Consider the following 454,346-nt stretch of genomic DNA (forward strand, 5'->3'; position numbering starts at 1 on the left):
GGGATCGCGAAGGATCGCCCCCTTGCTTCCGGCGCGGTTGACGCCCGGCCTCGCCCGCGCCACGCTGCGTCCATGACGGACCACGCCACCCTCCGCCGCGTGGCCGAGGCCTATCGCCTTGCCGCCGAGGCGCATGCCGGCCAGCGCCGCAAGGGCGCCTCGCGCGAGCCCTATGTCAATCATGTGGCCGATGTCGCCGCCCGCCTGATGGAGAGCGAGGCCGCCGATGCCGACTTGCTGATCGCCGCTGTCCTGCACGACGTGGCCGAGGATACGGCAACCGGGCTGGCCGAGATCGAATCGCGCTTCGGCCCCCGGGTTGCCGGCCTCGTGGCCGAGGTGACGGACGACAGGTCCCTGCCGCGGGAAGAACGCAAGCGCCGGCAGGTTCGGGATGCGCCGCACAAGTCGCCCGGTGCCCGGCGCATCAAGCTGGCCGACAAGGCGTCCAATCTCTCGGCTCTGGCTGATTCCCCGCCCGAGGACTGGGGTCCCGGCCGCCTGCGCGGCTATCTCGACTGGGCGCGCGCAGTCGTGGCCGGTCTGCGGGGCACCGATCCCGTTCTCGAGGCCGCCTTCGACCGCGAGGCGGCACGGGCCGAGGCGGCGCTCGATGCCCGCCATCCGCGCCCGGATCGCGGGCAAGCAGAGGATACGCTGCCGGGTGGCGAGGCGCGTTAACCCTTCGATCCCCGACCGATCAAGGACTTGCGCGGCGGCCCGCAACGCGCGCTGCTGCTACCCCTTGTTAACCTTTCCAGGGGCATCCTGCGCGGGATCCAACCCGATGAGGCCCCGTGTCCCGACTGCCGCTGCTGCATGACCGCTGTCGATCCGCCGCCCCTTGCCGGGGCGGGGCGAGGTCATGGCCGCACGGTCCCGTCCCCTTCGACAAGGTATTTGAAGCTGGTGAGCTGCTCGGCTCCCACCGGTCCCCGGGCATGAAGCTTGCCGGTGGCGATGCCGATCTCGGCGCCCATGCCGAACTCTCCCCCGTCGGCGAACTGCGTGCTGGCATTGCGCATCAGGATGGCCGAATCGAGCTCGCGGAAGAAGGTTGCGGCGGTTTCGTCATTCTCGGTCAGGATCGCCTCGGTGTGACCCGATCCGTAGGTGCGGATATGGGCGATGGCGTCCTCTACCCCGTCCACCAGCCTGGCGGCGATGATCGAATCGAGGAATTCCCGGCCGAAATCATCCGGCTTTGCCTCGACGGTGCCCGGCACCTCCAGAAGCGCGCCTTCGGTGCGCACCTCGACGCCGGCGGCGATCAGATCCTCGATCAGCACGGCACCGTGCCGCTCATGGAAACCGCGGTCGATCAGCAGGCATTCGGCCGCCCCGCAGATGCCGGTGCGGCGCGTCTTGGCGTTCAGGACCACACGGCGCGCCTTGTCCGGATCGGCATCCCTGTCGGCATAGACATGGCAGATCCCTTCCAGATGGGCAAAGACCGGCACCCGGGCCTCGGCCTGCACCCGGCCGACCAGGCCCTTGCCGCCGCGGGGGACGATCACATCGATCCAGCGCGCCGCGGCCAGCATGGCGCCGACCATCGCACGGTCGCGCAAGGGAACCATCTGGATCGCGTCCTGCGGCAGATCCGCGCTCCTCAGCCCGTCCTGCAGACAGGCATGGATCGCCTGAGAGGAATGGAGCGATTCGCTCCCCCCCCGCAGGATCACGGCATTGCCGGACCACAGGCACAGGGCCCCGGCATCGGCCGTGACATTGGGCCGGCTTTCGTAGATCACCCCGATGACGCCCAGCGGCGTGGCAACCCGCCGGATCCGCAGGCCCGATGGCACGGTCCATTCCGCCAGAAGACGCCCCACCGGGTCGGGCCGGGCGGCGACGGCGCGCAGCCCTTCGGCCATCGCCCGCACCCGCCGCCCGTCGAGCTTCAGCCGGTCGAGCATCGCGCCCGACAGGCCCTTGTCCTCGGCCCGCGCCATGTCGCGGGCATTGGCCTCGAGGATCGCCTGTTCTGCCCCCTCGATGGCGTCTGCGGCGGCCATCAGGGCGGCACGCTTGCGCTCGGTTCCTGCCACCGCCAGGCTCCGGGCGGCGTCGCGCGCCTTGCGGCCCATCTCGTCCATCAGGGCGGGGATGTCGGCGTGATCCGTCATTCAGGTCACCATGTCGTCGCGGTGGATGAGCGTCGCGCGCCCCTTGTAGCCCAGGATGGCTTCGATGTCGGTGCTGCGCCGCCCGATGATCGCGCGCGCCTCATCGGCGGTGTAGCGGGTGAGGCCAAGGCCCAGCCGAGCGCCGTCGGGGGCCAGGATGGCCACCGGATCGCCCCGCCCGAATCGCCCCGAGACGGCGACGATCCCGGCGGGGAGCAGGCTCTTGCCCTCGCGCAGGGCCTGGGCGGCACCGGCATCCACCCGCAGCTCGCCCTTGGGCTTCATCGCGGCGATCCAGCGCTTGCGGGCCGTCTGCGGATCGCCCTGCGCGAGGAACCAGGTGGCCGGCGCCCCTTCCTCCAGTGCCCGCAGAGGGTTGGTCGTGGAGCCCAGCGTGATCGCCATGGCACAGCCGGCATCCGTCGCCATCCGCGCAGCCATCAGCTTTGTCACCATGCCGCCCTTGGACAGGCCCGAGACCCCCTCGCCCGCCATGGCCTCGATCTCGGGCGTGATGCGTTCGATGACATCGAAGCGCTGCGCCTGCGGATCCAGATGCGGGTTGCCGCTGTAGAATCCGTCGACATCCGACAGCAGGACCAGGACATCCGCCCCCACCGTCACGGCCACCTGCGCGGCCAGGCGGTCATTGTCGCCATAGCGAATCTCATCGGTGGCGATGGTGTCGTTCTCGTTGACGATCGGCACGACGCCAAGCGTCAGCATCGTCTGCATCGTCGCACGGGAGTTGAGGTAGCGCCGCCTGTCGGCGGAATCCTCAAGCGTGACAAGGACCTGGCCGGCAATGATGCCATGCGGCGCGAGGACTTCCTCGTAAGCCCTTGCAAGGCGGATCTGCCCGACGGCAGCAGCCGCCTGGGACTGCTCCAGCGGCAGCCCCCCCTGCGGCAGGCCGAGCACCCGTCGGCCCAGGGCGATGGATCCCGAGGAGACGAGAATCACCTGCGTCCCGCGCGCGCGGAGGCGCGCCACATCCTCGGCCAGCGAGCGCAGCCAGCTTTCGCGAAGTCCCGTGGCCCGGTCCACAAGCAGCGCCGAGCCGATCTTGACCACAAGCCGCTTCGCGGCGGCGATCTTCGGTTTCACGGTTGCCACCGCCCTGCATCCGCTTTCTGCGGCTGTTCCCCGGCACGCGAGGTCTCGATCACCGCGCGCAGCGCGCGCAGCACCTCGGTCACGCCTTCCTTCGTCGCGCCGGACATCAGCATCACCGGCCCTTGTGCCACCGACTCCAGGGCGGCCCGCTTCGCCTCGCGTTCCTGCGGCGAGAGGGCGTCGATCTTGTTGAGCGCCGTGATGCGGGGCTTTTCCGCCAGATTGCCGCCGTATCGCTCAAGCTCGCGGAGGATCACGTCATGATCGCCTGCCACATCCTCTGCGGTGCCGTCGATCAGATGGAGAAGGACCCGCGAACGCTCCACATGACCGAGGAAACGGTCGCCAAGGCCGCGACCCTCGCTGGCGCCTTCGATCAGGCCGGGGATGTCGGCGATGACGAATTCCGCCCCGTCCACGGCGACCACGCCAAGATTGGGCACCAGGGTCGTGAAGGGGTAATCGGCGATCTTCGGGCGGGCATTGGACGTTGCGGCCAGGAAGGTGCTCTTGCCCGCATTGGGCAGGCCGAGCAGCCCCGCATCGGCGATCAGCTTGAGCCGAAGCCACAGCGTGCGCTCCACGCCTTCCTGCCCGGGATTGGCTCGGCGCGGCGCGCGATTGGTGGAGGTGGCAAAGCGCATGTTGCCCCAGCCGCCATTGCCGCCTTCGGCCAGCACGACCCGCTGGCCGACCTCGGTCAGATCGGCGATGACGGTTTCCCCGTCCTCATCGAGGATCTCGGTTCCCACCGGCACGCGCAGCACGATATCCTCTCCCGAGGCACCGGTGCGCTGTCCCCCCTGTCCGGGGCGGCCGTTCTGGGCAAAGAAATGCTGCTGATAGCGGAAGTCGATCAGCGTGTTGAGGCCTGGAACGGCCTCGGCGATCACATCGCCCCCCTTGCCGCCGTCGCCCCCGTCAGGGCCGCCGAATTCGACGAATTTCTCGCGCCGGAAGGAGAGGCATCCATGGCCGCCGGCGCCCGAGCGGACATGAATGCGGGCAAGATCGAGGAACTTCATCGGCACGGCTCCGGCAGATCGGACGGGGACTGCGGGATAGCGGCTTCGCGGCCGGTTCTCAATGCCGGCCGCGGGGGGCTGTCCTCAGGCGGCGCGGACCAGAAGGCAGAGCTGCCAGGGGCCGAGACGGACTTCCCGGGCCCCTGCCTCCGGCACGACGGCCAGCAGCGGATCGACCGGCGACCATTCGCCTTCGGGCAGGCGCAGCATGGCGTCTTCCCCGCCCAGATTGGCGGCCACGAACATCTGCTCGCCCGCGCCGATGCGCAGGAACTCGACCACATCGCCGACGGCGATCACCGGCGACTGGGCGCCGATGCGCAACACGGGATGACGCCGGCGCAGCGCCACGGCCCGGCGGTAATGTTCGAGCATCGATCCCTCGACACCCTCCTGCACGGAGACGGCCAGCGGCAGATGGGCCGGCGGGACGGGCAGCCAGGGCTTGCCGGTGGTGAAGCCGCCGGTGGCATGGGTGGCGTCCCAGACCATGGGCGTCCTTGCCCCGTCGCGACCCTTGAAGTCCGGCCAGAAGGCGATGCCGTAGGGGTCCTGCAGGTCCTCGAAGGCCAGCTCGGCTTCCGGAAGACCGAGCTCCTCTCCCTGATAGAGGCAGACAGACCCCCGAAGACACATCAGGAGGGTCGTATAAGCCTTTGCTGCATCATTGGAAAGATTCCAGCGCGTTGGATGGCGCACGGTATCGTGGTTGGAATAGCTCCAGCAGGGCCAGGCATCGGGTGCGGTGCGAGCCAGACGGTCAAAGGAGGCGCAGAGATGCTGCGCGGTGGCCCGCTTCGGCTGAAGCAGCTCGAAGGGATAGCACATCTGCACCTTGTCCCCGCCGGATGTGTATTCCGCCATGATCTCGAGTCCCCGCTGGGCATCGCCCACCTCGCCCACGGCCGCGGCCCCATAGGGATTCAGCTCGGCCCGCAGGCGCGCAGGAAATCGAGATTCTCCGGCTGGTTCTTCGAGAACAGGTGAAGCTGGTGATTGTAGGGGTTGACGGACGGGGCGATCGAGTCATTGCGAAGTTCGCGCGGCAACGAAGGATTGTCGCGCAGGTATTTGTCTGCAAAGTAGAAGTTGATGGTATCCAGGCGGAAACCATCGACCCCCCGGCGCAGCCAGAACCGAACCACCTCCAGCACGGCATCCTGCACCGCAGGGCAGTGGAAGTTGAGATCGGGCTGCGAAGTCAGGAAGTTGTGCAGGTAATACTGTTCCCGTCCGGCATGCCAGGCCCAGGCGGAGCCGCCGAAGACCGAGAGCCAGTTGTTGGGCGGCGTGCCATCGGGCTTCGGATCGGCCCAGACATACCAGTCCGCCTTGGGATTGTCGCGCGAGGAGCGGCTCTCGATGAACCAGGGATGCTGATCCGAGGTGTGCGAGAGGACGAGATCGATCATGACCCGCAGACCCAGATCATGCGCCACCGCCACCATCCGGTCGAATTCGGCCAGGCTGCCGAACATCGGATCGACATCGCAATAGTCCGAGACGTCGTAGCCGAAATCCTTCATGGGCGACCGGAAGAACGGGCTGATCCAGATCGCATCCGCCCCCAGCCGGGCGATATGGGGAAGCCGCTGCGCGATCCCGGCCAGATCACCGATCCCGTCGCCTGTCGAATCCTGATAACTGCGCGGATAGATCTGATAGATCACGGCGCCACGCCACCATTCCGGATCGAAGGGGAGTGGCGTCACGCCGGGCAGAAGATCGACTGCGGGCCTGTCGGTCATGGCTGGCTTCCGGTTGGAGGTCCAGCGCCTCTTCGCAGAGCCGATGCCTTCCGTCCAGCCTGTCGAAGACCCCCTTCTTGCGGGAGGGCGGCTGCACGCCCTATGACCGGCAGGGCGCCCACGGCAGAAGTGCCGAGGTGGAGGAGGACGGATGATGGCCCATGCGGCGAACACCCTGACACTGGTCGGCGATATCGGCGGCACGAATACACGGATTGCCCTGGCCCGCGGAACGGCCGTCCTGCCCGAGACGGTGCGCCGTTATGCCAATGCCGACTTTCCCGGCCTGGAGACGGTGCTACGCCGTTTCATCGCCGATCAGGGCGATGTCGATCCGGCAGCCGCCTGCATCGCTGTCGCCGGTCCGGTGCGGGACGGCCGCGCAGCCCTGACCAATCTCGACTGGACGATCGACGAAGCGACGCTTGCCCGTGCCGCCCGCGCCGAGACGGTGGCCATCCTCAACGACCTGCAGGCCCAGGGGCATGCGCTTGGCCATATCGCCGCCGACAGGATCCGCGCGATCGTTCCGGCACCCCCGGCCCCGGATGACGCCTCCCAGCTCGTGATCGGCGTGGGAACCGGTTTCAATGCGGCCCCGGTCTTCGAGACGCCAGGGGGACGTTTCGTCCCGCCCTCGGAATCGGGCCATGTGAACCTGCCCGTGCGCGATGCCGCGGACATGCGGCTGTGCAACTGGGTCTCGACCGCGCATGGCTTTCCCGCGGTGGAGGATGTCCTCTCGGGCCGGGGTCTGGAACGGATCTATGCCTGGCTCTCCCATGAGGAAGGCGAGCCGGGGGAAGCCCGCGCCGCCGACATCATGGCCGAAGTCGCCCGCGGCGGGGACAGCCGGGCGCGGCGGGCCGCGGCCGTGATGGCCCGCTTCCTCGGCACGGTGGCCGGCAATCTTGCCCTGATCCAGCTTCCCTTCGGGGGGATCTGGCTTGTCGGCGGGGTTGCCCGCGCGCTCGCGCCCTATCTGGTCGAATTCGGTTTCGTGAACGCCTTCCGCGACAAGGGACGCTTCTCGGGTTTCATGGCCAATTTCGGCATCTCGGTCATCGAGGACGATTTCGCAGCCCTGACCGGATCGGCCGCCTATCTGGATGCGATGTTGCGCAGGAACCGGGGGCTGATCTGATCCGCTTTGCGGCCCCTCTCCCCGGCCCTCAGCCGAGCTGCGACTGGACGACATCGGTCAGCTCCTGAAGGCTGAAGGGCTTGGAGAGGAAGGCCGCCCCGGCGATCCGCTCGCGCTCTTCGCCGAAGGTCTCCTCGGCATAGCCCGAGACGAACACCACGCGGGTATCGGGCCGGGAGGCAAGAGCCTCTCGCACCCAGGTCGGGCCGTCCTTGCCCGGCATGATCACATCGGTCAGGAACAGGTCCACCTGCAGATCGGGGTCCGCCAGAAGATCCAGCGCCGCTTCGGCGCTGTCTGCCTCGATCACCGTGTGACCGGCCAGGCGCAGTGCGCGCGCAGCGAAGGCCCGCACCGGCGCCTCGTCCTCGACGATGAGGATGCGGCCCGTCCCGGCCCGCCTGGCGGTGGGTTCGGAGGCCGCCCTGCCCTGCGGCGGCGCCCCTTCATGGGCCGGGAACCACAAGGTGAAGACGGTTCCCACACCGACTTCGCTGTCCACGAAGATGAACCCGCCGCTCTGCTTGACGATTCCGTAGACCATGGAGAGACCAAGGCCCGTCCCCTCTCCCGGCTTCTTGGTGGTGTAGAAGGGCTCGAAGATCTTCGAAAGCCGCTCGGGCGGGATGCCGACGCCTTCGTCGATGACCCGGATGACAACATGATCCCCGGCCGGCACCATGGCACGATCCCGATGAAGGGGTTGATGCAGGCGGGCATTCTCCGTCTCGATGCGGATGGTGCCGCCATCGGGCATGGCATCGCGCGCATTCACGACCAGATTCATCAGCACCTGCTCGATCTGCCGACGATCGGCATGAATCGGTCGCAGATCGGGCTCATGCTCGAAGAAGAGCCGCACCCTTTCCCCCGTGAGCCGGTTCAGCAGATGGGTGATGTCGGCGACGACCTCGCGCAGATCGAGCAGCTCCGGCGTGCGGTTCTGCTTGCGTGAAAAGGCAAGAAGCTGGCTGACCAGACTCGCCGCCCGGTTCACGTTCTGCCGGATCTGCATCAGATCGCCGAAATCCGGATCCGCTTCGTCACGGCGCAGCAGAAGCAAATCACAATGACCGGAGATGGCCGTCAGCAGGTTGTTGAAGTCATGCGCCACGCCGCCCGCAAGCTGGCCGAGCGCCTGCATCTTCTGGCTCTGGATGAACTGGGCCTCGAGCTTCTTGAGCTCGCTCATATCCTGCAGAACCGCGACGAGATGGCGATCCTCGGCCGGGCCGGCCGGATGCAGCGCCACACGCAGGATGGTGTCGCGGTAACCCTCCGTGCCGTGCAGGAGCTGGGGATCAGCGGCGGAACGGCCGGCGGCCACATCCGAGACCCACTCGCTCACCGGGCGGCCGAGCCCCTCGAGCAGATCCGAAAGGCGTGTTCCCGGACCGATCGGCATGGGCAGAAGCTCTCGCGCCTCATGCGTGGCGCTCAGGATCTCCCCCGTGGAGGACAGCTTGAGCAGCGGCACGGGCAACTCCTCGACCGCCTCCCATCCGGCAGCCGAGGCCGGAGAATTCTCGACCGCATCGGCAGGCAGGAGATAGATTTCCTTCCTCCCCCCGGTATTGAGCAGCTTGACGACCAGGAAATGCGCCAGCCCGCCCGCCGTCCTGACGGCGTGGATGCGCCCGGAAGACGGATTCGCCCCATCGAAGAGATGATCGAGATGGCGCGGCCGGCCGCCGAAGAGACGCCGCGCGGCCTCGTTGACGAAGAGGATCGTTCCCGCAGGGCCGGCCGTCAGCATCGGGATGCTGAGCGCATCGGCCGCCCGGCCCGTCCCCCCGCGATCCCCCAGATCCTCGATCCGCCAGAGGAAGGTCAGATCGCCCATCGCATGCACCGAAAGCCGCAGATGACCGCGCCGCGTCACCACATCTTCCCGCGACAGGCCCTTTTCCCGTGCAGCGGCCTGAAGGCGCCAGACAAGGGCGGCCGGATTCGCGAACTGCCCGGCAAGGGCCGCCGCCACGGTCGCCGGCCGCACCCGGCCCGCCGTCGCCGCAGGATTGGCGTGGATGACCTCCCCCAAGGCGTCGGTGACCAGGCAGGGGATGCTGTCACCCTCCACGAAACGGGCAAGAGTCTTGCGCGTGAGGCGCAGACGCAGTGCACGGAGCATCGAGCCAAGGCTCTGGATGGCCGCGGCCGTGAACAAGGCCGCCCCCGTCAGCAGAAAACCCTGCCGGAGCCAGGCCGAGGCCGGCAGCGCCGCCGCCGACAGCGCAAGCAGGCCGAAGACCAGAAGAGCCAGCTGTGTCTGTGGAATGCCGCGAGGAGGCGGCAGCGCCCCCGTGGCCCAGGCCGGATCGAGCCCGCCCCCCTCCACCACAGGCGGGCGGGAGCCTGTCGCACCACCGGGTGCGGAAGTCGCATCCACGGCAATTCGTCCGGTTTGCGGCACGCTCGTGATTCCCATGCAATTCGCCTGGGGGACATCTGAGCGTAAAATCCTTAATAAAGCGTGAATCACGCCAGATCAGAGACAGATCGAGGCGAGATCAACCCTGGGTTGTTGCGGATCCGCTGCAGGATCGCCTGGAAAAATCCGTCATGATGCGCGTCCGGGCGCAGATCGAGCCTGTCGCGCACCGACCAGCCCGGATGACGCGCCAGAAAGGCGGCAACCCGTTCGTCCCCCTCTTCCTGCAGGATGGAACAGGTGGCAAAGGCAAGGATCCCCCCCCTCGGCCACGAGATCCGCAGCCTGATGGAGCAGGTCGTCCTGCAGGGCGGTCAGGGCGGACAGGCGCTCCTCGGACAGGCGCCATTTGGCTTCGGGCGTGCGGCGCCATGTCCCCGATCCCGAGCAGGGCGCATCGACAAGCACCAGATCATAGGGCGCAGCCGCCGCAGGATCCGCACAGGGCCGGACCGCGAGGCCGGCGCGCGCGGCCCTCGCCGGCAGATCCGCCATCCGCCCCGGATCGATGTCATGGGCATGAAGATGCAGCCGGGCACGCGCACCCATCGCCAGGGTCTTGCCGCCGCCGCCGGCACAGAGATCGAGAACCCGCATCCCGTCGTGCAGCGGCAGGCGCAGCACGGCCTCCTGCGAGGAGGCGTCCTGCAGCTCCACGAGGCCGCTGCGATAGGCCTCCGACCGGTCCACTCGGCGCGCGCCCGAAACCACGATCAGCGCCGTCGGCACGGTGGGGTGCGGCTCGGTGCCGATGTCGTCGCGGCGAAGGGCCGCGCGCGCCTGATCCCGTGTCCCGCGCCGGCTGTTGACGCGCAGGAAGACGGGCGCCCGATGGCGGAGGCTCTCGCAGACGGCGTCCGTTGCGGGGCCAAGACTGCGCTCGAACCGGGGCAGGAGCCAGTCCGGAAGATCGAGCCGCACCGCGCGGGGGGCCGCGGCCAGAGGCAGGCCCTCCTCGCCGGGGGCGGGCGGCGGGAGGGCATGGCCCATGCCCGTCATGAGGGGGCGGGGATCGGTCCCCTCGATCCGCAGCAGGCCGAGGACAAGGCCCCGTCCGGTCTCGCTGCCGCCGACCCAGGCGGCCGAGCGGCGCCGGCGCAGCGCGGAATAGACGATGTCCCGCACGGCGGCCCTGTCGCCCGAACCGGCATGGCGGGACATCCGTGCCCAGCGCGTCAGGACGCGCTCTGCCGGTTCTCCGGCCAGGATGCGGTCCAGCAGATCGGCAGAGGCGGCAAGCCGGGCGGCAGGTGTCATGGCCCCGAGGGATCGCAGCATCGAGACGGCGATGTCCAGACCCCCGGACAGGACGGCGGACAGCACCGGGCTGTGCCCGCCCTTGACCGGGCGGCGACGCTCCGACAGGAGCGCCGGAGGCACAAGCGCCGGGGCGGCGGGATCGGGGACCATGAGACGTGGGGGCAGGCAACAGGACCGGTCATCCGGGGGACGATCCGCCGCATCGGCTGCCATGCCGGCGGTCGCCCGGCCGGATCCGGTCACGCCGGAGCCGCTGGGCATCTTCCTGGTGACGCCGCCGGGCCTCGAGAAGCCCCTTGCGGAGGAGGCGGCCGCCCTGGGGTTTCGCGGGATCGCCATGGCCAGCGGGGGGGTGACCCTCGCCGGCGGCTGGCCGGAGGTGTGGCGCGCCAATCTCGAGCTGGCGGGGGGCGAGCCGGGTTCTGGTGCGCGTGGCGACCTTCCGTGCGCCGCATCTGGCCGTGCTCGACCGACGAGCCCGGCAGGTGCCCTGGCGCGCGCTGCTGCACAGGGGACAGGCCGTGACCGTGGAGGCAAGCTGCCGCGCCTCGCGCATCTATCACGAAGGCGCGGCCGCGCAGCGCGTCGAGGAGGCCATCCGCGCCTCGCTGGGGCCAGCCGAGACGGAAGAACCGGTGCGTGTTCTCGTGCGGATCGTGGAGGATCTGTGCCAGATCAGCCTCGACAGTTCGGGCGAGCTGCTGCACCGGCGCGGGCAGAAGGGGGCCGTCGCCCGGGCCCCCCTGCGCGAGACGCTGGCCGCCCTGTTCCTGCGCGAATGCGGCTTTCGCGGGGATGAACCGGTTCTCGATCCGATGTGCGGATCGGGCACCTTCGTCATCGAGGCAGCCGGGATCGCGGCGGGGCTCCAGCCCGGCCGCCTGCGGCGCTTTGCCTTCGAGCGTTTCGCCGGCTTCGATCCGGCGGCCTTCGCGGCCCTGCGGCGCGAGGCCGTCCTGCCTGACCTGCCCTTCCGCTTCATCGGCTGCGACCGCGATGCGGGCGCCGTCGCGGCCAGCCGGGCGAATGCGGAACGGGCGGGCGTGGCGCCGCTGACCGGGTTCCGCTGCCAGCCCGTTTCGGCGCTCGAACGGCCCGAAGGGCCGCCCGGCCTTGTGATCGTCAATCCGCCCTATGGCACGCGGATCGGCGACAAGGGAGCGCTGAGGGCGCTCCATGGGGCGCTGGGCGCTGTTCTGCGGGAGCGTTTTGCCGGCTGGCGGGTGGGGATCGTGACCGCCGAGCCCTCTCTGGCCCGTGCCACGGGCCTGCCCTTTGCCGAACCGGGTCCGCCTGTGGACCATGGCGGGTTGCGCGTGCGCCTGTGGCAGACGGGACCGCTGCGCTGAAGCCGGCCATTGCCGCCGGGATGGCGGGCGCCTTCGCGGTCCGTCCCTGTCGCGTCGGCCGTTGCGGGCCTACCAGCGCTGATGCACATGCGGGGCGATCAGCCGGTGATAGAGATCGCGCGCGGCCTCCATCACCTCTGGCGGCAACGGGGGCAGATGTCCGCTTTCGGCATTGGAGCGCGCCTGATCCGCGTTGCGGGCGCCGGGGATGACGACCGACACGGCCTCTTCCATCAGGCACCAGCGCAGCGCCGCCTGCGCCATGGGCAGATGCGCCGGCAGGATGCGCCGCAGCGCCTCCACTGCCTCCAGCGCCACCTCATAGGGCACGCCGGAGAAGGTCTCGCCCACATCGAAGGCCTCTCCATGGCGGTTGAAGGCACGATGATCGTCCGGGGCAAAGCGGCTGTCGGGACCGAATTTCCCGGTCAGAAGACCGCTGGCCAGCGGCACCCGGGCGATGACGGCCACCTGCTTCTGCGCGGCCCGCGGCAGGAACAGCTCGGCCGGGCGCTGGCGGAACAGGTTCCAGATGATCTGGACCGAGACGACGCCCGGAAACTCGATGGCCTTGAGCCCCTCCTCGACCTTCTCCACCGAGACGCCATAATGGCGGATACGTCCTTCGGCCACGAAGCGGTCCAGCGCCTCGAAGACCTCCGGCCGGTAATAGACCGTCGTGGGCGGGCAATGGAGCTGCACGAGATCCAGCGTCTCCATCCCGAGATTGTCGCGGCTGCGGTCGATGAAGGCTCCGAGAGCTTCGGCGGTGTAGCCTTCGGCGACATGGGGATCGAGCCGCCGCCCCGCCTTGGTCGCCACGACGGGCCGGCCCTGCCCCGGTTCAGCGGCGAGAAGGCCCCTCTCCTGCAGGACGGCGCGGATGATCCGCTCGGACCGTCCATCGCCATAGACATCGGCCGTATCGATGAAATCCGTCCCGGCATCCAGCGCGGCATGCAGCGCGGCGCGGGCATCGGCCTCGGCAACAGGCCCCCAGGAGCCGCCGATCGCCCAGGCGCCGAAGCCTACCGCGCCGACCTCCCATCCCGTCCGTCCGAATCGCCGCTTCAGCATGATCCCTCCTTCATCTCTGTCCTGATCCCTGTCCCGACGCGGCGGCCGCCGCAGGGCCCCGTCCCCGCGGACCCCCGGCTTGCCAATCTCCGGCGGCCGGGGCCAGATGCGCCCATGCGCGCCTTTGTAGCCATCGCCATCCCCGATCCGGTCGTCCATGCGCTCGAGACGGTGCAGCAGGCGCTGCCCGTGGGACGCGCCGTCGATCCCGACCAGCTTCATCTGACGCTGGCCTTCCTGGGGGAGCAACCCCTTGAACGACTGGAGGCGGCGCATGAGGCTCTCGAGGAGATCGCCCTGCCGGCCTTCGAGCTGCGCCTGCGGGGTCTCGGCCTGTTCGACGAGCACCGCCGCCCGGCGACCCTCTGGGCGGGTGTGGCCGATGACGGTGCCCTGCGCGGCCTGCGCGCACGTGTGCTGGGGGCCCTGCATGCGGCGGGGCTGTCGCTTGAAAGGCGGCGCTTCCGACCCCATGTCACCCTCGCGCGCCTTTCGGCCCTCTCTGCGGTCGAGGAGGAGAGGCTGGCGCAGTTCCTCGGGCGCTGGGAGAGCTTTCCCTCTCCGCCCTTCACCGTGCGCGGCTTCGGCCTCTGGCGATCCACGCTCCGCCCCTCGGGCGCGATCCATGAGGAACTGGCCCATTATCCGCTTGTCTGACCGCAAGACGCTTGCACCGGCCAGCGGGGGCGGCAATCCCTGTCGGTCAGGAACGCAGGACGGACCATGTCGCTTCTCACCCTCGGTCTGACGCTCTATTTCGTCGCCGTCGCGGCCTATATCGTCTCCGAGAACCGGCGCCCGCAATCGGCCTTCGCCTGGCTGTTCCTGTTCCTCACCCTGCCCTTCGGCGGTCTGGTCATCTACATCCTGTTCGGCCGACAGCGGGGTGGTGTGGGCCGCACGCGCAAGCTGGTGCGCCAGAACCTGCCCGGCCATCTCGATTCCACCCTCCGCCCCCAGCAGGAGGAGCATGAGACGGCCATGCGCGTCCTCGAGGCCGGCCCGACGCCGGCCCGTCGCATCGCCTCGCTCGTCCATGTTACGACCGGATCGCCGGTCACGATCGCCAACGATGTCGAGGTGCTTCAGGATGCGGAGGGAAAGTATCCCCGGCTTCTTGAGGACATCAAGGCGGCGCGCCGCTCGATCCACCTGCAGTATTACATCTGGCGCCCGGATGCCCTGGGGGAACGGCTGCGGGCGATCCTGGCGGCCAAGGTTGCCGAAGGGGTGGATGTCCGCATCATCTATGATCCGGTGGGATCCTTCGGGTTGCGCATGGCGATTTATGTCCGCCGGATGCGCCGTGCAGGCATCCGCATGGTGCCCTCCTCGCCGCTGTGGCGCGTGCACACGATCTCCTATCGCAATCATCGCAAGATCGCCGTGATCGACGGGCGGATCGGCTATACCGGCGGGCTCAATATCGGCGAGGAGCATCTGCGCCCCGGCGGCGGCTGGCGGGCCTGGCGCGACACCCATCTGCGCCTGACCGGTTCGGCCGTCCGCATGCTTCAGGCCGTCTTCGCGGTGGACTGGTCCAACGCCTCGGGCGAGCCGCTGCTCGGCCCCGAGCATTTCCCCCCCCTCGAGGAGCCGGCCAGGGCATCCTGCCGCCAGCCCGTCCAGCTTGTCGTGTCGGGGCCGGACAGCGAATGGCGTGCGCTGCGTCAGCAGTATTTCGCCATGATCACGGCCGCCCGCCATCGCGTGCGCATCCAGACGCCCTATTTCATCCTGGAGGATTCGCTGGCCGAGGCGCTCAAGATCGCGGCCATGTCGGGTCTTGATGTGTCGGTGATGGTGGCTGACGGGGGGCCGGATCAGCGGGTGGTCTATTGGGCAGCGCATACCTATCTGGCCGAGATCGCCAGCGCGGGGGTCGAGGTCCTGCTCCACCGCGGCGGCTTCCTCCACGCCAAGACCGTGGTAACGGATGGCGAGGTCGCTTCCGTCGGCTCGGGCAACTGGGACATCCGTTCCTTCTCGATCAATTACGAGCTGAATGCCGTCATCTACGATCCCGCGATCGCCGCGCGGATCGAAGCCGCCTATGACAGGGACCGCGCGAATTGCCGCCGGTTCGATGCCGAACGCTACCGCGCCGGGCCGCCCCTGCCGCGCTTTCGTGATTCGCTGGCGCGGCTGGTCTCTCCGCTGCTCTGAGGTCGCCATGCCGATCCGTCTCGCGAGCTACAACATCCGCAAGGCCGTGGGGCTCGACTGGCGGCGCAAGCCGGATCGCATTCTGGCCGTCCTCGACGAGATCGCGCCCGATATCGTCGTCCTGCAGGAGGCCGACAAACGTCTTGGCGAGCGTCCTGCCGCCATTCCCCATGTCCTGATCGAGACTCACGGCGCCTGGCTGCCCCTCGATCCCGGTCCGGGTCCCTCGCTCGGCTGGCATGGGAATGCGATCCTTCTGCGTCAGGGCCTGAAGGGCGAGGTGATCGACCGCCTCACCCTGCCGGGACTGGAGCCGCGCGGAGCGCTGCTGGCACGTCTCGGCGGAGCCGGGCCGGACTTCCTGCTGGTGGCAGCGCATCTGGGGCTCGATCGCGCCTCGCGCCGGCGCCAGATCGCGGCCATCCTCCAGGCCGCCGGATCGACCGGCCTGCCGATGGTCATAGCGGGCGACCTCAACACGCCGCGCCCGGCCCGCCTGCTCAACGGCGAAGGACAGGATCTGACCGTGGTCACCCCGGGGCCCAGCTTTCATGCCTCCCAGCCCATGCTGGCGCTTGATCACATGCTGCTGGGTCGCGGCGTGCAGCTTGTGGGCTGCGGCGTGCATCAGTCGCCGCTGGCGCGCGTGGCCTCGGACCATCTGCCCATCTGGGCCGATCTGGAGCTGCCGGATCCGGCACTTGCAATTCCTTCTGAAAAGGAACGAATGTTCTGCCACTCAGGGGGATTATAATCCATTATGGAAAACGCCATCTGGGGGCGAGCCGAATATTCACCCGTTCCAAGGAGGCCCCCTTGATTCTCTCCCCATCCTCTTCCGCCCGGATCGCCGTCACCCATCCCGATCTTGCTGCACTGCTTCTGCGCGTGACGATGGGCGGGCTGTTCCTCGCCCATGCCTGGCTCAAGATCGCCGTCTTCACCCCCGCCGGCACGGCGGGCTACTTCACCTCGCTGGGGCTGCCCGGCATCCTGGCCTATCTGACCATCGCGGCCGAACTGCTCGGCGGGCTGGCGCTGATTGCAGGATTCCGGACGCGCGCCGTCTCGATCGCGCTACTGCCCGTGCTGATCGGCGCGGCCTGGTTCGGTCACGGTTCGGCGGGGTTCTTCTTCTCGAACGAGGGGGGCGGCTGGGAATACCCGGCCTTCTGGGCCGTCGCCCTGATCGTTCAGGCGCTGCTCGGCGGCGGAGCCTGGTCGCTCGATCGCCGCGCCGTCCACTGAATCCGCAAAGGGCAAAGGATCGCGCCATGTCAACCGCTTCCGCCCCGATCGAGATCGGCCGCGTCGCCCTGACAGTGAACGACCTCGCGGCTGTCCGGTCCTTCTACGAGAGGGCCATCGGCCTTGCGACCCTGTCGCAGGACGGCGCAGGCGCAACCCTCGGCGCGGGGGGCCGCGCACTGATCGAGCTGCGCGCAGATCCCCATGCCCGCCGTGCCGCGCCACAGGAGGCGGGTCTGTTCCACACGGCCTTCCTCCTGCCGTCACGGGCCGCACTGGGCCGCTGGCTGCGCCATGCCGTCACCGCCGGGCTGCGGATCGAGGGCGCCTCGGATCATCTGGTGAGCGAGGCGGTTTATCTCTCGGACCCCGAAGGCAACGGGATCGAGGTCTATGCCGACCGCCCACGCGACGTCTGGCCGCGCGCGAATGACAGGATCCGCATGGCGACCGAGCCGCTCGATGCCGATGCGGTGCTGCGGGCGGCGGATGGTCCCTGGACCGGGGCTCCCGACGGCACGGTGATCGGCCATGTCCATCTGCGCGTCGGCGATCTGGACAGGGCCGAATCCTTCTACGGCGGAATCCTCGGCTTCGATGTCACGACCCGTTATCCCGGTGCGGTCTTCCTGGGTGCGGGCGGCTATCATCACCATGTCGGTGCCAATGTCTGGGCCAGTCGCGGGGCCGGGCCGCGGGCCCTGCCCTCCACCGGTCTGGCCGAGCTGGAAATCCTTGCGGATGGCACGGCCCTGCCTGCGATCCTCGCTCGGACAGAAGGGGCCGACCGGCTTGCCGATCCCTGGGGCACGCCGGTCGCGCTCCGGGCCCGGCCCTGAACGGACGATGACCGGAGCCCGTCACGGGGCTCCGGCCCTTCGCCGCCTCAGCGCGCGGCGAGAAGCTCCGGGACGCTCAGCAGGATGAACTCGTTGTCGGCCGCCGCATCCAGCCTGCGGCCGCTGCTGAACGGCAGGTTGTTGTCGTTCGCGACAAGGACATGCGTCTCGTCCAGGCGCATGACATCCTCGATGGTGAAGAACGGAAAGGTGAAACGGCCGCTCAGGTCGCGTGCCGCATCGGTGGACAGACGCGCATGACCCTCCGGATCGGCGACATCCATCAGATCGACATGGCCGATGCGACGGACAAAGCCATCCGCATCGCGGCTTGCGGTATCGATCAGCACGATGCGCTTGAGCGCTGCCGGCAGGGGAAAGCAGTCCGGTCCGGGCGTGCCGCTGCATGGCAGGCTCGGGTCGCCTTCGCCGTTGTCGCGTTCGATCACCAGGGCGCGGGTTTCGTCGATGAAGTTGAAATCGCCGATGGCGGTCGCCCCTTCGGCAAGGCGGAAGTTGAAGGACTGACCCGTCCATTCCGCCTTGACCGGGTCGAAGGCCATGACACGCAGGAACTGTCCTTCGGGTTCGCCGGATCCGGTCAGGATCGGCTTCTCGAGCATGGCCCAGAGCAGACCGGTTCCGGGTTGCAGCGCCATCCCCTCGAAACCGCCGGAGCGGGGCACCTGCCAGTCGAGACCGGCCTGGGCCGTCGCGGTCAGGCGGGGGTGATCGGGGCTGCGCAGCTCGACGCCATCGGCAAGCGTGGGAAACACGCCCGTGACCACGCCATCCAGCCCGGCACGGATCAGATAGGGCCCGAACTCGTCACCGATCCAGATCTCGTCGCCGATGCGCTGGATGCTTTCGGGATCGAAATCGGCACCGGTCAGATAGCGGGATTCGGTCCCCTCATGGGCGATGCGGAAGGGGACGACGCGGTGAGGATCGCGCAGGAACACCGTCTCGCGCCGCTCCACACTGCCCGTGGCAAAGTCCGGCACGATACGGTGGAAGAACAGCAGGGCATCGGGGCTGTTGAGCTTGCTGCCGAAGCCGTTGTCGGTCAGCACATAGATGGAGCCGTCCTCGGCCCGGTTCATGGCAAGGCCGGACATGCCCTGGAAGGGCTGGCCGATGAAGGGCAGGCGGATGCCGGTCTCCCGCTGGCCATGAAGGGTGCCGGTATCGCCCATGACGCTCATGGGAGTGTCGTTGCGCAGCGGGCCGGTGAACTTGCCCGAGATCCAGGCATCGCGCGGGGCATCGGCCGGAGGCGCGATCAGGGTCAGGGCCGGGACCACGGCATGGCCCGCCAGTGTGGCGGGAAAGACCGCTTCGGCCACCACGGGGCGGGCGGACAGACCGGCTGCGAACAACAGGGCGGGGGCGAGGATTCGGCGCATGGAAGCCTCCTTCTGGAACCTGCGCCACGCGCTAGGGCGTCGTCATGACAGCGTTGCGACGGCGGTCGGACAGTTGCGCAACACCCCCGCCTGCACCCGAAGAGAGGGTCCCCGGGCAGGGGGCGGATCCGGGGCCGCCCCCGGAACCGGGCGTTCAGAACCGGTCGAGAGGAATCTTCAGATAGCGCTCTCCGTCCGCTTCGGGCTCGGGCAGGCGACCGCCGCGCAGATTGATCTGCAGCGCGGCCAGCATCCGGTCCGGCAGGGGGAGCGTGGCATCCCGCTCCTCGCGGCGCCGGACGAATTCCGCCTCTGTGACGCCGCCGCGCAGATGGATGTTGTAAGCCCGCTGTTCGGCCACCGTGCTTTCCCAGGCCGGGTCTTGGCGCATCTCGGTGCCGTAGTCGTGGCCGACGAAAAGCCGCGTGTCGTCGGGCAGATCGAGGATCGCCATCAGCGACCGGTAGAGATCATGAGCCGATCCGCCGGGAAAGTCGGCCCGTGCCGTCCCCGAATCGGGCTGCATGAAGGTGTCGTGGACGAAGGCCGCATCCCCCACGACATAGGTGACCGAGCCCAGCGTATGCCCCGGCGACAGCATCGTGCGGATGGTCAGATCGCCCAGCGCAAGCGTCTCTCCATCCGCCAGCAGCCGGTCGAAGTGCCGGCCGGGATCGAGCTGCTCCTCGGGCAGATTGTAGAGCCTGCGCCAGAGCGCGGCGATGTCGCGCACCTTCTCGCCGATGGCGATCGGGGCGCCCGTCCGCTCGCGCAGCCAGTCTGCCGCCATCAGGTGATCGGCATGGGGATGGGTATCGAGGATCAGCACCGGCTCCAGACCCTCCTGATCGAGCCGCCGCAGCATCCATTCCGCGCTCGCGGTCGAGACCCGGGCGGATCGGGGATCGAAATCGAGCACGACATCGATGAGGGCCGCCTTTCGCGTGCCCTCGTCCGCGACAAGATACTGGATGCTGCCCGTGTCGGGTTCATAGGCACCGATGATGCGGGGGCTGCCTTCCCCGCGCGAGGGGCTGATCCTGCAAAGCATCCGCTTCTCCGTTTTCCGTATCCGTTTCCCGCGCCGTTGCAGTCTGCCGTCAAGGCCGGGGGAGCGGTAGGCAAATACCCCTGCTGTCTGGCAGTTCCCGATTCAGGGGGCCGGTATTCAGGGGGCCGGTCGGCTGCTGTTGCCTCCGCGACAGAATGCCGCGTGTCGGAGGAATGGCGGCCATGAGGGGCTGGTACCGCCTCCCCGGCTCGAACGGGGGACCCCCAGATCCACAATCTGGTGCTCTAACCAACTGAGCTAAGGCGGCACTCGCGGGCGGTTTAGCCGCCGCTCCCCCCGGATGCAAGGGCCTTGCCGCCCCCTGTCGCGACAGGCTAGGCGAAGACAGTCCCCGCGCCGGAGGCCGTCATGGGCATCAACAAGCAGAGCGACATTTCGGCCAATCTCCAGATCGGCCCCACCACGCTGGGCATGGTCCGCATCTATATCGAGGCCGATGGGGGCATCGAACTGCCGCTGGACTTCGAGCCGGAGGAGGCGCTCGAGATCGCCGAGGAACTGCGCGCCGCGGCCGAGGCCGCCCGGGCCGGCGGCCGGCGGCCCCGCCGTCGCTAGGTCGCTAGGCCGAAGCGGCAGAAGGCGGCTCGAGTCCCAGCCCCGGGTCGCGCAGCGCCTGAAGCCGCAGCGCCGCATGGCGGGCAAAGCGCTGCACGAGACCCCTGCGCCGGGACGGGGGAAGCTTCGTCTCGGGTCCCATCCGCAGGATCGCCGCGTCATAGGGATCGGCGATGATCAGCCCCGTCCCCTCCGGAAGGATCTCGCGCGGGAATGCCTCGTCCACGGCCCAGAAGAAGCGGTCGCAGAAGGGCAGATAGCCCTGCCACTTCCGATCCGTCTGGAAATCCGCGCGCGAGGACTTGCATTCGATGATCCACAGTTCCCCGTGCGGGCCAAGCGCCATCACATCCACCCGCAACCCCGGCGCGGGGACCATTTCCTCGACAGTGGCGAAGTCATGGGCCAGCAGGTGCCGGCACACCCCGCGCGCCAGGAGCCGGCCGGGCCTGGGCGGGGCCGGAGGTTCGGCGAAGGGGGCGAGGGGCAGAGGCATCCGGGCATGATGGTCCCCCGCGAATCGGGGGTCAAGCCGCACCGACCCGATCCCCCCGGATCAGCGCCGCCACAGCCAGGCCTGGGAGGCGAAGACACCCTGCACCTTGGCCAGGGCCCGGTTGGCACGGCCCGGATGGGGAAGGCGCCCGGTGGCCAGCCGTTCGACGACGGCTTCCGCGGGACAGGGCCGTCCCGTGACCGGATCATGATAGCGCGGATAGGCGATGAGGGCGGCATGGGCCAGGGCGATCCGGTCCGGCCGGGCGGTCCGGCGGGCGGGCGCGCCAGCCCTGTCCTCGGTCAGGCCCCAGCCGGCATAGAAGGGCTGGCCGAGGCAGACGACCCGCCTGCCCCGCAGCAGAGCCTCGAATCCCATGGTCGATGTAAGGGTCCAGACCTCATCGGCCGCAGCCAGCGCCTCGGCCGCGCCGACCCGGTCCAGGATCGCATCGGCCCAGCGGCCTGCATCGGGCACGGCACCGGGGCGCAACCCTGCTTCGGTGTCCGGATGGGGCTTCCACAGGATGACCGCATCCGGATTGGCAGCTCGCACCGCCTCGAGCAGGGCGCGATTGGTGCGCAGCGTTCCGACCGCGCCGAGGCGGATCGAGGCATCGTCCTCCACCTGCCCGGGCACGAGGATGCGCCGCCTCCCCTCGGGCAGGGGCGGCAGGGGACCCGAGAGGTTGTACTTCGTCAGCCCCGCGGCAATCAGCCGCTCCAGCAGCCGTTCCGTCCGTTCCCTTTCGTCGGGGGCCAGACCGCGCGCCGCCTCGGCGACCAGCCGTTCGAAGCGGCTCTCGCGCGAGGGATCGTAGTAGATCCCCAGATCATCGAGCACAAGCGACAGCGGCGGGACCAATTCGGCCCCGAGCCCGCGCGAGCGCAGGAAGCCGTCCTCGACCCGCACGGCACCCGGGGGCGCCTCGCCCATGCCCCAGACCATCAGGCGCCGTCCATCCCGGGCGGCCCGATCCGCGGCCCTTTGCCCCTCGGCAAAGACCATGGGCCTTTCGCGCCCGAACACGGCCTGCAGGGGGCGGCGCTTCCACAGCCGCATGTTCGCGGCGACCCAGCCGCGGCGATCCTCGCGCCAGGCGCGGACCTCGGCCTCGAGGGCTGCGCAGGCGGTCTCCCAGTCGCAGAGGCGGTCGCCGAAGGGGTCATACCAATGCGGATAGAGCAGCATCGCCCCGGCAAAGAGCTGCACCCGCGTCAGGCGCCGTCCCCGCCGCGCCACCGGCATGCGATCCTCGGTCAGGCCCCAGCCGGCATAGAAGGGCTGCCCCCCAGACCACCGGCCTGTGACCAGCCAGGATCGCCTCGAATCCCATCTGCGAGGAGACCGTCCACACCGCCGCTGCCCCCTCGAGAAGGCGCCAGGGCGAGACAGGGGCCGTCATCAGCATCATCCCGGGCCCGAGATCCTCGTTCCCCAGATGTCCGGGCCGTTTGCCCAGCGCCGTCTCCGGATGAGTCTTCACGACGATCCGCATCCCCGGATGCGCGGCCCGTGCGGCCGCCAGCATCGCCAGGAAGGTTCCGCGATCCGCCCCGCAGGCCCGCAGCGAGGCATCACCCTGCGTCTGATCCACGACCAGGACATAGCCCGGCGGAGGCGGCGGGGCCTCGGGGTCATGGGCGTTGTATTTCGACAGATCCGAACGTCTCAGCCGCGCGATGCCCGCCCTTGCCCGGGCCAGCAGGGGCGACTCGTCCAGAGGATGGGTGCGCAGCAGCGTCTCCAGATCCGACGGCGTGCGACCGTCGAAATGCACGCCGGTCCGGTCGATCAGCAGGCCGATGGGCGGCCCGCCTCCGCCCCTGCCGGGCCGCACGGAACGCAGGAACGCATCCTCCACCCGCAACAGCGCGGCTCCCGTCCGGGCGGCGACGGCCTCGCCGCGCCAGGCCGTGGGCGAAAGACCCCAGACGCCGACCAGGCCCCCGGGAGGAGGCCGCCCCAGGCGCACGTCATAGCCGGCCAGATGCAGGATCCGGCGCAGGCGCGGCTGCCAGAGAAATCCGCCGTTGAAAACATGGAGGGGGCGTCTCTCCCCTCCCTCTGGCGCCGCGCCTCCTGCGGTCATGTTCCGGGCGTTGTCGCCGATTCGATGGAATCGAGCGTCCCCGTCAGGGCGGCGATGACGCGGCTGAACTGCACGAAGGGCGCCTCGGTGACATAGACGGTATCGCCGTCGCGGATGGCAAAGTCGCGGGCGAAGAACATCCCGTTCGGGCGGGTCAGGTCGAGCACATAGATCACGCGCTGCGTGCCGCGGATATCCGTCCGCCCCAGAAGGCGCTGGGCGATGGCTTCGGGTTCGTTGCGGAAGACGAAGACGCCCGTCGGATCCGCGGTGGTGGAGGACAGCCCGCCGACCTGCGCGATCGCCTCCAGCGCGCTGATCGACCGCCGCTCGAAGGGCACGAGGGTCTGGGTTCCGGTCGCCCCCAGCGCGGTGAAGGCGCGGCTGTCGGTCTCGACGATGATGCGGTCGCCGCCGCGCAGGGCGATATCGGCTGCCGGATTGTCATAGAGATCCTCGAACCAGATCGATCCCCGCGTGTTGCCCCGCACGACGGTGACCTCGGCGCTGTCGGTGGGGATCGTCGGCCCCCCTGCCCGCGCCAGGATCGCACTCAGCGTGCGGGTTGGCCGTTCGATGGGATAGACCCCCGGCGCGGCCACCGCCCCGGTGACCGAAACGGTCGCACCATCCCCGGCCAGGCGCGCGACCTGAACCTGCGGGTCCGGAGTCTGCTCGCCCAGGGCTTCGGTGATGGTGCGGCGGACCGCTTCGGGCGTGTTGCCGGCGGCGCGGATGCGGCCGGCATAGGGGACAAGATGAACCCGTTCCCATCGACCTGCACTTCCTCGAGGATGGTGGCATTCTGGCCGGTGGGGACCAGCAGCCCGTCATCCACATTCTCCCAGATCGTCAGGGCCAGGGTGTCGCCGGGCTGGATCGTGTCCGGGCCGAGCAGACCGGCATTCCGGAAGGATTCGGAGAAGCCCAGCGCCGGCGAGACCGATGCGATCGCATTGACCCGGTCATCGACCACCAGCACGAAGGCATCCCCTTCGCGCATCACGGAACCGGAGAAGATCTCGCTCTTGTTGGGGCCGGAGCGCGGCAGCCCGCAGGCCGCGAGAAGGGCCAGCGCGGCCAGCGCGGGCATGCGCAAGGTGAAGCGCCACGAATGTGTCACTGTCCCGGTCTCCTCGACCTGCTGTCACTGCCTCGGATGGCCGCCTCCGCCGGGCGGACCTTTTGAAGGGGAGCCTAGCCTGTCGGGCCCTGCGAATCTATCCGGCATGTCGGCAACGGCCCTTGCGCTGTGTCCGGCATGCCGCGGGGTCGTGTCCCGGAGGTCTTGTCCCGGCCGGTTCCGGCGATTCCCGGACGCCGGGTGTTGCACGAATCGGGCCAGGAGCGCGCGTTGCACCTACCAATTGTTAACACTTTTCCGGGAAAAGGCCCTCATCGCCGCATGTCGCGGCAGGACAGGACAGGAGGTGGAAAGCAGAGGAACAGATGCAAGGGAAGATACCGGCGCCTTCCTCAGGGCCGGGGTCGGGTCGGTGCCGGAAGGACCGGGATCCTAGCGCACGACCCGCAGGGGTTGGCGCGGCGCCGCCTGGCCGAGCCGCAGCGCATCATAGGGATCGACATCCGACAGCATCATGTCCACGACCTGCCTCAGCACTGCCCGGCGGCCTTGGGCGGAATAGAACCCGCCGGGAATCTGCGAGGTTTCGAGCAGGAAGCGCCGGTAGTCGCGATAGGCGCGTCCGTCGGGCCGTGCGGGCTGAGCGAAGAAGGTCTCGAGCGGCTGGGTCGAGACGAATTCGGGCTTGGCATAGACGGCGCGCCCGAAGACCTTGAGCGGGATGCCCCGCCAGAGCACCTGCTGGGCCGCCGTACTGTTGACGGTGACGGCTGTGCGCGCATGGTCCAGCAGCCGGGCGAGCTTGCCGCCGGCGACATAGTGGACCCGCGCGCCCACGCCCCGTTCCCGCGCCATCTGGCGGATCAGCCGGCGCAGGGGGGATCGGCCGTTTTCCAGCGGGTGGGCCTTGAAGACGAGGTGGTGATGCCGCGGCGCACCGCGGGCAAAGCCGTCGAGCACGACCTCGAGGAAGTCCTGCTGCCGGGCAAAGGGGCCATGGGCGCGGAAGCTGGCATCATGTTCGAGCTGGAGAAGGACCAGATGATAGGGAAATCCGCCCCGGCGGATGCGGGCCACGGCCCAGATCCGGTCCAGCCAGACAAGGGGCATCAGCAACAGCCGCCGGGTATAGAGCCAGGCTTCGCGGGCGACGGACAGTTCGCGATGGGTGCGGAAGCGGCGGAAGCCGCCATTCATGAAGAGGACGAACCAGTGATAGAGGGCGCCGTAGAAGACATGCTGTCGCAGATCGCCCCAGCGGGCGGGGGGTTCTGGCACATCCATGTCCGACATCCCGAGGGCGCGGCTCATCTCGGCCAGGGTCAGGTCCATGAGGCGCGAATGGCCGTTGCTTCCGCCGCGCTCATAGGTGACCCAGAAAGGTCTCAGATAGCCTTCCTCGAAGACATGGATGGTCAGGCCCCGCCGGCGCGCCTCGGCCACGGCCTGGGCATGGATGGGGCGCGTATCGCCATAAAGCACGATATCCGTGATGCCATGCTCCTCGACGAGGGCGGCGAAGCTGGCGGGCCAGTCCTCCGGCGCGCCGCGGAAGGGCAGGAAGCCCGGGGCCCCGAACCAGAAGGCACGGTCTCCGGCATTGAAGCCGACGCGCCAGACCTGTGCACCGGCCTCGCGGAGCATCCGCCCGAGCTGCCGGAAGAAGGGCCCGTGCGGCCCTTGCAGGAACAGGAATCTGCGCTCTGTCCTCATCGCGTCCTCGCACCCTGCTCCGATCCTAATCCCGCAATGGTCATGCATTAAGATCGGAGCTGGCCCGTTTCGTGAACGATTTGCGGCGATTGCGACAGATGCGGCAACAGTCTAAGCCCGGCCGGACAGGAGGACCATCCGATGTTCACCGGCATCGTCACCGATCAGGGCGAAATTCTGAACACATGGCAGGAGGGCGATCTGCGGGTTCGTCTGGGCACGGGCTATGATCCGGCGACGATCGACATCGGGGCCTCGATCGCCTGCGACGGGGTCTGCCTGACCGTGATTGCCCGCGGGACGGATCCCCGCCCCTGGTTCGAGGTTCAGATCAGCGCCGAGACGCTCTCCCGCACGACGCTGTCCGAATGGTCGGCCGGCCGACGCGTCAATCTGGAACGCTCCCTGCGCGTTGGCGACGAGCTGGGGGGGCATATCGTCTCGGGCCATGTGGACGGCATCGCCGAGGTGACGGCCGTCCGGCCGGAGGGCGATTCGCTCCGCGTCACGCTGCGCGCGCCCGATCATCTCGCCCGCTTCATCGCCGAGAAGGGGTCGGTCGCGCTCGACGGCACCTCGCTGACGGTGAACGAGGTGGACGGAACCAGCTTCGGCATCAATCTCATCCCGCATACCCGGGCGGTGACGACCTGGGGCACGGTGCGCAAGGGCCGTCGCGTCAATCTCGAGGTGGACATGATGGCCCGCTATGTCGCGAGGTTGCGCGACTGGAGCTGACCTCCGGCATCGGTCACAACCGGGCCCCCTCGCTCGAGGAGGGGCAGTCCTGGCGCCGGCCTTGCTGGCGCCGTGACCGGACGGATCTGCTGCCGACGCATTTCCGGTGGAGGTCATGCGCCTGCGTGCCGCACGGGGCGCCGGACGGGGTCTGTCCTGCCGCACCCATGCCGGCCTCCGTGTCGCGACGGGCTGCGATGTCATCGCCCTGCTCTTCTCGACCAATGCCCTGCGCCTCCTGCGGCCAACCGACCGGGTTCCGCAGGAGCGCCAGCGCCGTGAAGGGGGCTGATCGCCTCGCGCTCTGCCAGCCGTCCCATCATCTCCCCGGCCGCCAGGTTGCCCTGCCGGCCGGGCACCCTACCCTATGCCGAGGCACAACGACCCCGGACGGCATGGAAGAGACTCTCGAACCCCTCCGCCTGATGCAGGATCAGGTCCTTGCCTTCGGGCGCTCCTTCTTCGCCTGGCTGCCCAATCTGGCCTTCGCCGCGCTGGTGATCCTGATCGTCTGGCTGGCGGCGCGGATTCTCGGCCGGGCGGTGGTGCGTCTGTTGCAGATGCGCTCGGCGCGCCCCTCGCTTCAGCTCGCGATGCAGACCCTGGTCCGGTCGGCGGTATGGCTTCTGGGTCTGCTGATCACGGCGGTCATCCTGTTTCCCGGCCTCACGCCGACCCGGGCCCTGGCCGGCCTCGGCATCGGCTCGCTGGCTGTGGGTCTCGCCTTCCAGGACATCTTCGAGAACTATCTGGCCGGCCTGCTCATCCTGTTGCGCAAGCCCATGCGCATCGGCGACGATATCGAATGCGGGGATGTGGCAGGCCGGGTGGAGGTGATCACGATCCGCGACAGCCATATCCGCTGCCGCTCGGGCGAACTGATCCTGGTCCCGAATTCCTATCTCTACAAGAATCCCGTGCGTGTGCTGACGGATCGCGGCCGCCGGCGCATCGAACTGGCCGTGGGTGTCGCCTATGATACCGATCTCGACCACGCGCGCGAGGTGATCCGGGGGGTTCTTGCGGATCTCGGCACGGTGGACCGCATCCCGGAACCCGAGGTGTATGTCACGGCCTTCGGCGAATCCTCCATCGACTTCGTGGTGCGGTGGTGGACAGGCTCCGCCCCGCCGGATGAGCTGCGCTCTCGCGATGAGGTGACAACTGCCATCAAGCGCGCGTTGGACGAGGCGGGGATCGAGATCCCCTTCCCCTACCGGACCCTGACCTTCAGGGATCCGCTTCGCCTGCAAGGGGTGGAGGGCGGTTCAGGACCGGGCAAGGAACCCGCTGGCGCGTGACCCCTGCCCTCCTGCGACCTCCGGCCGGGATCCTGCACCCTTCCCATCCTGCCGGCGCTCCGCTAGGACGCCGCCGACAGGAGCCCTGCCCCATGACCCTTGCCTACGACAATCCCGGCCCCGTGGAGCGCGACTGGTCCGATGCCATCTCGCCCATCGAGGACATCATCGAAGACGCCCGCAACGGACGCATGGTCATCCTTGTCGATCATGAGGATCGCGAGAACGAGGGCGACATCTTCATCCCGGCGCAGATGGCAACGCCGGAGAAGATCAACTTCATGGCCACGCATTGCCGGGGTCTGATCTGCCTGGCGCTCACGGGGGAGCGGGTGGACCAGCTCGGCCTGCCGCTGATGGCCTCCCAGAACTCATCGCGCCACGAGACGGCCTTCACGGTCAGCATCGAGGCGCGCGAGGGAATCTCGACCGGCATCTCCGCCCATGACCGGGCTCGCACGATCGCGGTGGCCATCGATGCCAGCCGCGGACCGCAGGACATCGCCACGCCCGGCCATGTGTTCCCCCTGCGGGCACGCGACGGCGGCGTCCTGGTCCGTGCCGGCCATACCGAGGCCGCCGTGGACATCGCCCGTCTGGCAGGACTCAACCCCTCGGGCGTGATCTGCGAGATCATGAACGAAGACGGGACGATGGCCCGCCTGCCCGAGCTGGTCGCCTTCGCCCAGAAGCATGGGCTGAAGGTCGGGACCATTTCCGATCTGATCGCCTATCGGCGGCGCCACGACAATCTTGTCCGGCTCACATCCGAACGGATCGTGACGGCCGAAGTGGGCGGCGAATGGACGCTGCGCATCTATACCGACGAAACCCAGGGGGCCGAACACATCGCCCTCGTCAAGGGCGATCTGTCGGGCGGGGATCCGGTGCTCGTGCGGATGCATGCCCTGGATCCGCTGCTCGATGTGGTGGGCCTCGGTCCCGCGGGCCGCGCCTCCGAATTCCGCGATGCCATGCGCGTCATCGCCGAGGAGGGGCGCGGCGTGCTCGTCCTGCTGCGCGACCTGCAGATGAAGCTCGATCCGGGCGGCGCCGGCGTCTCTCCCCAGACACTGCGCCAGTATGGCCTCGGAGCACAGATCCTGTCCTCGCTGGGACTTTCGCGCATCGTCCTGCTGACCAACCATGCCAAACCGCGCGTGATCGGACTTGAGGCCTACGGGCTCGAGATCATCGGGACGCGCCGGATCACGGAGGGCTGAGACATGGCCGGATCCTCGACGCAAAGCCTGGCCCGCGCCGATCTGGGCGAGGCACCCGCCCGGGTACTGATCGTCTGTGCACCCTATTACCGGGACATCGCCGATCTGCTGCTGGCCGGCGCGCGGGCCGAGATCGAGGCCTGGGGCGCCACACATGAGACAGTCGAGGTGCCCGGCGCTCTCGAGATCCCGCCCGCCGTCGCCCTTGCCGCGCGGCTGGGCGATCATCATGCCTTCGTGGCCCTGGGCTGTGTCATCCGGGGCGAGACGACGCATTACCAGACCGTGGTCGAGGAATCGGCCCGCGGCCTCACCCTGCTCGGTCTTCAGGGGCACTGCATCGGCAATGCCATCCTGACCGTAGAGAACGAGGAGCAGGCCCTTGTCCGGGCCGATCCCGCCCGGGGCAACAAGGGCGCGGATGCCGCGGCTGCAGCGCTCCATCTGCTGGCCTTCTCCCGCCGGCTGACGCGCCAGGAAAAGGGGGTCGGCTTCCTCGGCCGTCTTGGGGGCGCAGCATGATGGATCCCGTCAAGCGCCGCCAGGCCTCTGCCGCGCGCCTCCATGCGGTGCAGGCCCTCTTCCAGATGGAGGCAGCCGGTGTGGCCGCGGATCACGTCCTGCGCGAATTCGAGACATATCGCTTCGGAGAGGTTCTGGACGGTCTCGAACTGGCCGAAGGCGATGTCGATCTGTTCCGCCGCATCGTCCTCGAGGCCGTGAACCACCAGGCGCGCATCGATCAGATGACGGATCGTGCGCTGGTGGTCAGATGGCGCATCGAGCGTCTGGATGCCACTCTCCGCGCCCTCTTCCGCGCCGCCGGGGCGGAACTCGTCGCCCTCGACACGCCCCCCAAGGTGATCATCTCGCAGTATCTCGATGTGGCAGAGGCCTTCTATCCGGATCTGCACTCTCCCGATGATCCTGATGCCCCACCCCTGCGCAACCGGGAAAAGGCCTTCGTCAACGCGGTCCTCGACCATATGGCACGGGAGGCACGACCCGAGGCCTTTGCGCGCTCTCGCGCACGAAATTAATCACATCTTCATCTCTGGGTGGCATGCTGGCGGCGTTCGGCCTTCATCCGGGCGTCTGCGTCAGTGTGATCGATGTCTTCGTTCCTGATTCTGCTTGCGGCAAGCATGCCCCTGATCCACGCCCTTGCGGGGTTGCGCGCGGCTGTCATCCGCGCGCGGATCGAACGGAGCGGCGTTAGGGGTCGTGACGCCGCCCTGCATGGGCGGGGATGGCGGGAACCACGGCAACCGTGTGGGTGATCGTTTCCCGAGGACCTGTGTGTACAGGTGGGCACCAGGTAACCGGGCCACGACCCGGCCAGAGCCAGCTCCCTCGGAGTCGGTATAGGCCACTGGAAGCGAACCCGATCACGAGAGGCGCAGAACCCGCCGGGAGAAGACCTAGGCGTCCCGCGGGACCGCTTCAAGGGTTTTCGTGCCTGTCGTCCTCACGACCTGCAGACGGGATCTCGCCGGAGGGGCGCTCGGCCTCCTCGTCCACGGCGCTGCCGGGCAGGCGATAGTCCCCCCGCAGCCACCTTGCGAGATCCACATCGGCACAGCGGGCCGAGCAGAAAGGCCGATAGCGCTGCACGGCGGGCCTGCCGCAGATGGGACAGCTCATGATCCCGCCTCCAGCAGCCTGGCAAGAGGCACCCTCTCGCGCTTTCTCGACAGCTCGAACAGGCCCATCGCCGTCCAGCCGAACAGGCTCGTCTCGACCGGATCATTGCGGAAGGAATCCTTCAGCGACTGTTCGATCTGCCGCCTGTGGGCCTTGGACATCGAGACGAAGTCCACGACGATCTGACCCCCGAGGCCCCGCAGGCGAAGCTGCCGCGGCAGGGCCCGCGCTGCGGCGAGATTGGCCTTGAGGGCCGCCGCGGGCGAGCTGTCGCCCCGCGTGTTGACATCGACGGCCACCAGGGCCTGCGTTGCCTCGACCACCAGGCCGGCCTCGCCCAGATCAACATCGGGCCGCCGCAACGCTTCGATCTGCTCGGTCACGCCTTCGCGGTCGAAACCGCCGGGCGCTGTCACCACCGTCGGGGCGGACCATTCCCGCCAGGCGAGTCGATGCGGCCCATCCCCATCGGCCAGGAATTCGGGCTCGCTTCCGCGGTCCGCCATGACCTTTGCAGCCAGATCGCGCATCGCGGCGATGTCCTCGGCAATGTCGTCCTCTGCGGCCCCCTCGCAGGCGGAACGGAGGATGAGCCCATGCGGCCCCTTCATCACCCGCTCCGCAAGGGCCAGCAGGCGCGCCCGCTCCTCTTCGCTCCGGATCTGGCGCGAGACATTGAGACCCGGTGCCCCCGGCGTGACGATGGCATAGCGTGACTTGAACAGGATACGGTCCGTCACGGGGATGGCCTTGCCGCCCTCTGCGGCGCCCGTCACCTGCACGAGGAGTCTCTCCCCCGCCTTCAGCCCCGTCGCGTGGCGCAGCCAGGCGGTTTCGCCGCCGGGCAGGCGCAGGATCATGCCCCCCTGCCCCTTCATCCCCCTGTCGCAGACGGCGCGATAGATGCTTCCGGGGCGGGGCGCCTCGGGATCGTCGATCAGCAGATCGTCAAGCCGCCCATCCACAAGCAGGGCAGCGGCTTCGCGTCCATGCCAGTGGTCGAGGACGATGGTCCGTCCTTTCATGACCCCCTCCGATAGCCCGCCGCCCTCAGCAGTCCGATCGTCTCGGCCAGCGGCAGGCCGACAACCCCGGTGAAGGAGCCGTTGATCCAGGGGATCATGGCTCCGAACGGTCCCTGGATCGCATAGGAGCCGGCCTTGCCGCGCCAGTCTCCGGTCGCCAGATAGGTGGCGATCTCCTCTCCGGTCAGGGGCTTGACCTGCACCGTCGTGGTGACCGTCCGCTCCCAGACCCGACCGCTGCGTCCCACCGTCACGGCCGTGACCACGCGGTGCCGCCGCCCGGACAACAGGCGCAGCATCCTGCCGGCCTCCTCCTCATCCGCGGGTTTTCCCAGGATGCGACGGCCGAGCGCCACCGTGGTATCGGCACAGAGCGCGATCTCCCTTTCGCCGGGGGCGACGGCCTCGAGCTTCTCTCGCGCGATCCGGCGCACATAGTCGCGCGGCGACTCGGCCTTGCGGGGGCTTTCGTCGATCTCGGGCGGGCGCACGGCATCCGGAACGATCCCGGCCTGCGCCAGCAGGTCGAGCCGTCGCGGGCTTGCGGACCCGAGCACCAGGCGCAGGCCGGGGTCGGGTGGCAGGGGGGTCACGTCACTTGAAGCGGTAGTTGATTCGCCCCTTGGTCAGGTCATAGGGGGTCATCTCGACCTGCACCCTGTCGCCCGCAAGGACGCGGATGCGGTTCTTCCGCATCTTGCCTGCCGTATGTGCGATGATCTCATGGCCGTTCTCCAGCTCGACCCGGAACGTCGCATTCGGCAGGAGCTCCTTCACGACCCCAGGGAATTCGAGCAGTTCTTCCTTGGCCATGTGCTCTCCGAATAGCAGTGGGCCGCGTCGCACGGCCCCGTTGTTATGTGGCGGGACAGGCGGAGATTTTCAAGGGGATTCTCGATCACGCCCGACCGGGGGGATGGAGATCCTGTCCGGAAGGGGATTCTCGGGGGGGCCGAAGCGGTCCAGCAGGCGGGCGATGATCTGGTCGCGGGTCTGGCGATAATAGGTCAGCTTCTCTTCGCGCGTCTCGCCAAGCCCCGAAGGATCCAGGACAGGCCAGTATTCCACCGTCAGCGCGTGGTGGCGTGTCAGATCGAGCGCGCGATGATGGCTGGCCGGGGACAAGGCCAGGACGAGATCGAAGGAGGCCAGATCATCCCCCCATCCCTTCATCTGATCGAAGCTGCGCACGCGGTGACGTGCCAGCTCCACGCCCAGTTCATGGCAGACCGCGACGGCAAAGCCGTCGATCTCCCGATCGTTCTTGACACCCGCCGACTGGACATAGGCGCGGGTGCCGTAAAGGCGCTTCATCAGGGCTTCGGCCATGGGCGATCGCACGGAATTGTGATCGCAGCAGAACAGGACCGATCCCGGAAAGGCTGGGGTGATTCCTTCCCGTCCCGGCACCCGTCATTCTCCCCATTGCAGGACGCAGACCAGCGTGAACAGCCGCCGGGCCGTATCCTGGTCCATCTCGACCTTGCCTTCGAGGCGCTCCTGCAGGATGCGGGCGCCCTCGTTGTGGATTCCCCGACGGGCCATGTCGATCGTCTCGATCTGGCTGGGCGGAAGGCGGCGGATCGCATCGTAATAGCTTTCGCAGATGCGGAAATAGTCCTTCACCACCTGGCGGAACGGCCCGAGGGAGAGATGGATCTCGCCCGCCGGCTGGCCCTCTGCGCTGTGGATCGCCAGCACCAGCCGCCTGTCGCGCAGCCCGAGCGAGAGCCGCCATGGTCCCTGTGCAGCCCCCCCGTCGCGCGGGACCAGGCGGAACCGGTTGTCCTCCAGAAGATCGAGGATGGCGACGCGTCGTTCCTGCTCGATATCGGGGGTTGGAGGAACGCGCCCCCCGTCGTCGATGTCGATGGCGATGATCCGGTCCGTCATGCGGGAGCATCAAGGTTCAGGGCATCGAGCCGTGCCCGCACGCTCAGCCCGTGGGCATCGAGCCGCTCGGCCCTGGCCAGATGCTCGGCCGCGGGGCCCAGGCGTGCCATGGCATCCGGGGTCAGGCGGGTCACCGTCGTGCGCTTCAGGAAGGGCATCACCGACAGACCGGAGGAGAAGCGGGCCGTCCGCGCCGTGGGCAGGACATGATTCGGCCCGGCCACATAGTCTCCGATGGCTTCGGGCGTCCAGGGGCCGAGGAACATTGCCCCCGCATGACTGATCCGCGCGGCCAGGGCCTCGGGCTCCGCGACCAGAAGCTCCAGATGCTCGGGTGCGATCCGGTCGGCGAGCTGCGCGGCCTCGCCCAGGCTGCGCGTGACGATCACCGCCCCGAAATCGCGCCAGGCGGCAGCGGCGATGTCCCGGCGCGGCAGCCCCGGCAGCTTCAGCTCCACCGTCGCAGCCACCGCCCGTCCGAAGGCGGGATCGTCGGTCAGCAGGATCGCCTGTGCGGTCGGGTCATGCTCGGCCTGACTGAGCAGATCGAGCGCAACCCAGCCCGGTTCGTTGTGGCGGTCGGCAATGACAAGGATCTCGGACGGGCCGGCGATCATGTCGATGCCGACATGGCCAAAGACCCGTCGCTTGGCGGCGGCGACCCAGGCATTGCCCGGCCCCGTGATGACATCGACGGGCGCCAGACTTTCGGTGCCATAGGCCAGTGCGGCGATGGCCTGGGCCCCGCCGATGCGCCAGATCTCGTCCACTCCGGCGATCCGGCAGGCCAGCATCACGAGCGGGTTGAGCACCCCGCCGGGGGCCGGAACCGTCACCACAAGGCGCCCCACCCCCGCCACCTTGGCCGGGATTGCGTTCATCAGGACAGAGGACGGATAGGCCGCCGTCCCGCCGGGAACATACAGACCGGCCGCGGCCACGGGACGCCAGCGCCAGCCCAGCGTGACGCCGGCCTCGTCCTCCCACAGGGCATCGTCGGGCATCTGCCGATCATGATAGGCCCGGATGCGTTCGGCGGCGAGCGTCAGCGCCTTGCGTTCTGCCTCGGGGACGCGGGCGGCCAGGGCGTCGATCTCGGCATCCGGCACGCGCAATGTGTGCGATGTCAGCGTCACCCGGTCGAAACGGGCTGTCAGATCGATCAGCGCCCGGTCGCCGCGCGCGCGGACATCGGCGATGATATCCGCCACGGCCGCATCCACATCCTCGTCCACCTCGCGCTTGCGCGCCAGAAAGGCGCGGAAAGCCGCCTCGAATCCCGGATCGGTGGTGGACAGGAACTGGGGCATGGCAGGCTTCCTTCCGCGCCGGACCTTTTCCCTCCCCCCTTAACCCGCTGCGCAACGGGCCGGAAGGGCAGCGATCAGTCGGGATGCGATGGCGCCCGGCGCGACGGCGCCAGATAGGGCCGCGTCACATCGGTCAGCGTGACCTCCAGCGCCTCGGCTTCGACCGCTACGGTCCCGTCCCCGGCCAGCGTCAGGATCACGCGCCCCGGCCCTTCCGGCGCACCTTCCCAGGACAGGGCGAGCAGCGACAGCACGAGATCCCGATCCCCGCGGTCGAAGCCCTGACTGCGCACGGCCGTCGCCCCCTCGATCACGAGCATGGATCGCACCCTCTCGGGCGTGCGGGTGCCGTTCTCCCAGCGGAAGCGGTTGATCAGCGCCGCAAACCGCCTGCGCCCCCGCATCCAGGCCATGTCTGCGCCTGTCAGCACCGCATCCTGCACGAGAGCCGAAATCACCCTCAGATCCTCGCCGTCCAGCGCGCGGAGCCGCAGCGGCCCCTCCTCCGCATCGGCGAAGCGCGCATCCCCCCCGTCGCTCACGCCGTCACCCTCTCGATATCCGCGCCCACGGCGCGCAACTTCTCCTCGACATGCTCATAGCCGCGGTCCAGGTGATAGACCCGGCTCACAACCGTTTCCCCCTCTGCCGCAAGTCCTGCGAGAATCAGCGAAACCGAGGCGCGCAGATCGGTAGCCATCACGGGGGCGCCGCGGAGCCTCTCGACCCCCGTCACGCGGGCGGTTCCGCCATGCACCTCGATGCGCGCGCCCATCCGCATGAGCTCGGGGGCATGCATGAAGCGGTTCTCGAAGATGCGCTCCTCGAGGATGCTGACCCCATCGGCCGTGCAGAGCATGGCCATCATCTGCGCCTGCAGATCGGTCGGAAAGCCGGGGAAGGGTTCGGTGACGACATCCACCGCGCGCGGGCGCTGTCCGTTCGCGCGGCGCGTGCGGATGCCCTTCTCGGTCTCCTCGACCTCGATTCCGGCGGCCTGAAGCTTTTCTGCGAAGGCCCCGACCAGATCGATCCGGCCGCCCAGACATTCCACCTCGCCCCCGGTCAGCGCGGGCGCCAGCATGTAGGTGCCCAGCTCGATCCGGTCCACGACGACGGAATGGGTCGCCCCGCCGAGCCGGTCCACTCCCTCGACCGTGATGGTGGAGGTTCCCGCCCCCTCGATCCGCGCCCCCATGCGCGACAGGCACAGGGCCAGATCCACGATCTCCGGCTCGCGCGCGGCGTTCTCGATGACGGTGGTCCCCTTGGCGAGCGTTGCGGCCATCAGCAGGTTCTCGGTCGCGCCCACACTGGCAAAGCGCAGCGGCACGCGCGTTCCGCGAAGCCCCCTTGGCGCCTTCGCATGCAGGTATCCGTCGCGCAGATCGATCTCTGCGCCCAGTGCGGTCAGCGCATCGATATGGATGTCCATGGGTCGCGCCCCGATCGCACAACCGCCAGGCAGCGAGACGACGGCATGTCCCTCCCGCGCCAGAAGGGGACCGAGAACGAGATTGGAGGCCCGCATCTTGCGCACGATGTCATAGTCCGCCCGCGTCGATGTCAGCCCGTGCGAGGACAGGGCCAGCACCTTGCCCCCGGCCAGGGACGAGACCTCGACGCCGAGGGATTGCAGCAGCTGCGTCATCGTCCTGATATCCGACAGCCGCGGGGCGTTGGTCAGCGTCAGCGGCTCCTCGCTCAGCAGCGTCGCCGGCATCAGCGCGAGGCAGGCATTCTTGGCTCCGGCTATGGGAATCTGACCCTTCAGCTCGGCGCCGCCGCGGATGCGGATCGAATCCATCGCTCAGTTCCCTCTGTCAGCGGCCCAACCCGTGCCGACTGCCTTCCTGTCCGTCCCCTCGTCCGTGCCGTCCTCCGAGGCCGGCTCGTGGGTCTGCTCGCGCGCGGAGGCCTTGCGGCGCGCGATATTGGCCTTCAGCGCAGCCTTCAGCCGCGCCTCGCGCGTCATGCCGTTCCGGTTCCCGCTGCCTTGCCGCTTGCCCGTCATCCCCGCCCTCTTAGTGCGCGTCCCCGCCTGCGTCCAGCAGCTGCCCGGCCCTACCGGAGCCCCGCCTGTCGAATCCCCCTTGCGCCCGCCGCGATCCCGGTTAGAACCCGCGCCCGACGCTGCCGAAGCTCAGTGGTAGAGCACTCCCTTGGTAAGGGAGAGGTCGAGAGTTCAATCCTCTCCGGCAGCACCATCTGGCACGGTTCCCGTCCCCCTGCTCCTCCACCCCGGCCGCCGGTCTCGCCTGCCTCCTGCGGCCGTCTTCGGGCGGGGAAAACCCGCGTCTCCGGCCGGGTCGCCGCCGCCCGTGCAGCCGGACTTGACGCCGCCTGCCCCGCGCCGTAACTGAAACTTCGTCATTTCCAGTAATATGGAAATATTGACGCGGCCCCCGGCCGGCACCCGAGGAGACGATCATGACGGACAGCGCTGTCGATCCCGGCGGGCTGGGTGTGTTCGAACGCTGGCTGTCGCTCTGGGTGGCCGGAGCCATCGGGGCCGGCCTTGTCCTGGGCATGGTGGCGCCCGGCCTTGTGGCGGCGCTTGCCGGAATGGAGCTGGCCTCGGTCAATCTGCCGGTTGCCGTGCTGATCTGGGCCATGATCTATCCGATGATGGTCGGCGTGGATTTTGGCGCAGTGCGTCGCGTCCGCGACGAACCGCGGGGCCTGCTGCTCACGCTGGTGATCAACTGGCTGATCAAGCCCTTCACCATGGCGGCGCTGGCGATCCTCTTCTTCGAGCATCTCTTTGTCGGCCTGATCACGCCCGAAGATGCCCGCGCCTATGTCGCCGGCGCGATCCTTCTGGGTGCCGCACCCTGCACGGCGATGGTCTTCGTCTGGTCGAACCTGACCCGCGGGGATCCGACCTATACCCTCGTGCAGGTGGGTGTGAACGACATCATCATGATCTTCGCCTTTGCGCCGATTGTCGCACTTCTGCTGGGCGTGACCGGCATCGTCGTGCCATGGGGCACGCTGCTCCTGTCCGTGCTGCTCTACATCGTCCTTCCGCTCGGCGTCGGTGTCCTGACCCGCCACCGGATCGAGGCCCGCGGCGGCGCGGCGGCCGTCGAGGCCTTCCGGAACCGGATCAAGCCCTTCGCCATGGCGGCGCTGCTGCTCACGGTGATGCTGCTGTTCGGCTTTCAGGCCCGGACGATCCTCGCCGATCCCGTCGTGATCCTGCTCATCGCCATCCCGCTGCTGGTCCAGACCTATGGCATCTTCGCGCTGGCCTATGGCGCCGCACGAATCCTGCGCGTGCCCTTCGACATCGCCGCCCCCTGCGCGATGATCGGCACATCGAACTTCTTCGAACTGGCAGTGGCAGTGGCGATCGGCCTGTTCGGTCTGGGTTCGGGAGCAGCACTGGCCACGGTCGTGGGCGTCCTGGTCGAGGTGCCGGTGATGCTCTCGCTCGTGGCCTTCGCCAACCGCACCCGCCACTGGTTCCCGGCTGCCCGCTGCCGCTGAGACCGTTGCCGGGCAGAAGGGTCGCGCCCTGCCGGTGCCCACCTTGACCGATGGCGAGGCTCAGGCCGCGACGCGCAGACAGAGGGGCACATAGACCCCTTCGTCCACCATCTCCTCGAGCCAGCGGTCGAAGTCGAATCCCGGCACGCGGGCGCGAAGGAAGAACTGCCGGGCATCGTCGGGGCTGATCGTCCCGCAATCCATTGCCTCGACGACACGGGCCAAGGCGTCGGCCATGGCCTCCCGTTCGCGCGGTCCACGGCCGTCGCCATGGACGGCCAGAAGGCGATCCTTCAGATCCTCGATATGCGCTTTGCTGCGCGGGTTGTGGAGTTGCAGCCGCTCGATCATCAGCCCCTCCCCGCTGGTGATCGCCCCTCTTGCGATCAGGCTCGAATATAGGACCAGAAGGGGAATCGGACAATGGAAAGGATGACGCAGCGTCCGCCTGTGGGACCCGCCCCCCCTGTCAGGGGCGGTGCATCACAGCCTGCCGCGCCACCGGAACCAGGCCCAGGATGCTGCGGCCGACAGCACCATCAGCCCCAGCAAGAGGGGATCGCTGAACCGCCATCCCAGCTCTGGCATGACATCGAAGTTCATTTCGTGGATCGTGCCGATCAGCGTCGGCGGCAGGAACAGCACCGCCACGACCGAAACGATCCGCCCGGCCAGGAAATCCGCATGCACCTCGCGCGCCTGGATGTCGCGCAGCAGAGACTTGACAGGGGCCCGAAGCCCGTTGCCGTGCTCGCGCTCGGCGGTCCATACGCTCCAGACCGACAGCATCCGTTCCAGGGTCAGCAGGCCCAGCCGGACGCGCCCGAGCCGTTCGCCGATCTGTCCGGTGCTGCACAGGGCCTCGCCCAGGATGTCGGACCCGGGCGAGTCGGGAGAGCTGGCATGGATGGCCCCATGCTTCCGTCGATCTTGCGGCCCGCGCCTTCCCGATGATCGGCAAGGCATGCCACGATCTCTGCGACAAGTCCCAGGAACAGCCGGGGCGGCGTATCGCATCCTGTTGAGGAGCGCTCGGCAGGGGTCGGACAGGTCTCGAAGGGACGCGTGTCGAAGGGACGCGGTGCAGGGTGGCGGACGGAGATGGCCGCTCAGGCATCAGATGAAGGTGACAGGGCCTGCCTTCTGCTGTTCCGCGTCCTTGTGGCCGGGAAGGACCACGGTGATGAAATCTGCCGCCGGCTCGCGAGAGAGCCGGTCGGAGTCTCGATCTCCTCCATCTCGTCAAGCCTGGGCAGATCCACCCATACCGCGGCGCGAAGCGGAACCTCCGGGGCATTGAGACACAGACGCCCGTCATGCAGCGAATAGGGTCGAACAGGGTCCTCCCCCTTCTGAGGCAATTGTCAGGGGTCTGAACCGCTCAGCCGCTCCAGCTCCAGGGCCGGGTATAGGCGCCCAGTGCGCGCTGCACATCGTCGTCCGAGACCGTCCCCGTGCGCCGCAGATGCGCTACCAGGCCCAGCTTGCGGTCCTCGACCACCTCGGCCACCTCGGCCGCCACATCCGCCGCGGCCAGCGCCTCGTTGTAGACGCGCCGGATGGCAAGCTTGCGCAGATCGGGCTTGAAGATCTTGCCCACGGCCGTCTTGGGCAGTTCGGGCAGGATCTCGACATGCCGGGGATGGGCTGCGCGCTCCTGGACATGCGTCCGCGCATGGGCGATCAGTTCCTCGGGGGTGACAGAGGCGCCCTGCACCAGTTCCACATAGACGCAGGGCACCTCGCCGGCATGGGCGTCGGGCTGGCCGATCGCACCGGCCATCGCCACCGCGGGATGCTTCAGCATCGCTTCCTCGATCATGGCCGGGTCGATGTTGTGGCCGCCGCGGATGATGATGTCCTTGGCCCGCCCGGTGATCCACAGATAGCCATCGGCATCCCTGCGGCCCAGGTCTCCGGTGCGCAGCCAGGCGGGCTGTCCGTCCTCGCCGGGATAGAACAGCTCGCGGTTCCTTTCGGCGTCGGTATAGACATGGCCGCCCCAGACGCCGGGGCTCGAGACGCAGATCTCGCCCACCTCGTCGGGACCGCAGTCCCTCTGCGTGGCGGGGTCGATGATGCGCAGCTTCGTGTAGGGGAAGGGCAGCCCGACCGAGCCGATCTTGCGCTGGCCGTCAGGCGGATTGACGGAGACGAGGCAGGTCGCCTCCGTCAGGCCGTAGCCCTCGATGATCCGCAGGCCCGCGGCCTTCTCGAAGCGGTTGAACAGCTCCACCGGCAGCGGCGCCGAGCCCGAGAAGGCGAGCTGGAGCGAGGAGATGTCGGCATTGACGGGGCGCTGCATGAGAGCGCTGATGGCGGTCGGCACGGTGATGACGAAGGTTACCCTGTGCCGTTCCACCAGCTTCCAGAAATTGTCCATCACCCCTTCGCCGCGATAGCCCTGCGGTGTGGGGAACAGGATCTGCGCCCCGGAGGCGAGCGAGGCCCCCATGCACACCACGGCGGCAAAGACGTGGAACATCGGCAGGGGGCAGATCATCGTGTCCTTCTCGGTGAAGAGAAGCCGCTGCCCGAGCCAGCCATTGTAGATCAGCCCCCGGTAGCGGTGCTGGGCAAGCTTGGGCAGCCCCGTCGTTCCCCCGGTGTGGAAATAGGCGGCCACCCGGTCTGCCCCCGTGTCGGCAAAGGACAGCGAGCGCGGCTGGCGCGCGATCTCCCTGTGGAAGTCGAGCACACGCGCCTTGTGCCTCACGGGGGTCTTCGGGCGGATCAGCGGCACGATCAGCTTCTTGACGCCCGTGAGGTAGCGCAGCAGATCGACCTCCAGGACGGCCTGCACATCGGGGGCCTGCGCAACGGCCTCGGCCGCCTTGCGGGCGACATCGGTGCGGGGAAAGGCCTTCAGCGTCACCAGCACCTTGGCCTTCGTCTCGCGCAGGATGCCGGCGATCTGCCCGGCCTCGAGCAGCGGGTTGATCGGGTTGACGATGCCGGCCACCTGTCCGCCGAGATAGGTCAGCACGACCTCCGTGCAGTTGGGCAGCAGATAGGCGACGGTGTCGCTCTCGCCCACGCCCAGGCTGCGGAACAGATTGGCGGTCTGGGCGACGCGGCCCTGCAGCTCGGCCCAGCTCAGCGTCTCGGCCGGCGCCTTGGGGTCCGCGAACATCTGGAAGGTCACGGCCGGGCGGTCCGGCACGCGTTCCGCCGTGCGCGAGAGCATCTCCCATGTGGTGCGGGGCAGATCGCGCGAATCCCAGGGGCCCTCGGCCTCAATGGCGGCGGCATCCTCCAGCCCGGAAAAGGCCATCTCTCTTCCTCCCTGATGCAGTCGCCCCGTTGCCGGGCGTTCCGATCACGAGAATGGGAATCGTCGGCCCTCTGCGCAAGCGCGCCGCCGCGTCACTCTGCCGCCGTGGCCGTCATGCCCTCCGCGAACTGAAGCCGCGCGAGCCGCGCATAAAGGCCCCCTTCGGCCACCAGCGTTTCATGAGTGCCCTCGGCCACGACGCGCCCCTGATCCAGCACGATGATGCGGTCGGCCCGCTTCACGGTGGCCAGGCGATGGGCGATGATGATCATCGTCCGCGTGCCGGAGAGACTCTCGACGGCGTCCTGCACCGCCCGTTCGCTTTCGGCATCGAGGGCGCTCGTCGCCTCGTCGAGCAGCAGCAGCGGGGCATCGCGCAGGATCGCACGGGCAATGGCGATGCGCTGCTTCTGCCCGCCCGAAAGCATCACCCCCCGTTCGCCGAGGAAGGAGTCATAGCCATCGGGCAGCCGCATGAGAAAGTCATGAGCGGCGGCGGCACGGGCGGCGGCCTCGACCTCGGCATCGGTGGCATCGGGGCGGCCGAAGAGGATGTTGGCGCGGGCGGTATCGGCGAAGATCACGGGATCCTGCGGAACCAGGGCGATCTGGCGGCGCAGGGCCTCCCGGCTCATCTGGCGCAGGTCCACGCCACCGATCGTCACCCGTCCCTCCTGCGGATCGCGGAAGCGCAGCAGAAGCTGCATTACTGTCGTCTTGCCCCCGCCCGAAGGGCCGACCAGGGCAACCGTCTCGCCCGGACGCACCGTCAGATCCACCCGTTCGAGCGCGTTGCGATCCGGCCGTGTGGGATAGCGAAAGGTCACGCCCTCGAAGCGGATCTCCGAGGCCGCCAGCGAGGGCACTGGCAGGGGCTGCGGGGGATCCGTCACCGTATCGGTCAGGCCAAGCAGCTCCACCAGGCGCTCGGTCGCCCCGGCGGCACGCTGCACCTCGCCCCAGATTTCGGTCAGCGCTCCCGCAGCACCGGCGACGAGGATCGCATAAATGACGAACTGCACGAGCTGACCGATGGTCATGCGGTCGGCCGCCACATCGCGCGCCCCGACCCACAGAACCCCTACCACTCCGGCAAAGACCAGGAAGATGACGATGGCCGTCATCACCGCGCGCACCGTGATGCGGGCCAGCGCGGCCTCGAAGCTGCGCTCCGTCAGATCGGCAAAGCGCCTGCGAACCGACCCTTCGGCGGTGAAGGCCTGCACGGTCTGGGCGGCCAGAAGCGTCTCGGACGCGGCACCGGAGGAGGCGGCGATCCAGTCCTGATTCTCGCGCGAGAGGCGGCGCAGCCGTCGTCCCAGCAGCATGACCGGCACGATCGCCGCCGGAACGATCAGCAGCACCAGCCCCGTGAGCTTGGCCGATGTCACGAGAAGCATCGTCATGCCCCCCGCGAAGATCAGCGCATTGCGCAGGGCCAGCGACACGGAAGAGCCGATCACCGACAGGATGAGCGTCGTGTCCGTGGTGATGCGCGAGAGAATCTCGCCCGTCATCAGCCGTTCGTGAAGCTCGGGGCTGAGGCCAATGACACGGTCATGGACGGCCTTGCGGATATCCGCAACGACCCTCTCCCCCAGCCGCGTGACGAGATAGTAGCGCAACGCCGTCCCCAGCGCGAGAAGCGCGACGATGCCAAGGGCGGCGGCAAAATACTGGTCCAGAAGATGGGTCGCGCCGCCGAATTCGTCCACCACCCGCCGCACGGCCAGCGGCAACACGAGCGAGACCCCCGCCGTGATTACAAGGGCGATCAGGGCCAGCACGGCCATGCCCCGATAGGGCCGCAGGAAGGGCCACAGCGCCCCCAGCGCCGCCACCCGGCGCGAGAGGGGGCGGTCGCTGCTGGCGTCGTTCGGGCGCGGGGCACGGGCCATGCGGAGGGCCTTTCTGTGGATCGCGACCGCAGATAGCGGGGCGCCTGCGGGGCGGCAACCGGACGCAATGCCGCGCTGCCCGCCTGCAGGCCCCGGGTTCTCCGGCACGATCCGCCCGGGCGCCTCCTCTCACCCCCCCGGAAGGAGGGGCAGGGGCACCGTCGTCTCGCTCCGGCCGTCCGAAAAGGTCACATCCACCGTCTCGCCCACCCCATGGGCATCAAGCGCAGCCAGCAGGTCATCGAGCGTGGCGACCGGCTCTCCCTCGACAGCGATCACGACATGGCCGGGACGGATGCGCCCGTCGGCGGTCAGCGTCGCGCCCCTGATCCCGGCCTGGGCCGCGGGGGATCCGTCGGGGACGTCGAGGACCAGCGCCCCGCGCAGCCCCTGCCGGTTGACGGCCGCGTTGATCCGGGCATCGAAGAGCAGGCCCAGCGTGGGCGGCACATAGCGCCCGCTGCGGATCAGTTCGGGAACCACGCGGCGACCGTCGCGGCAGGGATGGCAAAGCCGATCCCGGCACTGCCTCCCGATGGCGAATAGATCGCCGTGTTGACTCCGATCACCCGCCCTGCCCCATCGAGCAGCGGTCCGCCCGAATTGCCGGGGTTGATCGCCGCATCGGTCTGGATCAGCCCCCGGATGGGCACACCGTCCCGCCCGGGCAGCTCCCGCTCCAGGGCGGAGACGATCCCCGTGGTCAGCGTCCAGTCGAGCCCGAAGGGATTCCCGATCGCCAGCACGCGCGACCCGACTTCCGGCGGCTTGGGCGGGGCGAGCGTCAGCGGCGCGGGCAGATCCTCGCCTTCGATCCGCAGCACGGCCAGGTCATGGCGGGGATCGGCGCCGACCAGACGGGCATCGAAGCTGCGCCCGTCGGCCAGGGTGACAAGGGCTGCGCTGGCCCCGGCGATGACATGGGCATTTGTCACCACATGCCCCGAGCCGTCCCAGATCCAGCCGGATCCGGACCCCAGCGGAACCTCTCCCGCGGCCCGTCCGAACAGGTCGCGCCGCGTGCGCGTGGTAGAGATGGCCACCACGCTGTCGCGGGCGGCACGGAACAGCGCGATGGTGGCGGCCTCCTCCGATCCGGCGGGGGCAACCGTCACCATGACCGGCGGCACAGCGACGGCGTCCGGAGCGGTCTGGGGCCCAGGGGCCGGCCCGCGCCACAGCCCCGCCAGTCCCAGGCCGAGCCCGATGCCCAGGCCCAGAGCCAGGGCAATCAGGACCGCCATCGCCAGTCTTCGGATCACCTTGCCTCCGCTATCCGATAGCATGCGCCGATTCGTGACTGGATCCCCGCTTGACCCGATCCATCTTCGGCATGCCAACCTAGACCTGTTTTCTGCCGCCACAAGGCGGCCTGTCATGGGAGACCGTATCCTTGCGCCGACTTGCCATCGCTCTTGCCGCTGCCTTGCTGCCGGCTGCCGCCCTTGCCCAGTCCTGCGGCAACGATGCCTCCGGCTTCGAGGCCTGGAAACAACAGTTTGCCCAGATCGCCATCCAGAACGGCGTCGGTCAGCGCGGTCTCGAGGCCCTTGCCGCCGCCTCCTATTCGGAGGCCACGATCCGCCTTGATCGCGCCGTGCAGCGCGAACAGCGCAGCTTCGAGGAGATCTGGCGCGTCCGCGGCGGGGACCAGCTCGCCCGTCAGGGGCGCGAACGCTATGCCGCCAACCGCGCTTTCTTCGATGCCCTCGAACAGGCCTACGGGATCCCCGGCCCCTATCTGGTCGCTCTCCATGGCTGGGAGACGAATTTCGGAGCCGATCTGCGCACGGTTCGCATTCCTGTCGTCTCGGCGATCCTGACCGTCGCCTATGACTGCCGCCGCCCCGAGCTCTTCATCCCCCATGCCATCGGCGCGCTCCAGCTCGTGGATCGCGGGATGCTCTCGATCACCGATCTGGGCGCCGGCCATGGCGAGATGGGGCACACCCAGTTCCTGCCCGGCAATGTGGTGCGCTATGGCGTCGACGGCAATGGCGATGGCCGGATCGACATGAACGACTGGCAGGATGCGCTGGCCTCCACCGCAAACATGATCGCCCGTCAGGGCTGGCAGCGCGGCGCCGGCTACGGGCCGGGCGAACCGAACTTCGATGTCATGTATCACTGGAACCGCGGCACCAATTACCGCACCGCCGTGGCCCGTCTGGCCGACATGATCCGGGGCTGAACCGGGCCTGCCGGCCGGGGGCGGGCCTCCGCCGCCGCCCCCCCCGCAAGGGACAGAGCCGGCCGCGACCCCCGCAACGGCAGGACTGCGCTGGTGCCCGCGGCGGGATTCGAACCCGCACGCCCGAAGGCAGGCGATTTTAAGTCGCCGGCGTCTGCCGTTCCGCCACGCGGGCTGCCCTGTTGCGGCGCCCGCAGAGCCTAGCCCTGCCCGCCTGACGCCGGAAGCCCCTCCTCCTTGACCGTTTCCATGGCCACATAGGTCGATGTGGCCTCCACATGAGGCAGGACGGACAGCTTTTCGGCCAGCAGGGCGCGATAGTCCGGCATTCCGGCCGTCCGCACCTTGAGCAGATAGTCGAAGCTGCCCGCGATCATGTGACAGGCCTCGATCTCTGGCACCGAAAGGACGGCGCGGTTGAACGCGGCCAGGGCCGCCTCGCGCGTGTCGGACAGCTTGACCTCGACAAAGGCGACATGGCCGCGTCCCACCGCCTGCGCGTTCAGCACGGCGCGCCAGCCGCGGATGACGCCCCGCGTCTCGAGCCGCCGCAGACGTGCCTGAACGGGGCTCTTGCTCAGCCCCACACGCGCGGCCAGCGCAGCGATGCTGATGCGCCCTTCCCGCTCCACGATCTCGAGGATGCGGCGGTCGAAGGAATCGAGGTGCATTTCAACTCTCCGTTAACCCTCTCGTGCTAGACAGGATGGGACAACGGCGAATCGCCTGCTTTCGCAGGTCAATCGCCGTCTGTCAGGTTTTTTTCGGTCTTTTGTCCTGTTGAACCGCCCTTCTCCGGGCACCTCTCCTTCTCGCCCTCTGTTAGGATCGCCGCAAGACTGTCATTCGCCGGATCTGCCATGACCCCCCGCCCCGACCTTTCCGCCCTGCGCCATGCCATCGATGCTGGGACCCTCTCGCCCGAGGGGCCGCTGCTCGATGTCCTGCGGGATCGGGCGGCCCTCTCCCCTGCCGATCGGGCCGCGATCATGGACCGCACGGCCGATCTGGTGCGCGCGATCCGCCAGGCCTCCCGCCCCGGGCTGATGGAATCCTTCCTGGCCGAATACGGCCTTTCGACGGATGAGGGGGTGGCCCTGATGTGTCTGGCCGAGGCGCTTCTGCGCGTGCCGGACGAGGGAACCATCGATGCGCTGATCGAGGACAAGATCGCCCCGTCCGACTGGGGGCGCCATCTGGGGCATTCCGCCTCTCCGCTGGTCAACGCCTCGACCTGGGCACTGATGCTGACCGGCAAGATGCTCGAGGATGAATCCCCGGGGATCGCAGGCCGCCTGCGTGCCGCCATCCGCCGGCTGGGCGAACCGGTGATCCGCGCCGCTGTCGCCCGCGCCATGAAGGAGATGGGCCGCCAGTTCGTTCTGGGCGAGAGCATCGACGCGGCCCGTATCCGCGCCCGTCCGCGCGAGGCAAGGGGGCAGACCTTCAGCTACGACATGCTGGGCGAGGCCGCGCGCACCGAACGCGATGCCGCAGCCTATCACCTCGCCTATTCGCGGGCTATTGCCGCCATCGCCCAGGATGCCACCCGCGGCAGCACCGCCGCCAATCCCGGGATCTCGGTCAAGCTGTCCGCCCTGCATCCCCGCTACGAGGAAGCCCAGCGGGACCGCGTCCTGGCCGAGCTTGTGCCCCGTCTGGCCTCGCTGACCCATCTCGCCCGCGCCGCCGGCATCGGCCTCAATGTGGATGCCGAAGAGCAGGAGCGCCTCTCCCTCTCTCTCGACATCATCGAGGCCGTGCTGCGCGACCCGGCCCTGCGCGGCTGGGACGGCTTCGGGGTTGTCGTGCAGGCCTATGGCCGGCGGGCGGGGGCCGTGATCGACTGGCTCGATGCCCTCGCCCGCAGTCTCGACCGCCGCCTGATGATCCGCCTCGTCAAGGGCGCCTATTGGGATTCGGAGATCAAGCGCGCCCAGATCGAGGGGCTGGCGGATTTTCCCGTCTTCACCGCCAAGGAGGCCACCGATCTCAGCTATCTGGCCCATGCGCGCACGCTGCTGGCGCGGGCCGACCGGCTCTATCCCCAGTTTGCCACGCACAACGCCCATACGGCGGCCGCCATCCTCCACATGGCCGCGCAGATGGGCGTGCCGAAGGACGGGTGGGAGTTCCAGCGCCTCCACGGCATGGGCGAGGCGCTCCATGACCTGCTTCACGCGCAGGAAGGGACGCGGCTGCGCATCTATGCCCCCGTCGGGGCCCACCGCGATCTTCTGGCCTATCTGGTCCGCCGCCTGCTCGAGAACGGCGCGAATTCCTCCTTCGTGCACCGCATCGTGGATGACTCCATCCCGCCCGAGGCCGTCGCCACGGATCCCTTCGGCCCCCTGGCCATCGGGCGCATCCCGACCGGCGCCGACCTGTTCGCCCCTGCCCGTGTCAATTCCCGCGGCCGCGACCTGACGGATCGCCCGACCCTCGCTGCGATCGAGGCCGCGCGCGCCCCCTTCCGCGACAGCCTCTGGCAGGCGGCCCCGATCCTCGCGGAGGGAGAGCCCAGCGGCCCCCGCCGCGATCTGGCCGAGCCTGCCACGGGCCGCCCCCTCGGCACCGTGCAGGAGGCGGATGCCGCAACCGTTGCCCGCGCCGCCGCCGCCGCCCGGCCCTGGTCCGCGCCGCTGGCCGAACGCGCCGCGATCCTCCGCGCTGCCTCGGACCTCTACGAGGCGAATGAAGGCGAGATCCTCGCCCTCCTCGCACGCGAGGCGGGCAAGACCCTTCCCGATGCCGTGGGCGAACTGCGCGAGGCCGTGGACTTTCTACGCTACTATGCCGCAGAGGCCGAACGGCAGACCCTGCCGGACGGCGCCGGGATCTGGGCCTGCATCAGCCCCTGGAACTTTCCGCTGGCCATCTTCACGGGCCAGATTGCGGCCGCGCTGGTCACCGGCAACGCCGTTCTGGCCAAGCCGGCACCACAGACCCCGCTCATGGCCCATCGCGCCGTGCAGTGGCTGCACGAGGCGGGGGTGCCCCGCCACGCGCTCCAGCTTCTTCCGGGCGGAGCGGGGACGGGCGCGGCCCTTGTCGCCGTGCCGCAGATCGCCGGCGTGGCCTTTACCGGTTCGACGGCCACGGCCCGCGCCATCCGCCGCACGCTCGCCCAGGGCGTCCCTGGCCGCCCCCTCATCGCCGAGACGGGAGGAATCAACGCCATGATCGTGGATTCCACCGCACTGCCCGAACAGGCCGTGCGCGACATCCTGGCATCTGCCTTCCGCTCTGCCGGTCAGCGCTGCTCGGCCCTGCGCTGCCTCTATCTGCAGGAGGAGATCGCCGACACCGTGCTGGAGATGCTCCGCGGTGCGCTGGCGGAGCTCCGCCCCGGCAATCCATGGGATCTCTCGACCGATCTGGGCCCCGTCATCGACGCCGCCGCCCGCGACGGAATCCTGTCGCATGTCGAACAGGCCCGGGCCGAGGGGCGCATCCTGGCCGAACTGCCGGTTCCCTCTGCGGGCACTTATGTGCCGCCTGTCGTGATCCGCGTCGGCTCCATCGGCGAGATCGGGCGCGAGGTGTTCGGCCCCGTCCTCCATGTGGCGACATGGAAGGCCGGGACGCTCGATGCCGTCATCGACGCCGTGAATGCCACCGGCTACGGGCTGACCTTCGGCTTCCATTCACGCATCGACGACCGGGTGCAGCGCGCGGTGGAGCGCGTCCATGCTGGCAATCTCTATGTCAACCGCAACCAGATCGGGGCCGTCGTCGGGTCCCAGCCCTTCGGAGGAGAGGGGCTCTCCGGCACCGGGCCAAAGGCGGGGGGGCCGCATTATCTCGCCCGGATGGCCGCCCGGCCGATTGAGGCCGCCCTCGATGAGGGGTCATGGACCGGGGCCGGGGATCCCCGGGCCCTTGCCGCGCGCCTGAGCGAGGCAGCGGCGGCACCGCCCCGCCGGCCCGCGCCGGAGCCCCTGACGATGCCCGGCCCCACCGGGGAATCGAACCGGCTCGGCCTGCATGCACGGGACCCCTTCCTCTGCCTCGGCCCCGGGCCCCGCACGGCTGCGGCCCAGGCCCGGGCCGTGGAGGAGGCCGGCGGACGCGCGGTCGAGGCGGGGGAAGGCCTCGCCCCGGAAGCGCTGACCACGCTGGCCCCTCTCGCCGGTGTCCTCTGGTGGGGAGACGAGGACCGGGCCGCCGCGTTCGAACGCGCTCTTGCTGCGCGTGACGGTGCCATCCTGCCTCTGATCCGCAGCAGGCCTGCCCGCTGGGAGGTGATGGTGAACGGCACAGCTGCATCGACACGACCGCCGCCGGCGGCAATGCCACGCTTCTTGCGGGCTCTGCCACCGGCGGGGCGGGATGAGGGATGGCGGCCGTGCCTGCCTTAGAGGTAGCGATTGACCAGATTCTCCAGTCGCTCCTGACGGCCCGACCGGGGCCGGGGTTCGATGCCCTCGGCCTCGACGCGCGCTGCCAAAGTGGCAAGGTCGGAGCGGAGGATGTCGCCGGCCTTGTCCCAGCCGGCATAACGCTCGGCCCGCGCGGTCTCGAGCTTGCCGTCCTCGAGCATCCGGGCCGCAGCCTTCAGACCGGCCGCACAGACATCCATCGCGCCCGCATGGGCCAGCACGAGATCCTCGGGATCGATCGACTGGCGGCGGATCTTGGCGTCGAAATTGGTTCCCCCCGTGGTGAACCCGCCGGCGCGCAGGATCTCGTAATAGGCCAGTGCCGTCTCGGGGACATTGTTGGGAAACTGGTCGGTATCCCAGCCGGACTGGTAGTCGTTCCGGTTCATGTCGATCGAGCCGAAGATGCCCAGAGCTGCCGCGGTGGCGATCTCATGCTCGAAGCTGTGGCCCGCCAGGATCGCGTGCCCCTGTTCGATGTTGACCTTGACCTCCTTCTCGAGGCCGAAGTCCTTGAGGAAGGCATAGACGGTGGCCACGTCCCAGTCATACTGGTGCTTGGTGGGCTCCTGCGGCTTGGGCTCGATCAGGATGGTGCCCTTGAAGCCGGACTGCTTCGCATAGTCCACGACCATGGTCAGGAAGCGTCCGGCCTGTTCGCGCTCGCGCTTCAGATCGGTGTTGAGAAGCGTCTCGTAACCTTCGCGTCCGCCCCAGAGGACGTAGTTCTCGCCGCCCAGCTTGCGCGTCGCGTCGAGGCAGGCCTTCACGGTGGCGGCGGCATAGAGGAACACATCCGGGTCCGGGTTGGTGGCCGGCCCCGGCCATGAAGCGCCGGTGCGAGAAGAGATTTGCCGTCCCCCAGAGGCAGCGCACGCCGCTGGCGGCGGATTTCTCGCCGATATAGTCGGTGATCTCCTCGAGCCGCCGGCGGCTTTCGGCGAAGGTCGCCCCTTCGGGGCGGATATCGGCATCGTGCCAGCAATAGAAGGGCACGCCCAGGATGCCGAACAGTTCAAAGGCGACATCGGCCTTGAGCCGGGCCAGATCCATCGTGTCGCCGAACCAGGGACGTTCGAAGGTCTGTCCGCCGAAGGGATCGCCCCCTTGCCAGGCAAAGCTGTGCCACCAGGCGACGGCAAAGCGCAGGTGGTCCTTCAGCGGCTTGCCGAGGACGATCTCCTCCGGGTTGTAGTGGCGGAAGGCGAATTCGTTGTCGCTGTCGGGTCCCTCGTAGCGCAGCGGCTCGATGCCCTTGAAGAAGTCGGTCATGATGGTCCCTTCGGATCAGGCGCGCCCCTTGAGCGCGCGATAGGCATCCCGGTAGCGGGCATGGGCTTCGGCAAAGGCGGGGGCCAGTACCGGATCGGGTTCCACGACGCGCGCGATGCGTGGGGGGGTGGCGATCTCGGCTCCGGCTCCGGTCGCCGCCATCATCCCCAGACGCGCCGCCCCGAAAGCGCCGCCGAAATCGCCCGCCTCGGGCACTTCGACCGGGAGGCCGAGCGAGGTCGCGATCGCCCGCAACCAGTAGTCCGAGCGCGACCCGCCCCCCACAGCGATCAGCCGTTCGAAGCGCGTGCCCGTTCCCGCCAGGGCATCGAAGCTGTCGCGGATCGCATGCGTCACGCCCTCCAGAACCGCCCGCGTCATCGCCTCGCGGTCCGTGGCGTGATCGAGATGAAGGAAGGAGGCCCGCACAGCCGCGTCGTTATGGGGTGTGCGCTCTCCGCCCAGATAGGGCAGGAAGAGCGTCCGTCCGGGCGCCTGCAGGGGGCCGAGCGCACCCGTCAGATCGGAGGCCTTCGCCCCCGCGATCCGCGCGAACCAGTTGAGGGCATCCGCAGCCGCCAGGATCACTCCCATCTGGTGCCAGGTCTGCGGCAGGGCATGGCAGAAGGTATGCACCGCGCTTGCGGCATCCGGCCGATAGGCATCCGAGGCGGCGAACAGCACGCCAGAGGTTCCCAGCGAGACGAAGGCCTGTCCGGCCTTCACCACACCCACGCCCACGGCCGAGGCGGCGTTGTCCCCGCCCCCTCCGGCGACGGGCACGCCCTTCGGCATGCCCCAGCGCGCCGCAAGATCATCGCGCAGCCGCCCCGAGACTTCGGAGCCTTCCACCAGATGCGGCATCTGAGCCCGTGACAGCCCGGTGGCGGCCAGCAGGCCGTCGTCCCAGTCCCTCCGCCCGGTATCGAGCCAGGCCGTCCCGGCGGCATCGGACATCTCGCCCGCGGCCTCGCCCGTCAGCCAGAGGCGCAGATAATCCTTGGGCAGGAGGACAAGAGAAACCCTGTCAGCGACTTGCGGCTCGTTGTTGCGAACCCAGACAAGCTTCGGCGCGGTGAATCCCGGAAAGACGATATTGCCGGTGACCGCGCGGAAGCGTGGATCGGCATCGAGGGCGGCAGCTTCTGCATGGCTGCGCGTATCGTTCCAGAGGATGCAGGGTCGCAGGACCCGGTGTGCCTCATCCAGAAGCGTGGCGCCATGCATCTGCCCGGACAGGCCGATGCCCCGCAGGGCCGAAAGATCGGCCTGCGCCGCGAGCGCATCGAGGACGGCCTCGGCCGCGGCGATCCACTCGGCCGGATCCTGTTCCGACCAGCCGTCATGCGGGCGCGAGACGCTCAGCGGTGCCGTGGCCTCGGCCAGAAGGGACTGATCCTCCCTGATCAGGACGCCCTTCAGCCCCGATGTGCCCAGATCGAGACCCAGGAACATCTCAGACCACAGCCCGCTCGGGCATCTTGCCCAGGATGATCATGCCCAGAAGGTCGTCCTCTGTCACATCGGCGATCCGCACCGTCCCCACAAGCTGACCATTCTTCATCACATGGGCGCGGTCGCACATCTTCATGACCGCATGGATGTCGTGATCGATCAGGAAGATGCCGAGTCCCTGCGCCTTGAGCTGCTGGATCAGTTCGGCCACCATCGCCGTCTCCTGCACGCCCAGCGCGGCGGTCGGCTCGTCCATGATCAGGATCTTGGCGTTGAAATAGACGGCCCGGGCGATGGCGACCGACTGCCGCTGCCCGCCAGAGAGGGCGGACACCGGCTCCTTGATCTTGCGGAAATTGGGGTTGAGACGGGCCATGATCCGGCGCGTCTCCGCCTCCATCCGGTCGTCGTCGAGGAATCCCCAGCGGTCTCGCAGCTCGCGCCCCAGGAACAGATTGGCCGGGGCAGGCAGGTTATCGGCCAGGGCGAGGGTCTGATAGATTGTCTCGATGTTGTAGCGCCGGGCATCCGCGGGGCTGCGGATGTCGGCCTTCCGGCCCTCGATGAGGATCTCGCCGGAATCGGCCCGGTAGGCACCGGAAAGAACCTTGATCAACGTGGACTTCCCGGCCCCGTTATGGCCCAGAAGGCCGACCACCTCACCGGGATAGAGGTCGATCGACACCCCGTCCACCGCGCGCACCCCTCCGAAGGAGATGCGGATATCCTTCATTTCGACCAGCGGCGTCGTCATGTCACCTCACCCCCAGACGCTTGCGATAGGCTGCGTCGATCCACACCGCGAGGACCAGCACCAGGCCGACGACGATGTTCTGGAAGGGCGTATCCACCCCCACCATTCCCATGCCCGACTGGAGCGACTGCATGATGAGTGCGCCGAGGATGGCGCCGTAGATCGTCCCCACGCCCCCGGCGAGCGCCGTGCCCCCGATCACCGCCGCAGCGATGACTCGCAGTTCGTCCAGCGTGCCGATGTCGTTGCCGTGGTTCTGAAGCCGCGCCTGCGCCACCAGTGCCGACAAGCCGCAGAGGAAGCCCATCAGGGCAAATACCTTGACCGTCAGCCAGCGTGTATTGATGCCGGAAAGGGCCGCAGCTTCCGGATTGCCGCCGGTGGCATAGATATAGCGGCCAAAGCGGGTCTTGCGCGCGATCACGGTCATGGCCACGACGACAAGGATCAGCAGCAGGACCGAGATCGGCAGGCCATGGCCGATCGAATAGCCTTCGGGCACGGTCTCGCCGCGGGCCTCGAACATCCGGCGCAGGCGGCCGGGCGGAAGCTGGTAGGCATTGAGGATCGCCACGAAGCCCAGGATCGCCCCGGCCGCGAGGGCGGACAGCACAGCTTCAGCCCAGAGCGGCTTGACCGGGAAGCCGTGGGATTCCTTGCGCTTCCGCGTGCTCCAGATTGCCCAGAGCGCGACGAGGGTGGCGGCGATACCGATGATCCAGGACCAGGTCGGGAACAGGATGCCTTCGGCCCCGCCGAACAGGATCAGCGTCTGGTCGAGCGGCCCGATGGTCTGCCCGCGTGTCGTATACCAGGCGACATTCCGCCAGATCAGCAGTCCGCCCAGCGTCACGATGAAGGACGGAATCCCCTGATAGCCCGCAAGCCAGCCATGCAGGGCCCCGATGGCGGTGCCGGTGACCAGCCCGGCGAGGATGGCAAGCGGTGCGATGGCCCAGTGGCCGAGCGGCAGGCCGAAATACTGCGGGAGCCACTGTGTCTGGGTCATGGCCATCACGGCCGAACACATGGCCAGCAGGGAGCCCACCGACAGGTCGATGTGCCGCATGACGATCACGAAGACCATGCCTGTGGCCATGATGGCGACCGAGACGGTCTGGATCGTGATGTTGAAGATGTTGCGCGGCGTCAGGAACGTGCCCCCGGTCGCCACCGTGAAGACCAGGATGACAAGCGCGAAGGCGCCCAGCATCCCCAGAAGCCGCATGTCGAGCTGAAGCTGCTCCACCATGCTTCGCCGCGAGCCCAGACCCGGATGTGTCACCTCGCTCATGCTCCCCCTTTCCTGCGGCCCATGCGGCCGCATCGTCCAGGCGCGCCCCGCAGAGGGGGGGCGCGCCGTTTCAGGCCTTTCGGCGCTCAGTTGCAGGGGGCGGGACCGTTGGTGACGCCCTGGCAGAGCGCTTCCTTCGTGATCCAGCCCGCATCCACCACGACCGAGAGATTGTCGCGAGTGATCGGCACCGGATCGAGGAAGATCGCGTTCACCGTGTTCCCGCCCGGCGTCGTGAACTGTTCGACCCCCTCGATCGAGGCCGGATCGACCCCCTGGGCGAGCTGCACCGCCACCTCGCCCGCCACGCGGCCGAGCTCGCGCGCGTCCTTCCAGACGGAGACGGTCTGCGTCCCCTGGGCGATGCGGTTCAGAGCGGCATGGTCGCCGTCCTGACCGGAGACGGGGATGCCCTGGAGCCCCTGCGCCGTCAGCGCCGCCACGACACCGCCTGCCGTCCCGTCATTGGAGGCCACGACGGCATCGACCTCGTTGTTGGTCTCGGGTCAGGATCTGCTCCATGTTGCGCTGGGCGTTGGCAGGCAGCCAGCCATCGGTATAGGCCTCGCCGACGATGGTGATCTTGCCGGCGTCGATCGCCTCCTGCAGCACCTCCTGCTGACCGCCGCGCAGGAAGTCCGAGTTGGGATCGGTGGGCGAACCCTTGATCATCACGTAATTGCCTTCCGGCGCCTGCTCGAGAACGGCGCGCGCCTGCATCCGGCCCACCTCGACATTGTCGAAGGTGATGTAGAAGGCGCGCGGATCCTCGATCAGACGGTCATAGGCGATGACCGGGATGCCGGCATCGGCCGCGGCCTGCACGGCCGGGATGATCGCCGCCGTATCCTGCGCAAGGATGATGAGCGCATCGACGTCCTGCGCGATCAGCGATTCGACATCCGCAAGCTGCTTGGAGGACGAGGACTGGGCATCCGCCGAGACATACTCCGCCCCTGCCGCCTCGAGTGCGGCCATGATCGCCGCTTCGTCGGTCTTCCAGCGCTCCTCCTGGAAGTTCGACCAGCTCACCCCGACGGTGATCTGGTCATCCTGTGCCCAGGCGGCACCGGTGAGGCCAGCCGTCATCGCAACGGCGGCCAGAATGGCTCTGCGCATCTGGATTCCTCCCTGAATCGCATGCAGCCCCGCTCAGCGGGAACCAGGACGCAGACTGCCAGAATATTTTCCTTTGTCAAAGAAAAAATGATCATGTCGCGCCTCCAGATGCAGATTTTCCCTGTTCCCTTGCGAAAATATGGGGCAAACTCCTGCATACGACCTTTGCTGTCGCAGAAATACTTTGGGGTCTGAACGATGCTCGGTGCTGACGGCCTGACGGACACGTCCCTGACCGAAGCCCCCGCCGGATGCGGGCCAATCCTGCCGCCGGCCGGCCGGATCCAGCGCCCTCTGCGTCAGCAGGTCTTCGAGCATGTCCGCGCCCAGGGTCGTGCCGCCCGGGCCGACATCGCCCGCGCGCTCTGCATCTCGGCCGGTTCGGTGACGGCCCTGACAGCCGATCTGATCGCAATGGGCCTGCTGCGCGAGGTGGAGGGAGCGCCCCTCGAAGGGCGCGAGGCCGGGCGCGGGCGCCCCCCTGTCGCGCTCGAGATCGTCCCGGATGGGCGTCATGTCATCGGAATCAAGCTGTCGGACGAAAGGCAGTCTGCGGTCCTTGCGGATTTCGGGGGCCGCAGACTGGCCGATGCCGTGCTTCCTGCCCCGGCCCGGCGCAAGGCCCTGACCGAGGCTCTCGACGAGGTTGAGGCCCTCGTGTCCCGTTTGCGCGAACAGGCGCCGGGGCGGCGGGTCGATGCCGTGGGAATCGGCTTGTCGGGCCTGGTGGACCATCGGACGGGTCGGGTCGCCTGGTCTCCCCTGCTCGAGGGCGAGGACATCGCCTTCAAGCAGGCCGCCGAGGAGCGCCTCGGCCTGCCGGTTCATGTGGACAATGACGCCAATGTGCTCACTCTGGCCGAACTGTGGTTCGGGGCGGGCCGTGCGCTGCCCGATTTCGCGGTCGTCACCATCGAGCATGGCGTGGGCATGGGCCTCGTGCTGGACGGACGGCTGTTCCGGGGCTCGCGCGGGATGGGGCTCGAACTGGGGCATATCAAGGTCCAGCTCGACGGGGCGCTGTGCCGCTGCGGCCAGCGCGGCTGCCTCGAGGCCTATCTGGCGGACTATGCGCTCGCGCGCGAGGCGGCGACCGCCCTCGACCGCGATCCCCGGGCTCCGCAATCGCCCCAGGCCATGCTCGAGACGCTGTTCCGCGAAGCCAAGGCCGGCCATCACGCCGCCCGCACCATCTTTGCCCGCGCAGGCCGCTATCTGGCCGTCGGACTGGCCAATGTGGTCCAGCTCTTCGATCCGGACCTGATCATCCTGTCAGGCGAGCGGATGCGCTATGACTTCCTCTATGCCGACGAAGTTCTGGCCGAGATGCAGGATCTCACCCTGACCAAGGGCCGCCCCCCCGCACGGGTGGAGATCCACGCCTGGGGCGATCTGGTCTGGGCGCAGGGGGCCGTGGCCCTGGCGCTGGGCATGCTGACCGATGAAGTTCTGGGCAGCGGGAGCTGAGCGTCTGGCTCCTCTCCCGCCTGCGGTCCCTTTGCCATTGTTCGCGGCCGTCCGGGACCTATGATCCCGGATCATGCAGGTCTGTTTCGACGAGATGAGGGGCTGGGTGTCCCCTGCCGCAAGGGGGACGGACGGCAATGTCCCGTCCGACACCGGGGCGCAGGGGCTCCGCCCGCCCTATGAGGCGCTGGAACGCTGGCTGCGGGAGGAAAGCCCTGCCCGCCTGCGCCGCAAGCAGCAGGAGGCCGAGGCCATCTTCCGCCTCACCGGGATCACATTCAATGTCTACGGCCGGGCCGAGGCCGAGGAACGGCTGATCCCCTTCGACATCATTCCCCGCATCCTGTCCGCCTCTGAATGGTCGCGTCTCGCCCGGGGGATCGAACAGCGGGTGCGCGCCCTCAATGGCCTTCCTGCACGACATCTATCACCGGCAGGAGATCGTCCGCGCCGGCCGCCTGCCGGCCGAGATGGTGGCCCGCAACGATGCCTTCGAGCCGCGCATGATCGGCATGGAGCCCCCCGGCGGCGTCTATACTCATGTCGTCGGCATCGACCTCGTGCGCACGGGCGAGGACGAATTCCACGTCCTCGAGGACAATGTCCGCACCCCCTCGGGCGTGAGCTACATGCTCGAGAACCGCGAAACCATGCTCCAGATGTTTCCGGAACTGTTCACGCAGAACCGGGTGAAGCCGGTTTCGCATTACCCTCAGGCGTTGCGCCGCTCGCTCGCCGCCTGCGCGCCGAAGGGGACGGCGGGCGAGCCGGTCGTCGCCGTCCTCACGCCCGGCCTCTACAACTCGGCCTATTACGAACACAGCTTCCTGGCCGACAAGATGGGGGTGGAACTGGTCGAGGGCGACGATCTGCGCGTGGTGGATGGCCGCCTCGCGATGCGCACGACCGAAGGCTACAAGTCCATCGACGTGCTCTATCGCCGGGTGGACGATGCCTTTCTCGATCCCCTGACCTTCAATCCCGAAAGCCGTCTGGGCGTGCCGGGGCTGTTCGATGTCTATCGTGCCGGGCGGGTGACGCTGGCCAATGCGCCGGGAACCGGGATCGCCGATGACAAGGCCATCTATTCCTACATGCCGGAGATCGTGCGCTTCTACACGGGAGAGGCGCCGCTGCTACGGAACGTGCCCACCTGGCGCTGCTCGAATCCGCAGGAACTGTCCCATGTCCTGGCGCATCTCGATGAACTGGTGGTCAAGGAGGTTCATGGTTCGGGCGGTTACGGGATGCTGATCGGCCCGGCGGCCTCGCGTGCGGAGCTCGCGGCCTTCCGCGCCAAGCTGATGGCCAATCCGGGCAACTACATCGCCCAGCCCACGCTGGCGCTCTCGACGGTGCCGGTGCTGACGCGGGCCGGGCTGGCGCCGCGCCATGTGGATTTGCGGCCCTATGTCCTCGTCTCGCCCGAAGGGGTGACGATCACGCCCGGCGGGCTGACCCGTGTCGCGCTCAAGGCCGGCAGCCTTGTGGTCAACTCCTCGCAGGGCGGGGGAACGAAGGACACCTGGGTGCTGGAGGACTGATGCTCGGAAAGACCGCGGGCGGCCTCTACTGGATGTTCCGCTATCTCGAACGCAGCGAGAGCACGGCACGCCTGGTGGCAGCCGGCCAGCGCATCGCGCTGACCCGCAGCCAGCCGGACGAGGAATGGGCTTCGGTGCTCGACACCACGGCCACATGGGAGGCCTATGTTGCGCGGCACGGGACGGTGCGACGCGACACGGCGATCCGTTGGATGCTCTGCGATCGCGAAAATCCCTCCTCGATCCTGTCCTGCATCGAAGCCGCGCGCGCCAATGCGCGGATGGTCCGCACCGCGCTCACGCGGGAGGTCTGGGAAAGCGTCAACGAGACCTGGATGGTCCTGCGCGATGCCCTGGGCGAACGTCTGGGCGAGCGCGACCTGCCCGCCGCAACCGCCCTGGTCCTGCAGAGGGCCCATCAGGTCCGCGGGGCCTTTGCCGGCACGATGCTGCGCAACGACATCTTCAACTTTGCCCGTCTGGGGACCTTTGCCGAACGGGCCGACAACACCGCCCGCCTGCTCGATGTGAAATATTACGTCCTGCTGCCCTCGGCGCAGGCGGTCGGGACGACCATCGACAACGTGCAGTGGGAATCGATCCTGCGCTCGGTCTCCGCCGAGGGCGCCTATCGAATGACCTACGGACAGGAGGTGCGCCCCCGCCACATCGCACAGTTCCTGATCCTTGATCCGCGGATGCCCCGCAGTCTGGCCTTTGCCGTGGGCAAGCTTGTGGACAATTACGGCTATCTGGCTCGCACCTATGGCCATCGCATGCCCTCGCACGAGATGACGGATGCCCTGCGCGCCACCTATCTCGACCGGTCGATCGACACGATCCTGGCCGATGGCCTGCACGAATATCTTCAGGATTTCCTGCGCGATCTGGCCGCCATCGGCACGCAGACCGAACAGGATTACCGCTTCTATGCCTGAGACCGGGGCCCCATGACCGAAATCCGCCGCCTGAGCGTGCGCCACATCACGACCTATGCCTATGACGCGCCCCAGTCCTGGGGCCTGCTGCGGTTGCGCCTGACGCCCCGCTCGCACCGCTTCCAGCGCGTCCTGTCATGGTCGGTCACGCTCGAGGGGGCCCGGCGCGAACTGGGCTATGAGGATCACCATCGCAATCTCGTGGATCTCGCGAGCCTCGAGCCCGGCGCCTCCACTGTCATCATCCGCTGCGAGGGCGAAGTGGAAGTGACGGACAACGCGGGCGTTCTCGGGTCGCAGGGCGGCTTTGCGCCGCTCTGGCTCTTCCTGCGCGAGACGCCCCGAACCCGGCCCGGCCCGGCCTGCTCTGCGCTTGTCAGCCGCGTGATGGCCGCGGAATCCGAAACGCTGAACCGCCTTCATGCCCTGACCCGCGCGCTGGCCGAGGGGATCGTCTTCGCACCGGGCGCCACCGATGTCGCCTCCACGGGAGAGGAGGCGCTCGCTCATGGACGCGGCGTCTGTCAGGATCATGCCCACGCCTTCCTGGCCTGCGCCCGCGCCATGGGCGTGCCGGCGCGCTATGTCTCGGGTTACCTGCTGATGGACCGGATCGAGCAGGAGGCCTCCCATGCCTGGGCCGAGGCCTGGATCGAAGGGCTGGGCTGGGTCGGCTTCGACCCCGCCAACTGCATCTGCCCGGATCATCGCTACATCCGTCTGGCGACGGGGCTCGACTATGGCGAGGCCTCTCCGGTATCAGGCTCGCGTCGCGGGACGGGGGACGAGAGCCTCTCGGTCCATGTCGAGGTGGCGGCGCAGTAGTCCGCACCGCAAGACATCAGGGGGGAAGACACCCATGACCTATTGCGTCGGCCTGAAGATGGAGCGCGGCCTCGTCTTCATGTCCGACACCCGCACCAATGCGGGCATGGACAACATCTCGACCTTCCGGAAGATGTTCACCTGGTGCGATGAGGGCGAGACCTATGTCACCCTCATGACCGCCGGCAATCTCGCCACGACGCAGGCAGTCGTCTCCCTTCTCGACGAGCGCAGCAAGGCCCCGTCCGAGCGCCATCCGGCCATCCTCCAGATGCCGTCGATGTTCCAGATCGCCCGATATGTCGGCGCCACCCTGCGCGAGGTGATCGCCCAGAGCAGCACCACAGGCGAGCGTGCCGAAAGCTATTTCAACGCCACACTGATCGTCGGCGGCCAGGTGAAGGGAAGCGAGCCGCGTCTGTTCCTCATCTATCCCGAGGGCAACTTCATCGAGGCCGGTGATGATACGCCCTTCCTCCAGATCGGCGAATTCAAGTACGGCCGCCCCATTCTCGTGCGGGCCTTCGACCCGGCGATGTCCTTCGAGGCCGCGGTGAAGCTCCTGCTGGTCAGCTTCGATTCCACGATCAAGGCCAATCTGTCGGTCGGCCTTCCGCTCGATCTCCAGATCTACGAGAGGGACAGCCTCCGGCGCGGCATCCAGCGGCGCATCAAGGCCGAGGATTCCTATTTCCGCACCATCAGCAGCGGCTGGGGCGAGGCACTCAAGCAGGCTTTCGACAGCCTGCCCGACCTGACCCTGTAAGAGGCTCCCGATGACCCAGCGCGTCTATGCGATCCCGGATATTCACGGCCATCTGGATGCCCTTGCCGGCGCGCATGCCCTGATCGCCGCCGACATCGCCCGCAGCGGCGAGCCCGCCCCCGTCGTCCATCTGGGAGACTATGTGGACCGCGGCCCCGAAAGCGCCGAAGTCATCGAATATCTGCGCGCGGGCCCGACAACGGGCGGCCCCTGGATCACCTTGCGCGGCAATCACGACTACCTGTTCCGCCTGTTCCTGGCCGCCGAGCCCGATCTGACCCCGAGCGAATGGCTCCGCGATGAACGTTTCGGGCCGCTGCCACACTGCAAAGCTATGGCGTGGACGCCGCGCCGGACCGCTCCGTGGCAGATCTGCGGGCAGAGGCGCTGGCCCGCGTGCCGCCTGCCCATCTGGCCTTTCTCGACAGCCTGCCCTGCCTGTGGAGGACGGAGACAGCCGCCTTCGTCCATGCCGGGATCCGTCCCGGATTGCCGCTGATTGCGCAGGACCCGCAGGACCTCATGTGGATCCGGCGAGGCTTTCTCGAGGATCCGCGTGATCATGGCGTCCTGGTGGTGCATGGCCATACGGCGCTTCCCGCGCCCTGCCATCACGGCAATCGTGTCAATCTCGATGGCGGCGCGGGCTATGGCCGTCCCCTCGTCGCAGCCGTCATCGAAGGGCGAGAGGTCTGGCTTCTGACCGAGGAGGGGCGCGAGCCCCTGCAACCTCCGTCATGATTCTCGCCGCTCCGTGACGCTCTTGACCGCACGGCCTCAACCCTTCCTTAACCTTTTCATGCCATGATGGGATCATGGAGACGAATCGGCCGCTCTCCGGCTGCCGTCACCTGCCTGTCAATCCGCATCGGCATCCGAGGAAGGGGAAGCGATGGAACAATGCTGGCGCTGGTTCGGTCCTGCGGACCCTGTGCCCCTGGCGCATGTGCGGCAGGCGGGGGCATCGGGTGTGGTCACCGCCCTGCATGAGCATTACCGGGGCGAGGTCTGGCCGGATGAGGCCATTGCCGCCCGCAAGGCAGAGGTGGAGGGGGCCGCCTGCGCTGGTCGGTGGTCGAATCGATTCCGGTTCCGAATGCCATCAAGCTTGGTGGACAACCCGCCCGCGATGCGACCGCCGCCTGGATCGAGACGATGCGCCGCCTGGCGCGTCACGGATTGCGGGTCATCTGCTACAATTTCATGCCCGTCGTGGACTGGACACGCACCACCTCTCGCCATCCCATGCCTTCGGGCGGGCTGGCCATGCGTTTCGACTGGACGGATTTCGCCGCCTACGACCTCTTCATCCTCCGCCGCGAGGGGGCCGAGGCCGATCATCCCCCCGCCCGCATCGCTGCCGCCGAGGCGCGGATGCGCGACCTCACGCCCGAGGCCGCGCAGGATCTCGAACGCTGCATCATCGCCGGCCTGCCGGGCGCCGAGGCTTCGCATGATCGCGAAGGGATCCGCCGGCTGATCGCCGCCTATCGTGATCGCTCGCCGGATGACATGCGCGCCGCGCTGCGCCACTTTCATGAGGCGGTGGTGCCCGTCGCGCGCGAACTGGGGGTGCGGCTCTGCATCCATCCCGACGATCCCCCCTTCTCCGTGTTCGGCCTGCCCCGCATCGTCTCCACGGCCGATGATCTGCGCGCCATCTTCGAGGCCGTGCCCGAACGGGAAAACGGCCTGACCTTCTGCGCAGGCTCGCTGGGCGCGCGCGAGGACAACGATCTTCCCGCGATCCTGTCGGAGCATGCCGACCGCATCCATTTCGTGCATCTGCGCAATGTCAGCACCGATCCGGACGGTTCCTTCACCGAGGATGATCACCTGACCGGGAATGCCGACATGGTCCGCCTCATTGCGCTCCTGCTGGAGGAGGAGGCGCGCCGCCGTGACGCGGGCCGGACGGATGCAGACATCCCCTTCCGCCCCGATCACGGCCATCTGCTGCTGGACGATCAGGCAAAGGAGACGCTTCCCGGCTATTCCGCCATCGGCCGTCTCAAGGGTCTGGCCGAACTGCGCGGCATCCTGACAACCCTGTCGCATCCCGAACTGGGGAGGCTCGCATGACCCGTTTCCAAGGCCGCATCGCGCTGGTGACGGGATCTTCCGGCATGGGGTTGGCGACTGCCCTGCGTCTCGCCCGCGAAGGCGCGCGTGTCCATTGCTGCGGCATCGACGAGGACATGAACACCCGCGCAAGGCAGGCGGCTGCAGGCCTGCCCGTCACGGTCTCGCGTCTTGATCTGACCGATGATGATGCCGTGCGCCGCTGGGTGGAGGAGGCCGCGCAGGAGGGTCTCGACATCCTCGTGAATGCGGCCGGGGTACAGACCTATGGCGATCTCGGCACGACGACACCCCAGGACTGGGATCGCTGCCTTGCCGTCAATCTCCGCGCCCTCTATCTCACGAGCCATCTGGCATGGCCATATCTGAAGGCACGCGGTCGCGGCTGCATCGTCCATGTCACTTCGGTGCAGGGTTTTGCCAATCAGCGCAATGTCCTGGCCTATGCCACCGCCAAGGGGGCGGTTCATGCGATGACACGGGCCATGGCGGTGGATTGCGCACCCCACGGGGTGCGGGTGCTGTCCGTCAGCCCCGGTTCGATCCGCACGCCGCTGCTGGAATGGGGTGCGGCACAGATCGCGGGGCCGGATGGCCGGGCCGAGGATGTGATCGCCGAATGGGGTCGCACCCATCCGGTCGGTCGCGTGGGCGAGGCCGAGGAGGTTGCCGCCCTCATCGCCTTTGCCTGCTCGGACGAGGCGGGTTTCATCACCGGGGTGGACCTGCGCATCGATGGCGGTCTGACAGCCCGCCTTGCGGTGTGACCTTGCGGTGTGACGAGGTCCGCTCCGTTCCGGCGGCATCCTGGCGGGCCCGCCTCAACTCCTGCTTCGCAAGAGGCATCCCGCGGCGGCCTGCCCCGGTCAGCGACCTTTCAGCCGGGACAACCAGCCCCTGCGGGCCTCGCGTCCCTCGATCGCCGCCGCGAAGCGCTCGACGAAGCCATGGGCCACCCGTCGGGCCACCGACTCGACCACAAGGCGCGGGAAGGTGGCAAGCAGACCTTCGGTCTGCGCCTCGAGATCCCAGCCGAGCCGGGTTCCCTCCCTCTCGCCCTCTTTCTCGGGCATCAGGACGATCCGGGCCGTGCCTCGGGCCGCGCCGAAACGGCCGGCCTCGCCCGAGGCGTGCAGTCGAACCCCTTCGCCGGGGCGGATATCGCTGAGGTCGATCCGGCCGGTCATGCTGACCTCCACGCCGGCCACGCTCCGCTCCGCGACGATATCATAACCGCTTGCCGGATTGCCGCTCATGCTCCGGCAGCCGGGGATCAGGGGGGCGAGCAGCCCGGGGTCGATCAGGGCCTCCCAGACCCTCTGGGGCGGCGCGGCGATGAACTGCTCTCCGGTCAGATGCATGGCTTGTCCTCCGTCGGGCAGGCTAGGGCCTGCGCCGCGCCTCCGCTAGGGGGACACTGCACCGCGTGTCCAGGGGCGATCCCCAGAAGCCTCACGAGCGCCGATGATGCGCAGTCCGCCTTCGTCCTCCGGCCAGACCGCTGCCGCGCCGATCCGCTGCAGCCGGCGTCCGTCCAGCACGTCGCAGGGCCTTGGCCCCGCCTCTGCCACATCCGTGATGAGCAGGATCGCCCCGTCGCAACCTTGGATCCCGGCAAGGGCCCGCTCGCCCCGGACCAGCAGGACCGTGCCGGAGCCGATCAGGGCACGGCTCACCCGTCCTTCCGTGACGATGCCGGGGCGCTCTGCCGCTTCGGCCTGTGTGGCCCCGTCGCCGTCATTCTCGAGCCATGCGGAAACCGCGTAGCCGTCGCCCGTGGCGCGCGACAGGGCTCTTCCCTCCGGGCCGAGCACGCCCATGACCCCGCCGGTTTCCGTCACAAGGAGGGGCGGACGCTCTGCCGTGGTCCAGAGCCAGACGGCCATGGCGATGACAGGCAGGCCGGCCAGGCGGCCCCGCCCCTGCCACAGAAGAAGCAAACATCCCCCGAAGGTCAGCAGGGGCAGCACAAGCGGCGGCGGCGACGGAACAACCCCCGTCGCCCCGTCAATCCCTGCAACCTGTTCTGCCACGAGGATCACCCAGCGGCAGCCCAGATCCATCATCAGAAGCCCCGGCTGCACCAGTCCCAGCGGCGCCCCGGCCGCAAGCAGGACCGCCCCCGGCATCACCAGGAGGCCCAGCGCCGGAGAGGCCAGCAGATTGGCCAGCAGCCCGTAGACTGCATAGCGGTTGAAATGGGCCGCCGCATAGGCGGCGGTCGCCCCCCCGCCACGAGCGACGAGAGCATCAGCACCGCCACCGGTGCTCCCCATCCCAGATGCCGCGGCAGGCGTGTCGCCCAGCCCTGACCGAAGACCCAGGCCAGAGCCGCGACCGCGGCGAAGGACATCTGGAATCCCGGGTTCAGGAGCGTTTCGGGCCGCAGCGTCAGCACGACCAGTGCCGCGATGGCCACGGATCGGAGCGTGACGGCCTGCCGGTCGCAGAGCACCGCGCCCAGCATGACCGCCACCATGACAAAGGCCCGTTCGGTGGCCACATCCCTCCCGGCCAGGAGCAGGTAGAAGGCGGCGACCGGCAGGGCTGCCAGCGCCGCAACCTTCTTGCCGTTCACGCGCAGCGCCAGCGGCGGAACCAGCGCGATCGCTGTCCGGATCAGCCCGAACACGAAGCCGACGAGCAATCCCATGTGCATGCCGGAGATCGACACGACATGATAGAGACCCGAATCGCGCATGGCCTCGTTCGTCCGGTTTCCGAGGCCCGATCGGTCGCCCGTGGTCACGGCGGCGGCGAGGGCACCCGCATCCCCGGAAATGCGCGCGCGGATCCAGCCGGACAGATGGCTTCGCAGCCGATGGAGCCAGAGGCCCCCTTCCGGCGGGGCCCGGGTCAGGACGGGATCGCGGGTATAGCCGACCGCCCCGAGCCCCTCGAACCATGCCGTCCGGCGAAAGTCGAAGTCGCCGGGTTCCGCAGGGGCGCCGGGCGGAGAGAGATGCCCGGTCAGCATGATGATACGACCCGGTTCGATCGGCAACCAGGGCTGCGGGGCGTGCAGCGCAACGCGGATGCGCGCCGGCGTTTCCTCCGGTGGGAAGGATTCCAACCTCACCCGATCGAGCGTGAGGCGCAGGGCATCGCTCTGGGATCGGTCGATGCCAATGATCCTCCCCTCGATGGGGCCGTAATAGCGATGCGTCAGGACCGGGGCGGCGACGGCCCAGCTCCGCAGCGCGGCCATGCCCGCGCCACCGATGGCGATGGCCAGCGCGAGGAGGACGGGGCCCCAGGCCGGTCCGGCACGAGGTGCCAGGAGGACAGCCCCCGTTCCCACGGCCGCGGCCAGGATCCAATGGCCGGTCTGCGGCTCTGCCGGCAGGAAGAGATAGAGGGCGATTCCGCTGCCGAAGGCGACCGCCGCCCAAGGCAGGAGCGCGCCCCGCTGGGCCAGAAGTCCCTCCGAAAGGCTGGCCACAAGCCGTTGTGGCCAGGCGATACCTCCCGCCCCGCATCGGACGTCGCGTCCACTTGCCCCCCCTTCTCCCCGGTTCTATGGCCAATCCGGAATCGGCAACGGTTCTCTCGGGCCGAGCCTGCCTCAAGATTGGTTAAGATGAGGTTAACTCCATGAACGAAGCCGCCCCGTCCGTGCCGGTGGTCACACGCTTCGCGCCCTCGCCGACCGGGGCGTTGCACATCGGCGGGGCACGAACCGCGCTGTTCAACTGGCTCTTTGCCAGGGGCCGGGGCGGGCGCTTCCTGCTGCGGATCGAGGATACCGACCGCGCCCGTTCGACAGCCGAGAACACGCAGAAGATCCTGGATGGCCTGCGCTGGCTCGGCATCGACTGGGATGGCGAGCCGATCAGCCAGTTCGCTCGCCGCGACCGCCATGCCGCCATCGCGCGCGAGATGCTGGCCCGCGGCGCGGCCTACAAGTGCTTTGCCACCCCCGAGGAGATCGAGGCCTATCGCGAAGCAGCGCGGGCCGAGGGACGCTCCACCCTTTTTCGCTCTCCCTGGCGCGATGTCCCGGAATCCGAGCATCCCGATGCGCCCTATGTGATCCGCATCAAGGCTCCGCGCGAAGGACAGACGACGATCCACGATGCCGTGCAGGGCGAGGTGACGATTGCCAATGATCAGCTCGACGACATGGTGATGCTGCGGGCGGATGGCACGCCGCTCTACATGCTGGCGGTGGTCGTGGACGATCACGACATGGGTGTGACCCATGTCATCCGCGGCGACGATCATCTGACCAACGCCTTCCGGCAGAAGCTGATCTATGATGCGATGGGCTGGCAGGTTCCCGTGATGGCCCATGTCCCGCTGATCTTCGGCCCGGACGGCAAGAAGCTGTCCAAGCGCCATGGCGCAACCGCCACGGCAGACTATCAGGCCATGGGCTTTCTGGCCGCGGGGATGCGCAACTACCTGCTCCGCCTCGGCTGGAGCCATGGCGACGCCGAATTCCTGACCGATGCGGAGGCGATGGCGCTGTTCGACCTGACGGGCATCGGCCGCTCTCCTGCCCGCTTCGACTTCAAGAAGCTCGAAAACCTCTCCGGTCAGCACATGGCCCAGACCGATGACGATGCGCTTCTGGCCGAAGTCGAGGCCTTTCTCGAGGCTACGGGTCAGCCCCCCTTCTCGGGGCCGGTCCGTCAGCGCCTGCGTGCCGCGCTGCCCTTTTGCAAGGTCCGGGCAAAGACGATTCCCCAGCTTCTCGAACAGGCCCGCTTTGCCCTGATCGACAGACCTGTCGAGGCCGATGCGGCGGCTGCAAAGGCGCTTGATCCTGTATCCCGTGGTATACTGAGCGAATTGACGCCGCAGTTGCAAAATGCTAGCTGGGAGCGGGGCTCACTCGAAGCAGCGGTGGCCGCCACGGCCGAGGCACACGGGACGACGCTGGGCAAGCTCGCCGCGCCACTCCGGGCTGCGCTTGCCGGGAGGACCGTGACGCCCAGCGTCTTCGACATGATGCTCGTCCTGGGGCGAGAGGAGACGCTCGCGCGCCTCGGGGACAGGCTCGAGCGGCAGGAATAGGAAGCATGGGACAGCAAGGGGAGGCCTTCATGGCCGAGACCAGGACCGCGACGCTCACCATCGATGGCAAGGACTACCACCTTCCGATCCTGACGCCGACCGCCGGACCGGAATGTCTGGACATCCGCAAGCTCTACACGGATGCGGGTGTCTTCACCTACGACCCCGGCTACACCTCCACCGCGGCCTGCGATTCCACCATCACCTATATCGACGGGGATGCGGGCATCCTTCTGCATCGCGGCTATCCCATCGAGCAACTGGCCGCCAAATCCCACTTCCTCGAGGTCTGCTATCTCCTCCTCTATGGTGATCTGCCCAAGGCCGCCGAACTGGAGAAGTTCGAGAACACGGTGACGCGGCACACCATGATCCACGAACAGATCCACAACTTCTTCCGTGGATTCCGCCGTGACGCGCACCCGATGGCGACGATGGTGGGCGTTGTCGGGGCGATGTCGGCCTTCTATCACGACAGCCTTGACATCAACGACCCCCGCCATCGCGAGATCGCGGCCTTCCGCCTCATCGCCAAGATGCCGACGATCGCGGCAATGGCCTACAAATATTCAATCGGCCAGCCCTTCGTCTATCCGCGGAACGACCTCGACTATGCGTCGAATTTCCTGCACATGTGCTTCGCGGTTCCGGCCGAACCCTATGAGGTCAACCCGACGCTCGCCCGGGCGCTGGACCGCATCTTCATGCTGCATGCGGATCACGAGCAGAACGCCTCCACCTCCACCGTCCGTCTGGCGTCGTCCTCGGGGGCCAATCCCTTTGCCTGCATCGCGGCGGGTATCGCCTGTCTGTGGGGCCCTGCCCATGGCGGCGCGAACCAGGCCGCCCTCGAGATGCTGCGCGAGATCGGCACCCCGGACCGCATCCCCGAGTTCATCGCCAAGGTGAAGGACAAGTCCTCCAATGTGCGGCTCATGGGCTTCGGGCACCGGGTCTACAAGAACTACGACCCCCGTGCGAAGGTCATGAAACAGTCGGCTGACGAGGTGCTCGACCTGCTGGGCATCCACGACAACCCGACCCTCCAGGTCGCCAAGGAGCTGGAGCGCATCGCCCTCGAGGACGAGTATTTCATCAGCCGCAAGCTCTATCCGAATGTGGATTTCTACTCGGGCATCATCCTCGAGGCGATGGGCTTTCCCACATCCATGTTCACCCCGATCTTCGCGGTCGCCCGGACCGTGGGCTGGATCAGCCAGTGGAAGGAACAGCTCGCCGATCCCCAGCACAAGATCGGGCGCCCCCGTCAGCTCTATCTCGGGCCGACGCAGCGCGACTATGTCGAGGTCGAGGACCGCTGAAGCGCCGGACCGGGGGCGGGGCTCAGCGGTCCCCGCCTCTCTCTCCCCCGGGCCTCTGCCCCGTTCCATCGCGCGGCCATCAGCCGCCCAGCAGATCCTTCAGACGGGCCTTCTCGGCCTCGGTCAGCGGTTCGGCCTCGCCTGCCCTGCTGCGTGCGCGGATCACCGACCAGCCGAGGCCCAGTCCGGCCAGCAGGAACAGAGGGCCGGCGAGCCAGAGGATCAGATTCGCCCCCTCGGCCGTCGGGCGCAGAAGCACATACTCGCCATAACGGGCGACGACGGCTTCGGTCACCTCGCGGTCGCTGTCCCCGGCCAGAAGCCTCTCGCGCACCAGAAGACGGATGTCCCGGGCCACCGGAGCATGGCTTTCGTCGATCGATTCGTTCCGACAGACCGGACAGCGCAGCCCTTCGGAAATGGCGCGGGCCCGGGCCTCGAGTGCAGGATCGGGCAAGATCTCGTCCGGCTCGACGGCCCCTGCCCCGGCCGGAAGCGTCAGGATGAGGGCGAGCAGAAGGGCACGCAGCATCGGCCTTACTCCGCAGGAAGGGCACGGCCCTGTGCCATCCTTGCGGCCCCGGCGGCGACGCGGTGGCGTCGGTCGCTGAGCGACAGCAGACCGCCCAGCGCCATCAGGATCGCCCCGCCCCAGATCCAGTTGGCAAAGGGCTTGACATAGGTGCGCACGGCATAGCCGCCGCCTTGCTGCGGGTCGCCCAGGACGACATAGACATCGCGCAGGATCCCGTTGTCGATCGCGGCCTCGGTTGTGGGCATGCCAGCAACGGGGTAGAAGCGTTTCTCCGGGTGAAGGCGGGCCACGGGGCGGCCGTCCCGTTCCACCGTGACATCGCCCATGAGGCTGCGGTAGTTCGGTCCCTCCACCTCCTCCACGGCGTTGAGAGTGATCGTATAGGCCCCGACCGCAAAGGCTTCGCCCAGCCGCGCCGTGCGGATGTCCTCCTGCTCCCACGCCATCAGGAGAGAGATGCCAAGAATGGTGACCCCGAGGCCGGCATGCGCAACGGCCTTGCCCCAGTCGGCCCGCGGCAGATGCAAGAGGCGCGCCGCGCCCGACCGACCTGTCCGGGACCACAGGTCGAGCGCGGCCCCCGCTACGATCCAGACCCCGAGGGCGGTGCCCAGGGCCGCCAGGATCGGCCGGCCTGTTCCCACCGTCCAGACCAGCGCCGCAAGAGCGAAGGCCAGAAGGGCCGCCGGCATCAGCGTCCTCATCGCGCGGCGCAGATTGCCCCGTTTCCAGGCCAGAAGGGCTCCGATGGGCAGGACCACGGCCACGCCGACCATGAAGGGGGTGAAGGCCGCTTCGAAGAACGGCGGGCCGACGGAGAGGACTCGGCCTGTCGTCATCTCGGCGATCAGTGGCCAGAGGGTGCCGACCAGCACCACGAAGGCCGAGACCGCCAGCAGCACATTGTTCAGGACCAGGCCCGATTCACGGCTGACAAGGCCGAACACGCCCCGTGCCTCGAGCGCGGGAGCGCGCAGGGCAAAGAGGATCAGCGCCCCGCCCGTGAACAGGGCAAAGATCGCAAGGATGAACACCCCGCGCGTCGGATCGGTGGCGAAGGCATGCACCGAGGTGATGATCCCCGAACGGACGATGAAGGTGCCCAGCAGCGCAAAGGCGAAGGCCAGAATCGCGAGGAGGACTGTCCAGGTCTTCAGCGCCTCGCGCTTTTCCACGACGATGGCCGAATGAAGGAGGGCAGCGGCAATCAGCCAGGGAACGAAGCTGGCATTCTCCACCGGATCCCAGAACCAGAACCCCCCCCAGCCGAGCTCGTAATAGGCCCACCAGCTTCCCAGCGCGATGCCGATGGTCAGGAACATCCAGGCCGCCAGCGTCCAAGGCCGGACCCAGCGGCCCCAGGCGGCATCCACCCGCCCCTCGATCAGGGCGGCGACAGAGAAGGAATAGGCCATCGAGAGGCCCACATAGCCGAGATACAGGAAGGGCGGATGGAAGGCGAGACCGGGATCCTGCAGCAGCGGATTGAGATCGCGTCCGTCCAGCGGGGGAATGTCCAGGCGCAGGAAGGGGTTGGAGGTGAACAGGATGAAGGCTCCGAAGGCCGCGCCGATGGAACCCTGCACGGCCAGCACGCGCGCCCGGAGCGGCAGGGGCAGGTTCGTGCCCCACCAGGCAACCGCAGCCCCGAACAGCGCCAGGATCAGCAACCACAGGAGCATCGATCCTTCGTGATTGCCCCAGACGCCGGTCAGCTTGTAGAGCCATGGCTTGGCCGAATGGCTGTTCTGATAGACGAGCGCGACCGAGAAATCCGAGGCCAGGAAGGCCCCGGCCAACGCCGCAAAGCTGAAGGCCAGCAGGAGGAACTGGCTCAGGGCGGCAGGAATTGCCACCTCCATCCAGTTGCTCCAGCCCTTCTGTGCGCCGATCAGCGGGACGGCGGTCTGGATCAGGGCCGTGGCGAAGGCGAGAACCAGGGCAAGATGGCCGAGCTCGACGAGCATGGGTGGGCCTCCGGTTGGGCAGAACAGGTATAGGGCCGGGGGTCCGGCGCGCCAAGGATGCACGCCGGGGCAGATCGTCACGCTAGGCGTCGCGGGACGGAGAGGCCGCAGCGCCCCGGCGCCAGTCCTCGAGCGCGGCATTGGGCGCCGGGTCGAGCGTGGAGAGCGCCACCGCCGCATCGGGGCCGGGCGCGGCGGCACCGGGGCTGTCGGCCTCGGGCCGGGGCGGAATCGCCGTCGCGGCGGCGGCCGCCACCGCAGCGGCCATGAGATCGCGTTCATGCGCCTGGGCATGGGCCTGGAAACGTGCCCCGAAATGCAGCGACAGGACCGCGCCGATCAGCCACCACAGACCTTCGGGCATCTGGGCGAGCGTCTCCATCCGGGCGGCGAACCAGTCCGGGGCCACCGCGGCGGCCGCCAGAAGCGCCAGCATCCCGATAGCAGCCAAAGGACGGGGCAGACGGTTGAGCGCATCGATGAGGCGGTCATAGGCCCGGCGCGGGCGCGGCGGCAGGGCCTCGACGGCGGGAGGCAGGCCGGTCGCCTCGGCATGGCGGCGAAGCTCCTCGGCCATGGCGAGGGCCTGTGAGGCCGGGAAACGGGAGAGGAAGGCGGTCAGTGCCATCGGGCAGTCCTTTCACGGTGCTGGGCGTCGGTGAGGCGATAGCGGGGCTGCATGAATTCCTCGGCGCGGAGGATCCATCCGCCCTTTCCGCCGTCGCGACGGCGGGCGAAGCGGCGCAGCGAGGGGCGGGCATCGGCCAGGGCGTAGTAGTAGTTGCGCCGGGCGATGGCATAGGCATCGACGATGTGATCGGGGGCGGCGCGGGCGGCGGCATGAGCCTGGGCTGCGGTCTGCGGCCCCATCAGGCCGTCCACCGTGCAGGGAAAGCCCATCTCTGTCAGCAGCCGCTGGAGCAGCCGCACGGCCTGGTTCCCGGCATTCACCTGCATGTCGAAGACGACGGGCTGAAGCACCGGCGGCAGGCGGTCGAGGCCGGGCCGGCGGAAGTAGTGTTCGATGAAGATCGCGGCGGCCTGATCGGGGGTGAGGCGGCGCAGATCCGCTTCGGTCACGCGGCCATCGCGGTCAAGATCGAGCCCAAGCCGGCGCAGCGTGCCGATGGTCACCCCGTGATGGGTGGCCCCGCCGGGATCGGCCGGATCCTTGACCCAGCCGCCTTCCCGGGCGACGATCTGTCTGGCGATATCCTGGATGGTCTGCATGAAGCCCCCCTATGCGGATGCGGATGGGGGCAGGATCCCAGGAAGAGGTTAACGGAGTCCTACAGCACCGCGCGTTGCGCGCCTGCCGGCAAGTACCTGATCGGCAAGGAAAACAATGGTTAACGCCGGGACAGCATGATTCGCGTCGTCCCTCTGCGGGGGCATCGGGGTTCCCGTCAGCCGTCGGCGTCAGTTGGTCGCCGGGGCGGCATGGCCGGCATCGGGATCATCGGGATCCACATAGACCCCCTGTTCCTTCAGGGCATCGATCACCTCGGCCGGCATGTAGGTCTCGTCATGCTTGGCCAGGATCTCGGTCGCCACGAAGACGCCATCGACATAGCGCCCCTGCCCGACCATGCCCTGATCCTCGGCGAAGAGATCGGGCAGGATGCCGGTATAGGTCACGGGAATCGTCGCCCCGCCATCCGTGACGTTGAAGCGGATCGTCTCGCCCTCGCCGCGGACGATGGAGCCCGCCTCCACCAGACCGCCGATGCGGAACAGTTCGGTCGGCGGGGGCGGGTCGGCCAGCACCTGCGAGGGGGACCGGAAGAAGGCGATCCCGTCGCGCATCGCATAGCCGATGAGCGCCGTCGAAAGGACGAGCGCCGCCGCCATGACGGCGATGATCTGGATGCGGCGCTTCTTCCGCAGGGGCATCATGGCGTCACCTCAGGGGAAGATGGGCGGGGCGAGGAGTCCCTGCGTCTCGGGCAGGCCGAGCATGAGATTGGCGTTCTGGACGGCCTGACCGGAGGATCCCTTGTTGAGATTGTCGAGCGTGGAGACCACGAGGGCGCGGCCCGGCACCCGGTCCCCCGTCACGCCGACATGGACGAAGTTCGAGCCCTGGACATGGGCCATCGCCGGCAGTTCCCCGTAGGGAAGCACGACGACGAAGGGTTCGGGCGCATAGATATCGCGCAGCGCGGCATGGATCGCCTGCGGATCGCCCTTGACATAGCAGGAAGCCAGGATGCCGCGATTGACGGGGACGAGATGGGGGCGTGAACAGGATGCGCACCTCGCGCCCCCGCAAGGGCAGAGAATTCGCGGTCGAATTCCCCCAGATGGCGATGGCGTCCCCCCTGGGAATAGCCCTGGACGTCCTCGCTCCGCTCGGCGAAGAGCATGGTTTCCTTGAGACCCCGCCCCGCCCCCGAGACGCCGTTCTTCAGGTCGCAGATGATGTCGTCGAGGTCGATGAGCCCTTCGGCGATCAGCGGGCGCAGCGCGAACTGGACGCAGGCCGCGTTGCAGCCCGTCCCGGCGACGAGACGGGCCTTGCGGATGCGATCGCGGTAGAATTCGGTGAGGCCGTAGACGGCCTCCTGCTGGAGATCGGGGGCGGCATGGGGCTGGCCATACCAGCGTTCGTAGGACGCGGGGTCGAGGCGGAAATCGGCACCCAGATCCACGATCCGCAGGTTGCGCGGCAGCTTCGCGACGAGAGCCTGCGACAGCCCGTGCGGCAGCGCCAGAAAGGCGAGGTCGATGCCCGACCAGTCCACGGCCTCCACCGCGGTCAGACGCGGCAGGTCGAGATGCCGCAGATGAGGGAAGACCTGCGCGATGCTCTGGCCGGCCTTGCGATCCGCCGTCAGCGCCACGACCTCCATCCCCCCATCGGCCGGCGATCGAGGCGCAGCAGCTCGGCCCCCGTATACGCCCGAGGCGCCGACGACGGCGACGCGCGCCATGCGGGCAGGCGCATCGGACGGGGACGAGGTCTGCTGCAAGGTCATCGATCAGGCTCCGGCCAGGACGGTCTGGGAGAGACATACGGATCGGGGGGCGGCGCCGCAACGGCACGGGTGGTCGCGGATGGCGGCAGGGGCGGCGGCGTGGCGCGCCGCGGCAAGGGTGGCGGCAGGGAGGTCAGGCCGTCGCCCCGGCGCGCGGCGCGGCGCAGGGCAAACGCACCGTGCAGGCCAAGCGGCAGGATCGCCAGCGTCAGGAGCAGGGCTGCCTCGGGCGGCGGATCCGGGGCCCCGGTCGGGGGGGGCGGCAGTTCCGCCAGCAGGAAGAGCGGCAGATTCCACAACCAGTGGACCACGACCGATGGCCAGATCGACCCGCTCCGCAGACGCAGCCCGAGCAGATAGAGCCCCAGCATCCCGGCATTGAGGCTCTGGAGCAAGGCGCCGGGCAGATTGCCGGTGATCTGGACATTCAAGACATGGACGGCACCGAACAGCACCGACACGATGATGCCGGCCTTCAGCACCGGAAAGCGATCGCGCAGCGCCGCATAGAGAAAGCCGCGGAACATCCCCTCTTCGGACAGGGCGATGAGCAGCGTGGGCCAGAGCAGCGCCGCGGCCAGGCCCGCCGGGACGGGCGCGGCGGCGGCCATCAGGGCCAGAGCCGCGATGTAGATCGCGGCCGGCCAGAGGGCAATCAGCCCCTCGCGCCGCGGCAGGCCCAGGCCAAGGCCCCGCCAGCGCAGCAGCGCCGCCGCCCCCGCCAAGAGGAGGCAGGCGGCCAGCAGGCGCGGCGTCATCCCTTCGACCAGCCATTCGGCCGCCCCCTCTCCCGGCAGGGGCATGCGCCCGAAGCCGTCTCCCACGCTCATCCAGGCCAGGAGGAGCGTCACCGCGATGGCGGGGCGGTGGTAGCGGCCCGGCGGCACTCAGGCAGGCTCGAAGACGATCTGACGCCGGAGGAACTGCATCGCACGGTCGGACACGCGGGCCGGCCTGCCGGTCGTCAGGAAGCGGCTCCGGGTGCCGGGGCCGATCATGTTCGGCCGGCGGCGGAGATAATCCGCCAGGGATTCGGCGACCAGGGCGGGCTGGGACAGGACGCGGACCTGCGGCCCCAGCGCCTCGCGGAAGGCATGTTCCACCAGCGGATAATGCGTGCAGCCCAGGACCGCCGCATCCGGCGAGGGCATCTTGCGCTTCAGGGCCTCGACATGCGCCCGCACGAGCGTTTCGGCCAGGATCATGTCGCCATCCTCGATGGCATCGACAACGCCCGCGCAGGCCTGACTTTCGACATCCACACCGATGGCACGGAAGGCCAGCTCGCGCTGGAAGGCCCGCGAGGCGACAGTGGCAGGCGTGGCAAACAGGGCGACATGCTTCACCGCCACCTCGCGCGGGGGGGAATTGTCGCCCCATTGCCGTTCGGTCAGGGCCTCGATGAGCGGAACAAAGACCCCCAGGACCCGCTTGTCCTGCGGCACCCAGCTTTCCTGGATGCGGCGAAGCGCCGCAGCCGAGGCCGTGTTGCAGGCCAGGATCACCAGATCGCAGCCTTCCTCGAACAGGCGGGCCACGCCGCGCGTGGTGAGATCGAAGATGTCGTCGGCATCCCGCACCCCATAGGGGGCATGGGCATTGTCACCATAATAGACAAGGGGCAGATCCGGCAGCCGTCTTCGGACAGCATCCAGAACCGTCAGGCCGCCCAGGCCGCTGTCGAAGATTCCCACCGCCATCGTGCCTTGTCCCCCTGCCCTGTCCCCCCCCGCGGCGAAGGCCGGTCGCGAATCCCGGTCGCGAGCCCCGGGCCCGGCCATGCACCGCGAGAAGCCTGCCAGACAGGACATAGGCTGCATCGCACGGCTCGTCCATCATCCCCACGCCCCCCTGCGAGGCCCCCGACAAGCCCCCGATGCCCGTCTTCCATGCAGCAGAGACGCAGGGCATGCAGCCGCGTCACGCTCTGCCCGCGCGAATCGGGTTTTGCGTGACAAACGGCCACGCATTGCGTCAGAAGCAAGGCTGCCAGTTGTATCGTCGCAATGATGACATAGCTCGGCGCTATCCAGCAGCGGATCGGCAGGGAGGCCGGAATGGACTGGGACAAGCTGCGCATCTTCCACGCGGTGGCCGCGGCGGGGAGCCTGACCCATGCCGGCGACAGTCTGCATCTGAGTCAGTCTGCCGTCAGCCGCCAGATCCGCGCCCTTGAGGAAAGTCTCGGCACCACGCTGTTCCACCGCCATGCCCGGGGTCTGATCCTGACCGAACAGGGCGAGCTGCTGTTCGAGGCGACGCGGGCCATGAACAAGCGTCTGGAAGCCGCCGCGGCGCGCATCCGCGACAGCGCGGAGGAGGTCTTCGGACAACTGCGCGTGACCACCACGACCGCCTTCGGCACGCTCTGGCTCGCCCCCCGTCTGCCGACGCTCTACGAACGCTATCCGGATCTCAACATCGACCTGATCCTCGAGGAGCGCGTGCTCGACCTGCCGATGCGCGAGGCCGATGTCGCGATCCGCATGAAGGAGCCGAGCCAGGCCGACCTGATTCGCAAGAAGCTGATGGGGATCCGCATCGGCCTTTATGCCACGCAGGACTATCTGCGCCGGTCCCCGCCGATCGAGCGCCTCGACGATCTGGCGGGGCATCGGCTCATCTGTCAGGCGTCCTCTTCGCCGCAGGTGGCGGCCGGGGCGACTCTCGTGGCGCAGCTGATGACGCAGGAGCCGCGCAGCGTCCTCAACATCAACAACTATTTCGGCGTGCTTCAGGCAACGCTGAACAGCCTCGGCATCGGGGTCATACCGGACTACATCACCGAGGATTTTCCGACGCTTGTCCGCGTCCTGCCGGAAGTCGAATCGGGCGAGGTGCCCGTCTTCCTTGCCTATCCGGAGGAGCTGCGCCAGTCCAAGCGCGTCGCCGTCTTCCGCGACTTTGTCCAGGACGAGATCTTTGCCCATCGCCGCCGCAACCGCGAGGCCGCAGCCTGACACCCTTCCATGCACGGGACGCAAGGCAGGGTTGTCGATAGCGATCACGTGGTTGCCTTGAAGATGCCCAATCTGCCCGCTACCTAGGCACCGAGGCCGGCGATGCTCCGCGCTCGTCGTCCTCGACCTCCCTGTTGGACTTAGCCGGGCCATCGCGCCCGGCTTTTTTTTGGCTTGGCCTGCGCTGTGGCCCGCAGGTCCGCCCCCCCAGGTCCGCCGCCGCTCCGGGCATCCTTTCCCCCGCGCCGCGGGCGCGCTATGGCGCGCGCGTCCGCCGCAGGAGGAATCCATGACCCCCGAGCCCGCGATCACCCCCGATCTCGTCGCCGCCCATGGCATCAAGCCGGACGAGTGGACGCGGTTGCTTGAACTGCTCGGGCGGGAGCCGACCTTCACGGAGCTGGGCATCGTGTCGGCGATGTGGAACGAGCACTGCTCCTACAAGTCGTCGAAGAAGTGGCTGCGCACGCTCCACACCACGGGGCCGCAGGTCGTCATCGGACCGGGCGAGAATGCCGGCGTCGTCGATCTGGGCGATGGCGATGTCCTCGTCTTCAAGATGGAGAGCCACAACCACCCTTCCTACATCGAACCCTATCAGGGGGCCGCGACCGGTGTGGGCGGAATCCTGCGGGACGTGTTCACCATGGGGGCACGGCCGATCGCCGCCATGAACGCCCTGAGCTTTGGCGAACCGTCCCATCCCAAGACGCGGCGACTTCTGTCCGGGGTCGTTGAGGGAATCGGGGGCTACGGGAATGCCTTCGGCGTGCCCACGGTGGGCGGCGAGGTCCGCTTCCACCCTGCCTATAACGGCAACTGCCTGGTCAATGCCTTTGCAGCGGGGATCGCGAAGCGCGAGGGGATCTTCACATCGGCGGCCTCGGGCGTGGGGCGCCCGGTCGTCTATCTGGGCGCCAGGACGGGGCGCGACGGGGTCGGCGGGGCCACCATGGCCAGCGCCGAGTTCGACGACAGCATCGAGGAGAAGCGGCCTACGGTGCAGGTGGGCGATCCCTTCACCGAGAAGCGGCTGATGGAAGCCTGTCTCGAGCTGATGGCCTCGGGCGCCGTCGTCTCGATCCAGGACATGGGTGCAGCCGGCCTGACCTGCTCGGCCGTGGAGATGGGCGACAAGGGAGGGCTCGGGATCCGGCTCGATCTCGACCGCGTGCCGGTGCGCGAAACGGGCATGACCGCCTACGAGATGATGTTGTCCGAAAGCCAGGAGCGGATGCTCATGGTCCTTCATCCCGAGAAGGAGGCCGAGGCGCGCGCCATCTTCGAGAAATGGGACCTCGACTTTGCCATCATCGGCGAGACCATCCCGGAGGACCGCTTCCTGATCCTGCAGGGCAACACGGTGAAGGCCGATCTGCCGCTCTCGAAGCTTGCCTCGAGCGCACCGGAATACGACCGGCCCTGGGTCGACCCCCCCGCACCGCCGCCGTTGCCGGAGGAGCTGCCGCGGATCGGCGCCATCGAGGGGCTCCGCACGCTCCTTCTGGACCCCAATCACGCCTGGAAGGGATGGATCTGGGAACAGTATGACAGTCAGGTGGGCGCAGACACGATCCGCCCGCCGGGATCGGGCGCCGGCATCGTGCGCGTCCATGGCACGGCAAAGGCCGTCGCCTTCACCAGCGATGTCACCCCGCGCTATGTGAAGGCCAATCCGCGCGAGGGCGGCCGTCAGGCCGTGGCCGAAGCCTGGCGCAATCTCGTCGCGGTGGGTGCGCGGCCGCTGGCCGCCACCGACAACCTGAATTTCGGCAATCCCGAAAAGCCCGAGATCATGGGCCAGTTCGTCGGCGCCATCCTCGGCATCGGCGAGGCCTGCCGGGCGCTCGACTTTCCCATCGTCTCGGGCAATGTGAGCCTCTACAACGAGACGGACGGACGCGCGATCCTGCCGACCCCGACCATCGGGGGCGTGGGGTTGCTGGCCTCGCTCGAGGACATCATCGCCGGGCCCGCACAGGAGGGCGATGCGCTGGTCCTGATCGGCCGGGAAGGATCGCATCTGGGCCAGTCGGCGCTGCTGGCCGCTCTCGGGATAGAGGCGGGCGAGGCGCCGCCCGTGGATCTGGAGACGGAAAGACGCCATGGCGAGTTCGTGCTGGCCAACCGTGCCCTGATCCGCGCCTGCACCGACCTGTCCGATGGAGGACTCGCGCTGGCGGCCTTCGAGATGGCGGCGGCAGCCGGCTGCGGGGCCGAGATCGGGACCGCCGGAACGGCGCCCCTCTTCGGTGAGGATCAGGCCCGCTATCTGTGCGCCACGGCAAGGCCCGATGCGCTGATCGCGGCGGCAGAGGCGGCCGGTGTGCCGGCAGGCGTCGTCGGACGGATCGGCGGAGCGGATCTCCGCCTGGGCGGCGAGAGCGCTCCGATGGATGATCTCGTGAGGCTCTGGCGGACGACCCTTGCGCGCCTCTTCGACTGATCCATGCCGTTGCGGGGCGGCGCGGTGCTGCCTACATTTCCCTTCGAGGGAGACCAGACCATGCCGATGCAGGCCGAGGATATCGAGCGCCTCCTGCGGGAAAGCTTCCCCAAGGCGCGCATCACCATCACCGATCTCGCGGGGGACGGAAACCATTATGCCGCCGAGGTCGTGGACGAAAGCTTTCGCGGCAAGAACCGCGTGGAGCAGCAGCGTGCGGTCTATGCCGCGCTCAAGGGCCGGATGGACGGCCCGTCGGGCGATCTGCATGCCCTGGCCCTGACCACGAAGGCACCCGACTGATGCGCGCACTGATCGATTGGCTCAAGGGACTATGGCAGCCCGCCCCTGTCCCGATTCCCGTTCGCGTCGAGGACCGCTCCCGGCCCCCGCGACGCCCCTGACCCGGTTTTCCCGAAAGGATTGATGATGACCGCCGCTACCGTCCAGGACCAGATCCGCGAGCTTGTCACCTCGCATGATGTCGTGCTCTTCATGAAGGGCACCAAGCAGATGCCACAATGCGGCTTCTCTTCCCGCGTGGCAGGGGTGCTCAACTACATGGGCGTGGACTACGTCGATGTGAATGTCCTGGCCGACCCGGAAATGCGTCAGGGGATCAAGGATTTCTCTGATTGGCCCACGATCCCGCAGCTGTATGTGAAGGGCGAGTTCGTCGGCGGATGCGACATCGTCACCGAAATGACCCTGTCGGGCGAGCTGGACCAGCTCTTCGATGCGAAGGGTGTGCGTTATGACCGCGCCCGGGCCGAGGAGATCCGCAAGGCCAACGCCTGAGACGGCCACCACAGGAGGAAGTCCCCACCGGCGGCGCCAGAACACCGGCAGGTGAACACCGGCAGCTGCTCTGGCGCTTGTGCAACAGTCCCTCGGCTCCGGAACGGATCAGGGTCCCTGTCGGCTGGGCTTTCAGTCTGCCGGTATGATTGAGTGATCCGGACCGCTGCTGCCACAGCCAGGACCGGATGTCGTCCCTGCCCTTCCATGTCCCGCAAGCCCGGCGCGGCATCGTGCCTGTTCCTGCCCTGCGCGGGCCGATGTCATGGCGCTGATCCTCGATATCCTGCTGGGTGCCGCCTTCGCGGCTCTGGCAAGCGGGGCGGTGCAGATCTGGCGGCGCCAGATGGAGGCCGATCGCCACGAGGCCTTGCGCGCGCTCGCTGCCCGGCGCGGCTGGGCCCTGACGGAAGGTGGAAGGGGGCTCGGGCGCAGCGGGTCGATGCGGATCACCCCGCGCGGAGGCCATCCCTGGACGCTGGAGGTGAGGCCCGAGGACGGCCGGACCGATTTTGCCGCCGAGAGCCCGCGCTGGACAGAGGGGCATCTTGTCCTGGCCGCCGCAGCCCCCGATCGACGCGACGCGGCTGCGCTGGTGGCAGAAGTCCCGTCCATGGGCTTCCTGCGCCCCGCCGAGGCCCCGGCGGGCTTCCTGATGCTGAACGATGGGGATCCCGGCAGGCGGCTCCCGCTGGAGGATGTCGCGCAACTGTTGCGCGCCTGGCAGCCGGTCGTGCGGGGACGCAAGGGGCTGCCCCTGCTCATGCTGACACCGGAGGGAATCCGCCTCCGGCTCGGTCATCCGCTGAAGCGGGCGGATCAGGTGGAACGCTTTGCCGATCTGGCCCTGGTCATCAGCCGCATCATCGGCCCCTGAAGGGAACGGAAGGGACAGGACAAGCGGAGGACGGCGGGTTCAGCGGTCAGGCCGCCTCAGGCGCGAAATCCCCCACGGCCCGGGCAAGTGCCTCGGCCTCCTCGGCCACGGCCTCGAAGAGGGCGACGGCCTCCTCGGGGAGGACGGGAATCTCCACCGGCACCGGCACTTCCCGCGGGGCGGCCCGCGCCTCCTGCTCGAGCGCGGCGATCCGGGCCTCGGCCTCGCGCAGACGCTCCTCGAGACCGGCGGCCTTGTCGGCCAGCATCAACCCGGCCATGAGGAGCATCCGGCTCTCGGGCATGCGTCCGATCTGCGAGGACAGGGCCGTGGCTTCGGCATCGAGCATGTCCGCCGCGGAGCGCAGATAGGATTCCTCCCCCGGCTGGCAGGCGACCTCGAAATGGCGGCCGCCGATGGTGATCTCGACCTGCGGCATCAGAGAGCCTCCTCGACGATCGGGGTCAGTTCCCGCAGGACGGCATCGATCTCGGCCCGATCCCGTTCGGCGCTGGCCCGAAGGCGGGCGATCTCGGCCCGGGCCTCGGCCAGCTGCTGCTCGAGCTCGCGGATCTGCCCGTCATCGCTGTCCTGCCTGCGTTCGCGCAGGGCCCGGATCCGCTCCTGGAGCTGGGCATTGGCGATCCGCTCTTCCTCAAGCTCGGCGCGCAGACGCTCCAGCTCCGTCTGGTTGGGCGCCGCCGCCAGCCGGGAGGCCAGAGCCTCCGTCCCCGCGGCGATCGCGGACAGGGCGGCATCCACACGCTCCTTCGCAGCACGCAGACGTGCCATCGCGTCTTCGTCACCCCCCCGGTCTGCATCGCCCCACCTTTTTCCTTGTTGCCTTTGCCTTGCTGCGCGGGCCACACGCTGCGGGCCACTCCCGAGGACCCTAGACGGAAGCCGCGGGGCCCGCAACGCCGGTGCCGGCCCGGGACAGCCTCTTGCTTGATCCCGCCGGAAGGACTGCTAAGGGAGTGAGGACATTCAAAGGGAGAGATCGCCATGGATATCGCGGCGCTGCGCGCGGCCCATCCCGAGCATTGGCGGCTGGCAGCCGCGATCCGCGTGCTGACGCTCGATGCCGTGGCGGCCGCGAATTCGGGCCATTCGGGCATGCCGATGGGCATGGCGGATGTCGCCACCGTGCTGTTCGACCGGCATCTGCGCTTTGACCCCAAGGCGCCGCACTGGCCGGACCGTGACCGCTTCGTCCTGTCGGCCGGGCACGGATCCATGCTGCTCTATGCCCTGCTCCATCTGACCGGCTATCCTGACATGCCGATCGAGGAGATCCGCAACTTCCGCCAGTGGGAATCGCGCACGCCCGGCCATCCGGAGGTGCATCACACCGCCGGGGTCGAGACCACCACGGGTCCACTCGGGCAGGGCCTGGCCAATGCCGTCGGCATGGCCATCGCCGAAGAGGCGCTGCGCGCCCGTTTCGGGGCAAAGCTGATCGACCATTACACCTATGTGATTGCCGGCGACGGCTGCCTGATGGAAGGCGTCAGCCAGGAGGCGATCAGCCTGGCCGGCATGCAGCGGCTGTCGCGGCTGATCGTGCTGTTCGACGACAACGGCATCACCATCGACGGCAAGGTGTCGCTGGCCGATGCGACGGATCAGGGCGCGCGTTTCGCCGCCTCGGGCTGGCATGTGCAGGCGATCGACGGACACGACCCCGACGCCATCGACGCCGCCATCCGCGCGGCCAAGGCCGATCCGCGCCCCTCGCTGATCGCCTGCCGGACGCATATCGGCCTGGGGTCGAGCGCCCAGGGCACGGCCAAGGCCCATGGCGCCCTGACGGATGCCCAGCTCATCGCCGAGACCAAGGCCGTCTATGGCTGGGAGCATCCCCCCTTGTCATCCCGGCCGACATCAAGGCCCGCTGGGAGGCGATGGGCGAGCGCGGCGCCGCCGCCCGCGCCGAATGGGAGACACGCCTGGCCGCCCTGCCTGCCGCCCGTCAGGCCGAGTTCCGCCGCGTGATGGAGGGCGCCGTTCCCAGGCGCCTGGCCGGGGCGATCCGCGCCGTCAAGAAGGCCGCCATCGGCGGCAAGGCCGTGGCGACCCGCAAATCCTCGGAGATCGTGCTCGAGGCCGTTAACAAGGTCATGCCCGAGACCATCGGGGGGTCGGCCGACCTCACGGGGTCGAACAACACCCGGACAGCGGATATGGGCGTCTTTGCCCCCGATAACCGCAAGGGGCGCTACATCCACTGGGGCATCCGCGAACACGGGATGGCCGCTGCGATGAACGGGATGGCCCTGCATGGGGGCGTCCTGCCCTATGGCGGCACCTTCCTGTGCTTTGCCGATTATGCACGCCCTGCCATCCGCCTGTCGGCCCTGATGGGCACGAAGCTCATCTATGTCTTCACCCATGATTCGATCGGCCTTGGCGAGGATGGCCCCACCCATCAGCCCGTCGAGCATCTGGCGATGCTGCGCGCGACGCCGGGGCTGCGGGTGATCCGTCCTGCCGACACCGTGGAGACCGCCGAGGCCTGGGAGATCGCGCTGACATCGGACGGGCCGACGGCGCTGGCCCTCTCGCGCCAGAATCTCGCGCCCGTGCGGGACAGTCACACCAACCGCAACCTGTCGGCCCGCGGGGCCTATGTCCTGGCCGAGGCCGAGGGACGCCGGCAGGCGGTGCTGATCGCCACCGGATCGGAAGTCGAGATCGCGCTGAAGGCGCGCGAGATCCTTCAGGCCGAGGGGATCGGCACGCGGGTCGTGTCGATGCCGTCGATGGAGCTTTTTGCGGCACAGGACGAGGGCTATCGCCGCCGCGTCCTGGCGCCCGGCGCGCTGCGTGTCGCCATCGAGGCCGGCGTGCGCCAGCCCTGGGACCGCTGGCTTCTCGGCGATGGAGGACGCGAGGCAAAGGCCGCCTTTGTCGGCATGACCGGTTTCGGGGCCTCGGCCCCCGAGAAGGTGCTCTACCAGAAGTTCGGGATCACCGCAGAGGCCGTCGCCGAACGGGTCCGGGCGATGCTCTGAGGCGGCGGCGGGAATCGGGGCGATGACGAACCGCCTGGCGATCGCTATCCTGATCGTACTGGCGTTGTTCTTCGCCCTCGATCACTGGCTGTTGCATTGGGGGGCGCCGCTGTTCCTGGCACGGCAGGGGCTGCGGCTGATCGAATGGCTGGCCTTCTGGCGCTGAAAGCCGGCGCCGGTTGACGCGCGGCGCGAAATCGCCAAGGTGCCGCGCAACGCCCCGCACAGGGGCACAGGGTTGGAGGGACGCAGATGGCAGTCAAGGTCGCGATCAACGGATTCGGCCGGATCGGGCGCAACATCCTGCGCGCGATCATCGAATCGGGGCGCACGGATATCGAGGTGGTCGCGATCAACGATCTCGGCCCGGTGGAGACGAATGCGCATCTGATCCGCTTCGATTCCGTCCATGGCAGGTTCCCCGGCACGGTCACCACCGGGCCGGACTGGATCGATGTCGGCCGCGGACCGATCCGCGTCACGGCCGAGCGCAATCCGGAGGCCCTGCCCTGGGGCGATGTCGATATCGCGCTGGAATGCACGGGCATCTTCACCGCCCGCGACAAGGCCGCGATGCATCTGAAGAACGGATCCAAGCGGGTCCTGATCTCGGCCCCCGGCGAAGGCGCCGACAAGACCGTCGTCTATGGCGTCAACCACGACACCCTCACCAAGGATGACATCGTGGTGTCGAATGCCTCCTGCACGACGAACTGTCTGAGCCCCGTCGCCAAGGTGCTGCACGAGAAGATCGGCATCGCCCGGGGCTTCATGACGACGATCCACAGCTATACCGGCGATCAGCCGACGCTCGACACGCTGCACAAGGATCTCTACCGGGCCCGCGCCGCGGCCCTGTCGATGATCCCCACCTCCACGGGCGCGGCCAAGGCTGTCGGCCTTGTCCTGCCCGCGCTCAAGGGCAAGCTCGATGGCGTGGCGATCCGCGTGCCGACGCCGAATGTGTCGGTCGTGGACCTGACATTCGAGGCCGCGCGCGACACCACGAAGGAAGAGATCAATGCCGCCATCCGGGAGGCGGCGGACGGCCCGCTGAAGGGGATCCTCGGCTACACCGAGCATCCCAATGTGTCGGTGGACTTCAATCACGATCCGCATTCCTCGGTCTTCCACATGGACCAGACCAAGGTGATGGACGGGAAGTTCTGCCGCATCCTGAGCTGGTACGACAACGAATGGGGCTTCTCCAACCGCATGGCGGATGTGGCCGTGGCCATGGGCGCCCTCATCTGAGCGCATCAGGGGGCCGGCCGGGGGGGCATGACCTCTCAGGCTGACCCCCCTCCGCTTCGTCCGGCCGGATGTCGCATCGGCAATCCGGCCGCAGCCCCGTTCGGGGCAGGGCCACGCCGTCAGCATGATCTCGCCGCGCGTCATGCATGAGACGCAAGGCAGCTTGCCGCTGACGGCGCTTTTGCTGCGGCGCAGCATGACTAGATCGGGTGGCGGGGATGATCCCCAACCTTCATCAGGGAGCCACCCATGACCTTTATCAGCCGTCTTCAGAAGGCCGCGCGTCAGCGCGCCGAATACCGCCGCACCCTGTGGGAGCTGCGTGGCCTCACCCCGCGGCAGTCCGAGGATCTCGGCATCTATCCCGGCGACGAGCGCCGGATTGCCCGCGCTGCCGTCTATGGCTGAGCCGCAGCCGGTGCAGCCGGTGCAGCCATTCCCCTGACCCGTCGCGCTGCGGCCGGACCGAGCCGGTCATGCAGCGCGGCGGCGACGGCGGGCGGAACGAAGCGCGACACGTCTCCCCCCAGCCGCGCGATCTCCTTGACAAGCCTGGAGGCGATGGCCTGATGCCGGGCCTCGGCCATGAGAAACACCGTCTCGATGCTGTCGTCGAGCATGCGGTTCATGCCGACCATCTGGAATTCGTATTCGAAATCCGCAACGGCCCGAAGCCCCCGGAAGATGGCTCCGGCCCCGACCTCGCGGGCACAGTCGATCAGCAGCCCCTCGAAGGGGTAAACGACGATCTCGCAGGCCTTTGAGGCAAGCGGCGCCACCTCGGCCTCGATCAGGGCCACCCTCTCCTCCAGGGTGAACAGGGGGCCCTTGTCGCGGTTGATGGCAACGCCCACCACCAGCCGGTCCACCAGCCGGCAGGCGCGACGGATGATGTCCGTATGGCCGAAATGGATCGGGTCGAAGGTGCCGGGATACAGGCCGATGCGCATCAGCGGCCCACGATCATGCCTTCGAGGGCATCCCTTTCCATCGCCAGTTCGGAGAGGCGGGCCTTCACCACATCCCCGATGGAGATGAGGCCCACCATGCGGCCATCCTCCATGACCGGCAGATGACGGAACCGCCCCTCGGTCATCCGGGTGAGGACATCATCGGCCTGTTCGTCGCCGCTGCAGGTCTGGACGGCTTCGGTCATCATCTCGGCCACCGTCTCGGCAAAGCATTCCGGGCCGCGCCGCCCCATCTCCCGCACGATGTCGCGTTCGGAGATGACACCCTCCGGGCGCGCGCCATCGCGGCTGACCACGAGACAGCCGATGCGCCTCTCGGAGAGGATCCGCGCCGCCTCGGCCACGGTGGCGTCGGGGGGGATCGTCAGGACCTCATCACTGCCCTTGGATTTGAGGATCTGTCGGACGAGCATGGCCTCCTCCCTCCGTTCACGGTTCGGTTCAAGCGTCACAGGGGCGTGAGGCTTCTGTCAAGCGCACCTCTGCCTCAAGGCGCAGGATCTCGGCCCGCAGGCCCTGGATCAGCGCTCCGGCGAGACGGGCCATCCGTTCGCTCCGCCTGTCGGCGTCATGCCGGACCAGATAGTAGGTCCGGCGGAGCTCGACCGTCCCGGTCAGGATGCGGCCCAGTTCAGGGGCGAAAGGCAACGCGAAATCATGCACCACCCCGACACCCCCCCTGCCGCAGCAGCATGATCTGGACCGGAACCGCATTCGAGGCAAGAGCCGCCGTTTCGAGGCCGGCTTCCTCCAGCGTGTCCAGCGCCCGATCGAAGATCATGTCGGGGATGTAACCCACGACCGGGCGGCCCTTCAGATCTGCAAGGCTGCGGACCGGCGGGGCATCGCGGCGCTGCGCGAGATGGAGATGGTAGTCGGCAATCTTCTGGACCGTGAGACGCCCCGAATCGGGCGGTGTCACCATGATGGCCATGTCGGCCTCGCGCCGGCTGAGCGAAACCATCCGTGGCAGGGCCAGGATCTGGATCTCCAGTCCCGGATTGGCTGACCGGATCCGGGCGGCAACCTGCGGCAGCAGGTAATTCGCACAGCCGTCGGGCGCACCGATGCGCAACTGGCCGGTCAGACCCTCGGCCGCCCCCCTGCCCTCCTCGGTGGCCAGACGCACGGCCTCTTCCGCCGCTTCCGCATGGGGAAGAAGGCGTGCACCGGCTTCGGTCAGGGCATAGCCCTGAGGCCCCTTGAGGAAGAGCGCCGTGCCCAGCCGCGCCTCCAGCCGGGCAATGCGCCGTCCCACCGTAGCCGGATCCATCCGCAGCCCCGGCGCCGCCTTCGACAACCCGCCCCCGCGCGCCACGCCCAGAAAGATGCGCCAGTCGTCCCAATCCATGGTTTTGCATCCATGCAAGACAGGTAAGGAAAGATGCGCCTTCCTTTCGCGTCGATGCAAGAGTAGGGCCAGCGCAGGATCGGGAGGATGCCATGAAGGAATTGACCCATTACATCGGCGGCGAACATGTGAAGGGCACATCCGGCCGTTTCGGAGATGTCTTCAATCCCGCCACGGGCGAGGTTCAGGCCAGGGTGCCCCTGGCCAGCCGCGAGGAGCTGGACCGTGCCGTCCGGATCGCCGCCGAGGCCCAGCCCCGATGGGCTGCGGTCAACCCGCAGCGGCGCGCGCGCGTCCTGATGCGCTTCGTGGATCTGCTCAACCGCGACATGGACAAGCTGGCCGAGGCCCTGAGCCGCGAACATGGCAAGACGCTGCCCGATGCCGTGGGCGACATCCAGCGGGGGCTCGAGGTCGTCGAGTTCTGCATCGGCGCGCCCCATCTGCTCAAGGGAGAGTTCACCGACGGCGCCGGTCCCGGCATCGACATGTATTCGATGCGCCAGCCCCTCGGTGTGACGGCGGGGATCACGCCCTTCAACTTTCCGGCGATGATCCCGATGTGGATGTTCGCCCCCGCCATCGCCTGCGGCAATGCCTTCATCCTCAAGCCCTCCGAACGCGACCCCTCTGTCCCGCTGATGCTGGCCGAGCTGATCGAGGAGGCCGGCCTGCCCAAGGGCATCCTGCAGGTCGTCAACGGCGACAAGGAGGCGGTGGACGCGATCCTGGAGCATCCGGTCATCCAGGCCGTGGGCTTTGTTGGCTCCACGCCGATCGCAGCCTACATCTACGAACGCGGTGCCGCCCATGGCAAGCGCGTGCAGGCCTTCGGCGGCGCCAAGAATCACATGATCATCATGCCCGACGCCGACATGGATCAGGCAGCCGATGCCCTTGTGGGCGCCGGCTATGGCGCCGCGGGCGAGCGCTGCATGGCGATCTCGGTCGCGGTGCCCGTCGGCGAGGAGACCGCAGACCGCCTGATCGAAAAGCTCGTGCCCCGCATCGAAAAACTGAAGGTCGGCCCCTATACCGCGGGCAAGGATGTGGACTATGGCCCCGTCGTCACCGCCGCCGCCAAGGCGAACATCCTGCGGCTTGTGGAATCCGGCATCGAACAGGGCGCGAAGCTTGTGGTGGATGGACGGAACTTCACGCTCCAGGGCTATGAGAACGGCTTCTTCGTCGGGCCGCATCTCTTCGACCATGTGACGCGGGACATGGAGATCTACCGCAAGGAAATCTTCGGGCCGGTCCTCTCCACCGTCCGGGCGAAATCCTACGAGGAGGCGCTGGGCCTTGCCATGGATCACGAATATGGCAACGGCACCGCCATCTTCACCCGCGACGGCGACACCGCGCGCGATTTCGCCTCTCGGGTCAATGTCGGCATGGTGGGGATCAATGTCCCGATCCCGGTGCCCCTGGCCTATCACACCTTCGGCGGATGGAAGCGTTCCGCCTTCGGCGACCTGAATCAGCACGGACCGGACAGCTTCCGCTTCTATACCCGCACGAAGACGGTGACAGCCCGCTGGCCTTCCGGCATCAAGGAAGGAGCCGCCTTCAACTTCCGCCAGATGGAGTGAGATGCCGCTCGCCTTCCGCATTCTTCCCGCCGCCAACCTGGTTCATGTGCGGTACTGGGGCTTTGCGGAGATCGAGGAGACGGAGCAGGCCATGCGGGCCTGCTTCGCCCGGCCCGATTTCCGGCCCGGCATGCGGCATCTCGTGGACTTCACCGCAGTGGAAGGATTTTCGCGGGACTATGCAGGCTTCATGCGGCTTCAGGCCGGGGTGGCCGATCTGCTGCTCGGACAGCCTGTCGAGACGATGCTGGTGATCGTGGCCGGTTCGCCCTCTGGGCGGGCGATGGCTGGCTTGGTGATGCGAACCTGGGACGATGTCGACGGGATCGTGATCCGTGTGCAGGACAGCCTCGATGATGCGCTCGGCATCTTGGGGCTGCCGCCCGACACGTTGAATGCCGCAGTTCCCTGGTCGGACCAGATGGACCCTGCCTGACCTCCGCGAGCCCGCCCGAGGCTAGCGGATGATGGCCCGAACCACGACAAGAACCACGATCGCGAACACGAGTGCCACCAGAAGCACCGCAATGACGGCGGTTCCGACCAGCGCCGTCAGGCCCAGGGCCGCCAGGACAAAGGGCGCGGCCACGGCCGCCACGACCCCGACCAGAAGATAGAGGGGCGTGTTGCGACCGCCGGCGATCCGGCTTGCGATCCAGCCCGCCAGAAGCCCGACCGCCGCCAGCAGCAGGATCATGATCCAGCCCAGCGTTCCCAGAACATTCTCCATTTCCTCGATCCTCCGCCTGTCGTGACAGCCCAACCCTAGCCGGGGGACGGGCGGCCGCCTATCCTTGTCCTCCGTCAAGATCGGAGAGCCGCCTTGCGTCCTGCCCTTGCTACCCTTGTCCTGCTGATTCCCGCAGCGGCCTCTGCCGATGCCGAGGCCGCATGGCAAGATCACCGCCTCGCCGTCGAGATCGCCTGCCGCGAGGAGGCCGCCAGAGCCGGCTGGAACAGCGACCGCCTCACCATCGAGGTCAATCCCTTCGGCTCCGAAACCCATGGCGTCGCGCTGCTGACCATCGCGGGAGAGGGAGGCGCGGGAGAGGGAGGGTCGGACCGCCTCGTCTGCCTGGTCGAGAAGGCAACAGGCCGAACCGAGCTGACAGCGCCCTTTGCCCCCTTGCCGGAATGAGGGTTGCGCTGATCCTGGGCTGCGCGGTCTGGCCGGACGGTCCTTCGCCCGCCTTGCGCCGCAGGACGCTTCATGCGCTGGGCCTGTGGCGGCGCGGCGCGGTCGAGGCCCTGGTCCCCTGCGGCGGCCTCGGCCGCCATCCACCCGCCGAAGGCGAGGCGATGCGGAGCCTGCTTCTGGCAAAAGGCGTGCCCGATCACGTGATCCATCCCGAAACCGCTTCGCGCAGCACGATCGAGAACATCGCCTTCGCCCGGCCGATCCTGGAGCGGCTGGGCGCCTCGCAGATCCTTGTGGTGACGGATGCCACCCATGCGCCGCGGGCCCTTCTCGTGGCGCGGCGATTCGGTCTGGATGCCGTGGCCTCCTGCCCGCCGCTGCGCAGCGGACGGCTGACAGCCGCGATCCGCCAGACCCTGCGCGAGGTGCCGGCCACCGCCCTGACGCTCTGGCGGCTGCGCAGGATGCGCTGACATCGGAATGCCGCAGCCGGCCCGATGCCGATCCGTCCTGGCCTGGCCCCTTGCCCTTCATCCGGCAGGGCGGCAGGGTTGATGCGATGGCCGAGACCCGCCCCGACCCCATCCGCCCGACCGACGCAGAAGCCCGCAACCTTGCCCGGCGGCTCCTGAACGATTCGCGACATGGTGCACTGGGCGTTCTCGACCCCGAGAGCGGCGGGCCCTTCGTCTCTCGCGTGGCGACAGCGTGGGAGGGCCGCGCCGCGCTGATTCTTGTCTCGGCGCTTTCGCATCACAGCCGCGCGCTCATGGCCGATCCGCGTTGCTCTCTCCTTGTGGGAGAGCCCGGGCCGAAAGGCGATCCGCTGACCCATCCGCGGCTGACGATTCTCGGGCGGGCGGAACCGGCGGACAAGGCCGGATGGCGCGACTTCTGGCTTTCGCGCCACCCCAAGGCCGCGCTCTATTTCGACTTCGCGGATTTCGCGATGCTCCGGCTTCTCCCCGTTGCGGCCCATCTCAACGGGGGCTTCGGCCGGGCCTACCGCCTGATGCCGGCGGACCTCACGGAAGGCGGCGGGGCCGCTTGACAGAGGCGGCAACTGGGTCCAGATAGCCGCGCGTGGGCTCGTAGCTCAGTTGGGAGAGCGCGTCGTTCGCAATGACGAGGTCAGGGGTTCGATCCCCCTCGGGTCCACCATCCCCACCCTGCCGATGCGGTCGGTGCAACGGAAAGGGCCTTTGCTGCGCCGCCCTCGCGGCTTGCCTCCGCCCGCAGGGGCGGATGCCCCTGCAATGAAGCCGGTCCGTTCCCGGGTGCATCATGGAACTTTTCACCGCCGAAGGTCTTGCCGCGCTCCTGCAGGTTATCGGGATCGATCTCGTCCTTGCCGGCGACAACGCCATCGTCATCGGCCTTGCCGCGGCGGGCCTGCCTGCCATCCAGCGCCACCGCGTGATCGCTGTCGGCATCGCCGCAGCGACCGTGCTGCGCATCCTCTTCGCCCTGGTCACGAGCTGGCTTCTGGGCTTCGGCGGCGCGCTTCTGGTTGCCGGCGGCCTGCTGCTGCTCTGGGTCTGCTGGAAGATGTGGCGCGAACTGCGGACGGGCCATGAGGCGGAACAGATCGCCGCGGAGGAAGCCCTGTCGGACCGGGATCTGGATGGCGATGGCGCCGTCGCCGCCCGGCTGCCCGCCAAGACCTTCGGTCAGGCCGCTGTCCAGATCATCGTGGCGGATGTGTCGATGAGTCTTGACAACGTGCTCGCAGTCGCCGGCGCGGCGCATGACCATCCCGCCATCCTGGCGGCAGGCCTCATCCTCTCCATCGCGCTCATGGGCCTGGCCTCGACCGTGATCGCGCGGATCATCGCCCGCCATCGCTGGCTGGCCTATCTGGGCGTGGCCCTGATCCTCTATGTCGCGCTCGCGATGCTGCAGGAGGGGTATGAGCAGGTGACCCATCCCGAACCCGAAACGGCCGTCGCCCTGGCCGATCCGGCCTGAGGCCGGCCCGGCGCGGAGACCCCTTCAGGCCCGGAAGCGGTCGTCGATCTCTACCCCGAGGGCCGTCGCAAGGGCGTTGGTGCGGCAGGCCAGCGCCACCACCGCCAGCAATTCGGCATGCATGGCCGGGGTCATGCCCTTCGCCCGCGCCGCCGCCGTGTGCGAATGGACGCAATAGCTGCAGCCATTGGCGGCCGATACGGCGACATAGATCATCTCCTTCACCAGAGGATCGAGCGCACCCGGCGCCATCACCCGGCCGATGGTTTCCCACAGATCGCGCATCTGCGCCGGATCATGGGCCAGTGCACGCCAGAAATTGTTGGGCTCTGTCCCCCGCGAGATGCGGATGGCCTCGAGAACGGCCCGCGCCTCGGGCGAGGCCTCCTCGTCAGTCAGCAGCGGAACGGTTCCCATGATGCCCTCCCGATCCATGCAGCGGCCAGGCCGACGGCCCGCGCCTCTCTGGACAGCTCCTCATGCCACATCCACCCCCCGGGCAGGGCCGGGCCGGCGATCTTGCATCCTTTCGTCTCCGTCATCTCACTTCTCCTCATCCCCATAGGCCAGAAGATCCCTCGTCCGTTCGACGGTCAGCCTTTCGAGACAGGTGGCGCGGATCAGCGGTTCGATGGAACCGCCGGCATAAAGGGCCGCTTCGGCCTCGCAGGCGGCATCGCGGAAGACGATCCAGGCGCGCTGAGCCTCGCGCAGAAGGGCTTCGAGGCCTCGGCTGCCGTCCGGATCCAGCGCCTCGATCGCCGAGACAGCCCGGGCATAGGCGGCGTTGAGAGCATCATCCGCAGCCAGCCAGGCCTCCATCGCGCAGAGGTTCATGGTGGCCTGCGTCGTCGGCGCCGTGCAATCCCCGGTCTGGGCTGCCCCCCGGCCGGGGGGCAAGGCGAGAAGAAGGCAGCTCAGCAGGACCCAGGCAGGGACAGCGCGGCGCATGGGAAGAATCTTCGGTTTGGTCGGCTCCCCCGCCAGTCTGGGGGGGAGCGGAAGGACACACAAGGCAGGCCGTGCCGGATCACTGGGGATTGTCGATGCGCATCTGGACGCGCACCGTTCCCCGCACCGCCGTGCCCCAGTTGATGCGGATCTGCCGGCGATCGGGTCCGTATTCCGCTTCGGTCCAGGGCATCTCGTGCACCGTCTGACCGGCCGCATCCTGGATGCGGCCCACCGGAACGACCGATTCGACCACCCGAGCCCGTGCCCCGAAGGGCAGCCATGTGCCGGGATCACAGACCCAGTTGCGGCTGGCCGTGGCCTGCGTGTGCGTCATCGAGAGGGGATTGCGCACCTCCTGATTGACCCCGGAGAAGGTGTTGCCCGCAAAGGTGATGTTGCGGAAGCGCGAATAGTCGAGATCGGCATGGGTGGTATCCACGCGCTCGATGCGGTCGATGTTGCCGTTGATCGGCCGGAAGACATTGTTCGTCACCGTCAGGCCATGGATGTAGTGGCCGGGCCCGAAGGGCTTGATCACCAGCCAGTTGAACCAGGGCGCGACATTGATGACGGTGAAGATGTTCCCCGTCACCGTCAGCCCGCCAAAGCTGAACTGGCTGTTGAAGGCGGGCGTCGCGTCATGTTCGTTGGTCCACTCGATGAAGTTGTTGTCGATGTAGTTGCCGACGATCAGCGCCATCGGGTTCGGCGTGGTCAGGATCAGCCCTCCCTTGCGGATGCCGTTGGTCGTGTCATCGCCATGGAACCAGTGATTGCCCGAAATGACGCTGCCCGTGCCGCCGATCACCGCGAAATGCATGAAGCGGACGATGCGGTTGTCGCGCACTTTCACGTCATTGGCATTCGAGTTGAAGACCAGCGTCTTGCGTTCGCTGACCGGCAGGGACTGTTCGTTGGACAGGAACTGGCAGCGGTCGATCAGCATCCCCTGGCAGCCCCGCCCGATGGAGGTGATCGCGCGGTCCTTCGGTCTGGTGAAGAAGCAGTCGCGGACCTGGAAGATCAGCCCCTGCCGGGCAAGCATGATCGCGCTGGCCTGGCCGTTGCACTGGAACTCCACATCCGCGATGGTCATCGCCTGGAGATCGTCATAGCCCGAGAAATCCAGAAGATACTTGAAGCGGCGGAAGGTGTAGGTCTGGGTGCCGGCCGCGCCGTAGAGCTCGGCCGAGAGGGTCAGGCTGCCCTGCGCGACATTGACATCGCGCACATAGACCTCGCGCCCCACGCCATTGCCCGTCACCAGACTGCCCACGGGAATGTTCGCCACATTCACCACATTGGTGAGCTGAAGCGGATTGGCGGGCGAATAGCTGGCCTGGCTTGTCACCACCGTGTCGGCAAAGGCGGCCGCTGATCCTTCGGCCGGATGGAACTGGCCGTTGCGGATCACACGGCGCTGGGCAAAGACGGTGCGACCGGGATCGCAGGCCTGCATGTCCACCGGACCGGACAGGGCAATGCGCCGCCCGCACAGATCCAGCCCCTCATGGTCGGAGAAGTTCAGCAGCGCCTGATAGGCCTTGCGGAAGGCCGTCTCCTCGTTGCCGAAGGCGTCGATATAGCTGTTCAGATCGAAATTCCGCTGAAGGAGGAAGCGGCGGGCGGGCGGCTGGATGACGGTGCCCTCGAAGCGGACGGGATTGCGGAAGGTCACGTCGCCATCGAGGAATAGGTGCCCGCGGGAACCAGCACCTCGCGCCCCTGGGCGGCATTGTCGGCGGCGTTGAAGGCGGGGGCGTCATTCGTCGTGCCGTCCCCCCTTGCCCCGTAGTCCCGCACATCCACGCGCGCGAGCATGTCGCGCAGGAAGACATGCGTCACATCCTCGATGGCGATGTCGTCGATGCGCAGCACCGCGCCGTTCGGCCCCGTCACATCGAGCCCCAGATGCGCCGAGGCGACGGCCGGCGACCAGACGAGATCGACCCCGTTGCGGTTCGAGACGGCAATGATGGCCGAGATCTCGACCACCTGGCCATAGCCGGGGATGGCCCTGGCCGGGCCGGTCACGGGCAGGCCGGCGATCGCGCTGCCCGAGGCGCTGAGGGGATGGCCCGCGATGCGCACCGAAGGCAGGGGACCGGCCACGCATTTGACGCGTGCCGTCACGCGCAGGAACAGGCCCGGCATGAAGGGTGTCGCGATCATGCAGCGCAGTTTCTGCGTGCCGGTCGTCTTGACGATCTCGAGACAGCCCCCGAAGTCCTGATCGGCCGGAACGAAGACGCCGCCCCCTGCGCCGGCATAGGTATCGGACCCCGGCGTGCCGTCGCCGCTCGACCAGTTCGAGAGGCCCGCCGCAAAGGGCGGCGGCATGAGTGCCAGTCCGTCGGTAATGGCCCTGTTCATCGGTGATCCCCCGGAATGCGTTTCGGCCCGCCGAGGGATAGGAGGAAGAGGTTAACGCTTTCCTACAGCACCGCGCGCTCCACCGGCCCTTTGTGCAACACCCCTGCGAGGGGTGCGAATCAGGGATGGCATGGCGGGATCAGACCATTCCCTCCATGGGCGGAAGGATCCAGACCCCGTTGATCTTCCATCCATCTTCCTGTTCGATCATCTCATAGTCGAGAACCCAGTCCCGCCCGTCCGGGCCCGTGACGGCCACGCGCTGGCGCAGGCGCCCCCCCTCCTCGCGCAGATCGAGGAAACGGGCGTTGCGGTTGTCCCAGACCATCGGATAACCGCCCTGCACCATCGCCCCGAAGCGTTCGGGCGTCCCGAAGATGCCGCGGATGGCACGGCTGGCATGATCCCATGCGCCAGCGATGTCGCGGGCCGTGAAATCCGCAAGCTGATCGGCAATGACCGCCTCGATGGCTGCGCGATCCCCGGCCTCCTGGGCGGACAGGACCGGAGCGAAGGACAGAAGACAGGCCGTGACAAGAAGGCTTCGCATGGCGGATCTCCGGGGATGGGGATCGGGGAATTGGGATCGGGACACTTGAAGGATACGAGGCACGACCAAGATCAGTTTCGGCTGCAATCCGGAAAGTTCCCGCCATGCCCTATGCGATCCTGTCGAGCGATGCGTCGGTGAACGACGCCTTTCACCGCATCCTGCGCGAGCAGATCGAAGAGGCGGTCGCCGCCGCACGGGGCGAGGGAGAGCTGGCCCCCCGCGTCCATGCCATGCGCAAGGCGGTGAAGAAGATGCGCGGATTGATGCGGCTCGTCCGGCCCGTGCTGCCCGAGGCCGCAAGCGGCAATGCCCTGCTGCGCGAGGCCGGACGCCGCCTGTCGGAGCTGCGCGATTCGGCCGTCATGCTGGCCGCTGTCGAACGGATCGCCGAAGGCATGGACCCCGCGCGTCGCGCCGCGCTCGAGGCGCCCTTCCGCGCCCATGCCGCCAATCATGCCGAGAGCGCCGCAGCCATCCTGCCCGCCTTTGCCGAGGCCCTGGAGAGCATCCTCCACGAGGCCGGGGGATGGCGGCTGCGCAAGGATGGCTGGGCGGCCCTGGAGCCGGGCCTTGCCGCGACATGGACGGCCACCCGCCGGGCGATGCGCGCCGCCCGGGCCGAGCCGGGGGTCGAGGCGATCCATGACTGGCGCAAGCGGGTCAAGGACCACTGGTATCAGGCGCGGCTGCTGATGCCGATCTGGCCCGAGATGATGAAGCCGCATGTCGCCGCGGCCGACGCCCTGGGCGAATGGCTGGGCGAGGCGAATGACCTGGCGGTGCTGACCGAGCGGCTGGGACAGACGGATCTTGCGCCCGATCTGGTCGAGGAGGCGGGACAGCGGGCCGAGGAGCGGCGGCGGGAAATCCTGGCCACCGCCTTTCCCCTGGGCCGCCGCCTCTTTGCCGCCGACCCGGACCATCTTCTGGCCCGCTGGCGGGTCTGGTGGAAGCTGCGGGAGGCGTGAAGCCGGGCCGGCCCGGGCCGCCGGATCCCCCGGGGGGCGCTCAGTCCGGGCGGACGCCGCCCTCGCCGCTCGCCTCCGGGCGGTCCTGCGCCAGAGCCAGCGCCCCTTCGATGAGCCGCACCGTCTCTTCCACGCCATAGAGCGCGGCAAAGCCGCCGAAGCGTGGCCCCTCCGAGGCGCCGAGCAGCACCTCGTAGAGAGCGCGGAACCAGTCGCGCAGCGGCTCGAAGCCATGCTCCTTGCCGACGGCATAGACAATGGCCTGGAGTTCCTCGGGGTCCTGGCTGCCTGTGTGATCCCTGAGCCGCGCGGCCAGATCGGCCATGGCGGCGGCCTCGTGCGCGGTGGGGGCACGATAGCGGCGGTTCGGCTTCACATGGGTCTGGAAGTAGCGCACCGCCTGTCCCGCGGCGGCGTCGAGGCCGGGATGCGTCTCGGGCGAGGCCTCGGGCGCGTAGCGGCGCAGATAGCGCCACAGGACGGCCTTGTCCTCGGCCCCGGCGACCGCGGCCAGATTGAGCAGCATCGCATAGGGCACCACCATGTCCGAGGCGGGCGGATGCCCCTCATGGATGTGCCAGACAGGGTTCTGGAGCTGCGCATCCGCATCCTGTCCGGGGAAGGCACGCAGCGACTGGTGGTATTCGTCCACCATCTTCGGGATCACGTCCCAGTGCAGCCGCTTGGCCGTGCGCGGCTTCTGATACATGAAATAGGACAGGGATTCGGTCGAGGCGACCTCGAGCCATTCGTCGATGGTCAGCCCGTTCCCCTTGGACTTGGAGATCTTCTGCCCGTTCTCGTCGAGGAACAGCTCGTAGATCATGTGATTGGGGGGCCGGCCGCCCAGCACCCGGCAGATGCCGTCATAGATCGGCGTGTTGGAGGCATGGTCCTTGCCATACATCTCGAAATCCACGCCCAGCGCTGCCCAGCGGGCGCCGAAATCCGGCTTCCACTGCAGCTTGGCATGGCCGCCGGTGACAGGAACCGTGAATTCGCGCCCCGTGCCATCGTCGAAGGTGATCGTCCCCTCCCTGGCATTCACCTCGCGCAGGGGAACATAGAGGACGCGGCCCGTCTCCGGATGGATCGGCAGGAAGCAGGAATAGGTCTGCTGACGCTCCTCCCGCAGGGAGGGGAGCATGATCTCCATGATCGCGTCATAGCGTTCGGCCGCACGCAGCAGCGTCTCGTCGAAGCGGCCGGAGCGGTAGAACTCCGTCGCCGAGACGAATTCGTAATCGAAGCCGAAGGTATCAAGAAACCGCCGCAGCATCGCATTGTTGTGATGGCCGAAGCTCTCATGCTCGCCGAAGGGGTCGGGCACGGCGGTCAGGGGCTTCTGGAGATGCTGGCGCAGCATCTCGGGATTCGGGACGTTCTCGGGCACCTTGCGCATGCCGTCGAGATCGTCCGAAAAGACGATCAGCCGCGTCGGCATGCCGCTGATCGCCTCGAAGGCCCGGCGGATCATGGTGGTGCGCAACACCTCGCCGAAGGTGCCGATATGCGGCAGACCGGAGGGGCCATAGCCCGTCTCGAACAGCACATGATCCTTTGGGGGCCCGGATTCGACCCGTTTCAGGAGAGCGCGCGCCTCCTCGAAGGGCCAGGCGCGGCTTCGCATCGCCGCCTCGCGCGCAATCGTCATGGGTCCCACTCCCGTTCTCTGTGGCCCGGACCCCCTATTGCCGCCGCTGCGTCCCGTCAATAAATCTGGCCTGCCGGTTGCGCAGGAAGGCTCTGTCATGCAGGATCCGACGCCCCTCCCGGGGAATGCCGGGGAACTTTCGCCGCAGGATGCGCTGGTGGCGGTGATGATCGCGACATCGGTGTCGGACGAGGCGGTGCGCACCGCGGAACTGGTGCTGATCCAGAACATCGTGGACAACCTGCCCGTCTTCGGCACCTATGATGCCGAACGCATGGCCTGCGTGGGGGAGGATGGTCATGACCCTCATGCAGGAGGAAGACGGGCTCGACCGCCTGTTCGACAGCGTGCGTCGTGCCCTGCCCGAACGCCTGTGGGAGACGGCCTATGCGCTGGCCTGCGATGTGGCAGCCGCGGATGGGCGGATCAGCAGCGCCGAGGCCCGAATGCTCGAGGAGATCCGCCACGAACTGCAGGTGGACCGCCTCCATGCGGCCGCCATCGAGCGCGGGGCGCGGGCGCGCTATCAGCGCGCCTGACATGACAGGGCGCGGCACCCGGGGATGCCGCGCCTGCGATGACGTTCCATCATCCGCTGGAATCCGTTGGATCGCCCCGAGGCGATCCGGTCGTCCTCAGCCGACGCGGACTCAGGCGACGCGGATGTTTTCCGCCGATTCGCGGCCGTCGCGGCCCGCGACGACGTCGAAGGACACCTTCTGATTGTCCTGCAGGCCGGTGAGGCCCGCGCGCTCCACGGCAGAGATATGGACGAACACGTCCTTCTTGCCGCCGTCGGGGGCGATGAAGCCGTAACCCTTGGTGGTGTTGAACCATTTCACGGTGCCAGTGGCCATCGTGATGTCTCCTGTCATATGCCGCCCGCGGAATGCGGCGGCCCGGCTTGGTCAGCGTCGCATCGAGAACTGACGCCGGGGTTCGGAGACAGCAGGTCGAGGGTCTAACGGTCGCAGGGGCCATATGGGCCAGGCGCGTGCCGATGGCAAGGGCCGATCGCCCATCCGCAGGGAATTTGCCGCAAGGTCAGGACGGCCCGCCCCCTGCCAAGACCGGCGCCGTTGCAGCATGCCCGGGTCTCTGGCAGGGTGTGCGGAGCACAGGTGAAAGGTGACATCCCATTGAGCACTCCCATTCTGCCGTCAGCGTCGGACCGGAAAGCGATCGAAGCGCTCTTTGCCGAAGCGGATTTCCGCAAGTTCGCAACGAAGCAGGGCCCGCTCAACTTCTTCGTTGAGGCCGGCAACGGCGGGATTGTCTCGCGGGTCGCGGCCGGTTTCGATCTGTCCGAGACGATCCGCCCTGTCGAGGTGCCCGAGACGGGCGCGCCACAACCCTTCACCGCAGACGGGCCGCTGGACTCGCACCAGCCGGGATGGGTGTTCAGCCCCCGCAGGGAGGAAGAGCTGCTCGAACGGCTCAGAGATCAGGGCTTCCAGAACGTGCGGGGGATCTAGCGGATGTCTATGCGCAGGCCAGCGCCGGGATAGCCCAGACCGATGAGCCTGCCGATCCGTCCCAGCTTGACGGATTCGCCATATTCTGTACCGCCCGCTCAGGAAGCACCTATCTGTGCGAGCTGTTGAGTCTCAATGGCTGCGGAGCCCCGAAGGAGCATCTCCGCCCCCCCATCATCGACATGCTCGCGAACGCACCCAGCGAGCAGCGGCAGCGTCGGTTCACGAACGATCTCATCCGGTTTGCCCAGCGGCGGGGTTTCATCGGGACAAAAATCATCGCGCACTTCATGGAGGATGCCCTGCCCTTCGTCGATGTGCCCCTCCTGCGCCGTCAGATCGAGAAGCTTCGGTCGTTCAGGATCATCTATCTCGTCCGTCGCGACAAGGTGCTGCAGGCGATCTCGACCGAGCGGGCGATCCAGACGAACATCTATCATGTCCGCACGCCCGACATGGCCGCAGCAAGCCAGGCCGCGTCCTTCTCATACGACTTCGACCGGCTCAAGCACCGCGTGGACCAGCTGAATCAGCGCGAGGAGGCCCTGCAAGCGTTGATTGCCTCGCTTCCCTATCGATCGCTGGTCGTCGAATACGAGCAACTCTCCGTCGATCCGGCCATTCACCTGCCTTCCATCCTGGCATTTCTCGGGAGACAGACAGACGATCTCAAGCTCACGACGCGGATAACCCGCATCAGAGACCAAAGCGCCGACGCCCTCGCCGAGCAGTTCTGCAAGGAACATCGATCCCGGCTGGGCGTAGCGGCACGGCGATTCTGCCAGATTCCCGTTCCGGCAGCATGGTCAGCCTAGCAGCCCATCGTCCCGGAGCGCCGTGACGATCTGCTTGGCGGCGTGCTCGTGCATCTCGGGGCCGGACAATCGTCGTTCTCGTAAGGGGCTGGGGTGGAGGGCGTTCTCATCCTGCAGAGTCCCCGGCTGGGGTTTGGTGATTGCATCCTCCGGCGGTCCCTGACAGGCCGAACCGGAACACCTTCCATCCAGAAGGACGAGATTTGGGCGCGTTCTGTCTGTGGACGTAAGCCTCGGACGGCATGAACAGGATCCCATGGAATCCGATGGCGTCGGCGCCATGCGGGCAAGAGGGAGAGCGCCCCTTCCGGACCTTCGCCCCCCTGACAAGGCACAGGGCCGCCGGTCGCGCATCCATCCTGCCGGCACGGCACTCGGGGATCCCGCCATGATCAGCGCGAGGCCCGGAAGAGCCAAGGCCAGGCCGCCCGCCCCGCCCGGAGATCCCGCCATCCCCTGCCGATGAGGCAGCCTGTGATGGCGGGCTTCTGGGGAATCCGGTGGCGGGGCCGGCCTGCGGCGGAGGCCGCCGCCTAGCGCGTGAACTTCTTGAACTTCACCCGCTTCGGTTCCACCGCATCCGGCCCGAGGCGGCGCTTCTTGTCCTCCTCATAGGCGCTGAAATCCCCCTGGAACCATTCCACATGCGCCTCGCCCTCGAAGGCGAGGATATGGGTGCAGATGCGGTCGAGGAAGAAGCGGTCGTGCGAGATGACCACGGCGCAGCCGGCAAAGTCCATCAGCGCGTCCTCGAGTGCGCGGAGCGTCTCCACATCGAGGTCGTTGGTCGGCTCGTCGAGCAGCAGCACATTGCCGCCCGATTTCAGCAGCTTGGCCATATGCACGCGGTTGCGTTCGCCGCCCGACAGCAGGCCGACCTTCTTCTGCTGATCGGCACCGCGGAAGTTGAAGGCGCTGCAATAGGCCCGGCTGTTCATCGTTGCATCGCCCAGCTCGATCAGCTCTGCCCCGCCCGAGATCTCCTCCCAGACGGTGGCATCGGGGTTCAGGGCATCGCGCGACTGGTCCACATAGGCCAGCTTGACCGTGTCCCCATAGGTGATCGTGCCGGCATCGGGCTGTTCCTGCCCGGTGAGCATGCGGAACAGCGTCGTCTTGCCGGCGCCATTCGGGCCGATCACGCCTACGATGCCCCCCCGGCGGCAGGGAGAAGGACAGATCCTCGATCAGCAGCTTGTCGCCCTTGGCCTTGCGCAGACCTTCGACCTCGATCACCTTGGATCCGAGGCGGGGGCCGTTGGGAATGACGATCTGCGCCGTCGTGATCCGCTCCCGCTCCGAGGTCTGGGCGAGTTCGTTGTAGCGCTCGATCCGGGCCTTCTGCTTGGCCTGCCGGGCGCGCGCGCCCTGGCGGATCCATTCCAGCTCCCGGGCAAGGGTCTTCTGACGGGCCTTGTCCTCACGCGCTTCCTGCTCGAGGCGTTTCGCCTTCTGTTCGAGCCAGGCGGAATAGTTCCCTTCCCACGGGATGCCGCGGCCGCGATCGAGCTCGAGGATCCAGCCGGTGATGTTGTCGAGGAAATAGCGGTCATGGGTGACGATCAGGATCGTCCCCTTGTAGGCGATCAGATGGTTCTGGAGCCAGGCGATCGTCTCGGCATCGAGGTGGTTCGTCGGCTCGTCGAGCAGCAGCATGTCCGGCGCCTCGAGCAGAAGCCGGCAGAGGGCGACGCGCCGCCGCTCTCCCCCCGAGAGAGTCGTCACATCGGCATCTCGGGGGGGCAGCGCAGTGCCTCCATCGCCACATCCACCTGCGCGTCGAGATCCCACAGGTTCTGCGCGTCGATCTGATCCTGGAGGCGGGCCATCTCCTCGGCCGTCTCCTCGGAATAGTCCATCGCCAGTTCGTTGTAGCGGTCGAGGATGGCCTGCTTGGCCTTCACCCCCTCCATGACATTGCCGCGCACGGTGAGACTCTCGTCCAGCACCGGTTCCTGCGGCAGGTAGCCGACGCGGACGCCCTCGGCCGCCCAGGCCTCGCCGGTGAAGTCCTTGTCGATGCCGGCCATGATGCGCAGCAGCGAGGACTTGCCCGCCCCGTTGACGCCGACGACGCCGATCTTCACGCCGGGCAGGAAGTTGAGGCGGATATTCTCGAACACCTTCTTGCCGCCGGGATAGGTCTTGGAGACCTGATCCATGTGATAGACGAACTGATAACTGGCCATGAGGGGCGCCTCGGGATCTGGATGGTCCGGTTCCGGCCCTCTTAGCGGGGGGGACCAGGAACAACCGGGCAACAGAACCGGCCGCACGGGGCCATGGAACCGGATCGCCGATCGCGCGTTCAGCCGCGGTGGAGCCCCACCCGACATGCCGGAGCCTGCCCCCATGGCCGATGCCGATCCCCGCGACGATGCCGCGGTCACCCCGCCGGTGACGCCGGGCATCGACATCGAGCATGTCATCGAACTGCGACGGATCCGGCGGCTGCTCTTCGGCATCCTGCTGCTCGTGGTGTTCACGGCGGTCTATTTCGCCCGCATCGTCCTGCTGCCCATCATGATCGCGATCATGCTGACGCTGACGCTCCTGCCCGTGGTCAGGGCGGCCGCACGGATCGGCATTCCCAACGGGGTCACTGCCATCGTCCTGATGCTGACCCTGTCCACCGGTCTGGTGGCCGGGGGATACACCCTGTCGGGGCCGGTCCAGTCCATGATCGCCGATGCCCCGCGCATCGCCGAGGCGGTGCAGCAACGCGTCGGCGGCCTGATCGGGCAGATCCGTGACATCGCACAACGGGCCGAACGGATGGCGGAATCCGTCACCGAGGAGGCCTCCGGCGCGGCCGCTGCCGGCGGCGACAAAGCCGGAGCGGGCGGATCGCCCGACGACGGATCGCCCGACGGTGACACCGCGATCGTCGCCGTCGTTCAGGACGATGGCTCGGGGCTGGCCGGATCCGGCATGGCGACAACGGTCCTGAGCGGCGCGGCCTCGACGGGTAGCACGCTGTTCGCGGCGCTGCTGCTCACGGGGTTCCTGCTGGCCGCGGGAGACTTCTACCACCGGCGGATCGTCGAGGCCGCGCCGCGCCTGCGCGACAAGAAGAAGGCCCTGACCATCGTCCGCGACGTGGAGCGGCAGATCTCGCGCTATCTGGCCGCGATCACGGTCATCAACATCGCGCTGGGCATCGCGGTGGGCACGATCATGTGGTTCTGGGCCATGCCGGCACCGATCCTGTGGGGAGTCGTCGCAGCGCTGCTGAACTTCATCCCCTTCATCGGCTGCATTATCGGCGTCATCCTGGCCGGTGCGGTTGCGATCATCACCTATGACACGCTCTGGCTCGCGATGGGCCCACCGCTGAGCTATCTGCTCCTCAACACGATCGAGGGCAATGTCATCACCCCCATGCTGGTCGGCCGGCGGCTGGAGATCAACACCGTCGCGATGCTGATCGCCGTCGCCTTCTGGATGTGGATCTGGGGCATTCCCGGCGCGATCCTGGCGGTGCCCTTCCTCGTGGTGGTCAAGGCGATCGCCGACAATGTGGACAGCCTCCAGATCCTCTCCAGCTTCCTGTCGGCCGAGCCGGGAGAGCGCGAGGGCGAGACGCCCCGCAAGGCGACGACAGGACCCGCTCTTGACACCGCGCCCTTCCGCGCCCAGGCCGTCGCCCGCGAGGAAAGCCCCCCCACCCGTGCACCGGGCGAAGGCGCGCCGGGCGACGACCCCGCTGCACCGGACGGCTCCCTGCGCCCCGGTCCTGCCGCCGTTGCCTGACCCCGCTGGACAAGCGGCCGCTCCCGTGCCTCTCTCCCCCCGCAACGAGGGAGGGAAGCATGAACTGGACCCCGCGCGAGGACCGCTACGAGCGCATGATCTATCGCCGCTGCGGCGCCTCGGGGCTGATGCTGCCGGCGATCTCGCTGGGTCTGTGGCACAATTTCGGGCATGACACCCCGCATGAGACCAAGCGGGCCATCTGCCGGACCGCCTTCGATCACGGGATCATCCATTTCGACCTGGCCAACAATTACGGCCCCCCGCCCGGCAGCGCCGAGGAAGCCTTCGGCGAGATCCTGCGGACCGATTTCGCGGGGCTGCGCGACGAACTGATCATCAGCTCCAAGGCCGGCTACCGCATGTGGCCCGGCCCCCATGGCGAATGGGGCAGCCGCAAATACCTGATCGCGTCCTGCGATGCCTCTCTGAAGCGGATGGGGCTCGACTATGTGGACATCTTCTATTCCCATCGCTTCGATCCCGACACCCCGCTGGAAGAGACGATGGGCGCGCTCGACCATATCGTGCGGTCCGGCCGGGCGCTCTATGTCGGGATCAGCAGCTACAACAGCGAGCGTACGCGGCAGGCAGCCGCGATCCTGAAGGATCTGGGCACCCCCTGCGTGATCCATCAGCCCAGCTACAACCTTCTCAACCGCTGGGTGGAGCGCGATGGCCTGAAGGAGACGCTGCGCGAGCTCGGCATCGGTTCCATCGCCTTCACGCCGCTGGCGCAGGGCATGCTGACGGACAAGTATCTCCGTGGCATTCCGCAGGACAGCCGCGCCGCCCAGGGCAAGAGCCTCGATCCGGCGATGCTGTCGGACGAGACGCTGGAGCGGATCCGCGCGCTCGATGCCATCGCCCGGCGGCGCGGTCAGACGCTCGCCCAGATGGCCATCGCCTGGGTCCTGCGCGAGGGTGGCATCACCAGCGCGCTGATCGGCGCCTCGCGCCCCTCGCAGGTGGAGGACTGCGCCGGCGCCATCCGCAATCTCGACTTCACCGCAGAGGAACTGGCCGAGATCGACCGTCACGCGGACGAGGCCCCGATCAACCTGTGGACGCAGTCGGCCGAGATCGAGGGCTGAGGCCGGCCCCCCTGCCCCGCCGGCGCGCTCCCCCCCCTCGCGCTGGCGGGGGTTCCCTCCCAGCAAGGATCATCCCCCATGATCTCCGAACTGTGCATTCACAGCCTTGCCGAAGGCGAAACGCGGGTTGTCCTGCGTCATGCCGGCCATATCGAGGCGCCGAACTGGCATCCGGAGGATTATCTGATCGTCAATGGCGAAGGGCGGCTCTACCGCGTTCCCCTGGATGCGCCGGCGCTGGAGAACATCCCCACCGGCTCTGTCTCCGGCCTGAACAACGATCACGGCCTGTCGCCCGATGCCAGCACGCTCGCCATCAGTGCAAAGTCGCAGGACGGCGCCTCCTGCATCTATCTGATGCCGGTGGAGGGGGGAGAGCCCCGCCGCGTCACGCCCCGCACACCCTCATGGTGGCATGGCTGGTCGCCGGACGGGGCGCGCCTGGCCTATGCCGCGGCGCGCGACGGGGGGCCCGTCATCGTGATGACCTGCGCGACGGACGGATCGGACGAACGGCCCCTGGCGGATGGCTTCGACCACATGGACGGCCCGGATTACACGCCCGACGGGGCCTGGATCTGGTTCAACGGCGAAAAGGACGGCCGGGTGGATCTGTGGCGCGTGCGCCCCGACGGATCGGATCTGATGCGGATGACCGGGGGCGAGACGGTGGACTGGTTCCCCCATCCCTCGCCGGACGGGCGGCATGTGCTCTATCTGGCCTATCCACCGGGCACGAAGGGACATCCCGGCGGGCTTGACGTGGCGCTGCGCCTGATGCCCCAGCACGGCGGCGAGGGGCACGAGATCCTGCGCCTTCACGGTGGGCAGGGCACGATCAATGTCCCCTGCTGGTCCCCGGACGGCAGGGCCTTCGCCTTCGTCCGCTACGAACCATGAGACGGCTGCCGCCGATCGGCCGCCGGCAGGCGGTGGGGCTGCTCGGCGGCTCCTTCGATCCGCCCCATGCCGGCCATGTGCAGGTCACGCAGACCGCCCTGCGCCGTCTCGGGCTCGACCGCGTCTGGTGGCTGGTCAGCCCGGGCAATCCGCTCAAGACCCGCGGCCCGGCCCCCCTGCCCCAACGCATGGCTGCTGCCCGGGCGATCCTGCGGGGCCATCCGCGCGTGCAAGTCACGGATATCGAGGTCCGCCTTGGCACGCGCTACACGGCCGAGACGCTGACGCGGCTGCGCCGGCTGGCCCCCGGCCTGCGCCTGGTGTGGATCATGGGATCCGACAACCTCCTGCAGTTCCACCGCTGGCACGACTGGCAGCGGATCATGAGGATGGTCCCCGTCTGCGTCGTCGCCCGCCCCGGCGCCCGCCTTGCGGCCCGTTTCGCCCCGGCCGCCCGTGCCTTCCGGCATGCGCAGCTCAACGAAAGCGAGGCGCGCGCCCTTGCCCGCCGCAAACCCCCGGCCTGGGTCGTGCTGAACATGCCTCTCAACCCCCTGTCCTCGACCGCTTTGCGGCATGCGCTCTCGGCGGAGTGAGGGAGACAGGGTTGTGTGGGACCAGGCTCGGGCTAGGCTGCGCAGGACAGGCGGCCGGGGAGTCCATGGGGAGAGTCAGGGCATGACAGCAGGGCAGATCACGCGGCGGGGCCTGCTGGCAGGGGGGCTGACGATGCTGGCCGGGGCGGCATGGGCCGAAGCGCCCGGCACCGCCTTGCGTCCCCGTGCCCGCGCCGGCCTGTCCGCCGGATCAGGCGGCCCGCCCCGCCCTGGCGTCAGCCCTTCGCCAAGGGCGGACATCGCCGCAATGGTGCGCGAGGCCGGCCTCGAGGGGCGGGTCTCCGTTGCCCTCGTGGATCTGCGGACAGGCACGATCCTCGATGCGCTGGATCCCACCCGCCCGGTTCCTCCCGCCTCGGTCGCCAAGGCCGCGACCGCCCTCTACGCCATCGAGACACTGGGCCCCGACCATCGTTTCCGCACCCGTGTGCTGGCCACGGGGCCCGTGCAGGACGGGCTTGTGGAGGGCGATCTGATCCTTGCCGGCGGGGGCGATCCGGTGCTGACGACAGACCGCCTCGCCGATCTGGCCCGCCCTGCTGCGACGAACGGCCGGCATCACCGGCCGGCCCGGGGTCTTTCGCGTCGGTGGGGGGGCCGCCCTCGCCCCATGTCGAGGAGATCGCGCCCGAGCAGCTCGACCATCTTGCCTACAATCCTTCGCTCTCGGGGCTCAATCTCAACTTCAACCGGGTGTTCTTTGCCTGGCAGCGCGAGGGCAGCGGCTGGCGTCTCAGCCTCGATGCCCGGGGGGACCGCTACCGCCCCGAGGTGCAGATCGCCCGCATCACGGCCGAACCGCGGAGCCTGCCCGTCTACACCTATCGGCGCGAGGCCGGGATCGATGTCTGGACGGTGGCCGATCGGCAACTGGGCGAATCCGGTTCGCGATGGCTGCCGGTGCGGGACCCGGCGCTCTATGCCGGACAGGGCCTTCCGCGGAGTGGCGAAGGAGATGGGCACGATCCTGCCCCCGCTGCGCCGATCGCGGCGCTGCCCGAAGGGGCCGTGGAGCTGGCCGCCCTCGAGAGCGACCGGCTCGAGGCGATCCTCATCGACATGCTGCGCTATTCGACCAATCTCACGGCCGAGGCGGTCGGTCTCGCGGCCTCGCAGGGGCGGGGGCTGACCCCCCTCTCGCCTGCCGAGTCCGCCTCCGCGATGACCCGCTGGATCCGCAGGCGGACGGGCGCCCGGATGCATCTGGTGGACCATTCCGGCCTGGGCGGGGAGAGCCGGATGACCGCGCAGGAGATGGCAATCATGCTGGCCGCCCCGGGGGTGATGGAAACCCTCCGGCCGCTGCTGCGCGACATCCCCCTGACCGATGCGGCCGGCACACCCCTGCCCCTGCCCCCGGCCATCGTCCGGGCCAAGACCGGGACGCTCAACTTCGTCTCGACCCTGGCCGGCTATGCCCGCACGACGCCGGGCGCTGATCTGGCCTTTGCCATCTTCGCCGCCGACCCCGAACGGCGTGCCGCCGCCTCAACCTCGGAAGAGGAGATCCCGCCCGGCAGCCGCGACTGGATCGCCCGGGCGCGGCGGCTCCAGCAGCGGCTGCTGCAGCGCTGGGGAACGATCGGATGATCCCGGCCTGCCGCCCGCCTGCCGCCCGCCTGCCGCCGATCGGCAGAATCCTGCAGACGCCGCCATTCGGCCTTGTTCCTGACACAGTCCTGCATCTGGCTGATCCCGAGAACGGAGGGGGGCGTGGCATGGCATTGGTGGCGATCGGCGGCATTCTCGGGTTCTTCGCTGGGCTGGGCGGGCTTGTGCTGCTCGATCTCTCCTGGCTCGAGGCGGTCGCCCTCTGGGCGGGGGGCGGACCGGCCGGGGCGGTGGCCTCTGTGCTGCGATGCGTCGCGCGGCCCGGCAGCCCGGGCGGTGATGATCGACCGGCGCTCGCCCGGATTGCATGACGGGGCTGGACAGGGGGCCATCAGGTCGGGCATGATCCCCCTGCGACGTCTCTATCGACCACGGTCCCTCACGGCCCAGGGCATCGATCAGCCTGACGAGCCGGTCCGCTGCAATCCCGCGAGCGGAAAAGACGAGGAGATCCGGGATGCCCAGCGGCACCGTGAAATGGTTCAACACCACCAAGGGTTATGGCTTCATCGCCCCCGACGGCGGCAAGAAGGACGTGTTCGTCCATATCTCTGCCGTCGAGCGGTCCGGGCTGAAGGGGCTGCGCGACAATCAGAAGGTCACCTTCGACATCGAGACCGGCCGCGACGGACGCGAATCGGCCGTCAACCTGCATCTCGCCTGAACCGGGTGCGAAGCCGCATCCGTTCGGCCGATCGCGCGATGAACCGCCAACGGATGGCCTGCCGATGATCCGGCAGGCCTTTCCTTTCGCGGTGGCGGCAATGCTCGGCGCCTGCGCCGCCCCGCTTCCCCTGCCGTCCGTCCCGTCCGGACAAGGTCATGCGGTGCCGAACTCCGCGGCGCCCAGGGACACCGCCTCGCCGCCTGGCGTCCTCCATGCCGCACCGCGATCCGCCCGCCGCGGCTTTCCCACCGCCGAAGCCACCGCCTCGGGCACGGAACTGGCCTTCGTCCGCGATCTGATGGCCAGCCTGCAGCCCCTGTCCTTTGCCGGAAACCGCGAATATTGCGGCTATATCGGCCATGATCCGGCCGGCCGGCTGATGCATACCCCCCCTGTCGCCGGGGCGGAGGCCTCCTGCCCCCTGCCCCCGATTCCCCAGGGGATGACCGTCATCGCCTCCTACCACACCCATGGCACCTATTCGCCATGGTATGCCTCGGAATGGCCGACCACGCAGGACGTGAACACCGATGCCGCCGACGGCATCGACGGTTACATCGCTACACCGGGCGGGCGGCTGTGGCATGTCGATACCGATACCATGACAGTGCGCCAGATCTGCGGCCGGGGCTGTCTGCCGCAGGATCCGAACTACCGCCCGGAGGACGACGGGCCGCTGCGCCCGGTCATGACCTATGACCAGCTCCTCGCCTGGGAGCGGAGCTGAGAGCCGTTCAGCGACGCGCCTCTTCGGCCAGGGCCAGTGCCGCAGGGCCGAGCGATCCGGCCACGATCCGGCGGACCCCTGCCGCATTCGGATGGATCCCGTCCGGCTGCATCCAGTCCCGCAACGCGGCATCGAGGGTCCCCCCCTCCCGCAGGGGCGCAAAGAAATCCGGGATCAGGGCGGCGCCGAATTCGGCCGCCAGATCGGGATACATGCCGTCGAAGGCGGCCTCGTAATCCGGTCCATACTGGCCCGAGGCGTCGATCCCGACCAGCAGCACCGGCAGATCGCGCGCGGCAATCCCTTCGAGGATGCCGCGCAGGTTCTCCCGGCTTGCGGCCGGGTCGATTCCGCGCAGGAAGTCATTCCCCCCGAGCTGGACGATCACCGCATCCACCTCATCCGTCAGCGCCCAGTCCAGACGCGACAGCCCCCCAGCCGTCGTGTCGCCCGAAACGCCCGCATTCACGATCTCCACGGACGCCCCTGCCTCATCCAGCCAGGCCTGGAGCTGCGGCGCCAGCCCCTCGCCCGCCGCCAGGCCGTAACCGGCCGACAGGCTGTCCCCCAGAAGCAGGATGGTGACCGGATCGTCCTGAGCCGGGGCGGCCACCGGCAGAAGGACAGCCATGATCCAGGCGGCCGAGAGGTTGCGTAACCGGGGCGTGTGCCTAGATCGCGGAGGGTGCCCCGCCGTCGGAGACTCCGTCATGTTCCCCATGCCCGAACCCGTCCTGTCCCTGCGCCATGCAGGTCTCACTCTGCCCGCGGATGCCGGGCCGGTCGAGATCCTCCGGGACATCACGCTCGACATCGCGCCGGGCGAGACGGTGGGGCTTGTCGGTCCGTCGGGATCAGGCAAGTCGTCGCTCCTCATGCTGATGGGTGGGCTCGAACGCGCCACGGCCGGGACGGTGCGGGCCCTGGGGCATGACCTCTCCGGGATGGACGAGGATGCCCTTGCACGGTTCCGCCTCGGCAATCTAGGTGTCGTCTTCCAGTCCTTCCACCTCATCCCGACGATGACCGCGCTCGAGAATGTGGCAACCCCGCTCGAGCTGGCCGGGATCCGCGATGCCTTCGCCCGTGCCGCGTCCGAACTGGACGCCGTGGGCCTGTCCTATCGTGCAGGTCACTATCCGTCTCAGATGTCGGGAGGCGAGCAGCAGCGCGTCGCCCTCGCCCGTGCCTCGGTCATGAGACCCCGGATCCTGCTGGCCGACGAACCGACCGGGAATCTCGACGAGCGGACCGGTGCGGCCATCATCGACCTTCTCTTCGGTCTGCCCGAACGGTTCGGGGCGACGCTGGTCCTTGTCACCCATGACGAAAGGCTCGCGCGGCGCTGTCACCGGATCGTGCGGTTGCGCGATGGACGCATCGACAGCCAGACCGAGGGAACCCGTCAGGCCGAGGCGGCGGAATGAGCGCCGCCCTGCGGCTTGCCGCGCGGGAACTGCGCGCCGGCCTGAGGGGCGGATTGCGGGGATTCCGCATCTTCCTTCTCTGCCTGATCTTTGGGGTCGCAGCCATCGCCGCGGTCGGTTCGGTGCGCGCGGCGATCCAGACCGGGCTGGAGCGCGAAGGCGCGCGCCTTCTGGGCGGGGATGCCGAGGCGGAACTGACCTACCGCTTCGCCAGCCCCGAGGAACGCGACTGGATGGAGCGCATCGCCCTGCGCATCTCGGAAGTCGTGGATTTCCGATCCCTGCTCGTTGCCGATCCGGAAGGCCGGGCCGAGCGGGCCCTGACGCAGGTCCTGGCCGTGGACGATCTCTATCCGCTGATCGGGACGGTCGAGCTTGATCCGCCGATGCCCCTTGCCGCGGCCCTTGCCGGCGACGGAGAACACCCGGGCCTTGTGGCCGAGAGGGCGCTGACCGATCGGCTGGGCCTGTCGCCGGGCGATCGGGTCCGGATCGGCAGCGCGGATTTCGTCCTCTCGGCGGTCCTTGTCCGCTATCCCGACAATGCCAGCGCAGGTTTCGGGCTGGGGCCGCGCAGCCTGCTGCGCCGGGCGGATCTGGACGGCTCCGGCCTGCTGGCCGAAGGCACGCTGTTCGAGACGCTCTACCGGCTCGACCTGCCCGAGACGGCCAACCTCGACGCGCTGGCCGCGGAGGCCGATGCCCTCTGGCGTGACCGGGGGATGCGCTGGCGCGATGCACGATCGGGCGCAGGCGGCACCGGACGGGCCGTCGAAAGACTGGGCGCCTTCCTGGTCCTCGTGGGGCTGTCGGGCCTGGCTGTGGGGGGCGTGGGCGTGTCAGCCGCGGTCTCGGCCCGTATCCGCGCCCGGACCGAGACAATCGCCACGCTGCGGACGCTCGGCGCCTCGCGCCGGGTGATCTTCACGAGCTGCTTCCTGGAGATCGGAACGCTGGCTCTTCTGGGGGTCGTCCTGGGATTGCTGCTGGGAAGTCTGGTGCCCCTTGCCGCATCCCCGTGGATCGCCGCGGCCCTGCCGCTGCCGGCGGTCTTTCGGCTTCATCCCGGCCCGCTGGCCGAAGCCGCGCTCTATGGCATGCTGGCCGCGCTGCTGTTCACGCTCTGGCCGCTGGCACGGGCGACGGATATCCGCGCGGCCGCCCTGTTCCGCGAGGCGCTGGCAGGCGGACGACGCTTGCCGCGCTGGCCCTATCTGTTCGCCAGTGCCGCGATCCTCGCCACGCTTCTGGCGGCGGCGGCCTGGTTCTCGGGGGCAGTGGGACTCACGCTGTGGACGGCGGGAGGAATCGCAGCGGCACTGACGCTGCTGGCGCTGGCGGCGGCTATCATCCGTCAGGCGGCGCGCCGGGCGCGGATGATCGCGCGGGGACGGCCGGCCCTGCGGCTGGCGCTCGGGGCGGTGGGCGCGCGGGGGGGCGAGACAGGGCCGGTGGTGCTGGCGCTGGGCCTCGGGCTGTCGGTGCTGGCCGCCGTGGGGCAGATCGACGGCAATCTGCGCCGCGCCATCACGCAAGAGCTGCCCGCTGTCGCGCCCTCCTACTTCATCCTGGACATCCAGCCCGACCAGATCGCCCCCCTGCGTGAAAGACTGGCGGCCAATCCGGCCGTCTCCGCCGTGGACGCCGCCCCGATGCTACGCGGAATCCTGACCGCCGTGAACGGCATCCCGGCCGAAGAGGCGACCGGCGGCCACTGGATCAGCCGGGGCGACAGGGGTGTGACCTATTCCGAAACCCCGCCCGAGGGCTCCCGGATCACCGCCGGCACCTGGTGGCCCGAGGGCTATGACGGCCCCCCCCTGGTCAGCGTGTCGGCCACCGAAGCCGAGGAAGCGGGGCTGCGTCTGGGCGACCGGCTGACGGTCAACATCCTCGGCCGCAACATCGAGGCCGAAATCGCCAGCTTTCGCGAGGTGGATTTCCGCAGCGCCGGAATCGGCTTCGTCCTCGTCATGAATCCCGCGGCGCTGGCCGGTGCGCCGCATAGCTGGATCGCGACCATCCATGCCGAGGAGGAGGCCGAAGCCGCCATCCTGCGTGACCTTGCCGAAACCTGGCCGAACCTGACCGCCATCCGCATCCGCGATGCCGTGGCCGAAGCGCAGCGTCTGGTCGAAGGGGTGGCGGCGGCCATCCGCACGGCGGCACTGGCCAGCCTGGCGACGGGGTTCCTCGTGCTGATCGGCGCCGCCGCAGCAGGCGAACAGGCGCGGGCCTGGGAAGCGGCGGTGCTCAGGACGCTGGGCGCCACTCCGCGCCTGATCCTGCGCAGCTTTGCGATGCGCGCGGCCCTGATGGGGGCGGCGGCCGGCCTTGTCGCGCTGGTCGCCGGGTCGGCAGGGGCCTGGGGCGTGATGCGCTTCGTCATGGATGCCGAGTTCCGCCCCATCTGGAGCAATGCCCTCGCCATCTGGGGGGCGGGCACGCTTGCAGCGCTGGGGGCGGGGGCTGCTTTTCGCGCTGCGTCCCCTGGCCATCCGCCCGGCCCGGATCCTGCGGGAAAGGGAATGAAAGGGCAGCGGACGGGCCGAGCTCTGCAAGAAGCCCGGAGGAGACCGGGCAACCCGCACAAGCCGGCCCGTCGCGCAGCCCTTTCGGCCTGCGATCAGCTTGCCGTGGCCACGCCCTTCTTGGCAGGCGTTTCGGTGTGGATCATCAGGGGCTTGCCGCCCGGCTGGACGGCCTCCTCATTGACGACCACCTCACGCACAGAGGTCAGGCTCGGCAGCTCGAACATGGTATCGAGCAGGATCTCCTCCATGATCGAACGCAGGCCGCGGGCGCCGGTCTTTCTCTCGATGGCGCGCCTGGCGATCGCCTTGAGCGCATCCTCGGTGAAGGTGAGTTTGGTATCCTCCATCTCGAAGAGGCGCTGATACTGCTTGACCAGAGCGTTCTTGGGCTCGGTCAGGATCCGGATCAGGGCTGCCTCGTCGAGATCCGTGAGCGTGGCGATGACCGGCAGGCGGCCGACGAATTCCGGGATCAGGCCGAACTTCAGAAGATCCTCGGGCTCGAGATCCTTGAAGATCTCGCCGACGGAGCGTTCGTCGGGCGCCATGACCTTGGCGCCGAAGCCCATGCCGGTGCCCTTGGAACGCTGGGCAATGATCTTTTCCAGCCCGGCAAAGGCACCGCCGCAGATGAACAGGATGTTGGTCGTGTCCACCTGCAGGAATTCCTGCTGGGGATGCTTGCGCCCGCCTTGCGGCGGCACGGAGGCGATGGTGCCCTCCATGATCTTCAGCAGGGCCTGCTGGACGCCCTCGCCGCTGACATCGCGGGTGATGGAAGGGTTGTCCGACTTGCGGGTGATCTTGTCCACCTCGTCGATGTAGACGATCCCCCGCTGGGCCCGTTCGACATTGTATTCCGAAGCCTGGAGCAGCTTGAGGATGATGTTCTCCACATCCTCGCCGACATAGCCCGCCTCGGTCAGCGTGGTGGCATCGGCCATGGTGAAGGGCACATCGAGGATGCGCGCCAGCGTCTGGGCCAGAAGCGTCTTGCCGCAGCCGGTCGGGCCGATCAGCAGGATGTTGGACTTGGCCAGTTCGATGTCGCTCGCCTTCTGGGCGTGGTTCAGCCGCTTGTAGTGGTTGTGCACGGCCACCGACAGGACACGCTTGGCATGCTCCTGCCCGATCACATAGTCGTCGAGGACGTCGCAGATCTCTCGCGGGGTGGGCACGCCATCGCCGGACTTGAGCCCGGAGGACTTCGTCTCCTCGCGGATGATATCCATGCAGAGCTCGACGCATTCATCGCAGATGAACACGGTCGGCCCGGCAATGAGCTTGCGCACCTCATGCTGGCTCTTGCCGCAGAAGGAGCAGTAGAGGGTGTTCTTGCCGTCGCTGCCGGATGCGTTCGCCATGTGACTCCTCTGGCCCGCACGGGCGTCTTAGTCGATTGCCCCTCCGGGCACGTCGGGGCCGGGGCATTCCACGGCCCATCACAAAGGTTAGGTCAGCCGGTCGGGCTCCACAATGCCAAAATCCCGTGTCGGGGCACCCGAACAGTGACCTGTTGCCTCATGCCGCCGCCGATTCGGACCCGGCCTTCCCGCCTTCGCGGGTGGTCAGGATGTCGTCGATGAGACCCCATGCCTTGGCCTCTTCCGGATCCATGAAGCGGTCCCGCTCCAGCGCGGCCTCCACCGCCTCCATCGACTGGCCGGTATGCTTGACATAGATCTCGTTCAGGCGCTTGCGCAGCGCCTCGGTCCGGCGGGCGTGGATGAGGATGTCGGTCGCCTGGCCCTGGAAGCCGCCCGAAGGCTGGTGGACCATGATCTCGGAATTGGGAAGCGAGAAGCGCATCCCCTTCTCCCCCGCCGTCAGCAGGAGCGAACCCATCGAGGCCGCCTGACCGATGACAAGGGTCGAGACCTTGGGGCGGATGTACTGCATCGTGTCGTAGATCGACAGCCCGGAGGTGACGACGCCACCGGGGCTGTTGATGTACATGGAGATTTCCTTCTTGGGATTCTCCGCCTCCAGATGCAGGAGCTGGGCCACGACGAGCTGGGCCATCACATCGTGGATGGGGCCGGAGACGAAGATCACCCGCTCCTTCAGAAGGCGGGAGAAGATGTCATAGGCCCGCTCGCCCCGGCTGGTCTGCTCGACCACCATGGGGACGAGATTCATGTAGTGATCGACGGGATCTTTCATGGGCGGACCTTTCGCGAGACAGGCCCTAGATACGGTCGCAGGACAGGGGCCGCAAGGGCGCTGCGGATGCGCAGATGTGCAAAGCCTAGCGCGCGCCCCCTTCGCCGGGCCGAATCGGGAAGACGACCGTCAGGCGGTGCATCTCGTCGTCCTCCGCCGTCTCGATGGGACCGCCGATCTGGGCCGCAAAGGCCTGGATGAGCTGGCGCCCCAGCCCCGGGCCGGGCTGCCGCTTCGGCCGCCCTTCGGCGCTGTTGGCGATGGTCAGGCGTGCATGGTCCTCGCCCCTTTCGAGACGGACCGAGACCGTGGGCAGGCCGGATCGCGCCCGGGCATGGAGGGCGGCATTCGACAGCGCCTCGGCGACGAGAAAGGCCAGCGGCACGGCCTGATCGGGATCGAGAACGAGGCTGTCGATGGACATCTCCGTGCGCAACAGGGCAGCCCGGACAGCCAGTTCCTGCTCGGCGATGGCGCGGATGAGGGGGGCCACGTCGATCGCGGCCATGTCGGCGCTGGTATAGAGGGTGCGGTAGATTGCCGCGAGGGTCAGCACCCGGTCCTGCAGGCGCCGCAGGGCCGCCCGCGGCTCTGCCCCCGACAGCCGGCGGATCTGCATGGAGATGATCGAGGAGATGAGCTGGAGATTGTTCTTCACGCGGTGATGGATCTCGCGCAGCAGGACGCCCCGCTCGCGATAGGCCCGGGCCATTCGGGCCTCGTCCTCGAGGATGGATCGGGCCATCTCGCGGAAGGCCAGTTCGATCTCGCGCAGCTCCCGCGCGGCATCCGGCGGCGGCGCATCCGGCAGGGTGCGGTCATGGCCAAAGCGGCGCATCATGGCCCCCAGCGCCGCCACGCGCGAGAGCACCAGCCTGTCCAGCGTCCAGAGTGCCACGCCGAGGCTGGCCAGCCACATCAGGACGGCGAGCGTCAGCGGCCGGCCCCACAGCCCCGAGGGGCGCCCAGCCTGTTCCGGGCTCCAGACGGCGAGCGCATAGGCCACCTCGGGAACGACCGGCACCACGGTATAGACGCGCTCGGCCCCATCGGGATCGCGGGCCGCAAAGACCCGCGGTCCGGAGGGCGTCTCGGCGGACAGGGGGCGGCGCGGGGCCAGAAGGCCGGGCGGCACGACAGGGCCGTCCGGGCCGGTCGATGTCAGAACCTCGCCCGAGGCATTGAAGGTGACAAGCTGGAGAGGCTGGTTTTCCGACGGCAGGGCCGGTCCGGCCAGCGCCTCGATCGGCAGCAGAAGCGCCAGCGATCCGATCGACCGTCCCCCCGCCGCAAGCGGAACTGCCATCAGCAGGCTGCCCGGCAGGCCGCCCCGGATCTCGGTCCGGTCGGAGGCGGCATCGACAGACAGCGGCAGGCTGTCGAATTCCGGCCCCGAGGCGCAGGGGCGGCCGCCGACGGCCGGGTAGAACACGGCAAGGCTGTAGGAAGACCAGGCCTCCACGAAGCTGCGCAATGTCCCTTCGCAGGACACGGGGTCTGCCAGGACGGAGGGCAGCGCCGCCAGCGCCCCCGCAGCGCCCTGAGCGCGGACGATCTCACGTTCGAGACCGGACGCGGCCTGGGCCGTGACAGCCAGAAGCGACAGCCGGGCACGCTGTTCGCTTTCCTGCTGGAAGGACCGCGCCTGTCCGAGAGCCAGCAGCCCGAGCGGCAGCAGCGCCAGCGACAGAAGTGCCGTCACCCGGACCGCGAGCCCGTCGCGGTGCAGCCGCCCGAGGATCCGTCCGGCCATGTCACAGATGCGGGCCGCCCTGGGCGGCGATCACGGCCATGGTGGCCCCGTCGGTAAGCTCGAGCCGCTCCGTCTCCGACAGGTCGAGAAGCTGGGCCAGACGCGCGCGGGCGCGGTTGGCACGGCTCTTGACGGTTCCCACGGCCACACCGATGATCGCCGCCGCTTCCTCGTAGGAATGGCCCTGCACTCCGACAAGCTGGAGCGCCTCGCGCTGTTCGTCCGGCAGACGAAGAAAGGCGCGATAGAGATCGGCGATATGCAGGCGGCCGTCATGGGCCGGCTTCTCCGCCAGCGCCCCGACAAGGATGCCGTCGCTGTCGGCGACCTCGCGCACGCTGCGGCGGCGATTGGAATAGAAGGTGTTGCGCAGGATGGTGAACAGCCAGGCGCGCAGATTCGTCCCCTCGGCAAAGCGGTCGAAACTGGACCAGGCCTTCACCACCGTGTCCTGCACGAGATCGTCCGCCGCGGCGGCATTGCGCGTCAGCGACAGCGCAAAGGCGCGCATCGCCGGCAGATGCGCCAGCATCTCCTCGCGCGGGTCGCTCCCCTCGGCCGGGGTGACTCCGTCGGGGGGGCGCGGCGACCTTGCGGTGTCTCTCACACTCATGCGACCATCCGCGCCAGGCGATTGTCACGGAGCGCGCCGCGTCCTGCCCCTTTGCCCCTGTCCCCCGCCTCCTCCGATGCGGGGGATTGCGGCGATGCAAAGGCCAGGGCGTCATGGGCGGCGCCTGCACCCCCCGGCCTGCCCTCCAGACGCGCCAGAATCCGGGCGAAGGCGGGAGGAAGGCCGCCCCGGACGGGTCCGCCATAGGCGCGCCGCAGATTGGCGGCAGTCGCGGCATTCCGCTTCTCCTGCGACGACATCTCGTTCATGGCGGTTACTCGCTGCCTCGTGGGTCATGCTTTCGGAACTGAAAGCCGCGGGCTATCGTTTGGTTCCAGATCGAAGAAGGGATCCCGTTTCACATGAGCACGACCGACGCCCCCGACCTCTCCGCGCAGATCGCGGCAGAGCTTCCCTATCTGCGCCGGTATGCGCGCGCCCTCACGGGAAGCCAGTCGAGCGGCGATGCCTATGCGCTGGCCACCCTCGAGGCGATCCTCGATGAACCGGCCCTGTTCGAGACGGGAACGACGCCACGTGTCGCGTTGTTCACGGTCTTTCACACGATCTGGAACAGCTCCGGGTCCCCCGTCTCGGACGGAGAGACGGGACTGGCCAGGGCCGCCCAGAGGCATCTGGCGCGGCTGACCCCCAACACGCGCGAGGCGCTTCTGCTGTCCACCATCGAGGATTTCACCCCCGAGGAGGTCGCCACGATCATGCGCAGCGACGTGGACGAGGTGCGCCACCTCATCAACCGGGCCCGCAGCGAGATGGAGGATTCCGTCTCTGGCCGCGTCATGATCATCGAGGACGAGGCCATCATCGCCCTCGACCTGCAGACCATCGTCGCCGACATGGGCCATGCCATCACGGGCGTTGCCCGCACGCGCGATGCGGCGGTGGCGCTCGCCGGGATCGAGAAGCCGGACCTCATCCTCGCCGATATCCAGCTGGCCGACAGATCCTCGGGGATCGACGCGGTCAACGAGATCCTCAGGGCCCGCGGTGACATCCCCGTCATCTTCATCACCGCCTTCCCCGAACGGCTGCTGACCGGAGAGCGGCCCGAGCCGGCCTTCCTCATCTCCAAGCCCTACCGGGAAGATCAGGTGCGATCCGCCATCAGCCAGGCGATGTTCTTCGCCTCGACCGAGCCGCTCAAGGCCTGACAGGGGCGCGGCTTCTGCCGCAAACCCCTTCAGCCACCATAGACGACCAGTTCCGGCAGGCTCGCAGCGGCAGGCCCAGCAGACGCATCGCCGCGATGCTGATCTGACTGCCCGATCCCGGCTCTCCGCCGGAGGGGCGCAGCTCCACGCCGATGCTCTGGCCCGTGGCGGGATGCTCGATCCGGCCGCGCATCACCGCCGTCACGAGGGGCGTGCGGAGCCAGACCCCCGGTTCGGACGGCGGCCCGAGCGAAGCCACCGTCGTCCCCAGACGCGCACCGGCCCCGGCCGGAGCTGCCCCGGCAGCGGACGGGGCGGCGGCAGCAGCGTCCATGCCTACCCCATCGGAGCCGGCCCCCAGGCCGTCGTCTGCGGCGGGCGGCGGAGGCGGCGGAAGCCCGGCATCGGCGGCCCCGGCCAAAGCCGGACCGGGCGGAGCCAGGATCGCCGGAGCACCGGCGGCGGTCGTGGCGCGATCGGCCGGCCGTGCCTCTGGCAGCGGAGCCTCGGCCGGGGCCTGCGTGCCGGACGGACGCATGGGCCCCGGGCGGCCATCCGGCGCCGCACATGCGCCCAGGGCGCAGAGGGCGATCAGCGAAAGACGAATGCGCAGGGTCATGGCGGAAGCCTAAGGCGCCCGGGTCGCCGGGCGCAACGGTCAGGACCGGCGGCATCGGCAAGGCTCCGCTTGCGGGCAGACCGGCAGACACCTACCTTGGTCGCATGGACGCGCCCATGCAGGACCCCTTCGGCCGCTTCATCCGATACCTGCGGGTTTCGGTCACGGACCGTTGCGATTTCCGCTGCGTCTACTGCATGTCCGAACACATGACCTTCCTGCCCAAGAGCGAGATCCTCTCGCTCGAGGAGCTCGACCGTCTCTGTTCGGCCTTCATCCGTCTGGGGGTGGAGAAGCTCCGCATCACGGGGGGAGAGCCGCTGGTGCGGCGCGACATCCTCACCTTCTTCCGCGCGATGCGCCGCCATCTCGATTCGGGCGCGCTGCGCGAGCTGACGCTGACCACCAATGGCAGCCAGCTGGCCCGCCATGCCGCGGCGCTGCGGGATGCCGGGGTGCGGCGGGTCAATGTCTCGCTCGACACGCTGGATCCGGAGCGCTTCCGCCGGCTGACGCGGATCGGCCGCATCGATCAGGTTCTGGACGGGATCCGCGCCGCCCGCGAGGCCGGCCTGCGCGTCAAGATCAACGCCGTCGCGCTCAAGGGCGAGACCGAGGACGAGCTGTGGGACATGATCGCCTGGTGCGCGGAACAGGGCCATGACCTGACCTTCATCGAGGTCATGCCCATGGGCGACATCGGCAACGAGATGCGGCTGGACCAGTTCTGGTCCCTGCGCGATCTGCGCCGGCGGATCGAAAGCCGCTTTACCCTGACCGATCTGGCCGAGCGCACGGGTGGCCCTGCGCGTTATGCCCGGATCGAGGAGACGGGACAGAAGATCGGCTTCATCACCCCGCTGTCCCACAATTTCTGCGAAAGCTGCAACCGCGTGCGGCTGACCTGCACGGGTCAGCTTCATACCTGTCTCGGACAGGAAGGGGCATCGGACCTGCGCGCAGCGCTGCGTGCCTCTGCGGATGACCGCGATCTCGAGGCGGCGATCCGGGCGGCGATCCGGCTCAAGCCGCGCGGGCATGACTTCGACTATTCGCGCGGAACCGTCGCCGGGCGGATCTCGCGCCACATGAGCCATACGGGCGGCTGACTCGTGTCGGCGCATCCCCTGTCCTGGCCGGCGCCGCTGCGCCTGTATGGCGCCGCTGCCGATCTGCTGCTGGGGCCCGCCTTCCGCCGTGCGGCGGCCCGGCTCGGGGCACAGGGCATCGGCCCCGAACGCCAGCGCGAACGCCTGGGCGAGGCGACCAGACCCCGGCCCGAAGGGCGTCTGATCTGGTTCCATGCCGCGAGCATGGGAGAAAGCCTGTCCGTCCTGCCCCTTGTGCGGATCCTTGCCGAAAGGGCCACGGTCCTGGTGACCACCGGCACGGCCAGTTCGGCGGCGGTCCTGGCCTCGCGCCTGCCGGCCGGGGCGCTGCACCAGTTCGCCCCTCTGGATGCCTCGGGACCGGTGACGCGGTTCCTCGATCACTGGCGCCCGGATCTGGCCGTCATGGTGGAAAGCGAGATCTGGCCCCAGATGCTTCGCGCGGCCCATGCCCGTGGCGTGCCGCTCGTGCTGATGAATGCGCGGATGTCGGTCCGCAGCCTCAGGGCATGGGCCCGCATGCCGCAGAGCGCGCGGGTCCTGCTCGGTCTCTTCGACCGGATCGTCGCCCAGACGGCGGACATGCGGGATGCCCTCGTCGCGCTGGGGGCCGATCCGGTCCGGATCGCCGTGGGCGGCAACATGAAGGCCGCCGCCCCCCCGCCCCCCGCCGATCCGGCCGAGCTGGAGCGCCTGCGCCGCGTGCGGGGCGACGCGCCGCTCTGGGCCGCCATCTCGACCCATCCGGGAGAGGAGGAGGCGGCGCTGACGGCGCATCGGGCTGTCCTGGCACAGCATCGGGAGGCACGCCTGATCCTTGTCCCGCGCCATCCGGAGCGGGCGGACAGCATCCTGCATCTTGCCTCGCGCCGGGGATTTGCGGCCACGCGGCGCAGCACGGGCGGCCTGCCGGATGGTGCGCTGCATCTGGCCGACACGCTGGGCGAGACGGGCCTGTGGTTCCGTCTGGCCCCGGTGGTGTTCCTGGGCGGCTCACTGGTGCCCGTGGGGGGGCACAATCCGTGGGAGCCGGCCCAATGCGGCGCGGCGCTGCTGACGGGCCCCCTGCGCGAGGCCGTCGCGGCCGACATGACCGCCCTGGAAGAGGCCGGCGCCGCGATGACAGTGCGCGATGCCGATGACCTGGGCCGGGCCGTGGCCGCACTGCTGGCCGATCCGGCCCGCGCCGCCGCGATGGGCGAGGCCGGGCGCAGCCTTGCTGCGCGGCAGGGCAACCGGGTCGAGGAGATCGCCCGCGAGCTGATGGACATCCTGTCATGAGAGACTTCGTGGATCCGGCCGGAATCGAGGTGATCGCCCCGAACTTCAAGCGCCGCCATTCGGGGGTGACATCCACCGTGCTGCGCCTGCTGCCGATCCAGGCGCGGACGATCCGCATCGCCGCCGCCGGTCCCCGGCTTCCGGCGGACATCCCGCGCATCCGGCTGCGCGACCTGCTGACCATGTCCCGCTCCGGCCCCGGCGGCAGCGGAACCCCCCGCATCTGGCATGCCCGGCGCAACACGGAGATGCTGGGCGGTCTTCTGCTGCGAACCCTGCTGCGCAAGAGGCTGCGGCTGCTGTTCACCTCGGCGGCCCAGCGGCGGCACAGCCGCTATACGCGCTGGCTGATCCGGCAGATGGATGCGGTGGTGGCCACCTCCTCGCGCAGTGGGGCCTTTCTCGAGGTGCCCCACCGCGTGATCCTGCATGGGGTGGACACGGATCTGTTCTCGCCCGCGCCGGACCGGGCCGCCCTGCGGCGCGAGATGGGACTGGATCCGGGGGCGTTCCTGATCGGCTGTTTCGGACGGCTCCGGCCGCAGAAGGGCACCGATCTGCTGACAGAGGCGCTGATCGCCGTCCTGCCCGCGCGCCCGGATGTACAGGCCCTGTTCATGGGCGGCGTGACGCCGGATCAGGCCGCCTTCGTCGAGGGGCTGAAGGCGCGGGTGCGCGCAGCCGGGCTGAAGGACCGCATCCGCTTCCTGCCCGAGGACAGGGGCTGGGACATCGCGCGGTGGTATCGCGTGCTTGATCTCTATGTGACGGCGCCGCGAGTGGAGGGGTTCGGGCTCACCCCTCTGGAGGCGATGGCCTGCGGGGTGCCGGTGATTGCCTCGCGGGCGGGCGCCTTCGAGGACATCATCGCGGACGGCCGAACGGGCCGCCTGATCCCCGCAGGGGACGGGCCGGCGCTGGCAGAGGCGCTGGCAGAGGCGCTCGATGATCGGGACATGCTGGCCCGCTGGGCGGCTGCGGCCCGCCCCCATGTCCTTGCGCATCACCGCATCGAGGCCGAGGCGGAAGCTCTGAACGCGCTCTACAGGGATCTCATCGGCCGCTGAGGGGCATCCGCGCCTCGGCCATGCCCGCCAGCCAGGAACAGCCGGCGGGGATCGCCTCGTCGTTGAAGTCGTATTCGGGGTGATGGACCGGCGCCGAGTCGCCATTGCCGAGCAGGATATAGGCCCCCGGCCGTTCCTCCAGCATGTAGGCGAAGTCCTCGCCGCCCATCACGAGGGGGGCTTCCTCGCAGCCGCCCGAGACCGCCCGGGCCACCTCGCGCGCGAAGTCCGTCTGCTCGGGATGGTTGACCATGACGGGGTAACCCGCGCGCCAGTCCAGATGGGCCTGTGCGCCATGGGCCATGGCGGTGGCCTCGCAGATTGTCCGGAGCCGCCTTTCGGCCATTGCCCTCATCTCGCGCGAGAGGGTGCGGACGGTCCCGCGAAGCGTGACACGTGACGGGATCACATTGAAAGCCTCGGACGAGGTGCGGAACGAGGTGACCGAGACCACGATCTGCCCGACCGGGTCGGCATTCCGGCTGACGATGGTCTGAAGCGCCAGGACGATGGCCGAGGCTGCCACGGTGGGGTCCACCACCTCCTGCGGCTTGGCGGCATCGTCCCCCCTTTCCTTCCACGACGATCTCGAACTGATCGGTGGCGGCGAAGAACTGCCCGGCGCGGATGGCAAAGCTGCCGACGGGGCGGCCGGGCCAGTTGTGCAGGCCATAGACCTCCTGGATGCCCCAGCGGTCCATCAGCCCGTCGGCGCACATCTCGCGGCCGCCGCCGCCACCCTCCTCGGCCGGCTGGAAGATGACCACGACGGTGCCGTCGAAGGCGCGCGTCTCGCACAGGTATTTCGCGGCGCCCAGCAGCATGGCGGTATGTCCGTCATGGCCGCAGGCATGCATGGCGCCCTTCACCTTCGAGGCATGAGGCAGGCCGGTCGCCTCCTCGATGGGCAGCGCGTCCATGTCCGCACGCAAGCCGATGACCCGGCCCGAGGCCGTCGAACGCCCCCGGATGACACCCACCACGCCGGTGCGGCCGATGCCGGTGGTAACCTCATCGCAACCGAAGGCGCGCAGGCGTTCGGCCACCAGGGCAGCGGTTCGGTGGGTGTCGAACAGGATCTCCGGATGTTCGTGCAGATCGCGGCGCCAGGCGCGGATCTCGGGCAGCATCTCGGCAAAGCGGTTGCGGGGGGGCATGGTTCTCTCCTTGCTGGACGCACTGTTCCCGAGCGGCGAGAGGGGAGCAAGGGCATGGGCGGCCCTGACCACCGTGACGCCACGCAAGGGGTTGTGCGATGCGGCATTGCTGCTAGCGTCCCCCTCAACGTGCCCGGACCAACAGCGGCACGAAACCGGAATGACAGGGAGGTCCTGCATGACCGACGGGGCGGCACCCGTCCTTGATGTCCGCGACCTGCGGACGGTCTTCCGGACACGTGGGGGGGCCGTCCATGCCGTGAACGGGGTCTCCTTCTCGCTGAAGGCCGGCGAGCTTCTGGGCGTCGTCGGGGAATCCGGTTCGGGCAAGTCGGTCACGATGATGTCGCTGCTGCGGCTTGTGCCATCGCCTCCGGCCGAGGTGACGGGCGGTGCCGTGCTGTTCGAGGGGCGCGACCTTCTTCGCCTGCCGGAGGCCGAGCTGCGCCGGCTGCGCGGGGGGCGGATCGGCTTCGTGTTCCAGGATCCGATGACCTCGCTCAACCCCGTCTTCACCGTCGGCTACCAGATCATGGAACCTCTGCGTGTCCATCTGGGCCTGTCGCGGCGGGCGGCGCGGGACCGGGCGGCCGAGCTGCTGTCGCTGGTCGGGATTCCGGATGCGCGATCGCGCCTGTCGGATTACCCGCACCAGTTTTCCGGGGGCATGCGCCAGCGGGTGATGATCGCCATCGCGCTGGCCTGCAATCCCAAGGTGCTGATCGCGGACGAACCCACGACCGCGCTCGATGTGACGATCCAGGCACAGATCCTCGATCTCATGGCCTCGCTGAGGGAGAAGCTGGGCATGGCCGTGATCTGGATCACGCATGACCTTGGGGTGATTGCGGGGATCGCCGACCGGGTGATGGTCATGTATGGCGGCCAGATCGTGGAGCACGGCCCGGTGGAGGCGATCTTCGGCAATCCCTCGCATCCCTATACCCGTGCGCTGCTGACCACGGTGCCCAGGGTGCGCGGCGAACGGCCGCGGCGTCTGACCGTGATCGAGGGACAGCCGCCTCTCCTGACGGCACCCCCCGATTTCTGCACCTTCCGCGACCGCTGTTCTCAGGCCTACGAGATCTGCGACCGGCTGAACCCGCAGCGCTATCCGGTGGGAGAGGGGCATGACGCGGCCTGCTTCCTCTGCGATCCCGGGCTTGCCCCGCAGTCCGCTGCCCCGAGGGTCGCCCATGTCTGAGACCTCTGCCCGCCCCTCGCCGGAGCCCGTGATCGCCGTCCGCGATCTGTGCATGCATTTCCCGATCCATCGCGGCCTTCTGCGCCGGCAGGTGGGGGCGGTGAAGGCGGTGGACGGGGTGAGCTTCGACGTGATGCCCGGCGAGACGCTGGGCCTGGTGGGCGAATCGGGCTGCGGCAAGAGCACGACAGGGCGCGCCGTGCTGCGCCTTTACGACATCACATCGGGGAGCATCCGCCTCGAGGGGGTGGAGATCGGACAGATGCCGCAGTCGCAGCTGCGGCGGCTGCGCCCCCGGATGCAGATGGTATTCCAGGATCCGCAGGCCAGCCTCGATCCGCGCATGACCGTCGAGGGCATCATCCGCGAGCCGCTGGACGAACACACCCGCCTGTCCTCGCGTCAGAAGCGCGAACGGGTGCATGAGCTTCTCGATGCCGTGGGGCTGTCGCGCCGCTTTGCCGGGCGCTATCCGCATGCCTTCTCCGGCGGACAGCGCCAGCGCATCGGGATCGCGCGGGCGCTGGCGCTCAACCCCCGCTTCGTGGTCTGCGACGAGCCGATCGCCGCGCTCGATGTCTCGATCCAGGCGCAGGTGGTGAACCTGCTGGAGGACCTGCAGGAGCGCTTCGGGCTCACCTACCTGTTCATCAGCCACGATCTGTCGATGGTCCGCCACATCGCGAACCGGGTGGCGGTGATGTATCTGGGCCGGATCGTCGAGATGGCAGGGCGCGAGGCGCTCTATGCCGATCCGCTCCACCCCTATACGCGCGCCCTGCTGTCTGCCGTCAACGAACCGGACCCCGGCGCCGCGCGAAGCCGCCGGCGCATCCTGCTGACGGGGGATGTGCCCTCGCCCGCCGATCCGCCGCGCGGGTGCAATTTCTGCACCCGCTGCCCGGAGGTGATGCCGATCTGCCGCGAGATGGACCCCGCCCTGCGCGAGGTGGCGCCGGGCCGGCATGTGGCCTGTCATCTTCACGATCCCGCCATCACCACGCCCCGGGAGCCAACCCGGGCAGCCCCGACCGCTGTTGAGGCCGCGAGCACGAGGGGGGACCAGCCCCCCTCCATCCTGTCAACAAGGAGTGTCCCATGAGACTGATTCCCGCCCTGTTGGGCGCCACGGCCGCGCTCGCCCTCGCGAGCGGTGTGTCCGCGCAGGAGACGCGCGGCGACTCCGGCCATCTGAACATCCTCTACTGGCAGGCGGTCTCGATCCTGAACCCTTATCTCTCCGGAGGCACCAAGGATGTCGAGGCATCCTCGCTCGTGCTCGAACCGCTGGCGCGCTATGATCAGGACGCCAACCTCGTCCCCTGGCTCGCCGCGGAGATCCCGAGCGTCGAGAACGGCGGCGTGGCCGAGGACTACACCTCCATCACCTGGAAGCTGCGCGATGACATCGTCTGGTCCGACGGCACGCCCCTGACCGCCAAGGACGTGGTCTTCACCTGGGAATACTGCACCGCCGACGGCACCGGCTGCGCGCAGGAAGGCAAGTTCGAGGGGATCACCGCCGTCGAGGCGCTGGACGAACACACCGTGCGCATCACCTTTGCCCAGCCGACCTATTTCCCCTGGGTGGCCTTCGTGGGCGCGCAATCGCCGATCCTCCAGAAGGCCCAGTTCCAGAACTGCGTCGGTGCCGCGGCCGCGACCTGCACCGAGGCCAACACGCGGCCCATCGGCACCGGCCCCTTCGTCGTGACCGAGTTCCTGGCCAACGACGTCGTCTCCTTCGCCGCCAACGAGAATTACCGCGACCCGAACAAGCCCCATTTCGCCACCGTCACCTTCAAGGGCGGCGGGGATGCGGCCGCAGCGGCCCGCGCCGTGCTCGAGACCGGCGAGTTCGACTATGCCTGGAACCTCCAGCTCGCGCCCGATGTGCTCCAGTCCATGCAGGCGGCCGGACAGGGGCAGGTCGTCTCGGCCTTCGGGACGCTGGTCGAACGGATCGAGGTCAACCTGACCGATCCCTCCCCCTCGCTCCCCGAGGGCGAGCGCAGCACCCTGGCCCATCCCCATCCCTTCCTGACCATCCCCGAGGTGCGCGAGGCCATGTCGCTCGCCATCGACCGGCAGACGCTCGTGGATGTGGGCTATGGCGAGGCCGGGCGGCCGACCTGCAACCTTGTCCCGGCGCCTGAATATTATGCCTCGGACGACAGCGAATGCGCGACGACCTTCGATCTGGAACGGGCCAAGGCCCTGCTCGAGCAGGCGGGCTTCACCGACACCGATGGTGACGGCGTGCGCGAGAATGCCGATGGCGTGCGGCTGTCGGTGCTCTTCCAGACCTCGACCAATGCCGTGCGTCAGGACTTCCAGGCGCTGATCAAGTCGTGGTGGGAGGAGATCGGCTTCGAGGTGGAGCTGCGCAATATCGACGCGGCGGTGTATTTCGGCGGCGATGCCGGCAGCCCCGACACGATCGAGAAGTTCTACGCCGACGTGGAGATGTACGCGAACAACTTCGAGGGGACCGACCCGACGAGCTACCTCGCGGCCTATACCTGCGACAAGATCCCCTCGCCCGAGACGCAGTGGCAGGGTCAGAACATCAACCGCGTCTGCGACCCCGCCTATGAGGAGATGCTGGCCCAGTTCCAGGCCACGGGCGATCAGGAGGAGCGCTCGCGCCTGGCCCGCGCGATGAACGAGTATCTCACGCTCGACAATCATATCGTGATCGCGCTTGTCGATCGGGGCCGGGTCTCGGGGCATGCCAACTCGCTGGGCGGGGTGGTGCTGAACACCTGGGACAGCGAGCTGTGGAACATCGCCGACTGGTATCGCATCGCCCAGTGAGGGCCTGACACCCCTGCCCGCCGGTGCGAATCGCGCGCCGGCGGGCGCTCCGGACAAAAGGTTAAGATCCGGTTCACGCAACGCGCGGTGCCGCAAGGATTCGTCAATCCTTTCCCGCGAGGATGGCCGCCAGACGATTCGGATTCCTGCCCATGCTGACCTTTGCCATCCGCCGCCTGATTCTCGCCGTGCCCACGCTGCTGTTCATCGGGCTGGTCATCTTCCTGCTGCTCGAACTCGCCCCCGGCGACCCGATGGCGGATCAGCCCCTGACCATCCCGCCCGAGGTGCGCGAGCAGATGCGCCAGGCGCTCGGGCTCGATCAGCCCTGGTGGGTGCGCTTCTCGCTCTGGCTCTATCAGATCGCGGTTGTCGAACCGCAGGTCCTCATCGACCATCTGTTCGGCACATCCTTCGCCGAGGGCAAGGCGCGCATCATCTCCTGGCAGACCAAGTTCCCGGTCATGGACATCATCGTGCAGCGCCTGCCCCAGACGCTGTGGGTGGTCGGGATGGCCTATCTCGTGGGGGTGCTGATCGCGATCCCCATCGGCATCATCAGCGCCGTACGGCAGTATTCGGCCTTCGACCAGATCGGCACCTTCGTGTCGATGGTGGGGTTCTCGGTGCCTACCTTCTTCACGGGCGTGCTGATGATCGTCATCTTCTCGGTCAATCTCGGCTGGTTCCCGTCGATCTACAACACGCAGCTGCGCGTGACGGACTGGGACAGCTTCCTCCAGCAGCTCCGGCAGATGGCGATGCCGGTCTTCGTTCTGGCGCTCTACAACGCCAGCCAGATCAGCCGCTACATGCGCGCCTCGATGCTCGACAATCTCCAGCAGGATTATGTGCGCACCGCCCGCGCCAAGGGGATGACCGAACGGACGGTGGTGCTGCGCCATGTGCTGCGCAATTCGATGATCCCGGTCGTCACGGTGATCGCGCTCGGCATTCCGTCGATCTTCGGCGGGGCGATCATCACCGAACAGGTGTTCAAGGTGAACGGCCTGGGCCAGCTCCTCATCATCGCGATCAATGCCAACGACCTGCCGATGGTGCAGACGCTGACCTTCATGTTCGCGGTGCTGATCGTGCTCTTCAACCTGATCGCCGACATCCTCTACGGCATCCTTGATCCGAGGATCCGCTATGACTGACGCCGCCAGCGAACCCACCCGCCCCGGTCCCGGCGGCACCGCCCGCCCCCTCCGGCCAGAGCCGCCTGCCGTCCGCGATGCGGCGACCAATCCCTGGGGGGATGTCTGGCGCCAGTTCCGCACGCACAAGGGCGCGCTTCTGGGCCTCGGCTTTCTCGTCTTCGTGACGCTGTTCTGTCTGCTCGGTCCCTGGCTCTGGCCTGTCAGCCCCGGCGCGCTGGATGTCCGCAACAAGGATCTGCGCCCGGTCTATCACCTGCTCTGGGACGGCTCGGCGCGCGTGTCCTGGTCCCATCCGCTCGGCTCGGATCAGCTCGGGCGCGATCTCCTGGCCCAGCTCATCGCGGGGGGGCGGGTGAGCCTCGCCGTCGGCTGGACGGCCATGCTGATCGCGATGCTGATCGGGACGCTGGTGGGGGTTCTGGCGGGCTATTTCCGCTGGCTCGACGGGATCCTGATGCGGTTCACCGATCTCGTTCTGGCGCTGCCGATCCTGCCGCTGCTGCTGGTGATGATGCTGTTGTTCCGCGATCCGCTGCGCGCGACCTTCGGTCCGGCCACGGGCATCTTCATCCTGATCGTGACGGTGATCGGCGCGACATCCTGGATGCAGACGGCGCGCATCGTGCGCGGCGACGTGCTGGCGCTCAAGGAACGGGAATTCGTCCTGGCCGCGCGCAGCATCGGCACGCCCGCGCGACGGATGATCCCGCGGCATATCCTGCCCAATGTCCTGTCGCCGATCATGGTTTCCGCCACGCTCGGCCTCGCCTCGGCGATCATCACCGAATCGGCGCTGAGCTTCCTCGGCCTCGGCTTTCCGTCGGATTTTCCGACCTGGGGCAAGCTCCTGTTCGATTCGACCGATCGGATGGCCGATTTCCCCGAGCGGGTCCTCTGGCCGGGGCTGGCCATCTCGCTCACGGTGCTGAGCGTGAACTATATCGGCGACGGGCTGCGCGATGCGCTCGATCCGCGGATCCGCGGGCGATGAGGCCCGTGTCAGCCATGCAGACGGCGGCGGATGCGGCGCAGACCGATCCAGGTGACAAGGACGACGAGCGGCGTCACGGCCGCACCCAGCCAGGCCTTGTCGATCGAATGGGTCAGCGGGGCCAGCAGATACAGAAGGAGGCCGACGCCGTAATAGCTCACCGCGACGACCGAGAGCCCCTCGACCGTGTGCTGGAGCCGCAGCGCCATGTCCGCGCGCCTGTCCATGCTGGCCAGCAGCTTCTGGCTCTGGGCGCTGCGATCGACATCCACGCGGGTGCGCAAGAGGTCGCCGGCCCGGATGGCCCGGGCGGCCATTGCCTCGAGCCTCGCGCGGGAGGACGCAACGGTGCGCATGGCCGGATCGAAGCGGCGGGCCATGAATTCGGCCAGGGTCTGGCGCCCCTCGAAGCGTTCCTCGCGCAGGGCCTCGATGCGCTGGGCAACGATCGCCTCATAGGCGCTGGTGGCGCCGAAGCGATAGCTGGCCGTGGCGGCCATCCCCTCGATGGCGGCCGAGATGGCCAGAAGGGAATCGAGCGCTTCCTCCGGCCTGTCGGCAGCCGCCATCCCGGCGACAAGCGCCGACAGGCGGGCCTCGATCCGCCCCATCTCGGGCGAAAGGGCGCGGGCACGGGCAAAGCCCAGCATGGCCATGGCCTTGTAGGTCTCGATCTCGCACAGGCGCTGAACGACACGGCCGATGCGTCGTTCGCCCACGCCGGGCCGGACCCAGATGGCGAAACGCAGATGCCCCGCCGGATCGATGCGGAAATCCGAGGCGATCACCAACTCGTTGTCGAGCACGCGCGAGACGGCCAGCGATTCGGGCACGAACCAGGCGTCAGCCTCGGGTGCGATTCGCTCGTCCCCTTCGGCGAGCTCGATGCGGAACAGCGCAGAGGTGAGCCGCAGCCCCGGGGCCCGGGCCAGCCAGTCCGGCGGAAACTGGGCGAAGAGTGCCGGATCGAAAGGCGGGCCTGGCTCGCCTTCACCGATCAGGGTGTAGGTCACGAATTCCGTATGGCTCTCCCATTTGAGCCAGTGCCGGCCCAGTCGCCCATACCAGTGGGTTGCGTCGGGCTGGGGATGCGGAGCGCCGAAACGGTCCAGCAGCTCGAGCAGATGCGCCCGTTCCAGGGCCCGGTCGCGCGCCGCAGCCTCCTCGGCCTGCTTGATCGCAAGGAATGCGGCCCATCCCGGCGCGCGAGCCACGGGAAAGGGGCGCGCATGCAGTTCGTTGGCTGTCACATAGCGCAACGGATGATCGTCGAGCGGCATCCCGCACCTCCGCCAGATGGGGGCAGACTAGCGCATGACGTGCCGTCGTAAAGAGATTCGCAAGCCAGAATAATGGCTTAACTGCACACCATGGCATACCGGATCAGGCTTCGGCATACCGAACCGGACTGCGGAGCGGATGCCCCGCAGTCCACCGGATCAGACGGATCAGATGGCCACCACGTCGAGCGGGGGGAAGCCGTTGAAGCACACGGAGGAATAGGTGCTGGTATAGGCCCCGGTGTTGCGGATCAGCACGCGATCCCCCGCCCGCAGCGTCAGGGGAAGCTGCACCGGGCGCTTCTCGTAGAGGACATCGGCCGAATCGCAGGACGGCCCGGCGACGATGCAGGGGCCGGTCGGATCGCCATCGCGGTCGGTAAGGAACTGATAACGGATCGCCTCGCCTTCGGTCTCGGCCAGGCCCGAGAAGCGCCCGACGGAGAGATAGACCCAGCGGTGCAGATCGCGCTCCGACTTGCGGGAGGTCAGGACCACCTCGGCCACGATCATCCCGGCCTCGGCCACAAGGCCGCGGCCTGGCTCGGCCATGATGCGGGGCACATGACCGAACCGCTCGTGGACCATGGCCATGACACCGGCCGCATAATCCGTCGGCGCCTCGATCGGCTCGCCATAGAAGGCGGGGAAGCCGCCGCCGATATTGAGCAGCGTCAGCGCATGACCCGCCTCCCGGGCACGGGTCCAGAGCGCCGCCACCGCATCGAGCGTTGGGGCCCACATCGCGGACTGGCGGGTCTGCGATCCGACATGGAAGGACAGGCCCAGGGGTTCGAGCCCCAGGCCCTTCGCTGCATCGAGCAGGTGCAGCGCGGTCCCGGCGTCGCAGCCGAACTTGCGCGTCAAAGGCCAGTCCGCCATCGACTGTTCGACAATAACACGGACATAGACCTGTGCGCCGGGGGCATGGGCCGCGATCTTTTCCAGCTCTTCCTCGGCATCGGCCGCAAAGAGGGTGATGCCCCGCTCATGCGCCCAGGCGATGTCACGCGCGCGCTTGATCGTGTTGCCGAAGGAGATGCGGTCGGGCGTGGCGCCGGCCTCGAGACATTGCGCGATCTCGCCGGTGGAGGCGGCATCGAAATTGGCTCCGAGCTGCACGAGGCGGCGCAGCAGGGCGGGATGGGGATTGGCCTTGACGGCATAGTGGATGTCGGCGCGGCCAAGGCCCGTCTTGAGCGCATGATACTGCGCCTCCATCCGGTCCACATCGAGAACCAGCGTCGGCCGGTCGAAGGCCGCCGTGCGGCAGAAGGTCTCGAGACGGGAGGGGACAGCGAAATCAGGCGTCGGGGCCACGGCCCCCGCGTTCAGGACGGTCATCGGTCATCTCCGACAGACGAAGGGCCCCGGGCCCGGTTCATTCCAAGGGAGACGTTACCGTCGCTGCGTAAACACGTCGGGCGCGAGGCTGACCGGCCAGAGGCGCGTGCGTTGGCGTCTGTGGCGCCCAGATGGGGCCAAACGGGATTCGGATCAAGACCCTTCTTTGTGACCGGCAAAGATTCTGCCGATCGCGGGCAGAAGCGCACGCCCCCCCTTGCGCCGCTGCCCGATTCCGTCCGCCCCCCGGGGGGCCCATCCATGTCATCCATGAGGCCCGGCAAGGACTTGGCCATGGTCTGCCGACGTGAAAGGTTCGGCTCATGACCCGGCTGATCCTCTTCAACAAGCCTCATGGCGTCCTGACGCAGTTCACGGACCGTTCAAGCCCATCCCCCCGGCCGACGCTGTCGGGATTCGGTCTTCCACAGGGGGTCTATCCTGCCGGACGGCTCGACCGGGACAGCGAAGGGCTGCTGCTGCTCACCGACGACGGCATGCTTCAGGCACGGATCGCCGATCCCCGGCACAAGATGGAGAAGACCTATCTGGTGCAGGTGGAGGGGGCACCGGATGACGAGGCCCTCGCCCCGCTGCGCCGGGGGGGTCGTTCTCAATGACGGCATGACCCGCCCGGCACGAGTGCAGCTCATCCCGCCGCCATCCCTCTGGCCACGCAACCCGCCGGTGCGCCACCGTCAGAGCGTGCCGGACCGCTGGATCAAGATCGTCATCACCGAAGGCCGCAACAGGCAGGTGCGGCGCATGACCGCCGCGATCGGCTTTCCGACGCTCCGTCTCGTGCGGTGGCGGATAGGGCCGTGGAGCCTTGGGGATCTCTCCCCCGGAGAATGGCGGGAGGTCAATCCTGGCGCGGCAGGGCCCGAGCGGCTGTCAGCACCTCCTCGGCGTGGCCGGGAACGCTGACCTTGGGCCAGAGGCGGGCCACCCGGCCATCGGCGCCGACCAGAAAGGTGGTTCGCTCTGCACCCATGTATTTGCGGCCATACATGCTCTTCTCGACCCAGAGCCCCAGGGTCTCGAGCAGCGATCGCTCCTCATCCGAGACGAGCGTCACGCCGAGGCCGTGCTTGGCCTTGAACCGGTCCAGGGCCTTCACCGGATCGGGTGACAGACCGATGACGGGAATGCCGAGAGCCGCGAAATCCGGGGCCAGGCGGGTGAAGTCGTTCGCCTCGGCCGTGCAGCCCGATGTATCGGCCTTGGGATAGACGTAAAGGACGAAGGGTTTCCCCCCGAGCATGGCGCGCGAGACCCGCCCGCCGCCGTCGGTGGGCAGGTCGAAATCGGGGAAGAGATCTCCTTCGGCGATGGCAGGCATGGTCGTTCCCTTGCGATATCCTCAAGCCGATGCTGGCCATGCCGGCCTCGCGCCGCAAGGGCCCCTGCCCTGCGCCGATGCACAGGGCCGTGTGCCTCTCTGCATCACGCGGGGATCCGGGTCAGCAGCTCGTCGAGCGACTTCTTGGCATCGCCATAGAACATCCGCGTGTTCTCGCGGTAGAACAGCGGATTCTCGATGCCCGAATAGCCCGTTCCCTGACCCCGCTTGGAGACGATCACCGTCCGTGCCTTCCAGACTTCGAGCACCGGCATCCCGGCGATGGGGCTGTTCGGGTCCTCCTGCGCCGCCGGATTCACGATGTCGTTCGAGCCGATGACGATGGCCACATCGGTTTCCGGGAAATCCTCGTTGATCTCGTCCATCTCGAGCACGATGTCGTAAGGAACCTTCGCCTCGGCCAGAAGGACGTTCATGTGGCCGGGCAGGCGCCCTGCGACCGGGTGGATGGCAAAACGGACGGTCTTGCCCCGGGCGCGCAGGCGGCGGGTCAGTTCCGAGACGGATCCCTGGGCCTGCGCCACCGCCATGCCATAACCGGGAACAATGATGATGGACTGCGCATCCTCAAGCAGGGCCGCAACGCCATCCGCATCGATGGCGACCTGTTCTCCCTCGATGGCTGCAGCCGGGCCGGTCGTGTTGCCAAACCCCCCGAGGATGACCGAGATGAAGCTGCGGTTCATCGCGCGGCACATGATGTAGCTCAGGATCGCCCCCGAGGCACCGACCAGCGCCCCCGTGACGATCAGCAGGTCATTGCCCAGCGTGAAGCCGATCGCTGCCGCAGCCCAGCCCGAATAGCTGTTCAGCATCGACACGACCACGGGCATGTCGGCCCCGCCGATTCCCATGATCAGGTGGTAGCCGATGAAGAAGGCCGCCAGCGCCAGAAGGAACAGCCACAGGAACCAGCCCGTCGCGACATAGAGCACGAGAAGCAGGAGCGACAGCAGCCCCATGCCGAGATTCAGCCAGTGGCCGCCGGGAAGCTGCACGGCCTTCGATCCGATCCGTCCGGCAAGCTTGCCGAAGGCGACGACCGATCCGGTGAAGGTCACCGCGCCGATGAAGACGCCCAGGCCCACCTCGACAAGAAGGATGTTGATTTCGGCCGCCGTCTTGTGAGCGAGAACGGCGGCAAAGCCGCCAAGCTGGGCAAGCCTCTCGGCCGCTCCTTCGACACCGGCCAGGGCCTGCGCCTGAAGCCGCTCGACGCGGGCCAGCTCGATATCGGCGTTCCAGCCGATGAAGACAGCGGCAAGGCCGACGAAGCTGTGCAGCGCCGCGACGAGCTGGGGCATCTCGGTCATCTGGACGCGGCCGGCGACATGGATGCCGACCACGGCACCGATCAGGACCATGCCCGCCACGACCCAGAGATTCCCGACCCCCGGCCCGAACACCGTGGCGCCCACGGCCAGCGCCATGCCGACGATCCCGTACCAGACGGCACGCTTGGCGCTTTCCTGGTTGGAGAGGCCGCCAAGAGAAAGGATGAACAGGATGGCGGCCGCGACATAGGCAGCTCCGACAAGTCCCACGCTCATCTCACGACCTCTGGAACATGGCGAGCATCCGCCGGGTGACGAGGAAACCGCCGACGATATTGATCGAGGCGATCAGGATCGCGACGGCAGAGAAAATCACGACGAGCCAATTCCCCGATCCGACCTGCAGCAGCGCGCCGAGGATGATGATGCCCGAGATGGCATTGGTGACCGCCATGAGCGGCGTATGCAACGCATGCGAGACGTTCCAGATGACCTGGAACCCCACGAAGCAGGCGAGCGCAAAGACGATGACATGGGCCATGAAGCTCGCCGGAGCATAGAGGCCCACCAGACCGAGGATGATCGCCCCGGCCGAGATCAGTCCCACCTGTCGCCGGGTTTCGGCCCGGAAGCGCGCCATCTCCTGCGCGCGACGTTCCTCGGGCGAGAGCTCCTTCGGCTTCGGCGGCTGGGGTCGGGCGGCGATGGCCGGCACCTTCGGGGGCGGCGGGGGGATAGGTGATCGCCCGGCCATGGACCACCGTGGCACCCCGGATGACGTCATCCTCCATGTTGTGCACGAGGACGCCGTCCTTGCCCGGCGTCAGATCCGCCAGCATGTGGCGGATGTTCGTCGCATAGAGCGAGGAGGCCTGCGCCGCCATGCGCGAGGGGAAGTCCGTATAGCCGATGATCGTCACGCCGTTCTCGGTCACGAACTTTTCGCCGGGAACGGTCAGCTCGCAGTTGCCGCCGCGCTCGGCCGCAAGGTCCACGATGACCGAGCCGGGTTTCATCGCCTCTACCATGTCGCGCGTCCAGAGCTTCGGCGCCGGACGCCCGGGGATCAGGGCGGTCGTGATGACGATGTCCATCTGCGGCGCCAGCTCGCGGAACTTCTCGAGCTGCTTGGCCAGGAATTCGGGGCTGGAGGGCGCGGCATAGCCCCCCGTGGCGGCCCCGTCCTGCTGATTGTCCGAGAAGTCGAGGAAGACGAAGTTCGCCCCCATCGATTCGATCTGCTCGGCCACCTCGGGGCGGACATCGAAGGCATGGACAACGGCGCCGAGGCTGACAGCCGTGCCGATCGCCGCAAGACCCGCGACCCCGGCCCCCACCACCAGGACCTGCGCCGGCGGCACCTTGCCCGCGGCCGTGACCTGCCCGGTGAAGAACCGGCCGAAATTGGCCCCTGCCTCGATCACCGCGCGATAGCCTGCGATATTGGCCATCGAGGACAGCGCATCCATCTTCTGCGCGCGGCTGATGCGGGGCACCATGTCCATCGCGATCACGGTTGCGCCGCGGTCCTTCGCCTCTTCCAGCAGGGCCGCATTCTGGGCCGGGTAGAAGAAGGAAATGAGGGTCTGCCCTTCGCGCAGCCGGGCAACCTCGTCGGGCTCGGGCGGGCGGACCTTCACGATCACATCCGCCTGCGCGATCAGGGCCGCCGCATCCGGAACGACCGTCACGCCCTCGGCCTCATAGGCGGCATCGGAGAAACCGGATGCTTCGCCAGCGCCGGATTCGATAAGGCATTCATGCCCGAGCTTGCGGATGTCCCGGGCCGATGCGGGTGTCATCGCCACCCGTGCTCCCCGGGCGCGCGTTCGCGCAGCGCGCCGATCCTCATGGCCTGTCCCCCGCCGATAGTTTCCTGCGCCGCGAATGCATAGCCGCCTCCCGGACGCCTCACAACCCTGCGAACGCCAACGGATCCGCAGGCCGGGACGGCTGTCACGAGTCCTCAGGGGGGGCAGGGCCGGCGGGGTGCCGCCGTCAGGGGGCTGCCGGACAGCCCTGACCCCTGTTGCTGCCCTCCGGCAGGCCTTATCAGGGACGACAGGAAGGAACGACCATGCCAACCGATTTCGCCGCCACCCGTGCGCTGTTCGATCTGCCTGCGGGACTCTGCTACCTCGATGGCAACTCGCTGGGCCCCCTGCCCCGCACCGCGCGCGAGCGGATGGCCCGGGCCATGGACGAATGGGGCCGGCTGCTGATCGGCGGGTGGAACCAGGCCGGCTGGATGGCACAGCCCGGCCTCCTTGGCGACCGGATCGGTCGGCTGATCGGCGCCGAACCGGGACACACGGTCGTGGGCGATACGCTGTCGATCAAGGTCTATCAGGCGCTGGCGGCCGCCCTTGCCCTTGTTCCGGGGCGCCGGATCGTGCTGTCCGACACGGGCAACTTCCCCTCCGATCTCTACATGGCCGAAGGGCTCCTGCGGATGCTCGGGGACGGTCATGCCCTGCGCCTTGTCGAGCCGGAAGCGGTCGGGGATGCGATCACCGAGGAGGTCGCCGTCCTGCTGCTCACCGAGGTGGACTATCGCACGGGGCGCCGCCATGACATGCCGGCCCTGACGCGGAAGGCGCATGAGGCGGGGGCTCTGGCGATCTGGGATCTGGCCCATTCGGCCGGCGCCTTTCCGGTGGACGTGACGGCGGGCGGCGCCGATTTTGCCGTGGGCTGCACCTACAAGTATCTCAACGGCGGCCCTGGAGCCCCCGCCTTCATCGCCGTCGCCCCTCGCCATGCGGAAGCGGCACCCGCAGCCCTCTCGGGCTGGCTCGGCCATCGTGCGCCCTTTGCCTTCGATCTGTCCTATGTGCCCGGCCGGGGGGTCGAGCGGTTCCGGGTAGGCACCCCACCGGTCCTGGCGATGGCGGCGCTCGATGCGGCGCTCGACATCTGGGACGCGATCGACATGGAGGACCTGCGGCAACGGTCGCTTGCCCTGGCGGACCGGTTCATCAAGGGGGTCCTCGACGCCGTGCCGGAGCTCGAGCTGGTCACCCCGCGCGAGGCGGAACGGCGCGGATCCCAGGTCAGCTTCCGGCACCCGGAAGGCTATGCCGCCATGCAGGCCCTGATCGCCCGCGGGGTGGTGGGCGACTTCCGCGCGCCCGACATCATGCGCTTCGGCATCGCCCCTCTCTACATCGGAGAGGCCGAGATCGACCGCGCGGTGGATGTTCTGGCCGAGGTCATGGAGCGGCGGCTGTGGGACAACCCGGCCTACCGCATCCGCGCGCCCGTCACCTGAGGACGCGCCGACGTCAAAGCGCGCGGTCGAGGTGGGTGTAGCCGCCATCGGGAAAGATCCACTGACCGGTCACGTGGCTGGCGCGGTCCGACAGAAGCCAGAGCACGGCATCGGCAATCTCGCGCGGGGTGGTCATCCGATGACCGAGCGGGATGCGCGCGACGATGCGGGCCTCCTCCGCCGCCGGATCGGGCAGCGCATCGAGAAGACGGCGGTAGAGGGGCGTCATCACCTCGGCGGGCACGACAGCGTTGACGCGGACACCCGCGGCCGCCAGTTCCGCCGCCCATTCCCGTGTCAGCCCCAGCTGCGCCGCCTTGGCCGCGACATAGGCCGAGGTGCCCCCCTGCCCCGTCACGGCCGTCTTGGAGCTGACATTGACCACGGCACCGCGCGCTGCCTTCAGATCGGGCAGGAACAGATGCATCAGCGTGTAGTAATGGACGAGATTGGCATCGAGAGAGGCCCGGAATGCCTCTGGCCCGGCATCGAGTCCGACACGGTCATTGGCGCCGGCATTGTTTACGAGGGCATGGATGGGACCCCAGCCCCGGCGCACGGCCTCGGCCGCGGCCCGGCAATCGGCATCGCGCGACAGGTCGGCCAGCACGAAACCTGCCCGCGGGGCCGCCCGACGCAGCCGGGAGAGAAGATCCGCATCCGGTTCCCGCCGGGCGAGGATGACCGGCGTCGCCCCCTCCTCGGCCAGGCCTTCGGCCACCGCCGCGCCGATCCCCGAACCGCCGCCGGTGACAACCACCACCTTGTCCCGCAATCCCAGATCCATCCGTTCTCCTCCCCATGATCCGCAAGGCCGGGCGTCGCGCCATGACAACAGAACACGGGTCGCATGGGCAGGGAACCGGCCACCCCCTTCCCCATCGCCTACCGGACGTGCCACCCTGATCCCCAGGACCCGAGGGCGCAAGAACCCGGCGGGCGATGAGGGGCATCAGGCAATGGGCGATCGGCGGGGGGCACTCGTGGCGCTGATCCTGGCAGCGGGACTGGCCCCTTGGCCGAGCGAAGCGCAACTTCGCCCTCAGGCCCGACCGGCCGACCTCTCTGCGCCGCCCCTCAGTGCCGAACAGGCCGTCGCCATGCTGGCCGCCGCGCCCGAGGCCAGACCGGCCGAGACCGGCGCAACCCCTGACGAACCCACCCTGGGCCGCGTCACCGGTCTGCCGATCCCGCGTTTCGTGTCGCTCAAGGCCTCCGAGGCCAATGCCCGTCGCGGCCCGAGCCTCAGCTATCGCATCGATTGGGTCTTCGTCCGTGAGGACATGCCGCTGCGCATCACGGCCGAATACGAGAACTGGCGCCGCGTCGAGGACCGGGACGGCCAGGGTGGCTGGATCCATTATTCCCTTCTCTCCGGCACGCGGACCGTCATCGTGGAGCAGGACCGTCTGCCGCTGCGTGCCCGTCCCGACGAGCGCTCGCCCGAGACCGCCCTGCTCGAGGCCGGGGTGATCGCCCGGGTCGAATCCTGCGATCCGGACTGGTGCCGGATCAGTGCCGGCGGATACCGCGGCTGGGTGCGCAAGGAGGCCGTCTGGGGCGTGGATCCAGAGGAGATCATCGAATAGACCGGCCATCACACGGCCCCGATCCGATGCCGCAGAACCTCGAGCGCGGCGAGCCGCTCGGCGTCCCAGGGCGCAACCAGCGAACGGAACAGCGTGGCCTCGCTCTGCAGGATGAGCCCATCCGACAGGATGCGCAGACCATTGGCGCGCAGGGTCTCGCCCGTGGAGGTGATGTCGGCAACCGCCTCGGCGGCCTCGGCCTTCACGGTGCCTTCGGTCGCGCCCTGGCTGTCCACCAGGACATAGTCCGCAACGCCATGGCGGCGCAGGAAATCCCGCGTCAGGCGGTGATACTTGGTGGCGATCCGCAGGCGATGGCCATGATCGCGCCGGAAGGCCGCGCAGGCGGCATCGAGATCGTCGAGGCTGCGCACATCCACCCAGAAGTCGGGCACCGCGATCACCACATCGGCCCGGCCGAAGCCCATCGGCGCCAGAACCTCTGCCCGGCTTTCCCAGGAGGCGAGCTTCTCGCGCAGAAGATCCGTTCCTGTCACACCCAGATGCAGCCGACCGGCCCCCAGAGCAGCCGGAATCTCGCCCGCGGAGAGAAGGACCGGCTCGATCCCGTCCCAGCCGGAACGGGCGGCATAGGTGCGCTCTCCCCCGTCGCGTTCGAGCGGCACGCCACGCGCGGCGAACCAGGCGAAGGTCTCCTCCATCAGACGGCCCTTGGATGGCAGGCCAAGGCGCAGGGTCATCGGCCCTCCTCCCGCAGAAGCGCGGCCAGTCCCGCGCGCACGGCGCCGCCCACCGCGGGCACCTCCCTCCCCCGGCCCAGCACACGGGTCAGGGCGTCGTAACGTCCGCCCGAGGCGACGGGGGGCAGATCCGGGCGTCCCTCGGCGAACAGGCCGAAGACGAAACCGTCATAGTATTCGAGGGTTGTGCGGCCGAAACTGCCCTCGAAGGCCAGCGCATCGACCTCCACCCCCCGGGCATCGAGGGCATCCAGCCGGCGGGCCAGGCGATCCGCCGCGGGACGGAGCCAGGGCGCCTCATGCGTCAGAAGACGCAGATCTGCCAGGGCCCGTGGCGCCGGCTCGGCGATCGCCAGAAGCGCATCGATCAGGGCCACCTGCGCCTGCGGAATCGGGGGGGTTGCGGCGTCGGCGCGCAGGGCTTCGATGCGGGCCTCCACCTCGGCCCTGGTCCGCAGGCCGATCTCCGGCCCGGCCCCGGCAAAGGGATCGGCCGCGGCCAGCAGCGCGGCCCGCCCTTCGGGCATCGGCGCGCGCCCGGCATAACGGTCGAGCAGCGCCCGGAAGCGGCGCGGACGCCAGAGATGCCGGCGCAGGGCGGCCTTGCGCAGGGCTGTCGTCTCCAGCCCCTCGACCGCGGCGAGCAGCAGCCCGATATCGCCCGTCGCCGCCCGCAGCGGCAGCCCGCGCAGGGCCCCCGCGACAGTGGCAAAGACCTCGGCCTCGGCCTGGGCGGGATCCCGCGCGCCGAACAGCTCGAATCCCGCCTGATGGAACTCGGCAGGGCGGTGTTCGTCCTCCTCCTCCTGGCGGCGGAACACCTCTCCCGCATAGGCATAGCGCGCCGGATCGCGGCCGGCCTCCATATGCATCCGCACCACGGGAACGGTGAAATCCGGGCGCAGCATCATCTCGCCGCGCAGGGGATCCTCGGTGACGAAGGCGCGGGCGCGGATGTCCTCTCCATACAGATCGAGCAGCAGATCCGCAGGCTGGAGGATGTCGGCCTCCACCTCCTCGGCCCCCAGGGCGCGGAAATGCGCCAGCAGGCGCTGGGCCTCGGCCCGGGCGAGGGCGCGGGAGACGGAAGGACTCATGATCCCGGACCCTTCCGCAGCATCGCCGCCAGGCGGGCGGCCAGTTCGGCCCGGGGCACCTCCTGCTGGGCGGGACGGTCCTTCCATTGTTCGAGCGAGGCGCCCGCCGCCAGAGCCGCACCCAGCGCGAGATCCTTGACCTGCACGACGCCGCGCGCCCTCTCGTCCGAACCTTCGATCACCGCAAAGGGGGCGCGGCGGCGGTCGGCATATTTCATCTGGGCCCCGAAGTTCCTGGGGTTCCCCAGATAGACCTCGGCCCGCAGACCGGCTGCGCGCAGCTCGGCCGCCATGGCAAAGGCATCGGCCATGCGATCGCGGTCCATCACGGTGACGACGATGGGGCCCTCGGCCTCGGCGGTGCTGCGGCCTGTCGCCCGCAGGGCAGCCAGAAGGCGGTCCACCCCGATGCTGACCCCGGTAGCGGGAACCGTCTCGCCGGTGAAGCGCTTCACGAGATCGTCATAGCGTCCGCCCCCGGCGACCGAGCCGAAGCGGCGCGGCTGGCCGTCCTCGCCGAGGATCTCGAAGGTCAGCTCGGCCTCGTAGACAGGACCGGTATAGTAGCCAAGCCCCCGGACCGTGGCGGGATCAAGGATCACGCGGTCCGCAAGACCCAGCGCATCGAGAAGCTCCGCGATCTGGGCCAGTTCGGCGATCCCTTCGGCGCCCATGCGGCTGCGGCCGCAGAGCGCCTCCAGATTGCGCAGCGTGGCAGCCCCGTCCGCGCCCCGTGCACGGACGAAAGCCAGGATGACATCCGCCTGATCCGCCGCAAGATTGGCCCCGCGGGTGAAATCCCCGCTCTCGTCCCGGCGCCCTTCGCCCAGAAGGGCGCGCACGCCGCCTTCGCCCAGACGGTCGAGCTTGTCGATGGCGCGCAAGGCGATCCCCCGCCCGGCCGCATGGCGGTCCGGGTCGGCAGGGTCGAGCAGGCCGGCCACCTCGAGAACGCCGTTGAGGACCTTGCGGTTGTTGACCTTCACCAGGAAGTCCCCGCGGGGAATGCCGACCTCCTGCAGCGCCTCGCAGAGCATGGCGATGATCTCGGCATCGGCGGCGACGCCCGGCGCCCCCACCGTATCGGCATCGCACTGATAGAACTGGCGGAAACGGCCGGGACCCGGCTTTTCGTTGCGCCAGACGGGACCCATCGCATAGCGGCGGTAGGGTGTCGGAAGGACCGGTCGGTGCTGGGCATAGACACGGGCCAGAGGCGCCGTCAGATCATAGCGCAGCGCAAGCCAGTCTCCCTCCTCCTCCTGCCAGGCAAAGACGCCTTCGTTGGGACGGTCCACATCGGGGAGGAACTTGCCCAGAGCCTCGACCGTCTCGACGGCAGAGGTCTCGAGCGCCTCGAAACCGTGGCGGCGATAGACGGCGGCGATGCGGTCGAGCATCGACGCCCGTTCGGTCACCTCGGCGCCGAAATAGTCGCGAAAGCCCTTGGGCGTCTCGGCACGCGGGCGGCGGGGCTTGGGATCCCTGGGCAAGGCGGCCCTCCTGGCTTGATGCGGCGCCGCTTTAGCGCCGGGGACGGGTCGGGGCAACGGCAGGGGCTTGCGGCCCGTGCAGAAAGCACCATGCTGGCGGGCATGGCAGACCTCGTGACCCTCGAAGAGCGGATGGCGCATCTGATCCGCACCGTGGACGAGCTTTCCGACGTGGTGGCGCGGCAGGCGCGCGAGATTGCCGTGCTGGAACGACGCGTGGCGATGCTGATGGAGAGGGAGGCCGAGCGCGAGGCCGAAGCCGCCCGCAACGCGCCCGTGGACCCGCCCCCCCACTGGTAGGGGCCGGCGCAGAGCTCCGACAGACCGGGTTCCGGCTGGCATGCGAATCCTCCCTGGCAAGATGGCGGCAGGATTCGCCAGACCGGTTAAGGAGAGGTAAACGCAACACGCGTTGCGTTTACCCGATCTTTACCGGAGCTGTGCATGGGGGGTGATTCGGCCTCCCGCGCCGATGCGATGGGGCCCGCCCCTCGGGATGGGGATCGGCGGGCGGGCCGCAGGCGGGGTCAGATCTCCTCTACCTCCAGCACGCCCGGAACATGACGCAGCGCCCGGCGCATCTGGGGCGTCACGGGCCAGAGCCGGGGCAGGTCGATCTCCACCTCACCGGGCAGCGAGGGGTGAAGCAGGCAGAGGGTGACGGGACCGCCCTTTGCCGCCCGCGTCGCCCGACAGGCCTGATCGAGCACGGCGGCAACGGCCGGCAGCGCCTCCTCGCTGCCGACAAAGCGCGAAGGCCCTGCATGCCGGCCACCGCCTCGTCGATGGCCCGCACATTGCGGCCGGTGAGACGGACGGCCTCGCCTTCCATCACGGCCTCGACCTGCATGACGACGCGACTGCCGGGTTCGAGAAGCGGACGGGCGGCCTCGAGCGCCTCGCTGAACAGCGTGACCTCGAACTGGCCGGTGGGATCGGACAAGGTGACGAAGGCGAATCGGTTGCCCCGCGCGCTCTTGCGTTCCTGACGGGCGGCGACGACGCCGGCCATCTCGACCAACCGGGGACCATCCTGCACAAGCTGCACGACCTCATCATGGCTGTGCACGCCCCGCCGGCGGAGCGCGGGAAGGTAATCGTCCAGCGGATGACCGGTGAGGTAGAAGCCGACGGCCTTGAATTCCTCGGCCATGCGTTCGGGGCCGTCCCAGTCGGGGACTTGGGGCAGACGCGGTTCGGGCAGATCGTCGCCCGCCTCGCCGAACAGAGAGACCTGGCTGGAGCCCTTCTGTTCGTGGACAGCCGCGGAATAGGCGATGAGCGCCTCCAGCCCCTCGCAGACGCGTCGGCGGTTGGAATCGAGCATATCGAAGGCCCCCGCGCGCGCCAGCATCTCGAGCGGGCGGCGGCCGATACGCTTGAGATCCACGCGGCGAGCAAAGTCGAACAGCGTGACGAAGGGGCGGTCCCCCCGCCCCTGCTCGATCAGCTTCATCGCCTCCGGGCCGACATTCTTGAGAGCGCCGAGCGCATAGGCGATGGTGCCGTTCACGACCTTGAAGAGGGCATCCGAGCGGTTCACGCAGGGCGGGGTCCAGGGAATGCCGAGCGTCTTGCGCAGCTCCTGGAAATAGCCGGCCAGCTTGTCGGTCAGATGCAGATCGCAGTTCATGACGCCGGCCATGAACTCGACGGGATGGTTGGCCTTGAGCCAGGCGGTCTGATAGCTGACCACGGCATAGGCCGCGGCATGGCTCTTGTTGAAGCCGTAATTGGCGAATTTCTCGAGCAGGTCGAAGACTTCGCCGGCCTTTTCCTTCGACACGCCGTTGCGGACCGCGCCTTCGATGAACTTGGGGCGCTCGCGGGCCATCTCCTCGGGGATCTTCTTGCCCATGGCACGGCGCAGCAGATCCGCCCCGCCCAGGGAATAGCCCGCCATGACGCGGGCGATCTCCATCACCTGCTCCTGATAGACGATGATGCCCTGCGTCTCCTCCAGGATATGGTCGATCAGGGGATGGACCGACTGACGCGGGCGCAGGCCGTTCTTCACCTCGCAGTAGATGGGGATGTTCTCCATCGGGCCGGGACGGTAGAGCGCCACGAGGGCCACGATGTCCTCGATGCAGGTGGGGCGCATCCGCTTGAGCGCATCCATCATGCCGGCGGATTCGACCTGGAACACCGCCACGGTGCGAGCCCGGGCATAGAGATCGAAGGTGCGCGCATCGTCCAGCGGAATGGCGCCGATGTCGTTTTCGGTCCCGGGCGCGGGATCATAGAGACGGGTGCCGTCGGCCGCGACATGCAGCGGGCGCGTGGCGGTGACGAGATTCACCGCGTTGCGGATCTGGGTCAGGGTCTTCAGGCCGAGGAAGTCGAACTTCACCAGACCCGCCTGTTCCACCCATTTCATGTTGAACTGGGTGGCAGGCATGTCGTCCGTGCCGGGTGCACGGAAGACGGGCACCAGCTCGTCCAGCGGGCGGTCGGCGATGACGACCCCCGCCGCATGGGTCGAGGCGTTGCGCAGAAGGCCCTCGAGCTTTTCGGCGATCTCGAGACAGCGGCGGACGACCTCCTCCTCGCGCATGGCCTCGCGCAGGCGGGGCTCTTCGGCCAGCGCCCGGGTGATGGAGACGGGCTTGACCCCCTCCATGGGGATCATCTTGGCCAGGCGGTCCACCTGCCCGTAGGGCATCTGGAGCACGCGGCCCACATCGCGCACCGCGGCCTTGGAGAGCAGCGCGCCGAAGGTGATGATCTGCCCCACGCGGTCGCGGCCGTATTTCTCTTGCACATAGGCGATGACCTCTTCGCGCCGGTCCATGCAGAAGTCGATGTCGAAGTCCGGCATCGACACCCGTTCGGGATTCAGGAAGCGCTCGAAGAGAAGGCCGTAGCGCAGCGGATCGAGATCGGTGATGGTCAGCGCATAGGCCACAAGGCTGCCCGCCCCCGAACCGCGCCCCGGCCCCACGGGAATCCCGTGCGCCTTGGCCCATTTGATGAAGTCAGCCACGATCAGGAAATAGCCCGGAAAACCCATCTGCTCGATGATGGAGAGCTCGAAGGCGAGGCGCCGTTCATACTCCTCCACCGGGGCGGCATGCGGGATCACGGCCAGACGGGCGGCCAGCCCCTCGCGCGCCTGGCGGCGCAGCTCCTCCACCTCGTTGTCGGCGAAGCGGGGCAGGATCGGCTTGCGCCTGGGCACCCGAAAGGCACAGCGGCGGGCGATCTCCACCGTGTTCTCCAGCGCCTCGGGCAGGTCGGCGAAGAGGGCGGCCATCTCGGCCTGGCCCTTGAACCAGTGTTCGGGCGTCAGGCGGCGGCGCGGTTCGGCCTGGTCGAGATAGGTCCCGTCGGCGATGCAGAGCAACGCATCATGCGCCTCATGCATCGCGGCATCCGGGAAATGCGCATCATTGGTCGCCACAAGGGGCAGATCGAGCGCATAGGCGAGGTCGATCAGGGGGCCTTCGGTCAGACGCTCGGCCTCCGGCAGGCCGCCATCGACGGGATGACGCTGAAGCTCCACATAGAGGCGCGACGGAAAGGCCGCGGCCAGGCGGCGCAGCAGGGATTCGGCCCTGGCGGCCTGGCCGGCCCGGATCAGGCGCCCGAGCGGGCCATCCGCCCCCCCGGTCAGGCAGATCAGCCCGGCGGCATGCCGCTCCAGATCCGCAAGCGAAACCTGCACGATGCCATTGCTGTTGCCCAGATAGGCGCAGGAGGACAGCTTCATCAGGTTCATCCAGCCCGCCTCGGACTGGCAGAGCAGGACCACCGGCGCGGGGCGGTGGGGGGGCGGCCCGGCTCTGGCTCCTGATAGGCCAGGTCGAGCTGGCAGCCGATGATGGGCTGGATCCCGGCTTTGACCGCATGTTCCGAAAATTCCAGCGCCGCGAAGCAGGCATTGGTGTCGGTAAGGGCGACCGCCGGCATTCCCGCCTCCGCCGCAAGGCGGGGGATCTGCTTCACGGGGATCGCCCCCTCGAGCAGGGAATGTTCGGAATGGACGCGCAGATGGATGAAGCGGGGATCGGCCATGTGCGCAAGCTAGGCCGGAGCGGGGCGAGTCGGAAGCCGCGATCATGCCCCCGCCCGGACAGCGTGGCCCCGGCCCCGCCGTGCAACGGGGCTGGACAGGTGGACCGGCCTGGGCTTTCATCGACAGGGCCCCGTGCGCTCTACGCCGCATCGACCGCCGGGGCAGGAGGACGGACTGGGTAAGGCGGCGGACGACCCGGATGAAAATCGCGTTTTCCCTCAACGGAGAGAGGGTGACGGCCGAAGCGCCGCCGACGCGCACCCTTCTGGAATGGCTGCGCGAGGAGCGGCGCCTGACAGGCACCAAGGAAGGCTGCAACGAGGGCGATTGCGGCGCCTGCACCGTCATGGTGACGGACGAACGCGGAGCGCGGGCGCTCAATGCCTGCATCCTGTTCCTGCCCCAGCTTCAGGGCAAGGCCGTGCGCACCATCGAAGGGATCGCCGGACCGGACGGAACACTGCACCCCGTCCAGCAGGCCATGATCCGGCATCACGGCAGCCAGTGCGGTTTCTGCACGCCCGGTTTTGTCGTCTCCATGGCGGTTGCGCATCTGAACGGAGAGCGCGACTGGGACAGCGCGCTGGCCGGAAACCTTTGCCGCTGCACCGGCTATGCCCCGATCCTGCGCGCAGCCGAGGCCGCCGCGGCAGAGCCGGTGCCGGACTGGATGCAGGACAGACCCCCCCGTGCGGAAGAAGCCGACGTGCCGACAGGCGCCGGGGCGGCCGGGGGCGCGGTCTGTCTGCCGGCAAGCGCGGACGATCTGGCGGCCTGGTATGATGCCAACCCCGATGCCATCCTGATCGGCGGGGCGACGGATGTGGGCCTCTGGGTCACGAAGGGGCTCCGCGATCTGCCCAAGCTGGCCTTCCTGCACCGCGCCCGCGATCTCGCCCGGATCGAGGAGCGGAACGGGCGGCTCTGGATCGGGGCCGGCGCGACGATGACCGAGGTGCTCGAGGTCGTGCGCGGACGCTTTCCCTCCTGGGCAGGGCTGATCCGGCGCTATGGATCGATGCAGGTGCGCAATGCGGCGACGATCGGGGGAAATATCGCCAACGGATCGCCCATCGGGGACAACCCGCCGGTGCTGATCGCCCTGGGCGCGGTGCTGCATCTGCGGCGGGGGAATACCCGGCGCAGCATGCCGATCGAGGACTTCTTCCTCGATTACGGCCGACAGGACCGCCAGCCCGGCGAGTTCGTCGAGGGGGTGGATCTGCCGCTTCAGGCGCCGGGGCTGCGGGTCTGGAAGCTCTCGAAACGGTTCGATCAGGACATCTCGGCCGTCTGCGGCGCCTTCGACCTGAGGGTGGAGGGCGGCACCGTGACGGCGGCCCGGGTGGCCTTCGGCGGCATGGCGGGGATCCCCAAACGGGCGCGGAGCGTGGAGACGGCGCTGATCGGACGCCCCTGGGCGGAGGACACGATCGCCGCGGCCGAAGCCGCCCTTGCCGAGGATTTCCAGCCCATCAGCGACATGCGCGCCTCGGCCGGTTACCGGATGCAGGCCGCAGGCGGGATGCTGAGGCGTTACTGGCTGGAATCGCAGGGCCTGTCGCTGTCCGTGCGGGAGGTGACGCCATGAGTGTCCATCTGCCCGAGGCGCATGACTCCGCCCTGCTCCATGTCACCGGCGCGGCGCGCTATGTGGACGACATCCCCTGCCCCCCGGCTGCCTGCATCTGGCCTTCGGCATGGCCGGCGTGGCGCGGGGACGGCTGCTCTCGCTCGACCTGTCGGCGGTGCGTGCCGCACCGGGCGTCGTGGCGGCGCTGGCCTCAAGCGATCTGCGCCGGCCGGCCGATACCTCGCCCTCGCTCCATGACGAACCGCTGCTCTGCGACGGCAGGGTGCAGTTCCTGGGCCAGCCGCTCTTCCTCGTGATCGCCGAAAGCCATCGGGCGGCGCGCCGGGCGGCGCGGCTCGGCCGGGCCGAGATCGCGGAGGAGACACCCGTCCTGACCATCGAGGATGCGCTGCGCGAAGGATGGCGATTCGAAGAGGGCCCGCGGATCTGGACCCGCGGGGATCCCGATGCCGCCCTGGCCGCCGCACCCCGGCGCGTCCGGGGACAGATCAGGATCGGCGGGCAGGAGCATTTCTACCTCGAGGGGCAGGCCGCGCTGGCCATTCCCTCCGAAGGCCAGATGGAGGTCCATTCCTCCACTCAGCACCCCTCCGAGGTCCAGCACAAGGTGGCCGAGGCTCTCGGCCTCGCGATGAGCGATGTGCGCGTGGTGGTCCGGCGCATGGGCGGCGGCTTCGGCGGCAAGGAAAGTCAGGCGAACGCCCTGGCCGTCGCCTGTGCGGTTGCCGCCGAGGCGACGGGGCGGCCCTGCCGGATGCGCTATGACCGCGACGACGACATGATGCTCACCGGCAAGCGGCACGATTTCCGCATCGACTATGACGCAGGGTTCGATGAGGAGGGACGGCTGCTCGCGATGGTGGTGACGCAGTCTGCGCGCTGCGGCTGGTCGGCGGATCTGAGCCTGGCCGTCTGCGACCGGGCCATGCTGCATGCGGACAATGCCTACTTCATCCCGCATGTGAGGATCGTTTCGCATCGTCTTAGAACGAATACGCAATCCGCCACAGCGTTCCGCGGATTCGGCGGCCCGCAGGGGATGCTGGGGATGGAGCGGCTGCTCGATCATGCGGCGCATCAGATGGGGCTGGATCCGGTGGAGTTGCGGCGACGCAACTTCTATGCCCCCCCGCGCGAGGCGGCCCGATCCGGACCGGGGACGGGCGCGCGCTTCGGCGGCCTGCATTCCCCGCCCCTGTCGAGACCGGAGGAGAACCGGACAACGCCCTACGGGATGGAGGTCACGGACTTCATCCTGCATGAGATGACCGAGGCGCTTCTGGCCTCTTCGGATCATGCCCGCCGGCGCGAGGCGGTGCGGGAATGGAATGCCCGCCATCCGGTGCTGAAGCGGGGCATCGCCTACAGCCCGGTCAAGTTCGGGATCTCCTTCACGCTGACCCATCTCAATCAGGCGGGCGCCCTGGTCCATGTCTATCGCGATGGCTCGGTCATCCTGAACCATGGCGGGACGGAGATGGGTCAGGGCCTGCATCGCAAGGTGACGCAGGTCGCCGCCAGCCGTCTGGGCGTGCCGCTGTCCCGCGTGCGGATCACGGCAACCGACACCGGCAAGGTGCCCAACACATCCGCCACGGCCGCGTCCTCCGGTGCGGATCTGAACGGTATGGCGGTCGGGGCCGCCTGCGACACGCTGCGCGAGCGGATGGCCCGCCACCTGGCCGCGCTGCACCAGACCGAACCGGAGCAGGTCACATTCGCCGACGGCATGGTAACGGTGGGCCGCGAACGGATCACCTGGGAGGCGGCCGTGGAGGCCTGCTATCTCGGCCGGGTGTCGCTGTCGGCGACCGGTTTCTATGCCACACCCGATCTCGAATGGGATCGTATCCGGGGGCAGGGCCGACCCTTCTACTATTTCGCCTATGGCTGTGCCGTGACCGAGGTCGTCATCGACACGCTCACGGGGGAAAACCGCATCCTGCGTGCGGATATCCTGCATGATTGCGGACGGTCGCTGAACCCGGCGCTCGACATCGGCCAGATCGAGGGCGGCTATGTGCAGGGCGCCGGCTGGCTGACGACCGAGGAACTGGTCTGGGACGACCGGGGGAGACTGCGCACGCATGCCCCTTCGACCTACAAGATCCCCGCCTTTGCGGACCGGCCGGCCCAGTTCAACATCGCCCTGTGGAACAGCGAGAACCGGGCCGCGACGATCCATCGCTCCAAGGCCGTTGGAGAACCCCCTCTGATGCTTGGAATTTCCGCCTTTCTCGCGCTGTCCGACGCCTGCGCCGCCTGCGGGCCCCACTGGCCGGATCTGCAGGCGCCGGCGACGCCGGAGCGCATCCTGGCCGCCGTGAGACGGGCGCGGGGAGAGGGATGAGCCTCGACCTGCCGGCCCTCTGCGAGGCCGTGGCGCGGCACGGGGCCGTGGTGCGCATCCTGATCGCCGCGGCAGCCGGTTCGGTCCCGCGCGAGGCCGGAGCGTCCATGCTCGTCTGGGCCGGCGGAGAGGCCGGAACGATCGGGGGGGGAGAGCTCGAGAACCGCGCGGTGGGGGAGGCGAGGGCCCTGCTCTCCGCGGGGCGGACCGCTGTGGCGGAGGATCCCGCTCGGCCCCGATCTCGGGCAGTGCTGCGGCGGATCCGTCACCCTGGTCTGGGAGCGGTTCGACCGCACCACACTGCCCGGAGCCGTGCCCTTTGCCCGCCGTCTGGAGGGCTCCCTGCCCTGTCCGCCTCTGTCGCCGCCGGCCGGCGCAGCCCCGCTGCTGCGCGACGGCTGGCTGATCGAGGCCGCCCCGTCACCCCGCCGGCCGCTGTGGATCTGGGGGGCGGGGCATGTCGGGCGGGCAATCGTGGCGGTGATGGCACCCTGGCCGGGCGTGGCCATCACCTGGGTGGATCTGGGCCCCGAGCGCTTTCCGCCGACGGTGCCGGAGGGCGTCACGGTCCTGCCTGCGGCCGACCCCCCCGCCCTCGTGCCCTTTGTGCCGAAGGAGGCAGCGCATCTCGTGCTGACGCGAAGCCATGCGCTCGATCTTGCGCTGTGCCATGCCCTGCTCGGCCATGGCTTCGACAGCCTTGGGCTGATCGGATCGGCAACCAAATGGGCGCGGTTCCGATCGCGGCTGGGGGCGCTCGGGCACTCGCCCGAGGCCATCGGGCGGATCGCCTGTCCGATCGGCGATCCATCCCTTGGCAAGCATCCGCAGGCCATTGCGATCAGCGTCGGCGCCGGGCTAATCAGGTCATGGTCGGGGAACAAACCGCTCCAGGGACAGGGGGACGCGGCAGCATGACCGAAGCTCTGCTCGCGGTCCGGGGCATCACCAAGGCCTATCCGGGCGTTGTGGCCAACAGCGATGTGAGCTTCGACATCAGCCCCGCGAGCATCCACGCCCTGCTGGGCGAGAACGGCGCGGGCAAGTCCACCCTGGTCAAGGCGATCTACGGCCTGGTGCGCCCCGATGCGGGAACGATGACCCTGGCCGGCCGGCCCCATGCCCCCGCCTCGCCCCGCGAGGCGCGCGAGGCCGGCGTCGCGATGGTATTCCAGCACTTCTCGCTCTTCGATGCGCTGTCGGTGGCCGAGAACATCGCGCTGGGCATGGAGAACCCGCCCCCCCTGCGCGACCTCTCTGCCCGCATCCGCGAGGTTTCGCAGGATTACGGGCTGCCGCTCGATCCGGGGCGGACGGTCGGCGACCTGTCGGCCGGCGAACGGCAGCGGGTGGAGATCGTCCGCTGCCTGCTCCAGAACCCCCGTCTTCTCATCATGGACGAGCCCACCTCGGTCCTGACGCCGCAAGAGGTGGCGATCCTGTTCTCCACCCTGCGCAAGCTGCGCGAGGGCGGAACGGCGATCCTCTACATCTCGCACAAGCTCGAGGAGATCCGTGCATTGTGCGAAAAGGCGACGATCCTGCGAGGGGGGCGGGTCGTGGCGACCTGCGACCCGCGCGAGCGATCGGCCCGGCAGATGGCGGAAATGATGGTGGGCGGCGCGCTCCGGGCGCCGGCGCGGGCCGAAGTCCCGGTGGGCGAGGTAGTGCTGGCGGTCGAAAGACTGTCGGCGCCCTCGCCCCGGCTGCACGGGATGCCGCTGCGCGATGTCTCCTTTGCCGTGCGGGCGGGAGAGGTGCTGGGCATCGGCGGAGTCGCCGGAAACGGGCAGGACGAGCTCCTGCTGGCGCTGTCGGGCGAGATGCGCGTCGCGCCGGGGATGGTGCGCCTCAAGGGCGAGGATGTGGGCGCGCTCTCCCCCTCCGGGCGGCGCATGCGCGGGCTGCTCTGCGCCCCGGAAGAGCGCAACGGCCATGCCGCGGCCGCCGACATGACCCTGACCGAGAACGCCTTCATGACCGCCCGCATGCGCAAGGGGCTGACCCGTGGCGGCGGCTTCGTGGACTGGCGCGGGGCCCGCGCCTTTGCCACGCGCATCATCGAGACCTTCGATGTCCGCACCCCGGGACCGGAGGTGACGGCACGGCAGCTTTCGGGAGGCAATCTCCAGAAATTCGTCATCGGACGCGAGATCCTCCAGCGTCCCGAGGTGCTGGTGGTCAACCAGCCGACCTGGGGGGGTGGATGCCGCTGCGGCGGCGGCGATCCGGCAGGCGCTGCTCGATCTGGCCGGACAGGGGGCCGCCGTCGTCGTCGTCAGCCAGGATCTGGACGAGCTGATGGAGATCAGCGACCGTTTCGCTGCCCTGAACGAGGGGCGGCTGTCCCCCGTCCGCCCCGCGGCGGGGCTGAGCGTGGAGGAGATCGGGCTGATGCTGGGTGGAGCGCACGGAATGGAGGCCGCCCATGCCGTCTGACCGTCCCGCCCCGCCCCGCCCCCGCCTGCAGCCGGAGCGCCCCCGCCGGCCATGGCAGGGGGGCCGGCCATGATCATCCTTGAGCGTCGCCCTGCCCCGTCGCGCCTCTGGACCTGGGCCACGCCCCCGCTGGCGGTGCTGATGACCATGATCGCGGGGGGATTGCTGTTCGCGGCACTGGGCAAGGATCCCCTGACGGCGATCCGGACGATCTTCTGGGATCCCCTGTTCGGCCCCTTTGCGGGGTTCACCCGGCCACAGCTCCTGATCAAGGCGGCGCCGCTCATCCTGATCGCCACCGGCCTGGCCTTCGGGTTCCGGGCAGGCATCTGGAACATCGGGGCCGAGGGGCAATACATCCTCGGCGCCCTGACGGGGGCCGCCGTCGGACTGGCCTTCTACCCGGCCGAATCGCGCCTGATCTTTCCACTGATGGTGCTGGCCGGCGCGCTGGGCGGACTGGTCTGGGCGATGATCCCGGCCCTGCTGCGGGTCCGCTTCGGCACCAATGAGATCCTCGTCTCGCTGATGCTGGTCTATGTCGCCTCCAATCTTCTCGCATGGGCGGCGCTGGGACCGCTGCGGAACCCCGAGGGGCTGGGTTTTCCCGGTTCGCGCAACCTGCGGCAATGGGCTTCCTCGGCCAATCTCGAACTGATCCCCGGCACCGGGCTGCACTGGGGCGCGGTCGCCGCCCTTGTGGCAGTCTGCGCCGCCTACGGGCTGTTCGCGCGGCATGTCTTCGGCTTTGCCGTGCGACTGGCCGGGCAGAGCCCGCGCGCCGCGGCCTTTGCCGGCATCTCGCCTTCGCATCTCGTGATCGGCTGCATGGGCCTGTCCGGTGCCCTTGCCGGAATGGCGGGATTGTTCGAGGTGACAGGGCCGGCCGGGCAGATCAGCATCGACTTTGCCGTGGGCTACGGCTTCACGGCGATCATCGTGGCCTTTCTTGGCCGCCTGCATCCCCTGGGCATCCTGGCTGCCGGGCTGCTGATGGCCCTGACCTATATCGGCGGGGAGATGGCCCAGCTCCAGCTCGGCCTGCCGGCCGCAGCCATCCAGCTCTTCCAGGGGATGCTGCTGTTCTTCCTGCTGGCGATGGATGTGCTCACCACCTACCGGCTGCGTCTGAAAGGGCGCCCGGCCCCGGAGCCGTCTTCCGCCGCCGCCGAGGGAGCCCGCTGAATGAACCTGTCCGGCATCTCGCCCGTGCTGCTTCTGGCCTCGCTGATGGTGGCCTCGACCCCCATCCTCCTCGCCGCCCTGGGCGAGCTCGTGGCCGAGCGATCCGGGGTGCTCAACCTGGGCGTCGAAGGGATGATGATCACGGGGGCCATCACCGGCTTTGCCGTGGCCGTCGCGACGGGCAGTCCCTGGATCGGCTTTGTCGGCGCGGCGGCAGGCGGGGCCGCGCTGTCCCTGCTCTTTGCCGTGCTCGTGCTGTGGCTGCGCTCCAATCAGGTGGCGACGGGCCTTGCCCTGACGCTGTTCGGGATCGGCCTCGCGGCGCTGGTGGGACAGGCCTATGTCGGCGTGCGCGCGCCCGTCTTCGCCCGGCTCGACCTGCCGGTGCTGGGCGATCTGCCCATCCTCGGACCCATCCTGTTCCGCCATGACGCCGTGGTCTATCTGGGCCTCGGGCTTGTCGCCGGGGTGTGGTGGTTCCTCCATCGCACCCGCGCCGGTCTGCGCCTGCGTGCCGTGGGCGAGAATCACGACGCCGCCCATGCCCTGGGCTACAAGGTGCAGCTCATCCGGCTGGGCGCGGTGCTGTTCGGCGGCGCCCTGGCGGGCCTGGGCGGGGCCTATCTCTCGCTCGTGCGGGTGCCGCAATGGACCCAGGGCGTGACCGCCGGCGCCGGCTGGATCGCACTGGCGATCGTGGTCTTCGCCTCCTGGCGGCCATGGCGGCTGCTGCTGGGTGCCTGGCTGTTCGGCGGCATCTCCGTCCTGCAGCTCAATCTTCAGGCAGCGCGCGTGCCGATCCCGGTCGAGGTGCTCTCCATGGCGCCCTATGTCGTGACGATCCTCGTGCTCGTGCTCATCTCCTCGGGCCGGGGCCGGGCGGCTCTGGCCGCGCCGGGTTCGCTCGGCCAACCCTTCCATGCCGCGCGGTAACCCCGCGGGGCCGACATGCCACCCATCACCAACAGGGGGACGACCATGATCACCAGACGCAACCTGATGACCACCGGAGCCGCCGGCGCGACGCTGGCCACGCTGGGCCTGCCGCTGCGCGCCCAGGAAGAGCCGCTCAAGGTCGGCTTCATCTATGTCGGACCGATCGGCGATGGCGGCTGGACCTACCAGCACGACCAGGGACGGCTCGCCGTCGAGGCCGAGTTCGGCGACCGCGTCGAGACGCTCTATCAGGAAAGCGTCCCCGAGGGTGCCGATGCCGAACGGGCCATCACGCAGATGGTGCTGGCAGGTTGCAAGCTGATCTTCACCACCTCCTTCGGCTTCATGGATGCCACCGTGGCCGTCGCCGAGAAGTTCCCCGACGTGAAGTTCGAACATGCGACGGGCTACAAGCGGCTCGACAACCTGGCCACCTACGATGCCCGCTTCTACGAGGGGCGCGCCGTGATCGGCACCATTGCCGGGCGCATGACGAAGACCAACAAGATCGGCTACATCGCCTCCTACCCGATCCCGGAAGTCATCCAGGGCATCAACAGCGCCTTCATCCATGCCCGCAAGGTGAACCCGGATGTCGAGATGGTCGTCATCTGGGCCTACACCTGGTTCGACCCGGCCAAGGAGGCCGATGCCGCACAGGCCATGATCGAACAGGGCGTGGACGTCATCATGCAACACACCGACTCCACCGCCCCGCAGGCCGCGGCACAGGCCGCCGGCAATGTCTTCACCTTCGGGCAGGCCTCGGACATGGCCGAGTTCAAGCCCGTCCCGCGCATCGCCTCGATCATCGACAACTGGGCCCCCTACTACATCAAGCGGGTTCAGGCGGTGCTGGACGGCACCTGGACCTCGACCCATACCTGGGGCGGAATCGGCGATGGCGAGGTGGTCATCGGCGAGATCACGGAAGCCGTTCCCGACGAAGTCCGGGCCGAGGCCGAAGCCCTGCGCGATGCCATCGCCGCCGGGGAATACCACCCCTTCACCGGCCCCCTGAACAAGCAGGACGGCACGCCCTGGCTGGCCGAAGGGCAGGTGGCCACCGACGAGGAACTGGTCTCGATGAACTTCTACGTCGAGGGCATGCAGGGCCAGATCCCCTCCTGAAGACCGGACCCTGGGGCCGCCCCGGCGGTCCCGCATCCGGGCGGGCCCAGAGCCCGCCCGTTTCGTTGAGGAATGCGCATGGCCGATTTCATCGTGACAGGCGGCGGCATCGCCGGCATCTCGGCTGCCGCAAGGCTGGCAACGCTGGGCAGGGTGCTCCTTCTCGAGGCCGAAGCCATCCTGGGGCATCATGCCTCGGCCCGTTCGGCAGCCGTCTTCCTTCAGGGTTACGGAGAGGCCGAGACCGTGGCCCTCAACCGCGCCTCGCGGCCCCGAGCTGGAAGCCCGGAACGTGCTGTCGCCGCGCGGGCTGCTGCTGGTGACCGCAGAGCCGGAACAGGCCGCCTTCGAGGCCGAGCGCGATCAGCTTGGCCTCGAGGAAATCCCGCTCGAGCGGGCACGGGCGCTGTGGCCGATCCTCGGGGACGGGGTGGTGCGGGCAGCCTTCTCGGACGAGACGCTCGATCTCGATACCGACAGGCTGCTTCAGGGATTCCTGCGCGAGGCCCGCGCCGCCGGAGCGGAGATCGTCACCGGAGCCCCCGTGACGGCAATCCGGCGGACAGGCGAAGGCTGGCGCGTCGAAACGCCGAAGGGCGCCTTCTCTGGCGGGCGCCTCGTGAATGCGGCAGGCGCCTGGGCCGACCGGGTGGCCGCGATGGCCGGGCTGCCCCCGATCGGCCTGCGCCCCCTGCGCCGCAGCATGGCGCGCATCCCTGCCCCCATGGACCCTTCGGCCTGGCCCATGGTCGAGGGCGCGGGCGAAAGCTGGTACATGAAGCCCGATGCCGGCGCCCTGATCGTGTCGCCCTGCGACGAGGACCCCATGGAGCCGCACGACGCCTGGGCGGACGACATGGTGCTGGCCGAGGGCCTGGCCCGCTTCGAGGCCCATGCCGCGATGGAAGTCACGCGGCTTCTGGCCTCCTGGGCGGGGCTGCGGAGCTTTGCCCCCGACAGGCGGCTGGTGATCGGGCCCGATCCTCTGGAGCCGGCCTTCCTGTGGTGTGCCGGTCAGGGGGGCTACGGCTTCCAGACCGCCTGCGCGGCAAGCCGCCTTCTGGCCGAGACGGCGGGCGGCGAGGGTGCGGGCCTTGAGGCCGGGATCGCGGCCGCGCTGAGCCCCGCCCGCTTCCGCTGAGCCACAGGGCGCGGGCGGGGTACGGGGTGCCCTCCCCCAAAGGGGCTGGCAGATTGCAGGAACTTGGGCGCGATTCGGTCTCATGCCGGCAGGTTGCCGCGGAAAGGTTAACAGGATCCTGCGGCATCGCGCGCTCTGGGGGCCCTTCGCGCAACACCCCCGATCCGGCCTTATCCTGACGGATCGGCCACCGTGACGGCGAGGGGCGGGGCGCCGTCGAGATGCGCCTCGAGACGGTCTCCCGGGCGGACAGGGCCGACACCCGCCGGTGTGCCGGTGAAGATCAGACTCCCCCGCATGGGCGTCCAGAGAGCCGCAAGATGGCGCAGGAGATCATCGATGCCGTGGACCATCTCCGCCAGCGGGGCGCGCTGGCGCCTCTTGCCATTGACGGCGAGCGAGAGGATGGCATCGGGCGCGGGGCGCCCCGCGGCCAGGGGGCCGACGATCGCCGCGCCCTCCCAGTCCTTGGCGCTGTCCCAGGGCTTGCCTTCGGCCTTGGCGGCGGTCTGGAGATCGCGGCGCGTCATGTCGAGGCCGACGGCAAATCCCCAGAGCCGCCCGCCCGGCCCGAGGGCCAGGACCAGCTCCACCTCGTGGTGGAGATCGGCCGTGCCGGGCGGGTAAGGCAGGGGAGCGCCGGGAGGCAGCAGATGGGCGGGAGTCTTGGTGAACCAGACGGGCGCGTCGCGGTCCACGCTGCTGCCCATCTCGGCCGCATGGGCGGCGTAGTTGCGGCCGACGCAGAAAACACGGGCGACGGGGAAGCCCTCGTCGCGGCCATGGATGGGGATGAGGGGCTCGGGGCGGGGGGAGAAGAGGGGAATCATGGCACCAGCCTGCCCCGTGCGAGGATGGGCGCAAGCGCCTTCTTTGCGGCGCAAATCCCCCGCGGGATCCCGGGGCGCGCGCCCCCCCCGCGTGTCTCAGCCGAGGATCCCCGGCAGCTTCAGCCCCATCCGCCTCGCGCAGTCGCGTGCCATCTCGTAGCCGGCATCGGCATGGCGCATGACACCGGTGGCCGGATCGTTCCAGAGGACCCGTTCGAGCCGGCGCGCCGCCTCGGACGTGCCGTCGGCGACGATCACCATGCCGGCATGCTGGGAATAGCCCATGCCGACGCCGCCGCCGTGATGGATCGAGACCCAGCTGGCGCCGGAGGCCGTGTTGAGGAGCGCGTTCAGCAGCGGCCAGTCCGACACCGCATCCGAACCGTCGGCCATGGCCTCGGTCTCGCGGTTGGGGCTGGCGACCGAGCCGGAATCGAGATGATCGCGGCCGATGACGATGGGGGCCTTGAGTTCGCCGCGGGCTACCATCTCGTTGAACATGAGGCCGGCACGGTGCCGTTCGCCGAGGCCGATCCAGCAGATGCGCGCGGGCAGGCCCTGGAAGGCGATGCGTTCGCCCGCCATGTCGAGCCAGCGATGGAGATGGCGGTTGTCGGGGAAGAGCCGCTTCATCGCGGCATCGGTGGCGTGGATATCCGCCGGGTCGCCCGAGAGGGCCGCCCAGCGGAAGGGCCCGATGCCGCGGCAGAACAGCGGACGGATGCAGGCGGGCACGAAGCCAGGAAAGGCGAAAGCCCGGCCGAAGCCTTCGTCCTGGGCCATCTGGCGGATGTTGTTGCCGTAATCCACCACCGGCACGCCGGCATCGTGGAAGGCGACCATCGCCTCGACCTGCCGGCGCATGGAGGCGCGGGCGGCACGGGCGACGGAATCGGGGTCCGTCTCCTGACGGGCATGCCATTCGGCCGGGCTCCAGCCGGCAGGGCAGTAGCCATGCACCGGATCATGGGCCGAGGTCTGATCCGTCACGATATCGGGGCGGATGCCGCGGCGCAGCAGCTCGGGGAACACCTCGGCCGCATTGCCCAGAAGGCCGACGGAGCGGGCCTCGCCCCGGGCGGTCCAGTCCCGGATCAGGGCCAGGGCCTCATCGAGCGTGCGGGCCTTGGCATCGAGGTAGCGGGTGCGCAGGCGGGAGTCGATGCGCGATTCGTCCACCTCCACGGCAAGGCAGCAGGCCCCGGCCATCACGGCGGCGAGCGGCTGGGCCCCGCCCATGCCGCCCAGACCCCCGGTCAGGATCCAGCGCCCGCTCAGATCGCCGCCGTAATGCTGCCGTCCGAGTTCGGCAAAGGTCTCGTAGGTGCCCTGAACGATGCCCTGGGTGCCGATGTAGATCCAGCTTCCCGCGGTCATCTGGCCATACATCATCAGGCCCTTGCGGTCGAGTTCGGCAAAGTGTTCCCATGTCGCCCAGCGGGGCACCAGATTGGAGTTGGCGATCAGCACCCGCGGCGCATCGGCATGGGTGCGGAACACGCCCACGGGCTTGCCCGACTGGATGAGCAGCGTCTCGTCCGGTTCGAGATCGCGCAGCGCGCCGACGATGCGGTCGAAATCCTGCCATGAGCGGGCCGCCCGGCCGATGCCGCCATAGACGACCAGCTCTTCCGGGTTCTCGGCCACATCGGGATGGAGATTGTTCATCAGCATCCGCATCGCGGCCTCGGCGGCCCAGCTCTTGCAGCTCCGCTCCGGTCCGGTGGGGGGGATGACGCGGCGGGCATTGGTGCGGTCGAACATCGGGGGCTCCTTCGGTCAGAGGCCGGCGGCGCGGGCCAGCGCGCCCGAGGCGACAAGCGCGGCGGCGGCTTCCATGTCGGGGGCCATCGGGCGGTCCGCGCCGAGTGGGGGGACGGCAGCGCGGATCGCCTCGACCACGCGGGCAAGGCGGGGAGAGGTGCGCAGGGGTGCGCGGAACCCGATCCCCTGGGCGGCGCAGAGCGCCTCGACCCCGAGGATCACGGCAAGGTTGTCCGCCATCCGCCCGAGGCGCACCGCCCCATGGGCCGCCATCGACACGTGATCCTCCTGATTGGCGGAAGTGGGGGTGGAATCGATGCTGCAGGGATGGGCGAGATGCTTGTTCTCGCTCATCAGGGCGGCGGTCGTGACCTCGGCGATCATGAAGCCGCTGTTCAGGCCGGGATCGGGCGTCAGGAAGGGCGGCAGGTCGAAGCTGAGGGTGGGATCCACCATCAGGGCCACCCGGCGCTGGGCGATGGCGCCGATCTCGGCCATGGCCAGCGCGATCTGATCGGCGGCAAAGGCCACCGGCTCGGCATGGAAGTTGCCGCCCGAGACGATGGCGCCCTCCAGAACGAGGGGATTGTCGGTGACGGCGTTGGCCTCGGTCTCGAGCGTGCGGGCCGCAAAGGCGAGCAGGTCGAGGCAGGCGCCCGTCACCTGCGGCTGACAGCGGATGCAGTAGGGATCCTGCACGCGGCGGTCGCCTTCGCGGTGGCTTTCGCGGATCTCCGATCCGGTCATCAGTTCGCGCATCAGGGCGGCCACGCGGATCTGGCCGGGATGGCCGCGCAGCGCATGGATCGCGGGATCGAGCGGCGAATCGGACCCCATGATCGCATCCGTCGACAGGCAGGAGGTGACGACCGAACCCATCAGCAGCCGTTCCGCCCGCCACAGTCCCGCCAGCGCGCAGGCGGTCGAGAACTGGGTGCCGTTGATCAGCGCGAGGCCCTCCTTGGGCCCGAGCACGAGCGGTTGCAGCCCGGCGCGGGCCAGCGCCTCGGCCCCCGGCGTGCCGTCGAGCGTCTCACCCTCGCCGATCATGACGGCAGTCATATGGGCCAGGGGTGCGAGATCGCCGGATGCCCCCACCGAACCCTGGAGGGGAATGCGCGGCACGACGCCCCGGGCCAGCATCGCCTCGAGCAGGGCGACCGTTTCGGGCCGCACGCCCGAGGCACCGCGACCGAGCGAGAGCAGCTTCAGCGCCATCATCAGCCGCGTGGTGGCGGCATCGAGCGGGGCCCCGACCCCCGCGCAATGCGACAGGATCAGGTTGCGCTGGAGCGTCGCCGTATCCCCCGGCGCGATGCGAACCGAGGCGAGCTTGCCGAAGCCGGTATTGACGCCATAGATCGCCGCCCTGCCCTGCGCCGCCTGTTCGACCCGCGCCGCCGAAGCCGCGACGGCGCTGCGGGCCCCGTCGTGAAGTCGCGCGGGCATGTCCTTGCGCCAGAGGCGTTCGAGATCGGCAAGCGGCGTTGCGCCGGGAGTCAGGGTCAGCACCATCGGCCTCCGATCATGCGGCGCCAGAGGGGGCCGCGTCCCATCCACTGGATCACCTGCGCCGGCGTCTCGGCATTCCACAGCGCGAGATCGGCGCGCAGGCCCTGCGCCACCCGCCCCCGGTCGGCAAGGCCGAGGGCGGCGGCGGCATGGACGGTCGCGCCGATCCAGGCCTCGCGCACCGTCAGACCGAACAGGGTGCAGGCCATGTTCATCGCCAGCCGGAGCGACAGCAGCGGCGAGCTGCCGGGATTGGCATCGGTCGCCACGGCCATGCGCAGACCCGCCTCGCGGAAGGCCTGGACGGGGGGGCATCCTCGTCTCCCTCAGGGCATAGAAGGCGCCGGGCAACAGGACGGCCACGGTCCCGGCGCGGGCCATCGCGCGGGCGTCCTCCTCGGTCGCGTATTCGAGATGGTCGGCCGAGAGAGCCCCCCCGCGCGGCTGCCAGACGGGCCCCGCCCGAATGCGAGAGCTGCTCGGCATGGAGCCTGACAGGGAGCTTCAGGCGCGCGGCCTCGTCGAAGAGCAGGGCAACCTCGTCAGGAGTGAAGGCGATGCCTTCGCAGAAGGCATCCACGGCATCGACCAGCCCTTCGGCATGGGCGGCGCGCAGCGCAGGGATGGCCACCTCCTCCAGATAGCGGCGGGCGCCGCCCGACATCCCCCGATAGGGCGGCGGCACGGCATGGGCCCCCAGGAAGGTCGTGACGATGGTGGCCTCCCTCTCCTGCCCGAGGCGGCGGGCGGCGCGGAGCATGGCCAGCTCGGTCTCACGGTCGAGACCGTAGCCGGACTTGATCTCCACCGTTCCCGTGCCATCGGCCAGCAGCGCATCGAGCCGCGGCAGAGCGGCGTCGAACAGCCCCTCTGCGCTGGCGGCCCGGGTGGCGCGGACACTGGAGAGGATGCCGCCCCCTGCCCTGGCCACCTCCTCGTAGCTGGCGCCGGCGAGGCGCGATTCCCATTCGCCCGCACGGTGCCCGCCATGGACCAGATGGGTATGGCAGTCGATCAGGGCGGGTGTCACCAGCCGCCCCTCCAGCGAGACGGGCGGTTCGTCGTAGAGCTCGGCCGGGGCATCGCGCTGCGGCCCGACATAGGCGATGCGATCGCCGCGGATACCGATGACCCAACCCGCCTCGGGCCCGAGCAGCGCAGGCATCGCCGGATCCATGGCAGCAAGGGCAAGGTCCTGAAGGATCACCGCAGTCTTCCTCTCTCCTGCCCTGACCGGACCCTTGCTCAGCCGGAGCGATGCCGTCATTATGTCTAGACATATTATCGCGTCAAGGGAGAAGCCGATGGCGGCGATCATCCATGCGGAGCAGGCGCTTCTGCCTTCGGGCTGGGCGCGCGCGGTGCGGGTGAGCATCGAGGACGGGCGCATCGCCGCCGTCACCCCCGACGCGGCCCCCGACGGGAGAGCGGGTGGATGTGCTGCTTCCGGCGCCCGTGAACCTGCACTGTCATGCCTTCCAGCGCGCCATGGCCGGCCTGACCGAGCGCCGCGGCCCGGACGGGGCCGACAGTTTCTGGACATGGCGGCGGCTGATGTTCCGCTTCCTGGAGCGGCTGACGCCCGACCAGCTCGAGGCGATCGCCGCCCTGGCCTACATGGAGATGCTGGAAGCGGGCTGGGCTGCAGTCTGCGAGTTCCACTACCTGCATCATCAGCCCGATGGCCGACCCTATGACAGCCCGGCCGAGATGGCCCGGCGGATCGCCGCCGCCGCCGGAACGGCCGGAATCGGGCTCACGCTTCTGCCGGTGCATTACCAGCATGGCGGCCCGGACCGTCGCCCGCTGGAGGGCGGTCAGCGGCGCTTCGGGACCGACCCGGACGCCTTCCTGCGCCTTCGCGGCGACAGTGCCGCGCCGTTGCACGACCTGCCCGATGCGGTGCTGGGAACGGCCCCCCATTCGCTGCGCGCCGTCTCGGAAGAGGGGTTGCGGACGATTCTGGCCGGAGAGACGGGGCCGGTCCACATGCATCTGGCCGAGACGGTCGCCGAAGTGGAGGCGATATGCGCGGCGACGGGGGCACGGCCCGTGGAGTGGCTGCTCGATCGCTTCGCCGTGGACGAAGGATGGTGCCTGATCCACTGCACCCAGATGAAACCCGACGAGACGCTGCGCCTGGCGGCGACAGGGGCGGTCGCCGGCCTGTGCCCCCTGACCGAGGCCAGCCTGGGCGACGGGATCTTCGACGGGGTGCGCTGGTTCGGTGCCGGGGGACGGGCGGGGCTGGGCTCCGATTCCTGCATCCGCATCAGCCTGGCCGAGGAGATGCGCCAGCTCGAGACCTCGCAGCGGCTGCGCGACCACAGCCGGGCGGCGCTGGCCACCCCTGCCCTGTCCACCGGACGGCGGCTGTGGGAGGCTGCCTGCCGCGGCGGCGCCCAGGCGGCGGGACGGCCGGCCGGAGCCATCGCGCCGGATCTGTGGGCGGATCTCGTGGCCCTTGACGGGGGGCATCCCGATCTCGAGGGGTTGACCGGAGACACCGTGCTGGATGCCTTCGCCTTTGCCGGCGACTCGGGGATGGTGCAGGCTGTCTGGTCGGCCGGGCGGCCCGTGGTCCGCGAAGGCCGGCATGTCGCGCGAAACCGGATCGTGGCCGCCTGGCGCAAGGCGGTGCGCGGGCTGCGGGAGGCACTGTGATGGCGGCGGATGCGACAGGCGCCCTCGGCTGGCAGGATGTGGCGGCGCTGGCCCGCGCCCGGCTGGCAGCCCGGATCTGGCCCCCCGGTGCGATCATCCCCCCGGAGGCCGAGCTGGCGCGGGAATTCGGCGTCTCCCGCTCCACCGTCAACCGCGCCCTGCGCGCCCTGGCCGAGGAAGGCTGGCTGGACCGCCGGCGCAAGGCCGGCACGCGGGTGGCCGAACGGCCTGTCCATCGCGCGACCCTGGCCATCCCCCTGATGCGCGACGAGGTGGAGGCCGCCGGGCACCGCTATGGCTATCGCCTGCTCGACCGCGAAGTGACGGCGACGCCGGGCCTGCTGGCGCTGCAGCTTGGCATGCGGGGGGTTCCGCGGGTGCTCCGGCTCGAGGCGCTGCATCTGGCCGACGGCCGCCCCTGGGCGCATGAGGAGCGCTGGATCAGCCCCGAGACCGCCCCCGGTGTCTTCGAGGCCGACTTCGCCGCACAGAGCGCGAATGAATGGCTTGTCACCCATGTCCCCTGTTCCTCGGTCGAGGTGTCAGTCTCGGCCGAGAGGGCAACAGGGCGCGTGGCCGCCATGCTGGAGTGCGAGGACGGAGAGGCGATCCTGGTCGTCGAACGCATCACACGGCAGGAGGGTCGCGGCGTGACGCTGCTGCGCCTCAGCCACGCGCCGGGGCACCGGATCCGCTCGACCCCCGGCTAGCGCAGACCTTTGGCGGCAATCTCCTGTGCCAGCATCAGGGTCGCCCCGGCCCTGGCGGCGGCAATGGCGGCGGGGCCGGGATCGGGCGGCAGCGGCACGGCGATGCGGAAGGCGCCTGCGCGGTCACGGCCCGTGCCATCCTGCGCGGCGACGAAGATCTGCCCGCGCAGCACATATTCCCCGCGGGCGCGATCGGCCACCGCCTCGGACAGGCGCACATCCACACGGGCAGCCGCCCGGTCCTCGAAGGGCCACGGCTCGGGCGCGACGCGGGCGCCGGTCAGATCGGCCAGAGCCTGCGCCAGATCAAGCGTGAAGGCGCGGGCCGGTTCGTCGGCCCAGCGCGTCCGCCCGAGCCGCCGGAGGGCGCCGCCCTCGTCCTGGACGAAGATGTCGTCCGTCTCGGCATAGGCCGGCAGCGAGACATCGAGCAGCTCCACGGTGGCAAAGGCAGAGGGAATGCGTTCGGCCACGGTCACCGGCGGGACGGCAACGCGCAGCGGCGCGGGTGCGCAGGCGACGGGCAGAACCAGCGCGGCAAGGCAGAGCAGGCGGAGCGTCATGGTCGTCACCGTCCGAAGATGAGAGCGTTCGGGTTGCGTTCGATGGTGCGGGCAAGGCGGGCCACGGCTTCGGCCGCAGCGGACACCTCGCGGATGGCGGTCTGCGCCTCGCGCACGAGGACGGAGGTCTCCGAAAGACCGCCGACAGCCACCCCGGCCTGGTCGATGAACAGACCGGCCCGGTCCACAAGGCCGGGAAGCCGGTCGGCCGCTGTCCGCAGGGACAGAAGCGCGGCATTGGCATTGGCGATCACGCCGCCTTCGCGCGCCTCGCGCAGCAGGGCCTCCGCCTCGGCCAGCGCGGCAGAGATGTCGCCCGGCAGGGCCTGCGTCTGGGGTGCGGAGAGCAGTGCATCGGCCGAGGCGGCCAGCGCGCGGATCTCTTCCACCATGGCTTCGAGCGGCAGGGCATCCGCCCGCGCCGCCAGCGAATCGAGCCGTTCGGCGATCGCGGGAAGGCCCTGTGTCGCCTGTTCGACCGAGGCGGCCGCCGTCTGGGCGGAGGCCAGCGTCGCATCGAGCCGGGCCGCGAGGGCCTCGGCATCCAGACTGTCCAGCGCGGCGCGCAGATCCCCGATCGCCGCGCGTGCCTCGGCCAGGGTCGCCTGGGCCTCGGCCCCCAGACCGTCGAGCCGGCCTGGCAGGCCCTGCAGCGCCGGATCGGCGAGAAGCCTGCGCGCATCGCCCGCCAGCCCCGTCGTCTCGGTCAGCAGCGTTTCGACATCGAGAGCCTCGATCCGTTCGGCGAGGGCGGTCAGGCGCTCGATCAGGGGGGGCACGCCCTCTGCGGCAGCGGCCAGCGCATCGGTCGCCTCCTGTGCGGCAGCCAGCGTATCGGTGAGCTGTCGGGCGGTGCCGGCCTCGTCGAGCTGGGCCAGAACGGCACGGGCCTGCCGGGCGGCCGCCCCCAGATCGTCGAGGGCAGCGGCGATGTCCTGCGGCAGGGCCTGCATCTGCGGCGAAGCCGTCAGGCCGCGGATATCCGCCAGGATCGCCCGCAGATCGCCGGGAATGGCCTGCGTCTCGGCCGAGCCGACCAGCATGGAGGCATTGTCGAGAAAGCCAATGGCGCTGGTCATCAGCTGCTCGATGGGAAGGGCATCGATCCGGGCGAGCGTGTCCTGCGCGGTCGTGGCCACATCGGCGATGGCGCTGTCCGTCGCCGGGATCAGGGGATAGGGACGGGCCTGAAGGTCAAGCATGGCCGGCGTGGCATCGGCCACGGTCACCAGCTGGACCTTCAGGCTTCCCGTCAGGAGATTGCCGGTGGCCAGACGGGCCCGCAGGCCTTCGGCGACACGGCCGGCGAGCCAGTCCAGCGCCTCCCTCTCGTTCCCATGGAGGCCGAGACGCGACGGCCGCAGGGACAGGACGACCTGGTGCCGCAGGTTCGGATCGCCAAAGCGCGCCTCGTCCACCATGCCCGAAAGCGCCGTCACCTCGCCGATGCGCAGGCCGTCGATTTCCACGGGAGAGCCGACGGACAGGCCGCTGGCATTCCCCTCGAACACGGCCTGGAGCGTCACCACGAGGCCATCGGGTTCTGCCAGCAGCGAATCGCGGGCGGCAGATTCGTCGTAATAGACGGTGAAGACGGAACCGGGCTGGGCGGGCTCGCCCCCGGCGCCGAAGGTATCGAAGGCGATGCCGCCGATGATGAGCGAGGCGAGCGAGGCGAAGTCCACCTGCGCCCCGGCCGTCCCCAGGCGGACGCTGAAGCCCGAGGCATCCCAGAAGCGCGTGTTGCTGCGCACCAGGTTTTCGTAGGGGGCATAGACGACGGCTTCGGCCTCGACCGTCAGGCCGTCCTCGGAGACGCGGGGTTCGCCCACGCGGCCGACCTCCACCCCCTTGTAGAGCAGGGCCACCGAGGAGGTGAGAAGCCCGTCCGAGGCCCGCAGGGTGAAGACCAGCCCCTGCTGGCCCGCACGCAGCAGGGGTTCGGAGGCGCGGCCCTGATAGAGATCGAGCATCTCGCCCGGCCTGTCGTCCCAGACGCCTTCGATGAACACGCCGGACAGAACCGTTTCGAGGCCGGAGATGCCCTGGGTGCTGATGACCGGCCTGACGACCCAAAAGGCGGCATCCTCGTCCACGAAGGGGGCAATCTCCGGATCGATGCGAACCGAGACGATGACGCGGTCGAGATCGGGGGTGAACTGGACCCGTTCCACAAGACCCACCGTCACGTCGCGATAGCGCAGTTCCGTCTCGCGCGGGATGACGCCCGCGGCCTCGTCAAAGACGATGCGGATGAGGGGGCCGCGGCTGGCATAGCTGTTCCAGGCCACGCCCAGCGCAATGACCAGCGCCGCCAGCGGCACCAGCCAGACGACGGACGCCCTCTGCCACAGGCTGCGGCGGCCGGGCTGCACCGGGACGGGCGGAACGGAATCCGTCATGCGCGTTCGGCCTCTGCTGCTTCGCGGACGACGGCGGTTTCGATCCCGTCCCAGATCAGGCGCGGGTCGAAGGCTTGGGCGGACAGCATCGTGAAGATCACCGAAAGGGCAAAGGCAAGAGCGGCAGGGCCGGGATTGATGGTCGCCACCATGCCGAGTTGCACGAGACTGGCGAGGATCGCAACCACGAACACATCGATCATGGACCAGCGGCCGATATAGTCCACGATCTCGTACATGCGCATCCGCGTCCGGGCCCGGATGCGCGACCCATGCCGCACCGACAGCGCCAGGAAGGCGATGCACAGGAACTTGGCCAGCGGGATGCCGACGCTGGCCAGCAGGATGATGAGGGCAATGCCGGGGCTGCCAAGACGGAACAGCTCGATGGCGCCGCCGATGATGGTCTGCTCCTCGGAATGCAGAAGCGTCCGCATGCGCAGCATCGGATAGGTGTTGGCGGGGACATAGGCCATGACCCCTGCCACCCACCACGCCCAGACCCGCGACAGCGCCCGCGGATCGCGCGAGACAAGGCGCGCGCCGCAGCGACCGCAGCGCTCCGTCCCCAGCGGCCAGACGCACAGGCAGCGCCGGCAGGCCACAAGGCCGGCCTCGCGCGCGGTGAGCGCCTCGAGCCGGGTCAGGCTGCCGTCTCGATCGAGCGCCATACCGACCACCGGCAGACCAGACGATCCTGGGCCACCGTCATCACCACGAGAGCCGCAAACATCCAGAAGGCCGGGCCCAGCGAGACCCGCGCCAGATCCGCGATCTTCACCAGGCTGACCGCACAGCCGATGGCAAAGACCTCGGCCATCGACCAGGGGCGCAGCGCCTCGGCCAGGCGAAGGCCGAGCGCGCATGAACGGCAGGGGGACGGTCGAACACCACGGGCGTCAGCGTGTAGAGGGTCAGCACGGCGCGCAGCAGCGGGATCACCACGATCCCCGCCGCCACCACGACCGACAGCACCAGCAGCAGCCCGTCCGTGAAGCTTGTCGCCACATCCCAGAGCGAGGCTTCCTGCCGGAAGCCGCGCGTGTCGATCCGCAGGAAGGGGAACCACAGCGCCCCTATCACCAGAACGACCGAAGCCAGCGCCAGCGAGATGACGGTCATGCCCGCCCGCCGTCGCGGCGCGATCAGGACAGCATGACAGCGGATGCAGGTGGCGCGCGCCCCCGATGGCACATCGACTGCGCGATAGAGCGCATCGCATTCCGGACAGGCGATCAGATCCCCCAGCCTCCCTGCCGCGATGCCCCCATGGGTCATGCCCGTCTCCTGCCTGCCTGTCCCAAGCCTTAGAGAGAACACCGGAACAGGCCAAGCCGTTCCGGGATCACGATGTGACGAAAGCGCCGCTTCGCCGCCGATGCGGGCCGAAGGCGGCCGCGCCCGCCAGAATGATCCCCGCCACCACGGCAATCATGCCCGCGGCACTCACGGCATGCGGGATGCCGAACCAGAGGGGACCATGGCCGGCCAGGACATAGCCCAGGATCGCCGAGATCGCGGCGATGAGCGCCGAGAGGCGGACCTGTGTCCACAGCCGCCCGGTCAGCAGGCGTGCGGCGGCAGGCGGTGCGGTGAACATCGCGATGACGATGATCGCGCCCACCGCCTCGAAGGCGGTCACGGCGGCGGCCGCGGACAGGGCGACCAGGATCATCCCGACAAGGCCCGGCCGCTGGCCCGTCGCGCGGGCAAAGCCTTCGTCGAAGGTCGCGACGGCCAGCGGGCGCCGCAGCAGCCACAGCACGAGGATGACCATGAACAGCACGGCCGCCATGCGCCCGAGCTGAGGCGGCAGACCGGCCAGCGCCGCAGGATCCAGAAGCGAGGCCCAGCCGGTTGCATCGAACCAGATCAGCGATTCCAGATTGCCCATCAGCGCATGTTCGACATCGAGATGGACGCCCGACGCGCCCGTCACCTCGAGCAGGACAACACCGATCGCAAAGAGCGTGGTGAACACGGCCCCCATCGCGGCGCCGGGCTCGATACGGCCCAGGCGGCGGACCGCCTCGATCAGGGCCACCGACAGCAGCGCCGCCCCCAGGGCCCCGCCGATCATCACCGGCGCCGCCAGCGAGCCGGTCACCACGAAGGCCAGGACCAGACCGGGCAGCACCACATGCGCCACCGCATCGCCCAGCATCGCCTGCCGCCGCAGAAGCAGGAAGTTCCCCGGCAGGGCACAGGCGACCGCCGCACAGACGCCAATCACGAGAGGCGGCAGCGAGAGCTGCACGAAAACGGCATCCATCATCGCTCTCCCCCGGCCAGCAGCCGCGCCAGACGATCCGGCGGCAGCAACGCCGAAAGCGCCGTGTGGCCATCGTCCCGTTCGATCAGCGGCGAAGCCGGATCCGCAAGGCGCAGCGCCGCCCACAGTTCTCCTTCGCGGCGGTCCAGTGTCGGCTGGCGGGCCCGTGCGGCCCGCATCCGGGCGAGAGCCCCCCGCCCTGGCGCCAGAAGCAGCGAGGCCGCCATGAGGGTCGCAGCAGCCAGCACCACCATCGGACCGGCCGGAAGGTCCGGTGCGGCCGCCGACAGGGCCGTGCCGATCCAACCCGACAGCGCCCCGAAGAGGCCCGCCAGCACCGTCATCCGTCCCGCGCGGTCGGTCCAGAACCGCGCCGCCACCGGCGGCAGGATCAGCAGAGCCACGATCAGCACGAGCCCCACGACGCGCATCCCGGCCACGGTAACGAACAGGACGAGGGTCATTGCCACCCTATCGAGCAGGCGCACCGGCAGGCCGGCCGCGGCGGCAAAGCCTTCGTCGAAGGCCAGAAGCGTCATCGGGCGGCGCAGCACCCACAGGGCGGACAGCGCCGCCGCAGCCCCCAGCGCGATGGCCAGAACATCGGCGCGCAGCATGCCCGCAGTCGAACCGAGGAGGAAGGATTCAAGGCCCGCCGGTTCGCCCAGTCCGGCAACCTGGATCACCGTCAGCAGCACCAGCCCCAGCCCGAAGGCCACCGAGAGGGTCGCGCCGATGGCGGCATCCTCGGGGATGCGGGTGCGGGCCCCGAGCCATTCCACGGCGAGGAGCGCAAGAAAGGCTGTCAGGGCCGCCCCCGCCATGAGGCCCGGCAGCGCCCGCCCGCTTCCGCCCAGTGCCGCCATCAGCAGGAAGGCCGCGCCGAGGCCCGGCAGCGTCGCATGGGCCATCGCATCGGAGAGGAGCGCGCGGCGGCGCAGCACCATGACGGTACCGACCGCCCCCGCCGCCAGGCCGAGCAGCGCGGTGCCCAGCGTCACCAGCATCGCGTTCCAGCCGGCCCCGAGCAGCAGCGCCGCGAGAAAGCCGCTCATCGTAGCCCGCCGGCCTCGGCCGGAAGGCGCCCGCCATAGGCCCCCTGAAGCGTCCGTGCCGTCAGTGCCAGGCCGACAGGCCCTTCGGCCAGGACCCGGCGGTTGAGCAACACCGCCCGGTCGAACCAGGCGGCGACGGTGGACAGGTCATGATGGACGGCGACGACCGTCCGGCCTTCGTCGCGCAGTGCGCGCAGGACGGCCAGGATGGCATCCTCGGTCGCGGCATCCACGCCGGCCAGGGGTTCGTCCAGCAGGAACAGATCCGCCCCCTGCGCCAGCGCCCGGGCGAGGAAGACCCGCTGTTGCTGACCGCCGGACAGTGCGCCGATCTGGCGATGGGCAAGCTCGGCCAGGCCCACACGTTCGAGCGCCTGCTGCGCGCGGGCCCGGTGATGGGCCCGGATCGGACGCAGCAGGCCGATCTCGCGATGCAGGCCCTGCAGGGCCACATCCATGACCGTTACCGGAAAACCCCAGTCCACCGAGGCCCGCTGAGGCACATAGGCAATGCGGGACCGGGCCTGCACCAGAGGCATCCCCCAGAAGGTGACCTGCCCCGCCTGCCGCGGGATGAGCCCCAGCACGGCCTTGAGCAGCGTGGACTTTCCTGCCCCGTTCGGCCCGATGATGGCGGTCAGCGCGGCCGGCGCCACGGTCACATCGGCGTCAAGAACCGCGGGCAGGCCGCCATAGCCCGCAGACAGGCCGCGAATGGCCAGCGGGCTTTCCTCCAGAGGCGTTTCCACGAAACGGCCGATGGCGTTCATGTCGAGAGCCTCCCCAGACGGCCGGCCGCCGGCGCCCGTCCGCCCAGCGCACGCGCGATGGTCGTGACATTGTGATCGAGCATCCCCAGCCAGGTGCCCTCGTAGCTGCCTTCGGGTCCCATCGCATCGGAATAGAGGCTGCCGCCGATCGTGACCGCATGCCCGCGCGCGGCCGCCCCCTCGATCAGGGCGCGCAGGGCGCGATCGGAGACCGATGTCTCGACGAACACGGCGCGGATGCCCCTCTCCACCAGCAGCGTGACCAGCTGCTCGATCCGGGCGACGCCCGCTTCGGATTCGGTGGAGATGCCCTGAAGACCCTCGACCTGAAATCCGTAGGCGCGACCGAAATACCGGAAGGCATCATGCGCGGTGACCAGCACGCGGGCTTCCTCTGGCACCGAGGAGAGGACTTCACCCGAATAGGCGTGCAGCGCGGCGGCCTCGGCCTGCCAGGCCGGAAGCCCTTCGCCCGCCGGATCGACCCCCGCGCCGACCAGTGCATCGGCGATGGCGGCGCCGACCAGGGACCACAGATCGGGATCGAACCAGACATGCGGATCGAAGCGGTCGGGATAGGCGTCATGTGCCAGGAGACGGTCGCGCGGCAGGGCCTCGGCCACGGCGACGACGGGTCGCCGCGCCGCGAGCTGCAGGAGGAACTCCTCCATCTGCGCCTCGAGGAAGAGGCCATGCCAGAGCGTCAGATCCGCGCCCAGCATGGCGGCGATGTCGCTGCGGGTGGGCCTGTAGGCATGCGGATCGACGCCGGGCCCCATCAGCCCGCGCACATCCGCGCCCCCCCCCTGCCAGAACACGCGCCGTATCGGCGATCATGCCGGTGGTCGCGACGACCTGCGGCATTCCCTGTGCACGCGGCAGCGAGGCGAGGACGGGCACGGCAAGAGCCGCGCCGAGAATCGAGCGGCGGCGAAGATGAAACGGCATGTCCGGTCTCTCAGAGAAGGCTGCCGCTGATATTGCGACTCGTTCGCAAGTCGTCAAGACAGTTGCGAACGATTCGCAGAAAGCTCCTATCCGCAGCGGGCGAGAAGCGCCTCGATCTCGCTCCGGTCCGGCATGGAGGGGGCTGTGCCGCGTCGCGTGACAGAGATGGCGGCCGTGGCGGTCGCAAAGCGGACGGCCTCGAGGGGGCTGCGGCCTTGGACAGGGCGACGGCCAGCCCGCCATTGAAGGCATCGCCCGCGCCGGTCGTCTCGAGCACGGGGCCGGCCTTCAGGGCGGGGACATGCGTCGCATTGCCCCCGCAGAGCAGCAGGGCCCCCTGACCGCCCATCGTCACCACGACATGGCGTGCACCCATCCGGTGAAGGGCGCGGGCGGCCGCCTCGGCCGAGGCGGTGTCGGTCACGGCGATGCCGGTCAGGCCTTCGGCCTCGCTTTCATTGGGGGTCACCCAGTCGCAGAGGGCAAGCATGCCTTCGGGCAGCGCAGCGGCCGGAGCGGGATTGAGGATGGTAATCGCCCCAGCCTCCCGCGCGATCCGGAGCGCGCGGAGCGCCGCCGGCAGGGGCTGTTCGAGCTGGGTGACGAAGACGGATGCCGAACGGATCAGATCCGCCTTCGCGTCGATGTCGGCCTCGGACAGATCGCCGGCCACGCCGGGGCAGACGATGATGGCATTCTGGCCCGTGCCGGATTCGACAAAGATGTAGGCCGCGCCGGTATAGCCGCTGTCGGACAGGATCGCCTCCGAATGGACCCCGGCCTCGGCCCAGGTGCGCTGGGCCAGATCGCCGAAGGCATCGCGGGCCAGCCGGGTCAGGAAATGGACCTGTCCCCCGGCGCGGGCCGCGGCCACGGCCTGATTCGACCCCTTGCCGCCGGGGCCGAGGGCGAAGGATTCGCCCATGATGGTCTCGCCAAGGCGAGGCTGGCGGGCAGCCCGATAGGCGGTGTCGGCGACGAACACGCCGAGAATCACGATGGGACCAGGCATCGCCGTCACTCGTCCGGGCCGATCACGCCCTTGCGGAGCAGGAAGCAGCCGTAGAAGCGCCGCTCTCCCGTCTGGATCACCGCATAGGCCTTGCGCGCCCGGTCATAGAAGGCAAAGCGCTCCACCCCGATCATGCGCGCCGCGCGCCCGTCATGACGGTCGATGACCGCCTGCACCTCCTGCTGGACCGGAGGGATCTGCGCGGGGTCGCCGACGACCTCCATCCGCGCCGCGAAATCCTCTACGAAGGTATCGAGCGGCAGCACGGACAGGATCGCATCGACGGCTTCGGCCGCGGTCAGGTTATCCATGCGAAGCAGCGTTCCCCGCACCGTGGCGCGGGCGACCGAATCGGCTGGGAAATTGGTATCGGCAATCACCAGCAGGTCGCCATGCCCCATCGCGCGCAGGACATGCAGCACATCGGCAGTCAGACGATGATCGATTCCCTTGAGCATGGGGCAGATCCTTCAGTTGAGACGCTGGCCGGTGGCGGCGTCGAACAGATGCGCGCGGGCCGGATCGGCCCGCAGAGGAACACGGTCGCCCGGCCGCAGCGCAAGGCGATCGCGCGAGACGACGACGATCTCCTGCCCGCCGGCATCGGCGACGAGATGCGTTTCCGAACCCGTCGGCTCCACGACCCGGACGGTGGCCTCGAACCAGCCCTCGCCGATCTCCAGATGCTCGGGTCGGATCCCGAAGATCACGGACCGCCCTTCCGGTGCGCCGGGCGCCGGCAGGCGCAGGCCGCCGGCCTGCACGGCCCCCCCTTGCCCGATGCCCTCGATCAGGTTCATCGCGGGCGAACCGATGAAGCCGGCGACGAAGATGTTGGCCGGACGATCATAGAGATCGAGCGGAGCCCCGGCCTGGGCAATGTGCCCCTCCCGCAGGACCACGATGCGGTCGGCCATGGTCATGGCCTCGATCTGGTCATGGGTGACATAGACGGTCGTCGTGCGCAGACGCTGATGCAGGGCGCGGATTTCCGTCCGCATCTGCACGCGCAGCTTGGCATCGAGATTCGACAGCGGCTCGTCGAAGAGAAAGACCTTCGGATCGCGCACGATGGCACGCCCCATCGCCACGCGCTGGCGCTGGCCGCCCGAGAGAGCGCGGGGATAACGATCCAGATAGGGCCGCAGGCCGAGGATGTCGGCGGCGCGGCCCACCCGTTCCTCGATCTCGGCCCTGGGCATCCCCCGCATCTTCAGCGCAAAGCCCATGTTCGCCGCCACGGTCTTGTGCGGGTAGAGCGCATAATTCTGAAAGACCATGGCGATGTCGCGCTCGGATGGCGGCAGGTTGTTCACCACGCGATCGCCGATGCGGATCGTGCCGCTGCTGATCCCCTCCAGCCCTGCGATCATCCGCAGAAGCGTGGACTTGCCGCAACCCGACGGCCCGACCAGGACGACGAATTCGCCATCCGGAATGTCGAGATCGATACCGTGAATCACCTCCACCGCACCATAGGACTTGCGCAGGTCGCGGATCGCGACGTCGGCCATGCCTCCCCTCCCCCCTGCCGGCCCTTTCCCCGGTCGGGATGGAACGTAGCGGGTGCCTTCCGCTCTGTCCACGGGGCGTCATGCTAGCATGTCAGGTTCTTGACTTGGGGACCGGAAGGCTGAACCATGCAGACTGCAGCGGTCCGCCGGGCACAGCGCATGCCCCGGCGCAGGAAGGCCGCGCGATCAGGGGAGGACAAGCATGAAGACGCATCTGTATGAGATCGCCGCCCGCCGGGCGATCTCGCGCCGCCGGCTTCTTCAGGGGGCAGCCGGGGCAAGCGTTCTGGCATCGCTGGGACTGCCGCGCGCAGCCCTGGCCCAGGAGACCCCGGCCGGCCCGCCCGGCTCGCCCGAGCTGCGCGCCCAGATCCTCCAGATTCCGGGCGTGGGCCGCGGCAGCCCGACCGACGCCGACTGGCAGCGCGTGGGGGCGCTCTGCCTCGAGGCGACGAAGGCCAATGTGGCCGAAGGCGAATTCGCCGGCGTCGAGCTGACCTTCATGGGGCTCAACAACCAGAACCTCCACAACTTCCTGTTCCGCGGCTTCCTCGCCCCGTGGGAGCGCTACACGGGGGCGAAGATCAACTGGATCGACCTCGCGCAGGCGGACTACAACGCCCGGCTCCAGCAGGCGATCGCCACCGGCACCGTGGATTTCGACATCCTCGAGATGGGGGCCCCCTTCGAAGGCGACACGGCCGGGCGCGGGCTTCTGGACGAAATGCCCGACTGGGTCGCCGAGCAGATCGATGCGGATGACCTGGTGGCCTATCTCAAGCCCCCCGTCGGCACATGGGATGGCAAGACCTATCGTGTCACCATCGACGGTGACTGCCACACCATGGCCTATCGCAAGGACTATTTCGGCGAAGGCTCGATCACCGGTCTGGCCGAGGTGCCCGACACCTGGGAAGGCATCAATGCCATGACCAAGGCCCTGGCCGGGACCGTGAACGATCCCCTGACGGGGCTGCCCGCCTATGGCTTCCTGGACCCCCTGAAATACCAGTGGGGCGGCTTCGGGTTCTACTTCCTGGCGGACCGGGCCGCATCCTATGCCAAGCATCCGGCCGATCCCGCCTGGCTGTTCGATCCGGACACGATGAAGCCCCGCGTCAACAACCCGGCCTGGGTGCAGGCGATCCAGGATGTCATGGACCTCGTGGCGGCGAACGCCTATCCGCCGGATCAGCTCAATGCCGATCCGAACGCGACCGCCTTTGCCCAGTTCCTGGGCGGCACCGGCGCCGCCCTGACCTGGTGGGGGGATGTGGGATCGAACGCCCGCACCTCGGATACCTCGGTCGTGGGCGACGTCGTCGGCTTTGCGATCAACCCCGGCGCCGAGCGGGTCTACAACCATGCCGCCGGAACATGGGAGACGCCGGCCGAAGGCAAGAACTTTGCCCCCAACCTCGCCTATCTGGGCTGGGGCATCTATGTCACCAACCGCGTCTCGGGCGACGAGAGAAAGCGCAAGGCGGCCTGGTCGGCCGCGGCCCATCTGGGCGGCAAGGACATCTCGCTGTGGATGGCGGCCTATCCGTCCGGGTTCCAGCCCTATCGCAACTCCCACTTCAACTTCGACGAATGGGAGGCGGCGGGCTATGATCGCGCCTTCGTGGAGGACTATCTCGGCTCCAACCGGGACAGCTACAACCATCCCAACGCCGCCATCGAGCCGCGCATCCCCGGCATCTTCCAGTATTATTCGATCGCCGAGGACGAGCTGGTGAAGGGCATCAACGGCCAGTATGCGAGCGCGCAGGAAACGGCCGATGCCATCGCGGCCGCCTGGGAGGGAATCACCGATCAGATCGGCCGCGAGAGCCAGATCGCGCTCTACCGCGCATCGCTGGGGCTGTGACCCGCATGGGGGGGCGTCACGGCGCCCCCCGTCCTCCTCCTCCTCCGGCACGGCCAGCCGGGCGAGTCTCAACCCGAAGCCGGCCGCGAGAAGACCGCCGAGCAGGTCCATCGCGTGATGGGCGCCCTGGATCATCGTGGCCGGAATCATGACGAGATTGACCAGCAGGAAAGGCCAGCCCAGCAGGGTCCCCCTTGCATGCCATGCCACGAGGATGGCCATGACCATGTGATAGGACGGAAAGGCGATCACGCCGGTCACATGGTCGGTCGTCACCACGGCGCTGCCCTCTGTCGCAAGACGGATGAGGGTGGCGCGATAGGCCTCGCCGACCACCAGATGCGCCGCCTCGACCATGGCCGGATCGAGGCTCTCCAGCACCGAGGGACCCAGGCTCGGGATCAGCCACCAGAACAGTCCCGTCAGCCCGAGCGAGACGGCCAGCGAAAGCTGGAATCGCCGCAGCCGGACCATGCGGGCCGAACCGGCCAGCAGCACCATCAGCAGGACGATCTGCGGCAGCGCGCTGTGATACACCACGGCCAGCACCGGCCCCGCCGGCGGATTCGCCGCCGTCCAGGCTACTGCGCCCGCCCAGTCATAGCCCAGCAGCCGGGCATCGAGCGCCTGCAACAGCGGGTCGATCGTCGGGCGCTCCAGGGGAAAGCGGAGGAACAGCAGTGTGCCGACGAGATTGCCCAGATTGACAAAGGCCCCCACCGCGAACAGCGCGGCGGCAAGACGCGGGCGCCCCTCCCGCTGCCAGGCGGCAAGGCCGATGAAGCCGGTGCCGGCAAGAAGGAACCGCCCGAGGCCGGGCCAGTCCACCGCCTGATCCTTGAGCAGCGAGACCAGCAGGATCAGAGCCGCCGTCCCTGCCATGGCCGCAAGGATCAAGGCCTCGGCCCGATGCGGGGCGAACGCCTTCAGCCACGGACCCCAGCGGCGCGGAAGGGACCGCACCGCACCGCCCTGTTCCGACAGCAGTCCCTGCTGCATGCTCCCCTCCCGGTCCGGATGATGGAATGGCCCCCTTCCTGCCGCAGCTTCAGGGGCGGGGCTCGGGGACGAGCCGTGCCGCAACCCGTACACAAAGGGCAAACAGCAGGAGCCCCCCCACCAGATCGACGAGGTGATGCCCGCCATGCAGAAGCGTGGCCGGCACCACGAGAAGATTGAGTGCAAACACGGGCCAGCCGAGGACGGTGCCCCGCAGAGACCAGGTGGCCAGACAGGCCATGATCATGTGGAAGGACGGAAAGGCCACCGCACCGATCAGCGGCCCAGCCCCGATGACCCCCGGCCCGTCCTGGGCCAGACTCAGCATGGCCGCGACATAGCGCTCATTCACGACGAGCCGGATCGATTCGGCCACTGCCGGATCGACCGGATGCAGCACGGCCGGGCCGAGTGTGGGCATCAGGGCCCAGATGGCATAGGTGCCGGCAAGCGTCAGGGCACTTGTGACCATGAAACGGTGCAAGGCGAGGTGCCGGCCGGTCGCGGCCAGCACCACGACCACCAGGGCCAGCTGCGGGATCGAGCTGTGATAGACCGCGGCGAGCGGACGGGCGATCGCCGGCCAGTCCGCCGCGAGGGCAACCGCCGCGGGCCAGGAATAGCCCATCAGGGCATCCACCCGCTCGAGCAGCAGATCGCCTGTCGCCTCGCCGAAGGGAAATCGGAAATAGCTCAGATGAATGAGCGTGGTGCCCAGAAGACGAAACAGCGCCACCGCGATCAGGGCCAGGGCCCATCCCTCTGCGCGGCGCAACGCCCGCAGGATGAAGGCCACGACCAGCAAGATCAGGTTGAGGCGGTGGGAGGACGCGATGGAGGCCCAGGCGACCTGTTGCCCGGTTGCCGCGCCGAGGACTGCGATCAGACCCAGGGCCGCGATGGTCAGGAGCATCAGCCCAGCCTCAGGCCCTCGCGTCAGCCGGACGGGGCGGGAGGCGGCAACGGCCGGTTCCGGGCTTATCTGCGGCCTCCGGATCAGGGAAGCGGGGGCAGGCCTTCGGGAAATCTCTTCGCCGGTCCAGGCAAGGGTCATGGGCCATCCTTCTGCTTGGCGCGGACGGGGATGCCCCACCAGTTCGGCACAAATGAGGCGATGCACAGCTTTTCCGGCAGAGGGGCGCGATTCCCCCTTTTCCTGCCCGCAACAGCCCGACTAACATGTCAGCATGAGCCAGCAGGGTGACCTTCTTCACGTCGTCACGAACGACGATCTCTCCTCCGCCCGCATCGCCTTCGGGCGTGCGATCATGTGGGGCTCGGGCCTGATTCTCGTCCTGATGGCCGTCCTTCAGACCGGACAGGTCCAGGGATGGTGGGATCTGGGCCTGACCAACTGGCGCCCCACGCTCTATGCCTATCTGACATGGGCCGTCTGCCTGTGCTGGGGGCAGGTCCTGACACGCGGCGAACAGGGCAAGCGGGCGCTGTTCGTGCTGCCCGCGGTGCTGTTCGTGGTGTCGCTGACCGTCTTCCCGCTCCTGTTCGGCGTCCTGATTGCGCTGTCGGACTGGAATCTCAGTTCGGTCTCCGGGCGCCGCTTCAACGGCACGGCCAACCTCGTGCGGATGTGGAACGATCCGTTCTACTGGAACGCACTGGGCAACATGGTCTGGTATGTGCTGGCGATCCTGGTCGAATACGCCATCGCCTTCGGCCTCGCGCTGTTGCTCAATGCGCAGATCCGGGCGCGCAAGTTCTTTCGCGTGGCCTTCCTGCTGCCGCTCATGCTCTCGCCCGTGGCGGTCTCCTGGATGATCGGGAAGTCCATGCTCGAGCCCCGTTTCGGGCCTGTGGCACGCTTCGCACGCTGGCTTGGCTGGGACACGCCATCCTTCTTCGGTGATCCGCTGATCGCCAAGCTGTCCATCATGGTCATGGATGCCTGGACCTTCATCCCTTTCATGATGATCATGCTGCTGGCCGGCCTGCAGGCGATCCCCAAAGAGGTCCAGGAGGCCGCGCGGGTGGACGGCGCCTCGGGCTGGCGGGGATTCTGGGAGGTGACCTTCCCCCTCATGCTGCCGGTCAGCGTCACGGCGGTCCTGATCCGCATCATCTTCAAGCTGAAGCTGGCCGATATCGTCATCACCGTGACATCCGGCGGGCCGGGCGGAGCCACCGACACGGTCACCAGCTTCATCTTCCGCGAATATCGCGACCGGTCGAATGTCGGCTACGGAACCCTGCTGGCCATGGTCTATCTGGTGATCATTGTCATCGCGATGACCATCCTGATGAAGCTGGCCGACCGCCTTGCCCGGCCCCGGACCTGACGGAGAGGTGACGCCGTGACCGCCGCCGCCGAAACCCCGATCTTCCGCGACAGCGAGGCCGACCTGGCCCACCGGGCCCGATGGGCCGCATCGCGCACCCTGATCTACGGGGCGCTGCTGATCTGGACCCTGATCTGCCTCTTTCCGATCTATTGGACCGTCACCACGAGCTTCAAGCAGGCCCCGGATGTCATGCAGGGGCATCTGGTCCCCTGGCTGGACTACGAACCGGCCAGCCTGGGATGGCGGTCGCTGGGCCTGTCGCCGGACACGCTGGGCCAGCCTTCCACGCCGCGCGCGGAATTCATCAAGCGCTTCACCAACAGCCTGATCGTCTCGCTTTCGGCCTCGACGCTGGCCCTCCTGCTGGGAAGCATGGCCGCCTACGGGCTGTCCCGATTCTCCTACCGGTTCGGGTTCATGCGGAACGCGGACATTTCCTTCTTCTTCCTCAGCCAGCTCATCCTGCCGCCGGTCGTCCTCGCACTGCCGTTCCTCGTCCTCTACAAGGCGCTGGCCCTGCTCGACACGCGGATCGGGCTGATCCTCCTCTATACGCTGACCGTGCTGCCCATCGTCATCTGGATCATGCGCGATCAGTTCGCCGGCATCCCGACCGAGCTGGAGGAAGCCGCCCTTGTGGACGGGTTGACGGTCTGGCGCGCCTTCCTGACCATCATCCTGCCCATCGCCCTGCCCGGCATGGTGGCTGCGTTCATCCTCAGCCTCGTGCTGACCTGGAACGAATACTTCTTTGCCGCCCTGCTGACCTCCACCCATGCCAACACGCTGCCGGTGATGGTGGCCTCGCAGACGGGAAGCCAGGGCATCAACTGGTGGTCGATGGCGGCCCTCTCCACCGCAGCGATCCTGCCCCTCCTGATCCTGGGCATCCTGCTCGAGCGGTTCATCATCAAAGGCATGGCCGCGGGCGCCGTGAAATAGCCCGCAGCCCGCCCCGCGGATCCCAGATGCCGGGCGGGCGGACAGGCCTTTCAGAAGGCCTTGAAGGTGAGTGTGGTCAGCGAACGCTCGATGCCCGGCACGTCGAGAATCCGTTCGTTGATGAAATGGCCGATATCCTCTCCCTCGGGGATGTAGAGCTTCATCAGCAGGTCCCACTCGCCAGAGGTCGAGTAGAGCTCGGAATGGAGCTCCTTGAGGGCAATCGCCTCGGCCACCGCATAGGTGCTGCCGGGACGGCAGCGGATCTGGACGAAGACGCAACGGGACATCGGGGGACGCTCCGGCAGGACAGATGCGCGGACTGTGGCATGGAGGAGGACGCCGCGCCAGAGTGCCGGGTGCCAGAGTGCCCGAGCGCGGTCTCATGGCGACTGCAGACGGCGGATGCAGGCGGCCCGACGCCGAAGGCCCGCGGGCCGATCCGCAGACAGCACAAGACGCAGATGAGCGCGGCGGGCAGGACCGCAGCGGGGCTGTCATGGATCCGGCTGCGGCGACCCACGAAAGGCCGGAAGGCCCATCTGGACCGGCGGCATGCCCGCGCGGTGCACCGGAACACCCGAAGGCGCCGCCAGATCCGGGGCATCGGCGGCATCCCAGAGGCGGGCCAGACGCGAATCGGCACTTTCGACAGGTGGCGCGGCCAGGATGCGGGCGAGGATCGCCGGCGCCGTCCCCGCCGGCAGAACGGCACGGAGCGAGGGCAGCAGATCAAGCAGATCCGGATCGGGAACCCTCTCGGCCAGGAGCAGACAGGCGACCAGCGGGTTGCGCCATTCGGCCAGAAGCAGCAACCCATGCGTCAGGCGCCCCCCACCCGTTCGCCCGCAAGCAGGGCATCCACCCCGGCGCGGGCCCAGACCCCGGCCTCTTCGAGACAGGCGGTGGAGCGCACATCAAACCCCGCCATGCCGAGCGCGGACCCGACATCGTCGCGGACGCAATCATCGTCATGCAGGACGATTGCCTGCCTTGCGGCCAGCATGGGATCCATCTCCCCTCCAGACAGGTCTGGACTAGCCGAAAGAGGTTAAGAAAGCCTCAACACCATCGACAGCGCGCGAGGCCTTGACCCCGCTCCGCCCCCGCGCCATGCCGGCCGCGACCGCAAACAGGGGGCCCCGATGCGCGAAGCCAGCATCACCCGCAAGACGCGCGAGACGGCGATCGAGCTCCGTCTTTCCCTCGATGGCACGGGACAGGCGGCCGTGGCGACGGGCGTGGGATTCTTCGATCACATGCTCGACCAGCTTGCCCGGCATTCGCTGATCGACATCGCGGTCACCACCGAGGGCGACCGCCATGTCGATGATCACCACACCGTGGAGGACACGGGGATCGCCCTGGGGCAGGCCCTGGCCCGGGCCCTGGGCGACAAGCGAGGCATCCGCCGCTATGGGGCCTTCACGCTCGTGATGGATGATGCGCGGGTGGAGGCTGCACTCGATCTGTCGGGGCGGCCCTATCTTGTCTGGGACGTGGGCTTTCCGACGCAGAAGATCGGCAGCTTCGACACGGAGCTGGTGCGCGAGTTCTTCCAGGCCCTGAGCACGCATGGCGGCATCACCCTGCATGTGACGGCAAGGGCGGGGGTCAACAGCCACCACATCGCCGAGGCCGCCTTCAAGGCGGTGGCGCGGGCGCTGCGTCAGGCCGTGGAGCCGGACCCGCGGGCCGGCGATGCGATCCCCTCGACCAAGGGAGCGCTGTGAGCATGCCCCCCCGCAGCCCCGTGCAGCCACCCGTCTGCGCCATCGTCGATATCGGCATCGGCAACCTCCACTCCGCAGAGAAGGCCTTCCTTCGCATGGCCGAGGGACAGCATCGCGTGGTCGTGACCGCCGACCCAGAGGTTGTCGCCAGGGCCGAACGGGTGGTGCTTCCCGGAGACGGGGCCTTTCCCGCCTGCCGCCGGGCGCTGGCTGCCGTGCCGGGGCTCGAAGAGGCCATCCGCGGCGCCGTCGCGGCAGGCCGCCCGCTGTTCGGCATCTGTGTCGGCATGCAGCTTCTGGCCAGCATCGGGCACGAGTTCGAGACCTGCGCGGGCCTTGACCTGATCCCCGGCGAGGTGGTGCGCATCGCCCCCTCCGATCCGCGGCTGAAGGTCCCCCATATGGGCTGGAATGACCTGGTCGTCACAGGGCGCCATCCCGTCCTGGAGGGCGTGAAAACCGGCGATCACGCCTATTTCGTTCATTCCTGGCAGATGCGCGTCGCCGATCCCGCTCACCGCCTGGCCCATGTGGACCATGGCGGAGAGATCACCGCCATCGTGGCCAGGGACACGATCCTGGCCACGCAGTTCCACCCGGAAAAAAGCCAGAGGACAGGCCTGCGTCTGATCGCCGGCTTTCTGGCCTGGCGGCCCTGACGGGTTACTGCACGCGCGTCCAGACCCCGCCTTCGCGGCAGATGCCGAGCACGCAGCCCGAGACCGAAAGCTGGTCGCCGCTCAGGATCAGGCGCGAACGGTATTCCTGATCGCGGTCGGGTGCGTAGACGCGGCCTCGGTATTCGCCCCCGCCTTGGGGCCGCGTGTCCCAGATGATGTGTCGGCCGAGATTCGGAGAGGCGATCTCGGCCCCGTCCGGACCATAGGCGCGCACGAGAATGCCGCAGAGCGCATCGCCGCAGGGGGCCACCTGGATCAGCCCGGTATTGCCGTTGTCATCCGGTGCGGTGCGCCACAGCCCCTCGAGCGGGTCCGCGACGGCGGCGGTCGCAAGCAGCGCAAAGGCCGCAGCAAGCAGGTGTTTCATGGCTTCTCCTCCCGTTGGTGGCACAAAGCGTGGCGCCCCGGACCTGTGCCGATCAAGCATGACGTGGCGGCGCGTGGAGCGGATTGAAAAGGCGGAAACGCCATGCGAAGTCGCGCTTCGCGTCAGATCTGGGGAGCCCGCCGCGATGATCCTCTACCCCGCCATCGATCTCAAGGACGGTCAGGCCGTGCGCCTGCTGAGGGGCGAGATGGCGGCCGCCACCGTGTTCGACAGCGATCCGGCCGCACGGGCGCGCCTCTTTGCCGAGGCTGGGGCGGAATGGCTCCATCTGGTGGACCTCGACGGCGCCTTTGCCGGAGCCCCGCGCAATGCACAGGCCGTGGAGGCCATCCTGAAGGCCGTGACGATCCCCGTGCAGCTGGGCGGCGGCATCCGCGACCGCGCGACGGTCGAACGCTGGCTCGCGGCTGGGGTCGCGCGGGTGATCCTCGGGACCGTGGCGGTGGAGCAGCCCGACCTCGTGCGCGAGGTGGCAAGGGCCCATCCCGGACGGATCGCGGTCGGGATCGACGCGCGCGAGGGGCGTGTCGCCACGCGCGGCTGGGTGGAGGAGACGGGCGCGATGGCCACCGACCTTGCCCGGGCCTTCGAGGACGCCGGCATTGCCGCCATCATCTACACCGACATCGCCCGCGACGGCGCGATGGGCGGACCGAACATCGAGGCGACGGCCGCGCTGGCCCGGGCGGTCTCGGTGCCGGTGATCGCCTCGGGCGGGGTCTCGTCGCTGGCCGATCTGCTCGCGCTGCGCGCGACGGGGGCGGTGGCAGGGGCCATCGTCGGACGGGCGCTCTATGACGGGGCGGTGGATCTGCGCGCTGCGCTGGAGGCGCTGAAGGCGTGACCCTGCGCTGGCAGGAGATCGTCGTCATCCCCGAAACGGAAGAGGAGATCCGCTGCGACTGCTGCGGATTCCCGGCAAGGCGCGTGGAAGGGCGCCTGCTCCACCGGGAAGAGACGATCGGCCGCTTCACCGTCCGCTGGCGGCCCGGCCGGCCCGATCATCCGGCCCGGCATGTCCTCTATCTCGGCAACTGGACGCGGCGCAGCCTGCAGGACCCCGCCATGGTCGCAGCGGCGGAATATCTGGGCGGCGAACGACACGGCTTCTATCTGCGCGATGATGCCGCGACGATCCTCAAGGCCCTTGCCCCCTGGAAGCCGATCTTCGTCCGCCGGGCCGATGCCATCGGCAAGCCGCTGGGACAGGCGATCTTTGCCATGCTCGATGCCATCCATGTGAAGGACCCCCGGCTTCAGGAATTGCGCGGCTGGGCCCCTGCCGGCGACGCCTGAAGGGGGCTGGCCCCCGCCCTGCCGGCAGGATAGAGGCAGCACCATGCTCAAGACGCGGATCATCCCCTGCCTCGATGTCGCCGATGGGCGCGTGGTCAAAGGCGTCAACTTCGTGAGCCTGCGCGATGCAGGCGACCCGGTCGAGGCGGCGCGCGCCTATGACGCCGCCGGCGCCGACGAGCTGTGCTTTCTCGACATCCACGCCACGCACGAGAACCGGGGCACGATGATGGACATCGTGCGCCGCACCGCCGAAAGCTGCTTCATGCCGCTGACCGTGGGGGCGGCGTGCGCAGCCCGGAGGACGTGAAGGCCCTGCTTCTGGCCGGCGCCGACAAGGCCAGCCTCAATTCCGCCGCCGTCGCCGATCCCGACGTGGTCGCGCGATGCGCCGACCGCTTCGGCAGCCAGTGCATCGTCGTCGCCATCGATGCCAAGGCCGTCGCCCCGGGACGCTGGGAGATCTTCACCCATGGCGGCCGGCGGGCGACGGGAATCGACGCCGTGGCATTCGCCCGGACCGTCGCCGCGAAGGGCGCGGGCGAGATCCTCCTGACCTCCATGGACCGGGACGGAACGAAGGCAGGCTTCGATCTCGCGCTTACCCGCGCCGTGGCGGATGCCGTCTCCATCCCGGTGATCGCCTCGGGCGGAGTCGGGACGCTCGACCATCTCGTGGCCGGGGTGCGCGAAGGCGGAGCCAGCGCGGTGCTGGCCGCCTCGATCTTCCATTTCGGCACCTATACCATCCCCCAGGCCAAGGCGGCCCTGGCCGCGGCAGGCATCCCTGTGAGGCTGGCATGAGCCTGTCGCGTCTGGCCGCCCTCATCGAATCCCGCCGCGGCGGCAATGCCGAGACCTCCTGGACGGCACGGCTTCTGGCCGATCCCGAACGGGCCGCGAAGAAGTTCGGCGAAGAAGCCGTCGAGGCCGTCATCGAAGCCATCCGTGCAGACCGCGAACGCCTGACCGCCGAGGCGGCCGATGCGCTCTATCACCTTCTCGTGATGTGCGCGGCGCGCGGCGTCACCCTGGCCGAGATCGAGGCCGAGCTGGCGCGGCGCGAGGGCCGATCCGGCCTGGAGGAGAAGGCGGCGCGCGCCCCTCTGCCTGAGGGATCCGCGCCCTGCCCCCTGCCTGCCCCCGCCCCTGCGGCAGGGCGGAATGCGACGGCCGATCCTGTGTTGCTGTGTTCTCTTGCTCTGCTCTCCTCTGCTGTTGCACCGCTGATGGGGCGGTTCTCGCAGGAAGATGTTAACAAAGGGTCAGCGCAACGCGCGCTCCTCTGCCGATTCGCGCAACACCCCGTCCGGTTCCCCCTGACCGGTCATCCCGGCATGGCACCCGGGGCGCTGCCCCGGACCCCGGGATATTGGGAGTCGGATGAGAAGCCCTGCCCGCCCTTTCCGCCCTGGGGCCATGGAACGCCGGCTCCCGGCGGCATGCCCACTGGTCTGCCGAAGAGGATCCGGCAGGCCGATGCCTCTCATCCGACTCCAAATATCCTCGGGGGGGTGAGGCGCTGACGGCATCCCGACAGGGTGCCGCAGCGCCGAACGGACGGGGGGCAGACAGCCCCCCGAGCGCGCCCTCCTCAGGCGCCCTGCATCCGCAGGAAGGCGACCAGACCGGCCGTCGAGCCATCCTTGCCCGCCGTGTCCTGCGTGCCCGCCACCATCGGAGCCAGCGCATTGGCCAGCTCCTTGCCCAGCTCCACCCCCCATTGATCGAAGCTGTTGATGCCGAGCACGACCCCTTCGACGAAGACGCGATGTTCGTAGAGCGCGATGATCTGGCCCAGCGTGAAGGGATCGAGTCGGGGATAGGCGATGGTCACCGAGGGGCGGTTGCCTGGAAAGACGCGGTGACGGGCCTGGCGTTCCAGCTCGGCGCCGGTCAGGCCCCTGGCAGCCATGATCCGGCGTGCCTCCTCGAGGGAGCGGCCGCGCATCAGCGCCTCGCTCTGGGCAAGGCAGTTGGCGATCAGCAGGCGGTGCTGATGTTCCAGCCCTTCCTCATGGCCCTGCGCTGCCACGAGGAATTCGCACGGCACGATGCGCGTGCCCTGATGGATGAGCTGATAGAAGGCATGCTGGCCGTTGGTCCCCGGCTCTCCCCAGACGATGGGCCCGGAATGGACGGCAAGCGGCGAGCCGTCCATCGCCACCCCCTTGCCGTTCGATTCCATCTCCAGCTGCTGGAGATAGGCCGGCAGGCGCATCAGACGGTTGTCATAGGGAAGGACGGCGCGCGTGGCATGACCGCAGATCTGGTTGTGCCAGATGCCGACCAGCGCCAGCAGGGCGGGAAGGTTCTCCTCCCAGGGGGCGGAGCGGAAATGGAGATCCATCGCCTGACCGCCGCGCAGGAAGGCGCGGAAGGCCTCTGGCCCGATGGCGATCATCAGCGACAGGCCGATGGGACCCCAGACCGAGTAGCGCCCGCCGACCCAGTCCTCGAAGCCGAAAACCCGTTCCGGCGGGATGCCGAAGGCGGCGGTGCGGTCGAGTGCCGAGGAGAGGGCGACGAACTGCGCCGCCGGATCGGCGACATGCTCCGCAAGCCAGGCGCGCGCGGTGGCGGCATTGGCCATCGTCTCCTGCGTGGTGAAGGTCTTGGAGGCGACGATGACCAGCGTCCGGGCCGGATCGCAGGCGCGCAGCACATCTGCGATGTCGGCGGGGTCCACATTCGAGACGAAATGGGTGCGCGGCCCGTCGGCATAGGGTGCGAGGGCGAGAGCGGCCATCTTCGGGCCGAGATCGGAACCGCCGATGCCGATATTGACAACATCCGCATAGCGCCCGCCCGGGCCCGCCTCGCGCCCGTCGCGGACGGCGGCGGCAAAGCGCTCCATCCGGGCGAGGGTCTCGCGCACGCCCGGCATGACATCCTGCCCGTCCACCATGACGGGCCCGCCGTCGAGATTGCGCAGCGCGGTGTGAAGGACGGCGCGGTTTTCGGTCTCGTTGATCCGGGCGCCGGCGAACATCGCCTCGCGCCGGTCGGCCACGCGGGCGTCGTCGAGCAGGCGCAGAAGCAGGCGGCGGCCTTCGTCGTCGATATTCGTCTTGGACCAGTCGAGCAGGAGATCGCCGAGGCGGACGGAGAAGCGCGCCGCGCGGTCCGGGTCTGTCTCGAACAGCGACAGGATGGGGCGGTCCTTCACCGCCTCGTGATGGCGTCTGAGATCGTCCCACATGATCAGCTCTCCGCCCAATGGACCATGGTGCCTTTCAGGACGGCCGCGATGGGGGCCTCCTCGGGGGGAGGGAGCGGGCGCGTTCGAGCGCCTCGCGCTTCTCGGGGCCGGTGATGACCAGATGTCGGGCCAGCGCACCGGCCAGGACCGCCGCCGAGAGGGTGAGGCGCGGTTCGGGGGCGGCGGGGGCGCGGATGGGAACGAGGATCGTCTCACCCGTCAGCGCTTCAGCCAGGTTGTCGGCACCGGGAAAGATCGAGGCCGTATGCATGTCCTCGCCCATGCCGAGCAGGCAGGTGGTGAGGGGCAGCACCTCGGCGATGGCGGGGACGAGACGGGGGATGCCCTCCTCCGGGCTGGGGGCGTCGCAATACATGGGCAGGAAGCGCGCCGCGGCCGCCCGCCCGGTCAGCAGGCGCTCGCGCACGAGGCGGGTGTTGGAGCGTGGGCTGTCCTCCGGCACCCAGCGTTCGTCGGTCAGCAGGACCGACACGCGGTCCCAGTCGAGATCGGCAGCCGACAGGGCATCGAAGATCGGTCCCGGCGTGCGGCCGCCGGAGACGGCGATCGAGGCTTCCTCCCCCTGCGAGAGGCGCTGGCGCAGCTCTCCCGCGAGGCGCTGGGCCACCTCGATCATCATCATCTCGGAGTCCGGGTAGGTGACAAGTTCCAAGGCGATCTCTCCGAATCGGGTCCGGGGGAGGCTAACGCCGGGGTTGGCGGCGGGCCAGACCCGTCGGAACCCGTGCCCGGGCCCCGCCCGCAGCCCAGCGACCTGTCAGGCACGGATATCGCGCCAGCGACGCCCTTCGCGATGGAGCAGCATCAGGGCATCGTCGGGACCGGACGATCCCTGGTCGTAGAGCTTGGGCACATCATGGCGGGCCTCCCAGCCGGCGATGAGGGGATCGGTCCAGGCCCAGGCAGCCTCCACCTCGTCGCCGCGCATGAAGAGGGTCTGGTTGCCGCGGATCACATCCATGATGAGGCGCTCATAGGCGTCGGGAACCGAGGCTGCCTCCTTGCCCAGCGCCTGGGCAAAGGTCATGTCGAGCGGGACATCGACCAGCCGCATCCCGCCCTGCCCCGGTTCCTTGATGGTCACGGTGAGATCGATCCCCTCGTTCGGCTGCAGGCGGATGGAGAGGATGTTGCGATGGCGCCGCTCGTCCCCCTCGAAGATCGTGTGGCCGAGATCCTTGAACACCACCGCGATTTCCGAATGACGGGCGCGCAGCTTCTTGCCGGTGCGCAGATAGAAGGGCACGCCCGCCCAGCGCCAGTTGGCGATCTCCACCCGCAGGGCGATGAAGCTTTCGGTGAAGCTGCGGGGATTGCCGACCTCCTCGCGGTAGGAGGGGCTGGAGTCGGAGGCATCATACTGCCCGCGCACGATGTGATGGGCCGGGACGGGACGCAGGGCACGGATGACCTTGAGCTTCTCGTCGCGGACGGCATCCGCCTCGAAACGCGAGGGCGGCTCCATCGCGATCAGGCAGAGAAGCTGCATCAGATGGTTCTGCACCATGTCGCGCATGGCGCCGGATTTGTCGTAATACTCGCCCCGCCCGCCCACGCCGACCGTCTCGGCCACGGTGATCTGGATGTGATCGATGTAATGGTTGTTCCACAGCGGTTCGAACAGCAGGTTGCCGAAACGGACCGCCATCAGGTTCTGGACCGTCTCCTTCCCGAGATAATGATCGATGCGGTAGATCTGCCCCTCGCCGAAATGTTCCGACAGGGTGCGGTTGAGCGCACGGGCCGACTCCAGATCGCGGCCGAAGGGTTTCTCGACGACGATGCGCGAATCGGCCCCGGCGATGCCATGCTGCCTGAGCCGTTCGGCCAGGGGACCGAAGAGCGAAGGCGCGACCGAGAAATAGAAGGCACGCACGGCCCCTTCGCGCAGCAGCGCCTTGAGATCCGCCCAGCCGCCATCGCCGGTGGCATCCACCGTCACATAGTCGAGACAGCCGAGGAAGGCATCGATGCGGTCGCCACTTTCGGCGGGGCCGAATTCGTGGATGGCCTCGCGGATCATGCTGCGCCAGCCCTCGGCGCCAAGAGGACTGCGTGCGGAGCCGATGATCCGCGAATCCGGAGTCATCTGCCCGGCAACGAACCGGCGGAACAGGCCGGGAAGGATCTTGCGGCGGGCGAGATCGCCGGTGGCGCCGAAGATCACGAGGTCGAAGCGATCGACAGGAATGACGCGCGAGACCAAGTCAGACCCTCCGCTCGGAATGGCATCAGGAGTGTTAGCGCTAACGGCAACGCTTGTATCCCGAACGGGGCCGGGGGTCCAGAGGGGAGAGGGCCTCATCCCTCCTCCGCCGGCTGCCAGCCGACCCGCCGCAGCCCCGGCTCGGCCGCAAGACGGGCCAGTGTGATTTCGATCGCGGCATCGCTCGCCCCTTCGCCCCCCACTGTCGCGACGATCTCCAGAACACCATCGCGCAGAACCGTGGACAGATCGGACAGATGCAGACCGGCCACGGCAAGGGTGCTCAGCAGGATGGCGCGCGCCTCTCCCTCGCGCGAGGGGTCGCAGGCCAGGGTCAGACGGAACTGCCGCAGGACAGGCCGGCCCGCCGCCGTGTGACGCTTCAGCCATTTCACGAAGGGGCGCAGGCCGAGATTGACGAAGACGACAAAGCCCGTCAGCAGCAGGGCATGGGGCCAGGCCCCTGCCCCGGCCATCATCCCCACCCCTGCCGAGCACCAGAGCGTCGCCGCCGTGTTCAGCCCGTGGACATTGAAGCCCTCGCGGAAGATGATCCCTGCCCCCAGAAAGCCGATGCCGGACACGATCTGCGCGGCGACCCGCGTGGGCGACACCTCGTCCGGATAGAGCGCCGCGAAGGTGACGAATGCCGCCGAGCCCAGGGCCACAAGCGCATTCGTGCGCAGGCCGGCCATCCGCTGACGGATCTGCCGTTCCGATCCGATGATGGCCCCGCAGGCCATCGCCACGAACAGGTTCATCCCGGCAGACAGCAACGGGGGCGGAATGGCGATCCAGGCAAGAACGGATGTCATGACGGACTTCGCAGGCTGACGGGTCATGTCCTGTCCGAATGGCGGGAATGTCAAGCGGCGCGGAGAAATCCTTGTTGGCAGGGGCAAGACGGTTTAACCTTGCGTCAAAACCGGGGGGGGACACAGGGAGGCCCTCATGATGCTGCGTTCTGCCTGTCTCGTTGCCGCCTTCGGGATTGCCGTCTTCGGCATCACGGTGCAGCCGGCCGCCGCGCAGTCCGTTGCGGCCTCGGATCCCGAATCGGTCCTTCAGGCGATCCGGGCCCATGGCCACAAGGCCAAGCTCGAGCATGACAGCGAGGGATATCCCATCATCCATGTCACGCGGGCCGGCATCAACTATGCCGTCTATTTCTACGGCTGCGACGGCAATCCGGCAGACTGCCGGGACCTGCAGTTCTCCTCGGGCTTCGACGTGGAGCCGGCCCTGACCGATGCATGGGCGAACGCGTGGAACCGCCAGTGGGTCGCCGGGCGGGCGGAAGTCGATGAGGAGGGAGACCCGCGCCTGACCTACTTCGTCACCACCGGCAGCGGCCTCCCGGAGGAGAATTTCCGAGAAATCATGCAGGTCTGGGATGTGACGCTCGACGGCTTCATGGAGGACATCGGCTGGTGAGATGACGCCGGAACGGAGCGACGCCTGACGATCCCCGCCGCAGGGCCCGCCCGGAATGCCCCCGGCACCGCCCCGGCCGGGGGATCAGGGCTCGAGTTCGGCGTCCCAGTAGAGGTAATCCGTCCAGGATTCGTGGAGATAGTTCGGCGGAAACTTGCGGCCGATGTTGCGCAGCTCCTCGGAGGAAGGCTGGCGGGGCTGGCGGCGCAGCACGAGGCCCGAGGCCTTCAGCGGCAGGTTGCCCTTGCGCAGGTTGCAGGCCGCGCAGGCGGCGACGACGTTCTCCCAGCTCGTGCGGCCCCCGCGCGACCGCGGCACGATGTGATCGAAGGTCAGATCTCCCCTCGCGCCGCAATACTGGCAGCAGAATTCGTCGCGCAGGAAGAGGTTGAACCGCGTGAAGGCCACCGTGCGCTGCGGCCGGACATAGTCGCGCAGCACGACGACCGACGGGATCCGCAGCGTTGTCGAAGGGGAACGCACGCATTCGTCATAGGTGGCGACGATATCCACGCGGTCGAGAAAGGCGGCCTTCACCGCCTCCTGCCAGGGCCAGAGCGAGAGCGGGTAATAGGACAGGGGACGATAGTCGGCATTCAGGACCAGAGCCGGATGCTGGCGCAGCGATGCGGGATCGCGCACGAAACTGGTCCGGAAGTCCTCTGCCCTCTGCGCCGTCATGCCCTGCCCGAACCTCCGTTCCTGCATGGCCCCATTGGGGACTATAACCGGGGCTTCCGCAACGACAAGCGGCCCCGGATCCCACGGCCGGCCCGTCGGAAGCAGGTCAGGCGTAGCCCGTACGGATGACGGTGTTGTGACAGTTCAGACGGCCAGCCTGTCGCGCAGGAAGGCCAGCGCGACGCCCAGACCATCCGGGGCGATGCCATGGGCCGTGCCGCGCATGACATGCGTCCGGACCGCCGTCCATCCTGCGTCGTGCAGGGCATGGGCTGCCTCGGGCATGGCGGCGGGGGGAACCACCTCGTCCCGGTCGCCATGCAGCAGCAGCACGGGGGGGCGGGAGAGGGTCTCGGCCGCCAGCCGTTCGGGCGCCAGAAGCCGGCCCGAGCAGGCGACCACACCGGCAAGGGTTTCGGACCGGCGAGGCGCGCAGTGGAGCGCCATCATCGCCCCCTGCGAGAAGCCGAAGAGGGCCAGGCGGCCGGCGGCGAGGCCCTCGGCCTCGAGGGTTGCGTCGAGCCAGGCCTGAAGATCGGCGGCGGCGGAAAGCAGGCCCTCACGCGCCTCGGCCTCGGAGGAGCCGTCGATCCAGGGGATGGGGAACCACTGCCGCCCCCAGGGCGCGGCCCGGCAGGGTTCGGGTGCCTCGACGGACAAAAAGAGCGTATCGGGCAGATGCGGGGCGAGCGGCTCGGCCAGGCCGAACAGATCCTGCGCATCGGCCCCGTAGCCATGCAGGAAGACAAGCGCGGAACGGGCCCGGCCCGTCGCGGCATCCCGGCGCAGCGCCCGGAGGGGGCGGGTCATCGCCCGCCCCCCGCATGCGCATGACAGGGGATGACGGCAGGGCAAGACGGCATCGGGGGCATCGCGGACCTCCGCGGAAGGGAAACGCTGTCGGCCGGGCAGAAGGCCCGGCGCCCCTGCTGACAAGCATGTCCCGGGCCTCGGGGCAATCCCTGCCGACCGGGGACGGCATCCGCGTCCGTCGCGACGGGCGCCCTCCAGCCCCCCAGCTCTCGGTCATCAGCGGACGCCTTCCCGCGATTTGGCGACGCGATAATAGCCCCACAGGATGCGCGCGGCGACCGCCCGCCAGGGGGACCAGTCCTCGGCCATCCGGCGCAGCGCCCGTTCCGTCGGGCGCCCGGGCAGATCGAAAAGCAGGCGCGCCCCTTCCTGCAGCGCCAGGTCGCCGGCCGCAAAGGCATCGGCATGGCCGAGCGCGAACATGGCGTAGATCTCGGCCGTCCAGACGCCGATACCGGGAACATGGGTGAGGCAGCGCACGACCTCCTGCGTCGGCAGTTCGCGCAGGGCGGGATAGTCGATCCCCGCCGCCGCCAGTGCCCTGGCATAGCGGATCTTCTGACGCGACAGGCCGACGGCGCGCAGATCCGCCTCCGGCGCGGCGAGGATGGCCTCGGGCGAGATCAGGCCGCGTTCCTCGAGCCGTGTCCAGATGGAGGAGGCCGCGGCAACCGACAGCTGCTGGCTGACGATGGAGGACAGCAGACGGGCAAAACCGTCGCCGGTGCGCCGCAGGGGAATGGGGCGGCAGAGGGCATAGGCCATCGCAAAGCGCGGCTCGCGCGAGGCAAGCCAGGTGGCCCCTTCCTCGAGACAGGCATCCGACCGGAGGATCCTCATGGACGGGGCACCGCAACGGAAGGACCGGGGAGGACAGGCAGGGCTTCGGCCCAGGCGAGAGCGTCTTCCACCGTGGCAACGGTCGCGAGGCCGGGCGGCACGGGCGGACGGCGGATCAGCAGGACAGGGATGCCGAGGGCCCGCGCAGCATCGAGCTTGGTGCGTCCCTCCTCGCCGCCCGAATCCTTGGCGACGAGATGCGTGACCCCCAGACGGCGGAGGGTGGCGCGCTCGGCCGCCTCGGTGAAGGGGGGACGGGCGACCTCCCAGCCGCCGGGGAAGGGAAAGGGTGCCGCGCCCGGATCGGGCGGATCGATGACGCGCAGATGAACGCGGGCAGCGCGCAGCCCCGCCCAGGCAGGCAGCGACTGACGCCCCGTCGTCAGCAGCACGACCGCATCGGGGGGGATGAGGCCGATGGCCTCGGCTTCGTCGGCGACGGAAATGCGCCCCTCTCCCGGCCCCCAGGGGGCGCGTTCGAGCCGCAACAGCGGCAACCCGCGCCGGCCGCAGACCGCATGCACGCGCGCAGTGATGCGGGCTGCGAAGGGATGCGTGGCATCGATTACCGCGCGGACCGGATGGGCATCGAGAAAGGCCGCAAGACCCGCATCCCCCCCGAACCCCCCGATCCGCGTGGGCAGCGGCAATGGCGCAGGTGCCCGCGTGACCCCGGCGAGAGAGGCCATCGCCGGGATCCCCCGCCGGGCAAGAGCTTCGGCAAGGCGACGCGCCTCGGCCGTGCCGGCCAGCAGGAGGATCATGGGCCCGCCTGCGCCAGGATGCGGCCCTGCCGGTCCACGACGACGACATCGGCCCGGGCCGTGCCCCCCAGCAGATCCGCGACACGGGCCCGGGCCTCTTCGGCCACGCGACGGGCCACAGCCGGCCCGGCCGCCTCGAGCAGGGCCAGGGCGGTCGGCGCCTCGGCCAGGGCGGGATCGCCCGCCCAGTCGGCCAGACGCACCATATCGACCTGCGAACGCCCAGAATGGAGATCGAGTGCCCCCCTGTGCCAGCTTGGCCATCTTGGCAAAGCCTCCGCCCACCGTCACCCGCGAGACGGGGTGACGGCGCAGATACTTCAGCATGCCGCCGACGAAATCGCCCATGTCGATCATCGCCTCGACCGGCAGACCGTGCAGGGCGCGGATGGCGGCCTCGGATGTGGCACCGGTGCAGCCTGCGACATGGGACAGGCCGGTCGCCCGGGCGACATCGATCCCGCGATGGATCGAGGCGATCCAGGCCGCGCAGGAAAAGGGTCGCACGATCCCGGTGGTCCCGAGGATCGACAGCCCCCCCAGGATGCCCAGACGCGGGTTCCATGTCCGCGCGGCCAGCGCCTCGCCGCCGGGGATGGAGATGGTGACCGTGACATCCCCCCTGCGCCCGTATCGCGCCGCCAGATCGGCAATCGTCTCCTCCATCATGGCGCGGGGAACGGGATTGATCGCCGGTTCGCCCGGCGGGACGGGAAGGCCCGGCTTCGTCACCGTGCCGACCCCCTCGCCCGCACGGAAGAGGACCCCGCCCGGCGAAGGCCCGACCCGCGTGACGATCAGGGCGCCATGGGTCACATCCGGATCGTCGCCCGCATCCTTGACGATCCCGGCCTCGGCCCAGTCCGCCCCCTCTGCCCGATGCGACAAGGCGAAGGATGGTGTCTCGCCCCGCGGCAAGCGGATGGTCACCGGATCGGGCCACTCCCCCCCCCACAGGCGCGACAGCGCCGCCCGCAGCGCCGCCGTGGCGCAGGCGCCTGTTGTCCAGCCGCGGCGAAGGGAGGTCCTGGTCACGGCCGGAGAATGAAGGGCGGCCGCGCGGCTGGCAAGGCCGACCCCGCACCGGATTGCACCCGCACCGGATCACAGAAACCGCCGGGATCGCCGACGCATGAAGGCCAAGACCCGGGCCGCGCCAGAGTCGGCCCCGGCAGGCGGCGTGTCGCGGGCGGACTTCCGGCCGACCGGGCTTCGCGGCATAAGGCGGACATGACCCCCCCTGCCCCCCCCTCTGCCCTCCCATGACTGGCCCGAATTCCTGCCCGGCTGGGTCTGGCTTTGCGGTGCGGGGCCGGGCGATCCGGGGCTGCTGACGCTGCACGCGCTGCACGCGCTGCGATCCTGCGATGTCGTCGTGCATGATGCCCTGGTGGAGCCGGCGATCCTCGACTGGGCGCCGCAGGCCGAACGCATCCATGCCGGCAAGCGCGGCGGCAAGCCCAGCCCCAAGCAGCGCGACATCTCGCTGCGGCTTGTGGAGCTGGCGCGCGAAGGCCGGCGGGTTCTGCGCCTCAAGGGCGGAGATCCCTTCGTCTTCGGACGCGGCGGCGAGGAGGGACAGACGCTTGTGGCCCATGGCGTGCCGATCCGGGTGATCCCCGGCATCTCTGCCGGGATTGGCGGGCTGGCCTATGCCGGCATCCCGGTGACGCATCGCGACGTGAACCAGTCCGTCACCTTCGTCACCGGCCATGACCAGACGGGCGAGGCCCCTTCGGCGATCGACTGGGGCGCGGTCGCGCGGGCGTCCGGAGTGATCGTCATCTACATGGGGCTGAAACATGCCGCGACGATCGCCGGGGCGTTGCTGGCGGCCGGCCGGTCGCCCGCGGAACCCTGCGCCATCGTCGCCGAGGCGACCACGCCCCGCAGCAGGTCGTGGAGACGGTGCTGGGCCGGCTGGCGGAGGAGGCCGCACGCGTGGAGCCGCCTGCCATCCTCTGCGTCGGTCGCACCGTCCTGATGCGGCAGGTGCTCGACTGGCAGGGGCCGGTGCGGTCGCTCGATCCTCTGGGGATACGAGAGCGGGGCGCAAGCGCGTGAGAGGGCTTCTCGTGGCGGCGCCTGCCTCGGGCAGCGGCAAGACCGTCGTGACGCTGGGGCTTCTGCGGGCGCTGCGGCAGCGGGGCCTTGCGGTGCGGGGGGCGAAGTCGGGGCCCGACTATATCGACCCGCGCTTTCATGAGGCCGCCTGCGGGGCGCCCTGCCTCAATCTCGATGCCTGGGCGATGGCGCCGGCCCGGTTGCAGGCCCTGGCCGCGGGCGACGGGCTGCTTCTGGTCGAGGGGGCGATGGGCCTGTTCGACGGCGCCCCGCCCGAGGGGCGCGGCTCGGCCGGAGACCTGGCGCGCATCCTGGGGATCCCCGTGGTCCTGGTCGTGGATGCCAGCCGGTTGGCCCAGTCGGCAGGGCCCCTGATCGCCGGTTTCCTGCGGCATGACCCGGCGGTGCGGGTGGTCGCGGTGCTGCTGAACCGCGTCGGATCGCCGCGACACGGGGCGATACTGCGGGCCGCGGTCGAGCGCGAGGGCACGACCGTCCTGGGCCTGCTGCCGCGCGCGGCCGGGCTTGTCCATCCGTCGCGGCACCTGGGTCTGGTGCAGGCGGCAGAACGGGCTGACCTGGAGAGCTTCATCCAGGGAGCGGCCGACTGGATCGCGGCGCATGCGGATCTGGATGCGCTGGCTGCCCTGGCCGCCCCCCTCGCTCCCGCGCCGGCCACGCCCCGCCTGCCCCCGCCTGCCCAGCGGATCGCCCTTGCCGCGGATGCCGCCTTTGCCTTTGCCTATCCGCATCTGCTGGTCGACTGGCGAGCGGCAGGGGCCGAGATCCTGCCCTTTTCGCCACTCGCGGACCAAGCGGTGCCGGAGGCGGATCTGGTGATCCTGCCCGGCGGCTATCCGGAACTGCATGCCGGGCGGATCGCTGCGGCAGAAACCTTCATGTCTTCCCTGAGGAAGGCTGCAAAAGATATTGTCATATATGGAGAATGCGGCGGATACATGGTTCTGGGCGACAGCCTGGAGGATGAGACGGGCCGGATGCACCGGATGGCGGGCCTGCTGCCCCTCTCCACCTCCTTCGCCCGGCGCCGCCTCCATCTGGGCTACCGGATCGTGGAAACTGGCGCCCCGCCCTTTGCCGGGCGCTGGGCCGCACATGAGTTCCACTATGCGACGGTCCAGCGCGAGGAAGGCAGACCGCTGTTCCGCGCCTGGGATGCGGAGGGACGCCCCGTCGGCCCCATGGGCCTTCGGCAGGGACGCGTCTGCGGATCCTTCGCGCATCTCATCGATCGCCTCGATGGACAGGCCCCCGCCGGGACCGTAGCCCTTGCATCATGACCCTTGCCGCCGATTCACAGGCCGAAGACCTCCCCGACGATCGCCGGGCGCGGCGCAATGTCATCGTTCTGGTCGCCGCAACCGCCATTCTGGGCAGCCAGATCCCGCTGGCCTTTGTCGTCGCGGCGCTGGCCGGCAGCATGCTGACGCCCCTGCCCTGCCTCGCGACGCTGCCCGTCACGGTCATGGTGCTGGGGGCCGCGCTCTCGGCGCCCGGGCTTTCGGGTTTCATGCAGAAACGGGGACGACGGGCCGGCTTCGTGCTGGGCACGGCGGGGGGGCTCGCCGGATCGGCCCTGTCGGCCTGGGGGTTGTCGCTCGGGTCCTTCGCGCTCTTCGTCACGGGCTGCCTGCTGACCGGCAGCTACATGGCCACGCAGGGCTTCTTCCGCTTTGCCGCAACCGACACCGCCTCCGATGCGTTCCGCCCCAAGGCCATCTCCTGGGTGATGGCAGGAGGCCTGCTGTCCGCCATCGCCGGGCCGCAGCTTGCCAAGGCCACGACGGATCTGTTCGCGATTCCCTTCCTGGGCAGCTATGTCGTGGCAATCGCCCTCAACCTGCTGGGGGTCTGGCTTTTCTTCCTGCTCGATCTGCCCGCCCGTGCGGCCGGCGTGGCCCCGCGCGGCACAGGACCGGGCTGGGCAGAGCTGCTGGCGCGCCCCCCGGTTCTGGTGGCCGTGATCTGCGGCGCGGTGGCCTATGCCCTGATGAATCTTGTCATGACCTCCGCCCCGCTTGCCGTGGTGGGCTGTGGCTTCACGCCGGGCAACGCGGCGGACGTGATCTCGGTCCATGTGCTGGCGATGTTCGTCCCGAGCTTCTTCACCGGACATCTGATCGCCCGTTTCGGCGCCGCGCGGATCGTCATGACGGGACTGGCGATCCTGGCCCTTGCGGGGGTGACGGGAATCGCCGGAGTGAACCTGTCAAACTTCTTCGCCGGACTTGCGCTTCTGGGACTGGGCTGGAACTTCGGCTTCATCGGCGCCACGGCGATGCTCGCAGAGGCGCACCGGCCCGAGGAGCGGGGCATCGCGCAGGGGATGAATGATGCCATCGTCATGGGCGCGGTAACGGTCGCATCCCTGGCCTCCGGCGGGCTGATGAACTGTGTGGGCAGCAGCGCGGTCGAAGGCTGGCAGGCGGTCAACATCGCAATGACCCCCTTCCTGGTCCTGGCGGGGGCCGCGCTGATCTGGCTTCGGACGCGAGGCGGCGGACCAGCCTGAGGTCACCACGTCCCGCGCAGGGCCGCCCAGATCAGCCTCAGGCGCCTTTGCCCCTCGGGCATCGCAAGGCGCCCTGCGAACACGGCCTCGGGGTCGGCCAGGGCGGCGCGCAGGATCGGGGCGGCCAAGGTCGCCGCCCGCAGCGCAGCCGCCGGACCCGGACGAGCAGCCCTCGCCTCGGCCAAGGCGGCAAGGGCGTCCTGCGCGAGGCTGCGGACGGCGTCGGCCCTGTCATCCGCAAGGCCCCGTCCCCGCGTTCGCAGCTCGGGAAGCGCGGAAAGCCAGAGAGCGGCGCCCTGCGCGAATCCGATCTTGATCGTCGCCTCGCGCCGTGTCCCGCCCAGGGCCTGCGCAGCGGCCCAGAGCAGGTTCCCGGCGGTGCCCTCGAGGTAGGGGCGCAGTTCGGCAAGATGCATCGGCCGGGGTTCGGCGTCGCGGCGGCGCGCCTCGATCAGGGCATCGAGCGGCGCCGGATCGAGACGCCCGTCGCGAATCAGTGCCGCAAGCGGCCCGGCGATCTCGTGCGAGGGGGGCGGAGCGCCCTGCCCTGCCCCTTCGATCACATCGCGCCACCATTGCAGGCGCATCTCCGCCAGAAGCGGCTCGCGTGTCACCCATGGCGCACGAGCCACCTCCAGATTGAAGGCATAGAGAGGAAAGAGCACCGCGCGCGCCGCAGGCGGGGCGGACATGACGGCACGAAAACGGTCCGGATCGCCCCGTTCCACCCGTTCGGCGCAGGCGGCAAGGCTCACCTGCGTTCGCGCCGCCGCGCGACGGCCTGGGCCGAGGCCATCGCTTCCCAGACATCGAAATAGGCGTCGTGCCGGTCGCTGTCCTTCACCGAGGACTTGAAGTTGTTGTAATCGATCCCCTCGACCGCCCGCGCCAGCGCGGCCGCCACCTCCTCTTGCGGCAGCAAGGTGCGGAAACGGTAGTCGCGGGACGGGGTCTCGGTCACCGTGGCGTGGGGGAAGATGCGTTCGATGTCCCCGGGCAGACGGCCGCGGACAAGGAGATGGCCGGGCGGGGCCGCATCCCTTGCCGTGGGCCGGATGATCGACAGGAATGCGTTGTTCAGGAAAACCCACATGGCTTCTTGTCCTTTTCAGCCGGGAACAGGAACAGCGTCGCGGCAGAGCTTCCAGGTGATGGCGTCAACCAGAGCCTCGAAGCTTGCATCGATGATGTTGCCCGAAACGCCAACTGTCGTCCATTCCCGTCCCTGCCCGTCCTCGCTGTCGATGACGACGCGGGTGACGGCCTCGGTTCCCGTGCCGACGATGCGCACGGCAAAATCGGTCAGGCGCATGTCGTCGATATGCGCCTGAAGCGGGCCGAGATCGGCGCGTAGCGCCTGGGAGAGGGCGTGGACAGGGCCGGGATCGCCTTCCTCGGGGCGGTGGACATTCTCGTGAAAGCTCGTGATGCGACGATCGCCGATCTGGACGGTCACGACCGCTTCGGAGACGGTCACGATCTGGCCCCGGGCATTGCGCCGCCGCTCCGACAGGACGCGGTAGCGTTCCACTTCGAACCAGCTCGGCAGCAGGCCGAGCAGACGGCGGGCGAGCAGCTCGAAACTCGCCTGGGCGGTGTCATAGGCATAGCCGCGCCCTTCGCGTTCCTTGACCTCCTCGAGGATGCGGGCAAGGCGCGGATCGCCGGGTTCCACGACGATCCCGGCCTCGGCAAGGCGGGAGCGCAGGTTGGACTGGCCGGCCTGCATCGACATCGGCACGATGCGGACATTGCCCACCGCGGCCGGATCGATGTGTTCGTAGGTCGTGGGATCCTTGGCGATGGCACTGGCATGCAGCCCCGCCTTGTGGGCGAAGGCGGCGGCACCGACATAGGGCGCCTGACGGGCGGGCACGCGGTTCAGGATCTCGTCCAGCGTGCGCGAGGCCCGCAGCAGACCGCGCAGGGCCTCCTCGGTCACGCCGGTGACATAGCGGCTGCGATAGGGCTCCTTGAGCAGCAGGGTGGGGATCAGCGTCACCAGATTGGCGTTGCCGCAGCGTTCCCCGAGGCCGTTCAGCGTGCCCTGGATCTGCCGCACGCCTGCATCCACGGCCGCCAGCGTGTTGGCCACCGCCTGTCCGGTGTCGTCATGCGCATGAATGCCCAGACGGTCGCCGGGGATGCCGGAGGCGATCACGGCCTCGACCGCGCGGGCGACCTCCTGCGGGAGGGTTCCGCCATTGGTGTCGCACAGCACGATCCACCGCGCCCCTTCGGCAAAGGCCGCATGGAGACAGGCGATGGCATAGCCGGGATCCGCCTTCCAGCCGTCGAAGAAATGCTCGGCATCGAAGATCGCCTCGCGCCCCTTCGCCCGCAGATGGGCAAAGCTCTGGCGAATGTTGTCGAGATTCTCGTCGAGAGGGATGCCCAGCGCCGTCCGCACGTGGAATTCGTGGCTCTTGCCGACAAGGGTAACGGCCGGAGTCTCGGCGTTCAGAACAGCGGCCAGCAGGTCATCATTGTCGGCCGAACGGCCCGATCGCTTGGTCATGCCGAAGGCGGCCAGCGTCGCGCGGGTGCGGGGAGCCTTCTCGAAGAACTCCGAATCGGTGGGGTTCGCGCCGGGCCATCCGCCTTCGATCATGTCCACGCCCAGCGCATCCAGCACCGCCGCGATGCGCAGCTTCTCGGATGTCGTGAACTGGACGCCCTGGGTCTGGGCCCCGTCGCGCAGCGTGGTGTCGTAGAGATGGAGGCGTTCCGGCACCGAGGTCATGGGCGCAGTCCTTGCTGATGGCCTGTCCGGCAGGAAAGGGCGGGACACAGGAACCCCATGGGCCCGCTTGTGCTGTCAAGGCCCCGGGGAAGAGATACAAGCCGGTCCGACCGCCCCCTGCGGCGCGGCGAAGTCACGGGGCGATCTCCGCCGCCAGCTCGCGCAGGCGCGCGGGATCGGTGCCGGGACCGGGATGGAGCGTCACGGCATCGGCCGTCATGCGCACCTCGATCCCTGCTTCGGTCAGGGCCTGCCGGGCCCTGTCGAGCGTCGAGAAATCGCGCGTCTGGCGGGCCCTGACCCTCTCTTGCGTGAGGGTCTGCGCCAGCCGGGCCAGCAGATCCCCGTCGGCCTTCGGTTCGGCCCAACGCCCCATCTCCTCGCCCAGAAGGCCGAGAAGGGCCGCCGATCCGCGCAGGGCGGCACCGTCGCCTTCGCCTGCCAGCCGGTGAAGCAGGGCGATGGCGCCGGCCGTGTTGAGATCGTCGGCCAGCAGATCGACCATCTCCGGATGGGGGGGGCCTTCGGGGGCCTGACGCGCGATCTCGTGCCAGCGGAACAGGATCTCCTGCGCCTCGCGGGCCTTGGCATCGGTCCAGTCCATGGGCCTGCCGTAATGGGTGGACAGCAGGACGAAGCGGATCACCTCGCCCGGCACGCCCCGATCCAGCAGATCCCGCACCGTGAAGAAGTTGCCGAGCGATTTCGACATCTTCCGCCCGTCCACCAGCAGCATCTCGTTGTGCATCCAGAGACGGGCGAAGCCGCCCTCCGGATGGGCACAGCGGCTCTGGGCGATCTCGTTCTCATGATGCGGGAACTGGAGGTCGAGGCCGCCGCCATGGATGTCGAAGCTGTCGCCCAGAAGCGCGCGCGACATGGCGGAGCATTCGATGTGCCAGCCAGGACGGCCACGCCCCCAGGGGGACTCCCAGCCGGGCAGCGAAGGATCGGACGGCTTCCAGAGGACGAAATCGAGGGGATCCTCCTTGAAGGGGGCGACCTCGACCCGGGCCCCGGCGATCATGTCGTCCACGGAGCGGCCGGACAGGGCGCCATAGTCGCGATACGAGCGGACACGGAACAGGACATGTCCCGCCGCCTCATAGGCATGACCCCTGTCGATCAGCGTTCCGATCATGGCGATCATGGCGCCGATCCATTCGGTCGCCCGCGGCTCATGCGTGGGCCGCAGCGCCCCGAGGGCATCCATGTCCTCGTGATACCAGCGCAGCGTCTCCTCGGTGATGGCGCGGATGTCGCGGCCCGATTCCGCCGCGCGGGCGTTGATCTTGTCGTCCACGTCCGTGACGTTGCGGACATAGGTCACGTGATCCGCCCCATAGACATGGCGGAGCAGGCGGAAAAGCACGTCGAACACGACGACGGGCCGCGCATTGCCCAGATGGGCGCGGTCATAGACCGTCGGGCCGCAGACATACATGCGGACATTGCCGGGATCGATCGGCTCGAAGAGCTCCTTGCGGCGGGTCCGGGTGTTGGTCAGGCGGATCGTGGTCATGGCGCCTCGCGCGGGGGGGGGTGGCCCGCGGGCTTGTCTCGATCTCACCGGAGGAGTGCGACGATACGGCCCGCGTGACGGATGTCAGCAGGGAATGATGATGCCGCCGATGAGGATGGGGCGTCGCGTCATGCGACCGCTCTAGCAGGCCCAGCGCCGCCCGTCCAGCGGCCAGACACGCCCGGACCGGGCCGGAATGCCGATGCGGAGCCGATGGCGGATTGACTTCGGCCCGCCGCCGGCCCATGCCCGCCGCCATGCCCCTCTTGTCGCACCGCATCACCCATATCACCGAGGCCGGATCGGACGGCTGGGAGATGTTCTATCGCGCGAAGGCAATGATCGCGCAGGGAATTCCCGTGGTGGAGCTCACCATCGGGGAACATGACATCAAGACCGATCCGGCCATCCTGGACGCCATGCATGCCGCAGCGCGGGCCGGTCATACGGGCTATGCCGCCATTCCCGGAATCCCCGCCCTGCGGGCAGCAGTGGCCGAGCGGGCCGAGCGGATGACAGGCGTGCCGACACGGCCCGAAAACGTCCTCATCACGCCGGGAGGGCAGGCCGCCCTCTTCGCCGCCCATCAGCTGGTCGGCGATCCAGGGGATCCTGCGCTCTATGTCGATCCCTATTACGCAACCTATCCCGGCACGATCCGTGCCACGGGGCTGACGCCGGTGGCCGTGCGGGCCCGGGCCGAAGAGGGATTCGAACCCGGCGAGGCCGATCTTGCCGCGGCCGCCGCAGGCGGGGCGCGGTCGCTGCTGATCAACTCGCCCAACAACCCGACCGGCGTGGTCTATTCGCGCCGCACGCTCGAGGGCGTGGCGCGGGTGGCCGCGCGGCACGATCTGTGGGTGATCTCGGACGAGGTCTATGATTCGCAGATCTGGGAAGGGGAATTCCTCTCCCCCCGTGCCATGCCGGGAATGATGGAGAGGACGCTTGTCGTCGGCTCCATGTCCAAGAGCCATGCCATGACCGGAAGCCGCCTCGGCTGGGTCATCGGGCCGGAGGAGGCGATCCTCGCGCTGTGGGATCTGTCCACGGTGTCGAACTATGGCATTCCCGGTTTCATCCAGGATGCCGGGGTGTTCGCCCTCTCGCTCGGGCCCGGCTACGAGGCCCGGATCGCCGAGCCCTTCCGCCGCCGCCGCGCCATCACCCAGCGCCTGCTGGCCGGGCAGTCGGTGGTGCGGCTCGCCCCCCAGGGGGGCGGATGTATGCGATGCTGGACCTGCGCGCGACAGGGCTGAGCGGTATCGCCTTTGCCGAGCGTCTGCTCGAGGCAGAGCATGTCGCCGTCATGCCGGGCGAGAGCTTCGGCCGCGCGGCGGCCGGGCATGTCCGGGTGGCGATGACCGTTGCCGACGAGGTCTATGAGGATGCGCTGGCGCGGCTCCTTCGCCTTGCCGGACAACTGGCCGAGCAGCGGGCCGCAGCAAAAGTCGGCTGAGCCAGGATTGAGGGGCCCGGATTGAGGGTCACGGACCGGGAGGCGCCCGCAGACGCCCCCCGTCCTTGTCCGGAATGTCTCCGCGGTCTGCGGTTTCAGAAGCGGAACGAGGCGCGGATGCCTGCCGTCGTCAGACCGGCATCGACGCCCGAGACGGCAGAGCCGCCGAACTGGTCCACATCGAATTCGTGGCGGAGAAGCTGGCCGCCCACGGTGAAGCGATCCGTGACGGCATAGTCGAAGCCCGCCCCGGCATACCAGCCGTCATAGGATTCCTCGATACCGGCAGAGGTGCCGGTGCCGCTCACATCGGCACGGGCCCAGCCGGCGGTGACATAGGGCAGGACGCGCCCCCCGTCATAGCCCACCCGCGCCCCGATACGTGCCACCGAATCGAGCGTGCCGGTGACCGGCGTGGTGCCGTCGCCCAGATCAAGATCCGCCCAGTCATAAGCGGCCTCGACCCCCGCGACGATGCGGCCGAAATCCTGGTTGTAACCGGCATGCAGGCCGTAGAGTGTCCCCGAATAGGTTTCGTCGAAGCCCGATGCGTCTTCGGTCACGCCCACCTTGCCATAGGAGAGCTGCCCCCCGACATAAGCACCGGTCCAATCGGCAGAAGGGGCAACCGGGGCCACCGGAACCGGCGCCGGGACCGCGGGGGTGACAGCCGGCGGAGAGACGGGTTCGGCCAAACCGCCGGCAAAGGCGGGCACAGACAGGAGCGAGACGGCAGCAGCAGCCGCCGTGATGCGGATCGTCATGTCGACATTCCTTCTTCTTGCCGGAGGCAGGGGGCCTGAAGAGCACAACGGGCCACCTGCAACCTCGCCCCAAGCTAGGCAGTCGGGCAGGCGGTTCAATCAGTCGCACGAACTCGTGTTCGGGTCCGCGCCGGAGAGCGGAGCTCCGATGCCGTCCCTGCCGGATGACTGACGATGCCCCCGCCACGGCGGCCTGCACGCCGGTCGTGCCCGGGCAGGAGGTGGGCAGGCCGCGCAGCACCCGCACCGCCAGGAAGGCGAAGGCCTGGGCCTCGACCATGTCGCCATCCACACCCCAGGTCTCGACGGGTTCGACGGGACAGTCGAGGGCGGCGGCCAGCATCGCCATGAGGGTCCGGTTGTGGCGCCCCCGCCCCCCACCGAGGAGACGGGAAGGCGCAGCGGGCAGCATCTCCATCCCCCGCATGACGGCGGCGGCGGCACAGGCCGTCAGGGTCGCCGCGGCGTCGGCATCGGAGAGGTCGGCCACCGCCCCGGCCAGCCAGGCGAAGGCATCGCGATCAAGCGACTTGGGCGGCAGGCGGAAGAAATGCGGATTCGCCATCAGGCGTTCGACCACCGGCATGGCGACCTCTCCCTGCGCGGCCAGCGCGCCGCCGTCGTCCCGCGGAAGGCCGCGGCGACGCTGCATCAGATCGTCGATGGGCGCGTTGGCGGGACCGGTGTCGAAGGCGAGGAGCGCCCCCGCCTCTTCGGGCCGCCCGGCACGGGGATCGAGCCAGGTGAGATTGCCTACCCCCCCCAGATTGAGGACGGCAACCGGCTCTGCCTCGCCTGCCCAGCGCGCCAGCGCCCAGTGATAGAAGGGGGCAAGCGGCGCCCCCTCGCCCCCCAGACGGACATCGGCGGAGCGGAAGTCCCAGACCACGGGCAGGCCGAGCCGTTCGGCCAGTCGCGCGCCATCGCCCGCCTGATGGGTGCCCCGTCCCCGCGGCTCATGCGCGAGGGTCTGGCCGTGAAAGCCGACGATCTCGGCCCCCGGGATGGTGGAGAGAAGTTCGGCATGGGCGTCCTCGACGATCCGGGCCGCGGCTTCGACCGCCTCTCCCGCCCAGTGGCCGAGCGCCGCACGCAGCACGCTGCGTTCGGCGTCCGAATAGGGGCGATAGGCGGCGGGACCGAAGCCCTCGATCCGCTCGCCATCGGTGAGGAGAAGGGCCGCATCCACCCCATCGAGCGAGGTGCCCGACATCGCCCCGAGCGCGCGCATCGCGGTCATCTTCCCCTTCCCGGCCTGCATCCCTATGACGATGCCCCGACACCCCCGAAGGGAGCAAGGCCATGACCCGCACGCAGCCCAGGTCCGATTTCCTGCAGGTGATGCTGGAGCGGGGCTATTACGCCGACTGCACGAATCTGGAGGGGCTCGATGCGGCCCTCTGCGCAGGCCCGGTGCCGGCCTATATCGGCTATGACGCAACCGCCGCCTCGCTGCATGTGGGGCATCTGCTCAACATCATGATGCTGCGCTGGCTCCAGAAGACGGGGCACAGGCCGATCACCCTGATGGGGGGCGGCACGACCAAGGTCGGCGATCCCTCCTTCCGCTCCGAGGAACGGCCGCTGCTGACGCCAGAGCAGATCGACGCCAACATCGCCGGCATGAAGGGGGTCTTCGCGCGCTACCTGTCCTATGGCGAAGGGCCGACGGATGCGCTGATGCTCAACAACGCCGAATGGCTCGACGGGCTCAACTATCTCGACTTCCTGCGCGATGTGGGGCGGCATTTCAGCGTCAACCGGATGCTGTCCTTCGAGAGCGTGAAGACGCGGCTCGATCGCGAGCAGTCCCTCTCCTTCCTCGAGTTCAACTATATGATCCTGCAGGCCTATGACTTCGTCGAACTGCATCGGCGCCATGGTTGCCTGCTGCAGATGGGCGGCTCCGACCAGTGGGGCAACATCGTCTCGGGGATCGATCTTGCGCGGCGCGTGGACGGGGTGGAGCTCTACGGTCTGACCTCGCCGCTGCTGACCACCTCGGATGGGCGCAAGATGGGCAAGAGCGCCTCCGGCGCCGTGTGGCTGTCTGCGGCGATGCTCTCGCCCTATGGATTCTGGCAGTTCTGGCGCAACACCACGGATGCGGATGTGGGGCGCTTCCTCAAGCTCTATACCGAGCTGCCGGTCGCCGAATGCGAAAGGCTGGGTGCGCTGGGCGGCTCCGAGATCAACGCCGCCAAGATCATCCTGGCCAACGAGGTGACGGCGCTGCTTCACGGGCGCGAAGCCGCCCAAGCGGCCGAACGCACCGCGCGCGAGGTGTTCGAGGCCGGCGGCGTGGGCGAAGAGCTGCCCACGATCATCGTCACCGCGGAACAGGCAGCCGCGGGCATCGCCAATACCGCGCTGTTCGTGCAGGCCGGCCTGGCCGCAAGCGGCAAGGAGGCGCGCCGTCTCCTTGCCGAAGGCGCGGCACGAATCAACGATATCGTCGTGACCGAACCGCGGCTGATGACGGTCGAGGAACTGCGCGGCGGGCTGAAGCTCTCGGCCGGGCGCAAGCGGCACGCCCTGGTTCGGCTGGAATGACGGCCGTGGCGGACCGGTTCCCCAGCAACCGGATCCTGCCACAACCCGGCAAGCACAGGCGCCCTGCCGGTCTGGCATGGCGCGGGCAGACGGGCTAAGCCGCGTGACGACAGCAGGCCGGGAGGCGCCCTTGCCCCAGACTCTGATCGAACGCTGCGAAGCCCAGGGAATGCGGCTGACAGGTCAGCGCCGCATCATCGCCCGCGTCATCGAGGAGGCCGTGGACCACCCCGATGTCGAGGAGCTGCACGCCCGCGCCTCGCGCGTGGATCCGGGCATCTCGATCGCCACCGTCTATCGCACCGTGAAGCTCTTCGAGGAGGCGGGCCTGCTCGAACGGCACGAGTTCCGGGGCGAGGGTCTGTCCGGACGCGCCCGCTATGAGGATGCCGACCGCGATCATCACGACCATCTCATCGATGTCGCCACCGGCGAGGTCATCGAATTCGTGGATCCCGAGATCGAAGCGCTGCAAGAGCGCATCGCGGAACGGCTGGGCTATCGCCTCGTGGGGCACCGGCTGGAGCTTTACGGCGTGAAGGCCGATCGACAGGCCGACCCATGACCCCCAACCAGCGCGGCATCCTTCTGATGACGCTCGGCATGGGCGCCTTCGCCGTCGAGGACGCCTTCATCAAGGCCGCCACCACACGGCTTGTGCCGGGACAGATCCTGATGATGCTCGGCCTTGCGGGGGCGATCGTCTTCGGTCTGGCGGCCCGCCGACGCGGACGGCGGATCTGGTCGCGCGAGGCGCTGCACTGGGCGGTCATGGGGCGCAATGCCGCAGAGATGATCGGCAGCGCGGCCTATGTCCTTGCTCTGGCCCTCGTGCCCCCTGACGCTGGTGACAGCCGTGTTCCAGGCGATCCCCCTGGCGGTGACGATGGGTGCGGCGCTGTTCCTGGGCGAATCCGTGGGCTGGCGACGCTGGGCGGCGATCCTTGTCGGCCTTGCGGGCGTGCTGATCATCATCCGGCCCGGCGCGGAAGGGTTCGAGCCGGCCTCGCTCCTGGCGCTGGTCTCGGTCGTCGGTCTGGGCGCGCGCGACCTGTTCACGCGACGCATCCCGCAGGATCTCGACACGATGCAGTTGAGCGCCTGGGGATTCGTGGCCGTGGCGCTGATCGGGACGGTCCAGCTCCTGTCCACGGGCGGGGCGCTGATTCCGCAAGGGGCGGAATGGTGGTTCCTCGGCGGCGCCCTGGGGGCCGGCCTGGCCGCCTACTGGTGGCTGACCGAGGCCACGCGGGTGGGCGAACTGTCCGTCATCATGCCCTTCCGCTATACTCGGCTGCTGTTCGCCCTGGTCATCGGGACGCTGGCCTTTGGCGAAAGACCGGATGCCTGGACGATCGTCGGTTCGGCCCTCGTCGTGGCCAGCGGCATCTACACGGTCCTGCGGGAGCGGGCCCGGGCCCGAGCCGCAAGGCGCGCAGCCCTTCCCGACGCGCCCCCGGCGCGCTAAGGGGCGGAAACGATCACAGACAGCGGAGCCCGGCCCATGAGCACGATCATCGACATCCACGCGCGCGAGATCCTCGACAGCCGCGGCAATCCGACGGTCGAGGTGGATGTGACGCTCGAGGACGGCACGCTCGGCCGTGCGGCGGTTCCGTCGGGAGCCTCCACCGGGGCGCATGAGGCGGTCGAGAAGCGCGACGGCGACAAGAGCCGCTACAAGGGCAAGGGCGTCCTCGAGGCCGTCGCCGCCGTGAACGGCGAGATCGCCGAGGCGGTCCATGGCATGGATGCGACCGAGCAGGCCGGCATTGACGGCCTTCTGATCGAACTGGACGGAACGCCCAACAAGGGCCGTCTGGGCGCCAATGCCATCCTGGGGGTCAGCCTGGCCGTCGCCAAGGCTGCCGCACAATGGACCCAGCAACCCCTCTATCGTTATGTCGGGGGAACGGCGGCGCGGGTGCTGCCGGTGCCGATGATGAACATCGTCAATGGCGGCCAGCATGCCGACAACCCCATCGATATCCAAGAATTCATGATCATGCCCGTGGGCGCCGCCACGCTGCGCGACGCGGTGCGCTGGGGATCGGAGATCTTCCACACGCTCAAGGCCGAGCTGCATGGCGCCGGCCTGGCCACCGGTGTCGGCGATGAGGGCGGCTTTGCCCCGAACCTCTCGAGCACGCGCGAGGCTCTCGACTACATCATGCGATCGATCGAGAAGGCCGGCTACCGCCCCGGCGAGGATGTGATGCTCGCACTCGACTGCGCGGCGACGGAATATTTCCGCGATGGACGCTATGTCCTCGAGGGAGAGGGGAAATCCCTGACATCCGAGGAGAATGTCCGCTATCTCGAAGGTCTGGTGGCCGACTATCCCATCCTGTCGATCGAGGATGGCTGCGCCGAGGACGACTGGGACGGATGGGCCATGCTGACAGAGGCGCTGGGCGGGCGGGTCCAGCTTGTGGGGGATGACCTGTTCGTCACCAATCCCGCCCGGCTGCGCGACGGCATCCAGCGTGGCGTGGCCAATTCGCTGCTCGTGAAGGTCAACCAGATCGGCACGCTGACCGAAACGCTCCGCGCCGTCGAGATGGCCCATCGGGCGCGCTACAGCTGTGTCATGTCCCACCGCTCGGGCGAGACGGAGGATGCGACCATCGCCGATCTCGCCGTGGCGACCAATTGCGGGCAGATCAAGACCGGATCCCTCTCGCGCTCGGACCGGCTGGCGAAATACAATCAGCTGATCCGCATCGAGGAGATGCTGGGCGAGACGGCCGAATATGCCGGCCGTTCAGTCCTCCGGTAAGGGCGGGGCGCGATGCGGGCCAGGGGGCCGATCCGGCTCCATACGCGGGCGGAATTCGCCGCCCGCCTGCTGCGTTTCGTCCTCGTGGCTCTCGCCTTCCTCGGTCTGTCGCTCGGGCTCGGGGTGCTGGGCTACCGGAGCCTGGCCGGGCTGTCCTGGGTGGATGCGCTGTTCAACGCCACGATGATCCTGACGGGCATGGGGCCGGCCGCCGAGATGCCGGACGACCGGGCCAAGCTGTTTGCCGCAGCCTATGCCATCTTCGGCGGCGCCGTCTATCCGGCGGTCACCGCGATCATCCTCTATCCGCTCGTCCACCGGATGATGGCGGTGCTGCACATCCAGGCGCAGGGGAGTAACGACCCATGACCGAGGCGGACCGGATCGCGGAGCGGCTGGGGCTCGTGCCGCATCCCGAGGGCGGGCGCTACCGGCAGACCTGGATCGCCGACGCTGCGCCCGGCGAGAGGCCGGCAGGGACCGCGATCCTGTTCCTTCTTGCCCGCGAAGAGCGGAGCCACTGGCACCGGGTGGATGCGGCCGAGATCTGGCATTTCCACGCCGGCGCCCCCCTGCTGCTGTCGATCGCGCAAACCGCGGCAGGGCCGGCACAAATGCTGCGCCTCGGCCCCGACGTGCTGGGCGGCGACAGGCCGCAGGCGATCGTACCCCCCGGCTGGTGGCAAAGCGCCCGAACGACAGGCGAATGGACGCTTGTCGGCTGCACCGTCTCCCCCGGCTTCCGCTTCGAGGGCTTCGATCTGGCGCCGCCGGATTTCGACATCCCGCTTGCCGGATGACGACCGCCGACCGGGAACTGGACGTGCGCGGGCTGCAATGCCCCCTGCCCGTCCTGCGCGCGCGCAAGATTCTGCTGTCCATGCGCGCAGGCGAGGTTCTGTGCGTGCTGGCCGATGATCCGATGGCCGCGATCGACCTGCCCCATTTCTGCCATGAGAACGGGCATCTTCACCTTGGACTGACGCATCTGGACGGAGCGCAACTGCACCGGATCCGCCGGGGACCGGACCGAACGTGAAAAACGTGAAAGGGGCGCCCCGTGGCGCCCCTTCTGTTACCGTCGGTTCCTGCACCTGTCCGGTCCGTGCCTGTTCCGGATCAGATGCCCATCGACCACCAACCACGCTTCTTGGGCCTGGGCGCCTCTGCCGCAGCCGGTGCGGCAGCCGCTTCCGGGGGCAGCCGTCGCGGCATCGGAAGGCAGGGGCGTGCCCGCCGCCGGGACGGAGCCGGCGCCGGAGGCGGCCGGCCGGACATCAGCCGCGGAAGCCGGCTCAAGGGCAGTGGCAGGAAGGCCATCTCCCTCCACCGGCCCGGCTGCCGGGACCGCGAGAGGTGCATCTGCCGGGACCTGGGCCGGGCTTGCAGCGCTCCGGCCGCGCCGGGGCCGCTTCGGGGCTGCCGCTTTGGGGGCGGCCTTGGCTGCGGCTTCGGGTTCGGGGAGCGCCGCTGCCGCGCCTTCCGTCACCGCAGCCGGCACGGCGGACTTGCGGCTGCGACGCCTTGGCGTGGCCTGAGGCTGAGGCTCCTCCGAAGCCGTCGGGGCCGGGGACACCTCTTCCGGCGACGGAGAGTCGGCGGCGCGGCGGCGGACGCGGGTCCGGCGGCGGGGCTCCTCCTCGGCTGCAGGTCCGGCCAGAGGCGCCTCGGGCGGAGCGGGCTCGGCGACAGGGAGCGGCTCCTCTTGCCGGACCGCATGCGTCTCGGGCTCGCTGTCGGGCGCGGCCGCCACTTCCGCTGCAGCGTCCTCGGCCGTCTCCTCGTCCTCCTGGTCGGTCTGATCATTGAGAGCCATCGCCTCGGGCGACGCTTCGCCCTTCTCGCCCCGGCGGCGGCGGCGGCGGCGGCGCTTCTTGCGCGGGCGGTCCTCCTCGGAAGCCGCTTCGGGCGCAGGGGTCTCCTCGATGCGCTCCTCGACGCTCTCGCCCGCGGCTTCGGAGGCGGCCTCCTCCTCGGGCTGCTCGACATCCTCCGGCATCAGGGCGGGGGTCCCGGCCAGAACGATGGGACGGCTGTCCGGCACGGCACGGGTCGGAGTCTTGAACTTCTCGATGGAGAAATCCGGCGAGACCAGCCGCACATCGGCCTCGATCCGGACCGCCATGCCATAGCGGCGCTCGATGCCGGCGACATGCTCCCGCTTCTGGTTCATCAGATAGTTGACGATCCCCACCGGGGCGCGGACCAGCACTTCCTTGCTCCGCCCACGGACACCTTCCTCCTCGAGCTGACGAAGGATCGAGAGGGCAACGCTCTCGTCCGAGCGCAGCAGCCCCGTGCCATGGCAATGCGGGCAGGGCTGGGTCGTGGCCTCGAGCATGCCGGGGCGAAGCCTCTGGCGGCTCATCTCCAGCAGGCCAAAGCCCGAGATGCGTCCCACCTGGATGCGTGCCCGATCATCCTTGAGGCGCTCCTTCAGACGCTTCTCGACCGCGGCATTGTTGCGCCGCTCCTCCATGTCGATGAAGTCCACGACGATCAGCCCCGCAAGGTCGCGCAAGCGGAGCTGGCGGGCGATCTCGTCGGCGGCCTCGAGATTGGTCTTGAGGGCGGTCTGCTCGATCGAGCCTTCCTTGGTGGCGCGGCCCGAGTTGACGTCGATGGCGACCAGCGCCTCGGTGACGCCGATCACGATGTAGCCGCCCGAAGGCAGCTGCACCACCGGATTGAACATCGAGGCGAGGAAGGATTCGACCTGATACCGCGCAAACAGGGGCAGCGGATCGCGGTAATGGATCACGTCCTGCACATGCGCAGGCATGATCATCTTCATGAAGTCGCGCGCGTTGCGATAGCCTTCCTCGCCCTCGACGATGATCTCTTCGATGTCGCTGGAATAGAGATCGCGGATGGCGCGCTTGATGATGTCGCCCTCCTCGTAGATCTTGGCCGGCGCAATGGACCGCAGCGTGAGCTCGCGGATCTGTTCCCACAGGCGCTGGAGATACTCGTAGTCCCTCTTGATCTCGGCCTTCGTGCGCTGGGCGCCGGCGGTCCGGATGATGAGGCCCGCCCCCTGCGGGACCTGGAGTTCGGCCGCGATCTCCTTGAGCTTCTTGCGGTCCTGCGGATTGGTGATCTTGCGCGAGATGCCGCCCCCGCGCGCCGTATTGGGCATGAGCACGCAGTAACGGCCGGCCAGCGAAAGATAGGTGGTCAGGGCTGCGCCCTTGTTGCCGCGCTCTTCCTTGACGACCTGGACCAGCATGATCTGCCGGACCTTGATCACCTCCTGGATCTTGTAGCGCCGCATCCGCGCAAGCTTGCGGGCCGGACGCATCGAAAGGGGATCGTCTTCCTCGGCGACCGTCTCGATCGTGTCGTCCTTCTCGACCGTCTCGATCGCCCCGTCGTCATCGGCCCCGTTGCCGGCACCGTCCTCGGGCGCCGCAACTGGCGCTTCGCGAACAGTGAGCATCGGCGAGAGACCCTCGGCCGCATCGCCCTCCTCCCGATCCGCCGCGGCATCGCTGCCCTCGGCTGACTCCTCCGACTCGATCCCGGCGGTCTCGACGGCATCCTTCCCCGGCACGGGCGAGGGGTCTTGCGCGGCGGCGGCCCCCGTCCTCAGGCGATCCTGCCGCTCCGTTCTCGTCATCCTCTTCACGGCTGGCCTGCGCCAGGGCCTGTTCCTCGGCCAGAAGGGCCTGCCGGTCGGCCACGGGGATCTGGTAATAGTCCGGGTGGATCTCGCTGAAGGCGAGGAAGCCGTGGCGATTGCCACCATAATCGACGAAGCAGGCCTGGAGCGACGGCTCGACCCGCGTCACCTTGGCAAGATAGATGTTTCCGGCAATCTGGCGCCTGCTTGCGCTTTCGAAATCGAAAGCCTCGACCTTGTTGCCGTCCACCACGACGACCCGGGTCTCCTCCGGATGCGTGGCGTCGATGAGCATCTTTTTGGGCATGTATCCTTGCACGCCGATCCCCGCCCCGACCCGGACAGGGGCGGCCGCAGGGCGGTGTGTCCTTGATGGGCGAGGCGGCGCGCGGATGACGACATACGGCCCTCTGAAGGCCGACATCCATCCCATTGCTCACGCGCGCACGGCATCGCGGGTTCGATCCTCGACGCGCCGGGCAGAACCCGTCGCGCCTGTTCAAATCCCCGGGCACGGCCGGAAACCGTCACGCGCCGAGGAGTCCGTCAGCCCCTGGGGGCCAGTCCAACCCGCACGACCCGCCGGTCACGGGGACCGTTCGTGCGGGGCGGCGGAAATCCCTCCGGATCCCGGCAAGACGCGCGGACCCGTTGCCCTCCTTCATAGCGAAGGGGGACAACCGAAGACAATGGCCGATTTCCTCCGCCGCCGGATCAGAGATAGTCCTGCCGGGACAGGTTGTACTTGGCCATCTTCTCGTTGAGCGTCCGCCGAGGCAGGCAGAGCTCCTCCATCACCGCGATGATGGAGCCCTTGTGCCGGCGCATGGTGTTGTCGATGAGCATCCGCTCGAAGGCCTCGACAAACTCCTTGAGGGGTTTGCCTTCGGTCGTCATGGCGGGCTTGCCCCCCTCGTCGCTCTCGGCCATCAGCAGCGAGGCGATGGTGCCGGTCCCCCGGCGGTTCTGGAGCACCGCCCGTTCGGCCACATTGATGAGCTGGCGAACATTGCCGGGCCAGGGCGCCTGGAGAAGCTGGGCTGCCTCCTGCGCGGTAACCTGAGGCGCCTCGCAGCCGTATTCCTCAGCGAACTGCTCGCTCAGGCGGGTGAAGAGCGTCAGGATGTCCTCGCCTCTCGCCCGCAGGGGGGGCACGGTGATCCTGAGCGCGGCAAGACGATAGAAGAGATCGGGCCGCAGGACGGATTCGCAGGTCTTGCCCTGTTCCTGAAGGTTGCAGATGGCGACGATCCGCGTCTCGGCCGGTGTGCCCTGCTCGTTGATGGCGGTCAGGAGCCGGGCCTGCATGGCCGGCGAGAGGGCCTCGATATCCTCGAGCACCAGCGTGCCGCCGCGCGCCTCCTCCATGGCCGGCAGAGGATCGTCCTCTCCGGCGGGGCCGAAGAGGCGGCGCCCCAGGGCCTCATCGTCGAAGGCAGAACAGGCCACCAGCACGAAGCGGCGGCTGGCCCGGCTGCCCACGGCATGCAGGGCATGGGCGACCAGCGTCTTGCCGGTGCCGGTCTCGCCCTCGATCAGCACATGGCCATCGGCCTGACCGAGATCGAGGATATCCTCGCGCAGGCGCTCCATGACGGGGCTCGAGCCGATCAGCTTGCGCATGATGGCCCCGGGATCCGACAGTTCGCGGCGCAGGGCACGGGCATCGAGGGCAAAGCGGCGGGCCTGCGTCGCCTTCTTGGCCATCTCGGTCATCCGCTCGGGATTGAAGGGCTTCTCGAGGAAGTCGAAGGCCCCGATCCGCATCGCCTCGACCGCCATCGGCACATCGCCGTGGCCGGTGATCATGATGACGGGAAGCGTGGAATCGAGGCTCTTGACCTTGCGGAGAAGCTGCATCCCGTCCATGCCGGGCATCTTCACATCCGCAACCAGGATTCCGGGATAGTCGGCGCCGATGACCTTGAGCGCATCCTCGGCACTGGCGAAGGTTTCGGTGTCGAAGCCGGACAGCGCGAGCCATTGGCTGATGGACTGGCGCATGTCCTTCTCGTCATCGACAATGGCGATCTTCATGGCCTTCGACATTGGGGGATCGTCCTCCCTCTATTCGGCGGCGGCAGTGGCAGCGGCATCGAGGGCCGGCAGCACGACCTCGAACACGGCCCCGCCATCAGGCCCGTTCCGGGCCGTCAGCCGTCCACCAAAGTCGCTGACGATGCCCGAAGAGATGGCAAGGCCGAGGCCCACACCCTCGCCCGGCTGCTTGGTGGTGTAGAACGGTTCGAACAGGGCGTCCAGATCCTCGATGCCGGGACCATTGTCCCGCACGGTCAGGCTCACGGTCTGACCTGCCGCAAGCAGGATGTCCACGGCCGGATCGGGCCGGTCACGGGTTGCATCGATCGCGTTCCGTAACAGATTGATGATCACCTGTTCGAAGCGGAGCCGGTCGCCCAGCACCATCGCAGGCCTGTCAGGCAGCGTGCGGGTAATCGCCACCTTCCGCGACTTGAGCTGCGGCTCCATCATCGCCAGAGCCTGGGAGAGGGCATCCCGGACATCGAAGGGCTCGAAGGCCTCGGCCCCCTTGCGGGCATAGGACTTCAGCTGGCGCGTGATCGCGCTCATGCGGTCGATCAGATCGTCGATGCGCTGGAACGAGGCGAGAGCCTCCTCGGGGCGCTTGCGCTGGATCAGCAGGCGTCCGCCCGCCAGATAGGTCTTCATCGCGGCGAGCGGCTGGTTGAGCTCGTGACTGACGGCGGCCGACATCTCGCCCAGAACGGCAAGCTTGGAGGACTGCGCCAGCGTCTGTTCGGCAACCTCCAGCGTCTTTTCCATCCTCTCCCGTTCCGCGATCTCGCGCTGGAGACGGGCATTGAGCTGGCGCAGCTCGGCGCTTTCGCGCAGGCTGAGCCCGAGGGCAGAGGCCGTGCGGCGCGAGGACAGCCAGAAGGCCAATGCCAGCAGGATCGCAAAGCCCATGATCTCGAGCGCGAGGATGCCGTTCACCCGCTCCCGCACGCTCTGATAGGTGGTAAAGCCGATCAGCTTCCATCCCTGGAAGGGAACGCGCAATTCGCGCCGCATCACCGCCTCGCCCGAGACATACGCATCGGGAGGCAATGTCGCCCAGTCCTGCGTGGCACGCAGCGCCTTCTCGACGGCGGTCTGGGCGCCGGTGGCCATCAGGGCCTCTGGCTCGGTCAGGCCGCGCCATCGCCGTTCGGTCGCCAGGATGATGGTCCCGCTGCTGTCGGTGACCATGACCTGATCCTGCGTCCCCGCCCAGGACCGCTCCAGCTTGGCCAGATCCACCTTGACCGCGATCACGCCCAGAAGCTCGCCGGCATTGTCCACCCGGCGCGAATAGATGAACTCGTAGCCTCCGGTTTCGGCCGGGAGGCTCGTGAACACGGTCGTGCCGGACCGCAGCGCACTGGTGAAATAGGGGCGGTCGCGATGCTGTTCCCCGATGCGTGTCCGTTCCGTGGCCGCCACGATGCGCCCGTCACGGTCGAACAGCAGGATCGAATGCGCCCCGATCTCGTCCACGAGGGTCATCAGACGGATCGAGGAGCGGGAATAATCCCCCGTCTGCAGGGCCGCGATCAGTTCGGGGTCGCGGACAAGGAGCTGCGGGACGATCGAGTTGCGCTGCAGCTCGGAGACGAGATTGCCCATGTAGAGCGTGTAACGGACCTCGGCCCGGTTGCGCACCGTCTCGGTGAAGCGCTGGGTGAGGAACTGGTTCGTCACCCAGACGATGGCCACCGCCAGCAGGCACACCAGGCCCAGCGCCACCCTGCCCCACCAGGGAAAGCCCGTTTGCGGCACGGTTTCCTCGCTTGCGCTCATGGCGCCTCTCTACGTCGCAGGGGGCCCATCCGGCAAGAAAAGCCGTGTCAGGCCGCCGCGAGTGCCGCAGTCAACCCGCGGAAAAGCGCCTGCCCGTCCGTGTTGCCGAGGGCAGGATCGGCTGCCCGTTCAGGATGCGGCATGAGCCCGAGGACGCGGCGATTGGCCGACAGGATGCCCGCGATGCCGCGTGCCGAACCGTTGACCTCCTCGGCATAGCGGAAGGCGATGCGCCCCTCTCCCTCCAGCCGGTCGAGCGTTCGGCATCGGCAAAGTAGTTCCCGTCATGATGGGCCACGGGCAGGCGGATCCTCTGCTGCCGTGCATAACCGCGGGTGAAGTCGCTCTCGCCCTCGACCGTGAGGGAAACGGTCCGGCAGACGAAGCGGAGCCCCGCATTGCGCATCAGGGCGCCGGGCAGAAGCCCCATCTCGAGCAGGATCTGGAAGCCGTTGCAGACACCGAGGACATAGCCCCCCCGCTCGGCATGGCGCCGCACCGCCGCGGCAATCGGCGAACGGGCCGCGATGGCCCCGCAGCGCAGATAGTCGCCAAAGGAGAAGCCGCCCGGAACGGCGACCAGATCGGTCCCCTCCGGCAGGCGATCCTCCCGATGCCAGACCATCGCGACATCGGCCCCCGCGGCACGCAGCGCAACGGCCATGTCGCGGTCGCAGTTGGAGCCCGGAAAGACGGTGACGGCAGCCTTCATGGCCCAGCCCCCCAGAGGTTCGATGCCTCATAGGCGGGCCCTCTTCGCCCCGTCAAGGCAGAGGCGTCCGGCGGCGAAATGCCGCGAGCCGCGCCATGGCACGATTCCGTCTCATCCATGCCGTTTTTGTGCTGCAGCCTGCACAGGTCAGCCGGACAGGCTGATTCGTCGGGCGCCCAAGGGCCCGGCCTTTGCAAGGAGAACCAGGGCCAGACCCACAGATCACGGAGAGGTAGACATGGCAGAGCTCTCGCTCTGGGCGCGCGGCGTCAGCGGCAAGGGAAAGAAGCACGAGATCGACATCGAGCCGACAGGCCGGACCCCGGTGACGCAACTGACCTTCGTCGCCTGGGGCCCGTCAGGCGATCTCCAGCTCGACATGCCGAAGGACGGGGTCGATCCCAACACGCGGGTCGTCATTGATGGCCGCACATATGATTTCCGTGTCGATCTCTTCGGAACCCTGCCACAAGACCGGAAATTCGCCGACATCGCCGGAGAGGATCTCCGCGACAGGGCCGTGGCGGTCATCGAGGCCGGCGGACGCCGTTATGTCTTTCTGACCGACGGACACACGGATGCCGCAGTCATGCAGGCCCTCCCCTCGGGCAGGACCCGGATCCGGCCGGCGCATGGACATGAACCGATCCTGATCTGCTTTCTGGAAGGGACACGCATCGCCACCCCCGCGGGGCCCGTGCCGGTCGAGGATCTCGCTGTCGGAGATCCCGTCACCACATGGGATGGCCGCGCGAAACCTCTGCGCTGGATCGGCCGGCGCCTCGTGACCGCCGAGGAGGTCGCCCGTCACCCGGAACTGCGCCCGGTCGTGATTCCCCGCGACCTGTTCGGACCGGGCAGGCCCTGCCGCGATCTGGCCGTCTCGCCCCAGCACCGCATCGTCGTCGAGGGATGGCGGACGGAGCTGCTGTTCGGCTGGCCGCAGGTCCTCGCCCCGGCCTGCCACTTCCTGGGGCATGGAGCCAGACGCGCCGAAGGCGACGGCCCCTTCCGCTACTATCATCTCCTGTTTGACGATCACGAGATCGTCCTGTCCGAGTCGCTGCCGACCGAGAGTTTCCAGCCCGGCATCCGGGGGCTCGAAGCGATCGGGACCGAAGCGCGCAACGAACTGTTCCGCCTCTTTCCAGCCCTGCAGCGGGATGGAACATGGCGACGCGACGCCCTGCCATCCCTTCGGCGGCACCAGACACAACTGCTTCTTCTTGCCAGCACAAGGCTGGCCGCCTGAGCAACCGATCCGTCAAGGCCTGCAACGCCCGGCCTTTCGATCCAAGGCGCAGGCGCGAGGTCTCAGGCGATCTCGATTCGGTAGCTCTCGATCACGGTATTGGCGAGGAGACGCTCGCACATCGCGCGGATCGACTCCTCGGCCGCAGCGCGGTCCTGTGCGGCAAGATCGAGCTCGATCACGCGCCCCTGACGCACGCCCTCCACCCCTTCGAAGCCCAGCGAATGCAGCGCCCGCCGCACCGCTTCTCCCTGAGGGTCGAGCACGCCAGGCTTGAGCATGACGGTGACGGTCGCCTTCATCGGGGGCCTCAGTTGATGAGCGTGGGCTTGAGCCGGTGCGTGATGTTCGAGGGCAGCACGCCGAGCCGCCGCGCCACCTCCGTATAGGCTTCGGTCAGGGAACCGAGATCGCGCCGGAAGACATCCTTATCGAGCTTGCGGCCGGTTTCGATGTCCCACAGACGGCAGGAATCGGGGCTGATCTCGTCGGCGACGACCAGCGTCGGATAATCCTGTTCGTCCCAGATGCGCCCGACCTCGATCTTGAAATCGACCAGCTTGATGCCGACGCCGTGGAAGACCCCGGACAGGAAGTCGTTCACGCGCAGGGCAAGGGCCACGATATCGTCCAGATCCTGCTGAGAGGCCCAGCCGAAGGCCGTGATGTATTCCTCGGGAACCAGCGGATCGCCCAACCGGTCATCCTTGTAGCAGAACTCCACGATGGCCCGCGGAAGGGGCGCCCCTTCCTCGAGACCGAGTCGGGCCGCCATGCTGCCGGCTGCAAAATTGCGCACGATCACCTCGAGCGGAATCATCTCGACCTGACGGACAAGCTGCTCGCGCATGTTGAGGCGGCGGATGAAATGCGTCGGAACCCCGATCTGGTTGAGCCCCTGCATGAAGAATTCCGACAGGCGGTTGTTGAGGACACCCTTGCCCTCGAACACCTCCTTCTTCTGCCCGTTGCCGGCGGTGGCCTCGTCCTTGAAATACTGGATGAGGGTTCCCGGCTCAGGGCCTTCGTAGAGGATCTTCGCCTTGCCTTCGTAAAGCTTCTTGCGACGCGCCATGAGGTCTCCCCGGGCCGGAGAGCCCGCAAATAGGGTTGGCTGCTCCATAAGCCAAGCCCCCCTTGCGGGCAAGCGGCCCCATCGGCATATCGATCCTGTGGGGAGTGCGGGCCGACGCCCGCGACAGGCGAAAGGATCAGCCGATGGCCACCACCTTCGACGACCGCGAGAAGGCCTTCGAGGCCAAGTTCGCCCACGATGCCGAGATGCAGTTCAAGGCCGAAGCCCGCCGCAACCGGCTGCTCGGCCTTTGGGCCGCCGGGCTGCTGGGACTGGATGAGGCTGCGGCGCAGGACTATGCCCGGGACGTGATCCGCTCCGATTTCCAGGAAGCGGGCGATCAGGACGTGTTCCGCAAGATCCGGTCCGATCTGCCCGCCACGGTGAGCGACGCCGAGATCCGCGAGAAGATGGCTGCCCTACTGGCCGAGGCCAAGTCGCAGATCCTGACCGAACTGGGCATCTGACCACCGGCACCCGCCTTGCACCCGCGCCGACGACTGGGATGCGGCGGCGCTCCCTCAGACCTCAATCCGAGGACCGGTCCATGAGTGACCTGCTTTCCCGTCTTCTGTCCGAGCGCGACTGGCTTCTCGCCGACGGGGCCACCGGCACGAATCTGTTCAACATGGGCCTTGCCTCGGGCGAGGCACCGGAACTCTGGAATGTCACCCATCCCGACCGTATCCGCGCGCTCTACCGGAGCTGGGCCGAAGCCGGTTCCGACCTGTTCCTGACCAACAGTTTCGGCGGAAATGCCTCGCGGCTGAAGCTCCATGGTGCCGAAGGCCGGGTGCGCGAGCTCAACCGGATCGCGGCCGCCATCGCCCGCGAGGTGGCCGATGCCGCCGGGCGACCCATGGTGGTTGCCGGGTCTGTCGGTCCTACCGGCGAGATCATGGAGCCGATGGGCACTCTGACCCGAAGCGCCGCCATCGAGATGTTCCACGAACAGGCGGAGGGCCTGAAGGAAGGTGGCGTGGATGTCCTCTGGGTCGAGACGATCTCGGCCGCCGAGGAGTTCGAAGCCGCGGCCGAGGCCTTCCGCCTTGCCGGAATGCCGTGGTGCGGCACGATGAGCTTCGACACCGCCGGGCGCACCATGATGGGCCTCACCGCCGCCGCCATGGTGAAGATGGTCGCACGGCTGTCCCATCCGCCGCTGGCCATCGGGGCCAATTGCGGGGTCGGCGCATCGGATCTGCTGCGGACGGTGCTGGGCCTTGCTGCCGCCGGCCCCGAACAGCCCCTGATCGCCAAGGGCAATGCCGGCATCCCCCGCTTTCACGAAGGGCACATCCATTACGACGGCACCCCCGAGCTGATGGCGGATTATGCCGTCCTCGCGCGCGATGCCGGGGCACGGATCATCGGAGGCTGCTGCGGCACCACGCCCGAGCATCTGCGGCGGATGCGCGAAGCCCTCGAGACGGCACCCCGCGGCGAGAGACCCACGCTCGAGACGATCGTCGAGAAGCTGGGCCCCCTGTCCTCGGCCAGCGATGGCAACAACGAGGAGGAGCCCGTGTCCCGACGCGGCGGACGGCGCGGGCGCGGCTGAAGCCGGTCCACCCTCAGAACAGCGAAAGCTGGGAGCCGGATCCCCCGGGGACCCGGAACAGATCCGTGCGCAACGGCGGCAGGGCACGCGCCAGGCCGAGACGCCGGCAGGCCAGGTCGAAGCGTGCTGCCAGAAGGCGTGCCCATTCCCCCTGCCCGGTCATCCGCCGACCCCAGGCCGGATCATAGTCGCGCCCGCCGTGCAGCTCGCGCACGCGGTTCATCACGCGGGCTGCACGGTCCGGAAAGCGTTCGGCAAGCCAGTCGCGGAACAGCGGCGCCACCTCTGCCGGCAGGCGTAGGACGATCAGCCCTGCCGCCTTCGCGCCGCTCTCCGCCGCTGCGGCCAGGATCGCCTCGATCTCGTGATCGGTCAGGGCGGGGACCACGGGGGCGACCATCACGCGCACGGGGATGCCCGCCCCGGCCAGACGCCGCAGCACCAGAAGACGACGCGCAGGCGAGGGCACCCGGGGCTCCATCGCCCGGGCCGTGGCGGGATCGAGCGTGGTGACAGACAGCCCGACATGGACAAGCCCCTTCGCCGCCATCGGCGCAAGCAGGTCGATGTCCCTCTCGATCAGCATGCCTTTGGTGGTGATGGCGACAGGGTGGTCGTGCGCGGACAGGACCTCGAGCAGGCGGCGCATGATGCGCCGGTCGCGTTCGATGGGCTGGTAGGGGTCGGTATACGTGCCGATCGCGATCACGCGCGGCACATACCCCCTTGCCGCCAGTTCGCGCCCCAGCACCTCCGGCGCCTGAGGGCGGGCAATCAGGCGCGTCTCGAAGTCGAGCCCCGGAGACAGCCCGAGCCAGGCATGGCCGGGACGGGCAAAGCAGTAGATGCAGCCGTGTTCGCAACCGCGATAAGGGTTGAGCGAGACATCGAAACCCACATCGGGCGAATCATTGGTGGTCAGCACGCGGCGTGGCCGCTCCTCCGTCACCTCGGTGCGCAGGGGCGTCGGCTCCTCCTCGCGGTCCCAGCCATCCGCGACGATGACATGACGGTAGGGCTCGAAGCGGCCGCTGGGATTGCTGGCCGCTGCCCGTCCCCTGCGGCGCGCCGGTTCGATGCGTTCGGTCTCCTCCATGTCGGCATGATTAGAACAAAGCACGAACATGACAAGAGGAAACCCGATCTTGCCTTGCCTTCGGGTCGGTCCCATCGCAGGGGAAGTCGCAATCCGCCGCGACCTGCGGCAAGCTGCGCCGCATTGAGGCATCGACCGCCCATTCGAGGACAGATCATGGCCGACGACGAGATCATCCTGAGCGAGCTCGACGACGACGACCTCGTCGCGCAGATGCATGACGACCTGTATGATGGTCTGAAGGAGGAGATCGAGGAAGGCGTCCGCATCCTGCTCGATCGCGGATGGGCGCCTTACGACGTGCTGACCAAGGCCCTCGTGGACGGGATGACCATCGTCGGTCAGGATTTCCGCGACGGCATCCTCTTCGTACCCGAGGTCCTTCTGGCCGCCAATGCGATGAAGGCCGGCATGGCGATCCTCAAGCCGCTGCTGGCAGAAACGGGCGCGCCGCGTGTCGGCAAGATGGTGATCGGCACCGTCAAGGGCGACATCCACGACATCGGCAAGAATCTTGTGTCGATGATGATGGAAGGCGCGGGATTCGAGGTTGTGGACCTCGGCATCAACAACGCTGTCGAGAAATATCTCGAAGCTCTCGAGACCGAGAAGCCCGACATCCTCGGCATGTCGGCGCTGCTGACCACCACCATGCCCTACATGAAGGTCGTGATCGACACCATGAAGGAAAAGGGCATCCGCGATGACTATATCGTGCTGGTCGGCGGGGCACCGCTGAACGAGGAGTTCGGCCGGGCCATCGGCGCCGACGCCTATTGCCGCGATGCGGCCGTGGCCGTCGAGACGGCCAAGGCCCTTGTCGCCAGGCGGCACAATCAGAGGACCTCGGCAGGCTGACCGGATTTCCCGACGATACGGCCCTGACCGAAACGGGCCTTGCCCCCGAAGGGCGCGGGCGTGTCCTCGTCCTCGCCTGCGGGGCCCTGGCGCGCGAGATCCTGGCCCTGCGCGACCTCAACGGCTGGTCGCACATGGATCTGCAATGCCTGCCCGCGATCCTCCACAACCACCCCGAGAGGATCGCCCCCGCCGTGGAGCCGCCGCGACCGAGGCCCGGACCCGCTACGGACAAATCTTCGTGGCCTATGCCGATTGCGGCACCGGAGGCCTCCTGCAGGCGGTGTGCGACAGGCTCGGCCTGGAGATGATCGAAGGGCCCCACTGCTACAGCTTCTTCGATGGCAACGAAGCCTTCGCAGCCCGCGGCGAGACGACGGCCTTCTACCTCACCGATTTCCTCGTGCGACAATTCGATGCCTTCGTCTGGAGACCGCTCGGCCTCGACCGGCATCCGGAGCTGCGCGATCTCTATTTCGGCAACTACGAAACGCTCGTCTATCTGGCGCAAACCGATGATGCGACGCTCGATGAGCGAGCCCGGCACTGCGCCGAACGGCTTGGCCTGCGCTATGAAAGACGACTGACAGGCTATGGCGATCTGGCCACGGCGCTGAAGGCCGCCCTCTCCCGCCCGTGAGGCCGGACCTGCCCGACAGCCATCAGACCGCACCGAAGACCAATCCGCCGGCTGGACGCACAGGGCCCGGCGCGCTAACGCTGTCGCATGGAAATCCGCCGCATCACGCCCGATTACGCCGTCACGCCCCAGATCGCCCCCGATGACGTGCCCGTCATCGCCGAACAGGGGTTCCGCACGGTCATCTGCAACCGGCCCGACGCCGAAATCCCCACCGAGCTGTCCGCACAGGTCATCCGCGCGGCCGTCGAGTCGGCAGGGCTGCGATTTGTCGAAAACCCCGTCACCCATTCCACCATGACGCCCGAACGCATCGCCGCGCAGGCCGCCGCCATGGCCGAAGCGCCGGTGCTGGCCTACTGCGCCTCGGGCACGCGATCCTCGGTCCTGTGGGCGCTGATGCAGGCAGGCCGCATGAAGACGGACGAGATCCTGGCCGCCACGGCACGGGGCCGGCTATGACCTCTCCGCCCTGCGACCAAGGCTCGAACAGGGCGGCTGATCCCCTCGGCCTGCCAGAGCGGCAACGCCCCCGCCGCCTCCGATCCGGCGGGACAGGACGCTCAGGGCAGCGCATCGGGCAACCTCATGGACAGGGGGCCGGCCGCATCCTCCCCCGGCACAGCGGACGGATCGGCCGCCAGCGCCCCTTCGATGCGGATCGCACGGCGCCCCCCCATCTGGCCGAGCCGCGCCGTGCCCAGCGCCACGCCGCCACCCCCTCGACCCGGACGGAGGCCGTCGAGACGCCGGGCAGCAGCAGCACCTGCCCCGGTTCCCATCCCTCCACCTCGCAAAGCGGGAGGGTCAGCCGATGCAGCACGGCGGACAGTGTCACCTCTGCCTCCAGAACGCGGGGGGCGAGGCTGGCGCCGGGCGCAGCATGGTCCGCCCGTTGCGGGGCCGGTGGAGCAGTCAGCAGCAGCGCAAGCAGGCCCTGACGCCCTCCCCCCCCCACGATCGAGCGTCAGGCGCAGAAGACGACAGGGCCCCTCCGGCAGGGTGCCCTCAACCTCGCGCAGCGAGGCGAAATGCCCCCCGGACACGGCACCGGCGATCCAGGATTCCAGCGGACCATCAGCCAGGGCCGTCCCCAGCTCGGCCAGAAAAGCCGTCGCAAAGGGAATGCACAGAAGAGCATCGGTGGCCGTCGGCGGGCGCGGCGGCGACGACCGCGGCAGCGCCGAACCGAGCAGGCGGGCCTCCAGCAGGGCGGAGCGCGCCTCTCCATCGAGGGCGATCAGGCCGCCCGCCGCCCCCCCGCGATCCACGCGCAGCAGCAGCGCCCCCTCCGGCAGAAGGGGAAGCAGCGTGTCCAGGCTTCCCTCCTCCTCCCCGATGCCGAGGACGGACAGGGCCAGGCCCGCGGCCCGCTCGGCCGCCCGCACGGTGGCGATGCGCAGCGCGCGCCGGGACGCGACCCCAGCCGGCCTGTCGCCGGATGGCCGCATCATGCGCCGCAGGACAGCCCCTGTCGAATCGGACATGACACCCCCTTTCCATCGGTCGGGGTCATGCTGGCAAAAAAATCGTTGATATTCCGTTAACGACGCATGCTATTCGGCCGCCCGGGCAAGCCTCTGCGGCAGCACCACGCGAAAGGCCGCCCCGCCCATGCCGGGCAGATAGGTCACGGATCCGCCCAGCCTTTCCATCACCTCGCGGCAGATGGCCAGGCCCAGCCCCGCCCCACCGGGCCCCGCCCGCCCCGGCGCAGAGGGCAGGCGGGCGAAGGATTCGAAGGCCAGATCGCGCTCGGCGGCCGGAATTCCGCGCCCGTTGTCGATGAAATCCACGACAATCTCTGTTCCCCGCAGACGCGCCACGATGCGCAGCTCCGGATCCGGTGCGTCGCAATACTTGCGCGCGTTGGAGGCCAGGTTGATGAACACCTGTGCCAGACGGTCGAGATCCGTGCAGACCGGGATCGCCTCGGCAGCCGGATCGCGCAGGACCCGCAGGGGGCCGGACGGCACCACCCCGGCCGCCGCCAGGGCCCGGTCGATGACATCGGACAGCAGCCCCTCGCGCGGGTCGAGCCGGATGCGCCCCAGCCGCAGGGATGGACAGATCCAGAAGCTCGTCGAGAAGCTGCGTGAGACGCTCGGCCTCGCCCTCGACGATGGCAGCGAAGCGGCGGACCTCCTCGGGGCGCAGGCCCTCCTCGCGCAGGATGGCCGAGAAGGACCGGATCGCGGTCATCGGCGTGCGCAACTCATGGCTGATGCGGCTGAGAAAGGCATCCTTCTGCTCGGCCAACCGGGTCAGCTTGCCCAGCGCCTCGCGCAGGGCGCGGGCCGTGCGCTCCAGCTCGGCGGACTTGGCCTCGAGCCGGGCGGAATAATCCATGATTCGTTGCGCTTCGCCGGCGACGGCCATGAGGTCCTCGACGGTCACGGTCGCGCCCTTGGCGACCTGGCTGACGATGGCATGAGCGGCCGCGGATCCCACGGAGCCGGCGAGCTGGCGTTCCAGAGCGGCGACGAAAGCCGGCGTCACGTCAGGCAGATGCCCGGACTGACCCTGGGCCTCGGCCTCGCGGCGGAAGAAGTCGAGCGCGGCATCCTGCCCCAGAACGCGCCCCGCAATGACGAGCAGCTCCTCTGCCTCGCCGCCGCCGCGTCCCACGGCGCGCGGGGCGACCGCACTGTCGAAGATGTTGACGAAGGCCTCGCCCTGGAGCCGCTCGACCGGCGACGGAAAGGTGACAAGAGAGACGCCCAGGAAGACCAGCGTGTTGAGCGCGAGCGACCACAGGACGGAATGCAGCAGGGGGTCCATCCCCTCGAGCCCGAACAGCGCATGGGGGCGAAGCCAATCCAGCCCCCAGGGTCCGGCAGCATGGACCTCGGGGGGCAGGGCGCCGAAGGATGGCAGGAACAGCGTCCAGGCCCAGACGGCCGCGCCGACCAGCAGACCGGCCCCTGCACCGCGCGCAGTGGCTCCGCGCCAGACCAGCCCGCCGACCATGGCCGGCAGAATCTGGGCCACACCCGCAAAGGCGATCAGGCCGATGGCCGAAAGGGCCGCACCGGTCCCCGTCCAGCGGAAATAGAGATAGCCCAGCGCCAGCACCCCCGCGACCGACAGCCGCCGCGACAGCAGCACCACACGACGCAGATCGCGTGAGCTCTGTTCTGCCGGGCGGCCGCGCAGGAACAGGGGCGCCACGATGTGATTGGACACCATCGTCGAAAGGGCGATCGTCGCCACGATCACCATGGAGGTGGCGGAGGAAAACCCCCCGAGGAAGCTGAGCAGCGACAGGGCGACCTCTCCTTCGGCCAGGGGCAGGGTAAGGACGAAGAGATCCGGGTTGGAGCCGGCGGGCAGCCGATCGAGCCCCATCACGGCGATGGGCACGACGAACAGGCTCATGGCCAGGACATAGAGCGGGAAGGCCCAGCTTGCGACGGCAAGCTGGCGGTCATCCTCGTTCTCGACGACCATGACATGGAACATCCGCGGCAATGTGACGAAGGCCGCCGCCGAGAGCAGGATCAGACCGGCCCAGCGCGCCCCCTCTCCCTGCCACAGCGGCACGGGAGAGGCGTCGATCCGTTCGAGCGTGGCCGCCACACCGCCCGCAAGCCCCCAGACCACGAACACCCCGACGGCCAGCAGCGCCACGAGCTTGACCACCGCCTCTACGGCGATGGCCATGACGATGCCGTGATGGCGCTCGGACGGGTCAAGGTTGCGGGTGCCGAACAGCACGGTGAACAGGGCCAGGCCGGCCGCCGTCCAGATGGCGACAAGGCCCGCATCCTCGGCCATGCGCCCGCCTGCCATGCCCTGGGCGAAGGCGGCGAAGGACAGGCTGATCGACTGGAGCTGCAGCGCGATATAGGGCGTGATTCCCGCCACTGCCATGAGGGTCACGATGGCGCCGATCGGCCCCGACTTGCCGAAACGCGCGGACAGCAGATCGGCGATCGATGTGATGCGCTGCGCCCGCCCGATCCGCACGAGGCGACGCAGCGTCCACCACCAGCCGATCATCACGAGCGAGGGGCCGAGATAGATCGTCAGGAATTCGAGCCCCGAGCGCGCCGCATAGCCCACGGCGCCGTAGAAGGTCCAGGCCGTGCAGTAGATCGACAGCGACAGCGTGTAGACCAGCGGCGAGCGCAGCCAGCGGTCCCGTCCGCGGCGCGCGCCCCGTTCGGCCGCAAAGGCCACCGCAAAGAGCAGGGCAACATAGACGAGCGAAACCGCCACAAGCGTGTTGAAGGTCAGCGTCATAGCCCGTCCTCCGGAGCGTCCTCCGGCTGTCCGCCCGATCTGAGCAGGCGCGACAGGATCCCCGCCGCGAGGATCGGCCCGGCCCAGACGCCGAACAGATAGAGCAGAGCCCCCGCATTCGAGGGTGGCGTGCCCTGTCCCGACGCGGGCCAGAGCAGCGGCACGAGCAGCAGCGCCGCCCCGAGCACCGGCAGCAGGCAGGCGGCATCGCGCAGGCGCGTGCGACGGTAGCGGCGGCGATCGAGGAAGGGGGGCCTGCCGCGCCGCGCCACGCCCTAGCCCCCCGCGAGGCGCCGCACCTCCGCCACGAGTTCGGCATTGGCGAAGGGCTTGGTCATGAACCCCGTCGCGCCGAGCCGCAGGGCCAGATGGCGGTCCTTCTCCTGCCCGCGCGCCGTCAGCATCAGGACGGGGATTGCGGCGGTCGCGGGATCGGCCCGCAGGGCCCGCAGCACCTCGAAACCCGACAGGCCCGGCAGCATCGCATCGAGAACAATGACTTCGGGGGAACCGCTGCGCACCCGCTCCATCGCCGTCGCACCGTCGGCATGGGCATGCACGGTCCATCCGTCGCGCGTCAGGATGAAGCTCAGCGCCTCGACGATATTGGGCTCATCCTCGATCAGCAGCACCCGGCGTCCCACGTCCCCTCCCCTGGCTGCAGGATGACCCGAGTATCGGGATCGCCGGGCCGGCACACAAGCCGGCATGCATCAGCCCAGGATCGAGGGTTCGCGCCGGGCCGGGCAGGCGGGACGCGGGCAGAGGCGGCAGCCCGGCCCCACGGGACGGTCATCGGGCGCAGGCTCGGGCGGGGCAGGCCGCACCAGCATCGTCGTTTCCCAGACCGGCGGCTCTCCGGGGAGGGGTTCCTCGCGCAGGGCGGCAACGGCATGACACAGAAGACGCGGCGCCCCCTGACCCGGCAGGGCTGCAACCATCCGCAGCGCCCGACCGGGTCGGGTCAGCGCCTCGGACAAGGGCCAGAGGGGGCAGGCCCCCGGAACGGGGAAAGGACAGGCCCTCGATGGGCTTGAGATGAAGCAGCGTCCCGCCCCATCGGCAATCGCAAGACCGGTGGCGGATGCCCGTCGTCCGGCGGCAGGGCGGCAAGACGGCGCAGGATGCGCGGAAGCGGCTGGCCAAAGGCCCGGGCGAGCATCGCCGGTTCATGCCCCATCTCCCGCGCGGCACGGGCAAAGGGCCCGAGAGGCAGGGCGGCAGCATCGGCCGCATAGCGGGCGACAAAGGCCGCCACCAGCTCGCCCGCCGCACCGGACGGGAGCGGATCGGCCAGAGCTTCGCCGCGTTCGATCTCGGGCAGACGGTAATCCCGGGCCTCGAGCCAGCGGCCGGCTTCCTCGGCCGGCGAGGCGGCCAGCGCCACGCCCCCCCTCTCGGGCGCCTCGAGAAAGCGCACCAGGGCGCGCGTCGCGTCGGCCAGCGCCTCGCTGTCATCGTGGATGTTGTGCAGGAAGCGTTCGCGCCAGTCGCGATCCAGATCCGGGCTGTCGGCCAGGATCCCCGCGGCAGAGCGGATCGCGGTGACGCCCGAGAGCACCTGATGCAGCGCCCGGGCCAGATCGTGATCATGATCAAGCCGCCCGGCCAGTTCGCTCACACGGCGCGACAGCGCCTCGATGCGCACGGACTGGCGCAGGATCAGCGCCGTCCAGCCGGGAAAGCGTTCGGCCATTTCCTCGGCACGGGCGATTTCGGGCGCAGGGCGCAGACCTGCGGCTTCGGCCTCGAGAGCGACGGCGCGCAGCGCCTCGGCCCGCTGGGCCTCTCCCCCCTCAGCCAGGGCAGCCGGGTCGAGCCCCAGCGCGGCGGCCAGATCGAGCAGGAGCTTGCCACCGATCCGCCGCTGCCCATGTTCGATCCGGTTGAGATAGGATGGCGAGATGCCGACCCGGCGGGCCAGATCGGCCTGCCGCAATCCCCGTTCCTGCCGCCGGTCGCGCAGGCGCGCGCCCGTGGTTCGCCCCTCGGCCATGCGGATCGCTCCCTCCCGCGGGGAGGCTAGCGGGCAGAGAACAGGGCCGGCAAGGCCGGAGCCGCATGCCCCGATGGATGATTCCCTGCGCATCCCCCCCTGCCCTTTACCCTTTCTTCACATCCTGATGTCCAGAATCGGGGCGGGGGCGCAAATCCGAAGGGAATCCGCCATGGACACCGGTCTCACTTTCTCCCTCCTCCCGGCACCGCAGGTGATGCCGGATCTGCGGCCTGCGGCCGATGCTGCGGCCAGCGCCAGGCAGGATCGCCCGCCCGCCGCGCTGGCCCCGGCGCATCCGCTGCCCTGTCCCGCGCTGCAGGCACACGCCCTGCGGAGCCTGCTGTCCAGCGAGGGGGCCGGCACCGGAGGGCCCGATGCCGTCGATCCGCCGCGCCGCTTGCTCAAGCCCTTCGGGATCGAGATGCTGCCTTCCGAACGGCGGTGCGAGGAGGCCAGGGCCGAGCGGCGCAACGACCCGCCCCCCCGCGCGCGGAGCATGACGGCTTTCCCCGCTGCCCCCTCTCGCGTATAAGCCCTGCTCAACCGGCCCTCGGGCCGTCCGGTCGCTGCGGCCCTGCCTGCGCGACAGGCGGGGGGAGCCGGACGGGCGGGACGACACGAAAGGGCAGTCCATGAGCAACAGGGACACGCACGAGAGCGATGTGGGATTCATCCGCGCGCTGGCCGAGCTGCTGCGCGCGAACGATCTCACGGAGCTCGAGGTCAAGCGTGACTTCGGAGAGAATGACAGGCTCGTCGTGCGGGTTTCCCGCGGCGGAAGCGTGGTGACGATCCCGGCCTCCCTGCCGCCGGCCCCCTCCGGCCCCGCGCCCTCCGCGCCGCCTGCCGCAGCCGCGCCGGCAGCCGCAGCCAGCCCCGTCCCGGAGGATCCTGCCGCCCATCCCGGCGCCGTCATCTCACCCATGGTGGGGACGGTCTATCTCCAGCCCGAACCGGGCGCCGCACCGTTTTGTCCAGATCGGCCAGACCGTGAAGGTCGGCGACACGCTCCTCATCATCGAGGCCATGAAGACGATGAACCAGATCCCCGCACCGCATGCGGGGGTCGTCAAGCGCATCCTGGTCGATGACGGTGCGCCTGTGGAATACGGCGCGCCCCTGATGATCATCGAGTGAGCACGATGTTCGACAAGATCCTGATCGCCAACCGGGGCGAGATCGCCCTGCGGGTCGTGCGCGCCTGCCGCGAGATGGGCATCCGGTCGGTCGCCGTCCATTCCACCGCCGATGCCGATGCGATGCATGTCCGCATGGCCGACGAGGCCGTCTGCATCGGTCCGCCGCCTTCTTCGCAAAGCTATCTGAGCTTTCCCGCCATTCTCTCGGCCTGCGAGATCACCGGCGCCCAGGCGATCCATCCCGGCTATGGCTTCCTGTCGGAGAACGCCGCCTTCGTGCAGGCGGTGGAGGATCACGGCATCGTCTTCATCGGCCCGAGGGCCGAGCATATCCGCATCATGGGCGACAAGATCACCGCCAAGGAGACGGCACGGACGCTGGGCATCCCGGTCGTGCCCGGATCGGATGGCGGGGTGCCCACGCTGGCAGAGGCCCGGCGCATCGCCGGAGAGATCGGCTATCCCGTCATCATCAAGGCCACGGCCGGCGGCGGCGGACGGGGCATGAAGGTCGCCCATTCGCCCGACGAGATCGAGACCGCCTTCGGCACCGCCCGATCCGAAGCCAAGGCTGCCTTCGGCAATGACGAGGTCTATATCGAGAAATACCTCCAGAAGCCCCGGCATATCGAGATCCAGGTCTTCGGCGACGGAAAGGGTGGCGCCGTGCATCTGGGAGAACGGGACTGCTCGCTCCAGCGGCGTCATCAGAAGGTGCTCGAGGAAGCCCCCGGCCCCGTCATCCGTCCCGAGGAGCGCGAGCGCATCGGACGCATCTGCGCCGAAGCTGTGGCCAAGATCAACTATGCCGGGGCCGGCACCATCGAATTCCTCTACGAGGACGGCGCCTTCTACTTCATCGAGATGAACACCCGCCTGCAGGTGGAACATCCCGTGACCGAGGCCGTCTTCGGCGTGGATCTCGTGCGGGAGCAGATCCGCGTGGCCGCCGGTCTGCCGCTGTCCTTCCGGCAGGAGGATCTGCGCCTGAACGGCCATGCCATCGAGGTGCGCATCAACGCCGAGAAGCTGCCCGGCTTCTCCCCCTCGCCGGGCCGGATCACCCAGTATCATGCGCCCGGGGGCCTCGGGGTGCGGATGGATTCGGCTCTCTATGACGGCTACCGCATCCCGCCCTATTACGATTCCCTCATCGCCAAGCTCATCGTCCATGGGCGGGACCGGGACGAGGCGCTTGCCCGGCTGGGCCGGGCCCTGTCGGAGCTGATCGTGGACGGGGTCGATACCACCGTGCCGCTGTTCCATGCCCTCCTGCGCGAGCCGGCCATCCGCGAAGGCCGCTACGACATCCACTGGCTCGAGCGCTGGCTGCGGGAGAACATGACCGCCGCAGCATGACCTGGGGACAGGGGTGATACCGATCGTGAAGGGCGAGGACCTGTCCTCCGATCTGCTGCTGCAGGCCTATCGCGTCGGCCTCTTTCCCATGGCCGAAACGCGCGACGACCCGGATGTCTTCTGGGTGGAGCCGAAGCGTCGGGGAATCCTCCCCCTCGACGGGTTTCATCTGTCCCGCTCGCTGCGGCGCACCATCCGGCGGGGGCGGTTCCGCATCAGCTTCGATCAGGATTTCGCCGGCGTCATCGCCGGCTGCGCCGATCGCTCCGAGACCTGGATCAGCGGTCCCATCGCCCGGGCCTATGAGACGCTCCACCGCGAAGGCCATGCCCATTCCGTCGAGACCTGGGAGGGCGATGCGCTGGTGGGCGGCTGCTACGGCGTGGCCATCGGCGGCGCCTTCTTCGGCGAAAGCATGTTCTCGCGCAGGAGGGACGCCTCCAAGGTCGCCCTGGCCGCGCTGGTGGAGCGGCTGCGCGCGGGGGGCTTCGTGCTGCTCGACACGCAGTTCCTGACGCCCCATCTGGCCTCTCTCGGCGGGCGGGAGGTGCCAGCCGCGGAATACCGCCAGCTTCTGGCCAGGGCGCTGCAGGTGCCCGCCCGATGGGAGATCACGGCACGCACCGCAGAACCCAGACATCGTAGCGGGGATGATCCATCGCGTTGAGCGCCGGAGCAGACGCGATCATCCAGCCCTCGAACAGGGCGGTGTCATCGGCGATGGTGCGGATCGAGACAAGGGCATAGGCATCCCCCGACGGATTGTCCGCCGGATAGCGGCATTCGCCCATGACGATCATGAGCGAGCCGATCTGCGCTTCCTCGCCGGGGGCGAGTTCGATATCTGCCGTCGAGCCGTCGAGCTTGTCGAGGACACGCAGCAGCCCCGCGCGCCCGGCAACGACCGCACCGGTCGCCCTGTCGGGGGCCTCTCCTCCGGGCGCCTCCTCCGCCGTCCCTTCCGCCGTCCCCTCGGTCACTGCGCCGGGCTGCGCCCCGTCGCGCGCCGGCGGCCTGATCGTCAGGCTGTCCTGCGCCGCCGCCACCCCCGGCAGCATCAGGGCCAGGACCAGCCCCAGGCACCGCCCCGCCGTCATGGCGCGACCTCCCCCGACGATCCGCCGGAGATGTATTGCAGCAGCAGGTTCAGCAGGCTCACGGCGCCCTGGGTATCCAGGATCTCGCCCCCGTCAGGAAGCGTCTCGAAGGACGCGCCGGGCACGATCTCGACGAAACTGCCGCCCAGGAGGCCTTCGCTCGCCACCACGGCCGACGAATCCTCCGGGATCGGCACATCGGCGGTCAGGGTCATCTCCGTGCGGACGCGGTAGGTCTGGGGATCGAGCGCAAGACCCGTAACGCTGCCGATGCGGACGCCCGCCATGCGCACATCCGTCCCGACACTCACCCCCTCGACCGAGCGGAAGCTGGCCAGGATGCGGATGCCCTGCGAAGACCCGAGATGGCCTGCGCGGTCCAGCGCGAAGAGCAGGAACAGACCGGCGACGACAAGGACCAGGGCGCCGGCCGCGACCTCCAGCGGATTCTCGCGCATCAGCGCATCAGTCCGGCATCCAGGCTTCGTAGTCGCGCCGCTCGACCGGATCGGGGCGACGCAGCGAGCCGGGTGGCGCATAGGCCAGATCGGTGCCGGTCAGATTCGGCAGATGGGGCTTCTCCCAGGGCTTGCGGCGCAGGGGCTTCTCGCTGGGCGCCTCGTCATAGTTGCGGTGAAGCCAGCCGAACCAGTCCGGCGGCACGCGGGAGGCCTCGGCCTCGCCGTTATAGATGACCCAGCGGCGGCGCCCGTCGCGCGAGCGGTAGTAGATATTCCCGAACTCGTCCTCGCCGACCTTCACGCCATGGCGCCGCGTCCAGAGCTGGGTGCCGTAGGTCTGGCCGTCCCACCAGGTGAAGATGCGTCTGACTGCGGTCCAGAATCCCATCGCGCGAGCCTCCCGTGCTGGGGTCTCCATGCCCCGGATGGAACAGAGGGTCAATGCGCCAGGCCCTCCCCTCGCCGTGATGGCGGCTTTCCGTCCGGACAGGCGCCGGAGCAACCGCACAGCCCCCGAAAACAGGCCCCTGAGACAGGCCCCTGAGACAGGCCCCTGCGGGGGCATCGGCCTTTGCGGAGATGATCCGGTCCCTGACCCTGTCTTCTTGTCCTCTTCTTTTGTTGTCCTCCGTCTTCTTCCTCCTCCTTCTGCCATTGCGACCGATGGGGCCGTTCTGGCACGGAAGCGTTAAGAAAGGGTAAGCGCAACGCGCGCTCCGGCCCCGATTCGCGCAACACCCCCCGGCAGCCCGTCCTCTCCTGCCCGGCCGTGCCGTCAGGCCAGCGGAGGCAGGCCGAGGCGCGGAATCTCGATGGCGGGGCAGCGGTCCTGGACCACCAGCAGGCCCGCGGCCCGGGCGCGGGCTGCGGCCGCATCGTCGCGCACGCCGAGCTGCGTCCAGAGGGCAAGGGGTCTCGGCTCCATCGCCAGAACCTCATCGACGATGCCGGCGACCTCCTCGCTGCGGCGGAACACGTCCACCAGATCGACTGCCTCGCGGATTCCGGCCAGCGAGGCGCGCACCTTTTCGCCCAGATGCTCCTGTCCGGCGAGACCCGGATTGACGGGGATGACGCGATAGCCTCTGGATCGCAGGAAGCTCGCGACGCCGTGACTGGGCCGTGCGGGATTCGCGGAATAGCCCACAAGGGCGATGGTCCTTGTCCGGGTCAGGATGTCCCGGATGAGCGCGTCATCGGTCTGGGTCATGGACGCCTCTCCGCGAAAAAAGCGCCCGGGCACGGGACCCGGGCGTTGCAGGTGTGGAACGAGGGACAGTGAAGCGAAGCGCGCAGGTTCCAGATGCGCGCATGGGAAATACGTGCGGGAGGGGCATCGGGTTCCCGTCCGGGCAGGCCACAGCGATCACATTGCCGTGATGATGCCGCAAGTCCGCCATCATTCCGCCCCATTCGCCCGTCTGGCGGCATAGAGCGCGACGGCCCCGGCATTCGAGACATTCAGCGATCCGAAGGCCCCCGCGGCCGGAATCCGGGCGAGACTGTCGCAGAGGCTTCGCGTGCGTTCGCGCAGGCCCTCGCCTTCGGCGCCGAGCACGAGGGCGAGCGGCCCGGCCCTCCGGCCGGCAAGGGCCGAATCGAGATCCTCTGCCGCGGCCCCGTCGAGGCCCAGAAGGACAAAGCCCATGCTGCGCAGCGTCTCCATCGCCTCGGCCAGGTTCTTCACGCGCAGATAGGGCTGGCGTTCGAGCGCGCCCGACGCGGCCTTGGCCAGGGCGCCGGTCTCGGGCGCGGCATGCCGTTCGGTTCCGATCACCGCGCGGGCGCCGAACACCTCGGCCGAACGCAGGATCGCCCCGACATTGTGCGGATCCGTCACACGGTCGAGCAGAACAAGCAGCGGCGCCCCCGGCCCTTCGGCCAGGGCCAGATCCTCGAGCCGGCCCCAGGCGAGGGGGCGGGTCTCCAGCGCGGCGCCCTGATGGACCGATTCGGGATCGAGCGGGGCGGCAAAGCGGCGCGGATCGCTGATTTCCGGCGTCATGCCGGAGGCGGCGATGGCGTCCTTCAGGCGGTCGGCCGCATTCGGCGTGACGACAAGGCGCAGCCTTTCGCGGCGGGGATTGAGCAGCGCATCGCGCACGGCATGAAGGCCGAAGAGCCAGACCGTTTCGCGTGCAGCGGCCCGGCGGGCCCGTTCCTTCTCGATCACCCAGGCAGGCTTCTTCATCGGGGCACCTCCCGGGATGTTCCTTGGCGGGGGGTGCGGGCGGGTGCAACCGCTTTTCCCCGTTGACCCCCCTGCCCGGCCCGGCTATTCCGCCCCGCGTCGGGCGACGTGCTGCAAGGTGCGGCAGCGGACTGTAACTCCGCCGGGGAGACCCATGCCTGGTTCGATTCCAGGGTCGCCCACCATTTCCCCCTTTCCCTTCCGCATCCGTCCTGCGGGCAGGCCGGCCGCGAAGGCAGACCCTCACCCCTCCCGATCAGCCCTCCTGCCGCAGCACCAGATCGGCCGGAACGCTCTCGGCGGCGACGAGGCGCCCGTTGGGCAGGTCGTTGCCGTCGAGCTTCCAGGCGATCTCCTCCTCCGACAGGCCATAGCCTTCCCAGCGGGCCCGCAGGCGCCTTCGCAGGATCGGCTCGGGCACGTCGATGCGGATGGTGAGATCGAAGAAGGGATGCAGGCTGCGCCAGGGATCGCGGTCGAGCAGCAGCCAGTTGCCTTCGCAGAGGATCAGCCTCACGGAAGCCGGGATCGGGCGGGCACCGGCCCGGGCAATCTCCAGATCCCGGTCGAAGACGGGGACGAAGACCCCGTCCTCGCCCGCGCGCAGACGGGTCAGCAGATGGCGCAGGCCGGCCACGTCGAAGGTCTCGGGCGCGCCCTTGCGGGGCCGCAGCCCCGCGGGGACGAGCCAGAGATCGTCGTAATGGAAGCCGTCCATCGGCAGCACCGCCGCCGATCCGGGCACCTGTTCATCGAGCCGCCGGGCCAGCGATTCGGCCAGTGTGGACTTGCCCGATCCGGGCGGGCCGACGATCGCGCAGATCGTCCGGCCCCCTGCCGCTGCCCGCCCGGCCAGATGGCGCAGCAGGCCCTCTTCATCCGTCGGTCTGGTCATGCGATGAGCCGATACTGGCGCGCCTTGTTGCGCAGGAAGGGCAGGCCACGGTCCATCACCTCCTCGAAGCTCTCGGCCACGGGACGCCAGACGGCAAGGCCATAGGCCACCTGCGGCGGCATGTTGATGAAGCTTTCCATTGCAAGCCCCCCCTTGAACCCGATCGCGGCGAGGGCGGCGAAGATCTCGTCCCAGTCGCAGGTGCCTTCGCCCGGGGTGCCGCGGTCGCTCTCGGAGAGGTGGATGTAGCGCAGATGCTCGCGCGCATCGAGGATGCCGTTGGCGACGCCCTTCTCCTCGATATTCATGTGGTAGGTATCGAGATGGATGAAGATGTTGTCGGCGCCGACCTTCTCGATCATCTCCACCGCCTGCCGGCCGGTGTTGATCAGGTGATTCTCGTAGCGGTTCACCGGCTCGATCCCGAAGGCGAGGCCGAGGGCCTTCGCATGCTTGGCGGCCGCTTCGAGCGCGCGGGCGATGTTGTCGTATTCCTGCGGCGTCGGCGGCACCCCGGTGCGCTGGCCGATGCCGCCATAGGTCACGCCCGAGAGGGCCTCGGCCCCCATCTCGGCCGTCTTGTCGAGTGCGCGCTTCAGATGCGCGATGGCGCCTTCGGGGTTGACGCTGGCCCAGACGGGCTCGGGCAGTCCGAGGGAACAGACGGCGCGCAGGCCGTGCTTCTCCAGCAGCGCGCGGGTATGGGCCGCATCCACGATCGCGGTATCGAGCAGCGCGATCTCGATGAAATCCATCTTGTAGGCGGCGGCGGCGGGAATGGTCCGCTCGGCCCCCGCGCGGTCCCAGTGCATGGTCCACATGCTCGTGTGGACTCCGAAACCCTGCATCACGAATGCTCCCTTGCTGTGAAGACGGGCCGGCGCTCAGGCATGGGCGCCGACGATGTAGGAGACGACCTCGGCCATGCTGGTCTCCTCGCGCCGCAGATCGGCGGCGACGGTCCCGCGCTGGAGGACGACCATACGCGAACAGGCCTGGAAGACGTCGTTGAGGCGGTGCGAGATCAGGATCACCCCGATGCCGTCGGCCGCCATCCGCTCGATCAGGGCCAGGACCGAGTTCACCTCGCGCACGGCCAGGGCGGCGGTGGGTTCGTCCATGATGACCAGACGCGGCGCGAAGGTCAGCGCCCGGGCGATGGCGATGGTCTGCTGCTGACCGCCCGAGAGCATCCCCACGGGGATGTGGATCGACGGCACCCGCACCCCGAGCCGGTCCACCATGGCCTGCGCCTCGCGGTCGATGCGGGCCTTGTCCACATGGCCGGGCAGAAGGCCCCAGAGTCGCCGCGTCGGCTCGCGCCCGAGGAAGATGTTGTTGGCCACGTCCTGCTGAGGAGCAAGCGCCAGATCCTGATAGATCATCTCGATCCCGCGACGGCGCCGTTCGCCGGGCGGCAGGAGCGTCACATCCTCGCCCGCGAAGCGGACGACACCGCGGTCCGCAGCATAGACGCCCGTCACGGTCTTCATCAGCGTGGACTTGCCGGCCCCGTTGTCGCCCAGAAGGCCGACCACCTCGCCCGCCTCCACCTTCAGCGTGATGCCGCGCAGCACCTGAACGGGGCCGAAGGCCTTTTCCACACCCTCGAGTTCCAGAAGACTCACAGCACCCTCCCCCTCTGGCGGATCTGGTCGAGCCAGACGGCGGCGACGAGCACCGTGCCGATGGCCATCTGCTGCCAGTAGGCCTGGACCGCGAGCAGGTTCAGGCCGTTCTGCACGACCCCCATGATGAGCGCGCCGACCATCGTCCCGAGGATCGAGCCGCGCCCACCGAAGAGATTGGTCCCCCCGATGATGGCAGCGGTGATGGCCAGCAGTTCGTAGGTGAGGCCCGCCGTGGGATCGCCGGTGTTGACGCGGGCGGTAAACACGAGCCCCGCCAGCCCCGCCATCAGCCCCGAGAGGGTATAGAGCATCAGCCGCAGCCGGCGCACATCGATCCCCGTGGCGCGGGCGGCGGCCTCGTTGTCGCCCAGCGCAAGGGTGTGATGGCCAAAGCGGGTATGCGCGAGCACCCAATGGGCGATGAGCGCCGTCCCGATCAGGATGAAGATCGGCGTCGGCACCCCGAAGGGGCGCGCCTGTCCGAGAAACAGGATCTCGGGCGGCATGCCGTAGATCCCCTGCCCGCCCGAGATGATGAGCGCAAGGCCGCGCGCGATGCCCATCATCCCCAGCGTGACGATGAAGGCGGGCACGCGCGCCACCGCCACCGTCAGCCCGTTGACGAAGCCCGCCGCCGCCCCGGCCGCCAGCGCACCGAGGATCACGAAGGGCCAGGGCAGGCCGAGATAGGCCGACATCGCCGCCCCCGTCACGGAGGACAGCCCCAGCACCGATCCCAGCGACAGGTCGATGCCCGCGGCGCAGATGACGAAGGTGGCCCCGATGGCCAGGATCCCCACCGTTGCTGTCGCAAGCAGGATGTTGAAGAAGTTCGACAGCGACAGGAACACGGGCGACAGGATCGACAGGACGACGACCAGCGCCACAAGGACGAGAAGCGATTCGGCCCGCACATGGGCGCGGCCGAGCGCACGATTGAGGGCGCCGAGAGGCGCACGGATGACGGCTGTCATGGAAGGCTCCCGCAGGGGCCGGGCCGGAGCGGATCCGGCCCGGTTGCAACGGATCAGCGGACGTATTCGAGAAGCGGCTCGGTGCCGGCCTCGAGCACGTCCTTCGTCAGGACGAGGGTGGGGACATAGATGAAGTCCTCCACCTCCTCTCCGGCGAGGACGCGGCCGGCGTTCTCCACCGCCTGCTTGCCGACCAGATAGGGAAGCTGCGCGACCGAGGCATCGAGACGGCCGTCACGGATCGACCGCACGGCATCCGAGTTGCCGTCCACGCCGATCACCGTCACCTGATCCTGCTTGCCGGCGGCGAACACCGTCTCCACCGCGCCCAGCGCCATGCCGTCATTGGCGGCGAAGATGGCAACCAGATCGGGATGGGCCGTCAGCACGTCATTGGTGATGTTGGCCGCCTTGCCGCGGTCCCAGTCGCCGGGCAGGCGGGCGACGATCTCGAGCCCCGGGGCCAGTTCGGCCAGCCGGTCGGCAAAGCCCTGGGCGCGCCGTTCGCCGGTGATGTTGCCGGCCAGCCCCTCGATGACGAGGACCGGGCCGGTCGCCTCGGCTCCGATCTGGCTGACCAGCCAGTCCGCGGCCTGCGCCCCGGCGGCGACATTGTCCGAACCGATGGAGAAGGCAATCTCCACCCCCGCCTGGGCCGCGATCTCATGATCCAGATTGCCGTCGAGATCGACCACGGGGATGCCCATCTCGTTGGCGCGCTTGAGGCAGGGCAGCAGGATCGTCGAGTTGATGGCCGCGGTGATGAAGGCGTCCATCGGCGTCTCGAGCATGGCATTGCAGGCATTGAGCTGGGGTTCGGCGGCCTGGTCGCTTTCCACGGCCTGGACGATCACCTCGATCCCCGCCTCGGCGGCGCCGTCGCGCACACCCTGTTCCATCGCGCCCCAGAAGGGGTTGGCGAGGGTCTTCATCAGCACGCCATAGGTGTTGGTCTGGGCCCAGCCCGCCCCGGCCGTCAGGCCGAGCAGCGCGACCCCCGCAAGAATCCTGTTCATGGTTCCTCCCATCCTCTTTCCGGTCCCCTGTCTGTCCGGGAGCAAGGCCCCCGCCGGCAACGCACGGGCGGGACCGGGCCCGCACGCGCCGGATCCCCTGTTCAGGGCGGCACGAGGGTGCCGCGTTCGTGCAGGATGCAGGGCGCGCGTTCGGAGACCGGCCCTCCCCCCTCTCCGCCGATCCGGGCCATGAGGCGGGCCCAGGCGCGGCGCGCGATCTCCTCCACCGGTTGGGCCACGGCGGCGACGGGAGGATGCATGTGCGCCATCCAGTCCGCATCGTCGAAGCCGACAAAGGCCAGATCCCGCCCCGGCATCAGTCCGCGCCGCACCAGGGCCGACCAGCCCGACAGGGCGATCAGGTTGGTCAGCGCAAAGACGGCGCGCGGGGCGGGCGCCCCCTCCAGATGCGCGGCGAAGGCGTGATCGGCGCTTTCCACGCTCCAGCCGCAGCGGAGCGGCTCGAGCGCGACGCCCGCAGCCTGCGCAGATGCCTCGGCCCCGTTCAGGCGTTCGGCGATGTTCGGCGCCGAATCGTCCGAGAAGGCCAGCAGGACCCGGTCATGGCCCAGATCGGCCAGGCGCCGGATCACCGCGGCCGCCGCGGCCCGCCCATCGGCCCCCACCTCGTCGGTGCCGTGCGGTCCCCCCCGTGCGGTCGGCCACCACGACCGGCAGGCCGAGCCCGTCCAGCGCCTGCGACGAAGCCGCCGGCACGACGATCAGCCCCGCCAGACGCCAGTCCATCAGGGCGAGGATCTCGCGCCGTTCGGCCTCCGGATCGTCATGGGTGGACGCGGCGGTGATCCGGTGCCCGGTCCGGGCCGCCTCGCGCTCGAGCGCGGAGAGAAGCGCGCCGAAGAAGGGGTTCTGGAAATCCGGCAGCACCACCCCGACCAGCCGCGATGTCGCCCGACGCAGATTGGCCGCCATCGCATCGGCGCGGTAGCCCAGAGCCTCGGCCGCCGCGAGCACGCGACGACCGATCTCGTCATCCTGGGGGCGGCGGCGGTTGAGGACATTCGAGGCGCAGCCGGTGGAGACCCCCGCCCGGCGGGCCACATCCCGCAGCGACGGACGCAAGGGCGCGCGCAGCGATGTCGCGATCTCTGCCCCCTTTCGGGCCATGGCCGGATCCTCCCCTTGCATCACGCTATCAAAAAACGTTTCATGAGCACAAGAGGCTTGTCCGGGCCGCCGGTCTGCGACAAGCGGGAGGAGGAGACATCATGCGCGTCATCTACGATCCCGAACCGCGAAGCACCGCGGAGATCCTGTCGCCGCAGGAGGAACGGCTGTTCCGCAGCCGCCATGAGGTGATCGAATGGCAGGGAGAGGACAGGGACGCCTTCTATGCCGCCCATCTGCCGGAGGCCGAGGCGGTGATCGGTCAGCAGCCGATGGACCGGGAGCGTCTGGACCGCGCCCCGAAGCTGCGCGTCATCGTCAATGTGGAGACCAACTTCCTGCCCAATATCGACTATGAGGAATGCTTCCGCCGCGGCATCCATGTCATCGCGCCCGGCGGTGTCTTTGCCCTGCCCGTGGCGGAGATGGCCCTGGGGATGGCAATCTCGCTGGCCCGGAACATCCATGGCGAACATGCCGCCTTCCTGCGGGGCCAGGAACGCTGGCTGTTCGCAGGCAACCGCGAATCGGAGCTTCTCAGCGGCTCGACCGTGGGAATCATCGGCTATGGCGATCTGGGCCGGGCCCTGCATGCGCTGCTGGCGCCCTTCCGCGTCCGCGTGCAGGTCTTCGATCCCTGGTTGCCGGAGGGATATCTGCGACGGATGGGCCTCGAACCGGTGCCGTTCGAGCGCCTGATGGCCGAGAACCGATTCGTCTTCGTCATGGCCGCCATCACGACCGAGAACGCCGGAATGATCGGCCGCGAGGCCCTGGCCCGGATGCAGCAGGGGGCCAATCTGCTGCTGATGTCCCGCGCCGCAGCCGCCGATTTCGACGCCCTGGCCGAAGCCGCCGCCGCGGGCCGCATCCGCGTGGCCACCGATGTCTTTCCCGTCGAACCGCTACCCCAGGACGACCCGCTGCGCCGCGTGCCCGGCATCCTGTTCTCGCCCCACCGGGCCGGCGCCCTGACCCAGGCCCTGCGCGAGATCGGAACGCGGATGCTTGAGGATCTCGACCTGATCGAACGGGGCCTGCCACCCGTCTCCTGCCGGCGGGCAGAACGCGAGACGGTCGCCCGCTTCCGCTCCATGCCCGTCTCGAAGAGCTGACCAGTGCGCTTCAACATCATGGCCGTGGCGCAGGGGGGGCGGCTCGAGGCCGAGGCCCTCCTGCTGGCGGCGAGCCTGCGCGAAGCCGCGCCCGGCTTTGCCGGCCGGCTGATCCTGGCCGAGCCCCAGCCGGGTCCGCTCTGGCCCGCCGATCCCCGCCTGTCGGAGGACGGGCGGTCCGCCCTGCAGGCGCTGGGCGCGGAGATCCGCCCCTTCGACAGCCGCCATTTCGGCGCCGCCTACCCCTATGGCAACAAGATCGAGGGGCTGGCCGTCCTGCCCGCGGGCGAGCCCTTTCTGTTCCTCGACACCGACACGCTGATCCTGGGCGACATCGGCGCCGTGCCCTTCGACTTCGACCGGCCCACGGCCTCCATGCGACGCGAAGGAACCTGGCCCGTGGAACAGCCCTACTGGCCCGGCTATGCCGGCGTCTGGGGGAGCCTCTATGCCCGCTTCGGACTCGACATGGAGGCGACGCTCGACCGCAGCCAGCCCGAGGAATACTGGGAGCGTTTCCTCTATTTCAATGCCGGCTGGTTCACGGGGCCCGATCCGGCCGCCTTCGGCGAGCGCTTCCTGCGCTTCGCCCTTGCCATCCGCGAGGAACCGGGGGATGCGCTGGCCTGCCAGAGCCTCGATCCCTGGCTCGATCAGGTGGCGCTGCCGCTGGTGGTGGCCTCCTTCGGCGGCGGACGACCCGGCCCCGAACTCGCCGGCATGGATGGCGACGTGACCTGCCACTACCGCAGCTTTCCCCTGCTCTATGCGCGCGAAAGCGATGCCGCAGTGGCGATGCTGGAAAGGCTCGCCCGGCGCGAGCCGCTGGCCGGGCTGCTGCGCCGGCACGAACCCCTGCGGCGGATGGCGCAGGAGGGCGAAGGCGCCCGCGTCCGCGCCCTGTTCGACCGCCGCCGGCTGCCGCGACGCGAAAAGGACATCCGCCAGCGGCTGAAGGCCGCCGGATACTGGCTGCGCTGATCCGATCTCCAAAAGCCAGGAACGCGCGTTCCCGTATCAGGGCATGATCGGAACGTCCGTTCCTTTGACGGGGCCTGCGGGGCATCCCGTCCCCTCTTCCGTTCCGATGCGGTTCCTCTAGGGTCGGTCCCTGTCATGGGAGGGCCAGCAAGGAGCGACAGGCCGATGCAGTTCGACACGATGCAGGTCCATGCCGGGACCGCGCCGGATGCGGCGACGGGCGCGCGGCAGGTGCCGATCTATCAGTCCACCGCCTTCGTGTTCCGCGATGCGGACCATGCGGCGCGTCTCTCAACCTTCAGGAAGTGGGATACATCTATTCCCGCCTGACCAACCCCACGGTCATGGCGCTGGCCAACCGGATCGTCGCGCTCGAGGGGGGACAGGGCGGCTGGTGCTGCTCCTCGGGCCATGCCGCGCAGATCATGGCCCTCTATCCCCTGATGGAGCCGGGGCGGAACATCGTCGCCTCCACGCGGCTCTATGGCGGGACCGTCACGCAGTTCACCCAGGTGTTCCGCAAGTTCGGCTGGCACACGAAATGGGTGGACATCGACGACGAGGCTGCGATCCGCGCCGCCATCGACGACGATACCCGCGCCGTCTTCTGCGAATCGATCTCCAACCCCGGCGGGCACATCACCGACCTGCCCATGGTCGCGCGGGTGGCGAATGCGGCCGGCGTGCCGCTGGTCGTGGACAACACCTCCGCCACCCCCTATCTGTGCCGGCCGATCGAACACGGCGCCACGATCGTCGTCCATTCCGTGACCAAGTATCTGACCGGCAATGGCACCGTCACGGGCGGAGCGGTCGTCGATTCGGGTCAGTTCGACTGGGGCGCAAGGGGCAAGTTCCCCTCGCTGACCGAACCCGAACCGGCCTATCACGGTCTGCGCTTCACCGAGGCCTTCGGGCCGATGGCCTATACCTTCCACGGAATCGCGGTCGGGCTGCGTGACCTCGGCATGACCATGAACCCGCAGGGGGCGCATTATTCGCTTCTCGGCATCGAGACGCTGAGCCTGCGGATGGAAAAGCATGTCCGCAATGCGATGGCCGTCGCCCGCTGGCTCGAATCGGATGACCGCGTGGCCGAAGTCACCTATGCGGGGCTCGAATCCTCGCCCTGGTTCGCCCGCGCGGCACGCATCTGCCCCAAGGGCGCCGGCGCGATCTTCACGATCCGCCTCAAGGGCGGCTATGACGCCTGCGTCAGGCTCGTCAACAACGTGAAACTGTTCAGCCATGTCGCCAATCTGGGCGACACGCGCAGCCTGATCATCCATTCGGCCTCGACCACGCATCGCCAGCTCACCGAGGAGCAGCAGCGCAAGGCAGGGGTTGCGCCCGATGTCGTGCGGCTGTCGATCGGGATCGAGGATCCCGCCGACATCATCGCCGATCTGGATCAGGCCCTGTCGGCCTGACGCCCTCACCGGCCCCGGAGGCGAGGCTTCCGGGGCCGGATCTTCGGGGGCCGGATCTTCGGGGGCCGGATCTTCGGCGACAGACGGTCGTCAGTCCGCCAGCGCCCAGGTCATCGCCACGCTGGCCGTCAGCGTCATCTGTCCCGGCGCGACCGGCACAGCCTCCGCCCCTGCGGCCATGCCGCGGGCATCATACATCGGCAGCGGCGCAAAGCCGCCGCTTTCGGCGATCGAGATCAGCTCACCCAGCGTGACGCCCGCGGCCTCGGCATAGAGCTCGGCGCGAGCGCGGGCATCGGCCACGGCTTGGCGGCGGGCCTCGTCCAGCGCCCCGCGCGGCTCGGCGAGGTCGAAGGTCACCCCGTTCACGCGATTGGCGCCGTCCTGCACCACGGCATCGAGCACCGCGCCGACCCGGTCGAGATCGCGCACCGTCACGTCCACAAGCTGCGTGGCGACAAAGCCGGTCATCACCGGGTTGCCGTCCGGCGTGTTGTAGTTCCAGGCCGGCTCCAGCATGAGCTGCCCGGTGCGGATGTCGCTGCTGGCGATCCCTTCCTGCGTCAGCCGCGCGAGCACGGCCTGCATCCCCTCGGCCATCATGGCCATCGCCTCTGCGGCTGTCCCGGCCTGATGGCTGACCCCGAGGCTGATGCGGGCCAGGTCGGGCTTGGCGGTGGCATGCCCTTCGCCTGTCACGGACAGGACCCGCGACAGGGAAGAGGGGGAAGGTGTCTCCTGCGCCGGGGCCGCAAGCGGCAGCAGGGCAAGGACGGCGGCAAGGGGCGCAAGTCGCATGGGACGCATGGGATGCTCCGTTCTGATCCGCCGTGAGGATTGGACCGAAAACCGCCGACGGCAAGGCACGGAGAGGTGAAGGGCACGGTCCTGCTGTTCCGTCTGGGCGGGAACCTGCTACACAGTTCCCCGCCGCCGCCGCCCTGTTCCGGCCCTGGCCGGGGAATGTTACGCCTGCATGATGAGACCTGATTTCGCCCTGTCACTGTCCTTCGAGGGGATCCGCCTGCTGCAGCGGACATCCCGGGGCTGGGTGTTCCTGGGGGAGGTGGCGCTCGATTCCCCGGATCTGGCCGGCGATCTGGCGGCCCTGCGCCGCAAGGGCGAGGCTGCGGCCGGCGGCCCGCTGCGCTGCAAGCTCGTCCTGCCCGACGACCAGATCCGCTATCTGGTGCTCGACGATCCGCAGGTCGAGGCACAGGCCGCGCGGGCCGCGCTCGACGGGCTGACACCCTATGCGCTCGACGATCTCGCGGTGGATCATGTCTCTGTCGGCGGGCGGACCCATGTCGCGGCCGTGGCGATCGAGACGCTGGAAGAGGCCCGGGTCTTCGCGGCCGAGCACGGCTTCGGGCCGGTGGCTTATGTCGCCTGGCCGGGGGGGGATGCGTTCGGGGGGCAGGAGGTCCTTTTCGGCACGGTCCCCGGCGCGGAGACGGTCGCACGGGACGCAAGGCTGCCCCTGCTGCCCGCCGGCGCCCTGGCAGACGCCCCGGCAGACGCCCCGGACAGGCCGGCAGGGGCACAGGCCGCAGAGGCTGAGGCAAAGCCGGAATTGCCTGGCAAGGCCGCGGAATCCGGCGCCGTCGGGGCGGGCGTTCCTGCCCCGCAGGACGGTGCGGAGGCGGGGCCGCCGCCCGTTGCGGAACCGGCCGCCAAGACGCCCCCCCCGGACACGGGCACGAACACGGAACCGCAGGGGCCGCAGCCCGAGGCCTCTGTCAGAACGGAAGACAGCAGCGGCAGCGACAGCGCCGGCCCTGCGGAGACCGCCCGGGAGACGACGGGCAGCGCGGGCATGGCCCATGAGGCGCCCGAGCCCGAGCCGGTCTTTTCCTCACGGAGCCGCCCCCACCGGCGCCCCAAGGCCGGGGCCTCGGCCGATGCGGACAAGCCGGCCGGCAAGCCCGCCGACGTGACGGGCGGGGATCGCCCCGAACCCGCGGCCGCCGGCGAGGCCCCGTCGGCGGTGCGCTGGGTCCTCCATGCGGACGCCCCGAGCGGCAAGGCCGCCGCTGCCCTGTCCTCCCGCCTGCCACCCCGCCCGCCGCGGCCCGTCCGCGATGGGGGCAGCGCCGGGGCGAAGGTCGTTCCCCTGTCCCGAACGGCCGACACGGCCCGTGCCAAGCCCGTCTCCGGCATCTCCTCCGGCTCCGTCTCCGGCTCCGTCTCCGGCTCCGTCTCCGGCTCCGGGGTTGCCGCCGCCTCCGGCACCCCCGCCGCTGCCTCGCCCGAGGGGACGAGGCCTGCGGCAGGGCCGCAGGGGGGGGCATCTGCGGGAGGGCGGCCGACTGCGGTGCCACGCCGATCCTCCATCGCACCCCCGCCGGCCGGCATGGCGCCTGCCACCCCCGCCGAGGATCGCGAACGGCTGACGATCTTCGGCGCCCGCAAACGCAGCACGGTGCCCCCTGTCCGGGGCAAGCCCCGTCATCTCGGGCTCATCCTGACGCTGATCCTTCTGATCGTCATGGCGGCGGTGGGCGTCCTGGCCGCGACATCGCCATCGGGCCTTGCCGGACTGCTGGGCCGCGGCAGTCCGGCCGTGGAGACGGCCTCGGCCTCGGTCTCTCCTGCCCTGCCGGCAATGGCGGTGGATCAGCCCCCTGCACCCGCCGGAACGGACGAACAGCAAGCCTCTGCCGATCCCGAACCGGACGAACAGGCCCTCAACGCCGCCGCCGACGCCGTGGCACGGGCGATGGCCGGGCTTGCCCTGCAGGGCACCCCTGCCGGCAGCGAGGCGATGCCCCAGGCGGTGACATCCTCGCCGCGCAGTGTCGTGACTGCCGCCGAGGCCGAGCGCTTCTATGCGGCCACGGGCGTCTGGCTGCGCTCCGAACGGCTGGCGGTCACACCCCGGACCGAGGCGCTGCCCTCCCTGCCTGCAGCTCTGGAAACCCGGCCGGACGCACCGCCGCCCCCGGCGCTGGCGGCACCGGCCTCGGACCCGGCCATGCTGCCCCCGGCCAATCCGCCCCCCGCCGGCACGCGTCTGCCCCGCGACGACAGGGGGCTGATCGCGGCAACGCCCGAAGGCACCCTGAGCCCCGATGGCATCCTGCTGATCGCCGGCACACCGCCGGTGCGGCCTCCCACCCGCCCCGGAACAGCCGAACCGACCGCGCAGGCCGATCCGGATCTGGCCGATCCGATGACGGCACCGCCGGCGGTCGCCCCGCCGGCCCGCCCCGACGAGGGGGTCGGCGGCGGAACCGGCACGCCCGCGATGGCCTTCGTCGATCCAGACCTGGCGCCGATGCCGGGGGCGGTGGGCCTTGGCGGGCTGGTCACGGATCCGACGGCCTCTCCGGCAGAGGACGCCATGCTGCTCGCGGCCTTCGACGGACCGCGCCCCAGCCCGCGCCCCGAAGGCCTGGCCCCCGATGAGCCCCTCGAGGAGCCCGTGGTGGCGGATGTCTTCGACGGGCCTCGCCCTGCGCCCCGTCCCGATACGATCGAGCAGGCCGGAACCGCCACGGCGGCCGCGACATCCGACACCGATGCCGCGGTGGCCGCAGCGCTGGCCGCGCCGGAACCGGCCCCCGAAGCGCCGCCTCCTCCCGCCCCCACAGCGGCCCCCGATCTTCAGTCCACGCTGGCCGCCATCGTCCAGGGGGCCCCCGATCCGCTGGCCGGAGCGACCCCCCAGGCCGTGGCGCGCGCCAGGCTGCCCGATGCCCGACCGCGCCACTTCGACCGCGTGGTCGCCGATCAGCTGGCCCGCCTTGCCCGCGCCCAACAGCCCTCTCCGCAGACCGCTGCGCCGGCAACAGCCGGCGGCGTGGGCCTGGAGGGGCTCCAGCCCAACGAGATCGCCGAATCCGAACCGGAACCTGCGAGCAGTGCGGCTGCCGTTCCCTCCGGGCCGGTCACGGCGACGGTTGCCCAGGCCGCGACCTTTCAGGACGTGATGCAGATGCGGCAGATCAACCTGATCGGCATCTTCGGCACGCCCAATGACAGGCGCGCGCTGGTGCGGCTGGGCAATGGCCGTCTCGTGCGGGTGTCGGTGGGCGATCGGCTCGATGGCGGGCAGGTCACGGCGATCGGGGACAACGCCCTCAACATTGTCCGGCGAGGCCGCACCGAGACGCTGGTGATCCCCGGCCGCTGACGACCGGGGATCGGGCAAGCCGGGCGCTCTCAGCCGCTGACCCCAGCTTCGGCAAAGGTGGCCATCCCGTCCTGACAGGCGCAGGCGGCGCGCAGCACGGCCACGGCCAGCGCCCCGCCCGTCCCCTCGCCCAGTCGCAGACCGAGCGAGAGGAGCGGATCGAGTCCCAGCGCCTCGAGCGCGGCGCCATGGGCGGCCTCGGCGCTGCGATGTGCGGCCAGCGCATGATCGAGCCCCCCCGGCACGCTGCGGGCGAGGACGACAGCCGCAGCCGTACAGATGAAGCCGTCAAGCAGAACCGGCACGCCGCGGGCCCGGGCGGCGGCGATGGCGCCCGTCATGGCCGCGATCTCGCGACCGCCCAGGCAGCGTAGCGCCTCGAGGGGATCCCGGCGTGCGGAAGGATTGGCCCGAAGACCGAGCGCCACGGCCTCGGCCTTGCGGGCCAGACCCGCCTCATCGACACCGGTGCCCCGGCCGACCCAGGTTTCGGGCTCGCCCCCCAGAATCGCCGCGCAGAGCGCCGCAGCCGCCGTCGTGTTGCCGATCCCCATTTCCCCCGGGACGAGCAGATCCGCCTCGGGGTCGAGAGCCTCCCAGCCGGCCTGAAGGGCCGCGCAGCACTCCTCCTCGGACATCGCAGGGCCCTGGGTGAAGTCGGCGGTCGGCCTGTCGAGATCGAGCGCGCGCACGGTCAGCCGCGCCCCGGCGATGCGGGCCAGCTGGTTGATGGCGGCGCCGCCGGCCTCGAAATTGGCGACCATCTGGGCCGTGACCTCGGCGGGATAGGCCGAGACGCCGCGCCGGGCGACCCCGTGATTGCCCGCGAAGAGGGCCACCTGCGGCCGTTCGATCCGCGGACGCGCGGTCCCCTGCCAGCCTGCAAGCCAGACGGCCAGCTCCTCGAGCCGGCCGAGCGAGCCGGGGGGTTTGGTGAGTTGCCGATTGCGCTCCTCGGCGGCACGGCGGGCGGCGGCATCCGGCAAGGGCAGATCCGACAGCCGGTTCCGGAAATCCGCGAAGGTCGTGAAGGGGGGCATCTGAATCCCTCGTTGTGTCCCAGCCGGCGCATGCCATAAGGCTGTCAGGTCACGAAGGAAATGCCGCCCATGCCCGACATCGGCCGCCCCCGTCCGCGCGACATCGCCGAGGCCCTCGCCCTGCTGACACGCCTGCCGGTCTCCGTCATCCCGCCGATGCGCGGGGCCGCTGCCGCCTGGGCCTGGCCGCTGGCGGGCGCGGCGGTCGGCCTTCTCGGCGCGCTGACGGCCTGGGCGGCGATGGGGCTGGGGCTGGGCGCGCAGGTAGCGGCGGCGCTGGCGCTCGGGATGCAGGCGCTGGCCACAGGCGCGCTGCATGAGGACGGGCTGGCCGATTGTGCAGACGGGTTCTGGGGCGGCACCACGCGGGAGAGGCGGCTGGCCATCATGAGCGACAGCCGGATCGGAAGCTATGGCGCGCTGGGGCTGATCCTGGTGATCCTGCTGCGCTGGAGCGCGTTGACGGTGCTGATCCGGGCGGGAGCGGAATGGGAGGCGCTGATCGCGGCGGGGGCGCTGAGCCGATGGCCGATGGCAGCCCTTCTCTGGGCGCTGCCCCCTGCGCGAGCGGATGGCCTGTCGCGCCTCGTGGGGCGCCCGGACAACCGGGCGCTGGCGCTGGGCGGGGGCATCGCCCTTGCTCTGGCTCTTGTGGCCACCGGATCCGGATCTGCGGGCCTGGGGGCCGCTCTGGCCGCGGCAGTCGTGGCAGGCGTCTGGATCCTGCTGGTGCGGGCGCGGCTGGGCGGTCAGACAGGCGATACCTGCGGCGCGGTGCAGCAGCTTTCGGAGACGGCGGTGCTTCTGACGCTTCTGGCGGGAATCTAACGGCCGGTGGGCGATGCCCCGGCGGTCAGATCTGCCGTTCGGGCATCTGGACGCGCAGACCGTCGAGCGCCGGGGTGACCTTGATCTGGCAGGTCAGGCGCGAGCGGACCGGATCGGGCTCCCAGGCGAAATCGAGCATGTCCTGTTCCATCGGCTCCTTCGGCGGCAGCCGGTCCACCCATTCGGGATCGACATAGACATGGCAGGTGGAGCAGGCGCAGGCACCGCCGCAATCGGCCTCGATACCGGGAATGCCGTTGTCGCGGGCGCCCTCCATGACGGTCAGACCGTTCGGAACCTCCACGACATGTTCACGGCCGTTATGCTCGACATAGGTGATGCGGGCCATGCGGCGGTCTCCATCGCGGTTGCGGCGCCTATCTAGGCCGCCCTTGCCCGCTGTTCCAGTGCCAGGCCGATCGCGAACAGAGGTGTGGGGCGCTGATGACAGCGCCGGACCTTCTGCCGCCGGAGCGTTGCCGAGCGCTCCGCCGGCCCCTTAGCCTGTGCGGGTCATGAAGACCTGCCATGGCCTTGCCCTGCTGATGTTCTGCACCGCCTGTGCCGCAGGCGGAGGCGATTCGCCGCGTCCCGTCCCGGCCTTCATGCAGGCGCAGATCGAACAGGACGCCGAGGGACGCTGCTGGGGACATGACATCCAGCCTGCCGTCATCGAGACGGTGACGGTGCAGGAACTCGTCACCCCGGCCGTGACCGGCCCCGATGGCGTGATCCGCGTGCCGGCCACCTATCGCAGTGTGATCCGCCAACAGATCGCCCGCGAAAGGCAGGCTGTCGCCTTCGAGACGCTCTGCCCGCCTCATTACACGCAGGACTTCGTCGAATCGCTCCAGAGGGCGCTGGCGGTGCGGGGCTATTATCGCGGGCCAGTCAACGGCCGTCTCGATGCCGCATTGGGACAGGCCGTTCAGGATTATCAGCGGGCAACGGGGCCGGACAGTCCCCTCCTGTCGATGGCCGCGGCGCGCCGGCTCGGCCCTGTGCCGCTCAGCCCCGAGGAGCTGGCGGCGCTGTGACGCGCCGCGGCAGGGCCGTCCGCAGCGCCCCCGCACGGATGAACGAAGGGCGCCCGCAGGCGCCCTTCCGATGCGGTCGGACTGTCTTTCGTCGCGCGACCGGGGTCAGCCAGCCTCATCGATCGGCAGGGCGACGAAGCGAGGCTCTCCCGCGCGGCGGATCAACAGCAGGACAGACTTGCGTCCGGCTTCACGGGCCGCATCGATCACCTCCTTGAGTTCGGCGACGGTGCGGACCGGGGTCTGGGACGCCTCGGCGATGACATCGCCCGGCTGGAGCCCCTTGTCCGCTGCGTTGGATTCGGGATCCACCGCGGTCACCACCAGACCTTCGGTGTTCTCGTCGAGACCGAATTTCTGAAGGAGTTCCGGAGCCGGCTCGGAGAGGGACAGGCCCAGCATCTCGGAGGAGCGGGGCGCCCCGTTCTGGGTGGAAGCGGGAAGGATGGAGGCTTCGGCCTCCTCGCGCCGGCCAAGTGTGACTTCGATCGGCATCACCTGCCCGTCACGCAGCACCTCGAGAGTCACGGTCTCTCCCACGGGAGCGGCCCCGACAAGGCGCACCAGCTCGCGCGTGTCGTCGATCTGGTTGCCCTCGAAGGTCAGGATCACGTCGCCCGAGCGGATCCCGGCCTCGGCGGCCGGTCCTTCGGGGACATCGGTGACAAGGGCCCCATGCGCGGAGGCCAGTCCCTCGATGGCATCCACCATGTCGGGTGTGAGGTCCTGGATGCGCACACCCAGCCAGCCGCGCCGGGTCTCTCCGTATTCCTTGAGCTGGGCGACGACATCCTTCACCACCGCCGAGGACATCGCGAAGCCGATCCCGATCGAACCGCCATTCGGCGACAGGATGGCGGTGTTCACGCCGATCACCTCGCCCCTCATGTTGAACAGCGGTCCACCCGAATTGCCCTGATTGATGGCCGCGTCGGTCTGGATGTAGTCGTCATAGGTGCCCGACAGTGCCCGGTTGCGGGCCGAAATGATCCCCGCCGAGACCGAGAACCCCTGGCCCAGCGGATTGCCCATCGCCAGGACCCAGTCGCCCACCTCGGCATCCGGACCGTCGCTGTCGCCGAACTCCACATGCGGCAGATCGGTGCCGTCCACCTTCAGCAGGGCGATATCGGTGTTGGGGTCGGTGCCGACGATCTCGGCATCCATGGTCTCGCCCGAATAGAACTCGACCCGGATCTCGTCGGCGCCTTCGATGACGTGATTGTTCGTGACGATGTAGCCGTCTGGGGAGATCACGAAGCCCGAACCGAGCGCCGAGGACCGGCGCGGTGTCCCGTCATTGTTGCGGAAATTCTCGAAGAAATCCTCGAACCCCTCGGGCAGGGGCGGCATCGGACCGATGCCCCCGGCAACCAGCGTCGTCGTGGTGATGTTGACGACGGCCGGACTGACCTGCTCGGCCAGTTCGGCAAAGCTCGCCGGGCGACCGTCTTCGTGCGAGGTCAGGGGTGCCTCGGGCGTGACGGCCGTGCCGGAGGACTCCTGCGCGGTCAGCGGCACCACCGCCCCGACGGCCAGAGCGGTGCCGATCAGCAGCGCGGCGGCCGCTGCAGGGCGGCGAGCCGCGACGGTGGGGGAAATCTGGGATGTCACGATCAACTCCTCATGCGGCGGCAGGCGCCGTTATCGGCGGCACTGTCTCACCTAAGCACCAAGCCTTGCAAAGCAAAGCCTGATCGCGCCCCGTCAAGAGGGTGTGATGCCCGCGGCAGGCAAGACCCCCATGCCATGGGCCAGCCACAGCAGCGCCAGGCCCAGCGCCATCGCCGCCAGCCCGGCAAGGCGCCGCTGCTCGAGGCTGAGCAGGCGCAGAGCGGCGAGAAGCTCCTCGATCAGCCGGGGCGCGAGGGCCCAGACAAGGCCCTCGGCCACAAGGAGCAGGCCGAGGGACAGAAGGATCCAGCCCATCGTCAGGGCTGGGCCGCCGGACCGGCCCCGGCCTCGGGCGGTTCGGACGGGGCCAGCCCGGACGGGGCAACCCCTGCGGCCGCCTCTTCGCCCGCTTCTCCGCTGGCCGCGTCTCCGCCTGCCGCGCCGCCCTCCGCAGCGGCAGCGGACCCGGAGCCGGACAGGGCTGGGCCGGCATAGAGATACTGGAAGAAGGCGGCATCCGGCGTCAGGACCATCGTCGAGTTCGTCCCCCGCAAGGTCCGCTCATAAGCCTGAAGCGAGCGGTAGAACTCGAAGAACTCGGGATCGGCGCTGAAGGCCTCGGCAAAGATGGCGGCTGCTTCGGCATCGGCCTCGCCCCGCGTGATCTGCGCCTCGCGCTCGGCCTCCGAGATGGTCTCCATCACGGTCCGGTCGGCGAGGGCGCGCACGCGCTGGGCCGCCTCGTTGCCGCGCGCGATCTCGTCGGCGGCCTCGCGTTCGCGCTCGGCCCGCATCCGGGCGAAGGTGGCCTCGAGATTCTGGATGGGCAGATTGGTCTGCTTCAGCCGCACATCCACGATAGCGAGGCCGAGATTGGCTGCCTCGCGCTGGGCGCCGTCGCGAATGCGCACCATGAGATTGCCGCGTTCGGCCGACAGGATGACATCGGATGTCACCTGATCGGCCCCCAGCACCTCGCGGATCTGGGCGTTGAGGATGGCCCCCAGCCGATCCTCGGCCGCGGCGATGCCCCCCACCCCGACGGCCTGGCGGAAGCGCACGACATCCGCGATCCGGTAGCGGGCAAAGGCATCGACGACGAGACGCCGATCATCCGCAGGCGTGACCTCGATCGTCTCCGTATCGAGGCTGAGGATGCGGTCGTCGTAATAGACGACTTCCTGGATCAGCGGCAGCTTGAAGTAGAGGCCGGGCTCCTCGCGCACCTGGCGGATCTGGCCGAACTGGAGCACGAGGGCCTTCTGCCGTTCGTCCACCACGAAGATGGAGGACAGCAGGATCACGACCCCCGCAGCGAGGATCACGAGAAGGGCAGTGGCGGATCGGCGCATGATCAGTTCCCCGTCCCGGTATTCATGTCCATGGCGGCGGGAGAAGCGGATCCGGTCTGCGGAGGCAGCGGAACCGAGCCCGTTGCCGCCATGGCGGCAGCGCCGGCACCCTGCGGGGCCCGCATCAGACGATCCAGCGGAAGGAAGGGCACCACTCCCTGCCCGCCATTCCCCCCTGCCCCGGCCACGGCCGGATCGAGGATGATCTTGTCCACGTCACCCAGCACGCGCTCCATCGTCTCGATGTAGAGGCGTTCGCGCGTGATCTCCTCCGCATTGCGGTATTCGGCCAGGACGGCAGAAAACCGGCTGGCCTGGCCCAGGGCGTTGTTGACGGTCTGGGCACGGTAGGCCTCGGCCTGTTCGATGATCTGCGCGGCCTGACCGCGGCTTTCGGCCAGAACGCGGTTGGCATAGGCATCGGCCTGGCGCTGGAGCCGGTCGCGCTCCTGCTCGGCGGCCTGGACTGCGCGGAAAGCATCGATCACCTCGGCCGGCGGATCGGCCCGTTGCAGGTTCACGCGCAGGATGCGGATGCCGGACTGATAGGCATCGAGCGTCGCCTGGATCCGTTCGCGCGCGGTATCGGCGATGATGCCGCGGTCGCGGTTCAGGATCGGCGCAAGGTTCGATGCGGCGATGATCTCGCGCATGACCGATTCGGACACGGCGCGCACCGTCAGTTCCGGATCGCGGATGTTGAACAGCAGCTGCTGCGGATCCGAGACATTCCAGACCACCTGGAAGCCGATATCGACGATATTGGCATCGGTGGTCAGCATGAGGCCGGAATTCTCGGCGCTGGTCGATGTGGTGGGGCTCGACGAGGCGCCGATGGATTCGGTCCGCTCGGAGGTGACATTGACCACGGTATAGGTCACGAGCGGCCAGGGCGCGAAGTTGAGGCCCGGCTGCCCGACTGCATAGGCCCGCCCCAGGAAGAGTTCGACGGACTGTTCCTCTGGCCGGACCGTGTAGAAGGACATGAAGGCCCACAGACCGACAAGCGCGAGACCGCCAAGCAGCATCGTGCCGCGCGTCACCTTCGGCCCGCCCCCGCCGCCGACCCCCCCGGAGGGTCTGGATGGAGCGCCGCGCCCCCCCATCAGGACACGAAGCTGCTCGCGCCCGCGATTCACCAGACGGTCGATATCCGGGATGGGAGGACCATCGCCGGGCCGGCGCAGCGGAGGTGGTCGCCGATCATCGGGACGATCATGGTCGTCATCGCCCCCCCCGCCATAACCGCCGCCGCGGCCGCCGCCGCCCCAAGGCCCCCCGTTCGCCATGCCTCTTCCCTCTTCTGTTCGCCCTCTAGCTGGTCATCCAGGGGGGAAAAGGCAAGAGCGAACCGGCAGCGGCCGGTCAGAGCAGGGCGCGCCCCGCCATATGACGCATGGCCTGGGCGATCTCCTCGACCAGGGTTGCCGCCATGCTGCGCATGGCCATGATCTCCCAGGAATCGGGGCCGATCCGGGTCAGGCTGACGGCCATGTGGACCAGAAGGGTCCGGGCGGTCCGACCTTCGGGAAAGGCGGCAGGATCCAGATCAAGGGGGACGAAGCCGGGCGAGAACGTCCTGCGCGGCGGATCCCTCGAGCACCGCCACGGCCAGGCCATCCCCCTGCTCGACGACCGAGGCATGGGCCGACAGACCCTCGGGCGGGGGGCGGCCCGCCAGGAGAAAGCGCCCCGGCGCGACCCAGATCATCCGCCCCTCGCCCCAGGCCAGAACCTGGCCGGGATCGGGGAGCATGGCACCGCCGAGAAGGCGCGACACCGCGGCCTCATGACCGCGGAAGGGCGCGACGGACCAGGCCGGCCCGGGATCGACAGCCGACAGCCGCGCGCCGCCGATCGCCAACGGCAGGGACAGCCCCTCGAAGGGCGATGTCGCGATGAGCCTAGCCACGGAGCCGCTCTCCCTTGGGATCGAGGAACACCGGATCGGTCACCTCGCACAGGGTCTCGACCCCGCGCATGGCATCCACGAGGCGGACGACCTCGCCATGGCGTTCGCGCCCCCGCCGCAGGAAGCCAAGGCCCAGCGCCCTGCCCAGCGTGGGCGACCAGCAGGCCGAGGTGACATAGCCCTGCCCGTTCAGGCGCGTGGCGGGATCCTCGCGCCGGTAGAGATGCGCACCGGCCGTGATGACGCCGTCCTGCGCCACGGGACGCAGGCCCACCAGCTGTTCGCGATCGGCCTCGAGCAGGCCCGGACGGCGCGAGGCCGCCCAGCCGATGCAGTCCTTCGTCTTGCTGACCATCCGCTCCATGCCGATGTCGAAGGCAGTGGTGCGGCCATGAATCTCGGCATGGGTGATGTAGCCCTTCTCGATCCGCAGGACGTTGAGCGCCTCCATCCCGTAGGGGCCGCCGCCCAGCGATTCGGCATAGGCGACCAGCAGACGGTAGAGCGAGGCCCCATAGCGGGCGGGCACGGCCAGCTCGTAAGCCCGTTCGCCCGAGAAGGAGATGCGGAACACCCGGCCCGGCACGCCCATGACCGGCGCCTCGGCACAGGCCATGTAGGGGAAGGCGGCATCCGACAGATCCGCATCCACCACGGCCTGGACAAGATCGCGCGACCTTGGCCCGGCGACGGAAAACTGTGCCCATTGCTCGGTGACCGAGACGCAGTGCACGTCGAGATCGGGACGCAGCACCTGCGTCACGAAATCGAGATGGCGCATCACCTGACCCGCGGCGGCGGTGGTCGTGGTCATGATGTAGCGATTCCCGCCCAGCCGCGCCGTCGTGCCGTCGTCCATCACATGCCCGTCCTCGCGGAGCATGAGGCCATAGCGGACGCGCCCCACGGGCAGGGTGGAGAAGGTGTTGCAATAGACGAAATCGAGCAGCGCCGCCGCATCCGGCCCCTGGATGTCGATCTTGCCCAGCGTGGAGACATCCGCCACGCCGACGGCCTGGCGCACCATGGTCACCTCGCGGTCGCAGCTCTGCCGCCAGGTCGTCTCGCCCGGGCGGGGAAAGTAGCCGGGACGATACCACAGCCCGGCCTCGATCATCGGGGCACCGCGATCGAGACAGGCCGCATGGGATGTCGTCAGGCGTCGGGGCGCAAAGCCCATCCCCTGCCCGCCCGCCCCCATCGCGCCGATCGAGACGGGGGTATAGGGGGGGCGGAAGGTGGTGGTGCCGGTGGCCGCGACCGGAGAGCCCAGCGCCTCGCTCAGGATGGCGATGGCCGGGACATTCCCCGTCTTGCCCTGATCCGTCGCCATGCCCAGCGTGGTGTAGCGCTTCATGTGCTCGACGCTGCAGAAGCCTTCCTGCACGGCAAGGCGGATGTCCTTCACGGTGACATCGTTCTGGAAATCCACGAACTGGCGCCTGCCCTCGACGACAATGAAGGGCCCCTGCGCGGGGGCCTGCCCCTCGGCCTCGGGCAGATCGGGATCGGGCGCGCGCAGGCCGAGATCCGCGAGCGCCGCAGATGCAGCGCGCCAGCCGTCGCGCAGGCAGCCGGCAGTGGTGAACTCGCCCGCGGCCGCCCCGGCCACGGTCATCCACGGCACCCCGCCGGGGGGAGGCAGAAAGGCCTGGAGACGATCGTCCCAGACGGGCCTGGCCCCCAGATGGCAGGCCAGATGGACCGAAGGGCTCCAGCCGCCCGAGACGGCCAGGACATCGGCCTCGATCTCCTGCCGGCCCTGAGGACCCTCGACCGTGACCCGGCTCAGCCCGAGGCGGCCCCGGGTTCCGGCGATCCGCGCCCCCGGCAGCACGGGGAAGGGCGCGCCGGGCATCGCGGCTTCGGGCCGGCTGTCCACCAGGGCCGCCACGGTCAGCCCGGCGGCGTGACAGTCGCGCGCGGTGCGATGGGCATCGTCATTGTTGCCGAAGACGACCACACGGCGCCCGGCCGCGACGCCCCAGTGATTGAGATAGGCCCGCACCGCCCCCGCCAGCATCACGCCGGGGCGGTCATTGTCGGGAAAGGGAAGCGGCCGTTCGATGGCACCGGCACACAGGACCGCGCGCCGGGCGACGATCCGCCAGAAGCATTCGCGCGGCAGATCGGCCCGCGGCGCCCTGTGCAGGCTCACCCTTTCGAGCGCGGCAAAGGTGCCCCCGTCATGGACCCCCGTCACGGTGGTGCGGGGCATGAGCCGCACATTCGGCATCTGCACGAGTTCGGCGAGAACCCGTTCCACCCAGAGATGGGGGGGCTGGCCGTCCAGCGGATCCGTCTCGGCCAGCAGACGGCCGCCCATGCGCGCACCTTCGTCGGCCAGGATCACCCGCGCCCCTGCCCGGCCTGCCGCCAGGGCGGCCGAAAGGCCCGCCGGCCCCGCGCCGATCACCAGCACATCGCAGAAAGCCCAAGCCTTTTCGCAGAGCAGCGGCCCGGCCGAAGGATCGAGCCGGCCCAAACCGGCGGCGCGGCGGATGAGCGGCTCATAGACCCGTTCCCAGAAGGACCGAGGCCACATGAAGGTCTTGTAGTAGAAGCCCGCGCCGATGAAGGGCGCCAGCCAGTCGTTGACGGCCAGGACATCGAAGCGGAGCGAGGGACGGGCGTTCTGGGACGTCGCCTCCATCCCTTCCCAGATCTCCTGCATGGTGGCGCGCGTGTTGGGCACGCCATCGACGCAGACCAACGCGTTGGGCTCCTCGGACCCGGCGGAGAGCACACCGCGCGGGCGATGATACTTGAAGGAGCGCCCCATGAGGCGGACCCCCTCGCCCAACAGCGCGGAGGCGAGGGTATCCCCCTCCACCCCATGCCAGGCAACCCCGTCGAAGCGGAAGGAGACGGGCGGCGCCCCCTGATAGAGACCCTTGCCGGCAACCCTCATCGCGCCGCCTCGCGCGCGGGGGTGGTGCCATGGACGGCATGGGTCACGGTATCCCGTTCGACCACGATCCAGGTGCCGCAGGGGTCATGATACCACATCTCGCGCAGGCGCCCGGCCGGGTTGTCGCGCAGATGGATGTAGGCATGCCAGTCCTCGGGCGGGGCATCGCGATGGGGGCGGCGCAAGGCCGTCTCGTCGCCCTGAACGGTGAATTCGCGGCGGTCCCGTTCGCCGCACCATGGACAGGTCACACGCATCCCGGCCTCCTAATGCAGCGAATGCTGCGCCCCCGTGCCTTCCTCGTCCATCAGGCCGCGGCCGGTCGCAAAGCGGTCAAGGCGATAGCGCGCCGCCACCTCATGCGGCTGGCCGGTGGCCATCAGATGGGCCATGCACCAGCCCGAGGCAGGCACGGCCTTGAACCCCCCGTAGTTCCAGCCGCAGTTCAGATACAGCCCCTCGATGGGCGTGCGGTCGATGATGGGCGACCCATCGGGCGACATGTCCATGATGCCGCCCCAGCTTCGCAGCACGCGCGCCCGGCCGATCATCGGCATGAGGGTCATGCCGGCCTCCATCACATGTTCGACCATCGGCAGGTTTCCGCGGGCGGCGTAGGAAGCGTAGAAGTCGAGATCCCCCCCGAACACGAGCCCGCCCTTGTCCGACTGGCTGATGTAGAAATGCCCCATGCCGAAGCTGATGACATGATGGATCACGGGCTTCAGTCCTTCGGTCACGAAGGCCTGGAGGACATGGCTTTCGATCGGCAGGCGCAGACCGGCCATGGCCGCAACCTGGCTGGATCGGCCGGCGACCACGATCCCCACGCGGCGCGCCCGGATCGCCCCCCGCGTGGTCTGCACGCCGACGACCCGCCCCCCCTCGATGTCGATACCCGTCACCTCGCAGTTCTGGATCAGATCCACGCCGCGCCGGTCCGCCGCGCGGGCATAACCCCAGGCCACCGCATCATGGCGCGCGGTGCCGCCGCGGGGATGGAACAGCCCCCCGTGGATGGGAAAGCGCGCATTGTCGAAATCGAGATAGGGCAACAGCTGCCGGACCCCCTCGCGGTCGAGCAGGATCGCGTCATCCCCCTGCGCGGCCATCGCATTGCCGCGCCGGACAAAGGCATCACGCTGGCTGTCCGAATGGAACAGGTTGATCAGCCCGCGTTGCGAATGCATCACGTTGTAGTTCAGCTCGGCCTCCAGCCCTTCCCACAGCTTCAGGGAATGGCTGTAGAATTCGCTGTTGCCGGGCAGGAAGTAGTTGGCCCGCACGATGGTCGTGTTGCGGCCGACATTGCCCCCGCCGAGATAGCCCTTCTCCAGCACGGCGACATCGGTGATGCCGTGATTGCGGGCCAGGTAATAGGCTGTCGAAAGGCCATGCCCCCCGCCGCCGATGATGATGGTGTCATACCGGTCCTTGGGCGCAGGATCACGCCAGGCGCGCGTCCAGCCACGGTTGCCGCGCAGCCCTTCCGCAAGGACGCGAAAGCCCGAATAGCGCATGACACCCTGTCCCCCGTGCCTTGGCTCTGCCCTCTTAGCAGGGCGAGGGGCACAGGCCCAGCCTTGTCGCGTCATGCCATGTCGCAATCAGGCGACAGGAGGAAGCGCCCCGTCAGCCCCGGCGGCTGAGAGGCGGCTCCACACGACCCGCCGGGCGCGGGGCCCTGCGCAGCGGCGGCTCGGAGCGGGCGGCGATGGGAATCACCGGCGCGGCAGCGCGCGAACCTGCCGGTCCGGTCCCGTCGGTCCCCTCGGGAGCCACCCTCCTGCCGGTTTCGCCATCCTCGAGCGCGGAGGCGATGCGATGCAGAAGCGCGTTGTTCTCGATCTGGACGGCGACGAGGCCGAAGGCCGCAACAAGCAGGACAAGGCCGCCGAGCGCCAGGCCCAGCGCCCTCAGCAACCCCGCCCCCTGCACCCAGGCCGCAGCGGACAGACCCAGGACCGCCAGCACGAAACCCGCGACAAGAAGCGGAAACAGACGGCGGAACAGGGCGGACAGATGAGGTTCCATGACGACTCTCCGGCGCTGCACCCGGATCGGATCGCACCGGACCCGCCAGGGGTCAAGCACCGTCCTGCAGGCCCCTCTGCCGGACAGGAGACCCCCGTTCAGAGCCCCTTGGCCCGGTAGCTGGCCGCGACGCGACCGATGGCCACGATATAGGCCGCGGTGCGCAGATCCCCGATCTCGGGCCGGGCGTGCCACATCTCGCGCATGGAGCGGTAGGCATCGCGCATCGTGTCATCCAGGCCCGACCGGACCAGAGCCAGTTCATCCGAGCCGGAAATGTAGTCGCGCTTGAAACTGGGCGAGAGCGTCCAGCCGAGGCCCTTGTCCTCGGACAGCCGCTCCAGCTCGCGCACGATGAGGGCGCTGCGCGCCTCCTCGGCCCGGCGCTGCATCCGGCCGAAGCGGATATGGCTGAGATTCTTGACCCATTCGAAATAGCTGACCGTCACCCCACCGGCATTGGCGTAAAGATCCGGGATGATGACGGTCCCCTTCTCGCGCAGGATCTCGTCGGCGCCGGCCGTCACAGGGCCGTTGGCCGCCTCGACGATCAGGGGCGCGCGGATGCGTTCGGCGTTGCCCCGGTGGATCACCCCCTCGAGCGCGGCGGGAATGAGGATGTCGCATTCGGCCTCGAGCATGGCGGGGCCATCCTCGTGGAAACGCGTGCCGGGCAGATCGCGCAGACCGCCATTCTTGCTCAGCCACTGGCGCGCCGCCTCGATGTCGATGCCGCTGTCGCACCAGACGCCGCCGTCGCGCTCGATGATCCCGACGATGCGCGCGCCGTCCTCCTCCGAGAGGAACTTGGCGGCGTGATACCCCACATTCCCGAGCCCCTGGATGACGATGCGCTTGCCCTCCAGACCGCCCGAGAGATGCGCCCGGGCGACATCCTCCGGGTGGCGAAAGAATTCCCGCAGGGCATACTGGATGCCCCGGCCCGTCGCCTCCACCCGGCCATGGATCCCCCCGGCATTCAGCGGCTTTCCGGTGACACAGGCCGAGGCGTTGATGTCCGTGGTGTTCATGCGCCGATACTGATCGGCGATCCAGGCCATCTCCCTCTCTCCGGTGCCCATATCCGGGGCGGGGACGTTCTGGGCGGGATGGATCAGGTCGCGCTTGGCGAGCTCGTAGGTGAAGCGGCGCGTGATCTGTTCGAGCTCGTGTTCCTCCCACTGGCGGGGATCGATGCACAGGCCACCCTTGGACCCGCCGAAAGGCACCTCGACCAGCGCGCATTTGTAGGTCATCAGGGCGGCAAGGGCCTCCACCTCGTCCTGGTTGACCATGAGGGAATAGCGGATGCCGCCCTTCACCGGCTCCATGTGTTCGGAATGGACGGAGCGATAGCCCGTGAAGGTATGGATCGCGCCGCGCAGGCGCACGCCGAAGCGCACGACATAGGTCGCGTTGCAGACGCGGATCTTTTCCTCCAGCCCCGGAGAGAGGTCCATGAAGCGGACCGCACGATTGAACATGAGGTCCACCGAATCGCGGAAGGACGGTTCCGGTGGCGTCATGGCGGCATCCTTCATGGGGTCTCCTCCTTGCTGGGCGAATCGGGCCAGGCGACCGCAATTCGCCTGACAGAATAGTCCCCAGCCTGACACGGCAAGGTTAAGATTCGGTTGAGCATGGCGGATACGCGGGGACGCAGCGGCGCGAGGCCGGCAACAGTCGGCCCCAAGCCGCGCGATCCATCGCAAGGCCCTGACAATCAACCCCGAAATGCAGACTTCATGCCATATTTCGGCCCCAAGCGGGTGATTGTCTGCGAAGGCGTCCTTCTGCCCATGACGGGCCGGAAGGGCATGAAGGAGGATCCGTCATGCGCGCCTTGCCGCGGCCCCTGCTGCCGTTCCTTCGCCGCTTCACGCGCGAGGAGGAGGGGTCGATGGTCATCTTTGCGATGTTCATCTTCCTGGCGATGCTGATCGTGGGCGGCATGAGCGTCGATCTCATGCGGTTCGAAGCCAACCGGGCGCGCCTGCAGGCCACCCTCGACCGCGCGGTCCTGGCGGCGGCCGATCTCGACCAGACGCAGAGCCCCCGCGCGGTGGTGGAGGACTATTTCCGCAAGGCGCAGCTGATCGACCATCTCACCTCGGTCGAGGTCAGCGAGACCTTCAACAGCCGCACCGTCAGCGCCACGGCCGGCATCACGCTGAACACCTTCTTCATGGATCTCGTGGGGGTGCCCTCGCTCGACGTGAGGAGCGCCTCGACCGCACGCGAGAATGTCAACGACATTGAGATCGTCCTGGTCCTCGACGTGTCCGGCTCGATGGCGTCGAACAACCGCCTCGTGAACCTCAAATCGGCGGCGCGGGAATTCGTGGAGACGGTCCTTCGGAACGACACCGAGAACCGCATGTCCATTGCCATCGTGCCCTTCAACGGGCAGGTCAATCTCGGTCCGACACTGCGCGGCTGGTATACCGGCATCACCGACATCGTGACCAACCCGGCCAATGTGAACTGCGTGGATCTGCCGGCCTCGGTCTATGCGACGCAGTCGATCACGCGGAATCTGCCCATGCCGGCGACACAGCATGCGGATACCTTCTCCACCACAACACGGGCGAATGCCTATTATTCTATCGCATCCAATGCGCCTGTGCTGACGAATGTCTGGTGCCCGCCATCCAGTACGAACATCGTCCGCCTGCCGCAGCGGAACATCTCGACCCTGCAATCGCAGATCGAAGGTCTGACCGCTGTCGGGGCGACCTCCATCAATGCCGGGATGCGCTGGGGGATGACGCTGCTCGATCCCAACTCGCGCCCGATGTTCGACAGCTTCATCCACGCCGGGCACATTCCGAGCTTCTATTCCGGCCGCCCTTACGACTGGCGGCGCGAGAACACGCTCAAGGTGATCGTCCTGATGACCGACGGAGAGCATTTCGCCGAGGAGCGCGTCAACGAAGGCTATCGCGGCAACACGCCCTCGCCCATCTGGCGTTCGACCAGCAGTGACGGCTATTTCTCGATCTTTCACGAAAGCCGGGTGGACCGCAGGACCTCCACCACACTGGCCAACAGCCGCCCCTTCTGGGTGCCGCATCTGGCGCAGTGGCATGCCCGGCCCTGGAACGGCAGCACCCCGGCCAGCAGCGTTCCCTATGCCGAAGGCGATCTGCGCCGCATCGACGTGAACGGCGACGGGGTCTGCGACAACCGCGACGACGGGCGGGGCAAGCTCAAATCCAACGAAGCCTGCTGGTGGGGCGCGGATCAGCAGACCTGGGGGCAGGTCTGGGCCAGCGTGCGGATGCACTGGGTCGCCTGGCAGCTCTATGGGCGGGCGCTGTCCACCAGCTCGTCGGGGCGGATCGCGATTGCGGACGAATGGATGGACACATTCCGCACCCAGACCCCGACCACGACGATGGACAGCCAGCTCCAGCAGATGTGCAACATGGCCCGGAACAATGGCGTGATCGTCTTCGGGATCGCCTTCGAGGCTCCCGCCAATGGCCAGCGCGCGATCTTCAACTGCGCCTCCTCTCCCGCGCATTACTATGATGCGGATGGCCTCCAGATCTCGACGGCCTTCCGTGCCATCGCGGCACAGATCAATGCCCTGAGGCTGATCCAATGACCCGGATCCGGTCTGCGCTGCGCCGTCTGCGCCGCGGCGAGGACGGCTCCTCCACCATCGAGTTCATGATCGTCCTCCCGATCCTGCTCAGCTTCTTCTTCTCGACCTTCGAGCTGGGCATGATGCTGACACGGCAGGTCATGCTCGACCGGGGCATGGACATCGCCATGCGGCAGGTGCGCCTCGGGGCGCTGACTCAGGTCAATCAGGACAATCTCCGGCGGATCATCTGCGACGCCGCCCTGATCATCCCCGACTGCCTGAACCGGATGAAGATCGAGATGATGCCCGTGGATCCCCGCAACTGGCGCACGCTGCGACCCGATCCAGACTGCGTCAGCCGCGACAATCCCGTCACCGCCCAGCGCGACTTCCAGCCCGGCCAGCCCAACGAACTGATGGTTGTCCGGGCCTGCGCGGTGCTGCGGCCCTATTTCCCCGGCTCGGGCCTGGGCTTCGCACTGGTCGGACAGTCGGGCAATGCCTTCGGACTGACCTCCACCAGCGCCTTCGTGATCGAACCGAGCTGAAGGCCGCGCCGCCATGCGCCTGCGTCACCGCCTGCTCCGCTTCGCCCGCGACGACAGAGGCAGCATGGCCGTGGAGGCCATGCTGATCCTGCCCATCCTCGTCTGGGCCTATCTGGCAACCTTCGTGTTCTTCGACGGCTATCGCGCCCAGTCGCTCAACACCAAGGCCGCCTACACGATCGGCGACATCCTGAGCCGCGAGACCAACTGGGTCACCCCGGCCTATCTCGACAGCCTCTTCGCGCTCCAGCAGGTCCTGACCCAGTCCGACCAACCGCGAAGCATGCGGATCACCGTCATCCGATGGAACGCCACCGCACGCCGCTACGAGGTCGTCTGGTCGCGCGTGCGGGGATCCGGCGCCCAGCAGCTCGTCACGAACGATCTCGCGAAACTCGCCCCCTTCCTGCCTGTCATGCCCGCCGGCGAAAGCGCGATCCTGACCGAGACCTGGGTGGACTACAGACCGCCTGCCTCGGTCATCGCACCCTTCACGTTCCGGGACTTCGTCGTGACGCGGCCGCGCTTTGCCAGCCAGCTCTGCTGGAACGACCGCAATACCGGCGGCACGATGGCCACGGGGATCTGCTAGGCGCACGGGGGATCTGCCAGCCGCTTCCACACCCCCCCCAGACAGCCTAGGCTGGGGCATGCTTCGGACCACCCTGCCCTTCGGCCTCCTGTTCGCGCTTGCCGCCTGTGCGCAGTTCCCGGCGCTCGATGCCCGCATCCCCCCCTCCGAGAGGCAAGCCCCGCCGGCACCGCTGCTTCCCCTGATTCCCATCCTCGAAAGCGCCGATGCGCTGTCGGCATCTGGCGGATTCGAGGCAGAACTGTCCGCCCGTGCAGATGCCCTCGCGGCGCGAAGCGCGGGACTGGCGCCGACATCCGATCCGGCCGAGGACGCCGCACGCCTGGACGCCCTGAGGCAGCGGGCCGCAAATCTGCGAGCCGCGACGCCCTGGCAGGCGTCAACCCCGTCGGCTTCGTTGCCATGATCCGTCCGGCAGGCTAACCACGCGGCGACCTCAGGAAAGGCCGCACCATGACGAACACGCCCCTCCGCCTCGGCATCGCCGGACTCGGAACGGTGGGAACCGGCGTGCTGCAGATCCTGCACCGCCAGGGCGATCGCCTTGCGGCACGGGCCGGGCGGCCCATCGAGGTGGTGGCCGTCTCGGCGCGGGACCGCTCGCGCAAGAGGGCCGTGCCGATCGATGCCTATGCCTGGGAGGATGACCCCGTCGCCCTGGCCCGGCGCGACGACATCGACCTGTTCGTGGAGGTCATGGGCGGCCATGAAGGCCCGGCCAAAGCCGCGGTCGAGGCGGCCCTGAATGCCGGCAAGGATGTCGTGACCGCCAACAAGGCCCTTCTGGCCCATCATGGCCACGCCCTGGCCCTGCGCGCCGAGGCACAGGGCCGCGTCATCCGCTTCGAGGCCGCGGTCGCCGGCGGCATCCCGGTCATCAAGGCCCTGACCGAAGGTCTTGCCGCCAACGAGATCCGGCGGGTCATGGGCGTGATGAACGGCACCTGCAACTACATCCTGACACGGATGGAATCGGCCGGGCTGTCCTATGCCGAAGTCTTCGAGGAGGCCCGCCAGCTCGGCTATCTGGAGGCCGATCCGCGGCTTGATGTGGACGGCATCGATGCCGGGCACAAGCTGTCTCTGCTGGCGGCCATCGCCTTCGGAACCGAGGTGGACTTCGGTCATGTCGCTCTCGAGGGAATCGGCGCCGTGACGATCGAGGACATCCGGCGCGCTGCCGACATGGGTTATCGGATCAAGCTCCTCGGTGTGGCGCAGATGACCGGGCGGGGCCTCGAACAGCGGATGCAGCCCTGCCTCGTGCCGGCCTCCTCGCCGCTGGGCCAGCTCGAAGGCGGCACGAACATGGTCGTGATCGAGGGGGATTCGGTGGGTCAGATCGTGCTGCGCGGACCGGGCGCCGGGGCGGGGCCGACCGCCAGCGCCGTTCTGGCCGATGTGATCGATCTGGCACGCGGCAACCGTGTGCCCACCTTCGGGGTGCCTGCCACGAGCCTGCGGCGCGTGCGGCCTGCGCAGGGGGCTGTCGCCGCGCCCTATTATCTGCGGCTGCAACTGATCGACAAACCCGGCGCCCTGGCCAAGGTGGCCCGGGTTCTGGGCGATGCCGGCATCTCCATCGACCGGATGCGCCAATACGGGCATGAGGACACGACCGCCCCGGTCCTGATCGTCACGCATCGCACAACGCGCGCGGCTCTCGACGAGGCGCTGACCGCCCTGCCCGAGACGGGCGTGCTGGCCGGACAGCCGGTTGCCCTGCGCATCGAGCAGCTCTGACCGCCATGCGGGCAGCCCGTCTTCCTGCCCGGGTCGTCTTGATGCCCGAGGCCGGGCGTTAGCGTTCGCGCCGCTTTCCGCCGACCAGCCAAAGGGGTAGGTCAGAACGAGCCTTCAGAGGAGCCGTCCATGCCCACTGCGCCCGAGTTCCACGACCGCATGCTCTCCCTCGGCCTTGCCCGCGTCTCCGAGGCAGCCGCCATCGCCTGCGCCGACTTTATCGGGCGCGGCGACGAGAAGGCCGCGGATCAGGCCGCCGTGGACGGCATGCGCCGGCAGCTCAACCTGCTCGACATCGCGGGTGTGGTGGTCATCGGCGAAGGCGAGCGCGACGAGGCCCCGATGCTCTTCATCGGCGAGGAAGTGGGCACCGGGAACGGCCCCGCGGTGGACATCGCTCTTGACCCCCTGGAAGGCACGACGCTGACCGCCAAGGACATGCCCAATGCGCTTGCCGTCGTGGCCATGGCCCCGCGCGGCACGCTGCTGCATGCGCCCGATGTCTACATGGACAAGCTCGCCATCGGTCCGGGCTACAAGCGCGGTGTCGTGACCCTTGCCATGAGCCCGGCAGAACGGGTCTCGGCCCTGGCCGCGGCCAAGGGCGTCTCCACACGGGACATCACGGTCTGCATCCTCGACCGTCCCCGCCATGCCGAGATGATTGCCGAGGTCCGCTCCACCGGGGCGAAGGTGCGGCTCATCACCGATGGCGATGTGGCCGGCGTCATGCATTGCGCCGAACCGGAGAAGACCGGAATCGACATGTACATGGGCGCCGGCGGTGCCCCCGAAGGAGTGCTGGCGGCCGCCGCACTGAAATGCATGGGGGGGCAGATCTACGGCAGGCTCCTCTTCCGCAACGATGACGAGCGCGAACGGGCACGCAGGGCCGGGATCACCAATCTCGACCGTGTCTATACGCTCGACGACATGGTGACGGGCGATGTGATCTTTGCCGCCACCGGCGTCACCGATGGCAGCCTTCTGCCCGGCGTCCGCCGCACGCCGCATTCCATCACGGTGGAGACGATGCTGATGCGATCCAAGACCGGAAGCGTGCGGCGCATGATCTACACCAATCCGCTGCGCTGAGCGCCTGACGCAAGGCGATGGCTTGCCGCGGGGGGGAGGTTTCGGCACGGTCGGGGAATGGTCTTTCTTGGCGTCTCCGAATCGCTCACCGGCCGCCGCTGGATCGGCCCCACGGCCGAGGAGGACCGCCTTGCCCAGGCCGTCGCGCGCGAGGCAGGGCTCGACCATGCCGTGGCGCTGACGCTGGTGCGCCGGGGCGTCACCCCGGCCGAAGCGGCGGGCTATCTTGATCCGAAGCTGCGCGATCTTCTTCCCGATCCGCTGACCCTGCGCGACATGGACGCAGCGGCAGAGCGTTTCCTGACGGCTGTGCTGGGGGGAGAGCGGATCGCCATCTTCGCCGATTACGACGTGGACGGGGCCGCCTCGGCGGCCCTGCTGCTGACCTGGCTGCGGCATATGGGCCGTCAGGCGACGCTCCATGTCCCCGATCGCCTCACCGAAGGCTATGGCCCCAACGAGGCTGCCATGGTGCGGCTTGCCGCCGCGCATGACCTCATCCTCTGTGTCGATTGCGGCACCGTCGCCCATGGACCGATCGCAGCCGCGCAGGGCTGCGACGTGATCGTGCTCGATCATCATCTGGGCGGGGAATCGCTGCCGCCCTGCGTGGCGGTGGTCAACCCCAACCGTCAGGACGAAAGCCGCGATCTGGGTCATCTCTGCGCGGCGGCGGTGGTCTTCCTGATGCTGGTCGAGGTCAACCGGCGACTGCGGGCCTTCGGCCGGCAGGGACCGGATCTGATGGCGATGCTGGATCTCGTGGCCCTGGCCACGGTCGCCGATGTCGCGCCGCTGCGCGGTGTCAATCGCGCGCTGGTCCGGCAGGGGCTGACCGTCATGGCACGGCGGGAGCGGATCGGGCTTGCGGCGCTGGCCGATGTCGCGGGACTGTCAGCCGCGCCCAATGTGCATGCGCTGGGCTATGTCCTCGGGCCGCGGGTGAATGCCGGCGGGCGCGTCGGGCAGGCGGATCTGGGCGCGCGCCTGCTGGCCACCGCCGATCCCGCCGAAGCGCAGGCCCTGGCCGAGCGTCTCGACCGCCACAATGCGGAGCGCCGTGCCATCGAGGCCCGCGTGCAGGCCGAGGCCATGGCACAGGCCCAGACCCGGCTGCCCGGTCCGCTCGCCTGGGCAGCGGGCGAAGGATGGCATCCCGGCGTGGTCGGCATCGTAGCCGCCCGCCTGATGGGGGCATTCGCCGTGCCCTCCGTCGTCATCGCCCTTGATGGCGAGACGGGCAAGGGATCGGCCCGTTCGGTCCCCGGCGTGGATCTGGGCGCCGCCGTGCACCGCCTGGTCGAGGAGGGATTGCTGCGCCGCGGTGGCGGCCATCCGATGGCAGCCGGGCTCGAGGTCGAGCGCAGGAGGATCGAGCCGGCCATGGAGCGGCTGGGCGAACTTCTGGCCCGGCAGGGCGCCCAAACGCAGGGGCCGCGCGACCTGGTGCTCGACGGGCTGCTGATGCCCCGCGCGGCAAGCCTGCCATTGGTGGAGACGCTGGAACGCGCCGGCCCCTTCGGCGCATCGGCCCCCTCTCCGCGATTCGGTTTCTGCGATCTGGCGGTGGCCCATGCGCGGGTCGTGGGCAATGGTCACCTGAAGATCGCGCTGGATGACGGGATGGGCGGCCGGATCGACGCCATCGCCTTCGGCGCGGCGGACGGCCCGCTGTCGCGGCTCCGGCCGGGTGCAGGTCGGTTCCATGTCGCCGGGCGGCTCGAGATCAACACCTGGCAGGGGCGACGGTCGGTGCAGCTGATGCTCGACGATGCCGCCCCTGCGGGGCACCGCTAGGCTCGACGCGGCGGCCATGCCGGGCAACCGGGGCCGAATCCGGCCCGACGGATGGTTCAGGCCGTGACCGGCCGGGCCGCATCCGGGGCCTGTCCTGCAGCCGGGGTCTCCTGCATTTCCAGCGCCTCTGCCTTGGGCACCGAAAGGCGCGCCGCGATGGCAAAGGCGACCGCCCCGCCCAGAAGCTTGCCCAGCAGCAGCGGCAGGATCAGCGAAGGCTGGAAATTCGCCGTAAAGGCCAGATGGTCGCCGAAGGCAAAGGCGGCACAGACCGCAAAGGCGATGACAAGCACCTTGTCGCGTGCCCGCATTTCGCGCACGAGGCGATACATGGCCAGGATGTTCGCAATGGTCGCCAGAAGCCCGGCCGCCCCGACCGGCGAAAGGCCCAGACGGCGTCCGAGCGCCTGCATCGGCCCGGCCAGATGGCGGGTGATCAGATAGACCATCGGGAAGGCCCCGGCCAGCATGATCCCGATATAGCCCGCGATCTCGAGAGCGCGGAACTGATCGGCCTCGTCGGCGATGATCGGATCGAAACCCCAACCCCCGAACAGGGTGGTGAACAGGCCGGTGAAATATTCGACGATCGAGAAGACGAGAACGAGCGTGATCGCCCCATACATGATCCGCCCGAACCACAGGAAGCCCGCGATCATCGCATCCGGCACGAGGCGCAGCCCCAGAGCGATGGCCACGCAGAACAGCACGAGCGGCAGAAGGTCGCGCAGGATCTGGCCGAGGCCCAGCGCCAGCTGCAGGGTGGCCGGGCCGGTCGTCGCGATCTCCGGCCGGATGGGCGTGCCGGTCAGCAGGACGATCAGGGCGGCGATGAAGACGCCGACCGGCACCGACAGGATTCCCGACATGATCCCGAGGGCCATGTATTTGTGATCCCGCCGGTCGAGCATCGCGAGGCCCACGGGAATCGAGAAGATGATCGTCGCCCCCGCCATGTAGCCCACGAGCGATGCCATGAGCCAGCCTTCACGGCTCTGGGCCAGTGCATCGGCAAGCTGATAGCCCCCCATGTCGATCGCGATGATGGTGGTGGCGGCCACGGCCGGATCGGCCCCCACCGCCGCGAAGAGCGGTCCGACGGCGCTGCTGACGATCCGCGAAAGTAGGGGATCGCAGCCATGATCCCGGCGACCGGAATGAAGATCGGGCGATCGCATACAGCCCTTCGCGAAACTCGCGGCCGATGCCGTTGTCGGGATCCCGGATATATCCGATGGCACCCGCCACGGCACAGGCCATGATGATGTAGATCACGATCGTTCCGATCAGTTCCATGCTTCTCTCCCTGTCTGTCGGCGCTGTTGCCGCGCCTTGGTCTCAGCTGCGGATCGCGAGCCCTTCCGGATCGTGGAACGGCCGGAGAGAGGGGCGGGCCGCCACCTCCTCTCCCGCGGCGATGAGGGTGTAACGGCTTGCCAGCAGGGCCGTGTCGTCCATCGCGGGCTGGCGATCGGTCGCCCGCACATAGCCCAGGCCCAGCGGACGGCCGATGCTGTAGCCGAAGCCTCCGCTTGTCAGATAACCGACCGGCTCGCCCTCGCGCAGGATGGTCTCGCGGCCGAGAAGGACGACGTCCGGATCCTCGGCCATGAAGCCCACAAGACGTCGGGAGGGCACCCGGCCGGCCTGCCGCTCCAGCGCGGCGCGCCCGATGAAGTCCTGCGTCGTCCGAAGCTTGACAGCCCAGCCCAGCCCCGCCTCGAACGGCGTGTCATTGGGCGAGATGTCGCTGCCCCAGGCACGGTAACCCTTCTCCAGGCGCAGGGATTCGATGGCGCGATAACCCGCCGGCCGCAGGCCGAGACCCGTTTCCATCAGGGCGTCATGGATGTCGCCCAGACTGTCGATGGCCGCGTGCAGCTCCCAGCCGAGTTCCCCCACATAGGTGACGCGCAGGGCCCGGACGGGATGTCCTGCGATCGTGATCTCTCTCACATGGCCGAAGGGATGAGCGGCGCCGGACATGTCGGCCGGCGTCACGGCGGCGAGGATATCCCGCGCGCGCGGCCCCATGAGCGAGAGCACGCCCCAGCCTTCGGTCACATCCTCGAGCCGCACCGAGCCATCGCGGGGCAGATGATCGGCGATCCAGGCGAAATCATGCGTGCGAAAGCCCGTGCCGGTGACAATGTAGAACCGGTCCGGCGCCAGCCGCGCAACTGTCAGATCGCATTCGATGCCGCCGCGGCTGTTGAGCATCTGGGTATAGACCAGACGGCCCGGCGGGCGTGCCACATCATTGGCGCAGAGACGGGACAGGGCGGCCTCTGCACCGGGGCCGGACAGTTCGAACTTGGCAAAGGAGGACTGGTCGAACAGGCCCGCGACCGCGCGCACATGGCGGTGTTCCTCGCCCACGGCATCGAACCAGTTCGGCCGCCCCATGGAGGGTAGGTCGCGCGGCTCGGTGCCGGGAGGGGCGAACCAGTTCGGCCGCTCCCATCCCAGCTTGGAGCCGAACACGGCGCCGGCCGCCTTCAGACGCGCATAGAGCGGCGAGACAAGCCGCGGCCGGCCGCTCAGGTATTCGTCATGGGGCCAGGCGATGGCGTAATGCCGGGCATAGGCTTCGAGCGTGCGCTCCCGCACCCAGGCGCGATCGCGATGCAGGGCGGAAAAGCGGCGGATATCCACCGGCCAGAGATCGAGCGGCGCCTCTCCCGTGGCGACCCATTCGGCCAGGGCCCAGCCGGCGCCGCCGCCGGCGGCGATGCCGAAGGCATTGAAGCCTGCGCCGACGAACATGTTGTCGCATTCCGGTGCGGCGCCGAGGATGAAGTTGCCATCCGGCGTGAAGCTTTCCGGCCCGTTGATCATCCGCTTGACGCCCACCCGCTCGAGCGCGGGCACACGGGCGATGGCCTGAACCATGTGCTGTTCGAAATGATCGAAATCGTCATCGAACAGGCGGAAGGCCCAGTCGGAGGGCGCGTCGTTGCCGGGCAGGCCGGTGTCCCAGGGAATGGGATCGGGTTCGTAACCGCCCATGACCAGGCCGCCCACCTCTTCCTTGAAATAGGTGCGCCGGTCGGGATCGCGCAGGGTGGGCGCATCCGGGGGCAGTCCCTCGATGGGTTCGGTGACGATATATTGATGGCGCACCGCCTGAAGCGGCACCGAAACCCCCGCCATCGCGCCGATCTGGCGCGCCCACAGGCCCGCGCAGTTGACGACCGTCTCGCAGGCGATCTCGCCCGCATCGGTCTGCACGGCCGCGATGCGCCGCCCCTCCATGCGAAAGCCGGTGACACGGACCCCTTCGAACAGACGCGCTCCGTGCATCCGGGCTCCCTTGGCCAGGGACTGGGCGATGTCGGAGGGGCTTGCCTGCCCGTCCGTGGGCAGCCAGCTGGCCCCGATCAGATCCGAGACATCCATCAGCGGCCACATGCGCCGGACCTCATCGGGGCCGATCAGCTCCATGTCCATGCCGAAGCTGCGGGCGGTCGTGGCCAGGCGGCGGTATTCGATCCAGCGGTCTTGCGTGGTGGCCAGCCGCAGGCAGCCGGTCATCTTCCAGCCGGTCTCGAGCCCGGTCTCCGCGGCCAGGCGGCGGTAGAGATCCACGGAATACCTGAGAACCTGCGTGATCGAGGCCGAGGAGCGCAGTTGCCCCACCAGACCAGCCGCGTGCCAGGTGGACCCCGAGGTCAGCCGGTCCTGCTCCAGCAGCACGACATCCGCCCGGTGATCCCGCGCCAGGTGATAGGCTGTCGAGCAGCCGATGATGCCGCCCCCAATGATGACGATCCGGGCATGGCCGGGCAGGACAATGGACATGTCAGAGTGTTCCATATGCAGTCTGATAGGCGTCGAGTGCCGCCTCGAGCCGTGCGAGATTCGCGGCCGTATAGGCCGGATAGTCGGTGCCGGGGGCGTTCAGATGCAGCTCGGAGACCATGCTCCACATCGCCTCGCGCAAAAGCGAGGCGCATTGCATCGCCGCCATGGCCCGCGAAAGCGCCGGATCGGGCGAACAGCCGAAATAGGCGGTCAGCAGGGCCTCCGTCTCCTCCGGCGAGAAGCCGGCATTGGAGGACAGCCCCGCCAGATCGAACAGTGCGGTCGAGAAGCCGGCATATTCGAAATCGATCAGCCAGAGGCGCTGGCCGTCATGAAGCAGATTGGCCGGCAGCAGGTCGTTATGGGCGAACACGATGGGCAGAGGCACCTGCACCGCCTCGAGCGCATCGGCCAGGGCGAGATAGCGGGGCAACTCTGCCGTCATCCGGCTGCCATCCCGCCGCAGCGTGCGGGCATAGTCGCGCACGACATGGAAGGGCCAGAAGAAGAACCCCGGACCCGAGACATGATGCGGCATCGTCCGGTGAAAGCGGCGGAGCAGATCGGCAATCGGGCCGATCGCGGCGCGCACATCCGAGGCCTCGAAGGTCTTCGCCCCCAGATAGTCCGTGACCATCACCCCTTCGGCCGCATGGCGCAGGGCGGGGGCAAAGCCGGCCTCCGCTGCGGCGCGCGCCACCATGACCTCGCGTCGGCGTTCGACATGGTGAAAGGGATAGTCATCCCCGAAGCGCACAACCCATCTTCCCGCGGCGTCCTGCACGATCCAGCTTTCGTTGCTGATGCCGCCCTTGAGCGGGCTGATCTCGACATCGCCCTGCCAGAGCCCGAGAGCCCTGATCCTTTCCCATGCACGGCCGGTCACGCTGTTCCCTCCCCTGCGGGTAGTGGATCGCGCAGGATGCCGCCGGGTCAAGAGGATTTTGCGGTATCATGACCGAAATCATCCATGAAGACGGTCATGATCGGCCTTTTTCCACATAAGAAGTCATTTTCGGTCAGAAACGGAGCAGAGATGATCGCAGCACAGCGTCAGGCAGAGATCCTGCGACTCCTGGAGGACAGAGGGACGATCCGCATCAGCGATCTGTCCGAGCGACTGGGCGTGTCGCTCGAAACGGTCCGGCGGGACGTGAAGATCCTCGTCTCGAATGGCTCGGTGCTGCATCGGCATGGGGGCATCATGCTGCCCTCTGCCCTTCGCGAAGCCCCCTTCGACCGTCGCATGCGCGAGAATGCCGCCGCCAAGCGGCTCATCGCCCGGCTGACGGCGCGCATGATCCGGGACGGCGAATCGGTCATGCTCGATACCGGCTCCACGACAAGCTTCCTCGCGCGGGAGCTGCTGGAGCACCGGCGCCTGACGGTGGTGACCAATTCGCCCGATATCGCCCGGCTTCTGGCGACGGTGAACGGAAATGCCGTCCACATGGCAGGCGGCGCGCTCGACCGCGACAGCGGCGCGGCACTGGGGCTGTCGGCGATCGAGTTCGTGTCGCGATTCTGGGTCGATCACGCCATCATTTCCGCCGGCGCCCTGCATCCCGAACGGGGAATCATGGACTACCGCCTGGAAGAGGCCGAATTCGCCCGCGCCGTGCTGGCGCGCGGGGTGCGACGTGTGGTCGTCTGCGACATTTCCAAGTTCGAGCGCCCGGGGCTGGTCCAGGTCTGCGGCTGGCAGGGGATCGACAGCCTCGTGACCGACCGCCCGCCCCCGGCCGAGGCGCAGAAGGCCCTTGAGGCCGCCGGTGTGCAGATCCTGATCCCCGAGAGCCCTGCTGACGGCTGATGCAGGGCGGGCTGCCATGCCGGCGGCTCGGGGACCGATTCGGACCCCTTCCCGGTCGGCTCCAAGGCCGGCCGTCCGATCCGCAAAGCAGGCCGGCAATCGGCCCCACGCCCCCCCTCGCAAGACCCGCTCCGCGGTCGCCGACGAGCAGGCGGCTGCGCCGCAACAGGGCCCTGCCCATGCCCCTGCGACAAGCCATGCTTGACGCGAGGATATCTGCATATCCCCCCTTGCCCCCGCCTGCGCCTTTGTCTAACTAGCGCGCACCGACAGCGGCCCGTTCGTCTATCGGTTAGGACGTCAGGTTTTCAACCTGAAAAGAGGGGTTCGATTCCCCTACGGGCTGCCAATTTTTTGACCAAAAATCTGGTTATAACGGCTTTTCCTCAAGCCAGTCCACCGGAACATCCCCCATGGCGCCCGGGATTCATTCGGGCGTTCACGGACTCCGAAGCAGTGGCGGATGCCGAACAGGCTGGCCACCGCCGCGGAGAGGATCGCGCGGCGCAGCGCACCGCCTTGCGCACCCGCTGCGCACCCCGATTGTCGTTCTGACGCTGGAAAAGACTGCAACTCTGCCGCCCGAATCCCATAGCCACCAGGAAGGACCCGAGGCGGGGGGGCAGGCAGACGAACACGCCCGGCTCGACTTCGGGGCGGGCTGGTCCTCGAGATAGGCAAATTCCAGCCCGTCCTGCATCGCGGGATCGGCTGCCAAATACCAGACATGTGGATCGGTCAGGCACGGCTCCACCACCATCTGGAAGCGCCCCGTGCACGGGTGATCAGGTGATCGGGCGAAGGCCCGCGCAGGCGGGGACAGCTCATGCGCAGGGTCGAGCCGCGCATAAAGAGCTTCGCCCGCCGCATCGGCCAGACAGGCGGGATCCTCGAAGCGGCGGGGCCCGCCGCCCGCCAGCGCCGGCTCATGCGTGCGCAGCGCCAGCCGGTCGCGTTTGGCCAGCCTGTCGAGGATCGCCGCGCGGGCTGCCTCCACGGGCGCCCGTCGGCAATCAGGTCGGCAGCCAGCTCCGGCAGCTCATGCCGGCGGCACAGTTCCGCAATCCCAGCCACCCGCCGCCGTTCGGCCAGCACCTCGGGCAAGGCAGTCGGATCGGCCAGAAAGCCGCGGGCGATGACCGGCTGCGCCATCAGGTGCAGCGCCAGGCAGCGGCCGTAGAGGGTCGAATGCCCATCCCCTGCACGGGTGCGGCGGATCGGGTTGCCCTGCCAGAGGTCATTCAGCGCGGCCGGGGGACAGCCCGCGCAACAGCGGCATCGGCCCTGCCAAGCGCCGCCGCCCGTGCGGCAAGATCCCGCGGCGCTCAAGGCCGGCCAGACCGAAGCCGAGGGGGCGCTGCGCAGCAGAAAGGCCGACAAGGCGGTTTCAATCCCTTCCGCCAATCGCGGGATCGAACCCGATCATGAGCGAGCCGCGGCGCCTCAGCGCCTTGTTGTCGCTCGGCCAGTTCCGGATCTTGCAGATCGGCGGTGCCGGTCGGCTCATCCCCCCTCAGCGACCCCCTTGGATTCACGAGGTGGATCCCTTCACCCCATTTGCCCAACAGAGCCGTAACCGGCAGCGCCGGCAGCCGCGCCTGCAGCGCGGCGAGGATGGTTTCGCGAGGGGTGGGCATGGATGCTCCAGAAAGCGCTGAGCGACGAACACCAATCACAATGGATGCTTGAAATATCAGTAAGTGTATTATAGATGTCGTTTATCCTGTTCGGGATATGCCTCATGATCACCGGCCCCCAGATGCGCGCAGCGCGCGCCCTTCTCGGTATCGACCAGAAAACCCTGGCGGAGCTATCCGGGCTGTCCGTCCCGACCATCCAGCGCATGGAGGCCAGCGCCGGCAATGTGCGCGGCGTGGTCGACAGCCTGACCAAGGTCGTCGCGGCGCTGGAAGGCGCCGGGGTCGAGCTCATCGGTGAAGGCGCCCCCAGCATGGCAGGCGGGCGCGGCGTTCGCCTGAAATCTCCACTCCCGAAAAACTGACCCAGGACTTCGCGACGGCGACCGCCGACGACATGCCGACGATCCCGCCGCAACCCATTCAAGGTGCGGCCCAGATGAAAGACCAGGCCAGACAGACCGGCGATACGCCCAGCTTTGCCGAGCTCTATACCCCGAAACTCGTGACCGTCCTGCGCGAGGGTTACGGGCCGGCGCAGCTGCGGGCGGATGCCCTTGCCGGGCTGACCGTTGCCATCGTGGCGCTGCCGCTTTCCATGGCGATCGCCATCGCCTCGGGCGCGACCCCGGCACAGGGGCTCTACACCGCGATTGTCGGCGGCTTCCTCGTTTCCCTGCTCGGAGGATCGCGATTCCAGATCGGCGGTCCTGCGGGGGCCTTCATCGTGCTGGTCGCGGCGACGCTCGCGCAGCACGGGATGGACGGGCTGATCCTCGCGACCTTCCTCTCGGGCCTGATGCTGGCAGCCGCCGGCTTCCTGCGGCTCGGCACCTTCATCAAGTTCATTCCCTTCCCGGTGACGGTCGGCTTCACCGCCGGAATCGCGGTCATCATCTTCGCCAGTCAGATCAAGGAACTCTTCGGCCTGACGCTGGAGCATGAGCCGGGCGCGTTGCTGGCAAACTCCCGGCCCTGTGGGAGGCGCGCGCCAGCCTGACGCCGGCCGCGCTTCTCGTCTCGGTCTTGACTGTCGCGATCATCCTCGGGCTTCGTCGCTGGCGACCGCATTGGCCGGGCATGTTGATCGCGGTGGGCGTCGCGGCACTGGCGACGGCGCTTCTGGATCTGCCGGTGGCAACCATCGGCACGAAGTTCGGCGGTATCCCCTCGACCCTGCCGGCCCCCAGCCTGCCGGACCTGTCGCCGGGGAAGATCATGGCCGTTCTCCCTGCCGCGATTTCCTTCACGCTTCTGGGCGCCATCGAGTCGCTTCTCTCCGCCGTGGTCGCCGACGGCATGACCGGGCGCAGGCATCGGTCGAACTGCGAGCTTGTGGCGCAGGGTGTCGCCAATATCGGCTCGGCCCTCTTCGGCGGCTTCTGCGTCACGGGCACCATCGCGCGAACCGCGACCAATGTCCGCTCTGGCGCGCATGGTCCGGTGGCGGGCATGCTGCACGCGGTCTTCCTGCTGCTGTTCATGCTCATCGCCGCACCGCTTGCCGCCTATATTCCGCTGGCCGCGCTCGCGGGTGTCCTCGCCGTCGTCGCCTGGAACATGATCGAGAAGCCTGCCATCGCCATCCTCGTCCGCTCGGGCTGGGGCGAGGCGACCGTGCTGGCCGCAACCTTTTTCCTGACCATCTTCCGCGACCTGACCGAGGCCATCGTGGTCGGCTTCGCGCTCGGCTCGGCCTTTTCATTCACCGGATGAGCACGATCACGGCCATTGCCACCGACACGCCCTTCGTGGGACGGGACGAGGCGGACAGCGCGCCGCCACCGCGCGGCACCTATCACGAGGAAGCAGCCAATCCCGAGGTAGTGGTCTATCGCATCATCGGTGCGCTCTTTTTCGGCGCGGCCGCCTCCATCGGCTCGGTGCTCGACCGCATCCAGGACAGCCACAAGGCGCTCATCGTGGATTTCTCGGCAGTGCCCTTCCTTGATTCGACCGGCGCCAACGTGATCGAGGGTCTCGCTCACAAGACCCACAGGCGCGGCGTCACCCTGTGGCTGACGGGCGCCAGTCGCGACATCCGACGGGTTTTCCTGAGGCATGGGCTGAAACGACCCCTCGTGCACTACGCGGCCAGTATCGAGGAGGCGCTGGCTGCCATCACCGACGCTTCCGGCGATGCCCGGGCAGCGTGATGCCGGGCGGCGCACTGGAAAGCGCTGCAGGCTCGTGCTGCCTGCCATCGAACGCCCGTTCCCGCAGCCGAACTGCGGGATGCACCCGGGATAAGCAACAGCGGCATCCTGCACCTGTCACGGCGAGTTGAAAGCAAAGGGCGGGTCTGCCCGCCCGAACGCATAACCTGGACGCGCATCGGGGGAAGAACGCGCACGGACGGTTGAAGTCATGCACGGACCCACATCAGTCACCAGTTCGGACGGAAGCGTGCCGTTTCCAACCTGGACGGTTCTGTTGCCCAAATAGCCGGGGGGTTCATCTTGTGAATTCGGGGTGGCCGCTGGGGGGGATGAGCCGATCGGCACCGCCGACCTGCAAGACCCGGAGCTGGCCTTGCCTATAACGAAGCGCTGAGGCGCCGCGGCCGCTCACGATCTGCGTCGTCCCGCGATGACTTGGGATGCCGCGCCGACCGGCAAGCGCGGGTGTCAGCCTGCTTGCAGTGATGCCGCGATCCAGACTTGCCTGACGCTGACGGTGCTGTTCGGGATGGCGCTTCGGCAGACCACTGGGTTCGTCGAGAGCCTGTTGCGCCTGCTCGGCCTGGACTGGGCCGTCCCAGACTTCAGCACCCTGTCGCGGCGCCAGAAGACCCTGAAGGTGAATATCCCCTACCGTGGCTCGGACGGCCCCCTGCACCTGCTGGTGGACAGCACCGGCATCAAGATCGAGGGCGAAGGGGAATCGAACGCCCGCAAGCATGGCGGCTCCACACGTCGGGTCTGGCGCAAGATCCATATCGGTATTGACGCGAAAAAGCTTGGAAATCCGGGCGACCGAGTTCACCAGCAGCGACATGGGCGACGCGCCCATGCTGCCCGAACTGCTCGACCAGATCCCGCCCGAACAGCAGATCGCCAGCGTCACTGCCGACGGCGCCTGCGACAGCCGCAAGTGCCATGACGCCATTGCGGCCGCGGGGCAGCGGGATCATCCCTCCCCGCAAGAACGCGAAACCCTGGAAACCCGACACCGCCGGGGCCGTCGCGCGCAACGCAATCCTGCGCATATCGAAGCGTGTCGGTCGAACCATCCGGCGACGATGGTGAGGGGCCAGCCCGCCACCGGTCCGAGGGCGGCCCCGAACGGGACCACCGCCGAAGCCGAGCCGAGACCAGGATGCACTGTGTGAAACTCCGGGGCCAGCGCCTCACGGCGCGGGACTTCGACCGTCAGATCGCAGAGTTCCAGGTCAGGGTTGCCGTGCTCAACGGCGTCACCGCACTCGGCACTCCATCACCGATGCTGGCGGGACAGGTCTGCCGGGAATGGGGCAATCCTGTCCATCACCCGATTTGCACAACAGAGCTGTTCCATGCCATGATCGTATGGACTTATCCGGAACCTGCCGGGCAAGCCGGAAACAGCCCATGGCGGATCTACGGGCTGCCAGCGGATCCTTCTCCCAGTGACATTGCCGGGCTTGTAACGACCTCTCCATCGCAGACAGAGGCGGTGCAGCACGCGCAGGATGGAGGCGTCGCACCCACCCCTGCCCTGCGGCCTGTGCTGCATGCTGAGGATGTCTTGCGAGGCCTTTCGGAACGGGGCGCGATGGCCCGAGCCCGCCCGAAGGCGGACCCGGACAACAGGACAACCGAACAAACCATCACATCGCGCTGGCGAACAGGGCTTCGGCCGTCTCCACGGTCAGCGGAACGGGGTTGCCGCCGGCAGTCGGATCGGCCACGGCCATCTCGGCCAGCTGGCGCAGGCGCGCCTGTTCCACGCCCATCGCCGCAAGGCCCCTGGGGAAACCGAAGAGGCTGTTCAGCTCCTCCACCCGGGCCAGAAAACCGTCGAATCCCCCGGCAATTCCCAGATAGGCAGCCGCGCGGGCGATCCGCTCCTCGATCGCGGGGCGGTTGAAGCGCAGGACGGCCGGCATGACGACGGCATTGGTCGTGCCATGATGCGTGCCGTAGATCGCCCCCACCGGATGCGACAAGGCATGAATGGCGCCCAGCCCCCGCTGGAAGGCCACCGCGCCCATCGCCGCAGCGGCCATCATGTTCGCCCGCGCCTCGAGATCCGATCCGTCGCGGAAGGCACGTGGCAGGTAATCGTTCACCAGCCGGAGACCCTGCAGAGCGATTCCCTCGCTCATCGGATGGAAGAAGGGGGCACAATAGGCCTCGAGGCAATGCGCGAAGGCATCCATCCCGGTGCCGGCGGTGATGGCCGGCGGCAGGCCGATGGTCAGTTCCGGATCGCAGATCGTCACCCGGGGCAGCATCCGGGGATGGAAGATCACCTTCTTGGTATGCGTGCCGAATTCGTCACGACTCCGGCCCGCCCCACCTCGGACCCGGTGCCGGCGGTGGTGGGCACCGCCACGATGGGGGCGATCCGGTCGGCCTCCGCCCGGGTCCACCAGTCGCCGATATCCTCGAAATCCCAGACGGGGCGCGTCTGGCCCTGCTGGAAGGCCACGAGCTTGCCCAGATCCAGCCCCGAACCGCCGCCGAAGGCGATCACCCCGTCATGCCCGCCCTCACGATAGGCGCGGATGCCTGCCTCCAGATTGGCATCGGTCGGGTTCGGGTCCACCTCGGCAAACAGGGCGCGACCCAGGCCCGCCTTCTCCATCAGATCGAGGACGCCGGCGGTGATCGGCAGACCGGCCAGGCCGCGATCGGTGACCAGCAGGGGGCGGCGAATCCCCGCCTCGGCGCAGGCCGCGGGCAGTTCTGCGATGCGGCCGGGGCCGAAGAGGATGCGCGTCGGATAGGACCAGTTGGCCGTGAGGGTCGTCATGCCTTCACCTTGCGGAAATGGTAGGAGCGCGGACGTGTCACCGCGTGGAAACCGAGGACCGACAGGGCCGCGCCGCGCCCCGTGTCCTTGCAGCCCGTCCAGCACAGCGCCGGATCGAGATAATCGGCCCGGTTGAGAAAGACCGTCCCCGTCTCGATCCGCCGGGCCAGGGCCATCGCCCGTTCCGGATCCTGCGTCCAGAGCGAGGCCGTCAGCCCGTAGGGCGAATCATTCATGAGGGCGAGCGCCTCCTCGTCCGAATCCACGGGCATGATGCCGACGACGGGGCCGAAGGTCTCTTCCTTCATCACGCGCATGGAATGATCCACATTCACGAGGATCTGCGGCGCGAGATAGGTTCCCCCGTCATCCTGCGGAAAGGCTTCGCGTGCGATCAGGGGCGTTGCGCCGGCAGCGACCGCCTCGGCGATCTGCGCGCGCACCTCGCGGGCAAATCGGAGATTCGCCATCGGCCCCAGCGTTGTGGCCGGATCGAGCGGGTTGCCGAGGCGGAGAGAGGAAACCCAAGCCTTCGCCCGGTCCACGAAGCTGTCGTAGAGCGAGCGGTGGACATAGATCCGCTCGATCCCGCAGCAGCACTGACCGGCATTGTACATCGCCCCGTCCATGAGCACGTCCACTGCCCAGTCGAGATCGGCATCCTCCATCACATAGCCGGGATCCTTGCCCCCCAGCTCGAGCCCGAGCGAGGTGAAGGTCCCGGCGGCGGCGCGCTCGATCGCGGCGCCGCCCTTCACCGAACCGGTGAAATTGACGAAGCCGAAGCTGCGGTTGCGGATCAGACGTTCCGTCCCCTCGTGGTCGAGCACCACATTCTGGAAGACCCCTTCGGGCAGCAGGCCATCGAAGGCGTCCTGCCAGCGTTCGCCCACCAGAAGGGTCTGGGACGCCGCCTTGTGCAGCACGGCATTGCCGGCGATCAGGGCCGGAACGATGGTGTTGCAGGCCGTCAGATAGGGATAGTTCCAGGGCGCGATCACGAAGACCAGGCCGACAGGCGCGCGCTCGATCCGCCGCATGAAGCGGTCGCTGTCCTCCGCCACCAGGGGGGGCCAGCGCCTCGGCGGCGATGGAGGCCATGTAGTCCGACCGTTCGTTGAGGCCACCGAATTCCCCGCCGTAGCGGACGGGACGGCCCATCTGCCAGGCCAGCTCCTCCACGATGCGGTCCCGGGCGCCGTTCAGCCGCCGGATCCCCTCCTGCACCAGGGCGATGCGCGTCTCGAGCGGGGTGGCCGCCCAGCCGGGCTGCGCGGCGCGGGCACGCGCCACGGCGGCATCGGCCTCCTCGGGGGAGAGGGCGGAGCGTTCGGCATAGACCTCGCCATTGACGGGCGAGACACAGCGGATGATGGTCATGGCATTCCCCCTCAGAGCCGTTCGAAGCCCCGCCGCAGATCCCAGTCGGTCACCACGCGGTCGCATTCGGAAATTTCCCACAGGGCGGCACGGTGATAATGCTCCACGACCTCCGCCCCGAAGGCCTCTCGCAGCATGTCGGAACGCCGTGCCGCCTCGGCCGCCTCGCGCAGCGTGGCGGGAATGCGGCGGGCATTCTCGGCCCGATACATGTCGCCCGACAATTCGGGCTCCAGCTCCAGCCCCTTCTCGATCCCGTCAAGACCGGCGGCCAGCTGCGCGGCCAGAGCCAGATAGGGATTGAGATCGGCCCCGCCGACCCGGCATTCGATGCGGATCGCCCCCGTTCCCTCGCCGCAGAGGCGATAGCCGGCCGTGCGGTTGTCGCGGCTCCAGACGGCGCGGGTGGGTGCGAACAGACCCACGGTGAAGCGCTTGTAGGAGTTGACATAAGGGGCCAGGAACAGCGTCGTCGCATCGGCATGGGCCAGCAGGCCGGCCAGATAGCGGCGCATGATCTCGGACATGCCATGCCCGCCCTTCTCGTCCCGGAAGGCGTTGCGGCCATCGCGCCAGAGCGACTGATGGATATGCGAGGAGGAACCGGCCCGGTCCGTCGCATATTTGGCCATGAAGGTCACGGAATGACCCGCCGCCTGCGCCGCGGCCTTGGTCGCGGTCTTGACGATGACATGCATGTCGGCCGTGTCGAGCGCATCCGAATAGCGGATATTCACCTCGTGCTGGCCGGCATCGGCCTCGCCCTTGGTGTTCTCCACAGGGATCCCCGAGGCGTGCAGTGCATTGCGCAGCGGACGCATCACGGCCTCTTCCTTCAGGGTGCCGAAGATGCCGTAGTCATTGTTGTAGCGCACGACCGGCGTCATGCGGCGATAGCCCTGATCCCAGAGCGTCGCGAAGCTTTCCTCGAAGAGGTAGAATTCGAGCTCGGTGGCCATCATCGGCTCGAACCCCAGGGCGCGGGCACGCTCCACCTGCCGCTTCAGCACCGAACGGGGGGCGATGGGCACCAGCTCGCCATGATGGTCGAGCAGGTCGCACATCACCATGGCGGTGCCCGATTCCCAGCCCGCACGGCGCAGGGTGGCCAGGTCCGGCTTGTGGACATAGTCGCCATAGCCCTGCTCCCAGGAGGCGGAGCGGTAGCCCGGCACCGGGGTCATGTCCACATCCACGGCCAGCAGGTAGTTGCAGCCATGCGTCTCCCGATGGGCACTGTCGAGGAAGTGGCGAGCGTGGAACCGCTTTCCCACGAGACGGCCCTGCATGTCCGTCACGCAGGTCAGGACGGTATCGATCTCGCCCGCATCCACGGCATTGGAAAGCTGATCGAGAGTAAGGTTGGCAGGCATCGGCATGTCCCAGGCAGAAATCTGCGCAACTGTCTGGTTGCGCAGGCAAAGTGTCAACGGGATGTCAGTGGGCGATCATGACATGACGCACGACGGTGTAATCCTCGAGCGCATAGATCGACATGTCCTTGCCGTAGCCGGACTGCCGGAGCCCGCCATGCGGCATCTCGTTGACCAGCATGAAATGGGTATTGACCCAGGTGCAGCCGTAGCGCAGCCGGGCCGAGACATCCATCGCCCGGCCCACATCCCGCGTCCACACCGAGGAGGCCAGGCCATAGGCGCTGTCATTGGCCCAGGCCACGGCCTGATCGGCCTCCTCGAAGCGGGTGACGGAGACGACAGGGCCGAACACCTCGCGCTGGACGATCTCGTCCTCCTGCCGGGCACCGGCAATCACGGTGGGCCGGTAGTAGAAGCCGGACCCCTCCGGCGCCTCTCCGCCCGTGGTGATCTCGATATGCTTCTGTTCGGCCGCGCGCGAGACGAAGCTGGCCACGCGGTCGCGCTGACGCAGACTGATCAGGGGGGGGGATCTCGTTCGTGCTGTCGTCCTCCTGACCATAGACGATGGAGGCTGCGGCCGCCGTCAGCTCGGCCACCAGGCGGTCATGGATCCCCGCCTGGGCATAGACCCGGCAGGCCGCCGTGCAGTCCTGCCCCGCATTGTAGAAGGAGAAGGCACGCAGCCCCTGCACCACCCTGTCCAGATCGGCATCGTCGAACACCAGCACAGGCGCCTTGCCGCCCAGCTCGAGATGCGTGCGCTTGACGCTGCGCGCGGCGGCCTGAAGCACCTTCTTGCCCGTCGCCACATCCCCTGTCAGCGAGACCATGTCCACCCCGTCATGGTGGATGAGCGCGCTGCCCACGCTGCCCCCCTGCCCCGTGATGACATTCACCACCCCTTCGGGCAGAAGCTCGGCCAGAATGCGCGCCAGCCGCAGGGCTGTCAGCGGCGTCTGTTCGGATGGCTTCAGGACAACGCAGTTCCCTCCCGCAAGAGCCGGGGCCAGCTTCCAGGCCATCATCATCAGCGGATAGTTCCAGGGCGCGATGGAGGCGACGACACCAACGGGATCGCGCCGGATCAGGCTTGTGTGCCCGGCCAGATATTCCCCCGCCACAGGGCCGTGCAGGTTGCGCGCCGCCCCCGCAAAGAAGCGGAAACAGTCCACGATCGCCGGCAGTTCGTCATTCAGGGCGGCGTGGAAGGGCTTGCCGGTATTGAGCGCCTCGAGCCGGGCGAACTCCTCGGCCTCAGCCTCGATGCGGTCGGCGATCTTCAGCAGCAGGGCAGCACGTTCGGCCGGCGTCGTCCGCGACCAGGCCGGAAAGGCCTTGCGCGCGGCCGCCACGGCCCGGTCGATCTGGGCCGGAGAGGCCTCGGGCAGGGTCAGGATCGTCTCGCCGGTGCGGGGATTGAGGATGGTCTCCTCGCCCTCGGTGCCCGCCTCGAAGGCGCCGCCGATCAGCATCTGGGTATCGAAGTGGAGGGTCATGGGGAGTCTCCGGAGAACGGGGTCACTTGCCGCTGCCCGCGACGCTGTCGGTGCCGCGGGTCAGGTAATAGGCGCCGAGGATCGGCAGAAAGGTTACCAGCACGACCACCATCGCGACGACATTGGTCACGGGCCGTTCGCGGGGGCGGACCAGTTCCTCGAGCATCCAGATGGGAAGGGTCTGCTGCTGACCGGCGGTGAAGGTGGTCACGATCACCTCGTCGAAGGACAGGGCAAAGGCGAGCATCCCCCCGGCCAGCAGAGCCGTCGCGAGATTGGGCATGATGACGAAGCGCAGCGTCTGCCAGTAGGTCGCCCCGAGATCCATGCTGGCCTCGATCAGATGCCCCGACAGACGCCGCAGGCGAGCGACCGCATTGTTGTAGACCACCACGATGCAGAAGGTCGCATGACCCAGCACGATGGTCCAGACGCTGAACGGGATCTCGGCCAGCGAGAAGGCCGAGCGCAGCGCGATCCCCGTGATGATGCCGGGCAGCGCGATGGGCAGGATCACCAGGAGCGAGATCACCTCGCGCCCGAAGAAGCGGCTGCGGGCGACGGCCGCCGCGCAGAGCGTGCCCAGCCCAGCGCGATGGCGGTGGAGAGGAGCGCGACGCGGAGCGACAGCGACAGCGCCGCCCAGATGTCGGGCCGCGCCCAGGCCCGGCCGAACCAGCGCAGCGTGAAGCCCGGCGGTGGCCAGGTGAAGGATGCGCTCTCGGAGGAGAAGGCATAGACGAAGATCAGCAGGATCGGCAGATGCAGGAACAGGAGCCCCGCACCCGCCGCCAGCTTGAGCCAGAGAGGGGCCCTAGAGCGCATCGAAGGCCCCCATCCGCCGCGCGATCATGAGATAGATCCCCATGATGACGATGGGCACGACCGCGAAGGCCGCCGCCAGCGGGATGTTCCCGGCCGTGCCCTGATACTGGTAGACGGCCAGGCCGATGAAGCGTGCGCTCGTCCCGATGATCTGAGGGATGATGTAGTCGCCCAGGGTCAGCGAGAAGGTGAAGATCGACCCCGCGACAACCCCCGGCAGCGCGAGCGGCCAGATCACCGTGCGAAAGGCCTGGGCCGGCGTCGCGCCCAGATCGGCCGCGGCCTCGGTCAGCGAGGGGGGGACGCGCTCCAGCGCCGCCTGCATGGGCAGGATCATGAAGGGCATCCAGACATAGACGAAGACGAGGAAGGTGCCGAAGGGCGAGACCGAGAGCGAGTTGCCCCCGATGCCGGGGATGGCCAGAAAGGCCGAAAGCAGCCAGCCGAGCCCGAGGCTGTCGAAGGCCCAGCCGATGATCCCCTCCTTGGCCAGGATCAGCTTCCAAGCATAGACCTTGACGAGATAGCTCGACCACAGGGGCAGCATGACGCCGAGGTAGAACAGCGCCTTCCAGCGGCCCCGCGCATAACGGGCGGCGTAGTAGGCGATCGGAAAGGCGATGACGATCGAGGCCAGCGTCACCAGCCCCGCCATGAGGACGGTGCGCCAGATGATGTCGAGATTGGCCGGGCGCAGCAGTTCCCCGTAGGTCCTGAGGGTCAGCGTGCGGTCGATGCGGCCGGAGAATTCGTCGATCGAAAAGAAGCTCTGCGCCAGCAGCGCGAAGAGTGAGCCGAGATAGACGATCCCGAGCCACAGCAGCGGCGGCAGCAGCAAAAGCAACAGGAGCAGACGCGGATTGCGCCACAGCACATCCGAGGCTGCGCCCCATGCTCCGCGCCGGCCCGTCGGGGTCAGGGATCCGGTTGCGGCGGTCATGCGGCGGCGTCCTCGGGCCAGGGGGATGCAGGGCCGCGACATCCCATTCGAGCCCCGCCTGCGCGCCGATGGCGGAACGGGCCGGCCGGCCGGCACCAGGACGGCGATCTCCGTCACCGCCGTCCCGTGCCCCACATCCAGCACCAGACGCGTGGCCGAACCGAGATAGCGCGCCGAACGCACCACCCCCCCGAGGGCTGCCCCCGCCGGATCGGTCAGACGGATCGATTCGGGCCGCAGCGAGCACCAGGCTGGCGGGCCGCCCATCCTCCGGGCGAGATCGGGGGGCAGGACATTGGAGGAGCCGACGAAGCGGGCGACGAAACGGGTGGCGGGTCTCGCATAGATCTCGGCCGGCGTGCCGATCTGCCGGATGCGGCCCTGGTCGAAGACGGCAAGACGGTCGGCCATCGACAGGGCCTCGCCCTGATCATGGGTGACGAAGACGAAGGTGATCCCCACACGCCGCTGGAGGGCCTTGAGCTCGTCCTGCATCTGTTCGCGCAGCTTGAGGTCGAGCGCCCCGAGCGGTTCGTCGAGCAACAGCACGCGCGGGCGGTTGACGAGGGCGCGGGCGAGGGCGACGCGCTGGCGCTGGCCGCCCGAAAGCTGGGCCGGGCGGCGCGCGCCATAACCGGGCAGCGCCATCATCTCCAGCGCCTCCTCGGCCCGGCGATGGCGTTCCGCCCTGGGCACGCCGGCGATCATCAGGCCATAGGCCACATTGTCGAGCACGTTGAGATGCGGAAACAGCGCATAGTCCTGGAACACGGTATTCACCGCCCGCCGGTAGGGTGGCAGACCGGTGACCGGCTCGCCAAACAGGCGGATCTCGCCCGCATCCGGCCTCTCGAAGCCGGCGATGAGACGCAGGCATGTCGTCTTGCCCGAGCCGGAGGGACCCAGCATCGCGAAGAATTCGCCCTCCGCGATGTCGAGATCCACGCGGTCCACGGCACGGACAGATCCGAAATGGCGCGAGACGCCGCGGAACGACACGGCAGGGGTCATGCGGGCCTCCTTTCAGGACCGGAGCAATGGCTGACAGCAAAGGGGACAGGGACGACGAGACGAATCGCCCCTGCTTCCTTCCTATTGCATCAAGGTTAAGATGGGGTTGACGCCGCCCGCGACGGGGACGGGCAGCGCCCCCTGCCGGGCCTCAGCGCCCACCGATCACCCCGATATAGTCCGACACCCAGCGGTAATAGGGCACGCAGGCATCCTCGCCCTGCGAACAGTCGGCGACCGGCGTGCGCCAGAAGCGGATCTTGTCGAAATCGGCCAGGCCGTTGGCATCGCAGCCTTCGGGCGTCTGCATCCCGCGACCGTCCGAGCAGGCTGCCGGCACCGCCGGAACCGCCCCGAACCAGACCGACAGATCGGACTGGAGATTGCTGCTCAGCTGATGCTCGAACCACATATAGGCACAGTTCACGCTGTCCGAATCCACATGCAGCATGGTCGTGTCGGCCCAGCCCGTCGCCCCCTCCACCGGGATCACCGAGGCAATGGGCGCCCCATCAGCCTTGAGCAGGTTGACCTGGAAGGGCCATGAGCCGGACGCGGCCATGCCTTCGTTCTTGAAATCGTCGATCTGGATGAAGGCGTCGTGCCAGTAGCGCGAGACGAGCTGCCGCTGCTGGCGCAGCAGATCGAGCGCCGCGGCATACTGCTCCTCATTCAGTTCGTAGGGGTCGGTGATGCCCAGCTCGGGCCGGTGATACATGAGATACTGGGCGGCATCGGCGATGTGGATGGGCCCGTCATAGGCCTGCACGCGGCCACGGTTGGACTGGCCATCGGGCAGTGTCATCTCCTCGAAGACAACGTTCCAGGATGTCGGCGGCTGATCGCCGAAGACCTCGGTGTTGTACATCAGGACATTCGGGCCCCACATGTAGGGCACGCCGTAATGCACCCCGTCCACCGTGTGCCAGGGCGCATTCTGAAGCCGTTCGTCGATGGTGGACCAGGACGGGATGAGGTCGATGTTGATCGGCTGAACCCGGTCCCCCGCGATCAGCCGCAGCGAGGCATCGCCCGAAGCGGTGACCAGATCGAAGCCCCCCTCGTTCATCAGGGCCACCATCTCGTCCGAGGTATTGGCTTGCTTGACCGAGACGCGGCAGCCCGTCGCCTCCTCGAAGGCAGTCACCCAGTCGAAGGCCGGGTCGGTCTCGCCCCGCTCGATATAGCCGGCCCAGGCGATGATGGAGAGCTCTCCCTCGCCTTCGCCGATCGCGGTCGGCTGGGCGAAGACGGCGCCGCTTCCCAGCATGGAGAGAATCGCGAGGCTGCATCCTGCGCGCGCGAGGTGGGTCATGGTCGTCTCCCTGTCAGTGGGCGCGCGCTGACCGCGCGTCCGGTTGGGCAGAAGAGTGACCGATGGCCGGCGGTTTCGCCAATACAATCCGCAGAACGATGGTTTCGGAAAAGGCGAAAGAAGACCCCGCCACCCTGCCTGGCCCGCAGCAACCCGGCATCCCGGACGGATCGCCCCGCGCCCTCCGCCATGACGCTGCACGGATGCCGTCCGGCCATCCCGGGGGGCAGACCGGCCGAGAGGAGTTCAGTGACCCCCGTCGCTGCCTCCGTCGCTGCCTCCGTCGCTGCCTCCGTCGCCGCCCCCGCATCGTCGGCATCGGCCGCGTCGGCCTCGCGATCATATCGGTCGTCGCGGTCGGCCGCATCGGTTGACACCGCTCCCCCGGCCTGCGCGTCGCCTCGAGACCCCCGCCGCCCCCGCCGGGGCCCGGTCCGAGGTTCCAGAAACAGGCTGCCGAGCAGCACCGTGAGGCCCACCGCCACCAGCGCCATCCAGATCAACGCATCATCCCCCCGTCATCATCCCGGCGCGAACAGCCTGGGTTTCCGTTCTGCCACAACCGCACGCTTCGAGCTGCAGCCCGATGACACCAATGGAACCGGGGGCTTTCCCGGCACCACTGCGACGGAAACCCCACCCACGCGTTCAAGAGCCGCAACCCGCCTGTCATGGAGTCCCGCCATGTCCGCCAGCCAGCCCACGCGGCGCGCCCTGCTCGCCACGCTTGCGGTCTCGCCCGCTGCCCTGCTGGGCGCCCACCCGGCCCCCGCCCAGGAAGCCGCCGCAACCGCCGCAGGCCTGATCTCGCCGAATGTCTGCCTTCTGGCCGTGGAGGTGACGGAAGGGCCCTATTACATCGACCCCGGCCTTCTGCGAACCGACATCACCGAAGGCCTGCCCGGCGTGCCGCTCGAGCTTCTCATCCAGGTGGTGGATGCCGCCTGCAGGCCCATCGCCGGGGCGCGGGTGGATGTCTGGCATTGCGACGCGCAGGGCAACTATTCGGGCTTTGCCGCGCAGGGCAGCGATGCGACGCGCGACACGACCGGGCAGACCTTCCTGCGCGGCACGCAGATGACCGATGACCGCGGCATCGCCACCTTCCGCACGATCTATCCCGGCTGGTATCGCGGCCGGACGACCCATATCCACCACAAGATCTTTCTTGACGAGGTCAATGTCCTGACCGGGCAGATCTTCTTTCCCGACGCGCTGTCGCAGTATCTCTACGACCATGTCCCCGCCTATGCGCGCGAGGGGGTCCGCGACACGGTCAATGCCGGCGACCGGATCGCCGCGCAGGCGGGCGAAGGGGCCTATGCCGCCCTGCGCGAAGCCGGCGACCGCTATGTGGCAAGCCTTGTGGTGGGCATCGATCCCGCGGCTCGCAGCGCCGACAGCGGGCCGGGCGGGCCCGGTGGAGCCGGCGAACCGCCCCCCGGCGGCGGCATGCCTCCCGCCGGCCCTGCCGCATCGCAGGGCGCGGCCGAGGCGACCGCGCTGGTGCCGGGTGGCGGCTGAACCCTTCAGCGCCCGCGGGATGCCTGCGAGAGGGCGATGAAGTCATGCGCCTCGGGCGAGAGCGGCGCGCCGCGGCGCCAGACCACCCCCACCTGCACCACCGGCAGCGTGCCCGAGACATCGCGGCTTTCGATGCGGTCCCCTTCGAGCGACCAGGGGCGATAGACAAGATCGGGCAGCAGCGCGACACCCGCCCCCGTGGCCACCAGCGAGCGCACCGCCTCCACGCTTCGGGTGCGGAAGGCCACGCGGGGTCGGGGTGTCAGCGCGGACAGCAGATTGCCTGCCTCCTGTTCCATCTCGTCCGCCATCAGGGCGATGAGCGGCTCGGCCGCGAGATCGGACAGCGCGACTGGCCTCCTGCGCGGCCAGCGGATGACCCGCCGGAAGCCAGAGCCGGAAAGGCGAGACATCGATGATCTCCACCATCAGCGCATCCCGGGCCCGCAGAACCCCCGTGACCATCACCGCAGCATCGAGCTCTCCGCCGATCAGGAGATGTTCGAGATACTCGCCCGAATCCTCGATGGCCGTCACGGTCACCTCCGGATTGGCCCGACGGAAGCGGGCCAGCAGATCCGAGAACACATAGCCGGCCATCAGCGTCGTGACCCCGAGGTGGAGCGTGCCGGTCAGCGCCTCGCGCCCCTGTCTTACGGCACGGCGCGACGCGGCGACCTGGGCCAGGATCGCATGGGCATGACGCAGGAACTGATGCCCGCGCTGGGTGATGCTGAGCCCACGGGCATGACGGTCGAAGAGCTGCACGCCCAGATCGGCCTCCAGATCGCGGACGGCCTCGGAAATGGCCGACTGCGAGATAGACAGCGCCTGCGCGGCCTGCGAGACCGAGCCGTTCTCGGCCACGGCGACAAAGGCACGAAGCTGACGCAGCGTGTAGGACATGACAGCCCCATGGGACCGCAGGGCGCCCTGTTGCGCAAGGGGCCCGCTTGACGGGGCAGGCGGGGACTGCCACGGCTCGGCGCCGCCGCAGCGGGAGAGACAGCCATGCGCATCACGATGGTCGGAACGGGCTATGTGGGCCTCGTGTCGGGAGTCTGCCTGTCGGATTTCGGACATGAGGTCGTCTGCGTGGACCGCGATGCGGCCAAGGTGGCGCGGCTGCGCCATGGCGAGGTGCCGATCTACGAGCCGGGTCTGGACGCCCTGATGGCGCGCAACATGGCCGAAGGGCGGCTGTCCTTCACCACCGATCTGCGCGCGGCCCTCGAAGGGGCGGGGGCGGTGTTCATCGCCGTCGGCACGCCCTCGCGCCGGGGCGACGGCCATGCCGATCTGAGCTTCGTCGAGGCCGCCGCGCGCGAGATCGCGCAGGCCGCCAGCGGGCCGATGGTCGTCGTCACCAAGTCCACGGTTCCGGTGGGCACCAACCGCGCCATCGCCCGCATCCTGTCCGAGGAGCGGCCCGACATCCCCTTCGCGGTAGCCTCCAACCCCGAATTCCTGCGCGAAGGAGCCGCCATCGGCGATTTCATGCGTCCCGACCGCATCGTGGTGGGGCTTGATGCCCCGGACGGACCGGCGCGGGCGGCAATGGCCGAGGTCTATCGCCCCCTCGCCCTGCGCGAGCTGTCCTTCGTGTGGACCGATCTCGAATCCGCCGAGATGATCAAATACGCCTCCAACGCCTTTCTCGCCGCCAAGGTCACCTTCATCAACGAGGTCGCCGCCCTCTGCGAACGGGTCGGGGCGGATGTGAAGGCCGTCGCCCGCGGGATGGGGCTGGATGGTCGGATCGGGCCGAAATTCCTCCATGCCGGACCGGGCTATGGCGGATCCTGCTTTCCCAAGGACACCCGCGCCTTCGCCCAGACGGGGCGGGATCACGGCGTGGCCCTGCGCCTTGTGGAGGCCGTCATCGACATCAACGAACAGGTCAAGGCGCGGATGCTGACCAAGATCGCGGCGCTGTGCGACGACCGCATCGCGGGACGAACGATCACGGTGCTGGGCGTGACCTTCAAGCCCGACACCGACGACATGCGCGAGGCGCCGTCGCTGACCATCGTGCCCGCCCTGATCGGCGCCGGAGCGGCGGTCCGGGTCGTCGATCCCCAGGGCCGGCGCGAGGGAGAACGGCTCCTGCCCGGCGTCACCTGGGATGACGATCCCTATCGCGCCGCGGAAGGGGCGGATCTGATCGTGCTTCTGACGGAATGGAACCAGTTCCGCGCCCTGGACCTGCGCCGCCTGGCGGCGGCCATGCGCGAGGCCCGCATGGCCGACCTGCGCAATGTCTATTCCGCCGAGGAAGCGCGGGCGGCCGGCTTCCTGGCCTATGATTCGGTCGGCCGTCCGGGCTACGGCTTCGTCCCGGCCTGACGGAAGCCCTGCGCCAGCGCATCGGCCCCGCGCGCGAGGATGGCGATATCCACCCCGATGCCCAGCACAGTCGCGCCGAGATCGGCACAGCGGCGGGCGAAATCCGGCGTCGTCAGGATGCCTGCCGCCTTGCCCGTGGCAACGATACGCGGGATCGCCTCTTCCACCGCGGCGCGCAGGGCATCGCTCAGACCGCGCTCGCCCATCGCGGTGGCCAGATCGGACGGCCCGATGAACAGACCGTCCACGCCGTCCACTGCGGCGATCTCCTCGATCCGCGACAGGGCTTCGGGCGTCTCGATCTGGACGAGCAGGCAGAGCTCCTCCTCGGCCCGGTCGAGGTAATCCGCCACACGGCCGAACCGGTTGGCCCGCGTCAGAAGAGAGACGCCGCGCATCCCCCGCGGCGGATAGCGCATGGCGCGGACCGCGGCCTCGGCCTCGGCCGCGGACTGGACATAGGGAATCAGCAGCGTCTGGGCGCCGGCATCGAGGAAGCGCTTGATCAGGACCGGGTCATTCCAGGCAGGACGGCAGATGGCGGAGACGGGCCAGGCCGCGGCGGCCTGCATCTGGGCGATCACGCCGATGGGATCGTTGGGCGAATGCTCGGTATCGAAGCAGAGCCAGTCGAAGCCCGCGGGGGCCACCACCTCGGCCAGATAGCCGCCGGGGGCCGTGACCCAAAGGCCGATCTGCGTCTCACCCGCCCCGAGGCGGCGTCTGAACCGGTTGACGGGCATGTCCATGGATGAAGGTCCTGCTGTGGCAGCAAAGGGGTTGCAGGCCATGCGGCGAAAGTCCAGAGGGCCTTGCCCGCCCAGCCGACGGAGGGGCACAAGAAAGCCGCCAGAGCGGAGCCATGCCATGTCCCTGCCCCTTGTCCTGATCCTGAACGGGCCGAACCTGAACCTGCTCGGCCAGCGCCAGCCGGAGATCTACGGGCGCGAGACGCTGGCCGATGTGGAGCGCGACTGCGCCGCGCTGGCAGAGACGCTGGGGCTGCGGACCGAGCTGCGCCAGTCGAATCACGAAGGGGTGCTGATCGACTGGGTGCAGGAGGCGCGGGGTCGCGCGGCCGGGATCGTCATCAATCCCGGCGGGCTGACCCATACCTCGGTGGCGCTGCTCGATGCCCTCCATGCCTTCGAGGGGCCGGTGGTGGAGGTGCACATCTCCCAGATCCACCGGCGCGAGGCCTTCCGGCATCATTCCTATGTCAGCCTGCGCGCCGATGCCGTGATCGCGGGCTGTGGCACCATGGGGTATGGATTCGCGCTGCGGCGCATCGCGGCGCTGATCGGCCGGGCGGGGGAACAGGGCGGGCGCTGAGGCCGGATCCCCTGCCCCGCCCCTGCCCCCCGCACCGCATCGCGCTGCACGGCATGGCCCTGCACCGCCCCGGTCGCCGGCGACCCCGTCATTCGGCGCGCGCAGCTCGCGGCTGGTTTCGGATTGGCCGGGAACCGGGCGCCGGGGACGCTGGGCGGTCTGCCAGTCGGGATCGATCCAGGGTTCCCGTTCGTCGCGCGGCAGGCGACGGCCCAGGATGTGATCGGCAGCCTTTTCCCCCGTCATGATGGAGGGGGCGTTGAGATTGCCATTGGTGATCCGCGGGAAGATCGAGGAATCCGCAACGCGCAGGCCCTCGACCCCGATCACGCGGCAATCGGGGTCCACCACGGCCAGCGGATCGGCCGGATCGCCCATCCGGCAGGTCCCGCAGGGATGATAGGCCGATTCGACATGTTCCCGGATCGCCTCGTCGAGCTGGGCATCGGTCTGGACATGTTCGCCGGGGCTGATCTCATGGCCGCGGAACCGCTCGAAGGCGGGCTGGGCAAAGATCTCGCGCGTCAGGCGGATGGCGGTGCGGAAGTCGCGCCAGTCCTCCTCGGTGCTCATGTAGTTGAAGAGGATGCGCGGCGGATCGGCCGGATCGGGCGAGCGCAGCGTCACCGTCCCGCGCGAGGGCGAGCGCATCGGGCCGACATGGGCCTGGTAGCCATGGCCGTCCGCCGCCGCACGCCCGTCATAGCGCACCGCGATGGGCAGGAAATGGAACTGGATGTCCGGATACTCCACCCCCGCGCGCGAGCGGATGAAGCCGCCCATCTCGAACTGGTTGGACGCGCCGAGGCCGCGGCCTGTCAGCAGCCACTGGGCCCCCACCAGCGCCTTGCCCCAGATGTTCCAGTAGCGGAACAGCGAGACCGGGAGCAGCGAAGCCTGCTGGACATAGATCTCCAGATGATCCTGGAGATTGGCGCCCACGCCGGGCCGGTCGGCAAGAACCGGGATGCCCATCGCGCGCAGATGCCCGGCCGGGCCGATGCCCGAGAGCATCAGGAGCTTCGGGCTGTTGATCGAGGAGGCGGAGACGATCACCTCGCGGTGGGCACGGATGGTCTGCAGGCCGTTGAAGCTGTCGATCTCCACGCCGATGGCCCGGCGCCCCTCGAAGAGGATGCGCCGGGCGATCCCGGTCACGAGATCGCAGTTGGGGCGCCGCAGCGCAGGGCGCAGATAGGCCCAGGCTGCCGACCAGCGCATGCCCCGCCAGATGGTCGATTCCATGGGGCCGAAGCCCTCCTGGCGCCAGCCGTTCGGGTCGTCGGTCAGGGGATAGCCCGCCTGCCGTCCCGCCTCGAGAAAGGCGCGGGCCAGCGGGTTGGAGGCCGGGCCGCGGGTGACATGAAGCGGTCCGTCATGACCGCGCCATGACGGATCCCCCACCCCGCCATGCCAGTGCTCCATCCGCCGGAAATAGGGGAGCACGTCGGCAAAGGCCCAGCCTTGTGCCCCCATCTCGGCCCAGTGGTCGAAATCGCGGGCATGGCCACGGACATAGACCATGCCGTTGATGGAGGAGGATCCGCCGATGACCTTGCCGCGGGGCGTGGCCAGACTGCGTCCGCCCAGATGGGGTTCGGGCTCGGTGCGGAAGCCCCAGTCGTAGCGCGCCATGTTCATCGGATAGGACAGGGCGGCGGGCATGCGGATGAACGGCCCCCAGTCGGAGCCCCCGGCCTCGATGATGATGACCGAATGGCCTGCCTCCGACAGGCGGTAGGCCAGGGCACAGCCGGCGCTGCCGGCCCCGATGACGACGTAATCGGCATGCATCAGAAAGGCGCCTCCACGCGGTTGAGGCCGACATAGACGGACTTGATGCGGCTGTAGTGTTCGATGGCGGCCCAGCCGTTCTCGCGCCCGATGCCGGACTTGCGGATCCCACCGAAGGGGGCTTCCACGGGGGTGAGGTTGTAGGCGTTGATCCAGCAGGTCCCGGCCTCGAAGGCGGCGGCCACGCGGTGTGCGCGGGCGAGATCGGCCGTGAAGACCCCGGCGGACAGACCGAACTCGGTCGCGTTGGCGCGTGCGATGACCTCCTCCTCGCTGTCGAAGTCGAGCACCGCCATGACGGGGCCGAACACCTCCTCGCGCGCGAGGGTCATGTCATCGGTCACATCGGCAAAGACGGTCGGCTCGATCCAGAAGCCCGGACGATCCGGGCGGCGCCCGCCCGCGATCAGGCGCGCGCCCTCCTCAAGGGCCTTGCGGATGTAGCCCTCGACGATCGCACGCTGGCGCTCGCTCACCAGGGGGCCGAAATTGGTCGTCTCGTCCAGGGGATCGCCCATGCGCACGCCCTTGAGCCGTTCCGTCAGGCGGGACAGGAAGGCCTCCTTGATCCCGCGCTGGAGGAAGACCCGCGTGCCGTTGGAGCAGATCTGACCGGAGGAATAAAAGTTTCCGAGGATCGCCCCGGAGATGGCCGATTCGAGATCCGCATCCTCGAAGACCAGCAGCGGCGACTTGCCCCCCAGTTCCAGCGTCACGGGTTTGAGCCCGCGCGCCGCGGCCTCGTAGAGGCGCGTGCCGGTGGGCACCGACCCGGTGAGCGAAACCTTGGCCACGCGCGGATCCTCCACAAGGCGCGCGCCGACATCCCCCCTGCCCTGCACGACATTGAACAGACCGGGCGGGGCGCCTGCCTCGCACAGGATCTCGGCGAGCTTCAGTGCCCCGAGCGGCGTCGTCTCGGAGGGCTTGAAGATCATCGCATTGCCGCAGGCCAGGGCGGGCGCGGCCTTCCATGCGGCGATCTGGGTGGGATAGTTCCAGGCCCCGATCCCGAGGCAGACGCCCAACGGCTCGCGCCGGGTATAGACGAAGTCGCCGCCCGAAAGGGGAATGTGCTCGCCCGCGATGGCAGCGGCAAGGCCGCCGAACCATTCGAGCGCGTCGGCGGCGCTCAGGGCATCGGCCACCAGCGTCTCCGAAAGCGGCTTGCCGGTGTCGTATGTCTCGAGAACGGAGAGGTCGCGGTTGCGTTCGCGGATCAGGTCGGCGGCCCGGCGCAGGACGCGTCCGCGTTCGGCCCCCTTGAGCGCGGCCCAGTCCTTCTGCGCGCGCAGGGCGGAGACCAGCGCCTCTTCGATCACGTCCGGGGTGGCGGCGCGGACGCGGGCAATCTCTTCGCCGGTGGCCGGATAGATGACGGGAATCGGATCGCCGGCGGGATCCTCGCGGTAGCGGCCGTCGATGAAATGGCTGCCTTCGGGCCGAATGTCGGGCATGGTCATTCCCCCCTCGGGAAGCGCTGGGATTCCTCGAGCACGTTCAGGTCCATGTGGTTGCGCATGTAGCGTTCGGAGGCGCGTTGCAGCGGCTGGAAGTCCCACGGGTAATAGGCCCCGTTGCGCAGCGCCTCGTAGACGACGATGCGGCGCGCCTGACTTTCGCGCACGGCCGCATCGAAGGCGGCGAGATCCCAGCGCGCATCCGCCAAGGCCCGCATCCGCGCGAGGGCATCGGCATGGGCGGGATCGGCAGCCAGGTTGCGCCGTTCCCAGGGATCCGCCTCGAGATCGAAGAGCAGATCCGGGTCCGCCACGCAGCGGATGTATTTCCATCGCCCGTCGCGCAGGGCGACCATCGGCGCAACCGAAGCCTCGGCGGCGTATTCCATCGGCACCGGGCCGCGCGGGGCCCCCGCCGCCACGGGCAGGAGCGAGACGCCATCCGTCCAGGGCGCGATGGCGGCGATGTCTACCCCGGCCAGGTCGCAGAGCGTGGGGCAGACATCGAGCGTGCTGACCGGAGTCGGGCAGCGGCCGGGCACGAGCCCGGCGCCGCGATCATGAGGGGCACGCCGGCCGAATGCTCGAAGAAGTGCATCTTGAACCACAGGCCACGCTCGCCCAGCATGTCGCCATGGTCCGACAGGACGACGATCACGGCTTCCTGCCGCGTCGCCTCGAGGACCGACAGGATCTCGCCGATCTTCTCGTCGATATAGCTGATCGAGGCGAAGTAGCCGCGGCGCGCCCGCCGGATCATCTCGGGGGTGATGGCATAGCGGCGCCAGTCGCAGGCATCGAGGATGCGCTGCGAATGGGGATCCATGTCCTCGTAGGGAATGGGGGGCTGGGCGGGGTCGAGATGCGCGCAGTCCTCGTAGAGCTCCCAGTGACGGCGGCGCGCCACATAGGGATCATGGGGATGGGTGAAGCTGACCGTGAGGCACCAGGGCCGCGAATCATGCCCTCGGGCGAGGTCGTAGAGCTTCTGGACGGCGAAATGGGCGACCTCGTCGTCATATTCGAGCTGATTGGTGATCTCGGCCACGCCGGCGCCGGACACGGAGCCGAGATTGTGATACCACCAGTCGATCCGCTCGTGCGGCTTGCGGTAATCGGGGGTCCAGCCGAAATCGGCCGGGTAGATGTCGGTCGTCAGCCGCTCCTCGAAGCCGTGCAGCTGGTCGGGGCCGACGAAATGCATCTTGCCCGACAGGACGGTGCGATAGCCGGCACGGCGCAGGTGATGGGCGAAGGTGGGCACCGAGGAGGGGAACTCGGCTGCATTGTCGTAGACCCCCGTTCGCGACGGAAGCTGTCCGGCCATGAAGGACGCGCGCGAGGGGGCGCAGAGCGGCGAGGCGGCATAGGCCGCCGGAAAGCGCACCGACCGTTCGGCCAGGCGCCTGAGATTCGGCGCATGAAGCCAGTCGGCCGGCCCGTCGGGAAAGAACGGGCCGGCAAGCTGGTCCGCCATCAGGATGAGGATGTTGGGCTGGCGGCTCATGCGTCGATCTCCCGCGAGACATGGTCAAGGACGAGGGCGGTTGCCGCGGCGCGGTCGGGGGCGGCGGGCGAGAGAGCCTGCCGCAGATAGACCCCGTCGATCAGCGCGCCGATGCCGTCGGCGACCCGTCCCGCCCGTGCCCCGACGAGCGGTCGCAGGGCATGACAGAGATTGGAGCGCAGCCGGCGGTGATAGATGGACAGCAGCCGCCGCGCCTCGGGCATGGTCTGGGCAAGGACATAGAAGTTGAGCCAGGCCGAGATCGTGTCGCGCCGGAAACTCGAGGGGGAGAAGGAGGCGCGCACGACCGCCTCGAGCCGCTCGCGCGGGGTGGAGGCAAGCGCCAGCGCGCCGCGCACCTCGGCGCCGTAGACGATCAGGACATGGCGGAAGGCGGCGACGAAGATCGCCTCCTTGGAGCCGAAATAGTGATGCGCAAGGGCCGCCGACACGCCTGCCCGCGCGGCGATCTGGGCCACCGTCACATCGAGACTGCCGGCGCGGCCGATCTCCTGGATCGTTGCCTTGACGATAGCAGCCCTGCGGATAGGCTCGGCCCCGCTGCGTGCCATGGCTCCGTCCTTGAAAAAAGGAGGTTGCCAGATCCGTTTAGCGAATGATTGATTGATGCGTCAATCAAGAACCATCCCGGACCCCGCCGGAATGCCAGGGAGACCCAGATGAGACTGACCGCCGCTGCCCTTTCCGCCCTCGCCCTTGCTGCAGGGCCTGTCTTCGCCGATTGCGAGACCATCACCTTCTCGGATGTCGGCTGGACCGACATCACCGCGACCACCGCTGTCGCCACCACCATCCTCGAAGCGCTCGGCCACGATACCGAGACGCTCGTGCTCTCGGTGCCCGTCACCTATCAGTCGCTGGCCTCGGGCGATGTGGACGTGTTCCTGGGCAACTGGATGCCCACCATGGAGGCCGACATCGCCCCCTACCGCGAGGCCGGGACGGTGGACACGGTTCGCACCAACCTGACCGGCGCCAAATACACCCTGGCCACCAATGCGGCGGGAGCCGCTCTGGGCATCGACAGCTTCGACGACATCGCCGCCCATGGCGATGCCCTGGATCACAAGATCTATGGCATCGAGCCCGGCAATGACGGCAACCGCCTGATTCTCGACATGATCGGGCAGGACATGTTCGGCCTTGGCGGCTTCCAGCTCGTGGAATCCTCGGAACAGGGGATGCTGGCCCAGGTCGCCCGTGCCGATCAGCGCGGCGAACCGATCGTCTTCCTCGGCTGGGAACCCCATCCGATGAACGCCAATTTCGAGCTGACCTATCTCGCCGGCGGCGATGACGTGTTCGGCCCCGATTTCGGCGGCGCCGAGGTGCGGACCAACACCCGCGCGGGCTTTGTCGAGGAATGCCCGAATGTCGGCCGGTTCCTGCAGAACCTCGAATTCACGCTCCAGATGGAAAACGAGATCATGGGCGCGATCCTCGATGACGGTCAGGACCCGGCCGAGGCGGCGCGCGCCTGGCTTGCCGCCCATCCCGAGGTGCTCGACGCCTGGCTGGATGGGGTGACCACCGCCGATGGCGGCGACGCCAAGGCGGCGGTGCTCGCAGCGATCGGAGGCTGAGGATGCGCGCAGCGGCGGCCCTTCGTGAACCTGCCGCCCTGCGCGGCCTGATCGCAGGCCGCTGTCAGGGGCCGGCATGATGGACTGGCTGACCGGATGGAAGATCCCGGTGGGGCGCTGGGCCGCCCTGTCCTTCGACTGGCTGCAGGCCAATCTGTCCTGGGTCTTCGAGGGGCTGTCGGCCTTCTTCGAGGCGATCATCACGGGGGTGCTCTGGCTTCTCCAGACGCCCCACCCGCTTGTCGTTGTGGCTGTCTTCGTCGCCCTGACCTGGCTGCTCCAGCGCTCCTGGCGGGTCTGCCTGCTGGTGCTGCTGTGCTTCCTGTTCATCCTCAATCAGGGCTACTGGCGGCAGGTGACCGAAAGCCTGACGCTGGTGCTCACGGCCTGCGCGGTCTGCATGGGGATCGGGGTGCCCATCGGCATCGCCGCGGCCCACCGGCCCCGCCTCTATCAGGCGATGGCGCCGGTGCTCGATCTGATGCAGACCCTGCCGACCTTCGTCTATCTCATCCCGGCCATCGTCTTCTTCGGCCTCGGCATGGTGCCGGGCCTCATTGCCACGGTGATCTTCGTGCTGCCCGCACCGATCCGTCTGGCCCATCTGGGCATCTCCTCCACGCCCCCCGCCCTGCTGGAAGCCGCGCAGGCCTTTGGTGCCACCCCGCGGCAGATGCTGTGGAAGGTGGAGCTTCCCTGGGCCTGGCCCCAGATCATGACCGGCCTCAATCAGGCGATCATGCTGTCGCTGTCCATGGTCGTCATCGCCGCCCTGGTGGGGGCGAACGGACTTGGCGTGCCCGTCGTGCGCGCCCTCAACACCGTCAATACGGCTCTGGGCTTCGAGGCAGGCCTCGTCATCGTCGTCGTGGCGATCCTGCTCGACCGCATGCTGCGGGTGAAACGATGAACGCCGCGCCGGCCGTCGTGTTCGACCGCGTCTCCATCGTCTTCGGAGACCGCCCCGAAAGAGCCCTGCCCCTGATGGATCAGGGCCTCTCGCGCGAGGAAATCCAGCGCGAGACGGGACAGGTCCTCGGCGTGCATGACTGTTCGCTCGAGGTGGCCGAGGGAGAGATCCTCGTCCTCATGGGCCTGTCCGGTTCGGGCAAGTCCACGCTGCTGCGTGCGGTCAATGCGCTGAACCCCGTCGTGCGCGGCGATGTCCGGGTGCGCACCGGGGGCGTGATGACCTCGGTCACGCAGGCCGACCGCGCCACCCTGCGCCGCATCCGGCAGGAGACGGTGGCCATGGTGTTCCAGCAATTCGGCCTGCTGCCCTGGCGCACGGTGCGCGACAATGTCGGGCTGGGTCTGGAGCTGCGCGGCCAGTCGCGGGCCGAACGCGCCGCCCGCGTGGATGAGGAGCTGCGCCTTGTCAATCTCTCGGCGCGGGCGGATGCCCTGGTGGGGGAGCTCTCGGGCGGCATGCAGCAGCGCGTGGGGCTTGCACGGGCCTTTGCCACGGATGCACCCATCCTGCTGATGGACGAACCCTTCTCGGCCCTCGATCCGCTGATCCGGACACGGCTTCAGGATGAGCTGCTGGAGCTTCAGCGCAAGCGCAACCGCACCATCATCTTCGTCAGCCATGACCTGGACGAAGCCTTCAAGCTCGGCAACCGGATCGCCATCATGGAAGGCGGACGGATCGTGCAATGCGGAACCCCGCGCGACATTTTCCGTGCACCGGCAACCCCTTATGTGGCGGATTTCGTGGCGCACATGAACCCGCTCGGGGTGCTGCGCGCCTGCGACGTGATGGAGCCCCCGACCGACGGCATGCCGCAGGCCGCGATCCCGGCCGATGCCGACATCCGCAGCGTCATGGCGGCGCTGCAGACTGGCCGGGCGCTGTCCGTCAGGGACGGCGACAGGACTCTCGGCATCGTGACGGCGGACAGCGTCCTGGCGCGGCTGCTCGACCCCCGCGGTCAGGACCAGGGAGAGCGCGGCGCGCGCCAGCCATAGCGCACGCTCAGCACCCGCAGCAGGAAGGCCGCCGCAACCCCCCGAGGGTGGCGACCGTCTCGGGCCAGCCCAGGCGGTCGCCCAGCAGGACCACCGCCGCACCCAGAAGCGCGGCCAGGGCATAGATCTCCTCTCGCAGGACGCGCGGCACCTCGCCCACCAGAAGGTCTCGCAGGGCCCCTCCGCCGACCGCCGTCAGCATCCCGAGCGCAAGGGAGGCGATCGGGTCCAGCCCCGCCTCCATCGCCTTGCGGCAGCCGGTGACGGCAAAGAGCCCCAGGCCCAGCGCGTCGAAGACCATCACCGGCTTGCCCAGCCGCTCCACCAGCGGATGCAGGAAGAACACCGCGATCCCCGCGGCCAGCGCCACCGGCAGATAGCGCCCGTCGGCCAGTGCCATCACCGGCCCGGCACCCAGCAGCATGTCGCGCAGCATTCCCCCCGCGAGCGCCGCCGCCACGGCAAGGACAAGGACCCCCACGATGTCGAGGCCGCGTCTCACGGCGACCGTCGCGCCCGAGAGGCCGAAGGCAAAGGTTCCGAGAAGGTCGAGGATGCCCCAGAGGGAATGCAGATCCGTCATGCCTCGGCCTCCTGCGCATGCCGGTCGGCCGCCTCGCGCAGCGTGAGCCAGGTCACGGCCCCCATGATGACCGCACCGCCGAGGATCACGAAGGGATCCACGCGCTCGCCGAAGAGGGCGGCGCCCAGAAGCACGGACCAGACGAGCTGGAGAAAGGTCGCCGGCTGGGTCACCCCCAGCGGCGCGGCGGCAAAGGCGCGCGTCATGGCGTAATGCGCCGCCGTCGCGAAGGCCGCGGTCAGCGCGAACCAGCCCAGCTCGATCGCGCCGACCGGCACCCAGACCGCCAGCGCGAAAGGCAGCAGCACCAGCGGCACCGTAACGGACAGCATGCCGACAATGACCGAGGGGCTCATCTCGGCCGACAGCCGCTTGGCGATCAGATAGCCCGAGCCGAGGCCGAGCGAAGCGCCGATCATCGCGACATGGCCCCATTCGACCGTGCGCAGCCCCGGCCGCAGGATCAGCAGCGCCCCCGCGAAGGCCGCCAGCACCGCCACCATCCGCCGGGTCTCCCAGCGCTCGCCCAGCAGGAGTGTCGCCATGACGGTGACATAGACGGGATTGAGATAGTTCATCGCCGTGACTTCGGCGAGCGGGATGCGGGTCATCGCAAAGAACCAGCAGATGACCCCGAAGCCATGAACAAGCCCCCGCAGTGCCAGAAGCCCCGTCTGACGCCCTGTCGGCCGTGCCCGCCTCAGCGGCCAGAGCATGGGCAGCACGAGCGGCAGTCCCATGGCGAAGCGCAGGAAGGCCGACTGGGCGGCGGGCACCTCTGCGCCGACATGCTTGACCACGGCCGTCATGGCGACGAACAGCAGACCCGCCAGCATCATCCAGAGAAGGCCGGCCAGGGGGGCGCCGGATCATGGCGCCCCCCCGCGACGGGGAAGCCGGCCCCGGGAGGGCGGCCCTCCGTCACGATTCGGCGTAGGCCCGCATGACCTCCTCGCTGGCCTCGAGATTGGTCGTGACCGACTGCACGTCGTCATCCTCCTCGAGGGCTTCGACAAGGCGCATGACCTTCTCGTAGGTCTCGGCATCGACCGGCGTGGTCACCTTCGGGCGCCAGACGAAACGCGCCGTCTCCGATTCCCCCAGGGAGGATTCGAGGGCGGCCGAGACGGTGCCCAGCTCGTCCTCGGCACAGGTGATCCAGTGCCCCCCCTCGTCGGAATGGACATCCTCGGCCCCGGCCTCGATGGCGGCTTCCATCACGCGGTCGGGGTCGCCCGCCTCGGGGCGGTAGTGGATCTCGCCCTTGCGTTCGAACTGGAAGGCGACCGAGTTGGTTTCGCCCAGATTGCCGCCGTTCTTGCCGAAGGTGGAGCGCACATTCGAGGCGGTGCGGTTGCGATTGTCGGTCAGCGCCTCGACGATGACCGCAACGCCACCCGGTCCGTAACCCTCATAGCGGATGTTCTCGTAGGATTCGGCGTCCCCGCCCATGGCCTTGCGGATGGCGCGGTCGATCACATCCTTGGGCATGGAATTGGCCTTGGCCTCCTTCACGGCCAGGCGCAGGCGGGGATTCTTGTCGGGGTCCGGGTCGCCCAGCTTGGCTGCCACCGTGATCTCGCGCGAGAGCTTGGAGAACAGGCGCGCACGGATTGCGTCCTGCTTGCCCTTGCGGTGCTGGATGTTGGCCCATTTGCTGTGGCCCGCCATCGGCGTCGTCTCCCTTGATCTGTCCGGAAGCGGCCCTTAACCCGCCCGGGCCTCGGGGGGCAAGGCGCCTCAGAGGCCATAAATCAGCGGCAGAGCCACGCTGACCGCAACCGCCATGACGAGATTGAGCGGCACGCCGATACGCAGGAAATCCGTGAAGCGGTAGCCGCCGGGGCCATAGACCAGCAGGTTGCACTGATAGCCCACCGGCGTGGCAAAGGCGGCCGAGGCAGCCAGCATCACGGTGATGACCATGCTCTGCGGATCCATCCCCAGGGTCTGCGCCAGGCCGATCGCCACCGGCGTCACCACCACGGCGACGGCATTGTTCGTCACGATCTCGGTCAGGAGCGAGGTCAGGGCATAGACGGCCAGAATCGTCAGCGCCGGGGGCCACTGTTCCATGAAGGGGGCCACACCGCGCACGATCATCCCGACCGCCCCGGAGACCTCGAGCCCCCGTCCCACCGCCAGCATGGCCAGGATCATCGCCAGCAGACGCCCGTCGATGAATCCGAAGGCTTCGTCCGCATCGATGCAGCGCGTCACCAGGACGATGGCGACACCCAGAAGGGCGAGGATCTCGATCCGCGCGACCTCGAGCGCGGCAAGCCCGATGACGGCCGCGATCACGAGGATCACGATCGGGGCACGGTTGCGGCGGAAGGGGCGCACCGTGGGTTGCGCGATGTCCACGAGATTCATTTCGGCCGCAAGACGCTGGATGTCCTCGGGCGCCCCCTCCAGCAGCAACGTGTCGCCGACACGCACGACGACGTCGTCGATCTTGCGGCCGAAATTCTGGTCGCGCCGGTGGACGGCCAGCGGATAGACCCCATAGCGCCGCCGCAGGCGCAGATCGCCCAGACGGCGCCCGACCATCCTGCAATCCGCGGCGATCAGCACCTCGACGGTCGTCGTCGCGCGCGAGGACAGCGGGTCCACGGGCCGCAGCGACCGTTCCTTCTGGAGCGCCAGAAGCTCGGCCACAGGGGTGCGCAGCACCACGCGATCCCCTGCCTGGAGCACGACATTCTCAAGATCGCGGCGCAGCGACAGATCGCCCCGGATCACATCCACGACGCGCACCCCTTCGCGCGTGAACAGCGGCAGACCAAGCACGCCCTTGCCGATCAGGCTGCTGCCTTCGGGGATCGCCACCTCGGTGAAGTAGCGCATGCGTGAACGATCGGTCAGAAGCCCGCTCATCCCCGTCCGGTCGGGCAGCAGGCGCGGCCCCATGAGGGCGAGATAGACCAGCCCCACCGCCGCAACCACAAGGCCGATGGGCGTGATGTCGAAGATGTGCAGGGGCTCCAGCCCCGCCTCGCGCGCGACCCCGTCCACAAGCAGGTTGGTCGATGTCCCCACCAGCGTCAGCGTGCCCCCGAGGATGGACAGATAGCTGAGAGGAATCAGAAGCTTGGAAGGGGATATGGCAAGCGCCCGGGCAAGCTGGACGAAGACCGGGATCATCACGACGACGATGGGGGTGTTGTTGACGAAGCCCGATGCCGCAACCACGCCCAGCGCCAGCACCGCGAGCGTCGCACGCGGGTGGACCTTCACATGGCGCACCGCATGGGCCGTCACCCAGTCGAGCGTGCCCGTCCGTTCGAGCGCCCCCACAAGGATCAGCATCGCGGCGATGGTCCAGGGCGCGCTGTTGGAAAAGACCGTCAGCACGTCCTCCGATGGCAGGATGCCAAGCAGCAGCATGGCCGCCGCCCCGGCAATCGCTACCACCTCGACCGGCCAGCGTTCCCAGATGAAGCCTGCCAGCATGACGGCGATGATGGCAAGGGCCACCCAAGGCATCGCCTCGGGCGGAAGGGCGAGACCGAACATCAGCCCCCACCCCTGCCTTGGCTGTCCGCGATCAGCGCCGCCCCTCCGGGAGGGAGGGGGACAGCCGTCCGCCGATCCGCACCGGCAGGGCGCACAGGGCACGGCCCGCGCGATCGGAGGGGCGATCCTCGGTTTCGACATAGAGGCCGCAGAGCGTCACCTCGCCCAGGGCGGGGGACATCCGTTCGCGGCTCATCCCGGTGACGAAACGGCGCAGTGGTTCCTCCTTCTGCATCCCGATGACCGAGTCGTAATCCCCGCACATCCCGGCATCCGACTGATAGGCCGTTCCGCGCGGCAGGACCACCGCATCGGCGGTCGGCACATGGGTATGCGTGCCCACGACCATGCTGGCCCGCCCGTCGCAGAAATGCCCCATGCCCATCTTCTCCGAGGTGGCCTCGGCATGGAAGTCGATGATCACGGCCTGCACAAGACCGCCGAGCGGATGCGCCCTCAGAACCCCATCGACGGCAGAGAAGGGATCGTCGAAGGGCTGACGCATGAACACCTGACCCAGCGCCTGCAGGACGAGGACCTTGCGTCCGCCCGGCGCGTCATACACGCGGGCGCCCCGGCCCGGAGCAGCCTTCGCAAGGTTCAGCGGACGAAGGATGCGCGGTTCCTGCTCGATGAAGGAGAGCATGTCCTTCTGGTCGAAGGCATGATCGCCCAGCGTGATCACATCCGCCCCGGCGGCAAGCAGCGCGCGGGCGTGATCGGGTGTCAGCCCCATCCCGCCCGAGGCATTCTCGCCGTTGACCACGACGAAATCGAGTCGCCAGTCTGCCCGCAGCCGCGGCAGCTTCTCGATCACGGCGGCGCGACCTGCGCGCCCCATCACATCGCCCAGGAACAGAAGTCTCATGCCGCGGGCCTAGGCCAGGGCGGCATGGGCTGTCCAGCCGCCACCGCATCCTGCGCGCCCGGCGATGCCTGCATGCCTCACCTGCCCAGCCGCCGGCGCACCTCGGCGATGAAATCCTCGCCCCGCTGCTCGAAATTGTCATACTGGTCGAAACTGGCGGCGGCGGGCGCCAGAAGGACCGTCTCGCCCGGCTGGGCCTCTTCCATCGCGCGTTCCACGGCCCGGGCCATCGTCGTGCAGATCTCCGCCTCGATTCCGGGAAGCTGCCGCGCAAAGGCCGCCGCTTCGCGCCCGATGACATAGGCCTTCACCACCGACCCCAGATGCGGGACGAGGCCGCCCAGCCCCCCCTCCTTCTCCAACCCGCCGCAGATCCAGCGGATGCGGTCGAAGGCGGCCAGAGCCTTGGCGGCGCTGTCCACATTGGTGGCCTTGGAGTCGTTCACATAGGCCACGCCATCGGCCTCGGCGATCCGCTGGGATCGGTGGGGCAGGCCCGGATAGGTCCGCATCGCCGCCTCGATCGCCCGCGGCCCGAGCCCGAGGCTGCGTGCCACGGCCCAGGCGCAGCAGGCATTCTGATGATTGTGGACGCCGGGCAGCCCCCGGATGTCGCGCAGATCGAGGCTTGCCACCTGACGACCATGCCGCCATTCGGCCAGGAAGCCCCGGCGTGCAAAGACCGACCAGCCGAAGCCCTCGAGCTTGCGGGTGACCGAGACGCGGATCACCCGGTCATCCCCCGGCCCTTCGGCAAGCTGATTGGCCAGATGGCGACCCTCGTCCTCGTCCACGCCGATCACGGCGCGATCCGGCCCGCCTTCGGCAAACAGCCTGCGCTTGGCCGCAAAATAGCCCCCCATGCCGGCGTGCCGGTCGAGATGATCAGGCGAGAGATTGGTGAAGACCGCCACATCCGGCGTCAGGGCCCGGGCCAGATCGGTCTGATAGCTCGACAGCTCGAGGACGACGACCTCTCCGTCGCGCGCAGGCTCCAGGTCCAGCACGCCCCGGCCGATGTTCCCGGCAAGCTGCGTCGGGCGCCCGGATTCGGCCAGGATGTGATGGATCAGCGCGCTTGTGGTGCTCTTGCCGTTGGATCCGGTGACGGCGACGACACGGGGACGGGTGTCGAAATCGTCCCATTCCTCGGTGGCAAAGCTGCGGAAGAACAGCCCGATGTCGTTGTCCACGGGCACGCCCGCGGCCCAGGCGGCGGCGATGACGGGATGGGGCCTTGGATAAAGATGCGGGATGCCGGGCGATGTGACGAGAAGCGACACCCCCTCCCAGGCGCGCGGGCGCGTCAGATCGAGGACGGTCAGTCCCCGGTCCTCGGCCGCGGCGCGGGCGGGCGCCCCGTCATCCCAGACGACGACCTCGGCTCCGCCGGCCTGCAGTGCGGCGACGGCGGCCAGCCCCGACCGCCCGAGTCCCAGCACCGCGATCCGCCGTCCCTCGACACCCCTGACCGGGATCATGGCGTTCCCTCTGCTGCCCGTTCCTGCGGCCTTCTGCCCCTGCCCCGGCGCGGCTGCAAGACGGCCGCAGGCGGCGGGCGGCGGGATCCTGTCAGTGACCGGCCCCGCCGGTGTGGAGATTCACGAGAACCACCCCCCCGAGGATCATCGCGATGCCCAGCAGCACCGGCCAGTCGAGCGTCTGCCGGAAGGCCAGCCAGCCCACAGCGGTGATGAAGACGATGCCCAGCCCGCTCCAGACGGCATAGACCACGCCGACCGGCAGGGTGCGCATCACATGGCTGAGCAGGTAGAAGGCCAAGGCATAGAGCATCAGGCTTCCTGCCGCCGGCAGGGGGCGTGTGAACTGGCGGCTCATGTGAAGCAGCGTCGTCCCCGCGACTTCGGCGGCAATGGCGACGGACAGCATCGCCCAGGTCATGGCATATGTCATGGCGCAAGGTCCCGATCAGAGGTCATCCTGGCATGGGGCGGCACCGGATGGGGCGGCACCGGCCGCGCTTTCGCCTCCGCAGGGCGCGGGGATCTGCCGGGGGCGATCCGCATCAGCGCACCTTCAGCGTGGCCAGCCCGATCATCGCCAGGATCAGCGAGATGATCCAGAAGCGGATGACGATCTGCGGCTCGGCCCAGCCCTTCTTCTCGAAATGGTGGTGGATGGGGGCCATCAGGAAGACGCGCCGGCCGGTGCGCCGATAGACCAGGACCTGGATGATGACCGAGAGCGCCTCGACCACGAACAGACCGCCGACGATGGCGAGCACGATCTCGTGCTTGATGGCCACCGCGATCGCTCCCAGCGCACCGCCGAGCGCAAGCGAACCGGTATCGCCCATGAAGACGGCAGCAGGCGGGGCGTTGTACCACAGGAAGCCCACGCCCCCCCCCGATCAGCGCCGCGCAGAAGATGGCGATCTCGCCCGCACCGGGGACGAAATGGACACCCAGATATTCGGTGAAATCCGTGCGCCCCACGGCATAGGCGATGGCCCCGAAGGTGGCGGCGGCGATCATCACCGGCATGATGGCCAGACCGTCAAGCCCGTCGGTGAGGTTGACCGCATTGGCGGCCCCCACGATCACCAGCATCGCGAAGGGCACGAAGAAAAGGCCCAGATTGATCGTCAGCTCCTTGACGAAGGGCAGCGCAAGACGGTTCGAGAGCGCATCCGGATGGACCCAGGCGGCCCAGGCCCCCGCGACGGCCGCCACGAGAAAGCCGATAGCCAGCCGCATCCGCCCCGACAGCCCATCCGATGTCTGCTTCGTGACCTTGGCATAATCGTCCGCAAAGCCCAGCAGCGCGAAACTGACCGTCACGAACAGGATCATCCAGACATGGGGGTTGTCCCATCGCGCCCAGAGCAGCGTCGAGACCACCAGCGCCGTGATGATGAGCAGCCCCCCCATCGTCGGCGTCCCCGCCTTGGAGAAATGGGACTGCGGCCCGTCCGCGCGGATCGGCTGCCCCTTGCCCTGCTTGACCCGCAGCCAGCCGATCAGCGTCGGCCCGAAGGCGAAGCCGAAGACAAGCGCGGTCAGGAACGCCCCCCCTGCGCGGAAGGTGATGTAGCGGAGCAGGTTGAAGAAACCCCCGTCGTCCGACAGCAGGGTGAGCCAGTAGAGCATCGCGTCAGGTTCCTTCCGAGGACGCGCCCCGTTGCCCGATCCGGCGGATCGCGTCAACGATCAGCGAGGCGCGGCTTCCCTTGGATCCCTTGACCAGCACGATGTCGCCGGCATCGAGCAGCCGGGGCATGTCGGCGATCAGGGCATCGGGCGTCTCGGCCCAGCGGCCGCGGCGTTCTTCGGGAAGGGCCTCCCACAGGGCGTGCATCCGGGGGCCGAGACAGTGAACGACATCGACCGCTGCCATCGCCGGCAGTTCGGCCAGGGCGGCGTGCAGCGCGGCCTCGGCTTCGCCCAGTTCGAGCATGTCCCCCAGCACGGCGATGCGGCGGCCCCGGCGGATGCGGCCGGTGCCGTCCTGCGGGGTCATCGTCGCCAGCACCGCAAGCCCTGCCGCCATCGAGGCCGGATTGGCGTTGAAGGCATCGTCGATCAGCATGATCGCCCCTGCCCCAGGCAAGGATCTCGCGCCCGCCGCGGCCGGCCGGCGGCATCCAGGACGCCAGCCCGTTGAGCGACATTCCCCGGTCTGCCCCCAGCGCCACCGCCGCCGCCAGCGCACCGAGGGCATTCAGCGCGAAATGCCGCCCCGCGGCGGCGACCTTGAGATGGACAGGCACGCGCCAGGCCCGTGCCCGGGCGACGGTCACGCCCTCGCACAGCCGCGCCTCGATCAGCCGGTGATGCAGACCTGCCCCTTCCCCGAAGGTGATGATCCGCGCCCCGACCCGCCGGGCGGCGTCCTGCAGGATCCCGGCCTGGGGCACATCCCCGTTGAGCACCGCGACGCCCCCCGGCTCCAGCCCCTCGCAGATCGAGGCCTTCTCGACGGCAATTCCCTCCAGCGTGCCGAAGGCCTCCAGATGCGCAGGGCCGATGGTGGTGATCAGAACGACATGGGGCCGCGCCTGCCGGGCCAGGGGGGCGATCTCGCCGGGATGGTTCATGCCGATCTCGATGACGGCGTAATCCGTCTCGCGCGGCATGCGGGCGAGCGTGAGGGGCACGCCCCAGTGGTTGTTGTAGCTCGCCGCCGAGGCATGGACGCGCCCCTGCCCCGAAAGCGCCGCGCGCAGCATCTCCTTGGTCGAGGTCTTGCCCGCCGATCCGGTGATGGCACAGACCCGGGCGCGCGTCCGCGCCCGCCCTGCCCGTCCCAGCGCCTCGAGCGCGGCCTGCACATCCGGGACGATGAGCAGAGGCGCATCCGGCGCCACCCCTTCCGGCAGGCGCGAGACCATCGCCGCCGCCGCCCCCTTCTCCAGCGCCTGGGCGACGAAGTCGTGCCCGTCGCGTGCCGCCGTCAGGGCCACGAACAGATCGCCCGGCTCGAGCGTCCGGCTGTCGATCGACACACCCTTCGCTGCCCAGTCCCGCGTCGTCCGTCCACCGGTGGCCGTTGCCGCTTCTTCCGCCGTCCACAGGGTCATGCCCGCCCCTCCAGCACCGCGACCGAGATGCTCGCCTGCTCCGCATCATCGAAGGGATAGACAGTGCTGCCCACGATCTGCCCCGTCTCATGCCCCTTGCCGCAGATCAGCAGCGCATCGCCGGGGCCGAGCGCATCCACCCCGCGCAGGATCGCCTCGGCCCGATCGCCGATCTCGGTGGCATCGCCGCCCGCCGCGCGCACGCCGGCCAGGACGGCGGCCCGGATCGCGGCGGGATCTTCGCTGCGGGGGTTGTCGTCGGTGACGATCACCTGATCGGCATGGCGCGCAGCCGCGGCGCCCATCAGGGGGCGTTTGCCCCGGTCGCGGTCGCCCCCCGCCCCGATGATGGCGACGATCCGCCCCATCACATGGGGGCGCAGGGCGCGCAGGGCCGTCTCCACCGCATCCCGGGGTATGGGCATAATCAACGAAGACCGATGCCCCGTTGCCGCGCCGCGCCACAAGCTGCATCCGGCCGCGCACGGTGGACAGCCGCCCCAGCGCCGCGAAGACGGCACCCGGCTCTTCGCCCGCGCCGATGCAGAGCCCTGCCGCCACGAGCGCATTGGCCGCCTGGAACCCGCCGATCAGATCCAGCCGGATCTGCCGCACCGTCCCCTGCCAGGCAAAGCGCAGCTCCTGTCCCGTGGCGTCGAAGCGGCGGTCCAGCAACTGCAGCCGGGCGCTCTCGCCACTGCCCACGCCGATCAGCTCCTGCCCGCGGGCCTGCACGATCGCCGCCACCCGCGGACCCCAGGCATCGTCGAGATTGACCACCGCCACCGATTCCGGTGGCAGCAGCGCGTTGAACAGGCGCAGCTTGGCCTCGAAATAGCTCTCCATGTCGCGGTGATAATCGAGGTGATCCTGCGACAGGTTCGTGAAGCCTGCGGCCGCCGGGATGATCCCGTCGAGCCGCCGCTGATCGAGCCCATGGGAGGAGGCCTCCATCGCCGCATGGGTGACGCCGGCCCTGCGGGCCTCGGCCAGCAGGCGGTGGAGCGTGACCGGATCGGGCGTGGTATGCCGCAGCGTGGCCTCGAAGGCGCCCTCGATGCCGACCGTGCCGACACTGATCGCCTTCAGCCCCAGGACAGTCCAGATCTGGCGGCAGAAGCTGGCCACGCTGGTCTTGCCGTTTGTGCCCGTGACGGCCACCACCGTTTCGGGCGAGGGACCGAACCACAGCGCGCAGGCCCGCGCGAAGGCCGCCCGCGCATCCTCGGCCAGGATCACCGGCAGCCCTTCCAGCTCCGGTCCGGCAATCCGCATCCCTTCGGCATCGGTCAGCACGGCGACCGCGCCGCGCCGGCGGGCTTCGGCGGCATGGGCGGCGCCATGTCCCCCCGTGCCGGGCAGTGCGGCGAAGAGAAATCCGGGCTGCACCTGCCGGCTGTCCATCGCCAGCCCCGCCACGCGGACATCCTGCCCGCCCGCTGCCGTCAGGCCGAGCCCGGCCAGCGTCAGTGTTCCGGCCATCAGACCCCCCGCCTCAGTTCGCGGCGAGCGTTACACCGTCCGGAGTCGCCACCGCAACCTCGGGCCGCAGGCCGAGGAGCGGCGCCGCCCGCCGGATCAGCTCGCCTGCCACCGGGGCCGCGGTCCAGCCTGCCGTGCGGCGCGGTTCGGGGCCGGATGTCTCCACCGGTTCGTCCAGGCTCACCACGACGACATAGCGGGGATCGCTGGCGGGAAAGACGCCGGCAAAGGTCGCGATCACCTTGTCATCGTAATAGCCCCCTTCGGGGCGCGGCTTGTCGGCGGTGCCGGTCTTGCCGCCTACCTCATAGCCGGGGATGTCGGCGAAGGTCGCCGTGCCCCGCACCACCACCTGACGCAGCATCTCGGTCGCCTGACGCGAGACCTGCTCGCTCAGCACCCTCTCGCCGGTGCGGGGATGGTCCTGCCGCAGCAGGGTCGGCACGACGCGCGTGCCGCCGTTGACGATCGTGGCATAGGCGGCCGCCAGATGCAGGGGCGAGGTGGACAGTCCGTGCCCGTAGGAGATGGTGAGCAGGCTGATCTCGCTCCACTGGCGCGGCAGAAGCGGGGTGCCGGTCGGCGCTTCGGCCATCTCGATGCTGGTCGGCCGCAGAAGCCCGAGCGAATCGAGGAAGGCCCGCTGTCGCTGTGCGCCGATCATGAGGGCGATATGCGCCGTGCCGATGTTGGAGGACTTGACGATCACGTCGGTCGTGGACAGCTCCGGGCCATAGTTGTGGAAATCGTTGATCCGGAACCGTCCCCAGGTCATCGGCCCCCGGGTGTCGATCATCGTGTCGGGCGTGACCAGGCCCAGTTCCAGCGCCTGCGCGACGGCAAAGATCTTGAAGACCGATCCCAGCTCGTAGACCCCCTGGATCGCCCGGTTGAACAGCGGGCTGTCGCCGGGATCCCCCGAGGTGGCGGGGCGCGGACGCGCATTGGGGTCGAAGTCCGGCAGCGACGCCATGGCCAGGATCTCGCCCGTATGGACATCCATGATGATGCCCGCGGCGCCCTTGGCGTTCATCAGCGTCATCCCGCCTTCGAGCACCTCCTCCATCGCCGCCTGCACGGTGAGATCGATGGACAGGCGCAGGGGCTCGTCCTGCTGCTCCGGGTCGCGCAGGCGGGCATCGAAGAAGCGCTCGACCCCCGCCACGCCGATCACTTCGGCGGAATGGACCCCTTCGCGTCCGTAGGACGCGCCTCCCAGGATATGGGCCGCGATCGCCCCGTTGGGATAGAGCCGCATCTCGCGCGGGCCGAAGAGCAGGCCGGGCTCGCCGATGTCATGGACGCGCTGGGCCTGTTCGGGGCTGATCTGCCGCCGGACCCAGACGAAGCGCCGATCGCCCGTGAAGTCCCGCAGCAGCCGATCGCGGTCCAGATCGGGGAAGATCGCGGCCAGTTCGGTGGCGGCGCGTTCGGGGTCGATCATGTCCTGCGGATGGGCATAGAGCGAGTGGGTGGCCAGGTTGGTGGCCAGCACCCGTCCCGCACGGTCGGTGATGTCGGCCCGCGTGCCGAGGATCGGCTCCGAGATGGTGGTCGCCGCGCTGCGCATCTCCGGCTCGGAGGAGGCGAGCACCGCCATGCGCCCGGCGATGGCGAGGAAGGCGACAAAGAAACCCGCGGCCAGCACCATGAGGCGCGCCTCGGCACGCAGCCGGGCCCGGTCGATCGCATCGAGCCGACGCGCCTGCCGCCGCGAGGCGCGCCAGAGGCCGGCTGCCGCCGCCGATGCCCAGGCCCGGCCCGCCAGCAGCAGGGGCCGCAGCCGCGTGTTCGGAGAGATCCGCGGGACCGGATCGGGAAGGGGCGCGGGCCGGTCCGGGATCACAGCGGCTCCTCCTGACCGGCACGGGCGGCCGCCCCATCGGAGGACACGATCCAGGACGAGGTGATCGGCCCCAGAAGAAGGGTCGGCGGGGGCGGCACCTGATCGACCGAGGCAAAGGCCTCGGGCCGCATCGGCAGCAGCTCCAGGCGGGCGAAATTGATCTCCACCAGTTCGCGCAGCCGATCCGGACGGTTGAGATAGGCCCATTCCGCATTCAGCCGGTCGAGACGCGCCTGGGCCTGCGCGATCTGGGCCCGCAGGGCGCGCACCTCGCGCAGCGATTCCTGGGTCGCGTAGTTCTCGCGATAGGCCCAGAAGCCGAGGCTGATGACGGCTATCGACAGAAGCGCGTAGATCACTCCCTTCATCGTCCCGCCCCTTTCATCGCCCGGCCCGGCCCTTCAGAACGGGCATGCCGAGCACGACCGGATCCAGCCGCCGTGCGGGCGCCCCGGTCCGCCGTCCGACGCGCAACCGGGCCGAGCGCGCACGGGGATTGGCGGCCAGTTCCGCGGCATCCGGCTCGATCGCCTTGCGCGTCACGGGGTCCCAGGCCGGCGCCCCGCCGTCGGCCTGCGGGGCATGGCGGCTGGGACCGGCGGGGGGCGCCAGGAATCGCTTCACCATCCGGTCCTCGACCGAATGGAAGGTGACCACCGCCAGAAGCCCCCCCGGCCGCAGCACCCGTTCGGCGGCGGCAAGCCCCCGCGCCAGTTCCCCATATTCGTCATTCACCGCGATGCGCAGCGCCTGGAAGGTCCGCGTGGCGGGATGGGACTGGCCCGGACCGGGGCGCGGCAGGCAGGCTGCGACGATGGCCGCCAGTTCGGTCGTGGTCTCCACGGGCCGGGCCTGCACGATGGCCCGGGCGATGCGCCGCGCCGCGCGCTCCTCTCCGTAGAGGAAGAGGATGTCGGCCAGATGCTCCTCCGCTGCCTGATTGACAAGGTCATGGGCGCTTGTGCCGGACTGGCTCATCCGCATGTCGAGCCGCGCCTCCTTGCCGAAGGAGAATCCCCGCTCCGCCTCGTCGAGCTGCATCGAGGACACCCCCAGATCGAGCACGACGCCATCGAGAGGCACCGCCCCTTCCTCGGCGGCAATGCGGTCCAGCTCTCCGAAGGTGCCCTCGCGCAGCAGGATCCGCCCCTGCCAGTCCGGCAGCCAGGGCTCTGCCAGGCATAGCGCGGCCGGATCGCGATCGATGCCGATGACGCGCGCCGCGCCCGCCCCGGCCAGGGCGCGCGCATAGCCCCCCGCGCCGAAGGTCCCGTCCAGCCAGACACCGCTCACCGGGGCACAGACAGACAGCAGCGGGCCGAGCAGCACGGGAACATGCGGAGGTCGCAAGGCCGCCTCCGTCATGGTGCCCCCCAGACCAGGGTCATGGGATCGAAGCCCTCGCCCTGCGCCTCGAGGAATGCGCGCGTCTCGGCGGCGACCTTCTCCTCATAGGTGGCGGCGGCCCAGATCTCGAAATGGTCCCCCGCGCCGGAGAAGACAACCTCCCCTCGGTCAGACCGAGCTTCTGGCGCTGGCGGGCCGGCAGGACCACACGCCCATCGCGATCCACCTCGAGCCGGACCGACTGGCCGAGGATCAGACGCTGGGACATCGTCTTGCGCAGCGCCTCTTCGGGCGTGGCGGGACGGATCGCCATGATCCGGCGGGCGATCTCGTCAAAGGCGGCAACGGTGTAGGCCTCCAGCCGGTCCTTCAGATGCTCGCCATAGAGAAGATAGAGAGAAGGATTGAGGCCCTCGGTCCAGGCCGGGTCATTGGCCTCCAGCACACGGCGGAAATCCGAAGGGATCGACATGCGGCCCTTGCCGTCGATCCGCTGCGGGTATTCGCCTGTGAAGCTGGCCGTTGGCACCGCTCGACCGCTCCTTCCCCTGCCCCCGATCCGTGCTGCCTGCGTCAAACCGAACGCGGCGGGTCAAGGGCTGCCACACCTGACCCGCCGCGCCGCCCCTTTCGGGAAGTCCGACTGCGCGCGCACCTGGGGGGATGCTGCTCGCTCGCGCGCCGGATTCTGTCGCTTCATTGTCCTGCTCGGTTCACCTGCCGGAAACGACCGGAAAGGTTTGCCTGTATGATTGCCTCGTTGCGGGGGTGTTCCGACTCCCCTTCTGTATCCATCCGCTCGCTTCCGACACCAAAGGGATGACATGGGAAATCATGGCACTCAAGGGGAATGTTGGAGTCGCGGGCGCCTTGTGCGCGAAAGCCACAGCGCAAGAGCGAACATGCCTGTGGGCAAGACAGTGGATATCACGATTTTCTTGGGGTTTGCCTGTCGCCGCATTGCAGCACAACCTCTGGCGGTGCCAGAAACCGCCAGGAGGACGAATCAGGGGACGGGCGGCATGATTCGCGCCATCCCTTGCCCTTGGGGAAAGGGGGGCGGCGGGAAATATCAAGGATTTGCAATCTCCTGCTGGCGTCTTCTCGCCAACTGCATGAGAACGAATCGCGGATATACCCGGCTCGGTCCGGCCGCACCCTCCCCGGCCTGCCCGCGGCCGCCCCGGCCGCCCCGTCAGGTTCCAGATTTTCCCGGACTGCGCCTCAGGCCATCCCGCCGGCCACCAGCCGCTGCGCCAGGGCCCGCCAGATCGCCGCAGCCGGGCTGTCCCCTGCCGCCACCGGCAGGCCCTCATCCCCCGCCAGGCGGGTGGCCAGGTCGATCGGAATCCGCCCGAGGAAGGGCAGGCCTTCGCGCAGAGCCTCCGCCTCGGCCCCGCCCTGGCCGAAGATGTGGCTCTCCTGGCCGCAATGGGGGCAGACAAAGCCGCTCATGTTCTCGATGATGCCAAGGACCGGCGTGCCCAGCAGGCGGAACATGTCGAGCGCCTTGCGGGCATCGATCAGGGCTACATCCTGCGGGGTGCTGACGATGATCGCCCCCGTCAGCCGCGTCCTCTGGCAGAGCGAGAGCTGCACATCCCCTGTCCCCGGCGGCAGATCGACGAGGAGGACATCGAGCCGCCCCCAGGCCACCTGTGTCAGAAGCTGCTGGAGCGCGCCCATCAGCATCGGCCCGCGCCAGACGACGGCCTTGCCCGGATCGACCATCAGGCCGATCGACATCATCGTGACGCCATGGGCCTGCACCGGCTCGATGGTCTGCCCGTCGGGGCTCGAGGCACGGCGCGCCACGCCCATCATGCGCGGCTGCGAGGGTCCGTGGATATCGGCATCCAGAAGCCCGACCCGCCGCCCCTCACGCGCGAGGGCAACGGCCAGATTGGCCGCAACGGTGCTCTTGCCCACGCCCCCCTTGCCCGAGGCGATCGCCAGGATGCGGTCGATGCCGGGCACCGCCTGCGGACCGGCCTGCGGCGTCGGATGCCGCCCGACGGTCAGCGCCGGCGCCCCCTGCCCCTGCGGCGTCCCCTGCCCCTGCGGCGGCCGGGCGGGCGCGGCCGGTCCGTGCGCCGTCAGCACGACGGACACGGACTGCACCCCCTCGAGGGCCCGGATCCGGGCCTCGGCCTCGGCCCGCACCGGTTCGAGCCGCCGGGCCGCCTCGGGCGAAGGCGCCTCGATCACGAAGCGCACCGCCCCCCGGCGACCGCCAGCGCCTGCACCATGCCGGATTCGGCCAGCGAGCCCCCTCCGGGCAGCGCGAGCTGCGCAAGCGCCGCCATCACCTGCTCCTTCGTCGGGGCCATCTGTCATCCTCCTGTCGCATGGATGCGTCATTCTCATCGGTCGGCCTTGACGGAAATGCGTCTGCGCATCCGCCCGCCGCCCAAGGTTCAGGCAACCCTCATCGCCTTGCAGGCAAAGCGCAAGCCCACCGCAGGGGGGGGCTTCTCGGGATGCCCCAGCGGAAAGCTAACCGCCTGAAAAACCGACAGACAGCTTATGCGCGGGGCGCATGGCGGCCTTGCGGCCGGGCGGGATTGTGCAGTTGCAGCATTTGGCCCATCTGTTGCCCCGACAGCGCAGACAGCGCGTCCCCCGACAGAACTGATCGGGGAGAGCAGTCAAGAAAACGGACAACACCAACCCGAAAGAGACGCACATGGCCTTCGTGACCCAAACCTCCCGCAGCATCGCCGCCGGCACCTTCGGCGCGCGCCTCGCCGCGATGTGGCAGGGCCTGTCCGAACGGGTGGCCCGCCATCGCCTCTACCGTCAGACGCTGAACGAGCTGTCGGCCCTGTCCGACCGCGATCTGGCGGATCTCGGCCTCCATCGCTCGCAGATTGCCGATGTGGCGGCCGAGGCGGCCTACGGCGCCCGCTGAGCAGGCCTCTTCCCGGTTTCCGGGCCCGGATCCCCTCCTCCTCCCGGGGATCCCGGTCTGAACGGCGGCCCGCTCCTCCTCCTCCCGGAGCGGATCGCCGGCTGGCGGCGGGACCGACCTCCTCCCTGTCCCGCCGCTCCGATCTTTCATCCGCCCGCGTGCCCTCCTCCTCCCGGGTGCGGGGCGGCTCGCGGCGGAGCCACCTCCTCCCGGCTCCGCCGCCCGGATTTCGCAGGCTCCCTTCTCCTCCCATTTCCGGGGGCCTGGCGGAACGGCGGCGGGCCACCTCCTCCCGGCCTGCCGCCCGCTTCTCGAACGGCTCGTCCCACCTCCTCCCGGGACGGCAGCCATGCGAGACGGCGGCCCGCCCCTCCTCCTCCCGGGGCGGTGCCGCCGCTTTTCTTTCGGATCCGATCTTTCGGATCCCACCTTCCCCCTCTTCACTTCCGTCCGCTTCGCCGTGATGGTCGCGTCATCTCGCAGCCATGACGGGGCAGGACGAATGCGGGCTTCGCTGATCTCGACGGCACTGGTGGCGGCGCTGGTCGGCTTCGGCTCGACCGTCGCGCTGGTCCTGGCGGCCGCTGCGGCCGTGGGGGCCTCGCCCGAACAGGCCGCCTCCTGGATCCTGGCCGTCTCGCTCGCCAAGGCCATCGGCACGGCGCTGCTGTCCTGGTGGTCGCGAATGCCGATGGTGCTGGCCTGGTCCACGCCGGGGGCAGCTCTTGTCGCTGCGACCGAGGGGCTGACCATGGAACAGGCCGTTGGCGCCTTCATCCTCGCCGGCCTGCTGATCGCCGCCGCGGGACTGATCCGCCCGCTCGGGCGGCTCGTCGCGGCCATCCCGGACGCCATTGCGGCCGGCATGCTGGCAGGGGTCCTGCTGCCCTTCGTGCTGCGCCTTGCCCCATCGGCACTCGAATCACCGGCCCTTGTGCTGCCGATGGTCCTGCTCTTTGTCCTTGTGCGGCAGCGGCATCCCGCCTGGGCGGTGCTGGCGGCGCTGCTGCTCGGCCTCCTGCTGGCAGCCCTGACAGGGGCCGCGACCGCACCGGGCGCCGTCGGTCTGCCCGGCCTTGTCCTGATCGAGCCGGTCTTCGATGCCGGCACCGCCATCGGCCTTGCCGTGCCCCTCGCGCTCGTGACGATGGCCTCGCAGAACCTGCCCGGCTTTGCGACGATGCGTGCCGCGGGCTATGAACCCCCGGTCGGCACGGCCCTGACGACGACGGGCCTGCTCTCGTCCCTCTCGGCACTGTTCGGCGCCCATCCGATCAGCATGGCGGCCATCACGGCGGCCATCTGCCTGGGCCCCGATGCCCATCCAGACCCGGCCCGGCGCTGGCGCGTCGGCCTGGCCTATGGAGCGATCTGGGCGGGGCTGGGACTGGCCTCGCCCCTTGTCGTCGCGGTGCTGACAGGTCTGCCCCCTGCACTGGTGTCGGGCATTGTCGGGCTGGCGCTGCTGGGTCCGCTCACCGGGGCGATGACGGCGGCGACCGGCCCCGCAGCGACCCGCCTGGCCGCCGTGGCCACGCTGGCCGTGACGGCCTCGGGCGTGGCGGCCTTCGGCATCGGCGCCGCCTTCTGGGGCCTCCTTGCCGGGCTGGCTTTCCATGCGCTGGATCGCGCCCTCATGCGCGGCCGTCCTTCGGACTCTCCATCACGATGATGCTGGTGATCGACCGCACCGTGGGCACCGTGCCCAGCACGTCGTCGTGAAAGACCTTGTAGGCGGCCAGGTCGGCCGTCTCGACCCGCAGCAGATAGTCGAAGGTGCCGGCGGTGACGTGGCATTCGACCACTTCGGGGCTGCGGGCCATGACCGCCTCGAAGGCGCGCTGGGCGGCCTTGGAATGATCCGACAGGGCGACCGTCACATAGACCACCGTGCCGCGCCCCATCGCGGCGCGGTCCAGCACGGCGCGATAGCCCCGGATCACCCCACGGCCGTTCGAGCGCCTCGACCCGCCGCAGCGTGGCCGAGGCCGACAGACCCACGCGCTGGCTGAGGGCGAGATTCGTGATCCGCCCATCTGTTGCAAGCACACGCAGGATTCGTTCGTCGATCTGGTCAATGGCGGCCATGGATTGCGTCCATACCGCTGTTCTGCGCAACTTCGCAATTCCATGCCAGGACCCGCCCCTTATCCTGCGCGGCCATGGATCCCGCCCTGTTTCCCGCCCTGCTGGCCTTTTCCTTCGTCTCCTCGATCACGCCGGGGCCGAACAACCTGATGCTGCTGGCATCAGGGGCGAATTTCGGCTTCCGCCGGACGCTGCCGCACATGTTCGGCGTGGCGGCGGGGCATTCCTTCATGGTGCTGGCCGTGGGCCTGTTCCTGATGGGCCTGTTTCATGCGCTCCCCGTTCTCCACGATGCGCTGACCGTCGTCTCGGTCGTCTACCTCCTCTGGCTCGCCTGGCGCATCGCCATTGCCGTGCCGAAGGACGGCACGGCCCGCGGCCGCCCCCTCACCTTCTGGGAGGCTGCCGCCTTCCAATGGGTCAATCCCAAGGCCTGGTACATGGCGATCTTTGCCATCACCCTCTATGCGGGCGATTCGACTCTCGGCGTCATCGCCGTGGCGGGCGTGTTTGCGCTGACCAACCTGCCCTCGATTTCGGCCTGGGCCGCCCTGGGGACGGAACTGCGCCGCTGGCTCGACACGCCCTCGCGCCTACGGGCCTTCAACTGGACGATGGCGGCACTGCTGGTCCTGTCGCTCTGGCCCGTGGTGGCGCCCTATCTTCGGGCGTCGCCTCCCTGACGGGACCGGAGGTTAACGCCCGTTAACCAGCCAATGCCCTGATATCACGCCGATTCGATCCCCTCACGCAACGCGCGTTGCGTTAACCGCCCGTCAACCCTGCGCCGGCATGGTGACCGCCAAGGAAAGGAGGTCCCATGCCCATCGCCCGCTCAGAACGGCACATCGTCCCCCGCGGCCTGCGCCGCGGCCGTGACGAATCGTGCCACGACCTTCTTCTCCCCGCCTTCTCGAAGGCGATGTCGAGCTTGTCGCCATCCACGCGGGTGACGCGACCGTAGCCGAACTTCTGGTGGAACACCCGGTCGCCGACGGCATGGACGGGCATCGCCGTGCCGTCGATGGTCAGGCCCCGCACCTCCTGCGGATCACGCCTCCGCCCCATGGGCTGGAGGGCTGCCCGCGCCTGCATCCGGCGCCAGCCGGGGCTGGCATAGACATCCGCCCGGGCCGCCCGGTCATGCAGGGCCGATCCGCTCTGTCCGCCGGAAAGGGGCAGAGCGCCCAATCCCGTCCCTGCCGCACCATAGCCCCCGCCCTGAAGGCCCGGCGGCGTCAGCACCTCGACATGTTCGGGCGGCAGCTCGTCCACGAAGCGGGAGGGAAGCTGGGCCTGCCACTGTCCATGCACTCGCCGGTTGCCGGCAAAACTGACGATCGCCACCCGTTCGGCGCGCGTCAGCCCGACATAGGCCAGGCGCCGCTCTTCCTCGAGGCCCTTCAGCCCCCCTTCATCGAGCGACCGCTGCGACGGGAACAGCCCCTCTTCCCAGCCGGGAAGGAACACCGCCGGGAATTCCAGCCCCTTCGCGGCATGCAGCGTCATGATCGTGACCTTCTCGGCCCCGTCCTCGCTGTCGTTCTCCATGACCAGCGCGACATGTTCGAGAAATCCCTGCAGGCTGTCGAACTCCTCAAGGGCCTTGACCAGCTCCTTGAGGTTCTCGAGCCGCCCGCCCGCATCGGGCGACTTCTCGGCCTGCCACATGCCGGTATAGCCCGATTCGTCGAGGATCGCCTGCGCCAGCTCTACATGGGTGTCGGGTTCCTCGAGGATCTGGCGATGCCAGCGGGCCATGGCGTCCACGAACACCCGCAGCTCGGCCGCCCCCCGGCCGGACAGCAGCCGCGATTCGACCGCGATCCGCGCGCCCTCGAGCAGCGACACGCGATGGGTCCGTGCCACGGTCTGGATGGTCTGGACGGCCTTGTCGCCCAGGCCCCGCTTGGGCGTATTCACGATCCGCTCGAAGGCGAGATCGTCGTCCGGGCTGACGGCCAGACGGAAATAGGCCAGCGCGTCGCGGATCTCCTGCCGTTCGTAGAAGCGCGGGCCGCCGATCACGCGGTAGGGCAGGCCGATGGTCAGGAAGCGGTCCTCGAAGGCCCGCATCTGGTGAGAGGCCCGCACGAGGATCGCGATGCCGTCGAGGCCGATGGGATCCATCCCCCGCGTGCCGCGCTGCATGGCCTCGATCTCCTCGCCGATCCAGCGCGCTTCCTCCTCGGCGTCCCAGTGGCCGATCAGGCGGACCTTCTCGCCCTCGTCCAGCGTGGTCCACAGCCTCTTGCCCAGCCGCGCCCGGTTGCCCGCAATGAGGGCGGAGGCGGCGGCAAGGATATGCGGGGTGGAACGGTAGTTCTGCTCGAGCCGGATCACCGCGGCGCCGGGAAAGTCCTGCTCGAATCGCAGGATGTTGCCCACTTCGGCACCCCGCCAGCCATAGATCGACTGATCGTCGTCGCCCACGCAGCAGATGTTGCGGTGCCCGTCGGCCAGCAGCCGGAGCCAGACATACTGGGCGATGTTGGTATCCTGATATTCGTCCACGAGGATGTAGCGGAAGCGGCGCCGATACTGCTCCAGCACATCGTCATGTTCGCGGAAGATGCGGATCATGTGCAGCAGCAGATCGCCGAAGTCGCAGGCATTGAGGTCGCGCAGGCGCTGCTGGTAGGCGGCATAGAGTGCGCCGGCCTTCCCGTCGAAGACCCCCTGCTCGGCGGTCGGGACGCTCTCGGGGCTCCAGGCGCGGTTCTTCCAGCCGTCGATGACATGGGCAAGCTGCCGCGCCGGCCAGCGCTTCTCGTCGATGCCGGCCGCGACGATGACCTGTCTGAGCAGACGGAGCTGATCATCCGTGTCGAGAATCGTGAAGTTGGACCGCAGGCCTGCCAGCTCGGCATGACGGCGCAACAGCTTCACGCCGACCGAATGGAAGGTGCCGACCCAGGGCATCCCCTCCACCGCCTGCCCGAGCATGCGCGCCAGGCGCTCCTTCATCTCGCGCGCGGCCTTGTTGGTGAAGGTGACGGCCAGGATCTCGTTCGGGCGGGCCCGCCCCGTGGTGATCAGATGGGCGATGCGGGCCGTCAGCGCCTTGGTCTTGCCGGTTCCCGCCCCGGCGAGCATCAGCAGCGGGCCGTCGAGCGTCTCCACCGCTGCGCGCTGGGCGGGGTTGAGATCGTCGAGCCAGGGCGCACGGGGCGCGGCGGCGGCCATGGCGCGCAGGGAAAGGGGCATGTCGGCATTCGCGGTCATGCCTGTCAGGATAGCCGCACCCCCCGGGCAAGGAAAGCTCCTGTTCGCGCTCTGTTCCGATCCCTGCGTCCATGCGTCCCCCGCCATCCCGATGGACAGATGCCGCCCCTCCGGTCACTCCTGATCGGGGGTCAAGGAGGGAAAGCACCGATGGAGGCCGCCGCCGACCACGTCTTCCGCGAGATGGCCGTGCTGATCCTGCTCGCCGCGGTGGTGGGCCTTGCGGGGCTTCTCATGCGCCAGCCCCTTGTCGTGGGCTTCATCGCCGTGGGCATCCTCGCCGGCCCCGACATGTTCGGCATCGCGCAATCGACTGCCCCTATCGAGGTGCTGAGCCAGATCTCCATCGCGGTGCTGCTGTTCCTCGTGGGGCTCAAGCTCGACCTCGGCCTCGTGCGAAGCCTCGGCGCCGTGTCGCTTGCCACCGGGCTCGGGCAGGTCGGCTTCACCGCCGGGATCGGCTTCCTGCTCTGCCTCGCACTCGGTCTGGACGCGGTGACATCCCTCTATGTCGCTGTCGCGCTCACCTTCTCGTCCACCATCATCATCGTGAAGCTGCTGTCGGACAAGCGCGAGATCACGGCGCTGCACGGCAGGATCGCGCTGGGCTTTCTCATCGTGCAGGACATCGTCGTGGTTCTCGCGATGGTCGTGCTCTCTGCGCTCGGCATCAGCGCGGGAGAGGGCGAGGCGGGCAGCCCGGCCGACATCGCGCGCGTCCTGCTCGGCGGTTTTGCGATGGTCGCGGCGGTGGTCCTGTTCGCGCAACGGGCCGCAAGTCCGATCCTCACCGCACTCGCCCGCTCGCCCGAACTGATGGTCGTCGCGGCCGTGGGCTGGGCGGCGGGACTGGCGGCGGCGGGCGAATGGATCGGCTTCGGCAAGGAACTCGGCGGGCTGCTCGCCGGGGTCTCGCTCGCCTCGACGCCATTCCGCGACGCCATCGGTTCGCGGCTGTCCTCGCTGCGGGATTTCCTGCTGCTGTTCTTCTTCATCGCGCTGGGCATGCGGATCGACCTCTCGAATCTTGGCGCACAGCTGGGGCCGGCGCTCGTGCTGTCGGTGTTCGTCCTCGTCGGCAACCCGCTGATCGTCATGGCGATCATGGGGTTCATGGGCTACCGTCGCCGGACCGGTTTCCTCGCCGGGCTCACGGTCGCCCAGATCTCCGAATTCTCGCTCATCTTCATGGCGATGGGGGTTGCGCTCGGCCATGTGCGCGAGGAGGCGATGGGTCTTGTCACGCTCGTGGGCCTCGTGACCATCGCGCTCTCTGTCTACATGATCACCTGGTCACATCCCCTCTACGACCGTCTTGCGCCACTTTTGCGGCCCTTCGAGCGCCGCCGCCCCTTCCGCGAGGAGGCCGAGGAACACGCGCCCCGGACGCGCGAATTCGACGTGATCCTGTTCGGGCTCGGCCGCTACGGCTCCGCTATCGGCGAGCGCCTGGCCGCGCGGGGGCATTCGGTGCTCGGCGTGGATTTCGACCCCGAGGCGCTCCGGTCCTGGCGGGCAAAGGGGCATGCCGGGATGTTCGGCGACATCACCGATCCGGACTTTCCTGCCCATCTGCCCCTGGCAGGGGCGCGCGTCGTGGTCTCGGCCGTCCCTCGCAGCACCGGCGACCTGACCGCCGCCGATCCCCAGATGGCGCTGCTGCACGGCCTGCGCAGCGCGGCCTTCGGCGGTCAGGTCGTCCTGTCAGCCGACAGCGAGGAGGCCGCGCGCACCTTCCTGCACGAAGGCGCGACGCTGATGCTCGAACCCTTCCGCGATGCTGCCGAGCAGGCCGCCGAGCGCATCGGGCTGCTGCTGGACCCGCCTTCCGACGACAGGACGGCCGCATGACGGCCATGACGCATCATTCCGTGCTTCGCGGCTCTTGCGCTGCAACGCGGCGATCCTAGAGTGCGCGCGCCACAGGGGGAGCCGCCGATGCCCGAATTCCGCAAGATCCTCATCGCCAACCGGGGCGAGATCGCGATCCGCGTCATGCGCGCGGCCAACGAGATGGGCAAGCGCACGGTCGCCGTCTATGCCGAGGAGGACAAGCTCGGCCTGCACCGGTTCAAGGCCGACGAAGCCTATCGCATCGGCGAGGGGCTGGGCCCCGTTGCGGCCTATCTCTCGATCCCCGAGATCATCCGCGTCGCCCGGATGTCGGGGGCCGATGCGATTCATCCCGGCTATGGCCTGCTGTCCGAGAATCCCGATCTGGTCGATGCCTGCGTGGCAGCGGGGATTGCCTTCATCGGCCCCACCGCGGCGACGATGCGCGTGCTGGGGGACAAGGCCTCGGCCCGCCGGGCCGCCATCGAGGCCGGGGTGCCCGTGATCCCCGCAACCGGGGTTCTGGGCGATGACATGGACGCGATCCGCGCCGAGGCCGCGGCGATCGGCTATCCGCTGATGCTCAAGGCGTCCTGGGCGGGGGCGGACGGGGCATGCGCCCGATCCTCTCGGAGGAGGAGCTGGAGGCCAAGATCCGCGAAGGCCGGCGCGAGGCCGAGGCCGCCTTCGGCAATGGCGAAGGTTATCTGGAGAAGATGATCCAGCGCGCCCGTCATGTGGAGGTGCAGATCCTCGGCGACAGGCAGGGCAACGTCTGGCATCTGTGGGAGCGCGACTGCACCGTGCAGCGGCGCAACCAGAAGGTCGTGGAGCGCGCGCCGGCCCCCTATCTGACCCAGGCCCAGCGCGAGGAGGTCTGTGCCATGGCCGTCCGGCTCTGCCGGTCGGTCGGCTATGAATGCGCCGGCACCGTCGAGTTCCTCCAGGACATGGATACGGGGGCCTTCTACTTCATCGAGGTCAATCCCCGCATCCAGGTCGAACACACCGTGACAGAGGAGGTGACGGGCATCGACATCGTGCGCGCCCAGATCCTCATCGCGGAGGGCCGCAGCCTCGCGGAGGCGACCGGCGTCGCCCGGCAGGAGGACGTGAAGCTCGACGGCCATGCGCTCCAGTGCCGCGTGACGACCGAGGATCCGCAGAACAACTTCATCCCCGATTACGGCCGCATCCAGATGTACCGGAGTGCGACCGGCCCCGGAATCCGGCTCGATGGCGGGACGGCCTATACGGGCGCGGTGGTCACGCGCTACTATGATTCCCTGCTGACGAAGGTGACGGCCCGCGCGCCCACGCCCGAGATGGCCATCGCCCGTATGGACCGCGCCTTGCGCGAGTTCCGGATCCGCGGCGTGTCCACGAATATCGACTTCGTGGTGAACCTGCTTAGGCATCCCACCTTCCTGTCGAATGCCTACACGACCAAGTTCATCGACACGACGCCCGAGCTGTTCCGCTTCGCCCCCCGTCAGGACCGGGCGACGCGCCTGCTGACCTACATTGCCGATGTCACGGTCAACGGTCACCCGGAAACGGCGGGCCGACCCGCCCCCCGGCCGAAGCCCGCAAGCCCCGTCCCCCGGTCGAGAGCCTCGGCACCTGGCGGGCCGGCACCCGCCAGCTTCTGGAGGAGAAGGGACCGAAGGCCGTCGCCGACTGGATGAAGGCGCAGACGCGCCTTCTGCTCACCGACACGACGATGCGCGATGCGCATCAGTCGCTGCTGGCCACGCGGATGCGTTCGATCGACATGATCCGCGCGGCGCCCGCCTATGCCCAGCTTCTGCCGGACCTGTTCTCGGTCGAATGCTGGGGGGGCGCCACCTTCGACGTGGCCTATCGCTTCCTTCAGGAATGCCCCTGGCAGCGCCTGCGCGACATCCGCGAACGTCTGCCCAACATCATGACGCAGATGCTGCTGCGGGCCTCCAACGCGGTCGGCTACACGAACTATCCGGACAATGTCGTGCGCGCCTTCGTCCACCGGGCGGCCGAATCGGGGGTGGACGTCTTCCGGGTGTTCGACAGCCTCAACTGGGTCGAGAACATGCGCGTCGCCATGGACGCCGTGATCGAGACCGGAAAGATCTGCGAGGCCGCCATCTGCTATACCGGCGACATCCTCGATCCGGCGCGCTCCAAGTATTCCCTGTCCTATTACGTGCAGATGGCGAGAGAGCTGGAAGCGGCGGGGGCCCATGTCCTGGGGCTCAAGGACATGGCGGGGCTGCTCAAGGCCCCGGCGGCCCGTGTGCTCTTCCGCGCCCTGCGCGAGGAGGTGTCGCTGCCGATCCATTTCCACACCCATGACACCTCGGGGGCGGCGGCGGCCACGATCCTTGCCGCGGCCGAAACGGGGGTGGATGCCGTGGATGCGGCGATGGACGCCTTCTCGGGCGGGACATCCCAGCCCTGCCTTGGCAGCATCGTGGAGGCGCTGCGCGGCACCGAACGCGAGACCGGCCTCGACATCGGGGCGATCCGCACCATCAGCAACTACTGGGAGGCGGTGCGCGTCCAGTATGCCGCTTTCGAATCCGGCCTCCAGGCCCCCGCCTCCGAGGTCTATCTGCACGAGATGCCGGGCGGGCAGTTCACCAATCTCAAGGCCCAGGCCCGCAGCCTCGGGCTCGAGGAGCGCTGGCACGAGGTCGCCCAGGCCTATGCCGATGCCAACCTGATGTTCGGCGACATCGTGAAGGTCACGCCCTCGTCCAAGGTCGTGGGGGACATGGCCCTGATGATGGTCGCCCAGGGGCTGACGCGGGAGCAGGTCGAGGATCCCTCGGTCGAGGTCGCCTTCCCCGATTCGGTCGTGGACATGCTGCGCGGCAATCTCGGTCAGCCCCCCGGCGGCTGGCCCGAAGGTCTGGTGCGCAAGGTCCTCAAGGGCGAGACGCCGCGCACCGACCGGCCCGGCGCGCATCTGCCCCCCGTGGATCTCGAGGCCGCGCGAGAGAAGGCCCAGAAGGAGATCGGTCAGCCTCTCGATGACGAGGACCTGATGGGCTATCTCATGTATCCCAAGGTGTTCTCGGATTACGCGGCACGGCACCGGACCTATGGCCCGGTCCGCACCCTGCCCACCCCGACCTTCTTCTACGGCATGGAGCCGGGCGAAGAGATCAGCGTCGAGATCGATCCCGGCAAGACGCTCGAAATCCGTCTTCAGGCCGTCGGCGAGACGGGGGATGACGGGGATGTGCGCGTGTTCTTCGAGCTGAACGGTCAGCCTCGCACGATCCGCGTCCCCAACCGCAAGGTCCAGGGCAGCGCGCCCCGGCGCCCGAAGGCCGAACCCGGCAATCCCGGCCATGTCGGGGCGCCCATGCCGGGCGTGGTGGCCTCCATCGCCGTCCAGCCGGGCAAGCCCGTGCGGGCGGGCGACCTGCTGCTGACCATCGAGGCCATGAAGATGGAAACGGGGATCCATGCCGACCGCGACGGGACAGTGAAGGCTGTCCATGTCGCGCCCGGGGCCCAGATCGACGCCAAGGATCTTCTGGTGGAGATCGAATGAGATGACGTGGCGGGAGGGTGCGCGATCCCCCTTGCGCCCCCCCCGCCGGTCCCGCTAGATAGCCGCTCACGGAGCGGGCGGGTGTAGCTCAGGGGTAGAGCACAACCTTGCCAAGGTTGGGGTCGAGGGTTCGAATCCCTTCGCCCGCTCCAATGGATCCCTCTTCCCTCAGACTTCCGTCGTTAACGGAATCCTAACCATTTGGTGCGATCCTTCCTCCGTGAACTTCGGAGGATGGCGATGGGCGCGATTCGGGATCAGGGTCTGACGGCGCAGGGGGCGGCGGCCCCTGCTCCCGATGTTCCTGCCCTTGGGGCGCGGCTGTCGGCATTGGCCGCCCGGATCGGGGGCCGGGAAGCGGATGACGGCCCGGCCTGTGCGGTCCGCATCGGCGGCATCGGCGGCATCGGCGGCATCGGCGGCATCGGCGGGGGTCTGTCCCGCGGGGCAGGATGCTGCAAGGCCGGAAATGATCGGCTGCCAGAAGGCTGATTGTTCCGTGTCCGTGGATGAAAGGCGCGCTGGGCTTCCCCCGCCTGCCACAGGGTCTATGTCATTTCGGCCGGGTTTTCAGGGCCGGAGGGACGATGGATCGGCTGTCCTGCGACCGCATGTTTGCCGCCATCATGGAGGCTGGCAGCCTTGCCGCGGCGGCCCGGCGTCTGGGCACGAGTGCGGGTCAGGCCTCCAAGCTGCTGGCCCGCCTCGAAAGCGATCTGGGGGTGCGGCTTCTGCACCGGACGACGCGCGCCCTGCAACCGACGGAGGCCGGGCAGGCCTATTACGCGCGCATCCGGTCCATTCTGGAGGATTACGAGGCGCTCGATGCAGAGATGCGGGACGCGACGGGCAAGCCGCGGGGGCGGGTGCGTGTGACGGTGCCCCTGTCCTTCGGGACGATCCGGCTGGCCCCGATTCTGGCGGCCTTTGCGCGGGACAATCCGTGCATCGCGCTCGATGTGCAGTTCTCGGACCGTCTGGTGCCGCTTGTGGAGGAGGGTTTCGATCTCGCGGTGCGGGTGGGGCATGTGGAGGACTCGGCCCTGCTGGCGCGGCGGATCGGGTCGGCTCGGCTGCTCGTCGTGGGATCGCCGGATTACCTGCGCCGGGCTGGTCGGCCCCAGCGGCCGGAGGATCTCGCCGGGCATGCCTGCATTCTCGACAGCAACCTGCGCGAGCCGGGACGCTGGCCATTCCGCAAGGGTCTCCGGGTCGGGGTCACAGGCCGTCTCTGCTTTTCGGATGCGACGGCCTGCCTGACGGCGGCCGAGGCGGGGCTGGGACTGGCCCTGTCGCCCGATTTCGTGGCCGAACGATCGCTGGCAGCGGGGCGGGTGGAGGCTGTTCTGACCGACCAGATGGACGATCCCGTTCCGATCCATGCCCTGACGCCTTCGGGCCGGCATGTTCCGGCCAAGACACGCCTGCTGATCGAGGCTCTGGCGAGGGGGCTGCGTCGAGGCGCCGGCGGGCATCGCGGAACGGACCACCCGCCGGCAGGATCTGGCTGTCTGATCCCCTGCCCGCGGTCCGCCGATCCCAAGAAGGGACGGATGCGTCTGCGGTCCGGCAGCTCAGGCTGCGGGGTCCGCTCCCCAGATGGCCTCGAACTCGCGCCATTCCCGAGCGCTCATTCCGCTGTCCTCGAAGGCCACCCGTTCCCCCGGAGCCGTCGACGCAGCACCTCCACTGCCTGCGCCGACAGGGTGACCGCGTTGAGGCGATAATCCTCGAAGGCGCGCCAGGCGATCGGCACCCAGTCGCGGACGATGGAGGCGATGACCCCGGCATAGGCGCGGATTTCCCACTGGGCATGGGGGTCGATCCGCAGGCGCAGGAAGTGCAGGAGATTGTGGAGATTCACCTTCCAGTACCACTGGGTATAGACATTGGCCGGAAGATTCATCCGGGCCAGTTCGCGTGCCAGGCCCTGCTGGCCGTCGGTGGCGATCATGGCCTCGTAATGGTCATAGGCGCGCATGGCATCCTCGCGCAGCCAGCGCAGGACGCGCTCGGCCTCTTCCCCGGTCAGCGCCGCGCCTCGGCCCTGGTTGTTGGTCGTGCTCTGCGCGGCCAGATGTTCGGGGGCGGGAATGTAGAACTCGCGGTCGAGGACGGAATAGCGGGCCGAGTATTCGTTGACGCTCGCGGTGCGGTGGCGGATCCATTGACGCGCCACGAAGACGGGCAGCTTCACATGGAACTTCACCTCGCACATCTCGAACGGGGTGGTGTGGGCATGGCGCATGAGATAGCGAATCAGGGCCTCGTCGCTGGAGACGGCCCGGGTTCCGCGACCATAGCTGACGCGGGCGGCCTGCACGATGGCGGCATCATCGCCCATGTAGTCCACCACCCGGACGAAGCCGTGATCCAGCACCGGAACGGCCTCGTGCAGGCGGCGTTCGATGCCGGGGGCGACAGGGCGAAAGGTGGGGCGAGTCTCGGCGCGGAGGGCGGCGATCTCGGCCTGCTGCTCGGGGGTAAGGGGCATAACGGTCTCCGCAAGCGCATCCGCGAGCGGCCAGTCTAGTCCCTGCTCCCGCAGAGGCGAGACGGCGGGGCACCAGGGACGGGCCGCGTGGCACGACGGACACGCCGGCGCGGGCCCGACCGCAAGGCCATTGACCCGGGGGTCCATGAATGCGGTGATGAAGAAAAACCTCTCCCCGTCGGCAGGATCTCATGCAGCGCCCTCTCATCCTTCTCGCGCTTCTCGCGGCTCTCGCTGCTTGCGGCGACGGCCAGCCCTTCTTCGACGGGGACGGAGGGGACGCGGGCTCCTCGACCGATTCCGATGGGGACGGGATCACGGACGATCTCGACCCCGATGACGACAATGACGGCATCCCCGACAGCGAGGAGCCGGACAGCGACGGCGACGGCCTCATCGACGACCGGGACACGGATGACGACAATGACGGCATTCCGGATACGGCCGAGATGGACACCGATGGCGACGGCCTCATCGACGACCGGGACACGGATGACGACAATGACGGCATTCCGGATACGGCCGAGATGGACACCGATGGCGACGGCCTCATCGACGACAAGGATCCCGATGACGACAATGACGGCATCCGGGACGAGGATGACGGAGCCCCGCCCGGCAGCGGCTTCACCGATACCGGCGGCGTGGGCGCCATCCCCTCTGCGATCGCCGGCAACCTGACCCGGGTCGCCTACAACCCGGCCGACGATACGCTGTCGGTGACGCTCGATTCCCTCGACACGACACCCATCAGTGCCGTCTATCGGCGCACGCCGGCCCTCGATCTGCCCGGCTACACGGCCTATTCCGTTCAGGAAGACCCGCTGGACCGGATGTTCGTCGCCCTGGTCGCCACCTCTCCCGATGGAACGTCGATGGGGGGGGTCGTGGCGGATGGGGGCCAGTTCAACCGCGTCTTCGGCGGGGCCTTCTACCGCCGGATCGGGGCCTATTCCCCCCCATGTGCCGAGCCAGCCGGGCAATGGCCTTGTCAGCTATGTCGGCACGTATGCCGGTCTCACGAACATCAATGCACCCCGCCCGGGGGAAATCCTTCCCGTTCCCGACGGGATCGATGACTCCCTGATCCCGGGCCAACCGAGCCGCGTCACCGGCGAGGTCTTCCTGAACGCCGACTTTGCCGACAACCGGGTCAATGGCGCGATCTACAACCGGGAGCTGACGGATCAGGGCCTTGCCCTTCAGGATGTCATCCTCGTGATGACCGAGATCCGCTCCAACGGCAGCTTCGACGGAAACGCCGAAAGCATCGATCATTCGACGATCGGCAGCTATGGGGGCGCCTTCGGGGGAACGGGTGCAACCTCGGCAGCCGGGGGAGTGCGCCTGGAAAACCACATTCCCGAGACCGACCGGGAAATCGAATGGGGCACATTCGTGCTCTCGCGCTGTGGCACCCCGGGGGCAAGCCTGACCATCTGCGATCTCGTCAGTCCCGATGCTCCGTAGCCTGGCGGTGGCGCTCTGCCTCCTTTGCGGAGGGGGCGCCCTCGCCCAGACTGTCGTCGAGATACAGCCCCCCGAGGCACGTCACCTTGCCGCACAGGCCGTTCTGGCCGGGGATGCACCGCTGGCACGGGACATCGCCCTTGCCCTTCTGTCACGCGATCATCGCGATGCCGCGGCCTGGCGCATCCTGGCCGCGGCAGAGCTTGCCCTGGACCGGCCCGCAGCGGCCCGGCAGGCGGCGGCCACGGCATGGCGACATGCAGAGGGGCCATTGCGCCGCTATGAGCCGCCCGTCTGGCCGGACTGGCCGCGATGCGGAAGACAGGCCCGGACTGGCCCGGTGGTGGCTGAGGCTGGCCCTTCTTTCGGCCCCCTCGGCCGACGAGAGGGAACGAACCCGGCAGGACGCCGCACGTCTCCGGATGGCCCTGCCGTGGCGATGGGATGCCCGACTGTCCTTCGGGCCAAGCCGCAACGTCAATGGCGGCGCGCAATCCCCCTTCAATGTCATCGAGGGTCTGCCCTTTGTCGGCGTCATCAGCGTGGACGGCCGGGCCCTGTCGGGTTGGGCGGGGGTTCTCGACCTGTCGGTCACCCGCACCCTTTCGGCACGCGAAACCCGGCGGTGGGAAGCCGGATTCCGGATCTGGGCCCGTGGCGTCACCCTTTCGGAGGAGGCGCGCACCCTGATCGAGGCCGAGCGGGACCCGGGGGATCCCCCCCTGACGGGGGCAGACTTTTCCTCGAATCTCCTCGAGATGTCTCTGCGGCAGGACCGGCTGGCCGGGCGCTGGATCCTTGGCACCGAAGCGACGGCCGGGCTGGTCTGGCACGGGGGGGATCTGTCCTACGGGCTGCTGCGGGGCACCGCCGAGGCCTCGCATCCCCTGGGAGAGAGGCAGGACCTCTCCCTCGAGATCTTCGCCGAGCGGCGCTGGAGCCAGGACGGCGAGCGGCAGGCCGACCGCATCGGCGGATCGGTGGAATGGTCGCTGCGGCTGGACGAGGCCGGCCGCGTCGCGCTGTCGCTGGGCCGAGGCACAACGCAGAGCGCCAACCGCAATGCCGTCTCGGAGGACTGGGCTGTGCAGGCACGCTGGACCTCGACCGAACCCGTCGGCCCGGCTGCCCTCGACCTGCGCATGGGGGCGCAGGTCATCGCCTTTCCCGATTATGCCGTCCTGTTTCCCGTGCCCGGCGGCCGCAGCGACGAACGATACTGGGCCTCGGTCGAAGCGACCTTCACGGAGTGGGACATGGCGGGCTTTGCCCCCGTGGTCATGATCGAGGCCTCGCGGACCGACAGCAATGTGAGCCGATTCGACATGCAGGGCGTGACGGTTTCCTTCGGCCTGCGGTCCCGCTTCTGACTGGCGGTTCGCGCAGGGACTGCTAGGTTCCCCCCCGACAAGGAGGACGACCATGACGATCCGCTATCTGCACACGATGGTCCGCGTGAAGGATCTCGAGATTTCCAAGGCCTTCTACGAACTGCTCGGCCTGCGCGAGACGCGTCGCATCGACAACGAACAGGGGCGTTTCACCCTGGTCTTCATGGCGCCGCCGGGACAGGAGGAATGCCCCGTGGAGCTGACCTACAACTGGGACGGCGACGAAGGCCTGCCGTCCGATTCGCGGCATTTCGGGCATCTCGCCTATGAAGTGGACGACATCTATGCCAAATGCCGCGAACTCATGGAGGCGGGCGTGACGATCAACCGTCCCCCCCGGGACGGGCGCATGGCCTTCGTCCGCTCGCCCGACAATATCTCGATCGAGCTGTTGCAGAAGGGCGGGGCCAAGGCGCCCGAGGAACCCTGGATCTCCATGCCGAATATCGGCCACTGGTAGGAGGGCAGACCGGCGGCCCGCGGAATGGAGCCTTCTGGGCTAACGGGGCGCCGACCGACCCGGCCGGAAAGCCAATCAGTAGATGTAGCGGATGCGATCGCTCCAGTAGCGTTCGACACGACGCAGGGCCCGGGTGATGTCATCCATGGTCGAATGGTCGAGGATGCCCCGCTCGATCAGACCTTCGGCATGGGTGGCAAAGAGACGGGCCACGACATCCCGCAGGCGCCGGCCCTTCTCGGTCAGGCGGACGCGCACGGATCGTCGGTCAATCTCCGACCGCTGGTGGTGCATGTAGCCCAGCTCCACCAGTTTCTTGAGGTTGTAGCTGACATTGCTGCCCTGGTAGTAGCCGCGCGATTTCAACTCGCCCGCCGTCACCTCGTTCTCGCCGATGTTGAACATCAGCAGGGCCTGGACGGGGTTGACCTCAAGGATGCCGAGTCGCTCGAACTCGTCCTTGATGACATCGAGCAGGAGGCGGTGAAGCCGCTCCACCAGGTGGAGCGCATCAAGATAGCTGGCCATGAAGGCCGCGTCGCGGGCTGAGGCAGGCGGGTCAAGCGTGGCACGGACATTCATCGTCACAGTCTCTGGCTGGGGCGTCTGCCAGACCGTGACAGGAATTTCTCAAGATACCGTTAAGAGCTCAGGATCTTTCGATAAAATTCGATCATCCGGGACGGGTCAGACCAACGGCACGATGGCGCAAACGGGCAATCAGGGACGCATACCGCTCGGGCGGATCCGCCCTTCCCGCCACCCAGGCCAGCAGGTCATGATCGGATTCGGCCAGCATCGCCTCGTAGAGGTCCAGCTCCTCCGCCGTCAGGCCGGTCAGTTCATGATCGACGAAATCGCGCAGGATCAGGTCCATCTCGCGGATGCCGCGCCACATGCTGCGATGTCTGAGGCGGCCAAGCCGCGCCTGAGCCGATTCCGTCACGCCCCTTCCCCTTCCCCGCTTGTCGATCCGGCCGGATCGCGCCCTATTGCGCCTGCAATCCGGAGCCGTCCCATGCCCTTCCTTTCTGCCGCCCTCGACCGAGTCAAGCCATCGCCCACCATCGCCATGACCACGCGCGCCATGGAGATGCGGGCAGCCGGTCGCGACGTCATCGGGCTGAGCGCCGGAGAGCCGGATTTCGATACGCCCGACCATATCAGGGAGGCGGCCATCCGCGCCATCCGCGAAGGGCGCACCCGATATACCGCCGTGGATGGCATCCCCGAGCTGAAGCAGGCGATCTGCGCCAAGTTCGCCCGCGAGAACAGCCTCGACTATGCCCCCTCGCAGATCAGCGTCGGCACCGGCGGCAAGCAGGTGATCTACAACGCGCTGATGGCGACCCTCAATCCCGGTGACGAGGTGATCATCCCGGCGCCCTACTGGGTCAGCTATCCGGACATGGTGCTTCTGGCCGGCGGCACGCCGGTTCCGGTGACGGCCGGACCCGAACAGGGATTCCGCCTCATGCCGGACCAGCTCGAGGCCGCCATCACACCCCGGACCAAATGGCTGATCCTGTGTTCGCCATCCAATCCGAGCGGAGCCGGCTATGACTCCGCGCAGCTCCGGGCCCTGGCCGATGTGCTGTTGCGCCATCCGCATGTCCGGGTGCTGAGCGACGACATCTACGAACATCTCGTCTTCGACGGCTTCCGCTTCGCCACCATCGCGCAGGTCGAACCGCGCCTGAAGGACCGGACGCTGACGGTCAACGGCGTCTCCAAGGCCTATGCGATGACCGGCTGGCGGATCGGCTATGCCGCCGGTCCCGAGGAGCTGATCCGTGCGATGGCCCGGATCCAGTCGCAGAGCACCTCCAACCCCTGCTCCATCAGCCAGTGGGCGGCTGTGGCGGCCCTGACCGGTCCGCAGGACTTTCTCGAGCCGAACCGCACCCTGTTCCAGAAACGACGCGATCTGGTCGTCGATCTGCTGAACCAGGCGCCCGGCATCGCATGCCCGCGCCCGCAGGGGGCCTTCTATGTCTATCCTTCGATCGCGGACTGCATCGGGGCGGTCAGCCGGGGAGGGCGGCGGATCGACTCGGACACCGCCTTTGCCGAAGCCCTTCTGGAGGAGACCGGTGTGGCTGTCGTCCCGGGAGAGGCCTTCGGCCTGTCTCCGGCCTTCCGCGTGAGCTATGCCACAGGCGAGGACCAGCTCCGCGAGGCCTGCCTGCGGATCCGGTCATTCTGCGAAGGGCTGTCCCGATGACCGACCTGCCCCCCTACTATTTCCGGATCAAGGAAAATGGCGCAGCGGTGTTCCGCGTGGACACCGATAACCGTCAGCGCCGGATCGAGATGGAGCCGATCGCCGTCGTCAACCTGCGCAACGGCAACATCCGTCCGCAGGGCGAACGCGCCCTGACCGAGGAGGATCACGCAGCGATCCGCGACTGGATCGGCCGGCGCCAGGCCCTCATGGCCCGGCGCGAGATCGACGATATCCATCGCACCATCGATCATCTGAACCTGACTGCGCAATGGGCCCAGTCGCAGGCCACGGATGCGCAGCTCGACGAGGTGACGGATGCCCTTCTCCTGGCCATGCACGACTTGCGCTCGGTGCTGGTGCGACGCAAGGCAGAGCGGCTCATGCGCGGGGCGGAGGACAGCTCGCGGTGACCCCGGTGAGCACGGTCAGCGTCGCCCGCGCCGCCACAGACCCGTGACCAGACGATAGAGATAGGTCCCCAGGATCAGGATAACGACAAGCGTGGAGAGGGGGTTCAGCCACTGCTCCACACGGTCGTAGTTCTCGCGCAGGAGATAGCCTGCACCGGCCAGGATCACGATCCAGAGGAAGCTTCCCGCAGCGGTGAACAGGAGGAAGGCCAGGGGATTCATCCCCGACAGACCGGCCGGGACCGAGATCAGCGTCCGCACGGTCGGCACGAGCCGTCCGAAGAAGACGGCGGCTCGTCCGTGGCGGGCGAACCAGTCCATGGCGCGGTCCGCCTCCTCGGGCGAGAGGGTGAGCCAGGGCCCCCAGCGATCCACGAAGCGCAGGAAGCGGTCATGTCCCCAGGCCCGTGCGAGGCCATACCAGATCAGCGTGCCGAGGAGCGAACCGAGCGTCGCGACGATCAGCAGGGCGATGAGGGAAAAGCTCCCCTGCGCCGCCTCGTAGCCGGCCAGAGGAACGATCAGTTCCGAGGGGATGGGCGGAAAGACATTCTCCAGCACCATCAGCAGGCCTACCATCGCAAGGCCGCCAGTCTGGATCCAGCCGGTGATGAGGTCGAACATTCAGGCTCCGTATTGCCGGATCAGACTGCCGAAACGCGCCAGTAGAAGGATCGATGCGGCCACGAGGCTGAGCACGAGGCCGAGCCAGACGCCGACATGATCGAGGCCGGCGACGAATCCCAACCCGTAGGCTGCCGACAGGCCAAGGCCCCAGTAGCTCAGCCCGGCGATGAGAAGGGGCAGGGCCGTGTCCTGAAGGCCCCGCAGAAGGCCCATCGCGACGATCTGGGCCCCGTCGAAAAGCTGGAACAGGGCGGCAAGGGCCAGCAGGGTGGAGCCCACGGCCAGAACCTCGGGCCGGGCGGGGTCGCTGTCCTTGACGAAATTGTCCAGAAGGGTTTCGGGCATCAGCAGGAAGGCCGCCGAGGTCACCAGGGCAAAGCCCCCCGACAGCAGCACCGCCGCGAGCGCGACCTGCCGCATCCCGGCCCCGTCCCGCAGACCCACGGCCCGGCCGACGCGCACGGTCGCCGCCTGCGAGATCCCCAGATGGACCATGAAGGCCGCCGAGGCGAGCTGGAGCGCCACGCCATGCGCGGCCAGGGGGATGGCACCGACCCAGCCGACCATCACGGCCGAACCGGCAAAGAGCCCGACCTCCGCCAGAAGCTGGCCGCTGATCGGCCAGCCCAGCCTGAACACCCGGGCGAGGGCCCCGGGATCGGGCTTCCAGATCCGCTGGAGCAGCCGGTATTCGGGCAGCCGCCAGACGGCATAGACCAGCAGCAGCACCGCGCCGAGAGCATTGGTGGCCAGCGCGGCCCAGGCCGCCCCTTCGATGCCCATCTCGGGCAGGCCCCAGGCGCCGAAGATCAGGGCATAGCCCCACAGCGCATTGAGAACGACCATGCCCAGGGTCGTCCACAGCAGGACTGCGGTCCGTTCCAGCGCGGACAGGAAGGAGCGCAGCACGGCAATGACCAGCGCCGGCAGGAGGGCCCAGCCCCCGATCCAGAGATAACGCGCGGCATGGTCGGCCACTGCCGGATCCTGACCCATGGCCGCAAAGAGCCGCCCCGAAGCCAGCATCAGCGGCATGGCGAAGACCGTGAACCCCCCCGAGAGCCAGAGGCCCATCCGCGTGACGCGCCGGACATCCGTTACGCGGCCTTCGGCGGCAGCCGTCGCCACAAGCGGCATCACGGCGATGGCAAAGCCCGATCCTGTCAGGAACACGATGACATAGAGCGAGGAGGCCAGCACCATGCCTGCCAGCGCGGTCACGTCATAGCGCCCCATCAGGACGACATCCGTGAGATGGATGGCGAAACCCGCAAGATTCGACCCGACCAGAGGCAGGGCCAGCCCGATCAGGGCGCGGGTCTGTCCCCCGAGGCCGACAGCCGGGGCAGTCTCGAGGGCGGGAGAGCTGGTCATGACAGCGGACATAGAGGGCGGCGCTGTCCGGGTCCAGCCCGTCAGAGGGCCTGCTGCCACAGAGCCCAGGCCAGTGTCAGGATCAGCAGACCCGCCAGCATCTCGGCGCCGCCCATCACGCGGGCCATCAGCGAAGCGCTGCCCAGCCGCATCAGAAGTCCTTCGCGCATCAGGACAGAGCCGGCGGCAACCGCCATGGTGACCACGGCGGTTCCGAACGCCATGGCAAAGGCTCCTGCCACCCCGGCGGGGAACAGGCCCATCTGCCAGGTCAGCACCAGCAGGAACAGCGCCCCCGTGCAGGGCCGGACCGCAATGGACCCGACCACCGCAGCCCCTTCGCGCCAGGAGCGGACCCGCTCGGCCTGTTCCCAGGAGGGTCCATGGGCATGGCCGCAGACGGCACAGGTCGCAGGACGCCCCTCAAGGGGAGGCACAAGGGCGGGATCGCGCGACAGGGTCTGGCCGCCACGCTGCTCCCGGTCCGGGGCGAAGGCGCGGCGCAGCGCCCTCAACCCGCGCCACAAAAGCCAGGCGCCCAAGGCCCCGATCATGACGGCAGAGAGGAGGGCCAGTCCCCGGTCGGCGAGGATCTGCATCCTTTCGCGCGACCAGTCGAGCAGCAGGACCCCCGCTCCCACCAGCAGCACCGCCGTCAGTGCCTGCGCGAGCGAGGAGGCGAGGGCAAGCCCCGCCAGACGCAACCAGGTCATGCGCCGCCCGATCCCGACAGCCCCGATCACCAGCTTGCCATGACCGGGCCCTGCCGCATGCAGGACGCCATAGCCGAAGCACAGCGCCCAGAGCGCGACAAGGGCCTGGGGATCGCCCGAACGAAGACGGCGGAGCATGCCTGCCATCGCCTCCTGCACCTCACGCTGGCCAGAGGCAGCCCATCGCGCGATCCGCTCGGCCCCGCCGAAGCCCCACAGCCAGATCAGCGCGGCCAGCACCGCCAGGGCCAGGAAGGGGATCAGCCGCCGCACAGGATGTCCACCCGATCCGCAAAGGCGTATCCCACCGGCGGCAGTTGCACCTCCGGTCCGGCCCCGGCAATGTCGAGCCCCTGCAGATACGGTCCACCTCGGCCTGCGCGGCGACGGGATCGGCCGGGATCAGGCTGGCCGTGCACGCCGGTCCCCCGGAGATCCGAATCCCGGGCTGCACGGTATAGGCGGTGTAGTAATAGGGATCGTAGTTCTCCACCATGACCGGCAGGTCGGCCGGCACGGGCCGCAGGAGCGGGCGCAGATGGGTCTCCACGACCCGGCCATCCTCGAAGGCGACATGATGTTCGCGGCGTTCGCCGAGGGGCTGGGCCTGCCCGCCCTGCGTGACGACGAGATCGCCCTGATAATCCGGTGGCCAGTCCATCACGCTGGCCGCGAGCCTGGCGGTCTCATCGGGCGTGAGGATGGCATCCCCATCGGGATCGAGGCCCAGATCCTCGGTCAGCAGGAGCGAGAAGAAGGCGTCATAGGTCCAGGTGAGCCGGATGGCGGTCACCGCATCATTCTCGATCAGGACCTCCATGGCGGTCTCGACGAACACATGCGGATGGGCCGCGACGGCCTGCGGCAGCACGAGCAGGGCGACGGCAGCGGGGCGAAGCGCGATCCTCATGCCCCGGCCCTATCCTGCAGGCTGGGCCCTGATCAACGCATCGGCCGCCGCACTCGCGGAACTTCGCCGACAGGCCGGTCGGCACGGCGCCCCCGGCAGGAGCGCCTGCCACAGACGGGCGGACAGGCGCCGGCAGGTCATGCGCCCTCAGGGCAGGTCCCGCCAGCCATGCGAGGGCGAAAAGCCCAGCATCCTTCTTGCCTTCTCGTTGCTGTAGAAGGTCTGATGGCCCTTGATCGGGCGCCGGACGGGCACGCCGTCATAGAAGCGGCGGATCACCTCGGCGCTGTCCAGCCCCACCGAGGAGTCGTCGTTCGAGACGTTGAACACCTGATAGCCAAGCCCGTCCGTCCGCAGGCAGCAGTCCACCATATGCCCGAGGTCGCGGGCATCGATATAGGCAAAGACGTTGCGACGCCGGATCTCGGGCCGCTCTCGCCAGAGGGGCGCCAGATCGAGATATTCGTGCGGCTCGATCACGTTGTTGATGCGCAGGACATAGATGTCCGCACCCGTGCGCGCCTGGAAGCTGCGGGCCGTCACCTCGTTCACGACCTTGGACATCGCATAGGCGTCCTGGGGGATGGTGGGATGGTCCTCGTCCACCGGGATATAGGCAGGCCGCACCTCGCCATCGGCAAAGCAGATGCCGTAGGTCGTCTCCGAGGAGGCGATGATGATCTTGCGGATGCCGAACTTGGTTGCGGCATCCAGCACATTGAAGGTGGACAGCGTGTTGACGCGGTAGGTCTCGTTGTCGGCGGTCAGGAACATCGACGGGATCGCCGCGAAATGCACGACGGCATCGTAGCGCGGCGCGCCGGTGCCCGGCTCCAGCTCGGCCCCCGAGGCATGCGAGGCCATGGCGTTGAAGACCTGTCCCGCATCGGTGAGATCCACGCGGAGATCCGGCACGCCGGGATGGCGCAGCGGAACCAGATCGATGTTGACGACCTGATGCCCGGCTTTCTGCAGCAGGGGAATCGCATGGCGTCCGGCCTTGCCGGAGCCGCCGGTGAAGAAGACACGCATGGGAACCTCCGTGGAATGGGGCCAGTGAAGCCTGCCCATCGGACGGTTGCAAGCCTGTCAGGCAGGATGGACCTGCGCGCATCCAGGCACTAGAGCTTGCCCCGAGCCGGAGACCCGCCCCATGAACGCCCTGCCCTTCCTGCCCGACTGGCCCGTGCTGCTGGCCTTCACCATGGCCGGCTTCGTCCTGTTCGTGACACCGGGACCGGACATGAGCCTGTGGATCGCGCGGACCCTGCAGGGCGGGCGGCGGGCGGGCCTTGCGGCGATGATGGGCACATCGGCCGGCTGCGTGATCCATTCGGCGCTGGCCGCCGGGGGGATCTCGGTCCTGATCGCGGCCTCGCCGGTTGCCTTCGCCCTGCTCAAGGCGGCCGGGGCCTGCTATCTGCTCTGGCTGGCCTGGCAGACGCTGCGCCACGGCTCGGCCTTGCAGATCGAGGGCCGGAGATCCCCGGCCTCTTTGGCCCTCTGGCCGTCCTTCGTCACCGGCCTCGTGACGAATCTCGCCAATCCCAAGGTGGTGCTGTTCTTCATCACCTTCCTGCCGGCCTTTGTCTCGGCCAGCGATCCGCACGCAGGCGCAAAGCTGCTCTTTCTGGGGCTCTACTTCGTGGCCCTGAATTTCGTCCTCTCCGCCGCCCTCATCCTCGGGGCCGACCGGCTGGTGGGGCATCTGCGGCGGCATCCGGGGATCCTGCGCTGGATCGACCGGCTCTTTGCCGGCGTGTTCGGCGTCTTTGCCATCGCCATCCTGCGCACCCAGGCCCGGGGATAGCCGGAAGGCCCCAACCGGGCCGGCAATGGCGCCCGTCCGGTTGCGGCCGGACGCCTCCCCTGCCATAGTGGACGGAACAGAGCAGGAACAAGCATGATGGCCGACGATCTTCTCTCTGCCCCGGACAGCTATGATGCCTCCTCGATCGAAGTGCTCGAGGGGCTGGAGCCGGTCCGCAAGCGGCCGGGCATGTATATCGGCGGCACCGACGAACATGCCCTGCATCATCTGGTGGCGGAAATCCTCGACAATTCGATGGACGAGGCCGTGGCGGGCCATGCCACCCGCATCGAGCTGGAGCTGCATGCCGACGGATCGGTCACGGTCCGCGACAACGGACGCGGCATTCCGGTGGATCCCCATCCGCGCTTTCCGGACAAGTCGGCGCTCGAGGTGATCCACTGCACGCTGCATGCCGGGGGCAAGTTCTCGGGCAAGGCCTACGAGACATCGGGCGGGCTTCACGGGGTCGGGGCCTCGGTCGTCAATGCGCTGTCGGATTCCCTTGTGGTGCAGGTGGCGCGCAACCGCGAACTCTACGAACAGCGCTTCTCCCGCGGGGTGCCGCTCGGCCCGTTGCAGAAGCTGGGCGCGGCGCCCAACCGGCGCGGCACGCAGAGCACCTTCCACCCGGATCCGGAGATCTTCGGCCATCACCGCCTGCGCCCGTCGCGGCTGTTCCGCATGGCGCGCTCGAAGGCCTATCTCTTCTCCGGGGTGGAGATCCGGTGGAAGTCCGAGATCGACGACGGCAGCACCCCCACGGAGGCCACCTTCCGGTTTCCCGGCGGTCTGGCCGACTATCTGGCCGAGACACTGGGAGATGCCGAAACCTATTCCGAGCGACCCTTCGCCGGCTCCGTGTCCTTCCAGGACAAGTTCGGCGTGCCCGGCAAGGTGGAATGGGCGATCCACTGGACGCCTTCGCGCGATGGCTTCGTCCAGAGCTACTGCAACACCATCCCCACCCCCGAGGGCGGCACCCATGAGACGGGCTTCTGGCAGGCCATCCTCAAGGGCCTGCGCAACTACGGGGAGCTGACGAAATCCCGCAAGGCCGAGGCCATCACGCGCGAGGATCTGCTTTCGGGCGGCTGTGCGCTGGTGTCCTGCTTCATCCGCGATCCCGAATTCGTCGGCCAGACCAAGGACCGGCTTGCCACCCAGGATGCGGCCCGTCTGGTCGAAGGCGCCGTGCGCGATCACTTCGACCATTGGCTTGCCGCCGATCCGAAGGCCGCCGGCGCGATCCTCGACTTCCTGTCCCTGCGGGCCGAGGAACGCATCCGCCGCCGTCAGGAAAAGGAGACGGCGCGCAAATCGGCCACGCGCAAGCTGCGCCTGCCGGGCAAACTCGTGGACTGTTCGGCCAGCTCGCGCGAGGGGACGGAGATCTTCATCGTCGAGGGCGATTCGGCAGGCGGCTCCGCCAAGGCGGCACGGGACCGGCGCACGCAGGCTCTGCTGCCGATCCGGGGCAAGATCCTGAACGTCCTCGGCGCAGCCTCCGCCAAGCTGGGGAGCAATCAGGAAATCGCCGATCTGGCGCAGGCGTTGGGCGTCGGCATGGGAAGCCACTTCCGCATCGATGACCTGCGCTACGAGAAGGTCATCATCATGACCGATGCCGATGTGGACGGCGCGCATATCGCCTCGCTGCTGATGACCTTCTTCTTCACGCAGATGCGGCCGCTGATCGAACGGGGGCATCTGTATCTGGCCTGCCCGCCGCTCTATCGCCTCACCCAGGGGGCAAAGCGGCTCTATGTCGCCAATGACGCCGAGAAGGATTACTGGCTGGCGCGGGGCCTTGGCGGAAAGGGCCGGATCGAGGTGCAGCGTTTCAAGGGTCTGGGCGAAATGGACGCCAAGGACCTGAAGGACACGACGATGGATCCGGCGACGCGCCGCCTGATCCGCGTGACACTGGCCGACGAGGAGCCGGGCGAGACCGAGGATCTGGTCGAGCGTCTCATGGGCAAGAAGCCCGAGCTGCGCTTCCAGTTCATCCAGGAGAACGCCCGCTTCGTGGAAGAACTGGACGTGTGACGGAGGGCGCCTGCCCGAAGGGGGGAGAGATGAAGATCACCTGGCTCGGCCATGCCGGCTTCCGCATCGAGATCGAAGGGGCCGTGCTCCTTGTCGACCCCTGGCTGTCGGGAAATCCGATGTTTCCGGCCGAAAGGCGGGCCGAGGCCCTCGAAGGGGCGACGCATGTGCTGCTGACGCATGGCCATGGCGATCATGCCTCGGATGCCGTCGCCATCGCCCGCGAGAGGGGGGATCCCCGTCGCCGGCATCTTCGACCTGATGTCCTGGCTTTCCGCGCGTGACGGAATCGAGACGATCGGTTTCAACAAGGGCGGGACGGTGACGCTGAACGGCGCGCGGGTGACGATGGTGAATGCCGTGCATTCCTCCTCCGTCTCCGGGGACGCCGGGCCCGTCTATGCCGGGGCCGAGGCCGGCTACATGATCGCCGGCGAAGGCGAGACGATCTATCTCTCCGGCGACACCGACCTGATGGCCGACATGGAATGGATGGCGGACCTGCACCGGCCGACCATCGGAATCCTTTCGGCCGGCGGGCATTTCACGATGGACATGACGCGCGCGGCCTTGCCTGCCGGCGCTGGTTCCGCTTCCACACGGTCATCCCCTGCCACTATCGCACCTTCCCGCTGCTGGAGCAGGATGCCACGGCGCTGCGGCAGGGCGTGCCCGAAGGAACGCGAGTGCTGGAACCGGAGGTCCTCGTCCCCCTCCCCCTCTGATCCCGCCACCTGTCCGAGGAACGTCCCGTGATCCCCCGGCCCGGCAGATCCTGCCTCGCGCTGATTGTCGCCATGACCCTGCTGGCGGCCTGCGGCCGTCCCTTGGCCCCCGGCGAACGCGCCTTCCTCGCCACGCTGCATGGCGACACGATCCTGGCCGACAATGTCCGCCTGCATGACGGCCTTGCCATCGTCGCACCGCGCGAAGTGCCGGCCCCGCCGCGGACCACCTGCCAGGCGCGGATCTACCCGCCCCCGGACGGGCCCACCATCCGTGTCCACACCGGCGCGCTGGCCCTCTTCGAGGATGTGCATGTGCGCCGCGATCTCTACCGCGAGGACATGGCGGCCGGCTGGCCCGATGTCATCCCCCTGGCCGAGGCGATGCTTCTGGCCCATGAGATGGTCCATGTCTGGCAGTGGCAGAACCGGGAGCTGACGGGCTATCACCCCCTGCGCGCCGCCTTCGAACATGCCGGCTCGCCCGATCCCTATCTGTTCGACCTCGCAACCTCGACGGATTTTCTCGACTACGGCTACGAGCAGCAGGGCTCGATCATGGAGGAATATGTCTGCTGCCGCACGCTGGCGCCCGATGCGCCGCGGACGGCCCGGCTGCATGCGCTGCTGGCGAAGTATTTCCCCCTCGCCCCCCTGGATGCGCCGGGCCCGCGGGCGGCGATCCTCCCCTGGAGCGGGGTCGAGATCGAAGGCATCTGCGACTGAGAAAGGCCCCCGGCCGGTTGCGCAGCGGCGCCGGGACCGCCCGCAGCGGATCGAAGGGCCGATCTCTCAGCCGGGAACGACGCGCCCCCCCTCGAGCCGCAGGATGCGGTCCATCCGGGCGGCAAGGGCCAGGTTGTGGGTCGCCACCAGCGCGGCCAGCCCTTCCTGGCGCGCCAGCTCCATGAGCGCAGCGAAGACCTGTTCGGAAGTCTCGGGATCGAGATTGCCGGTGGGTTCGTCCGCCAGCAGCAGCCCGGGCCGGTTGGCCAGGGCGCGGCAGAAGGCGACGCGCTGCTGCTCTCCGCCCGACAGGGCCGCCGGTCTGTGCCCGGCCCGGGAAAGCACGCCGACGCGGTCGAGCAGCGCACGCGCGCGCTCCTCGGCTGCGTCCCGGCGCGCTCCGGCCGCCAGCTGCGGCAGGACGACATTCTCGAGAGCGGTGAACTCCGGCAGAAGGTGATGGAACTGATAGACAAATCCGACCCTTGCGCGCCGGGCGAGCGTGCGGGCCCGGTCGCTCTGACGGGTCATGTCCTCGCCGCCGATCGCTACGCTTCCCCTGTCAGGGGTATCGAGAAGGCCAGCGACATGAAGCAGCGTGGACTTGCCGGCACCCGAAGGGGCGACCAGCGCGACCACCTCGCCCCCGGCGATGGCCAGATCGACCCCGCGCAGGACCTCGACGGCCGAGGGCAGGCCGGGATTGTAGGTCTTGACGACGCCCGTCAGGCGCAGCGCGTCATTCATAGCGAAGCGCCTCGACAGGGTTCATGCGCGCGGCCCGGCGTGCGGGGAACAGGGTGACGAACCAGCTGAGCGTCAGGGACAGGGCGACGGCCGACAGGACATCCCCCCCCTCCAGCCGGGCCGGCAGGCGGTAGAGCCCGCGGATCGAGGGATCCCAGACCCCCCCGCCGGCAAGATAGTTCACGGCCGAGAAGATCGGGTCGATCCAGATCGCGAAGGCGCTGCCGAGGATGACCCCCATGATCGTGCCGGCGGTGCCGATCGACGCCCCGACGATGAAGAAGACCCGCAGCACCGATCCTTCGGTCAGCCCCATCGTGCGCAGGATGCCGATGTCGCGCCCCTTGTTCTTCACCAGCATGATGAGGCCCGAGATGATGTTCATGGACGCGATCAGGACCAGGACCGACAGAATCACGAACATCACGTTGTCCTCGACCGTCAGCGCCTGAAGGAAGGCGCCGGAGGCATCCTTCCATGTCCAGGCATAGGTCATGGGGCCGGCCGCCTCGAGGATGGCCGGGACCAGCTCCTCGACCCGGTCCGGATCGGCCAGCATGACCTCGATCTCGTCGGCCACGCCATCGCGGTTGAAGAAGATCTGCGCCTCCTGGAGCGGGAGATAGGCGCGGGTGCGGTCGATGTCGTAGCGGCCGGCGGTGAAGATGTAGGTCACGGTATAGGCCGAGACCCGTGGCGAGATTCCGAGGGGAGAGCGCGCCCCATCCGGCGAGATGATGCGCAGCCGGTCGCCGACCGAGAGACCCAGCTCCCGCGCGATGCCCGATCCGATGGCGATCCCGGCCGGAAAATCGGCGATCGACCCTTCCGCCATCTCCGGCGAGGCGATGCGCGGGATGGCGGCCAGATCCTCGGGTGCGATACCCAGAACCTCGATCCCGGCATTGCGCCCCTGGAATGTCGCCATGACCTGCCCCCGCACCAGCGGCGCGGCCCGGATGACGCCCGGAACGGCCCCGATCCGGTCTGCCATCGCCGCCGCATCCGCGATCACCGCGGCGGCCGGGTTTCCGGCAGGCTGATCGGGAACGGGATAGATCGTCACATGGGCATTGGCGCCCAGGATCGTGTCCACGAATTCCTCGCGAAAGCCTGACCGCACGGCCAGCGTGGCGATCAGCGCGAACACCGCAAGGGTGACGCCGACAAGGCTGATCCAGGTCATCACCGACACGCCGCCTTCGGCGCGACGCGCGCGCAGATAGCGCCAGGCGATCATCCATTCGAAGGAGGCAAAGGGCCGGGTCATGGCGGCGGACCATAGGGGGCCGGCGCCGACAGTCAATGCAGGGGGGCATGACGGTGACGCGACCGGCAGAAGGCAGGCAGGCAGAAAGGCAGACAGAGCGACAGACAGGGGGGCGACGGGCCAAGGCCTTCGGCAGTCCTTCCCGTCCTCTTCCCTCCGGAAAGCCGTCCGCTGCTACCAGTGGCTTCCGGGGCTCTGCCAGGCGGTCACATCGCGGCCGGCGGCCAGCGCCTTGCCCTTCGCGGCCCAGATCAGGCCCCGGCGCAACATCTCGTGCGGGGGGCCTGCCGCGATGACGCGGGCCTTGTGCCCCAGCGCATTGTAATAGACCCGGCCATGTCCCCAGGCACGCGTCCAGGCCACCGGCATGTCCACCGGGCCGTTGGGGGCATGATACCAGGGCACGGTCGGAAAGCGCGTCCTGGCCAAGACGCGGTTGGCCGGATCGACATGCAGGTAATACTGCTCTGTCTCGACATCGAAGTCGCCGATGCCGGCGGTCAGCTCATGATCCGGGTCGAGCGTCACGCGATAGCGCACGCCATCCCCCCCCGGATGCGCGACCCAGTTGCCGCCCGTGATGAACTGCCACAGCGGATTGGCGCGGAAGGCATCGCACATGCCGCCATGACAGCCGGCCAGGCCGGTGCCCCGGGCCACCGCCTCCGAAACATGCGTGGCCGCCTCGCGCGACAGCTCGGCCATCGTCCAGACAGGCACGATGAGATCGAGATCGCGCAGGCCCTCCGGGTCGTCGAAGACGGCCAGGCTGTCGGTGACGACGACCGAAGCCCCCTCTCCCTCCAGCATCGCCCGGAAGATCCCGGCGACCTGTTCGGGCTCATGCCCTTCCCAGCCGCCCCAGGTGATCAGGGCCTTCATCGCATCCTCCCCCTGCCTTTGCGCGGGCACCCTGACGGGGCGCGCGCGCGCCGTCAACCGCCGACCGGGGACAAGCCCGGGCCCGGTCGGGCCCGACAGGGGGGCCGCTGCGGCCGGTCAGCGGCCGGCATAGATCTGCGCCAGCCGGTCGATTGCCGCCTCCGGCGACAGCTCCTCGGTCTCTCCGCTGCGGCGCGAGGTCAGCTCCACCTTCCCGGCAGCCAGGCCCCGCGGACCGACGGTGATCCGCCAGGGCAGGCCGATCAGATCCATCGCGGCGAATTTCTCGCCCGCGCGGGCGTCGCGGTCGTCATAGAGCGGATCGAGGCCGCGCGCCCTCAGGCCGGCATAGATCGTCTCGCAGGCCGCGTCCGAGGCTGCATCCCCCTGCCGGAGATTGACGATGGCGGCATGGAAGGGCGTCACGCCCTCGGGCCAGACGATTCCCTTCTCGTCATGGCTGGCCTCGATGATCGCGCCGACCAGACGGCTCACGCCGATCCCGTGCGAGCCCATGTGGACAGGCACCCGCTGTCCTTCGGCATTGGTCACCAGGGCGCCCATGGGCTCGGAATACTTGGTGCCGAAATAGAAGATCTGTCCCACCTCGATCCCGCGGCCGACCCGGCGATGCGCCTCGGGCACCTGTTCGAAGAGGGCGGGATCATGGGTTTCGTCGGTGCGGGCGTAGAGGGTGGTGAACTCCTCGCAGACCTTCGCCACCTGGGTGCGGTCGTCATAGTCGATCTCGCGGGCGCCCAGCTTGAGCTGCGTCACGCGGTCATCATAGAAGACTTCCGACTCGCCCGTCTGGGCCAGCACCAGGAATTCATGCGTGTTGTCCCCACCGATCGGGCCCGAGGCCGCGCGCATCGGGATCGCGGTCAGGCCCATGCGCTCATAGGTGCGCAGATAGCTGACCATGTGGCGGTTGTAGGCGTGCAGCGCGGCGTCCCGGTCGATGTCGAAGTTGTAGCCATCCTTCATCAGGAATTCGCGCCCCCGCATCACGCCGAAGCGCGGCCGCATCTCGTCGCGGAACTTCCACTGGATGTGGTAGAGCGTGAGCGGCAGGTCCTTGTAGCTGGACACATGGGCGCGGAAGATGTCGGTGATCATCTCCTCGTTCGTGGGGCCATAGAGCATCTCGCGATCCTGCCGGTCGCGGATGCGGAGCATCTCCTGCCCGTAGTCGTCATAGCGCCCCGATTCCCGCCACAGGTCGGCCGGTTGCAGCGTGGGCATCAGAAGCGGGATGTGACCGGCGCGCTGCTGCTCTTCATGAACGATCTGCTCGATGCGGCGCAGGACGCGCCAGCCCAGCGGCAGCCAGGAATAGATGCCGGCGGCCTGCTGCTTGATCATGCCGGCCCGCAGCATGAAGCGATGGCTGACGATCTGCGCCTCGGCGGGGTTTTCCTTGAGCAGGGGCAGGAAGTAGCGGGTCAGGCGCATGGCGGGTTCCTCTTGGCGTCCCGGCGGGTGCTAGACCAAGCCTTCGGGTCCGGCAAGCGCGGCCGGGGGCCTCGCCACGCCGTGCTTGCAAGGGCGTGCCCCCCAAGCGATAGGAGAGGGGGCGGAGGGTTTCGATGGCGATCTCGGTCGAACGGCAGGCAAAGATCTGGGGCATCGCGGCTCTCCTCTTCCTCCTGGTGTTGTGGCTGCTGGGGAATGTGATCCTGCCCTTCCTCATCGGGGGGGCACTGGCCTATCTGCTCGACCCCATCGCCGACCGCCTGACAAGCTGGGGCATGCGGCGGGTCTGGGCCGTCATCATCATCACGCTGTCCGCCCTTCTTGCCCTGACGCTGGCCATCCTTCTGCTGATCCCGATGCTGGTGGATCAGGCCACGGCGCTGGTGCGGATCACGCCGACGCTGATCGGGCAGGTGACGGACTGGCTGACGCAGCGCTTTCCCGAACTGATGGAAGAGACCTCGCCCGTCCGCCAGCAGCTTGCCGATGCGGTGGCCGGCTTGCAGGCCCGGACAGGGGAATTGGTGAACCGGCTTCTGTCGGGCGCCATGGGGGTGCTCAACTGGCTTCTCATCATCATCATCGTGCCGGTGGTCACCTTCTATCTGCTCCTCGACTGGGATCACATGATCGCCCGTCTGGACGAGCTGCTGCCCCGCGACCACGCCCCCACGATCCGCGTGCTGGCGCACGAAATCGATGCCACGCTGGCCGGATTCATCCGGGGGCAGGCGCTCGTCTGCCTGATCCTCGGCACCTATTATGCCCTGGCGCTGATGGCGGTGGGGCTGAATTTCGGACTCGTTGTGGGGGCGATCGCCGGGGCGCTCACCTTCATTCCCTATGTCGGCGCCCTGGTCGGTGGCGTGCTGGCCATCGGGCTGGCGCTGTTCCAGTTCTGGGGCCATTGGATCTGGGTGATCGTGGTCTGGGCGATCTTCCAGTCCGGCCAGTTCGTGGAAGGCAACTTCCTGACGCCCAAACTGGTGGGGGATCGGGTGGGCGTTCATCCGGTCTGGCTGCTGTTTGCCCTGTCGGCCTTCGGTGCCCTGTTCGGCTTTGTGGGCGTTCTCGTGGCCGTGCCGCTGGCGGCCGTGATCGGCGTCCTCGTCCGCTTCGCCATCGGCAAGTACAAGCAGAGCCACCTCTATCAGGGCAACGGGGGGATACCCCTGTCATGACGGGATCGCAGATGTCGCTGCTGGGCGAGGACTGGCCGGAACAGATCCCCCGTCCTGTCCGCCGCTCCACCCCCCCTGCCCCGGATGCCGAACAGCTCTCCTTCGACTGGGCGCTCCCGGTGGCGCTCGGGCCGGAGGACTTCTTCGTGTCGGATTCGAATGCGGCCGCCCATGCGATGATCGCCGGCGGGCTGCGCTGGCCCGAGGGGCGCCTGGCCCTGGTCGGCCCGGAGGGTTCGGGCAAGACGCATCTGTTGCGGATCTGGCAGGGTCTGACAGGGGCCATCCGTCTCGAGGCACGGGACCTCTCCGCCGCGCCGCTTGTGCCGTCCCCCGCGGCCGCCGTCGCCATCGACGGGATCGAAGCCCTCCCGCACAGTGCCGAAGAGCCCCTTTTCCATCTGCACAACCACCTGGCCCGGACAGGCGGACGACTGCTGCTGACCTCGGACCGCCCGCCCTCACGCTGGAAGATCCGCCTGCCCGATCTGCGCAGCCGGATGCAGGCCATCCATGTCGTCCGCATCGAACCCCCGGACGATGTGCTTCTCCATGCCCTGCTGGCCAAGCAGTTCGCCGATCGCGGCCTCTTTCCCGGACCGGGCGTTCTGGCCTATCTTGCCAGACGGATCGAACGCTCCCACGCTGCTGCTGCACAGGCGGTGGCAAAGCTCGACCGTCTGAGTCTCTCCGAAGGGCGCCGCGTCAGCCTGCCGCTGGCGCGGCGAATCGTGGACAGGCAGGACGAGGACGGTCCATAGAGGCCCCGACGCGAGAGCCGAGGATCGGTCATGCCGGACGACTCGACCCCCCCGTTTATCCCGCCGATTTCCTGCGCGCCCCCTTTCCCGAACCGCGCGAAGCTGAAGGCGATCTCGGCGGACCCGCCCGGTTCTTCAACCGCGAACTGAGCTGGCTCGGCTTCAACACGCGCGTCCTGGAAGAGGCTGACAATCCCCGTGTGCCGCTTCTCGAACGGCTGCGCTTCCTGTCCATCTCCGCCACCAATCTGGACGAATTCTATTCCGTCCGGGTGGCGGGCCTGCGGGAGCTGGCCCGGGCCGGCAACACCAGCCCGTCGCCGGACGGTCTCACCCCGGCGCAGCAGCTCGCCCTCATCGACAGCGAGGCCCGCCGCCTGATCGCCGCCCAGCAGGAGACCTTCATGCGCCTGCGCGAGGCGATGGCCGCCGAAGGCATCCGCATCCTGAGCCGGACCGATGTGGAGGAGACGGACCGCCCCTTCCTCGAGGACTATTTCCTCGCCCGCGTGTTCCCGGTCCTGTCGCCCCTGGCGATCGACCCGGCCCATCCCTTTCCCTTCATCCCGAACGAGGGCTTTGCCCTGGCCCTCGCGCTGGACCGGGCCGGCGACCGCCGACCCCTTCGGGCACTCCTGCCGGTTCCGCCGCAGATCGACCGCTTCGTGGCCCTACCGACAGAAGGGGGACACCGCTTCCTGCCTCTCGAGGAACTGCTGCTGCTGCATCTGGACCGGCTGTTTCCCGGCTATCGCGTCACCGGGTCCTGCGCCTTCCGGGTGCTGCGCGACAGCGATCTGGAGGTGGAGGACGAAGCCGAGGATCTTGTCCGCGAATTCGAGACCGCCCTGAAGCGCCGCCGGCGCGGCGAGGTGGTCCGCCTCAAGATCACCGCCGGCGCCCCGCCCTCGCTGCGGACCCTTGTCATGGAAAACCTCCATGTCGAACCGCATGAGGTGGTGGAGGTGGACCGCCTGATCGGCATCGCCTCGCTGAAGGAACTGGTGCTGGACAACCGGCCCGATCTGCTCTGGCCGCCTTTCACCCCCCGCGTGCCCGAACGCGTGCAGGACCATGGCGGCGACATGTTCGCGGCGATCCGCCAGAAGGACATGCTCCTGCACCACCCTTACGAGACCTTCGACATGGTCGTGCGCTTCCTCCAGCAGGCGGCGCGCGATCCCGATGTGGTCGCCATCAAGCAGACGCTCTACCGCACCTCGCGCAATTCGCCGATCGTGGACGCGCTCTGCGAGGCGGCCGAGGACGGCAAATCCGTCACCGCGCTGGTCGAACTGAAGGCCCGCTTCGACGAGGCGGCAAACATCCGCCAGTCGCGCCGGCTCGAACGGGCGGGGGCCCATGTCGTCTACGGCTTCACGACGCTCAAGACCCATGCCAAGGTCAGCATCGTGGTCCGGCGCGAAGGCGGCAACCTTGTGACCTACACCCATTTCGGGACCGGCAACTATCATCCCATCACGGCCCGCATCTACACGGACCTGTCCCTCTTCACGGCCGATCCCCGTCTGGGGCGGGATGCGACCAAGCTGTTCAATTACATCGGCGGCTATGCCCGCCCCGAGGGCATGGAGAACCTCGCCATCTCGCCGCTGACGCTGAAGGCGCGGCTCCTGGAGCTGATCGCGGCCGAGGCCGATCATGCCCGCGCCGGCCGGCCGGCCGCGATCTGGGCCAAGATGAATGCGCTGATCGAGGAGGATCTGATCGACGCCCTCTATGCCGCCAGCCAGGCCGGCGTGGCGATCAGTCTGGTGGTGCGGGGCATCTGCGGATTGCGACCGGGCATCCGGGGTCTGTCCGAGAACATCCGGGTGAAGTCCATCGTCGGCCGTTTCCTCGAACATTCCCGGATCGTCTGCTTCGGCAACGGCTATGGTCTGCCGGCGCGGCGCGCGCGTGTGTTCTTCTCCTCGGCCGACTGGATGGGGCGCAACATGGATCGCCGGGTGGAGACGCTCGTCGAGGCGATGAACCCGACGGTCAAGGCCCAGATCATGGAACAGGTCATGGCGGCGAATCTCGCCGATGTGGCCCAGAGCTGGCTGATGCAGCCCGATGGCAGCTTCCGCCGCGCCGAAGGGGCCGAGGATCCCGCGGCCTTCTCCTGCCACCGTTTCTTCATGGAGAATCCTTCGCTGTCCGGCCGCGGCTCCAAGGGGGCGGCGGATGTGCGCGCGCTGACCCTTCCCCAGAGCTCCCAGACCGCCGAGCGGTGAGCCCGCCTGCGCCCCTCGCCTGACCCCGGAGGACCCCATACCGATGATGATGCGATGACCCAGAACGGCGCCCCGAAGGCCGATGCAGCGCCGCCCGCCGCGCAGAACGGCCAGGGCGGCCCGGCATCGATGTTTCCCCCGGCCGGCAACGGCAAGCTGCATGTGGGTGTTGTCGATGTGGGGTCGAACTCGGTGCGTTTCGTCGTCTTCGACGGCGCGCCGCGCAGCCCTGCCTATTTCTACAACGAAAAGGTCATGTGCGCGCTCGGGGCCGGCCTGTCGGAGACGGGGCGGCTCAACCCCAAGGGGCGCCGCCGCGCGATCGACGCCCTCTGCCGCTTTGCAGCCCTGGCCCGCGGGATGGATCTGCCCCCCCTGATGGCTGTCGCCACGGCCGCCGTCCGCGAGGCCGAGGACGGACCGGATTTCGTGGCCGAGGTCGAGGAGAGGACAGGCCTGCGGCTCGAGGTGATTCCGGGGGATGAGGAAGCCCGCCTTTCGGCCCAGGGGGTGCTGCTGGGCTGGCCGGGTTCCTACGGCCTGGTCTGCGACATCGGGGGCGCCTCGATGGAACTGGCCGATCTGGCCCAGGGGCGGGTCGGCCGGCGCGTCACCTCGCCCCTCGGGGGGCTGAAGCTGCGGGAGGTGAAGGGCGGAGAGAAGGCCCTGACGGCCCATATTGCCCATCATGTCGCCCGCCTGCATGAGGAGATGCGCCACGAAACGGGGATGCGGCTCTTCCTGGTCGGCGGGTCATGGCGGGCGATCGCCCGGATCGACATGGAGCGGCGTCAATGGCCGCTGACGGTGCTCCACGAATACCGCATGTCGCCCGAGGCGGTGGCTGCCACCCGGGCCTTCATCGGCCAGAACGACCCCGCCGCGCTGCGCAGCAGGCTCGGCATCTCGCAGGACCGGATGGAGCTCGTCCCCCTCGCGGTTCAGGTTCTCGATGAACTCGTGCGGGTCTTCCAGCCCAAGGACATCGCCATCTCCTCCTATGGCCTGCGCGAGGGGCTTCTCTACGAACGGATGCCCCCCGTCCTGCGCGAAAGGGATCCGCTGCTCGAGGCCTGCCGCTATCAGGAGGCTCGCGACGCCCGCCTGCCGGGTTTCGGACGTGTCCTCTACGATTTCGTCCTGCCGCTCTTTCCCGAGGCCGACTGGCAACGCCGGCGCATCATCCAGGCCGCCTGCCTGCTGCATGATGTCAACTGGCGGGCGCATCCGGACTACCGGGCCGAAACCTGCGTGGATTCGGCCACCCGTGCCAATCTCGGCGGCATCAAGCATGAGGAACGGGTCTATCTCGGTTTGGCCCTGCTCTATCGCTATGCCTCTCGCCATCAGGGGACGCGCTTCGATGCCCTCTTCAAGCTCCTGTCGGCAGAGGACGCCCGCGAGGCCGAGATTCTCGGACGGGCGATGCGCCTCGGGGCCATGCTGTGGCTGGGGACGCATGATGCGCCGGGGGCTTTTCGTCTGGCGCCCGGACCGCCGCCATCTGGAGCTGACGATCGAGGCGCGCGCCCGGCCTCTCTTCGGCGAGGTGGCCCAGTCCCGCCTCAACGCCCTGGCCCGTGCGATGTCGGCAACGGCCGAGGTGCGCTTCGGCGAATAGGCCGACAGCGGTCAGAGCTCGACCCCCTCCCCCGTCGGTGGGGCAGGCTGCGCCGGCGGCGTCCAGGGAGGTGCATCGGGACGCCGGCGCAACACAATGTCCCCATTGGGGAGAAGGACCGGCGGCTCGTAGTTCCGGATCGAATCGATCTGCTCGATGATCTCCACGAAGGCCGGACCCATCTCCCGCGCGAGCAGCCGGAAGGTGGGCAGCATCTCCGCGCCGATCCCGGCCATCTCCTCCATCGGGGGACGGATCTCCTCGATCAGCCCGCGCAGGAGCCGCTCGGCCCCCTGCGCGATGAGGCTTCCCTCCCCCTCACCCGCCTCCTGCGCGGGCAGGGGGGGCGCGACAGTGCACAGGACAAGCGACAGGACAGCGATCGGCCTCATGCCCGGGATATGGGACGGCCGCCGCTTCGCGCAAGGCTCAGGGATCGAGATCGAGCGACACCGGAAAGTGATCCGAGGCATGCAGAAGCGCCTGCCGAAGCTGGCTGTCGCGATAGCAGGCCGGATCGTCGAAGGGATGCCAGATCCGCCAGCGCGGGTTGCAGGCGCAGAGATCGGACGAGACCATCGCATAATCGAGAAGCGCCGACAACCATCGCCCATCCGGCGGTATCCGGAAGCGCGCCGTCGCGGGGCTGGCGGCGGTCGGCCGGCGCGCGGCCAGACGGGCATGGGGGTCATGCAGGCGGCCCGGGCCGCCCTGGCCCATCACGATCTCCACCCCGGAGCGGCCGAACAGCGTCTCGTATTCGTCCAACCCTGGCCGTCGTTGAAATCCCCCATGACGATCAGGGATTCGCCCGCGGCCAGATGCCGGTCGATCCGCGCCCGCAGCCACAGGCATTGCGCCAGCTGCTTGCGGCGGTTCGCGATGGCAACGCGAATCTCCTGTTCGCGGCTTCGCGGCTTTCCCGAAACCTTGGATTTCGCATGAACCCCGATCAGGCGCAGCCGCCGACCCGTGTCGGTGCGGATCTCCGCTTCCAGCGGGGGCTTGGCCCATCGCACCGGATCGGCGCGCCCGTTGCCATCGAGATCGACACGGAAGACCCCGTCAAAGCGCGGCGGCTCGCCCGTCTGGGGATCATGACGCGCCTCCAGCCTGGCGGGATCGAACAGAAGCGCGATCTCCTGCCCGCTGAAGCTCGGAAACCCCATCAGGACGGATCGCGCGCGAAGCCCCGCAAGCCCGGCAAAATGCCCCAGCGCCGGCACGCCATTCACCATGCGCCGCGCGTCCGGTGCCTCGATGACAAGGACCGCATCGGCATCCAGAGCCTGCAGGACAACGGCGATGCCTTCGGCCTGTTCACGACGCGTCACGCCCTCGCGTCCCCCGCGGCCCTCATCGGCCAGGAGCTGGCCCTGCGGATCGAAGAGCCGGTCGAACCATTGGACATTCCAGGTGACGAAACGCATCGTCCCCCTCATCCTTCTGTCCTGCCCGCCCTCAGGCAGAGCGGGAGAGCCGCTCCCAGGCCTGATTGACCGCGATCAGGCGCTTCTCGGCCAGGCGGATCGCCTCGTCGGGAAGGCCATGGGCCGCCAGTCGGTCGGGATGGCATTCGCGCACCAGCGCCTTCCAGGCGGCGCGCGCCTCCTCCAGCGTGGCATCGGGCGGGATGCCCAGCACCTCATGGGGGTCACGCTCGGCATCCGGCACGAACTCGGCCCGGATGCGCAGGAACTCCCGCTCGGGGATGCGGAAGATCTCCGCGACCCGCTCGAGGAAGCGGTTTTCTGCGGGGTGATAGTCGCCATCCGCCAGGGCGATGTGGAACAGGCATTCGAGGAGATCGGCCAGAGCCTCGGGGTTGTCGCCGAACAGGCGGGCGATCCGGGCGGCATAGTCCTCGAATCCGGCGACGTCCTGCCGGGCCAGATCATAGACACGGGCGACATTCCGTTCCTCGCCGGGGGGGATGATGAAGACCCTGCGGAAGGCGGCCACCTCGTTGCGGGTGACGCGCCCGTCGGCCTTGGCGATCTTGGCGCCCAGCGCGATGGCGGCAATGGCAAAGCCGACCGTCCGTTCGGGCGGTGTGCGCAGACGCTCGAACAGGGCCGAAAGGGCCTCTCCCGAAGCGAGGCTCCTGATGGCATCGGCAACGCGTCTCCAGATCGACATGGCGCCACCCTAGGGCCGGCGCGGCGAGGCGCAAGCGCGTCCTCCCGCCTCCGTCATGTGTCGCCCCGTCACAGGAAGCGCCCCATGAGCACCACATCATGCCAGCGGTCGAATTTGCGTCCCACTTCGGGCAGGCGTCCGTATTCCCGAAAGCCGCAGGCTGCGTGGAAGGCCAGGCCTGCGGTATTCTCGCCCGCCACGGCGGCCCAGAGCGAATGCTTGCCCTTCGCCCGCGCCGCCGCAGCGACATGCTCGACCAGTCGCCGCCCGATTCCCCGCCCCTGCGCCTGCGGGGCCAGGATGATCGTATGTTCGACCGTATGCCGATAGCCATCGCCGGCCCGGAACGGAAAGAAGCGGTCGAAGCCGAGGACTTCGCCATCCTCGTCCCAGACCCAGAAATCCTCCTGCACAAGCCGTGCGATCTCGTCCTCGCTCCGCTCCTCGGAGGCGAAGATGGCGCTCGATTCACGGATGACGCGGTTCCAGATCGCGGCGATCCGGGGAACATCCGCTGTAGAGGCTGGGCGGATCACAGGACGACCTCCCCGTGTGCTGTGGACAGGCGCGCCCGCAGCATGGGCCTGTCGGCTTCGTGCAGGATCAGGCGGGAATCGCGCAGGTCCGCCAGAAGCCCTTTCAGACGCGCGGCATCGGGATGGCCCACCTCGAGCGCGATCAGTCGCAGGCCGCGATCCGTCAGCCGGTCGGCGGGGTGCCCGCCCTCGCGCCAGCGGATCAGCGTCGGAAAGGCACCGCCCCATGGCAGGGACCCGTCCGGGGGCACGGCGACGGTCCAGGCGAACGGCCCGCGCGACAGATCCAGCGGACGGCCCGCCGCGGCCGGCGCCGCCGCCAGCGCGGCGGCCATGTCGGCGACGCGGACGATCCAGTTGCCGAGCCGGGGGGGGCCGGCCTCCTCCAGACCGAACCAGCGCGGCCCGGCCGGCCGGGTTCCCGGCTCCGGCGCGATGACCTCCAGATAGCAGCCCGGCCCCAGCGAAACGAGCCGGTTCCATGTGCCGAAGCGATCATGGCGTCCGCCCGGCTCGGTCGGGACGCCAAGCCGCGCCTCCACCCAGGCGGCGCCTTCGTCCAGATCGGCGCAGGTGACGGCCAGATGGTCGATCTCCATCATCGGGGGGCCTCTTCCGTCCGGGCGGCACGGATGAGGTCCAGCACCTCGAGAGCCGCCCGGGAGATGTTGGTTCCCGGCCCGAAGATGGCGCGGATGCCCGCGGCCTTCAGCGCCGGATGGTCCTGCGCCGGGATGACCCCGCCGCAGACCACCACGATCTCGCCCGCGCCGGCCTTGCGCAGTGCCTCGACCAGGCGGGGCGCGAGGGTCAGATGCCCCGCCGCCTGCGAGGAGATCCCGACGACATGCACATCGCTGTCGAGCGCGTCCTGCGCGGCTTCCTCGGGGGTTTGGAACAGGGGCCCGATATCCACATCGAAGCCCAGATCGGCAAAGGCACTGGCAATGACCTTGGCGCCGCGGTCATGGCCGTCCTGTCCCATCTTGACGACAAGCATCCGCGGCCGTCGTCCTTCCTCCTCGGCAAAGCGGGCCACCGCGCGGCGGACCTGCTCCACCTCGTCGTCCCCTTCCCGTGCCCTTGCATAGACCCCCGTCAGGGTGCGCGTCTCGGCCCTGTGGCGACCGAAGACATCCTCGAGAGCCTGACTGATCTCTCCCACGGTGGCGCGGGCCCTGGCGCAGGGGATCGCGTGCTCCAGGAGATTGGCATTGCCTCGCGCCGCCTCGCGCAGCGCATCCAGCGCAGCCTGCACGGCCGCCTCGTCCCGCCCGGCGCGCAGGGCGCGCAGCCGCTCGATCTGCGCGGCCCGCACGGCCCGGTTGTCGATGGCGCGGATGGGCACCGACTCCTCGGTCTCGGGGCGGTAGCGGTTGACGCCGACGATGACCTCCTCGCCGCGGTCGATCATCGCCTGCCGCCGGGCGGCGGTCTCCTCGATGCGCAGCTTGGGCATGCCGGAGGCGACGGCCGCCGTCATGCCGCCCATCGCTTCGACCTCCTCCATCAGGGCCCAGGCCGCATCGGCCAGCTCGCGCGTCAGCGCCTCGACGTAATAGCTCCCCCCCAAGGGATCGACGACGCGCGTCACGCCTGTCTCTTCCTGCAGGATGAGCTGGGTGTTGCGCGCAATCCGCGCGGCGAGGTCCGAAGGCAGCGCCATGGCCTCGTCGAAGCTGTTGGTATGAAGCGATTGCGTCCCCCCCAGGACCGCGGCCAGGGCCTCATAGGCGGTGCGCACGATGTTGTTGTAGGGATCCTGCTCCTGCAGGGACACGCCGGAGGTCTGGCAATGGGTGCGCAGCATCAGGCTCTCGGGCTTCTGCGCCCCGAAGCCCTGCATGATCCGGTGCCACAGCAGGCGCGCCGCCCGCAGCTTCGCGACCTCCATGAACAGGTTCATGCCGATGGCGAAGAAGAAGGACAGACGCGGGGCAAAGGCATCGACATCGAGGCCGCGGGCCAGCGCCGCGCGCACATATTCGCGCCCATCCGCCAACGTGAAGGCCAGTTCCTGCACCAGATCCGCCCCGGCCTCCTGCATGTGGTAGCCGGAGATCGAGATGGAGTTGAAGCGCGGCATCTCGCGCGCCGTGTATTCGATGATGTCGGCGACGATCCGCATCGAGGGCCCGGGCGGATACACATAGGTGTTCCGCACCATGAACTCCTTGAGGATGTCGTTCTGGATGGTGCCGGACAGGCGCGCGCGGGGCACGCCCTGTTCCTCTGCGGCGACGATGAAGCTGGCGAGGATGGGAATGACGGCCCCGTTCATCGTCATCGAGACAGAGACCTCGCCCAGCGGGATGCCGTCGAAGAGGATCTTCATGTCCTCGACCGAATCGATGGCGACACCGGCCTTGCCGACATCGCCTTCGACGCGCGGATGATCGCTGTCATAGCCCCGGTGGGTGGCCAGGTCGAAGGCGACCGAGATGCCCTGCTGCCCCGCGGCCAGGGCCTTGCGATAGAAGGCGTTGGATTCCTCGGCTGTGGAAAAGCCCGCATACTGGCGGATCGTCCAGGGGCGGCCGGCATACATCGTGGCGCGAATGCCGCGCAGGAAGGGCGGCAGGCCGGGCAAGCCGCTGTCCCAGCCCTCGACATCCGCCGCGGTATAAAGCGGCCTGACCGCGATCCCCTCGAGCGTGTGCCATGTCAGGGACGAAGGATCGCGCCCCTTCAGCTCGGCCCTGGCCTTCTTCTCCCAATCCGACAGATCCGCCACTCCCGTCCTCCCCGGCCGCCGTCGTCGGATCGTTCTTGGCACAGGCAACAGCGTGGCAGAAGGGCCGTTCGCCTGGCCAGAAGACGTTCCGCCCCCCGCGCATCTTCGCAGGACGGCTCCTGCCCTCTATATCCCTGTCATGACCCGCACCCTTGCCCTTGCGCTCGTGCTTGCCGCCAGCGCCGCCCTTGCCCAGGATGCGCCCCCTGCCGCGACAGCCGCTTCCGACGCCCCTCCCGTCGATGCGGCCGAAGAGGCGGCCGCGCCGGACCCTGTCGCCCGCTGGAGCGCGGACCGTACGGTGCTGCTCGACGCGGCCGCGGTCACGCTGGCCGATTTCGAATATCTCGCCCGGCCCCTTGTCATCTTCGCCGACAGCCCGCGCCAGCCGCAGTTCATCGAACAGATGCGGCTGATCGAGGACGATCTGCCGACGCTCGGCCTGCGGGATGTGGCGATCATCGTGGACAGCGACCCCGATGCCCGCAGCGAGCCGCGGCAGGCGCTGCGCCCCCGCGGCTTTGCGCTGGTGCTTCTGGACAAGGACGGGCGCGTGCTCCTGCGACGCCCCGCCCCTATCACAGTGCGCGAGATCGCCCGCACGATCGATCGCAGCCCCCTGCGGCAGGAAGAGATCCGCTACCGCAGCTCCGACAGGTGACGGCCGTCGGAGGCCTCAGGCAAAGTCGAGAATCACCTGATCGACGGCCAGCGTCTCTCCTTCGCGGACGCGGATCCGGGCGATGCGGCCGCGGCGCTCGGAGCGCAGGGTGTTCTCCATCTTCATCGCCTCGACGGTGACAAGGGGCTGGCCTTCCTCCACCTCCTCGCCTTCCCTGACCAGAAGTCGGGTCAGAAGGCCGGGCATGGGGCAGAGAAGCGAGCCGGAGCGGTCAGGCGGCGCCTTGACCGGCATCAGCGCGGCCAGCTCGGCCTCGCGCGGGGTGCGGACATGGACACGCAGATCCGCGCCGCGCCGCCGCAGCCGGAAGCCGCCCGTCGCCCTGTCCACCTTGAGGATGAGAGGCATGCCCCCGACCCGCAGCCTTGCGAGGCTGCGTCCCGGGAGCCAGTCCCCCTCGACCCGGAGCGTCCCGCCATCCGCAAAGGCGATATCCGTCCCCTCCCGGTCGGCCGAGAGCGACAGGGCCAGGCGGCGTCCGGCCAGCTCCACGACCCAGTCGGAGCCGACGCGCCGCTCATGGTGGGAGATGCGCCCGGAAATGCGCGCCCGCCGGATCTCGGCCACGCGCCACATCGCGGCGGCGGCGGCGGCGATGCGGCGGATCTCCGTCTCGGGCAGGTCCACGCCGCGGAATCCGTCGGGGAACTCCTCGGCAATGAAGGCGGTGCTCATCCGCCCCTCGCGAAAGCGCGGATGCTGCATGACCGCCGAGAGGAAGGGCAGGTTGTGCCCGATTCCCTCCAGCTCGAAGGCATCGAGGGCATCGGCCATGGCCTCGATCGCGCCCTCGCGCGTGGGGGCCCAGCTGCAGAGCTTGGCGATCATCGGATCGTAGAAGCGGCTGATCTCTCCGCCTTCGAAGACGCCGGTATCGTTGCGCAGCACCGCCTCGCCGACGCGCCCCTCGGCAGGCGGACGATAGCGGGTGAGCCGCCCGGTGGAGGGCAGGAAGCGCCGGTAGGGATCCTCGGCATAGAGGCGGCTCTCGATGGCCCATCCGTTCAGGGGGATATCCTCCTGACGGAGCTGCAGGGGTTCTCCCGCGGCGATGCGGATCATCTGCTCGACCAGGTCGATGCCGGTGATCATCTCGGTCACCGGATGTTCGACCTGAAGGCGGGTGTTCATCTCCAGGAAATAGAAGTTGCGCGCGCCGTCCACGATGAATTCGACGGTGCCGGCGCTCTCATAGCCCACGGCGCGGGCCAGGGCGCAGGCCTGTTCGCCCATTGCCCTCCGGGTTGCGGGATCCAGGAAGGGAGAGGGGGCCTCCTCGATGACCTTCTGGTTCCGGCGCTGGATCGAGCATTCGCGCTCGTGAAGCGCCAGGCAGGTGCCGTGGCGATCGGCGAGGATCTGGATCTCGATGTGGCGGGGCTGCTCGATGAACTTCTCGATGAAGATGCGGTCATCGCCGAAGCTGGCGGCGGCCTCGTTGCGGCTGGCCTGAAAGCCTTCGCGGGCCTCGGCATCCGATCGGGCGATGCGCATCCCCTTGCCGCCGCCGCCGGCGCTGGCCTTGATCATGACCGGATAGCCGATCCCGCGCGCGATGCGGACGGCCTCCTCGGCATCGGCGATCAGCCCCATATGGCCGGGAACGGTGGAAACGCCGGCGGCAGCGGCGATGCGCTTGGAGGCGATCTTGTCGCCCATCGCCTCGATGGCGCTGGCGGGGGGGCCGATGAAGGCCACCCCCTCTGCCGCCAGGGCCGCTGCAAAGGCGGGATTCTCGGACAGAAAGCCATAGCCGGGATGGACAGCCTGCGCGTGCGAGGCCCGGACCGCTTCCAGGATGCGGTCGATGGAGAGATAGCTCGCGGTTGCGGGGGCCGGGCCGATGCAATGGGCCTCGTCTGCCATCCGGACATGAAGGGCGCGCGAATCCGCCTCGGAGAAGACGGCGACGGTCCGGATGCCGAGCCGGCGCGCCGTCCTGATGATGCGGCAGGCGATCTCTCCGCGATTGGCGATCAGGATCGTCTCGAACATGGTCTCCTGCGATGAAAAGGGCCGCCGGGGCGCTGTGCCCCGACGGCCCGGATGCGGATACGGGATGGCCCGTGGGCCGTGATGTCAGTAGCAGCCGGCCGCGTTCGGGTTGGTGATGCAGGGGCCGACGCCGCCGATGGCCCCGCCGACCAGCGCCCCGGTGAGCACGCTGTTGTCGGTGAGGTCGGCCGCCGCCGCCCCGACCAGGGCGCCGGTCGCGGCCCGTTCGGCCGGGGTTGCGCCGCAGGCGGCCAGGGTGCCGGCCACGGCGAGGACGCCGAAGGCACGAAGGATGTTGGACATGTCAGATCTCCGAAAGTTTCCGCCCCAGATGAGGGAAGGGATGCCATTCCCCATCGTGGGGCGCAAGGCGGCGTTTGCCGGGCCGGCCGGAAAACTGCCGATTCCCCGAAGGCCGACCACAGGGGCGCCCCATTCCTGTGGACGGATCGCCCCCCGGAGGCCGGGTGACCCAAGGCCCCTGCCCCACGGGCTTTGCCGTCGGGGCGGCGCGTTGCGGGTCGATCCTGCCATGCTCCACTCCGGAAGACCATGACGGGATGACACGGCCCTCGCTCATGCGCGATGTCCTGCCCGGTCCGTGCGGATCCTGGCCGGGCCGCGGTCATTCGTCGAACAGGTCCGGAAAGGACTGCCGCGCCTTCTCCACATCGATGCGCAGCAGCGCCTCATAGCTGGCAGGATCGAAGGGATCCTCGGCCGGCACGACCTCCCGCCCGAAGAGCCAGGACAGCCGCCCCGCGTCCAGATTGCCGCGCTCGAAGGGCTCTTCGCCGAAATGCTCCCACAGGGCGGCCATGAAGGCGCGGTCGGCAGCCCTGTCGATCGCCTTGCGGTCGCGATAGCGTTCGCGGGCGACAAGGGGTGTCGCCCCCTTCTTGTTGGCGTGGCGGATGGTGAACTGGAAATCCGTCCCCGGCAGGCGCCCGGGAAAGCCGCGATGCTTGCGCATCAGAAGGCCTGGGGCACGCAGGCCCCCTCCGCGATGCGGAACCCTTCGATGAACTGGACGGCTTCGGGATCCATCCGGCCGAAGGGAATCTCGCGGTCCGACAGGGCGATGACGACCTCGGTCGGGGTCCAGCCATGGGCCGCCAGCGCCGGCAGGGCCAGCCGCTCGCACAGCCAGGCGAAATCGCCGGCGACATCCTCCCAGCCGGCCCCTTCGCCGCCCAGCCCCTCCACCATCAGGCGGAACCGCGCGAGCCCGCCGGCCCCTCCCGGCCCGGCTGTCGTCGCGGTCCCCGCGCCTTGGTCGAGCGGCTCATCGCCCAGCAGCTCTTCCGCGGCTTCGGGACCCGCTTCGGGATCGGTGAAGGCATCCGGCGCCAGGATGCCGGGCGAACCGGCCTCGAGCACGACATCGAACAGCCGTGCCGCATGGCCCGAGGGCAGGAGCAGCTCCTCTGCGGCCGCCACCACCCCGATCCCCGCCAGCAGGGCGGCGGCCACCAGCCTGTCAAAGCGGAATGTTGTCATGTTTCTTCCAGGGGTTCTGAAGCTGCTTGCCCCGCAGCATCGCCAGCGCGCGGGCCACCCGGGGGCGCGTGGATCGCGGGCGGATCACCTCGTCGATGAAGCCGCGCTCGGCCGCGACGAAGGGATTGGCAAAGCGGGCCTCGTAGTCGCGCGTGCGGGCGGCGATGGCCTCGGGATCTCCCTTCTCGGCCCGGTAGAGGATCTCCACCGCGCCCTTGGCCCCCATGACGGCGATCTCGGCGGTCGGCCAGGCATAGTTGACATCGCCCCGCAGATGCTTGGACGCCATCACGTCATAGGCGCCGCCATAGGCCTTGCGGGTGATGACGGTCACCTTGGGCACCGTCGCCTCGCCATAGGCAAAGAGAAGCTTTGCCCCGTGCTTGATGATGCCCCCATGTTCCTGCGCCGTCCCCGGCAGGAAGCCCGGCACATCCACCAGCGTCACGATGGGAATGGAAAAGGCATCGCAGAAGCGGACAAAGCGGGCTGCCTTGCGGCTGGCGTCGATGTCGAGACAGCCGGCCAGCACCATCGGCTGATTGGCGACGACACCGACCGTCGATCCCTCGATCCGCACGAATCCCGTGAGGATGTTCCGGGCGAACTCGGCCTGGATCTCGAAGAAGTCGCCCTCGTCGGCGATCTTCAGGATCAGCTCGCGCATGTCGTAAGGGGTGTTGGGATTGTCGGGCACGAGGGTATCGAGGCTCGGCTCCACCCGTGCCGGATCGTCGAAGAAGGGCCGCACGGGCACGGGGGCCCGGTTGTTCGGCGGCAGGAAGTCGATCAGCCGCCGCGCCTCCGCCAGGGCCTCGACATCGTTCTCATAGGCCGCATCCGCGACCGAGGACCGCCGTGTATGGGTCAGCGCGCCGCCCAGCTCCTCGGCGGTGACGACCTCGTTGGTGACGGTGCGGACGACCTCCGGCCCGGTGACGAACATGTAGGAGGTGTCCTTCACCATCAGGATGAAGTCGGTGATGGCCGGGGAATAGACCGCCCCACCGGCGCAGGGCCCCATCACCAGGCTGATCTGCGGGATGACCCCGGAGGCCAGGATGTTGCGCTGGAAGACCTCCGCATAGCCGGCCAGCGAGGCTACCCCCTCCTGGATGCGGGCGCCGCCCGAATCGTTGATGCCCACGACCGGCGCCCCCTGCCGCATGGCCATATCCATGATCTTGCAGATCTTCTGGGCATGGGTCTCGGACAGGGATCCGCCGAAGACGGTGAAGTCCTGCGAAAAGACATAGACCAGCCGGCCATTCACCGTCCCCCAGCCGGTGACGACGCCATCGCCGGCCGGACGCTCCCTGTCCATGCCGAAATCGCTGGCCCGATGGGTGACGAACATGTCGAACTCCTCGAAGGAGCCTTCGTCGAGCAGCAGCTCGATCCGCTCGCGCGCGGTCAGCTTGCCGCGCGCATGCTGGGCCGCGATCCGCTCCGGTCCCCCTCCTGCCCGCGCCGCCGCGCGGCGCCGCTCCAGCTCTGCCAGGATGTCCAAGCCGGTGTCCCCCTGTCCTGTGCTGTCACGAATACCCGGGACAGGCGTCTTGCCAAGCGTCTTCTGCAAGGCGGCTGTTGCACTGGCCGGACGGACACGGCAGGAACGGGTGTCCCCGTGATGGTGTCCCATGCCTGTCCCTGTCCTGACCATCGGCCTTCTCATCGCCTCCAACCTGTTCATGACGCTCGCCTGGTATGGCCATCTGAAATACAAGGCAGCCCCCATCCTGGCGGTGATCCTCGTCTCCTGGATGATCGCCCTGCCCGAATACGTCCTTCAGGTGCCGGCCAACCGCTGGGGGCATGGATATTTCACGGCTGCCGAACTCAAGACGATCCAGGAGGTGATTTCGCTCAGCGTCTTTGCGCTGTTCTCCTGGCTCTATCTGGGGGAATCGCTGGGCTGGAACCATCTGCTGGGGTTCGCCTTCATCGCGCTGGGGGCGCTGCTCGTCTTCCGGCCCTGGGGGTGACATGAGCGCCGCACCCTTTCCCGCCGTCCGCTTCCTCGACCGCCGGACGCCGCCCCATATCGTCACGCTGATTCTCGTCTCGGCGGTGGCGGCGCTCAACATGTCGATCTTCCTGCCCTCGCTCGGGCACATGGCGCAGCATTTCGGCGCCTCCTATGCGGTGATGCAGCTGGCGGTGTCGGGCTATCTGGCCGTGACGGCGGTGCTGCAGATCCTGGTCGGGGCGGTGGCCGACAGCCTCGGACGGCGGCCCGTGATGCTGGGGGCGCTGGCCCTGTTCGTGCTGGCCACGCTCGGAATCCTCTTCGCGCCCGATGTCTGGACCTTCCTCGCCTTGCGCATGGCGCAGGGTGTGGCGATCACCGGCATCGTTCTGTCCCGCGCCGTCGTCCGCGACACGGCGGGCGAGGCCGAAAGCGCCTCGCGCATCGGCTATATCACGATGGGCATGGCGGTGGTCCCGATGCTGGGGCCGATGATCGGGGGGGTCCTCGATCAGACCTTCGGCTGGCAGTCGTCCTTTGCCCTTCTGGCTCTGGCCGGGGCGGGCGTGTTGCTGCTCGTGGCCCATGACCAGGGAGAGACCGTCCGCGTCCGCGGAGAGGGGCTGGCGGCGCAGATTCGGCAATGGCCGCTGCTGATCGGCTCGCGCCGCTTCTGGGGCGTATTCGCTCTGCGCGGCCTTCGGATCGGGGGCATTCTTCGCCCTGCTGGGCGGGGCGGCCTTCGTCTCGGGCCGGGTGTTCGGCCTGTCCCCCTTCTGGACGGGGGTGGCCCTCGGCGCGCCCTCGGTCGGATACATCCTCGGCAATTACCTGTCCGGCCGCTTCTCGATGCGCCACGGCACGCTGCGCATGGCGGCGGCGGGGGCACTGGTGGCCATGCTGGGTCTGGGGGCAGGCCTGGCCGTGACCCTCGCAGCCGGATCGGATCCCCGGATCTTCTTCGGCGCCTGCATCCTGCTCGGCCTCGGCAACGGGATGACCCTGCCCAATGCGCTGGCCGGGGCGGTGTCGGTGCAGCCGGATCTGGCCGGAACAGCCTCGGGTCTGTCCGGAGCGATCATGACCGCCGGCGGCGCGGCCCTCTCGGTGCTGGGCGGGGTGGTCCTCGGCCCGGGAACAGGGGCCTGGCCATTGCAGGCCCTGATGACCGCCGCGGCCGGACTGTCGCTGCTGGCCCTCCTCCTCGTGCGCGCGCCGCGATAGGGGCTCGGCGGGTCAGGACGGGCCGACCCGCGTGACCGCCTCGGCGCATCCGGAAGCCCCTTGACAGCGCCCTTCGGCCGCTGTTGTCTCCGCGCCGATGGTGTCCGGCCCCGGTGACGGGGTCGGCTGAAAAGGGAACACGGTGAGGAAGAGCCGAAGGGCGCCGAATCCGTGACTGCCCCCGCAACTGTGAGCGGCGAGCCATCCTGCAACGGCCACTGGGGCATTGCGCTCCGGGAAGGCGCAGGACGGCCAGGACCCGCAAGTCAGGAGACCTGCCATCGCATCTTCAACCGCACCGGGCGGGGTGTCCCGGGGGGGAGGACGGAATGACGGACCGGCTCTTGCCGCCCATGCCCTGTGCCTTGCCATCGGCCCCGCCTGCCGGACGGAGGCCGGCGAGCCATGCGCGATCTGCAGAGCATCACCCCTGTCCCCGGCCATTCCCGCCCCGACGGGGCACGGGACGGGTCACGGGGGATTGCCGGCTCTGACGCCGCGACCCCGCATCTGGAACTGCGGGCTGCGGGCTGGGGGCCGCGCTTGGGGCCGCCGGTCCTGCGCGATGTCTCGCTGGCCCTGCCGCGCGGGGCCGTGCTGGGCGTGGTGGGGCCGAACGGGGCGGGCAAGTCCACGCTTCTGCGCCTGATCTACCGCTACCTCCGTCCGCGCTGGGGATCGGTGCATCTGGACGGCCGCGACCTCTGGGCCATGGACGGGCGCGAGGCCGCCCGCCACATCGCCGCCGTGCTGCAGGAGCAGCCCACCGACTTTGCCCTGACCGTGCGCGAGATCGTGGACCTCGGCCGCGCGCCGCACCGCCGGAGCCTGTCGCGCGACGGCGCCCGCGATGCCCGCGTGGTGGAGCAGGCCATCGAGAGGCTCAGCCTCGGTGCGCTGGCCGACCGGCCGTTCGGAACCCTGTCGGGGGGCGAACGCCAGCGTGCCATGGTCGCGCGGGCCCTGGCACAGGAACCGGCGCTTCTGGTGCTGGACGAACCCACCAACCATCTCGACATCCGCCACCAGCTCGAGCTTCTCGCCCTGATCCGCGACCTGCGGCTGACCATCGTCATCAGCCTGCATGACCTGAACCTCGCGGCACAGCTCTGCGACCGCATCCTGCTGCTTCAGGACGGGGCCGTACGCGCCCAAGGGGCGACGGCGCTGGCGCTCGACCCCGCAACACTCGGCCCGGTCTTCGGCGTGACCGTCCGCGCCGAGACCCTCGCCCCCTCGGGGCGGGGCCATCTGACCTTCCACCTCACCGCCACGGAACATCTGTCGTGAAACACCTGCTGACCGCCCTTCTGGCCGCGGCGCCCCTGCCGGCGCTGGCCTTCCCTGTCACCGTGCAGAGCTGCAACCGCGAGGTGACCTTCGACGCCCCCCCGCAGGCGGCCGTCTCGAACGATGTCAACCTGACCGAGATGATGCTGGCCCTCGGCCTGAGCGATCACATGATCGGCTATACCGGCATCTCGGGCTGGAGGACCCTGGACGAGACCCTCCGCGAAGGGGTCGCCGAGCTGCCGGAACTCTCGCCCCGCTACCCCTCGCGCGAGGTTCTGATCGGCGCAGGCGCGGATTTCTACTTCGCCGGCTGGAACTACGGCCTGCGCGTCGGGGGCGAGGTCACGCCCGAAACGCTCGAACCCTACGGGATCAAAGTCTACGAGCTGACCGAAAGCTGCATCCACATCATGGACAAGCCCAAGATCAGCATGGAGGACATGTACAACGACCTCCTGAACCTCGGCCGCATCTTCGGCGTCGAGGATCGGGCGACGGCGCTGGTCGAAGGCTACCGGGCCGAGCTGGCCGCCTATCTCGAGACCCTTCCGCCCCTGGACAACCCGCCGCGCGTCTTCGTCTACGATTCGGGCGAGGATGCCCCCTTCACCGCCGGCCGCTATGCCATGCCCACCGCGATCATCGAGGCCGCGGGCGGGGTCAACATCATGGACGATCTGGAGAAAAGCTGGGCCGAGATCGGCTGGGAGACGGTGATCGAACGCAACCCCGAGGTCATCATCATCGTCAACTACGGCGATGTGACGGCCGATCAGAAGATCGCCTTCCTCGAAGGCAACCCGGCCTTTGCCAACATCCCGGCCGTGATGAACGATCGCTATGTCGTGCTCGAATATGTCGAGGCGACGCCGGGCCCGCGCAACATCGCCGCCATCCGCAAGGTGGCCGAAGCACTCCGGGCCGAGTGATGACAGGGCGGACCGGCAGGATCGCGGCCCGACGTCCCGCCATGCAGGGGCGGCTTGCAGCCCTCATGATGGCGGGCACCGTCGTGCTGCTCCTGTCCTTCTCGCTCGCGGTCAGCGTGGGGGCGGTGTTCATCCCGCTGCGCACGGTCTGGGGGGTGCTCGCCAATGCCGTCTGGCCGGGCGCCGTGCCGGTGGACTGGCTCCCCGGCCATGCCGCCATCGTCTGGGACCTGCGCCTGCCACGCGCGGTGCTGGCGATGCTGGTCGGCGCGGGGCTGGCCATCACCGGGGCGGCGCTGCAGGCCGTCACGCGCAACCCGCTGGCCGATCCGCATCTGCTCGGGATCTCTTCCGGCGCAGCCTTCGGGGCGATCCTCGCGCTCCTGCACACGGGGCTGTTCCTCGGCCTTGCAACGGTGCCGCTTCTGGCCTTTGCCGGGGCCATGGCAACGACACTGATCGTCCTCGGCGCCGCGCAGAGGACACGCGCCACCTCGGCCGACCGGATGGTCCTGGCCGGGGTGGCCGTGTCATTCATCGTCATGGCCCTGGCGAACCTGCTGATCTTCCTCGGCGATCCCCGTGCAACCCATACGGTCGTGTTCTGGATGCTGGGGGGCCTCGGCCTCGCGCAATGGGCGCATCTCATCTGGCCCCTGACGGTGCTGGTCCCGCTGGGTCTCTGGCTCTGGCTGCGGGCGGGCGACCTGAACGCGATGACCGTGGGCGACGAGACCGCGGCCAGCCTCGGAATTCCCGTCACACGCTTCCGGCTGCAGGTCTTTGTCGCGGGCGCGATGATCACGGGGACGATGGTCGCCTTCTCGGGCATCATCGGCTTCGTCGGCCTGATGGTGCCGCATATCGCGCGCCTGATCCTGGGGGGCGACCATGCCCGCGTTCTGCCGGCCGGCGCCCTGATCGGGGCGCTGCTGCTGCTGTGGGCCGATATCGCCGCCCGCACCCTGATGGCGCCCGAGGACATGCCCATCGGCATCGTCACCGGCCTGGTGGGCGGGCTGTTCTTCGTCCGCCTGCTGGGACGGAAGGCCGCCTGAGGCCCTGCCCCGGATCCGCCATGGTCTGTCCCAGTTGGCGGCTGTGGCGTTAACCGGATCTTAAGCTTTCTGTGGCAGTCTGATTCGCAGGCACCGGACGGCCCGCCCCGGCAGGGGGAGCCCGGGCTGAAGGGTGCCTGCGGGCTCCGCAGGGGCATGCCGCATTCTGCGGCATCCTTGCGCGCGTCCGCCCCTTCCGCTCTTTGGCCGGACGCGCCGTGGCTGTGCGCGCCCGCCGGGCCACTCCCCCGGGGTTGCTGTCGCGGCACCGAAGGAGCCATAGGGCCATCTCCCCCCGCCCCGCGCAGCGCCCCTGCCGCACCACCGCTGCGAAACCCCGCAGAAACGGCCGGGCTGTCTTGTCGCGTCCTGCGGCGGGGCCGGCTGTCGGCGGGCCTGCCCGCGATGAAGGTCTCAAGGACAAGGAACATCACGGGCCAGGGACAGGGTCCCCTGCCCCATCAGGCCAGCCGGCTCACCACGACCGTCACTTCGGGCTTCTTGCCGATCTCGTTCTGGGCGGTCTGGCGGACGATGCGGATCATCTCTTTCTCGAGCCGCTCATCGTCACGGATCGTGCGGGCATCGGCGCGCTCGACAAAGCGGGACAGCTCGCTTTCCAACAGATCACGCAGACTGTCCTGCGAGCGGCCCCGCTCCGGCAGGCCCATGAGATCGCACCAGGGTTCGCCCAGCGGCTGTTCCTCTTCATCGAGGATGAGGGTCACCGTGACATGCCCGTTGCGGGCCATGCGCAGCCTGTCGCGCACCACGCCGTCCATGGCGCCGATCATCGCGGTCCCGTCCAGATAGACCCGCCCGGTCTCCACCTGTTCGACCAGGCGCGGGGCATCGCCCGACAGGTCCACCATCATGCCGTTGGTGGCGAGGACGGCAGCAAAGCCGCCCGCCTCGGCCAGCTTGACATGTTCGCGCAGATGGCGGTGTTCGCCATGCATGGGGATGATCCAGCGCGGGGCGATGAGGCGGTGAAAGGTTTCCAGATCGGGCCGGTTCGCATGGCCGGAGACATGATAGCGCCCGCCTTCGTCATCGATCACGTCCACACCCTTTTCCGAGAGCTGGTTCATGATGCGGATGACGCTGCGTTCGTTGCCGGGAATCGTGCGGGAGGAGAACAGGAAGGTATCGCCCTCCCTGAGGGTCAGCCCCATGTAGCCCTGCGCGGCCAGTTGTGCAGTGGCGGCCCGCGGTTCTCCCTGTGATCCGGTGGCCAGGATCAGGAGGTTCTCCCGCGGGATGTCGGCGGCGTCCTCGGGGGCGACGGTTGGGGGGAAATCGGTCAGCAGACCGGTGTCCTGTGCGACATCCACCATGCGCTTCATGGCCCGGCCGAGCAGGCAGACCGACCGTCCCGCCTCGCGGGCGGCATCGGCCAGTGTCTTGAGACGCGCGACATTAGAGGCAAAGGTGGTGGCGACGACCAGACCGGTGGCCTCGCGCATCAACTGCCCCAGCGGTTCGCGCAGGGAGGATTCGCTGCGCCCCGGATGGCCGACGAAGACATTGGTGGAATCACAGGTGAGGGCGAGGACTCCCTCCCTGCCGATCGCTTCCCAGACGGCGCTGTCGAAAGCCTCGCCGACGACGGGGTGGCGGTCGATCTTGAAATCGGCCGAATGGACGATCCGTCCGCCCGGCGTATCGATGACAAGGCCCGCGCTTTCGGGGATCGAATGGCTGATCGGAACGAAACCGACCCTGAAGGGCCCGATCGTCACGGTTCCGGGCCAGGTCGGCGCGACATGCAGGGCCTCATCGGGGACGATCTCCCGTTCCTCGAGCTTGAGCCGCGCAATCGCGGCGGTGAAGGGTCGGGCATGGATGGGGGCCCGCAGACGAGGCCAGACATGGGCCAAGGCGCCGATATGGTCCTCATGGGCATGGGTGACGACAATCCCCATGATGCGCTCGCGCCGCTCCTCGAGCCAGGCGATATCCGGCAGGATCAGGTCGATGCCGGGTGTCGTCTCCATGTTGCCAAAGGTCACCCCGAGATCGACGACAAGCAGCTGTTCCTGCCCGGGGCGACCCCAGCCGAAGACATAGGCATTCATGCCGATCTCGCCGGCGCCGCCGAGGGGAAGGTAGATGAGGCGCTCGCCTGTCATGCGGTCTCCTTGTTGAAGCGGTGGATCACGGTCAGGCCGTGCATGGTGAGATCGTCTTCCACGCGGTCGAAGAGGACATCGGCCGTGTCGAACAGCGGCGCGAGGCCGCCGGTTCCGATGATCCGCATGGGACGGTTGCGTTCGGCGCGGATGCGCTGGCAGATTTCCTTGACCAGGCCGACATAACCCCAGAACACGCCGGACTGGATGCAGGCCACGGTATTGGTCCCGACAATCTTCTGGGGCTTGCTCACATCCACATGCGGCAGCGCCGCGGCGGCCATGTGCAGCGCCTCGAGGCTGAGATTGACGCCCGGTGCGATGACGCCGCCGACATAGGCGCCATCCTGATCCACCACATCGAAGGTGGTCGCGGTGCCGAAATCGACGACGATCAGGTCGCCACCATGCCGGTCATAGGCACCGGCTGCGTTGACGAGTCGATCAGGGCCGACAATCGTTCCCTCATCCACGCGCGGAGCCTGCGGAAGCCGGCAGCCCGGCTTTCCGACGACAAGCGGGCGGCAGCCGAAATACCTGTCGGCAAGGACGCGCAGGTTGAAGACGACCCGGGGCACCGTGGAGGACACGATGACCTCGGTGATGGCCGCCTCAATGCCTGCCAGACGCATGATCGAGGTCAGCCAGACGAAATATTCGTCCGCCGTGCGCCGCCAGTCGGTCGCGATCCGCCATGTCCCGGCAAAGCGCATCCCGTCCCAAAGGGCAAAGACGGTGTTGGTATTGCCGCAGTCGATGCAGAGGAGCATGAAGAGGTCTCTCAGAAATGCACATCCGCGGCGGCGATCATCACCTCGCGTCCCTGGACGCGAAGGATCAGGTTCCCCGCCTGGTCCACGCTTTCGAAGATGCCGGTCATCTCTCCCCGAGGGGTGCGGGCCGTGATCACCTCCCCCAGCCGCGCGGCCCGGCTCAACCAGTCCTCGCGGATGCGCGCAAAGCCCATGGCGGCCAGTTTGCCTTCCTGCGTTGCGAAGGCTCCGGCAAGGACGGCGAGGAACGCCTCTGGCGTGACAGCGCGCCCCCCTTCCCCGACCAGCGAGACAGGCGGAAACTCGGTCCGCAGGTCACGGGGCGCATGGGCAAGGTTCACGCCGATCCCCACCGCCAGCCAGTCCACCAGATGGCCACCACCTGCACTTTCCAGAAGGACCCCGGCGACCTTGCCCCCATTGAGCAGCACGTCATTGGGCCATTTGAGCGCAAGACTGTCGCGCGGCGCATAGAGAGCCAGGGCTTCGAACAGGGCGTTGGCGGCCATGAAGCTGCGCGCGGCCGCTTCGCTGGGAGTGCACCAGGGGCGGTAGATCAGGGTCGCGGCAAGATTGCCATCGCCCCCGAGCCAGGTCCGCCCCCTCCGCCCCCGCGCATTGGTCTGCCTCCGGGCCATGATCCAGGTCGGCCGGTCGAGCCCTGCGACACGGCGGCGCGCCTCGTTCATGGTGCTGTCGACCTCGTCGAGGATGACAAGGCCGTAACCCTCTGGCCAGGGCGGGGAAAGCGAGTCAGTTGACAAGCGTTGCCGCCGCCGCTGCGGCCAGGGATTCGATCCCGAAGAGGTTGACCACACCGACCAGCATGGCCGCGGCCGACAGCATCATCACCGCCCAGTGAACCGGGGCCATGCGACGGTCGAGAGGCTCCTCCTCCTTGCCGAAATACATGTAGTAGACAATGCGCAGATAGAAGAAGGCCGAGATGACCGTGGCCACAGCCCCCAGCAACACCAGCCACAGCAAGCCCCCTTCATAGGCTGCACGCAGCACATAGAGCTTGCCGAAGAAGCCGATCATCGGCGGCACCCCGGCCAGGCTGAACAGCAGCACCAAAAGAGCCAGCGCCCGCAGGGGCTCGCGCCGGGCATAGAGGTTGAGCATGCGGATGTCGGTCACGGGCTGACCATCCCGCTCCATCGACAGGACGAAGGCGAAGGTGCCGAGATTCATGACGACATAGATGGCCATGTAGATCAGCATGGCCTGGACGCCGAAGGCGGTGCCCGCCGCCAGGCCCATCAGGGCAAAGCCCATATGGCCGATCGAGGAATAGGCCAGCATGCGCTTGATGTCGCGCTGGCCGATGGCGGCAATCCCCCCGAGGAACATCGAGATTACGGCAAGGAAGGCCACGATCTGCTGCCAGTCGCCCGTTACGCCGCCGAAGGCCTCATGCACCACGCGGGCCAGAAGCACGACCGCCGCAACCTTCGAGGCCGTGGCCAGATAGGCCGTGACCGGGGTCGGCGCCCCTTCATAGACATCCGGGGTCCACATGTGGAAGGGCGCGGCCGAAATCTTGAAGGCCAGCCCGGCGATGACGAAGACGAGGCCGAACAGCAGGCCGATCGAGGCTCCGTCCGCAACTGCCTGGGCGATCCCGGTAAAAGCCGTCGTCCCCGCATAGCCATAGGTCAGGGAGGCACCGTAGAGCAGAAGCCCCGAGCTGAGGGCGCCGAGGACAAAGAACTTCAGCCCGGCCTCGGTCGAGCGGACGCTGTCCCGGCGGATTGCGGTCAGGACATAGGCGGAGAGGGCCTGAAGCTCCAGCCCCATGTAGAGGGCAATCAGATCCCCGGCCGAGACCATGACCATCATCCCGACCGTGCAGAAGACGATCAGGATCGGATATTCGAAATGCAGCAGACCCTGCCGCTCCAGATAGTCCCGCGACAGAAGCAGCACCACCGCAGCCGAAAGCAGGATCGCCACCTTGGCAAAGCGGGCATAACCATCGTCAAGGAACATCCCCCCGAAGGCGGCGGCCTCGCCCGTGCGAAGCCCGATCCACCAGGCCGTCGCGGCCAGCACCACAGCCGTCAGCCACAGGAGCGGAACTGTCAGACGATCCTTGCCGAAGAAGGCCCCACCGATCAGGGCCAGCATGGCGTAGACCGAAAGAGAGATCTCGGGGCGGATCACATCGATATCGCCGGCCAGCATGGCGCCGTCTCCTCAGTTCTGAGCAAGCCGGACGCCATCGGGCGTCCAGGCCGCCTGCGCCGCATCGACCTGCCCCACGAGGGCCTCGACCGAAGGCGCGATGATGTCGGTAATCAGCGCCGGATAGACGCCGAACAGGACGGTTGCCACCACCAGCGGCGCCAGGACCGCCCGTTCGCGGGCCGTCATGTCGCGGAGGCCACGCAGCGAATCCTTCACCAGCTCGCCCAGCGCCACCCGGCGATAGAGCCAGAGCGCATAGCCCGCCGACAGGATCACCCCGCTGCAGGCGACAAAGACGACCCAGGTATTGACCTGAAAGGCCCCCGTCATGGTCAGGAATTCCCCCACGAAGCCCGAGGTGCCCGGCAGGCCGACATTCGCCATGGTGAACAGCAGGAACACCGCGGCATAGACCGGCATCCGGTTCTGAAGCCCGCCATAGGCGGCAATGTCGCGGGTATGCGTCCGGTCATAGACGACACCAACGAGAAGGAAGAGCGCGCCGGAGATGAACCCGTGCGAGAGCATCTGGAAGATGGCGCCATCCACCCCCTGCTGATTGGCCGCGAAGATCCCCATCGTCACGAAGCCCATATGGGCGACCGAGGAATAGGCGATCAGCTTCTTCATGTCGGTCTGCACCAGCGCCACCAGCGAGGTGTAGACCACCGCAATCGCCGAGAGCCACAGCACCAGCGGCGCCATCACCTCGGAGCCGACGGGGAACATCGGCAGCGAGAAGCGCAGGAAGCCGTAGCCCCCCATTTTGAGCAGGATCGCCGCCAGCACCACCGAACCGGCCGTGGGGGCCTGCACATGCGCATCCGGCAGCCATGTATGCACCGGCCACATCGGCATCTTCACCGCGAAGCTCAGGAAGAAGCCGAGGAACAGCATCGTCTGCATGCCCCCCAGGACCGTGATGCCGAGGATGCGGAAGCTCTCGGAGGGGAAGTCATGCGCCAGCAGCGCGGGAATGTCGGTCGTCCCCGCCTGCACGAACATGGCGACCATCGCCACGAGCATGAAGATCGAGCCGAGGAAGGTATAGAGGAAGAACTTGAAGGCCGCATAGATGCGGTCCTTGCCGCCCCAGATCCCGATGATCAGGAACATCGGGATCAGCCCGCCCTCGAAGAAGAGATAGAACAGGATCAGGTCCAGCGCGACGAAGACTCCGATCATCAGCGTCTCGAGCACGAGGAACGCGATCATGTATTCCCGAACGCGGGTGGTCACGTCCCAGGCGCTGGCGATGACCAGCGGCATCAGGAAGGTCGTCAGCATCACGAACAGGACCGAGATGCCGTCCACCCCCACCTTGTACTGCAGGCCGAGCAGCCATTCGCGCTGCTCCACCAGCTGAAAGCCGGGATCAGCCGGATCGAAACGCGCGAGGATGAAGAGACTCGCGACGAAGGTCGCCACCGTCGTCAGGAAGGCGATCCATTTCGCGTTGCGCTGGGCATCCGCATCATCCCCCCGCAGCAGGAGAAGGGCCAGCGCACCGAGCGTGGGCAGGAAGGTGACAAGCGACAGGAGCATCAGTTCGCCCCTCCGAAGACGGTGATCCAGGTCAGAAGGACGGCGAGGCCGATGACCATCGCAAAGGCATAGTGGAAGACATAGCCCGACTGCAGCCGCGACGCGATGCGGGTGAAGGTCGGCACGGCACCAAGCGCGATGCCGTTGATCGTCCCGTCGATCGCCGCGCCGTCGCCGCCGCGCCAGAAGAGCCGCCCCAGAGCCTGCGCCCCGCGCACGAAGACCGCGTCATAGATCTCGTCGAAATACCACTTGTTGAGCAGGAAGCGGTAGAGCGGCGCCTGCGTCCGGGCGAGAGCCGCCGGCAGGTCCGGCCGGCGGATGTAGAACAGCCAGGCCAGTCCCGTGCCCAGCAGCATCGCCAGGAAAGGCGACAGCTTGACCCATGCGGGCGCATGATGCGCGGCATCCAGGACATGTTCGCTTTCGGCGTTCATGGCGATGGCGCCACCGAGTTCGGGGGCCGGAATCGCCTCTCCCTCGGCAGCGGCATCGACCGCCGCCTCGGCATGAGCCGTCCCGTCTTCGGCCGCGGCCTCCTCGGGGGTCGCGGTCGTCGCGGCAACGGGCTCATGCTCGCCATCGCCGGCACGGGCCTCGCTCCCGACCTCGGCATGATGGGGCATGTGGAAGAAGGAGACCATCCGCTCGTGATCGCCGAAGAAGTCCTTGTGCCAGACCATCCCCGCAAAGACCGCGCCAAGGGCCAGGACGGCCAGAGGAAGCGTCATCGTCCAGGGGCTTTCATGCGGCTCGTGATGATGGGCATGATGAGAGCCGTCATGCGCGTCCTCATGCCCCGCATGATGGCCATGACCCGCTGCATGACCCGCATGACCCCAGCGCGGCGCGCCCCAGAAGGTGAGGAACATCAGCCGCCAGGAATAGAAGGCCGTCATCGCCGCGGCGATCACCAGCGCCCAGAAGGCGAAGCCGCTGCCCGAGGCCCAGGCCGTCTCGACGATCGCGTCCTTGGACAGGAAGCCCGCAAAGCCGACATAGGTCAGCGGGATCCCCACGCCGGTGATGGCCAGCGTGCCGATCAGCATGGCCCAGAAGGTGTAGGGAACATACCGGCGCAGGCCACCGTAATGGCGCATGTCCTGCTCGTGATGCATCGCATGGATCACCGAACCCGCGCCCAGAAACAGCATCGCCTTGAAGAAGGCGTGGGTGAAGAGATGGAACATCGCGGCGCCATAGACGCCCGCCCCCGCCGCCACGAACATGTAGCCGAGCTGGGAGCAGGTCGAATAGGCGATCACGCGCTTGATGTCGTTCTGCACGAGCCCCACGGTCGCCGCAAAGGAAGGCCGTCGCCGCACCGATGACGATGATGAAGTCCTTCGCATGAGGCGCCACCTCGTAGAGCGGCGACATCCGGCAGACCAGGAACACCCCCGCCGTCACCATCGTGGCGGCATGGATGAGGGCCGAGACGGGTGTCGGACCCTCCATCGCATCGGGCAGCCAGGTATGCAGGAAGAGCTGCGCCGACTTGCCCATCGCGCCGATGAACAGGAGCACCGCCGCCAGCTCGGCCGCGTTCCATTCGCCCCACAGGAAGGTCAGCTGCGTCTGCGCCAGATCCCCCGCACGGGCGAAGATGTCGTCCAGCCGGATCGAATCGGTCAGGAAATAGAGCGCGAAGATGCCCAGCAGGAAGCCGAAATCCCCCACGCGGTTGACAACGAAAGCCTTGATCTGGGCGGCATTCGCGCTGGACCTGCGGAAGTAGAAGCCGATCAGGAGATAGGACGCCAGACCCACGCCTTCCCAGCCGAAGAACAGCTGCAGCAGGTTGTCCGCCGTCACCAGCGCCAGCATCGCGAAGGTGAAGAAGCTCAGAAAGGCCGTGAACCGGGCGCGGTAGGGTTCTCCCTCGTGGAAATTGTCGTCATGGGCCATGTAGCCCACCGAATACAGATGCACGAGAGCCGAAACGGTCGTGATGACGACCAGCATGATCGCCGTCAGCCGATCGAGGCGGATCGACCATTCGCCCGAGAGCGTCCCCGATTCGATCCAGCGCATCAGCACGATGTGCTGCACACTGCCGTCGAAGGACAGGAACACGACCCAGGACAGGACGGCACAGAGGCCGAGGATCAGCGTGGCCAGCCAGATCGCCGCCTGCTCGCCGATCAGCCGCCAGCCAAAGCCACAGAGAACAGCGCCGACCAAGGGCGCAAGGAGGATGACGCTGGTCACGGCTCAGCCCTTCATGACATTGACGTCTTCGACGTCGATCGTGCCGCGGTTGCGGAAGAAGCAGACGAGGATCGCAAGACCGATCGCCGCCTCGGCCGCCGCCACCGTCAGCACGAACAGCGTGAACACCTGGCCCACGAGATCGCCCGAATGGACGGAAAAGGCCACGAGATTGATGTTGACCGCCAGCAGGATCAGCTCGAGCGACATCAAGAGGATGATGATGTTCTTGCGATTGAGGAACAGCCCGAAGATCCCGACGACGAACAGCGCCGCCGCCACGGTCAGATAATGTTCAAGTCCGATCATCGACGGGCTCCTTCGATGGGTGCGGCAACCCCCTGCCCCGGCGCGGGATCGGTCATCACCAGCGTTCGCGCCGGATCGCGGAACATCTGCGCCAGGGCATCCTGACGCTTCACATCCTGCCGGTGGCGCAGCGTCAGCACGATCGCCCCGATCATGGCCACGAGCAGGACCAGCCCCGCGAGCTGGAACAGAAGGAAATAGCGGTCATAGAGGATAAGCCCGATGGCCCGGGTATTCTCGGCCACGCCCATGGGGGCGGCGATGCGCGCCGCCGCCCCGGCATCGCGCTCCCAGGCGCCGAAGGCGATGGCCAGCTGCATCAGCACGATCAGACCGATCAGCAGCGCCAGCGGCAGATACTTCGCCATCTCGGCCTTCAGCTCGGCGAAGTCCACATCGAGCATCATCACCACGAAGAGGAACAGCACCGCCACCGCGCCGACATAGACGATCACCAGCAGCATCGCGACGAATTCGGCCCCCATCAGCACGAAGAGCCCGGCCGAGGACAGGAAGGACAGGATCAGCCACAGGACCGAATGCACCGGATTGCGGCTGACCACCGTCATCAGCCCCCCCGCAAGGGTCGTGATGGCAAACAGATAGAAGGCAAAGGATACGGCGGTCATGGGCGGGGCTCCCGAAGGGGAATGGCGGTCCGGTCGGCGCGTTCGGCGTCTCGTTGATGCAGGCAGGATGACGAAGGGAAGTTAACAAAGCGTAAGGGCGTCGGGCGTTGCGTTAACCCGATCTTAACCGCCGCCATGCCACGCGCGCGCGAGGCGATTCGGCCGGCGGATCGGACAGACGCGGTCATGCCTTGTCCTCCCCCATCGCCTCGATGGCCAGTTCCATCGCCTTGGCCATCGCGGGAACCCCCCCGAAGAGACCGGCCATCGCAATGGTCTCGGCAATCTCCTGGCGGCTGGCCCCGGCCTCGCGCGCATGGCGGACCGTCAGACGGATCTGCGGTTCGGCCTGGGCGCCCTGGATCGTCAGACCGGCCAGCGTCAGCAGAAGGCGCGTCTTCGCATCCAGCCCGCCGGGATTGAAGGTCTTGCCCAGAAAGGCATCCAGCGCCGCCCTGGGCATGGTGGGCCAGAGCGATTCGAACCCCTTGGGCGTGAACGTCTCCAGCGCAGGATTGAGGGCACGCGCCAGCTCCTGCCCGGCCTTCATCATGGCCGCGAAAGGATTGTCGCCAAAGGGATTCGGAGCGTCGGCCATCAGCGATAGGGCGCGTCGGTTTCGATGTTGCGGGCGATCACGGCCTCCCAGCGCTCGCCGTTGTCGAGAAGCTTCTGCTTGTCGTAGAAGAGCTCCTCGCGCGTTTCGGTGGCGAATTCCATGTTCGGCCCCTCGACGATGGCATCCACCGGACAGGCCTCCTGGCAGAAGCCGCAATAGATGCATTTCGTCATGTCGATGTCGTAGCGCGTCGTCCGGCGCGAGCCGTCCTCGCGCGGTTCGGCATCGATGACAATGGCCTGGGCGGGGCAGATCGCCTCGCACAGCTTGCAGGCGATGCAGCGCTCTTCCCCGTTGGGATAGCGGCGCAGCGCATGTTCGCCGCGAAAGCGCGGCGACTGGGGCGCGCGTTCGTGCGGATAGTTGATGGTGGCCTTGGGCCTGAAGAAGTATTTCAGACCGATCCCGAATCCCTTCAGGAAATCCACCAGAAGCCAGTATTTCGCGGCACGGGCGATGTCGAAGCGGGTGGTCATGGGTGGCCTCCGCAGGCGGATGCTGCCGTCAGGACAATGAAGGGATGCGCGGTCATCCTCAGCCCCCCCAGGTCCAGCGTGCCCAGGCGCCGCCCAGCACTTCGAACTTGGCCAGGAAGGACACCAGCACCACCCAGGCGAGCGAGAAGGGCAGGAACACCTTCCAGCCCAGCCGCATGAGCTGGTCATAGCGGTAGCGCGGCGTGATCGCCTTGACCATCGCGAAGACGAAGAACAGCAGCAGCACCTTGATCAGCAGCCACAGGAACCCGTCCGGCAGGCCCGGGACCGGCGACAGCCAGCCGCCGAAGAACAGGATCGCCGTCAGCGTGCACATCAGCACCATCGCCAGATATTCGGCGATCATGAACAGCAGGAAGGGCGTGGAGGAATATTCCACCTGATAACCCGCCACCAGTTCGGATTCGGCCTCGGGCAGGTCGAAGGGGGGACGGTTGGTCTCGGCCAGGGCAGAGATCAGGAAGAGGAAGACCATCGGGAAATGGACGACCCAGTACCAGCCGAAGAGCCCCGCCCCCGTGTCCTGTGCGCGCACGATGTCGCCGAAATTCATGCTGCCGGTGGAGATGATGACCCCGATGATGATGAGACCAAGCGACACCTCGTAGGAGATCATCTGCGCCGCCGAACGCAGGCTTCCCAGGAAGGGATATTTGGAGTTCGACGCCCAGCCCCCCATGATGATGCCGTAGACCCCGAGCGAGGAGATCGCGAGGACATAGAGGATCGCGACATTGATGTCGGCCAGGACCCAGCCGTCATTGAAGGGAATGACCGCCCAGGCGATCACGGCCACGACGAAGGAGATCAGCGGCGCCAGAAGGAACACGGCCTTGTCGGCGCCGGCGGGAATCACCACTTCCTTGACGATGTACTTGAGGAAGTCCGCAAAGCTCTGCAGCAGACCCCAGGGCCCGACGACATTCGGCCCGCGCCGCAGCTGCACCGCCGCCCAGATCTTGCGGTCGGCATAGAGCAGGAAGGCCAGCGCGACCAGCAGGGGCACGATGATCAGAAGGCACTGCGCCAGGATGACAAGGGTGATCCCCAGCCAGTGATCGGTGAAGAATGCCGACACGTTGCCCCTCCTAGACCGTCGGAATGCCGCGGAGGGCGCAGTCGGCGACCGTCACCTCGGCGTCGATCGTCCGCACCCCCCCGGGGAAGCGCGGGCGAGATGGTGTAAACAGCATCCGCCCGCGAGATTCCAGCCTGTTCCTCTGTCAGGGTGCGGATATGACGGGCAAAGCCATAGCCCCGGATCAGGGCATATTGCGCCGCCGCACAGGCGGCATAGCGATGAAGATCCTCCGCCCCCCGTGCGCCGCGCATGGCAACGCGCACGCTCACCAGATCATCGTCCAGCAGCGCCGTCTCCACACCCAGATATTCACGCCCCGCCGCAGGCCCCTGCGAGGCACCGGAAGCCGCCCCGCAGGCCGGAAGGGCCGCGAGCGCCAGCACCGCAAGCACGGGTCTCACTCCGCCGCCATCCTCGCACGGGCCCGCTGCGCCTCGGCAGCCGACAGTTCGGCCATCAGCGGAGAGGCGCGGGCGATGGGATTGGTGAGATAGAAGTCGCGCACCGCGTTGCGGAAGGGGCCGCGGCCCAGATCGCCCGCAGGCAGATCCGGCAGTTCGTTCGCCGCAACCTCGTCGATGCGCGCCAGATGCGGATGCGCCGCCACCAGCGCCTGACGCAGGGCCGCCAGACTGTCCCAGGGCAGCGGCGCGCCGATCTCGCCCGAGAGGGCCCGCAGGATCGCCCAGTTCTCCCGCGCCTCGCCCGGCGGAAAACCGGCCCGCAGCGCAAGCTGGGGGCGCCCCTCGGTATTGACGAACAGGCCGTTCTCCTCGGTCCAGGCGGCAGCGGGCAGGATGATGTCCGCCCGATGCGCCCCCCGGTCGCCATGATGGCCCTGATAGATCACCGTCGGCCCCGCGGGCAGGTCGATCTCGTCGGCACCCAGGCTGAAGATCACATCCGCCCCGTCGAGCGCCGCGGCCACCCCCCCATCGGTCGTGCAGCCCACATCCAGAGCGCCGACGCGCGAAGCAGCCGTGTGCAGGATCAGCAACCGCGCATCCCACAGCCGGGCAGCCCGGACCACATGGGCCAGAACCCCCGCGCCATCCGCCTCGGTCAGGGCCCCCTGGCCGAGGATGACGAGAGTCCGCCCCGCCGCGCCCCACCCGGCCTTGCCGGCAAGGGCGGCCAGCGCCTCACGGCCGGTTCCGAGATGGTCGTAGCCATAGGTCAGGTCTGCCGCCGGCCCGATCAGGGCGATCTCGCCCCCCCTGAGCCAGGCCTTGCGGATCCGGGCATTGAGGACCGGCGCCTCGGTCCGGGGATTGGTGCCGATCAGCAGGATGCGCTGCGCCGAATCGATGTCCTCGATGCGCGCCGTCCCGACATAACCGCCGCGCTGGCCGGCCGGCAGCATCGCGCCATCGACACGGCATTCCACAGCCCCGCCAAGGCCTTCGACGATCGTCTTCAGGCTGAAGGCGGCCTCGGTCGAGGCCAGGTCGCCGACCAGGCCGGCCACCTTGCGCGCGCCTTTCAGCGCCGCCGCCGCCGCCGCCAGAGCCTCGGGCCAGCTTGCCGGCCGCAGACGGCCGTCGCGACGCAGATAGGGACGGTCCAGCCGCTGACGCCGCAGACCATCCCAGGCGAAGCGGGTCTTGTCGGAGATCCACTCCTCGTTCACGCCGTCATGATTGCGCGGCAGGATGCGCATCACCTCGCGCCCCTTGACGTCCACGCGGATGCTGCTGCCCAGCGCGTCCATGACATCGACGGTCTCGGTCTTGGTCAGCTCCCACGGGCGGGCCTTGAAGGCATAGGGCTTGGAGACCAGCGCGCCCACGGGGCAGAGATCGATGATGTTGCCCTGGAGATTCGAGGCCAGCGTCTGGCTGAGATAGGTCGTGATCTCGGCATCCTCGCCGCGCCCGGTCTGGCCCATCTGGGCCACGCCCGCCACCTCGGTCGTGAAGCGGACACAGCGTGTGCAGGAAATGCAGCGCGTCATGTGCGTCTCGACCAGCGGGCCCAGATCCAGATCCTCGGCCGCGCGCTTGGGCTCGCGATAGCGAGAGAAACTCAGGCCATAGGCCATGGCCTGATCCTGAAGATCGCATTCGCCGCCCTGATCGCAGATCGGACAATCGAGCGGGTGATTGATGAGCAGGAATTCCATCACCCCTGCCCGCGCCTTGCGCACCATCGGCGAATTGGTCAGCACCACGGGCGGCTGTCCGTCGGGACCGGGGCGCAGATCCTTGACCTGCATGGCGCAGGACGCCGTCGGCTTGGGCGGACCACCCTTCACCTCGACAAGGCACATCCGGCAGTTGCCGGCGATCGACAGCCTTTCGTGATAGCAGAAGCGCGGAACCTCGATCCCCACCATGTCGCAGACCTGGAGGATCGTCATGGCACCGGGAACCTCGTAGACCTGGCCGTCGATGCTGATGGGCCTGAGATCGGGCTTGGAATCGGGCATCGGGCACATCCCTCCGGTCGCGGGGGGGCGGTCGGCGTCTCCTGCCGGAACTGCCCCGTTTCTCGGAGGTCTCTCTAGCGCGCACCGGGCGGCAGCGCCAGACGCCGCGCACCGGATGAAGCAGGCCGCCGCCTCACCGCCCCCCGCCCGATCGCCGGACCGCTGGCGCCTTCAGTCCGCGAGCAGACGGCCGATCTGGCTTCCCTTGGCGATCTCGGCCCGGCCGACGGCGCAGTAGCTCTCCCACTCGCCCTCCACAGCGCCCATGTTGCGCAGCCTCTCCCGCGCGATGGCCTCGAGGCGGGCCTTTTCCTCCCGGTTGTCGATATAGGCCTCGATCTCGGCCCGCGAGAAGCCGAGCGATCGGGCATGCGCCTCGAGCGACCACAGGAAGGCCAGGCCCGCCAGACGGCGCCCCTCGAGCGAATCGCAGCGCCGGTCGATCTCATAGGCGATGGCCGTATCGATCAGCCCTTCGGTGATGCGCTCCACCCGGCCGATGGGGGGAATCTCGGCCGCCACGGGGGCCGCCCAGACCAGCGCGAGAAGGACCGCGATGGCAGGACGGCGCGCAGGGGAAATCCGAATCATGAGGCTGCTCCTCTCCGGGGCCGGTCGCAGCCGCCTTCCCGAAGGACGCGCAGCGGCCCGACCGATCCTGCTCCATATGGTCCGGGATGCGCTGTCAGGCCATATCAAGCCTTCGTGGGTCGGCGACGGACCGCCGCCGGAGGATGCCGGCCGCAGGCGCTGCGACAGGAACAAGGGAGGGCACAAGGGAGCGCGCAGGGAACAGTCCTGCATCGGCAGGGGTTACGGAGGCGACGATGAGCATGGAGCCTCTGCGCGATGACGATGCCCCTCAGCCGCCCTGCCCTTCTGATTCTCGCCTTCGGTCTGGCCGGCCTGGCGCTGGCGATGAACCTCCGCCACGGCGCCACGACGGAGGGCCGCGCCCCGCGCCGCCCTGTGCGCAATGCCGGACGGGACGAGATGACGATGCCGCCCCGCCAGTGGGACCGCCTCGACGAGACGCTTGACGCGAGCTTTCCCGCCTCGGACCCGGCAGCGACCTATTGACGGCCACCGGTCTGCCCCCCTTTCGCGCGGCGAGGGAAAGGCGCCGTGGCCGGGAGGCCGGGGCCGGGCGATGCGGCGCCGCTATTCCGCCGCGACGGCGTAGCTGCGGCGGCCCTTGAGGCGCGCCTCGATCTCGGGGCGGAAATTGCGGATGAGCCCCTGGATGGGCCAGGCTGCGGCATCGCCCAGCGCGCAGATCGTGTGCCCCTCCACCTGACGGGTCACGTCAAGGAGCATGTCGATCTCCTCCAGCTCGGCCTCGCCGCGGACGAAGCGTTCCATGACGCGCATCATCCAGCCGGTTCCTTCGCGGCAGGGGGTGCACTGGCCGCAGGATTCGTGCTTGTAGAACTTCGACAGGCGCCAGATGGCCTTCACGATGTCGGTGGACTTGTCCATGACGATCACGGCCGCCGTGCCGAGGCCGGATCTCTGCTCGCGCAGCCAGTCGAAATCCATGATCGCATCGGCCATCACCTCGCCGCGGAGGCAGGGGACGGAAGAGCCGCCCGGAATCACGGCCAGCAGGTTGTCCCAGCCGCCGCGGATGCCGCCGCAATGACGGTCGATCAGCTCGCGGAAGGGGATCGACATGGATTCCTCGACCACGCAGGGGCGGTTCACATGGCCGGAGATGGCAAAGACCTTGGTGCCCGTGTTGTTGGGCCGGCCGAAGGAGGCGAACCAGGACGCCCCGCGCCGCAGGATGGTGGGCACGACGGCGATCGATTCGACATTGTTGACCGTCGTCGGGCAGCCCCAGAGCCCCGCCCCGGCGGGGAAGGGCGGCTTCATGCGCGGCATGCCCTTCTTGCCTTCGAGCGATTCGAGCAGCGCCGTCTCCTCGCCGCAGATATAGGCGCCGGCACCGTGATGGAGGTAGAGGTCGAAGTCCCAGCCCGAGCCGCAGGCATTGCGCCCGATCAGACCTGCCTCATAGGCCTCGTCGATGGCGCGCTGGAGCGCCTCCCTCTCGCGGATGTATTCACCGCGGATGTAGATGTAGCAGGCATGCGCCCCCATGGCGAAGGAGGCGATCAGGCAGCCCTCGACCAGCGTATGCGGATCATGGCGCATGATCTCGCGGTCCTTGCAGGTGCCGGGCTCGGATTCGTCGGCATTGACGACCAGATAGGACGGCCGGCCGTCGCTTTCCTTGGGCATGAAGGACCATTTGAGGCCGGTGGGAAAGCCCGCGCCGCCGCGACCGCGCAGGCCGGAGGCCTTCACCTCGTTGATGATCCAGTCGCGGCCCTTCGCGATGATGTCCTTCGTGCCGTCCCAGTGACCGCGGGCGCGGGCGCCGGTCAGGGAGCGGTCATGCATCCCGTAGAGATTGGTGAAGATGCGGTCCTTGTCCTCGAGCATCGGCTCAGTCCCGTTCGTTGCGGCGCAGGCGCCAGGCCCGCCATGTGAGATACAGCGCCAGGCCGAAGCCGGCCAGTGCGAAGAGATCGAAGAGGGCCCGCCAACGCTGGGGCCAGTTCCAGTGCCCACCGGCCCAGGTCGCCGCGATCCAGAGCGCGCCGGTGACGGCCACGGCCAGCGCCGCCTGCCGCCCGAGCCGGACCAGTTCGGGACTGGCGGGACGCAGATCGGGCATCGCCGGCGGGGACGCCGGTCTGCGCCGCCCCCCCGCCTTCGCCGGGTTGCGCCGGGCCGTCACGCCTCAGCCCCGCGCGGCAAGAAGGCGGCGAGCCTGACCCACCCAATCATCGCGCTCCACCCGGCCACGGAAGCTGCCCAGCCGCGAATTCACCCATGCAATCTCGCCCGGACCCCAGGCCGCGATCTGGTCGTAATGCCAGATACCCAGCTCATGCAGCAGGGCGGCGAGCTTCGGGCCGATCCCCTCGATCGCCTCGAGATCGTCTCCGCCCCCCTCGCGCGGGCCCGTGCAGGAGGGCGGGGGCCTGTTCGGGCACGGGCGCGGGATCCCCCGCAGGGCTGGGCGCGACAGTGGCCCGGGCATCGCGGCCCGGCTCGCGCGCCCCATCGGGACGGCCGGCCGATTCGGCCTCGGCCTCCTGCACCGTGATGCCCAGACCATCCGCGGGAATCCCTTCGGACGGCCGCGGTTCCTGCGCCTCCTCGGCGGCGACAGGCGGCGGCTCCTCGGGCGGGGCGCTGCGCCGCCAGGGGGTGACAAGGGGCACCTCGGTGCCGTCGATGCGCTTCACGGTATCGCCGATCTCGAGCGCCAGCGCGACCGAGCCGTTATGCGGCTGGCGCCCCTCGCCCGCCCATTGCGTCAGCGTCGTCGGGCCGCCCTCCGGTTCGGAGGCAAAGCGACCGATCTGGGAGCCGGGAACCGGCACCTCGCCCGCAGCCAGCGCATCGAGCAGCCTCTCGAGCGATTCGGGCGTCAGATCCTCGTAATAGTCCTTGCCGATCTGGGCCATGGGCGCATTCGCGCAGGCGCCGAGGCATTCGACCTCTTCCCAGGAGAACAGGCCGTCGGCCGAGGGATGATGCGGCTCCTCCGAGATGCGGCGTCGGCAGACCTCGATCAGATCCTCCGAGCCGCGCAGCATGCAGGGGGTGGTCCCGCAGATCTGCACATGCGCGATGCGCCCCACCGGAGCGAGCTGGAACATGAAGTAGAACGTCGCCACCTCGAGCGCGCGGATATAGGGCATGCCCAGCATGTCGGCCACGGCCTCGATAGCCGGCCGGGTCAGCCAGCCCTCCTGCTCCTGCGCGCGCCACAGCAGCGGGATGATCGCGCTGGCCTGCCGCCCTTCGGGATATTTGGCGATCTGCGCCTCGGCCCAGGCGCGGTTGGCAGGGGTGAAGGCGAAGGATTCGGGCTGTTCGGCGTGAAGGCGGCGGAGCATCGGTATCCCATCGTTGCGGCGGCGGCATGGGCGGGCAGCCTGCGCCCCTGCCGCCCCCTCAAGCATGATTGGCGGCGCGAGGGAAGGCCCGTCGCACCGCAGGTCTCTCAGATGCAGGTCTGCGACTGGATGCGGATGGCATCGCTGCCCGCCGCCTCGAGCCGGCCTTCGGCCTGAAGCGCGGCCGTCAGGGCCGGCAGATCCGCCTGCGTCAGATTGGCGCGCAGCAGCACGGCACCGACATTGTCGCGGGTCAGCACGCAGCCTTCCGCCTCGATGGCGCGCAGGAGGCGTTCCTGCGGCGGCAGGCTGTCGGATGCCGGAGCCGGAGGGGCAGAGGGCGCACCCCCGCCCGCAGGCGAGAAGGGCCAGCGGCGCAAGGAAGGCAAGGCAGAGACGGAGGGTCATGCGGATCTCCCTGGCAAGGTCCGGTGTCGCCCTTGATAGGAGGCCCGCAACGGAGCGGCAACCACAGGGAACCGGAACCCCGCGGCAACCCGCCGAAGCCGGCCTGCCCGGCCGGGCCTGCTAGCGGTCGATGGACCCGAAGACGATGTCCAGCGTGGCGATGATGGCGGACACATCGGCCAGCATGTGCCCCCGCGCAAGATGATCGATCGCCTGAAGATGGAGATAGTCGGCGCAGCGGATCTTGGCGCGATAGGGGCGGTTCGTGCCATCGGCCACGAGATAGACCCCGAATTCGCCCTTGGGCGCCTCCACCGCGGCATAGACCTCGCCCGCGGGGACGTGGAAGCCCTCGGTGTAGATCTTGAAGTGATGGATGAGGGCCTCCATGGAGGTCTTCATCGCGCCGCGCGTCGGCGGGGTCAGCTTGCCGCGGGCCAGGACATCGCCATGTTCCACCCGGAGCTTGGCCAGGGCCTGACGGATGATCTTCGTACTCTCGCGCATCTCGGCCATGCGGACGAGATAGCGGTCATAGTTGTCGCCGTTCCGGCCGACGGGAATCTCGAAGTCGAACTCCGAATAGCATTCGTAGGGCTGGGAGCGGCGCAGATCCCAGGGCAGACCCGAAGCCCGGGCCATCGGGCCGGACAGGCCCCAGTCCTGCACGTCCTTTTCCGTCACGATGGCGATATCGACATTGCGCTGCTTGAAGATGCGGTTCTCGGTCAGCAGCGTGTCGATGTCGTCGAGCACCTTCGGAAACTGTTCGGCCCAGGCCTCGATGTCATCGAGAAGCGGCTCGGGCAGGTCCTGATGGACGCCGCCGGGGCGGAAATAGTTCGCATGCATCCGCGCGCCCGAGGCCCGTTCGTAGAATTCGAAGATCTTCTCGCGCTCCTCGAAGCCCCAAAGCGGCGGCGTCAGTGCGCCCACATCCATCGCCCATGTCGTGACATTCAGCAGATGGTTCAGGATGCGCGTCAGCTCGGAATAGAGAACGCGGATCAGCGAGGCGCGGCGCGGCACCTGCACGCCGGTGAGCCTCTCGATGGCGAGGCACCACATATGCTCCATCGCCATGGGCGAGCAGTAGTCGAGCCGGTCGAAATAAGGCAGCGACTGGAGATAGGTGCGCGTCTCGGTCAGCTTCTCGGTGCCGCGATGGAGAAGGCCGATATGGGGGTCCACCCGTTCGACGATCTCGCCGTCAAGCTCCAGCACGAGGCGCAGCACGCCATGGGCGGCGGGATGCTGCGGACCGAAATTGATGTTGAAGTTGCGGATCTTCTGTTCCGCCGTGAGCACGTCGCCGAAACGCGCGCGACCGGCGTCGCCCTCCCGCTCCGGAACGCTATCGCGCAGGCTGGCCCCAAGCTCGCCGTCCATCGCCATGCTCCTCATGCCTTCTCGTCGCCCGGCAGCCGATGCGCCCCCCCTTCCCAGGGGGACAGGAAGTCGAACAGGCGGTATTCCTGGGTCAGCTTTACGGGTTCGTAGACCACGCGCTTGACGGTCTCGTCGTAGCGGACCTCGCTGTAGCCGGTGGTGGGAAAGTCCTTGCGCAGGGGATGCCCGCGGAAGCCGTAATCGGTCAGGATGCGCCGCAGGTCCGGATGTCCGGAGAAGACGACCCCGAACATGTCGAAGACCTCGCGCTCGAACCAGTTGGCGCAGGGAAAGACGGCGGTGACGGAGGGCACCATGTCCGTCTCGCCCGTGCGGAGCTTCACCCGGATGCGGTGATTCCGGTACATCGACAGGAGGTGATAGACGACGTCAAAGCGCTCCTCGCGTGCGGGCCAGTCCACCGCCGTGATATCCACCAGGGTGGAGAACCGGCAGCGGTCGTCATGGCGCAGGAAGGTCAGCACGTCCACGATGGCCTCGCGCGTCACCTCGATGGTGAGCTCGCCGAAGGCGACGGTCCGCCCCGTCATGGCAGCACCGATACGCCCCTCCAGATAGGCGCCCAGCTCCTCGAGCGGGTGGACGGCAGGGGCCCCGGCGGCCTCGGGGACAGATGCGGCGGCAGATGTTTCGGCCATGCGGGATATCCTTCAGCGGACGATGGTGCCGGTCCGGCGGATCTTCCGCTGGAGCTGGAGGATGCCGTAGAGCAGCGCCTCGGCCGTGGGCGGGCAGCCGGGAACATAGACATCCACAGGCACGATGCGGTCGCATCCCCGCACCACCGAATAGGAAAAGTGGTAGTACGCCCCCCCCGTTCGCGCAGGACCCCATCGAGATGACGTAGCGCGGCTCGGGCATCTGGTCATAGATCTTGCGGAAGGCGGGCGCCATCTTGTTGGTCAGCGTGCCAGCCACGATGATCAGGTCGGACTGCCGGGGCGAGGCGCGCGGCGCGGTGCCGAACCGCTCGAGGTCGTAGCGCGGCATCGAGGTGTGCATCATCTCCACCGCGCAGCAGGCCAGACCGAAGGTCATCCAGTGGAGCGAGCCGGTCCGCGCCCAGTTGATGACATCCGCCGTCGAGGTGACGAGAAAGCCGCGATCGGCCAGATCGGCATTCATCCGCGCCACCGTCGCCTCGCGGTCGGGTCCGGCGGTGTAGAGACCGGTCTGCACCCCCTGCGTGACAAGGCTGCCGGTCTGCGGCCCGCCCTGCACGAGGCTGCCGCCCACGCCTTCGGGCGTCAGGCCGGCCAGGCTGGTCGTGGTGCGGTCCTGCGTCGTCACTGCCATTCCAGCGCCCCCTTCTTCCATTCGTAGGCGAATCCGATGGTCAGCACGACGAGGAAGACCATCATCGACCAGAAGGCCGCCATGCCGATCTCTCCGAAGGCCACCGCCCAGGGGAAGAGAAAGGCGACCTCGAGGTCGAAGATAATGAACAGGATGGAGACGAGGTAGAACCTCACGTCGAATTTCATCCGCGCGTCGTCGAAGGCGTTGAAACCGCACTCATAGGCGGAGACCTTCTCCGGATCCGGGTTGCGCACGGCCAGGACGACCGCGGCCAGGATGAGGATCACCCCCAGCGCCACGGCCAAGCCGAGGAAGATCAGGATCGGCAGATAATCCCGGAGAAGTCCTTCGGTCACATGCGCCTCCTCGCTGTGCGCCTTTGGGATCAGGCGCAGAACGCCCTCCGGCCTCTTACCGCCCGCCCCGTGGGGGGTCAACGGCGGGGGGCGGTTCCGCCCGGCGTCCGGCCGGCGTCCTGGATGGCGTCCCGGATGGCGTCCCGGATGGCGTCCCGGATGGCGGCGCGATCCGTGGCAGCCCCCGGGGCCCCGGTCGGGCGCCGGGACAGGGGTCCGGATCCGCCGTCATGGTCCTGCCGCGGCGGGCGGCCCATTCTCGCGGCAGGGCAGAGCCGTCGCCCGCAGGAGTCGCGGAAACCGGCCGGCCCTCAGCCCTCGCGAGCGCCCGGCGGGGGTGTCAGCTCCTCGCGCAGGGCCCGCAGCTCGCGCTCGAGGACAAAGGAGATGCCGAGCGGATCAGGACAAGAAGGCCCAGGAACAGCAGATCCGCGCGGGCCAGGCTGAGCGCCGTCCGGATGATGTCCGAGACGATCAGCAGCTCCAGCCCCGCGAGGATGTAGCAGCCGACTTCCATCCTCTCGCGGTTGAAGCCGCGAATTCGGGCGGCGGCCTTCTCTGCAGGCTCGGTCCGCAGGACGCCGAGGGCAAAGCGCAGCGCCCCCAGGACGAGAACCAGGATCGCCGCGATGTCGATCCCGGCCAGACCCATTCGAGCGCCATGACGAGCCAGTCCAGACGGCCACGCCGCCCATCCCCGCGGCCAGCCCCTGCCACGGCCCTGCCAGCGCATCAGTCATGGGCAGAGGGCGACCAGATCCGGGATTCGGCGATCTCGACCGAATTGCCGGCCGGATCGCGGAGGTAGAGCGAGCGGCCGCCCCCCGGCCAGACGATCTGCTGTTCGATCGCCACGCCCGCCGCGGTCAGCCGCGCGCGCCAGGCCTCGATCCCGTCGGGCTCGGCCGCAAAGCAGACATGACCCGGCCCGCGTGCGCCATGGGGCGGAACGGGGAGCGCGCCGGGGCCGGGGGGCCGTTCCGTCGCCTCGGGACGGAAGACCAGGACCACGCCCGGACCGCAGCGGAAAAACACATGGCGGTCGCCGTCGCGCCGGATTTCCTCAAGCCCGATCACATCGCGATAGAAGGCCTGCGCGGCATCGAGGTCATCCGCATAGATCGCGGTTTCGAGGACATGGGCGGGGCGGGACATGGGCGGCTCCGGCAGCGATGCAGGGGGAAAGGTGCGACAGCCGTCCTGCTCGTCAAGCGCCTCTTGGCGCAGCCGGAGGCACGCCCCATATCCTCGCCGCCCCGAGCGGAGAGAGATCATGCGCCCCCCTGCCCCCGCCCCCCTTGTCCTTGCGCTTGCCCTGCTGCCCTTGCCCGCCCTCGCCGAGGAGGTGGGGCGCGTGGGCGTGGACTGGGTGGGCAACGACATCATCATCGAGGCCCTCGCCGACCCGGAGGTGGAGGGCGTGACCTGCCATATCGCCTATTTCGAGCGATCCCTGTTCGACCGGCTCAGCCAGGGCAACTGGTTCGAGGATCCCTCCAATTCCTCCATCGCCTGCCGCCAGACCGGGCCGATCCGCATCGGCGACATCGACCGCGACGCCGATGGCGAGGTGATCTTCTCCGAAAGCCAGTCGATCATCCTCAAGGATCTGGTCGTCACGCGGATCTATGACGAGCAGGCGCAGGTGCTGATCTATCTGGCCCATGCCGCCGAGATCAGCGAGGGCAGCGCCAAGATGTCCATCTCCACGGTGCCGCTATGGCAGCCCGGCGACGGATCATGACAGGCAGAAGCAGCTCACCGGTCCGGCGACACCGCTCCGGCGACGGCACACCGGACACCGCCGGACGCCCCCCTTGACGACCCCCCCCGGCACGGGCGTAAGCCCATGGCGTCCCAGATCGAGAACCCCATGCTGATCGGCATCCTCCAGACCGGACAGGCGCCCGAGGCGCTGCGCCCGGTCCACGGCGACTATCCCGACCTCTTCCAGCGGCTGCTGCACGACCGCGGCCTGGACTTCCGCATCTGGCGCGTGCTCGATGGCGAGTTCCCCGCCGGACCGCATGACGCCGAAGGCTGGATCATCACCGGCTCGCGCTGCGGAGTCTATGAGGGGCATCCCTGGATCCCGCCGCTCGAGACGCTGATCCGGCAGATCCGCGATGCGGGCGTGCCGCTGGTGGGAATCTGCTTCGGCCATCAGATCGTCGCGCAGGCGCTGGGCGGCCGGGTGGAGAAGCATCCCGGCGGCTGGACCGTGGGCGCACCGAATACGACTGGGGGGGAGAGCGGGTCGCGCTCAACGCCTGGCACCAGGACCAGGTGACGGCGCTGCCCGAAGGCGCGCGCGTGCTGGCCTCCAGCCCCGGCTGTCCCTTCGCGGCGCTGGCCTATGGCGACAGCATCCTCACCGTGCAGGCGCATCCCGAATTCTCGCGCGAGTTCCTGGCCGACATGATCGAGAAGCGCGGCCGCGGGCTGGTCCCGGATCCGCTGCTCGATGCGGCGCAGGCGGCGCTGGACCGGCCCATCGATGATGCGCGCCTGGCCGACGACATCGCCCGGTTCTTCCTCGAAAGGCGAGCGGCATGAGCTGGATCGACCAGATTCCCGCCGCAGCGCGGGCCTATCTCGAAACGAACCGCCTCGACGAGGTGGAATGCGTGATCGCCGACTTTCCCGGCATCGCGCGGGGCAAGGCCGTGCCCGCCGCCAAATGGGAACGGCAGCAGTATTTCCACCTGCCCAATTCGATCTTCTTCCAGACGATCACCGGCGACTGGGCCGAAGCCGCGACCGACGGCTTCACCGAACCGGACATGACGCTGCGCCCGGACCTGTCCACCGCGACCGCGGCCCCCTGGACGGTGGACGGCACCCTGCAGGTCATCCACGATGCCTATGACATGGCCGGCAATCCCATCGGGCTTGCGCCGCGCAACGTGCTCAAGCGGGTGGTGGAGCTCTATCGCGCGCAGGGCTGGACGCCGATCGTCGCGCCCGAGATGGAATTCTACCTCGTGGCCAAGAACACCGATCCGGCAACCGAGATCATGCCCATGATGGGCCGCACCGGACGCCCGGCCGCCGCCCGGCAGGCCTATTCGATGACCGCCGTGGACGAATACGGCCCCGTCATCGACGACATCTACGAATATGCCGAGATCCAGGGCATCGAGATCGACGGCATCGCCCAGGAAGGCGGCGCCGGCCAGCTCGAGATCAACCTGCGGCATGGCGACCCCGTGAAGCTGGCCGATGACGTGTTCTTCTTCAAGCGCCTGATCCGCGAAGCGGCGCTCAAGCACGACTGCTTCGCGACCTTCATGGCCAAGCCCATCGAGGGCGAGCCGGGCAGCGCCATGCACATCCACCATTCGGTGCTCGATGCGGCGGGGCGCAACATCTTCTGCGGAGAAGGAGGAACCGAAACGCCCGAATTCTTCCACTTCGTGGGCGGGCTCCAGCGCCACCTGCCGGCAGCCATCGCGGTGATGGCCCCCTATGTCAACAGCTATCGCCGCTATGTGCGCAACCATGCCGCACCCATCAACCTCGAATGGGGACGCGACAACCGCACCACGGGCCTGCGCGTGCCCGTCTCCACGCCCGAGGCCCGGCGGATCGAGAACCGCCTGCCGGGCATGGACTGCAACCCCTATCTGTGCATCGCGGCCTCTCTGGCCTGCGGCTATCTGGGCATGATCAACCGCCTCGAACCCACCCCGATGTTCGAGGGCGATGCCTATCAGTCCGAGGCGGAGATTCCCTATTCCCTCTCCGATGCGCTCGACCTCTTCGAGGAGGCGACAGAGCTGCACGAGATCCTCGGCAAGGACTTCGCCCGCGTCTACTCCATCGTCAAGCGCACCGAGAACGAGGAATTCCTTCAGGTCATCAGCCCCTGGGAGCGGGAGCATCTGCTCCTGAACGTCTGATGCGGCTGTCGGTGACGGTGGACGTGCCGGACCTCGCCGCCGGGATCGCCTTCTGGAGCGGCGCCTTCGGCCTGCGCGAGGTGGCGCGGCCCCATCCGGCCTATGCCGTGCTGGAAGCCGGGGGACAGAGCCTCGGGCTGCTGGAGAAGCCCGAGGGCAGCCGGGCCACGCCCGCCGAAGGCACCGAGCGGCGCTACGCGCGCCACTGGACGCCCGTGCATCTCGACCTGCATGTGGAGGACTGGGAGGGGACGCTCGCAGCCGTGGAGCGGCTGGGCGGCACCGTGGAGCAGCGCCACCCCGCCGCGCCGGGCCGTCCCCCCGTCGCCTTCTGCGCCGACCCCTTCGGCCACGGCTTCTGCGTGCTGGGCCCGCGCGCATGAACCCGCTGCACCGCAACGACCCCGTCCGCGGCGTCTATCCGCCCTCGTGGTACGCGGCGAGCGCCGACATCCCCCCCGCCCCGCGCCCGCCGCTGCGCGGGAGCCTCCGCGCCGATGTGGCCGTCGTGGGCGCGGGCTATTGCGGGCTCTGGGCCGCGCGGACGCTCGCGAAGGCGGGCCTGCGGACGGTCGTGCTCGAGGCGCATCGCGCCGGCTGGGGCGCCTCGGGCCGCAATGGCGGACAGGTCGGCACGGGCTACAACAAGAGCCAGGAATGGATCGAGGCGCGGCTCGGCGAAGGGCCGGCGCGGGCCTTGTGGGACCTCGCCGAAGAGGGCAAACGGCAGTTGCGCGCCTTCTGCGAGGCGGAGGCGCCGGAGGCCCGCTACCGTCCCGGCGTGGCGCATGGCGAATACACCCCGGAGGAGGCCGCCGACACACGGCGCAATGCCGAGTTCCTCGCCCGCCGCTACGGCTATGACGCCATCGAGGTCCTGGACGGCCCGGCCTTCCGTGCGCTGGTGAAATCCCCCCTCTATGTCGCCGGCCAGATCGACCGCGGCGCGGGACATGTCCATCCGCTGCGCTATGCCCTCGCCCTTGCGCGCAGCGCCGAGGCCGCCGGCGCCACGATCCACGAGATGACCGAGGTGACGCGCATCGAGAAGGGCCGGCCGGCCATCCTGCACAGCGCCGAAGGCAGGGTTCAGGCCGATCACGTGATCCTGGCGGGGAACGGCTACCTGCCGGATCTGGAACCGGCCGTCGCCGCCCGCGTCATGCCGATCAACAGCTTCATCGGCGCGACCGAACCGCTGGGCGACCGCTGGACCGAGGTTCTGGCCGAGGACATCGCCGTGGCGGACAGCAAGTTCGTCGTCAACTACTACCGCTTCAGCGAAGACCGCCGCTTCCTCTTCGGCGGGCGCGAGGCCTATACGCTCGGCTTTCCCAAGGATATCGGCGGGCCGCTGGTCCGGCGCATGCGACGGCTCTTTCCCCAGCTCGGCGGGGTGCGGATCGAGACGGTCTGGGGCGGCACGCTGGGCATCACCATGACGCGGCTGCCGCTGATCATGCGGGTTGCCCCGAACATCCTTTCGGGCGGCGGATTCTCCGGCCATGGCGTCGCCCTTTCGGGAATCACCGGCCGCGCCATGGCCGAGGCCGTGATCGGACAGGCAGGGCGCTTCGAGACCTTCTCCCTGTTGCCCACGCCGCGATTCCCCGGCGGGGCCGCCTTTCGCATGCCGCTCCTGACGCTGGCGATGACCTGGTACGGCCTGCGCGACCGGCTGGGCTTCTGACCGCTCTGCCACGCAATCCTGTCGCGCGGTTTCCCAATTCCGAAGGACATCCTTGCACGGATGACGCCGTTGCAAGGGGGGAGGCCCTGTTGCCCGTGCTTCCGGGGGGCTGATAGGACTGGAACAGCCCCAAGGAGGACGCGCCATGAACGACCACACGCCGCAATCCTGGGAGGCGCGCGCCGATGCCGCGACCTTCTACGGTTTCACCGACCTGCCCACGATCAAGGCACGGGGGGCGGTCGTGCTCACCCATGGACGCGGGCCCTATGTCTATGACGTGCACGGGCGCGAATATCTCGACGCCAATTCGGGGCTGTGGAACATGGTCGCGGGGTTCGACCATCGCGGCCTGATCGAGGCCGCCAAGGCCCAGTACGAGCGCTTTCCCGGCTATCACGCCTTCTTCGGGCGCATCTCCGATCAGGCGGTGATGCTGTCGGAGAAGCTGGTGGAAGTGTCCCCCTTCGAGAGCGGCAAGGTGTTCTACACCAATTCCGGCTCCGAGGCGAACGACACCATGGTCAAGATGCTGTGGTTCCTCTGGGCCATGGAAGGGCAGCCCCAGCGGCGCAAGATCCTGACACGCTGGAACGCCTATCACGGGGTCACTGCCGTCTCCGCCTCGATGACCGGCAAACCCTACAACAGCCATTTCGGCCTGCCGCTGCCGGGCTTCATCCATCTCACCTGTCCGCATTACTGGCGCCATGGCGAGGATGGCGAGACGGAGGAGCAGTTCACCCGGCGCATGGCCGACGAGCTCGAGCAGGTCATCGCGCGCGAGGGAGCCGACACCATCGCCGGCTTCTTCGCCGAGCCGGTGATGGGCGCCGGCGGGGTCATCGTGCCCTCGGCAGGCTATTTCCGAGGCCATCCAGCCGATCCTGAAGAAGCACGGCATCCCGCTCATCTCCGACGAGGTGATCTGCGGCTTCGGGCGCACCGGCAACACCTGGGGATGCGAAACCTTCGGCTTCCTGCCCGATGCGATCATCTCCTCCAAGAACCTGACTGCGGGCTTCTTCCCGATGGGGGCGGTGATCCTCGGACCCGAGTTGGCCGAGCGGCTCCAGCGGGCTTCCGAGGCCATCGAGGAGTTCCCCCATGGCTTCACCGCCTCGGGCCACCCCGTGGGCTGTGCGATCGCGCTCAAGGCCATCGATGTGGTGATGAACGAGGGGCTGTCGGACAATGTGAAGCGCCTGACCCCGCGCTTTCAGGCCGGCCTTGCCGAGATCGCCAAGCGTCCGAACATCGGCGAATGGCGCGGCGTGGGCTTCATGGCCGCGCTCGAGGCCGTGGCCGACAAGGCAACGAAACGGCCTTTCGACAGCAAGCTGTCGGTGTCCGAACGCATCGCCAATGCCAGCACGGACGAAGGGCTGATCTGCCGCCCCTTGGGGCAGAGCATCGTCCTGGCCCCGCCCTTCATCCTGACAGAGGCCCAGATGGACGAGATGTTCGCCAAGCTGAACCGCGCACTGGACCGCGTCTTCGCCGAGGTGGCGTGACGCGCGGGGGCCCGGCCCCCGCGCTACTTCTTGTCCTCGTCGTCCCTGGACTTCGGAGCGAAGCCGCCCGTCATCGCCCGGAACCAGGCCTCCTGCTGGGCTCGCAGCGCCTCGAAGCCCGGCAGCTTGGCCATCGGGCTGGCCTTGGTCATCTGCTCCATCATCTTGGCCTGTCCTTCGCGCCACATCTCGAAGCTCGCGGCCAGGAACTGGGGCACCAGATGGGCGGCCTGGCTGGTGTAGCTGCGCACCAGATCGGTCAGCACATCCACGGGCAGCATCGTCTCGCCACGGGATTCGTGCTCGGCGATGATCTGGAGGAGATACTGCCGCGTGAGATCATCGCCGGATTTCAGATCCACGATCTGCACATCGCGCCCCTGCCGGATGAAGGCGGCAATGTCGTCAAGCGTGACATAGTCGCTCGTCTCCGTGTTGTAGAGGCGGCGGCTGGCATAGCGCTTGATGAGGAGGGGCTTGCGGGATTCGGGCATGGGGGCTCCCTCGGGCTGGCGCGGCATCTGCATCTGGGCCGAAGCCTAGGGGGCGCACCGGAAAAAAGAAAGGGCAGACCCCGCAGGGCCCGCCCCAGGTTTCCGCCGGTCCGGGGAGGACAGACCGGGCGGCCTTCAACCCTGGAACACGGATCAGCCGTTCGCCGGCGCTGCCGCCGCGGCGGCGGCCTTCTTGGCGGCGGCCGACATGTCCTGCGTCGCCTTGCGGGCGGCGGCAGTCACATCCTCGGACATGTCCTTGCCGGCCGCCAGAAGCAGCTCCACCGTCTCCGTCTGGACCCGCTTGGCGATGTCGGCAAAGGCCGCCAGATGCTCGGCCGCCGATTCGGCCGAAGAGGCCATGAATTCGGCCACCGACTTGGCGTAATCGGCCGGCTCGGACTTGGCGGTCGTGATCGTCGAAAGCTTGGTCAGCGTGTCATGAACCCAGCGGGCCGACAGATCCGTGGACCGCTGCGCCGCCTCGATGGCGACCGCCGACATCTTCTCGGCCAGCGCCGACTGGGAGCGGAACAGGTTCTCCATCGCCGCCGTGTCCACGGGCAGGTTGCCCATCATGTCCTTGAACATCGCCATGTAGTCCTGGGTCTTGGCCATCGCTGCATCTCCTGCATGAGGTCGGGGCTGCCCCCGCGTCATCCTGTGGCGATCATATGGATGCTGCGGTGCAGCATGACAAGGGGAAAGATGCTGCATCGCAAGAAAAAAATGCGGTGCCGGTCCCTCCCCCCCCTCGCCGGAGGCCCTCAGGCAGGGGGGCGGGCCTCAGGACATAGGTTCCCGGAGCAGGGCCAAGGGGGGGATGGTCGGCATCGCCGGGTTCGCGGGCGCGGACCTTGCGGCCCGACCGGGCGGCCAGCCATTCGCCCCAGACCGGCCACCAGGTTCCCGGGTGCTTCTCCGCCCCTGCCAGCCAGTCATCGGGATCGGAGGGCCAGTCGGGATTGCTCCAGTAGCCGTATTTGCCCTTTGACGGCGGGTTGACGATGCCGGCGATATGCCCCGATCCGCTGAGGATGAAGGTCCGGTCCTTCGACCCCATCTGGCGGATGCCGCGATAGGAGGATTTCCAGGCGGCGATATGGTCGCTTTCGCAGGCGACGGCGCAGAGGGGAAGCCGGATATCCGACAGATGCACCGTCTCGCCGCAGAGGGGAAAGCCGCCGCGGGCGAAGCGGTCCTGCTGGCAGAGCCCGCGCAGATATTCGATGGCCATCGCGGCGGGCAGGTTGGTGCCATCGCCGTTCCAGTAGAGCAGGTCGAAGGCGGGCGGCGTCTGCCCCATCATGTAGGACCGGATCGCCGGCTGATAGATCAGGTCGTTGGAGCGCAGGAAACTGAAGGTGCGCGCCATGTAGAAGGATTCGAGCACCCCCTTGGCCTGGCATTCCCGCTCGATCCCGTCCACGAAATCATCCTCGAGGAACACGCCCATCTCGCCGCGGTCGGAAAAGTCGGTCAGCGTGGTCAGGAAGGTCGCACAGCCCACCGGGGCCTTCCGGCGCCGGGCCAGCAGGGCCAGCGTGAGGGCAAGCGTCGTGCCCGCGATGCAGTAGCCCACCGCGTTCACCGTCTTCGTGCGGCAGATCTTCCGCGCCGTGCGGATCGCGGTCAGATAGCCCTCCTCGACATAATCCGAGAGCGTCACATCGCGCAGCGACGGGTCCGGATTCACCCAGGAGACGACGAAGAGCGTGAAGCCCTGCTCGACGATCCAGCGGATCAGGCTGTTTCCGGGCCTGAGGTCGAGGATGTAGAACTTGTTGATCCAGGGCGGAAAGATCAGCAGGGGAATCTCGTGCACCTGCCTGGTGGCGGGGGCATACTGGATCAGCTCGAAGAGGCGGTTGCGGAACACCACCTGACCGGGCGTCGTGGCCAGGTTCTCTCCCACCCGGAAGGCCGAATCATCGGCCAGGCGCACGATCAGCTCACCGTCATTCGCCTCGAGGTCGCGCACAAGGTTCTCGAGCCCGTCCACGAGGCTCTGCCCATCGGTCTCGATCGCGCGCTGGAGGGCATCGGGATTCGTGGCCAGGAAGTTGGTCGGCGCCAGCATATCCATGATCTGACGCGAGAAATATTCGAGGCGCTGCTTCTCGCGCGCAGAGAGGCCCTCGATGGACTCCACGGCGCGCCGCACCGCCTCGCTGTTGGTCAGATACTGGTTCCTGACGAAGCTGAACCAGGGATGGCTGTCCCAGAGGGGATTGGAGAAGCGCCGGTCGGCCGGCGCGGCGGGGGGGTCGGGCTTCTCTCCGGTCAGGGCCGTGCGCTGGGCCTCGGCGAAATGGCGCAGCGTCTCGCTCCAATAGGCGGCCTGATGCTCGATGAGACGGGCGGGATTGGCCATCGCCTCGGCCATCCATGCGCTGGCCGCCTTGAGATAGAGTTCGGGCGAGGGGCCCTGAAGTTCGGGGGGGACATGCCGGCGCCGGGCCATCACGGCCACGAGCCGCGCGGCCAGCTCCTCGATGCGCCTGAGATTGCGTTCCCAGATCTCGGGGTTGCGGCCCGCCTGCCCCGTTCCGGCCCCGTCCTTTCCGGCCTCCGTTGCCATCCGCGGACTCCCCCCTATCTTGCACGCGCAGCATGATGACCCGTCACCGCGCCCCGCCGGGGCCGCCGGCCCGGGCCGGAGGACGCCCATGAACTATATGTTCACCTACGATCTCATGGAAAGCGCGCGGAATACCAACCAGTGGCTGGGGGCGACCGCGCGCGCCTGGGGGGCCTATCCCTTCATGGCGGCCACGGGGCTGCCGGCCGTGGAATGGATCAAGGCCTGGGGCGAGGTGACCGAGCGCAGCTTTGCCCGCATGGTCGTCAAGCCGGACTGGGGCATTTCCGCCGTCACCGCCGAGGACGGGCGCGGCCATATCGTGCGGATCGAGACCCTGCTGCACAGGCCCTTCTGCGATCTGCTGCATTTCCGTGTCCTGGGGCGCAGCCCGCGCCCGCGGCGGGTTCTGCTCGTGGCGCCGATGTCGGGGCATTATGCGACGCTCTTGCGCAAGACGGTGATCTCGCTCCTGCCCGATTGCGAGGTGTTCGTCACCGACTGGCGCAATGCCCGCGACATTCCCGTCTCCGAAGGCAAGTTCGACATCGAGGACTACACCCTCTATGTGCGGGACTTCATGGCCCATCTCGGCCCCGATCTGCATGTGATGGCGATCTGCCAGCCCGCCCCCCTCGTGCTGGCGGCGACGGCCCTTCTGGCCCAGGACAGCCCCGAGGCGCAGCCTCTCTCTCTCATCCTCGTGGGCGGGCCGATCGACCCGGACGCCAACCCGACCGAGGTCACGGATTTCGGCCGGCGCGTGACGATGGGCCTGCTCGAGCAGACCATGATCCAGCAGGTCGGCTTCAAGTATCGGGGCGTGGGCCGGAAGGTCTATCCCGGCCTGCTGCAGCTCGCCTCCTTCATGTCGATGAATGCCGCGACCCATGCCCGGAGCTTTGCCGACCAGATCATCCGCGTGGTCAAGGGCGAGGCCTCGGATCACGATCGGCACAATGCCTTCTATGACGAATACCTGGCCGTCATGGACATGACGGCCGAGTTCTACCTTTCGACCGTGGAGCGCATCTTCAAGGGGCGCGAGATCGCGCGCAATGCCTTCAGCGTCGCGGGCCGTCCCGTGGATATCGGGACGATCAGCCGGGTGGCCGTGATGGTGGTGGAAGGGGAGAAGGACGACATCTCCGCCCCCGGTCAGTGCCTGGCCGCCCTCGATCTGCTGACCGGACTGCCGGCGGCGAAGAAGGCTGCGCATCTGGAGCCGGGCGCCGGCCATTACGGTATCTTCGCCGGCCGGTCCTGGCGCGACAACATCCGCCCGCTGGTCCCTGTCCTTCATGGATGCGCATGCGGCCCGCCGGCCGCGTCGGCCCCAGCCGGTGTTGCCGCAGGTGGCAACCGGGACGACGAGGGGGGCGGTCCCCGCCGGGCACATCCCGTCTCCCGCAAGGACATGGGCCATGGGGTCGCAACCGGGTTGCGGATGCAGGCGCAGCCGTTCGGTCGGGCCGCCCCAGCGCGCCATCGCTGCCGCCGCCGCTGCGGGCGAGATCACCATATCCTCTTCCGCCCAGGCGAAGAGCGCCGGAAGCTGTAGCCGCGACAGATCCGTCCGCCGGAACGCCCACAGGGCATCGAACATGGGGACAAGGGCGCCCACGGGATAGCGGGAGGTCCAGATGCGAGCCTGATCGGGGGTCATCTCCGCCACCCGTTCGGGCCCGATCAGCCAGGGCAGCCAGAGCCGCTTGAACGGCACCGGCAGGAGCCGCCCGGCACGCGGGTCGCGCAGGCCGAAATTCGGCGAGACCAGCACCGCGCCGGCCGCGCTCTCTCCGCCGGCCAGAGCCAGCGTCAGCAGCAGCGCCCCGGTGGAACAGCCGATGGCCAGCACCCGGTCCCCGGCGGCACGGGCGATGGCGAAGCCTTCGGCCAGATCGCGCCGCCAGTCCGCCAGCCGGGCCCGCGCCATCGCCGCCCCATCCTGTCCGTGCCCGGCCAGGCGCAGGAAGACCGCATTGGCCCCCAGCGCCGCCGCCACCCGCTCGGGACAGGGGGACAGTTCGGCCGGGCTGGCCGAGAAGCCGTGGACATAGAGGACCACGAGCGCCGTCCGCTGCCCCGGCGCCTGTCCCCAGTCGAGCCGCGCCGCGCAGCCCGGACGCAACCCCGGCACCCGCGATTCGCGCGCGGCAAGCCAGCCGGGGATCTCGGGGAGCGGAGGCAGCGTCACGAGACCTCCTCCACCATGCGGGCGATGAGCTTCAGGCAGCGGGGAGAGGAGAAGCGATGATCGGCATCCTTGACGAGGGTGAGGCGGATATCCGGTCCGGTCGCGTGATCGAGAAGCCGCAGCGCGACCGCGGGCTTCACGTCCCGGTCTGCCGTTCCCTGGAGCATGCGCACCGGCATCGGCAGATGCAGCGGCCTGTCCAGAACCAGATGGCGCCGCCCGTCCTCGATCAGCGCACGCGTGAAGGGCAGCGGCGGGCCATAGTCCGATGGCATCAGGATGCGCCCGGCCTGCAGGATCTCGGCGCGCTGGGCCTCGGTGGCCTCGGCCCACAGCGTCTCGGTGAAGTCGGGGGCGGCGGCGATCGTCACGAGGCCCGCCACCCGCTCGGGCCGCTCGCGCGCGAGAAGCAGGGCGATCCAGCCCCCCATCGACGATCCCACGAGCACCACTGGCCCCGGCAGGGTGTCGAGAACGGTCGCCGCATCCTCAGCCCAGGCCCCGATGGTGCCGTCCTCGAAGGCGCCGTCCGAGGCGCCGTGACCGGCATAGTCGAAGCGGACATAGCCCCGTCCGCGCTCGCGCGCCCAGTCCGCCAGCCAGGCGGCCTTGGTGCCGGTCATGTCCGAGGCATACGCCCCCCAGGAACATCACCTGCGGCCCCCTGCCCTCCTGCCGCAGCAGCGCGAGGCGCCGGCCCTGCGGAGTCACGATGTGATCCATGATGCGTCTTCCTCCTGATCCGCGCCGAGCCTGCCCCGGCCCTTGACCCGCGCGCAAGCGGGGGCCATGACGCACCGACCCGCAGCCGGGCGCATCCGTAGGCGCCGAACCGACGAGGAGGTCGTCATGCCCGAAGACCGCGCAGCCGCCGATCTGCGCCAGATCACCCTGACCTTTCCCGATGGCGCGACGCGCAGCTATCCGGCGGGCACGACCGCGGCCGAGGTGGCGCGCTCGATCTCGCCCTCGCTGGCCCGCGCGGCGGTGTCGGCGATCCTCGACGGCGTGCACTGGGATCTGCAATGGCCCATCGAGCGCGATGGCCGGATCGAACTGCGCACGATGAAGGATCCCGAAGGGCTCGAACTGATCCGGCACGACCTGGCCCATGTCATGGCCAAGGCGGTCCAGCGCCTCTGGCCGGGCACGAAGGTGACCATCGGACCGGTGACCGAGACGGGGTGGTTCTACGACTTCGACCGCGCCGAGCCCTTCACCCCGGAGGACCTGGGGCAGATCGAGGCCGAGATGCGCCGCATCATCGCCGCGCAGGAGCCGGTCCGCACCGAGATCTGGGACCGCGCCCGCGCCATCGCCCATTACGAGGCCGCCGGCGAGCCGTTCAAGGTGGAGCTGATCGCCCGCATCCCCGAGGATCAGCCGATCCGCATGTACTGGCATGGCGACTGGATGGATCTCTGCCGCGGCCCGCATCTGGCCCATACCGGCCAGCTTCCCTCGGATGCCTTCAAGCTGACAGGCGTTTCGGGCGCCTACTGGTTCGGCGACGTGACCCGCCCGCAGCTCCAGCGCATCACCGGCGTGGCCTTCCGCAGCCGCGACGAGCTCAAGGCCCATCTGACGATGCTCGAGGAGGCGGCCCGGCGCGATCATCGCCGCCTCGGGCGCGAGATGGAGCTGTTCCACCTCCAGGAGGAGGCGCCGGGCATGGTGTTCTGGCATCCCAATGGCTGGACGCTGTGGCGCACGCTCCAGGACTACATGAGCCGCCGCCTGCGCGCCGCCGGCTATCGCGAGATCCGCACCCCGCAGGTCGTGGACCGCGTGCTGTGGGAGCGGTCCGGCCACTGGGAGGCCTATCGCGAGAACATGTTCATCGTCGAGGTGGACGAGGAGGGCGCGCGGGAGAAGCGCATCAACGCCCTCAAGCCGATGAACTGTCCCTGCCATGTGCAGGTCTACAACCAGGGCCTCAAGAGCTATCGCGACCTGCCGCTGCGCCTGGCGGAATTCGGCGCCTGCCACCGCTACGAATCCTCGGGCTCCATGCACGGACTGATGCGGGTCCGCGGCTTCACCCAGGACGATGCCCACATCTTCTGCACCGAGGACCAGATCGAGGACGAATGCCGCAGCTTCATCGCGCTGCTGTCCTCGGTCTATCGCGATCTCGGCTTCGAGAGGTTCGACATCCGCCTGTCCACGCGCCCCGATGTCCGCGTGGGCAGCGATGCCGTCTGGGATAAGGCCGAAGCCGCCCTGCAGACCGCCATCGAGGGGCTGGGCCTGCCCTACGAGATCGCCCCCGGCGATGGCGCCTTCTACGGGCCGAAACTCGACTTCAGGCTGACCGATGCCATCGGCCGCGAATGGCAATGCGGCACCTTCCAGGTGGATTTCAACCTGCCTGGCCGCCTGGGGGCCGAATATGTGGGCGAGGACGGGGCCCGGCACGTCCCCGTCATGCTGCACCGCGCGATCCTCGGCAGCTTCGAGCGCTTCATCGGCGTGCTGATCGAACATTACGGGGGGCGCTTCCCGCTCTGGCTTGCGCCGCGGCAGGTGGTCGTGGCCTCGATCGTCTCGGGCGCCGATCCCTACGTGGCCGAGGTGGTCGAGGCCCTGACCGCCGCGGGCCTGCGGGCCGAGGCCGACACGCGCAACGAGAAGATCAACTACAAGGTCCGCGAGCACAGCCTTGCCAAGGTGCCTGTCATCCTCGCGCTGGGGATGAAGGAGGTCGAGGGGCGGTCCGTCTCGATGCGCCGGCTGGGGGCCGAACATCAGCAGGTCATGCCGCTCGAAGAGGCCGTGGCCAGCCTCGCGGCCGAGGCCCGGCCCCCCGACCTGCGCCGCTGAGCGGTCTTCGCCCTGCCTCCCTCGCGGCCCCGGCGGACAGCCCCTCCGCCGGGGCTGTCCATGACTGGCCGAGGGATCGGAACGCCCCTGCCGGCGTTGTCCCGCGGGGGCGCCGGCCTAACTCGCAGGGCAGGCGGCCGGACCGCCTCATGCGAGCATGGAGACGACCGATGCCCAGGGGCACCGTCAAATGGTTCAACACGACAAAGGGCTATGGCTTCATCGCCCCCGACGAGGGAGGCAAGGACGTCTTCGTCCATATCAGCGCCGTGGAGCAGGCGGGCATGACCGGCCTTGCCGACAACCAGAGGGTGGAATTCGATCTTGTGGAAGGGCGGGATGGCCGGAAGATGGCCGGCAATCTGCGCCGCACGACCTGACCGCCTGACCGCGCCCCCCGGAGCGCTGGCCTGCCCCGCCCGCAGATGCTAGGGGCAGGGTCATGCTTTCCTACCAGCACGGCTATCACGCCGGCAATCTGGCCGATGTCCACAAGCACGCGATGCTGGCCTGGCTGATCGACCGCCTGGCCGCCAAGGACAAGCCGTTCCACATGATGGAGACGCATGCCGGCCGCGGTCTCTACGACCTCGATTCGCCCGAGGCCCGCCGCACCGGCGAGGCCGAGGCCGGCATCGCGCGGGTCGCCGACTGGTTTCCCCCCGACGATCCCTATGCCCGCGCCCTGCGGGCCACGCGCGCCCGCTTCGGGCCGCAGGCCTATCCCGGTTCTCCGCTGATCGCCGCGCTTCTGGCCCGGCGCGAAGACCGCCTGTCCCTTGCCGAGCTCCACCCGCAGGAGCATGCCGCCCTGACCGCCGCCCTGTCCCCCTTCGGCGCCCGCATCGAGAGGCGGGACGGCCCGGCCGCCGCACTCGCCTGGACCCCGCCCGAGCCGCGGCGCGGCCTCCTTCTGGTCGATCCGTCCTGGGAGGTGAAGGCGGACTACGAGGCGATCCCCGCTCTTCTCGAGAAGGTCCACCGCAAATGGAATGTGGGCCTGCTGATGCTGTGGTATCCGCTGCTGCCCGATGCACGTCATGCGCCGATGCTGGCGCGGCTGGTCGCGGCCTTTCCCGGCGCGCTGCGGCATGAGGTCGCCTTTCCCCCCGCACGCGCCGGGCACGGAATGTGCGGATCGGGCCTGTTCCTCGTCAACCCGCCCTGGCAGACGGAGGCCCGGGCCGCCTGGCTCTCGGCCCGTTTCGCCACCCTCCGCGATCAGCCCGCCCGGTCCGCGTCCCGCCGCCCGGTCAGCCGCCCGCGATAGCCTTTGCGGACAGCCCCAGCCCGTGCAGCACGACCGCCCGGATCGCGACGCCCCCAGTCCCACGGCCAGGACCCGGGCCCCCGCCTCCAGCACCCCGAGCATCGGCCTGGCCGAATGCGGGGGCCGGCGCAGCCCACGGCGGTCATCGATACAGCTCTGCTCGGCAGCCGAAAGCCGATGCCGGTACACGGGATGCCGGACACGGGATGCCGGACACGGGATGCCGGACAGGGGGATCGACCGCATCGTGACAGGGAGCGCCGATCAGGATCTGCCGATCCCTTCCACCCCCCCTGTTCCGCTGCCGGCCCCGGCTCACCGGCCTGCATGCCGTCCTTGCAGGCTTCCCTGCCGGCTCTCGCGCGTTATACCTGCCCCATGTTCGAATCCCTTCTGCGCCGCCTGCTCGCCCCCGGCCCGGCCCCGCTGCCCGACCCCGATGCGCGCCTGTCGCTGGCGGCGCTTCTGGTCCGTCTGGCGCGGTCCGATGGCGACTATGGCCCTGCCGAGCTGGCACGCATCGATGCCGTGCTGTGCAGCCGCTACGGCCTGTCCCCCTTCGAGGCCGCCCGGCTGCGCGCCGAGGCCGAGCGGCTCGAGGCCGAGGCCCCCGACACCGTGCGCTTCACCCGCGCCATCAAGGATCATGTGCCGCATGAGGACCGGCTGGGCATCATCGAGGCCCTGTGGGAGGTGGCGCTGGCCGACGGCCGCCGCGACGCCGAGGAGAACGGTCTGATGCGCCTGGTGGCGCCGCTTCTGGGGATCGACGATGTCGCCTCGGCCCTTGCCCGCCAGCGGGTGGAGGCACGCCTGCCGTGATCGCCGCGCTGCCCATGTATGACCGGCCCGAGAACCGGGCAGCGCATGATGCGCTCTGGGCGCTCATCCGCGATGGCCTGCGGGCCCGCGGCATCTGCGCTCCCGAAGCGCTCGACCGTTCGCTGCCGCATGATGCGGGCTGGGGCCGGCCGGATCTGGTTCTGGGTCAGATCTGCAACCTGCCCTGGCGCGCGCAGTTCCGTGGCCGCGTGACGCGGATCGCCGTTGCCGATTACGGCCTGCCAGACACGCCGCCGGGCCATTATCATTCGGTCATGGTGACCCGCGCGGGCGAAGCCCTGCCCCCCCGTCCGCGCCTGGCGATCAACGACCCGATGTCCTGTTCGGGCTGGGATGCGCCGCAGGAATGGCTGCTGCGAGAGGGGGTGCAAATCGGCGCCGTCCTCGTCACCGGCAGCCATGCCGCAAGCGTGCGCGCCCTGGCCGAGGGGCGCGCCGATCTCGCCGGGATCGACGCCGTGACCTGGGGGATGCTCCGGCGCTGGGAACCGGCAGCCGCATCGCTGACGGTGATCGGCCGCACGACGGCGACGCCGGGGATGACCTTCATCGCCGCCGGGCAGGTGGACCCCCTGCCCCGCCGGGCCGCGATCGCAGAGGCCCTGGACGCCCTGCCGGCGGATCATCGCGCGACGCTGGGCCTGCAGGCCGTCGTCGATCTGCCCGAATCGGCCTATGACCGGCCTCTGCCGCCCCCGCCCGAGGCGGTCGCCGCAACGGTCGTCGCGCGCGGGCCGGTCTCCGCCCCTGTCCTCCGGCAACGCAAGGGAGCTCCGTGAGTCAGTCCCCCGTCATCGAGATCCGCAACCTGCACAAGTCCTACGGCCCGCTCGAGGTGCTCCGCGGCGTGGATATCACGGCCCCGCAGGGGCATGTGGTGGCCATGATCGGCTCGTCGGGTTCGGGCAAGTCCACGCTGCTGCGCTGCTGCAACCTGCTCGAGGACAGCCAGCAGGGCGATGTGATCTTCTGCGGAGAGCCCGTACGCTGGCGCGGGACAGGCATGGGCCGCCACCCCGCCGACCGGGCGCAGGTGACGCGCATCCGCACCAATCTCGCCATGGTGTTCCAGAGCTTCAATCTCTGGTCGCACATGACGGTGCTCCAGAATGTCATGGAAGCGCCGGTGACGGTGCTGAAGCGCGATCCGCAAGAGGTCGAGGCCGCCGCCCGCGCCTATCTTGCCAAGGTGGGGATCGCCGACAAGGCCGATGCCTGGCCGGCCCAGCTCTCGGGCGGCCAGCAGCAGCGCGCTGCCATCGCCCGCGCGCTCTGCATGGAACCGAAGGCGCTGCTCTTCGACGAGCCGACCTCCGCGCTCGACCCCGAGCTCGAGCAGGAGGTGGTGCGCGTCATCAAGGCTCTGGCCGAAGAGGGGCGCACCATGATCATCGTCACCCACGACATGAAGCTGGCCGCCGATGTGGCGCATCATGTCGTCTTCCTTCATCAGGGCCGGATCGAGGAGGAGGGCCCGCCGGAGCGCCTCTTCGGCGATCCGCAGTCCGAGCGGCTCCGGGGCTTCCTGTCGCACGCACAGGGCTAGATCCGGTCGGACCGCCCGGACCCCGAGAGACCGCCCGCATCCGCCCCCGCCCCCTGCGACACCATGCGGCCTGCGATCCCCCGCTGCCCTCCGCCTCGGGACCGGCGGACCGCACGCCGCGTCACGAACAGGCGGAATGCGCGAGAAGGCTTGAGTTGTGAACGCGAAATTCGTTTGATGCCAGGAACGTCAGGAACAGGGAGCAGCGACTATGAGACTCTGGCTGACCACTGCTTTCGCCCTGGTGGCGACAGGGGCGCTGGCGCAGGATGTGGTGCGCATCGCCACCGAAGGGGCCTACCCGCCCTTCAACTTCCTTGACGATTCGGGGAAGCTCGCCGGCTTCGAGATCGAACTGGGCAACGAACTCTGCGCCCGTGCCGGTCTGACCTGCGAATGGGTCCAGAACGACTGGGATTCGATCATTCCCAATCTCGTTTCGGGCAATTACGACGTCATCATCGCGGGCATGTCGATCACCGAGGAACGCGATGAGGTCATCGACTTCACGCCTCCCTATTTCCCGCCCACCGAATCGGCCTATGTGGCGGCTTCGGCCGATGTGGACCTGACCTCGGGGGTGATCGCCGCCCAGACGGCGACGATCCAGGCCGCCCATGTCGCCGAATCCGGGGCGACGCTGCTCGAATTCGCCACGCCGGAGGAGACGGTCGCCGCCGTCCGCAATGGCGAGGCCGATGCCGTGCTGGCCGACTATGACTTCCTTGCGCCCATCGTCGCCGCCTCGAATGGCGAGCTGATGTTCGTGGGGGAACGGGTGCCCCTCGGCAACGGCGTCGGCGCCGGGCTGCGCGAATCGGATACCGCGCTGCGCGATGCGCTTTCTGCCGCGATCCAGTCGATGAAGGATGACGGCTCGCTGAATGCCCTGCTGGCCAAGTGGTTCCCCGGCGAAGAGATTCCGCAGTTCTGACCCGTGGCGAAGGCGGGGGCCGCCCCCGCCTTCGGCCGCCGGCCGGATCCCGTGATCCCAGCACACAGGACAGGAGCGGAAGACGATCCATGAAGGCCTTTCTGGCGGGTGCCGTCATGATGGGTCTGTCGGGCGCCGCATCCGCACAGCAGATCCTGCGAATCGGCACCGAGGTTTCCTATCCGCCCTTTGCCTTTCTCGACCCGCAGGGGGACATCGCCGGTTTCGAACGCGATCTGGCCGAGGCCCTGTGCGCCCGTGTCGCGGTCTCCTGCCGCTTCGCCGTCACGGACTGGGAGCGGCTCATTCCGGACCTGCTGGCAGGCCGCCATGACGCGATCCTGGCCGGCATGAACATCACCCCTGAACGCGAGGCCCTCATCGACTTCACCCAGCCCTATCTGCCACCCCCCCTCGCGGTCTATGTCGCGCGATCGCCCGATGCCGACATCCGGACGGGCGTGATTGCGGCCCAGGCGGGCACGATCCACGCGGCCCATGTCGCGGAATCCGGCGCGCGCCTTCTCGAGGTGGCGACGCCGGCCGCAACCCTCGCCGCCATCCGCCGGGGCGAGGCCGATGCCGCCATCGGGCCCCTGGCCTATCTGGGCCCTGCGGTGACCGCCTCGGGCGGAGATCTCGTCCTGATCGGCGATCCGTTCCCGCTCAATGGCGGGGTGGGCATGGGCTTCCGGCCAGAGGACGATGCCCTGCGCGCCCGCTTCGACGCGGCCATCGGCGCCATGAAGGCCGATGGCAGCCTGAACGCCCTGATCACCGAGTGGTTCGGCCGCGACGCCGCAACCTTCTGACGGGAGGACCACGCCGCTTCGGCCGGCAGCCCAGACCCATGTGCGACGATCCTGCCACCCTCAATGATCTGCTCTGGTTCGCCTGCTACCTGACCACGGGCAAGCATCTGGCGTTCTACATCTCCTTCGGGACGGTGCTGCTGCTGCTTGCGGTCACGGCGCCAGCGGCGCTGGGCCTCGGCTTTGTCGGGGCAGTGGCGGCCCGCTCGCGCATCCTGCCGCTGTCCTGGCTCGGCAGGGGTTACATCGCCATCGTCCGGGGCGTCCCGGACATCGCCTTCTTCATGTTCTTCGTCATCGCGCTGGATCAGGGTCTCGAATATCTGCGCCATCACATCCTCTGCCCCGACTGGGATCAGCCGGTGCGGCAGGGCAACGACTTCCTTGTCTGCCCGGCTGCCAAGCTGCCCCTCTCGACGGCGCCGCAATGGCTGCACGAGGTTTACGGCTTCGTGCTGGCCGTGGTGACCTTCGCGATCGTCTTCGGCGCTTTCGCGGCGAATGTCCTCTTCGGGGCCATGCAGGCCGTGCCGCGTGCCCAGATCGAGACGGCCGAGGCCTATGGCATGACCCCGCGCCAGGCCTTCCGCCGCATCCTCGTGCCGCAGATGTGGGTCTATGCGCTGCCGGGGCTGTCGAATCTCTGGATGGTGCTGATCAAGGCCACACCGCTTCTGTTCCTGCTGGGTGTGCGCGATATCGTCTACTGGGCGCGTGAACTCGGCGGGAGCAAGACGCCCCAGTTCACGGCTTACCCGCATGGCGACTGGCGGATGTGGTATTTCCTGTTCCTGCTGGTGTTCTATCTCGGCCTCACCCGCCTGTCCGAGACGGTCCTGAACCGCCTGATGGACCGTCTGACCCATGGTCAGGCCATGGCCGGTGGCGAGGCGCAGCGCCGCACTGCGGCCGCGGGGGCGGCATGACCTGCGGGGAGGCGATCCAGGCCTATGCCTTGCGCTCGCTGGGGCTCGGCGAACGGCTGCTGCCGACGGCGGACATCACCCTCTGCCAGCAGATGGTGCTGATCGGCTCGGGACTGATCTGGAATGTCTATTTCGGCGCGGTGGCGCTTCTGGCGGGGTTCTTCCTGGCCACGGCCGTGGCGCTGGGCAGGGGCTCGCGTCATCCCTGGCTGCGCAGGCCCTGCGAATGGTTCGTGTTCGTGTTCCGCGGCTCGCCGCTCTTCATCCAGTTCTTCTTCGCCTATTTCCTGTTCCTGTCGCTCAAGGGGTCGTTTCCCGCGCTCTCGCCGCTGACATCGGCCTGGCTCGGCGCGACGGTGGTGCTGTTCCTCAACACGGCCGCCTATTCGGCCGAGATCTTCCACGGCGCGCTGCAGGCAATCCCGCGGGGCGATCTGGAGGCGGCGGATGCCTATGGCTTCACCGGCTGGGCGCGCTTCCGGCGGATCGTCTGGCCCACCATGCTGCGGCTTGCCTGGCCGGCCTACACCAACGAGGCGATCTTCCTCTTCCACGCCACCACGCTGGTGTTCTTCACCGGCTTTCCCGCCATCCAGCAGCGGGGGGACGCGCTGTATTACGCCACCTATCTCGCCGACAAGACCTTCAATCCCTTCGTCCCCTATCCCATCCTTGCGGGCTATTTCATCCTTCTGACACTGGCCATCATCGGCCTGTTCCGGCTCGTCTCGCTGCGGCTCAACCGCCATCTGCCGGAACGGAGCGGGCGATGGCGGGCACGGTTCCAGTTGATCCGCTGACGGTGACCCGATGACCTGGCCCCCACATCCCTAGGACTGTGCCCGCCGACAGATCCCTTTTCCCATCTCCGAAGGTGACATCATGAGCTGGCTCGACCAGCATCCCGAGGTCCGGCACCTGCGCTGCGGTGCCGTGGATCTCAACGGACAGGGGCGCGGCAAACGCTTTCCCGTCCGCTTTGCCCGCAAGCTCGAGGAGGAAGGGACGCGCTTTCCCCTCTCGGTGCTCAACCTGGACATCTGGGGCGAGGATGTGGAGGATTCCCCCCTCGTCTTCGAGATCGGCGATCCCGACGGCATCCTGAAGCCGACCGAGCGGGGTTATGTCCCGATGCCCTGGCTTCCCGTGCCGACGGCCCTGCTGCCGATGTGGATGTTCAGGGAGGACGGCACCCCCTTCGAGGGCGATCCGCGCCACGCCCTGCGGGTGGTGATCGAACGCTATGCCGCGCGCGGCCTGACCCCCGTCGTAGCCACCGAGCTGGAATTCTACCTCGTGGATGACAGCGACGGCGAGATCCGTCAGGCTCCCTCCCTGCGCTCGGGCAAGCGCCGGCCAGGGGCCGAGATCCTGTCCCTGCGGGCGCTCGACGCCTTCGACGCCTTCTTCAACGAACTCTACGACGCCTGCGAGGCGATGGACATCCCGGCCGAGGCGGCGCTTTCGGAAGTCGGCCTCGGTCAGTTCGAGATCAATCTGAGCCATGTCCCCGACGCCCTGCGCGCCGCCGACGACGCCTGGCTGTTCAAGCAGCTCGTGCGGGGCCTGGCGCGGAAATTCGGCCTTGCGGCCAGCTTCATGGCCAAGCCCCTGCCGGATTACGCCGGTAACGGCCTGCATTGCCATTTCTCCCTTCTCGATGCGGAAGGGCGCAATGCCTTCGCCAACGGCACCTTCGAAGGCAGCCCCCTGCTGCGCCAGGCGATCGCCGGCTGCCTGCGGGGCATCCCGGATCTCACGCTGGTCTTCGCGCCGCATTCCAACAGCTATGAACGCCTCGTGCCCGAAAGCCATGCCCCCACCGGCATCTGCTGGGCCTACGAGAACCGCACCGCAAGCGTGCGCGTCCCCGGCGGCAGCCTCGCGGCGCGGCGCGTGGAACATCGCGTCGCCGGGGGTGACGTGAACCCCTATCTGTTCATCGCGGCGGTTCTGGGCTCGGCTCTCACGGGAATCGAGGACGCGCTCGATCCGCCCCCGCCCATCCAGGGCAATGCCTATGAGCAGGACCTGCCCCAGATTCCCGCCACCTGGGAGGAAGCCATCGACGCCTTCGAGCAAAGCGCCCTCGTGCGGCGGATCTTCCATCCGCAGCTCATCGAGAATTTCGTGATGACCAAGCGGCAGGAGGCCCGCTACATGGCCGAACTGACCCCACGTCAGCGGCTCGATCTCTATCTCGACACGGTCTGAGGTCGCGGCCCCCCGGGGGGTCAGCGCTCGGTCAGCTTGATCTCGATGCGGCGGTTGCGGGCGCGGCCCTCGGGCGTGCCGGATGTGTCGATCGGCTGGAACTCGCCAAAGCCGTTGGCGGCCAGCCTCTCCGGCGGGATGCCTTCGACCTCGATCATCTGCCGGACGACCGACAGCGCCCGCGCCTGGCTCAGCTCCCAGTTGTCGCGGAATTCGCCCAGACCGGACAGGGGGATGTCGTCGGTATGACCGTCCACCCGGATGATCCAGTCGAGCTGCGGCGGGATCTCGTCGATCACCTCGCGCAGCAGGGCGGCGACCTGTGCGATCTGCGCCTGCCCTTCGGGCGAGAGCGTCGCGCTGCCCGGCTCGAACAGAACCTCGGAGGAGAAGACGAAGCGGTCCCCCACCACCTGCACCCCTTCGCGGCCCTCGAGCACCCGGCGCAGATTGCCGAAGAACTCCGACCGGTAGCCCTCGAGCGAGGCGGCTTCCTCCTCGGCGCGGCGGCGGGCCTCGGCCTCCAGCTCGGCGCGCCGGCGCTGTTCCTGGGCGACGCGGGCCAGCGCGGTATTGAGCTGGCTGCCCAGCGATTCGATCTGCACCTGGGCGGCGCGGTCGGCCTCGTCGGCCAGATCCAGCAGTGTCTGGAGCGTTGCCACCTGCGCGCGCAGCTCGGCGACACTGGCATTGAGGGCGGCCATCTCGCGCCGGGCCTGTTCCGACAGGGCCTCCTGCTCGGCCAGCTCGGCCCGCGCCGTGGCCAGCAGCGCGGCCTGCCGCTCGGCCTCGGTCATGGCCCGATCGGCCTCGGCCTGCCGGGCGGCGACCTGTTCCAGCGCCTCGGCCAGACGCGCGCGCAATTCGGCCTCGCTGGCCCGGGCGGCTTCGGCCGCCTGCGCGGCCTGTTGCTCGGCTGCCTCGCGCGCCGACAGCGCCTCGGCAAGGCGGCGGGCCAGATCCTCGCGCTCGGCCCCGGCGGCCGCGGCCCTCCGCTCGGCCTCGGCCTGCTCCGCTTCCGCCTGTTCCCGGGCGAGAACGGCGGCCGCCAGTTCGATGTCGAGATCCTCGCGCGCGGCCTCGGCCGCCGCCAGAAGCGTCAGCGTCTCCTCGGCCTTCTTCCGCTCCTCCTCGAGCGCAAGCGTCATCGCCGTCAGCTCGGCATCGGCCTCCTGCAGCCGGGCCCGCAGGGCCTCGGCGGCCTCGGCCTCCACGAGGCGGGCGGCCTCCTCCTCGGAGAGGGCTGCGCGCGCCTGGGCCAGGGCCTCGCCCTGTGCGGCGGTCTGGTTGTTCAGCCTGCGCAGCAGCAGCTCGATCGCCTCGCGCCGGGCGGCGGCGAGGCCGGCCGCCTCCGTCTGGGCGTCGATCTCCTGTCTGGCCGCGACCAGGGCCTGCTCGAGCGCCTCCTGCGCCTCGACGGCCTGCGCGACCTCTCCTTCAAGTCCGGCGATGCGGGCACGATCGGCGGCCTGCGCGGCCAGAAGGGCGGCCACCTGCGCCTCGAAGGCGGTGATGCGCCCTGCCGCCTCCTCCAGCGCGGCGCGTCCGGCATCGCGCTCCTGCGTCAGCCGCTCGATCAGGGCGGCCTGCGCGGCGCCCTGATCGCGCGCGGCGGACAGGGCGGCTTCCAGCCCCGAGGCGCGCCGTTCGGCCAAGCCCAGCGCCTCGGTCAGCGAGGCGACCTGCGCGGCCAGATCCGACAGCCGCGTCTGCTGTCCGATGATCTGGTCGCGCAGTGTGAACTGGACGATGGTGAACATCGTCAGCACGAACATCAGCACCAGCAGAAGCCCCGTGAGCGCATCCACGAATCCGGGCCAGGTCGGCGCATGGCGGCGGAAGGCGGAGCGAGAGCGGATCATCGGTCTAGCGTGGCTCGTCGCGCAGGCGCATGGCACCCCGCAGGGTGCGGGTCAGGGTTGTCAACTCGGCGCGGATCTCGGCCACCGCCTCCTGCCGTCCCGCGGCGATCTCCTCGAGGATGCGCAGAAGCTGCACGTCGATCGACCGCAGGCGCATCCGGCTTTCGGCGTCGATCCCCGCCTCGGCCAGCTGCGGACCGAGCGCATTGAGCGCGGCGATGATCCGCTCCTGCCCTTCGGCGATGCGGGCGAGGGCCGGTCCCATGTCGCGCTCCTCGATGCGGCGGGCCAGATCGCCCAGCGCCGCGGCCAGATCCCCCAGGCGCCGGTCCGTCTGGGCGCGGGCGATATCGCTCTGGGTGAACATCAGCTGGAGCGATTCCATCTGCTCCGCCATGTGGTCCACCACCTGCCCGAGAACCGAGGATTCCGTTCCCCCGCCTTCCTCGCCGGCGATCGAGACGCGGGTGATCGAGGACAGCCATTCCTCCAGCTCGCGGTAGAAGCGGTTCTGCCCATGCCCGGCGAACAGCTCCAGCAGGCCGATCACCAGGCTTCCCGCCAGGCCCAGAAGCGATGAAGAAAAGGCCGTGCCCATCCCGCCGAGCTGGCTTTCGAGCCCCTGCTGCAGCCGGGCAAAGAGCTCCGCCCCGGTCTCGCCGTCCCGCGGGGTCAGGCCCCGGATCGTCTCCACCAGCGACGGCACCGTCGTCGCCAGCCCGTAGAAGGTGCCGAGAAGGCCAAGGAAGATCAGGGTGTTGGAGAGATAGCGCGTGATCTCCTGATCCTCGTCCACGCGCGTGGCCACCGAATCGAGGATGGTGCGCGTCGAGGTCGCGGTCAGCTGCATCCGCGCCCCCCTCGTGCGCAGCAGCGCCGCCAGAGGCGCCAGGATTCCCGGCGGGGGACGGATGGCCTGTCCGGGCTCGAGACTGGTGAAATCCTCGATCCAGCTGACCGAGCGCATCAGCAGAACGACCTGCCTGAAGCAGCTCAGCACACCGATGGCAAAGACCGTGAGGATGGCGGAATTGAGCCAGATATTGGTGAAGAACACCGCCTCGAGCATGCGGAAGCCGACATAGGCCCCCCCCGCGACGAGGCCGAGCACGATCAGCATGAGCGTGATCTGCCGCACCGGCTGGGAGAAATGCGGGGCCTCCGGGGGATCGCGTCTGACCATGCGTCGGGCCCGAACCTCCTTGGCGTGCTCGGCCACAGCCTAAAGCGGGGCGAAGGCGGACGGAACCCCGTTCATGAGCTCTCCCCGTCCTGGCTCACAAGGGCGCGCACCCGCCGGCACAGCGCCTCGATCCCCGGATCGGCGATCCCCATTCCGGCCAGGGCCTCGGCCGCCGCCTCCAGATAGGCGCAGTTAGGGCCGCGCTGCCCCACGGCCCGGGCGATGATGGCCGCCTGCCGCTCCGGATCGAGACGGGCATGCTGCGGATGCCCCGGCCGGATGACATAGGCCAGCGCCTCGATCTCGCGCCCGTTCTCGAGCCGCAGCGGCAGAAGGCGCTCCTCATAGGCATGGGAGACAAGCTCCCGCGCCCGCAGCGTCGCGAGGACGGCTTCGGCCTCGCCCTCGGGCAGGCGCAGCGCCAGGCCCTCGCAGACCGCGCCCGGCTCCTCCTCGAGCCCGAGCACGAGGCCCGGACACTCCGGCGTCCCGCGCCAGTGGATCGACCACAGGCAGAAGGCGCGCCGCCAGCCTGCCGCCCGCGCGCGGATCCGCTCGGCCGGGCAAAAGCCCGGATCCCAGATCAGCGAGCCATAGGCAAAGACCCACCGCTCCTGCATCGCCGCTTTCCTCTTGCCGGTCCCGCTTCTATGTCAGGCCAGACCGGCAGAGGAAAAGCCTGCATGCGCATCCTGTTCTGGATCGTCGCCACGCTTGTGGCCCTCTATGGGGGATACTGGTTCGTCGGACAGAACCAGATCGAGACGCGCGCCGCCCGGGCACTCGATGCCCTCGCGGCACAGGGCTGGGAGGTGGACCGGACGAGCCTGAACACGACAGGCTTTCCCTCGCGCTTCGACACCACGGTGACGAATTTGCGCCTCGCCTCGCCCGACGGACAGCTTGTCTGGGAGGCGCCCTTCTTCCAGATCCTCGCCCTCAGCTACCGCCCGAACGAGGTCATCGCCGTCTGGCCGCCGCAGCAGCGCCTGACGATCGGGGGACTGCCCGTGGACATCGCCGCCGAGCGCCTGCGCGCCTCGGCCCGCGTCGGCCTCTCCCCTGCCATGCCGCTGCACGAGGCGGTGATCGAGAGCGGCCCCCTTCGCGCCTCGGCCGCCAACGGGGAGATCAGCGGAGAGATCAGCCTCGCCCGCCTTCTCGCCGCCATCCGGACCGAACCGGACGGGGCCGCAGGCGCCTATGATCTCTGGCTCGAGGCGACGGATCTGACCGCCCCGGGCCTGCCCGCGCCGCTGCCGCTGCTGCGGCTCGATGCGCGGGTGCTGCTCGGAGCACCGCTCGACCGCACCCCTCGCCGGCCCGCCCCGGCTGCTTTCGCTCGACATCCGCGAGGCCCGCATCCAGCCCGGCGCCGCCTCGCTTACCGCCTCGGGCTATCTGACCGCCGATGCCGAAGGCATGCTCGAGGGCGAGCTGCGCCTTGTCATCGACGACTGGCGGGCGATGCTCGACCTGGCCGGACAGGCCGGTCTTGCGAACGGAACCTCGCAGCAGCTGCTCGAAAATGCGCTGGCCGCCATGGCCGACCCCGGGGGGCGCATCGAACTGCCGCTGACCCTTGCCGATGGCTGGGTGCGTGCGCTCGGTCTGCGGCTGGCCAGGGCCCCGCGGCTGCCTCCGGCCCCGCCGCCCGGCCCTAGCGGCAATGGCGGCTGCCGCGCCGGGCCGTATCGAGATGGAGATGGTCCTCGTGAAAAGCCGTCCGATCCGGGGCCGAGCGTGGTGCTGAAAGGCCCGCAGGCGGCACGGTGCATGGCCCGCATCGCCGGATCGTCCCAGTCCTGCGCCACGGTCAGGCGGGTTCCATCCGCCAGGATCAGCCCCGCGATGTCGATGGCCCGGCCCCGGCCATGTTCGGACAGGCGGGCCCCCGCCCGATTGTTGCGCGGCCGGCAGGCATAGTGGCCGGCCAGATGCAGCCCGGCAAGCCCCCCGCCCCGACCGGCCAGGGCCGGCCGCACCCCTTCCTGCACCCAGCTCAGCAGCGCCCGCGCCGTGGGACAGTCCATCATGGCGGCCTCCGACAGCCGCACCCCATCGACCGAACGCAGGCGCACCGGCTCCTCGATGCCGCAGCCGCCCTTGTCCCGGATGGCGGCGACCACCTCGCCCTGAAGGCGCAGATCGCCGCAGACCTGTCCGCGCAGGGCCTCGGCCCTGGCCCGTTCGGCCCGTTCGACGATGCCGGCAGGGCGGCCAGCAGGCCGCATCGCCACGGCCACCGCAAGGGGGGAATAGTCCGGGCCGGCCGGCAGGATCCCGGGCCGGATGCGGGGGCTGTAGACAGGGGGCCCATCGGGTTCGGGCGGCAGGCGTTCCGCCGGATCGGCTGGCGGCAGGGGGCGAGCCTGCGGACGCAGGGGGGCATCCTCGGCCGGGCCCGGAAGGGGTGCGCTCCGGGGACGGCCGGGGGGCCGCTCACCCTCCCAGCCGGCGATGGTCACGGGAACGGGGGGCGGCTCGGACATGGCCAGATCCGCCCGCAGGATCGGCCATGGTGCCCCGGACAGGGCGGCGCCGTCGTCCTCTGCCGCGCGCAGGGACGGGGCCTGGCGGGCCCGGGCGGGGGGCGCCTCGGCAAGGGGCAGCGGGCCGCGCAGGGCGGCAGGCGGCGGCGGCAGAAGGCCGGGCTGGGGCAATGCCGTCAGCGGCCCGATCTCGAGGATCAGCCCCCCCATGGCGATGGCCTCGCCGTCCTGCGTATCCGGACGGACTGCCGGCCGCAGGAGCGGGGCGGGCGGGGCGGTTCCGGGACGTGCCGGGGGAAGCGGCGCGATCCAGGGCGGCTCGGCCGTGGCGCCCGCCCCCCACAGCAGCAGCAGCAGGATCAGGGCCAGACGGGGGCGCTTCACTCTCCCGGCCCTGCGGCGGCGGCGCGGCCGAAATCAGGGGCGGGCGTATCCTGACCGGCTTCGATGATGCCCCTGCGGATCGCCCGCGTCCGGGTGAAATAGTCGAAGAGCAGCTGCCCGTCTCCCATGCGGATCGCCCGCTGGAGCACGAACAGCTCCTCGGCAAAGCGCCCCAGGATGTCGAGCGTCGCATCGCGGTTGGTCAGGAACACGTCACGCCACATGGTGGGGTCGGAAGCGGCGATGCGCGTGAAGTCGCGAAAGCCCGAGGCGGAATACTTGATCACCTCGCGGTCCGTGACCGTTTCCAGATGGTCGGCGACACCCACCATGGTATAGGCGATCAGATGCGGGGCATGGCTGACCACGGCCAGGACCCTGTCATGGTGATCGGCGTCCATTTCGTCCACATTGGCGCCCAGGGCGCGCCAGAAGGCCGCCAGGCGATCCACCGCCGTCCGGTCTGCGCCCTCGGGCACGAGGATGCACCAGCGGTTGTCGAACAGCGTGGCAAAACCTGCGCGCGGCCCCGAATATTCGGTCCCCGCCAGGGGATGGGCGGGGACGAAATGCACCCCCCGGGGCACATGAGGGCTGACCTGCGCGATGACGGCGCGCTTGACGGATCCGACATCCGACAGCGTCGCCCCCGGTTTCAGCGCCGGGGCGATCTCGGCCGCGACGGCCCCCATCGCCCCCACCGGCACGCAGAGCACCACGAGATCGGCGCCCTCGGCGGCTTCTGCGGCGCTTTCGCAGACGCGGTCGCACAGGCCGATTTCGCGCGCGACGGCGCGCGTCTCCGCGCTGCGGGCATAGCCCGTGATCTCGCCGGCAACACGTCCGCGGCGCATGGCATGGGCCATCGAGGAGGCGATCAGCCCCAGCCCGATCAGGGCGACACGCTCATAGATCATCGGCGTCGGCCGCTTGTCCTCCGGCTTCATCGCACACCCTTGAACTGGCCGATGGCATGGGCAACGCGCCGGCACGAGGCCTCGTCGCCCACCGTGATCCGCAGGCAGTGGGGCAGCTTGTAGGCCGCCACACGACGCACGATGATCCCTTCGCTGCGCAGATGGGCATCGCAGGCTTCGGCCTCGGCCGTGTCGGCGAACCGGGCCAGGATGAAGTTCGCGGTCGAGATGTCGGACGGCACGCCCATTTCCGCGAGTCTCCGCGCCAGCCAGTCGCGCCAGCGGGCATTCTCCGTCCGGCATCGTGTGACCCAGGCCCTGTCGCGGACTGCCGCCTCTGCCGCGGCCAGCGCGGCGGTGGACAGGTTGAACGGTCCGCGCACGCGGTTCAGCACATCGATGACGGCACGCGGGCCATAGCCCCAGCCCACCCGCAAGCCGCCCAGCCCGTAGATCTTGGAGAAGGTGCGGGTCATCACGACATTGTCCCGCTCGGCGATGAGAGCGGCGCCCGCGTCATACCCGTCCACATATTCCGCATAGGCCCCGTCGAGCACGAGCAGCGCCTGCGGAGGCAGCCCCTCGGCCAGTCGCCGCAGCTCGGACTGGCCGATCATCGTGCCGGTGGGGTTGTTCGGATTGGCGACGAAGACCAGGCGCGTGCGCCGGTTGCAGGCGGCCAGAATGGCGTCCACATCGGTCGTGCGGTCGCGTTCGCGCACCTCCACCGGGGTCGCCCCCGCGGCCAGCGCGCTGATGCGATACATCAGGAAACCATGCTCGGTATGGATCACCTCGTCCTTCGGCCCGGCATAGGCCTGGCAGAGCAGATGGATGATCTCGTCCGAACCGACCCCGCAGATGATCCGCGCCGGATCGAGGCCCCAGACCTCGCCGATCGCCTGGCGGAGGGCAGCATGATCGGTGACGGGATAGCGGTGCAGATCATGGACGGCGCGGGCAAAGGCCTCGCGCGCCACGTCCGGGGTGCCGAGCGGATTCTCGTTCGAGGATAGCTTGAGGACATTCGTGCACCCCTCGATCCGGCTTTCGCCTCCCTCGTAGAGCCTGATGTCGAGGATGCCGGGCTGGGGAAGGATGGTCATGATCGCACACGGGGACAGGCCTGCTCGGTGCGCCCTTCTAACGGCGGCCCTGCACGGATGCCACCACCATTCTGTGCCGTCATTCCAGCGCCCTGGCGATCAGGGCGGACAGGCGGGCAGGGTTGTATTCCGCCGGCAGGACCTGTGCCCGTCCCCCGCGCAGGAGGGCCAGCGTCGGAAAGCGCCGCAGCCCGATCCGCCGACCCCCTTCCCAGACCGCCTCGGCCAGAGAGCGGTCATGCAGATCCGGCAGACGCGGCGACAGGCCGATGGCGGCCAGCATGGGCGCATAGGTTGACGGATCGTTGAGATCGGCCCCCTGCTCGAAATGCGCCTCGATCACGCGGTGGGCAAAGGGCAGCGCGCAGGCGGGGGCAAGCCCCGCGACATGGGCGATGGCGATACAGGGCGGGCCGCTGTCGCCCATCACGCCCGGCTGCGTGATGAGACGGAAGAAAGCCTCGGACGGCGCCGCCCCGTCACCGCGCGCAGCTGCGCGCTTGCGGCACGGATGGATCCTTCCAGCGCCCGGTAGGGGCCCACCCGCTCGCCGGACAGAAGGCCGGCCATGACAAGGCGGATCGGCAGGCCCGGATGATCCCGCGAGACGCGACGGATCGCCGGGACGATTCCGTAGCACCAGCCGCAGAGCGGATCGAACCCATAGAGCAGCTCGGCCATGCCGCCATTCCCCCATTGCGGGAGATGGGAAGCCCTGGCCCCGCTGCAAGAGGGGACCATCGGTCCGCCCTCCCCTTGTTATCGGCTGACATCCGCATGTCGTCTGCCAGCGGCGGGCTGTTCTGGCCTTTCGGGGCCCTGCATCCCCAGATGGGTGCCGTCACCACCCCCCATCCGGGATCGCCCCCATGCCCGTTCCCTTCAGCTTTTCCTCGAACACGGTCGAATCGGACAGCTACCTGCACAGCGGCGTCTTCACGACCGGCAGCCACCCCAATGTCAACGACCCCACCTGGTTCTCGGCCGTCGCGCCGGCCCAGGCGATCGAATCCGCCTACGACGTGGACGTGTTCGCCATCACCCTTGTCGCCGGCCAGCGCTACAGCTTCGACGTGGACACCGATGGCCGCATCGACCTCCAGCTCGACCTGATCGGCCAGGACGGCCGCCTTGTGGCGACCTCCGACAATGTCGGGAGCAGCCCCGACCCCCTCCTTGTCGTGGATGTCAACCGCACCGGCACCTATTACGTCGCCGTGCGCCACGCCGCGAACGACTATGTGGACGGTGGCTTCTCCTTCCTCGCCCGGAGCGCGGCCACAGGCAGCTATGCCCTTGTCGTCTCCACGCCCTCGCTGCCCGTCCTCCAGCGCCTGACCGAAGGCGCCGACAGCCGCAGCTATTCCGACCTGTCCCAGAACGTCGCCGGCCTCGGGGGCGACGACCGGCTCTGGCTCATGGGCGGCAACGACATCGCCCATGGCGGCGCCGGCAACGACTCGCTCATCGGCGGGACGGGCGACGACGAACTCAACGGCGGCGACGGCCAGGACCGCCTCTGGGGCGAATCGGGCAGCGACGTGCTGATCAGGGGCGCGGGCAACGACAGCCTTTATGGCGGGATCGGGAATGATGCGCTGACGGGCGGGGCGGGCGCCGACATCCTGCATGGCGGCGACGGGGCCGACACGCTCTCGGGCGGATCGGGGGCCGATACGCTCGTGGGGGCCGAAGGCAACGACTTTCTCCGCGGCGGCGCGGGCGCGGACCAGCTCTACGGCGGGGCAGGCTGGGACGTGTTCCACTTCCTGCCCGGCGAATCCGTCCCCGGCGCCGAGGACGCGATCCGCGACTTCCAGAACAACGAACGCATCGACCTCTCCGATCTCGCACCGGGCACCCTCGGCTGGCGCGGGGGCCTCGGCTTCACGGCGGCCAATCAGGTCCGTGTCGTGGACGCCGGCGGCGGCTGGCAGCAGGTCCTGGTCAATCTCGATGCGGACGCGGCGGCCGAGTTCTCGCTGTTCGTGAACACCGGCGGGGCCTTCCGGCTGGCTGCCGACGACTTCCTCCTCTGACTGTCCCGTCAGGCCCTTGCCCGGAGCCGTCCCGCAAGGGGCGCTCCGGGTCTTTTTCATGGGGCGGCCTTTGGGGGTCTTGGGGCCCGTCGTAAACTCTTTCTTAACCTCTGGCTGCTAATGTCCGATTCGCGCATCCCGATCCCCCTCCGCCCGCGGAAGGCAACCCGGAGGGGGCCGGGGTGCGGACGGACGCGGGGCCGGGGTGCCTGCGCGGGCCCGTCCTCTGCTCTTTGGTGGGGTCGGTCCGGTTGCCTGCCGGCCCGCCGGGTCCCTCTCGGCCCGGGACTGCACGGATTTCCGCATGGGGAACGGGCGGTCGCATGACGATGACACATAGGGCCCCCGTTCCGGCCCACCGGCACCCCCCGCGCGGGGCAGGACGGAGCCTTGGTCCATCCGCAGCCTGCCCGCCCCACCCCGCCGGCCTCAGGTCGCCAGCACGTTGCGGAAGGCCCAGGGCTCGGATTCGTCGATGTCCTCGGGGAACAGCTCCCAGCGGTTGGAAAGGGGGGTCCAGTCCGTGTAATGCGCCTCCACGGGGCCCAGATAGGGCCTCTGGATCGCCAGGCAGCGGGCATGGTCCATCTCGTCGGCCTCGACGATTCCCGCCTCGGGGTTCTCGAGCGCCCAGACCATCCCTGCGACCACGGCCGAGGAGACCTGAAGCCCCGTGGCATTCTGCCATGGGGCAAGGCGGCGGGCCTCGGCATTCGACAGGCGGGACCCGTACCAGAGCGCGTTGCGGGCATGGCCGAAAAGAAGAACGCCGAGTTCGTCTCCGCCCTCGGTGATCTCGTCGGCCTCGAGGATCTCGTGCCGCTCCTGCTTGCGCCCTTGCCCGAACATTTCGTGCAGGCTCAGGATCGCGTCGTCGCAGGGGTGATAGGCATAGTGGCAGGTGGGGCGGAAGGCAGGGTTGACGAGGTCTCCGCCTGGTCCGGGGATGGTGTAGTAATCGGCGATCGAGATCGCCTCGTTATGGGTCACGAGGAAGCCGTATTGCGGCCCCCAGGACGGGCACCAGGTATGGACGCGGGTGATGGCGCCCGGCCGTTCGAGCCAGATCGCGGCGCGGCATCCGCTGTCATGGCGGTGGCCGTTCTCGGGGAACCAGGGTTCGAAGCTGCCCCAGCCGAGTTCCGAGGGCTGGAGGCCTTCGGCGATGAAGCCCTCGACGGACCAGGTGTTGACGAAGGTGCCGCGCGGGCGGGGGCGGTGGCGGGCCTGCGTGTCGCGCTCGGCGATATGGAGGCCCTTGACCCCCAGATCGCGCATCAGCGCGGCCCATCCTTCGCGCGTGGCGGGTGGATCGGCGGGCCGGCCGAGATCGCGGGCCAAGACCAGCAGGGCCTCCTTGCACAGCCAGGAGACCATGCCGGGATTGGCACCGCAGCAGGAAATGGCCGTGGGGCCGCCGGGGTTGCGGGCCTTCTCGTCCCGCACGGCCTGCCGCAGGGCGTAATTGGTGCGGGCGGCGTTGTCGGTGGTCTCGAAATAGAAGCCTGCCCAGGGCTCCACGACGGTGTCGATGTAGAGCACACCCCTCTGCCGGCACCAGCGGATGAGATCGAGGGAGGAGACATCGACCGACAGGTTGACGCAGAATCCGCCTTCGCCTTCGGGGAACAGGCCGGCCAGGACTTCGCGGTAGTTCTCGCGCGTGAGGCCGAGATGGAGATGACGGATCCGGTGCCGGGCCAGGAAGTTGGCGATGTCCGGGTCCGGGTCGATGACGGTCAGGCGGGCGGCGTCGTATTCGAAATGCCGTTCGATCAGGGGCAGCGTCCCCATGCCGATCGAGCCGAAGCCGATCATCACCACCGGCCCGTCGATGCGGCCATGGACAGGATGGGAGGGGGCGGTCTGGCCACGGGGGGCGGTCTGGATCATCGTCTCTCCTCTGGCACTGCTCCGGCTCCGGGCCGGGCCCGGGCTGGCGTTACCGTGGCTGCAGGTCCCCCGGGGTTCAAGGCACCCGGGGCTGTTTTCCGTCCCTCTGCGCAGGGGGGGGGGCAGCCTGCGGAGCCCATGCCTGGACAAGCCAGGGGGGCTGCACGGCATCCCGCACAGCCCCCCCGAGATCGGCGCCGGGCGCCGGATCAGCCGTTCTTGGCGTAGTATTCGACGACGAGGTTCGGTTCCATGACGACCGGATAAGGCACATCGGCCAGACCGGGCTGACGGAGGAACTTGGCGGTCATCTTGGAATGATCCACCTCGATATAGTCAGGCACGTCGCGTTCGGCGAGCTGCACGGCCTCGAGCACCATGGCGAGCTGCTTGGACTTCGGCCGCACCTCGATCACGTCGCCTTCCTTGACGCGATAGGAGGGGATGTTGACCGACTTGCCGTTCACAAGGACATGGGCATGGTTCACGAACTGGCGCGCGGCCCAGATCGTGGGAACGAACTTGGCCCGGTAGACCACGGCATCGAGCCGCCGCTCCAGAAGGCCGATCAGCATCTCGCCCGTGTCGCCCTTGCGGCGGGCGGCTTCGGCATAGATGCGCTTGAACTGCTTCTCGGTCAGGTCGCCGTAATAGCCCTTGAGCTTCTGCTTGGCGCGAAGCTGCGTGCCGAAGTCGGACAGCTTGTTCTTGCGGCGCTGGCCATGCTGGCCGGGGCCGTATTCGCGCTTGTTCACGGGCGACTTGGGACGTCCGAAGACGTTCTCGCCCATGCGGCGGTCGAGCTTGTATTTGGCAGCCGTGCGTTTGGTCACGCGCTGATCTCCTTCCATGCGGCGCCATGGGGGCGCGGTTGAAGGGCGTTGTCCTCTCTCCTTGCGGAGCGACAGGCATCCCCTCGCGGGGGCCGCCAACACCAGAGCCGCGCCCCTAGACCAGAGCCGGGCCTCCGTCAAGACACCGGGGCCGTGACATCAGGACATCAGGCGGCCTCGGCCTGCAGGATCGCCGCCTCGCTCCGGGACAGGACGCGGCGGACATAAGGACCATAGCCATGAGGGTCGGTGGCCTCCGGCAGGCGCTGGAACAGCCGGGCCCGGTCCCCCTCATCCAGGCTCGCCAGAGCCGCCGAGGCGGGATGGAAGCTCTCGGTCTCCACGCCATTGGCGAAGACGATCCCGTGCTGTGGCAGCAGCAAATGGATATAGGTCACTTCGCGGGGCCGCTCGATGGTGACGGTCCGGTCGTCCACAAGATCGCGCGCCGCGACCAGCACCTCATCGGTGGAGAACAGCGCCCGCGCGCGGGCCCCGCGCAGCACGAGGCGATGATCGGGCGAGACGAGGAGGCCCGCATCCGGCACCCCCTTGTCCAACGCACCGGCGCGCAGCCGGACGGGCGCCAGATGGGGCATCACATGCAGCCGTGCCCCTGTGATACGCCGGCGCGCCATCCACAGGATCTCGGCCATGCCGTCGTCCTTGGTCTGCACGCGGTCGCCGTCGCGCAGGGCTTCGACCGGGCGGGCCCCCTCGGCAGTCCGGATGAGGGTGCCGGGGGTGAAGCAGATCACACCGCCAGCCGAGAAGGCGGGGGCAACGGGTTCCTCCGGGATGCCGTGGCCTACCACCCAGAGCTCCACATGCCGCGGCGGCAGCGCCCCATGGGCCACAAGGAGGGGGCGTCGCCCGCCCCCGAGCGGCAACAGCGTCAGCGTCCAGGCCCGCCGTCCATCGGTCAAGGTGAGGGTCGGTCCGGTATCCCCTCCGTCGGCCCGGGCGAGGTCGTCCTCGACGGCCATCACGCCGGCCTCGCGCAGGAGCCGGCGCACCGCCCGCGCGGCGTGCCGCCGCAGATCGCCGCCCGGCTGCGCCCGTCCGAGGTCCAGCACCCCGGCCGGTCCATCCACTCGGATTGCCTCTCCGGTCCAGATCCAGGTTGCACCAACATGCAGCAGATCAAGCGGCGCCGCCCACTGCCCGTCGAGTTCGACCTGGGACCAGGAGAGCACGAATGTGCCCGCTTCCGTCCCCATGTCCTGTCTGTCCCCAGTCCTGCCTCAGGCTGCCTGCTTTTGGGATGCAGGCTTTGCCCGGATCAGGCTAGGAGAGTTGCGGGCTTCGATCAAGCAAGGCGGATACGACCTCTGGCCGATCATGGGCAGGCGTGGGAATCATGCTTCGGTCCCCGTGCCCCTGACCGGCGGCGGTCACGCAGTCCGCAGCATCAGCCGGGCCTCATGCGCCCTCAGGGTCGCCCGTGCGGCGGTGAAGCCGGCAAGGCCCGCCTCGGTCGCGAGCGAGGGGAAGAGCCGCAAGATCTCATCACGCTCCGGGCTGCCGAAGCCGCGAAGGCTCTGGAGGCCGGGCTGGAGGCTTTCGCTCCAGGCACCGTCACCCAGGATGATCTCATGCCGCTCGAACAGCAGATGGACATAGGTCACGCGCGGACGAAGGACCTCGAGGATGCCGGGCCGCCCCGCAAGGTGATGCGCGCGCACCAGCACTTCCTCCTCCCCCACGAGGAGCGAGGGCTCCACTCCCTCAAGTAGCATGCGGTGCTGCCGTGAGACCAGCATGTCGCGGGCCGGCATTCCCCGTCCAAGGGCCCCCGCCCGGATCAGCACCGGACGGAGGGCAGGCTCGGCCAGCATGGCCGCCCCTTCGACGGTGCGGCTGCCGATCCAGGCGATTTCCTGAAAGCCCGAATCGCGTGTCAGGACATGGTCGCCCGGACGCAGATGCTCCACCGGGACAAGGCCATGATCGGTCAGGATCCGTGTCCCGGCCGTGAAGCAGGGGACGACTGTCTCGATGTCCGAGAAGGTCATGGTGCCCGTGACCCGGCCCGAACCATCCAGGAACTCGACCACGCCGTTCTCGCGGTTGGTCGAGTCATAGCGGATGCGCAGCGGTCCCCTGCCTCTCAGGTCGAGGATGTCGTTGTCGCCGGGATTCTCGCCACCGATGATGGTGTCGCCTGCCCCCCCTTGGAAGGTATCGCTGCCAAGCCCTCCCACCAGCAGATCTGCACCATCCCCGCCGATCAGGAGATCGTCGCCGTCGCCTCCTTCCAGGCGGTCATCGCCGGCGCCCCCTTCGAGCCGGTCGTTGCCCGAACCGCCATAGAGCAGGTCATTGCCGTCGCCGCCGAAGAGGCTGTCAAGTCCAGCATCGCCCCAGAGGGTATCGTTGCCGGCCTCGCCGTAAAGGACATCGTTGCCGTCGCCACCGGCCATGCGATCCGCGCCGTCGCCGCCCCAGGCGGTGTCGTCACCCGCACCGCCCAGCACCGAGTCGTCCCCCAGACCGCCATAGAGGCTGTCGTTCCCTTCGTCGCCGCTCAGCCGATCATTGCCCGACCCGCCGATGACCGTGTCATTGCCGGTGCCGCCATAGAGCGTGTCGTCGCCGCCGGCTCCATCCAGATAGTCGTTCCCGGCACCGCCGTAGAATTCGTTCCAGTAGACATCGCTTCCGGTCAGGGCCTGACCGTCGAACCCGATCAGGGTGTCGTCGAAGGCCGAACCGAAGAGGCCGTCCACCCCTGCGATCCTGTCCCCCTCGGCATGGCCGCCGCGTCCCTGCCCCGTCGCGAGATTCACCGTGACCCCGGCATTGGAAGCGCGGTAGTCGCCCCAGTCCATGCCGCTGCCGCCATAGAGGGTGTCGGCCCCTGCCCCCCCTTCAAGCGTGTCGTTGCCGGCTTCGCCCGAGAGCACGTCGTTCCCCTGCCCGCCGCGCAGGACATTGCTGCCGGAATCGCCGATCAGGGTGTCGTTGTAGGCTGATCCAGTCAGATTCTCGATCCCTGACAGGACGTCGCCAGCCGCATCCCCGCCCGATCCGGTTCCGCTGGTGAGGCTGACCGAGACGCCGGCGGGCGAGGTGGAATAATCGGCCGTGTCGATTCCGGTCCCGCCATAGAAGACATCGCCACCCGAACCGCCGACGAACACATCGTTGCCGTCGCCGCCATAGAGCAGGTCGGTGCCACTTCCACCGAAGAGGGTATCGTCCCCACCCTCGCCGAAGAGAAGGTCGTTGCCGTCCTCGCCCGAGATGGTGTCGTCACCCGATGTGCCGTTCAGGATATCGTTCCGGTTCGTCCCGGTGATGTTTGCCATCTGTCTGCCCGCGATTCGCCCGGCACGGACCAGGCGATTGTCTCCGGTTCCCCGCTACTTCCGGAATATGGCGCGATTGGGGCCGGGCAGAGAAACACTCGGGACGGCACCTCACAATCCCGCTTCGCGCAGCGAGGGCTTCACCTGCAGCAGGGGCATGAGCGCGGCCATGTCCGGCCCTGCATCGCGTCCTGTCACCAGGCGGCGGAGAGGCTGGAAGAGGGCACGGCCCTTGCGGCCTGTCGCCTCCCGAAGCGCCCCGGTCCATTCGGCCCAGGTCTCGGGGCCATAGGGCGGATCCGGCAGGCGGGACAGCGCCTCGGCGACGAAGGCCCGGTCTTCCTCGGCGGCGATTCCGACACCCCCGCGCGAGAGGATGGCCCACCAGTCCGCGGCCTCGGCCATCGTGGACAGATTCTCGCGCAAGGCCGCCCAGAAGGCGGGGCGCAGCGCCTCGGGGACGCCTGCGGCAGCCAGCACCGGATCGACCGCGTCGGCGCCCTTGCGGGCGATCGCGGCACGGGTGAGCGGCCAGAGATCCTCGGCATCGAACTTGGTCGGCGCCGCCCCGAAGCTGCCCAGCCGGAACCCGGCGACGATCTCCTCGACCGAATCGCGTAGCTCCACCGGATCGGAGGAGCCGAGCCGCGCCATCAGCGACAGCACGGCCATCGGCTCCACGCCGCGTGCGCGCAGATCGCGCAGGGACAGGGTGCCAAGGCGCTTGGACAGGCCTTCACCCTGTGGCCCGGTCAGCAGCGAGTGATGGGCAAAGCGCGGCGGCTCGGCCCCGAGGGCTCGGATGATCTGGATCTGTGTGGCTGTGTTGGTGACATGATCCGCCCCGCGGACGATGTCGGTCACGCCCATCTCCGCATCGTCCACCGACGAGGCGAAGGTATAGAGCCACTGCCCGTCCTCCTTGCGCAGCACAGGGTCCGAGACGCTCTCGGCGTCGATCGAGATGGGGCCGAGGATGCCATCCTCCCATTCGATCCGGCCGGGATCGAGCCGGAAGCGCCAGTGCGAGGGCCGCTCGGCGCGCAGCCGGGCCTTCTCCTCCTCCGACAGGCGCAGGGCAGCCCGGTCATAGACGGGCGGGCGGCCCATCGAGAGCTGCTTCTTGCGCTTGAGATCGAGCTCGACAGGCGTCTCGAAGCATTCATAGGCGCGCCCTGCCTCGGCCAGCCGCCGCAGCGCAGCCTCATAGGCGGCGCTTCGCGCGGACTGCCGCTCCTCCCGGTCCCAGTGCAGGCCGAGCCATGTCAGATCCTCGCGGATGCCTTCGACATACTCCTCCCTGGAGCGGACCGGATCGGTGTCGTCGATGCGCAGGATGAAGGTCCCGCCCTGCTGACGCGCGATGGCATAGTTGAACAGTGCGGCGCGCAGATTGCCGATATGGATCCATCCGGTCGGAGAGGGGGCGAAGCGGGTGACGGTCATGAAAAACGGCTCCTCGGGCGTGGCGCCCGCCCTTCCACAGCCGCCCGCTTTTGTCCATATGAAGGACATGGACCATGTCGCCCCCACTCTCGAGGATATCGAGGAACTCGCCCGCGAGACCGTCGCCAACCTGCCCCCGGCCTTCCGGGAGGAGGCGCAGAAAGTCGCGATCCGTGTCGCCGACTTCGCCCCTGACGACGTCCTCGAGGAGATGGAGATGGAGCCCTTCGAGCTCACCGGGCTCTATGACGGCATCCCGATGACCGAGAAATCGAACTGGGACGTTCCCCAGAAACCGGATACGGTCTGGCTGTTCCGCCGTCCGATCCTGGACGAATGGGCCGAACGGGGCGATGTGACGATCGCCGATCTGGTGGCCCATGTCACCATCCACGAATTCGCCCATCATTTCGGCTGGTCCGACGACGACATCGCTGCCATCGATCAGTGGTGGCACTAGACGGGCCGCCGCCCCTCTCCCCCCCTGCCCCGCCCGTGAGGGGCTGGGCCTCGGGCCGGGCAGACCTAGCTTTCCCGCAGGATCGCCAAGGACCGCTCGAGGGAGGACCAGCCATGCCGATCACCCGCCGCACCACATTTCTTGCAGGCGCCGCGCTGACTCTTGCAGCACCGGCCCTCCTGCGCCCCCGACCCGCTGCCGCGCAGGGCGTCCCTGCCGCCCTGCCCCTGCCGCCCAGCCGCACCATCGCCCTGGGCAACTGGCGGGTCAGCGCGCTGCTTGCCGGCATGGGGCAGAGCGGAAACCCGCAGGAAACCTTCGGCCTGAATGTCGAACCGGAGACCTTTGCCCGCGTCTCGGCAGAGAACTTCATCCCCGCCGACCGCAGCGTCGGCTTCTTCACGCCCACGCTGGTGGATACAGGGAGCGAGCGCATCCTGTTCGACACCGGCATGAATGCGGGCGGGATCGTGCAGGCCCTGCAGCATGCCGGCCATGCCCCTGCCGATGTGACCCATGTGGTCCTGACGCACATGCATCCGGACCATATCGGCGGGCTGACCGACGACAGCGGCGCGGCGACCTTCCCTGCGGCCACCTACATCGCAGGCCGCGTCGAGTTCGACCACTGGGCCGCTCAGGGCAACGAGAACTTCGAGACCAAGGTGCGCCCCTTCGCCGAGACCATGACCTTCGTCGAACCCGATCAGGAGGTGATCCCGGGCATCACCGCGATCGAGGCCCATGGGCACACGCCCGGCCATCTCGTCTTCCGTCTGGAAAGCGACGGGCAACCGCTGATGCTGACAGCCGACACGGCCAATCACCATGTCTGGTCGCTCGCCCATCCCGACTGGGAAGTCCGGTTCGATGCCGACAAGGACCGGGCGGCGCGGACGCGGCGGCGGATCCTGGGGATGGTCGCTGCAGAACGCATGCCGATGCTGGGTTATCATCTGCCATTCCCGGCCATCGGCTATGTCGAGGTCGCGGGCGACGGATTCCGCTGGGTGCCGATGACCTATCAGTTCCTCTGACCATGGCGGCCGGGGTCCGGGCGGATTGCATCCCATCCCCGGCCCCGGCATGGTCGCCATGACCCTGCAGAGGCTGCCATGCGCGACATCCTGACCGTCACCCTGAACCCTGCGCTCGATTTCGCCACCTCCGTCGATCACGTGATTCCCGGCGTGAAGCTGCGCTGCGCCCCGCCCGGACGGATCCGGGGGGCGGCGGCATCAATGTCAGCCGGGCGATCCGTCTGCTGGGCGGCACCTCCCGGACCTTCGTCGCCCTGGGCGGCCGCAACGGCGCCACCCTCGCCGAGCTGATGCGCGAGGCGGGGCTCGATGTCATCATGCACGAGGCACCGGGCGAGACCCGCTCCTCCCTCTCGGTGCTCGAGACCAGCCGCGGCCATCAGTTCCGCTTCATGTTGCCGGGGCCGCCGTGGTCCGTCATGGATGTCATTGCCGCCGAGCGCGCGATCGTCGAGGCCGCCCAGCCCGGCGGGCTTGTCGTGATCTCGGGGACCCTGCCTCTCGGCGTGCTGCCCAATGTCGTCCCCGACCTCTGCGGCAAGCTGCAGGCCAAGGGGTGCGAAGTGGCCGTGGACATCTCCGGTCCCGCGCTCCATCTGCTGGCCCGGGCGCAGGGGCCGCAGCCCGACATCCTGCGGATGAACCAGGAAGAGGCGGACGATCTTGCCGGGCATGTCCTGCCCTCGCTTCAAGCCAGCGCGGATTTCGCCCAGCTTCTTGTGCGGCGCGGCGTGGCCAAGGTCGTCGTCGTGGCACGCGGGCCGGAGGGGTCTGTCCTGGCGACCGAGACGGAACGCTGGCATTCGCGTGCCGCGGATGTGCCGGTCCGCTCCAAGGTCGGCGCGGGCGATACCTTCGTGGGCGCCTTCCTGCTCGCTCATGCGCGGGGTGAGGCCTGGCCCGATGCCCTGCGGCGGGGGGTCGCCGCCGCTTCGGCCGCCGTGATGACCGAGGGCACCCAGCTCTGCCGTCGCGAGGATGCCGAGCGTCTCGTGGATCTCTGCCCGCTCCAGCCGATCTGAGATCCGTCAGGGGATGCGGGCGGGCGGGCCGGGGGTTGCCTGCCCGCCTCGCCCCGTCGCCACCCCGGCGGAGAGGGGCGACAGGCCAACCCTGCGGCGCGGCAAGAAGCCGGTCGCCATCGCGGCGCCCCGGCGCGTCCCGTCTGTCTCAGGCTGTCCTTCCCCTGACCTGCCGGGGAGGGCTCTCATCCCCCCCCTCATCCCGCCAGCGGTTGACGATGGGATAGCGGCGGTCGAGCCAGAAGGCCCGCCGCGTGAGCCGCGTGCCAGGTGCCGACTGGAAGCGCTTCCATTCGGCCCCATAGAGCAGGGCCTCCACTTTCTTCACGGTAGCCCGGTCGAAACCGGCTGCCATGCAGTCCTCCACGGATCCGTCGGCCTCCACCAGGATTTCGAGGATCGCATCGAGAACCGGATAGGGCGGCAGCGAATCCTCGTCCTTCTGGTTCTCGCGCAGTTCGGCCGTGGGGGGCTTGTCGATGACGCGGGGGGGGATGACCTCGCCGGCGGGGCCCCGCATCCAGGGGCGGTGATGGGCATTGCGCCAGCGGCAGGTCTCGAAGACGCGGGTCTTGTAGAGATCCTTGAGCGGGTTGTAGCCCCCGGCCATGTCGCCATAGATCGTGGCATAGCCGACGGCCATCTCGCTCTTGTTGCCGGTGGTCAGCAGCATTTCCCCGAACTTGTTGGACAGGGCCATGAGCAGGAGGCCGCGCAGGCGGCTCTGGATGTTCTCCTCGGCGATTCCCGGTGCGGTGCCGGCGAACAGGGGCGCGAGCGCCGCGCCCACGGCCTCCTGCGGGCCGGTGATGGGAATCTCGTCGAGGCGGCAGCCCAGGCGTTGCGCAACGGCCGCCGCATCCTCGAGACTCGTGCGGCTGGTGTAGCGCGACGGCAGCATCACGCAGCGCACATGATCCGGGCCGAGGGCATCGCAGGCGATGGTCGCCACAAGGGCCGAATCCACCCCTCCCGAGAGGCCGAGCAGCACCCGTTCGATGCCGGACTTGGCCAGATACCCCCGCAGCGAGACGACCATCGCGTGATAGTCCTGCTCCACGGCGGGCGGCAGCGGCGGGACATCCCCGCCTTCGGGCACCCAGCCCTGCGGCGTGCGATGAAAATCCACATGGACCACCGCCTCTTCGAAGAGCGGCAGGCGGCGGACGATCTGCCCGCCGCGGTCCAGCACGAAGGAGCCGCCATCGAAGACCTGATCGTCCTGCGCCCCGACAAGGTTGAGATAGACAAGCGGCAGGTCCGTCTCGCGCACGCGGGCAACCATCCGGTTCATGCGGACCGCATGCTTGCCCCTGTAATAGGGCGAGCCGTTGATCACGAGCAGCAGACCCGCTCCCTTCGCATCCATCTCGGCGGCCACGGTCGGGAACCAGGCATCCTCGCAGACCGGGGTGCCCACCCGCAAGGGCCCGATCGCGAAGGGATCGCCGGGCGGTCCCGGCGTGTAATGGCGCCGTTCGTCGAAGACGGTGTAGTTGGGCAGTTCATGCTTGAGCTTGCGCCCGGCCACGCGCCCCCCCTGGAGCAGCCAGGCCGCGTTGTAGAGCGCCCCGCCCTCCGCCCAGGGCGCGCCGATCAGCAACGGCGGGCCATCCGCAAGCTCGGCGGCAAAGGCCTCCACGGCGCGGATCGCGTCGCGATGGAAGACCGGCTTCGACACCAGATCCTGAAGCTGATAGCCGGTGGCGAACATCTCCGGCAGGGCCACGAGATCGGCGCCGGCCGCGCGACCCTCCTCCCATGCGGCGCGCGCCCGGGCGAGATTGCCCGCAATGTCGCCCACGGTCGCATCGAGCTGGGCGAGCGTCAGGCGGAAGCGGTCGGTCATCGGCTGGCTCCTTCGCGATTGCAGCGATGGTAGCAGCCGGCACGTCATGGGAAAGTCCCATCCCCCGGACCCCCGGCGCAGACCCCCGCACCCCGCCGGGGCTGTCGGCACGACCGTTGTCAGCCTGCCGGGCTGTGGATAGTCTGTCCCGCAAGTCAGAACACAGGGCCGGGGGCGGGTGCATGGGACCGAAGGGCTTCGGGGGCGTCGTCCTGAGCGTCGGGGCGTTGATCGCGACCACGACAAGCGCCCAGACCATCGAGACGAAGCAGTACGAGGATGGTGGCGTCTACGAGGGCACCTTCCTCAACGGCCGCCAGCACGGACAGGGCACCTACCGCCTTCCCAACGGCTACGAATACACCGGCGAATGGTTCGAAGGCGAGATTCGCGGCCAAGGCCGCGCGGTGTTCCCCAACGGATCGGTCTATGAGGGCAGCTTTGCCCGCGGCAAGCCCGAGGGCGAGGGACGCATCACCTTCGCCGATGGCGGCACCTATGAAGGCACATGGGAGGACGGGCGCATCAGCGGGCGTGGCGTGGCCGTCTATGCCAATGGCGTGCGCTACGAAGGCGAGTTCCGCAACGCCATGCATCACGGCCGCGGCGTCATGACCTCGCCCAACGGCTATGTCTATGACGGCGAATGGGTGAACGGCGTCAAGGAAGGACAGGGGCGGATCACCTATCCCGATGGATCGGTCTACGAGGGCACGCTGGTCGCCGACAGGCGCGAGGGAACGGGAACCCTGACGACGCCCGAAGGCCTGATCTATGCCGGCGAATGGCAGGACGGAGAGATCGAGGGCCGCGGCTGCCTGCTGCGCCTCGAGGGCGGGCTGCCGGAGGAGGGCCCCCTGCCCGTCATGGTCGCCTTCGAGGACGGGGCATGCCGCGTGACGCCCGCCGCCGGGGCGGAAGGGCTTCGCTACGAGCTCTACGAAGGCCACTTCGCGGCCGGCAAGCGCGAGGGCGAAGGCCGTGTCCTCTACGCCAATGGCGACCGCTACGAAGGCCACTTCGCCAACGACCTGCGCCATGGCGAAGGAACCTTCCGGGGCGCGGACGGCTATGAGTATGTCGGCCAGTGGTCCGAAGGCCGGATCGAAGGCATGGGCCGGGCGACCTACCCGGACGGCTCGGTCTATGAAGGACCGTTCCGCGCCGATCTGGCCGACACCACGGGCGAGTGCAGCCCCCCCCGCGGTGGATCTTCTGCTGACGGCCACGGCGTCTGACAGCCCCACCGAGCCCGCCGTTCCCTCGGCATCCCCCTCCGGAACCCCGTCCGACACCACCGCAGAGGCCGCAGCGGCCACCGGGGACGGCGCCGCAGCCCCCCCCCGCCGCCGGCATCGCCGGCGATGCCACCGCCACGGACGAATCCGGCGCCACGGCAGACAGCCCGCCGCCCGCGACCGGCGCGGACGGGTCCCTCTGGGCCTCCGGCGACTGTGTCTTCGTGCCGGGGCGGATCACCTATCCGGACGGATCCAGCTATGAAGGCGAATGGCGGGCCGGCGTCATCGAAGGCGTCGGCATCGCCCGCTATGCCAATGGACTGACCTATGTCGGCGAGTTCCGCGAAGGGCGCCAGCACGGGCGGGGACGGATGACCTATCCCGACGGCTACATCTACGAAGGCGACTGGGCCGAGGGGCAGCGCAACGGCCGGGGCCGCGCGGTCTATGCCGACGGCACGGTCTATGAAGGCGAGTTCCGCAACGGACAGCGCCACGGCCAGGGCCGCATCGCCATGCCCGGCAGCACCGATGCCGATGGCAACCCCCTGCCCGGCTTCACCTATGAAGGCCAATGGGAGAATGGCGAGATCTCGGGCCGCGGCATAGCCACCTACGCCAATGGCGATGTCTACGAAGGCGAGTTCCGCAACGGCCGGCGCGAGGGCGAAGGCACCATGCGCTACGCCACGGGCCAGGTCGAAAGCGGCCAATGGACAAACGGCGCCTTCGTGGGGGGCGGCGAGGCCTCTCCGACCGACGGGGCCGCGCCCGGAGGGGCTGAGGCCGCCGCGCCGGATACCCCCGCAGAGGCCATCCCCGACGCCGCTGCCGAAGAGGAGGCGACACCGGCCGAATCGGGCGGCTGAGGCGCGGACAGGCGCCAGAGCATCCCGTCCGATGCGGTCACCATAGCCGTCCACTCCCCCGGCATCACGATCCGGCAGGCGCATCACCATGGCACGACCTCCCCCGGTGGTCGCGGAAGCTGCCGCTGTCGGCGGGGGTCAGCGCCTCCGTGACAGCCAGGAGTCGACGGGCGGCCTCGGCCGGCGGCAGCTTGCCATGGGCAGGAGAGAAACCCGCCGTGAAGGGGCTGTCCACGGTGCCCGGATGCAGGGCGACGGCGACCGCCTGCGGATGGGTGCGGGCCAGTTCGATCGCCGCGCCCTTCAGCAGCATGTTGAGCGCGGCCTTGGAGGCGCGGTAGGCGTGCCAGCCGCCAAGAGCGTTGTCGCCGATGGAGCCGACGCGGGCCGACAGGACGGCAAGCAGCGACCGCCCCCGGCGGGGCAGCCAGCGTGGCGCATGACGCAGCACGAGAGCGGGACCGATGGTGTTGACGGCGAACATCTCGGCCATCGCCGCTGCGTCGATCTCGCGCAGGGCCTTTTCGGGGCGGCGGCCTGCGGGGGCGAGGATGCCGGTGGCGACCCAGATCTGGGCGAAGGGGCCGGAAAGCGCGGCGAAGGCGCGTTCGGTGGCCGCCGGATCGCGCAGATCGGGCCCCCCTTCGCGGCGCGCGAGGCGCGTGACGGAAAGGCCGCGCGCGGCCAGCGCATCGGCGAGGGCCGCACCGATCCCCCCCGAAGCCCCGATCACGAGTGCGGTTGCCGGACGATC

The 454,346-nt window shown here is 68.7% G+C and carries 376 protein-coding genes, 7 tRNA genes, 1 other RNA gene, 78 pseudogenes and 1 riboswitch (1 of these 463 only partly in view); of the genes and pseudogenes, 199 read left to right on the plus strand and 263 right to left on the minus strand.

Features of this window, described 5'->3' with window-relative positions; translation table 11 throughout:
- Positions 1–72 precede the first annotated feature (72 nt).
- Positions 73–681, plus strand: a complete 609-nt coding sequence (locus RUTHE_RS04610; RefSeq protein WP_021097134.1) for an HD domain-containing protein — start codon at positions 73–75, stop codon at positions 679–681.
- Positions 682–863: 182 nt separating this feature from the next.
- Here RUTHE_RS04610 and RUTHE_RS04615 read toward each other — a convergent pair whose 3' ends face one another.
- The 4 genes and pseudogenes from RUTHE_RS04615 to RUTHE_RS04630 form a co-directional block, all read right to left on the minus strand.
- Positions 864–2,129, minus strand: coding sequence for a glutamate-5-semialdehyde dehydrogenase (locus tag RUTHE_RS04615; protein ID WP_021097135.1), 1,266 nt, complete (start codon positions 2,127–2,129; stop codon positions 864–866).
- Positions 2,130–3,224: a glutamate 5-kinase gene (gene proB / locus RUTHE_RS04620; RefSeq protein ID WP_144079633.1), complete on the minus strand. Its 1,095-nt coding sequence runs from the start codon at positions 3,222–3,224 to the stop codon at positions 2,130–2,132.
- Between the two features lie 8 nt (positions 3,225–3,232).
- A complete protein-coding gene (gene obgE, locus RUTHE_RS04625; protein WP_021097137.1) occupies positions 3,233–4,270 on the minus strand; it encodes a GTPase ObgE in 1,038 nt (345 codons plus the stop codon).
- Between the two features lie 84 nt (positions 4,271–4,354).
- Positions 4,355–6,018 (minus strand): annotated as a pseudogene (locus tag RUTHE_RS04630) (alpha-amylase family glycosyl hydrolase).
- Between the two features lie 154 nt (positions 6,019–6,172).
- Here RUTHE_RS04630 and RUTHE_RS04635 point away from each other — a divergent pair.
- Entirely contained in the window at positions 6,173–7,162 is a 990-nt protein-coding gene (locus RUTHE_RS04635; RefSeq protein WP_040645299.1) for a glucokinase, read from the plus strand.
- A 28-nt stretch (positions 7,163–7,190) separates the two neighbouring features.
- On the opposite strand, the gene RUTHE_RS04640 is transcribed toward RUTHE_RS04635, so the two are convergent.
- Both RUTHE_RS04640 and RUTHE_RS04645 read right to left on the minus strand, forming a co-directional pair.
- Complete coding sequence (locus RUTHE_RS04640; protein ID WP_021097141.1) at positions 7,191–9,590, minus strand: ATP-binding protein; 2,400 nt, start codon at positions 9,588–9,590, stop codon at positions 7,191–7,193.
- 50 nt (positions 9,591–9,640) lie between these two features.
- Positions 9,641–10,850: pseudogene (locus RUTHE_RS04645) on the minus strand (RsmB/NOP family class I SAM-dependent RNA methyltransferase).
- Between the two features lie 214 nt (positions 10,851–11,064).
- On the opposite strand from RUTHE_RS04645, the pseudogene RUTHE_RS18565 reads away from it, so the two are divergent.
- Both RUTHE_RS18565 and RUTHE_RS04650 read left to right on the plus strand, forming a co-directional pair.
- A pseudogene (locus RUTHE_RS18565) lies at positions 11,065–11,196 on the plus strand (hypothetical protein); the annotation flags it as partial.
- 88 nt (positions 11,197–11,284) lie between these two features.
- Positions 11,285–12,202 carry a THUMP domain-containing class I SAM-dependent RNA methyltransferase gene (locus tag RUTHE_RS04650; protein ID WP_425413919.1) on the plus strand — a complete coding sequence of 306 codons (918 nt, stop codon included), beginning with the start codon at positions 11,285–11,287 and terminating at the stop codon, positions 12,200–12,202.
- 69 nt (positions 12,203–12,271) lie between these two features.
- Here the strand turns inward: RUTHE_RS04650 and RUTHE_RS04655 are convergent, their stop codons facing one another.
- Positions 12,272–13,279, minus strand: coding sequence for an aldo/keto reductase (locus tag RUTHE_RS04655; protein ID WP_021097144.1), 1,008 nt, complete (start codon positions 13,277–13,279; stop codon positions 12,272–12,274).
- A gap of 114 nt (positions 13,280–13,393) precedes the next feature.
- Here RUTHE_RS04655 and thpR point away from each other — a divergent pair, with 114 nt between their 5' ends.
- From thpR to RUTHE_RS04680, 5 genes are all read left to right on the plus strand, one after another.
- Positions 13,394–13,936 (plus strand): RNA 2',3'-cyclic phosphodiesterase, encoded by a 543-nt coding sequence (gene thpR / locus RUTHE_RS04660; RefSeq protein WP_021097145.1) that lies wholly within the window; start codon positions 13,394–13,396, stop codon positions 13,934–13,936.
- Positions 13,937–14,002: 66 nt separating this feature from the next.
- A complete protein-coding gene (gene cls, locus RUTHE_RS04665) occupies positions 14,003–15,445 on the plus strand; it encodes a cardiolipin synthase (RefSeq protein WP_021097146.1) in 1,443 nt (480 codons plus the stop codon).
- 7 nt (positions 15,446–15,452) lie between these two features.
- Positions 15,453–16,199: an endonuclease/exonuclease/phosphatase family protein gene (locus RUTHE_RS04670; protein WP_021097147.1), complete on the plus strand. Its 747-nt coding sequence runs from the start codon at positions 15,453–15,455 to the stop codon at positions 16,197–16,199.
- A gap of 62 nt (positions 16,200–16,261) precedes the next feature.
- Positions 16,262–16,693: a DoxX family protein gene (locus RUTHE_RS04675; protein WP_021097148.1), complete on the plus strand. Its 432-nt coding sequence runs from the start codon at positions 16,262–16,264 to the stop codon at positions 16,691–16,693.
- 26 nt (positions 16,694–16,719) lie between these two features.
- Entirely contained in the window at positions 16,720–17,532 is an 813-nt protein-coding gene (locus RUTHE_RS04680) for a VOC family protein (protein ID WP_021097149.1), read from the plus strand.
- A gap of 47 nt (positions 17,533–17,579) precedes the next feature.
- Here the strand turns inward: RUTHE_RS04680 and RUTHE_RS04685 are convergent, their stop codons facing one another.
- From RUTHE_RS04685 to RUTHE_RS04695, 3 genes are all read right to left on the minus strand, one after another.
- The gene (locus tag RUTHE_RS04685; RefSeq protein WP_021097150.1) at positions 17,580–18,938 is read right to left on the minus strand and encodes an esterase-like activity of phytase family protein; all 1,359 of its coding nucleotides are present in this window, start codon (positions 18,936–18,938) and stop codon (positions 17,580–17,582) included.
- A gap of 154 nt (positions 18,939–19,092) precedes the next feature.
- A complete protein-coding gene (locus tag RUTHE_RS04690; RefSeq protein ID WP_021097151.1) occupies positions 19,093–19,989 on the minus strand; it encodes an MBL fold metallo-hydrolase in 897 nt (298 codons plus the stop codon).
- 191 nt (positions 19,990–20,180) lie between these two features.
- A tRNA-His gene (locus tag RUTHE_RS04695) sits at positions 20,181–20,257 on the minus strand.
- Positions 20,258–20,358: 101 nt separating this feature from the next.
- Between RUTHE_RS04695 and RUTHE_RS04700 the strand changes: the two genes are divergently transcribed.
- Positions 20,359–20,565 carry a DUF6324 family protein gene (locus tag RUTHE_RS04700; RefSeq protein WP_021097152.1) on the plus strand — a complete coding sequence of 69 codons (207 nt, stop codon included), beginning with the start codon at positions 20,359–20,361 and terminating at the stop codon, positions 20,563–20,565.
- 4 nt (positions 20,566–20,569) lie between these two features.
- On the opposite strand, the gene RUTHE_RS04705 is transcribed toward RUTHE_RS04700, so the two are convergent.
- From RUTHE_RS04705 to RUTHE_RS04720, 4 genes and pseudogenes are all read right to left on the minus strand, one after another.
- Positions 20,570–21,061 carry an MmcB family DNA repair protein gene (locus tag RUTHE_RS04705; RefSeq protein WP_051150409.1) on the minus strand — a complete coding sequence of 164 codons (492 nt, stop codon included), beginning with the start codon at positions 21,059–21,061 and terminating at the stop codon, positions 20,570–20,572.
- A 60-nt stretch (positions 21,062–21,121) separates the two neighbouring features.
- A pseudogene (locus tag RUTHE_RS04710) lies at positions 21,122–23,153 on the minus strand (capsular polysaccharide biosynthesis protein).
- A pseudogene (locus tag RUTHE_RS04715) lies at positions 23,150–24,246 on the minus strand (polysaccharide biosynthesis/export family protein). Before RUTHE_RS04715 ends, RUTHE_RS04710 begins: the two co-directional pseudogenes overlap by 4 nt.
- A gap of 423 nt (positions 24,247–24,669) precedes the next feature.
- On the minus strand, positions 24,670–25,950 hold the full coding sequence (locus tag RUTHE_RS04720; RefSeq protein WP_021097158.1) for a capsule biosynthesis protein: 1,281 nt from the start codon (positions 25,948–25,950) through the stop codon (positions 24,670–24,672).
- A 141-nt stretch (positions 25,951–26,091) separates the two neighbouring features.
- Between RUTHE_RS04720 and RUTHE_RS04725 the strand changes: the two genes are divergently transcribed.
- The 6 genes from RUTHE_RS04725 to RUTHE_RS04750 all read left to right on the plus strand — a co-directional run bounded on the left by RUTHE_RS04725 (position 26,092) and on the right by RUTHE_RS04750 (position 30,252).
- A complete protein-coding gene (locus RUTHE_RS04725) occupies positions 26,092–26,688 on the plus strand; it encodes a riboflavin synthase (RefSeq protein ID WP_021097159.1) in 597 nt (198 codons plus the stop codon).
- Positions 26,689–26,803: 115 nt separating this feature from the next.
- Complete coding sequence (locus RUTHE_RS16625) at positions 26,804–26,980, plus strand: hypothetical protein (protein ID WP_021097160.1); 177 nt, start codon at positions 26,804–26,806, stop codon at positions 26,978–26,980.
- A 103-nt stretch (positions 26,981–27,083) separates the two neighbouring features.
- A complete protein-coding gene (locus RUTHE_RS04735; RefSeq protein WP_040644989.1) occupies positions 27,084–27,989 on the plus strand; it encodes a mechanosensitive ion channel family protein in 906 nt (301 codons plus the stop codon).
- 92 nt (positions 27,990–28,081) lie between these two features.
- Positions 28,082–29,212, plus strand: a complete 1,131-nt coding sequence (gene ribB / locus RUTHE_RS04740) for a 3,4-dihydroxy-2-butanone-4-phosphate synthase (protein ID WP_021097162.1) — start codon at positions 28,082–28,084, stop codon at positions 29,210–29,212.
- 3 nt (positions 29,213–29,215) lie between these two features.
- A complete protein-coding gene (locus RUTHE_RS04745; RefSeq protein WP_021097163.1) occupies positions 29,216–29,734 on the plus strand; it encodes a 6,7-dimethyl-8-ribityllumazine synthase in 519 nt (172 codons plus the stop codon).
- Positions 29,734–30,252, plus strand: a complete 519-nt coding sequence (locus RUTHE_RS04750) for a transcription antitermination protein NusB (RefSeq protein ID WP_144079634.1) — start codon at positions 29,734–29,736, stop codon at positions 30,250–30,252. Before RUTHE_RS04745 ends, RUTHE_RS04750 begins: the two co-directional genes overlap by 1 nt.
- Positions 30,253–30,464: 212 nt before the next feature.
- On the opposite strand, the gene ssrS is transcribed toward RUTHE_RS04750, so the two are convergent.
- The 11 genes from ssrS to RUTHE_RS04800 form a co-directional block, all read right to left on the minus strand.
- Positions 30,465–30,621, minus strand: a non-coding RNA gene (ssrS, locus tag RUTHE_RS15920) — 6S RNA.
- A gap of 34 nt (positions 30,622–30,655) precedes the next feature.
- Positions 30,656–30,856 (minus strand): DNA gyrase inhibitor YacG, encoded by a 201-nt coding sequence (locus tag RUTHE_RS04755; protein WP_021097165.1) that lies wholly within the window; start codon positions 30,854–30,856, stop codon positions 30,656–30,658.
- On the minus strand, positions 30,853–31,881 hold the full coding sequence (locus RUTHE_RS04760) for a ribonuclease E/G (RefSeq protein WP_021097166.1): 1,029 nt from the start codon (positions 31,879–31,881) through the stop codon (positions 30,853–30,855). Before RUTHE_RS04760 ends, RUTHE_RS04755 begins: the two co-directional genes overlap by 4 nt.
- Entirely contained in the window at positions 31,878–32,474 is a 597-nt protein-coding gene (locus tag RUTHE_RS04765) for a Maf family protein (RefSeq protein ID WP_021097167.1), read from the minus strand. Before RUTHE_RS04765 ends, RUTHE_RS04760 begins: the two co-directional genes overlap by 4 nt.
- 1 nt (position 32,475) lies before the next feature.
- Positions 32,476–32,694 (minus strand): translation initiation factor IF-1, encoded by a 219-nt coding sequence (infA, locus tag RUTHE_RS04770; RefSeq protein WP_021097168.1) that lies wholly within the window; start codon positions 32,692–32,694, stop codon positions 32,476–32,478.
- A gap of 69 nt (positions 32,695–32,763) precedes the next feature.
- A complete protein-coding gene (locus RUTHE_RS04775) occupies positions 32,764–33,273 on the minus strand; it encodes an arsenate-mycothiol transferase ArsC (protein WP_051150411.1) in 510 nt (169 codons plus the stop codon).
- Between the two features lie 21 nt (positions 33,274–33,294).
- Entirely contained in the window at positions 33,295–33,774 is a 480-nt protein-coding gene (locus RUTHE_RS04780) for a UPF0262 family protein (protein WP_021097170.1), read from the minus strand.
- A complete protein-coding gene (gene hisD / locus RUTHE_RS04785) occupies positions 33,771–35,084 on the minus strand; it encodes a histidinol dehydrogenase (RefSeq protein WP_021097171.1) in 1,314 nt (437 codons plus the stop codon). Before hisD ends, RUTHE_RS04780 begins: the two co-directional genes overlap by 4 nt.
- A gap of 74 nt (positions 35,085–35,158) precedes the next feature.
- Positions 35,159–35,626 (minus strand): DUF2948 family protein, encoded by a 468-nt coding sequence (locus RUTHE_RS04790; protein ID WP_021097172.1) that lies wholly within the window; start codon positions 35,624–35,626, stop codon positions 35,159–35,161.
- A complete protein-coding gene (gene murA, locus RUTHE_RS04795; protein ID WP_021097173.1) occupies positions 35,623–36,891 on the minus strand; it encodes a UDP-N-acetylglucosamine 1-carboxyvinyltransferase in 1,269 nt (422 codons plus the stop codon). Before murA ends, RUTHE_RS04790 begins: the two co-directional genes overlap by 4 nt.
- A gap of 3 nt (positions 36,892–36,894) precedes the next feature.
- A complete protein-coding gene (locus RUTHE_RS04800; protein ID WP_021097174.1) occupies positions 36,895–37,098 on the minus strand; it encodes a hypothetical protein in 204 nt (67 codons plus the stop codon).
- Positions 37,099–37,216: 118 nt separating this feature from the next.
- Between RUTHE_RS04800 and RUTHE_RS04805 the strand changes: the two genes are divergently transcribed.
- Together RUTHE_RS04805 and arsB are read left to right on the plus strand one after the other, a co-directional pair.
- Positions 37,217–37,291 (plus strand) — tRNA-Thr (locus RUTHE_RS04805).
- Positions 37,292–37,514: 223 nt separating this feature from the next.
- The gene (arsB, locus tag RUTHE_RS04810; protein WP_021097175.1) at positions 37,515–38,576 is read left to right on the plus strand and encodes an ACR3 family arsenite efflux transporter; all 1,062 of its coding nucleotides are present in this window, start codon (positions 37,515–37,517) and stop codon (positions 38,574–38,576) included.
- A gap of 60 nt (positions 38,577–38,636) precedes the next feature.
- On the opposite strand, the gene RUTHE_RS04815 is transcribed toward arsB, so the two are convergent.
- The 6 genes from RUTHE_RS04815 to RUTHE_RS04835 form a co-directional block, all read right to left on the minus strand.
- Positions 38,637–38,927 carry a hypothetical protein gene (locus RUTHE_RS04815; protein WP_021097176.1) on the minus strand — a complete coding sequence of 97 codons (291 nt, stop codon included), beginning with the start codon at positions 38,925–38,927 and terminating at the stop codon, positions 38,637–38,639.
- Between the two features lie 132 nt (positions 38,928–39,059).
- A complete protein-coding gene (locus tag RUTHE_RS15335) occupies positions 39,060–39,542 on the minus strand; it encodes a CorA family divalent cation transporter (protein WP_021097177.1) in 483 nt (160 codons plus the stop codon).
- A gap of 415 nt (positions 39,543–39,957) precedes the next feature.
- Positions 39,958–41,850: an acyl-CoA synthetase gene (locus RUTHE_RS04825; RefSeq protein ID WP_021097178.1), complete on the minus strand. Its 1,893-nt coding sequence runs from the start codon at positions 41,848–41,850 to the stop codon at positions 39,958–39,960.
- A 92-nt stretch (positions 41,851–41,942) separates the two neighbouring features.
- The gene (locus RUTHE_RS04830; protein WP_021097179.1) at positions 41,943–43,748 is read right to left on the minus strand and encodes an ABC transporter transmembrane domain-containing protein; all 1,806 of its coding nucleotides are present in this window, start codon (positions 43,746–43,748) and stop codon (positions 41,943–41,945) included.
- A gap of 129 nt (positions 43,749–43,877) precedes the next feature.
- Positions 43,878–44,231, minus strand: a complete 354-nt coding sequence (locus RUTHE_RS17395; protein ID WP_021097180.1) for a S1C family serine protease — start codon at positions 44,229–44,231, stop codon at positions 43,878–43,880.
- Positions 44,216–45,010, minus strand: a complete 795-nt coding sequence (locus RUTHE_RS04835) for a S1C family serine protease (RefSeq protein ID WP_021097181.1) — start codon at positions 45,008–45,010, stop codon at positions 44,216–44,218. Before RUTHE_RS04835 ends, RUTHE_RS17395 begins: the two co-directional genes overlap by 16 nt.
- A gap of 131 nt (positions 45,011–45,141) precedes the next feature.
- On the opposite strand from RUTHE_RS04835, the gene RUTHE_RS04840 reads away from it, so the two are divergent.
- On the plus strand, positions 45,142–45,939 hold the full coding sequence (locus RUTHE_RS04840) for a lytic murein transglycosylase (protein ID WP_021097182.1): 798 nt from the start codon (positions 45,142–45,144) through the stop codon (positions 45,937–45,939).
- A 91-nt stretch (positions 45,940–46,030) separates the two neighbouring features.
- Here the strand turns inward: RUTHE_RS04840 and RUTHE_RS04845 are convergent.
- Together RUTHE_RS04845 and RUTHE_RS04850 are read right to left on the minus strand one after the other, a co-directional pair.
- A tRNA-Leu gene (locus RUTHE_RS04845) sits at positions 46,031–46,114 on the minus strand.
- A gap of 25 nt (positions 46,115–46,139) precedes the next feature.
- Positions 46,140–46,610 (minus strand): Lrp/AsnC family transcriptional regulator, encoded by a 471-nt coding sequence (locus RUTHE_RS04850; protein ID WP_021097183.1) that lies wholly within the window; start codon positions 46,608–46,610, stop codon positions 46,140–46,142.
- 189 nt (positions 46,611–46,799) lie between these two features.
- On the opposite strand from RUTHE_RS04850, the pseudogene putA reads away from it, so the two are divergent.
- Positions 46,800–50,275, plus strand: a pseudogene (putA, locus tag RUTHE_RS04855) (bifunctional proline dehydrogenase/L-glutamate gamma-semialdehyde dehydrogenase PutA).
- Positions 50,276–50,296: 21 nt separating this feature from the next.
- Here putA and xylA read toward each other — a convergent pair.
- The 5 genes and pseudogenes from xylA to xylF form a co-directional block, all read right to left on the minus strand.
- Positions 50,297–51,593 (minus strand): annotated as a pseudogene (xylA, locus tag RUTHE_RS04860) (xylose isomerase).
- A 15-nt stretch (positions 51,594–51,608) separates the two neighbouring features.
- Positions 51,609–53,048 carry a xylulokinase gene (xylB, locus tag RUTHE_RS04865; RefSeq protein ID WP_021097186.1) on the minus strand — a complete coding sequence of 480 codons (1,440 nt, stop codon included), beginning with the start codon at positions 53,046–53,048 and terminating at the stop codon, positions 51,609–51,611.
- Position 53,049: 1 nt separating this feature from the next.
- Positions 53,050–53,802: an ATP-binding cassette domain-containing protein gene (locus RUTHE_RS04870; protein WP_021097187.1), complete on the minus strand. Its 753-nt coding sequence runs from the start codon at positions 53,800–53,802 to the stop codon at positions 53,050–53,052.
- A 1-nt stretch (position 53,803) separates the two neighbouring features.
- A complete protein-coding gene (locus RUTHE_RS04875) occupies positions 53,804–55,096 on the minus strand; it encodes a sugar ABC transporter permease (protein ID WP_021097188.1) in 1,293 nt (430 codons plus the stop codon).
- Between the two features lie 86 nt (positions 55,097–55,182).
- Positions 55,183–56,215: pseudogene (xylF, locus tag RUTHE_RS04880) on the minus strand (D-xylose ABC transporter substrate-binding protein).
- A 198-nt stretch (positions 56,216–56,413) separates the two neighbouring features.
- Between xylF and RUTHE_RS04885 the strand changes: the two are divergent.
- From RUTHE_RS04885 to RUTHE_RS04920, 9 genes and pseudogenes are all read left to right on the plus strand, one after another.
- Positions 56,414–57,682: an ROK family protein gene (locus tag RUTHE_RS04885; RefSeq protein WP_021097191.1), complete on the plus strand. Its 1,269-nt coding sequence runs from the start codon at positions 56,414–56,416 to the stop codon at positions 57,680–57,682.
- Positions 57,683–57,776: 94 nt separating this feature from the next.
- Positions 57,777–59,226, plus strand: a pseudogene (locus tag RUTHE_RS04890) (circularly permuted type 2 ATP-grasp protein).
- Positions 59,226–60,164, plus strand: coding sequence for an alpha-E domain-containing protein (locus RUTHE_RS04895; protein WP_021097193.1), 939 nt, complete (start codon positions 59,226–59,228; stop codon positions 60,162–60,164). The pseudogene RUTHE_RS04890 and the gene RUTHE_RS04895 overlap by 1 nt, the downstream one beginning before the upstream one ends.
- Before the next feature lie 12 nt (positions 60,165–60,176).
- Positions 60,177–60,989, plus strand: a complete 813-nt coding sequence (locus RUTHE_RS04900) for a transglutaminase family protein (RefSeq protein WP_021097194.1) — start codon at positions 60,177–60,179, stop codon at positions 60,987–60,989.
- 34 nt (positions 60,990–61,023) lie between these two features.
- Positions 61,024–61,755, plus strand: coding sequence for a proteasome-type protease (locus RUTHE_RS04905; protein ID WP_021097195.1), 732 nt, complete (start codon positions 61,024–61,026; stop codon positions 61,753–61,755).
- Between the two features lie 10 nt (positions 61,756–61,765).
- Positions 61,766–62,496: pseudogene (locus RUTHE_RS04910) on the plus strand (metallophosphoesterase family protein).
- Positions 62,497–62,647: 151 nt separating this feature from the next.
- Positions 62,648–62,752 (plus strand): annotated as a pseudogene (locus RUTHE_RS18180) (mannonate dehydratase); the annotation flags it as partial.
- A 74-nt stretch (positions 62,753–62,826) separates the two neighbouring features.
- Positions 62,827–63,837, plus strand: a complete 1,011-nt coding sequence (gene uxuA, locus RUTHE_RS04915) for a mannonate dehydratase (protein ID WP_021097197.1) — start codon at positions 62,827–62,829, stop codon at positions 63,835–63,837.
- On the plus strand, positions 63,834–64,604 hold the full coding sequence (locus tag RUTHE_RS04920; RefSeq protein WP_021097198.1) for an SDR family NAD(P)-dependent oxidoreductase: 771 nt from the start codon (positions 63,834–63,836) through the stop codon (positions 64,602–64,604). Before uxuA ends, RUTHE_RS04920 begins: the two co-directional genes overlap by 4 nt.
- A gap of 99 nt (positions 64,605–64,703) precedes the next feature.
- Here the strand turns inward: RUTHE_RS04920 and RUTHE_RS04925 are convergent, their stop codons facing one another.
- Genes RUTHE_RS04925 through RUTHE_RS18190 form a run of 3 tightly spaced genes read right to left on the minus strand, consistent with a single transcriptional unit; the run spans position 64,704 to position 67,279 of the window.
- On the minus strand, positions 64,704–65,198 hold the full coding sequence (locus RUTHE_RS04925) for an SRPBCC family protein (protein ID WP_021097199.1): 495 nt from the start codon (positions 65,196–65,198) through the stop codon (positions 64,704–64,706).
- Positions 65,199–65,243: 45 nt separating this feature from the next.
- Entirely contained in the window at positions 65,244–66,011 is a 768-nt protein-coding gene (locus tag RUTHE_RS18185) for a ComEC/Rec2 family competence protein (RefSeq protein WP_342662217.1), read from the minus strand.
- On the minus strand, positions 65,966–67,279 hold the full coding sequence (locus RUTHE_RS18190) for a ComEC/Rec2 family competence protein (RefSeq protein WP_021097201.1): 1,314 nt from the start codon (positions 67,277–67,279) through the stop codon (positions 65,966–65,968). The genes RUTHE_RS18185 and RUTHE_RS18190 overlap by 46 nt, the downstream gene beginning before the upstream one ends.
- Positions 67,280–67,431: 152 nt before the next feature.
- Between RUTHE_RS18190 and gltX (RUTHE_RS04935) the strand changes: the two genes are divergently transcribed.
- The gene (gene gltX / locus RUTHE_RS04935; RefSeq protein ID WP_021097202.1) at positions 67,432–68,856 is read left to right on the plus strand and encodes a glutamate--tRNA ligase; all 1,425 of its coding nucleotides are present in this window, start codon (positions 67,432–67,434) and stop codon (positions 68,854–68,856) included.
- A 29-nt stretch (positions 68,857–68,885) separates the two neighbouring features.
- Positions 68,886–70,178, plus strand: coding sequence for a citrate synthase (locus tag RUTHE_RS04940; RefSeq protein WP_040645308.1), 1,293 nt, complete (start codon positions 68,886–68,888; stop codon positions 70,176–70,178).
- Between the two features lie 79 nt (positions 70,179–70,257).
- Here RUTHE_RS04940 and RUTHE_RS04945 read toward each other — a convergent pair whose 3' ends face one another.
- From RUTHE_RS04945 to RUTHE_RS04980, 8 genes and pseudogenes are all read right to left on the minus strand, one after another.
- A complete protein-coding gene (locus tag RUTHE_RS04945) occupies positions 70,258–70,710 on the minus strand; it encodes a cytochrome c-type biogenesis protein (protein ID WP_021097204.1) in 453 nt (150 codons plus the stop codon).
- Positions 70,711–70,715: 5 nt separating this feature from the next.
- The gene (locus RUTHE_RS04950; RefSeq protein WP_021097205.1) at positions 70,716–72,680 is read right to left on the minus strand and encodes a heme lyase CcmF/NrfE family subunit; all 1,965 of its coding nucleotides are present in this window, start codon (positions 72,678–72,680) and stop codon (positions 70,716–70,718) included.
- Between the two features lie 82 nt (positions 72,681–72,762).
- Positions 72,763–73,308, minus strand: a complete 546-nt coding sequence (locus RUTHE_RS04955; RefSeq protein WP_021097206.1) for a 3TM-type holin — start codon at positions 73,306–73,308, stop codon at positions 72,763–72,765.
- Positions 73,299–73,910, minus strand: a complete 612-nt coding sequence (locus tag RUTHE_RS04960; RefSeq protein WP_021097207.1) for a holin-associated N-acetylmuramidase — start codon at positions 73,908–73,910, stop codon at positions 73,299–73,301. The genes RUTHE_RS04955 and RUTHE_RS04960 overlap by 10 nt, the downstream gene beginning before the upstream one ends.
- A gap of 189 nt (positions 73,911–74,099) precedes the next feature.
- Positions 74,100–74,576 carry a cytochrome c maturation protein CcmE gene (gene ccmE, locus RUTHE_RS04965; protein WP_021097208.1) on the minus strand — a complete coding sequence of 159 codons (477 nt, stop codon included), beginning with the start codon at positions 74,574–74,576 and terminating at the stop codon, positions 74,100–74,102.
- Between the two features lie 9 nt (positions 74,577–74,585).
- A pseudogene (argC, locus tag RUTHE_RS04970) lies at positions 74,586–75,613 on the minus strand (N-acetyl-gamma-glutamyl-phosphate reductase).
- 41 nt (positions 75,614–75,654) lie between these two features.
- On the minus strand, positions 75,655–76,545 hold the full coding sequence (locus tag RUTHE_RS04975) for a CPBP family intramembrane glutamic endopeptidase (protein ID WP_021097211.1): 891 nt from the start codon (positions 76,543–76,545) through the stop codon (positions 75,655–75,657).
- Positions 76,546–77,358 (minus strand): glutamate racemase, encoded by an 813-nt coding sequence (locus tag RUTHE_RS04980; protein WP_021097212.1) that lies wholly within the window; start codon positions 77,356–77,358, stop codon positions 76,546–76,548. It abuts the gene before it with no gap.
- 357 nt (positions 77,359–77,715) lie between these two features.
- Here RUTHE_RS04980 and RUTHE_RS04985 point away from each other — a divergent pair, with 357 nt between their 5' ends.
- From RUTHE_RS04985 to RUTHE_RS05005, 5 genes are all read left to right on the plus strand, one after another.
- A complete protein-coding gene (locus RUTHE_RS04985) occupies positions 77,716–78,618 on the plus strand; it encodes a LysR family transcriptional regulator (protein WP_021097213.1) in 903 nt (300 codons plus the stop codon).
- A gap of 289 nt (positions 78,619–78,907) precedes the next feature.
- Positions 78,908–81,064: a phosphoribosylformylglycinamidine synthase subunit PurL gene (gene purL, locus RUTHE_RS04990; protein WP_021097214.1), complete on the plus strand. Its 2,157-nt coding sequence runs from the start codon at positions 78,908–78,910 to the stop codon at positions 81,062–81,064.
- Positions 81,065–81,124: 60 nt separating this feature from the next.
- Positions 81,125–81,367, plus strand: a complete 243-nt coding sequence (locus RUTHE_RS04995; protein WP_021097215.1) for a BolA/IbaG family iron-sulfur metabolism protein — start codon at positions 81,125–81,127, stop codon at positions 81,365–81,367.
- Positions 81,368–81,493: 126 nt separating this feature from the next.
- Positions 81,494–81,862 (plus strand): Grx4 family monothiol glutaredoxin, encoded by a 369-nt coding sequence (gene grxD, locus RUTHE_RS05000; protein ID WP_021097216.1) that lies wholly within the window; start codon positions 81,494–81,496, stop codon positions 81,860–81,862.
- 265 nt (positions 81,863–82,127) lie between these two features.
- Positions 82,128–82,739 (plus strand): hypothetical protein, encoded by a 612-nt coding sequence (locus tag RUTHE_RS05005; protein WP_021097217.1) that lies wholly within the window; start codon positions 82,128–82,130, stop codon positions 82,737–82,739.
- Between the two features lie 46 nt (positions 82,740–82,785).
- On the opposite strand, the gene RUTHE_RS05010 is transcribed toward RUTHE_RS05005, so the two are convergent.
- Together RUTHE_RS05010 and RUTHE_RS05015 are read right to left on the minus strand one after the other, a co-directional pair.
- Positions 82,786–83,178, minus strand: coding sequence for a cell division protein ZapA (locus RUTHE_RS05010; RefSeq protein WP_021097218.1), 393 nt, complete (start codon positions 83,176–83,178; stop codon positions 82,786–82,788).
- Entirely contained in the window at positions 83,178–83,531 is a 354-nt protein-coding gene (locus tag RUTHE_RS05015; protein ID WP_021097219.1) for a hypothetical protein, read from the minus strand. Before RUTHE_RS05015 ends, RUTHE_RS05010 begins: the two co-directional genes overlap by 1 nt.
- A 213-nt stretch (positions 83,532–83,744) precedes the next feature.
- Here RUTHE_RS05015 and tkt point away from each other — a divergent pair.
- The 4 genes and pseudogenes from tkt to RUTHE_RS15925 all read left to right on the plus strand — a co-directional run bounded on the left by tkt (position 83,745) and on the right by RUTHE_RS15925 (position 87,415).
- Positions 83,745–85,753 (plus strand): annotated as a pseudogene (gene tkt, locus RUTHE_RS05020) (transketolase).
- 22 nt (positions 85,754–85,775) lie between these two features.
- A complete protein-coding gene (locus RUTHE_RS16630) occupies positions 85,776–85,919 on the plus strand; it encodes a hypothetical protein (protein ID WP_021097222.1) in 144 nt (47 codons plus the stop codon).
- Positions 85,920–86,005: 86 nt separating this feature from the next.
- Positions 86,006–87,007, plus strand: coding sequence for a type I glyceraldehyde-3-phosphate dehydrogenase (gene gap / locus RUTHE_RS05030; protein WP_021097223.1), 1,002 nt, complete (start codon positions 86,006–86,008; stop codon positions 87,005–87,007).
- 249 nt (positions 87,008–87,256) lie between these two features.
- A complete protein-coding gene (locus RUTHE_RS15925; RefSeq protein WP_021097224.1) occupies positions 87,257–87,415 on the plus strand; it encodes a YjiS-like domain-containing protein in 159 nt (52 codons plus the stop codon).
- Here RUTHE_RS15925 and coaD read toward each other — a convergent pair.
- The 3 genes and pseudogenes from coaD to RUTHE_RS05045 all read right to left on the minus strand — a co-directional run bounded on the left by coaD (position 87,406) and on the right by RUTHE_RS05045 (position 89,329).
- The gene (gene coaD / locus RUTHE_RS05035) at positions 87,406–87,957 is read right to left on the minus strand and encodes a pantetheine-phosphate adenylyltransferase (protein ID WP_021097225.1); all 552 of its coding nucleotides are present in this window, start codon (positions 87,955–87,957) and stop codon (positions 87,406–87,408) included. The genes RUTHE_RS15925 and coaD overlap by 10 nt on opposite strands.
- Positions 87,957–88,391: a CBS domain-containing protein gene (locus RUTHE_RS05040; protein ID WP_021097226.1), complete on the minus strand. Its 435-nt coding sequence runs from the start codon at positions 88,389–88,391 to the stop codon at positions 87,957–87,959. Before RUTHE_RS05040 ends, coaD begins: the two co-directional genes overlap by 1 nt.
- 28 nt (positions 88,392–88,419) lie before the next feature.
- Positions 88,420–89,329 (minus strand): annotated as a pseudogene (locus tag RUTHE_RS05045) (LysR family transcriptional regulator).
- Between the two features lie 92 nt (positions 89,330–89,421).
- Between RUTHE_RS05045 and RUTHE_RS05050 the strand changes: the two are divergent.
- Both RUTHE_RS05050 and RUTHE_RS05055 read left to right on the plus strand, forming a co-directional pair.
- Complete coding sequence (locus RUTHE_RS05050; RefSeq protein WP_021097229.1) at positions 89,422–90,921, plus strand: CoA-acylating methylmalonate-semialdehyde dehydrogenase; 1,500 nt, start codon at positions 89,422–89,424, stop codon at positions 90,919–90,921.
- A gap of 1 nt (position 90,922) precedes the next feature.
- The gene (locus RUTHE_RS05055) at positions 90,923–91,357 is read left to right on the plus strand and encodes a hypothetical protein (protein ID WP_021097230.1); all 435 of its coding nucleotides are present in this window, start codon (positions 90,923–90,925) and stop codon (positions 91,355–91,357) included.
- Positions 91,358–91,378: 21 nt separating this feature from the next.
- Here the strand turns inward: RUTHE_RS05055 and RUTHE_RS05060 are convergent, their stop codons facing one another.
- Positions 91,379–91,651, minus strand: a complete 273-nt coding sequence (locus RUTHE_RS05060; protein ID WP_021097231.1) for a hypothetical protein — start codon at positions 91,649–91,651, stop codon at positions 91,379–91,381.
- A 93-nt stretch (positions 91,652–91,744) separates the two neighbouring features.
- Between RUTHE_RS05060 and RUTHE_RS15340 the strand changes: the two genes are divergently transcribed.
- The 5 genes from RUTHE_RS15340 (at position 91,745) to RUTHE_RS05085 (ending at position 94,027) form a co-directional block, all read left to right on the plus strand.
- Positions 91,745–92,059 (plus strand): hypothetical protein, encoded by a 315-nt coding sequence (locus tag RUTHE_RS15340; protein ID WP_021097232.1) that lies wholly within the window; start codon positions 91,745–91,747, stop codon positions 92,057–92,059.
- On the plus strand, positions 92,056–92,532 hold the full coding sequence (locus tag RUTHE_RS05070) for a YdcF family protein (RefSeq protein ID WP_021097233.1): 477 nt from the start codon (positions 92,056–92,058) through the stop codon (positions 92,530–92,532). Before RUTHE_RS15340 ends, RUTHE_RS05070 begins: the two co-directional genes overlap by 4 nt.
- A gap of 86 nt (positions 92,533–92,618) precedes the next feature.
- Positions 92,619–93,110, plus strand: a complete 492-nt coding sequence (locus RUTHE_RS05075; protein WP_021097234.1) for a HugZ family pyridoxamine 5'-phosphate oxidase — start codon at positions 92,619–92,621, stop codon at positions 93,108–93,110.
- 34 nt (positions 93,111–93,144) lie between these two features.
- Positions 93,145–93,220 (plus strand) — tRNA-Ala (locus RUTHE_RS05080).
- A 123-nt stretch (positions 93,221–93,343) separates the two neighbouring features.
- Positions 93,344–94,027 carry a YjbE family putative metal transport protein gene (locus tag RUTHE_RS05085; RefSeq protein WP_021097235.1) on the plus strand — a complete coding sequence of 228 codons (684 nt, stop codon included), beginning with the start codon at positions 93,344–93,346 and terminating at the stop codon, positions 94,025–94,027.
- A 24-nt stretch (positions 94,028–94,051) separates the two neighbouring features.
- Here RUTHE_RS05085 and RUTHE_RS05090 read toward each other — a convergent pair whose 3' ends face one another.
- From RUTHE_RS05090 to RUTHE_RS05105, 5 genes are all read right to left on the minus strand, one after another.
- Positions 94,052–94,444: a carboxymuconolactone decarboxylase family protein gene (locus tag RUTHE_RS05090; RefSeq protein ID WP_021097236.1), complete on the minus strand. Its 393-nt coding sequence runs from the start codon at positions 94,442–94,444 to the stop codon at positions 94,052–94,054.
- Positions 94,445–94,570: 126 nt separating this feature from the next.
- Complete coding sequence (locus RUTHE_RS05095) at positions 94,571–94,978, minus strand: lysozyme inhibitor LprI family protein (RefSeq protein ID WP_021097238.1); 408 nt, start codon at positions 94,976–94,978, stop codon at positions 94,571–94,573.
- A 79-nt stretch (positions 94,979–95,057) separates the two neighbouring features.
- Entirely contained in the window at positions 95,058–96,659 is a 1,602-nt protein-coding gene (locus RUTHE_RS05100; RefSeq protein WP_021097239.1) for a hypothetical protein, read from the minus strand.
- Positions 96,656–97,354 carry a glycosyl hydrolase family 28-related protein gene (locus tag RUTHE_RS18195; protein WP_021097240.1) on the minus strand — a complete coding sequence of 233 codons (699 nt, stop codon included), beginning with the start codon at positions 97,352–97,354 and terminating at the stop codon, positions 96,656–96,658. Before RUTHE_RS18195 ends, RUTHE_RS05100 begins: the two co-directional genes overlap by 4 nt.
- A gap of 139 nt (positions 97,355–97,493) precedes the next feature.
- Positions 97,494–97,904: a DUF4864 domain-containing protein gene (locus RUTHE_RS05105; protein WP_021097241.1), complete on the minus strand. Its 411-nt coding sequence runs from the start codon at positions 97,902–97,904 to the stop codon at positions 97,494–97,496.
- A 104-nt stretch (positions 97,905–98,008) separates the two neighbouring features.
- Between RUTHE_RS05105 and RUTHE_RS15345 the strand changes: the two genes are divergently transcribed.
- Complete coding sequence (locus RUTHE_RS15345) at positions 98,009–98,875, plus strand: CHAD domain-containing protein (RefSeq protein WP_021097242.1); 867 nt, start codon at positions 98,009–98,011, stop codon at positions 98,873–98,875.
- Positions 98,876–98,915: 40 nt separating this feature from the next.
- Here the strand turns inward: RUTHE_RS15345 and RUTHE_RS05115 are convergent, their stop codons facing one another.
- A complete protein-coding gene (locus tag RUTHE_RS05115) occupies positions 98,916–100,529 on the minus strand; it encodes a lysine--tRNA ligase (protein ID WP_021097243.1) in 1,614 nt (537 codons plus the stop codon).
- A 97-nt stretch (positions 100,530–100,626) separates the two neighbouring features.
- On the opposite strand from RUTHE_RS05115, the pseudogene RUTHE_RS05120 reads away from it, so the two are divergent.
- Positions 100,627–101,068 (plus strand): annotated as a pseudogene (locus tag RUTHE_RS05120) (tellurite resistance TerB family protein).
- Positions 101,069–101,179: 111 nt separating this feature from the next.
- On the opposite strand, the gene RUTHE_RS05125 reads toward RUTHE_RS05120, so the two are convergent.
- A complete protein-coding gene (locus RUTHE_RS05125) occupies positions 101,180–101,386 on the minus strand; it encodes a cold-shock protein (protein WP_021097245.1) in 207 nt (68 codons plus the stop codon).
- Between the two features lie 282 nt (positions 101,387–101,668).
- Here RUTHE_RS05125 and RUTHE_RS16390 point away from each other — a divergent pair, with 282 nt between their 5' ends.
- The gene (locus tag RUTHE_RS16390; RefSeq protein ID WP_040644991.1) at positions 101,669–102,004 is read left to right on the plus strand and encodes a hypothetical protein; all 336 of its coding nucleotides are present in this window, start codon (positions 101,669–101,671) and stop codon (positions 102,002–102,004) included.
- Positions 101,923–102,819 carry a Stf0 family sulfotransferase gene (locus RUTHE_RS05135; protein ID WP_084465003.1) on the plus strand — a complete coding sequence of 299 codons (897 nt, stop codon included), beginning with the start codon at positions 101,923–101,925 and terminating at the stop codon, positions 102,817–102,819. The genes RUTHE_RS16390 and RUTHE_RS05135 overlap by 82 nt, the downstream gene beginning before the upstream one ends.
- A 533-nt stretch (positions 102,820–103,352) precedes the next feature.
- On the opposite strand, the pseudogene ettA reads toward RUTHE_RS05135, so the two are convergent.
- Positions 103,353–105,008: pseudogene (gene ettA, locus RUTHE_RS05140) on the minus strand (energy-dependent translational throttle protein EttA).
- 163 nt (positions 105,009–105,171) lie between these two features.
- Between ettA and RUTHE_RS05145 the strand changes: the two are divergent.
- From RUTHE_RS05145 to RUTHE_RS05180, 9 genes and pseudogenes are all read left to right on the plus strand, one after another.
- Positions 105,172–106,572 carry an AI-2E family transporter gene (locus RUTHE_RS05145; RefSeq protein WP_021097251.1) on the plus strand — a complete coding sequence of 467 codons (1,401 nt, stop codon included), beginning with the start codon at positions 105,172–105,174 and terminating at the stop codon, positions 106,570–106,572.
- 59 nt (positions 106,573–106,631) lie between these two features.
- The gene (gene mgrA, locus RUTHE_RS05150) at positions 106,632–107,666 is read left to right on the plus strand and encodes an L-glyceraldehyde 3-phosphate reductase (RefSeq protein WP_021097252.1); all 1,035 of its coding nucleotides are present in this window, start codon (positions 106,632–106,634) and stop codon (positions 107,664–107,666) included.
- 78 nt (positions 107,667–107,744) lie between these two features.
- On the plus strand, positions 107,745–108,566 hold the full coding sequence (locus RUTHE_RS05155; protein WP_021097253.1) for a TolB family protein: 822 nt from the start codon (positions 107,745–107,747) through the stop codon (positions 108,564–108,566).
- Positions 108,563–109,162, plus strand: coding sequence for a nicotinate-nucleotide adenylyltransferase (locus RUTHE_RS05160; RefSeq protein WP_021097254.1), 600 nt, complete (start codon positions 108,563–108,565; stop codon positions 109,160–109,162). Before RUTHE_RS05155 ends, RUTHE_RS05160 begins: the two co-directional genes overlap by 4 nt.
- Before the next feature lie 268 nt (positions 109,163–109,430).
- Positions 109,431–109,679: pseudogene (locus tag RUTHE_RS17400) on the plus strand (D-alanyl-D-alanine carboxypeptidase); the annotation flags it as partial.
- Between the two features lie 92 nt (positions 109,680–109,771).
- Positions 109,772–110,773, plus strand: a complete 1,002-nt coding sequence (locus RUTHE_RS05165; RefSeq protein ID WP_021097255.1) for a D-alanyl-D-alanine carboxypeptidase — start codon at positions 109,772–109,774, stop codon at positions 110,771–110,773.
- Positions 110,774–110,901: 128 nt separating this feature from the next.
- On the plus strand, positions 110,902–111,105 hold the full coding sequence (locus tag RUTHE_RS16395) for a hypothetical protein (RefSeq protein ID WP_021097256.1): 204 nt from the start codon (positions 110,902–110,904) through the stop codon (positions 111,103–111,105).
- 146 nt (positions 111,106–111,251) lie between these two features.
- A complete protein-coding gene (locus RUTHE_RS05175; RefSeq protein ID WP_021097257.1) occupies positions 111,252–111,458 on the plus strand; it encodes a cold-shock protein in 207 nt (68 codons plus the stop codon).
- Positions 111,459–111,522: 64 nt separating this feature from the next.
- Positions 111,523–112,188: a DUF4329 domain-containing protein gene (locus tag RUTHE_RS05180; protein ID WP_021097258.1), complete on the plus strand. Its 666-nt coding sequence runs from the start codon at positions 111,523–111,525 to the stop codon at positions 112,186–112,188.
- 7 nt (positions 112,189–112,195) lie between these two features.
- Here RUTHE_RS05180 and RUTHE_RS05185 read toward each other — a convergent pair whose 3' ends face one another.
- Entirely contained in the window at positions 112,196–112,819 is a 624-nt protein-coding gene (locus RUTHE_RS05185) for an arylesterase (protein WP_021097259.1), read from the minus strand.
- A gap of 88 nt (positions 112,820–112,907) precedes the next feature.
- On the opposite strand from RUTHE_RS05185, the gene RUTHE_RS05190 reads away from it, so the two are divergent.
- Together RUTHE_RS05190 and RUTHE_RS05195 are read left to right on the plus strand one after the other, a co-directional pair.
- Positions 112,908–113,615 (plus strand): ABC transporter ATP-binding protein, encoded by a 708-nt coding sequence (locus RUTHE_RS05190; RefSeq protein WP_040645326.1) that lies wholly within the window; start codon positions 112,908–112,910, stop codon positions 113,613–113,615.
- Positions 113,612–116,147, plus strand: a pseudogene (locus RUTHE_RS05195) (ABC transporter permease). Before RUTHE_RS05190 ends, RUTHE_RS05195 begins: the two are co-directional and overlap by 4 nt.
- Positions 116,148–116,241: 94 nt before the next feature.
- Here RUTHE_RS05195 and clpX read toward each other — a convergent pair.
- The 5 genes from clpX to RUTHE_RS05220 form a co-directional block, all read right to left on the minus strand.
- On the minus strand, positions 116,242–117,513 hold the full coding sequence (gene clpX / locus RUTHE_RS05200) for an ATP-dependent Clp protease ATP-binding subunit ClpX (protein WP_040644994.1): 1,272 nt from the start codon (positions 117,511–117,513) through the stop codon (positions 116,242–116,244).
- Between the two features lie 157 nt (positions 117,514–117,670).
- Complete coding sequence (locus RUTHE_RS05205; protein ID WP_021097263.1) at positions 117,671–118,312, minus strand: ATP-dependent Clp protease proteolytic subunit; 642 nt, start codon at positions 118,310–118,312, stop codon at positions 117,671–117,673.
- A gap of 85 nt (positions 118,313–118,397) precedes the next feature.
- On the minus strand, positions 118,398–120,065 hold the full coding sequence (locus tag RUTHE_RS05210) for a sensor histidine kinase (protein WP_021097264.1): 1,668 nt from the start codon (positions 120,063–120,065) through the stop codon (positions 118,398–118,400).
- Position 120,066: 1 nt separating this feature from the next.
- Positions 120,067–120,678: an RNA polymerase sigma factor gene (locus RUTHE_RS05215; RefSeq protein WP_021097265.1), complete on the minus strand. Its 612-nt coding sequence runs from the start codon at positions 120,676–120,678 to the stop codon at positions 120,067–120,069.
- Positions 120,675–120,947, minus strand: coding sequence for a hypothetical protein (locus RUTHE_RS05220; RefSeq protein WP_021097266.1), 273 nt, complete (start codon positions 120,945–120,947; stop codon positions 120,675–120,677). Before RUTHE_RS05220 ends, RUTHE_RS05215 begins: the two co-directional genes overlap by 4 nt.
- Positions 120,948–121,040: 93 nt before the next feature.
- Between RUTHE_RS05220 and RUTHE_RS05225 the strand changes: the two genes are divergently transcribed.
- Entirely contained in the window at positions 121,041–121,850 is an 810-nt protein-coding gene (locus tag RUTHE_RS05225) for a response regulator (RefSeq protein ID WP_021097267.1), read from the plus strand.
- Here the strand turns inward: RUTHE_RS05225 and RUTHE_RS16950 are convergent.
- Complete coding sequence (locus RUTHE_RS16950) at positions 121,840–122,184, minus strand: hypothetical protein (RefSeq protein WP_211217721.1); 345 nt, start codon at positions 122,182–122,184, stop codon at positions 121,840–121,842. The genes RUTHE_RS05225 and RUTHE_RS16950 overlap by 11 nt on opposite strands.
- Before the next feature lie 389 nt (positions 122,185–122,573).
- Between RUTHE_RS16950 and moaA the strand changes: the two genes are divergently transcribed.
- Genes moaA through RUTHE_RS05245 form a run of 3 tightly spaced genes read left to right on the plus strand, consistent with a single transcriptional unit; the run spans position 122,574 to position 125,926 of the window.
- On the plus strand, positions 122,574–123,578 hold the full coding sequence (gene moaA, locus RUTHE_RS05235) for a GTP 3',8-cyclase MoaA (RefSeq protein WP_040644996.1): 1,005 nt from the start codon (positions 122,574–122,576) through the stop codon (positions 123,576–123,578).
- A 3-nt stretch (positions 123,579–123,581) separates the two neighbouring features.
- The gene (locus RUTHE_RS17975) at positions 123,582–124,859 is read left to right on the plus strand and encodes a 3-deoxy-D-manno-octulosonic acid transferase (protein WP_021097270.1); all 1,278 of its coding nucleotides are present in this window, start codon (positions 123,582–123,584) and stop codon (positions 124,857–124,859) included.
- Positions 124,856–125,926 carry a glycosyltransferase family 4 protein gene (locus tag RUTHE_RS05245; protein WP_021097271.1) on the plus strand — a complete coding sequence of 357 codons (1,071 nt, stop codon included), beginning with the start codon at positions 124,856–124,858 and terminating at the stop codon, positions 125,924–125,926. Before RUTHE_RS17975 ends, RUTHE_RS05245 begins: the two co-directional genes overlap by 4 nt.
- On the opposite strand, the pseudogene RUTHE_RS05250 reads toward RUTHE_RS05245, so the two are convergent.
- Positions 125,913–127,083 (minus strand): annotated as a pseudogene (locus RUTHE_RS05250) (M20 aminoacylase family protein). The gene RUTHE_RS05245 and the pseudogene RUTHE_RS05250 sit on opposite strands and share 14 nt — an antisense overlap.
- 178 nt (positions 127,084–127,261) lie before the next feature.
- Here RUTHE_RS05250 and RUTHE_RS05255 point away from each other — a divergent pair.
- The 5 genes from RUTHE_RS05255 to RUTHE_RS05275 all read left to right on the plus strand — a co-directional run bounded on the left by RUTHE_RS05255 (position 127,262) and on the right by RUTHE_RS05275 (position 133,258).
- Entirely contained in the window at positions 127,262–128,287 is a 1,026-nt protein-coding gene (locus tag RUTHE_RS05255) for an ABC transporter ATP-binding protein (RefSeq protein WP_021097274.1), read from the plus strand.
- A complete protein-coding gene (locus tag RUTHE_RS05260; RefSeq protein ID WP_021097275.1) occupies positions 128,280–129,389 on the plus strand; it encodes an ABC transporter ATP-binding protein in 1,110 nt (369 codons plus the stop codon). Before RUTHE_RS05255 ends, RUTHE_RS05260 begins: the two co-directional genes overlap by 8 nt.
- Positions 129,386–131,104 carry a peptide ABC transporter substrate-binding protein gene (locus tag RUTHE_RS05265; RefSeq protein WP_021097276.1) on the plus strand — a complete coding sequence of 573 codons (1,719 nt, stop codon included), beginning with the start codon at positions 129,386–129,388 and terminating at the stop codon, positions 131,102–131,104. The genes RUTHE_RS05260 and RUTHE_RS05265 overlap by 4 nt, the downstream gene beginning before the upstream one ends.
- Positions 131,105–131,256: 152 nt before the next feature.
- Complete coding sequence (locus RUTHE_RS05270; RefSeq protein WP_021097277.1) at positions 131,257–132,264, plus strand: ABC transporter permease; 1,008 nt, start codon at positions 131,257–131,259, stop codon at positions 132,262–132,264.
- Positions 132,257–133,258, plus strand: a complete 1,002-nt coding sequence (locus tag RUTHE_RS05275) for an ABC transporter permease (protein ID WP_021097278.1) — start codon at positions 132,257–132,259, stop codon at positions 133,256–133,258. Before RUTHE_RS05270 ends, RUTHE_RS05275 begins: the two co-directional genes overlap by 8 nt.
- Positions 133,259–133,266: 8 nt before the next feature.
- On the opposite strand, the gene RUTHE_RS05280 is transcribed toward RUTHE_RS05275, so the two are convergent.
- Both RUTHE_RS05280 and RUTHE_RS05285 read right to left on the minus strand, forming a co-directional pair.
- The gene (locus RUTHE_RS05280; protein WP_021097279.1) at positions 133,267–134,538 is read right to left on the minus strand and encodes a DUF3422 family protein; all 1,272 of its coding nucleotides are present in this window, start codon (positions 134,536–134,538) and stop codon (positions 133,267–133,269) included.
- A gap of 168 nt (positions 134,539–134,706) precedes the next feature.
- Entirely contained in the window at positions 134,707–135,882 is a 1,176-nt protein-coding gene (locus tag RUTHE_RS05285; RefSeq protein WP_021097280.1) for a type III PLP-dependent enzyme, read from the minus strand.
- 323 nt (positions 135,883–136,205) lie between these two features.
- On the opposite strand from RUTHE_RS05285, the pseudogene RUTHE_RS05290 reads away from it, so the two are divergent.
- Positions 136,206–136,809 (plus strand): annotated as a pseudogene (locus RUTHE_RS05290) (pseudouridine synthase).
- Here RUTHE_RS05290 and RUTHE_RS05295 read toward each other — a convergent pair.
- From RUTHE_RS05295 to RUTHE_RS05305, 3 genes and pseudogenes are all read right to left on the minus strand, one after another.
- Positions 136,745–137,224 carry a peroxiredoxin gene (locus tag RUTHE_RS05295; protein WP_021097283.1) on the minus strand — a complete coding sequence of 160 codons (480 nt, stop codon included), beginning with the start codon at positions 137,222–137,224 and terminating at the stop codon, positions 136,745–136,747. The pseudogene RUTHE_RS05290 and the gene RUTHE_RS05295 sit on opposite strands and share 65 nt — an antisense overlap.
- Before the next feature lie 104 nt (positions 137,225–137,328).
- Entirely contained in the window at positions 137,329–138,795 is a 1,467-nt protein-coding gene (locus RUTHE_RS05300; protein WP_021097284.1) for an NAD(P)(+) transhydrogenase (Re/Si-specific) subunit beta, read from the minus strand.
- Between the two features lies 1 nt (position 138,796).
- Positions 138,797–140,371 (minus strand): annotated as a pseudogene (locus tag RUTHE_RS05305) (Re/Si-specific NAD(P)(+) transhydrogenase subunit alpha).
- A gap of 225 nt (positions 140,372–140,596) precedes the next feature.
- Here RUTHE_RS05305 and kynU point away from each other — a divergent pair.
- A complete protein-coding gene (gene kynU / locus RUTHE_RS05310) occupies positions 140,597–141,790 on the plus strand; it encodes a kynureninase (RefSeq protein WP_021097286.1) in 1,194 nt (397 codons plus the stop codon).
- A gap of 13 nt (positions 141,791–141,803) precedes the next feature.
- On the opposite strand, the gene RUTHE_RS05315 is transcribed toward kynU, so the two are convergent.
- Entirely contained in the window at positions 141,804–142,577 is a 774-nt protein-coding gene (locus RUTHE_RS05315; protein ID WP_021097287.1) for an L-fucose dehydrogenase, read from the minus strand.
- Positions 142,578–142,749: 172 nt separating this feature from the next.
- On the opposite strand from RUTHE_RS05315, the gene RUTHE_RS05320 reads away from it, so the two are divergent.
- Positions 142,750–143,379 (plus strand): SH3 domain-containing protein, encoded by a 630-nt coding sequence (locus RUTHE_RS05320; protein WP_040644998.1) that lies wholly within the window; start codon positions 142,750–142,752, stop codon positions 143,377–143,379.
- A gap of 8 nt (positions 143,380–143,387) precedes the next feature.
- Here the strand turns inward: RUTHE_RS05320 and hisG are convergent, their stop codons facing one another.
- From hisG to hisS, 3 genes are read right to left on the minus strand one after another with little or no spacing between them, the layout of a single operon-like run.
- On the minus strand, positions 143,388–144,080 hold the full coding sequence (hisG, locus tag RUTHE_RS05325) for an ATP phosphoribosyltransferase (RefSeq protein WP_021097289.1): 693 nt from the start codon (positions 144,078–144,080) through the stop codon (positions 143,388–143,390).
- Positions 144,077–145,177 carry an ATP phosphoribosyltransferase regulatory subunit gene (locus tag RUTHE_RS05330; RefSeq protein ID WP_021097290.1) on the minus strand — a complete coding sequence of 367 codons (1,101 nt, stop codon included), beginning with the start codon at positions 145,175–145,177 and terminating at the stop codon, positions 144,077–144,079. The genes hisG and RUTHE_RS05330 overlap by 4 nt, the downstream gene beginning before the upstream one ends.
- Positions 145,174–146,670 (minus strand): histidine--tRNA ligase, encoded by a 1,497-nt coding sequence (gene hisS / locus RUTHE_RS05335; protein WP_040644999.1) that lies wholly within the window; start codon positions 146,668–146,670, stop codon positions 145,174–145,176. Before hisS ends, RUTHE_RS05330 begins: the two co-directional genes overlap by 4 nt.
- Positions 146,671–146,772: 102 nt before the next feature.
- On the opposite strand from hisS, the gene RUTHE_RS05340 reads away from it, so the two are divergent.
- The gene (locus RUTHE_RS05340) at positions 146,773–146,970 is read left to right on the plus strand and encodes a SlyX family protein (protein ID WP_040645336.1); all 198 of its coding nucleotides are present in this window, start codon (positions 146,773–146,775) and stop codon (positions 146,968–146,970) included.
- Between the two features lie 227 nt (positions 146,971–147,197).
- Here RUTHE_RS05340 and dnaE read toward each other — a convergent pair.
- Positions 147,198–150,687: pseudogene (gene dnaE / locus RUTHE_RS05345) on the minus strand (DNA polymerase III subunit alpha).
- Positions 150,688–150,887: 200 nt separating this feature from the next.
- Between dnaE and xdhA the strand changes: the two are divergent.
- The 9 genes and pseudogenes from xdhA (at position 150,888) to RUTHE_RS05385 (ending at position 161,464) form a co-directional block, all read left to right on the plus strand.
- The gene (xdhA, locus tag RUTHE_RS05350) at positions 150,888–152,279 is read left to right on the plus strand and encodes a xanthine dehydrogenase small subunit (protein WP_021097294.1); all 1,392 of its coding nucleotides are present in this window, start codon (positions 150,888–150,890) and stop codon (positions 152,277–152,279) included.
- A pseudogene (xdhB, locus tag RUTHE_RS05355) lies at positions 152,276–154,632 on the plus strand (xanthine dehydrogenase molybdopterin binding subunit). Before xdhA ends, xdhB begins: the two are co-directional and overlap by 4 nt.
- Positions 154,629–154,787 (plus strand): annotated as a pseudogene (locus tag RUTHE_RS18200) (XdhC family protein); the annotation flags it as partial. The pseudogenes xdhB and RUTHE_RS18200, both read left to right, overlap by 4 nt.
- Positions 154,788–154,902: 115 nt before the next feature.
- Positions 154,903–155,550 (plus strand): XdhC family protein, encoded by a 648-nt coding sequence (locus RUTHE_RS05360; protein WP_342662218.1) that lies wholly within the window; start codon positions 154,903–154,905, stop codon positions 155,548–155,550.
- Positions 155,547–157,071, plus strand: a pseudogene (locus RUTHE_RS05365) (ABC transporter ATP-binding protein). Before RUTHE_RS05360 ends, RUTHE_RS05365 begins: the two are co-directional and overlap by 4 nt.
- Positions 157,072–157,140: 69 nt before the next feature.
- Entirely contained in the window at positions 157,141–158,256 is a 1,116-nt protein-coding gene (locus RUTHE_RS05370; RefSeq protein ID WP_021097298.1) for an ABC transporter permease, read from the plus strand.
- The gene (locus RUTHE_RS05375) at positions 158,257–159,189 is read left to right on the plus strand and encodes an ABC transporter permease (RefSeq protein WP_021097299.1); all 933 of its coding nucleotides are present in this window, start codon (positions 158,257–158,259) and stop codon (positions 159,187–159,189) included. It begins immediately after the preceding gene.
- A gap of 48 nt (positions 159,190–159,237) precedes the next feature.
- Positions 159,238–160,323 carry a BMP family ABC transporter substrate-binding protein gene (locus RUTHE_RS05380; RefSeq protein ID WP_040645338.1) on the plus strand — a complete coding sequence of 362 codons (1,086 nt, stop codon included), beginning with the start codon at positions 159,238–159,240 and terminating at the stop codon, positions 160,321–160,323.
- Positions 160,324–160,401: 78 nt separating this feature from the next.
- A pseudogene (locus RUTHE_RS05385) lies at positions 160,402–161,464 on the plus strand (NAD(P)/FAD-dependent oxidoreductase).
- Between the two features lie 170 nt (positions 161,465–161,634).
- Here the strand turns inward: RUTHE_RS05385 and RUTHE_RS05390 are convergent.
- From RUTHE_RS05390 to hutI, 4 genes and pseudogenes are all read right to left on the minus strand, one after another.
- Complete coding sequence (locus RUTHE_RS05390) at positions 161,635–162,294, minus strand: fumarylacetoacetate hydrolase family protein (RefSeq protein WP_021097302.1); 660 nt, start codon at positions 162,292–162,294, stop codon at positions 161,635–161,637.
- Between the two features lie 96 nt (positions 162,295–162,390).
- Complete coding sequence (gene hutU / locus RUTHE_RS05395; RefSeq protein WP_021097303.1) at positions 162,391–164,058, minus strand: urocanate hydratase; 1,668 nt, start codon at positions 164,056–164,058, stop codon at positions 162,391–162,393.
- A gap of 15 nt (positions 164,059–164,073) precedes the next feature.
- Positions 164,074–165,570, minus strand: a complete 1,497-nt coding sequence (gene hutH, locus RUTHE_RS05400; protein WP_021097304.1) for a histidine ammonia-lyase — start codon at positions 165,568–165,570, stop codon at positions 164,074–164,076.
- Positions 165,564–166,699 (minus strand): annotated as a pseudogene (gene hutI / locus RUTHE_RS05405) (imidazolonepropionase); the annotation flags it as partial. The gene hutH and the pseudogene hutI, both read right to left, overlap by 7 nt.
- Before the next feature lie 175 nt (positions 166,700–166,874).
- Here hutI and RUTHE_RS18570 point away from each other — a divergent pair.
- The 3 genes and pseudogenes from RUTHE_RS18570 to RUTHE_RS05415 all read left to right on the plus strand — a co-directional run.
- A pseudogene (locus RUTHE_RS18570) lies at positions 166,875–166,943 on the plus strand (hypothetical protein); the annotation flags it as partial.
- A gap of 58 nt (positions 166,944–167,001) precedes the next feature.
- Positions 167,002–168,234 (plus strand): formimidoylglutamate deiminase, encoded by a 1,233-nt coding sequence (locus tag RUTHE_RS05410; protein WP_021097307.1) that lies wholly within the window; start codon positions 167,002–167,004, stop codon positions 168,232–168,234.
- Positions 168,234–168,944: a histidine utilization transcriptional repressor HutC gene (locus RUTHE_RS05415; protein WP_021097308.1), complete on the plus strand. Its 711-nt coding sequence runs from the start codon at positions 168,234–168,236 to the stop codon at positions 168,942–168,944. The genes RUTHE_RS05410 and RUTHE_RS05415 overlap by 1 nt, the downstream gene beginning before the upstream one ends.
- Here RUTHE_RS05415 and RUTHE_RS05420 read toward each other — a convergent pair.
- The 12 genes and pseudogenes from RUTHE_RS05420 to RUTHE_RS05470 form a co-directional block, all read right to left on the minus strand.
- Positions 168,941–169,507, minus strand: coding sequence for a PqiC family protein (locus RUTHE_RS05420; RefSeq protein ID WP_021097309.1), 567 nt, complete (start codon positions 169,505–169,507; stop codon positions 168,941–168,943). The genes RUTHE_RS05415 and RUTHE_RS05420 overlap by 4 nt on opposite strands.
- A 5-nt stretch (positions 169,508–169,512) precedes the next feature.
- Positions 169,513–171,909: an MlaD family protein gene (locus tag RUTHE_RS05425; RefSeq protein ID WP_021097310.1), complete on the minus strand. Its 2,397-nt coding sequence runs from the start codon at positions 171,907–171,909 to the stop codon at positions 169,513–169,515.
- Positions 171,906–172,580, minus strand: a complete 675-nt coding sequence (locus RUTHE_RS05430) for a paraquat-inducible protein A (RefSeq protein WP_021097311.1) — start codon at positions 172,578–172,580, stop codon at positions 171,906–171,908. The genes RUTHE_RS05425 and RUTHE_RS05430 overlap by 4 nt, the downstream gene beginning before the upstream one ends.
- Positions 172,553–172,729 carry a paraquat-inducible protein A gene (locus RUTHE_RS18205; protein WP_021097312.1) on the minus strand — a complete coding sequence of 59 codons (177 nt, stop codon included), beginning with the start codon at positions 172,727–172,729 and terminating at the stop codon, positions 172,553–172,555. The genes RUTHE_RS05430 and RUTHE_RS18205 overlap by 28 nt, the downstream gene beginning before the upstream one ends.
- A complete protein-coding gene (locus RUTHE_RS05435) occupies positions 172,687–173,187 on the minus strand; it encodes a paraquat-inducible protein A (protein ID WP_021097313.1) in 501 nt (166 codons plus the stop codon). The genes RUTHE_RS18205 and RUTHE_RS05435 overlap by 43 nt, the downstream gene beginning before the upstream one ends.
- A 67-nt stretch (positions 173,188–173,254) precedes the next feature.
- A complete protein-coding gene (locus tag RUTHE_RS05440) occupies positions 173,255–174,181 on the minus strand; it encodes a metal ABC transporter permease (protein ID WP_021097314.1) in 927 nt (308 codons plus the stop codon).
- Positions 174,181–175,236 carry a metal ABC transporter permease gene (locus RUTHE_RS05445; RefSeq protein WP_021097315.1) on the minus strand — a complete coding sequence of 352 codons (1,056 nt, stop codon included), beginning with the start codon at positions 175,234–175,236 and terminating at the stop codon, positions 174,181–174,183. The genes RUTHE_RS05440 and RUTHE_RS05445 overlap by 1 nt, the downstream gene beginning before the upstream one ends.
- Positions 175,233–176,006, minus strand: a complete 774-nt coding sequence (locus tag RUTHE_RS05450; RefSeq protein ID WP_021097316.1) for a metal ABC transporter ATP-binding protein — start codon at positions 176,004–176,006, stop codon at positions 175,233–175,235. Before RUTHE_RS05450 ends, RUTHE_RS05445 begins: the two co-directional genes overlap by 4 nt.
- Positions 176,003–176,954, minus strand: a pseudogene (locus tag RUTHE_RS05455) (metal ABC transporter solute-binding protein, Zn/Mn family). Before RUTHE_RS05455 ends, RUTHE_RS05450 begins: the two are co-directional and overlap by 4 nt.
- A gap of 10 nt (positions 176,955–176,964) precedes the next feature.
- A complete protein-coding gene (locus RUTHE_RS05460; RefSeq protein WP_021097318.1) occupies positions 176,965–177,966 on the minus strand; it encodes a ribokinase in 1,002 nt (333 codons plus the stop codon).
- Between the two features lie 5 nt (positions 177,967–177,971).
- Positions 177,972–178,424 (minus strand): RbsD/FucU family protein, encoded by a 453-nt coding sequence (locus RUTHE_RS05465; protein WP_021097319.1) that lies wholly within the window; start codon positions 178,422–178,424, stop codon positions 177,972–177,974.
- Positions 178,425–178,436: 12 nt separating this feature from the next.
- Positions 178,437–179,480 carry an ABC transporter ATP-binding protein gene (locus tag RUTHE_RS05470; protein ID WP_021097320.1) on the minus strand — a complete coding sequence of 348 codons (1,044 nt, stop codon included), beginning with the start codon at positions 179,478–179,480 and terminating at the stop codon, positions 178,437–178,439.
- A gap of 202 nt (positions 179,481–179,682) precedes the next feature.
- On the opposite strand from RUTHE_RS05470, the gene RUTHE_RS05475 reads away from it, so the two are divergent.
- Entirely contained in the window at positions 179,683–181,350 is a 1,668-nt protein-coding gene (locus tag RUTHE_RS05475) for an extracellular solute-binding protein (protein ID WP_021097321.1), read from the plus strand.
- A gap of 132 nt (positions 181,351–181,482) precedes the next feature.
- Here the strand turns inward: RUTHE_RS05475 and RUTHE_RS18575 are convergent.
- Together RUTHE_RS18575 and RUTHE_RS05480 are read right to left on the minus strand one after the other, a co-directional pair.
- Positions 181,483–182,496: pseudogene (locus RUTHE_RS18575) on the minus strand (phosphatase PAP2 family protein); the annotation flags it as partial.
- Positions 182,399–183,262 (minus strand): phosphatase PAP2 family protein, encoded by an 864-nt coding sequence (locus tag RUTHE_RS05480; protein ID WP_021097323.1) that lies wholly within the window; start codon positions 183,260–183,262, stop codon positions 182,399–182,401. The gene RUTHE_RS05480 and the pseudogene RUTHE_RS18575, both read right to left, overlap by 98 nt.
- Before the next feature lie 274 nt (positions 183,263–183,536).
- Between RUTHE_RS05480 and RUTHE_RS05485 the strand changes: the two genes are divergently transcribed.
- Together RUTHE_RS05485 and RUTHE_RS05490 are read left to right on the plus strand one after the other, a co-directional pair.
- Positions 183,537–184,643 carry a carbohydrate ABC transporter permease gene (locus tag RUTHE_RS05485; RefSeq protein ID WP_021097324.1) on the plus strand — a complete coding sequence of 369 codons (1,107 nt, stop codon included), beginning with the start codon at positions 183,537–183,539 and terminating at the stop codon, positions 184,641–184,643.
- Between the two features lie 15 nt (positions 184,644–184,658).
- Entirely contained in the window at positions 184,659–185,588 is a 930-nt protein-coding gene (locus RUTHE_RS05490; RefSeq protein ID WP_021097325.1) for a carbohydrate ABC transporter permease, read from the plus strand.
- Positions 185,589–185,638: 50 nt separating this feature from the next.
- On the opposite strand, the gene RUTHE_RS05495 is transcribed toward RUTHE_RS05490, so the two are convergent.
- From RUTHE_RS05495 to RUTHE_RS16405, 3 genes are all read right to left on the minus strand, one after another.
- On the minus strand, positions 185,639–185,878 hold the full coding sequence (locus RUTHE_RS05495; RefSeq protein WP_021097326.1) for an Lrp/AsnC ligand binding domain-containing protein: 240 nt from the start codon (positions 185,876–185,878) through the stop codon (positions 185,639–185,641).
- Between the two features lie 207 nt (positions 185,879–186,085).
- Entirely contained in the window at positions 186,086–186,403 is a 318-nt protein-coding gene (locus RUTHE_RS16400; RefSeq protein WP_021097327.1) for a hypothetical protein, read from the minus strand.
- Positions 186,404–186,411: 8 nt separating this feature from the next.
- A complete protein-coding gene (locus RUTHE_RS16405) occupies positions 186,412–186,603 on the minus strand; it encodes a hypothetical protein (RefSeq protein ID WP_021097328.1) in 192 nt (63 codons plus the stop codon).
- Between the two features lie 130 nt (positions 186,604–186,733).
- Between RUTHE_RS16405 and hisB the strand changes: the two genes are divergently transcribed.
- Together hisB and hisH are read left to right on the plus strand one after the other, a co-directional pair.
- Complete coding sequence (hisB, locus tag RUTHE_RS05510; protein WP_021097329.1) at positions 186,734–187,321, plus strand: imidazoleglycerol-phosphate dehydratase HisB; 588 nt, start codon at positions 186,734–186,736, stop codon at positions 187,319–187,321.
- A gap of 2 nt (positions 187,322–187,323) precedes the next feature.
- Positions 187,324–187,980, plus strand: coding sequence for an imidazole glycerol phosphate synthase subunit HisH (gene hisH, locus RUTHE_RS05515; RefSeq protein ID WP_021097330.1), 657 nt, complete (start codon positions 187,324–187,326; stop codon positions 187,978–187,980).
- A gap of 4 nt (positions 187,981–187,984) precedes the next feature.
- Here hisH and RUTHE_RS05520 read toward each other — a convergent pair whose 3' ends face one another.
- A complete protein-coding gene (locus RUTHE_RS05520) occupies positions 187,985–188,368 on the minus strand; it encodes a DUF2147 domain-containing protein (RefSeq protein ID WP_021097331.1) in 384 nt (127 codons plus the stop codon).
- 145 nt (positions 188,369–188,513) lie between these two features.
- Between RUTHE_RS05520 and hisA the strand changes: the two genes are divergently transcribed.
- The 4 genes and pseudogenes from hisA to RUTHE_RS17415 form a co-directional block, all read left to right on the plus strand.
- Positions 188,514–189,233 carry a 1-(5-phosphoribosyl)-5-[(5-phosphoribosylamino)methylideneamino]imidazole-4-carboxamide isomerase gene (gene hisA / locus RUTHE_RS05525; RefSeq protein ID WP_021097332.1) on the plus strand — a complete coding sequence of 240 codons (720 nt, stop codon included), beginning with the start codon at positions 188,514–188,516 and terminating at the stop codon, positions 189,231–189,233.
- Positions 189,230–189,685, plus strand: coding sequence for a hypothetical protein (locus RUTHE_RS05530; protein ID WP_021097333.1), 456 nt, complete (start codon positions 189,230–189,232; stop codon positions 189,683–189,685). Before hisA ends, RUTHE_RS05530 begins: the two co-directional genes overlap by 4 nt.
- A 43-nt stretch (positions 189,686–189,728) precedes the next feature.
- Positions 189,729–190,489: pseudogene (hisF, locus tag RUTHE_RS05535) on the plus strand (imidazole glycerol phosphate synthase subunit HisF).
- Positions 190,486–190,785, plus strand: a pseudogene (locus tag RUTHE_RS17415) (phosphoribosyl-ATP diphosphatase); the annotation flags it as partial. The pseudogenes hisF and RUTHE_RS17415, both read left to right, overlap by 4 nt.
- A gap of 494 nt (positions 190,786–191,279) precedes the next feature.
- On the opposite strand, the gene pgi reads toward RUTHE_RS17415, so the two are convergent.
- The 4 genes and pseudogenes from pgi to RUTHE_RS05560 form a co-directional block, all read right to left on the minus strand.
- Positions 191,280–192,887 carry a glucose-6-phosphate isomerase gene (gene pgi / locus RUTHE_RS05545; RefSeq protein ID WP_021097337.1) on the minus strand — a complete coding sequence of 536 codons (1,608 nt, stop codon included), beginning with the start codon at positions 192,885–192,887 and terminating at the stop codon, positions 191,280–191,282.
- A gap of 2 nt (positions 192,888–192,889) precedes the next feature.
- Positions 192,890–193,560 (minus strand): annotated as a pseudogene (gene pgl, locus RUTHE_RS05550) (6-phosphogluconolactonase).
- Positions 193,561–193,665: 105 nt separating this feature from the next.
- Positions 193,666–195,114: a glucose-6-phosphate dehydrogenase gene (gene zwf / locus RUTHE_RS05555; RefSeq protein WP_021097339.1), complete on the minus strand. Its 1,449-nt coding sequence runs from the start codon at positions 195,112–195,114 to the stop codon at positions 193,666–193,668.
- 95 nt (positions 195,115–195,209) lie between these two features.
- On the minus strand, positions 195,210–195,929 hold the full coding sequence (locus tag RUTHE_RS05560; RefSeq protein WP_084465033.1) for an MgtC/SapB family protein: 720 nt from the start codon (positions 195,927–195,929) through the stop codon (positions 195,210–195,212).
- Positions 195,930–196,065: 136 nt separating this feature from the next.
- Between RUTHE_RS05560 and RUTHE_RS15355 the strand changes: the two genes are divergently transcribed.
- Positions 196,066–196,548, plus strand: coding sequence for a YbjN domain-containing protein (locus RUTHE_RS15355; RefSeq protein ID WP_021097341.1), 483 nt, complete (start codon positions 196,066–196,068; stop codon positions 196,546–196,548).
- 84 nt (positions 196,549–196,632) lie between these two features.
- Here the strand turns inward: RUTHE_RS15355 and RUTHE_RS05570 are convergent, their stop codons facing one another.
- From RUTHE_RS05570 to RUTHE_RS16780, 5 genes and pseudogenes are all read right to left on the minus strand, one after another.
- On the minus strand, positions 196,633–197,229 hold the full coding sequence (locus RUTHE_RS05570; RefSeq protein ID WP_021097342.1) for an HNH endonuclease: 597 nt from the start codon (positions 197,227–197,229) through the stop codon (positions 196,633–196,635).
- A 144-nt stretch (positions 197,230–197,373) separates the two neighbouring features.
- The gene (locus RUTHE_RS05575; protein WP_021097343.1) at positions 197,374–198,039 is read right to left on the minus strand and encodes an alpha/beta hydrolase; all 666 of its coding nucleotides are present in this window, start codon (positions 198,037–198,039) and stop codon (positions 197,374–197,376) included.
- A gap of 219 nt (positions 198,040–198,258) precedes the next feature.
- The gene (locus tag RUTHE_RS05580; protein WP_021097344.1) at positions 198,259–198,882 is read right to left on the minus strand and encodes a DNA-3-methyladenine glycosylase family protein; all 624 of its coding nucleotides are present in this window, start codon (positions 198,880–198,882) and stop codon (positions 198,259–198,261) included.
- Entirely contained in the window at positions 198,879–199,646 is a 768-nt protein-coding gene (locus RUTHE_RS16775; protein WP_021097345.1) for a cobalt-precorrin-6A reductase, read from the minus strand. Before RUTHE_RS16775 ends, RUTHE_RS05580 begins: the two co-directional genes overlap by 4 nt.
- Positions 199,643–200,681, minus strand: a pseudogene (locus RUTHE_RS16780) (cobalt-precorrin-5B (C(1))-methyltransferase). The gene RUTHE_RS16775 and the pseudogene RUTHE_RS16780 overlap by 4 nt, the downstream one beginning before the upstream one ends.
- Positions 200,682–200,886: 205 nt before the next feature.
- Here RUTHE_RS16780 and cobA point away from each other — a divergent pair.
- The 3 genes and pseudogenes from cobA to RUTHE_RS05605 all read left to right on the plus strand — a co-directional run bounded on the left by cobA (position 200,887) and on the right by RUTHE_RS05605 (position 204,243).
- Positions 200,887–201,710, plus strand: a pseudogene (gene cobA / locus RUTHE_RS05595) (uroporphyrinogen-III C-methyltransferase).
- Positions 201,707–203,011, plus strand: coding sequence for a cobyrinic acid a,c-diamide synthase CobB (locus tag RUTHE_RS05600; RefSeq protein ID WP_040645006.1), 1,305 nt, complete (start codon positions 201,707–201,709; stop codon positions 203,009–203,011). Before cobA ends, RUTHE_RS05600 begins: the two are co-directional and overlap by 4 nt.
- Positions 203,008–204,243 carry an MFS transporter gene (locus tag RUTHE_RS05605; RefSeq protein ID WP_021097350.1) on the plus strand — a complete coding sequence of 412 codons (1,236 nt, stop codon included), beginning with the start codon at positions 203,008–203,010 and terminating at the stop codon, positions 204,241–204,243. The genes RUTHE_RS05600 and RUTHE_RS05605 overlap by 4 nt, the downstream gene beginning before the upstream one ends.
- Positions 204,244–204,245: 2 nt before the next feature.
- Here RUTHE_RS05605 and RUTHE_RS05610 read toward each other — a convergent pair whose 3' ends face one another.
- The 4 genes from RUTHE_RS05610 to cysS all read right to left on the minus strand — a co-directional run bounded on the left by RUTHE_RS05610 (position 204,246) and on the right by cysS (position 208,508).
- Positions 204,246–204,998 (minus strand): squalene/phytoene synthase family protein, encoded by a 753-nt coding sequence (locus tag RUTHE_RS05610; protein WP_021097351.1) that lies wholly within the window; start codon positions 204,996–204,998, stop codon positions 204,246–204,248.
- Positions 204,995–205,336, minus strand: coding sequence for a hypothetical protein (locus RUTHE_RS05615; protein WP_021097352.1), 342 nt, complete (start codon positions 205,334–205,336; stop codon positions 204,995–204,997). The genes RUTHE_RS05610 and RUTHE_RS05615 overlap by 4 nt, the downstream gene beginning before the upstream one ends.
- Positions 205,337–205,351: 15 nt before the next feature.
- Positions 205,352–206,986, minus strand: a complete 1,635-nt coding sequence (gene cimA / locus RUTHE_RS05620; protein ID WP_021097353.1) for a citramalate synthase — start codon at positions 206,984–206,986, stop codon at positions 205,352–205,354.
- Positions 206,987–207,119: 133 nt separating this feature from the next.
- On the minus strand, positions 207,120–208,508 hold the full coding sequence (gene cysS / locus RUTHE_RS05625) for a cysteine--tRNA ligase (protein ID WP_021097354.1): 1,389 nt from the start codon (positions 208,506–208,508) through the stop codon (positions 207,120–207,122).
- A gap of 257 nt (positions 208,509–208,765) precedes the next feature.
- On the opposite strand from cysS, the pseudogene RUTHE_RS05630 reads away from it, so the two are divergent.
- Positions 208,766–209,967 (plus strand): annotated as a pseudogene (locus RUTHE_RS05630) (pyridoxal phosphate-dependent aminotransferase).
- Between the two features lie 95 nt (positions 209,968–210,062).
- On the opposite strand, the gene RUTHE_RS05635 reads toward RUTHE_RS05630, so the two are convergent.
- Both RUTHE_RS05635 and RUTHE_RS15950 read right to left on the minus strand, forming a co-directional pair.
- Complete coding sequence (locus tag RUTHE_RS05635; RefSeq protein WP_021097357.1) at positions 210,063–210,731, minus strand: outer membrane protein; 669 nt, start codon at positions 210,729–210,731, stop codon at positions 210,063–210,065.
- Between the two features lie 172 nt (positions 210,732–210,903).
- Positions 210,904–211,962: pseudogene (locus tag RUTHE_RS15950) on the minus strand (anhydro-N-acetylmuramic acid kinase); the annotation flags it as partial.
- 71 nt (positions 211,963–212,033) lie between these two features.
- On the opposite strand from RUTHE_RS15950, the gene tyrS reads away from it, so the two are divergent.
- The 7 genes from tyrS to RUTHE_RS05675 all read left to right on the plus strand — a co-directional run bounded on the left by tyrS (position 212,034) and on the right by RUTHE_RS05675 (position 217,102).
- Complete coding sequence (gene tyrS / locus RUTHE_RS05645) at positions 212,034–213,284, plus strand: tyrosine--tRNA ligase (RefSeq protein WP_021097359.1); 1,251 nt, start codon at positions 212,034–212,036, stop codon at positions 213,282–213,284.
- Between the two features lie 169 nt (positions 213,285–213,453).
- A complete protein-coding gene (locus RUTHE_RS05650) occupies positions 213,454–213,849 on the plus strand; it encodes a Fur family transcriptional regulator (RefSeq protein ID WP_051150413.1) in 396 nt (131 codons plus the stop codon).
- A 252-nt stretch (positions 213,850–214,101) separates the two neighbouring features.
- The gene (locus RUTHE_RS05655) at positions 214,102–214,752 is read left to right on the plus strand and encodes a DMT family transporter (RefSeq protein WP_342662207.1); all 651 of its coding nucleotides are present in this window, start codon (positions 214,102–214,104) and stop codon (positions 214,750–214,752) included.
- Positions 214,753–214,788: 36 nt separating this feature from the next.
- A complete protein-coding gene (gene eno, locus RUTHE_RS05660; protein ID WP_021097362.1) occupies positions 214,789–216,063 on the plus strand; it encodes a phosphopyruvate hydratase in 1,275 nt (424 codons plus the stop codon).
- A gap of 12 nt (positions 216,064–216,075) precedes the next feature.
- On the plus strand, positions 216,076–216,432 hold the full coding sequence (locus RUTHE_RS05665) for a hypothetical protein (RefSeq protein WP_021097363.1): 357 nt from the start codon (positions 216,076–216,078) through the stop codon (positions 216,430–216,432).
- Complete coding sequence (locus tag RUTHE_RS05670) at positions 216,429–216,863, plus strand: cupin domain-containing protein (RefSeq protein WP_021097364.1); 435 nt, start codon at positions 216,429–216,431, stop codon at positions 216,861–216,863. The genes RUTHE_RS05665 and RUTHE_RS05670 overlap by 4 nt, the downstream gene beginning before the upstream one ends.
- The gene (locus tag RUTHE_RS05675; RefSeq protein WP_021097365.1) at positions 216,860–217,102 is read left to right on the plus strand and encodes a sulfurtransferase TusA family protein; all 243 of its coding nucleotides are present in this window, start codon (positions 216,860–216,862) and stop codon (positions 217,100–217,102) included. Before RUTHE_RS05670 ends, RUTHE_RS05675 begins: the two co-directional genes overlap by 4 nt.
- 36 nt (positions 217,103–217,138) lie before the next feature.
- On the opposite strand, the pseudogene RUTHE_RS05680 reads toward RUTHE_RS05675, so the two are convergent.
- The 4 genes and pseudogenes from RUTHE_RS05680 to purQ all read right to left on the minus strand — a co-directional run bounded on the left by RUTHE_RS05680 (position 217,139) and on the right by purQ (position 224,219).
- Positions 217,139–219,992 (minus strand): annotated as a pseudogene (locus RUTHE_RS05680) (Rne/Rng family ribonuclease).
- 407 nt (positions 219,993–220,399) lie between these two features.
- Complete coding sequence (locus tag RUTHE_RS05685; RefSeq protein WP_021097367.1) at positions 220,400–221,734, minus strand: sigma-54-dependent transcriptional regulator; 1,335 nt, start codon at positions 221,732–221,734, stop codon at positions 220,400–220,402.
- An 18-nt stretch (positions 221,735–221,752) separates the two neighbouring features.
- Positions 221,753–223,507, minus strand: a complete 1,755-nt coding sequence (locus RUTHE_RS05690) for a sensor histidine kinase (RefSeq protein ID WP_021097368.1) — start codon at positions 223,505–223,507, stop codon at positions 221,753–221,755.
- 47 nt (positions 223,508–223,554) lie between these two features.
- Positions 223,555–224,219 (minus strand): annotated as a pseudogene (gene purQ / locus RUTHE_RS05695) (phosphoribosylformylglycinamidine synthase subunit PurQ).
- A 238-nt stretch (positions 224,220–224,457) separates the two neighbouring features.
- Here purQ and RUTHE_RS15360 point away from each other — a divergent pair.
- Complete coding sequence (locus tag RUTHE_RS15360) at positions 224,458–225,471, plus strand: Hint domain-containing protein (RefSeq protein ID WP_021097370.1); 1,014 nt, start codon at positions 224,458–224,460, stop codon at positions 225,469–225,471.
- Positions 225,472–225,533: 62 nt separating this feature from the next.
- Here RUTHE_RS15360 and purS read toward each other — a convergent pair whose 3' ends face one another.
- Together purS and purC are read right to left on the minus strand one after the other, a co-directional pair.
- On the minus strand, positions 225,534–225,773 hold the full coding sequence (gene purS, locus RUTHE_RS05705) for a phosphoribosylformylglycinamidine synthase subunit PurS (protein ID WP_021097371.1): 240 nt from the start codon (positions 225,771–225,773) through the stop codon (positions 225,534–225,536).
- A gap of 8 nt (positions 225,774–225,781) precedes the next feature.
- The gene (gene purC, locus RUTHE_RS05710; RefSeq protein ID WP_021097372.1) at positions 225,782–226,546 is read right to left on the minus strand and encodes a phosphoribosylaminoimidazolesuccinocarboxamide synthase; all 765 of its coding nucleotides are present in this window, start codon (positions 226,544–226,546) and stop codon (positions 225,782–225,784) included.
- 143 nt (positions 226,547–226,689) lie between these two features.
- On the opposite strand from purC, the gene RUTHE_RS05715 reads away from it, so the two are divergent.
- Complete coding sequence (locus RUTHE_RS05715; protein WP_021097373.1) at positions 226,690–227,013, plus strand: DUF1476 domain-containing protein; 324 nt, start codon at positions 226,690–226,692, stop codon at positions 227,011–227,013.
- Between the two features lie 80 nt (positions 227,014–227,093).
- The gene (bmt, locus tag RUTHE_RS05720) at positions 227,094–228,107 is read left to right on the plus strand and encodes a betaine--homocysteine S-methyltransferase (protein ID WP_021097374.1); all 1,014 of its coding nucleotides are present in this window, start codon (positions 227,094–227,096) and stop codon (positions 228,105–228,107) included.
- Positions 228,108–228,120: 13 nt separating this feature from the next.
- Here the strand turns inward: bmt and RUTHE_RS05725 are convergent, their stop codons facing one another.
- On the minus strand, positions 228,121–229,203 hold the full coding sequence (locus tag RUTHE_RS05725; RefSeq protein ID WP_040645358.1) for a PA0069 family radical SAM protein: 1,083 nt from the start codon (positions 229,201–229,203) through the stop codon (positions 228,121–228,123).
- Between the two features lie 156 nt (positions 229,204–229,359).
- Here RUTHE_RS05725 and RUTHE_RS05730 point away from each other — a divergent pair, with 156 nt between their 5' ends.
- The 3 genes and pseudogenes from RUTHE_RS05730 (at position 229,360) to RUTHE_RS05740 (ending at position 231,163) form a co-directional block, all read left to right on the plus strand.
- Positions 229,360–230,061: a corrinoid protein gene (locus RUTHE_RS05730; RefSeq protein WP_021097376.1), complete on the plus strand. Its 702-nt coding sequence runs from the start codon at positions 229,360–229,362 to the stop codon at positions 230,059–230,061.
- A pseudogene (locus RUTHE_RS05735) lies at positions 230,058–230,701 on the plus strand (DUF1638 domain-containing protein). Before RUTHE_RS05730 ends, RUTHE_RS05735 begins: the two are co-directional and overlap by 4 nt.
- Before the next feature lie 87 nt (positions 230,702–230,788).
- Complete coding sequence (locus tag RUTHE_RS05740; RefSeq protein WP_021097378.1) at positions 230,789–231,163, plus strand: protein tyrosine phosphatase family protein; 375 nt, start codon at positions 230,789–230,791, stop codon at positions 231,161–231,163.
- A 101-nt stretch (positions 231,164–231,264) separates the two neighbouring features.
- Here the strand turns inward: RUTHE_RS05740 and RUTHE_RS17420 are convergent, their stop codons facing one another.
- The 6 genes and pseudogenes from RUTHE_RS17420 to RUTHE_RS05765 all read right to left on the minus strand — a co-directional run bounded on the left by RUTHE_RS17420 (position 231,265) and on the right by RUTHE_RS05765 (position 236,942).
- The gene (locus tag RUTHE_RS17420) at positions 231,265–232,188 is read right to left on the minus strand and encodes a hypothetical protein (RefSeq protein ID WP_021097379.1); all 924 of its coding nucleotides are present in this window, start codon (positions 232,186–232,188) and stop codon (positions 231,265–231,267) included.
- A 69-nt stretch (positions 232,189–232,257) separates the two neighbouring features.
- Positions 232,258–234,946, minus strand: a pseudogene (locus RUTHE_RS05750) (ATP-binding protein).
- Positions 234,943–235,218, minus strand: coding sequence for a hypothetical protein (locus RUTHE_RS05755; protein ID WP_021097381.1), 276 nt, complete (start codon positions 235,216–235,218; stop codon positions 234,943–234,945). The pseudogene RUTHE_RS05750 and the gene RUTHE_RS05755 overlap by 4 nt, the downstream one beginning before the upstream one ends.
- A 3-nt stretch (positions 235,219–235,221) precedes the next feature.
- Positions 235,222–235,590, minus strand: coding sequence for a response regulator transcription factor (locus RUTHE_RS05760; protein ID WP_021097382.1), 369 nt, complete (start codon positions 235,588–235,590; stop codon positions 235,222–235,224).
- A gap of 69 nt (positions 235,591–235,659) precedes the next feature.
- On the minus strand, positions 235,660–235,887 hold the full coding sequence (locus RUTHE_RS15365) for a short-chain fatty acyl-CoA regulator family protein (protein ID WP_051150380.1): 228 nt from the start codon (positions 235,885–235,887) through the stop codon (positions 235,660–235,662).
- 23 nt (positions 235,888–235,910) lie between these two features.
- Complete coding sequence (locus RUTHE_RS05765; protein ID WP_021097383.1) at positions 235,911–236,942, minus strand: helix-turn-helix domain-containing protein; 1,032 nt, start codon at positions 236,940–236,942, stop codon at positions 235,911–235,913.
- Positions 236,943–237,577: 635 nt separating this feature from the next.
- Between RUTHE_RS05765 and accB the strand changes: the two are divergent.
- The 3 genes and pseudogenes from accB to aat all read left to right on the plus strand — a co-directional run bounded on the left by accB (position 237,578) and on the right by aat (position 240,110).
- Positions 237,578–238,082: pseudogene (gene accB, locus RUTHE_RS05775) on the plus strand (acetyl-CoA carboxylase biotin carboxyl carrier protein).
- Between the two features lie 5 nt (positions 238,083–238,087).
- A complete protein-coding gene (gene accC, locus RUTHE_RS05780) occupies positions 238,088–239,443 on the plus strand; it encodes an acetyl-CoA carboxylase biotin carboxylase subunit (protein ID WP_021097386.1) in 1,356 nt (451 codons plus the stop codon).
- An 88-nt stretch (positions 239,444–239,531) separates the two neighbouring features.
- Positions 239,532–240,110 (plus strand): leucyl/phenylalanyl-tRNA--protein transferase, encoded by a 579-nt coding sequence (gene aat, locus RUTHE_RS05785; protein WP_211217730.1) that lies wholly within the window; start codon positions 239,532–239,534, stop codon positions 240,108–240,110.
- Here the strand turns inward: aat and RUTHE_RS05790 are convergent.
- The 5 genes from RUTHE_RS05790 to rlmB form a co-directional block, all read right to left on the minus strand.
- Complete coding sequence (locus RUTHE_RS05790) at positions 240,055–240,540, minus strand: DUF2155 domain-containing protein (protein ID WP_021097388.1); 486 nt, start codon at positions 240,538–240,540, stop codon at positions 240,055–240,057. The two genes, aat and RUTHE_RS05790, sit on opposite strands and share 56 nt — an antisense overlap.
- Positions 240,537–240,998, minus strand: a complete 462-nt coding sequence (gene mlaD / locus RUTHE_RS05795) for an outer membrane lipid asymmetry maintenance protein MlaD (RefSeq protein WP_021097389.1) — start codon at positions 240,996–240,998, stop codon at positions 240,537–240,539. The genes RUTHE_RS05790 and mlaD overlap by 4 nt, the downstream gene beginning before the upstream one ends.
- Before the next feature lie 7 nt (positions 240,999–241,005).
- A complete protein-coding gene (locus RUTHE_RS05800; protein WP_021097390.1) occupies positions 241,006–241,389 on the minus strand; it encodes an NADH:ubiquinone oxidoreductase subunit NDUFA12 in 384 nt (127 codons plus the stop codon).
- A 387-nt stretch (positions 241,390–241,776) separates the two neighbouring features.
- Entirely contained in the window at positions 241,777–242,211 is a 435-nt protein-coding gene (locus tag RUTHE_RS05805) for a CoA-binding protein (protein WP_021097391.1), read from the minus strand.
- Between the two features lie 189 nt (positions 242,212–242,400).
- Complete coding sequence (gene rlmB, locus RUTHE_RS05810; protein WP_021097392.1) at positions 242,401–243,192, minus strand: 23S rRNA (guanosine(2251)-2'-O)-methyltransferase RlmB; 792 nt, start codon at positions 243,190–243,192, stop codon at positions 242,401–242,403.
- A 101-nt stretch (positions 243,193–243,293) separates the two neighbouring features.
- Here rlmB and RUTHE_RS05815 point away from each other — a divergent pair.
- Positions 243,294–243,377: transfer RNA gene (locus tag RUTHE_RS05815), tRNA-Tyr, on the plus strand.
- 71 nt (positions 243,378–243,448) lie between these two features.
- On the opposite strand, the gene RUTHE_RS05820 is transcribed toward RUTHE_RS05815, so the two are convergent.
- The 7 genes from RUTHE_RS05820 to RUTHE_RS05850 all read right to left on the minus strand — a co-directional run bounded on the left by RUTHE_RS05820 (position 243,449) and on the right by RUTHE_RS05850 (position 248,836).
- Entirely contained in the window at positions 243,449–244,087 is a 639-nt protein-coding gene (locus tag RUTHE_RS05820) for a nucleoside triphosphate hydrolase (protein WP_021097393.1), read from the minus strand.
- Entirely contained in the window at positions 244,084–244,935 is an 852-nt protein-coding gene (locus RUTHE_RS05825; RefSeq protein WP_021097394.1) for a sugar phosphate isomerase/epimerase family protein, read from the minus strand. Before RUTHE_RS05825 ends, RUTHE_RS05820 begins: the two co-directional genes overlap by 4 nt.
- Positions 244,936–244,971: 36 nt before the next feature.
- The gene (locus RUTHE_RS05830) at positions 244,972–245,715 is read right to left on the minus strand and encodes an ATP-binding cassette domain-containing protein (protein ID WP_021097395.1); all 744 of its coding nucleotides are present in this window, start codon (positions 245,713–245,715) and stop codon (positions 244,972–244,974) included.
- Positions 245,712–246,692 carry an ABC transporter permease gene (locus RUTHE_RS05835; protein WP_021097396.1) on the minus strand — a complete coding sequence of 327 codons (981 nt, stop codon included), beginning with the start codon at positions 246,690–246,692 and terminating at the stop codon, positions 245,712–245,714. The genes RUTHE_RS05830 and RUTHE_RS05835 overlap by 4 nt, the downstream gene beginning before the upstream one ends.
- Before the next feature lie 53 nt (positions 246,693–246,745).
- Entirely contained in the window at positions 246,746–247,708 is a 963-nt protein-coding gene (locus RUTHE_RS05840) for a sugar ABC transporter substrate-binding protein (protein WP_021097397.1), read from the minus strand.
- A 101-nt stretch (positions 247,709–247,809) separates the two neighbouring features.
- Entirely contained in the window at positions 247,810–248,301 is a 492-nt protein-coding gene (locus tag RUTHE_RS05845; protein WP_021097398.1) for a substrate-binding domain-containing protein, read from the minus strand.
- Positions 248,270–248,836, minus strand: a complete 567-nt coding sequence (locus tag RUTHE_RS05850) for a LacI family DNA-binding transcriptional regulator (protein ID WP_021097399.1) — start codon at positions 248,834–248,836, stop codon at positions 248,270–248,272. Before RUTHE_RS05850 ends, RUTHE_RS05845 begins: the two co-directional genes overlap by 32 nt.
- Before the next feature lie 101 nt (positions 248,837–248,937).
- On the opposite strand from RUTHE_RS05850, the gene RUTHE_RS05855 reads away from it, so the two are divergent.
- From RUTHE_RS05855 to RUTHE_RS05865, 3 genes and pseudogenes are all read left to right on the plus strand, one after another.
- On the plus strand, positions 248,938–249,951 hold the full coding sequence (locus tag RUTHE_RS05855) for an NAD(P)-dependent oxidoreductase (RefSeq protein WP_021097400.1): 1,014 nt from the start codon (positions 248,938–248,940) through the stop codon (positions 249,949–249,951).
- Positions 249,952–249,969: 18 nt separating this feature from the next.
- Positions 249,970–250,932 carry a hypothetical protein gene (locus RUTHE_RS05860; RefSeq protein WP_021097401.1) on the plus strand — a complete coding sequence of 321 codons (963 nt, stop codon included), beginning with the start codon at positions 249,970–249,972 and terminating at the stop codon, positions 250,930–250,932.
- Between the two features lie 135 nt (positions 250,933–251,067).
- Positions 251,068–252,362: pseudogene (locus tag RUTHE_RS05865) on the plus strand (O-acetylhomoserine aminocarboxypropyltransferase/cysteine synthase family protein).
- A 90-nt stretch (positions 252,363–252,452) separates the two neighbouring features.
- On the opposite strand, the gene RUTHE_RS05870 reads toward RUTHE_RS05865, so the two are convergent.
- Positions 252,453–253,160 (minus strand): SIMPL domain-containing protein, encoded by a 708-nt coding sequence (locus RUTHE_RS05870; RefSeq protein ID WP_040645365.1) that lies wholly within the window; start codon positions 253,158–253,160, stop codon positions 252,453–252,455.
- Positions 253,161–253,341: 181 nt separating this feature from the next.
- Between RUTHE_RS05870 and RUTHE_RS15370 the strand changes: the two genes are divergently transcribed.
- Complete coding sequence (locus tag RUTHE_RS15370; RefSeq protein WP_211217722.1) at positions 253,342–256,497, plus strand: hypothetical protein; 3,156 nt, start codon at positions 253,342–253,344, stop codon at positions 256,495–256,497.
- A 29-nt stretch (positions 256,498–256,526) separates the two neighbouring features.
- Here the strand turns inward: RUTHE_RS15370 and cobT are convergent, their stop codons facing one another.
- Positions 256,527–257,537, minus strand: a complete 1,011-nt coding sequence (cobT, locus tag RUTHE_RS05890; RefSeq protein WP_021097406.1) for a nicotinate-nucleotide--dimethylbenzimidazole phosphoribosyltransferase — start codon at positions 257,535–257,537, stop codon at positions 256,527–256,529.
- A gap of 69 nt (positions 257,538–257,606) precedes the next feature.
- On the opposite strand from cobT, the gene RUTHE_RS05895 reads away from it, so the two are divergent.
- Positions 257,607–258,365, plus strand: coding sequence for an adenosylcobinamide-GDP ribazoletransferase (locus RUTHE_RS05895; protein WP_021097407.1), 759 nt, complete (start codon positions 257,607–257,609; stop codon positions 258,363–258,365).
- A gap of 25 nt (positions 258,366–258,390) precedes the next feature.
- On the opposite strand, the gene RUTHE_RS05900 is transcribed toward RUTHE_RS05895, so the two are convergent.
- Positions 258,391–258,714, minus strand: coding sequence for a 2Fe-2S iron-sulfur cluster-binding protein (locus RUTHE_RS05900; RefSeq protein WP_021097408.1), 324 nt, complete (start codon positions 258,712–258,714; stop codon positions 258,391–258,393).
- 166 nt (positions 258,715–258,880) lie between these two features.
- Between RUTHE_RS05900 and RUTHE_RS05905 the strand changes: the two genes are divergently transcribed.
- Positions 258,881–259,402, plus strand: a complete 522-nt coding sequence (locus RUTHE_RS05905) for a peptidoglycan-binding domain-containing protein (protein WP_021097409.1) — start codon at positions 258,881–258,883, stop codon at positions 259,400–259,402.
- 105 nt (positions 259,403–259,507) lie between these two features.
- Here the strand turns inward: RUTHE_RS05905 and RUTHE_RS05910 are convergent, their stop codons facing one another.
- From RUTHE_RS05910 to RUTHE_RS05955, 11 genes are all read right to left on the minus strand, one after another.
- Positions 259,508–261,019 (minus strand): DegQ family serine endoprotease, encoded by a 1,512-nt coding sequence (locus RUTHE_RS05910; RefSeq protein WP_425413932.1) that lies wholly within the window; start codon positions 261,017–261,019, stop codon positions 259,508–259,510.
- 90 nt (positions 261,020–261,109) lie between these two features.
- Complete coding sequence (locus RUTHE_RS05915; RefSeq protein ID WP_021097411.1) at positions 261,110–261,331, minus strand: DUF2065 family protein; 222 nt, start codon at positions 261,329–261,331, stop codon at positions 261,110–261,112.
- Positions 261,332–261,333: 2 nt separating this feature from the next.
- Complete coding sequence (hflC, locus tag RUTHE_RS05920; protein WP_021097412.1) at positions 261,334–262,368, minus strand: protease modulator HflC; 1,035 nt, start codon at positions 262,366–262,368, stop codon at positions 261,334–261,336.
- A gap of 2 nt (positions 262,369–262,370) precedes the next feature.
- Positions 262,371–263,657, minus strand: coding sequence for an FtsH protease activity modulator HflK (hflK, locus tag RUTHE_RS05925; protein WP_021097413.1), 1,287 nt, complete (start codon positions 263,655–263,657; stop codon positions 262,371–262,373).
- A 76-nt stretch (positions 263,658–263,733) separates the two neighbouring features.
- On the minus strand, positions 263,734–263,862 hold the full coding sequence (locus RUTHE_RS17980; protein WP_021097414.1) for a Sarcosine oxidase, gamma subunit family: 129 nt from the start codon (positions 263,860–263,862) through the stop codon (positions 263,734–263,736).
- A 55-nt stretch (positions 263,863–263,917) separates the two neighbouring features.
- On the minus strand, positions 263,918–264,280 hold the full coding sequence (locus RUTHE_RS05930) for a hypothetical protein (RefSeq protein ID WP_021097415.1): 363 nt from the start codon (positions 264,278–264,280) through the stop codon (positions 263,918–263,920).
- On the minus strand, positions 264,273–267,191 hold the full coding sequence (locus tag RUTHE_RS05935; RefSeq protein WP_021097416.1) for a sarcosine oxidase subunit alpha family protein: 2,919 nt from the start codon (positions 267,189–267,191) through the stop codon (positions 264,273–264,275). Before RUTHE_RS05935 ends, RUTHE_RS05930 begins: the two co-directional genes overlap by 8 nt.
- Positions 267,188–267,448 (minus strand): sarcosine oxidase subunit delta, encoded by a 261-nt coding sequence (locus RUTHE_RS05940; RefSeq protein WP_021097417.1) that lies wholly within the window; start codon positions 267,446–267,448, stop codon positions 267,188–267,190. The genes RUTHE_RS05935 and RUTHE_RS05940 overlap by 4 nt, the downstream gene beginning before the upstream one ends.
- A 9-nt stretch (positions 267,449–267,457) precedes the next feature.
- The gene (locus RUTHE_RS05945; RefSeq protein WP_021097418.1) at positions 267,458–268,711 is read right to left on the minus strand and encodes a sarcosine oxidase subunit beta family protein; all 1,254 of its coding nucleotides are present in this window, start codon (positions 268,709–268,711) and stop codon (positions 267,458–267,460) included.
- 112 nt (positions 268,712–268,823) lie between these two features.
- Positions 268,824–269,225 carry a hypothetical protein gene (locus tag RUTHE_RS05950; RefSeq protein WP_021097419.1) on the minus strand — a complete coding sequence of 134 codons (402 nt, stop codon included), beginning with the start codon at positions 269,223–269,225 and terminating at the stop codon, positions 268,824–268,826.
- Between the two features lie 98 nt (positions 269,226–269,323).
- On the minus strand, positions 269,324–270,751 hold the full coding sequence (locus tag RUTHE_RS05955) for a Glu/Leu/Phe/Val family dehydrogenase (RefSeq protein WP_040645371.1): 1,428 nt from the start codon (positions 270,749–270,751) through the stop codon (positions 269,324–269,326).
- Between the two features lie 308 nt (positions 270,752–271,059).
- Here RUTHE_RS05955 and RUTHE_RS05960 point away from each other — a divergent pair, with 308 nt between their 5' ends.
- The 7 genes from RUTHE_RS05960 (at position 271,060) to recJ (ending at position 278,592) form a co-directional block, all read left to right on the plus strand.
- Positions 271,060–272,835 (plus strand): vWA domain-containing protein, encoded by a 1,776-nt coding sequence (locus RUTHE_RS05960; protein WP_021097421.1) that lies wholly within the window; start codon positions 271,060–271,062, stop codon positions 272,833–272,835.
- A complete protein-coding gene (locus RUTHE_RS05965) occupies positions 272,832–273,365 on the plus strand; it encodes a TadE/TadG family type IV pilus assembly protein (RefSeq protein ID WP_021097422.1) in 534 nt (177 codons plus the stop codon). The genes RUTHE_RS05960 and RUTHE_RS05965 overlap by 4 nt, the downstream gene beginning before the upstream one ends.
- Before the next feature lie 13 nt (positions 273,366–273,378).
- Positions 273,379–273,957, plus strand: coding sequence for a TadE/TadG family type IV pilus assembly protein (locus RUTHE_RS05970; RefSeq protein ID WP_021097423.1), 579 nt, complete (start codon positions 273,379–273,381; stop codon positions 273,955–273,957).
- A 58-nt stretch (positions 273,958–274,015) separates the two neighbouring features.
- Entirely contained in the window at positions 274,016–274,363 is a 348-nt protein-coding gene (locus tag RUTHE_RS05975) for a hypothetical protein (protein WP_021097424.1), read from the plus strand.
- Between the two features lie 47 nt (positions 274,364–274,410).
- A complete protein-coding gene (locus RUTHE_RS05980; RefSeq protein WP_021097425.1) occupies positions 274,411–275,700 on the plus strand; it encodes a homoserine dehydrogenase in 1,290 nt (429 codons plus the stop codon).
- A 129-nt stretch (positions 275,701–275,829) separates the two neighbouring features.
- Positions 275,830–276,795, plus strand: coding sequence for a class II fructose-bisphosphatase (glpX, locus tag RUTHE_RS05985; RefSeq protein WP_021097426.1), 966 nt, complete (start codon positions 275,830–275,832; stop codon positions 276,793–276,795).
- A 57-nt stretch (positions 276,796–276,852) separates the two neighbouring features.
- Positions 276,853–278,592, plus strand: coding sequence for a single-stranded-DNA-specific exonuclease RecJ (gene recJ / locus RUTHE_RS05990; RefSeq protein ID WP_021097427.1), 1,740 nt, complete (start codon positions 276,853–276,855; stop codon positions 278,590–278,592).
- A 56-nt stretch (positions 278,593–278,648) separates the two neighbouring features.
- Here the strand turns inward: recJ and eutH are convergent, their stop codons facing one another.
- From eutH to RUTHE_RS06005, 4 genes and pseudogenes are all read right to left on the minus strand, one after another.
- Positions 278,649–279,770 carry an ethanolamine utilization protein EutH gene (eutH, locus tag RUTHE_RS05995; protein ID WP_021097428.1) on the minus strand — a complete coding sequence of 374 codons (1,122 nt, stop codon included), beginning with the start codon at positions 279,768–279,770 and terminating at the stop codon, positions 278,649–278,651.
- A 46-nt stretch (positions 279,771–279,816) separates the two neighbouring features.
- Positions 279,817–279,888, minus strand: a pseudogene (locus RUTHE_RS18210) (hypothetical protein); the annotation flags it as partial.
- Between the two features lie 42 nt (positions 279,889–279,930).
- Positions 279,931–282,393 carry a GcvT family protein gene (locus RUTHE_RS06000; protein WP_021097429.1) on the minus strand — a complete coding sequence of 821 codons (2,463 nt, stop codon included), beginning with the start codon at positions 282,391–282,393 and terminating at the stop codon, positions 279,931–279,933.
- A gap of 1 nt (position 282,394) precedes the next feature.
- Positions 282,395–283,282, minus strand: a complete 888-nt coding sequence (locus RUTHE_RS06005; RefSeq protein ID WP_021097430.1) for an LPS biosynthesis choline kinase — start codon at positions 283,280–283,282, stop codon at positions 282,395–282,397.
- Positions 283,283–283,432: 150 nt separating this feature from the next.
- Here RUTHE_RS06005 and RUTHE_RS06010 point away from each other — a divergent pair, with 150 nt between their 5' ends.
- Together RUTHE_RS06010 and RUTHE_RS06015 are read left to right on the plus strand one after the other, a co-directional pair.
- Positions 283,433–284,209 carry a DeoR/GlpR family DNA-binding transcription regulator gene (locus tag RUTHE_RS06010; protein WP_021097431.1) on the plus strand — a complete coding sequence of 259 codons (777 nt, stop codon included), beginning with the start codon at positions 283,433–283,435 and terminating at the stop codon, positions 284,207–284,209.
- 274 nt (positions 284,210–284,483) lie between these two features.
- Positions 284,484–284,558, plus strand: a tRNA-Glu gene (locus tag RUTHE_RS06015).
- 389 nt (positions 284,559–284,947) lie between these two features.
- Here RUTHE_RS06015 and RUTHE_RS17425 read toward each other — a convergent pair.
- Together RUTHE_RS17425 and RUTHE_RS16420 are read right to left on the minus strand one after the other, a co-directional pair.
- Positions 284,948–285,613, minus strand: a complete 666-nt coding sequence (locus RUTHE_RS17425; protein WP_342662209.1) for a DUF3987 domain-containing protein — start codon at positions 285,611–285,613, stop codon at positions 284,948–284,950.
- Positions 285,612–285,716: pseudogene (locus RUTHE_RS16420) on the minus strand (IS5/IS1182 family transposase); the annotation flags it as partial. The gene RUTHE_RS17425 and the pseudogene RUTHE_RS16420, both read right to left, overlap by 2 nt.
- A 234-nt stretch (positions 285,717–285,950) precedes the next feature.
- Between RUTHE_RS16420 and RUTHE_RS06025 the strand changes: the two are divergent.
- The 3 genes and pseudogenes from RUTHE_RS06025 to RUTHE_RS06035 all read left to right on the plus strand — a co-directional run.
- Positions 285,951–286,211 carry a helix-turn-helix domain-containing protein gene (locus RUTHE_RS06025; protein WP_021097432.1) on the plus strand — a complete coding sequence of 87 codons (261 nt, stop codon included), beginning with the start codon at positions 285,951–285,953 and terminating at the stop codon, positions 286,209–286,211.
- 74 nt (positions 286,212–286,285) lie between these two features.
- Positions 286,286–288,002, plus strand: a pseudogene (locus tag RUTHE_RS06030) (SulP family inorganic anion transporter).
- A gap of 332 nt (positions 288,003–288,334) precedes the next feature.
- Positions 288,335–289,281: pseudogene (locus RUTHE_RS06035) on the plus strand (IS5 family transposase); the annotation flags it as partial.
- A gap of 373 nt (positions 289,282–289,654) precedes the next feature.
- Here the strand turns inward: RUTHE_RS06035 and RUTHE_RS06040 are convergent.
- The 9 genes and pseudogenes from RUTHE_RS06040 to RUTHE_RS06070 form a co-directional block, all read right to left on the minus strand.
- Positions 289,655–290,802, minus strand: a pseudogene (locus tag RUTHE_RS06040) (iron-containing alcohol dehydrogenase).
- Positions 290,799–292,182: pseudogene (locus RUTHE_RS06045) on the minus strand (aldehyde dehydrogenase family protein). The pseudogenes RUTHE_RS06040 and RUTHE_RS06045 overlap by 4 nt, the downstream one beginning before the upstream one ends.
- A gap of 11 nt (positions 292,183–292,193) precedes the next feature.
- A complete protein-coding gene (locus tag RUTHE_RS06050) occupies positions 292,194–293,555 on the minus strand; it encodes a glutamine synthetase family protein (RefSeq protein WP_021097439.1) in 1,362 nt (453 codons plus the stop codon).
- A 64-nt stretch (positions 293,556–293,619) separates the two neighbouring features.
- Positions 293,620–294,120: an aldehyde dehydrogenase family protein gene (locus tag RUTHE_RS17430; RefSeq protein WP_245542193.1), complete on the minus strand. Its 501-nt coding sequence runs from the start codon at positions 294,118–294,120 to the stop codon at positions 293,620–293,622.
- Positions 294,121–294,142: 22 nt separating this feature from the next.
- Positions 294,143–295,057: pseudogene (locus RUTHE_RS17435) on the minus strand (aldehyde dehydrogenase family protein); the annotation flags it as partial.
- Positions 295,058–295,079: 22 nt separating this feature from the next.
- Positions 295,080–295,589 (minus strand): ABC transporter permease, encoded by a 510-nt coding sequence (locus RUTHE_RS17440; protein ID WP_021097442.1) that lies wholly within the window; start codon positions 295,587–295,589, stop codon positions 295,080–295,082.
- Positions 295,586–295,882, minus strand: coding sequence for a hypothetical protein (locus RUTHE_RS17445; RefSeq protein ID WP_021097443.1), 297 nt, complete (start codon positions 295,880–295,882; stop codon positions 295,586–295,588). Before RUTHE_RS17445 ends, RUTHE_RS17440 begins: the two co-directional genes overlap by 4 nt.
- A complete protein-coding gene (locus tag RUTHE_RS18580; RefSeq protein WP_021097444.1) occupies positions 295,872–297,833 on the minus strand; it encodes an ATP-binding cassette domain-containing protein in 1,962 nt (653 codons plus the stop codon). The genes RUTHE_RS17445 and RUTHE_RS18580 overlap by 11 nt, the downstream gene beginning before the upstream one ends.
- Positions 297,834–297,984: 151 nt before the next feature.
- On the minus strand, positions 297,985–299,148 hold the full coding sequence (locus RUTHE_RS06070) for an ABC transporter substrate-binding protein (protein WP_021097445.1): 1,164 nt from the start codon (positions 299,146–299,148) through the stop codon (positions 297,985–297,987).
- Between the two features lie 684 nt (positions 299,149–299,832).
- Here RUTHE_RS06070 and RUTHE_RS06075 point away from each other — a divergent pair.
- Entirely contained in the window at positions 299,833–300,672 is an 840-nt protein-coding gene (locus tag RUTHE_RS06075) for an intradiol ring-cleavage dioxygenase (protein WP_021097447.1), read from the plus strand.
- A 5-nt stretch (positions 300,673–300,677) separates the two neighbouring features.
- On the opposite strand, the gene RUTHE_RS17455 is transcribed toward RUTHE_RS06075, so the two are convergent.
- Complete coding sequence (locus tag RUTHE_RS17455) at positions 300,678–300,983, minus strand: LysR substrate-binding domain-containing protein (RefSeq protein ID WP_245542194.1); 306 nt, start codon at positions 300,981–300,983, stop codon at positions 300,678–300,680.
- A 103-nt stretch (positions 300,984–301,086) separates the two neighbouring features.
- Positions 301,087–301,755 (minus strand): annotated as a pseudogene (locus RUTHE_RS17460) (LysR family transcriptional regulator); the annotation flags it as partial.
- Here RUTHE_RS17460 and RUTHE_RS06085 point away from each other — a divergent pair.
- Positions 301,684–303,018 (plus strand): UDP-glucose dehydrogenase family protein, encoded by a 1,335-nt coding sequence (locus RUTHE_RS06085; protein ID WP_021097450.1) that lies wholly within the window; start codon positions 301,684–301,686, stop codon positions 303,016–303,018. The pseudogene RUTHE_RS17460 and the gene RUTHE_RS06085 overlap by 72 nt on opposite strands.
- Here the strand turns inward: RUTHE_RS06085 and RUTHE_RS06090 are convergent.
- On the minus strand, positions 302,997–303,767 hold the full coding sequence (locus tag RUTHE_RS06090) for an aldolase/citrate lyase family protein (protein WP_021097451.1): 771 nt from the start codon (positions 303,765–303,767) through the stop codon (positions 302,997–302,999). The genes RUTHE_RS06085 and RUTHE_RS06090 overlap by 22 nt on opposite strands.
- Before the next feature lie 118 nt (positions 303,768–303,885).
- Between RUTHE_RS06090 and aroQ the strand changes: the two genes are divergently transcribed.
- Positions 303,886–304,350, plus strand: coding sequence for a type II 3-dehydroquinate dehydratase (gene aroQ / locus RUTHE_RS15965; RefSeq protein ID WP_084465037.1), 465 nt, complete (start codon positions 303,886–303,888; stop codon positions 304,348–304,350).
- A 147-nt stretch (positions 304,351–304,497) separates the two neighbouring features.
- Here aroQ and betA read toward each other — a convergent pair.
- From betA to betI, 4 genes and pseudogenes are all read right to left on the minus strand, one after another.
- Positions 304,498–306,144, minus strand: a pseudogene (gene betA / locus RUTHE_RS06095) (choline dehydrogenase); the annotation flags it as partial.
- Positions 306,144–307,601 (minus strand): betaine-aldehyde dehydrogenase, encoded by a 1,458-nt coding sequence (gene betB / locus RUTHE_RS06100; RefSeq protein WP_084465010.1) that lies wholly within the window; start codon positions 307,599–307,601, stop codon positions 306,144–306,146. The gene betB and the pseudogene betA, both read right to left, overlap by 1 nt.
- A gap of 2 nt (positions 307,602–307,603) precedes the next feature.
- A pseudogene (betC, locus tag RUTHE_RS06105) lies at positions 307,604–309,111 on the minus strand (choline-sulfatase).
- Complete coding sequence (gene betI / locus RUTHE_RS06110) at positions 309,108–309,683, minus strand: choline-binding transcriptional repressor BetI (protein WP_021097456.1); 576 nt, start codon at positions 309,681–309,683, stop codon at positions 309,108–309,110. Before betI ends, betC begins: the two are co-directional and overlap by 4 nt.
- A gap of 108 nt (positions 309,684–309,791) precedes the next feature.
- Between betI and choX the strand changes: the two genes are divergently transcribed.
- The 3 genes from choX (at position 309,792) to choV (ending at position 312,686) form a co-directional block, all read left to right on the plus strand.
- Complete coding sequence (gene choX, locus RUTHE_RS06115) at positions 309,792–310,715, plus strand: choline ABC transporter substrate-binding protein (protein WP_021097457.1); 924 nt, start codon at positions 309,792–309,794, stop codon at positions 310,713–310,715.
- A gap of 79 nt (positions 310,716–310,794) precedes the next feature.
- Positions 310,795–311,625, plus strand: coding sequence for a choline ABC transporter permease subunit (gene choW, locus RUTHE_RS06120; RefSeq protein ID WP_040645377.1), 831 nt, complete (start codon positions 310,795–310,797; stop codon positions 311,623–311,625).
- Positions 311,622–312,686, plus strand: coding sequence for a choline ABC transporter ATP-binding protein (gene choV / locus RUTHE_RS06125; protein WP_021097459.1), 1,065 nt, complete (start codon positions 311,622–311,624; stop codon positions 312,684–312,686). Before choW ends, choV begins: the two co-directional genes overlap by 4 nt.
- Before the next feature lie 7 nt (positions 312,687–312,693).
- Here choV and RUTHE_RS06130 read toward each other — a convergent pair whose 3' ends face one another.
- The 15 genes and pseudogenes from RUTHE_RS06130 to RUTHE_RS06200 all read right to left on the minus strand — a co-directional run bounded on the left by RUTHE_RS06130 (position 312,694) and on the right by RUTHE_RS06200 (position 329,201).
- Positions 312,694–313,269: a trimeric intracellular cation channel family protein gene (locus tag RUTHE_RS06130; protein ID WP_021097460.1), complete on the minus strand. Its 576-nt coding sequence runs from the start codon at positions 313,267–313,269 to the stop codon at positions 312,694–312,696.
- A complete protein-coding gene (locus tag RUTHE_RS06135) occupies positions 313,266–314,126 on the minus strand; it encodes a DMT family transporter (protein ID WP_281167465.1) in 861 nt (286 codons plus the stop codon). Before RUTHE_RS06135 ends, RUTHE_RS06130 begins: the two co-directional genes overlap by 4 nt.
- 64 nt (positions 314,127–314,190) lie before the next feature.
- On the minus strand, positions 314,191–314,940 hold the full coding sequence (locus RUTHE_RS06140) for a YebC/PmpR family DNA-binding transcriptional regulator (protein WP_021097462.1): 750 nt from the start codon (positions 314,938–314,940) through the stop codon (positions 314,191–314,193).
- A 69-nt stretch (positions 314,941–315,009) separates the two neighbouring features.
- On the minus strand, positions 315,010–316,788 hold the full coding sequence (locus RUTHE_RS06145; RefSeq protein ID WP_021097463.1) for an SLC13 family permease: 1,779 nt from the start codon (positions 316,786–316,788) through the stop codon (positions 315,010–315,012).
- Positions 316,789–316,819: 31 nt separating this feature from the next.
- A complete protein-coding gene (locus tag RUTHE_RS06150) occupies positions 316,820–317,656 on the minus strand; it encodes a TIGR00282 family metallophosphoesterase (RefSeq protein WP_021097464.1) in 837 nt (278 codons plus the stop codon).
- Positions 317,657–317,733: 77 nt separating this feature from the next.
- Positions 317,734–319,137 carry a UDP-N-acetylmuramoyl-L-alanine--D-glutamate ligase gene (murD, locus tag RUTHE_RS06155; protein ID WP_021097465.1) on the minus strand — a complete coding sequence of 468 codons (1,404 nt, stop codon included), beginning with the start codon at positions 319,135–319,137 and terminating at the stop codon, positions 317,734–317,736.
- A 91-nt stretch (positions 319,138–319,228) separates the two neighbouring features.
- Complete coding sequence (locus RUTHE_RS06160; protein ID WP_021097466.1) at positions 319,229–319,570, minus strand: DMT family transporter; 342 nt, start codon at positions 319,568–319,570, stop codon at positions 319,229–319,231.
- A 112-nt stretch (positions 319,571–319,682) separates the two neighbouring features.
- Positions 319,683–320,766, minus strand: a pseudogene (gene mraY, locus RUTHE_RS06165) (phospho-N-acetylmuramoyl-pentapeptide-transferase).
- Between the two features lie 4 nt (positions 320,767–320,770).
- A pseudogene (locus tag RUTHE_RS06170) lies at positions 320,771–322,196 on the minus strand (UDP-N-acetylmuramoyl-tripeptide--D-alanyl-D-alanine ligase).
- Positions 322,193–323,678, minus strand: a pseudogene (locus RUTHE_RS06175) (UDP-N-acetylmuramoyl-L-alanyl-D-glutamate--2,6-diaminopimelate ligase). The pseudogenes RUTHE_RS06170 and RUTHE_RS06175 overlap by 4 nt, the downstream one beginning before the upstream one ends.
- A 13-nt stretch (positions 323,679–323,691) precedes the next feature.
- Positions 323,692–325,521 carry a peptidoglycan D,D-transpeptidase FtsI family protein gene (locus tag RUTHE_RS06180; protein WP_425413933.1) on the minus strand — a complete coding sequence of 610 codons (1,830 nt, stop codon included), beginning with the start codon at positions 325,519–325,521 and terminating at the stop codon, positions 323,692–323,694.
- A complete protein-coding gene (gene ftsL, locus RUTHE_RS06185) occupies positions 325,521–325,892 on the minus strand; it encodes a cell division protein FtsL (RefSeq protein WP_021097472.1) in 372 nt (123 codons plus the stop codon). Before ftsL ends, RUTHE_RS06180 begins: the two co-directional genes overlap by 1 nt.
- 13 nt (positions 325,893–325,905) lie before the next feature.
- Complete coding sequence (gene rsmH / locus RUTHE_RS06190; protein ID WP_040645025.1) at positions 325,906–326,889, minus strand: 16S rRNA (cytosine(1402)-N(4))-methyltransferase RsmH; 984 nt, start codon at positions 326,887–326,889, stop codon at positions 325,906–325,908.
- A gap of 19 nt (positions 326,890–326,908) precedes the next feature.
- The gene (locus RUTHE_RS06195) at positions 326,909–327,400 is read right to left on the minus strand and encodes a division/cell wall cluster transcriptional repressor MraZ (protein WP_021097474.1); all 492 of its coding nucleotides are present in this window, start codon (positions 327,398–327,400) and stop codon (positions 326,909–326,911) included.
- Between the two features lie 695 nt (positions 327,401–328,095).
- A pseudogene (locus tag RUTHE_RS06200) lies at positions 328,096–329,201 on the minus strand (Mrp/NBP35 family ATP-binding protein).
- Between the two features lie 356 nt (positions 329,202–329,557).
- On the opposite strand from RUTHE_RS06200, the gene RUTHE_RS06205 reads away from it, so the two are divergent.
- Both RUTHE_RS06205 and RUTHE_RS06210 read left to right on the plus strand, forming a co-directional pair.
- Positions 329,558–329,782: a DUF1127 domain-containing protein gene (locus tag RUTHE_RS06205; protein ID WP_021097477.1), complete on the plus strand. Its 225-nt coding sequence runs from the start codon at positions 329,558–329,560 to the stop codon at positions 329,780–329,782.
- Positions 329,783–330,284: 502 nt separating this feature from the next.
- Positions 330,285–331,454 (plus strand): benzoate/H(+) symporter BenE family transporter, encoded by a 1,170-nt coding sequence (locus RUTHE_RS06210; protein ID WP_040645027.1) that lies wholly within the window; start codon positions 330,285–330,287, stop codon positions 331,452–331,454.
- On the opposite strand, the pseudogene RUTHE_RS06215 reads toward RUTHE_RS06210, so the two are convergent.
- A pseudogene (locus RUTHE_RS06215) lies at positions 331,417–331,870 on the minus strand (Lrp/AsnC family transcriptional regulator). The gene RUTHE_RS06210 and the pseudogene RUTHE_RS06215 overlap by 38 nt on opposite strands.
- Positions 331,871–331,944: 74 nt before the next feature.
- Here RUTHE_RS06215 and RUTHE_RS06220 point away from each other — a divergent pair.
- Entirely contained in the window at positions 331,945–332,553 is a 609-nt protein-coding gene (locus RUTHE_RS06220; RefSeq protein WP_021097480.1) for a LysE family translocator, read from the plus strand.
- 152 nt (positions 332,554–332,705) lie between these two features.
- Here the strand turns inward: RUTHE_RS06220 and RUTHE_RS06225 are convergent.
- Positions 332,706–335,095, minus strand: a pseudogene (locus RUTHE_RS06225) (ATP-dependent helicase).
- Between the two features lie 150 nt (positions 335,096–335,245).
- On the opposite strand from RUTHE_RS06225, the gene RUTHE_RS06230 reads away from it, so the two are divergent.
- The 4 genes and pseudogenes from RUTHE_RS06230 to RUTHE_RS06250 form a co-directional block, all read left to right on the plus strand.
- The gene (locus RUTHE_RS06230; protein ID WP_021097482.1) at positions 335,246–336,946 is read left to right on the plus strand and encodes a cation:proton antiporter; all 1,701 of its coding nucleotides are present in this window, start codon (positions 335,246–335,248) and stop codon (positions 336,944–336,946) included.
- 87 nt (positions 336,947–337,033) lie between these two features.
- Positions 337,034–340,472, plus strand: a pseudogene (locus RUTHE_RS06235) (pyruvate carboxylase).
- 77 nt (positions 340,473–340,549) lie between these two features.
- Positions 340,550–340,624: transfer RNA gene (locus tag RUTHE_RS06240), tRNA-Gly, on the plus strand.
- 459 nt (positions 340,625–341,083) lie between these two features.
- Positions 341,084–341,911, plus strand: a pseudogene (locus RUTHE_RS06250) (LysR family transcriptional regulator); the annotation flags it as partial.
- Positions 341,912–342,046: 135 nt separating this feature from the next.
- Here RUTHE_RS06250 and thyX read toward each other — a convergent pair.
- Positions 342,047–342,966: pseudogene (gene thyX / locus RUTHE_RS06255) on the minus strand (FAD-dependent thymidylate synthase).
- A gap of 191 nt (positions 342,967–343,157) precedes the next feature.
- Between thyX and RUTHE_RS15970 the strand changes: the two are divergent.
- From RUTHE_RS15970 to RUTHE_RS06270, 4 genes are all read left to right on the plus strand, one after another.
- Entirely contained in the window at positions 343,158–344,045 is an 888-nt protein-coding gene (locus RUTHE_RS15970; protein ID WP_021097489.1) for a hypothetical protein, read from the plus strand.
- Positions 343,930–344,436: a hypothetical protein gene (locus RUTHE_RS16970; protein ID WP_051150381.1), complete on the plus strand. Its 507-nt coding sequence runs from the start codon at positions 343,930–343,932 to the stop codon at positions 344,434–344,436. Before RUTHE_RS15970 ends, RUTHE_RS16970 begins: the two co-directional genes overlap by 116 nt.
- A 422-nt stretch (positions 344,437–344,858) precedes the next feature.
- Positions 344,859–345,806, plus strand: coding sequence for a hypothetical protein (locus RUTHE_RS06265; RefSeq protein ID WP_021097490.1), 948 nt, complete (start codon positions 344,859–344,861; stop codon positions 345,804–345,806).
- 52 nt (positions 345,807–345,858) lie between these two features.
- A complete protein-coding gene (locus RUTHE_RS06270; RefSeq protein WP_021097491.1) occupies positions 345,859–346,287 on the plus strand; it encodes a VOC family protein in 429 nt (142 codons plus the stop codon).
- A 75-nt stretch (positions 346,288–346,362) separates the two neighbouring features.
- Here RUTHE_RS06270 and RUTHE_RS06275 read toward each other — a convergent pair whose 3' ends face one another.
- Positions 346,363–346,815, minus strand: a complete 453-nt coding sequence (locus tag RUTHE_RS06275) for a MarR family winged helix-turn-helix transcriptional regulator (protein WP_425413921.1) — start codon at positions 346,813–346,815, stop codon at positions 346,363–346,365.
- Positions 346,816–346,960: 145 nt separating this feature from the next.
- The gene (locus RUTHE_RS06280) at positions 346,961–347,233 is read right to left on the minus strand and encodes a succinate dehydrogenase assembly factor 2 (protein ID WP_040645033.1); all 273 of its coding nucleotides are present in this window, start codon (positions 347,231–347,233) and stop codon (positions 346,961–346,963) included.
- Between the two features lie 72 nt (positions 347,234–347,305).
- Here RUTHE_RS06280 and RUTHE_RS06285 point away from each other — a divergent pair, with 72 nt between their 5' ends.
- Together RUTHE_RS06285 and RUTHE_RS06290 are read left to right on the plus strand one after the other, a co-directional pair.
- The gene (locus RUTHE_RS06285; RefSeq protein ID WP_021097494.1) at positions 347,306–348,511 is read left to right on the plus strand and encodes a pyridoxal phosphate-dependent aminotransferase; all 1,206 of its coding nucleotides are present in this window, start codon (positions 347,306–347,308) and stop codon (positions 348,509–348,511) included.
- Entirely contained in the window at positions 348,508–348,924 is a 417-nt protein-coding gene (locus tag RUTHE_RS06290) for a hypothetical protein (RefSeq protein ID WP_021097495.1), read from the plus strand. The genes RUTHE_RS06285 and RUTHE_RS06290 overlap by 4 nt, the downstream gene beginning before the upstream one ends.
- Positions 348,925–348,939: 15 nt before the next feature.
- Here the strand turns inward: RUTHE_RS06290 and RUTHE_RS06295 are convergent, their stop codons facing one another.
- The 5 genes from RUTHE_RS06295 to RUTHE_RS06315 all read right to left on the minus strand — a co-directional run bounded on the left by RUTHE_RS06295 (position 348,940) and on the right by RUTHE_RS06315 (position 353,580).
- Positions 348,940–349,548 carry a DedA family protein gene (locus RUTHE_RS06295; protein ID WP_021097496.1) on the minus strand — a complete coding sequence of 203 codons (609 nt, stop codon included), beginning with the start codon at positions 349,546–349,548 and terminating at the stop codon, positions 348,940–348,942.
- Complete coding sequence (locus tag RUTHE_RS06300) at positions 349,549–350,925, minus strand: MATE family efflux transporter (RefSeq protein ID WP_021097497.1); 1,377 nt, start codon at positions 350,923–350,925, stop codon at positions 349,549–349,551. It abuts the gene before it with no gap.
- Between the two features lie 41 nt (positions 350,926–350,966).
- The gene (locus tag RUTHE_RS06305; protein WP_040645035.1) at positions 350,967–351,911 is read right to left on the minus strand and encodes a nickel/cobalt transporter; all 945 of its coding nucleotides are present in this window, start codon (positions 351,909–351,911) and stop codon (positions 350,967–350,969) included.
- On the minus strand, positions 351,799–352,548 hold the full coding sequence (locus RUTHE_RS06310; protein WP_021097499.1) for a DUF1007 family protein: 750 nt from the start codon (positions 352,546–352,548) through the stop codon (positions 351,799–351,801). The genes RUTHE_RS06305 and RUTHE_RS06310 overlap by 113 nt, the downstream gene beginning before the upstream one ends.
- 147 nt (positions 352,549–352,695) lie before the next feature.
- Positions 352,696–353,580 (minus strand): NAD-dependent epimerase/dehydratase family protein, encoded by an 885-nt coding sequence (locus RUTHE_RS06315; protein WP_021097500.1) that lies wholly within the window; start codon positions 353,578–353,580, stop codon positions 352,696–352,698.
- 121 nt (positions 353,581–353,701) lie between these two features.
- Here RUTHE_RS06315 and RUTHE_RS06320 point away from each other — a divergent pair, with 121 nt between their 5' ends.
- The 5 genes from RUTHE_RS06320 to RUTHE_RS06335 all read left to right on the plus strand — a co-directional run bounded on the left by RUTHE_RS06320 (position 353,702) and on the right by RUTHE_RS06335 (position 357,858).
- Positions 353,702–354,358, plus strand: coding sequence for a LysE family translocator (locus RUTHE_RS06320; RefSeq protein WP_021097501.1), 657 nt, complete (start codon positions 353,702–353,704; stop codon positions 354,356–354,358).
- A gap of 96 nt (positions 354,359–354,454) precedes the next feature.
- On the plus strand, positions 354,455–356,407 hold the full coding sequence (gene parE / locus RUTHE_RS06325; RefSeq protein ID WP_040645382.1) for a DNA topoisomerase IV subunit B: 1,953 nt from the start codon (positions 354,455–354,457) through the stop codon (positions 356,405–356,407).
- A 29-nt stretch (positions 356,408–356,436) separates the two neighbouring features.
- On the plus strand, positions 356,437–356,691 hold the full coding sequence (locus RUTHE_RS17990) for an MBL fold metallo-hydrolase (RefSeq protein ID WP_021097503.1): 255 nt from the start codon (positions 356,437–356,439) through the stop codon (positions 356,689–356,691).
- Positions 356,669–357,163 carry an MBL fold metallo-hydrolase gene (locus RUTHE_RS17995; protein WP_021097504.1) on the plus strand — a complete coding sequence of 165 codons (495 nt, stop codon included), beginning with the start codon at positions 356,669–356,671 and terminating at the stop codon, positions 357,161–357,163. The genes RUTHE_RS17990 and RUTHE_RS17995 overlap by 23 nt, the downstream gene beginning before the upstream one ends.
- A 41-nt stretch (positions 357,164–357,204) precedes the next feature.
- Positions 357,205–357,858 carry a hypothetical protein gene (locus RUTHE_RS06335; RefSeq protein WP_040645383.1) on the plus strand — a complete coding sequence of 218 codons (654 nt, stop codon included), beginning with the start codon at positions 357,205–357,207 and terminating at the stop codon, positions 357,856–357,858.
- Between the two features lie 66 nt (positions 357,859–357,924).
- Here the strand turns inward: RUTHE_RS06335 and RUTHE_RS06340 are convergent, their stop codons facing one another.
- From RUTHE_RS06340 to proS, 4 genes are all read right to left on the minus strand, one after another.
- The gene (locus RUTHE_RS06340) at positions 357,925–358,605 is read right to left on the minus strand and encodes an ABC transporter ATP-binding protein (protein WP_021097506.1); all 681 of its coding nucleotides are present in this window, start codon (positions 358,603–358,605) and stop codon (positions 357,925–357,927) included.
- Entirely contained in the window at positions 358,598–359,875 is a 1,278-nt protein-coding gene (locus RUTHE_RS06345; RefSeq protein WP_021097507.1) for an ABC transporter permease, read from the minus strand. The genes RUTHE_RS06340 and RUTHE_RS06345 overlap by 8 nt, the downstream gene beginning before the upstream one ends.
- Positions 359,876–360,049: 174 nt before the next feature.
- A complete protein-coding gene (locus RUTHE_RS06350) occupies positions 360,050–360,757 on the minus strand; it encodes a ThuA domain-containing protein (RefSeq protein WP_021097508.1) in 708 nt (235 codons plus the stop codon).
- A gap of 117 nt (positions 360,758–360,874) precedes the next feature.
- Positions 360,875–362,212 carry a proline--tRNA ligase gene (gene proS / locus RUTHE_RS06355; protein WP_021097509.1) on the minus strand — a complete coding sequence of 446 codons (1,338 nt, stop codon included), beginning with the start codon at positions 362,210–362,212 and terminating at the stop codon, positions 360,875–360,877.
- A 134-nt stretch (positions 362,213–362,346) separates the two neighbouring features.
- Here proS and RUTHE_RS06360 point away from each other — a divergent pair, with 134 nt between their 5' ends.
- The 4 genes and pseudogenes from RUTHE_RS06360 (at position 362,347) to RUTHE_RS15975 (ending at position 368,036) form a co-directional block, all read left to right on the plus strand.
- Positions 362,347–363,414: an AI-2E family transporter gene (locus tag RUTHE_RS06360; RefSeq protein WP_021097510.1), complete on the plus strand. Its 1,068-nt coding sequence runs from the start codon at positions 362,347–362,349 to the stop codon at positions 363,412–363,414.
- Entirely contained in the window at positions 363,411–364,175 is a 765-nt protein-coding gene (locus RUTHE_RS06365) for an HdaA/DnaA family protein (protein ID WP_021097511.1), read from the plus strand. Before RUTHE_RS06360 ends, RUTHE_RS06365 begins: the two co-directional genes overlap by 4 nt.
- A gap of 23 nt (positions 364,176–364,198) precedes the next feature.
- The gene (locus tag RUTHE_RS06370; RefSeq protein ID WP_051150382.1) at positions 364,199–366,415 is read left to right on the plus strand and encodes an RNA degradosome polyphosphate kinase; all 2,217 of its coding nucleotides are present in this window, start codon (positions 364,199–364,201) and stop codon (positions 366,413–366,415) included.
- Positions 366,416–366,544: 129 nt separating this feature from the next.
- Positions 366,545–368,036 (plus strand): annotated as a pseudogene (locus RUTHE_RS15975) (Ppx/GppA family phosphatase).
- 11 nt (positions 368,037–368,047) lie between these two features.
- Here the strand turns inward: RUTHE_RS15975 and RUTHE_RS06380 are convergent.
- The 6 genes and pseudogenes from RUTHE_RS06380 to scpA form a co-directional block, all read right to left on the minus strand.
- Entirely contained in the window at positions 368,048–368,428 is a 381-nt protein-coding gene (locus tag RUTHE_RS06380) for a hypothetical protein (RefSeq protein WP_021097515.1), read from the minus strand.
- 37 nt (positions 368,429–368,465) lie between these two features.
- Positions 368,466–369,466: pseudogene (locus RUTHE_RS06385) on the minus strand (endonuclease/exonuclease/phosphatase family protein).
- 31 nt (positions 369,467–369,497) lie between these two features.
- Positions 369,498–370,175 (minus strand): molecular chaperone DjiA, encoded by a 678-nt coding sequence (locus RUTHE_RS06390; RefSeq protein WP_021097518.1) that lies wholly within the window; start codon positions 370,173–370,175, stop codon positions 369,498–369,500.
- A 68-nt stretch (positions 370,176–370,243) separates the two neighbouring features.
- Positions 370,244–370,711, minus strand: a complete 468-nt coding sequence (locus tag RUTHE_RS06395; RefSeq protein ID WP_021097519.1) for a GNAT family N-acetyltransferase — start codon at positions 370,709–370,711, stop codon at positions 370,244–370,246.
- Positions 370,708–371,313 carry a VOC family protein gene (locus RUTHE_RS06400; RefSeq protein WP_021097520.1) on the minus strand — a complete coding sequence of 202 codons (606 nt, stop codon included), beginning with the start codon at positions 371,311–371,313 and terminating at the stop codon, positions 370,708–370,710. Before RUTHE_RS06400 ends, RUTHE_RS06395 begins: the two co-directional genes overlap by 4 nt.
- On the minus strand, positions 371,310–373,445 hold the full coding sequence (gene scpA / locus RUTHE_RS06405; protein ID WP_021097521.1) for a methylmalonyl-CoA mutase: 2,136 nt from the start codon (positions 373,443–373,445) through the stop codon (positions 371,310–371,312). The genes RUTHE_RS06400 and scpA overlap by 4 nt, the downstream gene beginning before the upstream one ends.
- Positions 373,446–373,584: 139 nt before the next feature.
- Here scpA and RUTHE_RS06410 point away from each other — a divergent pair, with 139 nt between their 5' ends.
- Complete coding sequence (locus RUTHE_RS06410) at positions 373,585–374,106, plus strand: DUF4174 domain-containing protein (protein WP_021097522.1); 522 nt, start codon at positions 373,585–373,587, stop codon at positions 374,104–374,106.
- Positions 374,107–374,121: 15 nt separating this feature from the next.
- On the opposite strand, the gene RUTHE_RS06415 is transcribed toward RUTHE_RS06410, so the two are convergent.
- The 5 genes from RUTHE_RS06415 to RUTHE_RS06435 all read right to left on the minus strand — a co-directional run bounded on the left by RUTHE_RS06415 (position 374,122) and on the right by RUTHE_RS06435 (position 379,132).
- On the minus strand, positions 374,122–376,122 hold the full coding sequence (locus RUTHE_RS06415) for an acetyl-CoA carboxylase biotin carboxylase subunit (protein ID WP_021097523.1): 2,001 nt from the start codon (positions 376,120–376,122) through the stop codon (positions 374,122–374,124).
- Positions 376,123–376,206: 84 nt separating this feature from the next.
- Positions 376,207–376,425 (minus strand): hypothetical protein, encoded by a 219-nt coding sequence (locus RUTHE_RS06420; RefSeq protein ID WP_021097524.1) that lies wholly within the window; start codon positions 376,423–376,425, stop codon positions 376,207–376,209.
- 322 nt (positions 376,426–376,747) lie between these two features.
- Positions 376,748–377,095: a hypothetical protein gene (locus tag RUTHE_RS06425; protein WP_021097525.1), complete on the minus strand. Its 348-nt coding sequence runs from the start codon at positions 377,093–377,095 to the stop codon at positions 376,748–376,750.
- Complete coding sequence (locus tag RUTHE_RS15390) at positions 377,095–377,622, minus strand: DUF6497 family protein (RefSeq protein WP_021097526.1); 528 nt, start codon at positions 377,620–377,622, stop codon at positions 377,095–377,097. Before RUTHE_RS15390 ends, RUTHE_RS06425 begins: the two co-directional genes overlap by 1 nt.
- The gene (locus RUTHE_RS06435; protein WP_021097527.1) at positions 377,603–379,132 is read right to left on the minus strand and encodes an acyl-CoA carboxylase subunit beta; all 1,530 of its coding nucleotides are present in this window, start codon (positions 379,130–379,132) and stop codon (positions 377,603–377,605) included. The genes RUTHE_RS15390 and RUTHE_RS06435 overlap by 20 nt, the downstream gene beginning before the upstream one ends.
- A gap of 130 nt (positions 379,133–379,262) precedes the next feature.
- Here RUTHE_RS06435 and RUTHE_RS06440 point away from each other — a divergent pair, with 130 nt between their 5' ends.
- From RUTHE_RS06440 to RUTHE_RS06460, 6 genes and pseudogenes are all read left to right on the plus strand, one after another.
- A complete protein-coding gene (locus tag RUTHE_RS06440) occupies positions 379,263–379,607 on the plus strand; it encodes a DMT family protein (protein WP_021097528.1) in 345 nt (114 codons plus the stop codon).
- 100 nt (positions 379,608–379,707) lie between these two features.
- Positions 379,708–380,220: pseudogene (locus RUTHE_RS18225) on the plus strand (MFS transporter); the annotation flags it as partial.
- Between the two features lie 97 nt (positions 380,221–380,317).
- A complete protein-coding gene (locus RUTHE_RS18230) occupies positions 380,318–380,815 on the plus strand; it encodes an MFS transporter (protein ID WP_342662219.1) in 498 nt (165 codons plus the stop codon).
- Between the two features lie 81 nt (positions 380,816–380,896).
- Positions 380,897–381,112: riboswitch (cobalamin riboswitch) on the plus strand.
- A 108-nt stretch (positions 381,113–381,220) separates the two neighbouring features.
- Positions 381,221–382,105 (plus strand): ABC transporter ATP-binding protein, encoded by an 885-nt coding sequence (locus RUTHE_RS06450; RefSeq protein WP_021097530.1) that lies wholly within the window; start codon positions 381,221–381,223, stop codon positions 382,103–382,105.
- Positions 382,102–383,037: an ABC transporter substrate-binding protein gene (locus RUTHE_RS06455; protein WP_021097531.1), complete on the plus strand. Its 936-nt coding sequence runs from the start codon at positions 382,102–382,104 to the stop codon at positions 383,035–383,037. Before RUTHE_RS06450 ends, RUTHE_RS06455 begins: the two co-directional genes overlap by 4 nt.
- A gap of 41 nt (positions 383,038–383,078) precedes the next feature.
- A complete protein-coding gene (locus RUTHE_RS06460) occupies positions 383,079–384,095 on the plus strand; it encodes a FecCD family ABC transporter permease (RefSeq protein ID WP_051150385.1) in 1,017 nt (338 codons plus the stop codon).
- A gap of 461 nt (positions 384,096–384,556) precedes the next feature.
- Here RUTHE_RS06460 and RUTHE_RS06465 read toward each other — a convergent pair whose 3' ends face one another.
- The 14 genes and pseudogenes from RUTHE_RS06465 to RUTHE_RS06530 all read right to left on the minus strand — a co-directional run bounded on the left by RUTHE_RS06465 (position 384,557) and on the right by RUTHE_RS06530 (position 399,100).
- On the minus strand, positions 384,557–386,227 hold the full coding sequence (locus RUTHE_RS06465; RefSeq protein WP_021097533.1) for a ribonuclease J: 1,671 nt from the start codon (positions 386,225–386,227) through the stop codon (positions 384,557–384,559).
- Positions 386,224–386,997 carry a type III pantothenate kinase gene (locus RUTHE_RS06470; protein WP_021097534.1) on the minus strand — a complete coding sequence of 258 codons (774 nt, stop codon included), beginning with the start codon at positions 386,995–386,997 and terminating at the stop codon, positions 386,224–386,226. Before RUTHE_RS06470 ends, RUTHE_RS06465 begins: the two co-directional genes overlap by 4 nt.
- An 11-nt stretch (positions 386,998–387,008) precedes the next feature.
- Entirely contained in the window at positions 387,009–387,764 is a 756-nt protein-coding gene (locus tag RUTHE_RS06475) for a biotin--[acetyl-CoA-carboxylase] ligase (RefSeq protein WP_021097535.1), read from the minus strand.
- Entirely contained in the window at positions 387,754–389,187 is a 1,434-nt protein-coding gene (nuoN, locus tag RUTHE_RS06480) for an NADH-quinone oxidoreductase subunit NuoN (protein ID WP_021097536.1), read from the minus strand. The genes RUTHE_RS06475 and nuoN overlap by 11 nt, the downstream gene beginning before the upstream one ends.
- Before the next feature lie 12 nt (positions 389,188–389,199).
- A complete protein-coding gene (locus tag RUTHE_RS06485) occupies positions 389,200–390,735 on the minus strand; it encodes an NADH-quinone oxidoreductase subunit M (protein ID WP_021097537.1) in 1,536 nt (511 codons plus the stop codon).
- Positions 390,735–392,946 (minus strand): annotated as a pseudogene (gene nuoL, locus RUTHE_RS06490) (NADH-quinone oxidoreductase subunit L). The gene RUTHE_RS06485 and the pseudogene nuoL overlap by 1 nt, the downstream one beginning before the upstream one ends.
- Before the next feature lie 3 nt (positions 392,947–392,949).
- Entirely contained in the window at positions 392,950–393,255 is a 306-nt protein-coding gene (gene nuoK / locus RUTHE_RS06495; RefSeq protein WP_021097539.1) for an NADH-quinone oxidoreductase subunit NuoK, read from the minus strand.
- The gene (locus RUTHE_RS06500; protein WP_021097540.1) at positions 393,252–393,884 is read right to left on the minus strand and encodes an NADH-quinone oxidoreductase subunit J; all 633 of its coding nucleotides are present in this window, start codon (positions 393,882–393,884) and stop codon (positions 393,252–393,254) included. The genes nuoK and RUTHE_RS06500 overlap by 4 nt, the downstream gene beginning before the upstream one ends.
- 184 nt (positions 393,885–394,068) lie before the next feature.
- Positions 394,069–394,482: a carboxymuconolactone decarboxylase family protein gene (locus tag RUTHE_RS06505; protein ID WP_021097541.1), complete on the minus strand. Its 414-nt coding sequence runs from the start codon at positions 394,480–394,482 to the stop codon at positions 394,069–394,071.
- A complete protein-coding gene (gene nuoI / locus RUTHE_RS06510; protein WP_021097542.1) occupies positions 394,482–394,979 on the minus strand; it encodes an NADH-quinone oxidoreductase subunit NuoI in 498 nt (165 codons plus the stop codon). Before nuoI ends, RUTHE_RS06505 begins: the two co-directional genes overlap by 1 nt.
- A gap of 58 nt (positions 394,980–395,037) precedes the next feature.
- On the minus strand, positions 395,038–396,078 hold the full coding sequence (gene nuoH, locus RUTHE_RS06515) for an NADH-quinone oxidoreductase subunit NuoH (protein WP_021097543.1): 1,041 nt from the start codon (positions 396,076–396,078) through the stop codon (positions 395,038–395,040).
- 10 nt (positions 396,079–396,088) lie between these two features.
- Positions 396,089–396,482 (minus strand): annotated as a pseudogene (locus tag RUTHE_RS06520) (hypothetical protein).
- Complete coding sequence (gene nuoG / locus RUTHE_RS06525; protein WP_021097544.1) at positions 396,479–398,509, minus strand: NADH-quinone oxidoreductase subunit NuoG; 2,031 nt, start codon at positions 398,507–398,509, stop codon at positions 396,479–396,481. The pseudogene RUTHE_RS06520 and the gene nuoG overlap by 4 nt, the downstream one beginning before the upstream one ends.
- Before the next feature lie 171 nt (positions 398,510–398,680).
- A complete protein-coding gene (locus RUTHE_RS06530; protein ID WP_021097545.1) occupies positions 398,681–399,100 on the minus strand; it encodes a DUF5333 domain-containing protein in 420 nt (139 codons plus the stop codon).
- Positions 399,101–399,358: 258 nt separating this feature from the next.
- On the opposite strand from RUTHE_RS06530, the gene RUTHE_RS06540 reads away from it, so the two are divergent.
- Positions 399,359–399,589: a hypothetical protein gene (locus RUTHE_RS06540; RefSeq protein ID WP_021097546.1), complete on the plus strand. Its 231-nt coding sequence runs from the start codon at positions 399,359–399,361 to the stop codon at positions 399,587–399,589.
- 81 nt (positions 399,590–399,670) lie between these two features.
- Here RUTHE_RS06540 and nuoF read toward each other — a convergent pair whose 3' ends face one another.
- From nuoF to RUTHE_RS06595, 10 genes and pseudogenes are all read right to left on the minus strand, one after another.
- On the minus strand, positions 399,671–400,957 hold the full coding sequence (gene nuoF / locus RUTHE_RS06545) for an NADH-quinone oxidoreductase subunit NuoF (protein ID WP_021097547.1): 1,287 nt from the start codon (positions 400,955–400,957) through the stop codon (positions 399,671–399,673).
- Between the two features lie 4 nt (positions 400,958–400,961).
- A complete protein-coding gene (locus RUTHE_RS06550) occupies positions 400,962–401,192 on the minus strand; it encodes a DUF5337 domain-containing protein (protein ID WP_021097548.1) in 231 nt (76 codons plus the stop codon).
- A gap of 214 nt (positions 401,193–401,406) precedes the next feature.
- Positions 401,407–402,426 carry an NADH-quinone oxidoreductase subunit NuoE gene (gene nuoE, locus RUTHE_RS06555; protein ID WP_021097549.1) on the minus strand — a complete coding sequence of 340 codons (1,020 nt, stop codon included), beginning with the start codon at positions 402,424–402,426 and terminating at the stop codon, positions 401,407–401,409.
- Between the two features lie 107 nt (positions 402,427–402,533).
- Positions 402,534–402,806 (minus strand): hypothetical protein, encoded by a 273-nt coding sequence (locus RUTHE_RS06560; protein WP_051150387.1) that lies wholly within the window; start codon positions 402,804–402,806, stop codon positions 402,534–402,536.
- Positions 402,807–402,954: 148 nt separating this feature from the next.
- Positions 402,955–404,229, minus strand: a complete 1,275-nt coding sequence (locus RUTHE_RS06565) for an NADH-quinone oxidoreductase subunit D (RefSeq protein ID WP_425413922.1) — start codon at positions 404,227–404,229, stop codon at positions 402,955–402,957.
- A 5-nt stretch (positions 404,230–404,234) separates the two neighbouring features.
- Complete coding sequence (locus RUTHE_RS06570; RefSeq protein ID WP_021097552.1) at positions 404,235–404,882, minus strand: NADH-quinone oxidoreductase subunit C; 648 nt, start codon at positions 404,880–404,882, stop codon at positions 404,235–404,237.
- Between the two features lie 12 nt (positions 404,883–404,894).
- Positions 404,895–405,369: pseudogene (locus RUTHE_RS06575) on the minus strand (NuoB/complex I 20 kDa subunit family protein).
- 161 nt (positions 405,370–405,530) lie between these two features.
- Positions 405,531–405,899, minus strand: coding sequence for an NADH-quinone oxidoreductase subunit A (locus tag RUTHE_RS06580; RefSeq protein WP_021097553.1), 369 nt, complete (start codon positions 405,897–405,899; stop codon positions 405,531–405,533).
- 340 nt (positions 405,900–406,239) lie between these two features.
- Positions 406,240–406,551: a DUF1622 domain-containing protein gene (locus tag RUTHE_RS06590; RefSeq protein ID WP_021097554.1), complete on the minus strand. Its 312-nt coding sequence runs from the start codon at positions 406,549–406,551 to the stop codon at positions 406,240–406,242.
- Between the two features lie 80 nt (positions 406,552–406,631).
- Positions 406,632–407,054, minus strand: a complete 423-nt coding sequence (locus RUTHE_RS06595) for a VOC family protein (RefSeq protein WP_021097555.1) — start codon at positions 407,052–407,054, stop codon at positions 406,632–406,634.
- 118 nt (positions 407,055–407,172) lie between these two features.
- Between RUTHE_RS06595 and RUTHE_RS06600 the strand changes: the two genes are divergently transcribed.
- From RUTHE_RS06600 to RUTHE_RS06625, 6 genes and pseudogenes are all read left to right on the plus strand, one after another.
- Positions 407,173–407,643 (plus strand): CreA family protein, encoded by a 471-nt coding sequence (locus RUTHE_RS06600; RefSeq protein ID WP_021097556.1) that lies wholly within the window; start codon positions 407,173–407,175, stop codon positions 407,641–407,643.
- 129 nt (positions 407,644–407,772) lie between these two features.
- Positions 407,773–408,455 (plus strand): annotated as a pseudogene (locus tag RUTHE_RS06605) (type 1 glutamine amidotransferase).
- Positions 408,452–409,801: a glutamine synthetase family protein gene (locus tag RUTHE_RS06610; RefSeq protein WP_021097559.1), complete on the plus strand. Its 1,350-nt coding sequence runs from the start codon at positions 408,452–408,454 to the stop codon at positions 409,799–409,801. Before RUTHE_RS06605 ends, RUTHE_RS06610 begins: the two are co-directional and overlap by 4 nt.
- Positions 409,801–410,184: a VOC family protein gene (locus tag RUTHE_RS06615; protein ID WP_021097560.1), complete on the plus strand. Its 384-nt coding sequence runs from the start codon at positions 409,801–409,803 to the stop codon at positions 410,182–410,184. The genes RUTHE_RS06610 and RUTHE_RS06615 overlap by 1 nt, the downstream gene beginning before the upstream one ends.
- Entirely contained in the window at positions 410,181–411,491 is a 1,311-nt protein-coding gene (locus tag RUTHE_RS06620) for an NAD(P)/FAD-dependent oxidoreductase (RefSeq protein ID WP_021097561.1), read from the plus strand. The genes RUTHE_RS06615 and RUTHE_RS06620 overlap by 4 nt, the downstream gene beginning before the upstream one ends.
- A gap of 145 nt (positions 411,492–411,636) precedes the next feature.
- Positions 411,637–413,005 (plus strand): annotated as a pseudogene (locus RUTHE_RS06625) (aminotransferase).
- Between the two features lie 23 nt (positions 413,006–413,028).
- Here the strand turns inward: RUTHE_RS06625 and phaR are convergent.
- The 3 genes from phaR to RUTHE_RS06640 form a co-directional block, all read right to left on the minus strand.
- Positions 413,029–413,499 (minus strand): polyhydroxyalkanoate synthesis repressor PhaR, encoded by a 471-nt coding sequence (phaR, locus tag RUTHE_RS06630; RefSeq protein WP_021097564.1) that lies wholly within the window; start codon positions 413,497–413,499, stop codon positions 413,029–413,031.
- Between the two features lie 153 nt (positions 413,500–413,652).
- Positions 413,653–414,117 carry a hypothetical protein gene (locus tag RUTHE_RS06635; protein ID WP_021097565.1) on the minus strand — a complete coding sequence of 155 codons (465 nt, stop codon included), beginning with the start codon at positions 414,115–414,117 and terminating at the stop codon, positions 413,653–413,655.
- Between the two features lie 52 nt (positions 414,118–414,169).
- Positions 414,170–416,080: a PHA/PHB synthase family protein gene (locus RUTHE_RS06640; RefSeq protein ID WP_021097566.1), complete on the minus strand. Its 1,911-nt coding sequence runs from the start codon at positions 416,078–416,080 to the stop codon at positions 414,170–414,172.
- Between the two features lie 88 nt (positions 416,081–416,168).
- Here RUTHE_RS06640 and phaZ point away from each other — a divergent pair.
- Positions 416,169–417,423, plus strand: a pseudogene (gene phaZ / locus RUTHE_RS06645) (polyhydroxyalkanoate depolymerase); the annotation flags it as partial.
- 164 nt (positions 417,424–417,587) lie between these two features.
- Here the strand turns inward: phaZ and RUTHE_RS18585 are convergent.
- Positions 417,588–418,277: pseudogene (locus tag RUTHE_RS18585) on the minus strand (alpha/beta hydrolase); the annotation flags it as partial.
- Positions 418,274–419,000: pseudogene (locus RUTHE_RS06650) on the minus strand (alpha/beta fold hydrolase). The pseudogenes RUTHE_RS18585 and RUTHE_RS06650, both read right to left, overlap by 4 nt.
- A gap of 153 nt (positions 419,001–419,153) precedes the next feature.
- Between RUTHE_RS06650 and thrS the strand changes: the two are divergent.
- The 11 genes from thrS to RUTHE_RS06705 all read left to right on the plus strand — a co-directional run bounded on the left by thrS (position 419,154) and on the right by RUTHE_RS06705 (position 429,645).
- Entirely contained in the window at positions 419,154–421,100 is a 1,947-nt protein-coding gene (gene thrS / locus RUTHE_RS06655; RefSeq protein ID WP_040645408.1) for a threonine--tRNA ligase, read from the plus strand.
- 170 nt (positions 421,101–421,270) lie between these two features.
- Positions 421,271–421,480, plus strand: coding sequence for a cold-shock protein (locus tag RUTHE_RS06660; protein WP_021097570.1), 210 nt, complete (start codon positions 421,271–421,273; stop codon positions 421,478–421,480).
- A 62-nt stretch (positions 421,481–421,542) separates the two neighbouring features.
- On the plus strand, positions 421,543–422,370 hold the full coding sequence (gene rlmJ, locus RUTHE_RS06665) for a 23S rRNA (adenine(2030)-N(6))-methyltransferase RlmJ (protein ID WP_021097571.1): 828 nt from the start codon (positions 421,543–421,545) through the stop codon (positions 422,368–422,370).
- A 378-nt stretch (positions 422,371–422,748) separates the two neighbouring features.
- Positions 422,749–423,192 (plus strand): tellurite resistance TerB family protein, encoded by a 444-nt coding sequence (locus RUTHE_RS06670; protein WP_021097572.1) that lies wholly within the window; start codon positions 422,749–422,751, stop codon positions 423,190–423,192.
- Positions 423,189–423,992, plus strand: a complete 804-nt coding sequence (locus tag RUTHE_RS06675; RefSeq protein ID WP_021097573.1) for a phosphate/phosphite/phosphonate ABC transporter substrate-binding protein — start codon at positions 423,189–423,191, stop codon at positions 423,990–423,992. Before RUTHE_RS06670 ends, RUTHE_RS06675 begins: the two co-directional genes overlap by 4 nt.
- Entirely contained in the window at positions 423,989–424,759 is a 771-nt protein-coding gene (locus RUTHE_RS06680; RefSeq protein ID WP_021097574.1) for an ABC transporter ATP-binding protein, read from the plus strand. The genes RUTHE_RS06675 and RUTHE_RS06680 overlap by 4 nt, the downstream gene beginning before the upstream one ends.
- Before the next feature lie 211 nt (positions 424,760–424,970).
- Entirely contained in the window at positions 424,971–425,693 is a 723-nt protein-coding gene (locus RUTHE_RS06685; RefSeq protein ID WP_021097575.1) for a transporter substrate-binding domain-containing protein, read from the plus strand.
- 89 nt (positions 425,694–425,782) lie between these two features.
- On the plus strand, positions 425,783–426,505 hold the full coding sequence (locus RUTHE_RS06690; RefSeq protein WP_021097576.1) for a transporter substrate-binding domain-containing protein: 723 nt from the start codon (positions 425,783–425,785) through the stop codon (positions 426,503–426,505).
- A gap of 38 nt (positions 426,506–426,543) precedes the next feature.
- Entirely contained in the window at positions 426,544–427,431 is an 888-nt protein-coding gene (locus RUTHE_RS06695; RefSeq protein ID WP_021097577.1) for an ABC transporter permease, read from the plus strand.
- Positions 427,428–428,231, plus strand: coding sequence for an ABC transporter permease (locus tag RUTHE_RS06700; protein ID WP_021097578.1), 804 nt, complete (start codon positions 427,428–427,430; stop codon positions 428,229–428,231). Before RUTHE_RS06695 ends, RUTHE_RS06700 begins: the two co-directional genes overlap by 4 nt.
- Before the next feature lie 82 nt (positions 428,232–428,313).
- Positions 428,314–429,645, plus strand: a complete 1,332-nt coding sequence (locus RUTHE_RS06705) for a glutamine synthetase family protein (RefSeq protein ID WP_021097579.1) — start codon at positions 428,314–428,316, stop codon at positions 429,643–429,645.
- Positions 429,646–429,665: 20 nt separating this feature from the next.
- Here the strand turns inward: RUTHE_RS06705 and RUTHE_RS06710 are convergent, their stop codons facing one another.
- The 3 genes from RUTHE_RS06710 to RUTHE_RS06720 form a co-directional block, all read right to left on the minus strand.
- Positions 429,666–431,507, minus strand: coding sequence for a peptidoglycan -binding protein (locus tag RUTHE_RS06710; RefSeq protein WP_021097580.1), 1,842 nt, complete (start codon positions 431,505–431,507; stop codon positions 429,666–429,668).
- 4 nt (positions 431,508–431,511) lie between these two features.
- Positions 431,512–432,690 carry a hypothetical protein gene (locus tag RUTHE_RS06715; RefSeq protein ID WP_021097581.1) on the minus strand — a complete coding sequence of 393 codons (1,179 nt, stop codon included), beginning with the start codon at positions 432,688–432,690 and terminating at the stop codon, positions 431,512–431,514.
- A gap of 71 nt (positions 432,691–432,761) precedes the next feature.
- On the minus strand, positions 432,762–433,310 hold the full coding sequence (locus tag RUTHE_RS06720; protein ID WP_021097582.1) for a gamma-glutamylcyclotransferase: 549 nt from the start codon (positions 433,308–433,310) through the stop codon (positions 432,762–432,764).
- Between the two features lie 63 nt (positions 433,311–433,373).
- Here RUTHE_RS06720 and RUTHE_RS18590 point away from each other — a divergent pair.
- Both RUTHE_RS18590 and RUTHE_RS18595 read left to right on the plus strand, forming a co-directional pair.
- Positions 433,374–433,964: pseudogene (locus RUTHE_RS18590) on the plus strand (DUF2125 domain-containing protein); the annotation flags it as partial.
- A gap of 1 nt (position 433,965) precedes the next feature.
- Positions 433,966–434,262: pseudogene (locus RUTHE_RS18595) on the plus strand (DUF2125 domain-containing protein); the annotation flags it as partial.
- A gap of 161 nt (positions 434,263–434,423) precedes the next feature.
- Here RUTHE_RS18595 and RUTHE_RS15400 read toward each other — a convergent pair.
- The 5 genes and pseudogenes from RUTHE_RS15400 to RUTHE_RS06750 form a co-directional block, all read right to left on the minus strand.
- A pseudogene (locus RUTHE_RS15400) lies at positions 434,424–435,392 on the minus strand (extensin family protein); the annotation flags it as partial.
- A gap of 170 nt (positions 435,393–435,562) precedes the next feature.
- Positions 435,563–436,513: a prephenate/arogenate dehydrogenase family protein gene (locus tag RUTHE_RS06735; protein ID WP_021097585.1), complete on the minus strand. Its 951-nt coding sequence runs from the start codon at positions 436,511–436,513 to the stop codon at positions 435,563–435,565.
- Positions 436,510–437,589 carry a histidinol-phosphate transaminase gene (gene hisC, locus RUTHE_RS06740; RefSeq protein WP_021097586.1) on the minus strand — a complete coding sequence of 360 codons (1,080 nt, stop codon included), beginning with the start codon at positions 437,587–437,589 and terminating at the stop codon, positions 436,510–436,512. Before hisC ends, RUTHE_RS06735 begins: the two co-directional genes overlap by 4 nt.
- A gap of 79 nt (positions 437,590–437,668) precedes the next feature.
- Positions 437,669–438,016 (minus strand): thioredoxin domain-containing protein, encoded by a 348-nt coding sequence (locus tag RUTHE_RS06745; RefSeq protein WP_021097587.1) that lies wholly within the window; start codon positions 438,014–438,016, stop codon positions 437,669–437,671.
- Positions 438,016–438,270, minus strand: a complete 255-nt coding sequence (locus RUTHE_RS06750; protein ID WP_040645043.1) for a thioredoxin domain-containing protein — start codon at positions 438,268–438,270, stop codon at positions 438,016–438,018. Before RUTHE_RS06750 ends, RUTHE_RS06745 begins: the two co-directional genes overlap by 1 nt.
- Before the next feature lie 188 nt (positions 438,271–438,458).
- On the opposite strand from RUTHE_RS06750, the gene RUTHE_RS15405 reads away from it, so the two are divergent.
- Positions 438,459–439,628 carry a pre-peptidase C-terminal domain-containing protein gene (locus tag RUTHE_RS15405; protein ID WP_021097589.1) on the plus strand — a complete coding sequence of 390 codons (1,170 nt, stop codon included), beginning with the start codon at positions 438,459–438,461 and terminating at the stop codon, positions 439,626–439,628.
- 429 nt (positions 439,629–440,057) lie between these two features.
- Here the strand turns inward: RUTHE_RS15405 and RUTHE_RS06760 are convergent, their stop codons facing one another.
- From RUTHE_RS06760 to gltX (RUTHE_RS06780), 5 genes are all read right to left on the minus strand, one after another.
- Entirely contained in the window at positions 440,058–441,521 is a 1,464-nt protein-coding gene (locus RUTHE_RS06760) for a homospermidine synthase (protein WP_021097590.1), read from the minus strand.
- Positions 441,522–441,730: 209 nt separating this feature from the next.
- On the minus strand, positions 441,731–442,354 hold the full coding sequence (rpsD, locus tag RUTHE_RS06765; protein WP_021097591.1) for a 30S ribosomal protein S4: 624 nt from the start codon (positions 442,352–442,354) through the stop codon (positions 441,731–441,733).
- A 167-nt stretch (positions 442,355–442,521) separates the two neighbouring features.
- On the minus strand, positions 442,522–443,574 hold the full coding sequence (locus tag RUTHE_RS06770) for a Hint domain-containing protein (RefSeq protein ID WP_021097592.1): 1,053 nt from the start codon (positions 443,572–443,574) through the stop codon (positions 442,522–442,524).
- Positions 443,575–443,748: 174 nt separating this feature from the next.
- Positions 443,749–445,665, minus strand: a complete 1,917-nt coding sequence (locus RUTHE_RS06775; RefSeq protein WP_021097593.1) for a Hint domain-containing protein — start codon at positions 445,663–445,665, stop codon at positions 443,749–443,751.
- A 111-nt stretch (positions 445,666–445,776) separates the two neighbouring features.
- A complete protein-coding gene (gene gltX, locus RUTHE_RS06780) occupies positions 445,777–447,111 on the minus strand; it encodes a glutamate--tRNA ligase (protein ID WP_021097594.1) in 1,335 nt (444 codons plus the stop codon).
- A gap of 67 nt (positions 447,112–447,178) precedes the next feature.
- Between gltX (RUTHE_RS06780) and RUTHE_RS06785 the strand changes: the two genes are divergently transcribed.
- From RUTHE_RS06785 to RUTHE_RS06795, 4 genes are all read left to right on the plus strand, one after another.
- Entirely contained in the window at positions 447,179–447,571 is a 393-nt protein-coding gene (locus RUTHE_RS06785) for a metallopeptidase family protein (RefSeq protein WP_169578836.1), read from the plus strand.
- Between the two features lie 113 nt (positions 447,572–447,684).
- A complete protein-coding gene (locus tag RUTHE_RS06790) occupies positions 447,685–448,608 on the plus strand; it encodes an MBL fold metallo-hydrolase (protein ID WP_021097596.1) in 924 nt (307 codons plus the stop codon).
- A gap of 78 nt (positions 448,609–448,686) precedes the next feature.
- Positions 448,687–448,902 (plus strand): hypothetical protein, encoded by a 216-nt coding sequence (locus RUTHE_RS18235; RefSeq protein WP_342662213.1) that lies wholly within the window; start codon positions 448,687–448,689, stop codon positions 448,900–448,902.
- Positions 448,836–449,633: a 1-phosphofructokinase family hexose kinase gene (locus RUTHE_RS06795; RefSeq protein WP_342662220.1), complete on the plus strand. Its 798-nt coding sequence runs from the start codon at positions 448,836–448,838 to the stop codon at positions 449,631–449,633. Before RUTHE_RS18235 ends, RUTHE_RS06795 begins: the two co-directional genes overlap by 67 nt.
- A gap of 148 nt (positions 449,634–449,781) precedes the next feature.
- On the opposite strand, the gene RUTHE_RS06800 is transcribed toward RUTHE_RS06795, so the two are convergent.
- Positions 449,782–451,482, minus strand: a complete 1,701-nt coding sequence (locus tag RUTHE_RS06800) for an NAD+ synthase (protein WP_021097598.1) — start codon at positions 451,480–451,482, stop codon at positions 449,782–449,784.
- A 182-nt stretch (positions 451,483–451,664) separates the two neighbouring features.
- Here RUTHE_RS06800 and RUTHE_RS06805 point away from each other — a divergent pair.
- Together RUTHE_RS06805 and RUTHE_RS06810 are read left to right on the plus strand one after the other, a co-directional pair.
- A pseudogene (locus RUTHE_RS06805) lies at positions 451,665–452,663 on the plus strand (hypothetical protein); the annotation flags it as partial.
- A 287-nt stretch (positions 452,664–452,950) separates the two neighbouring features.
- A pseudogene (locus tag RUTHE_RS06810) lies at positions 452,951–453,592 on the plus strand (MORN repeat-containing protein); the annotation flags it as partial.
- Between the two features lie 64 nt (positions 453,593–453,656).
- Here the strand turns inward: RUTHE_RS06810 and RUTHE_RS06815 are convergent.
- Positions 453,657–454,346, minus strand: the 3' portion of a protein-coding gene (locus RUTHE_RS06815) for an SDR family NAD(P)-dependent oxidoreductase (protein ID WP_021097601.1). The gene runs 21 nt beyond the window's last position; 690 of the gene's 711 nt are visible here — the last part of the coding sequence; its start codon lies beyond the right edge, outside the window; its stop codon occupies positions 453,657–453,659.

Source organism: Rubellimicrobium thermophilum DSM 16684 (genome assembly GCF_000442315.1).
In the GTDB taxonomy this organism is placed as follows: Bacteria; Pseudomonadota; Alphaproteobacteria; order Rhodobacterales; family Rhodobacteraceae; genus Rubellimicrobium; species Rubellimicrobium thermophilum.

Excerpts from the sequence above, each read along its gene's own strand:
- RUTHE_RS05685 (WP_021097367.1), bottom strand. The coding sequence starts at position 221,734 with ATGTCGAAGGCCATGAAGATCGCCATTGTCGATGACGAGAAGGACATG.
- RUTHE_RS17990 (WP_021097503.1), top strand. The coding sequence starts at position 356,437 with ATGAAGATCACCTGGCTCGGCCATGCCGGCTTCCGCATCGAGATCGAA.
- RUTHE_RS06460 (WP_051150385.1), top strand. The coding sequence starts at position 383,079 with ATGCAGGGGCGGCTTGCAGCCCTCATGATGGCGGGCACCGTCGTGCTG.
- RUTHE_RS06450 (WP_021097530.1), top strand. The coding sequence starts at position 381,221 with ATGCGCGATCTGCAGAGCATCACCCCTGTCCCCGGCCATTCCCGCCCC.
- RUTHE_RS06315 (WP_021097500.1), bottom strand. The coding sequence starts at position 353,580 with ATGCGTGTCTTCTTCACCGGCGGCTCCGGCAAGGCCGGACGCCATGCG.
- nuoN (WP_021097536.1), bottom strand. The coding sequence starts at position 389,187 with ATGCTGGCCGGCGATATCGATGTGATCCGCCCCGAGATCTCTCTTTCG.
- RUTHE_RS05835 (WP_021097396.1), bottom strand. The coding sequence starts at position 246,692 with ATGACAGCCGTCATCCGTGCGCCTCTCGGCGCCCTCAATCGTGCGCTC.
- RUTHE_RS06615 (WP_021097560.1), top strand. The coding sequence starts at position 409,801 with ATGCGGCTGTCGGTGACGGTGGACGTGCCGGACCTCGCCGCCGGGATC.
- RUTHE_RS05330 (WP_021097290.1), bottom strand. The coding sequence starts at position 145,177 with ATGAGTCCTTCCGTCTCCCGCGCCCTCGCCCGGGCCGAGGCCCAGCGC.
- RUTHE_RS05205 (WP_021097263.1), bottom strand. The coding sequence starts at position 118,312 with ATGAAAGATCCCGTCGATCACTACATGAATCTCGTCCCCATGGTGGTC.
- RUTHE_RS06700 (WP_021097578.1), top strand. The coding sequence starts at position 427,428 with ATGACCTGCGGGGAGGCGATCCAGGCCTATGCCTTGCGCTCGCTGGGG.
- RUTHE_RS06400 (WP_021097520.1), bottom strand. The coding sequence starts at position 371,313 with ATGATGGAGATCGACCATCTGGCCGTCACCTGCGCCGATCTGGACGAA.
- RUTHE_RS18235 (WP_342662213.1), top strand. The coding sequence starts at position 448,687 with ATGCGCGACATCCTGACCGTCACCCTGAACCCTGCGCTCGATTTCGCC.
- hisA (WP_021097332.1), top strand. The coding sequence starts at position 188,514 with ATGATCCTCTACCCCGCCATCGATCTCAAGGACGGTCAGGCCGTGCGC.
- proS (WP_021097509.1), bottom strand. The coding sequence starts at position 362,212 with ATGCGCCTGACCCGCTACTTCCTGCCCCTGCTCAAGGAAAACCCCGCC.
- purS (WP_021097371.1), bottom strand. The coding sequence starts at position 225,773 with ATGAAGGCGACCGTCACCGTCATGCTCAAGCCTGGCGTGCTCGACCCT.
- RUTHE_RS06540 (WP_021097546.1), top strand. The coding sequence starts at position 399,359 with ATGACGATGCCCCTCAGCCGCCCTGCCCTTCTGATTCTCGCCTTCGGT.
- ccmE (WP_021097208.1), bottom strand. The coding sequence starts at position 74,576 with ATGATGCCCCTGCGGAAGAAGCGCCGCATCCAGATCATCGCCGTCATG.
- RUTHE_RS06075 (WP_021097447.1), top strand. The coding sequence starts at position 299,833 with ATGTCCGCCAGCCAGCCCACGCGGCGCGCCCTGCTCGCCACGCTTGCG.
- RUTHE_RS05315 (WP_021097287.1), bottom strand. The coding sequence starts at position 142,577 with ATGGATCTGGGATTGCGGGACAAGGTGGTGGTTGTCACCGGCGGCGGT.
- RUTHE_RS05190 (WP_040645326.1), top strand. The coding sequence starts at position 112,908 with ATGCCCGAACCCGTCCTGTCCCTGCGCCATGCAGGTCTCACTCTGCCC.
- RUTHE_RS05475 (WP_021097321.1), top strand. The coding sequence starts at position 179,683 with ATGAAGACGCATCTGTATGAGATCGCCGCCCGCCGGGCGATCTCGCGC.
- RUTHE_RS17455 (WP_245542194.1), bottom strand. The coding sequence starts at position 300,983 with ATGGCGGACGAGATGGAACAGGAGGCAGGCAATCTGCTGTCCGCGCTG.
- RUTHE_RS06785 (WP_169578836.1), top strand. The coding sequence starts at position 447,179 with ATGGACCATGTCGCCCCCACTCTCGAGGATATCGAGGAACTCGCCCGC.
- RUTHE_RS17420 (WP_021097379.1), bottom strand. The coding sequence starts at position 232,188 with ATGTCCGATTCGACAGGGGCTGTCCTGCGGCGCATGATGCGGCCATCC.
- purL (WP_021097214.1), top strand. The coding sequence starts at position 78,908 with ATGACCCCCGAGCCCGCGATCACCCCCGATCTCGTCGCCGCCCATGGC.
- cysS (WP_021097354.1), bottom strand. The coding sequence starts at position 208,508 with ATGACCACGATCCGCCTGACCAACACCCGGACCCGCCGCAAGGAGCTC.
- RUTHE_RS05040 (WP_021097226.1), bottom strand. The coding sequence starts at position 88,391 with ATGCTCGTCCGACAGATCCTCAAATCCAAGGGCAGTGATGAGGTCCTG.
- RUTHE_RS06530 (WP_021097545.1), bottom strand. The coding sequence starts at position 399,100 with ATGATTCGGATTTCCCCTGCGCGCCGTCCTGCCATCGCGGTCCTTCTC.
- RUTHE_RS06760 (WP_021097590.1), bottom strand. The coding sequence starts at position 441,521 with ATGATCCAGACCGCCCCCCGTGGCCAGACCGCCCCCTCCCATCCTGTC.
- nuoF (WP_021097547.1), bottom strand. The coding sequence starts at position 400,957 with ATGCTCGAGGACAAGGACCGCATCTTCACCAATCTCTACGGGATGCAT.
- RUTHE_RS06335 (WP_040645383.1), top strand. The coding sequence starts at position 357,205 with ATGACCCTGCTGGCGGCCTGCGGCCGTCCCTTGGCCCCCGGCGAACGC.
- hflK (WP_021097413.1), bottom strand. The coding sequence starts at position 263,657 with ATGGCGAACGGGGGGCCTTGGGGCGGCGGCGGCCGCGGCGGCGGTTAT.
- RUTHE_RS05895 (WP_021097407.1), top strand. The coding sequence starts at position 257,607 with ATGCCCGACATCGGCCGCCCCCGTCCGCGCGACATCGCCGAGGCCCTC.
- aroQ (WP_084465037.1), top strand. The coding sequence starts at position 303,886 with ATGTCCCTGCCCCTTGTCCTGATCCTGAACGGGCCGAACCTGAACCTG.
- RUTHE_RS05115 (WP_021097243.1), bottom strand. The coding sequence starts at position 100,529 with ATGACGATTGCGCGCGAGGCGGCGATGCGAAGCCGCGCCTGGCCCTTC.
- RUTHE_RS06275 (WP_425413921.1), bottom strand. The coding sequence starts at position 346,815 with ATGGCCAGCTATCTTGATGCGCTCCACCTGGTGGAGCGGCTTCACCGC.
- RUTHE_RS05295 (WP_021097283.1), bottom strand. The coding sequence starts at position 137,224 with ATGCCTGCCATCGCCGAAGGAGATCTCTTCCCCGATTTCGACCTGCCC.
- murD (WP_021097465.1), bottom strand. The coding sequence starts at position 319,137 with ATGATCCCGGTCAGGGGTGTCGAGGGACGGCGGATCGCGGTGCTGGGA.
- xdhA (WP_021097294.1), top strand. The coding sequence starts at position 150,888 with ATGAAAATCGCGTTTTCCCTCAACGGAGAGAGGGTGACGGCCGAAGCG.
- purC (WP_021097372.1), bottom strand. The coding sequence starts at position 226,546 with ATGGCGCGTCGCAAGAAGCTTTACGAAGGCAAGGCGAAGATCCTCTAC.
- RUTHE_RS04615 (WP_021097135.1), bottom strand. The coding sequence starts at position 2,129 with ATGACGGATCACGCCGACATCCCCGCCCTGATGGACGAGATGGGCCGC.
- hisG (WP_021097289.1), bottom strand. The coding sequence starts at position 144,080 with ATGACCCTGCGCCTTGGCCTGCCATCCAAGGGCCGTCTGATGGAGGAG.
- RUTHE_RS04925 (WP_021097199.1), bottom strand. The coding sequence starts at position 65,198 with ATGCATCTGACCGGAGAGCAGTTCATCGCCGCGCCGCCCCAGAGGGTC.
- clpX (WP_040644994.1), bottom strand. The coding sequence starts at position 117,513 with ATGGCGAACGCATCCGGCAGCGACGGCAAGAACACCCTCTACTGCTCC.
- RUTHE_RS06775 (WP_021097593.1), bottom strand. The coding sequence starts at position 445,665 with ATGGCAAACATCACCGGGACGAACCGGAACGATATCCTGAACGGCACA.
- RUTHE_RS06220 (WP_021097480.1), top strand. The coding sequence starts at position 331,945 with ATGGATCCCGCCCTGTTTCCCGCCCTGCTGGCCTTTTCCTTCGTCTCC.
- RUTHE_RS05225 (WP_021097267.1), top strand. The coding sequence starts at position 121,041 with ATGAGCACGACCGACGCCCCCGACCTCTCCGCGCAGATCGCGGCAGAG.
- coaD (WP_021097225.1), bottom strand. The coding sequence starts at position 87,957 with ATGCGCATCGGCCTGTATCCCGGCACCTTCGACCCGATCCATTTCGGC.
- hutU (WP_021097303.1), bottom strand. The coding sequence starts at position 164,058 with ATGTTCGACCGCACCAATGCCCGCCGCGTCATCCCCCCCACCGGACCG.
- RUTHE_RS04655 (WP_021097144.1), bottom strand. The coding sequence starts at position 13,279 with ATGCTGAAGCGGCGATTCGGACGGACGGGATGGGAGGTCGGCGCGGTA.
- RUTHE_RS05215 (WP_021097265.1), bottom strand. The coding sequence starts at position 120,678 with ATGAGTGTGAGAGACACCGCAAGGTCGCCGCGCCCCCCCGACGGAGTC.
- RUTHE_RS06440 (WP_021097528.1), top strand. The coding sequence starts at position 379,263 with ATGCCTGTCCCTGTCCTGACCATCGGCCTTCTCATCGCCTCCAACCTG.
- RUTHE_RS06620 (WP_021097561.1), top strand. The coding sequence starts at position 410,181 with ATGAACCCGCTGCACCGCAACGACCCCGTCCGCGGCGTCTATCCGCCC.
- hisC (WP_021097586.1), bottom strand. The coding sequence starts at position 437,589 with ATGACCATCCTTCCCCAGCCCGGCATCCTCGACATCAGGCTCTACGAG.
- RUTHE_RS15355 (WP_021097341.1), top strand. The coding sequence starts at position 196,066 with ATGATGCTGCGTTCTGCCTGTCTCGTTGCCGCCTTCGGGATTGCCGTC.
- RUTHE_RS05265 (WP_021097276.1), top strand. The coding sequence starts at position 129,386 with ATGAGACTGATTCCCGCCCTGTTGGGCGCCACGGCCGCGCTCGCCCTC.
- mlaD (WP_021097389.1), bottom strand. The coding sequence starts at position 240,998 with ATGCGCGAGAATCCGCTGGAGGTCGCGGCCGGCGCCCTGGTCCTTGTC.
- RUTHE_RS06350 (WP_021097508.1), bottom strand. The coding sequence starts at position 360,757 with ATGAAGGCCCTGATCACCTGGGGCGGCTGGGAAGGGCATGAGCCCGAA.
- RUTHE_RS05285 (WP_021097280.1), bottom strand. The coding sequence starts at position 135,882 with ATGACCGTCCTGAACGCGGGGGCCGTGGCCCCGACGCCTGATTTCGCT.
- RUTHE_RS06410 (WP_021097522.1), top strand. The coding sequence starts at position 373,585 with ATGACCCGCACCCTTGCCCTTGCGCTCGTGCTTGCCGCCAGCGCCGCC.
- RUTHE_RS06770 (WP_021097592.1), bottom strand. The coding sequence starts at position 443,574 with ATGGGGACGGAAGCGGGCACATTCGTGCTCTCCTGGTCCCAGGTCGAA.
- RUTHE_RS05825 (WP_021097394.1), bottom strand. The coding sequence starts at position 244,935 with ATGCAGGGTTTCGGAGTCCACACGAGCATGTGGACCATGCACTGGGAC.
- RUTHE_RS05805 (WP_021097391.1), bottom strand. The coding sequence starts at position 242,211 with ATGACCCAGACCGATGACGCGCTCATCCGGGACATCCTGACCCGGACA.
- hflC (WP_021097412.1), bottom strand. The coding sequence starts at position 262,368 with ATGCGCCGATCCGCCACTGCCCTTCTCGTGATCCTCGCTGCGGGGGTC.
- RUTHE_RS04725 (WP_021097159.1), top strand. The coding sequence starts at position 26,092 with ATGTTCACCGGCATCGTCACCGATCAGGGCGAAATTCTGAACACATGG.
- RUTHE_RS05435 (WP_021097313.1), bottom strand. The coding sequence starts at position 173,187 with ATGACCCATGGGGGCATCGCGGCAGGGAGGCTGGGGGATCTGATCGCC.
- RUTHE_RS05085 (WP_021097235.1), top strand. The coding sequence starts at position 93,344 with ATGGAACTTTTCACCGCCGAAGGTCTTGCCGCGCTCCTGCAGGTTATC.
- gltX (WP_021097202.1), top strand. The coding sequence starts at position 67,432 with ATGAACGAAGCCGCCCCGTCCGTGCCGGTGGTCACACGCTTCGCGCCC.
- RUTHE_RS15405 (WP_021097589.1), top strand. The coding sequence starts at position 438,459 with ATGCCCGTTCCCTTCAGCTTTTCCTCGAACACGGTCGAATCGGACAGC.
- RUTHE_RS06210 (WP_040645027.1), top strand. The coding sequence starts at position 330,285 with ATGCGGGCTTCGCTGATCTCGACGGCACTGGTGGCGGCGCTGGTCGGC.
- RUTHE_RS05370 (WP_021097298.1), top strand. The coding sequence starts at position 157,141 with ATGATCATCCTTGAGCGTCGCCCTGCCCCGTCGCGCCTCTGGACCTGG.
- RUTHE_RS06660 (WP_021097570.1), top strand. The coding sequence starts at position 421,271 with ATGCCCAGGGGCACCGTCAAATGGTTCAACACGACAAAGGGCTATGGC.
- RUTHE_RS06640 (WP_021097566.1), bottom strand. The coding sequence starts at position 416,080 with ATGGCAACGGAGGCCGGAAAGGACGGGGCCGGAACGGGGCAGGCGGGC.
- phaR (WP_021097564.1), bottom strand. The coding sequence starts at position 413,499 with ATGCCCGAATCCCGCAAGCCCCTCCTCATCAAGCGCTATGCCAGCCGC.
- RUTHE_RS05790 (WP_021097388.1), bottom strand. The coding sequence starts at position 240,540 with ATGACGGCGGGGCGGTGCCTGGGGCTGGTCCTGGCCCTGATGCTGCCG.
- RUTHE_RS05185 (WP_021097259.1), bottom strand. The coding sequence starts at position 112,819 with ATGGCTGTCCTTCTGCCGGTGGCCGCCCCGGCTCAGGACGATCCGGTC.
- RUTHE_RS16405 (WP_021097328.1), bottom strand. The coding sequence starts at position 186,603 with ATGGATCCCATGCTGGCCGCAAGGCAGGCAATCGTCCTGCATGACGAT.
- RUTHE_RS05015 (WP_021097219.1), bottom strand. The coding sequence starts at position 83,531 with ATGGCACGTCTGCGTGCTGCGAAGGAGCGTGTGGATGCCGCCCTGTCC.
- RUTHE_RS04980 (WP_021097212.1), bottom strand. The coding sequence starts at position 77,358 with ATGGCGGTGGGAATCTTCGACAGCGGCCTGGGCGGCCTGACGGTTCTG.
- RUTHE_RS17980 (WP_021097414.1), bottom strand. The coding sequence starts at position 263,862 with ATGGCCGTCAGCCTGACCCGGATCGGCCCCGATTCCTGGGAGATCATG.
- RUTHE_RS05715 (WP_021097373.1), top strand. The coding sequence starts at position 226,690 with ATGGCCACCACCTTCGACGACCGCGAGAAGGCCTTCGAGGCCAAGTTC.
- RUTHE_RS04680 (WP_021097149.1), top strand. The coding sequence starts at position 16,720 with ATGTCAACCGCTTCCGCCCCGATCGAGATCGGCCGCGTCGCCCTGACA.
- RUTHE_RS05635 (WP_021097357.1), bottom strand. The coding sequence starts at position 210,731 with ATGACGATCCGCATCACGGCGGCTGCTGCTGCCGTCTCGCTCCTGTCT.
- RUTHE_RS05725 (WP_040645358.1), bottom strand. The coding sequence starts at position 229,203 with ATGGAGGAGACCGAACGCATCGAACCGGCGCGCCGCAGGGGACGGGCA.
- aat (WP_211217730.1), top strand. The coding sequence starts at position 239,532 with ATGGCCGAAACGCGCGACGACCCGGATGTCTTCTGGGTGGAGCCGAAG.
- RUTHE_RS05905 (WP_021097409.1), top strand. The coding sequence starts at position 258,881 with ATGAAGACCTGCCATGGCCTTGCCCTGCTGATGTTCTGCACCGCCTGT.
- RUTHE_RS05145 (WP_021097251.1), top strand. The coding sequence starts at position 105,172 with ATGGCCGATGCCGATCCCCGCGACGATGCCGCGGTCACCCCGCCGGTG.
- thpR (WP_021097145.1), top strand. The coding sequence starts at position 13,394 with ATGCGCGCCTTTGTAGCCATCGCCATCCCCGATCCGGTCGTCCATGCG.
- RUTHE_RS16625 (WP_021097160.1), top strand. The coding sequence starts at position 26,804 with ATGCGCCTGCGTGCCGCACGGGGCGCCGGACGGGGTCTGTCCTGCCGC.
- mgrA (WP_021097252.1), top strand. The coding sequence starts at position 106,632 with ATGAACTGGACCCCGCGCGAGGACCGCTACGAGCGCATGATCTATCGC.
- infA (WP_021097168.1), bottom strand. The coding sequence starts at position 32,694 with ATGGCCAAGGAAGAACTGCTCGAATTCCCTGGGGTCGTGAAGGAGCTC.
- RUTHE_RS05175 (WP_021097257.1), top strand. The coding sequence starts at position 111,252 with ATGCCCAGCGGCACCGTGAAATGGTTCAACACCACCAAGGGTTATGGC.
- RUTHE_RS15970 (WP_021097489.1), top strand. The coding sequence starts at position 343,158 with ATGCAGCGCCCTCTCATCCTTCTCGCGCTTCTCGCGGCTCTCGCTGCT.
- RUTHE_RS06285 (WP_021097494.1), top strand. The coding sequence starts at position 347,306 with ATGCCCTTCCTTTCTGCCGCCCTCGACCGAGTCAAGCCATCGCCCACC.
- RUTHE_RS05440 (WP_021097314.1), bottom strand. The coding sequence starts at position 174,181 with ATGGATGCCGTTTTCGTGCAGCTCTCGCTGCCGCCTCTCGTGATTGGC.
- accC (WP_021097386.1), top strand. The coding sequence starts at position 238,088 with ATGTTCGACAAGATCCTGATCGCCAACCGGGGCGAGATCGCCCTGCGG.
- RUTHE_RS06715 (WP_021097581.1), bottom strand. The coding sequence starts at position 432,690 with ATGGTCAGACGCGATCCCCCGGAGGCCCCGCATTTCTCCCAGCCGGTG.
- RUTHE_RS16630 (WP_021097222.1), top strand. The coding sequence starts at position 85,776 with ATGACGAACCGCCTGGCGATCGCTATCCTGATCGTACTGGCGTTGTTC.
- RUTHE_RS06610 (WP_021097559.1), top strand. The coding sequence starts at position 408,452 with ATGAGCTGGATCGACCAGATTCCCGCCGCAGCGCGGGCCTATCTCGAA.
- RUTHE_RS04940 (WP_040645308.1), top strand. The coding sequence starts at position 68,886 with ATGGCCGAGACCAGGACCGCGACGCTCACCATCGATGGCAAGGACTAC.
- RUTHE_RS04705 (WP_051150409.1), bottom strand. The coding sequence starts at position 21,061 with ATGCCTCTGCCCCTCGCCCCCTTCGCCGAACCTCCGGCCCCGCCCAGG.
- RUTHE_RS06230 (WP_021097482.1), top strand. The coding sequence starts at position 335,246 with ATGGAGGCCGCCGCCGACCACGTCTTCCGCGAGATGGCCGTGCTGATC.
- eutH (WP_021097428.1), bottom strand. The coding sequence starts at position 279,770 with ATGCGATCGCCCGATCTTCATTCCGGTCGCCGGGATCATGGCTGCGAT.
- RUTHE_RS05390 (WP_021097302.1), bottom strand. The coding sequence starts at position 162,294 with ATGATTCCCCTCTTCTCCCCCCGCCCCGAGCCCCTCATCCCCATCCAT.
- RUTHE_RS06140 (WP_021097462.1), bottom strand. The coding sequence starts at position 314,940 with ATGGCGGGCCACAGCAAATGGGCCAACATCCAGCACCGCAAGGGCAAG.
- RUTHE_RS05650 (WP_051150413.1), top strand. The coding sequence starts at position 213,454 with ATGCGGCTGACAGGTCAGCGCCGCATCATCGCCCGCGTCATCGAGGAG.
- RUTHE_RS06720 (WP_021097582.1), bottom strand. The coding sequence starts at position 433,310 with ATGCAGGAGCGGTGGGTCTTTGCCTATGGCTCGCTGATCTGGGATCCG.
- RUTHE_RS05005 (WP_021097217.1), top strand. The coding sequence starts at position 82,128 with ATGGCGCTGATCCTCGATATCCTGCTGGGTGCCGCCTTCGCGGCTCTG.
- RUTHE_RS06130 (WP_021097460.1), bottom strand. The coding sequence starts at position 313,269 with ATGACGGATCTGCATTCCCTCTGGGGCATCCTCGACCTTCTCGGAACC.
- RUTHE_RS04720 (WP_021097158.1), bottom strand. The coding sequence starts at position 25,950 with ATGAGGACAGAGCGCAGATTCCTGTTCCTGCAAGGGCCGCACGGGCCC.
- RUTHE_RS06345 (WP_021097507.1), bottom strand. The coding sequence starts at position 359,875 with ATGACCCGGCCCTTTGCCTCCTTCGAATGGATGATCGCCTGGCGCTAT.
- choW (WP_040645377.1), top strand. The coding sequence starts at position 310,795 with ATGGACTGGCTGACCGGATGGAAGATCCCGGTGGGGCGCTGGGCCGCC.
- RUTHE_RS04735 (WP_040644989.1), top strand. The coding sequence starts at position 27,084 with ATGGAAGAGACTCTCGAACCCCTCCGCCTGATGCAGGATCAGGTCCTT.
- RUTHE_RS05800 (WP_021097390.1), bottom strand. The coding sequence starts at position 241,389 with ATGGGATTCTGGACCGCAGTCAGACGCATCTTCACCTGGTGGGACGGC.
- RUTHE_RS04920 (WP_021097198.1), top strand. The coding sequence starts at position 63,834 with ATGACCCGTTTCCAAGGCCGCATCGCGCTGGTGACGGGATCTTCCGGC.
- RUTHE_RS05945 (WP_021097418.1), bottom strand. The coding sequence starts at position 268,711 with ATGCGCTATTCGGGCTTTCGCGTCCTTGCGGAAGGGCTGCGCGGCAAC.
- RUTHE_RS04905 (WP_021097195.1), top strand. The coding sequence starts at position 61,024 with ATGACCTATTGCGTCGGCCTGAAGATGGAGCGCGGCCTCGTCTTCATG.
- RUTHE_RS05485 (WP_021097324.1), top strand. The coding sequence starts at position 183,537 with ATGAGCCAGCAGGGTGACCTTCTTCACGTCGTCACGAACGACGATCTC.
- RUTHE_RS15925 (WP_021097224.1), top strand. The coding sequence starts at position 87,257 with ATGACCTTTATCAGCCGTCTTCAGAAGGCCGCGCGTCAGCGCGCCGAA.
- RUTHE_RS05960 (WP_021097421.1), top strand. The coding sequence starts at position 271,060 with ATGCGCGCCTTGCCGCGGCCCCTGCTGCCGTTCCTTCGCCGCTTCACG.
- RUTHE_RS05450 (WP_021097316.1), bottom strand. The coding sequence starts at position 176,006 with ATGAACGCCATCGGCCGTTTCGTGGAAACGCCTCTGGAGGAAAGCCCG.
- RUTHE_RS06085 (WP_021097450.1), top strand. The coding sequence starts at position 301,684 with ATGCGCATCACGATGGTCGGAACGGGCTATGTGGGCCTCGTGTCGGGA.
- RUTHE_RS05180 (WP_021097258.1), top strand. The coding sequence starts at position 111,523 with ATGATCCGGCAGGCCTTTCCTTTCGCGGTGGCGGCAATGCTCGGCGCC.
- RUTHE_RS05955 (WP_040645371.1), bottom strand. The coding sequence starts at position 270,751 with ATGACGCCACCGGAACCGTCCTTCCGCGATTCGGTGGACCTCATGTTC.
- RUTHE_RS04955 (WP_021097206.1), bottom strand. The coding sequence starts at position 73,308 with ATGGCACTGACCGCCTTCCTCTCCCGTTTCCCGGCCTCACAGGCCCTC.
- RUTHE_RS18195 (WP_021097240.1), bottom strand. The coding sequence starts at position 97,354 with ATGAACAGGGCCATTACCGACGGACTGGCACTCATGCCGCCGCCCTTT.
- RUTHE_RS06320 (WP_021097501.1), top strand. The coding sequence starts at position 353,702 with ATGAACGCCCTGCCCTTCCTGCCCGACTGGCCCGTGCTGCTGGCCTTC.
- cls (WP_021097146.1), top strand. The coding sequence starts at position 14,003 with ATGTCGCTTCTCACCCTCGGTCTGACGCTCTATTTCGTCGCCGTCGCG.
- RUTHE_RS15345 (WP_021097242.1), top strand. The coding sequence starts at position 98,009 with ATGCCCTATGCGATCCTGTCGAGCGATGCGTCGGTGAACGACGCCTTT.
- RUTHE_RS04830 (WP_021097179.1), bottom strand. The coding sequence starts at position 43,748 with ATGGCCCGTGCCCCGCGCCCGAACGACGCCAGCAGCGACCGCCCCCTC.
- RUTHE_RS04690 (WP_021097151.1), bottom strand. The coding sequence starts at position 19,989 with ATGCTTTGCAGGATCAGCCCCTCGCGCGGGGAAGGCAGCCCCCGCATC.
- RUTHE_RS04760 (WP_021097166.1), bottom strand. The coding sequence starts at position 31,881 with ATGAAAGGACGGACCATCGTCCTCGACCACTGGCATGGACGCGAAGCC.
- RUTHE_RS05135 (WP_084465003.1), top strand. The coding sequence starts at position 101,923 with ATGGGTGTTCAGCCCCCGCAGGGAGGAAGAGCTGCTCGAACGGCTCAG.
- RUTHE_RS06505 (WP_021097541.1), bottom strand. The coding sequence starts at position 394,482 with ATGGCCGACGCTCCGAATCCCTTTGGCGACAATCCTTTCGCGGCCATG.
- RUTHE_RS04755 (WP_021097165.1), bottom strand. The coding sequence starts at position 30,856 with ATGAGCTGTCCCATCTGCGGCAGGCCCGCCGTGCAGCGCTATCGGCCT.
- RUTHE_RS05445 (WP_021097315.1), bottom strand. The coding sequence starts at position 175,236 with ATGAGCGGCTTTCTCGCGGCGCTGCTGCTCGGGGCCGGCTGGAACGCG.
- RUTHE_RS04950 (WP_021097205.1), bottom strand. The coding sequence starts at position 72,680 with ATGCTCGTCGAGCTCGGCCATCTTGCCCTGGTTCTCGCCTTCGCCACG.
- RUTHE_RS06270 (WP_021097491.1), top strand. The coding sequence starts at position 345,859 with ATGACGATCCGCTATCTGCACACGATGGTCCGCGTGAAGGATCTCGAG.
- RUTHE_RS05095 (WP_021097238.1), bottom strand. The coding sequence starts at position 94,978 with ATGCGCCGCGCTGTCCCTGCCTGGGTCCTGCTGAGCTGCCTTCTTCTC.
- moaA (WP_040644996.1), top strand. The coding sequence starts at position 122,574 with ATGGACGCGCCCATGCAGGACCCCTTCGGCCGCTTCATCCGATACCTG.
- RUTHE_RS05415 (WP_021097308.1), top strand. The coding sequence starts at position 168,234 with ATGGCGGCGGATGCGACAGGCGCCCTCGGCTGGCAGGATGTGGCGGCG.
- RUTHE_RS06265 (WP_021097490.1), top strand. The coding sequence starts at position 344,859 with ATGGCCCTGCCGTGGCGATGGGATGCCCGACTGTCCTTCGGGCCAAGC.
- RUTHE_RS05935 (WP_021097416.1), bottom strand. The coding sequence starts at position 267,191 with ATGAGGGTTGCCGGCAAGGGTCTCTATCAGGGGGCGCCGCCCGTCTCC.
- rsmH (WP_040645025.1), bottom strand. The coding sequence starts at position 326,889 with ATGACGGAGGCGGCCTTGCGACCTCCGCATGTTCCCGTGCTGCTCGGC.
- RUTHE_RS04900 (WP_021097194.1), top strand. The coding sequence starts at position 60,177 with ATGACCGAAATCCGCCGCCTGAGCGTGCGCCACATCACGACCTATGCC.
- RUTHE_RS16395 (WP_021097256.1), top strand. The coding sequence starts at position 110,902 with ATGGCATTGGTGGCGATCGGCGGCATTCTCGGGTTCTTCGCTGGGCTG.
- RUTHE_RS04700 (WP_021097152.1), top strand. The coding sequence starts at position 20,359 with ATGGGCATCAACAAGCAGAGCGACATTTCGGCCAATCTCCAGATCGGC.
- nuoK (WP_021097539.1), bottom strand. The coding sequence starts at position 393,255 with ATGATCGGACTTGAACATTATCTGACCGTGGCGGCGGCGCTGTTCGTC.
- RUTHE_RS05940 (WP_021097417.1), bottom strand. The coding sequence starts at position 267,448 with ATGCGTGTGACCTGTCCATGGTGCGGCGAACGGGACCGCCGCGAATTC.
- ribB (WP_021097162.1), top strand. The coding sequence starts at position 28,082 with ATGACCCTTGCCTACGACAATCCCGGCCCCGTGGAGCGCGACTGGTCC.
- RUTHE_RS06710 (WP_021097580.1), bottom strand. The coding sequence starts at position 431,507 with ATGATCCGCTCTCGCTCCGCCTTCCGCCGCCATGCGCCGACCTGGCCC.
- RUTHE_RS06595 (WP_021097555.1), bottom strand. The coding sequence starts at position 407,054 with ATGTCCCGCCCCGCCCATGTCCTCGAAACCGCGATCTATGCGGATGAC.
- RUTHE_RS04745 (WP_021097163.1), top strand. The coding sequence starts at position 29,216 with ATGGCCGGATCCTCGACGCAAAGCCTGGCCCGCGCCGATCTGGGCGAG.
- pgi (WP_021097337.1), bottom strand. The coding sequence starts at position 192,887 with ATGTGGGACGATCTCAGACGCCATCACGAGGCGGTGAAGGACCGCCCC.
- RUTHE_RS05245 (WP_021097271.1), top strand. The coding sequence starts at position 124,856 with ATGAGAGACTTCGTGGATCCGGCCGGAATCGAGGTGATCGCCCCGAAC.
- nuoI (WP_021097542.1), bottom strand. The coding sequence starts at position 394,979 with ATGACCACCCGCTTCGACATCGCCCGTGCCGCGAAATACTGGCTTCTG.
- RUTHE_RS15390 (WP_021097526.1), bottom strand. The coding sequence starts at position 377,622 with ATGACAACATTCCGCTTTGACAGGCTGGTGGCCGCCGCCCTGCTGGCG.
- cimA (WP_021097353.1), bottom strand. The coding sequence starts at position 206,986 with ATGACCTCGGTGCCGGAACGCCTCCATCTCTACGACACCACGCTGCGC.
- eno (WP_021097362.1), top strand. The coding sequence starts at position 214,789 with ATGAGCACGATCATCGACATCCACGCGCGCGAGATCCTCGACAGCCGC.
- RUTHE_RS04850 (WP_021097183.1), bottom strand. The coding sequence starts at position 46,610 with ATGCACCTCGATTCCTTCGACCGCCGCATCCTCGAGATCGTGGAGCGG.
- RUTHE_RS04995 (WP_021097215.1), top strand. The coding sequence starts at position 81,125 with ATGCCGATGCAGGCCGAGGATATCGAGCGCCTCCTGCGGGAAAGCTTC.
- RUTHE_RS04685 (WP_021097150.1), bottom strand. The coding sequence starts at position 18,938 with ATGCGCCGAATCCTCGCCCCCGCCCTGTTGTTCGCAGCCGGTCTGTCC.
- RUTHE_RS04885 (WP_021097191.1), top strand. The coding sequence starts at position 56,414 with ATGCTCGGTGCTGACGGCCTGACGGACACGTCCCTGACCGAAGCCCCC.
- RUTHE_RS05220 (WP_021097266.1), bottom strand. The coding sequence starts at position 120,947 with ATGAACGAGATGTCGTCGCAGGAGAAGCGGAATGCCGCGACTGCCGCC.
- RUTHE_RS06025 (WP_021097432.1), top strand. The coding sequence starts at position 285,951 with ATGATCACCGGCCCCCAGATGCGCGCAGCGCGCGCCCTTCTCGGTATC.
- RUTHE_RS04960 (WP_021097207.1), bottom strand. The coding sequence starts at position 73,910 with ATGCAGACCATCCAGGATATCGCCAGACAGATCGTCGCCCGGGAAGGC.
- RUTHE_RS05270 (WP_021097277.1), top strand. The coding sequence starts at position 131,257 with ATGCTGACCTTTGCCATCCGCCGCCTGATTCTCGCCGTGCCCACGCTG.
- RUTHE_RS05255 (WP_021097274.1), top strand. The coding sequence starts at position 127,262 with ATGACCGACGGGGCGGCACCCGTCCTTGATGTCCGCGACCTGCGGACG.
- RUTHE_RS06300 (WP_021097497.1), bottom strand. The coding sequence starts at position 350,925 with ATGACCAGCTCTCCCGCCCTCGAGACTGCCCCGGCTGTCGGCCTCGGG.
- RUTHE_RS06800 (WP_021097598.1), bottom strand. The coding sequence starts at position 451,482 with ATGACCGACCGCTTCCGCCTGACGCTCGCCCAGCTCGATGCGACCGTG.
- rlmJ (WP_021097571.1), top strand. The coding sequence starts at position 421,543 with ATGCTTTCCTACCAGCACGGCTATCACGCCGGCAATCTGGCCGATGTC.
- RUTHE_RS06205 (WP_021097477.1), top strand. The coding sequence starts at position 329,558 with ATGGCCTTCGTGACCCAAACCTCCCGCAGCATCGCCGCCGGCACCTTC.
- RUTHE_RS05575 (WP_021097343.1), bottom strand. The coding sequence starts at position 198,039 with ATGACCCGCCCCCTCCGGGCGCTGCGCCGGGATGCCGCGACGGGCCGG.
- RUTHE_RS16950 (WP_211217721.1), bottom strand. The coding sequence starts at position 122,184 with ATGGACGCTGCTGCCGCCGCCCCGTCCGCTGCCGGGGCAGCTCCGGCC.
- RUTHE_RS05740 (WP_021097378.1), top strand. The coding sequence starts at position 230,789 with ATGGAAATCCGCCGCATCACGCCCGATTACGCCGTCACGCCCCAGATC.
- RUTHE_RS06290 (WP_021097495.1), top strand. The coding sequence starts at position 348,508 with ATGACCGACCTGCCCCCCTACTATTTCCGGATCAAGGAAAATGGCGCA.
- RUTHE_RS05060 (WP_021097231.1), bottom strand. The coding sequence starts at position 91,651 with ATGGAGAATGTTCTGGGAACGCTGGGCTGGATCATGATCCTGCTGCTG.
- RUTHE_RS06360 (WP_021097510.1), top strand. The coding sequence starts at position 362,347 with ATGGCGATCTCGGTCGAACGGCAGGCAAAGATCTGGGGCATCGCGGCT.
- kynU (WP_021097286.1), top strand. The coding sequence starts at position 140,597 with ATGCCAACCGATTTCGCCGCCACCCGTGCGCTGTTCGATCTGCCTGCG.
- RUTHE_RS05900 (WP_021097408.1), bottom strand. The coding sequence starts at position 258,714 with ATGGCCCGCATCACCTATGTCGAGCATAACGGCCGTGAACATGTCGTG.
- RUTHE_RS05560 (WP_084465033.1), bottom strand. The coding sequence starts at position 195,929 with ATGACATCCGTTCTTGCCTGGATCGCCATTCCGCCCCCGTTGCTGTCT.
- RUTHE_RS05070 (WP_021097233.1), top strand. The coding sequence starts at position 92,056 with ATGAGGGTTGCGCTGATCCTGGGCTGCGCGGTCTGGCCGGACGGTCCT.
- glpX (WP_021097426.1), top strand. The coding sequence starts at position 275,830 with ATGCCCACTGCGCCCGAGTTCCACGACCGCATGCTCTCCCTCGGCCTT.
- RUTHE_RS17445 (WP_021097443.1), bottom strand. The coding sequence starts at position 295,882 with ATGCGCTCTAGGGCCCCTCTCTGGCTCAAGCTGGCGGCGGGTGCGGGG.
- RUTHE_RS05055 (WP_021097230.1), top strand. The coding sequence starts at position 90,923 with ATGCCGCTCGCCTTCCGCATTCTTCCCGCCGCCAACCTGGTTCATGTG.
- RUTHE_RS17995 (WP_021097504.1), top strand. The coding sequence starts at position 356,669 with ATGTCCTGGCTTTCCGCGCGTGACGGAATCGAGACGATCGGTTTCAAC.
- xylB (WP_021097186.1), bottom strand. The coding sequence starts at position 53,048 with ATGTTCCTGGGTCTCGATCTGGGCACATCGGGGCTGAAGGGCGTCCTG.
- RUTHE_RS05670 (WP_021097364.1), top strand. The coding sequence starts at position 216,429 with ATGACCGAGGCGGACCGGATCGCGGAGCGGCTGGGGCTCGTGCCGCAT.
- RUTHE_RS04640 (WP_021097141.1), bottom strand. The coding sequence starts at position 9,590 with ATGGGAATCACGAGCGTGCCGCAAACCGGACGAATTGCCGTGGATGCG.
- RUTHE_RS05860 (WP_021097401.1), top strand. The coding sequence starts at position 249,970 with ATGGCCGTGGCGCAGGGGGGGCGGCTCGAGGCCGAGGCCCTCCTGCTG.
- RUTHE_RS06425 (WP_021097525.1), bottom strand. The coding sequence starts at position 377,095 with ATGCGCAAGCATCGCGGCTTTCCCGGGCGCCTGCCGGGGACGGATTTC.
- RUTHE_RS05690 (WP_021097368.1), bottom strand. The coding sequence starts at position 223,507 with ATGAGCGCAAGCGAGGAAACCGTGCCGCAAACGGGCTTTCCCTGGTGG.
- RUTHE_RS05460 (WP_021097318.1), bottom strand. The coding sequence starts at position 177,966 with ATGCCTGGTCCCATCGTGATTCTCGGCGTGTTCGTCGCCGACACCGCC.
- parE (WP_040645382.1), top strand. The coding sequence starts at position 354,455 with ATGGCCGACGATCTTCTCTCTGCCCCGGACAGCTATGATGCCTCCTCG.
- RUTHE_RS06160 (WP_021097466.1), bottom strand. The coding sequence starts at position 319,570 with ATGACATATGCCATGACCTGGGCGATGCTGTCCGTCGCCATTGCCGCC.
- gap (WP_021097223.1), top strand. The coding sequence starts at position 86,006 with ATGGCAGTCAAGGTCGCGATCAACGGATTCGGCCGGATCGGGCGCAAC.
- RUTHE_RS05615 (WP_021097352.1), bottom strand. The coding sequence starts at position 205,336 with ATGTGGGTTTTCCTGAACAACGCATTCCTGTCGATCATCCGGCCCACG.
- hisD (WP_021097171.1), bottom strand. The coding sequence starts at position 35,084 with ATGCCCCAGTTCCTGTCCACCACCGATCCGGGATTCGAGGCGGCTTTC.
- RUTHE_RS05975 (WP_021097424.1), top strand. The coding sequence starts at position 274,016 with ATGCTTCGGACCACCCTGCCCTTCGGCCTCCTGTTCGCGCTTGCCGCC.
- RUTHE_RS04870 (WP_021097187.1), bottom strand. The coding sequence starts at position 53,802 with ATGACGACGCCGCTGGTCGAAATGAAGGATATCCGCATCTCCTTCGGA.
- RUTHE_RS06000 (WP_021097429.1), bottom strand. The coding sequence starts at position 282,393 with ATGTCCATTGTCCTGCCCGGCCATGCCCGGATCGTCATCATTGGGGGC.
- RUTHE_RS06010 (WP_021097431.1), top strand. The coding sequence starts at position 283,433 with ATGATCGCAGCACAGCGTCAGGCAGAGATCCTGCGACTCCTGGAGGAC.
- RUTHE_RS05840 (WP_021097397.1), bottom strand. The coding sequence starts at position 247,708 with ATGAACAGGATTCTTGCGGGGGTCGCGCTGCTCGGCCTGACGGCCGGG.
- RUTHE_RS06145 (WP_021097463.1), bottom strand. The coding sequence starts at position 316,788 with ATGTTCGGTCTCGCCCTTCCGCCCGAGGCGATGCCTTGGGTGGCCCTT.
- RUTHE_RS18205 (WP_021097312.1), bottom strand. The coding sequence starts at position 172,729 with ATGGCCGAGGTCTTTGCCATCGGCTGTGCGGTCAGCCTGGTGAAGATC.
- RUTHE_RS05320 (WP_040644998.1), top strand. The coding sequence starts at position 142,750 with ATGGGCGATCGGCGGGGGGCACTCGTGGCGCTGATCCTGGCAGCGGGA.
- RUTHE_RS05125 (WP_021097245.1), bottom strand. The coding sequence starts at position 101,386 with ATGGCCACTGGCACCGTGAAATGGTTCAACACCACCAAGGGTTACGGC.
- RUTHE_RS05155 (WP_021097253.1), top strand. The coding sequence starts at position 107,745 with ATGATCTCCGAACTGTGCATTCACAGCCTTGCCGAAGGCGAAACGCGG.
- RUTHE_RS05160 (WP_021097254.1), top strand. The coding sequence starts at position 108,563 with ATGAGACGGCTGCCGCCGATCGGCCGCCGGCAGGCGGTGGGGCTGCTC.
- gltX (WP_021097594.1), bottom strand. The coding sequence starts at position 447,111 with ATGACCGTCACCCGCTTCGCCCCCTCTCCGACCGGATGGATCCATATC.
- RUTHE_RS06790 (WP_021097596.1), top strand. The coding sequence starts at position 447,685 with ATGCCGATCACCCGCCGCACCACATTTCTTGCAGGCGCCGCGCTGACT.
- hisB (WP_021097329.1), top strand. The coding sequence starts at position 186,734 with ATGCGCGAAGCCAGCATCACCCGCAAGACGCGCGAGACGGCGATCGAG.
- RUTHE_RS06415 (WP_021097523.1), bottom strand. The coding sequence starts at position 376,122 with ATGTTCGAGACGATCCTGATCGCCAATCGCGGAGAGATCGCCTGCCGC.
- RUTHE_RS04985 (WP_021097213.1), top strand. The coding sequence starts at position 77,716 with ATGGACTGGGACAAGCTGCGCATCTTCCACGCGGTGGCCGCGGCGGGG.
- RUTHE_RS06690 (WP_021097576.1), top strand. The coding sequence starts at position 425,783 with ATGAAGGCCTTTCTGGCGGGTGCCGTCATGATGGGTCTGTCGGGCGCC.
- RUTHE_RS15365 (WP_051150380.1), bottom strand. The coding sequence starts at position 235,887 with ATGGTTGCAGCCCTGCCGGGTCAGGGGGCGCCGCGTCTTCTGTGTCAT.
- betB (WP_084465010.1), bottom strand. The coding sequence starts at position 307,601 with ATGCCCGACATTCGGCCCGAAGGCAGCCATTTCATCGACGGCCGCTAC.
- RUTHE_RS05210 (WP_021097264.1), bottom strand. The coding sequence starts at position 120,065 with ATGGCCGGACGGATCCTCGGGCGGCTGCACCGCGACGGGCTCGCGGTC.
- arsB (WP_021097175.1), top strand. The coding sequence starts at position 37,515 with ATGACGGACAGCGCTGTCGATCCCGGCGGGCTGGGTGTGTTCGAACGC.
- RUTHE_RS05010 (WP_021097218.1), bottom strand. The coding sequence starts at position 83,178 with ATGCCGCAGGTCGAGATCACCATCGGCGGCCGCCATTTCGAGGTCGCC.
- RUTHE_RS05430 (WP_021097311.1), bottom strand. The coding sequence starts at position 172,580 with ATGGCGCTCGATCGAGACGGCAGCCTGACCCGGCTCGAGGCGCTCACC.
- ftsL (WP_021097472.1), bottom strand. The coding sequence starts at position 325,892 with ATGAAGGGAGTGATCTACGCGCTTCTGTCGATAGCCGTCATCAGCCTC.
- grxD (WP_021097216.1), top strand. The coding sequence starts at position 81,494 with ATGACCGCCGCTACCGTCCAGGACCAGATCCGCGAGCTTGTCACCTCG.
- RUTHE_RS05850 (WP_021097399.1), bottom strand. The coding sequence starts at position 248,836 with ATGGCCCGAAAGGGGGCAGAGATCGCGACATCGCTGCGCGCGCCCTTG.
- RUTHE_RS17430 (WP_245542193.1), bottom strand. The coding sequence starts at position 294,120 with ATGGTCAGGAGGACGACAGCACGAACGAGATCCCCCCCCCTGATCAGT.
- RUTHE_RS06705 (WP_021097579.1), top strand. The coding sequence starts at position 428,314 with ATGAGCTGGCTCGACCAGCATCCCGAGGTCCGGCACCTGCGCTGCGGT.
- RUTHE_RS06390 (WP_021097518.1), bottom strand. The coding sequence starts at position 370,175 with ATGTCGATCTGGAGACGCGTTGCCGATGCCATCAGGAGCCTCGCTTCG.
- RUTHE_RS04875 (WP_021097188.1), bottom strand. The coding sequence starts at position 55,096 with ATGAGCGAGGTGACACATCCGGGTCTGGGCTCGCGGCGAAGCATGGTG.
- RUTHE_RS05820 (WP_021097393.1), bottom strand. The coding sequence starts at position 244,087 with ATGACCAGACCGACGGATGAAGAGGGCCTGCTGCGCCATCTGGCCGGG.
- RUTHE_RS05340 (WP_040645336.1), top strand. The coding sequence starts at position 146,773 with ATGGCAGACCTCGTGACCCTCGAAGAGCGGATGGCGCATCTGATCCGC.
- RUTHE_RS05105 (WP_021097241.1), bottom strand. The coding sequence starts at position 97,904 with ATGCGAAGCCTTCTTGTCACGGCCTGTCTTCTGTCCTTCGCTCCGGTC.
- RUTHE_RS04800 (WP_021097174.1), bottom strand. The coding sequence starts at position 37,098 with ATGACGGGCAAGCGGCAAGGCAGCGGGAACCGGAACGGCATGACGCGC.
- RUTHE_RS04815 (WP_021097176.1), bottom strand. The coding sequence starts at position 38,927 with ATGATCGAGCGGCTGCAACTCCACAACCCGCGCAGCAAAGCGCATATC.
- RUTHE_RS06070 (WP_021097445.1), bottom strand. The coding sequence starts at position 299,148 with ATGACCCACCTCGCGCGCGCAGGATGCAGCCTCGCGATTCTCTCCATG.
- RUTHE_RS05765 (WP_021097383.1), bottom strand. The coding sequence starts at position 236,942 with ATGGCCGAGGGGCGAACCACGGGCGCGCGCCTGCGCGACCGGCGGCAG.
- RUTHE_RS06685 (WP_021097575.1), top strand. The coding sequence starts at position 424,971 with ATGAGACTCTGGCTGACCACTGCTTTCGCCCTGGTGGCGACAGGGGCG.
- RUTHE_RS05260 (WP_021097275.1), top strand. The coding sequence starts at position 128,280 with ATGTCTGAGACCTCTGCCCGCCCCTCGCCGGAGCCCGTGATCGCCGTC.
- RUTHE_RS06635 (WP_021097565.1), bottom strand. The coding sequence starts at position 414,117 with ATGGCCAAGACCCAGGACTACATGGCGATGTTCAAGGACATGATGGGC.
- RUTHE_RS05915 (WP_021097411.1), bottom strand. The coding sequence starts at position 261,331 with ATGGGCTGGATCCTTCTGTCCCTCGGCCTGCTCCTTGTGGCCGAGGGC.
- RUTHE_RS04895 (WP_021097193.1), top strand. The coding sequence starts at position 59,226 with ATGCTCGGAAAGACCGCGGGCGGCCTCTACTGGATGTTCCGCTATCTC.
- RUTHE_RS05420 (WP_021097309.1), bottom strand. The coding sequence starts at position 169,507 with ATGACGCTCCGCCTGCTCTGCCTTGCCGCGCTGGTTCTGCCCGTCGCC.
- RUTHE_RS04610 (WP_021097134.1), top strand. The coding sequence starts at position 73 with ATGACGGACCACGCCACCCTCCGCCGCGTGGCCGAGGCCTATCGCCTT.
- RUTHE_RS18580 (WP_021097444.1), bottom strand. The coding sequence starts at position 297,833 with ATGACCCCTGCCGTGTCGTTCCGCGGCGTCTCGCGCCATTTCGGATCT.
- RUTHE_RS05580 (WP_021097344.1), bottom strand. The coding sequence starts at position 198,882 with ATGAGGATCCTCCGGTCGGATGCCTGTCTCGAGGAAGGGGCCACCTGG.
- RUTHE_RS05300 (WP_021097284.1), bottom strand. The coding sequence starts at position 138,795 with ATGAGCGTGGGACTTGTCGGAGCTGCCTATGTCGCGGCCGCCATCCTG.
- RUTHE_RS05855 (WP_021097400.1), top strand. The coding sequence starts at position 248,938 with ATGCGCGTCATCTACGATCCCGAACCGCGAAGCACCGCGGAGATCCTG.
- RUTHE_RS06750 (WP_040645043.1), bottom strand. The coding sequence starts at position 438,270 with ATGGCCGAGCTGCTCTATGGGTTCGATCCGCTCTGCGGCTGGTGCTAC.
- RUTHE_RS05425 (WP_021097310.1), bottom strand. The coding sequence starts at position 171,909 with ATGACGGATTCCGTTCCGCCCGTCCCGGTGCAGCCCGGCCGCCGCAGC.
- choX (WP_021097457.1), top strand. The coding sequence starts at position 309,792 with ATGAGACTGACCGCCGCTGCCCTTTCCGCCCTCGCCCTTGCTGCAGGG.
- RUTHE_RS05870 (WP_040645365.1), bottom strand. The coding sequence starts at position 253,160 with ATGCGACTTGCGCCCCTTGCCGCCGTCCTTGCCCTGCTGCCGCTTGCG.
- rlmB (WP_021097392.1), bottom strand. The coding sequence starts at position 243,192 with ATGAAGAAGCCTGCCTGGGTGATCGAGAAGGAACGGGCCCGCCGGGCC.
- RUTHE_RS05520 (WP_021097331.1), bottom strand. The coding sequence starts at position 188,368 with ATGAAACACCTGCTTGCTGCGGCCTTTGCGCTGCTTGCGACCGCCGCC.
- RUTHE_RS05675 (WP_021097365.1), top strand. The coding sequence starts at position 216,860 with ATGACGACCGCCGACCGGGAACTGGACGTGCGCGGGCTGCAATGCCCC.
- RUTHE_RS06485 (WP_021097537.1), bottom strand. The coding sequence starts at position 390,735 with ATGCTCCTGTCGCTTGTCACCTTCCTGCCCACGCTCGGTGCGCTGGCC.
- RUTHE_RS05950 (WP_021097419.1), bottom strand. The coding sequence starts at position 269,225 with ATGGAACCTCATCTGTCCGCCCTGTTCCGCCGTCTGTTTCCGCTTCTT.
- RUTHE_RS05980 (WP_021097425.1), top strand. The coding sequence starts at position 274,411 with ATGACGAACACGCCCCTCCGCCTCGGCATCGCCGGACTCGGAACGGTG.
- RUTHE_RS06420 (WP_021097524.1), bottom strand. The coding sequence starts at position 376,425 with ATGTCCAACATCCTTCGTGCCTTCGGCGTCCTCGCCGTGGCCGGCACC.
- recJ (WP_021097427.1), top strand. The coding sequence starts at position 276,853 with ATGGTCTTTCTTGGCGTCTCCGAATCGCTCACCGGCCGCCGCTGGATC.
- RUTHE_RS06695 (WP_021097577.1), top strand. The coding sequence starts at position 426,544 with ATGTGCGACGATCCTGCCACCCTCAATGATCTGCTCTGGTTCGCCTGC.
- RUTHE_RS04780 (WP_021097170.1), bottom strand. The coding sequence starts at position 33,774 with ATGACGGACCGGATCATCGCCATCGACATCGACGACGGGGGGCGCGTT.
- murA (WP_021097173.1), bottom strand. The coding sequence starts at position 36,891 with ATGGATTCGATCCGCATCCGCGGCGGCGCCGAGCTGAAGGGTCAGATT.
- RUTHE_RS15360 (WP_021097370.1), top strand. The coding sequence starts at position 224,458 with ATGGCAGAGCTCTCGCTCTGGGCGCGCGGCGTCAGCGGCAAGGGAAAG.
- RUTHE_RS05090 (WP_021097236.1), bottom strand. The coding sequence starts at position 94,444 with ATGGGAACCGTTCCGCTGCTGACTGACGAGGAGGCCTCGCCCGAGGCG.
- RUTHE_RS05970 (WP_021097423.1), top strand. The coding sequence starts at position 273,379 with ATGCGCCTGCGTCACCGCCTGCTCCGCTTCGCCCGCGACGACAGAGGC.
- RUTHE_RS05275 (WP_021097278.1), top strand. The coding sequence starts at position 132,257 with ATGACTGACGCCGCCAGCGAACCCACCCGCCCCGGTCCCGGCGGCACC.
- obgE (WP_021097137.1), bottom strand. The coding sequence starts at position 4,270 with ATGAAGTTCCTCGATCTTGCCCGCATTCATGTCCGCTCGGGCGCCGGC.
- RUTHE_RS05605 (WP_021097350.1), top strand. The coding sequence starts at position 203,008 with ATGACCCTTGCCGCCGATTCACAGGCCGAAGACCTCCCCGACGATCGC.
- RUTHE_RS06365 (WP_021097511.1), top strand. The coding sequence starts at position 363,411 with ATGACGGGATCGCAGATGTCGCTGCTGGGCGAGGACTGGCCGGAACAG.
- nuoE (WP_021097549.1), bottom strand. The coding sequence starts at position 402,426 with ATGCTCCGCCGCCTTCACGCCGAACAGCCCGAATCCTTCGCCTTCACC.
- RUTHE_RS06670 (WP_021097572.1), top strand. The coding sequence starts at position 422,749 with ATGTTCGAATCCCTTCTGCGCCGCCTGCTCGCCCCCGGCCCGGCCCCG.
- RUTHE_RS06745 (WP_021097587.1), bottom strand. The coding sequence starts at position 438,016 with ATGGGCGACAGCGGCCCGCCCTGTATCGCCATCGCCCATGTCGCGGGG.
- nuoG (WP_021097544.1), bottom strand. The coding sequence starts at position 398,509 with ATGCCCGATTCCAAGCCCGATCTCAGGCCCATCAGCATCGACGGCCAG.
- RUTHE_RS04670 (WP_021097147.1), top strand. The coding sequence starts at position 15,453 with ATGCCGATCCGTCTCGCGAGCTACAACATCCGCAAGGCCGTGGGGCTC.
- RUTHE_RS06735 (WP_021097585.1), bottom strand. The coding sequence starts at position 436,513 with ATGAAGCCGGAGGACAAGCGGCCGACGCCGATGATCTATGAGCGTGTC.
- choV (WP_021097459.1), top strand. The coding sequence starts at position 311,622 with ATGAACGCCGCGCCGGCCGTCGTGTTCGACCGCGTCTCCATCGTCTTC.
- RUTHE_RS05280 (WP_021097279.1), bottom strand. The coding sequence starts at position 134,538 with ATGCCGCTCGACGATCATCCGTTGCGCTATGTGACAGCCAACGAACTG.
- RUTHE_RS05495 (WP_021097326.1), bottom strand. The coding sequence starts at position 185,878 with ATGTCCCGTTGCGTCTTCGTCCAGATCCGCTGCCGTCCCGGCAGCACC.
- betI (WP_021097456.1), bottom strand. The coding sequence starts at position 309,683 with ATGGCACGCAGCGGGGCCGAGCCTATCCGCAGGGCTGCTATCGTCAAG.
- RUTHE_RS06150 (WP_021097464.1), bottom strand. The coding sequence starts at position 317,656 with ATGAGACTTCTGTTCCTGGGCGATGTGATGGGGCGCGCAGGTCGCGCC.
- RUTHE_RS06570 (WP_021097552.1), bottom strand. The coding sequence starts at position 404,882 with ATGGCCGAAACATCTGCCGCCGCATCTGTCCCCGAGGCCGCCGGGGCC.
- RUTHE_RS04635 (WP_040645299.1), top strand. The coding sequence starts at position 6,173 with ATGGCCCATGCGGCGAACACCCTGACACTGGTCGGCGATATCGGCGGC.
- RUTHE_RS05480 (WP_021097323.1), bottom strand. The coding sequence starts at position 183,262 with ATGCTCCTGACCATCGCGGCCCTGGGTCTGATCGCAGTCCTCGGCGCG.
- RUTHE_RS06600 (WP_021097556.1), top strand. The coding sequence starts at position 407,173 with ATGCGCCCCCCTGCCCCCGCCCCCCTTGTCCTTGCGCTTGCCCTGCTG.
- RUTHE_RS06090 (WP_021097451.1), bottom strand. The coding sequence starts at position 303,767 with ATGGACATGCCCGTCAACCGGTTCAGACGCCGCCTCGGGGCGGGTGAG.
- RUTHE_RS05375 (WP_021097299.1), top strand. The coding sequence starts at position 158,257 with ATGAACCTGTCCGGCATCTCGCCCGTGCTGCTTCTGGCCTCGCTGATG.
- RUTHE_RS15335 (WP_021097177.1), bottom strand. The coding sequence starts at position 39,542 with ATGCCTTGCCGATCATCGGGAAGGCGCGGGCCGCAAGATCGACGGAAG.
- bmt (WP_021097374.1), top strand. The coding sequence starts at position 227,094 with ATGAGTGACCTGCTTTCCCGTCTTCTGTCCGAGCGCGACTGGCTTCTC.
- RUTHE_RS06310 (WP_021097499.1), bottom strand. The coding sequence starts at position 352,548 with ATGAGGATCGCGCTTCGCCCCGCTGCCGTCGCCCTGCTCGTGCTGCCG.
- RUTHE_RS05665 (WP_021097363.1), top strand. The coding sequence starts at position 216,076 with ATGCGGGCCAGGGGGCCGATCCGGCTCCATACGCGGGCGGAATTCGCC.
- RUTHE_RS05470 (WP_021097320.1), bottom strand. The coding sequence starts at position 179,480 with ATGGCCGACGTCGCGATCCGCGACCTGCGCAAGTCCTATGGTGCGGTG.
- cobT (WP_021097406.1), bottom strand. The coding sequence starts at position 257,537 with ATGCCCCCCTTCACGACCTTCGCGGATTTCCGGAACCGGCTGTCGGAT.
- RUTHE_RS06565 (WP_425413922.1), bottom strand. The coding sequence starts at position 404,229 with ATGGCGATGGACGGCGAGCTTGGGGCCAGCCTGCGCGATAGCGTTCCG.
- tyrS (WP_021097359.1), top strand. The coding sequence starts at position 212,034 with ATGACCCGCACGCAGCCCAGGTCCGATTTCCTGCAGGTGATGCTGGAG.
- RUTHE_RS04825 (WP_021097178.1), bottom strand. The coding sequence starts at position 41,850 with ATGGCCTTTTCCGGGCTGGAGGATGCCGCCGCCATTGAGGCCGAGGGC.
- RUTHE_RS05730 (WP_021097376.1), top strand. The coding sequence starts at position 229,360 with ATGGCCGACGACGAGATCATCCTGAGCGAGCTCGACGACGACGACCTC.
- hisH (WP_021097330.1), top strand. The coding sequence starts at position 187,324 with ATGCCCCCCCGCAGCCCCGTGCAGCCACCCGTCTGCGCCATCGTCGAT.
- RUTHE_RS05465 (WP_021097319.1), bottom strand. The coding sequence starts at position 178,424 with ATGCTCAAGGGAATCGATCATCGTCTGACTGCCGATGTGCTGCATGTC.
- RUTHE_RS06340 (WP_021097506.1), bottom strand. The coding sequence starts at position 358,605 with ATGAATGACGCGCTGCGCCTGACGGGCGTCGTCAAGACCTACAATCCC.
- RUTHE_RS06550 (WP_021097548.1), bottom strand. The coding sequence starts at position 401,192 with ATGCCCGATCTGCGTCCCGCCAGTCCCGAACTGGTCCGGCTCGGGCGG.
- RUTHE_RS06050 (WP_021097439.1), bottom strand. The coding sequence starts at position 293,555 with ATGCCTGCCAACCTTACTCTCGATCAGCTTTCCAATGCCGTGGATGCG.
- RUTHE_RS06465 (WP_021097533.1), bottom strand. The coding sequence starts at position 386,227 with ATGACAGGCGAGCGCCTCATCTACCTTCCCCTCGGCGGCGCCGGCGAG.
- RUTHE_RS06295 (WP_021097496.1), bottom strand. The coding sequence starts at position 349,548 with ATGTTCGACCTCATCACCGGCTGGATCCAGACTGGCGGCCTTGCGATG.
- RUTHE_RS16775 (WP_021097345.1), bottom strand. The coding sequence starts at position 199,646 with ATGATCCTCCTGCTGGCCGGCACGGCCGAGGCGCGTCGCCTTGCCGAA.
- RUTHE_RS05075 (WP_021097234.1), top strand. The coding sequence starts at position 92,619 with ATGGCCGAGACCCGCCCCGACCCCATCCGCCCGACCGACGCAGAAGCC.
- RUTHE_RS15370 (WP_211217722.1), top strand. The coding sequence starts at position 253,342 with ATGAGACCTGATTTCGCCCTGTCACTGTCCTTCGAGGGGATCCGCCTG.
- RUTHE_RS05050 (WP_021097229.1), top strand. The coding sequence starts at position 89,422 with ATGAAGGAATTGACCCATTACATCGGCGGCGAACATGTGAAGGGCACA.
- RUTHE_RS06380 (WP_021097515.1), bottom strand. The coding sequence starts at position 368,428 with ATGAGGCCGATCGCTGTCCTGTCGCTTGTCCTGTGCACTGTCGCGCCC.
- RUTHE_RS04945 (WP_021097204.1), bottom strand. The coding sequence starts at position 70,710 with ATGCTGCGTGCCCTTCTGCTCGCCCTCATCCTGACGCTTCCGGCCGGG.
- RUTHE_RS06470 (WP_021097534.1), bottom strand. The coding sequence starts at position 386,997 with ATGCTCCTCTGCATCGACTGCGGCAATACCAACACCGTCTTTGCCCTT.
- RUTHE_RS05570 (WP_021097342.1), bottom strand. The coding sequence starts at position 197,229 with ATGACGGCGCAGAGGGCAGAGGACTTCCGGACCAGTTTCGTGCGCGAT.
- RUTHE_RS06500 (WP_021097540.1), bottom strand. The coding sequence starts at position 393,884 with ATGACCGCCGTATCCTTTGCCTTCTATCTGTTTGCCATCACGACCCTT.
- RUTHE_RS05965 (WP_021097422.1), top strand. The coding sequence starts at position 272,832 with ATGACCCGGATCCGGTCTGCGCTGCGCCGTCTGCGCCGCGGCGAGGAC.
- RUTHE_RS06590 (WP_021097554.1), bottom strand. The coding sequence starts at position 406,551 with ATGGGTCTGGCCGGGATCGACATCGCGGCGATCCTGGTTCTCGTCCTG.
- RUTHE_RS04750 (WP_144079634.1), top strand. The coding sequence starts at position 29,734 with ATGGATCCCGTCAAGCGCCGCCAGGCCTCTGCCGCGCGCCTCCATGCG.